The organism is Lactobacillus isalae, assembly GCF_947539375.1.
Lineage (GTDB): Bacteria > Bacillota > Bacilli > Lactobacillales > Lactobacillaceae > Lactobacillus > Lactobacillus isalae.
The window spans coordinates 346,029-807,401 of the sequence record NZ_OX443569.1 but is presented as its reverse complement, the minus strand read 5'-3'; the positions used below and the strand labels follow the sequence as shown (position 1 = coordinate 807,401).

456 protein-coding genes, 2 tRNA genes, 1 other RNA gene, 11 pseudogenes, 1 CRISPR repeat array and 3 other annotated features (2 of these 474 running past the window's edge) are annotated in these 461,373 nt (G+C 34.2%); of the genes and pseudogenes, 135 read left to right on the top strand and 335 right to left on the bottom strand.

Annotated features, from left to right (window positions below):
* The 6 genes and pseudogenes from QM512_RS03925 to QM512_RS03900 form a co-directional block, all read left to right on the top strand.
* On the top strand, positions 1-10,726 hold the 3' portion of the coding sequence (locus QM512_RS03925; protein WP_282806217.1) for a DUF1542 domain-containing protein. Its footprint begins 3,041 nt before the window's first position; only the last 10,726 of its 13,767 coding nucleotides appear in the window; the start codon falls outside the window, past its left edge; its stop codon occupies positions 10,724-10,726.
* Between the two features lie 165 nt (positions 10,727-10,891).
* The gene (locus QM512_RS03920) at positions 10,892-11,068 is read left to right on the top strand and encodes a hypothetical protein (protein WP_282806216.1); all 177 of its coding nucleotides are present in this window, start codon (positions 10,892-10,894) and stop codon (positions 11,066-11,068) included.
* A complete protein-coding gene (tnpB, locus tag QM512_RS03915) occupies positions 11,065-11,184 on the top strand; it encodes an IS66 family insertion sequence element accessory protein TnpB (RefSeq protein WP_282806215.1) in 120 nt (39 codons plus the stop codon). Before QM512_RS03920 ends, tnpB (QM512_RS03915) begins: the two co-directional genes overlap by 4 nt.
* Entirely contained in the window at positions 11,165-11,413 is a 249-nt protein-coding gene (gene tnpB, locus QM512_RS03910) for an IS66 family insertion sequence element accessory protein TnpB (protein WP_317133739.1), read from the top strand. The genes tnpB (QM512_RS03915) and tnpB (QM512_RS03910) overlap by 20 nt, the downstream gene beginning before the upstream one ends.
* Positions 11,414-11,477: 64 nt before the next feature.
* Positions 11,478-11,708 carry a transposase gene (locus tag QM512_RS03905; RefSeq protein WP_282806213.1) on the top strand — a complete coding sequence of 77 codons (231 nt, stop codon included), beginning with the start codon at positions 11,478-11,480 and terminating at the stop codon, positions 11,706-11,708.
* Positions 11,701-11,842, top strand: a pseudogene (locus QM512_RS03900) (IS66 family transposase); the annotation flags it as partial. The gene QM512_RS03905 and the pseudogene QM512_RS03900, both read left to right, overlap by 8 nt.
* A gap of 375 nt (positions 11,843-12,217) precedes the next feature.
* Here the strand turns inward: QM512_RS03900 and QM512_RS03895 are convergent.
* The gene (locus QM512_RS03895) at positions 12,218-12,688 is read right to left on the bottom strand and encodes an MFS transporter (protein WP_282806212.1); all 471 of its coding nucleotides are present in this window, start codon (positions 12,686-12,688) and stop codon (positions 12,218-12,220) included.
* Positions 12,689-13,049: 361 nt separating this feature from the next.
* On the opposite strand from QM512_RS03895, the gene QM512_RS03890 reads away from it, so the two are divergent.
* Positions 13,050-13,790: a class I SAM-dependent DNA methyltransferase gene (locus QM512_RS03890; protein WP_282806211.1), complete on the top strand. Its 741-nt coding sequence runs from the start codon at positions 13,050-13,052 to the stop codon at positions 13,788-13,790.
* Between the two features lie 53 nt (positions 13,791-13,843).
* On the opposite strand, the gene QM512_RS03885 is transcribed toward QM512_RS03890, so the two are convergent.
* Complete coding sequence (locus QM512_RS03885; RefSeq protein ID WP_282806210.1) at positions 13,844-14,062, bottom strand: hypothetical protein; 219 nt, start codon at positions 14,060-14,062, stop codon at positions 13,844-13,846.
* On the bottom strand, positions 14,037-14,300 hold the full coding sequence (locus QM512_RS03880) for a hypothetical protein (protein ID WP_282806209.1): 264 nt from the start codon (positions 14,298-14,300) through the stop codon (positions 14,037-14,039). The genes QM512_RS03885 and QM512_RS03880 overlap by 26 nt, the downstream gene beginning before the upstream one ends.
* A gap of 85 nt (positions 14,301-14,385) precedes the next feature.
* Here QM512_RS03880 and QM512_RS03875 point away from each other — a divergent pair, with 85 nt between their 5' ends.
* Entirely contained in the window at positions 14,386-15,321 is a 936-nt protein-coding gene (locus QM512_RS03875; RefSeq protein WP_282806208.1) for a helix-turn-helix transcriptional regulator, read from the top strand.
* A gap of 266 nt (positions 15,322-15,587) precedes the next feature.
* Here the strand turns inward: QM512_RS03875 and QM512_RS03870 are convergent, their stop codons facing one another.
* On the bottom strand, positions 15,588-16,271 hold the full coding sequence (locus tag QM512_RS03870; RefSeq protein WP_282806207.1) for a TMEM175 family protein: 684 nt from the start codon (positions 16,269-16,271) through the stop codon (positions 15,588-15,590).
* 248 nt (positions 16,272-16,519) lie between these two features.
* On the opposite strand from QM512_RS03870, the gene QM512_RS03865 reads away from it, so the two are divergent.
* The 20 genes and pseudogenes from QM512_RS03865 to QM512_RS03770 all read left to right on the top strand — a co-directional run bounded on the left by QM512_RS03865 (position 16,520) and on the right by QM512_RS03770 (position 36,006).
* Complete coding sequence (locus QM512_RS03865) at positions 16,520-17,119, top strand: HAD family hydrolase (RefSeq protein WP_282806206.1); 600 nt, start codon at positions 16,520-16,522, stop codon at positions 17,117-17,119.
* 32 nt (positions 17,120-17,151) lie between these two features.
* The gene (locus QM512_RS03860; RefSeq protein WP_282806205.1) at positions 17,152-17,775 is read left to right on the top strand and encodes an NUDIX hydrolase N-terminal domain-containing protein; all 624 of its coding nucleotides are present in this window, start codon (positions 17,152-17,154) and stop codon (positions 17,773-17,775) included.
* A 131-nt stretch (positions 17,776-17,906) separates the two neighbouring features.
* Complete coding sequence (locus QM512_RS03855; protein ID WP_282806204.1) at positions 17,907-18,950, top strand: zinc-binding dehydrogenase; 1,044 nt, start codon at positions 17,907-17,909, stop codon at positions 18,948-18,950.
* Between the two features lie 155 nt (positions 18,951-19,105).
* Positions 19,106-19,852, top strand: a complete 747-nt coding sequence (locus QM512_RS03850; protein ID WP_282806203.1) for a DUF4097 family beta strand repeat-containing protein — start codon at positions 19,106-19,108, stop codon at positions 19,850-19,852.
* A gap of 185 nt (positions 19,853-20,037) precedes the next feature.
* Positions 20,038-20,283, top strand: a binding site (T-box leader).
* A gap of 63 nt (positions 20,284-20,346) precedes the next feature.
* Positions 20,347-21,726, top strand: a complete 1,380-nt coding sequence (brnQ, locus tag QM512_RS03845; RefSeq protein ID WP_394358299.1) for a branched-chain amino acid transport system II carrier protein — start codon at positions 20,347-20,349, stop codon at positions 21,724-21,726.
* Positions 21,727-21,927: 201 nt separating this feature from the next.
* The gene (sufC, locus tag QM512_RS03840) at positions 21,928-22,722 is read left to right on the top strand and encodes a Fe-S cluster assembly ATPase SufC (RefSeq protein WP_282806202.1); all 795 of its coding nucleotides are present in this window, start codon (positions 21,928-21,930) and stop codon (positions 22,720-22,722) included.
* Positions 22,723-22,731: 9 nt separating this feature from the next.
* Positions 22,732-23,946, top strand: coding sequence for a Fe-S cluster assembly protein SufD (gene sufD, locus QM512_RS03835; RefSeq protein ID WP_282806201.1), 1,215 nt, complete (start codon positions 22,732-22,734; stop codon positions 23,944-23,946).
* Positions 23,918-25,156: an aminotransferase class V-fold PLP-dependent enzyme gene (locus QM512_RS03830; RefSeq protein WP_282806200.1), complete on the top strand. Its 1,239-nt coding sequence runs from the start codon at positions 23,918-23,920 to the stop codon at positions 25,154-25,156. The genes sufD and QM512_RS03830 overlap by 29 nt, the downstream gene beginning before the upstream one ends.
* Positions 25,143-25,601: a Fe-S cluster assembly sulfur transfer protein SufU gene (gene sufU / locus QM512_RS03825; protein WP_282806199.1), complete on the top strand. Its 459-nt coding sequence runs from the start codon at positions 25,143-25,145 to the stop codon at positions 25,599-25,601. Before QM512_RS03830 ends, sufU begins: the two co-directional genes overlap by 14 nt.
* Positions 25,594-26,997, top strand: a complete 1,404-nt coding sequence (sufB, locus tag QM512_RS03820) for a Fe-S cluster assembly protein SufB (protein WP_282806198.1) — start codon at positions 25,594-25,596, stop codon at positions 26,995-26,997. The genes sufU and sufB overlap by 8 nt, the downstream gene beginning before the upstream one ends.
* Positions 26,997-27,320 carry a metal-sulfur cluster assembly factor gene (locus tag QM512_RS03815; protein ID WP_282806197.1) on the top strand — a complete coding sequence of 108 codons (324 nt, stop codon included), beginning with the start codon at positions 26,997-26,999 and terminating at the stop codon, positions 27,318-27,320. The genes sufB and QM512_RS03815 overlap by 1 nt, the downstream gene beginning before the upstream one ends.
* A gap of 9 nt (positions 27,321-27,329) precedes the next feature.
* Positions 27,330-28,841, top strand: coding sequence for an Nramp family divalent metal transporter (locus QM512_RS03810; RefSeq protein ID WP_282806196.1), 1,512 nt, complete (start codon positions 27,330-27,332; stop codon positions 28,839-28,841).
* A 68-nt stretch (positions 28,842-28,909) separates the two neighbouring features.
* The gene (locus tag QM512_RS03805) at positions 28,910-29,650 is read left to right on the top strand and encodes a class I SAM-dependent DNA methyltransferase (RefSeq protein ID WP_282806195.1); all 741 of its coding nucleotides are present in this window, start codon (positions 28,910-28,912) and stop codon (positions 29,648-29,650) included.
* A 166-nt stretch (positions 29,651-29,816) separates the two neighbouring features.
* Positions 29,817-30,263, top strand: a complete 447-nt coding sequence (locus tag QM512_RS03800; RefSeq protein WP_282806194.1) for a flavodoxin — start codon at positions 29,817-29,819, stop codon at positions 30,261-30,263.
* Between the two features lie 117 nt (positions 30,264-30,380).
* Entirely contained in the window at positions 30,381-31,169 is a 789-nt protein-coding gene (locus QM512_RS03795) for an SDR family oxidoreductase (protein ID WP_282806193.1), read from the top strand.
* A 101-nt stretch (positions 31,170-31,270) separates the two neighbouring features.
* Positions 31,271-32,446, top strand: a pseudogene (locus QM512_RS03790) (MFS transporter).
* 138 nt (positions 32,447-32,584) lie between these two features.
* On the top strand, positions 32,585-33,430 hold the full coding sequence (locus tag QM512_RS03785; RefSeq protein WP_282806192.1) for an aldo/keto reductase: 846 nt from the start codon (positions 32,585-32,587) through the stop codon (positions 33,428-33,430).
* A gap of 146 nt (positions 33,431-33,576) precedes the next feature.
* Positions 33,577-34,488 (top strand): alpha/beta hydrolase family esterase, encoded by a 912-nt coding sequence (locus tag QM512_RS03780; protein ID WP_282806191.1) that lies wholly within the window; start codon positions 33,577-33,579, stop codon positions 34,486-34,488.
* 109 nt (positions 34,489-34,597) lie between these two features.
* Entirely contained in the window at positions 34,598-35,356 is a 759-nt protein-coding gene (locus QM512_RS03775; RefSeq protein ID WP_282806190.1) for an SDR family NAD(P)-dependent oxidoreductase, read from the top strand.
* A 68-nt stretch (positions 35,357-35,424) separates the two neighbouring features.
* Entirely contained in the window at positions 35,425-36,006 is a 582-nt protein-coding gene (locus QM512_RS03770; RefSeq protein WP_282806189.1) for a TMEM175 family protein, read from the top strand.
* Between the two features lie 49 nt (positions 36,007-36,055).
* On the opposite strand, the gene QM512_RS03765 is transcribed toward QM512_RS03770, so the two are convergent.
* On the bottom strand, positions 36,056-36,931 hold the full coding sequence (locus QM512_RS03765; RefSeq protein WP_282806188.1) for a LysR family transcriptional regulator: 876 nt from the start codon (positions 36,929-36,931) through the stop codon (positions 36,056-36,058).
* 128 nt (positions 36,932-37,059) lie between these two features.
* Between QM512_RS03765 and QM512_RS03760 the strand changes: the two genes are divergently transcribed.
* Together QM512_RS03760 and QM512_RS03755 are read left to right on the top strand one after the other, a co-directional pair.
* Positions 37,060-37,920, top strand: a complete 861-nt coding sequence (locus tag QM512_RS03760) for an aldo/keto reductase (protein WP_282806187.1) — start codon at positions 37,060-37,062, stop codon at positions 37,918-37,920.
* A gap of 150 nt (positions 37,921-38,070) precedes the next feature.
* Positions 38,071-38,853, top strand: a complete 783-nt coding sequence (locus QM512_RS03755) for a flavodoxin family protein (RefSeq protein WP_282806186.1) — start codon at positions 38,071-38,073, stop codon at positions 38,851-38,853.
* A gap of 8 nt (positions 38,854-38,861) precedes the next feature.
* Here the strand turns inward: QM512_RS03755 and QM512_RS03750 are convergent, their stop codons facing one another.
* Complete coding sequence (locus tag QM512_RS03750; protein ID WP_282806185.1) at positions 38,862-39,719, bottom strand: LysR family transcriptional regulator; 858 nt, start codon at positions 39,717-39,719, stop codon at positions 38,862-38,864.
* Between the two features lie 107 nt (positions 39,720-39,826).
* Here QM512_RS03750 and QM512_RS03745 point away from each other — a divergent pair, with 107 nt between their 5' ends.
* The 6 genes from QM512_RS03745 (at position 39,827) to QM512_RS03720 (ending at position 46,488) form a co-directional block, all read left to right on the top strand.
* A complete protein-coding gene (locus tag QM512_RS03745; protein WP_282806184.1) occupies positions 39,827-41,167 on the top strand; it encodes an MFS transporter in 1,341 nt (446 codons plus the stop codon).
* 107 nt (positions 41,168-41,274) lie between these two features.
* Positions 41,275-42,162, top strand: coding sequence for an alpha/beta hydrolase (locus QM512_RS03740; RefSeq protein WP_282806183.1), 888 nt, complete (start codon positions 41,275-41,277; stop codon positions 42,160-42,162).
* Positions 42,163-42,312: 150 nt separating this feature from the next.
* Entirely contained in the window at positions 42,313-43,308 is a 996-nt protein-coding gene (locus tag QM512_RS03735) for an aldo/keto reductase (protein WP_282806182.1), read from the top strand.
* A 303-nt stretch (positions 43,309-43,611) separates the two neighbouring features.
* On the top strand, positions 43,612-44,493 hold the full coding sequence (locus QM512_RS03730) for an alpha/beta hydrolase (RefSeq protein WP_282806181.1): 882 nt from the start codon (positions 43,612-43,614) through the stop codon (positions 44,491-44,493).
* Positions 44,494-44,605: 112 nt separating this feature from the next.
* Complete coding sequence (locus tag QM512_RS03725) at positions 44,606-45,400, top strand: aldo/keto reductase (RefSeq protein ID WP_282806180.1); 795 nt, start codon at positions 44,606-44,608, stop codon at positions 45,398-45,400.
* A 242-nt stretch (positions 45,401-45,642) separates the two neighbouring features.
* A complete protein-coding gene (locus QM512_RS03720; protein WP_282806179.1) occupies positions 45,643-46,488 on the top strand; it encodes a GRP family sugar transporter in 846 nt (281 codons plus the stop codon).
* Between the two features lie 45 nt (positions 46,489-46,533).
* On the opposite strand, the gene QM512_RS03715 is transcribed toward QM512_RS03720, so the two are convergent.
* Positions 46,534-47,274 (bottom strand): matrixin family metalloprotease, encoded by a 741-nt coding sequence (locus QM512_RS03715; RefSeq protein WP_282806178.1) that lies wholly within the window; start codon positions 47,272-47,274, stop codon positions 46,534-46,536.
* Positions 47,275-47,496: 222 nt separating this feature from the next.
* Here QM512_RS03715 and QM512_RS03710 point away from each other — a divergent pair, with 222 nt between their 5' ends.
* The 8 genes from QM512_RS03710 (at position 47,497) to QM512_RS03675 (ending at position 55,069) form a co-directional block, all read left to right on the top strand.
* Positions 47,497-48,120, top strand: a complete 624-nt coding sequence (locus tag QM512_RS03710; protein WP_282806177.1) for a flavodoxin — start codon at positions 47,497-47,499, stop codon at positions 48,118-48,120.
* Positions 48,121-48,135: 15 nt separating this feature from the next.
* Positions 48,136-49,035, top strand: coding sequence for an alpha/beta hydrolase (locus QM512_RS03705; RefSeq protein WP_282806176.1), 900 nt, complete (start codon positions 48,136-48,138; stop codon positions 49,033-49,035).
* 58 nt (positions 49,036-49,093) lie between these two features.
* Positions 49,094-50,353 (top strand): PTS transporter subunit EIIC, encoded by a 1,260-nt coding sequence (locus QM512_RS03700; protein ID WP_282806175.1) that lies wholly within the window; start codon positions 49,094-49,096, stop codon positions 50,351-50,353.
* Position 50,354: 1 nt separating this feature from the next.
* Positions 50,355-51,176: an alpha/beta hydrolase gene (locus QM512_RS03695; protein WP_282806174.1), complete on the top strand. Its 822-nt coding sequence runs from the start codon at positions 50,355-50,357 to the stop codon at positions 51,174-51,176.
* Between the two features lie 142 nt (positions 51,177-51,318).
* Positions 51,319-52,002, top strand: a complete 684-nt coding sequence (locus tag QM512_RS03690; protein ID WP_282806173.1) for a flavodoxin — start codon at positions 51,319-51,321, stop codon at positions 52,000-52,002.
* Between the two features lie 18 nt (positions 52,003-52,020).
* Entirely contained in the window at positions 52,021-53,295 is a 1,275-nt protein-coding gene (locus tag QM512_RS03685; RefSeq protein WP_282806172.1) for an FAD-binding oxidoreductase, read from the top strand.
* 141 nt (positions 53,296-53,436) lie between these two features.
* The gene (locus QM512_RS03680; RefSeq protein WP_282806171.1) at positions 53,437-54,297 is read left to right on the top strand and encodes an aldo/keto reductase; all 861 of its coding nucleotides are present in this window, start codon (positions 53,437-53,439) and stop codon (positions 54,295-54,297) included.
* Between the two features lie 109 nt (positions 54,298-54,406).
* A complete protein-coding gene (locus QM512_RS03675; RefSeq protein ID WP_282806170.1) occupies positions 54,407-55,069 on the top strand; it encodes an NAD(P)H-binding protein in 663 nt (220 codons plus the stop codon).
* Between the two features lie 87 nt (positions 55,070-55,156).
* Here the strand turns inward: QM512_RS03675 and QM512_RS03670 are convergent, their stop codons facing one another.
* From QM512_RS03670 to QM512_RS03660, 3 genes are all read right to left on the bottom strand, one after another.
* A complete protein-coding gene (locus QM512_RS03670) occupies positions 55,157-56,044 on the bottom strand; it encodes a LysR family transcriptional regulator (RefSeq protein ID WP_282806169.1) in 888 nt (295 codons plus the stop codon).
* 133 nt (positions 56,045-56,177) lie between these two features.
* Positions 56,178-57,281 (bottom strand): low temperature requirement protein A, encoded by a 1,104-nt coding sequence (locus tag QM512_RS03665; protein WP_282806168.1) that lies wholly within the window; start codon positions 57,279-57,281, stop codon positions 56,178-56,180.
* 2 nt (positions 57,282-57,283) lie between these two features.
* Positions 57,284-57,736, bottom strand: a complete 453-nt coding sequence (locus QM512_RS03660) for a MerR family transcriptional regulator (RefSeq protein ID WP_282806167.1) — start codon at positions 57,734-57,736, stop codon at positions 57,284-57,286.
* A 104-nt stretch (positions 57,737-57,840) separates the two neighbouring features.
* Between QM512_RS03660 and QM512_RS03655 the strand changes: the two genes are divergently transcribed.
* Genes QM512_RS03655 through QM512_RS03645 form a run of 3 tightly spaced genes read left to right on the top strand, consistent with a single transcriptional unit; the run spans position 57,841 to position 59,331 of the window.
* On the top strand, positions 57,841-58,800 hold the full coding sequence (locus tag QM512_RS03655) for an alpha/beta hydrolase (protein WP_282806166.1): 960 nt from the start codon (positions 57,841-57,843) through the stop codon (positions 58,798-58,800).
* Between the two features lie 18 nt (positions 58,801-58,818).
* Positions 58,819-59,136, top strand: coding sequence for a hypothetical protein (locus QM512_RS03650; RefSeq protein ID WP_282806165.1), 318 nt, complete (start codon positions 58,819-58,821; stop codon positions 59,134-59,136).
* A gap of 3 nt (positions 59,137-59,139) precedes the next feature.
* On the top strand, positions 59,140-59,331 hold the full coding sequence (locus QM512_RS03645) for a hypothetical protein (protein ID WP_282806164.1): 192 nt from the start codon (positions 59,140-59,142) through the stop codon (positions 59,329-59,331).
* A gap of 301 nt (positions 59,332-59,632) precedes the next feature.
* Here the strand turns inward: QM512_RS03645 and QM512_RS03640 are convergent, their stop codons facing one another.
* The 3 genes from QM512_RS03640 to tpx all read right to left on the bottom strand — a co-directional run bounded on the left by QM512_RS03640 (position 59,633) and on the right by tpx (position 61,003).
* The gene (locus tag QM512_RS03640) at positions 59,633-59,842 is read right to left on the bottom strand and encodes a hypothetical protein (RefSeq protein WP_282806163.1); all 210 of its coding nucleotides are present in this window, start codon (positions 59,840-59,842) and stop codon (positions 59,633-59,635) included.
* 113 nt (positions 59,843-59,955) lie between these two features.
* Positions 59,956-60,276: a DMT family transporter gene (locus QM512_RS03635; protein WP_282806162.1), complete on the bottom strand. Its 321-nt coding sequence runs from the start codon at positions 60,274-60,276 to the stop codon at positions 59,956-59,958.
* Between the two features lie 232 nt (positions 60,277-60,508).
* A complete protein-coding gene (gene tpx / locus QM512_RS03630; RefSeq protein ID WP_282806161.1) occupies positions 60,509-61,003 on the bottom strand; it encodes a thiol peroxidase in 495 nt (164 codons plus the stop codon).
* 196 nt (positions 61,004-61,199) lie between these two features.
* Between tpx and QM512_RS03625 the strand changes: the two genes are divergently transcribed.
* Both QM512_RS03625 and bsh read left to right on the top strand, forming a co-directional pair.
* Entirely contained in the window at positions 61,200-61,613 is a 414-nt protein-coding gene (locus tag QM512_RS03625) for a cupin domain-containing protein (RefSeq protein ID WP_282806160.1), read from the top strand.
* A gap of 211 nt (positions 61,614-61,824) precedes the next feature.
* Positions 61,825-62,802 carry a choloylglycine hydrolase gene (bsh, locus tag QM512_RS03620; RefSeq protein WP_282806159.1) on the top strand — a complete coding sequence of 326 codons (978 nt, stop codon included), beginning with the start codon at positions 61,825-61,827 and terminating at the stop codon, positions 62,800-62,802.
* A gap of 280 nt (positions 62,803-63,082) precedes the next feature.
* Here bsh and QM512_RS03615 read toward each other — a convergent pair whose 3' ends face one another.
* On the bottom strand, positions 63,083-63,961 hold the full coding sequence (locus tag QM512_RS03615; RefSeq protein WP_282806158.1) for a LysR family transcriptional regulator: 879 nt from the start codon (positions 63,959-63,961) through the stop codon (positions 63,083-63,085).
* 134 nt (positions 63,962-64,095) lie between these two features.
* Between QM512_RS03615 and QM512_RS03610 the strand changes: the two genes are divergently transcribed.
* The 3 genes from QM512_RS03610 to QM512_RS03600 all read left to right on the top strand — a co-directional run bounded on the left by QM512_RS03610 (position 64,096) and on the right by QM512_RS03600 (position 67,636).
* The gene (locus tag QM512_RS03610; RefSeq protein WP_282806157.1) at positions 64,096-65,103 is read left to right on the top strand and encodes an alpha/beta hydrolase; all 1,008 of its coding nucleotides are present in this window, start codon (positions 64,096-64,098) and stop codon (positions 65,101-65,103) included.
* Between the two features lie 266 nt (positions 65,104-65,369).
* Complete coding sequence (locus QM512_RS03605) at positions 65,370-65,810, top strand: MarR family winged helix-turn-helix transcriptional regulator (protein ID WP_282806156.1); 441 nt, start codon at positions 65,370-65,372, stop codon at positions 65,808-65,810.
* 86 nt (positions 65,811-65,896) lie between these two features.
* Positions 65,897-67,636 carry an ABC transporter ATP-binding protein gene (locus QM512_RS03600; RefSeq protein WP_282806155.1) on the top strand — a complete coding sequence of 580 codons (1,740 nt, stop codon included), beginning with the start codon at positions 65,897-65,899 and terminating at the stop codon, positions 67,634-67,636.
* A 176-nt stretch (positions 67,637-67,812) separates the two neighbouring features.
* Here QM512_RS03600 and QM512_RS03595 read toward each other — a convergent pair whose 3' ends face one another.
* On the bottom strand, positions 67,813-68,391 hold the full coding sequence (locus QM512_RS03595; protein ID WP_282806154.1) for a helix-turn-helix domain-containing protein: 579 nt from the start codon (positions 68,389-68,391) through the stop codon (positions 67,813-67,815).
* Positions 68,392-68,677: 286 nt separating this feature from the next.
* Between QM512_RS03595 and QM512_RS03590 the strand changes: the two are divergent.
* A pseudogene (locus QM512_RS03590) lies at positions 68,678-69,913 on the top strand (replication-associated recombination protein A).
* Between the two features lie 506 nt (positions 69,914-70,419).
* Positions 70,420-70,911 (top strand): hypothetical protein, encoded by a 492-nt coding sequence (locus QM512_RS03585; RefSeq protein ID WP_282806153.1) that lies wholly within the window; start codon positions 70,420-70,422, stop codon positions 70,909-70,911.
* 78 nt (positions 70,912-70,989) lie between these two features.
* Here the strand turns inward: QM512_RS03585 and QM512_RS03580 are convergent, their stop codons facing one another.
* Together QM512_RS03580 and QM512_RS03575 are read right to left on the bottom strand one after the other, a co-directional pair.
* Positions 70,990-71,349: a type II toxin-antitoxin system mRNA interferase toxin, RelE/StbE family gene (locus QM512_RS03580; RefSeq protein WP_282806152.1), complete on the bottom strand. Its 360-nt coding sequence runs from the start codon at positions 71,347-71,349 to the stop codon at positions 70,990-70,992.
* Between the two features lie 3 nt (positions 71,350-71,352).
* The gene (locus tag QM512_RS03575) at positions 71,353-71,643 is read right to left on the bottom strand and encodes a type II toxin-antitoxin system Phd/YefM family antitoxin (protein ID WP_282806151.1); all 291 of its coding nucleotides are present in this window, start codon (positions 71,641-71,643) and stop codon (positions 71,353-71,355) included.
* A 177-nt stretch (positions 71,644-71,820) separates the two neighbouring features.
* On the opposite strand from QM512_RS03575, the gene QM512_RS03570 reads away from it, so the two are divergent.
* Positions 71,821-72,318 (top strand): GNAT family N-acetyltransferase, encoded by a 498-nt coding sequence (locus QM512_RS03570; protein WP_282806446.1) that lies wholly within the window; start codon positions 71,821-71,823, stop codon positions 72,316-72,318.
* A gap of 4 nt (positions 72,319-72,322) precedes the next feature.
* Here the strand turns inward: QM512_RS03570 and QM512_RS03565 are convergent, their stop codons facing one another.
* Entirely contained in the window at positions 72,323-73,873 is a 1,551-nt protein-coding gene (locus QM512_RS03565) for a hypothetical protein (protein WP_282806150.1), read from the bottom strand.
* Positions 73,874-74,254: 381 nt separating this feature from the next.
* Here QM512_RS03565 and QM512_RS03560 point away from each other — a divergent pair, with 381 nt between their 5' ends.
* The 3 genes from QM512_RS03560 to QM512_RS03550 all read left to right on the top strand — a co-directional run bounded on the left by QM512_RS03560 (position 74,255) and on the right by QM512_RS03550 (position 77,332).
* A complete protein-coding gene (locus QM512_RS03560) occupies positions 74,255-75,517 on the top strand; it encodes a replication-associated recombination protein A (RefSeq protein WP_282806149.1) in 1,263 nt (420 codons plus the stop codon).
* A gap of 57 nt (positions 75,518-75,574) precedes the next feature.
* A complete protein-coding gene (locus QM512_RS03555) occupies positions 75,575-76,480 on the top strand; it encodes an amidohydrolase family protein (RefSeq protein ID WP_282806148.1) in 906 nt (301 codons plus the stop codon).
* A gap of 138 nt (positions 76,481-76,618) precedes the next feature.
* Entirely contained in the window at positions 76,619-77,332 is a 714-nt protein-coding gene (locus tag QM512_RS03550; protein ID WP_282806147.1) for a Bax inhibitor-1/YccA family protein, read from the top strand.
* A gap of 7 nt (positions 77,333-77,339) precedes the next feature.
* On the opposite strand, the gene QM512_RS03545 is transcribed toward QM512_RS03550, so the two are convergent.
* Complete coding sequence (locus tag QM512_RS03545) at positions 77,340-77,588, bottom strand: helix-turn-helix domain-containing protein (protein ID WP_282806445.1); 249 nt, start codon at positions 77,586-77,588, stop codon at positions 77,340-77,342.
* A gap of 450 nt (positions 77,589-78,038) precedes the next feature.
* Between QM512_RS03545 and QM512_RS03540 the strand changes: the two genes are divergently transcribed.
* The 3 genes from QM512_RS03540 (at position 78,039) to QM512_RS03530 (ending at position 79,856) form a co-directional block, all read left to right on the top strand.
* Complete coding sequence (locus QM512_RS03540; RefSeq protein WP_282806146.1) at positions 78,039-78,275, top strand: hypothetical protein; 237 nt, start codon at positions 78,039-78,041, stop codon at positions 78,273-78,275.
* A 382-nt stretch (positions 78,276-78,657) separates the two neighbouring features.
* Positions 78,658-78,912 (top strand): aldo/keto reductase, encoded by a 255-nt coding sequence (locus tag QM512_RS03535; RefSeq protein ID WP_282806145.1) that lies wholly within the window; start codon positions 78,658-78,660, stop codon positions 78,910-78,912.
* A 68-nt stretch (positions 78,913-78,980) separates the two neighbouring features.
* Positions 78,981-79,856, top strand: a complete 876-nt coding sequence (locus QM512_RS03530; protein ID WP_282806144.1) for an aldo/keto reductase — start codon at positions 78,981-78,983, stop codon at positions 79,854-79,856.
* Between the two features lie 45 nt (positions 79,857-79,901).
* On the opposite strand, the pseudogene QM512_RS03525 reads toward QM512_RS03530, so the two are convergent.
* Positions 79,902-80,210 (bottom strand): annotated as a pseudogene (locus tag QM512_RS03525) (endonuclease III domain-containing protein); the annotation flags it as partial.
* A 120-nt stretch (positions 80,211-80,330) separates the two neighbouring features.
* Here QM512_RS03525 and QM512_RS03520 point away from each other — a divergent pair.
* Entirely contained in the window at positions 80,331-80,945 is a 615-nt protein-coding gene (locus QM512_RS03520) for a sugar O-acetyltransferase (RefSeq protein WP_282806143.1), read from the top strand.
* 102 nt (positions 80,946-81,047) lie between these two features.
* Here the strand turns inward: QM512_RS03520 and plsY are convergent, their stop codons facing one another.
* Entirely contained in the window at positions 81,048-81,707 is a 660-nt protein-coding gene (gene plsY, locus QM512_RS03515) for a glycerol-3-phosphate 1-O-acyltransferase PlsY (protein ID WP_282806142.1), read from the bottom strand.
* Between the two features lie 99 nt (positions 81,708-81,806).
* Here plsY and parE point away from each other — a divergent pair, with 99 nt between their 5' ends.
* The 9 genes from parE (at position 81,807) to QM512_RS03470 (ending at position 95,172) form a co-directional block, all read left to right on the top strand.
* Positions 81,807-83,765, top strand: a complete 1,959-nt coding sequence (gene parE / locus QM512_RS03510; RefSeq protein ID WP_282806141.1) for a DNA topoisomerase IV subunit B — start codon at positions 81,807-81,809, stop codon at positions 83,763-83,765.
* A gap of 16 nt (positions 83,766-83,781) precedes the next feature.
* Positions 83,782-86,262: a DNA topoisomerase IV subunit A gene (gene parC, locus QM512_RS03505; RefSeq protein WP_282806140.1), complete on the top strand. Its 2,481-nt coding sequence runs from the start codon at positions 83,782-83,784 to the stop codon at positions 86,260-86,262.
* 241 nt (positions 86,263-86,503) lie between these two features.
* Entirely contained in the window at positions 86,504-87,457 is a 954-nt protein-coding gene (locus QM512_RS03500) for a LysR family transcriptional regulator (RefSeq protein ID WP_282806139.1), read from the top strand.
* A 118-nt stretch (positions 87,458-87,575) separates the two neighbouring features.
* A complete protein-coding gene (locus tag QM512_RS03495; RefSeq protein ID WP_282806138.1) occupies positions 87,576-88,511 on the top strand; it encodes a manganese-dependent inorganic pyrophosphatase in 936 nt (311 codons plus the stop codon).
* A gap of 71 nt (positions 88,512-88,582) precedes the next feature.
* The gene (gene recQ, locus QM512_RS03490) at positions 88,583-90,376 is read left to right on the top strand and encodes a DNA helicase RecQ (protein ID WP_282806137.1); all 1,794 of its coding nucleotides are present in this window, start codon (positions 88,583-88,585) and stop codon (positions 90,374-90,376) included.
* A 57-nt stretch (positions 90,377-90,433) separates the two neighbouring features.
* Entirely contained in the window at positions 90,434-91,021 is a 588-nt protein-coding gene (locus QM512_RS03485; protein ID WP_282806136.1) for a peptidylprolyl isomerase, read from the top strand.
* A 66-nt stretch (positions 91,022-91,087) separates the two neighbouring features.
* Complete coding sequence (locus QM512_RS03480) at positions 91,088-91,783, top strand: YoaK family protein (RefSeq protein ID WP_282806135.1); 696 nt, start codon at positions 91,088-91,090, stop codon at positions 91,781-91,783.
* Positions 91,784-93,121: 1,338 nt separating this feature from the next.
* Positions 93,122-94,192: a tyrosine recombinase XerS gene (gene xerS, locus QM512_RS03475; protein ID WP_282806134.1), complete on the top strand. Its 1,071-nt coding sequence runs from the start codon at positions 93,122-93,124 to the stop codon at positions 94,190-94,192.
* A 68-nt stretch (positions 94,193-94,260) separates the two neighbouring features.
* Positions 94,261-95,172, top strand: coding sequence for a LysR family transcriptional regulator (locus tag QM512_RS03470; protein WP_282806133.1), 912 nt, complete (start codon positions 94,261-94,263; stop codon positions 95,170-95,172).
* 38 nt (positions 95,173-95,210) lie between these two features.
* On the opposite strand, the gene QM512_RS03465 is transcribed toward QM512_RS03470, so the two are convergent.
* The 3 genes from QM512_RS03465 to QM512_RS03455 all read right to left on the bottom strand — a co-directional run bounded on the left by QM512_RS03465 (position 95,211) and on the right by QM512_RS03455 (position 97,761).
* Positions 95,211-96,317, bottom strand: a complete 1,107-nt coding sequence (locus QM512_RS03465) for a hypothetical protein (RefSeq protein ID WP_282806132.1) — start codon at positions 96,315-96,317, stop codon at positions 95,211-95,213.
* Between the two features lie 90 nt (positions 96,318-96,407).
* A complete protein-coding gene (locus tag QM512_RS03460; RefSeq protein ID WP_282806131.1) occupies positions 96,408-97,235 on the bottom strand; it encodes a DegV family protein in 828 nt (275 codons plus the stop codon).
* A gap of 115 nt (positions 97,236-97,350) precedes the next feature.
* Positions 97,351-97,761 (bottom strand): MarR family winged helix-turn-helix transcriptional regulator, encoded by a 411-nt coding sequence (locus tag QM512_RS03455; RefSeq protein ID WP_282806130.1) that lies wholly within the window; start codon positions 97,759-97,761, stop codon positions 97,351-97,353.
* A gap of 186 nt (positions 97,762-97,947) precedes the next feature.
* On the opposite strand from QM512_RS03455, the gene QM512_RS03450 reads away from it, so the two are divergent.
* Entirely contained in the window at positions 97,948-99,639 is a 1,692-nt protein-coding gene (locus QM512_RS03450; RefSeq protein WP_282806129.1) for an Rqc2 family fibronectin-binding protein, read from the top strand.
* Between the two features lie 89 nt (positions 99,640-99,728).
* Here QM512_RS03450 and QM512_RS03445 read toward each other — a convergent pair whose 3' ends face one another.
* Genes QM512_RS03445 through QM512_RS03420 form a run of 6 tightly spaced genes read right to left on the bottom strand, consistent with a single transcriptional unit; the run spans position 99,729 to position 107,367 of the window.
* A complete protein-coding gene (locus QM512_RS03445) occupies positions 99,729-102,893 on the bottom strand; it encodes a carbamoyl phosphate synthase large subunit (RefSeq protein ID WP_282806128.1) in 3,165 nt (1,054 codons plus the stop codon).
* A gap of 3 nt (positions 102,894-102,896) precedes the next feature.
* The gene (locus tag QM512_RS03440) at positions 102,897-103,952 is read right to left on the bottom strand and encodes a carbamoyl phosphate synthase small subunit (RefSeq protein ID WP_282806127.1); all 1,056 of its coding nucleotides are present in this window, start codon (positions 103,950-103,952) and stop codon (positions 102,897-102,899) included.
* A gap of 3 nt (positions 103,953-103,955) precedes the next feature.
* Positions 103,956-104,870: an RluA family pseudouridine synthase gene (locus QM512_RS03435; protein ID WP_282806126.1), complete on the bottom strand. Its 915-nt coding sequence runs from the start codon at positions 104,868-104,870 to the stop codon at positions 103,956-103,958.
* A gap of 12 nt (positions 104,871-104,882) precedes the next feature.
* Positions 104,883-105,347 (bottom strand): signal peptidase II, encoded by a 465-nt coding sequence (lspA, locus tag QM512_RS03430; RefSeq protein ID WP_282806125.1) that lies wholly within the window; start codon positions 105,345-105,347, stop codon positions 104,883-104,885.
* Positions 105,347-107,026 carry a formate--tetrahydrofolate ligase gene (locus tag QM512_RS03425; RefSeq protein ID WP_282806124.1) on the bottom strand — a complete coding sequence of 560 codons (1,680 nt, stop codon included), beginning with the start codon at positions 107,024-107,026 and terminating at the stop codon, positions 105,347-105,349. The genes lspA and QM512_RS03425 overlap by 1 nt, the downstream gene beginning before the upstream one ends.
* On the bottom strand, positions 107,023-107,367 hold the full coding sequence (locus tag QM512_RS03420) for a hypothetical protein (RefSeq protein ID WP_282806123.1): 345 nt from the start codon (positions 107,365-107,367) through the stop codon (positions 107,023-107,025). Before QM512_RS03420 ends, QM512_RS03425 begins: the two co-directional genes overlap by 4 nt.
* A gap of 132 nt (positions 107,368-107,499) precedes the next feature.
* Between QM512_RS03420 and QM512_RS03415 the strand changes: the two genes are divergently transcribed.
* Complete coding sequence (locus tag QM512_RS03415; RefSeq protein WP_282806122.1) at positions 107,500-108,423, top strand: DegV family protein; 924 nt, start codon at positions 107,500-107,502, stop codon at positions 108,421-108,423.
* A 41-nt stretch (positions 108,424-108,464) separates the two neighbouring features.
* On the opposite strand, the gene QM512_RS03410 is transcribed toward QM512_RS03415, so the two are convergent.
* From QM512_RS03410 to QM512_RS03390, 5 genes are all read right to left on the bottom strand, one after another.
* Complete coding sequence (locus QM512_RS03410; RefSeq protein WP_282806121.1) at positions 108,465-109,697, bottom strand: metallophosphoesterase; 1,233 nt, start codon at positions 109,695-109,697, stop codon at positions 108,465-108,467.
* Between the two features lie 2 nt (positions 109,698-109,699).
* Positions 109,700-110,824 (bottom strand): THUMP domain-containing class I SAM-dependent RNA methyltransferase, encoded by a 1,125-nt coding sequence (locus tag QM512_RS03405; protein WP_282806120.1) that lies wholly within the window; start codon positions 110,822-110,824, stop codon positions 109,700-109,702.
* 72 nt (positions 110,825-110,896) lie between these two features.
* An RNA gene (gene rnpB / locus QM512_RS03400) (RNase P RNA component class B) lies at positions 110,897-111,265 on the bottom strand.
* A 24-nt stretch (positions 111,266-111,289) separates the two neighbouring features.
* On the bottom strand, positions 111,290-111,727 hold the full coding sequence (locus QM512_RS03395; protein WP_282806119.1) for a DivIVA domain-containing protein: 438 nt from the start codon (positions 111,725-111,727) through the stop codon (positions 111,290-111,292).
* A 207-nt stretch (positions 111,728-111,934) separates the two neighbouring features.
* Positions 111,935-112,504 carry a DUF1273 domain-containing protein gene (locus QM512_RS03390; RefSeq protein ID WP_282806118.1) on the bottom strand — a complete coding sequence of 190 codons (570 nt, stop codon included), beginning with the start codon at positions 112,502-112,504 and terminating at the stop codon, positions 111,935-111,937.
* A 68-nt stretch (positions 112,505-112,572) separates the two neighbouring features.
* Here QM512_RS03390 and recU point away from each other — a divergent pair, with 68 nt between their 5' ends.
* Positions 112,573-113,184: a Holliday junction resolvase RecU gene (gene recU / locus QM512_RS03385; protein ID WP_282806117.1), complete on the top strand. Its 612-nt coding sequence runs from the start codon at positions 112,573-112,575 to the stop codon at positions 113,182-113,184.
* A 12-nt stretch (positions 113,185-113,196) separates the two neighbouring features.
* Positions 113,197-115,581 (top strand): PBP1A family penicillin-binding protein, encoded by a 2,385-nt coding sequence (locus QM512_RS03380; protein ID WP_282806116.1) that lies wholly within the window; start codon positions 113,197-113,199, stop codon positions 115,579-115,581.
* Between the two features lie 83 nt (positions 115,582-115,664).
* On the opposite strand, the gene nth is transcribed toward QM512_RS03380, so the two are convergent.
* The 7 genes from nth to QM512_RS03345 form a co-directional block, all read right to left on the bottom strand.
* Positions 115,665-116,294 (bottom strand): endonuclease III, encoded by a 630-nt coding sequence (gene nth, locus QM512_RS03375; RefSeq protein WP_282806115.1) that lies wholly within the window; start codon positions 116,292-116,294, stop codon positions 115,665-115,667.
* A gap of 12 nt (positions 116,295-116,306) precedes the next feature.
* Positions 116,307-116,951: a DnaD domain protein gene (locus QM512_RS03370; protein ID WP_282806114.1), complete on the bottom strand. Its 645-nt coding sequence runs from the start codon at positions 116,949-116,951 to the stop codon at positions 116,307-116,309.
* A 66-nt stretch (positions 116,952-117,017) separates the two neighbouring features.
* Positions 117,018-118,316 (bottom strand): asparagine--tRNA ligase, encoded by a 1,299-nt coding sequence (gene asnS, locus QM512_RS03365; protein ID WP_282806113.1) that lies wholly within the window; start codon positions 118,314-118,316, stop codon positions 117,018-117,020.
* A gap of 68 nt (positions 118,317-118,384) precedes the next feature.
* Positions 118,385-118,879 (bottom strand): hypothetical protein, encoded by a 495-nt coding sequence (locus tag QM512_RS03360; protein WP_282806112.1) that lies wholly within the window; start codon positions 118,877-118,879, stop codon positions 118,385-118,387.
* The gene (locus QM512_RS03355) at positions 118,872-121,688 is read right to left on the bottom strand and encodes a helicase C-terminal domain-containing protein (RefSeq protein WP_282806111.1); all 2,817 of its coding nucleotides are present in this window, start codon (positions 121,686-121,688) and stop codon (positions 118,872-118,874) included. Before QM512_RS03355 ends, QM512_RS03360 begins: the two co-directional genes overlap by 8 nt.
* A gap of 24 nt (positions 121,689-121,712) precedes the next feature.
* Positions 121,713-125,327 (bottom strand): helicase-exonuclease AddAB subunit AddA, encoded by a 3,615-nt coding sequence (gene addA, locus QM512_RS03350; protein ID WP_282806110.1) that lies wholly within the window; start codon positions 125,325-125,327, stop codon positions 121,713-121,715.
* On the bottom strand, positions 125,328-128,804 hold the full coding sequence (locus QM512_RS03345) for a PD-(D/E)XK nuclease family protein (protein ID WP_282806109.1): 3,477 nt from the start codon (positions 128,802-128,804) through the stop codon (positions 125,328-125,330).
* 86 nt (positions 128,805-128,890) lie between these two features.
* Here QM512_RS03345 and mvk point away from each other — a divergent pair, with 86 nt between their 5' ends.
* Genes mvk through fni form a run of 4 tightly spaced genes read left to right on the top strand, consistent with a single transcriptional unit; the run spans position 128,891 to position 132,929 of the window.
* Positions 128,891-129,808 (top strand): mevalonate kinase, encoded by a 918-nt coding sequence (gene mvk / locus QM512_RS03340; RefSeq protein ID WP_282806108.1) that lies wholly within the window; start codon positions 128,891-128,893, stop codon positions 129,806-129,808.
* Entirely contained in the window at positions 129,808-130,773 is a 966-nt protein-coding gene (gene mvaD / locus QM512_RS03335) for a diphosphomevalonate decarboxylase (protein WP_282806107.1), read from the top strand. The genes mvk and mvaD overlap by 1 nt, the downstream gene beginning before the upstream one ends.
* 34 nt (positions 130,774-130,807) lie before the next feature.
* Complete coding sequence (locus QM512_RS03330) at positions 130,808-131,881, top strand: phosphomevalonate kinase (protein WP_282806106.1); 1,074 nt, start codon at positions 130,808-130,810, stop codon at positions 131,879-131,881.
* A 22-nt stretch (positions 131,882-131,903) separates the two neighbouring features.
* Positions 131,904-132,929, top strand: a complete 1,026-nt coding sequence (gene fni / locus QM512_RS03325; protein WP_282806105.1) for a type 2 isopentenyl-diphosphate Delta-isomerase — start codon at positions 131,904-131,906, stop codon at positions 132,927-132,929.
* 136 nt (positions 132,930-133,065) lie between these two features.
* On the opposite strand, the gene QM512_RS03320 is transcribed toward fni, so the two are convergent.
* Both QM512_RS03320 and QM512_RS03315 read right to left on the bottom strand, forming a co-directional pair.
* Positions 133,066-134,649: an ATP-binding cassette domain-containing protein gene (locus tag QM512_RS03320; RefSeq protein WP_282806104.1), complete on the bottom strand. Its 1,584-nt coding sequence runs from the start codon at positions 134,647-134,649 to the stop codon at positions 133,066-133,068.
* On the bottom strand, positions 134,646-136,229 hold the full coding sequence (locus QM512_RS03315; protein WP_282806103.1) for an ATP-binding cassette domain-containing protein: 1,584 nt from the start codon (positions 136,227-136,229) through the stop codon (positions 134,646-134,648). The genes QM512_RS03320 and QM512_RS03315 overlap by 4 nt, the downstream gene beginning before the upstream one ends.
* Before the next feature lie 345 nt (positions 136,230-136,574).
* On the opposite strand from QM512_RS03315, the gene QM512_RS03310 reads away from it, so the two are divergent.
* A complete protein-coding gene (locus QM512_RS03310) occupies positions 136,575-137,798 on the top strand; it encodes an MFS transporter (RefSeq protein WP_282806102.1) in 1,224 nt (407 codons plus the stop codon).
* A gap of 120 nt (positions 137,799-137,918) precedes the next feature.
* Positions 137,919-138,728: an aminoglycoside N(3)-acetyltransferase gene (locus QM512_RS03305; RefSeq protein WP_282806101.1), complete on the top strand. Its 810-nt coding sequence runs from the start codon at positions 137,919-137,921 to the stop codon at positions 138,726-138,728.
* Between the two features lie 71 nt (positions 138,729-138,799).
* Here the strand turns inward: QM512_RS03305 and rbsU are convergent, their stop codons facing one another.
* The 7 genes from rbsU to QM512_RS03270 form a co-directional block, all read right to left on the bottom strand.
* Positions 138,800-139,690, bottom strand: coding sequence for a ribose/proton symporter RbsU (gene rbsU, locus QM512_RS03300; RefSeq protein WP_282806100.1), 891 nt, complete (start codon positions 139,688-139,690; stop codon positions 138,800-138,802).
* A 23-nt stretch (positions 139,691-139,713) separates the two neighbouring features.
* A complete protein-coding gene (rbsD, locus tag QM512_RS03295) occupies positions 139,714-140,109 on the bottom strand; it encodes a D-ribose pyranase (RefSeq protein WP_282806099.1) in 396 nt (131 codons plus the stop codon).
* 111 nt (positions 140,110-140,220) lie between these two features.
* Complete coding sequence (locus tag QM512_RS03290; RefSeq protein ID WP_282806098.1) at positions 140,221-140,670, bottom strand: ASCH domain-containing protein; 450 nt, start codon at positions 140,668-140,670, stop codon at positions 140,221-140,223.
* A gap of 2 nt (positions 140,671-140,672) precedes the next feature.
* Entirely contained in the window at positions 140,673-141,437 is a 765-nt protein-coding gene (locus QM512_RS03285; protein ID WP_282806097.1) for a nucleoside phosphorylase, read from the bottom strand.
* 29 nt (positions 141,438-141,466) lie between these two features.
* Positions 141,467-142,228 carry a nucleoside phosphorylase gene (locus tag QM512_RS03280; RefSeq protein WP_282806096.1) on the bottom strand — a complete coding sequence of 254 codons (762 nt, stop codon included), beginning with the start codon at positions 142,226-142,228 and terminating at the stop codon, positions 141,467-141,469.
* A 14-nt stretch (positions 142,229-142,242) separates the two neighbouring features.
* Entirely contained in the window at positions 142,243-142,707 is a 465-nt protein-coding gene (locus QM512_RS03275) for an NUDIX hydrolase (RefSeq protein WP_282806095.1), read from the bottom strand.
* Positions 142,708-142,709: 2 nt separating this feature from the next.
* Positions 142,710-143,210 carry a kinase gene (locus QM512_RS03270; protein WP_282806094.1) on the bottom strand — a complete coding sequence of 167 codons (501 nt, stop codon included), beginning with the start codon at positions 143,208-143,210 and terminating at the stop codon, positions 142,710-142,712.
* 84 nt (positions 143,211-143,294) lie between these two features.
* On the opposite strand from QM512_RS03270, the gene QM512_RS03265 reads away from it, so the two are divergent.
* Both QM512_RS03265 and QM512_RS03260 read left to right on the top strand, forming a co-directional pair.
* Entirely contained in the window at positions 143,295-143,558 is a 264-nt protein-coding gene (locus tag QM512_RS03265; protein ID WP_282806093.1) for a RelB, read from the top strand.
* Complete coding sequence (locus tag QM512_RS03260) at positions 143,555-143,893, top strand: type II toxin-antitoxin system RelE/ParE family toxin (protein WP_282806092.1); 339 nt, start codon at positions 143,555-143,557, stop codon at positions 143,891-143,893. Before QM512_RS03265 ends, QM512_RS03260 begins: the two co-directional genes overlap by 4 nt.
* A 46-nt stretch (positions 143,894-143,939) precedes the next feature.
* Here QM512_RS03260 and QM512_RS03255 read toward each other — a convergent pair whose 3' ends face one another.
* The 15 genes and pseudogenes from QM512_RS03255 to QM512_RS03185 form a co-directional block, all read right to left on the bottom strand.
* On the bottom strand, positions 143,940-144,653 hold the full coding sequence (locus QM512_RS03255; RefSeq protein ID WP_282806091.1) for a coenzyme F420-0:L-glutamate ligase: 714 nt from the start codon (positions 144,651-144,653) through the stop codon (positions 143,940-143,942).
* Positions 144,654-144,655: 2 nt separating this feature from the next.
* Positions 144,656-145,051 (bottom strand): cytidine deaminase family protein, encoded by a 396-nt coding sequence (locus QM512_RS03250; RefSeq protein ID WP_282806090.1) that lies wholly within the window; start codon positions 145,049-145,051, stop codon positions 144,656-144,658.
* Complete coding sequence (locus QM512_RS03245; RefSeq protein WP_282806089.1) at positions 145,041-145,388, bottom strand: hypothetical protein; 348 nt, start codon at positions 145,386-145,388, stop codon at positions 145,041-145,043. Before QM512_RS03245 ends, QM512_RS03250 begins: the two co-directional genes overlap by 11 nt.
* Before the next feature lie 122 nt (positions 145,389-145,510).
* Positions 145,511-145,684, bottom strand: a pseudogene (locus QM512_RS03240) (GNAT family N-acetyltransferase); the annotation flags it as partial.
* An 18-nt stretch (positions 145,685-145,702) separates the two neighbouring features.
* Positions 145,703-146,221: a GNAT family N-acetyltransferase gene (locus QM512_RS03235; RefSeq protein ID WP_282806444.1), complete on the bottom strand. Its 519-nt coding sequence runs from the start codon at positions 146,219-146,221 to the stop codon at positions 145,703-145,705.
* A gap of 139 nt (positions 146,222-146,360) precedes the next feature.
* Positions 146,361-146,486 (bottom strand): hypothetical protein, encoded by a 126-nt coding sequence (locus QM512_RS03230; RefSeq protein ID WP_282806087.1) that lies wholly within the window; start codon positions 146,484-146,486, stop codon positions 146,361-146,363.
* 279 nt (positions 146,487-146,765) lie between these two features.
* Complete coding sequence (locus QM512_RS03225) at positions 146,766-147,512, bottom strand: alpha/beta hydrolase family protein (protein ID WP_282806086.1); 747 nt, start codon at positions 147,510-147,512, stop codon at positions 146,766-146,768.
* 158 nt (positions 147,513-147,670) lie between these two features.
* Positions 147,671-147,967, bottom strand: coding sequence for a Fic family protein (locus QM512_RS03220; RefSeq protein ID WP_282806085.1), 297 nt, complete (start codon positions 147,965-147,967; stop codon positions 147,671-147,673).
* A gap of 183 nt (positions 147,968-148,150) precedes the next feature.
* Positions 148,151-148,939: a tyrosine-protein phosphatase gene (locus QM512_RS03215; protein ID WP_282806084.1), complete on the bottom strand. Its 789-nt coding sequence runs from the start codon at positions 148,937-148,939 to the stop codon at positions 148,151-148,153.
* Positions 148,940-148,985: 46 nt separating this feature from the next.
* Positions 148,986-149,279 (bottom strand): hypothetical protein, encoded by a 294-nt coding sequence (locus QM512_RS03210; protein ID WP_282806083.1) that lies wholly within the window; start codon positions 149,277-149,279, stop codon positions 148,986-148,988.
* 446 nt (positions 149,280-149,725) lie between these two features.
* Positions 149,726-150,034: a hypothetical protein gene (locus QM512_RS03205; RefSeq protein WP_282806082.1), complete on the bottom strand. Its 309-nt coding sequence runs from the start codon at positions 150,032-150,034 to the stop codon at positions 149,726-149,728.
* 6 nt (positions 150,035-150,040) lie between these two features.
* A complete protein-coding gene (locus QM512_RS03200; RefSeq protein ID WP_282806081.1) occupies positions 150,041-150,400 on the bottom strand; it encodes a DUF6176 family protein in 360 nt (119 codons plus the stop codon).
* Positions 150,393-150,695 (bottom strand): MazG-like family protein, encoded by a 303-nt coding sequence (locus tag QM512_RS03195; RefSeq protein WP_282806080.1) that lies wholly within the window; start codon positions 150,693-150,695, stop codon positions 150,393-150,395. The genes QM512_RS03200 and QM512_RS03195 overlap by 8 nt, the downstream gene beginning before the upstream one ends.
* Complete coding sequence (locus QM512_RS03190) at positions 150,685-151,170, bottom strand: HIT family protein (protein WP_282806079.1); 486 nt, start codon at positions 151,168-151,170, stop codon at positions 150,685-150,687. Before QM512_RS03190 ends, QM512_RS03195 begins: the two co-directional genes overlap by 11 nt.
* A gap of 5 nt (positions 151,171-151,175) precedes the next feature.
* On the bottom strand, positions 151,176-151,619 hold the full coding sequence (locus tag QM512_RS03185; protein ID WP_282806078.1) for a GNAT family N-acetyltransferase: 444 nt from the start codon (positions 151,617-151,619) through the stop codon (positions 151,176-151,178).
* Between the two features lie 119 nt (positions 151,620-151,738).
* On the opposite strand from QM512_RS03185, the gene QM512_RS03180 reads away from it, so the two are divergent.
* Positions 151,739-152,614: an SPFH domain-containing protein gene (locus QM512_RS03180; protein ID WP_282806077.1), complete on the top strand. Its 876-nt coding sequence runs from the start codon at positions 151,739-151,741 to the stop codon at positions 152,612-152,614.
* Between the two features lie 124 nt (positions 152,615-152,738).
* On the top strand, positions 152,739-153,173 hold the full coding sequence (locus QM512_RS03175; RefSeq protein ID WP_317133744.1) for a DUF975 family protein: 435 nt from the start codon (positions 152,739-152,741) through the stop codon (positions 153,171-153,173).
* A gap of 51 nt (positions 153,174-153,224) precedes the next feature.
* Here the strand turns inward: QM512_RS03175 and QM512_RS03170 are convergent, their stop codons facing one another.
* Positions 153,225-153,593: a nuclear transport factor 2 family protein gene (locus tag QM512_RS03170; protein ID WP_282806076.1), complete on the bottom strand. Its 369-nt coding sequence runs from the start codon at positions 153,591-153,593 to the stop codon at positions 153,225-153,227.
* A complete protein-coding gene (locus tag QM512_RS03165) occupies positions 153,593-154,168 on the bottom strand; it encodes a hypothetical protein (protein WP_282806075.1) in 576 nt (191 codons plus the stop codon). The genes QM512_RS03170 and QM512_RS03165 overlap by 1 nt, the downstream gene beginning before the upstream one ends.
* An 82-nt stretch (positions 154,169-154,250) precedes the next feature.
* Between QM512_RS03165 and QM512_RS03160 the strand changes: the two are divergent.
* Positions 154,251-154,796, top strand: a pseudogene (locus QM512_RS03160) (GNAT family N-acetyltransferase).
* The gene (locus QM512_RS03155) at positions 154,780-155,496 is read left to right on the top strand and encodes a GNAT family acetyltransferase (protein ID WP_282806073.1); all 717 of its coding nucleotides are present in this window, start codon (positions 154,780-154,782) and stop codon (positions 155,494-155,496) included. The pseudogene QM512_RS03160 and the gene QM512_RS03155 overlap by 17 nt, the downstream one beginning before the upstream one ends.
* A 67-nt stretch (positions 155,497-155,563) precedes the next feature.
* Here QM512_RS03155 and QM512_RS03150 read toward each other — a convergent pair whose 3' ends face one another.
* The 9 genes from QM512_RS03150 to QM512_RS03110 form a co-directional block, all read right to left on the bottom strand.
* Positions 155,564-156,325, bottom strand: coding sequence for a ChbG/HpnK family deacetylase (locus QM512_RS03150; protein WP_282806072.1), 762 nt, complete (start codon positions 156,323-156,325; stop codon positions 155,564-155,566).
* Complete coding sequence (locus QM512_RS03145) at positions 156,322-157,188, bottom strand: Nif3-like dinuclear metal center hexameric protein (protein ID WP_282806071.1); 867 nt, start codon at positions 157,186-157,188, stop codon at positions 156,322-156,324. Before QM512_RS03145 ends, QM512_RS03150 begins: the two co-directional genes overlap by 4 nt.
* Positions 157,178-158,602, bottom strand: coding sequence for a PTS transporter subunit EIIC (locus tag QM512_RS03140; RefSeq protein WP_282806070.1), 1,425 nt, complete (start codon positions 158,600-158,602; stop codon positions 157,178-157,180). Before QM512_RS03140 ends, QM512_RS03145 begins: the two co-directional genes overlap by 11 nt.
* Positions 158,595-159,443, bottom strand: a complete 849-nt coding sequence (locus tag QM512_RS03135) for a PRD domain-containing protein (protein WP_282806069.1) — start codon at positions 159,441-159,443, stop codon at positions 158,595-158,597. Before QM512_RS03135 ends, QM512_RS03140 begins: the two co-directional genes overlap by 8 nt.
* Positions 159,444-159,455: 12 nt before the next feature.
* Positions 159,456-159,935: a PTS sugar transporter subunit IIA gene (locus QM512_RS03130; protein ID WP_282806068.1), complete on the bottom strand. Its 480-nt coding sequence runs from the start codon at positions 159,933-159,935 to the stop codon at positions 159,456-159,458.
* Between the two features lie 241 nt (positions 159,936-160,176).
* Positions 160,177-160,377: an SPJ_0845 family protein gene (locus QM512_RS10240; protein WP_156236061.1), complete on the bottom strand. Its 201-nt coding sequence runs from the start codon at positions 160,375-160,377 to the stop codon at positions 160,177-160,179.
* Between the two features lie 71 nt (positions 160,378-160,448).
* On the bottom strand, positions 160,449-161,600 hold the full coding sequence (locus tag QM512_RS03120; RefSeq protein WP_282806067.1) for an oxidoreductase: 1,152 nt from the start codon (positions 161,598-161,600) through the stop codon (positions 160,449-160,451).
* An 83-nt stretch (positions 161,601-161,683) separates the two neighbouring features.
* The gene (locus QM512_RS03115) at positions 161,684-162,814 is read right to left on the bottom strand and encodes a glycerate kinase family protein (protein WP_282806066.1); all 1,131 of its coding nucleotides are present in this window, start codon (positions 162,812-162,814) and stop codon (positions 161,684-161,686) included.
* Between the two features lie 13 nt (positions 162,815-162,827).
* Entirely contained in the window at positions 162,828-164,123 is a 1,296-nt protein-coding gene (locus QM512_RS03110; protein ID WP_282806065.1) for a GntP family permease, read from the bottom strand.
* 136 nt (positions 164,124-164,259) lie between these two features.
* Between QM512_RS03110 and QM512_RS03105 the strand changes: the two genes are divergently transcribed.
* Positions 164,260-165,321 (top strand): CdaR family transcriptional regulator, encoded by a 1,062-nt coding sequence (locus QM512_RS03105; RefSeq protein WP_282806064.1) that lies wholly within the window; start codon positions 164,260-164,262, stop codon positions 165,319-165,321.
* Positions 165,322-165,377: 56 nt separating this feature from the next.
* Here QM512_RS03105 and QM512_RS03100 read toward each other — a convergent pair whose 3' ends face one another.
* The 3 genes from QM512_RS03100 to QM512_RS03090 all read right to left on the bottom strand — a co-directional run bounded on the left by QM512_RS03100 (position 165,378) and on the right by QM512_RS03090 (position 168,902).
* Positions 165,378-166,022 carry a nitroreductase family protein gene (locus tag QM512_RS03100; RefSeq protein ID WP_282806063.1) on the bottom strand — a complete coding sequence of 215 codons (645 nt, stop codon included), beginning with the start codon at positions 166,020-166,022 and terminating at the stop codon, positions 165,378-165,380.
* A 101-nt stretch (positions 166,023-166,123) separates the two neighbouring features.
* Complete coding sequence (locus tag QM512_RS03095) at positions 166,124-167,656, bottom strand: DUF5060 domain-containing protein (RefSeq protein WP_282806062.1); 1,533 nt, start codon at positions 167,654-167,656, stop codon at positions 166,124-166,126.
* 19 nt (positions 167,657-167,675) lie between these two features.
* The gene (locus QM512_RS03090; protein ID WP_282806061.1) at positions 167,676-168,902 is read right to left on the bottom strand and encodes an MFS transporter; all 1,227 of its coding nucleotides are present in this window, start codon (positions 168,900-168,902) and stop codon (positions 167,676-167,678) included.
* Positions 168,903-169,056: 154 nt separating this feature from the next.
* On the opposite strand from QM512_RS03090, the gene QM512_RS03085 reads away from it, so the two are divergent.
* Positions 169,057-170,019 (top strand): LacI family DNA-binding transcriptional regulator, encoded by a 963-nt coding sequence (locus QM512_RS03085; RefSeq protein WP_282806060.1) that lies wholly within the window; start codon positions 169,057-169,059, stop codon positions 170,017-170,019.
* Between the two features lie 28 nt (positions 170,020-170,047).
* Here the strand turns inward: QM512_RS03085 and QM512_RS03080 are convergent, their stop codons facing one another.
* The 7 genes from QM512_RS03080 to QM512_RS03050 form a co-directional block, all read right to left on the bottom strand.
* A complete protein-coding gene (locus QM512_RS03080) occupies positions 170,048-172,834 on the bottom strand; it encodes an alpha-L-rhamnosidase (protein ID WP_282806059.1) in 2,787 nt (928 codons plus the stop codon).
* Positions 172,835-172,885: 51 nt separating this feature from the next.
* Positions 172,886-173,794: an alpha/beta hydrolase gene (locus QM512_RS03075; RefSeq protein ID WP_282806058.1), complete on the bottom strand. Its 909-nt coding sequence runs from the start codon at positions 173,792-173,794 to the stop codon at positions 172,886-172,888.
* A gap of 12 nt (positions 173,795-173,806) precedes the next feature.
* The gene (locus tag QM512_RS03070; RefSeq protein ID WP_282806057.1) at positions 173,807-175,999 is read right to left on the bottom strand and encodes a beta-glucoside-specific PTS transporter subunit IIABC; all 2,193 of its coding nucleotides are present in this window, start codon (positions 175,997-175,999) and stop codon (positions 173,807-173,809) included.
* Between the two features lie 5 nt (positions 176,000-176,004).
* Entirely contained in the window at positions 176,005-176,847 is an 843-nt protein-coding gene (locus QM512_RS03065) for a PRD domain-containing protein (protein ID WP_282806056.1), read from the bottom strand.
* Positions 176,848-177,016: 169 nt separating this feature from the next.
* Positions 177,017-178,312, bottom strand: coding sequence for an apiosidase-like domain-containing protein (locus QM512_RS03060; protein ID WP_282806055.1), 1,296 nt, complete (start codon positions 178,310-178,312; stop codon positions 177,017-177,019).
* 132 nt (positions 178,313-178,444) lie between these two features.
* Positions 178,445-179,899, bottom strand: a complete 1,455-nt coding sequence (locus QM512_RS03055; RefSeq protein WP_282806054.1) for an L-fucose/L-arabinose isomerase family protein — start codon at positions 179,897-179,899, stop codon at positions 178,445-178,447.
* A gap of 101 nt (positions 179,900-180,000) precedes the next feature.
* Positions 180,001-181,020, bottom strand: coding sequence for a LacI family DNA-binding transcriptional regulator (locus tag QM512_RS03050; RefSeq protein ID WP_282806053.1), 1,020 nt, complete (start codon positions 181,018-181,020; stop codon positions 180,001-180,003).
* A gap of 133 nt (positions 181,021-181,153) precedes the next feature.
* Here QM512_RS03050 and QM512_RS03045 point away from each other — a divergent pair, with 133 nt between their 5' ends.
* The 4 genes from QM512_RS03045 to QM512_RS03030 all read left to right on the top strand — a co-directional run bounded on the left by QM512_RS03045 (position 181,154) and on the right by QM512_RS03030 (position 184,381).
* Positions 181,154-181,987: a transketolase gene (locus QM512_RS03045; protein ID WP_282806052.1), complete on the top strand. Its 834-nt coding sequence runs from the start codon at positions 181,154-181,156 to the stop codon at positions 181,985-181,987.
* A complete protein-coding gene (locus QM512_RS03040; RefSeq protein ID WP_282806051.1) occupies positions 181,980-182,921 on the top strand; it encodes a transketolase family protein in 942 nt (313 codons plus the stop codon). The genes QM512_RS03045 and QM512_RS03040 overlap by 8 nt, the downstream gene beginning before the upstream one ends.
* A 9-nt stretch (positions 182,922-182,930) precedes the next feature.
* Positions 182,931-183,653, top strand: a complete 723-nt coding sequence (locus QM512_RS03035; RefSeq protein WP_282806050.1) for an FGGY family carbohydrate kinase — start codon at positions 182,931-182,933, stop codon at positions 183,651-183,653.
* A gap of 83 nt (positions 183,654-183,736) precedes the next feature.
* A complete protein-coding gene (locus QM512_RS03030; protein WP_282806049.1) occupies positions 183,737-184,381 on the top strand; it encodes an FGGY-family carbohydrate kinase in 645 nt (214 codons plus the stop codon).
* A 61-nt stretch (positions 184,382-184,442) separates the two neighbouring features.
* On the opposite strand, the gene QM512_RS03025 is transcribed toward QM512_RS03030, so the two are convergent.
* The 8 genes and pseudogenes from QM512_RS03025 to QM512_RS02995 all read right to left on the bottom strand — a co-directional run bounded on the left by QM512_RS03025 (position 184,443) and on the right by QM512_RS02995 (position 192,781).
* The gene (locus tag QM512_RS03025) at positions 184,443-186,386 is read right to left on the bottom strand and encodes a M13 family metallopeptidase (protein WP_282806048.1); all 1,944 of its coding nucleotides are present in this window, start codon (positions 186,384-186,386) and stop codon (positions 184,443-184,445) included.
* A gap of 72 nt (positions 186,387-186,458) precedes the next feature.
* A complete protein-coding gene (locus QM512_RS03020) occupies positions 186,459-186,713 on the bottom strand; it encodes a hypothetical protein (RefSeq protein WP_282806047.1) in 255 nt (84 codons plus the stop codon).
* Positions 186,697-186,894 (bottom strand): annotated as a pseudogene (locus tag QM512_RS10235) (DUF3990 domain-containing protein); the annotation flags it as partial. The pseudogene QM512_RS10235 and the gene QM512_RS03020, both read right to left, overlap by 17 nt.
* A gap of 13 nt (positions 186,895-186,907) precedes the next feature.
* Positions 186,908-187,177 carry a DUF3990 domain-containing protein gene (locus QM512_RS03015; protein ID WP_282806046.1) on the bottom strand — a complete coding sequence of 90 codons (270 nt, stop codon included), beginning with the start codon at positions 187,175-187,177 and terminating at the stop codon, positions 186,908-186,910.
* Positions 187,178-187,279: 102 nt separating this feature from the next.
* Positions 187,280-188,305 (bottom strand): amidohydrolase family protein, encoded by a 1,026-nt coding sequence (locus QM512_RS03010; RefSeq protein ID WP_282806045.1) that lies wholly within the window; start codon positions 188,303-188,305, stop codon positions 187,280-187,282.
* Positions 188,306-188,321: 16 nt separating this feature from the next.
* Complete coding sequence (locus tag QM512_RS03005; protein WP_282806044.1) at positions 188,322-190,235, bottom strand: beta-glucoside-specific PTS transporter subunit IIABC; 1,914 nt, start codon at positions 190,233-190,235, stop codon at positions 188,322-188,324.
* 75 nt (positions 190,236-190,310) lie between these two features.
* A complete protein-coding gene (locus QM512_RS03000; protein ID WP_282806043.1) occupies positions 190,311-191,561 on the bottom strand; it encodes a neutral/alkaline non-lysosomal ceramidase N-terminal domain-containing protein in 1,251 nt (416 codons plus the stop codon).
* Complete coding sequence (locus QM512_RS02995; RefSeq protein ID WP_282806042.1) at positions 191,561-192,781, bottom strand: hypothetical protein; 1,221 nt, start codon at positions 192,779-192,781, stop codon at positions 191,561-191,563. The genes QM512_RS03000 and QM512_RS02995 overlap by 1 nt, the downstream gene beginning before the upstream one ends.
* Positions 192,782-192,900: 119 nt before the next feature.
* On the opposite strand from QM512_RS02995, the gene QM512_RS02990 reads away from it, so the two are divergent.
* Positions 192,901-193,773 carry a LysR family transcriptional regulator gene (locus tag QM512_RS02990; protein WP_282806041.1) on the top strand — a complete coding sequence of 291 codons (873 nt, stop codon included), beginning with the start codon at positions 192,901-192,903 and terminating at the stop codon, positions 193,771-193,773.
* 47 nt (positions 193,774-193,820) lie between these two features.
* Here the strand turns inward: QM512_RS02990 and QM512_RS02985 are convergent, their stop codons facing one another.
* The 5 genes from QM512_RS02985 to QM512_RS02965 all read right to left on the bottom strand — a co-directional run bounded on the left by QM512_RS02985 (position 193,821) and on the right by QM512_RS02965 (position 198,252).
* A complete protein-coding gene (locus QM512_RS02985; protein ID WP_282806040.1) occupies positions 193,821-194,786 on the bottom strand; it encodes an alpha/beta hydrolase fold domain-containing protein in 966 nt (321 codons plus the stop codon).
* Positions 194,787-194,796: 10 nt separating this feature from the next.
* The gene (gene lpdD / locus QM512_RS02980) at positions 194,797-195,231 is read right to left on the bottom strand and encodes a prenylated flavin chaperone LpdD (RefSeq protein WP_282806039.1); all 435 of its coding nucleotides are present in this window, start codon (positions 195,229-195,231) and stop codon (positions 194,797-194,799) included.
* Positions 195,224-195,793, bottom strand: a complete 570-nt coding sequence (locus QM512_RS02975; protein ID WP_282806038.1) for a UbiX family flavin prenyltransferase — start codon at positions 195,791-195,793, stop codon at positions 195,224-195,226. The genes lpdD and QM512_RS02975 overlap by 8 nt, the downstream gene beginning before the upstream one ends.
* Positions 195,794-195,805: 12 nt before the next feature.
* Complete coding sequence (locus QM512_RS02970) at positions 195,806-197,290, bottom strand: UbiD family decarboxylase (RefSeq protein ID WP_282806037.1); 1,485 nt, start codon at positions 197,288-197,290, stop codon at positions 195,806-195,808.
* 77 nt (positions 197,291-197,367) lie between these two features.
* The gene (locus tag QM512_RS02965; protein ID WP_282806036.1) at positions 197,368-198,252 is read right to left on the bottom strand and encodes a LysR family transcriptional regulator; all 885 of its coding nucleotides are present in this window, start codon (positions 198,250-198,252) and stop codon (positions 197,368-197,370) included.
* Positions 198,253-198,364: 112 nt separating this feature from the next.
* Here QM512_RS02965 and QM512_RS02960 point away from each other — a divergent pair, with 112 nt between their 5' ends.
* Positions 198,365-199,096: a DUF554 domain-containing protein gene (locus tag QM512_RS02960; protein ID WP_282806035.1), complete on the top strand. Its 732-nt coding sequence runs from the start codon at positions 198,365-198,367 to the stop codon at positions 199,094-199,096.
* Positions 199,097-199,184: 88 nt separating this feature from the next.
* Here QM512_RS02960 and QM512_RS02955 read toward each other — a convergent pair whose 3' ends face one another.
* The gene (locus tag QM512_RS02955) at positions 199,185-199,847 is read right to left on the bottom strand and encodes a DNA alkylation repair protein (RefSeq protein ID WP_282806034.1); all 663 of its coding nucleotides are present in this window, start codon (positions 199,845-199,847) and stop codon (positions 199,185-199,187) included.
* Positions 199,848-199,908: 61 nt separating this feature from the next.
* On the opposite strand from QM512_RS02955, the gene QM512_RS02950 reads away from it, so the two are divergent.
* The 3 genes from QM512_RS02950 to QM512_RS02940 all read left to right on the top strand — a co-directional run bounded on the left by QM512_RS02950 (position 199,909) and on the right by QM512_RS02940 (position 204,561).
* Positions 199,909-201,033, top strand: coding sequence for a glycosyltransferase (locus QM512_RS02950; protein ID WP_282806033.1), 1,125 nt, complete (start codon positions 199,909-199,911; stop codon positions 201,031-201,033).
* A 66-nt stretch (positions 201,034-201,099) separates the two neighbouring features.
* Positions 201,100-203,838, top strand: a complete 2,739-nt coding sequence (gene ppc, locus QM512_RS02945) for a phosphoenolpyruvate carboxylase (RefSeq protein WP_282806032.1) — start codon at positions 201,100-201,102, stop codon at positions 203,836-203,838.
* Positions 203,839-204,015: 177 nt separating this feature from the next.
* Positions 204,016-204,561: an isochorismatase family cysteine hydrolase gene (locus tag QM512_RS02940; RefSeq protein ID WP_282806031.1), complete on the top strand. Its 546-nt coding sequence runs from the start codon at positions 204,016-204,018 to the stop codon at positions 204,559-204,561.
* Positions 204,562-204,642: 81 nt separating this feature from the next.
* Here the strand turns inward: QM512_RS02940 and pyrR (QM512_RS02935) are convergent, their stop codons facing one another.
* The 7 genes from pyrR (QM512_RS02935) to QM512_RS02905 form a co-directional block, all read right to left on the bottom strand.
* Positions 204,643-205,179 carry a bifunctional pyr operon transcriptional regulator/uracil phosphoribosyltransferase PyrR gene (gene pyrR / locus QM512_RS02935; protein WP_282806030.1) on the bottom strand — a complete coding sequence of 179 codons (537 nt, stop codon included), beginning with the start codon at positions 205,177-205,179 and terminating at the stop codon, positions 204,643-204,645.
* Positions 205,180-205,206: 27 nt separating this feature from the next.
* Positions 205,207-208,395 carry a carbamoyl-phosphate synthase large subunit gene (gene carB, locus QM512_RS02930; RefSeq protein WP_282806029.1) on the bottom strand — a complete coding sequence of 1,063 codons (3,189 nt, stop codon included), beginning with the start codon at positions 208,393-208,395 and terminating at the stop codon, positions 205,207-205,209.
* Positions 208,388-209,476 carry a carbamoyl phosphate synthase small subunit gene (locus QM512_RS02925; RefSeq protein WP_282806028.1) on the bottom strand — a complete coding sequence of 363 codons (1,089 nt, stop codon included), beginning with the start codon at positions 209,474-209,476 and terminating at the stop codon, positions 208,388-208,390. The genes carB and QM512_RS02925 overlap by 8 nt, the downstream gene beginning before the upstream one ends.
* Entirely contained in the window at positions 209,473-210,750 is a 1,278-nt protein-coding gene (locus tag QM512_RS02920) for a dihydroorotase (protein ID WP_282806027.1), read from the bottom strand. The genes QM512_RS02925 and QM512_RS02920 overlap by 4 nt, the downstream gene beginning before the upstream one ends.
* Positions 210,750-211,706 carry an aspartate carbamoyltransferase catalytic subunit gene (locus tag QM512_RS02915; protein WP_282806026.1) on the bottom strand — a complete coding sequence of 319 codons (957 nt, stop codon included), beginning with the start codon at positions 211,704-211,706 and terminating at the stop codon, positions 210,750-210,752. Before QM512_RS02915 ends, QM512_RS02920 begins: the two co-directional genes overlap by 1 nt.
* A gap of 146 nt (positions 211,707-211,852) precedes the next feature.
* Positions 211,853-212,395, bottom strand: a complete 543-nt coding sequence (gene pyrR, locus QM512_RS02910) for a bifunctional pyr operon transcriptional regulator/uracil phosphoribosyltransferase PyrR (RefSeq protein WP_282806025.1) — start codon at positions 212,393-212,395, stop codon at positions 211,853-211,855.
* A gap of 168 nt (positions 212,396-212,563) precedes the next feature.
* On the bottom strand, positions 212,564-213,487 hold the full coding sequence (locus tag QM512_RS02905; protein ID WP_282806024.1) for a dihydroorotate dehydrogenase: 924 nt from the start codon (positions 213,485-213,487) through the stop codon (positions 212,564-212,566).
* 252 nt (positions 213,488-213,739) lie between these two features.
* On the opposite strand from QM512_RS02905, the gene pyrF reads away from it, so the two are divergent.
* Positions 213,740-214,447 (top strand): orotidine-5'-phosphate decarboxylase, encoded by a 708-nt coding sequence (gene pyrF, locus QM512_RS02900; RefSeq protein ID WP_282806023.1) that lies wholly within the window; start codon positions 213,740-213,742, stop codon positions 214,445-214,447.
* Position 214,448: 1 nt separating this feature from the next.
* Positions 214,449-215,087, top strand: coding sequence for an orotate phosphoribosyltransferase (gene pyrE / locus QM512_RS02895; RefSeq protein WP_282806022.1), 639 nt, complete (start codon positions 214,449-214,451; stop codon positions 215,085-215,087).
* A gap of 75 nt (positions 215,088-215,162) precedes the next feature.
* On the opposite strand, the gene QM512_RS02890 is transcribed toward pyrE, so the two are convergent.
* Complete coding sequence (locus QM512_RS02890; protein ID WP_282806021.1) at positions 215,163-216,635, bottom strand: FAD-dependent oxidoreductase; 1,473 nt, start codon at positions 216,633-216,635, stop codon at positions 215,163-215,165.
* A 110-nt stretch (positions 216,636-216,745) separates the two neighbouring features.
* On the opposite strand from QM512_RS02890, the gene QM512_RS02885 reads away from it, so the two are divergent.
* Together QM512_RS02885 and QM512_RS02880 are read left to right on the top strand one after the other, a co-directional pair.
* Positions 216,746-217,585 carry a LysR family transcriptional regulator gene (locus QM512_RS02885; RefSeq protein WP_282806020.1) on the top strand — a complete coding sequence of 280 codons (840 nt, stop codon included), beginning with the start codon at positions 216,746-216,748 and terminating at the stop codon, positions 217,583-217,585.
* A 174-nt stretch (positions 217,586-217,759) separates the two neighbouring features.
* A complete protein-coding gene (locus QM512_RS02880) occupies positions 217,760-219,355 on the top strand; it encodes an Mbeg1-like protein (protein WP_282806019.1) in 1,596 nt (531 codons plus the stop codon).
* A 49-nt stretch (positions 219,356-219,404) separates the two neighbouring features.
* Here QM512_RS02880 and QM512_RS02875 read toward each other — a convergent pair whose 3' ends face one another.
* Both QM512_RS02875 and QM512_RS02870 read right to left on the bottom strand, forming a co-directional pair.
* On the bottom strand, positions 219,405-220,217 hold the full coding sequence (locus QM512_RS02875) for a Cof-type HAD-IIB family hydrolase (protein WP_282806018.1): 813 nt from the start codon (positions 220,215-220,217) through the stop codon (positions 219,405-219,407).
* 2 nt (positions 220,218-220,219) lie between these two features.
* Positions 220,220-221,251, bottom strand: a complete 1,032-nt coding sequence (locus QM512_RS02870) for a YdcF family protein (protein ID WP_282806017.1) — start codon at positions 221,249-221,251, stop codon at positions 220,220-220,222.
* A 126-nt stretch (positions 221,252-221,377) separates the two neighbouring features.
* On the opposite strand from QM512_RS02870, the gene QM512_RS02865 reads away from it, so the two are divergent.
* Positions 221,378-221,704 carry a heavy metal-binding domain-containing protein gene (locus QM512_RS02865; RefSeq protein WP_282806016.1) on the top strand — a complete coding sequence of 109 codons (327 nt, stop codon included), beginning with the start codon at positions 221,378-221,380 and terminating at the stop codon, positions 221,702-221,704.
* Between the two features lie 32 nt (positions 221,705-221,736).
* On the opposite strand, the gene QM512_RS02860 is transcribed toward QM512_RS02865, so the two are convergent.
* The 3 genes from QM512_RS02860 to QM512_RS02850 are packed head-to-tail and all read right to left on the bottom strand — an operon-like array spanning position 221,737 to position 224,830.
* Positions 221,737-223,125 (bottom strand): RsmB/NOP family class I SAM-dependent RNA methyltransferase, encoded by a 1,389-nt coding sequence (locus tag QM512_RS02860; RefSeq protein ID WP_282806015.1) that lies wholly within the window; start codon positions 223,123-223,125, stop codon positions 221,737-221,739.
* Positions 223,125-224,102, bottom strand: a complete 978-nt coding sequence (locus QM512_RS02855; RefSeq protein ID WP_282806014.1) for a hypothetical protein — start codon at positions 224,100-224,102, stop codon at positions 223,125-223,127. Before QM512_RS02855 ends, QM512_RS02860 begins: the two co-directional genes overlap by 1 nt.
* Positions 224,102-224,830: an SAM-dependent methyltransferase gene (locus QM512_RS02850; RefSeq protein WP_282806013.1), complete on the bottom strand. Its 729-nt coding sequence runs from the start codon at positions 224,828-224,830 to the stop codon at positions 224,102-224,104. The genes QM512_RS02855 and QM512_RS02850 overlap by 1 nt, the downstream gene beginning before the upstream one ends.
* A gap of 90 nt (positions 224,831-224,920) precedes the next feature.
* On the opposite strand from QM512_RS02850, the gene lepB (QM512_RS02845) reads away from it, so the two are divergent.
* Both lepB (QM512_RS02845) and QM512_RS02840 read left to right on the top strand, forming a co-directional pair.
* Positions 224,921-225,493 carry a signal peptidase I gene (lepB, locus tag QM512_RS02845; RefSeq protein ID WP_282806012.1) on the top strand — a complete coding sequence of 191 codons (573 nt, stop codon included), beginning with the start codon at positions 224,921-224,923 and terminating at the stop codon, positions 225,491-225,493.
* A gap of 28 nt (positions 225,494-225,521) precedes the next feature.
* Positions 225,522-225,707: an LBP_cg2779 family protein gene (locus QM512_RS02840; RefSeq protein WP_282806011.1), complete on the top strand. Its 186-nt coding sequence runs from the start codon at positions 225,522-225,524 to the stop codon at positions 225,705-225,707.
* Between the two features lie 71 nt (positions 225,708-225,778).
* On the opposite strand, the gene QM512_RS02835 is transcribed toward QM512_RS02840, so the two are convergent.
* From QM512_RS02835 to rpsU, 21 genes are all read right to left on the bottom strand, one after another.
* Positions 225,779-226,615, bottom strand: coding sequence for an ABC transporter permease (locus QM512_RS02835; RefSeq protein WP_282806010.1), 837 nt, complete (start codon positions 226,613-226,615; stop codon positions 225,779-225,781).
* Between the two features lie 9 nt (positions 226,616-226,624).
* Positions 226,625-227,443 carry an ABC transporter permease gene (locus tag QM512_RS02830; protein ID WP_282806009.1) on the bottom strand — a complete coding sequence of 273 codons (819 nt, stop codon included), beginning with the start codon at positions 227,441-227,443 and terminating at the stop codon, positions 226,625-226,627.
* Between the two features lie 2 nt (positions 227,444-227,445).
* Complete coding sequence (locus QM512_RS02825) at positions 227,446-228,153, bottom strand: ATP-binding cassette domain-containing protein (protein WP_282806008.1); 708 nt, start codon at positions 228,151-228,153, stop codon at positions 227,446-227,448.
* A 1-nt stretch (position 228,154) separates the two neighbouring features.
* The gene (locus QM512_RS02820) at positions 228,155-228,523 is read right to left on the bottom strand and encodes a GntR family transcriptional regulator (protein WP_282806007.1); all 369 of its coding nucleotides are present in this window, start codon (positions 228,521-228,523) and stop codon (positions 228,155-228,157) included.
* 313 nt (positions 228,524-228,836) lie between these two features.
* Entirely contained in the window at positions 228,837-230,084 is a 1,248-nt protein-coding gene (gene pepT / locus QM512_RS02815; RefSeq protein WP_282806006.1) for a peptidase T, read from the bottom strand.
* A gap of 11 nt (positions 230,085-230,095) precedes the next feature.
* The gene (locus QM512_RS02810; RefSeq protein WP_282806005.1) at positions 230,096-230,893 is read right to left on the bottom strand and encodes a Nif3-like dinuclear metal center hexameric protein; all 798 of its coding nucleotides are present in this window, start codon (positions 230,891-230,893) and stop codon (positions 230,096-230,098) included.
* Positions 230,890-231,603 (bottom strand): tRNA (adenine(22)-N(1))-methyltransferase, encoded by a 714-nt coding sequence (locus QM512_RS02805; protein WP_282806004.1) that lies wholly within the window; start codon positions 231,601-231,603, stop codon positions 230,890-230,892. The genes QM512_RS02810 and QM512_RS02805 overlap by 4 nt, the downstream gene beginning before the upstream one ends.
* Before the next feature lie 84 nt (positions 231,604-231,687).
* Positions 231,688-232,539, bottom strand: coding sequence for a transporter substrate-binding domain-containing protein (locus QM512_RS02800; RefSeq protein ID WP_282806003.1), 852 nt, complete (start codon positions 232,537-232,539; stop codon positions 231,688-231,690).
* 11 nt (positions 232,540-232,550) lie between these two features.
* Complete coding sequence (locus QM512_RS02795) at positions 232,551-233,291, bottom strand: amino acid ABC transporter ATP-binding protein (protein ID WP_282806002.1); 741 nt, start codon at positions 233,289-233,291, stop codon at positions 232,551-232,553.
* 3 nt (positions 233,292-233,294) lie between these two features.
* Positions 233,295-233,972, bottom strand: coding sequence for an amino acid ABC transporter permease (locus QM512_RS02790; RefSeq protein WP_144231258.1), 678 nt, complete (start codon positions 233,970-233,972; stop codon positions 233,295-233,297).
* Positions 233,953-234,612: an amino acid ABC transporter permease gene (locus QM512_RS02785; protein WP_282806001.1), complete on the bottom strand. Its 660-nt coding sequence runs from the start codon at positions 234,610-234,612 to the stop codon at positions 233,953-233,955. The genes QM512_RS02790 and QM512_RS02785 overlap by 20 nt, the downstream gene beginning before the upstream one ends.
* 179 nt (positions 234,613-234,791) lie before the next feature.
* Positions 234,792-235,913: an RNA polymerase sigma factor RpoD gene (gene rpoD, locus QM512_RS02780; RefSeq protein ID WP_282806000.1), complete on the bottom strand. Its 1,122-nt coding sequence runs from the start codon at positions 235,911-235,913 to the stop codon at positions 234,792-234,794.
* A 15-nt stretch (positions 235,914-235,928) separates the two neighbouring features.
* Complete coding sequence (dnaG, locus tag QM512_RS02775) at positions 235,929-237,746, bottom strand: DNA primase (RefSeq protein WP_282805999.1); 1,818 nt, start codon at positions 237,744-237,746, stop codon at positions 235,929-235,931.
* Between the two features lie 23 nt (positions 237,747-237,769).
* Positions 237,770-239,842: a glycine--tRNA ligase subunit beta gene (glyS, locus tag QM512_RS02770; protein ID WP_282805998.1), complete on the bottom strand. Its 2,073-nt coding sequence runs from the start codon at positions 239,840-239,842 to the stop codon at positions 237,770-237,772.
* Positions 239,835-240,752, bottom strand: a complete 918-nt coding sequence (glyQ, locus tag QM512_RS02765; protein WP_282805997.1) for a glycine--tRNA ligase subunit alpha — start codon at positions 240,750-240,752, stop codon at positions 239,835-239,837. The genes glyS and glyQ overlap by 8 nt, the downstream gene beginning before the upstream one ends.
* Before the next feature lie 294 nt (positions 240,753-241,046).
* The gene (gene recO / locus QM512_RS02760) at positions 241,047-241,799 is read right to left on the bottom strand and encodes a DNA repair protein RecO (protein WP_282805996.1); all 753 of its coding nucleotides are present in this window, start codon (positions 241,797-241,799) and stop codon (positions 241,047-241,049) included.
* On the bottom strand, positions 241,800-242,711 hold the full coding sequence (gene era, locus QM512_RS02755) for a GTPase Era (protein WP_003656193.1): 912 nt from the start codon (positions 242,709-242,711) through the stop codon (positions 241,800-241,802).
* A 23-nt stretch (positions 242,712-242,734) separates the two neighbouring features.
* Positions 242,735-243,262 carry an rRNA maturation RNase YbeY gene (gene ybeY, locus QM512_RS02750; protein WP_282805995.1) on the bottom strand — a complete coding sequence of 176 codons (528 nt, stop codon included), beginning with the start codon at positions 243,260-243,262 and terminating at the stop codon, positions 242,735-242,737.
* Between the two features lie 3 nt (positions 243,263-243,265).
* A complete protein-coding gene (locus QM512_RS02745) occupies positions 243,266-244,174 on the bottom strand; it encodes a PhoH family protein (RefSeq protein WP_394358303.1) in 909 nt (302 codons plus the stop codon).
* Between the two features lie 81 nt (positions 244,175-244,255).
* A complete protein-coding gene (locus QM512_RS02740; protein WP_282805993.1) occupies positions 244,256-244,699 on the bottom strand; it encodes a GatB/YqeY domain-containing protein in 444 nt (147 codons plus the stop codon).
* 103 nt (positions 244,700-244,802) lie between these two features.
* Positions 244,803-244,979 (bottom strand): 30S ribosomal protein S21, encoded by a 177-nt coding sequence (gene rpsU, locus QM512_RS02735; RefSeq protein WP_003647180.1) that lies wholly within the window; start codon positions 244,977-244,979, stop codon positions 244,803-244,805.
* A gap of 151 nt (positions 244,980-245,130) precedes the next feature.
* Between rpsU and QM512_RS02730 the strand changes: the two genes are divergently transcribed.
* Complete coding sequence (locus QM512_RS02730) at positions 245,131-245,973, top strand: pyruvate, water dikinase regulatory protein (protein WP_282805992.1); 843 nt, start codon at positions 245,131-245,133, stop codon at positions 245,971-245,973.
* A 158-nt stretch (positions 245,974-246,131) separates the two neighbouring features.
* On the opposite strand, the gene QM512_RS02725 is transcribed toward QM512_RS02730, so the two are convergent.
* The 4 genes from QM512_RS02725 to msrB form a co-directional block, all read right to left on the bottom strand.
* On the bottom strand, positions 246,132-247,010 hold the full coding sequence (locus QM512_RS02725) for a YitT family protein (RefSeq protein ID WP_282805991.1): 879 nt from the start codon (positions 247,008-247,010) through the stop codon (positions 246,132-246,134).
* 94 nt (positions 247,011-247,104) lie between these two features.
* A complete protein-coding gene (gene msrA / locus QM512_RS02720; RefSeq protein WP_282805990.1) occupies positions 247,105-247,659 on the bottom strand; it encodes a peptide-methionine (S)-S-oxide reductase MsrA in 555 nt (184 codons plus the stop codon).
* A 141-nt stretch (positions 247,660-247,800) separates the two neighbouring features.
* On the bottom strand, positions 247,801-248,559 hold the full coding sequence (locus QM512_RS02715) for an SGNH/GDSL hydrolase family protein (protein ID WP_282805989.1): 759 nt from the start codon (positions 248,557-248,559) through the stop codon (positions 247,801-247,803).
* A gap of 2 nt (positions 248,560-248,561) precedes the next feature.
* A complete protein-coding gene (gene msrB / locus QM512_RS02710) occupies positions 248,562-248,993 on the bottom strand; it encodes a peptide-methionine (R)-S-oxide reductase MsrB (protein WP_282805988.1) in 432 nt (143 codons plus the stop codon).
* A 104-nt stretch (positions 248,994-249,097) separates the two neighbouring features.
* Here msrB and QM512_RS02705 point away from each other — a divergent pair, with 104 nt between their 5' ends.
* Positions 249,098-250,282, top strand: coding sequence for an aminotransferase class I/II-fold pyridoxal phosphate-dependent enzyme (locus QM512_RS02705; RefSeq protein ID WP_282805987.1), 1,185 nt, complete (start codon positions 249,098-249,100; stop codon positions 250,280-250,282).
* Between the two features lie 250 nt (positions 250,283-250,532).
* Positions 250,533-251,477: direct repeats of the CRISPR family, unit length 28 nt; unit sequence GGATCATCTCCACATACGTGGAGAATAC.
* Between the two features lie 129 nt (positions 251,478-251,606).
* Here QM512_RS02705 and aspS read toward each other — a convergent pair.
* The 6 genes from aspS to prmA all read right to left on the bottom strand — a co-directional run bounded on the left by aspS (position 251,607) and on the right by prmA (position 259,100).
* Positions 251,607-253,460: an aspartate--tRNA ligase gene (gene aspS / locus QM512_RS02700; protein ID WP_282805986.1), complete on the bottom strand. Its 1,854-nt coding sequence runs from the start codon at positions 253,458-253,460 to the stop codon at positions 251,607-251,609.
* A 5-nt stretch (positions 253,461-253,465) separates the two neighbouring features.
* A complete protein-coding gene (gene hisS, locus QM512_RS02695; protein WP_094499001.1) occupies positions 253,466-254,752 on the bottom strand; it encodes a histidine--tRNA ligase in 1,287 nt (428 codons plus the stop codon).
* 281 nt (positions 254,753-255,033) lie between these two features.
* Positions 255,034-255,471, bottom strand: a complete 438-nt coding sequence (gene dtd, locus QM512_RS02690) for a D-aminoacyl-tRNA deacylase (protein ID WP_282805985.1) — start codon at positions 255,469-255,471, stop codon at positions 255,034-255,036.
* Positions 255,471-257,723: a RelA/SpoT family protein gene (locus tag QM512_RS02685; protein WP_282805984.1), complete on the bottom strand. Its 2,253-nt coding sequence runs from the start codon at positions 257,721-257,723 to the stop codon at positions 255,471-255,473. Before QM512_RS02685 ends, dtd begins: the two co-directional genes overlap by 1 nt.
* Before the next feature lie 17 nt (positions 257,724-257,740).
* Complete coding sequence (locus QM512_RS02680; RefSeq protein ID WP_282805983.1) at positions 257,741-258,121, bottom strand: hypothetical protein; 381 nt, start codon at positions 258,119-258,121, stop codon at positions 257,741-257,743.
* Between the two features lie 31 nt (positions 258,122-258,152).
* Positions 258,153-259,100 (bottom strand): 50S ribosomal protein L11 methyltransferase, encoded by a 948-nt coding sequence (gene prmA, locus QM512_RS02675; protein ID WP_282805982.1) that lies wholly within the window; start codon positions 259,098-259,100, stop codon positions 258,153-258,155.
* Positions 259,101-259,161: 61 nt separating this feature from the next.
* Between prmA and ybaK the strand changes: the two genes are divergently transcribed.
* Positions 259,162-259,665: a Cys-tRNA(Pro) deacylase gene (gene ybaK / locus QM512_RS02670; protein ID WP_282805981.1), complete on the top strand. Its 504-nt coding sequence runs from the start codon at positions 259,162-259,164 to the stop codon at positions 259,663-259,665.
* 50 nt (positions 259,666-259,715) lie between these two features.
* Here the strand turns inward: ybaK and QM512_RS02665 are convergent, their stop codons facing one another.
* The 10 genes from QM512_RS02665 to QM512_RS02620 all read right to left on the bottom strand — a co-directional run bounded on the left by QM512_RS02665 (position 259,716) and on the right by QM512_RS02620 (position 273,098).
* Positions 259,716-261,407 (bottom strand): glycosyltransferase family protein, encoded by a 1,692-nt coding sequence (locus QM512_RS02665; RefSeq protein WP_282805980.1) that lies wholly within the window; start codon positions 261,405-261,407, stop codon positions 259,716-259,718.
* 79 nt (positions 261,408-261,486) lie between these two features.
* Complete coding sequence (locus QM512_RS02660; protein ID WP_282805979.1) at positions 261,487-263,913, bottom strand: cation-translocating P-type ATPase; 2,427 nt, start codon at positions 263,911-263,913, stop codon at positions 261,487-261,489.
* Positions 263,914-263,928: 15 nt separating this feature from the next.
* Complete coding sequence (locus QM512_RS02655; RefSeq protein ID WP_282805978.1) at positions 263,929-264,945, bottom strand: asparaginase; 1,017 nt, start codon at positions 264,943-264,945, stop codon at positions 263,929-263,931.
* Between the two features lie 100 nt (positions 264,946-265,045).
* Positions 265,046-266,422, bottom strand: coding sequence for a threonine/serine exporter family protein (locus QM512_RS02650; RefSeq protein ID WP_394358298.1), 1,377 nt, complete (start codon positions 266,420-266,422; stop codon positions 265,046-265,048).
* A gap of 119 nt (positions 266,423-266,541) precedes the next feature.
* The gene (locus QM512_RS02645; RefSeq protein WP_282805977.1) at positions 266,542-267,468 is read right to left on the bottom strand and encodes an L-lactate dehydrogenase; all 927 of its coding nucleotides are present in this window, start codon (positions 267,466-267,468) and stop codon (positions 266,542-266,544) included.
* Positions 267,469-267,548: 80 nt separating this feature from the next.
* Entirely contained in the window at positions 267,549-268,922 is a 1,374-nt protein-coding gene (locus tag QM512_RS02640) for a flavocytochrome c (RefSeq protein ID WP_282805976.1), read from the bottom strand.
* Between the two features lie 14 nt (positions 268,923-268,936).
* On the bottom strand, positions 268,937-270,343 hold the full coding sequence (locus QM512_RS02635) for a class II fumarate hydratase (protein WP_282805975.1): 1,407 nt from the start codon (positions 270,341-270,343) through the stop codon (positions 268,937-268,939).
* 140 nt (positions 270,344-270,483) lie between these two features.
* Positions 270,484-271,185 (bottom strand): methionine ABC transporter permease, encoded by a 702-nt coding sequence (locus QM512_RS02630; protein WP_282805974.1) that lies wholly within the window; start codon positions 271,183-271,185, stop codon positions 270,484-270,486.
* Positions 271,178-272,227, bottom strand: a complete 1,050-nt coding sequence (locus QM512_RS02625; protein ID WP_282805973.1) for a methionine ABC transporter ATP-binding protein — start codon at positions 272,225-272,227, stop codon at positions 271,178-271,180. Before QM512_RS02625 ends, QM512_RS02630 begins: the two co-directional genes overlap by 8 nt.
* Positions 272,228-272,243: 16 nt before the next feature.
* Positions 272,244-273,098, bottom strand: a complete 855-nt coding sequence (locus tag QM512_RS02620; RefSeq protein ID WP_282805972.1) for a MetQ/NlpA family ABC transporter substrate-binding protein — start codon at positions 273,096-273,098, stop codon at positions 272,244-272,246.
* A 418-nt stretch (positions 273,099-273,516) separates the two neighbouring features.
* Between QM512_RS02620 and QM512_RS02615 the strand changes: the two genes are divergently transcribed.
* From QM512_RS02615 to QM512_RS02605, 3 genes are all read left to right on the top strand, one after another.
* Positions 273,517-274,230 carry a sunset domain-containing protein gene (locus tag QM512_RS02615; RefSeq protein ID WP_282805971.1) on the top strand — a complete coding sequence of 238 codons (714 nt, stop codon included), beginning with the start codon at positions 273,517-273,519 and terminating at the stop codon, positions 274,228-274,230.
* Entirely contained in the window at positions 274,230-275,081 is an 852-nt protein-coding gene (locus QM512_RS02610) for a DNA/RNA non-specific endonuclease (protein ID WP_282805970.1), read from the top strand. Before QM512_RS02615 ends, QM512_RS02610 begins: the two co-directional genes overlap by 1 nt.
* A gap of 299 nt (positions 275,082-275,380) precedes the next feature.
* A complete protein-coding gene (locus QM512_RS02605; protein WP_394358297.1) occupies positions 275,381-275,698 on the top strand; it encodes a helix-turn-helix domain-containing protein in 318 nt (105 codons plus the stop codon).
* A gap of 109 nt (positions 275,699-275,807) precedes the next feature.
* Here the strand turns inward: QM512_RS02605 and QM512_RS02600 are convergent, their stop codons facing one another.
* The 6 genes from QM512_RS02600 to QM512_RS02575 form a co-directional block, all read right to left on the bottom strand.
* Positions 275,808-277,430: an ABC-F family ATP-binding cassette domain-containing protein gene (locus tag QM512_RS02600; protein ID WP_282805968.1), complete on the bottom strand. Its 1,623-nt coding sequence runs from the start codon at positions 277,428-277,430 to the stop codon at positions 275,808-275,810.
* Positions 277,431-277,496: 66 nt separating this feature from the next.
* Complete coding sequence (locus QM512_RS02595; protein ID WP_282805967.1) at positions 277,497-277,778, bottom strand: hypothetical protein; 282 nt, start codon at positions 277,776-277,778, stop codon at positions 277,497-277,499.
* Between the two features lie 113 nt (positions 277,779-277,891).
* Positions 277,892-279,178, bottom strand: a complete 1,287-nt coding sequence (gene eno, locus QM512_RS02590) for a phosphopyruvate hydratase (RefSeq protein WP_057718442.1) — start codon at positions 279,176-279,178, stop codon at positions 277,892-277,894.
* Between the two features lie 177 nt (positions 279,179-279,355).
* Positions 279,356-279,940, bottom strand: coding sequence for a phosphatase PAP2 family protein (locus QM512_RS02585; RefSeq protein ID WP_282805966.1), 585 nt, complete (start codon positions 279,938-279,940; stop codon positions 279,356-279,358).
* Positions 279,941-280,085: 145 nt separating this feature from the next.
* A tRNA-Ser gene (locus QM512_RS02580) sits at positions 280,086-280,173 on the bottom strand.
* 278 nt (positions 280,174-280,451) lie between these two features.
* A complete protein-coding gene (locus QM512_RS02575) occupies positions 280,452-281,300 on the bottom strand; it encodes a LysR family transcriptional regulator (RefSeq protein ID WP_282805965.1) in 849 nt (282 codons plus the stop codon).
* A gap of 124 nt (positions 281,301-281,424) precedes the next feature.
* On the opposite strand from QM512_RS02575, the gene QM512_RS02570 reads away from it, so the two are divergent.
* The gene (locus QM512_RS02570; RefSeq protein WP_282805964.1) at positions 281,425-283,692 is read left to right on the top strand and encodes an HAD-IC family P-type ATPase; all 2,268 of its coding nucleotides are present in this window, start codon (positions 281,425-281,427) and stop codon (positions 283,690-283,692) included.
* 194 nt (positions 283,693-283,886) lie between these two features.
* On the opposite strand, the gene QM512_RS02565 is transcribed toward QM512_RS02570, so the two are convergent.
* On the bottom strand, positions 283,887-284,396 hold the full coding sequence (locus QM512_RS02565) for a dihydrofolate reductase (RefSeq protein ID WP_282805963.1): 510 nt from the start codon (positions 284,394-284,396) through the stop codon (positions 283,887-283,889).
* 12 nt (positions 284,397-284,408) lie between these two features.
* Complete coding sequence (locus tag QM512_RS02560; protein ID WP_282805962.1) at positions 284,409-285,365, bottom strand: thymidylate synthase; 957 nt, start codon at positions 285,363-285,365, stop codon at positions 284,409-284,411.
* A gap of 135 nt (positions 285,366-285,500) precedes the next feature.
* Between QM512_RS02560 and cls the strand changes: the two genes are divergently transcribed.
* On the top strand, positions 285,501-286,988 hold the full coding sequence (gene cls, locus QM512_RS02555) for a cardiolipin synthase (RefSeq protein WP_282805961.1): 1,488 nt from the start codon (positions 285,501-285,503) through the stop codon (positions 286,986-286,988).
* A gap of 54 nt (positions 286,989-287,042) precedes the next feature.
* Here cls and yjeM read toward each other — a convergent pair whose 3' ends face one another.
* The 63 genes and pseudogenes from yjeM to QM512_RS02245 all read right to left on the bottom strand — a co-directional run bounded on the left by yjeM (position 287,043) and on the right by QM512_RS02245 (position 329,694).
* Entirely contained in the window at positions 287,043-288,551 is a 1,509-nt protein-coding gene (yjeM, locus tag QM512_RS02550) for a glutamate/gamma-aminobutyrate family transporter YjeM (protein ID WP_282805960.1), read from the bottom strand.
* A 399-nt stretch (positions 288,552-288,950) separates the two neighbouring features.
* On the bottom strand, positions 288,951-289,895 hold the full coding sequence (locus QM512_RS02545; protein WP_282805959.1) for a GH25 family lysozyme: 945 nt from the start codon (positions 289,893-289,895) through the stop codon (positions 288,951-288,953).
* Positions 289,896-289,897: 2 nt separating this feature from the next.
* Entirely contained in the window at positions 289,898-290,242 is a 345-nt protein-coding gene (locus QM512_RS02540) for a holin (protein ID WP_282805958.1), read from the bottom strand.
* Positions 290,226-290,441: a hypothetical protein gene (locus tag QM512_RS02535; RefSeq protein WP_282805957.1), complete on the bottom strand. Its 216-nt coding sequence runs from the start codon at positions 290,439-290,441 to the stop codon at positions 290,226-290,228. Before QM512_RS02535 ends, QM512_RS02540 begins: the two co-directional genes overlap by 17 nt.
* Before the next feature lie 14 nt (positions 290,442-290,455).
* On the bottom strand, positions 290,456-290,857 hold the full coding sequence (locus QM512_RS02530; protein ID WP_282805956.1) for a hypothetical protein: 402 nt from the start codon (positions 290,855-290,857) through the stop codon (positions 290,456-290,458).
* Positions 290,854-293,544, bottom strand: a complete 2,691-nt coding sequence (locus QM512_RS02525; RefSeq protein WP_282805955.1) for a metallophosphoesterase family protein — start codon at positions 293,542-293,544, stop codon at positions 290,854-290,856. Before QM512_RS02525 ends, QM512_RS02530 begins: the two co-directional genes overlap by 4 nt.
* Entirely contained in the window at positions 293,535-293,969 is a 435-nt protein-coding gene (locus tag QM512_RS02520) for a BppU family phage baseplate upper protein (protein WP_282805954.1), read from the bottom strand. Before QM512_RS02520 ends, QM512_RS02525 begins: the two co-directional genes overlap by 10 nt.
* The gene (locus QM512_RS02515) at positions 293,926-297,237 is read right to left on the bottom strand and encodes a phage tail spike protein (protein ID WP_282805953.1); all 3,312 of its coding nucleotides are present in this window, start codon (positions 297,235-297,237) and stop codon (positions 293,926-293,928) included. The genes QM512_RS02520 and QM512_RS02515 overlap by 44 nt, the downstream gene beginning before the upstream one ends.
* On the bottom strand, positions 297,231-297,974 hold the full coding sequence (locus QM512_RS02510; RefSeq protein ID WP_282805952.1) for a phage tail domain-containing protein: 744 nt from the start codon (positions 297,972-297,974) through the stop codon (positions 297,231-297,233). The genes QM512_RS02515 and QM512_RS02510 overlap by 7 nt, the downstream gene beginning before the upstream one ends.
* Complete coding sequence (locus tag QM512_RS02505; RefSeq protein ID WP_282805951.1) at positions 297,974-302,752, bottom strand: phage tail tape measure protein; 4,779 nt, start codon at positions 302,750-302,752, stop codon at positions 297,974-297,976. The genes QM512_RS02510 and QM512_RS02505 overlap by 1 nt, the downstream gene beginning before the upstream one ends.
* A complete protein-coding gene (locus QM512_RS02500; RefSeq protein ID WP_061399858.1) occupies positions 302,752-302,979 on the bottom strand; it encodes a hypothetical protein in 228 nt (75 codons plus the stop codon). The genes QM512_RS02505 and QM512_RS02500 overlap by 1 nt, the downstream gene beginning before the upstream one ends.
* A gap of 11 nt (positions 302,980-302,990) precedes the next feature.
* Positions 302,991-303,344 carry a phage tail assembly chaperone G gene (gene gpG, locus QM512_RS02495; protein ID WP_282805950.1) on the bottom strand — a complete coding sequence of 118 codons (354 nt, stop codon included), beginning with the start codon at positions 303,342-303,344 and terminating at the stop codon, positions 302,991-302,993.
* Positions 303,345-303,416: 72 nt separating this feature from the next.
* Complete coding sequence (locus QM512_RS02490) at positions 303,417-304,055, bottom strand: major tail protein (RefSeq protein ID WP_282805949.1); 639 nt, start codon at positions 304,053-304,055, stop codon at positions 303,417-303,419.
* 4 nt (positions 304,056-304,059) lie between these two features.
* Positions 304,060-304,485, bottom strand: a complete 426-nt coding sequence (locus tag QM512_RS02485; protein WP_061399861.1) for a hypothetical protein — start codon at positions 304,483-304,485, stop codon at positions 304,060-304,062.
* A complete protein-coding gene (locus tag QM512_RS02480; RefSeq protein WP_094496320.1) occupies positions 304,482-304,877 on the bottom strand; it encodes an HK97-gp10 family putative phage morphogenesis protein in 396 nt (131 codons plus the stop codon). The genes QM512_RS02485 and QM512_RS02480 overlap by 4 nt, the downstream gene beginning before the upstream one ends.
* Positions 304,877-305,173: a phage head closure protein gene (locus tag QM512_RS02475; RefSeq protein ID WP_282805948.1), complete on the bottom strand. Its 297-nt coding sequence runs from the start codon at positions 305,171-305,173 to the stop codon at positions 304,877-304,879. Before QM512_RS02475 ends, QM512_RS02480 begins: the two co-directional genes overlap by 1 nt.
* Positions 305,148-305,519: a head-tail connector protein gene (locus QM512_RS02470; protein ID WP_282805947.1), complete on the bottom strand. Its 372-nt coding sequence runs from the start codon at positions 305,517-305,519 to the stop codon at positions 305,148-305,150. The genes QM512_RS02475 and QM512_RS02470 overlap by 26 nt, the downstream gene beginning before the upstream one ends.
* A gap of 3 nt (positions 305,520-305,522) precedes the next feature.
* Positions 305,523-305,621, bottom strand: a pseudogene (locus tag QM512_RS02465) (HeH/LEM domain-containing protein); the annotation flags it as partial.
* A gap of 38 nt (positions 305,622-305,659) precedes the next feature.
* Complete coding sequence (locus QM512_RS02460; RefSeq protein ID WP_282805946.1) at positions 305,660-306,805, bottom strand: phage major capsid protein; 1,146 nt, start codon at positions 306,803-306,805, stop codon at positions 305,660-305,662.
* On the bottom strand, positions 306,806-307,351 hold the full coding sequence (locus QM512_RS02455; RefSeq protein WP_282805945.1) for an HK97 family phage prohead protease: 546 nt from the start codon (positions 307,349-307,351) through the stop codon (positions 306,806-306,808).
* Entirely contained in the window at positions 307,284-308,669 is a 1,386-nt protein-coding gene (locus tag QM512_RS02450; RefSeq protein WP_282805944.1) for a phage portal protein, read from the bottom strand. The genes QM512_RS02455 and QM512_RS02450 overlap by 68 nt, the downstream gene beginning before the upstream one ends.
* Positions 308,670-308,852: 183 nt before the next feature.
* The gene (locus QM512_RS02445; protein ID WP_282805943.1) at positions 308,853-310,565 is read right to left on the bottom strand and encodes a terminase large subunit; all 1,713 of its coding nucleotides are present in this window, start codon (positions 310,563-310,565) and stop codon (positions 308,853-308,855) included.
* On the bottom strand, positions 310,562-311,029 hold the full coding sequence (locus tag QM512_RS02440) for a phage terminase small subunit P27 family (protein WP_282805942.1): 468 nt from the start codon (positions 311,027-311,029) through the stop codon (positions 310,562-310,564). The genes QM512_RS02445 and QM512_RS02440 overlap by 4 nt, the downstream gene beginning before the upstream one ends.
* Before the next feature lie 191 nt (positions 311,030-311,220).
* Positions 311,221-311,484: an HNH endonuclease gene (locus QM512_RS10230; protein ID WP_394358296.1), complete on the bottom strand. Its 264-nt coding sequence runs from the start codon at positions 311,482-311,484 to the stop codon at positions 311,221-311,223.
* A gap of 461 nt (positions 311,485-311,945) precedes the next feature.
* Entirely contained in the window at positions 311,946-312,248 is a 303-nt protein-coding gene (locus QM512_RS02435; RefSeq protein WP_282805941.1) for a hypothetical protein, read from the bottom strand.
* A gap of 339 nt (positions 312,249-312,587) precedes the next feature.
* Positions 312,588-312,986 (bottom strand): hypothetical protein, encoded by a 399-nt coding sequence (locus QM512_RS02430; protein ID WP_282805940.1) that lies wholly within the window; start codon positions 312,984-312,986, stop codon positions 312,588-312,590.
* A 203-nt stretch (positions 312,987-313,189) separates the two neighbouring features.
* A complete protein-coding gene (locus tag QM512_RS02425; RefSeq protein ID WP_282805939.1) occupies positions 313,190-313,375 on the bottom strand; it encodes a hypothetical protein in 186 nt (61 codons plus the stop codon).
* Positions 313,376-313,399: 24 nt separating this feature from the next.
* Positions 313,400-313,885, bottom strand: coding sequence for a hypothetical protein (locus QM512_RS02420; protein WP_282805938.1), 486 nt, complete (start codon positions 313,883-313,885; stop codon positions 313,400-313,402).
* 509 nt (positions 313,886-314,394) lie between these two features.
* On the bottom strand, positions 314,395-314,688 hold the full coding sequence (locus tag QM512_RS02415; RefSeq protein WP_282805937.1) for a hypothetical protein: 294 nt from the start codon (positions 314,686-314,688) through the stop codon (positions 314,395-314,397).
* Positions 314,689-315,157: 469 nt separating this feature from the next.
* Positions 315,158-315,487 carry a hypothetical protein gene (locus QM512_RS02410; protein ID WP_282805936.1) on the bottom strand — a complete coding sequence of 110 codons (330 nt, stop codon included), beginning with the start codon at positions 315,485-315,487 and terminating at the stop codon, positions 315,158-315,160.
* A gap of 126 nt (positions 315,488-315,613) precedes the next feature.
* Positions 315,614-315,937, bottom strand: a complete 324-nt coding sequence (locus QM512_RS02405) for a DUF1599 domain-containing protein (protein WP_282805935.1) — start codon at positions 315,935-315,937, stop codon at positions 315,614-315,616.
* Positions 315,922-316,353 (bottom strand): hypothetical protein, encoded by a 432-nt coding sequence (locus QM512_RS02400; RefSeq protein WP_282805934.1) that lies wholly within the window; start codon positions 316,351-316,353, stop codon positions 315,922-315,924. The genes QM512_RS02405 and QM512_RS02400 overlap by 16 nt, the downstream gene beginning before the upstream one ends.
* Positions 316,337-316,699, bottom strand: a complete 363-nt coding sequence (locus QM512_RS02395) for a VRR-NUC domain-containing protein (RefSeq protein WP_282805933.1) — start codon at positions 316,697-316,699, stop codon at positions 316,337-316,339. Before QM512_RS02395 ends, QM512_RS02400 begins: the two co-directional genes overlap by 17 nt.
* Positions 316,692-316,871: a hypothetical protein gene (locus tag QM512_RS02390; RefSeq protein WP_282805932.1), complete on the bottom strand. Its 180-nt coding sequence runs from the start codon at positions 316,869-316,871 to the stop codon at positions 316,692-316,694. The genes QM512_RS02395 and QM512_RS02390 overlap by 8 nt, the downstream gene beginning before the upstream one ends.
* On the bottom strand, positions 316,858-317,175 hold the full coding sequence (locus QM512_RS02385; protein ID WP_282805931.1) for a hypothetical protein: 318 nt from the start codon (positions 317,173-317,175) through the stop codon (positions 316,858-316,860). Before QM512_RS02385 ends, QM512_RS02390 begins: the two co-directional genes overlap by 14 nt.
* The gene (locus tag QM512_RS02380; RefSeq protein WP_282805930.1) at positions 317,175-317,396 is read right to left on the bottom strand and encodes a hypothetical protein; all 222 of its coding nucleotides are present in this window, start codon (positions 317,394-317,396) and stop codon (positions 317,175-317,177) included. The genes QM512_RS02385 and QM512_RS02380 overlap by 1 nt, the downstream gene beginning before the upstream one ends.
* A gap of 1 nt (position 317,397) precedes the next feature.
* On the bottom strand, positions 317,398-317,643 hold the full coding sequence (locus tag QM512_RS02375; RefSeq protein ID WP_282805929.1) for a hypothetical protein: 246 nt from the start codon (positions 317,641-317,643) through the stop codon (positions 317,398-317,400).
* A 2-nt stretch (positions 317,644-317,645) separates the two neighbouring features.
* Positions 317,646-317,948 carry a hypothetical protein gene (locus tag QM512_RS02370; protein WP_282805928.1) on the bottom strand — a complete coding sequence of 101 codons (303 nt, stop codon included), beginning with the start codon at positions 317,946-317,948 and terminating at the stop codon, positions 317,646-317,648.
* Between the two features lie 4 nt (positions 317,949-317,952).
* Positions 317,953-318,249 (bottom strand): hypothetical protein, encoded by a 297-nt coding sequence (locus tag QM512_RS02365; protein WP_282805927.1) that lies wholly within the window; start codon positions 318,247-318,249, stop codon positions 317,953-317,955.
* Positions 318,249-318,425, bottom strand: a complete 177-nt coding sequence (locus QM512_RS02360; RefSeq protein WP_282805926.1) for a hypothetical protein — start codon at positions 318,423-318,425, stop codon at positions 318,249-318,251. Before QM512_RS02360 ends, QM512_RS02365 begins: the two co-directional genes overlap by 1 nt.
* A gap of 237 nt (positions 318,426-318,662) precedes the next feature.
* Entirely contained in the window at positions 318,663-318,812 is a 150-nt protein-coding gene (locus QM512_RS02355; protein ID WP_282805925.1) for a hypothetical protein, read from the bottom strand.
* A gap of 2 nt (positions 318,813-318,814) precedes the next feature.
* On the bottom strand, positions 318,815-319,003 hold the full coding sequence (locus QM512_RS02350) for a hypothetical protein (protein ID WP_282805924.1): 189 nt from the start codon (positions 319,001-319,003) through the stop codon (positions 318,815-318,817).
* Between the two features lie 31 nt (positions 319,004-319,034).
* On the bottom strand, positions 319,035-319,517 hold the full coding sequence (locus QM512_RS02345; RefSeq protein WP_282805923.1) for a hypothetical protein: 483 nt from the start codon (positions 319,515-319,517) through the stop codon (positions 319,035-319,037).
* A 2-nt stretch (positions 319,518-319,519) separates the two neighbouring features.
* Positions 319,520-319,804 (bottom strand): hypothetical protein, encoded by a 285-nt coding sequence (locus tag QM512_RS02340; protein ID WP_282805922.1) that lies wholly within the window; start codon positions 319,802-319,804, stop codon positions 319,520-319,522.
* On the bottom strand, positions 319,804-320,082 hold the full coding sequence (locus QM512_RS02335) for a beta/alpha barrel domain-containing protein (RefSeq protein WP_282805921.1): 279 nt from the start codon (positions 320,080-320,082) through the stop codon (positions 319,804-319,806). The genes QM512_RS02340 and QM512_RS02335 overlap by 1 nt, the downstream gene beginning before the upstream one ends.
* A gap of 429 nt (positions 320,083-320,511) precedes the next feature.
* Entirely contained in the window at positions 320,512-321,795 is a 1,284-nt protein-coding gene (locus QM512_RS02330; protein ID WP_282805920.1) for a virulence-associated E family protein, read from the bottom strand.
* Entirely contained in the window at positions 321,795-322,592 is a 798-nt protein-coding gene (locus QM512_RS02325) for a bifunctional DNA primase/polymerase (RefSeq protein ID WP_094496527.1), read from the bottom strand. Before QM512_RS02325 ends, QM512_RS02330 begins: the two co-directional genes overlap by 1 nt.
* On the bottom strand, positions 322,576-322,866 hold the full coding sequence (locus tag QM512_RS02320) for a hypothetical protein (RefSeq protein WP_282805919.1): 291 nt from the start codon (positions 322,864-322,866) through the stop codon (positions 322,576-322,578). Before QM512_RS02320 ends, QM512_RS02325 begins: the two co-directional genes overlap by 17 nt.
* On the bottom strand, positions 322,866-323,489 hold the full coding sequence (locus QM512_RS02315) for a hypothetical protein (RefSeq protein WP_282805918.1): 624 nt from the start codon (positions 323,487-323,489) through the stop codon (positions 322,866-322,868). The genes QM512_RS02320 and QM512_RS02315 overlap by 1 nt, the downstream gene beginning before the upstream one ends.
* A 19-nt stretch (positions 323,490-323,508) precedes the next feature.
* Entirely contained in the window at positions 323,509-323,766 is a 258-nt protein-coding gene (locus QM512_RS02310) for a helix-turn-helix domain-containing protein (RefSeq protein ID WP_282805917.1), read from the bottom strand.
* 46 nt (positions 323,767-323,812) lie between these two features.
* Positions 323,813-324,496 (bottom strand): AAA family ATPase, encoded by a 684-nt coding sequence (locus tag QM512_RS02305; protein WP_179219483.1) that lies wholly within the window; start codon positions 324,494-324,496, stop codon positions 323,813-323,815.
* A gap of 10 nt (positions 324,497-324,506) precedes the next feature.
* The gene (locus QM512_RS02300; protein WP_282805916.1) at positions 324,507-324,812 is read right to left on the bottom strand and encodes a hypothetical protein; all 306 of its coding nucleotides are present in this window, start codon (positions 324,810-324,812) and stop codon (positions 324,507-324,509) included.
* Positions 324,813-324,876: 64 nt separating this feature from the next.
* On the bottom strand, positions 324,877-325,242 hold the full coding sequence (locus tag QM512_RS02295) for a hypothetical protein (protein ID WP_282805915.1): 366 nt from the start codon (positions 325,240-325,242) through the stop codon (positions 324,877-324,879).
* Positions 325,239-326,498, bottom strand: a complete 1,260-nt coding sequence (locus tag QM512_RS02290) for a DEAD/DEAH box helicase (protein ID WP_317133743.1) — start codon at positions 326,496-326,498, stop codon at positions 325,239-325,241. Before QM512_RS02290 ends, QM512_RS02295 begins: the two co-directional genes overlap by 4 nt.
* A gap of 114 nt (positions 326,499-326,612) precedes the next feature.
* Positions 326,613-327,179, bottom strand: a complete 567-nt coding sequence (locus QM512_RS02285; RefSeq protein ID WP_094496521.1) for an NUMOD4 domain-containing protein — start codon at positions 327,177-327,179, stop codon at positions 326,613-326,615.
* Positions 327,180-327,182: 3 nt separating this feature from the next.
* Positions 327,183-327,437, bottom strand: a complete 255-nt coding sequence (locus QM512_RS02280; protein WP_094496520.1) for a hypothetical protein — start codon at positions 327,435-327,437, stop codon at positions 327,183-327,185.
* Between the two features lie 2 nt (positions 327,438-327,439).
* Positions 327,440-327,697, bottom strand: coding sequence for a hypothetical protein (locus QM512_RS02275; protein ID WP_282805914.1), 258 nt, complete (start codon positions 327,695-327,697; stop codon positions 327,440-327,442).
* The gene (locus QM512_RS02270) at positions 327,691-328,029 is read right to left on the bottom strand and encodes a hypothetical protein (protein WP_282805913.1); all 339 of its coding nucleotides are present in this window, start codon (positions 328,027-328,029) and stop codon (positions 327,691-327,693) included. Before QM512_RS02270 ends, QM512_RS02275 begins: the two co-directional genes overlap by 7 nt.
* 279 nt (positions 328,030-328,308) lie before the next feature.
* The gene (locus QM512_RS02265; RefSeq protein ID WP_192574204.1) at positions 328,309-328,458 is read right to left on the bottom strand and encodes a hypothetical protein; all 150 of its coding nucleotides are present in this window, start codon (positions 328,456-328,458) and stop codon (positions 328,309-328,311) included.
* A 9-nt stretch (positions 328,459-328,467) separates the two neighbouring features.
* A complete protein-coding gene (locus QM512_RS02260; protein WP_282806441.1) occupies positions 328,468-328,692 on the bottom strand; it encodes a hypothetical protein in 225 nt (74 codons plus the stop codon).
* On the bottom strand, positions 328,676-328,798 hold the full coding sequence (locus QM512_RS02255) for a hypothetical protein (protein WP_282805912.1): 123 nt from the start codon (positions 328,796-328,798) through the stop codon (positions 328,676-328,678). The genes QM512_RS02260 and QM512_RS02255 overlap by 17 nt, the downstream gene beginning before the upstream one ends.
* A complete protein-coding gene (locus tag QM512_RS02250; RefSeq protein WP_282805911.1) occupies positions 328,788-329,480 on the bottom strand; it encodes a Rha family transcriptional regulator in 693 nt (230 codons plus the stop codon). The genes QM512_RS02255 and QM512_RS02250 overlap by 11 nt, the downstream gene beginning before the upstream one ends.
* On the bottom strand, positions 329,473-329,694 hold the full coding sequence (locus tag QM512_RS02245) for a helix-turn-helix domain-containing protein (RefSeq protein ID WP_282805910.1): 222 nt from the start codon (positions 329,692-329,694) through the stop codon (positions 329,473-329,475). The genes QM512_RS02250 and QM512_RS02245 overlap by 8 nt, the downstream gene beginning before the upstream one ends.
* A gap of 313 nt (positions 329,695-330,007) precedes the next feature.
* Between QM512_RS02245 and QM512_RS02240 the strand changes: the two genes are divergently transcribed.
* From QM512_RS02240 to QM512_RS02225, 4 genes are all read left to right on the top strand, one after another.
* On the top strand, positions 330,008-330,361 hold the full coding sequence (locus QM512_RS02240; protein ID WP_282805909.1) for a helix-turn-helix domain-containing protein: 354 nt from the start codon (positions 330,008-330,010) through the stop codon (positions 330,359-330,361).
* Between the two features lie 4 nt (positions 330,362-330,365).
* Entirely contained in the window at positions 330,366-330,797 is a 432-nt protein-coding gene (locus tag QM512_RS02235; RefSeq protein WP_282805908.1) for an ImmA/IrrE family metallo-endopeptidase, read from the top strand.
* Positions 330,798-330,853: 56 nt separating this feature from the next.
* Entirely contained in the window at positions 330,854-331,567 is a 714-nt protein-coding gene (locus tag QM512_RS02230; protein WP_282805907.1) for a hypothetical protein, read from the top strand.
* 185 nt (positions 331,568-331,752) lie between these two features.
* The gene (locus QM512_RS02225) at positions 331,753-332,904 is read left to right on the top strand and encodes a tyrosine-type recombinase/integrase (protein WP_282805906.1); all 1,152 of its coding nucleotides are present in this window, start codon (positions 331,753-331,755) and stop codon (positions 332,902-332,904) included.
* An 87-nt stretch (positions 332,905-332,991) separates the two neighbouring features.
* Here QM512_RS02225 and QM512_RS02220 read toward each other — a convergent pair whose 3' ends face one another.
* The 28 genes and pseudogenes from QM512_RS02220 to QM512_RS02085 all read right to left on the bottom strand — a co-directional run bounded on the left by QM512_RS02220 (position 332,992) and on the right by QM512_RS02085 (position 366,832).
* A complete protein-coding gene (locus tag QM512_RS02220; RefSeq protein ID WP_282805905.1) occupies positions 332,992-333,519 on the bottom strand; it encodes an adenine phosphoribosyltransferase in 528 nt (175 codons plus the stop codon).
* Positions 333,520-333,653: 134 nt separating this feature from the next.
* Entirely contained in the window at positions 333,654-335,924 is a 2,271-nt protein-coding gene (gene recJ / locus QM512_RS02215; RefSeq protein ID WP_282805904.1) for a single-stranded-DNA-specific exonuclease RecJ, read from the bottom strand.
* A gap of 98 nt (positions 335,925-336,022) precedes the next feature.
* Positions 336,023-336,712, bottom strand: coding sequence for a class A sortase (locus tag QM512_RS02210; RefSeq protein WP_282805903.1), 690 nt, complete (start codon positions 336,710-336,712; stop codon positions 336,023-336,025).
* A gap of 175 nt (positions 336,713-336,887) precedes the next feature.
* The gene (gene lepA, locus QM512_RS02205) at positions 336,888-338,726 is read right to left on the bottom strand and encodes a translation elongation factor 4 (protein ID WP_282805902.1); all 1,839 of its coding nucleotides are present in this window, start codon (positions 338,724-338,726) and stop codon (positions 336,888-336,890) included.
* 143 nt (positions 338,727-338,869) lie between these two features.
* Complete coding sequence (dnaJ, locus tag QM512_RS02200; RefSeq protein ID WP_282805901.1) at positions 338,870-340,036, bottom strand: molecular chaperone DnaJ; 1,167 nt, start codon at positions 340,034-340,036, stop codon at positions 338,870-338,872.
* Between the two features lie 79 nt (positions 340,037-340,115).
* Positions 340,116-341,978, bottom strand: coding sequence for a molecular chaperone DnaK (gene dnaK / locus QM512_RS02195; RefSeq protein WP_282805900.1), 1,863 nt, complete (start codon positions 341,976-341,978; stop codon positions 340,116-340,118).
* 17 nt (positions 341,979-341,995) lie between these two features.
* Complete coding sequence (gene grpE / locus QM512_RS02190) at positions 341,996-342,574, bottom strand: nucleotide exchange factor GrpE (protein WP_282805899.1); 579 nt, start codon at positions 342,572-342,574, stop codon at positions 341,996-341,998.
* Between the two features lie 11 nt (positions 342,575-342,585).
* Entirely contained in the window at positions 342,586-343,644 is a 1,059-nt protein-coding gene (gene hrcA / locus QM512_RS02185) for a heat-inducible transcriptional repressor HrcA (RefSeq protein WP_282805898.1), read from the bottom strand.
* 133 nt (positions 343,645-343,777) lie between these two features.
* Positions 343,778-344,403, bottom strand: a pseudogene (locus QM512_RS02180) (GyrI-like domain-containing protein).
* 17 nt (positions 344,404-344,420) lie between these two features.
* Positions 344,421-345,926, bottom strand: coding sequence for a ribosomal protection-like ABC-F family protein (gene abc-f, locus QM512_RS02175; RefSeq protein WP_282805897.1), 1,506 nt, complete (start codon positions 345,924-345,926; stop codon positions 344,421-344,423).
* A 262-nt stretch (positions 345,927-346,188) separates the two neighbouring features.
* Positions 346,189-347,127 carry a riboflavin biosynthesis protein RibF gene (gene ribF / locus QM512_RS02170; RefSeq protein WP_282805896.1) on the bottom strand — a complete coding sequence of 313 codons (939 nt, stop codon included), beginning with the start codon at positions 347,125-347,127 and terminating at the stop codon, positions 346,189-346,191.
* A 12-nt stretch (positions 347,128-347,139) separates the two neighbouring features.
* The gene (gene truB / locus QM512_RS02165; protein ID WP_282805895.1) at positions 347,140-348,033 is read right to left on the bottom strand and encodes a tRNA pseudouridine(55) synthase TruB; all 894 of its coding nucleotides are present in this window, start codon (positions 348,031-348,033) and stop codon (positions 347,140-347,142) included.
* A 39-nt stretch (positions 348,034-348,072) separates the two neighbouring features.
* The gene (locus QM512_RS02160) at positions 348,073-348,444 is read right to left on the bottom strand and encodes a ribosome-binding factor A (protein ID WP_282805894.1); all 372 of its coding nucleotides are present in this window, start codon (positions 348,442-348,444) and stop codon (positions 348,073-348,075) included.
* A 30-nt stretch (positions 348,445-348,474) separates the two neighbouring features.
* Positions 348,475-351,120 (bottom strand): translation initiation factor IF-2, encoded by a 2,646-nt coding sequence (gene infB / locus QM512_RS02155; protein WP_282805893.1) that lies wholly within the window; start codon positions 351,118-351,120, stop codon positions 348,475-348,477.
* A gap of 4 nt (positions 351,121-351,124) precedes the next feature.
* Positions 351,125-351,436, bottom strand: a complete 312-nt coding sequence (locus QM512_RS02150) for a L7Ae/L30e/S12e/Gadd45 family ribosomal protein (protein WP_282805892.1) — start codon at positions 351,434-351,436, stop codon at positions 351,125-351,127.
* A 2-nt stretch (positions 351,437-351,438) separates the two neighbouring features.
* Complete coding sequence (gene rnpM, locus QM512_RS02145) at positions 351,439-351,735, bottom strand: RNase P modulator RnpM (RefSeq protein WP_057718418.1); 297 nt, start codon at positions 351,733-351,735, stop codon at positions 351,439-351,441.
* Between the two features lie 10 nt (positions 351,736-351,745).
* On the bottom strand, positions 351,746-352,966 hold the full coding sequence (nusA, locus tag QM512_RS02140; RefSeq protein ID WP_282805891.1) for a transcription termination factor NusA: 1,221 nt from the start codon (positions 352,964-352,966) through the stop codon (positions 351,746-351,748).
* Between the two features lie 19 nt (positions 352,967-352,985).
* Positions 352,986-353,462, bottom strand: coding sequence for a ribosome maturation factor RimP (rimP, locus tag QM512_RS02135; protein ID WP_282805890.1), 477 nt, complete (start codon positions 353,460-353,462; stop codon positions 352,986-352,988).
* A gap of 107 nt (positions 353,463-353,569) precedes the next feature.
* A complete protein-coding gene (locus tag QM512_RS02130; protein WP_282805889.1) occupies positions 353,570-357,868 on the bottom strand; it encodes a PolC-type DNA polymerase III in 4,299 nt (1,432 codons plus the stop codon).
* A gap of 5 nt (positions 357,869-357,873) precedes the next feature.
* The gene (locus tag QM512_RS02125) at positions 357,874-359,571 is read right to left on the bottom strand and encodes a proline--tRNA ligase (protein WP_282805888.1); all 1,698 of its coding nucleotides are present in this window, start codon (positions 359,569-359,571) and stop codon (positions 357,874-357,876) included.
* Between the two features lie 16 nt (positions 359,572-359,587).
* On the bottom strand, positions 359,588-360,844 hold the full coding sequence (rseP, locus tag QM512_RS02120) for an RIP metalloprotease RseP (RefSeq protein ID WP_282805887.1): 1,257 nt from the start codon (positions 360,842-360,844) through the stop codon (positions 359,588-359,590).
* 12 nt (positions 360,845-360,856) lie between these two features.
* On the bottom strand, positions 360,857-361,648 hold the full coding sequence (locus QM512_RS02115; RefSeq protein ID WP_282805886.1) for a phosphatidate cytidylyltransferase: 792 nt from the start codon (positions 361,646-361,648) through the stop codon (positions 360,857-360,859).
* 26 nt (positions 361,649-361,674) lie between these two features.
* Positions 361,675-362,394: an isoprenyl transferase gene (locus QM512_RS02110; protein WP_282805885.1), complete on the bottom strand. Its 720-nt coding sequence runs from the start codon at positions 362,392-362,394 to the stop codon at positions 361,675-361,677.
* An 18-nt stretch (positions 362,395-362,412) separates the two neighbouring features.
* Positions 362,413-362,970, bottom strand: a complete 558-nt coding sequence (frr, locus tag QM512_RS02105; protein ID WP_282805884.1) for a ribosome recycling factor — start codon at positions 362,968-362,970, stop codon at positions 362,413-362,415.
* Positions 362,970-363,695, bottom strand: coding sequence for a UMP kinase (gene pyrH / locus QM512_RS02100; RefSeq protein ID WP_004895268.1), 726 nt, complete (start codon positions 363,693-363,695; stop codon positions 362,970-362,972). The genes frr and pyrH overlap by 1 nt, the downstream gene beginning before the upstream one ends.
* Before the next feature lie 109 nt (positions 363,696-363,804).
* On the bottom strand, positions 363,805-364,830 hold the full coding sequence (gene tsf, locus QM512_RS02095) for a translation elongation factor Ts (protein ID WP_282805883.1): 1,026 nt from the start codon (positions 364,828-364,830) through the stop codon (positions 363,805-363,807).
* Between the two features lie 37 nt (positions 364,831-364,867).
* Positions 364,868-365,653, bottom strand: a complete 786-nt coding sequence (rpsB, locus tag QM512_RS02090) for a 30S ribosomal protein S2 (RefSeq protein WP_282805882.1) — start codon at positions 365,651-365,653, stop codon at positions 364,868-364,870.
* Positions 365,654-365,809: 156 nt separating this feature from the next.
* Positions 365,810-366,832 carry a GIY-YIG nuclease family protein gene (locus QM512_RS02085; protein ID WP_282805881.1) on the bottom strand — a complete coding sequence of 341 codons (1,023 nt, stop codon included), beginning with the start codon at positions 366,830-366,832 and terminating at the stop codon, positions 365,810-365,812.
* A gap of 68 nt (positions 366,833-366,900) precedes the next feature.
* Here QM512_RS02085 and QM512_RS02080 point away from each other — a divergent pair, with 68 nt between their 5' ends.
* Positions 366,901-367,515, top strand: a complete 615-nt coding sequence (locus QM512_RS02080) for a lysophospholipid acyltransferase family protein (protein ID WP_282805880.1) — start codon at positions 366,901-366,903, stop codon at positions 367,513-367,515.
* 67 nt (positions 367,516-367,582) lie between these two features.
* Positions 367,583-368,764, top strand: a complete 1,182-nt coding sequence (locus QM512_RS02075) for an SAM-dependent methyltransferase (RefSeq protein WP_282805879.1) — start codon at positions 367,583-367,585, stop codon at positions 368,762-368,764.
* 51 nt (positions 368,765-368,815) lie between these two features.
* Here the strand turns inward: QM512_RS02075 and QM512_RS02070 are convergent, their stop codons facing one another.
* The 4 genes from QM512_RS02070 to QM512_RS02055 form a co-directional block, all read right to left on the bottom strand.
* Entirely contained in the window at positions 368,816-370,609 is a 1,794-nt protein-coding gene (locus QM512_RS02070) for an ABC transporter ATP-binding protein (RefSeq protein WP_282805878.1), read from the bottom strand.
* A complete protein-coding gene (locus QM512_RS02065) occupies positions 370,602-372,365 on the bottom strand; it encodes an ABC transporter ATP-binding protein (protein ID WP_282805877.1) in 1,764 nt (587 codons plus the stop codon). Before QM512_RS02065 ends, QM512_RS02070 begins: the two co-directional genes overlap by 8 nt.
* Positions 372,366-372,441: 76 nt before the next feature.
* The gene (locus tag QM512_RS02060) at positions 372,442-372,663 is read right to left on the bottom strand and encodes a YneF family protein (protein ID WP_003649044.1); all 222 of its coding nucleotides are present in this window, start codon (positions 372,661-372,663) and stop codon (positions 372,442-372,444) included.
* Between the two features lie 72 nt (positions 372,664-372,735).
* Positions 372,736-372,984 carry a DUF896 domain-containing protein gene (locus tag QM512_RS02055; RefSeq protein ID WP_004895283.1) on the bottom strand — a complete coding sequence of 83 codons (249 nt, stop codon included), beginning with the start codon at positions 372,982-372,984 and terminating at the stop codon, positions 372,736-372,738.
* A gap of 137 nt (positions 372,985-373,121) precedes the next feature.
* On the opposite strand from QM512_RS02055, the gene lexA reads away from it, so the two are divergent.
* Positions 373,122-373,745 (top strand): transcriptional repressor LexA, encoded by a 624-nt coding sequence (lexA, locus tag QM512_RS02050; protein WP_282805876.1) that lies wholly within the window; start codon positions 373,122-373,124, stop codon positions 373,743-373,745.
* Positions 373,746-373,785: 40 nt separating this feature from the next.
* Here lexA and QM512_RS02045 read toward each other — a convergent pair whose 3' ends face one another.
* Together QM512_RS02045 and QM512_RS02040 are read right to left on the bottom strand one after the other, a co-directional pair.
* On the bottom strand, positions 373,786-374,424 hold the full coding sequence (locus QM512_RS02045; RefSeq protein WP_282805875.1) for a uracil-DNA glycosylase: 639 nt from the start codon (positions 374,422-374,424) through the stop codon (positions 373,786-373,788).
* Positions 374,408-374,806, bottom strand: coding sequence for a bis(5'-nucleosyl)-tetraphosphatase (locus QM512_RS02040; RefSeq protein ID WP_394358302.1), 399 nt, complete (start codon positions 374,804-374,806; stop codon positions 374,408-374,410). The genes QM512_RS02045 and QM512_RS02040 overlap by 17 nt, the downstream gene beginning before the upstream one ends.
* 231 nt (positions 374,807-375,037) lie before the next feature.
* On the opposite strand from QM512_RS02040, the gene lepB (QM512_RS02035) reads away from it, so the two are divergent.
* The gene (lepB, locus tag QM512_RS02035; protein WP_282805874.1) at positions 375,038-375,679 is read left to right on the top strand and encodes a signal peptidase I; all 642 of its coding nucleotides are present in this window, start codon (positions 375,038-375,040) and stop codon (positions 375,677-375,679) included.
* 94 nt (positions 375,680-375,773) lie between these two features.
* Here the strand turns inward: lepB (QM512_RS02035) and rplS are convergent, their stop codons facing one another.
* The 21 genes from rplS to QM512_RS01930 all read right to left on the bottom strand — a co-directional run bounded on the left by rplS (position 375,774) and on the right by QM512_RS01930 (position 400,397).
* Positions 375,774-376,124, bottom strand: coding sequence for a 50S ribosomal protein L19 (gene rplS, locus QM512_RS02030; protein ID WP_282805873.1), 351 nt, complete (start codon positions 376,122-376,124; stop codon positions 375,774-375,776).
* 113 nt (positions 376,125-376,237) lie between these two features.
* Positions 376,238-376,960, bottom strand: coding sequence for a tRNA (guanosine(37)-N1)-methyltransferase TrmD (gene trmD, locus QM512_RS02025; RefSeq protein ID WP_282805872.1), 723 nt, complete (start codon positions 376,958-376,960; stop codon positions 376,238-376,240).
* Positions 376,950-377,471 (bottom strand): ribosome maturation factor RimM, encoded by a 522-nt coding sequence (gene rimM / locus QM512_RS02020; protein WP_282805871.1) that lies wholly within the window; start codon positions 377,469-377,471, stop codon positions 376,950-376,952. Before rimM ends, trmD begins: the two co-directional genes overlap by 11 nt.
* 68 nt (positions 377,472-377,539) lie before the next feature.
* Positions 377,540-377,812 (bottom strand): 30S ribosomal protein S16, encoded by a 273-nt coding sequence (gene rpsP / locus QM512_RS02015; RefSeq protein ID WP_003647505.1) that lies wholly within the window; start codon positions 377,810-377,812, stop codon positions 377,540-377,542.
* An 87-nt stretch (positions 377,813-377,899) separates the two neighbouring features.
* Positions 377,900-379,330: a signal recognition particle protein gene (ffh, locus tag QM512_RS02010; RefSeq protein ID WP_282805870.1), complete on the bottom strand. Its 1,431-nt coding sequence runs from the start codon at positions 379,328-379,330 to the stop codon at positions 377,900-377,902.
* A gap of 1 nt (position 379,331) precedes the next feature.
* Positions 379,332-379,673, bottom strand: coding sequence for a YlxM family DNA-binding protein (gene ylxM / locus QM512_RS02005; protein WP_282805869.1), 342 nt, complete (start codon positions 379,671-379,673; stop codon positions 379,332-379,334).
* 147 nt (positions 379,674-379,820) lie between these two features.
* The gene (locus tag QM512_RS02000; protein ID WP_282805868.1) at positions 379,821-381,245 is read right to left on the bottom strand and encodes a C69 family dipeptidase; all 1,425 of its coding nucleotides are present in this window, start codon (positions 381,243-381,245) and stop codon (positions 379,821-379,823) included.
* A 39-nt stretch (positions 381,246-381,284) separates the two neighbouring features.
* Positions 381,285-382,631, bottom strand: coding sequence for a signal recognition particle-docking protein FtsY (gene ftsY / locus QM512_RS01995; RefSeq protein WP_282805867.1), 1,347 nt, complete (start codon positions 382,629-382,631; stop codon positions 381,285-381,287).
* Between the two features lie 2 nt (positions 382,632-382,633).
* Positions 382,634-386,194, bottom strand: a complete 3,561-nt coding sequence (gene smc / locus QM512_RS01990; protein ID WP_282805866.1) for a chromosome segregation protein SMC — start codon at positions 386,192-386,194, stop codon at positions 382,634-382,636.
* Between the two features lie 14 nt (positions 386,195-386,208).
* Positions 386,209-386,889 (bottom strand): ribonuclease III, encoded by a 681-nt coding sequence (gene rnc / locus QM512_RS01985; RefSeq protein ID WP_282805865.1) that lies wholly within the window; start codon positions 386,887-386,889, stop codon positions 386,209-386,211.
* Positions 386,890-386,996: 107 nt separating this feature from the next.
* Complete coding sequence (locus QM512_RS01980) at positions 386,997-388,757, bottom strand: oligopeptide ABC transporter substrate-binding protein (protein WP_282805864.1); 1,761 nt, start codon at positions 388,755-388,757, stop codon at positions 386,997-386,999.
* A 125-nt stretch (positions 388,758-388,882) separates the two neighbouring features.
* A complete protein-coding gene (locus tag QM512_RS01975; RefSeq protein ID WP_282805863.1) occupies positions 388,883-390,637 on the bottom strand; it encodes an oligopeptide ABC transporter substrate-binding protein in 1,755 nt (584 codons plus the stop codon).
* Positions 390,638-390,950: 313 nt separating this feature from the next.
* Positions 390,951-391,865, bottom strand: a complete 915-nt coding sequence (locus QM512_RS01970) for an ABC transporter permease (RefSeq protein ID WP_282805862.1) — start codon at positions 391,863-391,865, stop codon at positions 390,951-390,953.
* Positions 391,866-391,881: 16 nt separating this feature from the next.
* Positions 391,882-392,844: an oligopeptide ABC transporter permease gene (gene opp4B / locus QM512_RS01965; RefSeq protein ID WP_282805861.1), complete on the bottom strand. Its 963-nt coding sequence runs from the start codon at positions 392,842-392,844 to the stop codon at positions 391,882-391,884.
* A 2-nt stretch (positions 392,845-392,846) separates the two neighbouring features.
* The gene (locus tag QM512_RS01960; RefSeq protein WP_282805860.1) at positions 392,847-393,815 is read right to left on the bottom strand and encodes an ABC transporter ATP-binding protein; all 969 of its coding nucleotides are present in this window, start codon (positions 393,813-393,815) and stop codon (positions 392,847-392,849) included.
* Between the two features lie 6 nt (positions 393,816-393,821).
* Positions 393,822-394,832, bottom strand: a complete 1,011-nt coding sequence (locus QM512_RS01955) for an ABC transporter ATP-binding protein (protein ID WP_282805859.1) — start codon at positions 394,830-394,832, stop codon at positions 393,822-393,824.
* 157 nt (positions 394,833-394,989) lie between these two features.
* The gene (acpP, locus tag QM512_RS01950; RefSeq protein WP_004895326.1) at positions 394,990-395,232 is read right to left on the bottom strand and encodes an acyl carrier protein; all 243 of its coding nucleotides are present in this window, start codon (positions 395,230-395,232) and stop codon (positions 394,990-394,992) included.
* A gap of 55 nt (positions 395,233-395,287) precedes the next feature.
* A complete protein-coding gene (plsX, locus tag QM512_RS01945; RefSeq protein WP_282805858.1) occupies positions 395,288-396,289 on the bottom strand; it encodes a phosphate acyltransferase PlsX in 1,002 nt (333 codons plus the stop codon).
* 17 nt (positions 396,290-396,306) lie between these two features.
* A complete protein-coding gene (gene recG, locus QM512_RS01940; RefSeq protein ID WP_282805857.1) occupies positions 396,307-398,346 on the bottom strand; it encodes an ATP-dependent DNA helicase RecG in 2,040 nt (679 codons plus the stop codon).
* A 2-nt stretch (positions 398,347-398,348) separates the two neighbouring features.
* Positions 398,349-400,013 carry a DAK2 domain-containing protein gene (locus QM512_RS01935; RefSeq protein WP_282805856.1) on the bottom strand — a complete coding sequence of 555 codons (1,665 nt, stop codon included), beginning with the start codon at positions 400,011-400,013 and terminating at the stop codon, positions 398,349-398,351.
* 21 nt (positions 400,014-400,034) lie between these two features.
* Entirely contained in the window at positions 400,035-400,397 is a 363-nt protein-coding gene (locus tag QM512_RS01930; protein ID WP_003647521.1) for an Asp23/Gls24 family envelope stress response protein, read from the bottom strand.
* 171 nt (positions 400,398-400,568) lie between these two features.
* Between QM512_RS01930 and rpmB the strand changes: the two genes are divergently transcribed.
* Positions 400,569-400,754, top strand: a complete 186-nt coding sequence (rpmB, locus tag QM512_RS01925) for a 50S ribosomal protein L28 (protein WP_003647522.1) — start codon at positions 400,569-400,571, stop codon at positions 400,752-400,754.
* 48 nt (positions 400,755-400,802) lie between these two features.
* On the opposite strand, the gene QM512_RS01920 is transcribed toward rpmB, so the two are convergent.
* From QM512_RS01920 to gmk, 10 genes are read right to left on the bottom strand one after another with little or no spacing between them, the layout of a single operon-like run.
* Entirely contained in the window at positions 400,803-401,471 is a 669-nt protein-coding gene (locus QM512_RS01920; protein ID WP_282805855.1) for a thiamine diphosphokinase, read from the bottom strand.
* A complete protein-coding gene (rpe, locus tag QM512_RS01915; protein ID WP_282805854.1) occupies positions 401,468-402,118 on the bottom strand; it encodes a ribulose-phosphate 3-epimerase in 651 nt (216 codons plus the stop codon). Before rpe ends, QM512_RS01920 begins: the two co-directional genes overlap by 4 nt.
* An 8-nt stretch (positions 402,119-402,126) precedes the next feature.
* Positions 402,127-403,020 carry a ribosome small subunit-dependent GTPase A gene (gene rsgA / locus QM512_RS01910; protein WP_282805853.1) on the bottom strand — a complete coding sequence of 298 codons (894 nt, stop codon included), beginning with the start codon at positions 403,018-403,020 and terminating at the stop codon, positions 402,127-402,129.
* A complete protein-coding gene (pknB, locus tag QM512_RS01905; RefSeq protein WP_282805852.1) occupies positions 403,020-405,014 on the bottom strand; it encodes a Stk1 family PASTA domain-containing Ser/Thr kinase in 1,995 nt (664 codons plus the stop codon). Before pknB ends, rsgA begins: the two co-directional genes overlap by 1 nt.
* A gap of 2 nt (positions 405,015-405,016) precedes the next feature.
* Positions 405,017-405,769, bottom strand: a complete 753-nt coding sequence (locus QM512_RS01900) for a Stp1/IreP family PP2C-type Ser/Thr phosphatase (RefSeq protein ID WP_282805851.1) — start codon at positions 405,767-405,769, stop codon at positions 405,017-405,019.
* A 6-nt stretch (positions 405,770-405,775) separates the two neighbouring features.
* Positions 405,776-407,092 (bottom strand): 16S rRNA (cytosine(967)-C(5))-methyltransferase RsmB, encoded by a 1,317-nt coding sequence (gene rsmB / locus QM512_RS01895; protein WP_282806439.1) that lies wholly within the window; start codon positions 407,090-407,092, stop codon positions 405,776-405,778.
* On the bottom strand, positions 407,085-408,029 hold the full coding sequence (gene fmt, locus QM512_RS01890; protein ID WP_282805850.1) for a methionyl-tRNA formyltransferase: 945 nt from the start codon (positions 408,027-408,029) through the stop codon (positions 407,085-407,087). The genes rsmB and fmt overlap by 8 nt, the downstream gene beginning before the upstream one ends.
* 20 nt (positions 408,030-408,049) lie before the next feature.
* Complete coding sequence (gene priA, locus QM512_RS01885; RefSeq protein ID WP_282805849.1) at positions 408,050-410,446, bottom strand: primosomal protein N'; 2,397 nt, start codon at positions 410,444-410,446, stop codon at positions 408,050-408,052.
* 54 nt (positions 410,447-410,500) lie between these two features.
* Entirely contained in the window at positions 410,501-410,719 is a 219-nt protein-coding gene (gene rpoZ, locus QM512_RS01880; RefSeq protein WP_004897072.1) for a DNA-directed RNA polymerase subunit omega, read from the bottom strand.
* A 3-nt stretch (positions 410,720-410,722) separates the two neighbouring features.
* On the bottom strand, positions 410,723-411,337 hold the full coding sequence (gmk, locus tag QM512_RS01875; RefSeq protein ID WP_282805848.1) for a guanylate kinase: 615 nt from the start codon (positions 411,335-411,337) through the stop codon (positions 410,723-410,725).
* Between the two features lie 160 nt (positions 411,338-411,497).
* Here gmk and QM512_RS01870 point away from each other — a divergent pair, with 160 nt between their 5' ends.
* On the top strand, positions 411,498-411,791 hold the full coding sequence (locus QM512_RS01870; protein ID WP_282805847.1) for a hypothetical protein: 294 nt from the start codon (positions 411,498-411,500) through the stop codon (positions 411,789-411,791).
* Between the two features lie 65 nt (positions 411,792-411,856).
* On the opposite strand, the gene recN is transcribed toward QM512_RS01870, so the two are convergent.
* The 12 genes from recN to rplU form a co-directional block, all read right to left on the bottom strand.
* Positions 411,857-413,536: a DNA repair protein RecN gene (gene recN, locus QM512_RS01865; RefSeq protein ID WP_282805846.1), complete on the bottom strand. Its 1,680-nt coding sequence runs from the start codon at positions 413,534-413,536 to the stop codon at positions 411,857-411,859.
* A 10-nt stretch (positions 413,537-413,546) separates the two neighbouring features.
* Complete coding sequence (locus QM512_RS01860; RefSeq protein WP_282805845.1) at positions 413,547-414,359, bottom strand: TlyA family RNA methyltransferase; 813 nt, start codon at positions 414,357-414,359, stop codon at positions 413,547-413,549.
* Positions 414,360-414,362: 3 nt separating this feature from the next.
* Positions 414,363-415,229, bottom strand: coding sequence for a polyprenyl synthetase family protein (locus QM512_RS01855; RefSeq protein WP_282805844.1), 867 nt, complete (start codon positions 415,227-415,229; stop codon positions 414,363-414,365).
* Positions 415,230-415,475, bottom strand: a complete 246-nt coding sequence (locus QM512_RS01850; RefSeq protein WP_282805843.1) for an exodeoxyribonuclease VII small subunit — start codon at positions 415,473-415,475, stop codon at positions 415,230-415,232.
* A complete protein-coding gene (xseA, locus tag QM512_RS01845) occupies positions 415,456-416,826 on the bottom strand; it encodes an exodeoxyribonuclease VII large subunit (protein ID WP_282805842.1) in 1,371 nt (456 codons plus the stop codon). The genes QM512_RS01850 and xseA overlap by 20 nt, the downstream gene beginning before the upstream one ends.
* Positions 416,816-417,664 (bottom strand): bifunctional methylenetetrahydrofolate dehydrogenase/methenyltetrahydrofolate cyclohydrolase, encoded by an 849-nt coding sequence (locus QM512_RS01840; protein WP_282805841.1) that lies wholly within the window; start codon positions 417,662-417,664, stop codon positions 416,816-416,818. The genes xseA and QM512_RS01840 overlap by 11 nt, the downstream gene beginning before the upstream one ends.
* A gap of 47 nt (positions 417,665-417,711) precedes the next feature.
* A complete protein-coding gene (gene nusB, locus QM512_RS01835; protein ID WP_282805840.1) occupies positions 417,712-418,113 on the bottom strand; it encodes a transcription antitermination factor NusB in 402 nt (133 codons plus the stop codon).
* Positions 418,114-418,560, bottom strand: a complete 447-nt coding sequence (locus QM512_RS01830; protein ID WP_282805839.1) for an Asp23/Gls24 family envelope stress response protein — start codon at positions 418,558-418,560, stop codon at positions 418,114-418,116.
* Positions 418,561-418,577: 17 nt separating this feature from the next.
* A complete protein-coding gene (gene efp, locus QM512_RS01825) occupies positions 418,578-419,147 on the bottom strand; it encodes an elongation factor P (protein ID WP_282805838.1) in 570 nt (189 codons plus the stop codon).
* A gap of 84 nt (positions 419,148-419,231) precedes the next feature.
* Complete coding sequence (locus QM512_RS01820) at positions 419,232-420,341, bottom strand: aminopeptidase P family protein (RefSeq protein ID WP_282805837.1); 1,110 nt, start codon at positions 420,339-420,341, stop codon at positions 419,232-419,234.
* A gap of 70 nt (positions 420,342-420,411) precedes the next feature.
* On the bottom strand, positions 420,412-420,711 hold the full coding sequence (gene rpmA / locus QM512_RS01815) for a 50S ribosomal protein L27 (RefSeq protein ID WP_003647542.1): 300 nt from the start codon (positions 420,709-420,711) through the stop codon (positions 420,412-420,414).
* A 16-nt stretch (positions 420,712-420,727) separates the two neighbouring features.
* Positions 420,728-421,039 (bottom strand): 50S ribosomal protein L21, encoded by a 312-nt coding sequence (rplU, locus tag QM512_RS01810; RefSeq protein WP_003647543.1) that lies wholly within the window; start codon positions 421,037-421,039, stop codon positions 420,728-420,730.
* 14 nt (positions 421,040-421,053) lie between these two features.
* Positions 421,054-421,134: a sequence feature (ribosomal protein L21 leader region), on the bottom strand.
* Between the two features lie 124 nt (positions 421,135-421,258).
* On the opposite strand from rplU, the gene QM512_RS01805 reads away from it, so the two are divergent.
* Positions 421,259-421,615, top strand: a complete 357-nt coding sequence (locus QM512_RS01805; RefSeq protein ID WP_282805836.1) for an arsenate reductase family protein — start codon at positions 421,259-421,261, stop codon at positions 421,613-421,615.
* On the opposite strand, the gene QM512_RS01800 is transcribed toward QM512_RS01805, so the two are convergent.
* The 16 genes and pseudogenes from QM512_RS01800 to QM512_RS01725 all read right to left on the bottom strand — a co-directional run bounded on the left by QM512_RS01800 (position 421,610) and on the right by QM512_RS01725 (position 435,561).
* The gene (locus QM512_RS01800) at positions 421,610-422,449 is read right to left on the bottom strand and encodes a YitT family protein (RefSeq protein ID WP_095076864.1); all 840 of its coding nucleotides are present in this window, start codon (positions 422,447-422,449) and stop codon (positions 421,610-421,612) included. The two genes, QM512_RS01805 and QM512_RS01800, sit on opposite strands and share 6 nt — an antisense overlap.
* Before the next feature lie 77 nt (positions 422,450-422,526).
* Complete coding sequence (locus tag QM512_RS01795; protein WP_282805835.1) at positions 422,527-423,849, bottom strand: DUF2325 domain-containing protein; 1,323 nt, start codon at positions 423,847-423,849, stop codon at positions 422,527-422,529.
* Between the two features lie 291 nt (positions 423,850-424,140).
* Complete coding sequence (locus QM512_RS01790; RefSeq protein ID WP_282805834.1) at positions 424,141-424,542, bottom strand: hypothetical protein; 402 nt, start codon at positions 424,540-424,542, stop codon at positions 424,141-424,143.
* Positions 424,543-424,544: 2 nt separating this feature from the next.
* A complete protein-coding gene (locus QM512_RS01785) occupies positions 424,545-424,724 on the bottom strand; it encodes a 2-hydroxymuconate tautomerase (RefSeq protein WP_003647546.1) in 180 nt (59 codons plus the stop codon).
* A 52-nt stretch (positions 424,725-424,776) separates the two neighbouring features.
* Positions 424,777-425,334, bottom strand: coding sequence for an ECF transporter S component (locus QM512_RS01780; protein WP_282805833.1), 558 nt, complete (start codon positions 425,332-425,334; stop codon positions 424,777-424,779).
* 2 nt (positions 425,335-425,336) lie between these two features.
* The gene (locus QM512_RS01775) at positions 425,337-426,167 is read right to left on the bottom strand and encodes a PfkB family carbohydrate kinase (RefSeq protein ID WP_282805832.1); all 831 of its coding nucleotides are present in this window, start codon (positions 426,165-426,167) and stop codon (positions 425,337-425,339) included.
* Positions 426,164-426,625 (bottom strand): DUF7679 family protein, encoded by a 462-nt coding sequence (locus tag QM512_RS01770; protein ID WP_282805831.1) that lies wholly within the window; start codon positions 426,623-426,625, stop codon positions 426,164-426,166. The genes QM512_RS01775 and QM512_RS01770 overlap by 4 nt, the downstream gene beginning before the upstream one ends.
* Positions 426,626-426,648: 23 nt before the next feature.
* Positions 426,649-427,074: pseudogene (locus QM512_RS01765) on the bottom strand (HI_0552 family protein); the annotation flags it as partial.
* A gap of 86 nt (positions 427,075-427,160) precedes the next feature.
* Positions 427,161-427,661, bottom strand: coding sequence for a hypothetical protein (locus tag QM512_RS01760; protein WP_282805830.1), 501 nt, complete (start codon positions 427,659-427,661; stop codon positions 427,161-427,163).
* A gap of 64 nt (positions 427,662-427,725) precedes the next feature.
* Positions 427,726-428,178 (bottom strand): GNAT family N-acetyltransferase, encoded by a 453-nt coding sequence (locus QM512_RS01755; RefSeq protein WP_282805829.1) that lies wholly within the window; start codon positions 428,176-428,178, stop codon positions 427,726-427,728.
* Positions 428,179-428,180: 2 nt separating this feature from the next.
* Positions 428,181-429,977, bottom strand: a complete 1,797-nt coding sequence (locus QM512_RS01750) for a DUF2207 domain-containing protein (RefSeq protein WP_282805828.1) — start codon at positions 429,975-429,977, stop codon at positions 428,181-428,183.
* A gap of 96 nt (positions 429,978-430,073) precedes the next feature.
* Positions 430,074-431,264: an MFS transporter gene (locus QM512_RS01745; RefSeq protein WP_282805827.1), complete on the bottom strand. Its 1,191-nt coding sequence runs from the start codon at positions 431,262-431,264 to the stop codon at positions 430,074-430,076.
* 25 nt (positions 431,265-431,289) lie between these two features.
* Entirely contained in the window at positions 431,290-432,189 is a 900-nt protein-coding gene (locus QM512_RS01740; protein ID WP_282806437.1) for an alpha/beta hydrolase, read from the bottom strand.
* A gap of 85 nt (positions 432,190-432,274) precedes the next feature.
* Positions 432,275-433,162: an AraC family transcriptional regulator gene (locus QM512_RS01735; RefSeq protein WP_282805826.1), complete on the bottom strand. Its 888-nt coding sequence runs from the start codon at positions 433,160-433,162 to the stop codon at positions 432,275-432,277.
* Positions 433,162-434,067 (bottom strand): ROK family protein, encoded by a 906-nt coding sequence (locus QM512_RS01730; RefSeq protein WP_282805825.1) that lies wholly within the window; start codon positions 434,065-434,067, stop codon positions 433,162-433,164. The genes QM512_RS01735 and QM512_RS01730 overlap by 1 nt, the downstream gene beginning before the upstream one ends.
* Positions 434,068-434,238: 171 nt before the next feature.
* Complete coding sequence (locus QM512_RS01725) at positions 434,239-435,561, bottom strand: PTS sugar transporter subunit IIC (protein ID WP_282805824.1); 1,323 nt, start codon at positions 435,559-435,561, stop codon at positions 434,239-434,241.
* Positions 435,562-435,733: 172 nt separating this feature from the next.
* Here QM512_RS01725 and QM512_RS01720 point away from each other — a divergent pair, with 172 nt between their 5' ends.
* Together QM512_RS01720 and QM512_RS01715 are read left to right on the top strand one after the other, a co-directional pair.
* A complete protein-coding gene (locus QM512_RS01720) occupies positions 435,734-436,462 on the top strand; it encodes a MurR/RpiR family transcriptional regulator (RefSeq protein WP_282805823.1) in 729 nt (242 codons plus the stop codon).
* Positions 436,463-436,593: 131 nt separating this feature from the next.
* The gene (locus QM512_RS01715) at positions 436,594-438,021 is read left to right on the top strand and encodes a 6-phospho-beta-glucosidase (protein ID WP_282805822.1); all 1,428 of its coding nucleotides are present in this window, start codon (positions 436,594-436,596) and stop codon (positions 438,019-438,021) included.
* A 62-nt stretch (positions 438,022-438,083) separates the two neighbouring features.
* Here the strand turns inward: QM512_RS01715 and QM512_RS01710 are convergent, their stop codons facing one another.
* The 4 genes from QM512_RS01710 to QM512_RS01695 are packed head-to-tail and all read right to left on the bottom strand — an operon-like array spanning position 438,084 to position 440,648.
* Positions 438,084-438,482: a DUF3021 domain-containing protein gene (locus QM512_RS01710; protein ID WP_282805821.1), complete on the bottom strand. Its 399-nt coding sequence runs from the start codon at positions 438,480-438,482 to the stop codon at positions 438,084-438,086.
* Position 438,483: 1 nt separating this feature from the next.
* Positions 438,484-438,936 (bottom strand): LytTR family DNA-binding domain-containing protein, encoded by a 453-nt coding sequence (locus QM512_RS01705; RefSeq protein WP_282805820.1) that lies wholly within the window; start codon positions 438,934-438,936, stop codon positions 438,484-438,486.
* 3 nt (positions 438,937-438,939) lie between these two features.
* Positions 438,940-439,794, bottom strand: a complete 855-nt coding sequence (locus tag QM512_RS01700) for an ABC transporter permease (RefSeq protein ID WP_282805819.1) — start codon at positions 439,792-439,794, stop codon at positions 438,940-438,942.
* The gene (locus QM512_RS01695) at positions 439,794-440,648 is read right to left on the bottom strand and encodes an ABC transporter ATP-binding protein (protein ID WP_282805818.1); all 855 of its coding nucleotides are present in this window, start codon (positions 440,646-440,648) and stop codon (positions 439,794-439,796) included. Before QM512_RS01695 ends, QM512_RS01700 begins: the two co-directional genes overlap by 1 nt.
* Before the next feature lie 242 nt (positions 440,649-440,890).
* On the opposite strand from QM512_RS01695, the pseudogene QM512_RS01690 reads away from it, so the two are divergent.
* Positions 440,891-441,940, top strand: a pseudogene (locus tag QM512_RS01690) (IS30 family transposase).
* 61 nt (positions 441,941-442,001) lie between these two features.
* Here the strand turns inward: QM512_RS01690 and QM512_RS01685 are convergent.
* Entirely contained in the window at positions 442,002-442,667 is a 666-nt protein-coding gene (locus tag QM512_RS01685; protein WP_282805817.1) for a sortase, read from the bottom strand.
* The gene (locus tag QM512_RS01680; protein ID WP_282805816.1) at positions 442,664-442,918 is read right to left on the bottom strand and encodes a hypothetical protein; all 255 of its coding nucleotides are present in this window, start codon (positions 442,916-442,918) and stop codon (positions 442,664-442,666) included. The genes QM512_RS01685 and QM512_RS01680 overlap by 4 nt, the downstream gene beginning before the upstream one ends.
* A 259-nt stretch (positions 442,919-443,177) precedes the next feature.
* Between QM512_RS01680 and QM512_RS01675 the strand changes: the two genes are divergently transcribed.
* The 3 genes from QM512_RS01675 to QM512_RS01665 all read left to right on the top strand — a co-directional run bounded on the left by QM512_RS01675 (position 443,178) and on the right by QM512_RS01665 (position 444,919).
* Complete coding sequence (locus QM512_RS01675) at positions 443,178-443,741, top strand: hypothetical protein (protein ID WP_282805815.1); 564 nt, start codon at positions 443,178-443,180, stop codon at positions 443,739-443,741.
* Between the two features lie 122 nt (positions 443,742-443,863).
* Positions 443,864-444,427 carry a TetR/AcrR family transcriptional regulator gene (locus QM512_RS01670; RefSeq protein WP_282805814.1) on the top strand — a complete coding sequence of 188 codons (564 nt, stop codon included), beginning with the start codon at positions 443,864-443,866 and terminating at the stop codon, positions 444,425-444,427.
* 102 nt (positions 444,428-444,529) lie between these two features.
* On the top strand, positions 444,530-444,919 hold the full coding sequence (locus QM512_RS01665; protein WP_282805813.1) for a hypothetical protein: 390 nt from the start codon (positions 444,530-444,532) through the stop codon (positions 444,917-444,919).
* Positions 444,920-445,048: 129 nt separating this feature from the next.
* Here QM512_RS01665 and QM512_RS01660 read toward each other — a convergent pair whose 3' ends face one another.
* Together QM512_RS01660 and QM512_RS01655 are read right to left on the bottom strand one after the other, a co-directional pair.
* Positions 445,049-446,365: a C1 family peptidase gene (locus QM512_RS01660; protein ID WP_282805812.1), complete on the bottom strand. Its 1,317-nt coding sequence runs from the start codon at positions 446,363-446,365 to the stop codon at positions 445,049-445,051.
* Positions 446,366-446,523: 158 nt separating this feature from the next.
* Entirely contained in the window at positions 446,524-446,889 is a 366-nt protein-coding gene (locus QM512_RS01655; protein ID WP_057718931.1) for a pyridoxamine 5'-phosphate oxidase family protein, read from the bottom strand.
* Positions 446,890-447,251: 362 nt separating this feature from the next.
* Positions 447,252-447,492, top strand: a binding site (T-box leader).
* Positions 447,493-447,571: 79 nt separating this feature from the next.
* Here QM512_RS01655 and QM512_RS01650 point away from each other — a divergent pair.
* Positions 447,572-449,326, top strand: coding sequence for an oligopeptide ABC transporter substrate-binding protein (locus tag QM512_RS01650; RefSeq protein ID WP_282805811.1), 1,755 nt, complete (start codon positions 447,572-447,574; stop codon positions 449,324-449,326).
* Between the two features lie 63 nt (positions 449,327-449,389).
* Here QM512_RS01650 and QM512_RS01645 read toward each other — a convergent pair whose 3' ends face one another.
* The gene (locus QM512_RS01645; RefSeq protein WP_282805810.1) at positions 449,390-449,845 is read right to left on the bottom strand and encodes a MerR family transcriptional regulator; all 456 of its coding nucleotides are present in this window, start codon (positions 449,843-449,845) and stop codon (positions 449,390-449,392) included.
* A gap of 172 nt (positions 449,846-450,017) precedes the next feature.
* Here QM512_RS01645 and QM512_RS01640 point away from each other — a divergent pair, with 172 nt between their 5' ends.
* Together QM512_RS01640 and QM512_RS01635 are read left to right on the top strand one after the other, a co-directional pair.
* Positions 450,018-451,490 (top strand): MDR family MFS transporter, encoded by a 1,473-nt coding sequence (locus QM512_RS01640; RefSeq protein ID WP_282805809.1) that lies wholly within the window; start codon positions 450,018-450,020, stop codon positions 451,488-451,490.
* Complete coding sequence (locus QM512_RS01635) at positions 451,490-452,050, top strand: DUF4811 domain-containing protein (protein WP_282805808.1); 561 nt, start codon at positions 451,490-451,492, stop codon at positions 452,048-452,050. Before QM512_RS01640 ends, QM512_RS01635 begins: the two co-directional genes overlap by 1 nt.
* Before the next feature lie 39 nt (positions 452,051-452,089).
* On the opposite strand, the gene QM512_RS01630 is transcribed toward QM512_RS01635, so the two are convergent.
* The gene (locus QM512_RS01630; RefSeq protein ID WP_282805807.1) at positions 452,090-452,752 is read right to left on the bottom strand and encodes a nitroreductase; all 663 of its coding nucleotides are present in this window, start codon (positions 452,750-452,752) and stop codon (positions 452,090-452,092) included.
* A gap of 283 nt (positions 452,753-453,035) precedes the next feature.
* Here QM512_RS01630 and QM512_RS01625 point away from each other — a divergent pair, with 283 nt between their 5' ends.
* Complete coding sequence (locus QM512_RS01625; RefSeq protein ID WP_282805806.1) at positions 453,036-454,166, top strand: acyltransferase family protein; 1,131 nt, start codon at positions 453,036-453,038, stop codon at positions 454,164-454,166.
* A 40-nt stretch (positions 454,167-454,206) separates the two neighbouring features.
* On the opposite strand, the gene QM512_RS01620 is transcribed toward QM512_RS01625, so the two are convergent.
* The 3 genes from QM512_RS01620 to glmS form a co-directional block, all read right to left on the bottom strand.
* A complete protein-coding gene (locus tag QM512_RS01620) occupies positions 454,207-454,797 on the bottom strand; it encodes a Fic/DOC family protein (protein ID WP_282805805.1) in 591 nt (196 codons plus the stop codon).
* Entirely contained in the window at positions 454,790-455,209 is a 420-nt protein-coding gene (locus QM512_RS01615) for a helix-turn-helix domain-containing protein (RefSeq protein WP_282805804.1), read from the bottom strand. Before QM512_RS01615 ends, QM512_RS01620 begins: the two co-directional genes overlap by 8 nt.
* Before the next feature lie 139 nt (positions 455,210-455,348).
* On the bottom strand, positions 455,349-457,160 hold the full coding sequence (gene glmS, locus QM512_RS01610; RefSeq protein ID WP_282805803.1) for a glutamine--fructose-6-phosphate transaminase (isomerizing): 1,812 nt from the start codon (positions 457,158-457,160) through the stop codon (positions 455,349-455,351).
* Positions 457,161-457,438: 278 nt separating this feature from the next.
* On the opposite strand from glmS, the gene QM512_RS01605 reads away from it, so the two are divergent.
* Positions 457,439-457,552: a type I toxin-antitoxin system Fst family toxin gene (locus tag QM512_RS01605; protein ID WP_210145487.1), complete on the top strand. Its 114-nt coding sequence runs from the start codon at positions 457,439-457,441 to the stop codon at positions 457,550-457,552.
* A 276-nt stretch (positions 457,553-457,828) separates the two neighbouring features.
* Here QM512_RS01605 and QM512_RS01600 read toward each other — a convergent pair.
* The 3 genes from QM512_RS01600 to QM512_RS01590 form a co-directional block, all read right to left on the bottom strand.
* Positions 457,829-457,902 (bottom strand) — tRNA-Arg (locus QM512_RS01600).
* 102 nt (positions 457,903-458,004) lie between these two features.
* Positions 458,005-458,775: a Cof-type HAD-IIB family hydrolase gene (locus tag QM512_RS01595; RefSeq protein WP_257585208.1), complete on the bottom strand. Its 771-nt coding sequence runs from the start codon at positions 458,773-458,775 to the stop codon at positions 458,005-458,007.
* A gap of 86 nt (positions 458,776-458,861) precedes the next feature.
* Positions 458,862-461,373, bottom strand: the 3' portion of a protein-coding gene (locus tag QM512_RS01590; protein WP_282805802.1) for a M1 family metallopeptidase. The gene runs 23 nt beyond the window's last position; 2,512 of the gene's 2,535 nt are visible here — the last part of the coding sequence; the start codon falls outside the window, past its right edge — the gene reads right to left on this strand; its stop codon occupies positions 458,862-458,864.

Here is a 461,373-nt window from a genome sequence, read left to right as displayed (position 1 = left end):
AACTGCGAATAATAACCTAAATGGGGATGCGAAGACTGAAGCTGCAAACAAGGCTGCCTTAGAAGCTGCTGTCAAAGATGCACCAAACGTAAGAGATACGCCTGCATTCTACAACGGTACTATCGAAGCTCAAACAGCATATAATAATGCAATTAACGCAGGTCAAGCAGTCTTGGATCAAGCAAATCCATCAGCAAGTGAAGTAAAGAATGCTTTAGATGCAATTAATGCAGCAAAAGATAACCTTAAAGGTGAGGCTACTAATATTGAAGCCTTGGAAACAGCTTTAACCAATGCAAATAATGCTAAGCAAACTGGTAATTACACTAATGCTGATAAAGCAAACCAAGAAGCTCTTAATAATGCGATTACTGCTGGTCAAAAGATCTTAAAGAATACTAATGCAACTCAGGCACAAGTAGACAGTGCAGCAAAGGCTATTACCGATGCAATTACTGGCTTGAATGGTGATGCTAACCTTGCAAATGCTAAGAATACTGCTACTGAAGATATTCAAAAGGCTTTAGATACTAAGACTACCGAAATCATTGACGCTACTAATATCGATCAAGCTACTAAGGATCAATTAATTGCTGATGCTAAGAAGGCAGCAGATGATGCTAATACTGCGATTAATCAAGCAACTGATGCCGATGCAGTTAATACTGCTAAGACTGAAGGAATTACGAACATTAACAATGTAACTGTTCCAAGTTTAGATGATGCTAAAACTAACGCAGCCAAAGAAATTGATCAAGCATTAACTGATAAGACCAAGGAAATCAATAACGCAGAAAATATTGATCAAACAACTAAAGATCAGTTAATTAAAGAAGCAACTGATGCAGCTAATACAGCAAAGGATGCTATTGAAAAATCTACAACTAATGACGAAGCAACTAAAGCAGGCCAAGCTGGTGTAGATGCAATTAACAATGTAAAGGTACCAAGCGTTACTGATAGTCAAAATGCTGCAAAAGATGTAATTGATGATGCCCTTAACGCTAAGACTAAGGAAATCAACGATGCTAATAATATTGATCAAACAACTAAAGATCAATTAATCAAAGAAGCAACCGATGCAGCTAATACTGCTAAGGAAGCTATTGATAAAGCAATCACAGCTGATGCAATTAAGACTGCACAAGATCAAGGAACAACTAATATTAATAATGTTACTGTTCCAAGCTTAGAAGATGCCAAGAAGGCAGCAACTAAAGCAGTAGATGATGCTCTTACTGCTCAAACTGAAGTAATTAATAAAGCTGATAATCTTAGTGATGCAGAAAAGAAAGATCTAATTGATCAAGCAACTACTGAAGCCAATAAGGCTAAAGACAATATTGAAACGGCTACGACAAACAACGAAGCAGCTCAAGCAGGCCAAGATGGTGTTGATGCAATTAAGAAGATTGTTCCAACAAGCTTAGATACTGTGAAGTCGGATGCAAATAAAGCAATTGACGATGCTTTAACTAAGAAATTAGAAGAAATTAATTCAGCTAGTGATCTAACTACTGATGAAAAGACTGCGTTAATACAAGAAGCTAATACGGCTGCGGATAAGGCAAAGGAAGAAATTACTAAGGCAACGACTAATGATGCTGTAATTGAAGCACAAAATACTGGCGTTACTGTAATTAATGACATCAAAGTTCCAACTGAATCAACAGTCAAAGAAGCAGCTAAAAAGGCGGTAGCTGACGCAGCAACTGCAAAGAACAATGCAATTGATTCTTCAAACTTAACTGATGAAGAAAAAACTGCATTGAAGCAAAAAGTAACTGATGCTCAAAATGCTGCCGATCAAGCCATTGATGATGCAACAACAAATACTGCTGTAACTGAAGCACAAAATACTGGTATTAATGCAATTGATAGTATTGAAGTAACTACGTCAACTGCTAAAGAAGCAGCGAAGAAGGCGGTAGCCGAAGCAGCAACTGCAAAGAACAATGCAATCGACGCTTCAAACTTAACAGCGGAAGAAAAGACTGCCTTGAAGCAAGAAGTAACTGATGCTCAAAGTGCTGCCGATCAAGCCATTGATAATGCAACTACTAACGCAGCAGTAACTGAAGCTCAAACCAATGGCGTGAATGCAATTGACGGTATTAAAGTACCAACTACATCAACTACTAAGGAACAAGCAATAACTGACCTTAATAAAGCAGTTGATGAAGCTAAGAAAGCAATTGATCAAGACAGCAACTTAACTGATGAGCAAAGGCAAGCAGCTAAAGATCAAATTGATTCTGATGCTAAGAATGCACAAGATACCATCAACAATGCAAAGACAAATGATGATGTTAAGAAAGCTGCCGATGCTGGTACATTAGCAATTGATAAGGATGTCGCTAATGCAGCCATTGACAATGCAGTTGCAGGTAAGAAAGAAGAAATTTCCAACACATCATTAACTGATGAAGAAAAGGCTACGTTAAATAATGAAGTAGATGAAAAGGCAACTACTGCTAAGGAAGCAATCAATAATGCCGCTACTCCAGAAGCTGTAACCACTGCTCAAGAAAATGGTATTAAGAACATCACTAATACTGAAGTACCAGCTGAATCAGCTGCAAAACAAGCGGCCAAGGAAGCTGTAGCTAAGGCAGCTGATGAAAAGAATGCTGTCATTGATTCTTCAAACTTAACAGCGGAAGAAAAGACTGCCTTGAAGCAAGAAGTAACTGATGCTCAAAATGCTGCCGATCAAGTCATTGATAATGCAACAACAAATGCTGCTGTAACTGAAGCACAAAATAATGGCGTGAATGCAATTAATGGTATTAACGTACCAAGTGCCTCAACTACTAAGGAACAAGCAATAACTGACCTTAATAAAGCAGTTGATGAAGCTAAGAAAGCAATTGATCAAGATAACAACTTGACTGATGAAGAAAAGCAAACCGTTAAAGATCAAATTGATTCTGATGCTAAGAACGCTCAAGATGCCATCAACAATGCTAAGACCAATGATGATGTCAAGAAGGCTGTTGACGCTGGTACATTAACCATTGATAAGGATGTAGCTAATGCAGCTATCGACAATGCAGTTGCTGGTAAAAAAGCAGAAATTTCTAAATCACCATTAACTGATGAAGAAAAGACTACGTTAAACAATGAAGTAGATCAAAAGGCTCAAGATGCTAAAGAATCAATCAATAATGCAACTACTCCAGAAGCTGTAACCACTGCTCAAGAAAATGGTATTAAGGGTATCAATGAGACTTCGGTGCCAACTGAATCAGCTGCAAAACAAGCAGCTAAGGAAGCTATAGCTAAGGCAGCTGATGAAAAGAATAGTGCAATTGATTCTTCAAACTTAACTGATGAAGAAAAAGCTGCTTTGAAGCAAGAAGTAACTGATGCTCAAAATGCTGCCGATCAAGCCATTGATAATGCAACTACTAACGCAGCAGTAACTGAAGCTCAAGACAATGGTGTTAAGACAATTGAGAATATTGAAGTTCCAGCAACATCAGCAAATAAGGAAAAAGCAATCACCGACCTTAATAATGAAGTTGAAAAAGCTAAGCAAGCAATTGATCAAGACAGCAACTTGACTGATGAAGAAAAGCAAGCTGTAAAGTCCCAAATCGATACTGAGGCTAAGACTGCTCAAGATGCGATCAACAGTGCTAAGACTGACAATGAGGTAAACAATGCCGTTAACAGCGGTAAGGTTTCAATTGATAAAGATGTTGCTAACGCAGCAATCGATAATGCAGTTGCAGGTAAGCTTAAGGAAATTCAAGATCCACTAACTACTGACGAAAAACAAGCTTACACTGATTTAATTAATTCTGAAGCAAATAATGCAAAACAAAATATTGCTAATGCAACTACTGTTGAAGAAGTAACCAATGCACAAACAAATGGTGTAAATGAGATTACTAATACCAATATTCCAACTACTTCTTCAGCTAAAAATAATGCAATTTCTGCTATCAATGATGCTCTTCAAAAGAAGACTGATGAAATCAACAACGCATCTAACATCAATCCTCAAGAAAAGACTGATTTAATTAATCAGGCAACTGAAGCAGCAAATGCTGCTAAGAACAATATCAACAACGCCACTACTAATGCCGATGTTGATACTGCCCAAACAAATGGTGAAAAAGCAATTGCTGATGTAACAGTTCCAAACTTGTCTGATGTTAAGAAAGAGAGTATTGATTTAATTAACAAGGCTTTAGATGCCAAGACTGACGAAATTAACAATGCATCTAACCTTTCTCAAGATGAAAAACAAGGCTTGATCAATGATGCAACTAATGCCGCAACTGAAGCAATTAACAACGTCAACCAATCTCAAACAAATGATGATGCTAAGGCTGCAGCAACTACTGGTGTTCAGAACATCGAAAATGTTACTATTCCAAGTCTTGATGAGGCTAAGAAGAACGCTAACCAAGCTATTGATGATGCATTGAACTCTAAAGTAACTGAGATTAAGAATGCTTCTAACTTGAATGACACTGAAAAGCAAAAATTAGTTGATCAGGCAACTGAAGCAGCAGCTACTGCTAAGGCCAATGTTGAAAATGCCACTACCAATGATGATGCTCGCGATGCAGCTAATGCTGGAATTGATAATATTAAAGGTATTACCTTTACTTCACTAGAAGATGCTAAGAAGGCAGCTAACACTGCAATTGACAATGCTTTGCAAGTTAAGACAGATGAAATTAATAATGCATCTAACTTAAGTACTGATGAAAAGCAAGACTTAATCAATCAAGCAACAGAAGTAGCTAAAAATGCAAAAGACAATATCAAGAATGCCACTACCAATGATGCTGTAACTGAAGCACAAAATAAGGGTATGGCAGATATTGCTAATGTGACTGTGCCAAGTTTAGATCAAGTTAAACAAGATGCAATCAATGCAATTAAGCAAGTTCAAGATGCTAAAAATAAGCAAATCTCTGCTGCATCTAACTTAAGCGCTGAAGAGCGAAAAGAGTTAAGCGATCAAGTAGATAAAATTGCTAGCGATGCAATTGCTCAGATTAATGATTCATCAACTACTACCAATGATGCAGTTACTGCAACCCGTGATGATGCAATCAAGCAAATTACTGATCTATTTATTCCAACTCTAGACGGTGCGCAAACAGATGCAATTAATGCAATTGAAAGTGCTAAGAATGCTAAGCTGAATGATATTAACAACGCTACTCACTTAACAGATCAAGAAAAGCAAGCTTTGGTTGATCAAACCAATAAAGCTGCTGATGATGCAACTAAGGAAATTAAGACTGCTCAAACTAATGATACAGTCAAGAGTGCGGAAACAACTGGCTTAGATAACATTAATAACATTACTATTCCAACTTTAGTTCAGAAGCAACACAAAGCTATTGAAGAATTGAATGCAGCACGTGATGCTAAGAATAGTGCAATTGATGATGCTATTGATCTAACTACTGATGAAAAGAACACTTTGAAAGATAAAGTTCAAGCAGAATACAGTAACGCAGTATCAAATATAACCAGTGCAACAACTGATGAAGCAGTAACAACTGCTAAAGAAAACGGAATCGCTGCAATTAAAGACATTGAAATTCCAACTAAGTCAGCTGCTAAGGAACAAGCAACAACTGACCTTAATACTGCAGTTGACGAGGCTAAGAAGGCAATCGATCAAGACAACAACTTGACTGATGAAGAAAAGCAAGCAGCTAAGGATCAAATTGACTCTGATGCTAAGAAGGCCCAAGAAGCAATTGATAATGCTACTACTAATGATGAGGTTAATAGTGCTGTTAATAATGGTAAACTTGCCATTGATAAAGATGTTGCTAATGCAGCAATCGACAATGCAGTTGCTGGTAAGAAGGAAAAAATTTCTAAATCGCCATTAACTGATGAAGAAAAGACTGCTTTAAACAATGAAGTCGATCAAAAAGCTCAAGCTGCTAAAGAAGCAATTAATAACGCAACTACTCTGGAAGCTGTAAGTACTGCACAAGAAAGTGGCATTAAGAATATTAATAATACTGAAGTGCCAACTGAATCAGCAGCTAAAGAAGCAGCTAAGAAAGCAGTGGCAGAAGCTGCGGAAGCTAAAAACAATGCAATTGATTCTTCAAACTTAACTGATGAAGAAAAAGCTACATTGAAGCAAGAAGTTACTGACGCACAAAATGCTGCAAATACTGCAATTGATAACGCAACTAACAATGCTGCAGTAACTGAAGCTCAAGACAATGGTGTTAAGGCAATTAACGGTATTGAAGTACCAACTAAATCCACTACTAAGGAACAAGCAACGACTGACCTTAATAAAGCAGTTGATGAAGCTAAGAAGGCAATTGATCAAGACAACAACTTGACTGAGGAAGAAAAGCAAGCAGCTAAGGATCAAATTGATTCTGATGCTAAGAACGCTCAAGATGCCATCAACACTGCCAAGACCAATGATGATGTTAAGAAGACCGTTGACGCTGGTACATTAACCATTGATAAGGATGTAGCTAATGCAGCTATCGACAATGCAGTTGCTGGTAAAAAAGCAGAAATTTCTAAGACACCATTAACAGACGAAGAAAAGACTTCGTTAAACAATGAAGTAGATCAAAAGGCTCAAGATGCTAAAGAAGCAATCAACAATGCCACTACTCCAGAAGCTGTAACCACTGCTCAAGACAATGGTATTAAGAATATCAATGAGACTTCGGTGCCAACTGAATCAGCTGCAAAACAAGCAGCTAAGGAAGCTATAGCTAAGGCAGCTGATGAAAAGAATAGTGCAATTGATTCTTCAAACTTAACAGCTGAAGAAAAAACTGCTTTGGAGCAAGAAGTAACTGATGCTCAAAGTGCTGCCGATCAAGCCATTGATAATGCAACTACTAACGCAGCAGTAACTGAAGCTCAAGACAAGGGTGTTAAGGCAATTAATGGCATTGAAGTACCAACTAAATCAACTACTAAGGAACAAGCAACAACTGACCTTAATACTGCAGTCAATGAGGCTAAGAAGGCAATCGATCAAGATAGCAATTTGACTGATGAAGAGAAGCAAGCAGCTAAAGATCAAATTGATTCTGATGCTAAGAACGCTCAAGATGCCATCAACAATGCTAAGACCAATGATGATGTCAAGAAGGCCGTTGACGCTGGTACATTAACCATTGATAAGGATGTAGCTAATGCAGCAATCGATAATGCGGTTGCTGGCAAGAAGGCCGAAATTTCTAGATCACCATTAACAGACGAAGAAAAGACTACGTTAAACAATGAAGTAGATCAAAAGGCTCAAGATGCTAAAGAAGCAATCAATGCTGCAACTACTTTAGAAGCTGTAATTAGTGCTCAAGAAAATGGCATTAAGAATATCAATGATACTGAAGTACCTGCTGAATCAACAGCAAAACAAGCAGCCAAAGAAGCTGTAGCTAAAGTAGCTGAGGAAAAGAATTCTGCAATTGATTCTTCAAACTTAACTGATGAGGAAAAAGCTGCTTTGAAGCAAGAAGTTACTGACGCACAAAACGCTGCAAATACTGCAATTGATAACGCAACTAACAATGCTGCAGTAACCGAAGCAGAAGAAAATGGTATTAAAGCAATTAACTCTATTGAAGTACCAACTAAATCCACTACTAAAGATCAAGCAACAACTGATCTTAACAGCGAAGTTGACGATGCTAAGAAGGCAATCGATCAAGATAGCAATTTGACTGATGAAGAGAAGCAAGCTGCTAAGGATCAAATTGACTCTGATGCTAAGAACGCTCAAGATGCCATCAACAATGCTAAGACCAATGATGATGTTAAGAAAGCAATTAATGATGGTAAATTAGCGATTGATAAAGACATTGCTAATGCAGCAATCGATAATGCAGTTGCTGGTAAGAAGAAAGAAATTTCTGAGTCATCATTAACAGCAGAAGAAAAGACTGCTTTAAACAATGAAGTAGATGAAAAGGCAAATACTGCTAAAGAATCAATCAATAATGCAACTACTCCAGAAGCTGTAATTAGTGCTCAAGAAAGTGGCATTAAGAATATTAATGATACTGAAGTACCAGCTGAATCAGCAGCCAAAGAAACAGCTAAGAAGGCAGTAGCAGAAGCTGCCGAAGCTAAGAACAATGCAATTGATTCTTCAAACTTAACAGACGAAGAAAAGGCTGTATTGAAGCAAGAAGTTACTGACGCACAAAACGCTGCTAATACTGCAATTGATAACGCAACTACCAACGCTGCAGTAGCAGAAGCTCAAAACAACGGTATTGACAAGATCAATAGTATTGAAATCTCAGCTAAATCAGCAGCTAAGGAACAAGCAACTACTGATCTTAACAACGAAGTTGATGAAGCTAAGAAGGCAATTGATCAAGATAACAACTTGACTGATGAGCAAAAACAAGCAGCTAAAGATCAAATTGACTCTGCTGCTAAGAAAGCACAAGAAGCAATTGATAATGCTAAGAGTAACGACGACGTTAAGAAGGCAGTCGATGATGGAAAATTAGCAATTGATAAAGATGTTGCTAATACAGCTATCGACGATGCAGCTGCTGGTAAGCTTAAGGAAATCAGCGATTCATTAACTGATGAAGAAAAACAAGCTTACACTGATCTAATCAATAATGAAGCAGATAATGCAAAACAAAAGATTGCAGACTCAACTACCCCTGAAGAAGTAACTCGTGCTCAAGAAGAAGGAGTTAAGGAAATTAATAACATTAACGTTCCAACTACTTCTCCAGCTAAAGACGCAGCAAACGCTGCAATTGATCAGGCTTTGAAGAACAAGGAAGATGAAATTAACAGCGCAACTAATATCTCTTCTGAAGAAAAACAAGCTTTAATCAATCAAGCAACTGAAGCAGCTAATACCGCTAAGAGCAATATTAACAATGCAACCACTAATGCAGCTGTTGAAACTGCTCAAGTTAATGGTGAAAAAGCTATCGCTGATGTGACTGTACCTGGTTTATCCGACATCAAGAAGGAAAGTATTGATCTCATCAACAAAGCCTTAAACGAAAAGCAAGCTGAAATCAATAACTCTTCTAACTTGAGTCAAGATGAAAAGCAAGATCTTATTGATCAAGCAACTAATGCAGCCACTGAAGCAATCGATAACATTAATCAAGCTAAGACTAATGATGAAGCTAAGGAAGCTGCAGATACTGGTGTTAAGAACATTGAAAATATTTCAATTCCAAGTCTTGATAATGCTAAGAAGAATGCAAACCAAGCAATTGACGATGCATTAAATTCTAAGAAGAACGAAATCAATAATGCTACAAACTTAACTGATTCAGAAAAGACTGATTTAATTAATAAAGTAACAGATATCGCTAATACTGCTAAAGATAATATCAATAAAGCAACTATTAATACTGACGTAAAGGCAGCAGAAGATAAGGGAGTTGCTGATATCAATGATATTAACTTCACTAACTTAGACGATTCTAAGAAAGCAGCAAACCAAGCAATCGACAATGCTTTAGATGCTAAGAAGAACGAAATTAACAATGCTTCAAACCTAAGTGATTCAGAAAAAGCTGATCTAATTAACAATGCAACTGAAATTGCAGAAAAAGCTCATGATGCAATTAATGGAGCAACTACCAATGACGCAGTTAATAAGGCTGAAAACAAGGGTATTGAAGATATTGCTAATGTCAATGTTCCAAGTTTAAATGAAACCAAGCAATCAGGAGTTGATGCTATTAAGCAAGTTCAAAGTGCTAAGAATAGTCAAATTAAAGCAGCTAAGAATTTAAGTGCCGATGAACAAAAGAGTTTAATTGATCAAGTTAACAAGATTGCACAAGAAGCAATTGATAAGATCAATGATCCCGCAATAACTACAAACGATGCTGTTACTGAAATTCGTGATCAAGCAATTGATCAAATTACTAACTTATTCATTCCAACTTTAGATGGTGCACAAAAGGATGCTACTGAAGCAATCACCTCTGCTAAAGAAGCCAAGATTGAAGAAATCACTAATGCTACGAACTTAACCCCTCAGACTAAGCAAGATTTAATTGACCAAGTAACTAAGGCAGCTGATGATGCTACTAAGGCAATTAATGAAGCACAAACAAATGATGCAGTTAAGGAAGCAGAAACTAAGGGCTTAGAAGACATCAACAGTATTCAAGTTCCAAGTTTAGTTGAAAGTAAAGATAAGGCTATTAAAGCAATTGACGATGCTTTGAAGCAGAAGACTGAAGAAATTAATGCTGCTGATCTTGATCAAAAGCAGAAGGATGATTTAATTAGTCAAATTACTAAGATTGCTACTGATACTAAGAATAAGGTATTTAACGCCATAACTAATGCAGACGTTGATGCACTAGTTGAAGCTGGTATCAAGGCTATTGAGTCTATTACGATTCCAGCTAAGAATAATACTGACAACAATGGCAATCACGAAAATAATGGTTCATCAACTGACCTAACACTAAGTCATAATGATGAAGATAACACTAAACCAACTACTAACCATGGAGAAACTAATACTAAGAAAGAAAACAGTAGGCATGTTGATACTGTAATTACTAACTCAGTTCATGCTAAGAGTAATACTGCTGCACATCATAATCGTCGTGTCGTAAGTAAGAAGGCTACTTTACCACAAACAGGTAAGAAGAATTCTAGCTTAACTCTTGCTGGTGCAGTACTACTTGGATTAGCTGGTGTACTTTCATTATTTGGATTAGGAGACAAGAGAAAAAAGAATAACTAATCATAAATAGTTGATACGAAAAGAGCGATATTTCTGGGAGGAAATATCGCCTTTTTCTATATATTTATTAATTAGAATAAATGTAAGCGTCATATAACCGAGTATCTTTTTTAGTCCTTATTTTTCCGGTATTCTAATCTCATCAAATTGATGGAGGTTAAGAATATGATTGAAAAACAACAGCTAATTGTGGCATTCAACCATCCAGTGAGACCGAAAAAGACTCGTCTACCACGTAATAATCTATTGCTTAGCTTGAAGAAAAATGACTTAGAACTAAGCTTCTATAGTAGTTTAGATCCTGAAATTATGAATAAGCTTTTAGAAAAGATTTTGTCATGATTAAGCTTAGTGACTTGGGCCAAGTCTATATCGTTTGTGGTAAGACTGACTTGCGTAAAGGCATTGATGGCCTAGCAATCTTAATCAAAGAACAGTTTGAGCTTGACCCCCTTTAGTCGTAAAGTTTTTCTCTTCTGCGACGGCAGAAAAGATCGTTTCAAAGGCTTTTATTGGGACGGCGAAGGCTTCTGGCTGCTCTATAAAAGATTTGAAAATGGAAAAATGAACTGGCTCCGAAATCAAAATGAAGTTCAAGCTTTATCTTCTGCACAAGTTGATTGGTTAATGAAGGGCTTCGCAATTAGTCCAAAAATAAAGAACACGAAAGCGCGCGAATTTTACTAACACTTAACATCGCGCGCTTTTTGATATTCTTTTAACTAACAAATTTAGGGGAGAAGTTAACATCATGGCCAAAACAGATCTAGAAAAGATTATTGCTCAACAGGCAACTACTATTCAAAACCTTACTGATGAGATTAAGCTCCTCCGTGAACAAGTAGCTTACCTAACGCAAAAACGCTTTGGCAAGTCTTCAGAACAAATGCTTTTAAATGGACAAACAAGTCTCTTTGATGAACCTGATGCTCAAGATGACGGAGAACGTCCCCGACACCGCCGTTCAGACTATTACTTATAAAAGAAATGGACTTGACCCCTGAAAAAGACTTGAATTACTTACTTCAAAAACTACCGAATGAAGAGATTTTAAATTCGAAAACCCTTGAAGCTTATTTACCATGGCAAGAAAACCTCCAAATAAATTGTAAATAAGAGAACTTAAATAACCTCCTCAGTATAATAGTAACTGGGACGGTTTTTAAGTACACTATTTTATTTGACGCTTACTAAACACGTATCTCTAATAGAGGATGTTCTAACTTTAATTGGCGCCTTATAAAATAAATAATTACTAAAATACCCAAGATTAATAAAAGAATTGTTTCTAATCCTAATTTTCCAGTTTGTCCGATTCGTCCCAGACTGTATAAAAGAGCACCTGTGCCTAGAATTGATGAAATAACACAGTAAAAGCCTAAATGATCCGACTGTTTTGTAAGAATATTTTTAACGAAGAGGTGTGTAGCTAGAATTACGAGAATACTTATTGGGATTAAAATAATAAAAAGCATGCGCCCAGAGAAATATTCAACGATAATTCCTGAAATCGCCAATTGCGGGTCCTAAATTTATAATAATTCCAGCTAATCCCATAACTGTTCCTCTTTGGTTTGGTGGAAATAAGAGTGATAAGACACTAGAAACCAGTGGCATATTAATTCCTACAGCAATTGCTTCAATTAGATGACCGATTAATAAGATTGAAAAATTTGGCGCAAATGTAGCAATAAGGGTCCCAACTAAAAAGATAGACATTGTAGTTGTGAAGAGTTTATTTAAGGAAAATCTTTTCACTAAAAATGGAGTTAATGGCATCGACATTCCAGCAACTAGCATGTATCCGGTACTTAACAATTGCACAGTCATTTCGTCGACGTGCACTTCTTTCATAATTGTTGGTAATCCATTGTTCATTAATGTTTCTGAAAAAGCTGTCGTAAAACTACCACATAAAAGAGTAATCACCATCCATATTTTTTGATGTTTGCTTAGGATCATAAATAAAATTATCCTTTCTTAAAGAAAAAAACTGGAAAAGGTATCAAAGTACCAATTCCAGTTTTTATTTACCGCTCGCTGTCAAAATGAGCGTGATTTGTTAAATTTCAAGTTTTAGATTATCAAAATTATGGAGTAGGTTTACGTTTACCATATCAATTAAATGGTTGGAACTAAAAGATGTCACAAGTGTCAGGAGATTTTCAATCCTTTATTTATGATGTAAAGAAAATACTAAAATTTTTAGTTTTAAAGTGAATAAGAGCATAAAATTATACATAATAAAGCCAAAATTTTATCGCCATTGTTCCAAATTAATGAGAGAATTATAGATAACTTCTGTAAAGATTGGATTTATAAAATGATATATCAAACTTTCGCTCAATTATATGATCAATTATTTGATTCAGATATGTATAAAAATTGGGAAAAATTCACTTTGGCTAATATTAAAAAGGCAGATTGTAATTTGCTTGATTTGGCTGGTGGTAGTGGACGATTAGCTGTTTTATTAGCAAAAGATGAAATCAATGTCACAGTGGCAGACTTTTCCGATGAAATGCTCAGTTTGGCTAGTCAACATAGCGTTGAAAACAATGTTTCCATGCAGTTAATTGAAACTGATATGCGAGATTTGAGTGGCCTTGAAAAGTATGATGTGATTACCTGTTATGCAGATTCGCTTTGTTATTTAGATGATGAAAATGATTTGTTCCAGGTATTTTCAGAAGTCGCTAATCATTTAGAGAGGGATGGTGTTTTTCTTTTTGATGTAATTACTCCGCATCAAACTGATGATGTGTATCCCGGCTTTATGTATAATTATCAGGATGAAGATTATTCAAGAGCCTTTATGTGGCAAAGTTATGCAGATGATGATGTTGAGCATGGGGTAATTCACGACCTGACTTTCTTTAATAGAATGGAAAATGGGAAGTACAATCGTTTGTCTGAAACTCATTATGAAAGAGCGTATGAATTGCCAGTTATTAAATCATTGCTAACGCAAGCAGGTTTTGCTTCTATTGAAGTAGGTTCTGATTTTAGCTTAGAGATGAAAGATAAAAATGCCACTCGTTGGTTTTTTAAATGTGAAAAATAATATAAAAATGTCGATAGATTCATATAATGGTCTATCGACATTTTTGGATATGTTTAAAATTTAAATTTTCTCATAAAAATAGGAGTGGTGCGATGATCAAGATAACCTGCGCTTTGTGGTGTGATTTCTAGTACTCTTAAATCTTCTTTTGCAACTTCGATATTATCTGCATAAATTTCATTAAGATAAGCATTCTTTTCAAAAATTTCATCAATGTATTGATGGTCTACATTCTTGATAATGCCTTTAATTGAAAAACCACAAGAGTCCATTGTTCCATTTCCTTTGTAGCCATTTACAATAACTTTTGGTTGGTATTAAATCTCGAAAGAATGGATTTTGGCTAGAAGTAGCAATATATAATTTGCCGTTTTTATTAAGCAATAAATCGCATACTTGTGCACTTGGTTCGCCATGATGAGTTGTTGCTACATCAACATTATGGATTTGATTTACTGCAAAATCTAAAAACTCCTGATTACTTGTATGATTATTTAAAATGTCTACCATAATTAAATCCTTTCTTGTCGTTTTTATCCAGTAGAATTATTATATAAGAAAATACTGACATTTTTTGACGGAATAAATTGAAATTATGAAAAAATCAGAAAGACTAAATCAAGAATTAATTTATTTAAGTGACAAGAAAATATTTCATTTAAAGGAGTTAGAAGATCGCTTTTCAATTTCAGAAAGAACAGCATTGCGTGATATTACAGATTTAGAACAATTGGGGTTGTCATTTTATACGCAAGCAGGTCGTCAAGGCGGTTATCACTTAACTAATAATAAACTTCTAACGCCAATTAGATTTAATACGCAAGAAATAAATGCAATTTTCTTTGCCTTAGAAGCAATTAAAAAGATTTCTACTACGCCTTACAGTAATGAATATGATCAAATTAAGCAGAAATTACTTAAAAGTTTATCGTATAAACTACAAGAACAGATTAAACTTCAAGATAAGGTGATTCATTTTAATAGTCAACCGAGTTTAAATCAAGTAAAGTACTTTGAAACTTTAATTGATGCTTGTATTAATAATAGGCGAATTAATGTGCAAAGTTCACAACTTTCAAATAAAGAGCAAAATTTCCAATTATTGGATCTATTTTTTCAAGCAGGAAATTGGTTCTGTCATGCTTATAATGAAAAATCAGCAGTTTGGAAGATTTTAAGACTAGATAAATTTCAAAAAGTTGAAATAGCTATTAATCAAGATAGTTTAATTAATAGAAAAGAGTTAGTAGCTAGTTTTAAGCAATATGAAACAGAATATTATCAAATTTCATATCGTTGCATTTTGACAAAAGAAGGAGAACAAAAAGTCCAGTATAATTCTTATCCAATTATGAATATTATTCATGATAAAGGAAAAATTTATTTGGATGGCAAATATAATAGAGAGGAACTACATTATTTGATTAATTATTTAATTTCATTAGGTAGTAATGTGAAAATTATTTATCCTGATGAATTAAAAGAAAGCTATCTTAAACAATTAAAAGAGATAGTGAAGCAATATGATTAGTTATTATTAGTATAGAAAATTTGCTAAAGCAGAATACTGCGAACATAATATATTGCAGAGGCGATGAAAATGAAAAATGGATATTGTCACAAAGGAATGAAATGTCAGAAAGGTTGTCCTTGCGCTGGAAAAGATGGTATTTGTCATTGCAAAATGGTGAATGACAAGGAATGTGCGTGCAAGAGTCATTGCAAGGAACAAGATAAGAACTAGAAAAAAACACTAATAGATTTTTGTAAAAGATAAATCTATTAGTGCCTTTTTGACTATATTATTTTAGTGCGTTTGACTGGAAACAGGAATGAAATAACTGGAATAACTAGATATAATATCATCGCTAATTTAGCATTAAACAATGATAAGATAATTAATATAACGTTCAAAAATAAAGTTACGGTCATTTTTCTAATGAAAGAACGACTGATAATAATGTTCATTATTTGAGAATATTTAGCTGTTTTTCTAGCTCCAAAATATTGAATTAAATATTCTAAAATCTTAGCAATTAAAAATACAATTCCAAAGTTTGCTACAGCAAAAGTGGAAGTTTCTGCCATAATCCATTTTGTCATGACTGGTAAAAGCGACAAGTCAGCTAAGAAAAAGAAGTCTAAAATAGCAATTGTTTTTGATGGCTTAAAAATGTAGTAAGAAAATGCTAAGTGCAGATCATACCAAAAGTCTGCCACAATAAAAAAAGTGATTAGAAAGACGATAATATTATTGATGAACTGTTGATAATGAACTTCATGCAGTGCAGGCTGAATTTCTAAAACAATAATTGTAATGATGATTGCCATTACACCATCATTAAAAGCTTGCAAGTGTTCATGTAGACTTTCAGGCTCATTTTTTTGAGCTTCAATTAATTCTTTTTTAACGTTGTTTAATTTTTCTTTTTCTTGATCTGAAAATTGATCAAAATTGTGTTTTCTGGAATTTCTTGGCATGAGTTACTCCTATAATAAATAAGCTAGCTTTAATAATTATAGCAATAAATAAGCTAGCTTTAATAATTATAGCAAAACTTTATCTGCATTGATTTATTAATAGACCAATCATCATTAATGAAGTAATAATTACAGTAAAAGTAAAGTGCTAAGATGAAATGTTATATACAAGTTAGATATTTTCTTGCAAGATTTTTATTAAAAGCGCATATTTTAGTTATAGATTATGAATGATGGAGGATAGTCGAATGCTAAAAAATATTGTCTTTGATTTTGGCAACGTAATTATGAATTATAACCCCGGTGAAATTTTGAATCATTATGAATTAAGTCCAGCAGATCATGATTTATTAAGAAAAATAATTTTTGAATCTAAAGAGTGGACCGAGATTGATGCTGGAAAGATTACGGAAAAAGAAGCAACTGAAATATTTGTGGATCGTGTTCCAGATAATTTAAAGAGCAAGGTTAAACAAATTATGGTAACTTGGCCCGAAAATGTTGATTTTTATGAACCAGTTTTTAATTATATGGAAAAATTGCACCAAAAAGGCTACAAAATTTATGGTTTGTCTAATACGGGAATGCAATTTGCAAACTTTGTTAAAGATTCTGAAATGGGTAATTATTTCGATGGATACGTTTTTTCAGCACAAGAGAAATTAATGAAACCAGATAAAAGAATCTATGAAAAATTATTTGCTCGTTATATGTTGAAACCAGAAGAAAGTTTATTCATTGATGACTTGAAGGTAAATACTGATGCTGCAAAGAAATTAGGCATGCGAGCTTTTACTTTTAAAATTGATAGGCTAGGCGAGTTACAAGACTACATTGCTAGTCATTAATTTAATTATAAAATTTTTCAGGTGATTAAAAAATGAAGACAAATGATAAAATTGCAAATTGGGCGATGGATTTACAAAGTTTAGCTCAAGCTGGATTAAAATACGGACATGATGTTTTTGATCTTGAACGCTATGAAGAAATTCGTAGAATTGCTGGTGAAATGATGTCGGCTAGAACTGGAATTCCAGAAGAGAAACTTAAAACGCTTTTCTTAGGGGATGAAGGGTATCAAACTCCCAAAATTGAAACTAGGGCTGCGATTTTCAAAGATAACAAAATCTTATTAGTTCGGGAAAAGATGTCTCAGGAATGGTCGTTGCCAGGAGGATGGAATGACTATGATCAAACAGTTGCTGATAATTGCATTAAAGAAGCATTTGAAGAATCAGGTCGAAGGGTAAAACCAGTAAAAATTATTGCTGTGCAAGATCGGAATCATCATAATAAACCAATTTTAGCAACGAATGTCACTAAAATCTTTTTCTTGTGTAAAGAATTAGATGGAGAATTTACACCAAATGATGAAACAGATGCTTGTGAATATTTTGCCTTAGATGATTTACCGAAATTATCACTTGATCGAAATACTAAAGAACAAATTGCAATGTGTTTTGATGCAAATAATGATCCTGACTGGGATACTAAATTTGAATAAAGGATATTTTGACTATATGTAATTATTGCTATTTAAATTACGTATAGTAGTATGTTTTTTTAGTAATTTTATGAACTAATACTTTCATTTAAACTAAACATGTAAGTTAATGGAATGAAAGGATATAGAGTATGAAAGCGGCAATTTTTGTAGAACCTGGTAAAGTAGAAGTAAAAGAAGTAGAAAAGCCTAAGATTGATGGAGAAAATCAAGCTATTATTCGAGTAATTAGAGCTAGTGTTTGTGGTTCAGACTTATGGTGGTTTAGAGGTATTGCTGATCGTGAAAGTGGGTCATTAATTGGCCACGAGGCAATTGGTGTTGTTGAAGCAGTAAGCGATGATGTAAAAGATATTAAAGTAAATGATTTTGTCATTGTCCCATTTACTCATGGATGCGGTCACTGTGTGGCATGTATCAATGGTTTTGAAGGTAATTGCTTAAATCAAAAACCAGGAACTAATGGCGGTTATCAAGCAGAGTACATGAAATATGAACCAGCAAATTCTGGCTTAGTTAAAATTCCTGGTAAGCCCGAAGATTATACTGATGATCAATTAGCATCTCTTCAAACTTTGTCAGATGTAATGGCAACTGGTTACCACGCTGCCTTAAATGCTGAAGTAAAACCTGGTGATACTGTAGCTGTAATTGGAGATGGGGCAGTTGGTCTTGCCGGTGTTATTGGCGCTAAGTTATTGGGGGCAGAAAAGATTATTCTTTTATCACACCACGATGATCGTGCACAATTAGGTAAAGAATTCGGTGCGACTGATATTGTATCTAGCCGAGATGAACAAGCAGTTAAAGATGTACTTGCTTTAACCAAGGAAAATGCTGGTGCGGATGCGGTTTTAGAGTGCGTTGGTGCCGAAAGTGCAATTGAACAAGCTGGACAAATTGCTCGCCCAGGTGCTGTAATTGGTAGAGTAGGTGTACCACATGCAGAACCAAAATCAAACCAACTATTCTGGAAAAATGTTGGTCTTCGCGGTGGTATTGCCTCAGTAACTAAGCCTGATAAAGAAGTATTATTAAAAGCAGTTCTTGATGATAAGATTAATCCAGGAAAAGTCTTTACTAAGAGCTTTGATTTAGATCATATTCAAGAAGCTTATGAAGCAATGAGTAATCGTGAAGCAATCAAATCATTAATTATTGTTAATGAAAAGTAATTTTTAAATAGAATCAATAAAAAGACAGCTCATGCTGTCTTTTTTTCATGTTAGGTATAATTTTTAACCACTTAGTTAACTTTCATTGAAAAGTATCTCTATGATAGTAAATTTAAATAAGATTAGTGAATGAATGATAAAAAGAGGTACATAAAATGTTTTTTAATAAGAGTGATGATACGAAAGATAAAGTTATTGACAAGGTTCTAAGTAACGACAGTTTTACTAACCTAAATATTGATTTGATTGATCTTGACCTCAAAATTGAAACCGGCGATAAGTTTGAAGTTCACTATAAAGGACTATCAGATGAAGAACCAAGCGTAGAATTGACTAATGATACTATTGAAATTAAGGAGCCAAAGATAGATCACAAAGATAGTAAATTATGGAAAAAAGGAATCTTTGAAGTAAATATAGTTAGTTATAACGATGGTGGAAATTTGATAATTACAGTTCCTGAAGATATCCATTTAAGTGCAGGACGTGTTTCAACAATTAGCGGAGATACAGATATTAAGAATTTAAAACTAGATTCTCTATCTTTATTTGTAGTGAGTGGAGATGTAAGTTTGAAAGAGACGCAAGTAGATGAAGTTAAATTGACTGCAACTTCAGGCGATATTGATTTTAAGAGGGTAAAAGTAAAGCAAGGGAAAGTTAAGTTAACCAGTGGTGACTTTACAATGAAAAATGGCGAAGTTTCTGGTAAACTTCAGGTTTCAACTTCTTCTGGCGATAATATTGTTGAAGATGTAAAAGCTCAGCAATATCAATTGAGTACCTTAAGCGGAGACAATTCACTTTTTGGGAAAAACGGAACAGTGGCAAAAGTAAATAGTACAAATAATGATGGCACTATTATTTTGAGCACTTTATCAGGTGACAATACGGTCAAGTAATTTTGTTTAAAAGAAGTTAGGTGAGTATTGAAGATTTAATTGGTAGGTATACGGAAGAAGCACCAAAGCATCGTATGAAAATACTTGAGTTAAACTAGCATAATATTAAATAGACAAAAATTTATAAAAAAACATTGACATTTATGATACTTATATTAAAATAATAATTAACAAATTTAATTAATCTGAAAACAAAGAGAAAGAAGAGTAGTTTAATCTTAATTTGCAGCGAGTCTCGTTAGGTGTGAGGAGATAAATTCTAAGGCTAGATGAAAATCACTTTCGAGTTCTAATTCTTAATTTTAAGTAAGAAGAAGTGGGAGCACCCGTTATAGTGCCAACGTATCGCCAAGTAATTGGCCGCACGTGAAAGGTATTGTTAGCAATAGCAATATAAATAAAGGGTGGTACCACGCTGAAGCGTCCCTCAATCAAAGTAATTTGGTTGAGGGACTTTTTTTGTATTCAGGGATATTTTTTTGGAGGGAAAGAATATGATGACAGAACATACATCGCGTAAATTAACATGGAAGGATTATTTAGTAGTTGCTTCTTTGCTATTTGGTTTATTCTTTGGAGCCGGTAACTTAATTTTTCCATTACATTTGGGGCAATTAGCTGGATCAAATTGGGGAACAGCAGCAGTTGGATTTTTAATTACAGGTGTGTTACTGCCTTTACTATCAGTTTTAGCTGTAGCAATTACTCACGCTGATGGTGTTTACGATATTGGAAAACCTTTAGGTGCCACCTTTGCAGTAGTCTTTATGGTTTTGATCCATGCAACAATCGGTCCTTTATTTGGTACACCAAGAACAGCAACAGTTTCATTTACAGTTGGAATTGCGCCATTTGTTCCTAAAAACGTGCAAGGACCAGCATTACTAATCTTTTCTGCCTTGTTCTTCTTAGCAGCTTTTGCTTTTTCTTACCATCAAAACAATATCTTGTCTAATGTTGGTAAAGTATTAAATCCACTATTTTTAGCTCTATTGTTCTTAGTCTTCGTTGTGGCATTTGCTCGTCCTTTAGGTAATCCTCAAACTGCGGCTGTTACTTCAGCTTACAAGCATGGCGCTTTAGTTAACGGTTTCTTAGAAGGCTACAACACAATGGATGCCTTGGCCGGATTAGCTTTTGGGGTGACTGTTGTTACAGCAGTTCGTGGTATGGGACAAAAGAGTGCAAAAAGTGTTTCAAAAGTTGTTGCTAAATCTGGCTTATTAGCTGTATTAGCTATCGGTTTTATCTATTTATTATTGATCTTAATGGGTGCAATGTCCTTAGGTCGTTTTAAAGTTTCAGATAACGGTGGGGTTGCATTTAATCAAATTGTTAATGTTTACGGTGGTGTGTTTGGTCAAGCATTGCTTGCATTCTTGTTAACTGTTACTTGTTTAACCACTGCTGTTGGTTTAGTTGCTGCCTTTGCGCAAGACTTCCATAAGCACTTCCCACAAGTTAGCTATCATGCTTGGTTAGCACTTAGTTGCTTAGCTTCGTTCTTAGCTGCTAACTTTGGATTAGATACGATCATTGCTTGGTCAACACCAATGCTAATGTTCTTATATCCTTTATCAATGGTATTAATCGTATTATCTGTTTGCTCACCATTGTTTAAGACGGATGGCGTTGTTTACTTATTTGTAATTGTCTTTACAGTTGTTCCAGCTTTAGGAGACATGGTAGTAGCCTTTCCAAATGTTGTTAGTCAGAGTTCATTTGGTTTAGCAGTTGCTTCATTAAGAAATCATTTGCCCCTAGCTAATATGGGATTATCTTGGCTTGTTCCAGCTCTACTTGGTTTAGCAATTGGATTGATGGTACATTTTGTAAAAAATAAAAAAGTAACTTCCTCATTAGAAGAAGATTAATATAAAAGTCTGCTGATTAATCAGCAGACTTTTTTGTTAAAAATAAATAACGATTAGGCCTATTGTAGTAAGACTTAAAATTGATTATTAAAAGTCAAGACTGAAATTATAGTTTTAATAGGTTTATATTATCTATATATTGTGTATAGACAATGATATATAGCACTAAATATAGAATAACGAATAAAAGTGAGGATCTAAATGGCTACTCTAGAAATTAAAGATTTACATGTTGAAGTTGAAGATAAGGATAGAAAAGCTAGAAAAAAGATTTTGAAAGGTGTGAATTTAACTCTTAAGACTGGTGAAATTCATGCAATTATGGGACCAAATGGAACAGGTAAATCTACCTTGTCTGAAACAATTATGGGAAATCCGCGTTACCACATAACTCAAGGGGACATTTTATTAAATGATGAAAGCATTATTGATATGCCAGTTGATGAGCGGGCTAGAAAAGGGCTGTTTCTAGCAATGCAGTATCCAGCTGAAGTTCCAGGGGTAACCAATGCTGAGTTTTTACGAGCTGCAATTAATGCACGTCGTCCAAAAGATAACCCAATTCCAGTAATGATTTTCTTAAATGAACTAGATAAAAATCTTGATCTATTGGATATGAAAGAAGCAATGACTGAGCGCTATCTAAATGAAGGCTTTTCGGGTGGAGAAAAGAAGCGCAATGAGATCTTGCAGATGTTAATGATTAAGCCAAGCTTTGGTATTTTGGATGAAATTGATTCAGGCCTTGATATTGATGCTTTAAGAGTAGTATCACGTGGAGTTAATGCCATGAGAGGAGACAGTTTTGGAGCCTTAATGATTACGCACTATCAACGCTTGCTTGATTATATTGTTCCAGATGTAGTTCATGTAATGATGGATGGACGGGTTGTAAAAGACGGCGGTCCTGATCTAGCTAAGAAGCTTGAAAAAGAAGGTTATGCTGGCTTACGAGATGAGCTTGGCTTAGATATTAAACTAGTTGATGAAAATTAGGAGGCTCATATGCTAAGTAAAGAAAATTTACTTAATTTCTCTTATAAAAATAATGAACCTTCGTGGTTAACTAATTTACGGGTTGAGGCTTTCAAAAAAATAAATGACTTGCGATATCCTAAAATGCAACGTTTTTCTTATCAAGATTGGCCACTAATTAAAAAAGAAGATTTCTCTTGGCGTAATCAGGCTGATTTTACTTTAAAGTCAGCTCAAAAAGATTTAGAAAAGAAGGGCATAATTCTAACAGATCTTTTTACTGCAAGTCAGAACTATCCTGATCTAGTTCAACTGTCATTAGCTTCTGTAATTGAACAAGGTGAAGATAAGTTAACTGCTTATCATTATGCCTACTTAAATTCTGGTCTATTTCTTTATATTCCTAAAAATACTACTTTAGATGAACCGATTACTATTTCCTTAAGCCCAACTCAAGATCCGTATATTTCACATATCTTAATTGTGGCTGATAATAACAGCAAGGTGAAATTCTTAGAAGAAATTCAGAATAAAGGACAGCAAGTCCAATCAGCTAACTTAATGGTTGAAATTCTTGCTCGTCCTGGTAGCCATGTTGAATTTTCTTCGCTTGATGAACTTGGTCAAAAAACGCACCTTTACTTTAATCGTCGGGCAAAAATTGAAAAGGATGCGCATGTTGAATGGGCGATTGCATTCATGAATGATTCAAACACAATTGGTGATCTCGATTCAGAGTTAATTGGAGAAGGTAGTTTTGCTGATTCAAAGGCGATAGCTGTTACAACTGGTGATCAAAAAGTTGGTATCAACAATCGTGTGACTAATCGAGGACCTCATTCAATCGGCTTAATTAATCAACGAGGAGTTTTATTAGAAAATTCTCGCTTAATTTTTAATGGAATTGGTCAAATCGTTCACGGGGCACATGGCTCAAAAGCGGATCAACAAAATCGTGTATTGATGATGTCTGATGAAGCGCACGGGGATGCAAATCCACTGCTTTTAATTGATGAAAATGATGTTATCGCTGCTCATGCGGCTAGTGTTGGCCCGGTTGATAAGATTCAAATGAACTATTTGATGAGTCGCGGAATTCCTTATAATCAAGCTCAAAGATTAGTTATTCGCGGCTTTCTCGGCGCAGTTTTAGATGCAATTCCAGATAAAGACGTTCGACAAAAAATGATTGATATCTTAGAGAGAAAGTTAATCGATGGACAAACTAAACGTAAAGAAAATTAAAGCTGATTTTCCAGTTATTAATAAAAAGATCAATGATGAACAAATAGTTTATTTGGATAATGCTGCAACTAGTCAAATGCCAATATCTGTTGAAGAAAAGATAAGAAACTTTACTGAAATGAATCGAGCCAATGTTCATCGCGGTGTTCATACTTTAGGCTTAAGAGCAACTGATCTTTATGAAAAAAGTCGGCAAAAAGTAGCTGACTTTATTGGAGCAAATAGCGATAAAGAAGTGATTTTTACCAGTGGATGTACTGATAGTTTGAACTTAATTGCTACAAGTTTTGGTGAACAGAACATTAGTGCAGGAGACGAAATAGTTGTTTCAATTATGGAGCATCATAGTAATTTATTGCCTTGGCAGCAATTAGCCAAAAGAAAAGGAGCACAGCTAAAGTTTATTGAAATAACTAAGAATGGTCATTTAGATCTTGAGGATTTAGAAACTAAAATTAGCTCGAAAACTAAAATTGTAGCTTTAACTCATGTGAGTAATGTTTTAGGAACAATTAATCCAGTTAAAAAAGTAATAAAACTAGCCCATGAAAAAGGCGCAGTTGTCGTAATTGATGGTGCACAAGCAGTTGGTCATTTTTCGGTTAATGTGAATGATTTAGATGCAGATTTTTATGCATTTTCGGGTCATAAAATGTTTGCTCCAACAGGAATTGGAGTTTTATATGGCAAAAAAAGTCTTTTAAATGAGATGCTACCTTATCGCTTTGGCGGAGAAATGATTGCCAATGTAACTAGAAAAGGAGCAAGCTGGGCAGAAATACCACAAAAATTTGAAGCTGGAACACCAAATATTTCTGGAGCAATTGGGTTAGCAGCTGCAATTAATTATTTAAATTCATTAGATTTAAAGTTCATTCAAAAACATGAGACAGAGCTAACTACTTATGCTTTAGAAAAATTATCAAAAATTTCTGGCTTAACACTCTATGGTCCAAAGGAGAATCGTAATCGAACTGGCGTCTTGTCTTTTAATTTGAAGGACATTCATCCTCATGATTTGGCAACAGCTCTGGACTTAGATGGAATCGAAGTTAGGGCGGGGCATCATTGTGCCCAACCTTTAATGGAGAGTCTACAAACTGAATCAACTGTACGCGCTAGCTTGTCTATTTACAATAGCAAAGATGATATTAATAAATTAGTGAGCTCGCTTCAAGAAGTAAAGGAGTTTTTCAGTGAGTTTAGATAAGTTAAGAAGTTTATACAAGGCTGTAATTTTAGATCATGCACAAATGCCACGCAACTTTGGTAAATTGGCAGTTCTTACTAATGAGACTACAGTTTATAATCCTACTTGCGGCGATAGAATTCATTTAACGATTTTCGTTGAAAATGATCAAATCAAAGAGATTGCTTTTGATGGAGAAGGATGCACCATTAGTAAGGCTTCTGCTAGTATGATGACTCAATTAGTGAAGAGGAAAAATATTGAAGAAGCGCTTGAATTTTCAAAAATATTTTCTGATCTAGCAGCTGGAAAGCAGCACAAAGAGCAAGATTTGCAATCGTTAGGAGATGCTCAGGTATTAGTAAATATTATGGAATTTCCTGCAAGAATTAAGTGCGCTACCTTAGCTTGGTGGGGATTGGACCGAGCATTACTTGGTAAAGAAAAGGAAGAAGAAAATGACTAAAGCAGAGGATATAGTTAAAGACGAAGATTATCAGTTTGGCTTTCATGATGATGTAAAACCAAAATTTTCAACAGGCCGTGGACTAACTGAAGAAGTAGTTCGGCAAATTTCGGCTGAAAAACACGAGCCGAAATGGATGCTAGATTACCGGTTAAAAGCCTTTAATATTTACAAAAAAATGCCAATGCCAAGCTTTGGTCCTGATCTTTCAGGTCTTGATTTAGATGATATGCTTTATTATCAAAAAATGACTGATAAAAAATACCGTGACTGGAAAGACGTACCGCAAGATATTAAAGATACATTTGAAAGGCTGGGAGTTCCGCAAGCAGAACGTAAATATTTAGCTGGATCAGCTGCTCAATATGAGTCAGAAATGGTTTATCACAAAATGAAAGAGCAATTTGATAAATTAGGGATTATTTTCACTGATACTGACACTGCTTTGCAGAAATATCCTGACTTGTTTAAGAAATACTTTGGTAAATTAGTTCCAATTGATTCAAATAAATTCTCTGCTTTAAATTGTGCTGTATGGTCAGGCGGTACGTTTATTTACGTACCAAAGGGTGTTCAAGTTCCGACTCCAGTTCAAGCTTATTTTAGATTAAATGCAGAAAATTCAGGTCAATTTGAACGAACTTTGATCATCGTTGATGAAGGAGCACATCTTGACTACGTTGAAGGATGCACGGCTCCGCAATATTTATCGGATTCTCTTCATGCGGCCGTTGTTGAGGTAAATGTCCTCGATAATGCATATTGTCGCTACACTACGATTCAAAACTGGTCTGATAATGTTTATAGTCTAGAGACTAAGAGAGCTGTTGCTAAAAAACATGCAACGATGGAATGGGTCGACGGAAATTTAGGAGCTAAAGTCACCATGAAATATCCGAGTGTATACCTAAACGGCGAGGGAGCACGTGGAACTATGCTTTCAATTGCCGTTGCACATCATGGAATTCATCAGGACTCGGGAGCAGGGATGTTTCATAATGCACCGAATACTTCTAGTTCAATTGTTTCAAAGTCAATTGCTAAAGGCGGAGGCTCAACAGATTATCGCGGTAGTGTTAAGTTTTCGAAAAAGTCGGATGGATCAAAAGCTCATGTTGAATGTGACACAATTATCATGGACGATCAGTCATCTTCAGATACGATTCCAACTAACGCAATTGAAAATTCGAATGTAGCAATGGAACACGAAGCTACTGTTTCCAAAATTTCTGAGGATCAATTGTACTATCTTGAAAGTCGCGGTATCCCTGAAAGAAAAGCAACAGAGATGATTATTATGGGATTCGTTGAACCCTTCACTAAGCAATTACCGATGGAATATGCGGTTGAGCTTAATCGGCTAATTAGCTTTCAAATGGAAGGGTCAATTGGATAATGTTAGAAGTAGAAAATTTATCTGATCAAGAAAAAGCCGTCTATGATGCTTTAAAAGATGTGATTGATCCAGAATTGCAAGTTGATATTGTTGATTTGGGATTAATTTATGGAATTGAAGTAATTGATAAAACTTGTAAGATCACAATGACTCTTACTATTATGGGCTGTCCTCTAAGTGAGTGGCTTAATAATACAATTACTAAAGCAGCAAAAAGCGTAGCAAATATAAATGACTGTCAGATTAAAGTCGTCTGGTATCCGCAATGGAATCCAAGTATGATGTCACGAATTGCTCGGATGACACTTGGAATTCATGGATAGGAGTTACTGATGGAAAATCATAGTTTTATTTCATACGCAAATGGTAAATCGCTAGCTGAAATTAACAGTACAATTGCAGTCCCTAAGACTAAGAATTTTTTTAGAATGCTTTTCGCCTATACTGGTCCTGGTGCATTAGTTGCTGTTGGCTATATGGATCCAGGGAACTGGGCTGCTTCAATTAATGGTGGACAAAGCTTTAATTTTTTATTGATTTCCACTATTTTAATCTCTAGTTTAATGGCAATGCTTTTGCAATATATGTCAGCAAAATTGGGAATTGTTACGCAAATGGATTTAGCACAAGCGATTCGTGCTAGAACCAGTAAAAGATTAAGTTTTATTCTTTGGATTGTAATTGAATTGGCGATTATGGCGACAGACGTTGCAGAAGTTATTGGAGCCGCAATTGCTTTGAATCTTTTATTTAAAATTCCGCTAGTTGTGGCTACATTTATCACTATTTTAGACGTGTTTCTACTATTATTATTGTCAAAAGTTGGATTTAGAAAGATAGAGGCCTTAATTTCTTGTCTAATAATGGTGATCTTGCTTTTTTTTGCTTATCAAGTTATGTTAGCAGAGCCTAATTGGAATCAGATTTTTTTATCCATTTTTCCAAGTCCTAAACTAGTTGCGCAACATCCAGTAGTTAATGGACTTTCACCATTAACAGGTAGTTTAGGGATTATGGGGGCAACAGTTATGCCACACAATTTTTATCTGCATTCATCAATTTGTCAAACAAGAAAAATTAATCATGATGATATAAATGATGTTCAAAATGCAGTTTGTTTTACTACTTGGGATTCAAATATTCAACTCATTCTGGCATTCTTTGTTAACGTGCTTTTATTAATAATGGGAGCTGCTGTTTTTAAAAGCGGAGCAGTTAAAGATAGTTCATTTTTTGGCCTATACGATGCCTTGAGCAATACTGCAATGTTGAGTAATCCAATTCTAATCTCAGTTGCTAAAACTGGAATTTTATCTGTTTTATTTGCAATTGCTCTTCTTGCATCAGGACAGAATTCGACAATTACTGGAACATTGACTGGTCAAATTGTCATGGAGGGCTTTATTCATTTGAAGATGCCACTTTGGGCCAGACGATTGTTTACGCGGTTATTGTCTGTAATTCCAGTTATCATTTGCGTTGTTATGACAGCAAATGACACAATTTCTCAGCAACACTTTGCACTTAATATGCTGTTAGAAAATTCACAAGTATTCTTAGCTTTTGCTGTACCTTTTTCAATTGTTCCATTATTAATTATGACTGATGACAAAAGAATGATGGGGCAATTTAAAAATAGAAGAATATGGTCTATTTTAGGCTGGATTAGTTCAATTATTTTAATTTTCTTGAACTTGTACAATTTACCAGCAACGTTTGTTTCATTTGAGATGATGCCTAAGCAAGACGCGATTATCTTGGCATATATAGTGATTGCATTAATTATTTTATTAATGGCTTGGACTTGTTGGGATATGAAAAAAATTAGAAGTACTAATAAATAGTTTTAATATTTTGGGTAATTAGGTTAAGATTAAGAGAATAAAAATAATAATAGATCGGATTATGAAATATGATTTATCAAACCTTTGCCCAATTGTATGATCAATTATTTGACTCTGATATGTATAAAAGTTGGGAAAAATTTACCTTAGCTAATCTTGAAAAGCAAGATTGCAAATTACTCGACTTAGCAGGAGGGAGCGGAAGATTAGCTGTCCTTCTTGCAAAAGACGGAGTGAATGTTACGGTAGCCGACTTTTCAGATGAAATGCTTAGCTTGGCAGATCAACATCAAAATGAAAGTAATGTGGACTTGCAATTAGTTCAAGTCGATATGCGTGATTTAAGTGTTCTTGAAAAGTATGATGCAATTACATGCTATGCGGATTCTTTCTGCTATTTAGATGATGAACAGGATTTATTGCAAACATTTTCTGAAATAGTTAAACACTTAAAGGATGACGGTGTGTTTTTATTTGATGTGATTACACCACATCAAACGGATGATATTTACCCAGGATTTATGTATAACTATCAGGATGAAGATCATAGTCGGGCATTTATGTGGCAAAGCTATGCCGATGATGACGTTGAACATGGCGTAATTCATGATTTAACGTTTTTCAATCGTTTGCCAAATGGTGAGTATAATCGTTTGTCTGAAACACATTATGAACGTGCTTATGAATTGGATACTATTAAGCAATTATTGAAAGAAGCTGGCTTTAATTCGATTGAAGTTGGCTCTGACTTTAGTTTAGAAATGAAAGAAGAACAGCCTACCCGGTGGTTCTTTAAATGTAAAAAATAAAAAGTTCTGAGTTACTCACTTAAGAGTTTCTCAGAACTTTTTTACTATAGATGAAATGAATACTACTATAAAAAGATGATAATTTTAATTATCTTCAATCGCGGGTAATATTATTTTTGTAAATTGAATTGATATTATTTTAAAGATAAAACGAGGAACAAAAATAATGAGCAAAACATTAATTGCATATTACTCTCAAAGTGGCTCAACTAAGAATTTAGTACAAGAGCTAGCTGAGAAAACTAATAGTGATATTTTTGAAATTACAGTTCCAGCCGATACGTTTCCAAATGATATGTTTGAAACTGCAGATGTTGCTAAAAAGCAAAGAAAGGATAAGAACTTTCCAACTTTAACATCAAAAATTCCAAATTTAGATCAGTATGACACTCTTGTTGTTGCTGGTCCTAACTGGAGTGCAGCAGTGGCAACGCCGGTAATTAGTTTTTTACAAGAAGTTCAAGCCTTTAAAGGCAAGGTTATTTCACTGAATACTAGTGTTGGTCAAAATGATGATCAATATAACGAAGACTTTAGAGAACAAGCTAAAGGTTTAAATGTGGTAGCAACAATGAATAATAATCTTGATGAAGTAATCAACTATCTCAACTAATCTTGATGCTATGCACGAGCTGAATAGCGCTATACAAACTAATTATTTTTATTAAGAAAAATAAGATTATATAATTAAATCAAACATTGAAAAAGTAAGTAAAAAAGGAAGATGAATATGGTTTATTCAGAATTAAAAAATAAAGTAGCTGTTGTAACTGGCGGATCAAAGGGAATTGGTACTGCAATTTCTGAAAGATTCGGTCAAGAAGGTATGAAGGTAGTTATCAACTATCACTCAGATGAGAAAGGCGCTCAAGAAGCTGCTGATGCTGTTAAGAAGAACGGCGGGGATGCAGTCATTGTTCAAGCAGATATTGGCTCTGATAAAGGAGCACAAAAGTTAATTGATGCTGCTGTTGAGAACTTTGGTGACTTAGACGTTTGGGTTAACAATGCTGGTATGGAAAACCAAGTTGCTACTAAAGACATGTCACTTGAAGATTGGAATCGAGTTATTAATGTTAACTTGACTGGTGTTTTCTTAGGTACTAAGATGGCTCTTCGTTACTTCACTGATCACAATAAGAAGGGGAATATCATTAACATGTCCAGTGTTCATGAACAAATTCCATGGCCAACCTTTGCCCACTATGCAGCAAGTAAAGGTGGGGTAAAGCTATTCACTGAAACTGTAGCAATGGAATATGCAAAGCAAAATATTCGTGTAAATGCTATTGGGCCCGGGGCTATCAATACTCCAATTAACGCCAAGAAGTTTGCTGACCCAGAACAAAAGAAGATTACTACTTCAATGATTCCAATGGGTAGAATTGGTGATCCATCCGAAGTAGCAGCAGCTGCAGCATGGCTTGCATCAGATGAATCAAGTTATGTAACTGGTATTACGATGTTCGTTGATGGTGGTATGACACTTTACCCATCATTCCAAGGCGGACGCGGATAAAAATTAAAATCACTTACATTCTATTAAGTAGGAACTAAAAGATAAATTAACATCCTTTAGTTTCTATTTTTTTACTACATTCTTTTTAAGAAAGAACTATTATGGATAAAAAAGAAGAAAAGATTTTTACAAAAGATACAATTCTAGTAATGATTGTTACCTTTTTATTTCAATTTAGTGTAATGTCACTTAATCCCTTAATTAATGGATATGCTCAAAATTTAGGTGCAAGTAGTGCCTTTGCCGGCGTAATAGTTAGTGTAATGAGTATTACCTCAATGTTTCTTCGACCAATCGCAGGAAATCTATCCGATTAATTTTCGAAATTTTCGTTAACTCTTATTGGTGGAATTCTGAGCTTGGTAGGTATTCTAGGTTATATTTTTACACCGAGTGCAGGCTTATTATTAATTTTTAGATTGATTAACGGAATTGGAATGGTGTTATGTACCGTATGCTTAGCAACATGGCTTTCTTTTTTAGTACCGCGGGATCATGTTGGTCAAGCGATGGGATATTATGGTTTACTTAATGCTACTTCAATGGCATTAGCACCTTTTGTTTCAATTAACATTTATCAAGTTATTGGTTATCGATTGACAATCGGCTTATCAGCACTTGCTAATTTAATGATGATTATTCTGATTCAATTTATTGGTAATCACGTTCGTCCTAAAAATAGTGAAATAAAAGATAGACCAGGTTTTAAAATAATTCAAAAGGATGTTCTTCCGGTTGCTGTTATTATTTCCTTACTTTCAATTCCATATTTCGCAACTCAAGCAGATATAGTTAGCTATGCTAGTGAACGTCATCTGAATATTTCCGTTGGTTCATTCTTCTTAATTTATGCGATTGTTCTATTTATTGTTCGAATTGCTTTGAAAAATCTTTTTGATACGGTTCCATATGGTAAATGGTTTTGGGTATGTAGTTTAGCAACAGTAATATATTTAATCTTTTTAACAATCATGGATAATAATTGGTTAATGGGATTAGCTGCAGCGGGACTGGCAATTGGATATGGCATTATGTTTTCTGTTTCTCAATCGACAGCCTTATTATTGGCACCAATGAGTCAGCAGGGACTAGCTAGTTCAACATTTTATTTAGGATTGGATATTGGTATGGCAGTTGGACCAATCTTAGGCGGCTTAATTGCTAATTACCTATCCTTGAAATTGTATTACCCAATAATGTTAGTAATTATTCCAATTATTGTGGTTCTATATTTGAAAAATAAAACTAAGTTGAATAATGCTATCAATCAACATTAGATTTGTGATTAAGAATCACTATTCAAAAAGTGTATAGAACTATAAAATTATAGTAATTTTTTTCTATAGTAAAACTTAATAAAATATATTTGAAAATTAAATCATAAATCAAGTAAGAAAAATAAGGAGATCTTTTTTATGGAAACTTTTAAATTAAATAATGATGTTGAAATTCCAAAGATGGGTATTGGTACATTTCAAATGGAACCCGATGCTGCTGAAAAAGCAGTAGTTGAAGCCTTGAAAGATGGATATCATTTGATTGATACTGCTAACGGTTATATGAATGAAAGAGCAGTTGGACGCGGTATTAAAGAAAGTGGCATTAAGCGTGAAGATATTTTCATAAGTTCAAAATTATGGCCAACTGTGTATGAAGATGAAAAGGCAATTGATGATACTTTAAACCGTTTAGGTATCGATTACATTGACTTACTTTTCCTTCACCAACCAGCAGGTAACTGGGAAGCAGGTTATAAGCAAATTGAAAAAGCCTATAAAGAAGGAAAAGTTAAGGCTATCGGTATTTCTAACTTCCATGATGAAAAGTTACGTAAATTATTTGAGATAGCTGAAATTAAGCCACAAGTAATGCAAGTTGAAGCACATCCATACTTTCTAGAAACTGAATTAAAAGAATTCTTGAAACCATACGGTACTAGAATTATGGCATGGTATCCATTAGGCCACGGGGATGCAAGTTTAATTAATGAGCCTGTATTTACTGAACTAGCTAAGAAGTATAACAAGTCTAATGTTCAAATTATCTTGCGTTGGCATATTCAAGAAGGCAATATTGTAATTCCAGGTTCAACTAATCCTGCACATATCAAGTCAAATGCTGATATTTTTGATTTTAGCTTGAGCGATGAAGATATGGCAGAAATTGCTAAGATTAACAAGAATAAGAGATATTATATTCCTTCAGATAGCTTGGAAGAAAGCTACGCTAATATGAAGATGGATTTCAATTCTCAAAAATAATTTTATATTTTGAAACTGAGTTTGAGACTCAGTTTTTTTTATACTTGCTATAAAGAAAAAATTTAGTAAGTTTATTTGTTACTAGTAGAGGTTATTTTCAGACCAATTTTGTAAAAAAGTCTTTATTTTGAAAGATGGTAATTAATATGAGAAAAAAACTATTTATTGCAGCTAGTAGTTTAATAGCAATTTTAACTATAGTAACAGCATTTCCTTTGAGCCGGGTAAAAAAGAGTTTTTTAAATACTAATGCTGTAGCTGCCACTAAAACAGCTCAGCGTTTTACAGAATCTGGTCGAACAGTGTATGTATATGCTCAGAAAAAGAATTTGCATTCAAAAAGAAAAATACCTTTAGTTTTATACTTAAATTCTACTGGCGGTGATCCTAGAAAAGAGCCTATTTCAACAGGATGGGCTAAGCTAGCTAAAGAGAAGAATTTTATCGTTGTAAGTCCTGACTATGATAATGCTGCTACTTACAGTGAAGTGCCATTTTTTATGAAAATAGTTAAAGCAGCTAAAAAACGTTATAACATTGATAATCGTCGTGTTTATGTTTTAGGATTTTCAAATGGTGGAGCATCAGCTGTAGCATTGACGAGTACACACCCTAAAACTTTTGCAGGAATTGCAGCATATGGTTGGATGGTAGATCTTGAAAAAAATAAAGGCTACCAAATGCCATTTCAAGTAGTTGCTGGTTCGCGTGAGGCAACAGAATATGATTCAAATAATAATCCAATGGTTCGCATTGATGAACGACGTGCAATTAGAGAATTACTGATTATGAATAAAATGATTTCTCCTTCTACTAAAGCAAACTATGCCAAAGTACCGTATTGGGGTTATCAACCCGACCAAAACTTTTCTAGAAAAGTTGATAGTAGGCGGTGGACAATAAATAATTATAAGAAAGATGGCTATCGTTATCCGTTTGTACAATTTATCTTGATTGATGGTGCTGAACATGTTCCTCATAGATCTGAAGCTAGTTATTCATGGAATTTCTTGAGACACTTTTATAGAAATTCACAAGGAATGATTATCGAAAAGTAAATAAAAACTATGCTGAAATTGCATAGTGGTATAAAAATTAGGTAATTTTCTCTATCAAATAAACTTCTTATACTAATCTTGTAATCAAGTTTTAGAAAGAGTGTTTGATATGTCAGAAGATAAGAAAAGATTTGTTGGTCAAGTTGCAATTGTTACTGGTGGTGGATCAGGATTAGGACGGGCAATTACTGAAAGATTCGCTGACGAAGGTGCTAAAGTTGTAATTACTGGACGCAATGAAGAAACTTTAAAAGAAACTGCCAAGGCTAATAAAAATATTTCTTACGTAGTTGGTGATTTAACTAAAGATGAAGACGTAACTAAATTAGTTGATTATGTCAAAGAAAATTACGGAAAGCTTAACATTTTAGTTAACAATGCTGGTTGGTGTCCTGTTCAGCCAATTCAAAAAGCTACGATGACTGATTATGATCGGGCATTTAATTTGGATGTACGTTCGGTTGTTAACTTGACTATTCAGGCTTTACCAATGCTAATTAAATCTCATGGAAATATTATTAATATGTCGAGTGTAGGTGCAACTCATGTTGGTCCTAATCTTTCATTATATGTTGGTGCCAAAGCTGCAATTGAAAACTTTACGCGTGGTTGGGCTATAGATTTAGCAAAAGATCATGTTCGAGTTAATGCAATTGCTCCGGGTGCTTTTAAGACTAATATTTGGAACGTTACTGATTTGCCAAAGGATCAGGCAGATGCACACTTAGCTAGAATTGAAGAAGGAATCCCTGAAAAAAGAATGGGAGATCCAAGAGAAGTCGCAAATGTTGCTGCTTTTCTTGCATCTGATGAAGCTGATTATGTAGATGGATCAATTTATGCAATTGATGGTGGAATGGGAGCTTAATAATTAATAAAAATTACGTAAATTTAGAGTATAATAATTTACGTAATTTTTTGTTTAGAGGGGATAAAATGAATAAGGAAAGATTAGCCGCTTTTACTGATGCAGTTTTAGCAATTATTATGACCGTTTTGGTTTTGGAACTTGAAAAGCCAAAAGTAGTTAGTTGGGCAGGTTTATGGGATATTAGAACTAGCTTTTTTGCCTATGCTGTTTCGTTCTTTTGGTTAGGATTTATGTGGGCTGATAACCATCGTGCGTTTCACAAGATAAAGAAAGTATCTAATGCTACTGTTACTTGGACTTTAATTATGCTATTTTTTGCATCATTCTTCCCATATTCAACTAATCTAGTGGCTGCAAACTTTGATAACTCTACAGCACAAGTATTTTACGGTATTGATATTATCTTAGTATCTTTAAGTAACATTGGAATATCTTATTCTTTAGATAAGGTAAATAAATACAAATTTAAGATGTTGTTTGATATGTCAGCTGAACTTGTAATCGCCGATCTAGCGATTAAGGCAATTGGATTAATACTTGCATTAGTTGTTTTTCCACCAGCAGTGATGTATTCAATTTTTGTTGCTTCCGCAATGTTAGTTATTGTAGATTTGATAGAGTCAAAAAAGAAAAGACAAGAAGCTTAGGTTAAAAAATAAAAGAGTTAAGACTTTACTAATTGCAGTCTTAACTCTTTTATTTTGGCCAATTTTTACTAATTTCTTTAAGTAGAGGTTGAATTAGTTTTCTGTTTGATTTTAGATAAGTTCCATAAATTTCTAATTCATTATTTGGATCATCTATTGTTAAGTGTACGCGATTTCCATTATCAAAGCGATCTGTATTTACAGAAGAAGCTTGTGTTAAATTAGTGTAGAAAAAAGGAAAATTAGAGTATTTACTTAATTCACTCAGTGCATCTAAATCATCTTGATATAAGAATTTAGCTTCAGGAATATTAGCTTCAACAATTTTGCGCCAAGGTCCAATATCTGCCACCACAATAAAGCTTAATCCAGCCAAGTCTTTAAAAGATACTTTCTTTTTAGCGGCAAGAGGGTTGAATTGATCAATTTCAACTGCTAAATATTCTTTTCCTAAATACATAGATTCAACTTCATCAGTTTCAAGCTCTTGATCAGTAAAGATTATCTTTTCTTTAAAGGTAGTCAAATCTGCGACTATCTTAGCAGATTTAAGTAAAGAATGATTAATACTCAATTTGGAGTTCAATTTATCTTTGATAGCTTCAAGAAGCATTAATGGACCTGGAGCAACTGAAGCAACTGTAATTTCGTGCTTTAGTCGATCATAATTTAATATTTTTTCCGTAAAATCATTTTCTGCTTGTAATAGTTTCTTAGCTTCATTAGCTGCTAAAATACCTGTATCATTTAAGACAATTCTATTGCTTTTAGAACGGTCAAATAAGGTAACCCCTAATTCTTGTTCTAATTTTTTCATACCACGTGTTACAGTTGGCTGCGTTAACATCAAATGTTCAGCTGTTGCACTTAAAGTTCCAAATTCTTGAAATGCAACTAACTCTTCAAGTAATTCAAGATTAAGCATAGGATAACAACCTTTCATCATTCATATAATGTATAGTAACATACTAATCCGGTAATTTTCTTATTTTAAGTCAGCTCCTATACTAATAATTGTTAAGAATAAAAGATAGATAAAAGGAGATTATAATTATGCAATATGTAAATTTAAACGATGGAAATAAAATGCCACAATTGGGTTTTGGTGTATTTCAGGTTTCAGATCTTAGCCAAGCTGAGCAGGCTGTAAGTGATGCATTAGATGTTGGATATCGTTTAATTGATACTGCAGCTGCCTATGGAAATGAAGAGGCTGTTGGCAATGCTATTAAAAACAGTGGTATTAATCGAGATGAAATTTTTGTTACTTCTAAACTTTGGGTAGATCATTTTACATATGAAAAAGCAAAGCAAGGAATTGATGATTCGTTAAAAAAGTTAGGCTTGGACTATATGGATTTATATTTATTGCATCAACCATATGGGGATGTAGCAGGTGCTTGGAGAGCATTAGAAGAAGCCCAAAAAGAAGGAAAGATTAAGTCAATTGGTGTTTCTAACTTTGCTCCAGATCAATTAATGAACTTAGAATTAATGAGCAATGTAAAACCAGCTGTTAACCAAATCGAAGTTTCACCATGGTATCAAGAACATAATGAGGTTGCTTTTAATGAACAACAAGACGTTCAGACTGAAGCATGGGCACCATTTGCAGAAGGTAAGCATAATATTTTTACAAATGAGACTATTGCTAATATCGGTAAAAAATATGGTAAGTCAAATGGCCAAGTAATTTTACGCTGGTTAATTCAAAGAGGAATTGTAGTTATTCCTAAGTCTGTACACAAGAGTAGAATAGAAGAAAACTTTGACGTTTTTGATTTCGAGCTAAGTAGCGATGATATGAAGACGATGAATAGCTTAGATAAACATGAAAGCCAATTTTTCGACCATCGAGATCCAGCAGCAATCGAAAGCATCTTTGGAGCTAGTTTAAAAGCTTTACGTAATTAGAAATTAAAAGTATTGACTCTCAAATTATTTAGGGTCGGTACTTTTTTACTATACAGATTTTGAATACTCATATATTTAATTAGTAATTTTTTAGTTGAAAACAAGTAGGTATACTACTGAATAAGAAAATAAAAGAGCAGGTGAATACAAATGAAAAAGAAAAAAATGTTAACTATTTTAGGACTTACTGGTGTTGGGGTTGCGCTAGGTGGATATTCAAACAATATTCAATTTAATAATGAGACTAATATAGTTCAAGCTAGTATAGTTAAAAAAACTAAGAACAAGGTAGGACCTGTTGTTGGCAAGATTGATGGTAAACCAATTCGAGCTAACCAATTATTGCGTGATTCAAATTGGAATGGTGGGTATGGTACTCCATCTGATGGAAAAGACACTAATAAAGATAATGGACCAGTTAGAAGAATAACTAAGGATTCTAAAAGTATAATTATTTATTGGTCTCGTTCAGGGTCAACTGAATTATTAGCAAGTAAAATTGCCCAAAGAACTGATGCTGATATTTTTGAGATTCAATTACAAAATCCTTATCCAGCTAACTATAAGAAAACTCTTGCTCGCGCTAATAGAGAAAGAGAAAATAATCAACCACCAAAGGTAGTTCAAGATCTGCCTGATTTAAGTCAATATGATCACATCTATCTTGGTTATCAAACATGGGCAATGACTTTAAGCCAACCAATGCAAGGATTTTTACGTCAGTATGGTAATCAATTTAATAATAAAACAATTTCTCCCTTTGAAACAGAAGGTGGCTACGGCAAAGGGGATTCAGTTGCCGTAATGAAACGACTAATTAGAGATGAAGGTGGAAAGAATAATCGGTTCACCAAAACTGTAGTTGTTGATGGTAATAAAGTTGACAAAGCAAACAAGCAAGTAACAAAGTGGGTAAAACAAGTCGACAGATAAATGATTTATTAATGCAATACTTCTTTTGCAATAGAGAGAAAGGTATTTAACTTATAACTATCTTCTACACGAAAAACTGCATATATAGTTTGTTTAGCTTCAGGATCATTAATAGGAATTAATTTTCTTTTATGATCTTGAAGCTTTTTTGTCTGCTCAAGTTTAAGCGATAAATTCGTCCTAAAAATTGGAAAATTAGATTTTTTAACAAGTTCATTAAATGTTTCAGGATCATTTTGATATAAGAAAGTAGCATGAGGAATCTTATCATTAATAATTTCTTTCCAAATTCCGATGTCATTAAAGACGATAAATTCATGTGTATTTAAGTCAGAAAAATTGACTGTTTTCTGATTATAGAGAGGATTATATTTGGTTATTTTAATGAAAAGTTTTTCTTGAGCTATTGGAAGAGACTTTACTTGCTCATTATTTACCTTGGTTGTTGTGAAAATGACATCTGCTTGGTGACTTAATAAGCTAGATAATGCTTTACCTTTTTTTAGTGGAGTAGAAGTAAAAATATATTCAGAATTATTTCTAAATTTATTTTTGAGTAAAAGTAAAGGCGAAGGGATTGTTGAAGCGACAATTATTTCTTTTTGAGCAAAATTTTGAATAGCTGGAATAAAGTCATTCTGGTCCTTCAAGATCTTTTTTGCTAACTTAACAGCATTTTCACCCGCAGGCGTGAAAAGTATGCGTTGTGGTTTGCGAATAAAAAGCTTAACACCTACTTGCTTTTCTAATTTTTGAAGTCCGCGACTAATTGTTGCAGTGGATACATTAAGTTTGCTAGCAGTTTTTGACAGGGTTTTATTTTCTTCAAAAGAAACTAAATATTCCAATAAATAATTTTCAATCATTTTTATCTCCTAGTTTGCGCTATACGTAAACTAACATACAAGAGAAGTAATTTTCAAGGCTTCATTTTGTCGTTAGAATTGTTCTATCAATTCTTGAAGGGAGAATCATGATGAAAAGTAAAGAAAGATTTGGAATTGTTTTACCAATTGTTTTAATTTCATATTTTTTAATATTGCTGAATAATTCATTAATTTTTACTAGTACTGTTCAAATTAGTCGTGATATGCACATGAACAGTATTATGATTGCCTGGGTTAGCAACGCTTATGCACTAACATTTGGAGGGTTCTTAGCACTGGGTGCAAGACTAGGAGATATAATGGGCAGAAGAAAAGTCCTTTTAATTGGACTGATTATTTTTAGTGTTGCTTCATTATTTGTTGGAATTGCAAATTCTCAAGCAATGCTTATTGGGATGAGAGCAATTCAAGGATTAGGTGGAGCATTCTTAGCTCCAGCAACTTTGGCCCTTTTGATGGATTATTATCAAGGAAAAATGCTTACTAGATCAATTGCTTATTACGGCGCAACTGCTGGTATTGGAACAAGTTTGGGTTTAATTATTGGTGGAGTTATTGCTAGTTATTCTAGCTGGAGAGTTGGTTTTTTCATTGATATGATTGTTGGACTAGTACTTTTAGCTATGTCTGTTAAATATATTCATCCACATAATACCTTAGATCAAAATCGAAACATCGATTACTGGGGTACTTTAACATCAATTATCGGTTTTAGTGGTCTTATTTATAGTATCAATGGTACTGCTTTTAAAAATGTAGCAATTATTATCACAGTGATTGCTTTAATTATGTTTATTTTAATTGAAAGAAAAGCAAAAAATCCTTTAATGCCACTAACAATCTTTAAAGATAATGAGCGATCAAGTGCACTTGTTTCAAGATTCTTTATGCTTGGAGCAAGTATGTCATACTTCTTTTTGATGCCACAAGCCTTACAAAAAGTATTTGGGCTAACCCCTTTAATGGCAGCAATTGCTTTTTTGCCTTTAACACTTTTACAATTCTTTGTTTCTCTTGGTGTCGCAAAATTAACATTTAAGTTTTCTAATACCAAGGTTCTAATTGCTGGAGCGGTCGTAGATACTTTTGGATTAGTACTAGGTGCTAGTCTTGGGATTGAAAAGGGATATCTTATTGGAGTAGCTTTACCGATGATTTTTATCGGAATTGGTCAGGGGCTTATTATGAGTCCTTTAACCGTAGCTGGAGTAGCTCGAATTCCTGATGATATTGCCGGAGCTGCTTCTGGTGTTGTGAATACTGTTCACCAAATTGGAGGGGCCGTTGGTTTGGCAATTGTGTCTGAATCTGTTGCAACCATTTCTTCTCCTAGTATCTCTATTGATCGCGCTCAATGGGTAATGGTTATTCTAGCTGTGATTATGCTTGTTGCAGGTTTAAATATTTTAAGAGGAAAGCACGAATAAAAATACTATTTATTATCTATATACAGCTATAAGAATTAAACAATTTTATGTTGAACTTTTCGGACATATACTTTTTTTGAAAGTATTAATGAAAAGGAGTTTTAAAATTGACGCAAATTGTTTTTCAAAATAAGTTAGTACAGATTCCACAAGAGTATTTTAAGCCGTCAAATCAAGCCGGTACTTTAGTTAACTTAGATTATTCAACTTATGAATCTTTTACATATCAGGATAAAGAAGAAATTTTACATAAGCGAGCCGTTGTTTATCTTCCATATAATTATGATAAAAATACACCTTACAATGTTGTCTACTTAATGCATGGGGGATGGAGCAATGAAACAACTTATTTAGGGACACCGGTAAATCTACATCCCTTTAAATATGTTTTAGATCATGCGATTGCTGACAAGAAAATGACGCCGATGATTGTGGTTTGTCCGACTTATAACAATTTAAGTCAGGATGATAGTAGCGATTATGAATTAGCAATCCGATTAACAAATAATTATCATCACGAATTAGTTAATGATTTGATGCCAGCGGTGGCTAGAGCATTTCATACATATAGTGAAAATGGAAGCAAGGAGAGTCTAAAAGCTAGTAGAGATCACCGAGCTTTTGTCGGTCTATCGATGGGTTCAGTTACAACATGGAGAACTTTCCAATATTGTTTAGACTACTTTAGATATTTCATGCCTTCTAGTGGTTCTATCTCAAATAATGGTCACGTTTTAGCCGAAATGGTTAGAAAACAAAATCATAACTGGCAAGATTTTTTTATTTTTTCAGCATCGGGGACAAGAGATTTCGCTTATCCAAGTTTTACTAATCAAATCGAAGCAATGAAAAATGACATAAGCGGTATTTTTAAATATGCTAACAACAGTAAAGACGGAAACTTGTATTATTTAGTACAAGAGGGAAATGAACACGACTTGTCTGCTGCAATGCAATATTTCTATAACGGTTTGATTTGCTTATGGAAAAATTAAATTAAAAATCATTAAGTGTAGCAATCATTGCTACACTTTTTTAATATACGAAAAGTGAATAGCCCTATACTTAACAAGTAATTTTTTTATATAGTAACAGCTCGTATACTATTTCTTTGTGATCGAAAACTTTAAAAGAGAGATGATTTTATGGAAACTAGAATTTTAGGAAAAGATCTAAAAGTTTCAGCTATTGGATTGGGATGCATGGGCTTTTCACATGCTTATGGCTCACCAATGCCAGAACAAGAAGCTATTAAAACAATTAGAGCAGCCTATGATGCTGGTGAAAGATTTTTTGATACTGCAGAAATTTATCGTGGTGTTAACGAAGATGGATCTATTAACTACAATGAAGAATTAGTTGGTAAAGCATTGCATGATGTTCGCGATGAAGTAGTTATTGCAACCAAATTTGGAATTAGTAATGTTGAAGGAAAAAGTAGTACCCAAGAATTAGCAGTCGATTCTAGTCCTGCGGCAATTAGGGCAGCAATTGAAGGTTCTTTAAAGCGACTTAATACTGATCATATTGATTTGTACTATCAACATCGTATTGACCCTAAGGTAGAACCAGAAGAAGTGGCTACTGTAATGGCTGACCTAATTAAGGAAGGTAAAATTACACATTGGGGAATTTCTGAAGCAAATGCGGATTATTTACGTCGTGCAGATAAGGTATGCAAGGTAACGGCAATTCAGAATCGCTATTCAATGATGTATCGTGAATATGAAAAACTATTTCCACTTTTGGAAGAATTAAATGTTGGTTTGGTTGCTTTTTCACCGTTAGCTAATGGCTTACTTACTGGACAATTTACACAAAGCAAGTTTCCAGAAGGTGATTTACGTAATGGAATGCCTCAATTTACTGATGAAGCAATTAAGCAAAATGAGAAGTTAATTGCTCTAGTTGATCGAATTGCTAAAAATCATAATGCAACACCTGCTCAAATTTCCTTGGCTTGGATGATTAATAAAAAGCCATATATTGTTCCAATCCCAGGAAGTCGACATTTAAATCGAATTGAAGATAATTTGGCTGCTGGTGAAATTAAAATGACGCCAGAAGAAGTCTCTGAAATCGATAAAACTTTAGATAAAATTCCAATGTCAGAAGTTTTTGGTGGCTCAAAAGTTAAATAGTATATAAAGATCGTTTTGAATCATATTTAGTTGGTTCTTAACGATCTTTTTGTTGTATATTTTTTTATTTTTACTATAAATAAGTCGAATACTAGCATAAAAAAATAGCAATTTTTTTCAATCGTTTTTCCTTCTATACTAATAAACATCAAGTTAAGACAAATAAAAATAGTAAGGAGATAAAAACTATGTCACAAATGATCGGAATTGGAATTTTATTAGGTTTATTATTTTTATCAGTTAGACCGAGTCGAAGAGTTCAACCTCAGAAAATTGATCGTCGTGGAAGATAGGATGATTTAAATGAAAAAATTCAATTTAAATTCAACAGTTGGTGAGGTAAAGAAGTATTTCGGAAAAGATGGAGAACTATTATTTCCTGTAGATCGCTTTTTTGAAAATGAAGAAACTTTAAACGAAATTAGTAATAGTAGTCACTATATTTGGTACAGCCACATTAATCCTAATACTACTGTTGATATTATTAACTATTTGGCTGAAGAACAAGCAAAAAGAAAAATCTTTTATTCGATTTATTCAGATGATGAGATTAGACAAGATCCAAGTAAAGCCGGCACTGGTCTTTACTTCTTCAAGGGAAAGAAAGATGCGCCATTTGCAATTAATAATGCAGGTGGTGGCTTTGCTTATGTGGCAGGGATGCAAGATAGTTTCCCTCATGCTTTATATTTAAGCAGAAGGGGATACAATGCTTTTGCTTTAATTTATCGTCCATCTCATCCCTACGAAGATTTAGCACGAGCAATAACTTATATTTACGATCATGCAGAGCAACTAGAAATTGACAAAAATCATTACTCGCTCTGGGGTGGATCAGCCGGTGCAAGAATGGCAGCTGAACTTGGTAATTTAGAAGTTTTACATCAATTAACGCAGAGAACTGATCTACCACAAGCTGATAGCGTCATTATGCAATATACCGGTTTTAGTAGAGTTTCTAGATTTGATGCACCCACTTATGTTTGCGTTGGGGATAATGATTGGATTGCAAATTGGGAAACAATGAAAATGCGTCTATTTTACTTAAAGAAAATGGGAATTCCCACAGAGTTTCATGTATATCATGGCTTAGGACACGGTTTTGGACTTGGCGAAGGAACTGTGGCCGAGGGGTGGATTAATGATGCAATTAAATTTTGGCAGTTAAATATGAATAAAAGATAAAAAAGCTATTCGTTTTACGTATAGCCCTATAATTAAATAACAATTTTAAATATAACTTTGTGATTTTATACTAATTTATGTAATCGATGAAACACAGAAGAGAGGATTAAAAATGACAGAAGAATACTTTGAATTAAATAATGGTGTAAAAATTCCTAAGCTTGGTATTGGTACATTTAGAATGCAACCAGCAACTGCGCAAAGAGCAGTTGAAGCTGCTTTAAAAGATGGTTATCACTTAATTGATACTGCTGAGGCTTACTATAATGAAGATGGCGTGGGCCGTGCAATTAAGAATTCAGGCATGGACCGTGAAGATTTATTTATTAGTACAAAACTTTGGACTTCTTCATATAATGATCCTAATGCAGTAGATAAAGCTTTAGACCGCTTAGGTCTTGACTATATTGACTTATTGTTCTTGCACCAACCATCAGGTGATTGGAAAACTGCATACAGAACTTTAGAAAAGGCATATCAAGAGGGTAAAATCAGAGCAATTGGTATTTCAAACTTTGAACGTTCTAGTGCAACTTTAAAGAACGTATTAGATTTTGCTGAAGTTAAGCCACAAGTATTACAAGCTGAAGCACATCCATATTTCCCACAAACTGAAGCAAGAGAAATTTTAAAGCCATATGGTACTCGGTTAATGGCTTGGTATCCACTTGGCTCGGGCGATAGTTCTTTGATTAATGAACCAATTTTTACTAAGCTTGCTAAGAAGTATAACAAGAGCAATGTTCAAATTATCTTGCGTTGGCACACCCAAATGGGCTTTATTGTAATTCCAGGTTCAACTAATCCAGAACATATTCACGATAACCATGATATCTTTGACTTCAAATTGACTGATGAAGAAATGACTGAGATTGCAAAAGTTAATAAGAATCGTCGTTACTACTGAAATTTAGCTACGTTACCAAAGTATCTAAAATATAAGCTAGCGAATATATTTAGTTCACGATAAAAAATACGTCTCTTTTAGGAGGCGTATTTTTTAATAGAATAGTTTAAAAAGGACATTTATTTATGATACGCATAGTGCATAGTAGCATGAGAAATAGGCATTTTTTTCTTTATTGATATCCTAGTAAACTAAAATCAATTAAAAGATTACAAGTATTAAGTATGAGGAGATAAAAGAAAATGAATATTTTAATTGCATTATTACCAGCTATTGGTTGGGGATTAATTCCTTTAATTGTAAATAAGGTTCCTAAAAGCAAACCTGTCAATCAAATTTTAGGAGTTGGAATTGGTGCAGTTCTTGTTGGATTAATTGTTACTTTGATTCAAAGACCTTCCATGAACCTTCAGATCTCATTATTAGCTATTGTTTCTGGAGCTTTTTGGACAATGGGACAGGTTGGTCAGTTCTTATCTTTTACTAGAATTGGCGTAAGTAAAACAATGCCAATTTCAACTGGCTTTCAATTAATTGGTAATACAATTATTGGAGTCCTAATTTTTGGTGATTGGAAGACAGTAAACCAATATGTTTTAGGTATCTTAGCTTTAATTCTAATTGTTATTGGAGTTTCACTTACTACTGTAACTAAGAATGGCGATTCTAAGAAAATTTCTTCAAAAGATATTATGTTGCTAATATTTACTAGTATTGGTTATTGGGTATATTCAGCCTTTCCTAACGCAGTAAAAGCTGATGCACAGGCCTTATTCTTACCACAAACTATTGGGATCCTATTAGGAGCTGTAATCTATATTGCATTTACTAAGCGTTTGGTCACTACGATTAAGCAACGTGCAACCTGGTTAGATGTCTTAGCTGGTTTAGCGTTTGGAATTGGTGCTTATTCTTACATCATTTCAGCTCAAATGAATGGTATTACTAGTGCATTTATTTACAGTCAATTAAGTGTAATCATTTCAACTGTTGGGGGAATGACAATCTTAGGTGAGCACAAGTATGGTAAGGAATTAGTTTCAACATTAGTCGGTTTAGCACTGATTGTGGTTGGCGCAATCCTATAAATATAGTTAAATCAAAAAGAGTAGGTCAAACGACCTGCTCTTTTTTTATGCATATTCAGATTTATATAAAGCTCTTACTGCATTAATGTCTTGTTGCTGAATTGAATAATACGATCCTGCTGGATACATGACTGATTGATTATTTACATGCTGTAATCCAATTGCGTGGCCTAACTCATGTTCAGCAGTATTTACAACTCGTTGATAGCTATAGTTATAATCACTATTTTGTAAATAGTATGTATTCAATTTCACTTGAGCATTCAAAAGATGATTGTTTAGTGGATTATAACTAGTGTTTGTCACACCAGCTGCACTTGTTGTATCGTCTTGAATTGCTTCAACAGTAATATTTGCTTGTTTACGATCATTTGTTTCATTAAAAGTAAAAGCACCAGTCTTATTCCAATTATCCATTGCATCTCTTGTGGCATTTTTTAATTCATCATTGTTTGAAATGTTAATAAAAACATTTGCACTGGCCTTTGACCATGTTTGATTACCAGATGATTCCTGACTTTCTTCTGTTGAATCAGTTATTTGTTGATTGGGTTGTTGATTAGAGTTCTTCGAGGAAGGAATTCTATTAGAAGTGTCAGGAGCTGGAATAATCAATTTCAGCGGATTTATATCATCAGCTGTGAGAGTTGATACTTTTCTTTTTAATGTACTAATTGAATCGTTAGTTGCCATTCTGACTGTAGGGACAGTGGAATAGGCATGAAAACCAAGATAAATAAGACTTAATGGAAGAGCTAATTTAAATAATTTTCGAAATATTTTCATTTATATTAGTTATCATCTCCATTGAGAACAAGTTTATTTTTAAGATGTGAATAATTGATGACGAAAATTTTAGATATTGTTAGCGAAGTTTAATCTTTTATTAGCAAGTGGTAAAGAAAGTACTATACACTTTACGTATAGAGATATAGAACAGAAGTAATTTTTTTATTTTTATCATGAATCTATACTTAAGTTAAAGTTAAATAAGAAAGAAGGATAATCATGAAAAGGTTAAAGAAAATAATTTTATTGCTAGGATTAGGACTATTTACAGTAGTGCTATTTACGGCTTGTGCAAGAGGTAATAATTCCTCACAATCCTCTAGTTCAAAAAGTTCAGTCACCAAAACAAGTAAAAATACAACTAAAAAAAATAATAAAACATTAATAGTATATTTTTCACTGACTGGAACAACTAAGGATGCGGCTCAATATATAAAAAAAGAAACTGGAGCAGATATCATTAGATTACGTCCAGTAAAGGCTTATGGAGATTACGATAGTGCAGCTCGAAGAGGAGACCGTGAACGTCGGAACAACATTCATCCCGCACTAGCAACCAATATTCCTAACTTTTCTAAGTATCAAACTGTTCTCATTGGTTATCCAACTTGGTGGAGCAGACCACCGATGATCATTCATACATTATTTGATAAGTATGATTTTAGTGGGAAAACAGTTGTACCATTTACTACTAGCATGAGTACACCAATCGGTCCATCTGAAAAAGTTATTCGTCAATTAGCTGAAAAAGATGGCGCTACTTTTAAAGATGGAATTCGCTATGATAATAACAAATCTCAAGTTAGAACTTGGTTAAGAAAATTAAATTTACTTGCTAAATAAAGAAAGAGGCTAATAATGAATGGTTTGCTATTTAGATCAAAACCTCTATTTTTACTGCTATTATCGTTTGTGATGTTTTTTATTAAAACTAATCAGGTGCAGGCTTCTAGTCAAAGTCAAACAGAAACCATTTCTTATAAGACTAGTTATCATAATCGAACTTATGAGAAAGAAGCAATTGTTTACTTACCGCCGAACTATAATAAAAATCAAAAACATAATGTTTTATATTTATTGCATGGTTCAACAGAAGTAAAAAAAGGCAGATCTACTTTATATCAGGATGGAAACTTTAAAAGAACACTTGATAGCTTAAACCGGGCTGGAAAAATGGAGAACACGATTGTAGTATTTCCTACTTATTATCCAAGCTCTAAGCAAGTATCAAGTAATTATTATAATGATGATCCACTTAACAGACGTTTTGCTAAAAAAGAATTAATGAAAGATTTAGTTCCTGCAGTTGAAAGTAAGTATAAAACTTATGCAAAAAATACCTCTGACTCAGCTTTAAGAAAATCTAGAAATCATCGTGCTTTTGGTGGTTTCTCAATGGGATCAATCACAACTTGGTACGTTTTCCAATATGATTTACCATACTTCAAATATTTTGTACCAATGGCTGGAGACTCTTGGACTGTTACTTCTGATGGTGGTTCTAGTGTTCCAAGAAGGACTGCTCGTGCTTTAGCAAAAGCTGCTCAGCAACATCCAAAATTAAAATTTAAGATTTTAGCAGGTGTTGGTTCAGAAGATGGTACAAGTGGATCAATGGAGCCTCAAATTAGAGCCATGTGGCGTTTGCCTGAATTTGATAGAAAAAACTTAGAATATTATACTCAACCAGGTGGAGATCATGATGCACCAACTATGGGTAAAATAATTAATCATTATGGTAATCAGCTATTTAATTAAATATAATAAAACTGTCGTTATTTACTAATGACAGTTTTTTATGGTAATGGAGTAAAAAATGAATGCAAAATTTTTAAAGGCAATTACTAAGTATCAAAATTTTAGTTTTATCAGAGTGGCAAATAAAACAATGATAACTCTATTTCCAGTTATTCTTATTGGTGCGTTTAGTTGGACTTTATCATATTGTTTTGCCAATCCAGTAAGTTTGTTTGGAAGAATAGTTTCTTTAAATAGTTGGTTCCCTCAAGCTTGGTTTTTAAGAGCGATATTAGGAGATCTCTTTACTGTTACATCGGGAACTTTAGCCCTTTACGGTGCTTTAATTAGTGCTAGGGAGACGGCTATTTTATATAAAATAAAGCCATTGTTTGCGGAATTATTTTCCGTAATTAGTTATTTACTTATTTTTCATCATAGTCTTCGTGGTAATCAAAATGCAATTGAGATGAGATATTATTCAGCATATTGGTTGATTATGGGAATTATTATAGGATACGTAGTTGGCTTGATTTTTGCTAAATTTACTATTTCTAAAAAAGACAATGACGAAGAATTGGTTGATCTTGCAAGAAACAGTTCTCGTCCAATTGTAATTAGTGTAATTCTGGCATTATTGCTACATATTTTATTTGCTTTGGTTAGAACTTATAATCTTGATCAAATTGCTTTTCAAAATATTACTTCTTTCTTTTCAGGACATAGTAGTTATTGGATGTCTATTTTAGTATCTATTATTTCAACACTCTTAATGTGGCTCGGCTTTGCTGGAAGCCTTGAATTTAATAGTAGTGTTTTTAATAATGAAGCAGCAGCTAACCTAAATCATTATTTATTAAATAAGAGTTATCAAAAAATACCATATCCGTTTACTCCAGCTGGTTTCTTTGATGCCTTCGCTCAAATAGGTGGAATAGGATGTACATTAGCATTATTAATTGCAATTTTGATAATAAGTAAAAAGAAAAGAAATAAAAATATTGCTATTTGGAGTGCCATACCTGTAATTTTTAATGCAAATCTTCCTTTGGCTTTAGGTATTCCAGTAATTTTAAATCCTTTGTTACTGATTCCATTTGTATTAACTCCGATAGTTAATATGCTTTTAGGATCTCTTGCAATCGCAATTGGTATGTTTCCACCTTTAGTTTTTCCAACTCCTGTAGGAACTCCTGGAATTTTACGACCATTAATTGCAAGTGGTGGTAATTGGATATCACTTTTAGTAATGCTGCTACTACTAGTAATAGACGTTTTAATTTACATACCTTTCATTCAAAAGATGGAGCAAATAGAAATACAGGAAGGTGAAAAATAAAATGAAGAAATATAATAGACTTTTTTGTATAGTTGCTATTTTTATTATCATTTTTTGCTTTGCCTTTCCTGGTGCAATTTGGGCTCAAAAAAATGCCAAAAGATTGCAAGATCAGAAAAATTCTCCTTTAGCACCAATAATTATGATTCCCGGATCAAGTGCTACGGTAAACCGATTTGATCGATTAGTCGATCGAATAAATCGTGATGATCATCAAAATCATAGTTTATTGAAAGTTAAAGTTTTTAATGATGGACATATGACATTTGCAGGTTCGATTAGACCCAATGATAATCAACCATTTATTGTAGTTGGCTTTGAAAATAATCATGATGGCTATAGCAATATTAAAAAACAGGGAAGAATGTTTAACCAAGCATTCAAAGCTTTAGTAAGACGATATAACTTTAATCATTTTAGCGGGATTGGTCACTCGAATGGAGGATTAATATATACTGAGTTTTTAGAAAATTACTATTCTGGTAGAAATGTTAGAATTAATCGCTTAATGACAATTGGTTCGCCTTACAACTTTGCGGAAACTGCAAATCGTGAAACTCAAATGCTTCATGATTTCCGGGTTAATCGCAATCGTTTACCTAAAAATTTAATTATGTATTCTGTTGCCGGAACTGAGAATTATGTTGAAGATGGTCTTGTACCTGTTTCTAGTGTGGAAGCAGGTAAATATATTTATCAAGGCGTAGTTAAACATTATACTCAAATCACAGTAACAGGGAGACTTGCACAACATTCAGCATTGCCCCAAAATAGTGAGGTGCTTGACTTGATTCAACGTTATATTTTACGTCCTGAACGATAAATTGAAATTAAAAGATGCTCAAAAGAGCATCTTTTTTACTATAAATGAAATGAATACTAGTATAAAAAAACAGTAATTTTCTAATGAATAATTTCTCGCTATACTTGATGTAAATCAATTGGTAAAGAATAGAGGGATTAAGATGAAGAAAAGAATCATTGCTTTTGTAAGTGTAATTGTTGTAGTTATAGCAGCAATTGTCGGTTTTAATGTTTATCGAAGTAGTCAAAATAATTCAGCTCAAAACAGCAACACTGCGACTAAAACTTCAGTTAAAAAGAACGGTAAAGTTACGACTAAAGGTAAGAATGGCAAAGTATTAGTTGTTTACTTTTCAAGAACTAAAGGAGTTTATGGCGGAAACTTAAGTCGTGGTAATACTGCAAGGGTTGCGGACTTTATCCAAGAAAAGACAAAGGGCGATAGCTACGAGATTGTTCCTCAAAAGGCTTATCCAAATGGCTATGATGCTACTACTCGTGTAGCTCAACGCGAGCAAGATCAAAATGCTCGTCCAGCAATTAAAAACGCATTACCGAATGTTAAAAAATATTCAACCGTTTTCATTGGTGCACCAATTTGGTGGGGTGAGTATCCCATGATTGTAAGAACTTTCATTGATAATGTGGATTTGAATGGAAAAACAGTAATTCCATTTACTACTGCTGAAGGTTCTGGCTTAGGAAATACTGCCGAAACTTTACGTAAGGCTTATCCAAAGGCAAAGGTTCGTAAAGGTTTTACCACCGAAGGCAACAATGTTAAGAATGATCCTTCCAGTGTGAGAAGCGATGTTAATTCTTGGCTTGATGGCTTAGGCTACTAATATGAAATAGGTAAAATCATGAAATTACATCGTATTTATCTTGGTATTATCTGGCTGCTTTTAGCGGCCATTTTGCCAATGCCGCTAATTATTTTATTAAATGTTGGCTTAGTAGATAGTAATAATCATTTAATTGCCTATGATTTTGGTATTTTAGCTTATGTTTGGTGGCTAGCTATCGTTTATTTAAGTACTCGCCCAAAGTGGATTACTAGCAAAATTGGAGTTCCATCAACTTACATGATGCATGGAATGTTAGCAATTTTTGCTATTCTAGCTGCAACTATTCATAAATTTTCATCAACAACTTTTCATGCAATTATTCGCAATACAGGTAATATTGCGTGGTACTTAGAATTATTTTTAATTATTTATGCGATTATATTCTTATCTGGCTGGATTAGCGACCGAAGTGCAGCATTTAGAAAAATAAAGAATAGACTAGAGAAAGTTTTTAATCATCAGCTTTCTGTTTGGATTCACCGTTTGAATTTTGTTGTAATCGTTTTAATTTGGATACATGTTAATGTAATTCCAAGAATTGCTAATGTCCCGTATTTTGTTTTAATATTTGATATTTACACTTTAATTTTTATTGGACTTTATGCATATCAAAAGTTTATCGTAGATGCAGATATGAGGAATAGTGGCATAGTTAGCAAGAGTGTAGCCATAACACCACAAATTCAGCAATTAACTATTAAGCTAAATAAGAAAGCAAAAAATTATCATGCTGGTGATTTTTACTTTGTTTCTTTTAGAGGAAAAGGCATCTCTAGCGAAGCGCATCCCTTTTCTGTGCTTTCTAAACCTAATAAAGATTCAGTTTCTTTTATTATTCATAGAGTCGGTGACTTTACAAAAAAGATTGATCAAGTAAAAATTGGCACAAAAGTACATCTTGATGGTCCATATGGCTTATTTGATATAGAAATAAAGGCTTCAGAAGATCCGATTATTCTTTATGGACTTGGAACTGGGATTGCACCACTCTTAAGCTTAGCGAAGGAATATGCTGGAAAGAAAAAAATACGTCTGATTTGGTCTACAAATAGTAAAAAAGACTATTTTGTAGATAAAATTGAAAAATTAGCAGAAAATAATGTTGAAATAAATGTTAAAGAGCATCGTTTTAGTGATGATGAATTGAATAAGATACTTACAATTCCTGAAAAAAGGTTTGGTCAGTTCTACATTGTCGGCTCAGCTCCTATCGTGTTAAAAGTTAGAGAAAATCTGAAAAAGCTAGGTATTAAAGATAGTCAACTTCATGATGAACATTTAACTATGTAAAAAATAGTTCTCCATTTGGAAAGCTATTTTTGTATGCAATAAGCGTATAGCACCATAAGATACTAGTAATTTTAATTTATTCGATCCTCAGTATACTTAAAGCATAAACATTTAAGAAAATAAAGTTTTATGGAGGAAACAATGAAGTACATTACTTTAAATGATGGTAATAAAATGCCACAGTTAGGTTTTGGACTTTTTCAAATTTCTGATTCAGCTAAGGCCAATCAAGCTGTAAAAGATGCCATTGATGTTGGTTATCGTTTATTTGATACAGCTGTGGCTTATAACAATGAAGAAGCAGTGGGAAGTGCAATTCGTGATAGTGGTATTGACAGGGAAGATTTTTTTATAACATCTAAACTCTGGATTAATCAATACAAATATGAAGATGCAAAAGAAGCAATTGATGAGAGCTTAAAACGATTGAAAACAAACTATCTTGATCTATACTTGCTCCACCAACCTTATGGCGACATTGCTGGTGCTTGGAAAGCTTTAGAAGAAGCTCAACAAGAGGGAAAGATTAGGTCAATTGGTGTATCTAATTTTTATCCTGATCAAGTTAAAAATCTTGAATTAATGAGTAACGTAAAGCCTGCAATTAATCAAATTGAAGTCTCGCCTTGGTATCAACGTACAGAGGAACTTGATTATTATCAAAATCAAAATATTACTATTGAAGCTTGGGCTCCACTAGCAGAAGGAAAAAATGATATTTTCACTAATGAAATTATTGCTAAAATTGGTGAAAAGTATCATCGCTCAAACGCACAGGTTATTTTACGTTGGTTAATTCAACGCGGATTAGTGGTAATTCCAAAGACAATTCATAAAGTTCGAATGGCCGAAAACTTCGATGTTTTTGACTTTGAATTATCTAAAGAAGATATGGAAACTATTGCAAAGCTTGATAAAGGGCAAAGTCAGTTCTTTGATCATCGAGATCCGTTAGCAATCGAGAGTATCTTTGGCAATAGTATTAGAAGTTTAAAAATCTAATTTACTATACAGAAGCTGCATAGCCCTATAGTTAAGTAGTAATTTTCATAATAGGGCATACGCAATATACTTTTACTTGTAAAGAATTTAAGAGAGGAAGAAAAATATTATGACAAAAAATGTAGCAATTATTGGTGCAAATGGACAAATCGCACGTTTAGTTGAAGATCGTCTTCTAAATGAAGATAAAGATGTACATTTAACCTTGTTTCTTAGAAATGCAAGCCGTCTTTCTGATTTAGCAAACAACGATCAAGTAACTATTATTGATGGGGATGCTAATAAGCCTGAAGACCTTAGAAAAGCAATTAAGGGTCAAGACATTGTTTATGTTTCATTTGTTGATCATGGTGCTGGTGCCACTGTTACTAAGGACATTATCAAGATTATGGATGAAGAAGGAGTTAAGCGTTTGATTTCTTCTAATATTCTTGGAATCTATGATGAAGTTCCTGGCAAGTTTGGTGATTACAACCGTGATGTCTGCTTTAATGGTAAGGTTGAACCAGATAATCCAATGGTTTTATCTGATGAAGCAATTGAAAATTCCGATCTTGACTGGACTGTTATGCGTTTAGCATGGCTTAATGACCGCAACGATACTAACTATACTGTTACCCAAAAAGGTGAAGAATATGTTGGTGTATCTGTTTCAAGAAAGAGCGTTGCAGATGTTGTAGTATCAATCATCAACGATCCTTCTAAATATAGCGATGAAAGTATTGGCTTTGCAGATCCTGCAACTCAAGGCTCAGATAAGCCAGTATATTAAAAGCTAATATTTTGATTTTTAAACAACTACACAATAGACCTTAAAATAATTATTCTTTGACAGCATTAAAAAAGTAGGACATGAGTCCTACTTTTTTTCGTTTTCAAAATTTTGGGGCCAGTTTTTGGCAACTTCTTTTAACAGAGGTTGCACAATGCTGCGTTGACTGGCTAAGTATGTCCCATAGACTTCAATATAATTATTGTCATCTTCGATAGGCACTAAAATGCGTCCACTATCGGTATTGTGATTCTCAAGACTCTGCGTCAAATTCGATCTAAAAACAGGAAAATTAGAATATTGGGTTAGTTCATCTAATGAATTTAAGTCTTCTTGGAATAAAAATTTAGCATCAAGAATATGGCCTTCAATAATTTTCTTCCAAGAGCCAATATCATTGACTACCAAGAAACTTTGACCAGCTAAATCTTTATATGTAATACTTTCACGTGCAGATAGAGGATTGAATTCACTTATCTTAACTGCTAATTTTTCAATTCCAAGAAACATCGATTCAACCTCATCATTGTCCAAAATTTCTTGATCTGTAAAAATCAAACGTTCTTTGTAATTAATTAAATCAGAAACAACATTTTCTGGCTTAACTAGTTGATGATTAAATTTTAAAGTTTGATTGAATTCATCTTTAATATCTTCAAGGTAAAGTAGAGGACCAGGAATAACACTGCCAATATTGATATATTCTTGCATGTGTCCAAAATTAATTACTGCCTCAGTAAAGTCTTGCTCAGCTTGGAGTAATTCCTTCGCCTTTTTGGCAGCTAATTTTCCTGTTTCATTTAAAGTGATTCGATTAACTTCACGATTAAATAAGGGTACACCTAGTTCTTGTTCTAGTTTTTTCATCCCACGAGTAACGCTAGGTTGAGTTATCATTAAATGTTCAGCTGTTGCACTTAAAGTTCCATATTGCTCGAAAGCAACTAGCTCTTTTAATAATTCTAGATCAGCCATATTTTACACTTCCTTGCTATTCACTAAACGTATAGTAGCATATTAATATTACAAAAGGCTAGTAATAGTATTGAATAAAAGGTTCAAAAAAAAGGTATTCTACATTTAACTTTCAAAGTAGAATACGTTTTTCTTATCTTGTATAAAATAGACTAACTTTTAATGCTGCACTAAATAACGTTATTATCATTGTGATAACTGTAATTAAGCCAAAAGAAGGGAAGAAGAGGCAAAGAATATATCCAACTACAGTTATAAGAAGGGTAAGCAAGGTAAGTGTCTTTTGATTTCTGAATTTTTCTAAATTATAGTGTAAGGCTGCTGCAATTCCTAGATAGAAAAGAAAGATCCCGCCATATAAGGCACTAATTGCAAAAACGGTATTAGCTTCTCTTTCGTTAATGAACTTCAGCGAAACGGTAATTAGACTCAAGCCAAATAAAATTAAGTAGTGTAAGTATATTAATAGAAATCCAGTTTGACCAGTTCTCTTTTCTTCGATTTGGTGATCGAATTCGTTAATGTAAGTAAAGAAAAGAGCTGCTACAATTAAGAAGATAAGAATTGAATAAACTGAGAATATAGTTGGCTTAAAGTAATCAGCAATACCAATAATAGTTTCACCAAAAGTGATAATGATTAACAAAGTAAGTCTTTCAAGCAAGTGTGAAAAAATAATCGGATGTTCTTTAGCATATTTACCAGTTAACATTGGCATCATCCAGGAGATAATTACTCCAGCAATTGCAATTACATTTCCAATATAAGTGTTAATTAAACCACCGATCAATAATGTAACGGTTCTAAAAAGCAAAATTAAAACGTAAGATTGAGCGATCTTTTTATCAACAATTTCAGAAGTTTTGAAATATACGATTAAATACTGAAGCATTAGTGTAAACGATAAAATTCCAGCAGCAGTGAAGAAAATACGCATATCACGAAAACTAGTTGCTGAAAAAGAATTAGTCATGTAGAGCAATACCATCATGTCGATAAAATAAAAAGCTATATCTGTCCAGGTACTTTCACCATATCGATTGGTAAAGACTGACTGAATCATCCACGAATTAATAAAAACGATAACCACAATAAAGAAGGTAAATAGAGAAGTAATTGAAATAACTCCATGACTTAAGTGGTGAATTAAGGAAGTTGCTTGTGAAATCATATAAGCAAAAACTAAGTCATAGAACAATTCAATCATCGAAACGCGTTTAGTTAAAGGAATATTCAACTTTATTTTTCCTCCATATCTAATTTAATAATATTTGATAAAGGCATTTCCTTTTTAACCCTGTCTTCAGTGCCATCTTCCACAGCTTGACCATAGTAATCACACTTGAAATTGATCATGTCTAAAGTGTTTTGAATTTCTTCCATTTGTTTTTCAACTTTTTGTTTTAAACTTAAAAACATCTTTAATCGATCAGATAAAGTTTCATCGCCTTTTTGAACCATTTTCATAAATTCTTGAATATCTTTAATTGGCATGCCAGCGTTTTTAAGACATTCAATCATCTTTAATGTAGCAATGTTTTCATTAGTAAATTGCCGTATACCAGACTTGTTCTTCTTTAAATTAGGGATCAATTTTTGTTGATCATAATAACGGATAGCAGGTACTGATAAATTAAACATTTGAGCAACTTGCCCAATTGAGTATGTTTTTTCTCTAGTTAAAGTAGCCATTCAATTTTTCCTTTCTAAATAAAAAAGTTCTTGACCTAAAGTCGACTTTAGGTACTATGATAAAACTACAAACTTATAAAAACAACAGGAAAGAGGAAATTTAAATGGCATACGGCTATATTCAAAAACTTAATGAAAATGTAGAAAGAGATCATATTAACTTTTATAATCGGTACAGCTTAAAATTAGCAGGTGACTTATACTATTCAAAAGACTTAGATCAATTAAAAGATAAGTTGCCAGCTTTAATTATTGGAGCACCTTATGGTGGAACTAAGGAGCAAGGTCCATCAGTTTGGGCAAATGAATTAGCACAAAGAGGATTTGTAGTTTTAACTTTTGATCAAGTATATATGGGCGAATCAGAAGGCGATCCTCGCCATGTTTCTTCACCAGATTTATTTGCAGAAAGCTTCTCAGCAGCAGTTGATTATTTGGGCATTCAAGTACCATTTGTTGATCGTGAAAAGATTGGAGTAATCGGCATTTGTGGTTCAGGTGGTTTTAGTTTATCAGCTGCTAGTGTAGATACTAGAATTAAGGCAATTGCAACGGCCTCTCTTTATGATATTACCGATATTCGCGGAATGCAGAATTTGTCTAAAGATCAACTTGATGAATTAAAGGACAAGTTAACTCGTCAACGTTGGGTCGATTATGCTAATGACGAATCAGAATACAAACCATTTTTCCCAGATCGTCCATATCCTGATATCGATTCATTGCCAGAAACTGATCCAATTACTAATGAATGGATGAGATTCTATGCTGTACCACGTGGATTTCATGCAAATGCGCGTGGTGGATTTACTACGACGTCTGATTTATCAATGTTGCAATTTGATGCTTTAGCACATATTGATGAAATTACACCAAGACCAATTTTATTTATCTTTGGTGATCATGCTCATTCACACGCCTTTTCTGAAAGAGCATACGATTTAGCAAATGAACCAAAAGAAAAATACATTGTTGACGATGCAGAGCATATTGATCTTTATGACAATGTAGAAAAAATCCCATTTGACAAGGTAGAAGATTTCTTTAAAAAGAATTTAAAATAATAAAAGTAGAGGATATGAATGAAGAGAAGTAAAGTAATTGTTCATATGTACGTCTCAATTGACGGACCTTACGGTAGTGACTATTCAGGTCAATATTATTTTGATGAACTATTTCATTTAAGTGATGCAGATGGAAATGACCGAGAGACAATTCAAATGTATGCTGCACCTGCTGACGTTGATTTAAGTCAATATGATACTTCAAATGTTGGATATGAAGATTGGCTTCCAAAAGTTGAAGCAGAAACTTGGTCAGTTGCTTTTAATCGTAAGGGAAAAGATGGTTGGCCAGTAAATTACTTTGAATACAATGGTCACAAAATGCATGCCATTTAGGTAGTGACAAGGCAAGCTAAGAAAGAATATTTAGCATTTTTACGGTCAATGGGTATTCCATATATTGTTAGCGGTGATGCAAGTAAAAAAGCGGCTTTTGATACTCTGGGTGATTATGTAGATGATAACTTTGAAATCAAAGATGTGAAGAAGCTAAAGGATGGCGGCTTGCATTTGATTTTTAGTAAGAAATAAATTTAATTAAGAAAAAGAACCCCACGCTAATTTTGGAAATAAGATTGGCGTGGGTTTTATGATATATGATGATTATTTATTTTGTATGACCGTGTTTTCTTTTCTTGAAGAAATACATTGAAGTGATAATAAGTAAAATACTACTCCAATTGAAACCGATACTCTTGTATCAGGATTAATAAATATAAAGATAAGAAGTAGAAGTAGTATAAATAATAAAAAGTAATTGCTGAAGGGAAAGATTGGCATTTTGAAGGGACGATCATGTAACAAGTTTGGATTATTTTTTCTAAACTTTAATTCAGAAATTAAAAATTAAAATTACAAACCATGGTACTATGCCAGGTAAGACACTAGAACTATATACCACAATAAAGAAACTACCGATCAATTTATTAATTGACGTTGCGATTACATCTAAAATAAATCCAATTAATATTCCTAGAGTAATGGCAATAACAGCAGTACTTGGAACTTTGTTTTTAGAAAGATGGGAAAATCTGATTGGCACATCTTTATCAAGGTGTTGTTAAAAGTTTTACAACAATTAATGAACAGATTGTAGATTTAATTAAACGATATATTTTAGATTAAAAAAGGAGCTTCAGCAGAGAAGCTCCTTTTTTAATGTCCAGATGTAATTTTAATCCCGATAATTGCATTTATCAGTAAACCTACAAAAATCCAGGTTAGAGTATTCATTTGGTCATGAAAGACGATAACACCGACAATTACAGAACCAACGGCACCAATTCCTGTCCAAACTGGATAGGCAATTCCAATTGGTAAATGTCTTGTTGCAGCAATTAAACCAGTGAAACTAGCAATCATACCAATAACGGTTGCAATCGACCAACCTAGATGCGAGAATCCCTGGCTAAGTTTCATTGTAGTAGCCCAAAAAACTTCAAATAATCCAGCAAGAATTAGAGAAATCCATGTCATAATTTTTCCTCCAAAATAAAAGAGCAGTAACACATCTCTTCTAAGACCTAACGAGATATGTTCTACTCTTAATTGTTCTTTCCCCGGTGGGAATTATTCATCTACGCAAATTCTAGCAAAAGAAAAATTGCTTTTCAACCTCCAATTGATTATTAAAAATGAATATGCAATGGTAGTTGAAATTTTAATTAATTGTGCGGACTCATGATTTGTTCAATATGATTTTAAAAATTTATACTAACTTCTTTAATTCTCTTAAAGCATCATCATAGTTTGGCTCATGCGTAATTTCATCAACAATTTCACGATATAAAATTTCACCTTTTGAATTAATAATCCAAACTGAGCGTGCTAGAATTCCTGATGCAGGGATTAACAAGCCAGTTGATTTACCAAAAGATAGGTCTTTATCAGACATTAGCTGCATATTTTTAACATCTTCAGCTGCACACCATTTTTGTTGATCTTGGACAGTGTTTGTTGAAATAGTTAAAAAGTTAACTTCTGGAAATTGATCCATTTTCTTATTAAACATCTTAGTTTGGATACTGCAAACAGGAGTGTTAATATCTGGTACAACGCTGATCAAATTAACTTTGCCTAGTAAATCATTTTTAGTAATATTTTGATTTGTTTGATCTAAAACTGTGAAATTAGGCATTTCGTTGCCGACTTTAGGTGGTGTGCTAATTAATTTAACTTCATTGCCCTTAAAAGTAACTTTCATAAGATCACACTTTCTATCAATAGTTAGTACAAATATAGCAAATTTTAGTTAATAATTTAAATATTAAGCTCAGTTAGCACGTATAAATTAAATCTGTTCCATACCTTTAACGTATAATACAATATTACAAATAAATATTTTGCATCATGATGTTTCTGCTTTAAAATAAAATTGAATTTAGAAATGGGGTAATAATATGGTGAAAAATGAAGAAGAAGTAAAAAATAGTATTTTTGGTTTTGGTGATTCTAATGAGGCATATGCTAAATTCTTTAAAGGTACAAGTTACCTCAAAGGTCTGGCAAGCAGCAAAGAAGCTAAAACATCTGTTTCAAATGTAAGTTTTGAACCAGGATGTCGTAATAATTGGCATATGCATACAGTTCCTCAAATTTTGATCGCTGTAGCAGGTGAAGGATGGTATCAAGAAGAAGGCAAGCCTGCACAAAAAATGCTTCCAGGTGATGTTGTTATTGTAAATCCGAATACTAAACATTGGCATGGAGCTACAAAGGATTCGTGGTTTGCTCATATTGCCGTAATGGTTGGCGACAGTAAAAATATCTGGCTTGAACCAGTTTCTGATGAAGAATATGACAAATTGAAATAAAGAGATTTGATTTTACGTTAAACTTTTTTATTTGTTTTCGAAAGATTAAGTTGATTAATACAAAATTAAACTTACCAATTAAGTTGTAATTCATAGTTTTTTCTTATTATGCAATAACGTAATCTATTTAAAATTAAAATAATTTAATATCTTTTAAATAAGGAGTAAGATACAAGGTGAAAGATGTTAAATTAAAGGAGATATTTAAAATATGTGTACATCAATTTTGTATAGTCCAAAAGATCACTATTTTGGCAGAAATTTAGATTATGAAATTGCTTATGGTCAAAAAGTAGTTATTACGCCAAGAAATTATGAATTTAAGTTTACAGAATTACCTGCTCAAAAATCACATTATGCAATGATTGGGGTATCAGCTGTTGCAGATAATACTCCATTATATTGCGATGCTATTAATGAAAAAGGTTTAGGAGTCGCAGGTTTAAGTTTTGCTGGTTCAGGAAAATATTTCCCAGTGGCAAAAGATAAGAAGAATATTGCTTCATTTGAATTTATTGCTTATTTACTTGCAACTTATGAAACAGTTGATCAAGTCAAGGAAGGTTTAGCTAACGCAAATATTTCTAATGTAAGTTTTTCAAAAGAGATGCCCGCTGCTGAATTACACTGGATTGTTGGAGATAAAACTGGTAAGAGTATTGTAGTTGAAACAAATGAAGAAGGGTTACATATTTATGATAATCCAGTCAATGCAATGACTAATGCTCCATTATTCCCAGAACAATTAACTAATTTAGCAAATTATGCAGGAGTTATCCCAGGTGAACCAGAGAATAATTTTCTTCCAGGTGTTGACCTCAAATTATATAGTCGTAGTTTAGGTACTCATCATTTACCAGGTGGAATGGATTCAGAATCACGTTTTGTAAAAGTATGCTTTGCATTGAATCATGCACCAAAAGATAATGATGAAGTAAAAAACGTTACTAATTTCTTCCATATTTTGCAGTCTGTTGAACAAGCAAAAGGAATGGATCAAGTTGGTCCTAATAGTTTTGAATATACTATGTATACTAGTTGTATGAATCTTGAAAAGGGTATTTTATACTTTAATTGTTATGATAACAGCAGAATTAGTGCTGTTGATATGAACAAGGAAGATTTGGATTCATCAGATTTAATTGTATATGATCTGTTTAAGAATCAAGATATTAGTTTTATAAATTAATCAAAACTATTGTATTTAATCAGACGAACAATTAGAGAACTTTTCATTCCAGCATGAAGTTTGCTGTAAGAAGGAAAAATCTGAATAATTAATAAAAATCTTGAAGTTTTTATTCGAATTTCGGGGTTCAAAAAAGCATGAGCGTTTAGTTCATGCTTTTTTTATATATTAAAAGAGTCACTTTGAATAACAGTCAAAACAGCAATGTTAAAATTCTATTTAATTTTCTAAATACTGATTTATCAGCAGAGATAAGTGCAACATTGTTATATTAAGATGTCTAAAAGTCATTCAAGGAATTTCTAAGTTTCTCTAAGAATAAATTACCCAAGTTAGAAAATCGACGATTCTTTTTCCAAATCACAATATTAGGATCAGTAATTTTAGGTGACAGGGGACGAGCAGTTAACCTCTCTAAGTTTTTGTCATATAAATTATTGTAGGTGATTTGAACGCTGTGTCCTTCACTGGCTAAAAGTGAAGCGGTATAAGCTAAATTGGAATTTGCTACATTATTAACTTTATCGTATAGATTACCCCACCAGTTTCTGAATTTGTCATTAACTAAGCTTTGTCCAGAAGAAATAATCGGATAATCAATTATATCTTCTGGAGTAATTTTATTCTTTTTTGCTAAAGCAAGATTTTTATTAAAAATCGCAAAAAATTGATTTCTTTCTGGTAAAATCAAACTTTCAAAAGCGTCTAAAGGTCGATCGCCCATAATAATACCAAAATCAAGCGAGCCATCATTAATTCCAGCTTCTATATCATCGGCATCCCCATCATAAAAATTAAAATGGACTTTTGGTGTGGTTTGGATAATTTGATCAATAATTTTAGTAATTGACCTAATTTTGAATGATTGTCCAGTCCCGATGTTCAAAGTACCAGTGATAAGTTTAGAATTGGTTAAAGCTTGTGCGGTTTGCTGCTCCATATCAATCATTTCTTGAGCACGATCACGTAGAAAATAACCTTCTTCAGTTAAAGAAATTTGGCGATGACCGCGGACAAATAAAGTAACACCTAATTCATTTTCTAAGTCTTTCATTTGTTTAGATAAAGAAGGTTGAGCAATATGTAAACTTTCAGCAGCTTTAGTAATATTTTTTTCTTGGCAAACAGCTAGAAAGTAGCGTAATACTCTTAGTTCCATTAAAGTAATCCTCCATAGTTAATAGCTATATTTTAGTATATTTATAAAATATTTTACATAGTTAATCTTTGTCGGTATAGTAATATTGAAATTAGGTTTAAATAAAAATAGAGATTACTTAGGAAGGAAATTATATGTCAAAGTTAGCAAATGATACTAGAGTCTTTAAGATTAATCCTAAGATTGATGTTCAAAATGTGAGATTTGAAAATCGCTATGGCTTTATCTTAGCAGGACATTTATACTTACCTGAAAAGTTTAAAAATGGAAAGAAATATGCGGCTATTGCAATTTCTGGACCTTTTGGTGCAGTTAAGGAACAATCAAGCGGTCTTTATGCTCAAACTTTAGCTGAACGTGGCTTTGTTACTTTGGCTTTTGATCAATCAATGACTGGTGAAAGTTCAGGCGATCGACGTAACGTAGCTTCACCAGATATTTTTGTAGAAGACTTCAGTGCAGCAGTTGACTTTTTAGGTTCACAAAAGTTTGTTGATCGTGAAAAAATTGGTGCACTTGGAATCTGCGGTCTTGGTTCTCATGTTTTAACAGCAGCTTCAATTGATGTTCGTATTAAAGCAGTTGCAACTAGTGTTATGTATGACATGGCTGAGTCAATGTGGGATGGCTTAAATCACTCAAAGACTGAAGCACAACGTGATAAAGAAAAAGAATATTTAGCTCAAATACGTTGGGAAGAAGTAGACAAGGGTGCACAAGTTGGTGGTTATCATGAATTACCATTTGATGAAAACGACAATCCAGTTAGATCTAATAAGCTACTTCCTGAAGAATTGCCAGAAGGTGCTGATCCTGTAACGACTGAATTCTTTAACTATTATGTAAAACGTGCATATCACCCACGTTCAATTAATTCGGCTCATATTTGGGATGCAACTAGTCCTTGGGGCTATTACAATTTTCCATTACAACAACGAATTAAAAAAATTACGCAGCCTAAATTAATTGTAACTGGTGAAAGGGCTCATTCACGTTATATGGCAGAAGAAGCTTATGAAAGATTAACTGATCCAAAAGAATTAGTCGAAGTACCTAATGCTACTCATACTGATTTGTATGACCAAATGGACAAAATACCATTTGATAAGTTCGAGGAATTTTTCAAGGAAAAATTAAAATAATTAAAGAACTTTTTATAGAGATAGGGCATAGATAAGTTTACTTATTTTTATACATATAATGATGTAATCGTTAATCTAATATAAGCACTAGCCTTTGTAATTAATTTACATATTTTAATTATAAATAAGGAACAGCAGAAACACGTTAAAATAAGTCTGGTATTGGCCAGGCTTTTTTCTTTTGCAATAATTAGAGAAAATTGCATAATATTTTAAAGTAAATAGTTGAGTATAATAGAAATAAAATAGATGAATGGAATAAACAGATGTTAAAAAAAGTAGAAAAATATCGTGAAATAAATCGACTTATGCGTGCTTACATGATGAAGTTAACGCATTATTTTGGTAAAGAAGCTTCAAACTCAGATTTAACTCCTCAACAAGGGCATACTTTGATATATCTAAGTAACAATCCTGGTGCAATGCAGCGTGAGCTAGGAAAATATTTCCACTTAAGGGATGCTAGTATCACTAATATGGTCAAAAATTTAGAACGCTATGGCTATATTATAAGAAAGATAGATGAGAAGTCTGCTCGGATTAAAAGAATATACTTAACTCCTGCTGGAAAAGAAAAAGTTGAAGAGATTAAAGAACAGCTAAATAAGTCTAATGAGAAGATCGCTGAATACATTAATGATGATTTACTGGAACGATTAGAGAATGACTTAAAAGAATTAAACGCTAGTTTAAAAGAGTTAAAATGATTTTTTGATTGACAGTTAGATATCTAAGAGTTTTAATATGTTTAACCAAATAGTTAGATACTTAACTATTAAGAAAGAGGTATCTTATGTATTCAGAAAGAAATACACGGACTAAGTTTAAATTTAAGGACTTTTTTAAATTAATAAATCAGATAGAACCACGCTATTCACGTCTAATTATTGGGGTTTTACTTGGTTTTATTGGAACAATGGCGAATCTTTTTGTCCCTCAATTAGCTCAACGACTAATAAATAATTTCAAGGATCTAAAACCATCTTTGATTATTCTGACAATTGCCGTATTTATTATCGGCTTGTTAATTAGCTCGATCTCTGGTTTGATTCTAGGAATTTTCGGTGAAGACGTAGTCGCTAAATTGCGTAAAGAAGTCTGGCAAAAACTTCTAAAAATGCCAGTTTCATACTTTGATAATACAAAAACTGGAGAGATTAGTTCTCGACTTGTAAATGATACTTCGCAGGTTAAAGAATTGCTTGCAAATACATTGCCTAATTCTATGACTGCTATTTTGCAATTTGTTGGTGCTTTAATCATTATGCTTTCAATGGATTGGCAAATGACTTTGATTATGTTTATTGCTATTCCACTAATTGTTTTAGCAATGCTTCCTTTAATGCAGCAATCAAGAAAAATTGGACGTAAACGGCAAGACGAATTAGCTGTTTTTTCAAGTGATGCAACAAGTGTATTAGAAGAAATAAGGCTAGTTAAATCGTCTAATGGGGAAGAGAAAGAACTTAACAATGGTAATGGCCGAATTGATAATCTTTATGGTGTCGGAGTTAAAGAATCACTGATTAATGCTTTAACTTCACCAATTACCAATATGTTAATGACTCTTATGTTTCTGGGAATTTTAGGTTACGGGGCAATCAGAGTTATGAGTGGATCTATGACAATGGGCGCATTAATTTCATTTTTAATGTATGTTTTCCAAATTATGAGCCCTGTGATTATCATTAGTCAATTTTTCAATCAATTATCTAAAACCAGTGGCTCAACTGAACGACTTCAAGAAATTCTCCAAAAAGATGAAGAACACAGCAGTAAAAATCATCAATTTGATATTGCAAATAAGGCTCTTCGATTAGAGCATGTAGATTTCTCTTATGAAGAAGGAAAACAAATTCTTTACGATATTAATGTAGAAGCAGAGCCAAACACGGTTGTTGCATTTGCTGGTCCGTCTGGAGGAGGAAAGTCGACTGTTTTTTCTTTAATTGAACGCTTTTATCAACCTACTTCCGGTAAGATTTTGATTGGTAATAAAAATATTGAAGATATTGACCTAGCTAATTGGCGAAGTCAGATTGGGTTAGTCGGTCAGGATTCAGCTGTCATGCCGGGAACAATTAGAGAAAATCTAGTTTACGGGCTTAAAAGAGTAGTAAATGAAGAAGAACTCTGGCATGTGTTAAAGATGGCTTATGCAGATGGCTTTGTTAAAGAGATGGAAGACGGACTCGATACCCAAATTGGTGAACGAGGAATCAAGTTGTCTGGTGGACAACGTCAAAGAATTGCAATTGCACGAGCATTCTTACGTGATCCTAAAATTTTGTTACTTGACGAAGCAACAGCTAGTCTCGATTCTGAATCAGAAGCAATGGTGCAAAAGGCGCTTAATTCACTAATGAAGGAGCGAATGACTTTAGTAATTGCTCATAGATTAAGTACGATAGTAGATGCAAACAAGATCTACTTTATCGACCATGGAACAGTTTCTGGCTCTGGTACGCATGAAGAATTGATCAAGTCTACGCCACTTTATGCCCAATATGTTCATAATCAATTCAAAAAATAGATTTCATAATTAATGAGAAACGCTTAGTTTTAAATAATGGTATTACTAGTGTAAATACGATGAAGAAATTTTCTTGTTACAAAAGTTTGCTTTTAAAAATTAGAATGAAGTAGAAGAATTTATTTTAGGCAGAATGGATATTCTTGTATGAAAAATTTAAGAAATTAAATATTAACCTATTTAAGCCTTTTTGTTCGATATTGCTTTGGCGACATAGTTGTATATTTTTTGAATATTTTTGAAAAAGCTAATGAATCACTGAAACCAACTGAATTAGCGACAATCGTAATCGTATTTTTAGTTGTTAACAGTAATTTCTTAGCTTTTTTTATTTTTAGTTCAGTTAAATACTGCTTGGGAGAAATACCATATTCTTGCTTAAATAAATCACTTAAATAATTTGCATTCACATTTAATGACTTAGCAATGTCTTGAATTTGAATTGCATCGAAATAATTTAAATCCATATATCTTTTAGCTAGGGTAGCAATTGAATGATGCTGCTCTATTTTTTTAACGTTTATTTCAGCTAATAAATCACCAAAAATTTCATAAGTAATACCGTTTGTTTTTAATGAATCAGCTAAGCTTTTGTGATCTAACCCAATAATTTGTCTAATTTTGTTTTCGTATTGAGTAGCATCTTTAATGTCCAAGACAAAGTTATTGTTAATTAATTGCTGAACATATTGACCAGCTTGAATTCCTAAAAATCTAACCCAAGAATATTTCCATTTTATGATTATCAAGATCAAGAAAATGGTCAAATTTATGGCGGAGATGAATTGATGGAATTAGGATTATACAATCCTATTCCAAAACAGGATTTTATTACTTGGAATAAATATTTTAAATGTGTAGGCAAATAAAAAGGCCTGGTGTATCAGCTATTTTAACATAGTAATACATCAAGTCTTTTTTTGTCTATTAACAGTTAGTTTCAAGAATTATAATTACACATAAATTTGTCATGAAACCGCAAGTGTGATAATAATTAGGGGAAGATTTTATTTACTATAAGTAAACGAGTGAGTGAATTTTATGCCGATAAGTAAGCCATTAGCAGATTTAATTAGGCCTAACGATTTATCACAGTTTGTAGGCTAAAAAGAGTTAATTGATAAAGGTAAGCCACTTTATCAAATCACTAAAAAGCATGTGCCAATTTCACTTGTATTATGGGGTCCAACAGGAACGGGAAAGACTAGTCTTGCTCAAATCATTGCTCGCGAATATGATTATCCGCTAGCTACTTTTAATGCTTCAATTGATAATAAAGCTAAATTAATGCAAATTATTAATACTTACCTATATCAATCTTTTATTTTATTAATTGATGAGATTCACCGCATGACAACTACTTTGCAAGATTTTCTTTTACCTTATTTAGAAAGTAGTCAAATTCTTTTAATTGGAGCAACTACTGAAAATCCCATTATGTCAATTGTTCCAGCTGTACGCTCACGTTGTCAGATTCTTGAATTTGAGGATTTAAACGATAACGATATTAGTCAGGTTTTAATTCGAGCCTTAAAAGAAATATTTCATTTAGAAGAAAAACAAATAGATAAAGAAGCACTTAAAATTATTGCACGTTCAGCGGATGGAGATTTACGTGTAGCATTAAATCTATTAGAAACTATTCATGCAATTAATGGTGACGAGATTTCAATAGAAACTGTCAAAGAATTTGTAAAAGAGCAACATTTTGCATATGATCGGAAAGCAACAAAGCATTATGACTACTTAGCTGCTTATTCTGATTCGATGGCATGTTCAGACACAGACGCAGCCCTATATTATCTTGCGGTTTTATTAAAAAATGGTGATTTATCGTCAGTAGTGAGACGTCTGCGTGAAATTCCCTACACTTATATTGGTTTGGCTAATCCAGAATAAGTTACGCAGATTGTCATTGCAGCTAATCAAGCAGAAAAAATTGGGATGCCAAAAACTAAATATCCATTAATGTTTGCGACGATGCTTATGTGTTTATCACCTAAATCTGGTTCTTTTGACCAGATATGGAAACGAGTAGATCAGGATACGCAATATCCTAGTCAGCATCCTATGCCGAGAGGATTACGCGACATGCACTATAAACATTCAGAAGAAATAACTGGTGGTGGTTTAATTGACAATCCATTTGAATAGCCATTTCAGATTGCTAAACAAAACTACATGCCAAAAGGTCTTGAAGGAAAAAGATATTATTTCGCTAAAGATAACGTGAGCGAGAAAAAGTTTGAGCAGCAATATTTGAAGATTCATAAATAATTCGAATACTAGTATAAAAAATAGTAATTTTTTTAAATCGTTTTTCTTCCTACTACTAATAAACATCAAGTTAAGTTAAATAAAATAGCAAGGAAATAAAAATTATGTCACAAATAATCGGAATTTTATTAGGTTTATTATTTTTATCAGTCAGCTCTAGTCAAAGAACTCAACCTCAGAGAATTGATCGGCGTGGAAGATAGGATGATTTAAATGAAAAATTTTAATTCAACAGTTGGTGACGTAAAGAAGTATTTTGGAAAAGATAAGAATTCTTATTTCCTGTAGATTACTTTTTTAAATAGGTTTAATCAATTAGTAAATATAATCAATCAGAGTGTCAAACTTTTATCCTGATCAAGTTAAGAATTTAGAATTAATAAGCAATGTAAATCAAACATTTACATTTTTGATTTTGAATTGAAGACTGATGATCTTAGGTTGTAGTATACTTAGGTTACGTGTCTTAAATCAATGTGACGATCTTAGTAGAAATGGAGATAACCATGTCTAAGAAAGTAATAAGTATTGATTTTATTTTTGAAAATTGTGAAGTAGGGACATTACCTATCAATGCAGTTCCATCATTTTATTTTGATGATTTAACTAAAAGTATCTCACATCGCTGGCTCTTTAAAAATGAGCCAGTTGATGAAATTGAAACAACAATTAGTTGCCAGCATGCACACTTTCAAATTGATTATGAATTAGCGAAAAAAGTTAAAACTAACGTCATGGAATTGTTTGATGAAGATATTAAAGAAAATAATTTTGCTAAGCGTTTATTACGTTGGAATGACATAACTTCTATTAACTTACATTATCAAAATGGAACTTCTACGAATATTTACGTTCTCTTTGACGAAGTGAAATTAAATGAGTTAGATGAAGACAATAAGCTACAAAAGACAAAATTAGTGAAATATGATTCATGGGAAGTTGGTTTTAACGAGAACTATAAAAATCATGATATGATTATGATCGATATTGGAAAGTAGCAATCCAGGATATATTTCTATTAAATATTAAAAAATGGAGTTTCACTTTTATGTTGTGAAACTCCATTTTTATTAAAATTATTTAGGCTTTCGATGATGTAATTTGTATTCATCATGAAAAAGATGGTCGTGTGAACCGATCCTAATACCAATAACAACTAATGATTTAGTTCTTTTCTTATAAATAACTACTACATCATTTTTATCCGATGGTTTGAATCCTTTGGGTGTATCTCTTAGGTGAAATTCGGAAGTTCCTTCATAGTATCCATGTAAATCATGATCATTAAATTCTGATGGTAACTCTAAATTATCTCTTAAAATTGAAATAGCTTCTTTAACTTCAGATACTATTGTAGGATCTAATTTACTCAAGTAGTTTAGATCATGTACAAATTCAGGTCGAGGGACAAAATCTAATTTTTTCTTACGTTTCATAGCTTATTTGAACTGTTCCCAAAATTTCTCATATTCTTTATCAGTAGAGATTCTTTCACCTTGTTCTGGAATAATTCCCAATTCCATTAAATGTTCGGCTGCTATAGAATGCTTAAGAGTACCGGGCTCAGTTTTAGCATATTTTTCTAACCAATCAAGTCGATCTTGTGAGATTAATGCTACTCCCTTTTGTTTTGGACGAGGAATATAAATTGTTTCTTGATCTTCAGTAACTTTATCCATATAAGCCTTGAAGTTTTGTCTAAAATCAGTTTGTGTTGCTGCTAATGACATAAATGACCGCCTCCTACGCTAAGTAGTTATTATATGCTACATTATACTGTACACTATAACGTTAATCAATTTTAAAATATGTTTTTGAGAAAAGCTAAACACTGCTACTTATTAAAATTTTTATTATTGAACATTAAACTTTAAAGTGGTACTTTTAATAAAAATAAGAAGGAGTGAATTACTTTGATTATTCGCACTGTGACAATGAATGATTTAGAAGCGATAGTAAACTTAGAATCAGTAGCCTTTCAAATGACTAAAGAGCAAACTAAAAAAGATATGATTGGAAGAATTAAAAATTATCCAGATACTTTCTTGGTAGCTGAAGAAGATGGAAAAGTTATTGGGCATGTTTTAGGTCCAAGTTTTAACCAGAGATATATTACTGACGAATTATATTTTAAAAATCATCCTAATCAGGCAAAAGATCAGTATCAAACAATTTTAAGTTTGGCAGTTTCTCCAGAATATCGTAAACATGGGATTGCTACCGCCTTACTTGAACAACTTAGTTCTGTTGCAAAAGGGCAGGGAAGAAAGGCTATTACATTAACCTGTCTACCTAAGTTATTTTCTTTCTATGAGAAGAGAGGATTTAAGAATGAAGGCAAAACCTCTGATGATATCCCTGATCCTGATGGAATTAGTAGCTATAACATGGTGAAAGATATTTAGTATTTTATTTTATATGATAGGTTTCGGATGAATTAAACAGACGGAATTCTTTAATATTTTTAGCTTTTATATAATTTAGCCTATTATTATCACCATCCCGAACTTTTAAATAGAAATTTAGTGGGATAATTTTAGCCTCTTTGATCATATTTTTAATATCTCGAGCGGTATAAATATCTAGTTCTTCGGTATAATACTGGCCATAAGAAGTCATTAGAATAGTGTGATTAATTTTGCTTGCTTTAGTTATCTGACTTTTATCAACGAAAGATTCTTTTGTCATGACTTTATTACGACGAATGTTACGAAGCATTTGACGTAGATGAAGTTCTTTTTCGATTTGTTTTATACTACTTTCATTAAAGTATTCTTCATTTGCATTTGTATGAACTGGCTTAATCTGCAATTTTTGAATTATCTTATCTAATTGCAATCCGGTAAGATTTAATTGTTGAGAAATTTCTTCTTTGCTAAAAGATTTTACTTTTGCAGGATTAATAGATTTATTTTGTGTTAAAGGCTGATTGTTAGTTTGACACCATTCTTTGTATTTTTCTAAAAAGATTAAGTGATCTGGAGTTTGATCATTTCTATCTCTCATAATCATCCCAACTAGCGCATCATTTGTATCAGGTATTGGAGAAAGCGTTGCTGTAGAGCTTGTAGAAATTTCAATAATTTGATCTTTATCTTCACTTTGGTTTGGTAGTTTAGCTTTGGTCGAAAAACTAATTTTCATCCCAGGCTTTAGGCGACCGAGTTTAATTAAAGGTGGATTAATCTTAAAAAAAGCATTTTGTGAGACACTCTCATTTAGTTCATTAAATACATCAATAAATTTAGCACACGGAACAAAATTTCCATTTTGATCATTATAGTAAAAATAGCGACTAAATTGCGCATGATATCGCTGAGGTAAATGTGTATGATTAATAGTCTGATGGACAGATTCCTTGATGTTTTTTACTTCTCTAGTAAAATTAGGAGCTTCCGCCTTTTGCTTTCTTTTTTTGATAGCTTTATGAGCTAAGCTTCTTTCGATATAAGATTGATGTTTTGAACGTTGATAATTAGTAAATGCAGTACCAGACAAGGCTAAAAGAGTAGCAAGTTCATGTGTGGTAGGGCTTTTAGAAACAAAGGTATCATTTTTCTTATTATTGATTTTTAAAATCCAATCATTATGTCTATCATAATCAGTTATAAATTTGTGTGATATATCAGTTTTTTGATCATTTCTTTCATCTGGTCCGACAAAAATGCCTGCACCTAGAATTACAGTTTCTCTTAATTCATATTTGACCTCTTTTTTAGGTCCAAAATAGATTCCAATATTGCTAACGCCTTTAATCGCATCACCAACGGCAATCGACTGGGGATCAGTAATAGTATGCTTGATATACTTGGTATTAAGCCAAACGTGACGCTCTAATAGTTTACAATTATTATCACTATCAACTGCAAACACTTTATCTAACAGCAATGCTGGTTTATTTTTATTTCCAAAAGGCCAACCTATATCAGAAACTAAAGCTATCCAGTGCAAAGACTCCATATTTTGATAATATTTTTCTAAAGACTTATGCCTGTTTGAATGATATATTTTGTGATTCAAATAGTTGTTGAGACTATAAACTCTTGCTAAGTTATATTCATCGATCAGAGGATGCTCAGCTAAAGTATTTTCATCAACATATGGGAACAGCGGTAAGTTATCACTTGGAAAAGCTAAACTATCCTGATTTTGTTTTTGTTTTAGATTTAAAAAGAAATTTTTTTAAAAATTAAGCATAATTTCTACCTCAAAAAATATTTGCTTTTTAAATTATATCGAACATGTATTCGTGCTTAAAGAGGATTTTTACTTTAGCATAAAAATTTTTTCTTATATTATAGAAGATATAGAAACCGTTTATAAAAATAGAAGGTGAAAATATTGCCAATTAAACAACCATTAGCAGATTTAATGCGACCAAAGCAATTGAAAGATCTGGTAGGTCAAGAAGGGCTAGTTAACGAAGGGGCACCGTTATATCAAATAATTCACAAGCATGTACCAGTTTCACTCCTTCTATGGGGACCTCCTGGAACAGGAAAGACTAGTTTAGCCCATATCATTGCTCGAGAATATAACTATCCTTTAGCAAATTTCAATGCATCAGTTGATAATAAATTAAAATTAACACAAATCATTAATACTTATCCTCATCAATCTTTTGTCTTATTAATAGATGAGATTCATCGAATGACAAAAAATATTCAAGATTATCTCTTACCATACCTTGAAAGTGGACAAGTAATGTTAATTGGAGCCACCACTGAAAATCCAATCATGTCAATTGTTCCTGCGGTTAGGTCACGTTGCCAGATTTTTGAATTTAAGGCTTTAAGCGATCAAAATATCTTAACGGTTTTAAAAAAGGCGACGACAGATGTCTTAAAAATAGAAAAAGACAAGATTGATTCGGGAGCACTTAAAATGATTGCTACATCGGCTGATGGTGACCTACGCGTGGCTCTCAATATTTTAGAAACTGTTCACGCAATTAACGGAGATAAATTATCAATAGACGCTGTCAAAGACTTTGTAAAAGACCAACATTTTGCATATGATAAAAAAGCTACTAAGCATTATGACTACTTAGCGGCATATTCAGATTCTATGGCAGGCTCAGATACTGACGCTGCACTATATTACTTAACTATTTTACTAAAAAATGGCGACTTACCTTCGGTAGTTAGGCGTCTGCGTGAGATTCCATATACTTATATTGGTTTAGCTAACCCTGAACAAGTAACGCAAATTGTGGTTGCCGCAAATCAAGCAGAAAAGATAGGTATGCCAAAAGCTAAGTATCCATTAATGTTTGCTACCATGCTTATGTGTTTATCACCTAAGTCTGGTTCTTTTGACCAGGTATGGGAACAATTAGATCAAGATACTCAATATCCTAGTCAGCATCCCATGCCTAGAGGACTACGGGATATGCACTATAAGCATTCTGAAGAAATAACCGGCGGAGGATTAATTGAAAATCCATTTGAGCAACCATTCCAGATCGCTAAGCAGAACTATATGCCAAAAGGATTTGAAGGTAAAAGATATTATTTTGCCAAAGACAATTTGAATGAAAAGAAGCTTGAGCAGCAGTACTTAAAGTTACACAAGTATATTTATGGTCAAGATTATAAAAAATAAGCTTGCAATGTTATAGAATGAATTTGAAAGAATTATTTTATAGAGAAGGCAAAAATTATGAAAATTGACGCATTTGCACATATTCTAACTCCAAATTTTTATCAAACAATGCTTGATATTGATGCAACTATTCAGCAAAAATATCCATTTTTCAAAATTGAAACTTTGGTTAGTTTAGATGAAAGGTTAGAGCAATGGCCAGATAAAAATACTAAGCAAGTTGTTTCATTTGCAAATATTAATCCTGAAGATTTTGTAAATGGTGAAAGAGCTAAAGAAATTGCAGTAAATGCTAACCAAGAGTTAGCTGGTATTGTAGCAAATTATCCAGACAAATTTGAGGCTGGAGTAGGGATGTTAGCAATGAACAATATTCCTGCTTCGCTTAAGATTTTAGACGCTATTAAAGAGAATCCATATTTAGTTGGTGCCCAAATTTTTACCAGACATTTGGGTAAAAGCATTGCTGATCCTGAATTTGAGCCTATTTTAGTAAAAGCAGCTGAATTAAATCTTCCATTGTGGTTACATCCAGTATTTGATAAGCGAAAGCCTGACAATAATTTAGTATTTTCTTGGGAATATGAATTATCGCAAGTTATGTTGCAACTAGTTCAGAGTGATATCTTTAAGAAAGTACCCAACTTAAAAATTCTGGTTCACCATGCTGGTGCAATGGTTCCTTACTTTAGTGGTAGAATTGAACACATTTTAGATCAAGAGCATGCAGAAATGTTTAAGAATTTCTATGTAGATACAGCTATCTTAGGTAATACTCCTGCTTTACAATTAGCACTTGATTATTTTGGCATTAATCATGTTTTGTTTGGAACTGATGCACCATTTGCAGTTATGCCAGCAGGTGCTGATAAGATAGTCACTGATGCAATTGAAAATCTTGATATTTCAGACTTATATGATAAAAAGATTTTTGAAACGAATTATCAGCATATGATTAAATAGTTTTTTATGGTTATTTGAGACTGAGTAGTAAGAGACTGCCCAGTCTTTTTATTACAATTTTTTACTAATACCTTTCTTTTTTCTTTACTCTTCTCAAGTGCTACATTAAGGATGAAGAGAAAAGATGGGAGGACTATTATGTATAACTTTGATCAAGAACCAGAACGTCGGCACTTAGTCGATGAATCCGGACTAAATACATTTTTAAGCAAACTCTACGGTTTAATGGCTTTAGCAGTTTTAATCTCTGCTTTAAGTTCGTACCTAACAATGACTGTTTTTGCTAGACAGATGCTTAATTTAATGAATCGTCATCCTTGGGCAATGTGGTTTTTACTACTTTTACCAATAGCATTGACTTTAATTATTAATTTCAATGCTACTAGAAGTCCAGGGATGAGTTTTGTTTTACTAATGCTGACGGCAATTATCTATGGAGTAACTTTCGCCTTCATTGCGGGAGCTTATACTGGTGAAGATATTGCTTCAGCCTTTGTAGCTTCAGCTACCGTATTTATTGTGATGGCTATTTTAGGAACAGTGACAAAGCGAAACTTAAGTAGAATTGGATCCTATGCGTCAGCAGCACTAATTGGGCTAATAGTAGCGATGCTAATTAATTTCTTTTTGAAAAATCCGGCAATTGATTATATTTTCTCATTTATTGCAGTTATTATTTTTACTATTTTAACTGCTTGGGATGCACAAAGAATGAAGAATATTTACTTGCAATTTGGCGGAGAAATTTCAACAAACGGTCTAGCAGTCTTAGGAGCACTTCAATTATATTTGGATTTTGTTAACTTATTCCTGCAATTCTTAGATATTTTTGGTTCTAATGATAATAATTAGTTTACTTTCATTTATACTGCTTTCTATATTGCATCGGAGAGATCTTTTCTATTTTTTTGAAAAGACTAGAAAAACTACTTTGATTGCTACAACCTAGGTTTTGTGCAATTTCATTAATAGATTTATTGGTAAATAATAGCTCATGTTTTGCATGGGCTATTTTTTGTTGATTAATAAATTGAATAAGTGATTGGCCGGTTTCTTTTTTAAAACGATGCTGTAAATATGGAAGGCTAATATTTAAATAATTAGCAATTTCATTAAATTGGACTATTAGCTACCTTTATCTTCAGTACTTGAAAGAGGAGAAAAACGATGGTTACCATGCTTTTAAATTAATTGAAAATCAAGATCCCGTAGCAAGCAAGATATTTAAAGAATATTGTTTAAAAATTGTTATTTTAATTTTAAATATTCAAAGCGTGGTTGATATTAGAAAAGTAGCTATAGGAGGAAGTAGTGAGAACAAATTAGTAGTTCAAGGAATTAATAAGGCCTAAAATTTTCTACTATTGACTTGATTGGAAAAGACAGTAGCATGGTTTGTGAAACGGATGGCTGTAGTTTAGCTGATCACTTTGATTGGACTAAGGAAGATAAAGACCTTGGAAATGGATTTCGTGGGGTCTATTTTTGTAGTTATTTTTGAAAATTAAACGATTTGTCGTTAAAATATCACTAATTGAAAGAAAGGAAGTATATAAAAATGACAGCAAACGAAAAGATTATTGCCTTAGTTAAGCCAGAATATTTAAAGAAAATACCAGCTATTTTTCGTAAACATGCCACTGAGGGGACTTGTAAATTAATTGCTAGAGAACATTCTGATTTATATAGTGCTTTTGAAAAAGATGTTGAACCAACCGAAGAAGAAAAGCAACAAATGACAAACCTAGTAAATGGTATTTTTGAAGAGAGAATGAAGAAGCATAAGATGTTGTAATTATGTAAGAGAGCACAGTAGTATATTTACCACTGTGTTTTTTATTTAGAAGAATTATGAAAAAGTAACTATGATAGATCTGTTACATTGAACAAAAAGTTCATCTTTCTATAAAAAACAGCTTTGTTTGGATTAATTATTGAAACTTTTTTTCGCAATGATTTTTAATTCTTTTATGCCAAACATAAAAATATATTTTGAATTTGAAATTAACTTGGCCACTTGATTAACAAGTCTAACATCAATTTCATCCCTCAAAATTTTTATACTATTTAAGTAAAGAAAGGATTAGCTGAAGTAATAAAGATATGGTAAAACTATCGATATTGACCACCCAATTATCGATGAAGTAGAAAAAATAGCTCAAAATCACAACACTTCAATGGCTGCAATTGCTCTTGCCTGGCTTAAAACAAGAGTAACTGCCCCAATTGTCGGAGCAACAAAAGCTCATCACTTAGATGCCTTAGAAGAAGCTATCAATATTAACTTAAATAAAGAAGAAAATCATACTCTCCAGGCACCATATAAGGCTCATGACCTAGAAGGTGTAATGGCTGATAATCGGGATCGTGAACATAATCGGGATCGTGAACATAATTGGACTCAGTATTTAATTAACGATGCCAGAAAATAGTCCTATTTATTTTATTTATTACTTTTCTAGCACTAAAATGAAGTTGTTAGAAAAAGGAGGACTATACTATGACAAAAGTTCCAACAATTACATTAAATGATGGCAATAAGATGCCTTTACTTGGTTTGGGGGTCTTTCAAATACCAGATCACGAAAAAGCAAGACAAACAGTTGAAATGGCCCTTGCAAATGGCTATAGAATGATTGATACAGCAGAAGTATATGAGAACCAAATTGCCGTTGGTCAAGCAATAGCAGAAAGCGCAGTTAATAGAGATGATATTTTCTTAACTACAAAAATTTGGGTTTCTAATATGTCATTTGAAAAAGCAACTAAAGCAATTGATCATGATTTAAAGGAACTAGGGACTGATTATTTAGACTTAGTATTACTTCATCAACCATATGGTGACACATTTGGTGCTTGGAATGCTTTAGCTGCTGCTAAGCGTGCTGGTAAGGTTCGCTCAATTGGTTTATCAAACTTTTATCCTGATCAATATATGAATTTAGAGCTTGCACATGAAGATAAACCAGCCATTAATCAAATTGAAATTAATCCATGGTTCCAACAAACTAACGATGTTAAATTCTTCCAAGGAAGAGACGTCGCTGTAGAGGCTTGGGCTCAATTTGCAGAGGGTAAGCATGATATTTTCAATAATAAGGTATTAAAAGGTATTGCGGAAGCTCATCACAAGACGGTCGCTCAAGTCATCTTACGCTGGCTTACTCAACAAGATATCATTGTTATTCCAAAATCAGTTCATGAGAAACGTCAAAAAGAGAATATCGATATTTTTGACTTTAATTTAACACAAGATGAAATGGACAAGATTAAAGAATTAGATAAGGGCGAAAGCCAATTCTTTGATCACCGCGATCCAGCTGTAATTGATAATATTTTTGGCGAGAGTCTAAAACAACTTCGTGATTCAGAATAAGAGATATTTTTATCAAAAAAGAGACTAGTTTAGTGCTAGTCTCTTTTATTTTTCAATCCTTAATTGGTAGCCATGCAAGAAAGTATTCTCAAAATCTTTTGGCAACCTGTATTTTTGATTGAACATGACAATCATGGCATGAAAGTTTTGATAGTTGCGCAGTGTAAAATGGTCTACATTAGCTTCAACTAAGTCTTTGGCCTTTTGATAAGAGGGAGGTAGTTGATAATCTAAGCATGCAAATAAGCGTCTAGCATAAGTATCAACAACAAATTCTCCTTTTTGAATTCCGTACATTAGAATTACATCAGCCGTTTCAGGACCAATCCCTTTAATACTAAGTAGGTCAGACCGCTTCCTCCATTTCAATTTATTATCATAATCTTAAGGAATCAAATAAACAAAAATATGCTATTTTATGTATTAGTAGATAAAATAAAAGAGTAAATAACTAAAGAAATTAGGTTTAGATAAATGGAAGAAAATACTAAAAAGATGCTTGCCGGTTTACCATATCGACCAGATACTAAAGAATTAAAAGAAATTTCAACTAAAGCGCATCGCTTAAGTAGAGATTATAATCAGACTGCTGATGAAGATAAAGCAGTTAGAAAAGCAATTATTGATGAACTCTTCCCAGATCATGAAGAGGGAGTGTATTTACAAGGTCCAGTTGAAGTTGACTATGGCAAATTTACTAAGCTGGGTAAAAACTTCTATGCTAACTTCAACCTAACCATTCTCGATACCTGTCCTGTAACGATAGGCGATAATGTAATGTGCGGACCAAACACTTCATTAGTAACTCCGCTTCATCCTTTATTGCCTGAGCAGCGTAATGCACGCCTTCAAAAAGATGGCAAGATTGCTGACATCGAATATGGGGCTCCAATTACAATTGGAGATAACTGCTGGTTAGCAACTAATGTAACTGTCTGTCCGGGAGTAACTATTGGCAAAAATTGTGTTATTGGAGCTGGTAGTGTCGTTACCAAAGATATTCCAGATAATTCACTTGTCTTAGGTGTTCCAGGTCGTGTAGTAAGAAAAATTACCGAAAAAGATCACCTAGATAACTATCCTTACTAAAAATTGGATATAAATTTCTCTTGCGAACATCTGTTTGAATAAAGTATAATATCTATGAAAAAAGACTGTTAAAGCATTAACTTTAGCAGTCTTTTGTTCTTACTATTTATTTATTTTAGATTTCTTATCGAGCAATCCATGGGACTTTTTATACCAATACCACAGTCCAAAAGGAACGATATTTTCTTGGTGATTAACTAACCGTTTGATATTAGAACGATGTCTCACAAACAGTAAGATCATCATAATTCCAGTAATGATTGTAAGAAATATATCATGAAACCAAAAGGAACAAATAAAGATTATTACGATAGAAACTAGGCTTGATAAACTTACATAAGAAGTAATAAAGAGCATTGGTAAAAATATTACCGCACATAGTCCAAAGAATTTTAGGTTATAGCCTAGGAAGACACCTGCACTAGTTGCTACCGCTTTTCCTCCCTTGAATTTCAGGAAGATTGAGAATGTATGACCTAAGATAGCACAGGCACCTGCAATTAATAATAAATACTTTGGTCCTTTTAAATGAAAAAGTAATGGTAAGTCTGTAGCAAGTGTTCCTTTTAACACATCAATGATTAAAACTGCGCTTCCAGCTACTGGACCCATCACTCTGAACGAATTAGTTGTTCCAATATTTCCTGATCCAAAATTTCTTATATCTTCATGAAAAAATATTTTTCCGACTAACACACCTGTAGGAAAGGACCCGATTAAGTATGCTAAAATAAAAACTAGTAAATAATTCAACGTAGACATTCAATTTTCAACCCCATTTAAAATCTAAAGCTATTTTAACAGAGATTATAATGGCTGTGGGACTGATTTTGATTGTCTGTTAAAAATGGAGGCATTTATTTGGCTAAAACAAATAAAACTACCAGTTCATATGATGATTCTTCGATTCAGATTCTTCATGGACTAGAGGCAGTAAGAAAACGTCCAGGGATGTATATTGGCTCAACTGATCGACATGGTTTGAATCAACTAGTTTATGAAATTGTTGATAATTCAGTTGATGAAGCAATGGCTGGTTATGGTAAAGAAATCAATGTAACTATCCATAAGGACAATTCAATCACAGTACAGGACTTTGGACGAGGGATGCCAACTGGGATGCATGCATCTGGAATTCCAACAATTGAAGTTATTCTGACAGTCTTGCACGCAGGTGGTAAGTTTACTGAGAAGAACTATCAAACTTCTGGTGGTTTACATGGAGTTGGATCGTCTGTCGTAAACGCCTTATCTTCTTATTTAAAGGTAAGAGTTGTTAGAGATGGACAGGCTTATGAAGAAGAATTTGAAAATGGTGGTCATCCAATTGGTACTCTTAAACATTTGGGCAAGACCAAAGATAAAAATGGAACTACGATTACTTTTAAACCTGATGCCACTATCTTTTCAACCACGACTTATAAGTATGAAACAATTCAAGAACGAATTCGTGAATCAGCATTTCTCCTAAAGGGTGTTAAGTTTACTTTAACTGATGAGCGTGAACCTGAACATCATGATGAATTTCTCTATGAAGATGGAATCAAATCATTTGTATCTTATTTGAATGAAGATAAGGATACGATGGGAGATGTATTTTACTTTTCAGGTAAGCAAAATGGTATTGAGGTAGAATTTTCTGGTCAATATAATGATGGTTATTCGGAAAATTTTGTTTCCTTTGTAAATAATGTCCGTACTGCTGATGGTGGTAGTCATGAAGCTGGAGCAAGAAGCGGATTTACTAAAGCTTTTAACGATTATGCTAAAAAGCAAGGACTATTAAAGAACAAAGATAAAGGCCTCGAGGGTAGTGACTATCGTGAAGGTTTAAGCGCAGTTTTATCTGTTAAAATCCCAGAAGAGTTATTAGAGTTTGAAGGCCAAACTAAAGGAAAATTAGGTACTCCGCAAGCTAGAAGCGTTGTTGACAGTATTGTTTATGAGCAACTTTCTTACTATTTGATGGAAAATGGAGAATTTGCTCAAAGTTTAGTTCAAAAAGCACAAAAAGCTAGGGATGCACGTGAAGCCGCTAAAAAAGCAAGAGATGAAAGCCGAAGCGGTAAAAAGAGACGAAAGAAAGAAATTCTTTCAGGGAAATTGACTCCTGCTCAATCGCGTAATCCTAAGAAAAATGAATTATTCTTAGTCGAAGGGGACTCAGCCGGAGGATCTGCAAAACAAGGTCGAGATCGAAAATTCCAAGCAATCTTGCCATTACGTGGTAAAGTTTTAAATACGCAAAAAGCTAAATTGCAAGATATTTTCAAAAATGAAGAAATAAATACTATGATTCATACAATCGGTGCTGGTGTTGGTTCTGATTTTCAAATTAAAGATGCAAATTATGACAAAATCATTATCATGACAGACGCAGATACCGATGGTGCTCACATTCAAATTTTGTTATTAACTTTCTTTTACAGGTATATGCGTCCAATGGTTGAAGCAGGTCGAGTTTATATTGCTCTTCCACCACTTTACAAGCTCCAAAAGGGAAATGGTGCAAAGGCTAAAATTAAATATGCTTGGACTGATGAGGAACTAAGTGAAGATTCTAAGGACATGGGTAAAGGATTTGCTTTGCAACGCTTCAAAGGTTTAGGTGAAATGAACGCTGATCAATTGTGGGAAACTACTATGAATCCTGAAACACGTACTCTAATTAGAGTTAAGATTGACGACGCACAACTTGCTGAAAAGCGTGTAACTACCCTGATGGGTGACAAGGTTGCTCCAAGAAGAAAATGGATTGACGAAAATGTTAAATTCCGCATGGGTGAAGATGGATCAATCCTAGAAACAAGTAGAGATTAAGAGGTTATATTTTTAAATGGCAAAAACTACTGAAAGAATTAGGGAATTACCTCTTGAAGAAGTAATGGGTGAGAGATTTGGACGATACTCAAAATATATTATCCAAGAACGTGCTCTTCCTGATATTCGAGATGGATTAAAACCTGTTCAACGTCGTATTCTTTATGCGATGTATAAAGATAATAATACATACGATAAGCCCTATAAGAAGGCCGCTAAAGCTGTCGGAAATGTAATGGGAAACTTTCACCCTCATGGAGATAGTTCAATCTATGGTGCCTTAGTTCACCTATCTCAAGATTGGAAAATGCGTGAGCCTTTAATTGAAATGCACGGAAATAACGGATCTATGGACGGGGATGGCCCGGCAGCAATGCGTTATACAGAATCTCGCTTAAGTAAAATTTCTAATTTACTTTTGCAAGATATAGATAAAGAAACAGTTCAAATGATTTTGAACTTCGATGATACGGAATACGAGCCAACTGTTTTACCAGCTCATTTTCCTAATTTATTAGTTAATGGTTCAACTGGAATTTCAGCGGGATATGCGACTGAAATTCCACCTCATAATCTTGCTGAGGTCATTGAAGCAGCTGTTTATCTATTAAAGCATCCCGATGCTACAACAGACAATTTGATGGAGTTTGTTAAGGGACCGGATTTTCCAACCGGTGGTATCGTACTTGGTACAAAAGGCATTAAAGAAGCTTATGAAACCGGTCGTGGTAGAATTCAAGTTCGTTCTAAAACAACCATTCAAGATATCAAGGGACATCGCCAACAAATTGTAGTAACTGAAGTTCCTTTCGGCGTCAATAAAGCAATGATGGTTAAAAAGATTGACGAAATCCGTTTGAATAAGGAAATTGATGGCATTTCCGAAGTAAGGGACGAAACCGACCGTCATGGGCTTTCGATCGTAATTGAACTAAAAAAGGGTGCAGATAGTGAGAATATCTTAAACTATCTCTTTAAGAATACTGACTTGCAAGTTTCATATAACTTCAACATGGTTGCAATTGATCGAATGACTCCAGTGCAAGTTGGGTTGAAACATATTTTATCTTCATACTTAACTCATAAAAAAGATGTTGTAACTAAGCGAACTGAATTTGACTTAAAGAAAGCTAAGCAACGACTAGAGATTGTTGAAGGTCTTATTCACGCTTTAGATATTTTGGATCAAGTTATTAAAACAATTAGATCTTCTAAAGATAAAAAAGATGCTAAGAAGAATTTAATTGCTAAATATGACTTCACGCCAAACCAAGCTGAAGCTATTGTTTCTTTGCAGTTATACCGCTTAACAAATACTGACGTTAACCAACTCAAGAAAGAACAAACTGAATTAAATAAGAAAATCGACAAGTTCAATGAAATTTTAAGTGATAATAACGTTTTAGAAAAAGTCGTAGTTAAAGAATTAAACGCAGTTAAAAAAGAATTTGGATCACCAAGAAGAACTGAAATTACAGCTAAAGCTGCCAAAATTGAAATTAACGAAAAGGCCCTAGTTGCTGATGAAGACGTACGTGTCTTAGTAAGTAAGGATGGATACCTTAAGCGTTCCTCAATTCGCTCTTTCCAATCAACTGATGCTAATGATAATGGATTACCAGATGGGGACAAGGTTATTTTTGAAAAGACAATGTCAACATTAGATAATCTCTATATCTTTACTAATAAGGGAAATCTGATTTACCGATCAGTTCATGAATTAATAGAAACAAAATGGAAGGAAACTGGACAGCACCTTTCTCAAGAAATTGGTCTTGATACTGACGAAGAGATTATTCGCGTCTTTGAAGTCAACGACTTAAAGGCAAGTCAAAACTTCTTAATTGCTACAAATGATGGCTATATTAAACAAGTTGCTCTATCTGACTTACAGCCTACTAGAACATATAAGTCTCGTGCAATTACTGCAATTAAGCTTAAAGCTAAAGACAGTACAGTTGTAAGAATTGATCAAGTTAAGCCAGATAGTAAACAGGAAATTACCTTGATTACTAATCAGGCATATGCTGTAAGATTTGATATTAGCGAAATTCCTACATCAGGATCTAAGGCAGTAGGGGTTAAGTCTGTTAACCTTAAAGATGATGACTATATCGTAAATTATGTTCTTGCAGATCCTAAATATGTTGATTTAATTAAGATCGGAATTATTACACAGCGCGGAGCATTTAAGCAACTTAAGTTAAACCTAATAAATAAAGTAACACGTGCTAAGCGTGGAGTATTAGTATTACGTGAACTTAAAACCAAGCCTCATCGAATTATGGCAATCAGTAGTTATGGCGAGAATCATATTTTACATTTAACTACTTCTAGTGATCGTCACATTGAACTCAATACCTCAGAATATCCACTAGGAGATCGTTACTCAAACGGTTCGTTTGTACTAGATCCAATGACTGATGGAACACCAACTTCATTAACCCTTGGTCAACCACTAGCTGATGGAAGAGATAAAACTGAAGATCTATTTTAAATAAAAGCTAAGAATAACCTTTTAAAAAAGCTATTCTTAGCTTTTTTTGTTAATATAATTAATTATAGAAAAATAGCCTATATTTTATGTAAATGTTTTAAATATCTAGGTACAGATGTTATTATAAAAAGTGTGGGATATATATTAAGCTATAATAAAAGGCTATCAGAAAATAATTATATATATTTAAAGATTCTATTTATTAGATATTATTCCAGATTTATATAAGAGGTATTCAATCATGAAAACAAATACTGATGCAGTTTTATCCGCGAAATCTTTACGTTACTTTCTTCAATTAATCGACAACATGAGTTATACTCAGGCAGCTCAAATCTTAGGAATTACCCAACCTGCTTTAACTCAGCAAATTAAAAAATTAGAACGTGCAGTAGGCTCTCCATTATTTGGACAAATGGGGAAGAAGCTTTACTTAACTGATGCTGGTTTAAAGATGGAAGAAACAGCTAAGGCGCTATTTTCAACTGTAAATAATGCTGTTGATAGTATCCAACAATATACAAAATCAGATACTGGAACTATTTCTTTAGGCATATTATCTACTATTGAAGCAAGAGTTATTGATCAATTTTTAATTGAATTCAATCATAAATATCCAGAAATAACTCTACATATTGGCTTTTATAATAGAACTGAGCTTTGGGATAGATTAGATAATAATCAACTTGATCTAGCTGTTCTTTATATGCCTGATCACAACGCAACGGTTAAAAATATGAAACAATATATGGCTAAGCAAATCTACCCTGAATCTGTTATATTTTTAACGCATAATCCAGAAGAAAAATTTAACAAGATGGCAGTGCACAAGTGGGTTGCCTACCCTAAAGATTATTATCTACCCCAAATTGTTCGTCGCTTTTATGCTAGTGAGTTTCCAAATAACGAATTGAACACTCCAGTAACTTTTACCGCTCCTTATCAGCTAATAAAATTTGCTGAACAAACAAACTATAATACATATGTCTCAAAGAGTTTTTATAAGGCCCACAAAGCTGAAATTACTCTATCGCCAATAAATGTCAAGAATGAAACTAACTTTGAAAGTTGTTTCATATATCGGAAGAATAAGAGTGAAATACCTCGCCTAGTTAACTTCTTAAAAGAGTGGGATAAATTTATTGACGAAAAAGACTATGATAGCCGCTTAGAAGACATTAAAGTAAGTATCTAGTTATCAGAAAAGCATTGTTATCAAAAGCAATGCTTTTTCTATCGGGATTGATTTGCTTAAGTTTCAACTTTAATCTAAAATATTAAATAGATATAATTTTTAAAGGAGCTCTATAATAATGGCAAAAGAATTGATTTTTGGTCACCAAAATCCTGATACAGATGCAATTGGAACTGCAATTGCATATTCATACTTACAAAATAAATTAGGCTACGATACCGAAGCAGTTGCTTTAGGCGAAGCTAACGATGAAACCAAATATGCTTTAAATAAATTTGGTTTTACTGCACCTCGTGTAATTAAAACAGCTTCAAACGAAGTTGATGCTGTTATGCTTGTGGACCACAACGAGCCTCAACAAAGTGTTTCTGACATTGACAAAGTTAAAGTAACTCACGTAGTTGATCACCACCGTATTATGAACTTCAATACTGCTGATCCTTTATACTACCGTGCCGCTCCAGTAGGTTGTACAAGTACAATTATGTGGCAAATGTACAACGAAAAAGAAATTGAAATTCCACAAGATATTGCCGGAATTATGCTATCAGCTATTATTTCAGATACTTTACTCTTAAAGTCACCAACTACCACTGATCAAGATAAAGAAGCTGTTGAAGCTTTAGCTAACATCGCTGGTGTTAACTACAAGGAATATGGTCTTAAGATGCTCAAGGCTGGTACTAACATTGCTGATAAGTCAGAAGAAGACCTAATCGATTTAGACGCTAAGAGCTTTGAATTAAACGGTAGCAACGTTCGTGTAGCCCAAATTAATGTTGTTGACTTACCAGAAGCTTTAGAACGTAAAGACGCTTTCTTAAAGGCTATGGATGAAGCTTCAAAGAGCGAAGGCTACGATATGTTTATGCTCTTGATCACTAATATTCTTGACTCTGACTCAGAAGCTTTAGTAGTAGGTAGTGATGAAGCTAAAGCTAAGTTTGAAAAAGCATTTGATACTAAGTTATCAGACTCAGAAGTTAAGTTACCTGGTGTTGTTTCAAGAAAGAAGCAAGTTGTTCCTCCACTAACTAATGCTTTTGAAGCTTAATTATTTTTAATTCGATTTTAGAAAAGACAGGTATGATCTTTCATACTTGTTTTTTTATTTAGTAGGAAAAAATGAAACCTGTAAAAGTATTAAAAGATGTATTTGGCTATGACAATTTTCGACCAGGACAAGAAAGAGTCATAGATTTAGTTCTAAAAAGAGAAAACGTGCTTGCAGTAATGCCAACAGGTGCTGGAAAATCAATGTGCTATCAGATACCGGCTTTAGTTAGTCCTGGTTTAACGTTAGTAATCTCTCCTTTGATTTCATTAATGAAGGACCAAATTGATTCATTAAAGCAAAATGGTATAAACGCTGCAGCGCTAAATTCAGCAACCCCTCAAGAGAAAGTTAATCCTATTTTAAGACAGGCATACGAGGGAAAAATAAAACTCTTATATGTAACTCCTGAACGATTAGCGATGGACTATTTTCGTTATCAGTTAAATTTCTTAGATATTTCTTTAGTTGCAGTTGATGAAGCTCACTGTATTTCACAATGGGGGCATGATTTTAGACCAGCATATCGACAAATAATGGAAGGCGTTAATTCAATTAAAGGTAAACCAAATATCCTTGCTTTGACTGCAACCGCTACGCCATCAGTTCAAAAAGATATTGCAGAGCAATTACAAATACCTTCAGCAAACTTTGTTATTACTTCATTTGCGCGACCAAATTTAAGTTTTAAAGTAGTCAATAATCCCAAAAACACTGATTTGTATCTTTTAGATTATATAAAACAACATCCCAATCAATCAGGAATTATTTACGCTAACACTAGAAAAAATGTTGAAGAATTAACTAATTATTTAGCCCAAAATGGCATTTTAACTGCAAGCTATCATGCTGGCTTATCTAATAAAGAAAGAGCCGATGTACAAGATGCGTTCCAATTTGATAAAGTCCAAATAATCGTTGCAACTAATGCTTTTGGTATGGGAATTGATAAAAGAAATGTTCGCTTTGTTATCCATGCTAATAGTACACCAAACTTAGAGTCATATTATCAAGAGGCTGGACGCGCAGGTAGAGACGGAGAAGCTTGCGAAGGAATTTTGATCTATCATCCCAAAGATATTCGTCTTTATCGTTGGTTCATTGAACAATCTGACTTAGATGACGAATATAAAAAAATCCAGTATCAAAAATTAGCCAAGATTACCAAGTATGTTAATACAACTGAATGTCTTCAAGAATTTATCGTTAATTACTTTGGTCAAACTTGTAAGTCCTGTGGTAAATGCTCAAACTGTTTAGGTACATTTATTGAAGAAGATGTTACAGAAAACAGTAAAGCTATCATTTCAGCTATTTATGAATTAGATGGTCGTTTTGGTAAAAGCGTAGTTGCAGACGTTGTCACAGGGGCTAATAATCAACGCATGAAAGAAATTGACGCAGCTAAATTAAAACATTATAACAGTCTGAAAATGGGGAAGAGAGCAGCGTTAGAATTAATAAATTATCTAATTAGCCACAATTATCTTCAGTTAACTGATAGTCAGTACCCACTAGTTCATGTAACTAACTTAGGATGGGACGTTTTAGATGGCAAAAGACGAGTAACTCAAAAAGTCGCTGAAAAATCAAACGATTCAGGCCAATTTTCTACTCAAATTTCTCAAGAAGAAAATGGTTTATTTACTAAATTAAAAGAAGTTCGATTGGATTTAGCTAAAAAGCAGGGAATACCAGCTTTTTATATCTTTTCTGATAAGTCTTTAAGAGAAATGTCGCTGCAAAAGCCAAAAACAAAATCAGACTTTTTGAATATTTCAGGAGTAGGCCAAGCCAAACTGAAAGCATATGGTCAAATTATGTTAAATACAATTAGAAAATATGCGAAAGAACATACAGATTAATGAAGTGTAGCCTAATAAAGAGTAAAATATACTAGAATATATATCAGGAGGACAAAAATGGAATATCCACAATTAAATTTAGAAAAAGTAAAGGGTCCAAAAGCACTAATTCAAACTAATCATGGAGATATTGAAGTTCAATTGTTTGAAAAAGAAGCTCCAATGACAGTTGAAAACTTTGTTCGTTTAGCTAAAAAAGGTTATTACAACGATACTACTTTTCACCGCGTAATTAGCGATTTCATGATTCAAGGAGGAGATCCTAAAGGCGACGGTACTGGCGGAGAAAGTATTTGGGGACATCCTTTTGAAGATGAGTTTTCAAATAAATTATTTAATGTCCGTGGTGCACTTTCAATGGCCAATTCAGGTCCTAATACTAATGGAAGTCAATTTTTTATTGTTCAAAATAAGAATGTACCCAAGCGTATGATTAAAGAAATGGATGCTGCAGGTTATCCAAAAGAATTAGTTAAGGCATATAAACAAGGCGGAACTCCATGGCTTGATGGTCGTCATACTGTTTTTGGTCAAGTAATTAAAGGTATGGATGTTGTTGATGAAATTGCAAAAGTCCCACGTGACAAGGCAAATGATAAGCCAAAAGAAGATGTAATCATTAAAGATATTCATATTGAAGATTAATACACTTAAAACATGGTCTAAACTGATCATGTTTTTAATTTGTATTAATTAACTTGGAGGTTAATTATGGGATTACTTTCTAACGAAAAATATCGTCCATCTGAATCACGTATCTTAGCTACTGCATTAACTTTTTCAGCAGGATTCATTGATGCTTACACTTATATTCAAAGAGGACATACTTTATCTGCTGGGCAAACAGGGAACGTTATCTTTTTTGCGTCAGCATTTGCTGACCATAATGTTGCCGGAATGCTAAATAGAGCAACTACATTTATTGCATTTACTTTGGGATTATTATTTGTAGGGCTTTTTCATAAATATGTAAAAAGTAATTATTGGCGCGTATTTTGTCTATTTCCAATCTTACTTATTTGTCTAGGAGTAGGATTTGTTCCAAAAAGTGTGCCAAATTATTACGTAGTTCCAGTAATTGCATTTGGATTAGCAGTCCAAAATGCTTCATTTAGTAAAATTGAAGGTATGGGCTATAATAATGCATTTACAACTGGTAATTTAAAAAAGTCTGTAGTTGCTTGGAGCGCATATTTCTTCGGTGAGGATAAATCACAGCACAACGCTGCTGTTAACTATATGTTTTTAGTTATTGCATTTGCACTTGGAGCAATTGTGTCAGCATTGCTTCAAAAAGTTTTTGTTTTAAAAACTATTTGGTTTGCAGTTTTACTTTTAGGAACAATTAATATTATTTATACGATTTCTTTAAGTAAAAGGAAAAAACTAGATTTTTCTAGCAAGTAAATTAATCAAAAAACTTTGAGATTAAAGTTAAGTCTCAAAGTTTTTATTTGTATAAAAAAGCTTATGAAATAGGACACAGTAATAATCGAGTATATACTTCGTGTAATATATATTATGTAAAGTTAAATGCAAAAATATATAGGCACCCGAAACTGACCCAATAACTCAATGTAATTGATTATTGTATCAGCAAAGTTAATTTATATTGAAACTAATGCTTATTAGTACTTACTTTTTTAATTAGCAGCCATTATAGATTAATTACCATTTGATTTTTAATTAAAAATTTCAATCTTGTGCTAGTTAATTTTTATGTTCCTAACCAATTATCGAATTAAATTTAATTTAATTCCTTTTCAATTCATTTGTCTTATACTTTACCTAGTGCTGAGATGACGATTCTACGGTCTTTAAAATTATTATTAGTTAATAGTTAATGATTAAAAGTATATCTAAAAAGTATCTACGTATCTCTTTCTTAATCAGTTTATTTACTCTAAATTTAAATCGTAAGTATTTAGTCTTAATCATCTAGAAAACCAAGATCAATTATTTCTAGTGTAGAAAAACAGATATAAATACATGGTACTAATAGATTGAAAATGTAGGACTGCTGCTAGCTAAACTATAGTATATGGTTAGTTAAAAAAATCAAAGGATGATATACAGTCTATAGTTTGTTAATACCTTTCATTAAAATTATTGTTTTAATGAAAGGTATAAGAGACTCTTCCGAAAACAAAGCCAATCCTGCGCTACATTAAGCCATTCATAAATGCAAAAAAATGTAAAAGTTAATCAAAAAGTTGCAAGTTTCGAGCAAAAAAGTTCCCAAAAAGTTCCCGTGAATTTAATGGGTATTTGTAGAATTTATTTACAAATCATATAAATTATGATATGCAAAAAAGCCACCCTAGAGAAAATCAATTCTCCAGAGTGGCTTTTTTATTACCTATTATTTTCTATTCAAAATTTCCCCATGGATCGTTACCTTGACAACAAACTAAGAAACCGTGTTCTCCGTTAGCTCTTGCTTGTCTAATCCAGACATAGCATAGCTACCGTGACGACGTACTAATATAATCATGATCTATTAAGACTTCTCTAACTATTAAACAAACAAGTAGAATTACCCTAAAATAGTCTTTATTTTATGCTAGATACGGGCTATTTTAGGATACTATGCCAATATTTCTTAAATCATGGTTCCACTTAAAACATTATTTATCTATTCTCCCCTCTCTCCTACTACCAAAAGATTAGGGGATATACTCAACTTTTGTAAAACTATCAAATAAGATATAATATATACAAACCTACGTTCGAGGAGAGAAATAATTGGAAACTAATAAATATTTAGCTCTTATTAGACAAGAGTTAGCAAACATGCCTGATTTTGTAAAAGAATACAATCTTGGAACCTCTCATTCACTGACCACAACATACCAATATTTAACAGAAATTCGTCGCTTTTTTAATTGGCTGAGAGAAAACAAACTATCTAACGCTTCCTCTAATAAAGAAATTACACCAACAACATTAGAAAGCTTGCAGCGAAACGATGTAATGCTTTATATTCACCATCTCAAGCATACAAAGAATCAACAAGGACGTCTAAACTCACCTACTACAATCAATCGTTCTATCAACGCTTTACGCTCTTTATACAAGTTTTTGACGATCACGTCTGATAATAATCATGGCGAGCCTTATTTTGATCGCAATGTAATGTTAAAAATAAATTCTCTAAATGACACAAAAACGCTGAACTATCGAGCTCACGTATTAGAATCGCATATGTATATGGGTGATCTAAAATATCAATTTTTAGATTTTATTGAAAATGAATATGAACATAAATGTAACAAGCAGTCTCTACCAGCTTTTAAGAAAAATCATGAACGAGATATGGCTATTATTGCATTGATTCTAGGTACAGGAATTAGAGTATCTGAATGTGTTGGCGTCAATATTCGTAATATCAACCTCAAGGATGCAATGCTTGACGTAACACGCAAAGGTGGCCAAAAAGATAGTGTCCCCATTGCTAACTGGACTATTCCTTATTTAAAAAAATATAAGGATATACGTACTGATCGTTATCATGCTGACAAAGAGAATACAGCTTTCTTTTTAACGAGATGGCACGGAAAAACTAGAAGAATGACAACTAATGCAGTAGAAAAGATGGTTAATAAGTATTCTGCTGCATTTGGGAAGCCTTTAACTCCACATAAATTACGTCATACTCTTGCTAGTGAATTATATGAAGTTACTAAAGACCAAGTTTTAGTTGCACAACAACTAGGTCAAAAAGGCACTACGGCGACTGATTTATATACCCACGTAGATCAAAAGAAGCAGAAAGCAGCATTAAACAAAATTGATAAACATAAGGCTTCAAATTAATTCAACTATAGTAGCAATTAAACTATAATAAGAATGCATAGTTTAATTAAAAAACGAGAGGATTACTCATGGAATTAAGAGTTTTAAGGTACTTTCTTGCAGTTTGTGAGGCAAAAAATATATCAAAAGCAGCTGATGTACTACATATCAGTCAGCCATCATTATCAAGACAATTAAAAAACCTCGAAGATGAACTTGGTGTAACGTTGTTTTATCGTGGACACCAAGAAATTACCCTTACCCAAGAAGGTTATTATCTTCAAGAACATGCCGAGGAGATCATTTCTTTAACAAATAAAACACAGCAAAATTTACGCCATTCAAAAATAGTATCAGGTGAATTATACATTGGTGCTGGCGAAAGTGTGGCAATAAAACGTGTAATGACTATCATAAATGAAATTTTACAAAATTATCCGCAAGTAAAAATTCATGTCTTTAATGGTAATTCTGCTATGATTGAAGGTAAAATTGAACGTGGTCTATTAGACTTTGGTATTACGATGGGACAATATGATACTACGCAAAACTTTAACAGTCTGACCTTGCCTGAAAGTAATGAATATGGCGTAATTGTTAATAAAGACCATCCACTTGCCAATCAATCATATATTACTCCTGAAGACTTACAAAACTTTCCAATCATTATTTCCAAACATACTGCCGATTCAGATAATTTTAGAGACTGGTGTACTGACCCACAAAAATTGAATATCGTAGCTACATTTAACCTGCCAGATAATCTACAGTACTTAGTAAAAAAAGGTCAGTATTGCCTGTTAATTTACAAAGATTTACTACCAATTTCGCCTAAAGATAATCTTTGCTTTTTACCTATTCAACCTAAAATCATTGATCACAATCGTTTGATTTGGAGCTCAAGAGTTCAGCTCTCTAATGTTGCAAGTTTATTTCTTAAAATGATGCGTGATTCTGTAAGAAACAAAAATCAATTTCGTGATAAACAAAAAACGATTTGAAATTATCCAAATATTGGAGTTTCAAATCTTTTTTTATGTTAATGACTTTGTTGATTTGCAGCTGATTGCTGATTATTCTGTGCCTGAGTTTGATTGCTATTTGCTGACGCGTTGTTGTTATTACTGTTATTAGCCTGAGATTGTTGATTTGCCTCTTTATTGTCTGATGATTGAATTGGCGTACTACTTTGACTTTGAGACTCTTGTTTTTCTTCTTTATGTTCTTCAGACTTGCTACTTTGAGATGAACTAGACTGCTGACTACTTGATGAGCTTTCACTTGATTGACTAGATTGAGTGTTTGAATTATTTGAGTCAATATCAATATCAAAACTATCATCAGCCTTTGGATGATATACTCTATGTCTCTTTTTAGAAGTCTTAGATTTTAATGCATTAGGGGTGCTTACTTTAATTGCATTAATTTCGGTATAAATACCTTCTTGAGAAATATCATATCCAGCATACGCAAAACGCAAGTAGAATGAAAAACTAGTTAAAACTAAATGGCCACTCTTTTCTTTTAAAGTATATTCAACTTTTAATCGTTTAAGTGCACCTTCATTATCTAAGCCAGAAGCATTTCCTTTAAGTTTTTTAATTAGCTTGTTGTGGGTTTTATTCCAGAACTTTAAGCTATTACCACTGTAGCTTACGCGGTAAACTGAGCCTGATTTTTTGAGCTTCATGTCACTTTTAATTGCCTTACTACCACTCAAAATAATAGCAGGATCAAATTGACTCACAACTTTATTAGGCGTCATTGTAGATGAAGCTTTCCATTTTGGACTGCCAGTATTATCCCACATCTTTTGATAAACTTTATCCTCATTTAGCCACATAGAAGTCTTATCAACCTTAGCTTGAGCTTTCAGAGGATCATTTTGATATTCACCGGTCCAAGTTCTAGTAGCCTGAATACCGGGTGAATTTTTCACCTTAAATTTATAACTTTTGAAGTCTGTATTGAGTGCTTCAGCAATTATTTCTTTATCACTACTATTGCTTGTCGCCGAGTTAGCAGCAGTAGGACTTGAGTTTTTAATAGCATTTGTATTCATCGTTAAAATCACTTGAAAAACGATTACTAAGGCTAGTCCCACACCAGCAACTATACCCAAAATCTTTAAAAATTTATTTTTCATTTAATTTATTCCACTCTCATTTTACATTTCACAGTATTATTTATATTAAAAAAATAGGAAAGCAACTTTAGCCTTCCTATTTTTCTATGATTATTTTTTACTAAAGTCCATCTTATCTATATCAGCCATCCAAGTAATACCAAGAGACTTTTCTCCTAAGTAAGTAGCAATTACAGAACTAAAGTTGAACATCTTAATGGTCATATTAGGGAAAGCGGCTTGGAAATCATCTTTAACCTTAGTAGCTTGCTCTAAATCGTTTGAATTATATACTGTCAATGCTAATTTATCAGTAATAGGCGACTTATTAATTCGTTCAATAGTGATATTTTCAGCCTTCTTAACAGCACGTTTCATAGAACGAACTTTGTCAAAACTTACAATTTGATAATCATCTTTTTTAAATGTTAATAAAGGTTTTATTTGAAGCATCGTACCAATAATTGCACTTGCATTACTTAAACGACCACCACGAACTAGATTATTCAAATCATCCACAACAAATAAGACATCAATCGTATCTCTAATTTCGTCTAACTTAGCCAAAATTTCCTTAGGCTCCCAGCCATTTTTAATCATTTTAGCTGCTGCAAGGACTAAATTTCCCATTGAACGAACTGTCATTGCAGGGTCATAAGGATAAAGATTGAATTCAGGATGATTATGTGCCAAGTTAACTAAACTATTATAAAAGCCTGAAATCCCTGAAGTTAACGGAATAGCAATAATTGCTTCATAGCCTTCATCTTTTAATTTTTGGCATAATTCGAGCATGGTACCTGGACTAGGTTGAGAAGTCTTGGGAAAAGGTGCTCCATCGCGTTCTAGCTCAAAAAGCTTTTCTGCAGTAATATCGTTGGCCTTGGCTTCTTCTGGGCTTATATCACTAGTACTATCTGTAATGAGTGCTATCTTCACGTGTGAAAACCTACCTTAAAATTAAAATATCAGCATTAAGTTGCATGCTGCAATATTACTTATCAAAATGAAATTATATCATAAAACTAGATGTTTTTTAAATATAATCGATGATTTATGCTTCATCAGTTGCAAGGTTATTAACAATAATCTGTAATTTACTATTAAAATCTTGAACTTTTTCCTCGCTCCAAGTAGAAAAAATTTGCGTTTCAATTTGATCTAAAACATTCTTTAATTCTTCTACCTTAGCTAAACCTTCAGCGTTTAAATTCAATGACTTACTAGAGTCTTTCTTTGAACGTTCAACCTTAATTAAAGACGCTGTTTTTTTCTGCTTAATTTGTCTACTGAGGGTCGAAAGCGATATACTTAATGCCTGTGCTAATTCTCCCATCGTCAAAGTTTCATTTTGATGATGGTCAAAGAACAGTAATAAACGAGTTTGAGAAAGATTTAATCCACACTTTTTATTAATAACTCGCTTAATATTCTCACTGACGCTATTAAATACTAAGACATTCATTTTATTTACCACCTATACTTATATTTCCCATTTTTTCTAATCAACAATAATTCTAAGACATAATTTAAATTTTCACAAGATTTGTGAAAATTTAACAATATTAGTGAAAAAATCACATTCTAGCTAGATAAAGCAATTTTCACTATTAAAGAGTATAATAAATATACTGTTTTAAGGAGGATATTTATGGCTTTTGATGGTTTATTTATTCATAGTCTTTTGCAAGATCTCTCCCCTACTTTGGTTGGAGGAAAACTTACCAAAATATACCAACCATTTGAACAAGACCTAGTTTTAAATTTTAGGAAAGATCGCAAAAATCAGCGTTTGCTTGTTTCTGCAAATGCTCAAAATCCACGCTTCTATATTACAAATGATACAATTGCAAATCCCGATGTTGCTCCTACATTTGTTATGGTTTTAAGAAAGTACCTAGAAGGATCAATTCTTAAGGAAATAGAACAAGTTGGCGTAGAAAGAATTGTCAATTTTCATTTTTCTAATCGAAATGAACTTGGCGATGAAATGCAGCTTGTATTATCAGTAGAATTAATGGGAAGACATAGTAATGTCATTTTATATAATGCAGACGATAATAAAATTATTGATTTGCTTAAAAGAATTAATCCCGATGAAAATCGCGCTCGTCTCTTACTTCCTCATGCTCCTTATGAATTACCCCCACTTCTTCCCGGAATTAACGGTTTTCAATTATCCGCTAATCAATTTAACGATCTCAAAACAAAGTATCCTGAACCAATTGATTTTGTTAAACAATTTAATGGATTAGACGGGGATGACAAAAAAGAATTTGCAGGCTACTTAGAAGACGACTTTTCTTACAGTTCTCTTCAAACTTTCTTCAATCAATTCAATAGACCTAAAGGATATGTTTTACAGACAATCAAACATAAGGATCGAGTATATACTTATCTTCCATATCATTTAGAATTGAATCTAATATACTCTGATGATGACATTAATAAGGTTCTTGACGAATTTTATCGAGATCAAGCGAACCGTGAATGGGTAAAACAAAAATCAAAGAGAATTGAAAATATCGTTAATAATGAGCTCAAAAAACTCAAAAAGAAAATTATTAAGTTACGTAAACAACTTGATCAAGCGGAAAATTCAGAAGAGTATCGTATTAAAGGTGAACTACTCAATGCTTATCTTCACGAAGTAAAAGCTGGAATGACAAGTATTGAGCTCCCAAATTACTACGAAAACAACGAACCTATGAAGATAAAACTTGATCCTGCTCTTTCTCCAGCTAGAAATGCTCAAAAATATTTTACTCGCTATCAAAAATTACGTAATTCAATCAAGCATGTTAATGAGCAAATCAAACTAGCAAATGAAAACTTAGATTACTTTGACTCTATTCAAACAGCTATTGATAATGCTGATCCGCAAGATATCGATGCGATAAGTGACGAATTAATTAATCAAGGCTATCTAAAAGAACAGAACAATAATCACCGTCGTAAGAAAAAAATTAGTGAAAAGAATTTAAACACTTTTAAGCTAAGCGATGGTAAAAAAGTCTTAGTTGGTAAAAATAATTACCAAAATGATTGGTTAACGCTTAAAAAGGCTGATAAACGTAACTACTGGTTCCATGTTAAAAATATGCCTGGCTCTCACGTAATCTTACAAGACAACGATCCTAGTGACGATGACATTAAAGAAGCAGCTGAAATTGCAGCTTACTTCTCTAAGGGTAAAAATTCTAGCCACGTGCCTGTTGATTATGTGCAAGTTAAAAGAATTAAAAAACCTAACGGCGCTAAACCAGGATTCGTAATCTATACTGGTCAAAATTCAATTGAAGTAACACCCGATGAGCAAGAAGTTTTAAGTAAAAAAATATAAAAAAAGCTCAACTTATAGAATTTCAAAAGTTTTCTATAAATTGAGCTTTTTGATTGCTTATTATTTTACATAATAATTTATATTTAAGCTTATAAAGGCTGTGTAGTCATTGCCAATGTTTCAAGTACTGTTAACACGTCTTGAGCTGATTGCAAACTAGAGAAAACAGGAATATGCGTGCTTAAAGCTGCATCTTTAATCATGATTGCATCGTGGCTAGCTGAATCAGATAAACTTGTCACATTAATAACCAGATTGATTCGATGCTGCTTAATTTTTTCAAGTAGACTATTGCTGCCCTCTTGAACTTTTCCAATAATTCCAGTTGTAATCCCTTCTTCAGCTAGAACATTTGCTGTTCCTTCAGTTGCTAACAATTTAAAGCCTAATTGATGGAATCTAGCAGCTATTTTAATTGCATCATTTTTTTCAGAGTCTTTAACTGAAATGAAGACTGTCCCATAAGTTGAGATCATTAAGTCGCTACCTTCATATCCTTTAAATAAAGCAGTCGGTAAATGCTTAGCACGCCCCATTACGCTTCCAGACGTCTTCATTTTAGAATCAAAGGTATTTTCACTTTGATATGATAAATACGAGAATACAGGCATTTTTACATGGATCAGATTATTTGATGGCCAAATGTCACTAGACAATTCTAAGTCCGATAATTCACTGCCCAATAAAACTTTCATTGTGATGGCAGTAATATCTTTTTTAAGAGCCTTAGTTAAAAAGGCAACATTGTGCCCTGAATAGCTTTTCATCTGTAACAAATATATTTGATCATGAGCCAATAAAAAGTGTAGATTTACCGGACCTCTTAAATGGAGCTTAGTTGCAATACTAATGGCACTATCACGTAATCGCCTTTGATCATTAGTCGATAAATTTTGTGGTCGATAAACAGCGATTGAATCACTGGCGTGAGAACCGGTCTGTTCAAAATGTTCAATAATTCCTGGAATAGTAACATTTTTACCATCTGAAATTGCAGTTACTTCGTATTTTTTACCTTCAATAAATTTAGAGACAGTCATGTGCTCTAATGAATTTTCCGCAATATATCTCTGTAGAGCTGGTAAATCAAATACAACGGCAGATTTTTGTTTCTTACCATTGCTTGTGCCACCAATTAAAGCAGGAAACCCATTTGTATTTACAAATTCTAAGACATTTTCTTCGCTATCGCATTGAAGTGCAGGAACAGGATTAACGCCAGCCTGATATACAACATCAGCATGGTTCTCTCCTAAAATTTCTTTCAAATTAGGTTGTCCTAAAATTGTTAACCCATGTTCTAGTAGCTGCATCCGGTATTCATTAATTTGTTTACCAGAAAATTGAGTTACGACTTCCTTAATGTCTTCTTTCCAGGCAATCTCAAGAATATTTTCTAATGTAATTGGTTCAAAATAAACCCGATCACATAAGTCGTAAGCAGCACTAACACTTTCTGGATTATTACTAATAATCACTGGACTTATTCCCTGCTCTTTTAGTGTCTTAGCAGCATGGTAGAGCATATAATCAAATTCTCCAGTTAAGGACACCTGAAATGGCTTTAAACCTAAAAGAAGACATTTTTTTGAATTAGACAGTGGCTTTGTTTCATCTTCAATACCATAACTACTATACACGGCTTGAACATTAGGATGAATTAAACCAGCAGTCCCGTCAATTTCAATATAACTTGGCTTGATGGACCACTTTTTACATAAATCAGTTATTGCTTTTTCATCTCGCTTAGTAACTTCAGCAATTAAACGATTAGAAAAGCCATTTTTCTTTACTTTTAGCATTAAATCAGGAGTTAATTCATCATTTTGCAGTTTTTTCAATAAGATCAGAATGTGATTAAACTTCTGTAAGAATACTAGGTGTACGTGTAAAAGCTTATGTAAGGTATGATAGCTAATACCCTTAGCCAAAGCAGCTAAAAGCGTAATCAAATGAACTTCATTAGGCTGGCTTAAATCCCGCAATATTTCCTCTTCACTCTTATCACATTCTTCTTTAAAGGTCTTCACATTATTAGAAAAACCAGTAGTTGATTGTAGTGCCTTTAAAAAGGCACTTTCAAAATTACGACCAATTCCTAAAGCTTGTCCTCCAGAAGTCGTTTTATTATTCAAAGCATAATGGTTGTATCCCGCTTCAGTAAAGGACCAATAAGGCAATTTTACAAAACATGCATCTTGCACTGGATCAACTGCAGCAGAGATTCCAGATTGTGGATCGGTAATTTCATTTAAGTTATATCCAAGAGCAATCTTGGCAGTAATGTAGCCAATGGAATACACGCCGCTTCTATAAGAAAGTAAGCTAGTCTGCGTTAAACGTGGTTTTACACTTAAGACTTTATAGTTAAAATCTTCTCCATTTTGTTTAACGGCAAAATGAATACTTAATGCACCATGTAAATTGAGACAATTTGCAATTTTACGACAACAATTCCTTAATTTTTGAATTTGATTATTATTTCTAGTCAAAATTGGCGTCACTAATAGTGAATCAGAGGAATTAATTCCAACTGGTTCTAAGCTACCTGTATTTCCAACAAAACAAAAATTACCATTATTGTCGCGGACGATGTCAAAAATTAATTCTTCCCAATTAGATAGATCTTCAGTTAAACGGTAATCTTTCCAATTAAAATGATCATCACTTTCTTCGTCTAAAAAATATCTTTCTAATTGAGCCAAACTATCTAAAGAAATCATACTATCTGGTCGATAATGTTGTTTCTTAGATAAAAGCAAAGGAAAATGAGCATGTTCAATTACACGACGTAAGTCGTCTTCTTTTTCCAGCAGCCATTGATTGGCAACTGCAATCTTATTTGCTTTAAGAAAAGTATAGAGATTATGCGGAGCTGATAAACTTAAGGCTAAGCTATTAATAGTTAAAAGCTCAATATTCATTTGTGTTAAGATACCAGACTCTAATAACTCCTGCGTTAATCTTAAAGCTGGCTTTCCACCAAAAGCTGGAATAATAGCATCCGGCTTTTCCATTCTAATAATTCGCTTCACAAATGGTAGCGTCATTGGTTCAAGATATACATTTACATCAGGATGTGGATCAGTTGTAATTGTTGCAGGATTAGGGTTAATTAAGACAACTTGAACATTGCTTTCTTCAAAGGCAGCTAAAGCTTGTTTAGCAAGAATATCAAGTTCTGAAACCTCTCCAACAATACTTGGTCCAGCCCCAATAACCAGAACCTTATTAATTTCATTATGTAAAGGCATATTTTACTCCATCATATTCATAAACTGATCATAAATGCTAGCAGCATCAAAATTACCAGGAGATCCTTCTGGATTAAAGGCTGTTGCCAAAACCTTATCTTCTTTAATACTGTATCCAGCTAATAAATCTGATCTTAAGTCAAAGTACTTACGTGAAAGGTTTAAAGATAAACTATCTGGAACAACCAATTGGTCGATATTCATCGCAGTTTGCCAGATTCGATTATTAGTTTGCTCAATAACGGGAAAATTGCTGCCATTATAAGCTGGGATCAAGTCTAAAAGTTCTAAGTCTAAGTAATTGCTAATTGCTAAAAAACCTAATCCAATTCCTAAAATCGGCAATTTACCATAGAACTTATCAAATACTGGTTTTAAAAACGGCGCAACTTCTTCTACTCTTCCTGGACCATTAGAAATCACGATTGCATCTGCCCGAAGATTGATAATGTCATAAATTGAAGCATTATATGGCAATACAACACTGTTAATTTTACGCAAAGATAAGGAACGCAATAATGAATGCTTTAGTCCTAAATCAATAACAGCTACAGTTTTACCAACATTTGGAGCAGCATAAGGATGATTTGTAGAAATTTGAGCTGTCTTATTTTTAGGTAAAACTAGCGCTTTAATTTGATCAAAAGCATGTGCATCGTCTGTATCCATAATAGAAGCTTTGATTACTTGTTTATTTTTTAATTTTTGAACTAGTGCTCGAGTATCAACGCCATAAATAGCTGGTATTCTTTTCTCTTTTAGAAAATCATTTAAATCTTGAAAAGTTGGATTTGCTGAAATATGAAAAGCAATATCGTTAGCGATTATTCCACGCACACTAGGATCAATTGATTCATAATCAATTGCATTAATTCCGCTTCCGCCAATCATCGGAGTCGTAAAAGCTAAAATTTTACCAAAGTTAGCAGGATCTGAAATTGCCTCCTGGTATCCGAAGTTACTTGTTTGAATAGCAAGCTCACCCGTTGCTGTAATCGGTGCTCCAAAACCGTGCCCCGAAAAAGCTGTTCCGTCTTCAAGAATCAAATATCGTTTCATAAATTAATGCTTCGTTTCTCGTCGTAAATTCTCTAATTGTTTTTCAAAAATCTCTGGTAGTGGCGTAGAAAATTCTAACCACTTATTTGTAGATGGCTGATAAAAGCCCAAAGTTTCGGCATGCAAAAATTGTCCATGACCAGCTAATGTCTTTTTAGGACCATATAAAGGATCTCCAGCTAAGGGATGTCCAATATACTTCATATGAACTCTAATTTGATGAGTTCTACCGGTTTCAAGAACACACTTAACTAGACTATAGTTTTTAAATTGTTCAAGAACTGTAAAATGGGTTACTGCAGCCTTCCCTTTAGGATTAACTGCCATTTGTTTTCGATTGTTTGGATTTCTACCAATCGGAGCATTAATAACTCCATTTTTTGTTTCAAAATTTCCGTGAACAATTGCTAAATATTCTCGTTTATTTATTTTTTCTGCTAGCTGCTTTTCTAAACTTTCACGTGCTCGATCGTTCTTAGCTACCATTAATAAGCCTGAAGTATCTTTGTCAATTCTATGTACAATACCAGGGCGAAATCCTTCTGGACTATCCGCTAAGTCTTGCGTATGATAAAGCAATCCATTTACCAAAGTATGGTCAGGATGACCAGCAGAGGGGTGAACTACCATCCCTTGAGGCTTATTAACCACAATCACATCTGCATCTTCATAAACAATATCTAAATGCAGATCTTGAGCTTCTAGAGTCAATGGTTTTACCGGAGGAACGGTAATATCTACTACATCCCCAGCTTGTACTTTATAAGATACTTTCTCTACATGGTCATTAACTAAAATATTCTTTTCGTTAACTAATTCTTTGATTTTGGTTCTGCTTAAATCTGTAATTTTCTCTGCGATTACCTTATCCAAACGTCCCTTTTCTTCATCAATCACTAATTGATAACTTTTGGTCATTTAACCCATCCTTTAGTCTTTTTCACTTATAAAAATTAAATAGATGAACACCAGGATAATTCCAACTGTAATTGCACTGTCAGCAATATTAAAAATGTTAAATTGAACAAAATCCAATTGCAGCATGTCAATTACGTACTTTAAATGTAATCGATCAATAAAATTACCAATAATTCCACCCAGAACTAGAGCCAAACCTGTATCGAAGAGTCCATTTTTATATTTAGGATTAAAAAGGTAATAGATCACAACCGCAATTGCTGCAATACTGATCAGATAAAATAAAATCATTTGTCCGCTAAAAATGTTCCAGGCTGCTCCATCATTTTGTAAATATGTAAACGATAAGACTCCTGGAATAACAGTTTGCTCATCACCAATTTTAAAATTAGTAACAATATAGTTCTTTAACCATTGGTCGGCTGCAACTACAAGTAAAGAAATTATTAAATATAAGGCCTGTTTAGCTTTACTCATTAGAATAATCCTGAAATCTTTCCACTATTGTCTACATCGATGTCCAGAGCAGCTGGATGTTTTGGCAGTCCTGGCATATCTAAAATTGATCCAGTTGCTACCACAATAAAACCTGCTCCGTTCTTAAGGGCCAGATCTTTAACGTGAAGAGTAAAGTCTTCTGGTGCACCTAAAATCTTCTTTTTATCAGTAAAACTATATTGCGTCTTAGCAATAATTACTGGTAGTTCATCCTTACCCATCTTTTTAATTTCTGATAATTGCTTCTTAGCCTTAGCTGAATATTCAATATCTTTAGCGTGATAAATACTGTGAGCAATTTTGGCGATCTTTTCTTCAACAGAATCATTAGGCTCATAAACAGATGTAAAGTCACTAGCTTTATTAGTTAACTCAATCACCTTTTCAGCTGCCTCAATCCCGCCTTTAGAACCTTCATCATGGTAGGATACTACTTCGCATTCAAAACCATCGTCTTGAACAAGGTCCTTTAGTTTAGCTAGTTCTTGATCAGTATCACTAGCAAACTTGTTAATCAATACAATTACAGGTACACCATAATGAGCCATATTTTCCATATGACGTTTTAAATTAGCAAATCCCTTCTCTAGAGCAGGGATGTTTTCTTCATCTAAATGATCAGTAGTTTCTTCTGCTTGATACTTCAAAGCTCTCACAGTTGCTACTACGACTACTGCGTCAGGACGCTTGTCTAAATGGTTTGAAACAAAATCCATAAATTTCTGACCACCGAGATCTGCGCCAAAACCAGCCTCAGTTAAAACATAATCACTCAAATGCAAAGCTGCATTAGTAGCAATTACTGAATTAGCACCATGAGCAATATTTGCGAATGGTCCTCCATGTACAATCGCTGGAGTGTGTTCAAGTGTTTGCACTAGGTTAGGCTTTAATGCAGTTGATAGTAAAGCAGCAATTGCTCCTTCAAACCCTAAGTCTTTAACATAAACAGGTTCATCCTTAACAGAAAAGCCAACTAAAATATTTCCAATGCGTTTCTTTAAATCATCAATATCAGTTGCTAAACACAAAATTGCCATTAATTCATTAGCTACAGTAATTGCAAAGCTAGCCTCATGCTCAATTCCATTAAAGCGTGAACCTTGTCCGATAGTGATTTTTCTTAAAGTACGATCATTAACGTCAATTCCACGTTTTAACAAAATACGATTAGGATCTAGCTCTAGGCTATTATCCTGATAAATATAGTTATCAACTAGAGCAGCTAAAGTATCAATAGCACTGGTTAGCGCATGCATATCACCAGTAAAATGCAAGTTGATATCTTCCATTGGGATAATTTGTGCATATCCACCACCAGTAGCTCCACCCTTTAATCCAAAAACAGGTCCCATTGAGGGCTCTCTTAGTGCAATTAAAGTGTTTTTATGAAGTTGATTATTAATAGCATCCCCTAAGCCAATAGTAATCGTTGATTTTCCTTCACCAGCAGGAGTTGGACTAATCGAAGTAACTAGAATTAATTTTCCAAGCTTTTTATTCTTTTTAATTCGATTAATGCCACTCCAGCTAATCTTAGCCTTGTCATTACCATAGAGTTCAATTTCATCTGGTTGAAGATTAATCTTTTGTGCAATTTCTGTAATTGGTAATTCCTTAGTACTTTGTGCGATTTCGATATCTGACTTCAAATTCATTTCTTCTTTCTTTTAAGTGCAAGAAGCAAATAAGTATTAATTTTACTCTTTGCTTCATATATGACAAAAGCCTTCCATTGCCACTTAATCTTTAAATCTTGAAGCTGAAGTTTTTGACGATACGGTAATTTTAGCCAATAAACACTTGCTTCCTTTTTAAAATAAGAATTAAGCCAAGTATAAATAGCAATAATAGCAAAGATAGCTCCCAAAATAATAGCGGGATAGCTAATTGCTTTGTTGCTTTCATACCCAACAATAAAGGCTACAAAAATTAGTGCTAGGAGCCAGGAGTAATAAATTACGCCAGTAGCGCCTAAAAATATAAAATGCTTCTTCATAATTTAGAATTTAGGTCACACCCTGTTTATTGATTATCTCTATTGTAACAAAAATAAAGCAGATTTACGTTTTTGTTTAAAGAGGCCTTCTAGACTATAATATAAAACAAGAATATGGAGGAAAATAATACTATGAAGATCGGCGTTTTAACTGACAGTTCATCTTATTTAACTAAAGAACAATGCCAAAAATTTGGTATTGATGTTTTACCAATCCCAATTATTTGGGACAAAAAAGAATATCTTGACTTAATCGACATTGGCTTTCATGAATTCTATGAGAAGATAAATACATCTACTACTCTTCCTACTACGTCTCAACCTTCAGTCGGAACAGTTAAAAAGTATGTTGATAAATATGTTGATGAGGGTTACACAGATTTAATTATTATTACGCTCTCAAGTGGAATCTCTAGTTTTTACAATAATGTATTAAGTGTAGCAAATGAAGAAACACGGATTAAGATTCATCCCTTTGACTGTAAAATCACCTGTGCGGGTGAAGCAGATGCTGCTATTTTAGCTGGGCGACTAGTAAAAGCTGGTGCTGATATTGACTTAATCATGCATGACCTAAAAGACTTAAGAAACACTACAGACGTAAGATTTATGGTAGACAACTTAAATCATTTGAAGAGAACAGGTCGTTTATCTAATGCGGCTAGCTTTGTCGGTTCTATTCTAAAAATCAAGCCCATTCTATCAATGGATGTACAAAACGAAGGTAAAATTTCTGCAATTGCTAAAGAAAGACAATACAAGCGTGCCTACAATCATATTAAAAAGGACTTTGATAAGCTAACGTCGAATATGCCTTATCCAATTCAATTAACAATTTTCCATGCAGATGATGCAGAAAGAGAAGCTGAATGGATTAACGATTATCAAACAAGTTTTCCTAAAGTTAAGGTTGATCAAAGTATTATCGGTCCAGTAGTTGGAGTTCATGTTGGTCAACACACAATGGCAATGATTTGGTGTCGAGACTTAGATTCCTATTTTGATGAAAATGGTAAACCACTTCTAAATGTTAATTCTCAGGCAGTTAAAGATTAAAAAAGGCGAACACTACAAATTTCATGTAGTATTCGCCTTTTTTAATATCTAATTTTCACATGTAAATTATCATGCGTAGACGTATCGTAGAGAGTCTGTAAATAGAGTTCATACTGTGGATTTTCTGCAATTAATCGCTGATAAATTGCAGACTTTTTAAGTTTTTGCAGTTCCTCTAAGTCAATATGATTCTTCCCGGTAAAGAAATGATAATTCATCTCGCCAAAAAGACGTCCCATTTGTCGAACGGTCTTTAAATCATCGTGATTTCGATACAATTCATTCTGCATGAGTTCAGCTGAAATAGTTCCCAATTGAATATTTTCTAAATAATCATGAAAATGAGTTAAAGTCCAGTTCTGCTTTTCTTTATCAGTTAAATAGCCATCCATTTTAAAATGATGGCAAGTGTAGCTAATTTCTTTAGGAGAAACCTTAACTACACCATAACCTTGATCATTAGAACAAAAGCTAGCTGTGACAATTTCAGTAGCCGGACACGAATTTTGTGGTGGCATAATATTTTGAGCATGAATATGACCAGAAAAAACTAGCTTTACATTATATTGAGCCAATAATTTACGTAGTTCTCGATAATCATCAACTACATATCCCTTGTTTACCGCTGGATTATGAGCATAAAGATTGTGATGCATACAAAAAATCACGCGTAAGTTATTTTGACTCGCATATTGAAGTTGTTCTTTAATCCATTTTCTTTGTTCCTTACCTAAAAAACCTGCTGTAGCTGGTGCAGTAGATGATTCTTCTTTTCCGTAATCATTAGAATCGGCCAAGATCAGCAAATAATCAGGATTAAGCTGAACACTATAAGCTAACGAATTGCGATCTATACTAAGTGCATTTTCATATGATTTCTTAAAAATGTTACGCCACATTCTAGGACTTATTTGACCAGCATAATATTGTTTCTTACCACGAAACTCTCTAGCCCAACCATCATAAATATCGTGATTTCCAGGAACAACTAGTAATTTTGTCTTAGTCAGTGGTTTAAAAAGCTCAGCGAATTTTTCAGCAGAAACTCTTTCTCCATTAAAGGTTACATCCCCAGTAACAATAATTGCTGCTGGCTTCTTTTCTTCTGCCATTCTTGCAAAAGCGCTGAGTGCTGTTTCTTGATAATAAAGATCTTTACCCTGACTAGTTTTTTGCATTTGTGAAAAAGCTTGCCCATGGTCATGTAGACTATCGGCAATTAAATGCGTATCGCTAATGACCCAAAAGATTGTCTTTTTATCTTGCGTTAACATTCTTATCTCTTATTTGCCCAATATTGATAATAATCCGTTCTTAAATTACCATTATAGAATTTTCTCTTTTTAGTGGCCTTAGCACCAAAATACTTTTCAAATTGCGGATCAGAAGTTAAATAGTATTGGCTAAATGAAGAAAGTGGTCGTAAAGTTTGTCCCATCTCTTCATAAATTTTTTCAGCTGCTTCACGATCTTTAAGTCGTTTACCGTAAGGAGGGTTAGCAATAATAACTCCATTTTCTAAGTCAGTTGAAAAGTCCTTTACAGCAACTTGTTTAAATTTAATATCTTGTAATACTCCAGCATTATGAGCGTTAACCTTTGCAATTTCTAAAATTGATTGATCAATATCGCTTGCTAAAATTGGTGCATGATCTTGCTTTTCTTGGGCTTTTGCTTTTTCTACTAATTCAGGATGAAGTTTTTTATCAAACCAATCAAAATTATCAAAAGCAAATTTTCTCCAAATACCTGGAGCGACATTTTTGGCTTTTAATGCAGCTTCAATGGCAATTGTTCCTGATCCAGTCATCGGGTCAATAAAGGGATGAGAGCCATCAAATGGTGTCAACTCAATCAACCCTGCTGCAAAATTTTCCTTTAAAGGAGCTCCACCATGTTCAACACGATATCCACGTTTAAATAAACTCTGACCAGTTGTATCTAGGCTTAACCGTGCAACATCTTTATAAATATGAATGTCTAAAGGATACTCTGCGCCGCTTTCAGGCAAAAAGCCACGTCTTCGATATTGATCCGTTAATTTATCTACAATGGCCTTTTTGACAATTGATTGAACATCAGGTTCAGAGTGCAACTTGCTGCGAACACTTCTCCCTTTTACAGGAAATTGTGCATCTACTGGCAACAATTCAGCCCAATCGTAGCTATAAACCTCATCATATAGTTGATCAAAACTAGTTGCTTTGAACTCTTTTAACAAAATTTTTACTCGGTCAGCACTTCTAAGCCATAAGTTTGTCTTAACAATATCTGCTTGCGTTCCTTTGAAGAATACGCGTCCATTTTCAGTGCTTGTTTTATAGCCCAAATTATTTAATTCTTTTGCAACGACACTCTCAAATCCAGCGCCCATTGTTGCATATAATGTATATTCTTTCATTTTAGATTCTCTATCTTTATAAATTTTTCTATAAAAAAAGGCTGAGCCAAAGCTCAACCCTAACCAACAAATTTCTATAAGCCACGTTCTGTTCCAATAGGACATGGTTAAATTCCTATCTTCAGCGACCATCTATCTTCATTAAAAATGACTTCGTCTTTAGTTCATTTACCTAGACGAAAGCGCCCCTACCAAATTTGGGTTGCCCGCTTGCAGGGTTTACCTCGTTCCACCAGTAAAGTTTCCCTTACTGCTTCGTCACTGTGGCACTTTTCAGGATAGTCACACATGTCAAAAATGATTTAGTGCTTTTTCCGCCGTAACTTGTTAAAAACAAGTCCCCCAGCTTATTGGGCTGAGTACAAAAACTACAAGCATCTCAGCTTGTGCGTGCGTGGACTTTCCTCAGCTAGCATAAGCTAACCGCGATCGCTCGAAATTTGCAATAATTATTATATCATAGTTTTAATTAGCTTGGTAAGTTCTATCTTGTTGATTCATTCTTTGTTCAAGGTTATAAACTTTACGCTCTAAAGTTGAAATACGTTGAATCATAGCTACATTAGTAGTTAATTCAGGTGTTTCTTTGTCATCAGTATTACTGCTGATAACGGGCTTTTGTACATTACGAGGCGTATAAGTTTTAACGTCATCCTCAACTTCTTCATTTTTAAAGTCTAATTTAGGTGCAGTACTTTGACTTGGGGCTTGTTTTTGTTGAGCCTTTAATTCGCTAATTTGAGTTTGTAAATCCTCAATAATAGTTGCAAAGGTACTGTAATCGGAAATAATTGTATCGAGATATGAATCTACTTCATCAGAATCGTATCCCTTCATTTTAGTTCTAAATTGTTTCTTTAAGATACTTTGTGGATTTAGTTGAATATCATTTAAACTTGCCATTTGTTTCGTCAAACTCCTTAATTACAGACGATTGTCTGTTTTTGATTTAGGCGATAAAGTGTTAACTAGTTTATAGCTCAATGGCACTCACTTTATCGTACATAACCAGTATAAGTTATAAATATTCTTCAAGCAATAATAGTAGTAGTTTCTAAAAAAATTCTTATTATCTCAAGCTAATAATTAGATTGAAAGTCCTAACAGAAATTAATAAAAGTTATTATTTGGTCGATGATTTTCTTCATATTCTTCTGCTGCTTCTTGCAAATCATAGAAATCAATTATATCTACCGGATAATCCTGGTCTTCTTGATACTTTTGTATAGCTTCGTAATCATACTTAGGTTTACCGGGATGTTCAGGATCATAAATTAAAACTGCCCGATCAGTATGCTCTAACATAAAACTTTGATAATTTTTTAATTGCGCTGGACTCATATAAGGATAATTAGAAGTAGAAGCTGTAAAGTCAACTTGCTCAGTTAAATTTTGATATTTCATCTGATTACTTTCATTCCACCTTTTTGAAAACTCTAAATATGGCATCATCAAAGCAGTATGAAGATTATATTCATTCTCTAAACTAATTGCGGACTCAAGTGCCCATTGCTCAATTCCTAAATTTGCTCCACTAATTACCCAGTCAATTTTTCCTTCTTCGAGCAGACTTTTAAAATAGTTACTTAATGCATACTTAATTACAGTTAATTTAGGATCCTTATCACTAAAAATACTTAATTCATATGAACGATATCCTGTAACCCACAGACGCTTCATTTAGTGATTCCCCTTTCTCTAAAAATGATTTAAAATCTTTGCTATAATGCTAAGCAGGAGTGATGTTGATGGTAAAATATCCAACAGGCAGTTTAACACATTATACTAAAGATCAAACTGACCTTTTGCATCCCAGAAAGCAAAAGCATCGTAAAGATGTTGTATTTTCTGATCGTGGAATGAACCTAGAACAGCAAATTAACGAATCTAATAAGTACTATCTCCTTGAAGATATTGCTGTCGTTCATAAAAAGCCAACTCCAGTCCAGATTGTTAAAGTAGATTATCCTAAACGATCTCGTGCAGTTATTAAAGAAGCCTATTTCAGGCAAGCTTCTACGACTGATTATAATGGCGTATATGAAGGACATTATCTAGATTTTGAAGCTAAGGAAACAAGAAATAAAAGATCTTTTCCTTTAAAAAATTTCCATGAACACCAAATCATTCATCTTGAAAGATGCTTAAAGCAAAAAGGAATCTGCTTTACGATAATTCGCTTCGTAACTCTTAATCGTTACTTCGTAACCCCAGCTAGCTTTGTAATAAAAGCCTGGAAGACGCCCCATAAGAGTTCGATGACACTTCAAGAATTAATCGATAATTCAATTGAAATTAAAAGCGGATTTCGACCAACGCTTCCTTACTTAGATGCAATAGATAATTTTATAAATAGATAGGAACAAAAAAGAATGGCAGATAATAATCAAAGGCCAACTAATTCTAGAATGGCAAACCTTCATCCTGAAGGTAAACCACGTAAACGAATTTGGCTACAAGTAATCAAGTGGTTCTTTATTGTAGCAATGTTAGTAGTAGTTTCAGGAGTAGGTTTATTTGCATACTACGCTAAAGACGCTCCTAGCATCTCGCAAGCTCAACTTCAAAGCGGTGGAACAAGTAGCTTATATACCAGAGACGGAAAATTTCTTCTTTCTCTAGGTTCTGAAAAAAGAACTTATGTTAATAATGACGAGATTCCTAAAGAACTAAAAAATGCCATTATCTCTGTTGAAGATAGACGTTTTTATAAGGAAGGAATCGGACTTGATCCAATTAGAATTATTGGCTCTGTCTTAGTTAACGCCAAAAGCAAGGGAGTTGCGGCTGGTGGATCTACAATTACTCAACAATTAGTTAAGCTCTCCGTCTTCTCCACTGCTGCTTCACAAAGAACTCTTCGAAGAAAGGCTCAAGAAGCTTGGCTTTCAATGAAAGTAGAACGAGAATTCAGCAAAGAACAAATTTTGGAGTTCTATATTAATAAGGTATACATGAACTACGGTAATTACGGTATGGGTACTGCAGCTGACTACTACTATGGCAAAGATCTAAAAGATCTTGACTTAGCACAGACTGCCCTCCTTGCAGGGATGCCAAATGCACCGGTTACTTATGACCCATATGTATATCCTGAAAAGGCAAAATATAGACGAGATATCGTTTTAAAAGCGATGCTTAAAAACGATAAAATCAGCAAATCTCAATATACACAAGCAGTAAATGAACCAATTACTCAAGGTTTGCAACCTAAAAAGAACAATGCTACTTCTGAGCTTAGAAAAGTTGACGATCCATACATTAAAGAAGTAATTAGCGAAGTTAAGAGCAAGGGCTTTAATCCTTACAATGATAACTTAAAGATTACTGTTAACATCGATCAAGATGCACAACAAAAGCTCTACGACTTAGTAAACGATGGTTCAGTCCCATTCACTAACGATAAAATGCAAGTTGGGGCTACAATTGTTGATCCAAAAACTGGTCATGTAATTGCTATTATCGGTGGTCGTAAACTTCCATCAGTTCAACTTGGTTTAAATCGAGCTGTTCAAACAGGACGCTCCACTGGTTCAACTGTTAAGCCAGTATTAGATTATGGTCCAGCAATCGAATACCTTAACTGGCCAACTTCTCATATGCTAGACGATTCTAAATATGTTTACCCAGGTACTAATATCCAACTTTATGACTGGGATAATAAGTATGAAGGTAAAATGACTATGAGACACGCTCTAGAACAATCAAGAAACGTCCCAGCAGTTAAGACTTTAAGTAAAGTCGGTGTAGCTCGTGCCTCATTATTTGCAAGAAAAATGGGCGTTAATGTCCCATCTGATTCAGGCTTATCAGTAGCTATCGGTGCCAACGCATCTTCTCTTCAAATGGCTGGTGCATTTGCTGCATTTGCTAATGACGGTGTTTACCATAAACCACAATTTGTTTCTAAGATTGAAACCCCAGATGGTTTAACTAGAAATTACGATAGTAGCGGTACTAGAGTAATGAAGGAATCAACAGCTTACATTATGACAGATATGCTCAAAGGGGTATTAACTAAGGGGTCTGGTACACAAGCAAGAATCAAGAACTTATATGAAGCTGGTAAAACTGGTACAGTTAAGTACTCTGATGAAGAGCTGGTAAGATATCCTCAATATAAGAATTCACCAAAAGATTCTTGGTTTGTTGGTTACACCAAACTATATTCAATAGGAATTTGGACGGGATATGACAATCTAAAAGATGGTACACCATCTGGTGTCGGCTCTTCTTCTGCTCAACTCCTATATAAGCAAATGATGTCATATCTCATGGCTGACAAAGCCAATAAAGATTGGTCAAAACCAAGTACAGTCGTTAAACGTAGAATTGCTAATGGTACGCAAGATAAGGTTGTTTCTCCTAATGCAAGCAATTCTAGCTGGCAGTTGTTTGTTAAGGGGCACGCTCCAAGTAATCCATATAGTGAAGTAACAGTTGATAAACGTAAAGACGAAGATGATGATATCGACACTAGATTTGATACAGAAGATGATACTTCTTCTAAAGGTCAATCTCGGTCTCAAAGCAGTTCATCATCATCAAGTCGTTCTGAACAATCTTCAAGTCAAAAACAGTCCTCTACTTCTGACACCAATTCAAATAAGCAGAATCAAAACAATAGTCAACAAACTGACAACAAGGCTGAGAATCAAAATAATAACAATAATTCACAACAAAATACAAATAACCAAAATAATAATCAAAACCAGCAACCGCAAAATCAAGGTAATAACTCCAATAATAATCAATAATTGAAGTTACTAAAAAGCTCCAAAAGTCATACCAAATATGGCTTCTGGAGCTTTTTTTATGTTGTAATTTTAATTTGTAAAAATTAGTTTAATGGTGGCAAAAATGAATATGGATCTTGATCCTTTGTTCTAGCAGGCATCGTATATCTTCCAAATAAGATCATTGCATGATGAGTACGGATCCAGTCCTCTTTTGGCAGTAACTCCTCTAAACGCTTTTCAACTTCATGAGGGGTAGCCTTTTCATTAACTATCTTAAAACGTTTCGAAATACGAGATACATGCGTATCAACTGCAATTGCTGGCACTTTAAAGCCTTCAGCTAAAACAACATTTGCTGTCTTCTCCCCCACACCAGGTAAGGTCATTAAAGTCTTTTTATCTTTAGGAATTTCTCCATTAAATTTATCAGTAATAATTTGTGCCGTTTCTTTTAAATGCTTAGCTTTTGTTCGATACAAACCAATAGTCCGAATATGCTCTTCAATATCCTTAATATCTGTTTGAGCCAAGCTGGCACTATCAGGATAATCGCTAAAGAATTTCGGAGTTGTCTTGTTAACCATCTTATCAGTGGTCTGTGCACTCATTAAAACAGCACATAATAAATGAAACTTCGTATCCCAATGAAGTTCACCCTTAGCATCTGGATAAAGCAATAGAATTCGTTTTAAAACTAATCTCGCCTCTTCATCTGATAGCAACTTTTCCATTTAATCACCTACCTAATTCCTTTGAAGAAAATTTTTAACTTGATCTGGCGTAGTTAAACCATGTCTTTGCCAATTAAGTAGAATTCGATCGACATACTTAAAATTATATACTTGTGCCAAAATAGCTTCTCGTAGAGCCAACTGCACTATTTCAGGACTGTAGTGATCAATATTAATCCAAGCAGCAATTTCTTGCTTTTCGATAGGACTTAACAGACGACCAAACTCTATTTCAAATTGCCTTACTAACTCTTGAAGGGGATTTGACTCGCGTTTCTCCGTTGGGCGTAAATCACTTTCAGCTTGAGTACGAGAGCTGACATCCCGCTCATCAATAATTGTATCTAATTTTTGATATAAGGGCGCTAAATCATAAAAGTTAGTAATTCGACCATCATTATCCCTATTTTGACCAAGCTCAACTAATTTCTTATCAATTAAATTCTGAATTAATTGCGAAATCTCAACCGGTGATAAATTCATGCGTTCAGATATGTCATTATCACTAGGGAAGAAATTGTTAGCTTGTTTAAATGACTCCAATTGCAATAAGAGCATTGTTTCAATCTCAGATAGTTTTAAAGATGGATAATAACGTAAAAGACTATTAGAAATGACTGTAAAACCTTCATTTTGAATAGTCGCAAAAGACGCCATATGATTTTCCTTTCAAAAAAAGCTGAACTAAAATAGTTCAACTTTTATAATTAATATTAATTTTTATTATGGTTGCATTCTGTTAATCAATCTTGGGAATGGAATAGCTTCACGAATGTGATCTAACTTACAAATCCAAGCAATTGTACGTTCAAATCCCATACCAAATCCAGAGTGAGGAACACCACCAAATTTACGTAAGTCAAGGTACCATTGGTAATCTTCCAAGTTTAACCCTGCTTCTTCAATCTGCTTTTTCAAAATTTCGTAGTTTCCTTCACGTTCAGAACCACCAAAAATTTCACCATATCCTTCTGGTGCAATTACATCAGCACATAAGTATTCTTTAGGGTTATCTGGATTCTTCTTCATGTAGAATGGCTTAATTGAGGTTGGGTAGTTAACGATGAAGACTGGACGATCGAATTGCTCTGAGATATATCCTTCATCTGGGGCACCAAAGTCGTCACCCCATTTAATATCGCGACCAGCTTCTTGAAGCATTTTAATAGCATCATCGTAAGAAAGACGAGTAAAGTTACCTTCAGTAGTTGGACGTAATTTTTCAGGATCTCTACCCAAGATTCTCAATTCATATTCATTGTTTTCAAGAACTTGCTTAACCATATGCGCTAAGTATCTTTCTTGAAGATCTAAAGATTCATCTTGATGCATCCATGCCATTTCTGGTTCCATCATCCAGAATTCTGTCATGTGACGACGTCCCTTAGATTCTTCTGCTCTAAATGTTGGTCCAAAAGTAAAGATCTTGCCATAAGCCATGGCACCAGCTTCACCATATAATTGACCAGATTGTGACAAGTATGCATCGTTGTTGAAGTATTCTACGTGGAATAATTGCGTAGTACCTTCTGGAGCGGAGTGCATAAAGATAGGTGCATCAAACTTAATGAATCCTTCTTTTTCAAAGAAGTCAACAGTTGCCTTAAACATAGTGTTTCTAATTTGCATAATAGCAAATGGACGCTTAGATCTTAACCATAAGTGACGGTTATCAAGTAAGAAATCAACACCATGTTCCTTGTTACCAATTGGGTAGCCTTCATTGTTAGAAACAATTTCTAAGTCTGAAATTTGAATTTCATAGCCAAAATGAGAACGCTTATCTTCATGAACAGTACCAGTAATATAGAAACTAGCTTCTTGACGTAAAGACTTAGCTGCTTCAAAAACTTCTTCAGAAACATCATTCTTACGAACAACGCCTTGGAAAAATGCGGTTCCATCACGTAATTGTAAGAAGATGATCTTACCGCTTGATCGTTTATCAGTTAACCAAACATGCATCTTAACTTCTTGGTCTACATGTTTAGAAGAATCTTTAATTGAGATTAATTCTGTCATTACTTACCAACCTTTTTAATTTAATTTAATTTCATTATACTAAAAAATCACGCTTTAGTTTAACAAATTTACAAATTGTCCGCATAGACTAGTTCTTTTCCGTTTTTAAAGTTATAAAGAACATATCCATAATTACCATTTTTCTTTTTATATGTTACTTCCCACACTGGTATTCCTTTATACCAACCTAATTGGCACTTAGGATTATCGTGTCCGGGATGAGCATCATTGAAAGTTTGCAAAATTTGTTCTTCACTCTTACCTTTACTTGCTTGATAAAGATAGGCTTTCTTACTGTGTGGAAGATAAATAAAGTAATATTTTTCTCCCCTTTTGCTAGTTCCTTCTAAACTATTACTTTCAACGCTACGACTTAAATGATAATTCTTAGTTACCCTAGTAATTGGGGTCTTCTCAAGGGCAACGCTATTAGTTTGCTTTACCGCATCGCTTGCTGGTTTAGTTGCAATGTAAAATACAATACAAAGTACTAGATATATTACCACAATAACCCCAACTACAATGCCCGTAACCTTAAGCCCTTTTTTTACATATTTATTCATTTTGTTTACTATTCCTTAAAACATTTAATAGTTGTTGCTGACTAACTTTTTTTGCACTCACAGGAAGCCCTGCTAAAAATTGCTCACCATATGCCTTATTCCAAACTCGTTGATCTAAAATCACAAAGATTCCATGATCACGCTCATTTCTAATTAAACGTCCGCATCCCTGTCTAAATCGCAGAATTGCACGTGGAAGCGTATCAATTTCAAAAATCTTATCAGCACCAACCTGCTTTTTTAGACATTCTGTCCGGAGTTTAACTTCTGGCTGGTCAGGTGATTCAAACGGCAAACGAGTAACAATCGCTAAGTCTACTCCATTATGCTTAAAATCTATTCCCTCCCAGAAACTATTTGCTCCAAGCAAAATGGCTTTTTCCGCAATTCCAAAGCGCTTAGCAATCTTTTCATTAGATCCAGTTAATCCTTGAGCTAGAATTTCATAATCTTTCAAGGCACTATTATTTTCGCTTAACCTGCTAAAGACATCCCTAATGACCTCTAGATTAGTAAACAAAACTAAAACATGATCATAGTTCTTAATCTGCTTAAGCAGATTACCAATAAATTCTTCATACTCAGGACTATTTGGATCAGCAGGTGCATTATTATCAGAAAGCGCATAAACCTTCAAGTGTTTTTCAACTTTAAAAGATGGCTTTGCTCGATAAGTCAGCGTCTTCTCAGGATCTAAATATAAGTTCTTAATTGTATAAGAAAAATCGTCTTGTTCTGCAAGAGTAGCTGAAATGAATAGCTTTTTATCAAAGTAATGGTACAGCTGCTCGACTTCTTCTTCAGGATCCAGCATCAACCAGGTCAAATTCGTTGATAAAGGATCGTCTTCATTGCTTATCTCTAGCACAAAGCCTTTATGGTCTAATTTCTTTGGTTCGCTTAATTGATCAAGCAAGAGATAATTCTGCTCTGAATAATAGTCAAGATGGTCGACTTCTTCTTGAAGATCTTTAATTAAAACATCATCGCTAGTCAATAAATTCTTTTGCTGGTGATATAGCAAAAACAAAAGCTGATTTGTTTCCTGACGCACAATTTCAATATGATCCTGCATCTGACTTAACAAACGTTTAAACAAAGCTACATTTCTAAACAAATCTTGTCCTTGAAAGCCTAAACTGACAGCATTTTGTCTTCTCTCTTCCCAACTTGTCGCAAACTTACGATTATCATAAAGCGCTTCTTGAACCTTATTAATAGCATGAATTAAGTCAGTTGTATTCTTTTCAAGTTTATCTAAAATCAACTTAAATTCTAAATTATTACCAAATCTAGCCTTAGCGCTGTCTTCTGCATAAAAGAGTAAATTACGCAAATGACTACACATCCCCCAGAAACTCTCAAATTGAAGGGAATCATTTCGTGAACTTGCCACATTTTCAACAAAGCGATGTGCTTCATCAATAACCAAAAACGGATTCTGTCCCCAGATGGAATCCATATAATGGTTAGCTAAATAGGCATGATTTGTAATTAAAATATCAGCCTGCTCTTGTTTACTTCTCGCTAAGTTCCAGAAGTCATAATCAGCAAACGCTGTTCCGATTCTAGCATCTCCAGGATGTTCAATAGAAGCAAATAGTGGAGCTTGATAGTTAGTCAACTGCAACTCATCTAAATCCCCAGTTTCTGTTTCAGTTAGCCAGATTAGAATCCCCATTTGCAAAATTAAAGTTTGCTGAATCGGATTATCTGTTTGATAAAGTGAATTATAAAAACCATCTAAATCTAAATAATGACTGCTTGATTTAACAATCTGAGCATCTAAATCCAAATGAGTTATCCGCAAAAGCTGTGGAATTTCCTGCTTTAATATTTGCTCCTGCAAAACTTTAGTAGGAGTAGCTACAACTAATTTTCTGCCAGAATAAAGTTCATAAGAATAAGCCATTAAATAGCTAAAAGTCTTTCCACTACCATTTGGCGCTTCAACAACTAATGAATTATCAGAATCACTATAGACAAATTCATGAAGTCTATTAATTAAACTGACCTGTCCTCTTCTAAAGCGAAGATTCTTTTTAAACAATTCTTTCTTTTCATCATCGCTTTGAGGGAACTCTCCTTTGCTTGCTGACGCATTATGACGCGCAGACAAATTCTGCTTTTTCAGAATTAAATGTTTTACCTGAATTAAGTCTTTTGCTAATGGCCTCTTTGTCTGACGAGCAACTTGGCCTATTTCATAAAAAATATAATCAGTATCTCGTAATAACCCTTTTGATAAAGAAGTTAAGGTATTGAGAGTTGCCTGAGGCAGATTTTCGAGTTTCTTAATTACTTTTAATAACAATTTGGCAGTAACTAAGGCATCGGAATCAGCACGGTGAGGATTTAAGTGCTTAATTCTTAAACGAGCAGTTAAGTCACGCAATTTATATGATGGGAAGGTTGGAAAAGCAATTTGAGCTAATTCAACCGTATCAATTGCTTTTCCAGTTAGTGGTTCTAGTCCAGCGTTTACTAACTCATAATTTAAAAATGGAAGATCAAAGTTCACATTATGCGCAACAAAAATTGTATTCTCCAAAATCTTCCGAATCTTAGGAGCATAGTAATTAAAATCATGTGCTTTAGATACATCTTCATTACTAATGTGAGTTAAATTTTCAACAGCTTGAGGGATTTCGCGATGAGGATTGATTAAGAATGAATATGTTTTTACCACCTTACGCTTTTTGATGATTGCACAACCAAATTGAATGATATGATCACCTTGATTACGCTGCGTGCCCGTCGTTTCAAGATCAACGACCGCAAAAACATCATCTGTAAAGGCTTTTTTCATAATAATCTCCCTTCTACTCCGTTTCTAGTCTACTGGGACCACTTTCCTTGCGTCAAGCAAAATTAAATATTTTCCAATAACCTTTTTATTTTCATGCATTTCATTTAGGGCTTGTTCATACAAACGAAGTTGACCGGTATATTTTTGCATAATTTTCTCAATTGCCTGTTCTTCATGAGTCTTATCAACAAAGTCAGTCTTGTAATCAAACAGAATCAAGCCTTCCTCTGTTTCAAAATATCCATCTACTGTTCCGTGAACTAAAACTTTAGCTGCCGGATCAGAGAAATCACTAAATAGCTCACTAGCGTTAACTAAACTTGAAAACTGACTTTCCCTGTGCAGTTTTTGTGGTTGATTCCAAAATTCCTTAGCAAAATCGCTCATTACAAACCAATTGAGAGCTTCTTTTGACAAATAAGGAACCATTAAAGGATTCAGCTTACCTAACTCGACCAGATGTTCAATTTCTTGCTCTAAATTTTCTTGATCTTTATTGCCTTCATAATCATAGTATTGCAAAACTAGGTGCATTGCAGTTCCAATTTCAGCCCCAGTAAATTTTTGCTCTTCTAGAAATGTTGGTGTTTCATCAATCGGTTGTAAATAACGATTACTTGAAGAAATAAGTCGTGAATTTTCAAGCTCCGTATCCATCGGATCATTAAAGGCTTTTTTTATTTCAGATACGGATTGATAGGCTGTAGTCTTAGTAGCATCTTCAAAGGGATATTTAAAATCATATAGTTTTTTAACTACTTTATTTACTTTTGAATTTAATTCTTGACCATTTTCGTTATTTTTTTCAACTTTTTCTGGCTTTAAATCGAGATCAAATTTCAAGTAATAGAGCTTGTCTTGCTCTTCTAAAGCCGGTGTCATATCTTGGATATTTTGGTCAAATTCATGCTCTTGCTCTAATTTAGGCCCTAAAAAGTCAAGCGGTGACTGAGCATTGATTTTTTTAACTAATGGAATTGTATTAGTTCTTTGATCCAGCTCGGTCAGCCACTTCTTTTGCTTGTTTTCAATCTCATTGACGCTGGCAACTAAGATCAATTTCTGCTGTGCTCTAGTTAAACCAACATATAAAATTCTGGCTTCTTCTTCTAGCATTTGCTGTCTTTTTTGAACATCAGCTAGTGACTTAACAAGCGAATCAATCCGGTAATTCTTTTCTTTTATCGTCAAACCTAATTCTTTTTGACTGATTGTGAAGTTACCACTTAAGTCTCTAGTTTGATAGTGGTGTCCTAAGCCCATAACAAATACAACTGGAAATTCTAGACCTTTAGAAGCATGGATAGTCATTAGTTTTACAGCATTATCTGCTTTATCACTTAAAAGTGGTTGCGCAAGATCCTTTTGATTTTTTCTCATCCGCTCAATAAAGCTAATAAACTGATATAAGCCTTTAAAACCAGCACTTTCATATGAAGTTGCTCTTTCATACAAAGATTCGAGGTTAACTCTACGCTGCTGTCCATTTGGCAAGCCGGTAACAATTTCTAAAAGGTGCGTCTTTTCATAAATACTCCAAATTAATTCAGAAATTCGATGCGTAGCCGCAAATGAGCGAAGACTTTCAAGTTGCTGTAAAAATTCCTTGCACTTCTTGCCCAAGGGCGAATTAACTGATGCGAAACTGGTAAGAGCAGTATAGAAGTTTCCGGTTCTAGTTTTAACCCGAATTTGTGCTAGTTCAGGTTCCTTGAAATTAAATAGCGGCGACCTCATCACAGCTACTAAAGGAATATCTTGCTGAGGATTATCAATCAGCCTTAAGTAATTCATAATCATAATTAACTCAAAAGTTTGAAAATAATTTTGAGCATCAGTAACAAATAAAGGCAAATCAGCCCTTGCGAACTCCTGCATTACTTGTAAATTATCACTTCTAGTTCTCGTAATAATTGCAATATCAGAATACTCAAGTGGTCTTTTGAGTTGCGTTCTTCGATCCCAAACCTGAAAATTCTCTTCTTTTAGTTGTTTAATTCTGGCAATTACCATCTGAATTTCACTAAAATCCATTTCATCGCCATAGTGTTCTTCGTAAGCCGATTGGGTTTGCTTTTTATCAGTAAAAATATATTCGCTGGCTGTTGGCAAATCTGCCGGATAATAGCTGGCGCCAAATTGTAATTGACCTTCTTTTTTATAATCAATTCCACCAAAATTAGTTGTTAAAATCGGATTAAATAGGTCATTAACTGTTTTAGTAACCCTTTTGGTTGATCTAAAATTATCAGCCAGAATAATTTTTTCACTATCATTGTCTTTGCCGTAAGTGTGATACTTACTCAAAAAGAGATCTGGTCGAGCTTGTCTAAAGCCATAAATTGACTGTTTGACATCCCCAACCATAAAAAGCGTATTCTGTCCCTTCTTTTTGATAGCCCTAATGATATTTTCCTGCAATGCATTCACGTCTTGATATTCATCAATCAGAATTTCATTAAATTTTTCCTGATAATATTCTTGAGCAATATGTGCATTTGAAGTATCTGTCGTCAAAATACTAAAGGCAAATTGCTCCATATCGCTGTAGTCAATTAAATTTTGCTCACGTTTCAATTGACCGAATTTTTGAATCAATTTCTTTTCAGCTTCAACAATCTTTTTAACTAATTTTTCTGCTTTTTGAAGGACTGCCACTTGCTCTTTTTCTTCAACCACAAAAAAGCTAGCAAAGATCTTCTTAAGTTGATCGTTCAAGTCTGATTTTAAATCTTGACTCTCTCGATATACTTCTACACTTTCATCTGACCATTTCTTAGATTTTCGGACTGATTTTTCAAATTTGCAATTCATTAAATTAGCTCGAATCTCATTATAAGGACGATCGCTATCTAAAGACTCTAAAAAGTAATCTAAACGATTAGAAAAAATATCATAATTTTCTTTAACTTTAACCAAGTCAGGACCATCAAATTCTGGCTCTGCAAGTAGATTCTCTACTTCTGCCTTTAAATCAGATACTTCTTTAATTAGAAGAGGTTTTATTTGCTGCTGCCACAAATTAGAGTCAACTAAATTGTCACCAACTTCATAGTAGCTTGGTAAATTATTGAGAAACTTTTCATAATCAGGTTCACTTGTTGCTGTATTATACAGCTGCAGCAGTAAATTGCGTGCTCCGTCTGCGTCCCGATCTCCTGAAAAATTATCATAAAAAGCTTGAAAATCCAGATTATCTTCTTCTAAATAATCTGCTTCTATCTCACGCAAGGCGCGTTCTTTTAGAAGTTCTGCCTGAGTTTCATCAGTTAAAACACTAAATTGTGGATCAAGATCAATTACATAGTAAAAGCGTCTTATTACATCCAAACAAAAAGAGTCAATTGTTGAAATGTTAGCCGTATCAATGTCTAATAATTGACTGCGCAGAAATTGGTTATCTGGTTCAACTTCAAGCTGATCACTTATCTTTTGCTTGATTCGTTCTTTCATTTCACGTGCAGCAGCCTTAGTAAAAGTAATGATTAAGAGAGACGATACTGGCGTGCCTGAAAGAATACGTCTTAAAACACGTTCAACCAAAACTGTAGTCTTACCAGATCCAGCAGATGCAGAAACTAAAATATCTTTTCCATGATCATTAATGGCTTGATCTTGTTCTTTAGTAAAATTTGTCACCTATTCATCACCATCCAAATTTAATTTTTCCTTGATTAGGTTTAAAAGCGCCTTTTTGTCAATTGCCTTAATCTTGTGGTAGTTATTTTCTTTTAACATGGCATCAAAGAAGAAAATATCTTTAAAATCAGAATAAGTCAGGGATGTTTGCTGACCATAAACGTAAGGATCAAGTTTAATCTTTCCTGACAAGATCTCGCTTCCCGCATTTTTAATTAAGTAAGAATTATATGCTAAAAGAAGTTCCAGTTGATCGGGGGTAAAGCTTTGATTTCGTGGCCAACTAATGTCGCCATTTACCTTTCTTTTAACACTACTATATAATTCAGAAGTTGCCCGATCTTTTTCCATCCCTGGTTCAATTAAGTCAAACATCTCTTCATCGGCAATTAAAATTCCGTTATACATTAGCTTCTTAGTGCTTTCCTTAATTAAATCCTTAATCTGATAATTGCTCAAAATCATCTTGTCACTGCTCAAACGCTCTAAACTACTTGTTATATTCTGGTAAAAAGCACCTAAAACATCTAAATTTTTATCTTGTGCAAAGAACTGGTTATTCTTTTTTAAGACTTCCAAATAGGAAATCATCTGCATCGAAATGCCGTTAGCAAAGAGCCCTAGATCAAACTTTTTAGCAGAAGACTTATAATCAATTACTTCTCCCAAAACTCGATCATTTACTTTAGCTAGATCAACACGATCCATTTTTCCTCGCAAATCGACAATCTTCTTCTCATTATTATCATCTTTCCAGCTATAAGATAGACCAGTTACCTTTTGATTTTTACCAAAACTTAATTCTGAATATTGTGGTCTAAAAGTAGTCTTATTTACATTGCTGTGCCAATAATGAGCAACGTTAGATGTTGTTTGATCTAATTTATGGAATAGATATTTATTAAACGGGTCATTTAAAAGCTGACGATACCTGCCTTTTTCTTTTAATTCTTCACGTACTTCAATTAGAAGCTCGGTCAACTTCTCTTCAGTTAAATCAGCAAAATTTAGATTCTTTTCCTTAATTCTCTTAACTAAATAATCAAATGTTTCGTGGTAATAATTACCTGCTTGAATTACGTCTAGCTCATTTTCAAATCTCTTCTTTAAATGCAAGCCGTAATTTAAGAAATATTCAAAAGAATTTTGATAATAAGTCTCAAGTTGAGAAACTGAAGTCTCAATTCGGTCTCCATAGAGTTCTTGCGCTAACTGAGGCGATAAATCTTGAGGAACATTCTTAAAATTACTTCCTTCAAGCACATTTTGAGCTACTTCGCCTATTTCTTGCTCAGTCAGCTTCAAGATAGAATCTACATTAACTTCTTGTTTGCTCTTTAAGTAAGTTAAGTACCCCAAACTAGCTTCTGGATTAGTCATAAAAGTCAAAACATCGCCACTAGTATTTGGCAAATCATGCTGTGCAAATTCTTCTGCTTGAGTTAACCTGAGAAGCTGTTTATAAAAAATAGACGGCTCTAATTGTTCATTTGCCGTGTTGATTACTGGATAAGAAATATAAATCTTATCACTTGCCAAACTCAAAGCATTGCCAAACTGATAATTCTGATCTAAATTATTAATTTTTTGCTGGTCTTCTAGATAGCCACTAGAATCATTGCCATCATTTAGTTGCTCCAAATTTTCTGAACTAAAAAATCCTGGAATTTTTTCAATTTGCGGTAAGTTGCTACTAGTTGCTCCGATAATAAAAACTTGCTTATAGCCTTGTCCTTGAACCATTCCCATTTCAGAAATATTAACTGCATCAAGGGTAGACGGAATTTGCGAGAAATTAGCTTCACTAAAGCCACTAATTAAAAGATCCAGAAATTGTTCTAAAGAAAACTCCTTAGCTACTAATAAGTAGTCCTTTAACAAATCGTTTAAAGTTGACCAAACCTGTTCTGGTTGCTGCGCTAATTGCAGATCACCTGCATCATTAGCTTCTTTTCGCCAGGCCTCCAATCTTTTTGCAACTCTATTTTTAATTAAAAAGTTCCAAAAGATAGTAACTCCGGCTTGCGGATCTTTTTCTTCTTCCACTTTTTCAAAAAACTTGCTCAGAATATTGATGAAGTACTCACGTAACCGATCAAGCTCTTCTACTTCATGCTCTGACTTATCAAGTGCAATTACTTCTGCGTCCACAAAGTTTTTCAATGGCTTAGTCCACAGATTTCCCTTAATACCATGTGCTAACACAAAGTTTTCTAGCAAATCTACATCATTTTGGTAACGTGCTACTCTCTTATACCATTCGGGAATAAAAAGCTGTGTTTTCATTAACGCAATTACATTATCAGTTTGAAAACCACGCTTAAAAATTTGCTGAAGATTTTCAACTACAACAACTAAGGGATGATACTTCATCTCTTTTTGTAAGTCATTAAAGAAAGGAATGTGATTTTGACGCAAAATCGGAGTTAGGTAAGTTTCGTATTCGCTTAAATTAGGTGCTAAAACTAAAAAGTCCTGATAGCGATATTTATTTAAAGCAACCTGTTGGTAAATAGTTCTTGCAACAAAATAAGCTTCCGCATATCTCGAATCTGCTTTAACTGGTTGCAAGAATTTACTCAAGCTTTCATCAAAGCCACTAGTCTTAGTCCAGACTCCATTTAACAGGGAGCTAGGATTAGTCTGACTAAGTGGAAATTCAGTAGTTTGATAGTCTAACTGCTGGTTTTGCCAAAAATGCTCTAATTGTCCAATTGTTCGCTGCACTACATAGTCATAATCTCCAGGTTCGGCATTATTATCTATTTTTCCAATCTTTGTCTTAAAAGCTAAAGTGGTATTTTTTGCTTTTTTTGAGATTAAACGTACAGAAGTTAACTCTTGCAGTGAAAAATGCGAAAAATCAGAAAAATAGAATTCCATGTTGCTCAAATTATTGCTTTTAGCTAAAAACTCATTAAGCAAGAGTTGCATCTCATCTTTAGTTGCAAACTTTTCAGATAGACGTTCTATAAAGTCATCATAGATAATTCGCAAGTCATGAACTTTATAGCTAGTTTCTTCGTTTAATTTTTCATCGTCTATATTTTCTAATTCAATATTTCCAGCCCGAACTGACAAGATGGCCTCATACATTTGTTTTAAGGCACCAGATGTAATTTGATTCTTGTTTTGAAATAATTTTAACTCGTCTTGATGATCTTTAACAATTTGCTCTAGTAACATCACGCTAGCAGCATCGTCTAGAATTTGCGGTAATCTAATTGCTTCATCCTTCAAAAAATACCAGGCCAGGCGTGAAAAAGAAAGAATATGCAGCTTATTGACTGCAACCTGTTTTTTATTTGCTAAAACAGAGAGCTTGCTAAGTGCGCGTACTTCTGTGGTAAACTTAATATGGTTTGGCACGATAATAAAAACATCGTGCATTTTATCTTGGTAATATGACTTAACAGCTTGATCAATTATTTCATTTTGCAAGTTGTCTACTTGTCTACCAGTAATTACATTAATCATAAGTCTCTTGTCTCCTTAGCAAATATTTTAGCATATGGAACAAGCGAAAAAGACTGAATGAAATTTATAATATAGGAAAGATAATTGTGAATAAAAAAATAGAAGTTAAAGCACATGGAAAAGTGATTCTTATTGGCGAGCATTCCGTAGTTTATGGCTACAATGCCTTCGCTCTCCCCATTCAAGCCTTAAATATTAGCACAACTGTGGAAGAAACTGCTGGTTCAACTTGGATGGATACTAATCATTATCAAGGTGCTTTTTTTGATGCACCAGATGAATATGATGGAATTAAGTACATTGTAAAAACTTTATTAACCAAAGTACCCGATGCTCCTAATGTCAAAATTACTTATAGCGGCGAAATTCCAATCGAACGTGGCTTAGGATCAAGTGCTGTTGTAGCTCTTGGTACCACCAAAGCTTTATCACAATTCTTAGGCTTAAATTTAAGTCACGATGAAATCATGGAAATTACTAACCATGCTGAAATGATCAATCACGGCAAAGCGTCTGGACTTGATGCAGCGACAGTTAGTTCAGATTATCTAGTTTTCTTTAATAAGCAAGATGGACCACAACAACTTTCTCAAAAATTAGGTGCCACCCTATTAATTATGGATACTGGTGAACTTGGAAATACTAAGGTTGCAGTTCAAGCAGTTAAAAAGCAAATGGATGAGAGTGATTTAAAAAAGAAACAAATTTCACGTCTTGGCGAATTAGCCACTGCAACTCAAGAAAATTGGCTTAAGCAAAACGCAGAAGAGATCGGAAAGATTTTCAATGAAGCTCAAAACATTTTAGCCTCATTTGACCTTTCCACAGAAAGAATTGACAATATCTGCAAAATTGCTAATCAAAATGGCGCTTTAGGAACCAAATTATCCGGTGGTGGTCTTGGCGGAATTGTGATTGCCCTATGTCCTGACCAAGCAACGGCACAGAAAATTGCTCAAAAGGCCCAAGCAAACTTTGATAATTACTGGATTGAGGAAATCTAATGAAAAAAACTGCACGTGCACATACTAACATTGCCCTAATTAAATATTGGGGCAAAGCTAATCAAGCTTTAAAGACTCCTCTCATGTCTAGTCTATCAATGACACTAGACGCGTTTTATACTGATACTACTTTTGAACACGATGCTTCGTTAGCTGAGGACACGTTTATCTTAAACGATCAAAAGCAAACACCTGAAAGTAGCAAACGAGTTTTTAACTACATTCACCTATTGCAAGAAAAATTTGGCTTTAGTGATCATTTTACGATTAGCTCTACTAACCATGTTCCAACTTCTGCTGGACTTGCTTCATCAGCATCAGCGTTTGCTGCTTTGGCAACAAGTTTTGCTGCAAGTTATGATTTAGATCTTTCAAAAAAAGAACTTTCAAGATTAGCGCGTCTTGGTTCTGGATCTGCCACTAGATCAATTTATGGTGGTTTTGTTGAATGGCAAAAAGGATTTGACGATAAAAGCTCATATGCTATTCCTATTGATGAAAATCCTGATCTAGATCTTTCACTGCTTGCACTTGAAGTTGATACTAAGCAGAAAAAGATTTCTTCAACGCAAGGGATGAAATTAGCGAAAACTTCTCCTTTCTACCAGCCTTGGTTAGATCGAAATATGCAAGAAATCTCTGAACTTAAGCAAGCCATTAAAGAACAAGATTTCACTAAAATTGGTGAACTAAGTGAATTAAGTGCTAATGAAATGCACGCCTGCAATCTAACAGCGAAAGAGCCCTTTACATATTTTGAACCTGAGACAATTAAAGCTATCAAGTTAGTTGAAGAATTAAGAAAAAATGGAATTGAATGCTACTACACAATTGATGCTGGTCCGAATGTAAAAATTCTCTGTACCTTAAGAAATAGAAAAGAAATTATTTCAGCTGTTCAGAAAACATTGTCTAATGTTAAAATAGTCGTTGCGAGTTTCGGCCCAGGCGTTACTCTGCTTTAGTAATTTGAAAATAAAAAGATTAGAGGAATATTCGTTGATTACAGAACAAGCACCAGGAAAATTGTATATTGCGGGAGAGTATGCAGTTCTTGAGCAAAACTGCCCTGCTATTTTAGTTGCAGTAAATGAATTCGTACGCGTTTCAATCGCAAAAAGTACAGGGTCAAGTGGATTAATTCACTCTAAACAGTATTCTCAAGATTCTATTCATTGGATTCGTAAAGGTAATCAAATGGTTATTGACAATCGTGATAATCCATTTGAATATATTTTATCTGCTATTAAATTTACAGAACGTTTTTGCCTAGAACAAAAAGTTCCTATGTCCTTATACGACTTACATGTTAATTCAGATCTTGATTCAGCAGACGGCAAAAAGTATGGTCTTGGCTCATCGGCAGCCGTAACTGTTGCTACTGTTAAGGCTATTCTTAATTTTTATGGTTTGCATTGCACAAAAGATTTAATCTTTAAGCTTTCTGCAATTTCTCACTATAGTGTTCAAGGAAATGGATCAGCTGGTGATATTGCCGCTAGTGTTTACGGTGGATGGCTTGCTTATCAAACATTTGACAAGGCATGGCTTAAGAAAGAATTAGCCACTAAGTCTCTTAGTGAAGTTTTGAATGAAGCATGGCCTGGTCTTAAGATTCAATTATTAACTCCTCCTGAAGGACTAAACTTAGTAATTGGCTGGAGTCAAAAACCTGCTTCTACTTCTCAATTAGTTGATAAAACTAATGCTAAGAAGAAGTTCATCAAGGCTCAATATGATACTTTCTTAGACGAATCACGCAAATGTGTACTTAGCATGATTAAGGGATTTAATGAAAAAAATATTCCCCTAATTCAAAAGCAAATTCGTTTAAATCGTCAATTATTAAAGGATTTTGCTACTCTTAACCATATTGCGATTGAAATTCCACGTCTAACTAAGTTAATCAACATCGCAGAACAATTCAACGGTGCTGCCAAGACTTCTGGTGCAGGTAATGGTGATTGCGGTATTGTTATTGCTGATGAACAAACTGATATTGAAGAAATGAAAAATAATTGGCGTAAAAACGGAATTATGCCGCTGAACTTTTTAGTTCACTCAATCGCTTAATTTTTACTCATAGGAAACGACTATGTCACAAAGATCCCAAAGAAAAGAAGAACATCTAGCATTGGCTAAGATGTTTTTTAATAATAAAAAAGATAACGACTTTAATCATATTCATTTAATTCGACCAGCTCTTCCTGAAAGCTCAGTTAGCGAGAAAAGCATCACCACTGAAATGTTTGGTCAAAAGATCAATGCCCCCTTCTTTATTAATGCCATGACAGGTGGTTCTGATTCTTCATATACTGTCAATCAACGTCTTGCAAAAGCAGCAGCTCGGGAGAATATTCCCATGGCATTAGGATCAGCTAGTATCCTTGAAAAAGAAATCGATCAAATAAAGAGCTTTGACATTGCCAGACAAGAAAACCCTGATGGTTTACTTTTTGCTAATGTCAATCCAACTACAGATCCTAAAGTAGCTCAAAAAATTGTTAATGCTCTAGATGCCAATGCCCTTCAAATTCACCTTAACAGCGTTCAAGAAGCAGTGATGCCTGAAGGTGATAGAGATTTTCATTGGCTTGATAATCTTAAGGCAATCCGCGAAGCAGTTGATGTTCCGATTATTATCAAAGAAGTTGGAATGGGAATTGATCCAGAATCATTACGCACGCTTTTAATCAATGACTTTTCAATTATTGACTTAGGCGGAAGCGGTGGAACCAATTTTGCCCAAATTGAAAATGAAAGACGGAAAAGTCAAAAATTAATGTTTTTAGAAGATATTGGACTTTCTACTGTTAAAACTTTGCTTGCCGCAAGAACGATTCCAGTTAATAAGACGATTATTGCAGCTGGTGGCATTACTAATGCTTTAGATATCTTCAAATCATTAGTCTTAGGAGCACAATACGTTGGTATTGCAAACTATTTCTTGCAATTTGCAAGTCAAGATACTGAAGCTTTAATCGTTGCTATTCAGAATCTAAAATATGAATTAAGTCTACTTACTGCTTTATTTGGCTTAAACAATATTGCTGAAGCAGACGAAATTAAATATTATCTTGATACAGATCTATACAATTTTACTAAACAGATTTATAATTAGCGCTATTTCTTGTCTGGCTGCGTAATGCAGCCAGACTTTTTTCTTTTTTATTGTATATGTGTTAAAGTAACAATTATATTATTTTGATTAATACTCAAAAAAGACTCTCGCTAAAATAAGCAAAAGCCTTTTTAATCTATTCTTTTACTAAATGGATTTCTCGATCGAATAAGTCTCTTATTTTCTCATTAAAGTTGTGAGCGATAAAGACAATTGTTGCTCTACTCTTCAGTACATTATGTAAAATATCCATTGTTGCCTTTTGATCAATTGCACTGGTTCCTTCGTCAATCAAAATAATGTCGCTATCATGAACTTTAGCACGAGCTAAAACAATCTTCTGTCTTTGACCTCCTGAAATATTTAACTTATCCAAATCAATTTTCTTCTTTAGACCTTCATCAAACTTTTCAAGATCCGAAGCTAAATTCACTTCTTCAACTGCCTTACCTACTCTACTATCTATTTTTTCATTAAACATTGTGACATTATCTAAAATTGAAGCTGGGAAAACTACCGGATCTTGAGGGAGATATCCTATCTTCCTTAAATCAGGAACAATTTTATTTCCATCTTCATCTTCAAATATTATTTCCCCTCTGCTTGGTTTTATGTCTCCAAGAATTAACTTAAACAATGTTGATTTTCCAGCACCCGAATCACCAGTTAATAGTATTTTTTCACCTTGATTAATTTGTAGATCAGGATAAGATAGACTCTCTCCATTTGAAAACTGCAGACCTAAACCTTTTGTCTTTATTGTTGCAGGAGTAGCAAAACCACTTTTACGCAAATTTTGTACTGGCTTTGTAGATTCATCTATTTCTGTAATTAACTTTTTAACTCCTTTCATCTGACCTCGAGCATTAGAAATCTGATTAATAGCTTGATTTAGATAAAATCTAAAATTACCCACAACCATAAGTGCACTGATCTCTAATAACCCATTTTTAACTAAAAGACCCGACAATAAAAAGATAATTAAACCAAAAATTGCGGAGGCAATCCCAGTAATGGCATTAAGTAATTTAGTATAAGTAGTCTGTTTAACATTTGCATCTTCAAGCTTTTTACTTGCTAACTGAGAAACTGAAAATAACTTTGCTCCAGCAGCAAATTGTCTTAGTTGTTCTAATCCCTGAAGCCAATCATTCAAAGTATCTAGATAAACTTGGTTGCTATCAGAAATAAGTTGATTTGCTTTTTGTAGTGGTTTCTCAATTAGTTTTGGAAGAATTAAAGTAATTGCTACAATTAAACAAATCGTAAGTAGCAAGATCCAATTTAACATAATTAAATATATGATAATCGAAATGATCATGACACTACCATATAGTAAATTAAAAATGGCACCAACATAGTTTTCATTAACCATTTGTAAATCATTAGTTAGTCTATTTTGCATTTCAGGAACTTGATGTTTTTTGCCATCGTAAAAGTAGTGCTTAACAATCTTATCTCTAACTAAATTATTTAAGTCTTGTGCTTGATAAGTAATCAAATATTGACTGATATTTATAAATACATAGCCTAAAGCAAAAACTACTAAGCTTACTGCTGAGATAATCAAAAAATTACGTAAATTACGTGAAAGAAGAATTGTTGTTTCAAGCTGAAGTAGAGCCGTACTACTAATTATTGTAATAGGAGTTAAGATAGTAATAATTATAAAAAGCCAAAACCTAACTGGATTAGTTTTTATAAGTTCCTTTAAACTCATTTTCTTGGCACTCCTTTCTTTTCTAGTTTTATTTCATGATCAAATTTAGCCTTTAATTCTGGCGTGAAATTATGTGCAATCATTAAAATTGTTTGATCAGTATTTAGCAACTCATCAATAATTTTTTCAGTAGCCTTTTGATCGATCGCACTCGTTACCTCATCCATCAGAACAAATGGCTGACGATGTATTTCGCTTCTTGCTAAAACTACTTTTTGTCTTTGTCCACCTGATAAATTTTCATTTTTCAAATCAACAATTGTGTCAACTCCAGCTGGCATTTTAGCTAAATCAGTACTTAGTTGAACTTTATTAACTACATTAAGTACTTGTTGTTCAAACTTCTTAGCAAACATCGTAATATTTTCCTTAATTGAAACTGGAAAAACTATTGGATCTTGTGGCAGATAACCTACTGTAGCATTTTCAAGTGGCTGATTATTTTTGCCTAAGTAAGTAACAGTTCCGCTTTGTGCCTTCAACTTTCCAAGCAAAACTTTAAATAATGTAGATTTACCCGTTCCTGAATCACCAGTCAGTAACACTTTTTCTCCAGCTTTAATTGTAAAGTCAGGATAAGAAATGGTTTCACCTTGGTCATATGAAGTCTTCAGATCTTTTACTGAAATACCATATGCGCTTGCTTTAACTGGCCGCTTTTCGTTGTGACGTAATTCAGAAATTTCTTGACGTAATTCTTTTGTTGACTTAATTTGTGTGATTGCACTAGTAATTTCCCAAATAGCTGAAAACACTGTAAATCCAAATGATCCTCCAACCGCAAATTCACCGAAAGAAAGTGTACGATTTATAAACAAAATTCCAGCAAAGAAAACCAAACCAACTTGTGCTAGGGCATTTGCCCAGCCATTCAAAAGATACGAAATCGTATTATACTTACAGCTTTCCTTACTTGCCTTCGTATAATCATCACTTGCTTGATGAAGTTGCTTTCTTAATCGACCATAAGCACTAAAGCGTCTTAATTCTTGTAAACCGCCAAGCCAATGCTTGATCGCATTGAGTAATTTCTCATTTTTAACGTTAACTTTCTTAGCAGCCTGTGCAGTTTTCTTTTCCATAATCTTAGGAATTAAAAAATTAATCCCTAACAATATTGCACTAACTAACACCAAACTCCAATTCATCTTAAGTAAAATTCCTATAGAAATAAACATTTCAAGAACTCCACTTAAAATAGACACCCAAGGAGTAGCAAAATCAGTCGTCAACATTTTTAAGTTTCCTGTTAATTGATTCTGCATTTCAGAAACCTTTTCATCATTACCAGAATTATAGTAATGTTGCATAATATCTTCTCTAATATGATGTAAATAGCTCTGTGTTTGTTTAGTAAAGGCAATTGTTGCAATTGGTAGTAAAATTGCTGCTCCTATTTCCATCCCTGCTTGAATAAAAGTCCAATAAATATACCCATTCAAATTTCCCTTAAGTATATTATTCAATGAATTTTTAAATAGATATTCTCCTAATGCACCTGCAATGGCATAAAGAATATATAAAGCAATGATTAAGATTGAACGTGGAATATTACTTTTAATTAATTCTTTAAATGTCATTATTTTCCCTCCTCCACTTTATTTATCATTAATTTTACTAATATTTTTTTAATTTTCAATCATCTTTTTATAAGTAGCACTATTTTCATACTAAGCGGTATTTATTCAATACTTTCTGCTATGCTATACTAATTTTATCTTGTTAGATCGAGGTGAAAACTAGGTGTTTATTCTAAATAACTTAGGATTAAGCTTAAAACTGAATTATTTTATTTCAGTTATTAAGCTATATTTAATAAATATCTCCAAATTTGATGAAAGTTTGGGGTTTGTTAACTAAAATAGATAACTTTTCCCTGAACTTTCAAAATATCGTAAAAATACGTATTAATGAGGAACGGGAAAATGCTTAAAAACTTAACTAATAAAGATAATTCTAATGTTGTTAACTTATTAATTGGACGAATCGGAACAAATATCGCCGATTCACTATTTTATATGGCAATACTTTGGTACTTTAAAAGCCATTTTCATTCGTCAATATTACTATCGCTAATTTTTATAGCAGACTCGACAATTGATATGCTTGCATTTACTTTAGGACCAATAATTGATAGGTCAAATCTAAAAAAGCTACTTCGGGTAGTAACTACTATTCAAACTATTCTTAGCCTACTAATTGTTCCATTATTTAATGATCGAACTTTACATCCTTTAGCAATTACTTTTCTGATTATCGCTTATATTTTATCTACAATTGGTTCAACTTTAATCTATCCAGCCGAAGATAAAATATTGCCAATCATTGTAAAAAAGAAAAATCTAACTAAGGTAAATGGCATCTTCCAAATGTCATATCAGACTTTGGATTTATTCTTAGATGCTGGCGCAACGATTTTAATTACTTATTTGTCCATCAAAAATACGACTATAATTTCAGGATTAATTTTTGCTTTTGCGTTATTATTCTACACTGGACTTAATTTTAATATTCAATCATTTTCTTCGATTAAAGAAGATAATACTTACTTAAGAGATCTAATTATCGGATGGCAAGCTCTACATAATGAAAAGAAGATTCTAATTTTAATACTTCCATTTGCTCTAACCAACTTGTTCTATGGAATTGCCTCAATAGGGCTACCTTATTTTGCTACACAATATTTAAATAATAGTGCTATAAGTTATGGTGGTTTGGAGCTTGCTTCTTCAATTGGTGGACTACTTGGCAGTATCATAGTGCAACATTTCTATGTTAAAGATAATAAGTTAAGATTATTAATTGTTATTTGCTTAATGCTTTCAGGTGTTTCTATTATTTTAGAGACAATTATTGCCTCAATTTTTCCTATCTTAATTTTATTATTCGCTCTATTTAGTACCTTTTGGATCAGTATGATGAATATTAACTTTCGCGTACTAGTCCAGGAAAGTTTTCACCCTAATCTGCTTGGGCGAATTAACACAATTAATAGCAGTATCGTTAACTGTATGATTCCAATTGGATCATTTTTAGGCGGAATCATTGTTAAAAATTTTGGCGCTAGTCCTGCAATCATTCTTGAAGGTATAGCCCAAGTAATAACAGCATTCTTTTATTTAATTATCTTTATAAAAGCTAAAAACTAAAAAACAAGGAGTTATAAATGAGTAACAAGAAAAATAAAAGCAACAATGCAGAAATCAAAACAAGAGTAGTATTCTATCGCCCCAGTCAATAATGATTAGAATTCAAGAAAAGAGAAACTTATGACTCAAGATATAATTACTACAATCACCACAAAAGATGACTTTAAAAGCACCTTCATTACTGCTCAGATAAAAGCTACTGACAAGGTAATGGTTCATACTGCTTTAAGTAAGTTTTATTATGTGCCCGGTGGACCGGAAAGCTTAGTTCACGCTTTAGAAGAAATAATAAGTCAAGGCACGATCATGATGCCGACGGAAGTCACTACTAATTGTGACCCAGCAAGCTGGGAGTATCCTCCTGTTAGAAATGACCTAATTCAAGCAGTTCGTGACAATATGCCACCATATAATCCTGATACCTCTCCTAGTGAGGGTGTAGGCACTACACCTGAATACTTCAGAAATTTGCCTGATGTAGTACGTAGTTGCCATCCCTATCTACCCATTGCCATTTGGGGCAAAGATAAAGTTCAAATCGCTAACAAACAGCCACTTGATATGCCATATGGCTTGAATAGTCCTTTAGATTATTTATATCAAAATGATGGTAAAATCATTTTTCTAGGAACTGATTATGAAACTTGCACAATGCTACATTACGCTGAATCAACAATTGGTAGAAAAACGGAAACCTGTTCAGCAGCAACCGGAATAGATAAAAATGGAAAGACTATCTGGACTGATTACCAAAATATAGATATGGATTCTTATGATGATTTTAATGATTTAGGACTAGCTTTTGAAAAAAACTATCCTAAAGAATTTAATCAAGTTAAATTAAACAATAGCTTTATTAAGGTTATTAAAGCAAAGCCATTAATCGATTTTGCTAGAATGTGGTTTAAGAAAAAAGATAATAATTTGTAATCACTAGAACTTTAACTCCACAAAAAAACTACAGCTCATCATATAAAGAGCTGTAGTTTTTTCATATTAAATTAAACAATCACTGTCATTGTTGCGGCGCCAATAATAATAGCTAATCCAAGCAAAGTAACTACCATTTCTTTCTTCGTCTTACTTTCATGTAAGAACCAAATACCAGTTAATGTTGCCAAAACTACTGAAGTTTGTGACAAAATAAATCCTGTTGCCAAACCGTTCATATCTGGCTGTGCTGAAATCAAGTATGTCAATGCCGCAAAGGCAAAGAAGAAACCAGAAATAATTTGCTTATAAGAGATTCCCTGAGCTAGAGCAATTGCCTGACTTGGATTCTTAACTTTCAAATAAATTGCATAGAAAATTGCAACTAAGCACATTCCAATAGCTTGTGGTAAGAATGCTTTTGAACCGTCAATCTTTGCAGCTTGAGGAGCAGCTGAATAAGCCCAATAACCAATTTCACCAATTAATAAGACAATAACTGCTTTTCTTAACTTGGCGCTGTTTTCATCAGTCTTCTTTTCACTCCAAGTGGTCATCCAAGCTCCTAAAACAATCAATGCTAAGGCAAGGAAACCAACTAACTTGTCATTTGTACTTGGCCAATCTCCTAGTGCAAATACACCCCACAGAGAAGTCCCGAGTAACTGAAAAGCAGTTGTGACCGGCATCGCACGTGATGAACCAACCAAAGTAAAGGAATGGAAAGTAAGTATTTGCGCACTAGCCCAACCAATTCCTGAAATAATTGACCAAATTAGAGCTGCCCCTGTAGGAAGAGCAATTCCTTGCATCAAATTGTAAACCACTGCAAAAATGAATGTTCCAAAAGTTGCTCCAATAATTTGATTTACTGGTTTACCGCCAATCTTTGAAGCTATTGTTGGAAACAGACCCCATCCTATAAGCGGTCCCAATCCAACTAAAAGTGCAATTCCTTTCATATAATTCCTCCATTTCTAATTAATTAAAAAGTTACGCCACTTTCTAAAATTACATTAGAATATGGAGTTTCTTCTCCAGTTCTAATAAATGCCTTTGAGGACTTTAAGTCTTTCTTTAATTCTGAATGAGGAATAAATTCAATTTCGACATTAGGAAGAGTCTTTTTAATTGCCTCTAATTGCTTAGGATTTTCAGTTTTAATTTCTTCAGCAATATACATTTTTTGAACTTCTAATTCTTTTAGAACTTCTTCTAAGACATCAATAAATGATGGCAAACCTGGTCTAACTGATAAATCAATCTTTTCAGTTTCAGCTGGGACAGGAGTTCCTGCATCCCCAACACCTAACCAGTCCATGTGGCCCATGTCAGCAATTACTCGAGAAATATTTGAGTTCATTACGCCTGTCTTTTTCATATTTAAGTTAACTCCTTACTAAAATACGTTCTTAATTTAGCATATAGACTTAATTTTACCATGTATCTACTATTTCTAGCTATTTTTATACAGACGATAATTTTTGTTGCTTTATTCTACCTTTTCAAAAACTTCACAGACCATTGGTGCCTGAGGATAAAAAGCTTTTCCGCGTTCTTTATACTCTCGTGTAAAAAATTCATCATGAACTTTTCGCCAATAACTATAAGTGCGATCGCCTTCTCCTTCATGATACGCATGTTCTTGAGAAATTAAATTATACGGAATAATTTCAACGCATACATCTTTTATTACGCACACTGGTTTACCATTACCATCTAAAATAATGCTCCAATCGCCTACTTCAGGTAATTTTTCATCTTTGCTGTATAATTCATAAGCCGAAGTAGTTGCAGTTTTGATTCTTTTACCTACTAAAGAAGCCAATTCATTCGCATCTTCCCTTGTAGCTCCAAAAGCCCAGGCTTCAACAGGAGTATTTTTACTCAAGTTATGCTTTTTACAAAATTGATGCCAAAATATTTGTATATTCTCATCCATATCTATTTAATCCTTGTTAAAATTTTTGCTCCAATACTTAAGCCAGTTCTGTGCGATTCACCGCCCCAATCACGCTCATCATAGTTATCCATATCAGCTAATGTATCTGCCGTAAACAAAAGCTGAGCAAAATCAATTTTTCTAAACTGAGCACAAGCAGCTAAAGCTGAGCATTCCATTTCTACAGTTGATGCACCTAGTTGACGAAACTGCGCAACCTTTTTCGGCGTTTCTCTAAAGAAACCATCTGTTGTCCAAGTTGTTATCTCGTCATAGTCTATATTTAGTTCAGCTAAAGTTTTTTCTACTTCTTTTAGAAATTGAGAATCTAAATTAACATATTGTCCAGACTCCATGTAATGAAAGGAGGTTCCTTCATCACGTATAGCACGTGTCGGAATAAGCATTGCATTTTCAGGTAAATCTACTAAAGCTCCCGCGGTTCCAATAGTTACTACCTTTTTTACGCCATAAGCAATTAACCATTCAAGTAATTGAGTAGCAGCTGGTGCTCCCAAGGGTGCTTGACACAAAGTAAACAATTCATTATCAATTTGAACTTCATAGATTTTTGGATTAAAAGAGCATGATTCAAATTCGCCTAAAGTGCGATGAAGATGCTGATCCAAAAATGCGGTAATTTCTTTTCCTGGCACAAACGCGTAAAGCAATCTTGGATGAAAATGAAACGGTTCTTGATCGTGATTTGGTTCAAGAACAGCATGCGGATTTTTGTCAAAGTCTAAAATAAATGGTTGTTCGTTCATGGTTTCCTACTCCATCTTTAGTTGAAATATTATAAATTCACTAATACCTGAGATCCAATATTCAAGCCAGCGCTATATGAATCATGACCCCAGTTACGTTTATCATAGTTATCCATATCAGCCAAACTATCGGCAGTAAACAAAATTTGCGCAAAATTTATGTTTCTAAATTCTGCACAAGCAGCTAAAGCTGAGCACTCCATTTCGACAGTTTTTGCACCTAATTCTTTAGCTTGTAAAACTTGCTTGGATGTTTCTCTGAAAAAGCCGTCGGTCGTCCAAGTTGATCCTTCTTCATATTGAAGACCTAATTTTTTTATTTCATTCTCAACTTTTCTTACAAACTTTTTATTTAATGTAATAATATTACCTGGTTCTTTGTAATAAAGGGATGTACCCTCTCCTCGAATTGCTCTTTGTGGAACAAATATCGTGTTTTCAGGCAGATCAGCCAGTGTTCCTGCATTTCCAACAGCTAAAACTTGTTTAACTCCATAATTGATCAACCAATCCAAAAATTTAGTTGAAGCTGATGCTCCCACTGGAGCCTGACATAACGTAATTAGTTGATTATTGACTTCCACTTCATATACCTTAGGCCTAAACGAAACAGTTTTAAATTTGCCTAAAGTCTTATGAGAGCGTTTATCTAAAAAAGAGTTAATTTCATCATCTGGGACAAACGCAAAAAGCAATTTTTCATGAAACTTATACTGTAAATTTTCGACACCAGGTTCTATTACAGCTTGTTTACTTAAATCAATACCTAAAATAAATGGTTCTTCATTCATATATACTCTCTCCCTTAATCAATAAATGGATAGTCTTCATTAAAGTAATGATCAATAAAAAGTTGATGTTGCTTGTTAAAAATCTTTGGTAATTTGTCTTTAGAAAAATACTTCAGGTCAAGAGTCTCAGAGCTGACCTCTTTTGACGTTTTTTCTACTAATTCAACAACAAATTCAATAGTCACTGCCTGTGCCACATCTTGATTTGGATAATGCTGAATAAAATTAGTTGAAACGCCTAATAGTAATTTAGTTCTTACTTTTAAGCCAGTTTCTTCTAAAAATTCTCGAACGCATGCTTCTTGGGCTGATTCTCCAAATTCTAAAGCACCACCAGGTAACCCCCAGGCATCAAAATCAGATCTTTTTTGAAGTAAGATTTCATTCTGATCATTAACTAAAATTCCGCCAGCAAAATTTAGAATAATTGGTTCATGACCAACTTTTTTGCGTAAAGTTTTAATGTAGTCTTGAGTCATTGCTAGTCCTCTGCTTGAATATCATTCATCACAATTGAAATTTCGTCAGCTAAATTCATTTGACTGGTAAAAGCATACTCTGGAATAAAGCCAATATAATCTTTTTCATTCCACCATGAACGCATTTTTTCTTCACTAAAAGAATATTCATGCCGTGTTTTATGGCGTTTTATTGTTTCTTCAAATGGAATATCGAAATAATAAGCATAGATTTGATCGCCAAAAAGTTGTTGGGCTTTTTTGAATAAATCAGCATACCATTTTGCATTTAGGATTCCTTCTAAGATAGTGTAAGAGCAGTGATGATAACCATATTCAAGCAAATTTTCTAATAATGGCAAAGCAAATGTCTTTTCTCCGTCTTTAACATTCAGCATTTCTCTTCTAACTGTATCTTGCGGAATCAATAGTGTATTGCGTGGCAATCGATGGTGAATTTCTTTAGACAATGTAGTTTTGCCACTGCCAGAGTTTCCACGAATTATAATTAGTTTTGATATCATTAGAATTCCCTCCACAATAATTAAATAATTTTGATATATTTAATAAATGTAATACAGTGGTATTACAAATAAAGAGATGATTTTATGGATAATATGGTAAGAAACAGTAGTGCATCTACTCGTGTATCAAAATCTGTTAAAGATAAGGCCATAAAGAATTTAGATAAACGAGGAATAACACTTTCAGAATTTCTAAGATTCGCAGTTGGAAAAGCTGATGATGATATTGAGTTACTTAATTTTCTCGATACACCAGAAGCTTTACAAGGAAAATCTGAAGTAGAAAATGGCAATGTTGAAAAAATAGGTTCTTTAGACGATCTAGATAAATGGATGGATAACTTATGAAACAAGTAGAAGTCTATTTTTCTCCAACTTATAAAAAAGAATTAAAAAAGAAAAACCATCCAATTAAATTAATTACCCAGTGTTTAAAAGCAATAATTGCTCAAGATAATAAAATTCTAAAGAAAATTAAGCACCATTCTCTGCAAGGAAATTGGAAGGGATTTAACGAATTTCATCCTGGATGTTTAAGTTCTAATAGTAATCTGAATTATGATCAATGGATTGTAATTTATACTTTTTCAAAAAACAAATTAATACTTACCTTAGTTTGTACAGGCAATCATGAGATTCTTACTAAACATAAGCCAAAGACACTATTAAATAATAAACTTTAAAGATCAATTTCAATTAGAAGTTGATCTTTTTATATATGATAAAAAATTAGTTCACTGCATCTTTAATTGTTGCAGTCTTGTCAAACACATAATCCATACCGTGAATTTTAACAATAGGCAGCCTTTTTCCTCTTTGCCCCATCAATAATCCTGCAGAGGCGGCTAACATATCACAGATAGTTTCAACATTAGTTTTATCTTCATACCGACCTTTTCTTAAGCCAGAAATACCATACAGTCCAACTGCTATTTGAGTAGCACCTTTTTTATCAATTCTCCCATCACTATCGGTAATTATAATAGCTACTCTAACTTTTAATTGATCGAAAATATCATCACTAATTTTCTTTGCAATTTCATCACAATTTTTAGGCAAAATTATCGCAGTATCAGCATCTATCTTATCTACTCCTGCACTGGTTAAAAACAACCCATTCGGCAGCCACCCACCAATAAAGTTCTTAGATATCTGTAGCTTCTTACCACTCTTATCTTCGGTTTGATCAATTATAATTTGAATTAGTCTTGGATCTTTTCTGGGTATTTGCTGATGCAAACGTAAGGCTAATTGACTTGGATTAATAGATTTTAAATCAACAAACAGACCTGCAGATTTAGAAATCAACTTAGAAGCAATACATAAAACATCATTATTATGAAGAATAAAATTTTCATTTTTGATTGTTTTAATTATTTCTGTACCTAAATTGCAATTTTTCTCTATCTTAGGGAAATTATGCAATGCTTCAATTGTAATCATGACTATAACCACCAATCAGGTGTTAACTTCCCCAGAGTAGTAATTTCTTCCCTGTCGTAATCCATCAATACTTCAATATTTTTATAGTCTTTTTCCATAAGCTGCACCATAAATTCACGACAAGCTCCACACGGTGCGCCATTCTTTCCATTATACATGATGGCTAACACTCTCTTGAAATGATTTTCACCACAAGTGATCATGCTGAATAAAGCATTGCGTTCTGCACACACTCCTAAAGTACAGGCGGTATCAATACAAACTCCTGTATAAATTCTTCCTGTATTACTCAAAACAGCAGCTGCTACTCCGCCTGCTTCTAGATGATCAGATATTTGTCTAAATCCCTGTACACTTTTAGCTTCTTCATACATCTTTTGCCAAGTTTTATCTAACATTTTGTTTCTCCTTTATTAATGGTATTGTTAGCAAAACAACACCAAAATACACTGCGGAAACAAAAAACATTACTTTTAAATCTCCAAAAACTTTCATAATACTATTACTTACGAATAATGAAGCACTAACCAAGATCTCTGCAATAAATGAAACAGTTGAAAGCATAGTCGACTTATTGCTTTCTCCATAAATAGCTTCATTACTAGTAGCTGAAATTTGTCCTGACATCATTCCCATAAATAATTCAATTAATAGAAAAAGAAAGAGTAGTAAATATTTATTTCCTATAGTCCCGCTTAATACAAATGCACCTATCATACTTCCAGTATTTAACAAAGTAATCCCTTTTGAATTAACGAAAGTAGAAATTCTACTAAATAAAACCGAACCTAGAATTAGTGCACATATAAATAACGTATAAACCAGTGAAAGATTAAAACCTAATTTTACAATCAGCGCAAATTATCTTTTTCATAAACAGCAAAGGTTTCAACTTTTTCACCTTCATTTTGAGTTGCGTATGCTTCTAACAAACTAGTCGCATTATCTGCAACATATTCTTTTTGATCTGACTTAACTTTAAGATTTACAACATCCCAAAGATTTTGATTAGTTACTTTTTTTAGTTCCATGTTTCTGTTATCCTAACATTATTTTTTTAAGATAAATTTTTTATGACCATTATCATCAATTTTCTGATACTTAAATCCACTTCGCTTAGCCACATTCTGACTAGCAAAATTCTTAGGATGAGTTCTTAAAACTAAATAATTAAGCTTCAACTGCTCAAATGCATACTTTTTAAGAAATTCGACGGATTCGGTCATAATTCCTAAATGCTGAAAATCATTCGACAGCCAATATCCAACTTCTCCTGATTCTAAATTTAAGTCGTGTAAATCGATCATCCCAGCGGGTGTTTCATCAACCAAAATCACCAAATTAAATGCTGTACCATCGACCATTTTCTGTTGAAATTGCTTGATTGAATCTACTTCTTTTTGAACAGAATCAATTTTGTCAGCCCAAACAAGCCATTTAGAGAATTCAACTAAATTTTTCTGAAGTTGATCAAATAAATCTTTTGCCTGCCAAGTTTCAGGTAAAACTAACTTAACACTATGTTTACCAGTTACAAAATTATGTAAAACAAACGGATAATTATGCAATTGTTCCACCCCATTTTCATATCTTACTTTTTATTTAAATTAAATATTACTTAAACTTAATTAATATTTCAATAGATTATTTATAAAATTTTTAACTATAAAAATAAGCAGAGATCATTTTCAATCTCTGCTTACTACATTAGTGCTTAAACCAACGTGAAAAAATTCTTTTTTTATTCTTATCTTCTCTTTGTTCAGTCAACGTCGCCATGGTTTCTTGCATCATCTGGTTTTGCTTAACCTGCATTTTAATAAATTCTTTCATATCATCTTTTTGTTCGCATTATCGTACATATGTTCGTTTTAACTCGATAAAACTACATCATAAATAAAAAATAAGCTACAAGAAAAATTTCTTTAGCTTACTTAATGCTATTTAAATTAAATAATTCTCCTTATACCATTGAATAAATTTTGCAAAGAAAGGCAATGTAAAACTTACGTTTCCACGTTCGGGAGCATAGATTAATTAATCATCTAATAAGCGTGCTCGATATACAGATAAATAAAAAAAGCAGTTACATCTAACCGCTTAATTCATCAATTATTTTTCTAAAAAATCGCCAACTAATTTCAAAACTTCTGGTCTATTTTTCCCCGTAAACATATGTCCCTCACCTTTAATCAAGTGTAATTCGCTCTCTGGAAGCAAGGTATGAAACTTTCTTGAAGCATTTGGTGAAACTATTTTGTCATCTAAACCATGAATTAATAAAACTTTTCTGTTGTAGTGTTCAGCAGTTTGATAAATTGGCAAAAGCTGTGCAGTTCTAAAATATGCACCACCAACATCAAATCCACTAACATCAACTATTTCTGGTACATGATTTGGATCATAAGTACTTCCCTGGCATACACCATCTTGTGCGTCTGTCTTTAAAGTTGCTGCTGGAGCAAGCAAAACTAACTTTTCAATGACATCACGATAATAGCCAGCGAGCATTGAAGCAACTACTCCGCCTTGAGAATGGCCAATCAAATAAATATGTTTAGCTTTTACAGTATTTCTGACATAATCTAAAATCTTAATTCCATCTAAGATTTCACTGTAAACAGTCATGTCTTCAAACTTGCCATCGCTCTTACCACAACCATCAAAATCAAAACGAACTGTAAATAGGCCTTGTTCATTTAAATAATGAGATAAAGCATATAAAATTTTGCTATTATCATAACCAAGATCACCCTTAAAGCCATGCATTAAAATTGCAATTTTATCATTTTCAATTTTGTCTGTACCTTCGAGTAGACCGTGAAGTTTAAGCCCATCACGTTTAATATTTATTTCCATATTAATCACCTCAATATTATTATGCGCTTATTTTTTTAGTTAACCAATTTCACTACATAGCTATACAGTGGACAATTTAAAACTGTTAACGATTGACTTGGTTTCTATGATTTCCTACGATTATTCTTATAGAACACTAAGGAATTCATACTCACTTTTTATTTTTCAATATAAGTTACAAGGCGATTAATATCACAAATAGCAATTTCATCAAGAGGCAATTTTCCAATCGCTAATTCTTGAACATAATCGTAAGTTCTACTCAAATCAAGTGCTGCCAAATGATCTACGAACGGTTTTCCATGTACTGTTAAACCAGTTTCTAATAAAGCAGCGGTTTCATACTTGGATAAAGAACTTCCTTCAATAGCATTTGATGACCAAATATGATCATATTTTTTATCTTTTTCAATACTTTCTACTTCTTCTTTGGATAAGGAACAAAAGGTATTCATTTTATCGCGAAGATCAGTTAATTTAGTATAAATTTGTATTTTATTACCTTAACTATAAATTAATTGATAATATCTAACATAATTAATAATAAAATAAAGCTTAGAAAAAGTAATGATACATTATCTTTTTTCAGTAAATAAAACCATCAATTATTCTTGCCTAAAACTTTTGCTTCTATAACATCATCTTTCCAAATAAAGTTCGCGTAATTTAGTTTCTAATTCAGGAGTCACATTTAAAACGTCCCTTAAATACGTCTCAAGATTTCCATATTCTTTTTCAATAGTTAAAAGAATTGTGTCAAAAAGTGAATCAGATGCTGAGCTCAACACCCGCATATTAGCTCTAAAAGTTAAATTTTTACCGACTTCTTTAAATCTCTTATCTCGAGCTGCGCGATATTCAGCCAATATTTCATTTGATGCCAGATAATCATGTCGTATTACTTCTAAGTCAACGCCTAAAATATATAAAACAAATAAAGCAACAAAACCTGTGCGATCTTTTCCTTCAGTACAATGGAAAATAATCGCCCCTTCTTCAGTTTCAGCCAATATTTTCAATACCTGACGAACAGTTTTTTGATCATGTGCCGCAACAACATGATCTCTATAATGATCACACATCATTTTAAATGCAGCATGCGGATTCTCATTATATAACTTTGCTTCTTGAGTTAAATTACTTTCCCCACCTAATGTTCCCTCTTCGCTGGAAAGTGGTATAGAAATTTTTTGAACGCCATCAATTTGAGGATCAGGATGAGAAACGCTTTCTGATTTTGAACGCAGATCAATAATTTTAACAACGCCGTAATTCTTTAGAAATTGCTTGTCTTCTTGCGACATCTTACTAAGATCACCGGTTCTAAGAAGCCGATGCATTTTTATTTTGCGATTATTAAAACCTGTTAATCCACCTAGTTCACGCGGATTAATGGCTGTTGCGATTGGTAATAGTTTTGAGTACATATTGTTCCTCTACTATATTATTGTGCTTTCATTTTTCTCAGAAATTCTAACAAAATATCAAAATTGCCATTAATAATCCTGATAATAAAAATATACCTAAAGTAACAGGCATACTTAATTTCTTCGAAAAAGCATGATAAGCCAATATTAATAGTAATGATTCTAAAATAAGTCGAATTATATTAGCATGTATTTTCAAAGGAAAAAATATAACTAAAATTGGAATAATAATTGCTGCGGATAAATACCATTCTTTTGGAATTTTCTTAAACCAATCTTGAAATAAAAAATATACAACAGCCGCTAAATAAGGGAAAAACTCATTTAAAGCTATTTCCATAAAAATCTTCTCCTTAAAAATAAACTTATATAATCTACATGTGTTTCTTAAAAGAATCAAAAGCCTGCAAGGCTAACTTCAATCGTGGGAATATACCCCAGCCACTCATAATCATTTCTACCCTTGTTATATTGAAAATTAAATGGCAGAAATGAAACTTCATCATAATTAATCATTATTTGGCTGTCTTTACAAATTAATGGCCATTCTGTATCTGTTAATATTTCCGTAGAATTTTCAGCGATTACTTTTCCAACGTTACTATCAAACGCGCAGCAACCAGCCAATAAATCAACATTATCAATTTTGAAAATTGTTGCAGCAACTTTATTAGTAATTCTTTCTGTTTCAATCCAAGTATCAGGATATAATTCAAGATCTTGACTATTTCTTCCTATAATTCGATATTCGTTCTTTAAATTTAATGCTGAAATAAAATTTTTAAATTAAAAATTTCGATTTAATAGTGCAACAATTACTTTATCAAAATCACAATAAAAATAATTAACTTTTTCACTAACATTTTTTAATGCAAATTTCAAAACTTTTCTTCTAGCATCCGCTGCTCCATTGGGGAAAATTGTAAGACAATGAAAAGAGTTCTCACTAAAGCTACTTTGGATTTTAGATGATGTTACATTACTTATTGTTAAGTAAACCTCATCAAAAATTGTTTGCACTTGTTCACAAACATATTCTAAATTTTTTAAAGACACATCAGGATGGTGGACTGTTGATAATAAAATCTTTTTCATTTAACATTACTCATCCTTTTCAATTACCTTCTCAACATCTGGTGCAATTAAACTCTCTTCTAGTTTCATATCAACTGGCTTATATTCCATATCAATACATTCGTCCCAATATTCAATATGTTTCTTATCAATATAGCTTTCTGATTCTTCAACAGCATTTCCGCCTTCGCCTTGAACTGAATACCAGTAAAAATATGTATATCCATCTGGATTTTTTTCTTTGAACACACTCTCAATATACATCTTTTCACCAGCCATTGTGGCTACAGTATCAGCATGATGTTCATTTAGAAAATCCATCCATTCTTGCGCTTTAGTTTCTTTCCCTTTTTTAATTCTAAAACGAGTAAGTTCTATCTTAGTCATCAGTACTTATCTTCTTTCCATGCACATATTTTCGTTTTGCATTAATCGCCATTTTCTTAACAATGTCTTCACCAAGATCACTCCCAAGCATTTCAGAAATTCCTAATAGAAAAATGGCTACATCAGCAAGCTCTTCATTGATATTTTCTTGGTCCTCTTTAAGCCAAGCTTGAAACAGTTCATTTACTTCGCCGTACAACAAAAGAAGTTCAAACTTAATATCAGTCGTATTAAAATTATGTTTTTTCTTATTTTCAATAACGGCTTTTTGTAATTGTTTAGTATCAATAATCATAATTATGCTCTACCTTTAATATTATTTTTTCTAATTCAACTTTTAATTTTTGTTTCATTATCTCCAGTTCGTCACCATCTACTTTATTTTCTTCACTGTACATCTTCTCTTGCGGATACCACCATACTGGGCCTTTGCCATGGTATCCATAACTTTCTAAATCGCCAGATACACGTGGAAATAAATGCCAGTGTAGATGTGCATCTCCATTTCCCAATAATTCATAATTCATCTTTTCACATTTAAAAGCTTTTGCAACAGCTTCACCCACCAGCGACATTTCTGCTAAAAATTTCATTTGCTCTTTAAATTCTAATTCATATAATTCATGTTGATGATCTTTATAAAGAAACAAAGTATAGCCTTTAAAATGTTGATTATCTCCTAAAACCACATATCCAGTTTCAAGTTTTTTTACGAAATATTTATTTTGGTAACTTTTAATCATTTCGATTCGTTTACAAATCTGACACATAATTTTCACCTTAACTCCATGGTATCTTGAGAAAATTCTACAGGATATTCATCAGACCATTTTTCAATCACCGTTTTTACTACTTTAAAGCCATACTCTTTATACAAACACTTAGCAGCAAAATTATTTGTAAATACATCTAATCTTATTGGCCTTTCTAGATGATCTAGAGCAAATTTCAATAATTTTTTTCCTATTCCACATTTTTGAAAAGTTGGATCTATATATAAAAATGATAATTCATGTGGTCTTAACCCAATAAACCCAACAATATTATCTTTATTAATAGCAACATAAATATCGCATTCTAACAAATATCCTAAATAGGGCGCATCCCTCAATTGCACAAACACTTGCTCCATGCTTGCCGTCTTTAATTCTTGCTTTCGAGCTCGATCCATTACATAGCATAACTGCTTAAAATCTGAATTTTGATACCTTCTAATCATAAATAATCTCTTTCAAGTTCTCATTATAAATTACATATTCTTAATAATATCTAATACTATTTTAATTTTCAACAAAATCTGCCATAATAATAATTAAAATTAAGAAAAGAGGTCTACCTATGTTAATGAGAATTTTACTAATTGTTTTAGTGATTTTATTTTTTGTTCTATTGGCTTTAAGTTTTCATATTGTTCCGCAAAATTACGAGGGCTTAGTTGAAACTCTAGGTAAGTACTCACGCACTGTAAAGGCAGGCTTTGTGATGATTTTCCCTGGAGTTCAAAGAATTAGAAAAGTATCGCTAGCTCTGCAGCCTTTGGAAATTTCTAAATATCGAATTATTACTAAAGATAACGCAGAAATTACTACTAGCTTAACTTTAAACTATCTTGTTACTGATTCTTACAAGTACTTCTACAACAACACTGATTCTGTTGAATCAATGGTGCAATTAATTCGCGGTCACCTTCGTGACATTATTGGTCGAATGGAATTAAATGAAGCGTTAGGCTCAACTAGTCAGATTAACGCGCAACTTGCGGAAGCAATTGGCGATTTGACTGATATTTACGGCATTCGCGTTGTTCGTGTCAATGTTGATGAATTGCTTCCTAGTCCAGAAATTCAAAAGGCAATGGATAAGCAATTAACTGCCGACCGTGAAAAGACTGCTGCTATTGCACGTGCTGAAGGTGAAGCTAGAAATATCGAATTAACAACTAAGGCAAAAAATGATGCCTTAGTTGCTACAGCCAAGGCAAATGCGGAAGCAATTAAAACTCAAGCTGATGCGGATGCCTACCGAATTAAGAAATTACAAGAATCACTTGATAACGCTGGCGAAGGCTACTTTAGAAATCAAAGTCTTGATAGCTTCAACCAACTTGCTCAAGGTCCCAACAATTTGATTGTTGTTGATAAAGATGAAATTAGCGATCTAGGAAAAATTCCGGCTGCTAAAAAAATCTGGGATCAAAGCAAAAATGAAGATTGAAAAATTAAAGACTTCTAACTTTTTAAGCTAGGAGCCTTTTTCTTTTCTAAGAAAGGATCAACTAATGGAAATCAATCGCAAAGAATTAAGAAAAACTGCTCGCAAACAGCTAAAAGGCAACTGACTGTGGGTAATTGGATTATTAATTATTCCTGGTATTATTAAAAGATTTTCTTACGCAATGGCACCTTACATTATGAAGGATATGATTGATTCAAAATACGAAATGACTGCAACAGAAGCGATAAGTGAATCACGCAAGGTTATGAAAGGCAATAAAACTACCTTATTCATCATTTGGTTAACTTTCAATATTTGGTATTTTATTATTGGTTTAGTGGGAATAATTATCGCTTTTCTTTCTCTAAAACCATTTAGTAAACCTATGTTAGCTGATATTGCTTTTCAAGCATTGTTTGCATTTTTAATTGCAATTATTCTAATCGCTATTGTCAACTTTTTACTCTATCTTTATCTCCAACCGTATTATCGCCAAACTGTTGCCAACTTTTATCGCACCTTAGTAGGCGATAAATACCTAAAGAATGAGGAAAACTAAATAAGATATCAGAAAAATACGATCTAAGACTCAATGCCCTAGATCGTATTTTTAGGAATACGGATAATAATGCTTTGATTTTGATTGAAATTCTTTTACACTCTTAATTTTATTTTGAATATCAAACTCAATAAGTGACACTCCATCGAATTCACTTACTTTATCATGATAGTTGCATTTAAAATACCATTCTACAATTGCTGTATTTCTTATAATTAATAATTTTTTGATTGACCACTCAAGAACTTTTCCTTCTTTATTCCAATCACGAAACCAAGCTAAAATTTCTCTTTTATTTCTATAAATTGGACCATAGCACTCACTATACGTTGCAGTCTCAGCAAATAAGTTTTTACATAAATTTATATCTTTTTTAAGCCAACTACAGAAATATTGCCTAATTACATCTTCTTTTGTCATTAAACAGCCGTCCATTTCTTATTGTGAAAATGAGTAAATAAATTCTTATTTTCTCTTAAAAGTTGCACAATCCCCTGCTTATCTATTAATTCTATTTGACTATCCTTTAAAAACTGTATAATTGTAGCAAACTTTTGATAGTCAATATTCCCTAAAGACAATGTGGATTTCTGTCCATCTTTTGTATCAAGATATAAGTTAAGGTAATCTGGATTAAAATCAACAGGACTGATTCTGATATTTTTCTTATAGATAATTTCCGCATTTTCAATATTAGCTAGTTTTATCACTTGCTCATCTTTTTTATGTAAGCCTAAAAGCTGCATCAACTTAACTGCATCATTATTGCTATAAGAAGTAATCTTTATTTCTTCCTCATTAATTCTCCAATAAGAATTGAAGCATGTCGGCAAAGTAATAAAAATTCCTAATATCAAAACAATTAGAAATACCCACCAAGGCAAATAGCCAAAGCCAGTAACAAATAATGAAAGTATAACAATTGCAGCTGCTCCGATTAAAACATGGTTAATTTTTACCGGTTTACCAATAACTATTTCATTTGCACTTTTCATCTCAATCGCCTTCTTCTGTTATCGTCTCTATTATAAATCGCTTTTAAAAATGCTACTATAACAAATAATCAAGGAGTCCATTATGGAAAAAGTTAGTTTAACCCAATTTACAGAAAACTCGTTAAAAGAAATTTGGCAACAAGTTTTTTCAGTCAATCAACCTGCATGGACCAAATTTAATGCACCGTACTTTAATGATTATCAAAAATTTACAGATTTTAAATTATTCAAAGAAAGTCCTATCGCTAAATTTTTATTAAGCGAAGATTGTCGCTGCATTATAGTTAACAAGCAGCCAATCGGCATGGTTTCAAAAGATTGGATTGATGAACAAACACGCTGGATTGAAATCGGAAGTGTAATCTATGATTCAAGCAAATGGAGTGGTGGCTATGGCACAACTGCGCTCCGAATTTGGATTAATCACATTTTTCAAAATACTGACAAGTTGGAACACATTGGATTAACAACTTGGTCTGGTAATCTTTCAATGATGCGTGTTGCAGAAAAACTCAGATTTCAAAAAGAAGCACAAATCAGAAAGGTACGGTAGTACAATAATAAATATTACGATTCTATGAAATATGGAATTTTAAGAGAGGAGTGGGAAAATGTCCGTAGAAATTAAAAAGATTAAAAATAATCAATATAGTGTTTGGTGCGATGAGCAAGACATAGGCACTATTACTACTTACCATAACGAATTTCATAATAAATATCTTTACCTGAAATTTAATCTAGCTAAATATCCTACTTATTTTCCATTTAATGAAATCAAACAAATCGAAGGTCAATCACTTCAAGTAATGACTGATTCAACTAATACCGATTTAATTCATTTATTACTTCAAAATGGATTTAAATGTAAACGTCATTGCTATACACCAGAAGTAATAAATAAAGATTTGAAAATACAGCTTAATTCTAATCATTCTATCCATCCCTTCAATACAAATAGTAAAAATTACTCTGCGCTATGTCATTTGCTGTATCAATACTATCAAGAAGTGCATCAAGCTGTATCTCCTTTAACTGTTTCTGAGGATGCTTTTACTCAAGAAGTTCCAACCAAAACTGGCTACTACAGTACAAATAAAGATGGGAAAATTGAAAATTTCGTTTTTACTGAAAAAAATGAAATAGCTTATATCTGTTCGTTTAATGAAAAGTCTCTTGTTTCATTCATTCAAGCTGTTTTAAGAAAAATGTTTAATAAATATTCATCAATTTTCTTTGAAGCAGACGACACAGATTGGGCTGCAACTAAGCTACTTGATTGCTTTAATGTCGATAAAAAAAATAGTTTTAATACCTACGTTTACTATTAGACTTATAATTAAACTCGACTATTTCAATTAAACAAAAGACCACGTTTTTTAGACGTGGTCTTTATTTTTACTTGCATTCACTATATCTAACTAAGTGAATCTGTTCTTTTTCAATAATTTCTCTAATCTTCGGATTCATTGCAAAATCAACTTCTTGAGTTCTAGGAATAGTTAAACTAGAAGTATTTAAAATATATTGATCTAGGTATCCAGGATGACAAATCATCATTGGAATTACTTCTTCTTCATCATGCTCAAGCATTGTTAAGAACGCCTTTTCAGGATCATAATTAGGTTTCATACTTTCCATATATGGACTGAAACGCGTTTCTTTCTTAAAACTAACCGGCTTATTATCAAAAGCAAAATCTAAAATTGGTAAATCATATTTTTCAGCAACAATATGCAATCCTTTAATAAAGTTGTCACTCATAACTGCATGGCCTTCAAAATAATCAGGTTTCTTGCCAACCAATTCTAAAAAACGCTGATATTGAGCATCAATTTCAGCAACTACTTCATCTAAATTAGTAAAATCCGGCTTTCCATAATTATCTCGATAAACTTTGGAGCGCTTAAAATTCCCCTGTTTATCTACTAAAGACGGAACCTGAGCTGAAGAAAGAACCGGCTTGCCATTAGTAATATCAGTATGCATTCCGAAATCAATATCTTCATTCTTTAATAAATCTAACCCCTGTTCAGTTGCAGGCATATTTACCATTACACCAACATTATTAATTATTCCGTTATGAATTGCATCATAGATGCCGTAATTTACGGCTCTTGAATAGCCAAGATCATCTGCACGAATTAATATTTGTTTCATAACAACTCTCTTTCTACAAAATGATACATATCTGTTGCTTGAATAAAGCGTACTGTAATTTGTTGATCAACTACATCAGGTAACCATTCCGCCATATATTTCATTCCCTGTTCCTCAAAATTAAAATGTCCTAATGTGATAATTGCTTTATCTCTCCCTAGTTGAGCAGAATCTTTAACATATTCGGTTAAAGTAAAATCTACCAATTCCATAGTCAAATAGCAGTCAACATTATCATCATCCATATTTTTTATATCTTCATTAGCATTGCCAAACACGTGGAATGGAATACAAACTTTTGAGACTAGAGCATCTGGATTTCCAATAATTCTGGTTCCAGTTAAATTCATTTTTCTGATTAAATATTGAGCTAAGTTTTTTGCAGTAGTTTGAGGAATATGAAAATGGTCGTACTTTTTCTTATCTCCTACTACATACTTTGTCCAATTCATATTCTTGGCAAATCCATAAAAAATACCATCAGTATATCTCTCAGGCGCTTCAGCTAATGGAATTCCTGAATGCAAATAATCATGATTACGCCACACAACAATATGATGCTTTCTTAATAATTCTTCTTTTAGTTGAAAAGTTCTATTGTCTTTTAACCAATCGGTTTTATCACCATGGTTCCAAAATAATGACTCATGAGTAATAATAAGGTTTGCTTTTAAATCAATTGCTTTTCTAATTACATCTATGCTGGGATAAACACATAATATTATTCCTTGACATTCTTTTTCAAGATCATCTCCATATTGATAAACAATTTGATCACGGGTAGTAGTATCATCTATCTTCTTACCATCTACAATACCAAGTTCGTAATTTTTAACTTTACTTATTACTTCACTATTTTTCATGAACTGGTTCCTCCGATAATGACATAAACATCATAGTTACAAAACCAGCAATCACACAGACAGCTATAGATACAGCCAATGCAATATAATTGCTGTTTGGTCCACCAACAAATCCTCCTAATCCGTAAATTCCGTTAGCAGATGTTGGTACATACATTTTTAATTTCATAAAGCCTGCAACTAATCCTCCAATTGCACCACCAATAATTGATGCAAACAGTGGAGTTTTATATGGTAAACCTAATCCATAAAGGAACGGTTCTCCAACACCACCAAATAACCAGGTAACTGCATAGCCAGCAGTTAATTCTTTATTCTTTGCAGTCTTAAATTTAACTAGACATGCTAGCATTACACCAAATGAAGCCCATGCACCTAAAATACCTGCAGGCATTACTAATGCATCGTATCCAAGAATTGGAAAGTTTGCGATAGCAATTGATAATAATGCAACATGCATTCCAGTCAAAACCAGTAATCCAAAAATACCAGCTAAAATTGCTTCTGCTAATGGTCCTGCAACTTTATCCAGCCAAACAATTCCTTCTGCCAACCATTTGCCTAAATAGCCACCTAATGGGGCAAGTAAACATAACATTATTGGAAGCATAATTAATAATGTACCAACTGGAACAAGAAATACTTTTAATACATTTGGACAATACTTATTAACTAATTTATAGACATAGCTTAGAATCCAAACAGTTAACAACATTGGAATAACAGTTGAAGAATAATTCATTGCTGTTGTAGGAATACCATATACTGAAAAGTTAGGATTCTTGCTTGCAGCCAATTTCATTAAGGTTGGATGTAATAAAATTGCTCCTAAAAAGAGAGAAATTGGAATACTTGTCTTTAACTTTTTAGCAGCTGACCAAGCAATAAATAATGGGAAAAAGTAAAATCCCGCATCCCCTACAAACGTAAATAACGTAAAGAAATCTGAAGATTTTGAAACCCAATGGAACATTTGAGGTCCAGAAACAACTGCTATCGTTTTACAAATAGAAGCAGCTAGTAAAATCGGTATTAAAGGTACTAATGAGCCTGATAAATAATCAAATACTAAATTAACATAATACTTGAAATTCTTATCTACTTTTTTATTATCAATTTCAGCAGTTGCTGGATCATCTATTGCACCTGACGCTGCTCCCTTATTTAGATAAGGTAATACAGCATCATATACATCCGAAACTGCTGGGCCAATAATAATTTGATATTGAGAACCGACTTTATTTATTCCAATAACTGGATCTAATTTCTTTATCTCATCATCTTTTGCTAAACTTGAATCTTTTAAAGTTAATCTCAATCGCGTCATGCAATGCGTGGCTTGACTGATATTGTCTTTCCCTCCAACTAAAACTACAATTTGCTGAGCAACCTGACTATAATTTCTTTTAGCCATTTTTCTCTACCTCTTTTATATTTTTAGAAACAATTCGATTTATATAAACCATTAAATAAAACATTTCATCATCAGTTGTGTGACTTTTATACGAATTATCAATATAAGAAACAATATTTTTACTGCATTTATATATTGAGTAATTTTCTTTAATCATCGTCTTTAACATTATTTCACTTGAATTATCCGAAATTTGATTATTTTCTTTAATTCGCTTTAACATATATCGCAAATGAAGAATAAATCGATGATAAGAAAAATCTTTTTTATTAATTTCTATTTCGAACTGAGAAATTATCATATTTAAAATATGATCAATAATTTCTTGATCATCAACTTGATTCAAACTAACTGAACCTTCTTGTGCATTAATAAAATGCATTGCGATAGCAATTGATTCAGTTCTTGGAAGTTCAAATCCTAGTTGATCTTTCACAATTTTTAAAGCTTCTTGACCTATTTCATATTCTTGTGTGTATAAATGTTCAATATCATAGGAAAGCGAGAAATCAAAAACTTCATTTCTTTTTGTTCTTTCAATTGCAAAGCTAATATGATCTGCCAAGCTGAAAATAATATTTGGAGAGAACTCTTTCTTTATTTTTAATCGTGCTTCCTTTACAATTTGTGAACTAACCATCACAACATCACCAGGAATAGTCTTCAATAATTCCAGTGTTTGGTCATTTACTCGATAAAATGTCATATCAATCTTAGAAAGATCAGCTAACTCATATGGGGTCTTCGGAAAACCGATTCCTCTGCCTAAAGCAATCAATTCTTGACCATTACCATCTGTACAAACGGCCACGTTATTATTGATTTTCTTTTCAACCCTCATTTTTATCCCTCTCTACTCTATTAGGTTAGTATCTTGATCTACTTTGTTACCATAATTGATAAGCAAGTTATTTGCATAACCTTTAACCAAGATTACCATTACTGTATCATCAAGGTTATTATGCTTAAGCACATTATCATCAACTGAGATTAATTTTTCTCCTTGATGAACATAATCACCTTGACTTATATATGAACTAAAACCGTTGCCTTTTAAATCAACAGTATCAATTCCAATATGAATTAAAATTTCTTGTCCTTCTCTATTTCTCAGTCCAACTGCATGTTTTGTAGAAGGAAGCGACACAACTTCCGCATCAATTGGTGCATAAACATCAAAAGTTTGACCTTGTAGATTTGGCTTAATCGCAAATCCGTCCCCCATCATTTTCTTGGCAAAAACAGGATCATTTACCTTTTCCAATTCAATTAACTTACCAGAAACCGGAGCAACAATATTTGTCTTCTCCTTTTTCTTAAACAAACTAAACATTTTTAACCTTTCTAGTTTGCTCAGCCACAAAAAAACTCCTTGAAGCATCACAAACAATAATAGAAGCATATTAACTTCTATAAATCGTTTGTGGTAATGCCTCAAAGAGTTACAATCCACGTTGCGATTTGATATATAATTTACATTTCTATAATAGAATAATTATCGCTTTTTGTAAAGCGGTTACATAAAAGGTATCAAAAAAATCCACTAAAACAGACCTGCTTTAATGGATTTTACACTACTTCTTATCTTTCTTCTTTTTGCTCTTTATTTCAGGTTCCTTCTCCTCATTAATGACATTTGGAGTTTGACCACCATCTTTTTTAGGCTTATCAAGCCCTTCGCCTGGTCTTTTAGGCGTCTTTTTGGGATCTGGAACAGTCGCAAATTTATCAAGCATTTGTTGTAAGTTATTAGGATTGTTAAAAGTTAGTCCCATTGTTATCATCCTTTTCTTTTTCTATGATTATAAAACGGAATTAACAAACTGACAAATGTTTAGAGATAAATTTACTTAACCTTAAGAGCCTTGCTATAGTCAACTTCTCTTAAAACCTTAGCAAAATCAGGACGCTTAGTTTCCATATCCATCACTTTACGTAAGCCAGGTGTTAAGGCTTGCTCCTTTTCTTCTGCTTCTGACATTTCAGTGATTACTTCATTTCCTTTACCAGCAACTACCTTAGCTGCAAAGTTTGCATCAATTAACTGTGCACGACCAGCTGCTACTAAGTCAGTATAGTTTAATGCATCTTCCGCTGCTGCTTGGCTCATTACATCCCCAACAATAATTAACTTCGTATCATCACCAATTACTGGTCTAAATAATCCCGCAAAAGTCTTATCAGAATCTTTTGGCTTAGCCTTATAGTCAGGGAGTGATAAGTGAATATAGTCAAAGTCAAACTTATTAGTTAACTTATTAATCAATTCAGTTGACTCATGCCAAGTGTAACCAACATTATCTGGATTAATCTCCTCAGGACTAATACGATAGCCAATAATAAAGTTCTTAGGTGCATACTTTTTAACTACTTCAAATACTTCTTTAGCAACTGCTAGAGGAAATGCTTCATAATCTCCCCACTTATCATCACGGTGATTAGAAAATCGGGAGAAGAATTGCTGAATTAAGTAGTGATTAGCTCCATGAATTTCAACACCATCAAAACCAGCATCAATTGCTCGCTTAGTTGCAGCTCCGAAATCTTTTACCACTTGATCGACTTGTTCAGTCGTGAAGGCTTGGACTCCATAAGGCAAAAATGGATAGTTTGCCGTATCAGGAGCATATACTGGTAAGCCCAAGTGAGCGCGATAATTTGCTTCTCGTCCAGTGTGGACAATTTGAAGAAGTGCTTTATTGCCGCCTGACTTCATTGTCTTTGCCATTTTGGTCAAGCCAGGTAAAAATTTATCATCATAAACCGCTAATTGAGTTCGATCATCTGTCCAAGTAATTGCTGGACCGCCTGCTGGACTAACATAATTATATTCTGAGATTACTAGACCTGCTGAATTTGCACGTGCTTTCCAGTAAGCAAGCGTATCATCAGTAACTGCACCGTTCAAACCACTATTAGTCAACATTGGTGGTTGAACCATACGATTATTAATAACTGCACCATGTTTAAAAGTTACTTTATCTGATAATTTCTTCATTTTCTTACTCTTTCTTACTTTTTATTAGTTTTCAAATCTGATTATAGTCCATCGCATTACTAACGTAAAGTAAGAAAGAATAATTAAAACTTAAGTAAGCGAACTACATTTTCCGTTGTTCGGCTTACATTAATAGGGCCATCTTTCAGAGCCTTTTCAAGACTGCAAGCACTAGGAAGAATACCAAATATTGCAGTAAAACCTTCGTCATACAAACTATTAATTCCTTTACCAAGATAGCCGGCTAACGAAATTACTGGTTTATGATATTTTTTGCCTAGTTTTGCTACACCGTAAGGGGTTTTTCCAAATTTTGTTTGGAAATCCGTTCCGCCTTCTCCGGTAAAAACATAATCTGCATTCTTGACCTTCTTTTCTAATTGAGTTACTTGAATTGCAATCTCAATACCTTGATGCATTTCACAAGTTGTAAAAGCCATTAATCCTGCACCCAAACCACCAGCAGCTCCTGCTCCTGCTTTTTGCGCTACATCCTTGCATAAATACTTTTTAATTACTTGTGCATACTTCTTTAAATTGCTCTCAAGTTGTTCAACCATTTCTGGAGTTGCACCTTTTTGCGGACCAAAAATATTTGAAGCTCCTTCTGGACCAATTAGCGGATTAGTTACATCACTTGCTAGAATAATTTTTACATTCTTCAAACGCGGATCTAGATTATTGATGTCAATTTTAGCTAATTTATCTAAATTTCCTCCGCCCCAAGGAATTTCTTGATTGTTTTTATCCAATAAATGTGCACCAAGTGCTTGTGCCATTCCACTACCACCATCATTAGTACTACTGCCACCTAAACCAATGATAATTTCTTTAACTTTGTGATCAAGAGCATCTTTAATTAATTCACCAGTTCCATAAGTGGTAGTAATTAATGGATTACGCCTGTTTTTAGGCACGATTTCTAATCCACTAGCCTTGGCCATTTCAATAACTGCACTTTTTCCATCTCCTAATAAACCATAGTAAGCCTTTACCTTATTTCCCAATGGTCCAGTAACTTCTAAGGTAATCTTTTTTCCATTAGTTGCATCTACTAAAGAATCGACTGTGCCTTCGCCACCATCGGCCATCGGTACCTTGATTATCTCTGCATCTTCTTCTACTTTTCTAATTCCAACTTCCATAGCATCACATACTTCTTTAGCAGTCATACTTTCTTTAAAAGAATCTGGAGCTAATACATATTTAGTCATTTTTATTTCTTTCCTACTTTAAAATAAATCCATATAAGATAGTTGCTACGACCGTCATTGTTAATCCCACACAGAACTCATAGGGAATTACGGTCATTCTTTCTTTAATTGTCATATGCATGCTTTGAGCGGTTATATGGAAATAGTTACCTTGTGGTACCTCATCAATTACAGTTGCACCTGCATGAACCATGGCTGCAGCTGCTAAAGCTCCAGTACCAGTTGCTAAAATTGCTTTTCCAAATGAACCTGTTGCTAAAATAACTGCAGTACTTGTTGAACCAGTAGCAAGACCCATTAAAATACCAGAAATTGGCGCTAAATATACACCTGGTAAGCCAATTTTGGCCAACAAATGAACAATTTGAATCGATAAATCAGATGTTGAGATTAAACCCGCAATTGCACCGGCCCCGATTAAAATCAAAACTGTTCCTGCTACTCGATTTAAGCCATTGGATACAAAATGTGGTATCTGTCTTCCTTTCCCCATGATTAATGCACCAACTAGAGATGCAAACGGCAAAACATACATCGCATCAATATTAATTGTTTCTAAGCAGCTAACATGAACTAATTTTCCAATCGGCCCAATCATCAATAGCACAATAGCTAACACTGGTGCCACCAGTGCTTTAGAAAGTGGAATAAGAGATTTCGATTCTTCTGTTTCTTTTATATCGCCATCTTCAACAATTGGTCCCTTTTTCCTTAAAAAACCACTTAAAATTGTAGCTACGATTAAACCAAATATAGCTGGTATAAAACCGACAATCATAACTTGACTTAAAGATAAATGGAAGCCATTAGCTGCAGCAATTGTATTAGGATTGGGAGAAATAATGTTTCCTGCTTTGCCTCCACCAGACAGAGCAACTAACAATGCTAATTTACTAATATTCGACTTCTTACCAACAGTCAAGGCAATTGGAGCAACTATTAAAACAGCCACTGGAATAAAAACACCAACTGCAGTAATAATCATTGTTGATAATGCCAAGGCCATTAATGCTAATTTTTCGCCCATTTTATTAACAATGGCATGCGCAATTGTTTCAGCTGCCCCCGATTCCATCATAACACCGGCTAAAACACCAGCTGCTAAAACTCTAATAGCAGTTCCCATTACACTTTGCGTTCCTTTTTCAATAATTGAAACGGTTTGTGCAAATGACGCACCTCCAATTAAGCATCCAATTATTGCACCAGCAAAAAGTGCGTAAACTGGATTAATTCGTTTAAAGATCAAAAAAATTGCCAGTGCTAGCCCAAACAAGGCAGCAAGCCATGAAATTGTAATGCTTCCCATACTTTTTCTCCTAATATTCTTCATTAACTTGTTCTTGTTAATATTTTCACTTTATAATATTAATATTAGATAAATATCGATACATTATGCAGTTGCACAATATTAATTAGGCAGAAGAGGAAGAAGTAAATAAAGAATGGAACTAAATCCTAATTTAGCTCGCACTATAGTTAAGCAAATGATGAAAAAGATCCCCTACAACATCAATATGATGAATGCCGAAGGAAAAATAATTGCCAGTGGTAATCCACAACGAATTGGCGAAATTCATATTGGCGCTATTCAAGCCATGGAAGCAGATAAAATTTTGCCAATGAATGAACATCATAATGAGCATGGACAACCCGGAGTTAATATGCCCATTAAATATCAAGGACAAGTTATTGGTGTAGTTGGCATTACGGGAAAACCAAAAGAAGTTGTCCCCTTAGCTTCACTTTTAAAAGTAGCGACTGAATTATTAGTTAATCAATTAGCTAAACAAGAGGAAATCGATGATAGACGAGATAAATTAAATCGCTTTTTATTTAGATGGATTCAAACTACAAATGACTTAGCTACTAAACAAAACCTAAAGATAGAAGCTGAACAACTTCAAATCAATTTAAGTCTAGAAAGATATGTACTTGACTTTAAAACTGATACTACTACAGCAAAGAAAATTAAATTAGGTTTTGATGACTTTCTTTTAAGCCGAGCTGATGATACACAGGTTATTATTACCAATAAAGAAGAAATTGTTAAAAAATTTGCAAACTTAGCTAAGCAGTTAAACCTATATATTGGAATCAGCAACAAAAATATTGATATAAGTAAAGCTTTCCATCAGGCACAAATCGCCGTCAATCTTGCACAAACTTTCCATCTATCTTCCCAATATTATTCTGATATTTTATTCATTGATAAAGTACTGTCAAGTAATCTAGCTTTTAAAAATACTCAGCAAAAAATTCAGAGTTTAATAGCACTCGATCAGGGAAACGAATATTTAAATACTATATTTAATTATGTAAAATGCAACCAAATCGCTATTCAAACTGCTAAAAATCTACATATCCATCGCAATACTTTAACTTATCGATTAGAAAAAGTTCGCTCAATTACTGGTCTTAATCCATGGAATACCGAGGAACTTTTTCAGCTTTACGTTGAAGTACTAAAATTCATCGATAATCACAAAGAAGAAATTAAAGAGTAAGTATTATAATAAAAGCATTCTAAAATTCAATTAACAATTTCAGAATGCTTCCTCATCTATTCAAATTTCAAAACATCATCAACAGGATATCTAACCGACTTCAATTCTTGTACGCTTGTATCTGGTTTACCAATCGCAATTCCCATTACTGGAACATATTGTTCTGGATCAAGTCCCATTACACTGGCAGCTTTCTTAGCATCATAACCTGCCATTGCATTAGTTTCATAACCATGTGCTCGTGCAATCAGCATTAATTGCATTGCAGCAAGTGATGAATCAACCATTGCATCAGCTGTAAGCATTGTTTTATCTGCGTGCTCATACAATGGTAAGAAAGTATTGTAAACCTTATCCAATTCTTCCTTAGAAATTCTTTTTTCTTCATACATATGATCCCACAAAGCACGGTATTTCTTAAATGCTAAAGTATTACCAACGATTTGAATAATTGCACTTGAAGTATCAATTTGCGGATTATTAAATGGCATATAAAATTCATGCAATTTCTTCTTGCCCTCATCAGTATCAACTACAATGAACTGCCAAGCTTGCAAATTACATGCAGATGGTGCAGTAATTGTTTCTTTAATCATTTCTCTTAATTCCTCACGAGGAATTTTTACATCCTTATCAAAGTGACGAACTGAATGCCGGTTAAGTAGTACATCCCCAAAATTGTTATTTTCAAATTTTGTCATTAGATTTACCTCCTTGTGTTAGCGCTTATGTATATAATTATAAACTTAAATTGTCCTACTTAACAAAAAAAGGATATAATTTAAAACTATATCCTTTTAGTTTATTCTTCTGTTAATAAGAGTGCCTGATAATCCTTACGTGGTAAATGAATATATTGATCATTTTGTATTTCTTGATCAAAATCTTCAATCGTTTCATCCCAAGCATTGATTAACTTAGCGCGATATTTCTTTTCCTTCTGTAAGAAACTTAAAACTTCAAATTCTGGTTGATTTTCACCAAAGTAAATCAACCACTTTTTCTCATCAGGAGTTGAACCTGCTGCTAATTCCCAAGTCGGACCACTGGTAGCTTGTGGCTTAACCCAATAAAAGCCATTATCTTTTAACAAATCATATAAGAAATTAATCTTCTTCTGACTCTCACCATATAATTTGCCACCATGTGCCCACCAAATTGGACGCTTGGTGTGTGGCTTATCAATATAAGTTTCTCCATGTGTACAACCTCCACCGCGCAAGATCACACGCCAAAAGTTGTCCATCATACCTTTTGCAGTATTATCGCCCCAGCCAAATTCAATATTGCCTTCATAGCGACATTCGTCATCAACCACAGGTTTTTGATATTCTTCAATCCATTTAGGAATTAAGAAAACATTATCACTTTGAACACTTAAATGCGTAATCCATGGCTTAGTGTGATCATACCAGTTCTTTATAGTATCTTTGTGTTGTGGTGGATCATAAAAATTATGAATTGATTCAAGGTGCTGTGACGGATCTTTTTCATGGACAAATTGACCAATTCTATCCCAATCCTTCAATGGAATCTGTCCTACTAAATCCATTAAATCATATTCATTTGCTAGAGCCCACCAAACATTCTTGTAAGAAGCTAAACGAGCAATGACATATTTCAAATACCAAAGATTGTTTTCCAATCCCATTCTTGCAAAGCCCCATCGATCATATGGACTAAATAAAATCAAATCTGCTTCAACACCAAGTTGGTCTAATTTTTCAATATTATCTTCTAAATTCTGAAAGTATTTTGGATTAGGTCTTGTATAATCAAATCCAGTTTCTTTTGCATCAAAGACCCAGTCATTTGCTCCACGTTTATATCGTAAAAATCCTTCAAATGGATAAATTGCAGGCTCTTCTTCATTGTATGAATAGCTCTTAGGGAAAACTAGCATTCTAATTTTATTGAACTTATTTTCTTTTAAAGTTGCTAAAGTTTCTTCTTGAACTTCTTTAGGCTGCACAGTCCAAGCATATGCAGTCGTACCGAACGGAATGTAACTGCTCCCATCTGCATATGCAAAATGCGTTTTACCAGCAACTCTAACTGGTCCATGATTATCTGGGCTTGCTGATACTACTGTGAACATATCAGTTTTTCCATCTAACTCAGAAACATTTGAATGAGTGGTAACAGTATATTCTCCCTCTACTTCTGGCATATAACGCACCTTGTAGACACCATTTCCATCGTAAAATCCATCAACAGTAATTGGATGGTTATTTCTATCAAAAGTTGCTGTTAATTCAATATCTCTAAAGGGATTACCGTCACTTGGCCCATTTAATGTTAGTTCATATCTCTTCCATTTTTCTACTGTTTTCATTTTTATTCTCCTCACTATACTATTTAGCTACTTTGGCTGATGCTTTCTTTCTAATCCTAGAAACTGCAATTATTACAAACACAATTACGATTACTCCTAAAATACCTGCACTAATTCTCATTTGATCAACTGCAGTAGACAAACCAGTCATTCCACTTAAAAGTGCAATTACATATGGAGAAGCAAATGCGCCTAAGTTGTTACAAATTTGTGCAATTGAAATGATCAAATTACTAATTGAACTATCTACTTCGCTCAAAATAGTGTCATAAACATAAGGAATTATTAAACTTGAAGCCATCATTAGTAATAGCCCAAGAAAGAAAATTGTCATATTACTTGCCTGTGAACATACAATAAAACCAACTGAACCTAAAGCTACTGCAACCACTGGCGTGAAATTCTTCAAAACTTTAAAAATGCGAGCATACGCCATTGAAATCACTGCTCCAATTAATCCAGCAATAGCAATTTCAGTAGAAAGCATTCCTTGATTTGCTAAATGATTTTGTTGAATAACTAATGCAGATGCTGTTGCTTCGACCATAAATGCTGAGAAATATAAGAACAACATTACAAAAGCAACATAAATGCTTGCTGGAATTTTTGCACGCTTGCTAGTTTGATTTTTCTTCTTTTGAGCTACTTTTTCGACCGTAGTTTCTTTTTCCATCTTAGATGTGTAGCCCATCATAAATAGGATCAAAAATGGAACAATAACTAGAAAATACAAGAATGTTGCTTGCCATTTAATTCCCAGTAAAAGTCCAGCAACAAATGTCATTGAGCTGTTACCTAATGTTCCCATAGCACCTTGGATACCAATCAACGTCTTTTGTTCTTCTCCACTAAAACAGTCACCAATTAGAGAAACCGCTAATGAAGTAAATAGTCCAATACCTGCTCCAACTAATAATCTACTTGCTACAATAATTGCAAAGTTATTGATAAAGAAAGGAATTAATCCACCAATAATTGTTGCGATCATTCCGATAATTACAGTATTTCTTTTTCCAACCCACTTAATCACTGCATTGCTAAATAAAATAAAGAGCATGATAGTAAAAGATGGTAAAGTAAATAATGCCTGAATTGAAGTTAATGATTGATTAGGAAATGATTTTGCAATTAAAGGAATCGCTGCTAAATTGGATCCAGCCACTTGTAAAAACAATGAAATTCCCAAAATACCTATTTTTAATTTCCAGTTATGTTTATTTGACCGCTTTATTTCCTCGACATTCATAATTTTTCCTCCTTGTTTTCCTTACATCATCATATTATTATGTAACCGGTTACATTGCAATGGTGAATTGCTTAACTTCTGCTAAACTAATATTTATCTTTATTTGCGATATAATAAGCATGTAAACTGTTACACTAAAATTAAGGATTTTTAAATGACCACAATCAGAGATATTGCTAAATTGGCTAATGTATCTGTTGCCACAGTGTCCAGAATTATCAATAATTCTGGAAAAGTAAGCAAAGATACTCGAGAAAAAGTAAATCAAATAATCAATGAGACTAATTACCATCCTAATCAAGTTGCTAGAACTCTATATCAAAAACGCTCAAAAATGATTGGAATTATTATTCCTTTTATCGAGAATGTCTTTTATGCACGTATAATAAATGGCGTTCAATCTGTATTGCAACCTGCTGGATATACATGTTTAGTTTCTTTTGGTGTAGGTTCTGATAGTAAAAAATATCAAAATGCAATTAATAGTTTCTTACAAAATAATATTGACGGCATTATTTCTTCAGCTTTTGATTTACATGAAAATTATTATCATATTCCATTTGTAATGTATGACAGTGCAAACATTAACGATAACATTGTTAGAATCGTATCAAATAATATTAAAGGCGGTACCGAAATAGTTGATTTGATTAGCAATAATCAAATCAAGAAAGTTTTAATTCAGCATCTTCCTTTAAAATTACCTACCGTTAATGAAAGAGTCGCCAGTATTATTAAAGAATTAAATAAAAAACAACTAAATTACACTTTACAAGAAATAAGCGAGAAGGACACATACAATATCGGAGCTAAAAAAGCGCTTAAAAACATTCAAAACTACGACGCAATTATTACTGTTAACGACATTTACGCTGCACACATCTTAAAACTTGCTAAAAAGCAAAAGCTTAACGTTCCAGAAGATTTTCAGTTAGTTGGATACGACAATAATGAACTATCTGAATTTACTACTCCTACTCTCTCAACTATCGATCAGCAACCTGAATTAATCGGAAAAACAGCTGCTGAGAGATTGTTAGAGATGATCCGTGGCGAAAAAAGTACAGAAAATAGCTTAATAGACATTAAGGTTGTAAAAAGAGAATCAACAAAATAAGACCTGGCAATTTGCCAGGTCTTATTTCTTAATATAAAGTTTCTTGCTTTAAAATTTTTTCTATCTTTTCTGTGCTTTCTTTTGATACATGTTCATATTCCAGCAAGTCCATTAGTGATTTATCAATAAACATGTCTCTTATATTTCCAGAATGTTTTACCTTCTCTAAAATTTTTCCATCAATACTATCTATTTGATGAACTAAGCCTCGATTCTCTAGAATCATAGAAACCGAAGTAGATAATTCATACCCTTTCACATAAGACTGGGTTGGAATGTAGCTAATATGATATTCTCCTCCTTTTAATATTATGTTTTCCTTCATTTCTTGACCATTTACATTTATTAATCTGTTCTTATTTCGAGGTAAAATCATTTTTACATTCATTCCAAATGGAATATCTATTTCTAAATTAATTTTATGTGCTTTATTTATTTCAAGTTTATAATTCACACTAATTTTTCCATATGAAGTTTTTAGCGATGCTTTTACACTTCTTAACCGATAATCAAATAGTGGAGCAAAAGTAATATTTCTAAAACCAGGATCAAATTTTCTAAATCCAACTACATATTCATACATCCAAGACATAACCGCACCAAAGCTATAGTGATTAAGAGAATTCATACCTTTTGGATTCATCCTGCCATCTGGCAAAACTGAGTTCCATCTCTCCCACATCGTAGTTGCACCCATTTTAACTTCATAAAGCCAACTAGGAAAATTATCATTTAAAAACAAATCTACAGCCTTTTCATGTTTTCCATTATCAGATAAGGCAGATAATAAGTATGGTGTCCCAACAAATCCAGTTGATAAATGGTTATTATCTAGCTTAATTAACTCAACCAAATCATTAGTAACTTGTTTTTTCTGATTGCCCAAAACTAAATTAAACTTTAATGCTAACGCTAAAGCTGTTTGAGTATTAATTGCAACTTTTCCATCCATGGTCACATATTTATTACATAATTTGCTTTTAATTCTTTCTGTCAAATCCTGATAATAATCATGATCTTGTGTCTGTTCTAATACTTGAGCGCTATTTGCTAAAATCTGCGTTGAAATCAAATAATAGAGTGTAGCTAAAAAACTCGAATCGGTTCTCCCATTAGGCCTATCTCCATTATCCAGTGCAAGCCAATCACCTAATTGCATCCCTCCAGTCCACATGTCTTTTGTAGTAGTATTTTCACCTATCCAATTTACCCACGACTTCATTTGAAAGTAGTTTTGTTTAAGAATATCCTTATTGCCATAAAACTTATAAATTAACCAAGGAATGATAGTCGCTGCATCACTCCAAATAGCCATCCCAGATGATTTAAGTCCAATATCTGGAACAACTATTGGAAGCTTGCCATTATTTTCTTCTTGCGCTAGTTTCATATCATAAGCATATTTCTTAAAAAATTCATACGAATTCATATTAAAAGATGCCGTTTTTGCAAAAATCTCTGCATCTCCAGTCCAACCTAATCTTTCATCACGTTGAGGACAATCTGTTGGAATATCAAAGAAATTACTCTTTTGTCCCCATAAGACATTATTAAATAGTTTATTTACTTGTTCATTATTAGTCTCAATCTTGCCAGTCTGCAATAAATTAGAATAAAGAACTAAAGACTCAAAGTTTTCTTTCTTTACATTATCTATACCCTCCACTTTTACATATCTAAAGCCAAAATAAGTAAAATGAGGTCGAATCCATTTTTCCTCTCCGTTTGAAATATAGGTAAACGAAGCTCTTGCTTTACGCAAATTATCTTTATAGAAGTTACCATCTTGCAGAATTTCGCCCATAGTTAGTGTAACTTTTTTCCCTTTAGGAGCTGTATTAAAGAAACTAGGCCAGCCAGCATGATTTTGCCCAAAATCTAAAACAGCTTCATTTTTGGGAGTTTTAATTATCTTTTTAACTGGTAATTTTTCATGAATAATAATCGGTAAACTAAGTCTATCTGTTAATTGATCCGTACTTTTTTCTAATTCAATAGCTGCTTGCCACGAATCTATTTTCTTATTTTCATCAAAATCTTCACCATAATAAATCTCAGCTTTAGTAACTTTTCCTTCTGCTGTACGCCAACTAGAATCGGTTTTAATTACTTCTTTACTCCCATCTTCATAGTCAAGATGTAATTCAGCAATAATCATTTGTTGATCGCCAAATATGTTAGTCTTTCCACCATCAAAACCTAATCGTCCTTTATACCATCCATCACCTACTGAAAAGAGTAATTCAAATTTTAAATTTTCCTGCATTAAAGAAGTTACATCATAAGTTTGAACTTGAATCCAATCCTGATAGTTAGTAAAACCTGGGGAGAGATACTCATTTCCAATCTTTTGATGATTTAAATATGCTTCATATAATCCTAAACCACTCGCATACAATCTAGCTCTTTTTATTCCTACATTTTTTCTTTGGAACTTTTTACAAAACAGAGTATTAGAGATGGTTTTATCAGGACTAGCTATCCACTTTCCTAGATACGGCTCATCTAACTTTCCTGTTTCAAAGAAGCTACTTGCTTTTACTTCTTGATTCAGGGCTTTAATACTAATTTCGACAATATACTTAGTACGAGCTTTCAAGTTCACTTTTACATTAAATTGGTTATTTTCATACTGTTCATAATCAACTAAATAAATAACTTTATTACTTTCAGCCTCAAATATTTTGATTTTTTTATATACTTTTGAAAAATCACTTATATTTAGATCTTCAACTGCAAAAGTTACTTGAAAATTATCCAGCTTAAATCCTAAGGGCTCGACCATTTGATTAATTAGAATATTAGTAATCTTCATTTTTATCTTCTCCTAATAAAAAAGGTTTGGCTCGTCTTGCCAAACCTTTTTCTAAAATAAATTAATCAGCTTATTTTCTTTTAACCAGCCTAAGTATAATCTCTTCCAAGTTGCAGCTTGTTCATTACTTTGACTTCGATCTTTTTTACTATCAGTTCTTAAATCTGCCAAAGCCAAGCCATGCTTTCCCTTTTGATAAATATGAAGTTCAAAAGGTACCATCTTCTCTTCTAATTGGCTAGCAAAATTAAGAGCACTTGCTACTGGAACATAAGGATCTTCCATGGTGTGCCAGATAAAAGTTGGTGGTACATCCTTAGATACTGTATCAATCATATTAACTAATCGTACTCGCTCTTCTGATTGATCATTTCCTAAAGTTGCATAGTCAATCATACTAGGACCAGCCATTTTCTTAGTTTGTTTGTAGCGATCTTTTTCAGGCGATTGTGCCATGTGTGGAGCACCATAGGATAGACAAATTGAATTTGGTTGATATTCTTTTCTTGATTTTCCGACTAACTTTTCTAGCCAATCAGTATTCCAGTAAACTCCTAATTGAGCAGTTAAATTACCACCAGCCGAAAATCCAATTACATTTATACTGTTACTGTCTAAGTTCCACTCTTCTGCATTCTCTCTCACATACGCTACAATCTTGGCCAGATCTACTAAAGGATTAGGGAAAGCAGAGACAGGTTCTTTACTATAATCATGTTTACCATCATAAAAGCCTAAGCCTTCAGTTGCATATTGGGCCACAATACATGAAAATCCTTTTCCTAAAAATTCAAGAGCAATAGGTTCTTCTTCGCGCCAGGACGTCCACATATATGCTCCACCCGGAACAACGATCATTACTGGAGATTTGCGCTTAATATCAATTTCTTTATTTGGCTCTTGCAAATAAAAAGTCGCTTCTGCTCCATTTTCTCCAATATTTTTCTTAAAATATTTCATAGATCTACCCTCCTATGCTTGAGTTGCATTAACAGGAATTTCTACTTCTTGGTCAACTGTAGCCATCAATATTTGATCGCCAAATTTGACTGAATCGCCATCTTTCTTTTCAACAATAATATCATCAAAATTATTGGTATTAGTAACGATAATTGGAACAACTGTGTCGTACCCAGCGGATTTAATTTGATCTACGTCAAAGGTCTCAAGTAAATCACCTTGTTTAACTTTTTGACCAGCAGCCACTTTGGCGTCAAAATACTTACCCTTTAAGTTAACAGTATTAATACCTAAATGAATCAGTAATTCAACACCATTTTCTGACTTCAAACCAATAGCATGCTTAGTTGGAAATACTGAAATTACTTCTCCATCAAATGGAGCACGTACTTCATTATTATTTGGTTGTACAGCCAATCCTTTACCAATTGTTCCAGCTGAAAATACTGGATCATCTACATTCTTTAATTCAACAGCAGTACCTTGAATTGGAGAAGCAATTCCTTGATCTTTAAATTCAACTTTTTTAACATCGAATTTTTTCTTTGGAGTAGCTGGTACAACTTTATCGCCCCAAATAAATGTCAAAATAAAGGCTAATGCAAAAGCTACAATTAATGAGATTACAAATGCGATAAATGATGCATCAATTCCTTTTGGATTAATAAATGCTGGAATACCGAAAATACCACCACCAGGCATTGTATACATACCTGCATGAAAGGCGGCTGCGATTGCACCGCCAAAGGCTGATCCAATTGAAGCAAATACAAATGATTTTTTATGTGGTAAGGTTACACCATAAATAATTGGTTCTGTAACACCAAAGAAACCAGACACAGCTGCAGGGATAGCAATTTCTTTAAAGTTTTTATCTTTTGCTTTAAGTCCCATTGCTAAAGCTGCTCCAACTTGTCCAAACAAGGTACAGTACATAATACCGTTAATTGGGTCAAAATGATTTGTCATTAAATTATTCATTAATACCGGAATAAATGCCCAGTGCAAACCTACAATAACGGCTGCTTGCCAAATGCCACCGATTACAAATCCTGCTACTACAGGAACTAATCCATATAGCCAAAGACTTGCACTTGATAGCCATTGACTAAGGGTTTGCATAACTGGTCCAACAATTAAGTAAGTTAAAGGAACAATTACCATTAAGTCTAAAAGAGGAACAAATAAGTTTTGTACCACCTTTGGTACAACTTTCTTAGTACCTTTTTCAAACCATGACATTCCCCAAATTGCAAATACAATTGGTAACATGGTTTGACTATAATTCATCAAATTGACTGGAAGTCCAAAGAAAGTAATTGCTTTGTGAGCTGTAGCTGCTGCAACCATTGTTGGATAGACTAATGCTCCACCAGTAACAGCACCTAAATATTTATTAACATGAAATGTTTTAGCAGCAGAAAAGCCTAATAAAACTGGTAAAAAGTAAAACAAGGAATCAGCTGCCGCATTCCAAATCATGTAAGTACCAGTACCTTGCTTTACCCAACCTAAAACATTAAGTAAAACCAAGAGTCCTTTCAACATACCAGCACCGGTCATGACACCTAACAATGGCATGAATAATGAAGAAATTAAAGCCACTAGTCTACTAAAAATATTTCCATCTTTTTCGTCATCAGTAGTTACCTCTTCTTCACTACTCAAGCCCAAAAGTGGCATCACTTGATCGTAAACATCAGCCACATTATTTCCAATAATAACCTGATATTGACCGCCTGCATGTGCAACTCCCATGACGCCTTTTAATTGTTTGATTGCGTCATCATCAGCTTTCTTTTCATCCTTTAACTTAAAACGCAATCTAGTTACACAGTGAACTAAACTAATTACGTTATCCTTTCCACCAACTAGCTTTACTATTTGTTCAGCTAGTTTTTTATTTTTTTCATCAGCCTTAGACATTTTCTTTACTCCTCTACTTGCATTAGCTTGTTTCATCAAGTTAATTAATGCTTGGTAATATTTTTCAACATTTTGTCCTAAAAGGACTTGTAGTTGTCCGTCTTCAAACTTGCTTTCTGAAACCTCTGGAATTAACTCTAATTCTTGATAATTTATTTTATTTGAATCTTTTAAATAAAATCTTAATCGAGCAATACAATTGAAAACTTCGTCAATGTTTTCAGCTCCGCCAACAGCTACTAAGATTTTCTTTGCTACCTTTTGATAATTGCTATTCATTTTTACTACCTATCTGCTACTGCAATATGATGAATATGAATGGTTAAATACATAATTTCATCTTGCGATACTTTGTAATTGAATTTTCGCATTACAATTCCCGCAATACGTTGAGAAATTAAATATTCTTTATGGTAGCGATGAATAACCATGTTATAAAGTTCTGGATCTACATTAGCTTCTTGCGTCTGTTTTTTAGAAATTCTCTGAGCAAAGAACTTTAAATGCGTTACTAAACGATAATAAGCAACTGATTTCGAATTAATTTCCATCTTTAGCATTTCGCTAATGATTTCTAAAAATCGATTAATTAGTTCAATTGTTCCTGCAGTATGTTCAAGCGAATTCCCTTCTTCAGCAGTAATCAAGTGCATTGCTATATTGGTAGCTTCATCTTCTGGAAATTTAAGGTTTTCTGTTTTTTCTAAATAACGTAAGACACGTTTTCCTAATTGAAATTCATCCGGATATGTTTGCATCGTTTCAATAGTTAAACGGTTCTGAATCGGCATCCCCTTTTTTAATCTTTCAACCGCAAACTGCAAATGATCTGGTAATGATAAATAAATATCATCACTCAACTTTTTGCCTGAGCTTGCAATTGTCTCCGAAATAATTTGATCGGATAGTTCAATATACTTTGGATCAATGCTTGCTAGCATTTCGCTCATTGAGTTAGTATCTTTTTCATTTTGAGGATAAAATATTTTTTCCACTTTATCTTCAGAAATGATTTCTCCTGACTTTTTATGAAAAGCAATCCCGTTTCCTAAAGCGACCAATGTCTGCTTATGTTTATCTGTCGCAACAACTGCGTTATTGTTAAGAACTCTCTTAATTAGAAGCATAAAATTTACCTTTCAATAAAAAATGGCAAGACACAATAAACCTAATTAAAACAATTTAGATTTATTTGGTCTTGCCAACTCAATGTAACAATCCGATTTCTTATTTCAATTATAAATATAGCACTCGTTGTAAGCGATTGCAATGGCATTCAAATTAGTTTAGTTTAATTTAGTGCTTCTTACTTATAATTACTACCTCATCTTCTAATATTGGCAGCATCTGAAAGGTATTATTTTCAACTTTTCCTTCTAAAATAGTTCTTTTCTGTAAGTCAATTACTTTACACTCATTGATATTAAATCCAAACTTACTAAAGTCTAAAGTACCAGCCGTGGGTAAATAAATTAGTACATAATTCTCACTTTCAGCTGCTCTAATAGCATCGTCTTCACCTTCATTTAACGGATTCACTCCATTTAGAGCATATTCATCTAAAATACTCTTCAAAAATCCTAAATCTTTTGCGCCACGAAATGTTAAACAAGTACGCCAGTCATATGGTACAAGCTGAACATTAAAGTTCTGTTCTAATTCTTGTTCGGGACGACTAGTATCTTTCCATGGCCAAATTCCAAAACTGCCATAACCTAACCCTGCATCAGCACCGGACAAAACAGCTCGCCAAGCTGCTTTTCGCACATCAAAAGCACTGTATCTTTTAGGTTCAGGCGAATGCATTTGAGTTAAGCCCTCATAACATAGCTCAGTGTCAATAATTGGACCAGTGTAATCTTGCTTTTTACGTAAAGCCAAAGGAATAGTATAGGCAGTATTTTGACCAGCGTAACCATGACCAGATTGGTAACTATAAAAGCTAACTTGCTTAACAAACTCTTCTGGCAAGTCGTGACTTTCACCATTAATATGAAAAGTGTAGATACCTTCTGGATCAATTTCTTTAGCTGTATTTAAGACTTCTCGATAATATTTAATTGCCTTTTCGCGGTCTTGTTTTTCATTATCGGTAAAGCCAACATCCCCACTAACAAACCAAATAGGATGAAATTCTTTAAACTTATTTACTACATAAGTCACATATGGTCTGATTTGATCAAAGGACATTAGATTATTTTTAGCGGCATGATAACTTGCAATCCAATTATCTGGAATAAAGTTACTCCAAAGTAAAACTAAAGCCGGCACCATGTCTCTTTTTCTCATTTCTTCAAGCATCTTAACAGCATTATCAAAATAACTTTCATTTATTTTAGTGAAGTCATATTCATATGATCCATCTTCATGCTCTTTAATTGCAAATGGTTCTCTTCCTGCTAAAGGTTTGCTTGAATCCCACTGTCTTAAAATATTAATTTGAATTGTGTTAAATCCTTCTGCTTTTCTAGTATCAAGATAGTAACGCCAATCTGGCATTTCAATACTTGTAAATGCACCCCAGCAAGTATCTGCTAAATAAAAGAATTTTTTGCCATCTTTATATAAGTATTTTCCTTTTGTTGTCAGCATATTGTTTTCTCCTATAAAAAAAGCAAGACACTAATAAACCAAATGAATTCTTTAGGCTTATCCGGTCTTGCCAACTTAATGTCACAATCCTAACTTATTTTATCATTTCTGTAAGCGCAAACAGAGATATCACTACTTTTGATTATCATCTAAAATAGTATCTAAATCGCCATACCAATAAGCTGCGACCTTGTTCTTAATTGGATCATAATAATCTGGATCTACATTAATGTACTTACATGCTTCAGCCAAAATTGGTACAACGTCTGCACGGACACCTGCCATATGGTGAATATATGGACCATAAACATATTTAGCTTCAAATCTATTCAAGTCTTTAAACTCAAACCAAGCATAGGTCCCTTGTTCATATGGACCATCACAAGTTTTAGCATTCCCAATTAACATTGAATACTTACCATGATCACCATCAAATCTAACTAAAGTATAAGTTCCATCTTTAACTTCAAAAGCGGCTGAACCAGGATAATCAAAGACAAAATGTGAAGGCGGTAAAACGGGACGATTCTTAGCAGTTTGAAAAGCAAAAGTACCCAAGTGCTGGAGCAATTCGCCATTTTCGTTTTCAGGATGACGACAGTTAACATCCGCAAATAATGCTCTCTCATCGCCTAAAGTTGCACTTTCTGCTAAGATTTCTGAAATCGCACCATTAATATCAGTTTCACAAGTTACTGGCATTCCCTCAGTTTGAAGAAGTGCTTCAGACGCATAAGGCAAAATTCCAATTTCACGCTGTAATTCAGTCCAGCATTGAATTGTGCCAGCATTGCAGCCATATTCATTCATTTTATCTTGCATTGCTAACTTCAAAGCAGCCACTTTGGTGAAGTCTTCATCCTTAATCTTAATATCGGCCCATTTACGGTAAACATCTTTTGTTTCTTCAATTCGTGGATCTTTTTCATCAATTAACTTATACATATAGGAAGTTAATTCGCCCAGAGGAATTGGAGAAAGTTGGATACCAAACTTTTCAAGCAATTCACCTTCATTGACAATTACTGACCAAAAGTCAAATGGACGAGTTCCGATTTGTAAAATCCTAGTATGTTTAAAGGTCTTAACTACATTACATACCTTGATAAAATCGATTACCCCACGACTAAATGACGGATCATCAATATCGCTATTTCTAATATAAGTAAATGGAACATTGAAGTGAAGCAAAACTTTGCCAATTGCAAACAAACCGCATTGTGTATCACGTCTTCTCGAACCATCAGGAGCTGGAGCTTCATCTCTTGGGCCCCAAAGTAATACTGGAACGTTTAGTTTAGCTGCTAATCTGGCAACTTCATATTCAGTACCGAAGTTCTCATTAGCAATAAATAGACCATCAATCTTTGCCTCTTTGAACTTTTCAGTAATTTTTTCTAATCCTTCATCATCATAAAGAAGTCCATCATCATTTACATCTTTGATGTCAACGTAATTGACGCCTAATTCGTCCAACTTTTCACGCGTCTTATTAGCAAACTCAATTGCGGCAGTTGCTGAAAAGATATTTCTTCTAGTTGGCGCAAAGCCAAGTTTAATTTGTTTTAAAACATTTTTATCAGTCATAATTATTACCTCTTAGACTTTTTGTATTCGCTTACAACTAAAAGATAACTAGAATTTAGCAACTCGGCAATAGCTATTTTACTTAATTAAGCTTAACTAAACTATTTCAGAGATTCTCTAACAATTAATTTAGTCGATACAAAACTCTTCTGACTAAGCCAATTTGAATTGCTGACTTTTTCTTGCAATTGATTAATAGCCTGTCTTACAATCTGTTCAATTGGCACATGAATTGTTGTTAGTTCTGGATTAATCATCGTGTCTTCAAAAATATCGTCAAATCCCATAATTGCTACTTTTTCAGGAATTTTAATTCCGATTCTGGTTAATTCCTTAACTAACCGCAAAGCCATATAATCATCTTCACAAAAGATAGCATGTGGATATTCGTGACCAGAATAGAAAAACTCAGGCAGAGTCCCTTTTAACTCAATCGGGTTCAAACTAAAAACAAACTCGCTAGGAACTTCAATATTGTTTTCTTTTAAGGCAGCTCTAAATCCTTCTCTTCGTTTTAAGAAATTAGTAATTATCCGGTTAGAAGCTACATAGCCAATTTTGGTATAACCGCTATCAACGATGAATTTACCAGCATTATATCCACCTTGAAAATTATCAATTGAAACAAAATCCGCATCAACATCCTCAAAATAATTATCAATAAAAATTGCATTTTTAATCTTTGAATTCAGAAAGAGTACCTGTTTTTTATTTAAATCTGTCGCAAGAACTATTGCGGCTTTACTCTTTTTGAGTGCATCATTTTCTTCAAGATCATTTTTCAAATTACGAATATTCAAAGTAATAATCTGAACTTCACCACCAAAACCACCAACATTATCAGACAGATGCGATACTAACGAATCAAAAAATGGCAAGCTAGCATAACTACGGCTCATCATCCCTGCCGTATCTTTGATAATTACTAAACTAATACTAGTTAGTTTTCTCACGCCACCCTTTTTATGTTTTCTAAGTGGTTCATACCCCATTTCTTCTATTACCTTAAAAATATGTTTCCGTGTTTCTTCACTTACACCAGGTTTTCCGTTCAATGCAAAAGATACAGCTGCTTTTGAAATACCTGCTTCCTTTGCAATATCACTCATTTTTAGTTTCATATTTATTTTTCTTTCTTAATCAAATTTACTAATTTAAGCTAAACTAACTAAATTAATAAGCTACGTTAACTACAAACATGATACTCTCAATTTGTAAGCATTTACAAGATAAAAATATATTGAGGTGTTTTTGATGAATAGTTTAGATTTAAAGAAAAAAGCCGTTCAATTAAGAAAAAGAACCTGGCAATTAATTTATAATCATAAAAATGGTCACACCGGCTCTGACTTATCATGTGCCGATATTTTAGTTGCACTTTACTACGATGTACTTAATCAAACTCCAGAAACTTTTGAGGATCAAAATGCCGATACTTACATTCAAAGTAAAGGACATGCAGTCGAAATTTGGTATGAAATTCTAGCTGATAAAGGATACATTGATCAAGAGGATCTAGATAAACGTTACTCAACTTTTAACAGTCCATATATTGGACACCCAACAACTGACGTTAGAGGAATGGAATTTCACACTGGTTCACTCGGTCACGGTCTTGGATTAGGAGTTGGCGTTGCTTTAGCTACTAAGATGGATCATTCAAAAAAGCGAACTTTTGTCCTAATGGGAGATGGTGAGCAAGCAGAAGGATCTGTTTGGGAAGCAGCAATGGCAGCAAGCAATTATAGTTTAGATAACTTAACCGCGATTGTTGACCACAATGATCTACAAATTACGGGTACGACCGATTCAGTCATGCGTTCAAATCCAATTAGCAATAAGTATCAAGCTTTCGGCTGGGACACAATTGAAGTAAATGGCAATGATATCGATGCCTTAGTAAATATTTTAAATAAACCAAACAATCCAGGTAAACCTCGTGTAATTATTGCAAACACTGTTAAAGGTAAAGGAATTACGGTTGCAGAAAACCGTGCTGATTGGCACCACAAAATTCCAAGTGAAGCTGAATATCAAGAAGGTCTACGCGAATTAGACGCACAATTGGAGGGATTAAACAATGACTAATGAGGAAAAATTAACTGCTAATGCCGTAATTGCAAACACTTTAGATAAAGCAACTAAAACTGATCCAGATCTCTTAGTTGTAACTTGTGACTCACGTGGATCTGCTGGTTTAGTTAATTTCACTAATGCCCATCCAGACCGTACCTTAGAAATGGGTATTGCCGAGCAAAACGCTGTAACTGTTGCTGCTGGAATGGCGCATGCAGGAAAGCATCCCTTTGTCTTCTCTCCTGCTGCCTTTTTAGCAATGCGTTCAATCGAGCAAGTCAAAGTTGATGTTGCATTTAATCAAACTAACGTTAAGTTAATCGGTATTTCTGGTGGTAACTCCTACACTTGGCTTGGTACTACCCATCATTCTTTAAATGATGTTGCCATTACTCGCGCAATTCCTAATCTTGAAGTTTATCAACCATGTGACCAGTATCAGACTAGAGCCTTATTCAACTACCTACTTAAATCGCCGCGTCCAGCTTATGTTCGTGTTGGCAAGCGCAAATTAGATAATGTCTATCATGAAGATTTTGCCTTTACACCCGGTAAGGCTAAAGTTATTCGAAAGAGTCGTGACGTCTGCTTAATTTCAGTTGGTGAAATGCTCTACTTTACTCTTCAAGCAGCTGAAAACTTGGCTAAAGACGGTATTGACGCTGAGGTTGTTGATTTATCTTCAATTAAACCACTAGATACTGAAATGCTTGATCAATTAGCACAAGAATTTGATCAAATTGTTACTGTTGAAGAACATGATGTAATTAACGGTATCGGTAGCGCTGTTGCTAGTGAAGTTGCTAAGTTTGGTCACGCTAAGTTAACGATCCTAGGCTTTCCTGATGAGCCTGCCATTCAAGGCACACAAGATGAAGTCTTCCATTATTACGGCTTAGATAGTGAAGGTATTGAAAAATCTGTTAAAAAAGTTCTCAAAAAATGAGGTCTGATTATGACTGAAAAATATGTTTTAGCAATCGACCAGAGCACTCAAGGCACTAAGGCCATCTTAGTTGACCATCAGAATCAAATATTCTGGAAAGCATCTCTAACTCACAAACAGATCATTAACGAGGACGGCTGGGTTAGTCATGATTTAAATGAAATTCGAGCTAATCTAATTACTTTATTTAAACAAGTTTTGAAAAAAGTAACCGCTGATCAAATAGAATCCTTGGCAATTACCAACCAACGAGAATCTGCCGCTGCCTGGTCTCGTAAAACCGGTGAACCATTGTGCAAGACTATTGTTTGGCAAGATAATCGAGCAGAAAAATTGATTAGCCGTATTTCTTATCCTGAATTAGCAGATAAGGTTAAGAACACAACTGGTTTAGCTCTTTCTCCCTATTTTACTGGAGCTAAATGGGGCTGGATGCTGTTGAATGAACCTAGAGTAGTTCAAGCACAAGCAAATAACGATCTCTGTCTTGGCACAATGGACACTTGGCTGGTTTATCAACTAACAAATGGTCATTCTTTTAAAACAGAACCATCTAACGCTTGCAGAACTCAATTAATGAATATTAAAACTGGTGATTGGGATCAAGAACTAGCTGAAATCTTTGGAATTGATACTAAAAATTTACCAGAGATTGTTGATTCAAATGCGAACTTTGGTGAGACAGACTTATTTGGTCTACTCCCCATAAGATCCCAATCCTTAGTGTTTTAGGTGATTCTCAAGCTGCTTTATTTGCACATGGTTGTTTTGAAACTGGTGATTTTAAGGTTACCTTTGGAACTGGTTCTTCAGTAATGCTAAATATTGGTAAACAACTACCTGATAATCTTAATAATCAGCTGAATACTTCCCTTGCTTGGTCAATTAATGGGCAAAAATTCTATGTTCTTGAAGGTAATATCAATTACGCTGGCGCTTGCGTAACCTGGCTAAAAGATAAGATCCATTTAATCCAAGATCCCTCTGAAACAGCTAATCTAGCTTTAACTGCGAATCCAAATGATCATACATTTTTAATTCCAGCTTTTGCTGGACTCGGCGCTCCTTACTGGCTTCCCGATATGAAAGCTGCGTTTGTCAATATGACAGCTACTACTGGTAAAAAAGAACTAGTGCGAGCAACATTAAACTCTCTTGTTTATCAAATTAATGATATTTTACATGCTTTTCATCAGCTTTCTCCAAAAGTTAACAACGAAATTCACACAGATGGTGGAATGATTAAAAATAAGTATTTAATGCAGTATTTAAGTAACATCACTCAAAAGAATGTTAGAATTGCTAATGTTTCTGAACTTAGTGCATTAGGAAGTGCAATGAATGCTATGCAGCATTTCGATGGGATGCAATATTCAAAAACTTATACTCCTAGAATTAGCAAAAATACAGCCAAAAATTATTCAAGTGAATGGAGTACTTGGATTAAAAAATTAGCTTAATAATAAACAAAAAACGTCTATAATTTTCACTTATAGTGCTAATTATAGACGTTTTATTTAATTACCAAATAGTAATTCTGTCTTCTGGATCAAGCCACATACCATCTTCTGGAGTGACATTATAGGCCTCGTAAAATTCATCTTGATTTTGAGCTGGGATATTAACTCTAGTTGGTTGCGGAGCATGTACATCAGATTGCACTTCAGCAGTAATTGCTTCAGGACGCTGTTTTTGCATCCAACTTTTAGCATACGTCTCAAAAAGATCTTTCATTTCTCCACCCTCGGCCTTGTTAGCCGCAATTGCACAAGAAAGGCCACTCAAGTCAGCAATATTTTCAGAAACAACTTGCTTACCATTTAACTTAGCTGGACCATATTGTAAGCCATCAAAGATATCTGCAACTGCTTTGGTCCGCTTGTTAAATTCCGCAAAATCTTCCTTAGTCCACCAATTTTTCATATTGCCCTTTTCATCGAATTGAGCACCGTTATTATCAAAAGCGTGAGAAACTTCATGACCAATCGTTGCGCCAATTCCTCCATAGTTAGCAGCACGAGACTGTTTTGCATCATAAAATGGAGCCTGTAAAATTCCAGCTGGGAAAGTTAAGTCATTCTTATAAGGGTCATAGCAAGCGTTGTTTAAGTTGCCTGGCATTGCCCAAACACTAAGATCAGGATCTTGATTTAATTTTTGTAAATTATCCTTAGTTCTCGCTTGGTTAATATGTGCTTGATTTTCATATAAGCTCTTATTTAAATCTACTGCTAGACGATCAAAAATAACTTGATTTTTTTCAGGATAACCAACCTTAAGTTTCAAAGCCTTTAACTTTACAAGTGCACCTTTTTTGGTAGATTCAGAAAGCCAAGTATTTGCTTGAATTCTTTGCTCATAGACCTTAAGCATATTTTTAATCATACTAATTACGTCAGCCTTAGCTTTTTCTCCAAAATAAGTCTTACCGTAATAAATACCGACTACTTCATCAAAGGCAGAATTAGCTAAACGATATGCATGTTTAGTTTGATTTGGCATTTCAGGAACTCCATAAACAGCTTGTCTAAATGGAAAAGCTGCTTCTCTAAAAGCTTGAGACAAGTAAGTTGCTGCACTATTGATGAACTTAACAATCATCCAGCCCTTAACTTTTTCAAATTCACTCTCATTCAAGAAGTCATTAATATGATCAAAATAGCGTGGCTCAGCAACAATTACCTTTTCTGGCATTTCAGGCAAAATTTGCTTTAAGAATGAATTGATATCAAATTTATCAAATTTTGCTTCAAAGTCAGGCATGCTAGCTGGATTATAAATCGCCACTTCATCAGCCCATTCTTCAGTTGACTTCAATACTTTTGCCAGCTTTTTATCAAATTTAATACCATTCTTAGCCCAAGTTTTAGCTTCGTCTTCACTTAATCCAGCCATAATAAGCAAGTTTATAGTTTGCTTTTCTAATACAGCAAGTAGCTTTTGGGCATCTGTACTTTCATAGGCGGTCGTATCAGGTAAGAATGTTCCTGGTCCTTCTGCATATAAAGCGTTATGGTCAGTATCTTTCATATCTTCCATTACAAAGATATTGAATGGAAAAGAAAAACTGGTTAAAAATAGTTTTGCGGCTTCTTTATTGAAATCTGTAAAACTATTTAAAGAAGTTAGCTTTTTCAAGTCTTTCTTAATTGGCTCTGCTTGATCCTTATTTCTCTTATCAAAATCAGCTGCCAACTTGTAGTAATGGATTGCTTTATCGAAGTTTGCTACATCAGGAAGAGTTTTTTTGCCACTAACAAAATCTTCAAAGTCCTTCATAAGCTTGTCTTCAATTCGCATGTCTAAAATCAAATTAATTCCGTTTGAAGTTCTATCGGCTGGAATTTTTGCTTTTGAAAGCCATTCAGAGTTAACTGCTAAGTATAAATTATCTTGCGGTCTAGTATTAACATCAGGCTTAGTTAAGTCACCTGCGCCTCCGCGAACGCTGAAGTATCTTCTCATAATTATTTACCCCATTTCTTTAATTAGATAAATGATATCATTATTAAAGAAATTAAGCTAATTTTTATTTTCTTATTCCATCAATAATTGAGTAGTAGAAACTAAACGATGATATTTTTGTTCGTTATGATATAAATCAACAAAATCTTCTGGTCCATCTTCAATAAAAGGATCATTGGAGTATGCCAAATAATTGTATGTTCTTGAATGGATAAAATTGTGTTCTGCATTTTCTAATGAAATTTTTTCTTCTTTTGCTAAAATCTTGCTGACTTCTTGAGTAATAGCCTCAATGTAAAGTGATCTTTCATTATCTATATTTAACACCTTCAAACTTTAATAAATCTATCGCTTGTTTATTTTTAAAAGCCCATTGATCTTTTAGATTATTAGGCGATAATCTTTTAATTGCCTCTTTTAAGCTCAATTCTTTATTTTTATATTTTTTAATCGTGTACCAGGAAAAATTTCCGTCTACTACAGGTCCTATCATAAGGTCACAATTATTTTTCTCATTATTTTTACTGTACTATTATACCCTCCAGCCATTCTTTGTTAGGTTCTTCAAATCGTATAATCTTCAAACTATTAATATCACTTAATGATAAATTAAAAATTGAGACAATAGGATAGCCAATATAATTATTTTTTCTAACTTTATACTGTGCCCAATTCATCGCTTGATTATAGCTTGAAGTTAAACAAAATGCTTTACCAAAATCGTGTTTTCTTTCACTATAATGTAAACTCGGTAATTTAACTTTTACACTACTTCCATGATAGAGTTTCATAACTAACCTCCAATTTAGTTCTCTATCTACAAGTACGCAAAAGCTCCGTAATTTTTTCTTAAATCACAAAAAAGATCAAAGTATAGCTTTGACCTTTCAAAATTATAATTGATAAGCGTTTATCGCATTATCTTCTAAAATTTTATCTTTATATTTTTCCCTTATATTCAAGCTTTTTATCATTGTTGGTCCGTTTATTAACCAAGATTCTTTTACTGGATAAGAAGAACCATAAATAATTTTATTTGCTCCTAAAATTTTAATTGCTACTTCTAAATTATCTGTCCCCCATGGCTGAGCATGTGACATTTCATAATAGATATTTTGATCCATATGTTGCTTTATTGCCTCAGTTTTACTAGTATCAAATCTTCCATTGCCAGAATCATGTGGAAGAAGCATTGTCTTATATGTAAAGTATCCACCGCCTAACATTGAATGAATCAAATGTAAATTTGGGCAATCGTCAAATAATGTACTGTACACTTCCCTACTAATAGCAATTATTTGATCTTCGCATCTACCATATGCCCTTCTAACGTTTTCATAATCTTTAATTGAATTATATTCAATTGGTACAGGAGTATGGTGAATATACACTGGGATGCCAAGCTTATCAACATATTTGAAAAATTCTCTATAAACTGTATTGTCTAAATATCCATCACCATAATGCGTTGACAGCTGCAACCCTTTTAGACCTAATTCATTAATTGCATAATCTAATTCTTTTAAATTTTCTTCAGTTGGGTAAGGTGGAACTACTGCTAAACCTACCATTCTCCCCTGACTATTTTTAACAAATTTAGCAAGTAATCGATTATAAACTTTGCATAAGTCCAGGCTAAGCCACTCTTGACAACCAGGCATCTTCAAAATTGCTTTTTTAACCTTAGCTTTATTTAAATGAGCTATCATATAATTTAAGGCATAATCTTTCTCAAAATAGTCAAGACTAGGTTGACCAATTGGCTGCTCAATCACAATCTTATGAAGATCATTATCATCATTCTCAACTATAGCTTTTACATCCTTACCTGTATTAACCTCAGACAAAAATTGCTCTAAATATCCATCTTCACTAAAAAATTCTTTTGGTAACCAATATACATTAGCATCAATAATCATTATTGTGCCTCCAAATTTAATCTAAACTTACTTTCAATATTTCATTTTCGGGATTAACAGGTCCCATCTCATTTGGAGTGACACTCTTCAGATTATCTGTTTTAGTAATAATTACCATAACAGTTGGATCATATCCTGCTTCCTTAATTTTTTCTAAATCAAAATCAACTAATAATTGTCCTCTCTTAACTTTCATTCCTTGATTTACATGACTATGGAAATACTTTCCATTCAAATTAACTGTATCTATTCCAATGTGAATTAAAAGCTCTTCACCGTTTTCACCAGCAATTCCAATCGCATGCCCCGTCTTATAAGCTACGCGTACAATCCCATTTACAGGAGAATAAATTTTTCCCTCTGTTGGTGTAATTGCAATACCGTCTCCCATAGTTAAACTAGAAAATACTTTATCATTAACTGACGTTAAATCTTTGGCAACTCCTTTACATGGAGCATAGACTTCGGCAACTTTACTTTTCTTTTCATCAGCTTTAGTAGAAATAGCTTCAATCGAACCTTTTTTATCACCAATAACTAAAGCAGTGATTAAAGAGAAGAAGAAGGCAACTACCCCACTTAAACATAAACAGATAAATCCAGTATCAACTCCTTTAGGATTGATAAAACAAGGCAATCCTAAAATACCATTAGCACCGAAAGAATATAACTTTGCACCACCAAAACCTGCGATTGCGCCACCAATTCCAGCGCCCAAAAATGAAGTAAGCATAACCCATTTACGTGGTACTAATACCCCGTACAAGGCAGGTTCACTTACACCAAAGAACGAAGAAACTGCAGCTGCAATTGACATTGTACGAGTATCTTTATTCTTAGTACGAATAGCAATACCTAATGTAGAACCTAAAACAGCCAATGCACCAGCGAAAATTAAAGGATTGATCACATCATATCCATACTTTGCTACATCGATTGCGAAAAACGGAATAACTGCCCAATGCAAACCAAACATAACTAAGATACTCCAGCTTGCACCAAGGAAGAATCCAGTTAATCCTTTACTAATTCCAACAAGCCAAATTACGAAACCACTTAACATATTTTGTAAAATCATCGCAACCGGACCGATAACAAGTAATCCCAAAATTCCAGCAACCATAATTGTCAAAAATGGCACAAATACCATCTTGATGACATCAGGAATTACTTTCTTAAAATAGCGGTAAATATAACCTGCAACCCACATTAGAATAATCGCTGGAATAACTGAACTAGAATAATTTTGTAAAGCAATTGGGATACCGAAGAATGTATCCTTATAATGTAATGCAAAAATACTGCCTGCAAAAATAGTCTTTAAACCTTTAGCACCAGCAGCTGCAATAATGGTTGGATAAATCAAAATTGCTCCTAAAATGATGCCATAAGATACAGGCAATTTAAATTTTTTAGCTGCACTCCAGCCAATAATTACTGGGAAGAAATAGAATACTGAGTCGCCCAAAGCGTTTAAAATCATATAAGTTCCGTCTGTTGGAGAAATCACATGCGTAACTTGCAGAATCGAAAGAACCGCTTTGATCATACCTGCACCGCACAACAAGCCTAAAATTGGTGCAAAAATAGTAGAAATTAATCCTAATGCTTTATTAAACCATCCCTTATTTTCGTTAGAATTTTGATTGTGTGAATTTGCACCTGCGCCAATTACACTTTCAGGAAACTTACCTGCATCAATAATTGCATCGTAAACTTTTTCAACACTTGGTCCAATTACGACTTGATATTGCCCGCCTTGTTTAACAAGCTGCAGTACACCGTTTAGACTTTGGATTGCTTTATCATTTGCTTTTCCTTCATCTTTTAAAACGAATCTAACTCTTGTAACACAATGAGTTATACTTGCGACATTTTCTGGGCCACCAACATCTTTTAAGATTTCTTTTCCTAATGCTTGATAATCCATTTTTTTTACCCTCTAAATCAATTAATTATTAATCTATTGATTGACTTTTAGAGAGTCCCAATCACGACTCATGATTTAATTACAATTCTCTGCATATTCATCTAGCAAGTGACTAGCATTTACAAATTTTGCGATAATTTCTTCGAAGGTTCCTGCTGGCACGGGATTGCCAATGCTTTCAAAGGATAGACCATAATCTTGAGCTTGCATAAAGTAATAATGAAAACCGTTAGAATATCCCGCTATTAAAACAGTTTTATTAGTAGAAGCCCGCAGAACTTTTGCACCTGCTGATGCAAGTTCACCAGGAAATACGAATATTCTTAACTCGCCAATATCAATAATTTCCATTTGCAAGATATCGTGAAATTGTGGTTGTTTTAACTGACTTTCACATTTTTCTATTACATTTTGAACATTTTGGGAACCAACAGATTTCTCTGGATGTGCCTTCATACTTGCAATCAGCTCTCTTAATGAAGCATCATATGTTTTCTTATCATTAATAATTTCTTGAGCCAAAGTAAGCGAATGAATTTTGCCATGATCAACATCTACAACTTTATTAGCATTAATCTGGCTGATCTTATCCGCTAAACCAACTGAAACTCGCTCCAATTCTTTAAAGTCTCTTCCTTGTCGTTGGTATCGATTGCTTGAATCGCCAGCACATCCGATTAGCATTAATGGATAAAATCCCCACTTCTTTTTCAATTGTGTGCAAACATTTCCAGCTAAATCAGCAGTAAGATATCTATTTGAGGATCCTAAAACTGTTGAATGAACGGCCAAATTAACTATTCCTGCTATAGGTTTGTCGTTATACATAAATTTGATAACAGAAACAATGTTGTCCGATAGTTTTCCCTTATGATCACGATTACCGTAATAACCTAATACTAAATCCTGTCCATACTCTACTTTAACTGGCACAAGATTTTTTAAACATTGTTCATAGGCTCGCACAAAGCTCGCAACAAAGAAATCATAATATTTTTGCGAAAACTTTCCATATTCCCATGTGCGATGATAATCTCTTACAGAATGATGATCATGTGTCACTCCAATAATTATATTTTCCATTGGCAGATCATATTTTTTACTTAGTATTTGCTTAATATCTGCTGCTACAATATCCTCTATCTCTAACAAATCACCAGTTGCAATAAAACATTCCTCACCTTTTTCGTTATGGAATAAAATTGCATTGATATAGATATGATCATGAATTCCAGCAGCTGGCTGATTTCTTAAATCCGTCTTATAACCTAATAGATAAAATTCTCCTTTAGGAGTTATATCAACTCTTCCATGTCCTACTAACATTAGTTTTCTCCTTTCCAATATTCATTTACTTTTGTAAAGGCTTTTAACATTTCCTGATCAGCATCTTTTCCAATTGAAGTATTCATAGCTTGATAAGTAACGCGGTCAAAGTCTTTTTTCTCAGGTAAATATTTTCTTGCTCCATCAACCAGCGTTACAATCATTACTTTTTCTTTTCTTAGTAGAGCAGAAATTTTGGCTGCAAATTCACTATTTAGCTCTGGTTGTGTTCCTAAAATTAAACAATCCCCTATTTGTATTCCTTTTATGTCAACTAGCACTTTTGAAGTTGTTTTTTCAAATTCATATTTATGTGTTGGCTTTATTTCAAAAGTACCAAGTTTTTGAACTTGAGCTGGTAATTTACACTTAAGCGTAAAAGTGTTAATCAACGACTTATCTTTAAATCTCAAACTATTAATTCCTTGTAAGAGAACTTGGGTTAGAACTTGACCCTGGCTCACTACTAATGCTTGATTTTTATTAAATGAATTAGTAGCTTTTCCCTTAAATAAAGGCATTTGATCACCTGCTGCCCCAATTAAAGGGATAGAAACATTTTTTAAACTCTCTTCAACATGCATTGATGCATATCCAAAAATATCACTAGAGATTACTCTTTTCCCATTATCATCACAAATGTGATCTAAAACACTTGGCTGAATGTCATAGTTATAAAGTAGATTTGTCCTTCCACTTTTATCTTGTAGGCCAATTATACGAACTTTATGATTACTGTATTCTGTAAAATTACGACCAAGCCACCAACCTTTTTGGGTTTCAATATTTCTATTAACGTTCAAGGGACAAAATATTTCATTCCATCCAACTTGCACGTCTTGATAATCCTGTTTTGCTTCTGCAATAGCTTTTTCTATACTTTCAACTATTTTCTTAAAAAAACTATCATAGATCTTTTGATCTTTTTCTGTTTTTATTTCATGTTTTAAATGCGGTGCTGAAAAAGTATGAGTTACTGTTACCCAAATATTTTCTTTAGGAATCTTAAGTAATTTATTTGCCTCTTTCTTTATTTTTTTGACATCCCTATCAGTCAAAGACGTCATATCAATTGAAAGTATTACGCATTTGTTTTCTTTTTCACCCAAGATTGCTACTCTTGTTGTCAAAGGTTGTATTATTGATTCAAATTCTCTAATAGGTAAGTCTTTCTGAGTAATATGTAGTTCTGCTTTTCCAAAACCTGCTTTTAATTCCATATTCACGCCTCCACCTCCTTAAGCGCTTTCACTCTTCACTATTAATTCTAATTAATAGATGTATTGACTCGCAATTCTAATTAGGAATACACTGTTTCTAGATAAGAATAGAGGTAAAAATGAAATTACAATACATTAATGAATTTCTAGCTCTAGCTAGATATAAAAACTTTTCAGATGCGGCTAATTCTCTCTACATGTCTCAATCATCTATTTCAAAAAAACTTAAAAAAATTGAAGAAGATTTAAATGTAAAACTATTCAATCGAACTAGTCAGGGAATTTCTCTAACTTCTTATGGAAAAATCTATTTGAAGTATGCCTTACAAATAAAAGATCTTGAGAGTCGGTGTGACAATACTATCCGTGATACACAAAATATAGCTCCTAAACTTAGGATCGGAACAATTCCTTCTGCCAAAGAATATAATATTTTAAATACAATCTTTGATTTTATGAGATATTCAAAGATTAACTGTAAAATTGAAAACAATACTAGTAGTCAACTAGAAAAGAAATTGCTTAATAACGAACTAGATATTGCCTTTATCAAAAATCCGGAAAGCCAAAAATTTACTATGTTCCCTTATTGCCAAGATAAATTAGTTGCAGTTTTGCCAGCTAATCATTTTTTAGCAAATAAAGATCAAATAAATTTAACTGACTTAAAGAATGAAGATTTTATCTTGGAGCCTATTAATTCTCGACCATATCAACTATGTATTAATTTATGTCAAAAAAATGGCTTTACTCCTAATGTAATATATGCAGATCGCTATATTGAAAATATTCTAGAATTTGTTCAAAAAGGAATCGGAATTTCGCTTTTGATGAGCAAATTAATTCCAGAAAATTTTTCTGGAGTAAAAACAGTCCCCATTACACCTAGTACTTACGCTAAGATAGAAATTTGCTTTCTGAATAATCATTCTAAGATATCAGAAAAAGAGAATTTCATTAAATTTATAGACGAAAAGAGCAGTAAGAAATAATTCTTACTGCTTTTTCCACATCTTTAATTTGTATTATTATTGCATTTTTATTCAAAACTCCTTCGAATAAAATCAATCACAATCTTTCTTATCTCAGACGTATAAAATTTACCCGAAGCATGGTCACAATTTTCAATTTTATAAAATCTTACTTTTTTACTATTTTTCTTTAATACCTCATACAACAAGCAACTTTGTTCAAAAGGTACAAATCTATCTTTATCACCATGCATTATTAAAAACGGCGGTATATGAATATTATTTTTAATATAAGTAGTCGGATTAGCTTTTTGGACTAATTTGAGATTTTTGTAAACATTCCTTGTACCTAAAAATTCTCCTTCTAAGCTGTGAGCAGTTACGTGATCCTGAGTGGATATAACTTTATTCATGCGACTAATATCAGTAGGACCATAAAAATCAACGCAAGCTTTAAAAGACAATGGTTCAACCAAAATATCCTCGTCACTAAAGAACTGATTATTCTCAGTCACACTAGCTAAACTTACGGTATGACCACCTGATGAGTCGCCCCACGCAATATATTTTTTAGGATCAATATGATAAGTATTAGCATGATTTAGCATATAACGAGTTGCAGTATTCAAATCACGCACTTGTACTGGAAAAGCCCATTTAGGTGCATATCTGTATTCTACCATTGCTACTACAAAACCATTTTTAGCTACTTCAATCATATCAGCTAAATGCTCATTAACATTTTGTTTATGGAAAGCAGAACCCTGCACCCACATAATTAATGGGTAAATTGCCCTATCCTTTTCTAATGCCGGAACAATAATATTCAAATGTAAATCCATACCATCTTTTTGAGCATATACTACATTTAAATTCACTGATGGAACTTTGTTTGTTTCTTCAATATCTAAAATTTTCATTCCCTCTGGATGTAAATCAGAAACAGGGAATTCATCAAAAGTCATCGTCTGTGGTTCTACATAATCATGTGGCATTTGAGCCACTACTTTTGAATTTAAAAACTTCTTAGCCATCTGAATTCCTCTAGTCTATTAACTTGCCATTCTTATCGCGTTTCAAATGAGTAGTGTACTTAGGAATCTTAGCCGTTTTGATTTTTTGATCAACCCAATTTAAAACTTGCTCACCTAATTCATCACACATTACAAAAGAAGCATCAATTTGTTCTTTCGTAATTCCATCAATATGAATACCAGCAGTCACGCATAAATTTCCAGACAAATCAGAAATAATCTTTTGGGCAAAGCTCTCTGCCAGAAAAACATCTTTGTGTTTTCTCCCATCGTGACTCGCAAAATAAACTTTTTCTATTTTTTTAGTTTTAAAATCATAAGTCACTACTCCACCGAGATGTGGTACATCTCCACCAGTTAAAGTAACTACCATGTCGCTATTCATTAATTCAACATGTGCGTTAATGCTATAGCCAAACTTATTTACTGAAAATTTTTTATGCATCTTCTCCGCTCCAGCGCTCGCCTACTTTATTTTTAATTCCTAAACTATCCAAAACTTTCATTGTTTGATGATCGATGATATCTTGAATCGTTTTTGGATGATCATAAAAAGACGGAATAGGTGGAATAATGTGAACACCCAATTTAGCTAACTTAGTTAGATTTTCTAGGTGAATTGGCGATAGTGGCGTTTCTCTTGGAACCAAGATTAATTTACGTTGCTCTTTAAGCATGACACTTGCAGCGCGCATAATTAAGTCTTCGTCAAAACCAATACTAATCCCGGCAACAGTCTTCATACTAGCCGGTGCAATAACCATGCTATCAACTCTGAAAGAACCACTAGCAATCGCAGCTCCTAAATTTTGATTATCATATACAAAATCTGCTAAATTTTCTACTTCAGCTACGGAATAGTTAGTTTCGAGTTTAATATTTTCTTTGGCCCAATTGCTCATCACTAAATGAGTTTCAAAATTAGTTACTTTACTCAACTTTTCTAGTAAATCAATGCCATAAATACTACCTGATGCACCAGAAATTCCAACTACTATCTTTTTCAAAACTAATCAACCCTATTTCAAATACTTTTCCCAATCAGGGATTTCTTTAAACTTGGCGCGAATAAATTGATCTTTCATGTCAAATGGTACTGTTCCATCGACAATAGTCTTAGAACTCATTCCCTTAACACGAATTGATTTTGGATCATATTGTGGGCGCTCGCTTGGATCAAGCGGATGGTTACGCATCCCTGGAATACAAATAAAATCTTGATCTGCTTGAAAGCGAGTATTCATTGTCCAAACCACATCATTCATATCAAAAATATCAACGTCTTCATCAACTAACCAAACTGTCTTCAATTCCTTGAATGCACCAAAAGCCAAAATTGCAGCTTGTCTTTGAATTCCCTCATCTGCTGGATTATCTTTATGAATTTGCATAATGGTCATTAATTTACCACCACCTGCAGGAGGATTGTAAACATTAACGACTTTTCCTGGAATAGCTTTATCAACTAATTCTAAAATTGAAGCTTCTGTTGGAATACCAGCCATTGAAACATGTTCTTCGCTTGGTCCAATAACAGATTGCATAATTGGATTGTCTTTTCGGTGAGTAACTGCGGTAATTTTTACTACATTAACAGCTGGATTAGCTGGTCCGTTATATCCTGGAAATTCTGGCATAGCAAAACCAGAATTAGTGTTAATATCTTCTTTAATCGTTTCATTAGGCATAATATAGCCTTCAAGAACATATTCACTTCTAGCTAAAGCAGATTCATCGACTGAAACACCATCAACTAATTGAACTGGTTCTTGTCTTAAAGCTCCAGCAACGTCTAGCTCATCATAGCCTAATGGCGTTGTAGGAGGTTCAAAAGTTGCTCCAATTGTAACAGCTGGATCAAGACCAATATTAATTGTAATTGGCATAGGCTTATTTAATTTTTCAAATTCCTTTTGAAAATGTCCAATATGACGCCCGCCAGGCATAATATACATTCCAAGCGTATCTTTATCTTCTAATACCATCCGGTGAATTGTTACATCGGTCATTGTTTTATCTGGATTTGAGCCTTTCACTAGACCACAAGTAATGTAGGGACCAGCATCATATTCAGTATTAGTTGGAGCTGGAACTAATTTTCTAATATCAAAATCAGGATCACTCGCTAAATGAACAACTTCTTGAGCAGGAGCATCTTTTTTATCAACTTTGATTGGATGAACTGGATTTTCAACTGCATCTTTTAAGAAACGCCCCAAAGTCTTATAGTCATGATGCAAAATTCGACCATCTCGTTTGCGGCTTGCCATTAAGCCAATTAATACTCGAGTATTAGGAAAACCTTTTAAATTATTGAACATCATTGCAGGCCCTTCTTTTGTTGGTCTTTCAACGGTGCCCCCTGCTCCAATGTAGCGATAAACACCAGAAATTTCTGCGTCTGGATCAATTTCAATATTTGTTTCATGATAATCTTCTGGGTTATCTTTAATTTCACGTAATACTTTTCTTAAATCCCAAGGATCTTTAGGTAATTTCGTCATCTCAACAATCTCCTTTTACTTAGCTTTACATCTATCATACGAGCCAAATAAAAGTTTTATCAATTCTATCTATTACCTCAACTATTCCAATTTGGCATTTCAAATTGCTTTAAATAATTCCAAAAGTCATTTTCAATTTTAGAGTGTTTTCCCTTATTACGAATAAATAGTAAAGTACCAGTAGCTGTAGGTTTAATTGGAACAAATGATAATTCAGGATTATTTGTTTTAGGGTGCATTAAAATAGCTACGCCTTGATTATTCTCTACCATTTGGAAAATTGAACTCATTCGATCACTTACAAAAGAGACTTTTGGATCAAAGCCAGCTATTCGACACAAATTAATTACTGGCTCATACAACAAACTATTTTTCGCTAGCATAATAAAATTTTCGTTTTTAAGATCAGCTAGCTCTATTTCTCTTTTATTTGCCAGTGGATGTTCTTTATTTAAGCAAACAGTAAAGGATTCTTGAGCAATAACAATTTTTTCAAAATCAAGCTTTTCAAGAGCCATTGTCCTAATGAAAGCCAGATCGATTTGCTTTTGCTTCAAAGTATTTATTAATTGATTAGTTTCAATTTCTTGTAAAGCAATACTAATATCTGACTTAACTTTTTGATAAGCCATTGTTTGCTTAAAAATATCATAGTTTGCAAAAGTAGGAATAATTCCTAACTTTATCTGTCCACTATTGGTGTTTTTAAACTCACTCGTCTCTTTACTGATCCAATCAGAAAGCAATACGATTTTTTCTGCATTAGGCAAAATAAGTTTCCCATAATCTGACAAGACAACTTTTTTATTGCTTCGATTAAACAAAGTTTCTCCTAATTCTTTCTCAAGTCCCTTAATTTGTTTAGAAATCGTGCTTTGACTAGTATAAAGGTTTTCTGCCGTTTCCGAAAAACTCAGCGTTTTTGCCAAATCGACAAAAGCACGCAATTTATTAATTTCCATAAGTTAAACCTCAACTATTCCAATTTGGCATTATTAAACCGCAATTTAGAATTGAGATCAAGTTATTGTAATTTTTATAATTAACCTGATTTGATAAGAAAGAGGTTCAACTATGCCAATCGGAGTTATCGTTAATGCTTCATCAGTTTTATTAGGAGGAATTTTTGGTGGATTCTTTGGTAATAAATTGTCTGAAGATTTCAAAGAAAAATTAAATATGATCTTCGGGGCCTGTTCAATGGGAATGGGCATTTTCTCAATTGCACCAATGAAATATATGCCTGCCGTTATTTTTGCTGTCATTCTTGGAACAATTGTTGGTCTTGCGATTCATTTAGGAAAAATTTTTAATCAAGGTGCTCTTTTAATGCAGCGACCTATTGCACGCATGATTCCGACAGAAAATTTATCCATTTCAAAAGATGAATTCACGAGTTTAATGGTTACTGCCACAGTTCTTTTCTGCGCAAGTGGAACAGGTATTTATGGTTCACTTGATGAAGGTATGTCTGGAGATATTACTATCTTAGTTTCAAAATCAATTCTAGACTTTTTCACTGCAGCAATTTTTGCAGCAAGCTTAGGCTACGCAGTTTCAATCATTGCTATTCCGCAGTTTATTATTTTCTTTATTCTTTTCTTACTTGCTCGTTTTATATTGCCATTCACAACTCCATCAATGATTTCAGATTTTAAAGCTTGCGGTGGTTTTCTTATGTTAGCAACAGGCTTTAGAATGGTAAAGCTTAAGATGTTTCCAATAGCGGAAATGATCCCAGCTATGATTTTAGTCATGCCCTTATCTTGGCTTTGGTCAGATGTGATTTTAAAACTTATTCACTAAACACAAAAGAACCGTATGCATCTTCAACATGCACACGGTTCTTTTTTAATCTACTGACTTCAATGCTTGATCAAATTACTTCTAAACTTCATGATAAATACTTGCTTCCTTCTTTAATTGAAAGAGTTGCCATCTCAGTATGATGCTTGCTAATAAAATGTTTCACCCAGTCTGGATTAGTTTTAGAATAATCGCGTAATGCCCAACCAATTGCCTTATTAATAAAGAATTCTGAACTACCTAAATTATTTTCTAAAATTGCATTTAGTAATTCAATGTTCATTTTATCTTTTCGCAAAAGCTGATGTTCGATCGCTACTCTTCTGACCCAGAAGTCGTCATCCTTTGACCAAGCTAGCATTAAATCATTTACTCGATCATCCCTTAAACCTATTTTTCCAATTGGCTTAATTAAACTATCAATTGTATCCCACCACTGTTTAGACTTTACATAATTTGAAATATGGTCAATATCTTCAAATGTGAGATATTTCTCTAATGCAATTAGATAATCGCAAACAAAATATTGAGCTTCACGATGTTCATCTCCCCATGCTTGATCTAAAAAATCCCAATCAATTTTTTTATTTGCTTTTTCTAACTTAATAAGATCATGATAACTTCTTCTACGTTCTGGAGACTTCAAACCAAAAAACTTGAACTTATTTCTCAAATAGCTTTCCATTTGACTAGCTATTTCTGAATTGCTATTCTCAATTAACCTTTGTCTTAACTCTTGATACTTGCTCATTTCTTTCCCTTCAGTTTCCTTACTTGTTAAAATAAATCTAGTATTAGAGAGGATGATAATCATGAAAATTTTAATTGTCATCGATGATTATTTCAATAAAAGCAATGGCATGTCAATTTCTACACAACGCTTTGTTAAACAATTCCAAAAAATGGGGCACGAAGTACGTGTTCTAGCTTCGATCGCTGGTGGAGAGCCTGACTATCCACTTCCAATAATGACTATTCCAATTTTTAAAAACATAATTGCTAAAGAAGGATTTCATTTTGCTAAACCTGAAAAGAAAACCATTGAAAAAGCTGTTAAATGGGCTGATCTAGTACACTTGGAAGACCCTTTCCCAGTTTGCGCTTGTGCAGGTAAAATTGCTAAACGAGTCAAGAAGCCAATTACTGGTACTTTTCACCTTTATCCTGAAAATTTAACTGCTTCTGTTCCTATCTTAGATCACCCTAACATCAACTCTACTTTCATGAAGCTTTTTCGTGATACTACCTTTAATTATTGCAATTACTTGCAGTGTCCAACAGCTAAAGTCAAACAAAGATTGCAAAATTATCATTTCAAATCTAAGCTAATAACTATTTCAAACGGCATTAGTGATTATTACTTACAAGATAATCAGCAAGATCTAAAAAATGATTCCTTCACGATTCTTTCGATTGGACGCTTTTCTAATGAAAAAGATCAAAAGACCCTGATTAAAGCTATTTCACTCAGCAAATATAAAAACAAAATTCATCTCATCCTAGCAGGTAAAGGTCCACTAAAGTCTGAATATATTGAACTTTGCCGCAAGTTAAAAATTAATGCCCAGCTTGCTTTTTATAGCAGAGATGAACTAAAACAAGTAATGAAACAATCAAATATTGTTGTTCATTGCGCTAATGTCGAAGTAGAAGGAATGGCTTGTATGGAAGCTTTCGCAACTGGCTGTGTTCCAGTAATTGCAGAAAGTCCACTTTCTTCGACTAGTGCCTATGCTTTAAGTTCTCAAAATCGTTTTCCAGCCGGCAGTAAACAAATTTTAGCGCAGAAAATTGATTACTGGATTACTCACTCTCAAGACTTAAAAACAATGAGTTCAAATTATCAAAATTATGCTAAATCACTTTCGATTGAAAACTCGGCCACCAAGGTTTTAGCAATGTTTGAAAAAGCTCAAAAAAATTATGTTTCAAACTAATATTCAAACATAAGAATCTGTGATATCCTTATGTTAAATCTTTCACAAAAAGGAGGAAACTTTTTAATGTCCATCAAGAAGTTAGAAAATAGTAGCGACCACGCTATGGTTGCTGAAGAGGTTAAAATTTTAACCAACTTGCTTAACGAAAGTACGCGTCAGTTGAGTGGCGATGTTGTTTTTAACAAGATTCAAGACTTAATCAAAATCTCTGCTCAAAAAGACTATGATGCTCTTGAAACACAAATTGCTAGTTTAACTAATCAAGAGATGATTGTTGTTGCCCGCTACTTTGCGACGCTACCCTTGTTAGTTAATATTTCTGAAGATGTAGAATTAGCAAGCGAAGTTAACTTACTCAATAATACTGATCAAGACTATCTTGGCAAGCTTGAAGATACAATTGATTTAGTTGCACAAAAAGAAAATGCTAGTGAAATCTTAAAGCACGTTAATGTTGTACCTGTTTTAACTGCTCACCCAACTCAAGTTCAAAGAAAAACTGTTCTTGAATTAACTGATCAGATCCATGGCTTATTACGTAGCTATCGTGAAGTTAAAAGTGGAACTATCAATCAGGCTGAATGGACTGAAAAGCTCCGTGCCTATATTGAAATTTTGATGCAGACAGATATTATCCGTAGTCATAAATTGCAAGTTTCTAACGAAATTACTAATGTTTTAGCCTACTATCCTAAGGCTTTAATTCCAGCAATTACTAAGTTCACAGCTCGTTATCAAGAATTAGCTAAGAAGCATAAATTAGATCTTAAAGGTGCAACTCCAATTACTATGGGAATGTGGATCGGCGGAGACCGAGATGGTAACCCCTATGTAACTGCTGATACTTTAGAGTTAAGTGCAAGTTTACAAAGCCAGGTAATTTTTGAATATTACATCAAAAAGCTAAACAAGCTTTATCGTACTATTTCAATGTCAACTTCTTATATGAAGACCTCCTCAGCGGTTGAAAAGCTTTCAGAGCTCTCAAATGACGATTCACCATTTAGAACTAATGAGCCATACCGTCGTGCATTCTACTATATTGAGAGCCGTTTACTTCATACTGAATACACTCTTTTAGGGACAGCTGATAAAAATAGTTTTGTTAAAAAACGTGACCTAGAAAACTTAGACAAAATTCCGGTTTACAAGAATCCCCAAGATTTCAAATCAGATTTAATTACGATCAAAGAATCCCTTGAGCAAGATCACGACCAGGCAGTCATCAGAAGTTTCTTCACTGAACTTTTAGAAGCAATCGATATTTTTGGATTCCATTTGGCAACAATTGATATGCGTCAAGACTCTAGCGTAAACGAAGCATGTGTTGCAGAATTACTCAAGAGTGCTGGTATCTGCGATAACTACAGCGAATTATCAGAAAAAGATAAGATTCAAGTTCTACTTAAAGAGCTAAATGACGATCCACGTAATCTTCATGCCAATAACAAGCTTAAGTCTGACCTACTTCAAAAAGAATTAAAGATCTATAAGACCGCACGTCAACTTAAAGACCGAATTGGTGAAGATGTAATTAAGCAACATATTATTTCTCATACAGAGAGTGTTTCCGACCTTTTAGAGCAAGCAATTATGCTCAAAGAATACGATCTCTTAGATAATCAAGGAGCTCGTATTCAAGTGGTTCCATTATTTGAAACAGTTGAAGACTTAGAGAACTCTCGTGAAATCATGAAAGAGTTTTTAAACTTAGATATTGTTAAAAAGTGGCTTGCTTCTCAAAATAATTACCAAGAAATCATGCTTGGCTACTCCGACTCTAACAAAGATGGCGGCTACTTAGCTTCCTGCTGGAACCTTTACAAGGCACAAAAAGATTTAACAGCAATGGGCAAAAAACTAGGCGTTAACATTACCTTCATGCACGGACGTGGTGGAACTGTTGGCCGTGGCGGTGGTCCTTCATATGAAGCTATTACTGCCCAACCTTTCGGCTCAATCAATGACCGAATTCGAATGACTGAACAAGGCGAAATCATTCAAAATAAATATGGTAATCAAGACACTGCCTACTACAACTTAGAAATGCTTGCTTCAGCAACAATCGACCGAATTGTTTCTAAACAAATCGTAAGCGAAGATGACATTGGCGGATTCCGTGATTCAATGGATAAGATTGTACTTGATAGCAATAAAGTTTACCGTAAATTAGTTTTTGAAACGCCTGCCTTTCTTGACTACTTCTTGCAAGCTACCCCAATTAAGCAAATTTCTAACTTAAATATTGGTTCTCGTCCAGCTGCAAGAAAGAAAATCACTGACTTCTCTGGTTTAAGAGCTATTCCTTGGGTATTCTCCTGGTCACAAAGTAGAATTATGTTCCCAGGTTGGTATGGAGTTGGATCTGCCTTTAAGCACTTTATCGATGCAGATTCTCATAATTTAGAAACTTTGCAAAAGATGTATCAAGGCTGGCCATTCTTCCATTCCCTACTTTCTAACGTTGATATGGTTTTATCAAAATCTAACATGGATATTGCTAAACAATATGCGAACTTATGTGAGGATGAAGATACTAAGAAGGTCTTTGACACTATCTACCAAGAATGGAAGCTCACTAAAGAAGTAATTCTTCAAATTGAAGGTAACAAAGAATTACTAGCTGATAATCCAAGTCTAAAGATGAGCTTAAATTACCGGATGCCATATTTTAATATTCTTAACTACATTCAAATTGAGATGATTAAACGAGATCGTGTAGATGAAATTGCTGGTGTTTACGAAAGCATCTTACCAATTACTATTAATGGGGTAACTTCTGGCTTACGTAATTCGGGATAGTTCATAAATTCAATAAATATGAAAAAGAGACATGTAACAAAAAAGGCAGTTACATGTCTCTTTTAAATCCAAATAAAATCATTCGTAACAATCAATTACGTATACCACATCAGATTTTTACCTAATTTTATTTCTAAATAGTATACTTATATTAACTATTTAGAAAGCGAGAATAACATGACAAAAGCATTACTAATTATCGACTACACTAATGACTTTATTGCAGACAATGGATCATTAACTTGTGGTAAACCAGCCCAAAAGCTAGAAGATTATTTAATCGAGCTTGCAGATCAATTTTATGAAAATGGTGATTACGTAATTTTTCCAACTGATGGTCATACGGGAGATACATTCAGTCCAGAATACAAACTATTTCCGCCACATAATATTGTTGGCACCCCTGGTCAAGAATTATATGGCAAATTAAAAGAGTGGTACGAAAATCATAAGTCTAGCGATCGTATTTATAAGTTTAATAAAAATCGCTACTCTTCTTTCCAAAATACCAATCTTGATAATTACTTACGTGAGCGTAAAATTGATGATCTTTGGTTAACTGGAGTATGTACTGATATTTGTGTTCTTCACACAGCAGTTAGTGCCTATAATTTAAATTACGGCATCACTATTCCAACTAAGGGAGTTACAACATTTACCGAGCATGGACAAGAATGGGCATTAGACCACTTTAAGAATTCGCTGGGTGCAACTTTAATATAATGTAATGAAATTAAATAATAACAAGTAAGCTGTATCAGTTTTACAAACAATGATACAGCTTATTTTCTTTGATTAAAATTTCTATTTCAAATTGATTAGTTCAATGCTATCAATACCGTCAATTTCACTGACATTAACCGCTACTTGCTCATTAAGTGACGTTGGAATATTTTTACCCACAAAATCAGCTCTAATCGGTAATTCTCGATGTCCTCGATCAACTAAAACAGCTACAGAAATCGACTTTGGTCGACCATTTGCAATCAAGGCATCCATTGCTGCTCTAATTGTACGTCCAGTATAGAGAACATCATCTACTAAGACAATATTTTTATTAGTAATATCCAGATCTGCAGGCTCTAAATCAGATATTGTTACTTGACTAGGGTCGCTTTTTTGATCATCCCGATAAGGAGTAATATCTAATTCACCTACTGGAATCTCTACCTTTTCGACCTCTTTAAGTCGGTCACGCATTCTACGAGCTAAATACACTCCACGCGTCTTAATACCTACCAATACTAGGTCTTCTACTCCCTTATTTCTTTCAATAATTTCATATGTAATTCTGACAAGAGCTCGCTTCATCGCAAGCTTATCCCAAATTTCTTTTGCCATTATATCTCTTCCTTAATCAAGTTTTTTCTATTTCAAGGCGTCTGTCGCAAATGATCTATTTTCAAGAGAAGTTAAAAGGGCATCTGCTGTGTCAAGAGCAGTCAACAATGGAACATTTTGTTGAATGGCCATTTGTCTAATAATAAAGCCATCCGAGTTCTTTTCAATATCATGTCCCATGGTATTAATCACTAGATCAATCTTTCCATCTCTTAATTCATTCAAGATATTATCATCTTCATTTTCGTTTTCATGAACTTTGGTTACTAAATCAACATGCAAGCCATTATTCTTTAAAAAGTCAGCTGTCCCCTTGGTAGCAAAGATTCGATAACCAATTCTAGCAAACCGCTTAGCTATTGGTAAAATCTTATCTTTATCTCTATCTTCAATTGTCAATAAAACATTTCCGTTTTCAGGTAGCTGCATCTTAGCTCCCGCAAAGGCCTTATAAAGTGCTTTAGCAAAAGTATGGTCGCTTCCCATTACTTCGCCAGTTGACTTCATTTCAGGTCCAAGATATGAATCCACATCTGCTAGCTTACTAAAACTAAAGACAGGAGCCTTAACACTAATCATTTCTGGCTCTGGTGCAAGACCATCGCTATATCCTTGCTCTGCTAAGCTTTCTCCCATAATTACTTTAGTTGCAACTTGCGCCATTTCAATTCCAGTTATCTTACTTAAAAATGGTACTGTTCTACTTGCACGAGGATTTACTTCGATTACATAAACTTCGCCATTTCTTACAATAAACTGAATGTTCATAATTCCAATACAATTAAGTGTAAGGGCAAGTTTTCGAGTAACGTCCATAATCTTCTCTTTGACGTCATCAGTAAATGTTTGTGGTGGATAAACAGCCATTGAATCACCTGAGTGAACACCAGCATGTTCAATATGCTCCATAATTCCAGGCAATAAGACATCATGTCCATCACAAATTGCATCAACGTCGCATTCTCGACCATCTAAGTAATCATCAATTAGAATTGGATGATCGGCTGCAATATCTACATGATCGTGCAAATATTCTTCAAGTTCGCTCTTACTATAAACAATTTCCATTGCTTTTCCCCCAAGCACATAACTTGGACGAACTAAGACTGGGTATCCCAACTCTTCAGCAGCTTTAATTACTCCCTCATGCGTTGTAGCAGTTAACCCCTTTGGCTGGTTAAGCTGAAGTTTTTTAATAATTTGGTCAAATAATTCACGATCTTCTGCACGGTTAAGATCTTTAACCGTCGTTCCTAAAATTTTAACGCCATGCTTTTCTAAACCGGCCGCTAAATTAATAGAAGTTTGACCACCAAATTGAACAATGACACCTTCCGGCTTTTCTAAGTCACAAACATTTAAGACATCCTCTAATGTTAAAGGTTCAAAGTAAAGTTTATCCGAAATTGAAAAATCAGTTGAAACAGTTTCTGGGTTTGAGTTAATAACAATTGCTTCATAGCCCATTTTTTGCAGTGCTTTAACACAGTGAACTGTTGCATAATCAAACTCAACACCCTGTCCAATTCTAATTGGACCAGAACCAATAACAATAACTGATTTCTTTCCAGACTTATGTGATTCATTTTCGCCGTCATAAGTTGAATAGAAGTAAGGTGTTTTTGATTCAAATTCGGCTGCACACGTATCAACCATTTTATAAACCGGGATAATACCATGCTTTTTACGTAAATCTCTAACTTGATCAGTTTTTTCATTCCATAAAGCAGCTATAGTTGGATCGCTAAAGCCATACTTCTTAGCTAAACATAAAATTTCAGGATCATCTTTATTTTCTTTAATGGACTTTTCCATCTCTACCATATGACTAACAATATCTAAGAAGTAGAAATTGATTTTGGTTAATTCATGTACATCTTCAATGCTATATCCTCTTCTAAACGCTTCAGCTAAATAGAAAAGACGATCATCTTGCGCTTTAACTAATTTTTGTTCTATTTCTTCATCACTTGCTTGGTGAGCTTTTTCGGAAAATAAATCTTTTTCATCAATTTCTAGTGACCTTACTGCCTTCTGCATTGCTTCTTCAGCAGTTCGACCAATCGCCATTACTTCACCAGTTGCCTTCATTTGCGTTCCCAAAGTACGGTCAGCTTTAGAGAACTTATCAAATGGCCAACGTGGAATTTTGCAAACAACATAGTCTAATGCTGGTTCAAATTCGGCATAAGTAGTTCCAGTTACCGGATTCTTAATTTCATCTAAAGTCATCCCAATTGCAATTTTAGCTGCCATTTTAGCAATCGGATAACCTGTCGCTTTTGAAGCAAGAGCACTCGACCTTGACACTCTTGGGTTAACTTCAATCACATCATATTCAAAACTATTTGGATCTAGGGCAAGCTGTACATTACAGCCACCTTCAATTTTAAGAGCACGAATCAAACGCAAAGAGCAATCCCTAAGCATTTGATATTCTTTATCGCTTAAAGTTTGGCTAGGTGAAAAAACAATTGAATCTCCTGTATGAATTCCGACGGGATCAAAGTTTTCCATACAACAAACAATCATCGCATTATCATCGTGGTCGCGCATTACTTCAAACTCAATTTCTTTATAGCCAGCGATTGATTTTTCAATTAAACATTCAGTAACTGGCGAAAGTTCTAATCCATTTTTTACAATTTCAGCTAATTCTTCATCACTATGACATATTCCGCCACCAGTTCCACCCATTGTAAATGCTGGTCTAACAATGATTGGATAGCCTATTTCATCTCCAAATTCGAGAGCATCTTCAACCGTATTAACAGTTTTCGACGGAGGAACAGGTTCACCTAATTTTTTACATAATTCTTTAAATTTCTCTCTATCTTCTGCCTGTTCAATTGAAGATAATTTTGTCCCTAATAGCTCAATATTTAATTCATCTAAAATTCCAATTTTAGCCAAAGCTAGGGCCATGTTTAACCCTACTTGGCCTCCAAGAGTTGGTAGAATTGCATCTGGATATTCCTGTCTAATAATTCTAGAAATTGATTCTACTGTTAATGGTTCAATGTAGACCTTATCAGCAATGGTTGTATCAGTCATGATTGTTGCCGGATTTGAGTTAACTAAAACTACCTCATAACCTTCTTCGCGAAGAGCTAAACAAGCTTGCGTTCCTGAATAATCAAACTCAGCAGCTTGACCAATAATAATTGGACCAGAACCAATCACCATAATTTTATGAATATCTGTTCTCTTAGGCATGACGCTCTTCTTCCTTTCTTTGGTCAATCATTGACATAAAATCATCAAATAGTGAGTCTTCATCATGAGGTCCTGGTGTTGCATCAGGGTGAAATTGGACTGAAAATGCAGGGTATTTTTTATGGCGTAGCCCCTCAACGGTACCATCATTTACCTCAACATGAGTAATCATTAAATTCTCTTTATCAATTGAATCGGGATCAACTGCATAACCGTGATTTTGTGAAGTAAAACCAATATTACCAGTTGCAATCTCTCTTACTGGATGGTTAAAACCACGGTGTCCAAATTTCATCTTGTAGGTTTTAGCACCATTAGCAAGCGCAAAAACTTGGTGTCCCATACAAATTCCAAACAAAGGAACATGTTTTTCAACTTCTTGAACCATTTTTGCGGCTTCAATCATTTCTTCTGGGTCTCCTGGGCCATTTGATAAAAGCACACCATCTGGATTAAGGTTTAAAATTTCATCAGCAGTTGCAGTGTAAGGTAAAACAATACAGTTACAGTCTCTTTCAGCTAATTCTCGTAAAATACTATGCTTAATTCCAAAATCAATAACAACAATATTACGTTTAGATCCTGGAACTGGATAAGAGTTCTTAGTTGAAACTCGGCTAATCACACCTTGAGTAATATTTTTTTCTTTTAATTCTTGTGCAATTTTAGCAGCATTTTCTTTTGAATCAGTAATTTTTCCTTTCAAAGCACCGTGAATTCTAAGTTTCTTAACCAATTCACGCGTATCAATTCCTTGCACCCCAGGAATATTTAATTGTTTTAAAAATTTCGGTAAAGTCGTCTGCATTCTCCAGTTATCTGGACGACGAGCAACCTGGTGACAGACCACGCCTTTAATTTGTGGTTCAAGCGATTCATAGTCGGCTAGAGTAATTCCGTAATTTCCGATTAATGGATTAGTAAAAACTAAAATCTGATCAGCATAACTTTGATCAGTAATTGCTTCTTGGTAGCCAGTCATACCAGTTGTAAAAACAACTTCACCACTGCTTTCACAATCTGCGCCAAAAGCATCTCCTGCATAAATACTACCATCTTCTAAAATTAAGTAGCGTTTCATTTTGTTCCCCTTTGATATACAACTTCACCATCAACAAGCGTCATCACTGTTTCGCCATATACTTTTTGACCAGTAAATGGCGTATTTACACCTTTTGACTTAAAATCCGCTTCCTTGATTTCGTTTTCATGTTCAATATCAAAAATTGCAATATCCGCATTTCTTCCTGGCTCTAGAACTCCTGCATTCTTAATTCCAAATACCTTAGCAGGCTGATCACTAAAAAGTGCCAAAAGCTGTTCAAGACTTAATACTTTTTCTTCTTTTACAAATTTAGTGTAGAGCGTACTAAACGCAGTCTCGCTACCAGTGATTCCAAAAGCTGCATCTTTCATACCGCCCTGCTTTTCACTTTTTGCATGTGGTGCATGATCAGTAGCAATCAAGTCAATTGTTCCGTCTAAGAGACCTACTAAAAGAGCTGCTTGATCTTCTTTGCTTCTTAGAGGTGGATTCATTTTGAAATAGCCATTGTCTTTAGGAATATCGCTGTCAGTCAATAAAATGTGGTGAGGAGCAACTTCACAAGTTACGTTAATTCCACGTGCTTTAGCCAAACGCACAAGTTCAACACTCGTCTTGGTTGAAACGTGGCAAATATGATAGTGAACTCCAGTCTTTTGTGCTAAAAGCAGGTCACGAGCAATTTGCGTAGTTTCTGCAAGTTCAGTAACTGGCGGTAAATCTAGCTTTTCAGCAGCTATGCCTTCATTAACTATTCCCTTATTAAAGAGTGAATCATCTTGTGCGTGACTAGCAATAATTAAGTTATTTTCTTTAGCCTTTTGCATGGCTAAATACATTGTCTGCGCATTTTGAACGCCATGTCCGTCATTACTTAGGGCAAAGGCGCCAGCTTGTTTTAAAGCTGCATAGTCAGGGATAATGTCGGTAGTTTCATCATTAGTGATTGGGCCATATTGAAAAATATGAACTATTCCTTTGCTCTTGTTCTCCTCAACCATTTTTTTCATTAATTCAGGTGTATTAGGAACGGGAGTAACATTTGGCATTGCACCAACAGTGGTAAAACCGCCATGGGCAGCTGCTTGACTACCAGTTTTGATATTTTCTTTATAGGTTTGGCCTGGATCACGGTAATGAACATGAACATCCACTAATCCAGGACTAACGAGCATCCCTTTTGCATCAATTACCTTTTCAGCCTTCAAGTCTTCTCCAATAGCCTTAATTTTTTTATCTTCAATTAAGACATCGGCCTTAATTAAGCGACCATTTTGGTAAACTGTTCCATTTTTTATTACAGTTGCCATTACTTAAGTCCTCCCAATTTTCTTCCACGCAAAACTGCTTCAATCATTGCCATTCTCATAAATACACCATTCTGCATCTGGCGAGTAAACATACACTTGTCACTTTCAACTAAGTCTCCGCTTAACTCAACATCGTGATTAATTGGGCCCGGATGCATAATAATTGCGTCTGGCTTTAGTGCTTGGTAGCGTTCATGGTTAATGCCATATTTATCATGATATGCTTTGGCATCAAAATTCTTTTCGTTAGGATCATCGCTATGTCTTTCATGTTGCACTCTCAAGAGCATCATGACATCCATTTCCGGGATTAGTTTATCTAGCTTTTCATACTTTCCATATTTATCAAACTTACTTGAATACCAGTACTCAGGACCCGAGAAGTAAACTTCAGCACCTAGTCTAGTCAATAATTCCATATTGCTCTTTGCAACACGTGAGTTAGTAATATCACCAACAATTGCAACCTTTAATCCTTTAAAATGATTAAAATGTTCATGAATAGTCATCATATCTAATAAGCATTGACTAGGATGTTGTCCACTTCCATCCCCAGCATTGATCACGCCAATATTTAAATGTTGATGCTTTTTAGGACTAATTAAATCTTGATAGTATTCATTTTGTGGATGACGAATCACTTCAACATTTACGCCAACTGCATCCATAATCAGAGACGTATCATAAAGTGTCTCTCCCTTATTAACTGAAGAATGAGCTGGATCAAAAGGTATTACAGTTAAACCTAATTTTCTCTCAGCCATTTCAAAACTTGTATGCGTTCTGCTTGAATCTTCAAAAAACATGTTTGAAATATACACTGGTTGAGTTAAATGAAGTCTTGCTCCACCATTTTTAAAGTACTCTGCACGCTTAATTAGAGCTTCAACTTCTTCAACACTTAAATTTTCTACGCTAACGAAATGTGGTAAACTAACAAGATTCAATTTTTCCATTTTTTATTCTTTCTAAACAAAAAGGCCTGAAGCATTTAATTGCTCCAGGCCTATTTTTCATATTCTGGCATACGAAAAATATAGCAACCCTTCTGGCCCTCTCTGGAGTCAATTAAATGGTTGACTATTAAATTAATATTTCTAAACTACTTTGGTAAAGATTTTAGTTCAACTGAATCCTTACCATCTTTTTCTACCATCTTAACTGCAACTTGTTCGTCAGCTGCTGTTGGAATGTTTTTACCAACAAAATCTGCTCTAATTGGTAATTCTCGATGTCCTCGATCTACCAAAACTGCTACTTTAATTGAACTTGGACGTCCATCATCCATTAATGCATCCATTGCTGCTCGAATTGTACGACCAGTATAGATTACATCATCAATTAAGATCACTTTTTTATCATTGATATCAACGCTTATTTTGTTTGAATTAATCACTGGATCTTGCTTCAAGGAAGCATCATGACGGTCATCACGGTAAAGCGTAATATCCAATTCATCAACTGGAACATCAACATCTTCCAATTTTTGAATACGATCATGAATTCTCTTAGCTAAGTAAACACCACGCGTCTTAATTCCGATCAAAACTAGATTATCGGTTCCCTTATTTTGTTCAATAATTTCATAAGTAATTCGAGTTAATGCACGCTTCATTGCTAATGCATCCCAAATTTCCTTTGCCATATTTTCCCTCCTGGTCTTGCCCATGAAAAAAGCTCCTAGTTATTTGAGACTAGGAGCTTATAGTAAAGTCATACTTATTTAAGCCTGCCTTGCTAGCCTCACGGGACTAATTTTAAAGGACATTCATTGCTTTAAAATTACTGTAATTTAAGATTTTTGTCAAGCAATTTAATTAAATTCAACTTTGTTTATTAAGTCATTAATATCTTCAATGCCTAACTTTTCTAATTCCTTTGGCAAATCATCGGCAATATGCTTTGACGCAATACTGTCTTTAAAGTGAGCAGTACCTACTGCAACAGCATTTGCACCGACCAACATAAATTTAATTACATCTTTAGCTGAGTTAATGCCGCCCATGCCAATAATTGGCAGACTTGTACTTTGACGAACTTGGTAAACCATTCTAAGTGCTACTGGTTGAACAGCTTCGCCAGAGAGTCCACCAATATTATGACCTAGACTTGGCTTTCTAGTTTCAATATCAATGTCCATTCCCAAAAGAGTGTTAATCAAAGATAACCCATCAGCTCCGCCTTTCTCAGCCGCTTTAGCGATTTGCGTAATATCAGTCACATTAGGCGTTAGCTTCACATAAATTGGAACACTAGTAACTGCTTTAATTTTCTTAGTCAAAGATTCAACAACTTCTGGATGAACTCCAAAACTCATGCCGCCTTGATGTACATTAGGACAAGAAACATTAATTTCTAAGGCATTAACTAAACCAGAATCAGATAATTTCTTGGCTACTTCAACATATCCTGCTTCATCTTCCCCTCCGACACTAGCCATGATTGGTAAATCGGGATAATTCTGGCGCAGAGGAGTCAATTTATCTTTAATCACCGCATCAACACCAGGATTTGTTAAACCTACTGAATTTAAAACCCCGGTATTCAAGACTGATATTTGTGGTTGAGGGTTACCAGTAGTTGCATGAGGTGTAGTTGTCTTAATAACCATCGCACCTAAATCATTTAAATCAAACTTCTTAGCTGCAGGTACATCCCCAAAACCAAAAGTTCCACTTGCTGGCATAACTGGATTTTTTAAATCTAATCCTGGTAATTTTACGTGCGTATTAATCATATTTTCCTCCAAAATGAATGCTCACTGTCATTCGATTATTTTTTCAAGAACTGATTGTACACGCTTTTTTTATTTTTTCAAAGTTAAAAATTTTATTTGTAATTCTCGACCGAAGGTGCTAAACTTCATTTTGATTAAACTTTAAACGGTACAGAGAGACCGCAAGTTAAAACTTATTGGCTTAAATTATCTGGAAAAGTCTATACCTAGTGTCTCTCTGCGCTCGGTATAGACTTTTTTTATGGAGGAAAAATGACAAGACCAGTTATCGTTGCCTTAGATTTAGACAATGAAAAAAAATTAAATGAGCTCTTACCTAAACTTGGTAAAGCAGAAAATGTTTTTATTAAAATCGGAATGGAACTCTTTTTTAATGAAGGACCAGTAATTGTTAAAAATTTGTCTAAGCAAGGTTACCAGATTTTCTTAGACTTAAAAATGAACGATATTCCTAATACCGTCTATAATGGTGCTAAAGCATTGGCTCATTTAGGAATTACTTATACTACCGTTCATGCATTAGGTGGCAGTCAAATGATTAAAGCAGCAAAAGATGGCTTAATTGCTGGCACACCGGTCGGTAAAAACGTCCCTAAGTTACTAGCTGTTACAGAATTAACTTCAATTTCTGATGATATTTTGCATGAAGAACAAAATTGTAATCTATCAATGAATCAGCAAGTTTTAAGTTTAGCTAATACTGCTAAAAAAGCAGGAGCTGATGGAGTAATTTGTTCACCGTTAGAAGTTAATAATTTACGCCAAAATGTTGGCGATGACTTTTTATACGTCACTCCTGGCATTCGCCCAGCAGGAAACGCCAAAGATGATCAATCTAGAATAGCAACGCCAGCTCAAGCAAAAGAATGGGGTTCAAGTGCTATTGTTGTAGGCCGTCCAATTACCCTAGCAAGTGACCCAGAAGCAGCATATGAAGCAATTAAAAAGGAGTTCAACTAAAATGCATAAAGATCAAATCATCAGCCAATTAATCAAAGAAAAAATTATTACTATTTCACCCGACAAATCATTTACATACGCTAGTGGAATGCTTTCCCCAATCTATACAGACTTGCGTTTAACTGTTTCCTATCCTGAATTACGCGATACGATTGCCAGTGACTTAGCTAACTTAATCGCAAAAGAATTTCCTGAAGCAACAATCATTGGAGGCGTTGCAACTGCAGGAATTCCACATGCTGCTCTAGTTGCTGAAAAACTGCATCTACCTATGATTTATGTTAGACCTAAGCCAAAAGACCACGGAAAAGGTCGCCAAATTGAGGGACGTTTTTCTAAAAATGACAAAATAGTTTTAATTGATGATTTAATTACTACTGGTGGTTCAGTCCTCAATGCAGTTAAAGCAACAGAAAAAGATGGTGGTCAAGTAATTGGAGTTTCTTCAATCTTCACTTATTACCTACCAGATGCCAAAGAAAACTTTAAAAAAGCAAATGTGAAATATGCACCGCTTCTCTCCTACCCTGAATTGCTTAAAAAAGAAAATGAATCAGGTCATATTACTAGTGAACAATATGATGTCTTAAAGACCTGGCATAAAGATCCCTGGGCTTGGAGCAAGCAATTTAATAATTAATATTTGAATAAAATTAAAAACAGGCATGATCCGTCGTAAAGATGACATCATGTCTGTTTTTTGGTGTTTTACTAATTATCTTTTTACAAATTCACTAGCCTTTTCACCAGCAATTCTACCTGAATTCCAAGCAAAGGCATTACTTAATCCTTCAATTGTAGGATATGAAGAATCAAATAAACCAGAAGCATTGTTTCCAACAGCATAAACACCTGGAATTATATTTCTTTTAGCATTCAAAGCTTCAAAATTCTCAGTAACTAGTCCTCCACCAACAGTTCCTAAAGTAGTTGAGTTAGCTCTAACAGCATAAAATGGACCTTCATGGACTTTTATATTCATGAACTTATTATTCTTGTAAAAATCAGTATCTTGTCCATTTTCTACTAATTGATTATATCGACTTACCTCATGCGTTAAAATATCAGGACTAACGTTTATTTTTTCAGCAAGTTCTTTAAGGTTATTTGCCTTAACAGCAGCCTCTTCATTAATTGCTTCTCGCAAATCTCCTTCAATATTCTCAAACGGTCCAACCTTATAAGTCATTGGTTTACCATCTAAAAGTCTAAAAGTTCGTTCGAATGAATTGGTCCAATTCAGGGCATTTTTCTTTAAATAATCAACTAATTTTTGATCAATCAAGAAATAATAATAGCCACCATTTGCATAGACTGTATCGCCCCAGAGAGCAAAGTCATATACTATATCCTCATTTGTGAATCTTTTACCCTCGCTATTGACCCATAAAAATGGAAGATTTGTTAAGGTAAATATAGTATTGTTATGCCATTTTCTATTTTTCTTTGAAAAGACCGTAGCGGCATGATTTTCAAAAATACGCTTATAATCGTCTATCCCGCCAACTTCTCTTAGCATTCGCAATCCGTCACCAGTTGCTTTTCTTTCACCCATTGAATATAAATTATTTGGATCAATTGCTAAGCTTTTACTAATTTCATCTTTATTTCCGACAAAACCACCATCAGCTAAAATGACGGCTTTAGTTGCTAAAGTTACGGCCTTTCCTTTATTAATTATTTCAAGTCCAGTTACTTCATTATTTTCATTTCTAATAATTTTATTACCAGTAGTTTCAGTCATTAAGACCCCACCAGCCTTAATAAAATTATCCATTACTCTTCTAAAACCATTAAACTTATCAATAAATTGATGGTAAGTTCTCGGATGATTTTGATGAACCTCTTGCGTATTAGTTACTAATTCAGTATCTAATCCATTATCTTTCATCCATTGAATGGTTGAAGCTGATTTTTCTAAGATTTTTTTAGTCATTCTGGCATTTGAAGAATGATGAGTATAGTTAATAATCTCCTCATATGCATCTTTAATACTATATTTTTCTCCACTCGCCTTTTGAGCTTCACTCTCAACTGCAAAAAGTCCTTGTGCGCCAAACATTCCGGCACCACCAAATTTATTTCCCTTTTCAAGCAAGGCTACTTTTGCACCATTTTGCGCCGCAGCAAGAGCAGCACTTATACCCGAAGCACCAGCACCTACAACAGCAATATCGTATTTCTCCATATCCGACACCTCATTTCTATCTTCATTATATGAGTTTATTAAGCTTAGGCTTTCTATATTGTACTAACGCAGAGTAAAGGTTAGACTTAACTCTGAAAGGGCTTAAAATTATGTATACTCAAGAATTAAATACTTTTATTACTGTAGCAGAATTAGGAAGTTTTTCAGCTGCATCAAGAAAACTATATATTTCAAAGTCGGCAATCACACAACAAATCAACTTATTAGAAAAAAAGATCGATTGTGTTCTTTTTGACCGTAATTCACACGGTGTCTATTTAACTGAGGCTGGTAAAATATTTTTAATTCAAGCTCGAAAAATACAAAATATTTTTTCAGAAACTAGCCAAATTATGCAGAACTATAAAAATACGATTATAGTTGGAACTGGTTATCTTAGTACAACGAATTTTCTTGAAGATTACTGGAACAAATTCTCTAAAAATCAATTCTTCGAACTTAAATTCAAAGAAATTAAAGATTATGAAAATATTCCCAGCGATGTTGATTTAATAGAAGCGATTTACGCTAGCGAACCTATGCCCAAACAGGATTTTTTATTCAAAAAAGTTTCAACTTCTCCCCTTTTAATAGGAGTTCCACCAAAAAACAAATTGGCTACTAAAAAAATTATAAGTATGAATGATTTAAAGGATCAAATTATTTTACTAATTAAAAAAAGTATTTTTAATAAAACTCCTGAAATAGAAACTTATTTAACTAAACATTGTAAAAACATCAATATTCAAAATTATGCTGTCTACAACAGAGCCGCTGTTAACGAAGCTTTATTAAGCAATCAACTTATTTTAGTTCCTCAATCCCTTTCTGATTTGTGTAAGCCATTTGTTTTGAAAGAAGTTGACTGGAATTTCAATGTTGATATTGGCTTTTTTTATCGTACTAGTGCTAATAAACTTACACATAATTTTATTAACTCTATTTCGTAGCAACAGACTCAGATCTATTCTTCCATTTCCAAGTTAATCCATTCCTTCATTACAACATGTGTTAGACTTAAGAAGAGTAAGTGATTTTCCCTTTTATTAGCATTTTGTTAATAAAAAATACAACATTTTTATTTATAATAAATAATTATAATAGGCAGAAAGGATGGATAAAATATGGATACAAATAATATTTTGTCTTATATAAAATGGCGTGGCGATATTTCCCTTTCTGCACGACCATTTGATGAAGTAGACGCGTTAGTAATTGCCACATTTTCTTATATCCATCTTGATGGAATTGTTTCCGATTCAGACAAAGAGGTATCAATTAAAGAAGTTGCAAAAAAATATTTTAATTCATCAAATCAAAATCTAGATCATTATAAGTATCAGGATTTACTTAAGTTAATGGCTAATTCAGTTCGATTTGGGGATGCTAAATTATCTTATTTCGCAGACGTTCTAACTGACCGAATTCAATTTTCTGCAGTCAAAATTAGTCTCGATAATGATACTAATTATATTTCTTTTAGGGGTACCGATGATTCTTTAGTTGGCTGGAAAGAGGACTTTGAAATTAGTTTTAGAACAACCGGAGCCCAAAAATACGCTTTAAAGTATCTTACTAATATCTTAAAAACCACCAAGCAAGTTTATAGCTTAGCTGGTCACTCTAAAGGTGGAAATCTAGCAGAATACGCGGCGGTTAACTTACCAGACAATCTAAAAGAACAAATTAAAACCATTTATACTTTTGACAGTCCAGGTTTAAGTACTCAAGTCGATGGGGTAACTGATAAGTTAAAGCGCTATGTCCCAGAATTTAGTATTATTGGACGTCTTTTTGAACCAGAAAATATTACTCCAACAATTTTAGTCAGCGATCGACCTAAACTTGCTCAACACGATCCAATGAGCTGGGAGGTAAGTGGTTCTCATTTTATCACCAGAGCCCACCGTAATCCTACTTCTAAAATATACAATCAAATTATCAACCAATGGATTGGCGAAGCAAATCTTCAAGAGCGTGAAGCTTTAACTAATGACCTCTTCAACGCTTTTGCTGCTAGTGGAGCGACCAAAATTACTGAACTTAATAAAAACGGTTTTGGTGGATTCGGTGCAATCCTCTTTTCACTTGCCGATTCATCACGAAGAACTCGGTTTGTGCTTGGCAGTTTATGGGAAACAATTTGGCGTAGTATCAAGGCAACTCACCTAGAAAAATTATTTATAACACCTAATTCCATTATCGGCTGGGTTTTAATTATTTTAGGTATTGTAGATCTTATGACTCCGGATTATGCCTATCGAGCTTTTGGTGTCTTAGTTGCTATCTTTTGTGTTGGCTGGAGTGGCTATCATATTATCGAAGCAGCTAACTCTCATTTGCTTCCTAAGCCGAAACGTTTCTTTATCATTACCTATCTGATTGTCTTTGCTTTAGCTGTTGCAATTATTTCTAACAACCGCTTATTAACCTTCCTAGCTCATTATGTCTTAGGAATCTTTCTAATTGGTTTTGCCTATGTCAGGTTGCGTAATGTTATTGTTAAAAACAAAAAAAACGGTATTTTTAGAAATATCATTGATACACTTGAAAGCTTAATTGCTTTTGCGGCAGGAATTATCGTAATTGTAAATCCTAATTATTTCAGTCGACAAGCAGTAATTATTTTAGGCATTTTGTTAATTGTCTATGGTCTCTTCCAGCTAATAATGGAATTGTTCAAACAAAGGCGATTAAAAATGCCACCTAAACATCGTTAAGAAATTAAATAAGACTTTCGGAAATTGCTCCGAAAGTCTTTTATTTTATCTACAGAATTTTTTCAATTGCTTCTGCAACTCCATCATGATCACAATCTTTAGTAATCATTTGAGCTGCATTCTTAACAGCTAGCACGGCATTTCCCATAGCTACCCCAGTTCCTGCATATTTGATCATACTTAAATCGTTTTCCTCGTCACCAATAGCCATTAAATTTTTACTACTTAAATTTAATCTTTTACATAAAAACTCCAAAGCATTTCCTTTTGAGACCCCTTTTGGATTAGCTTCATAATAAAATGGTGCAGTTTTAGTAAAGGTAATTTCATTATCAAGATGAGAAAACGGAGTATGGTCTGCAATTTTCTTATCTAACAATTTTTGCTCGTCTACATACATGCATTTAATAATTGGAATATTTTTCATTTCCTCTGGAGTTCGATAAGAAATTCCTAAATTCACTAAATTAGCCTCATACAAAGTATAATCGCCAATATCACGATCTGCTGTATAAATTCGATCTGGAGCTGATGCATGAAAATGCAAACCTAATTTTAAGGCAATTGTCTCTAAATCCAAATAATTATCATAAGTTAATTTCTTTTCAAATAATACTTCTCCAGAAGTTGTTTCAACCACGCCACCACCAAAACAAACAACATATTGATCATTTTGATTATCTAAGCCCAACTCTTCAAGGATTTGCTTTGCACCACTTAATGGTCTCCCGGTAGCAATAACAATTTTTATTCCGGCATTTTTAGCTTTCAAAATTGCATTTTTTACCTTTTGCGTTAACTTCTTTTTGGAATTTAACAATGTTCCATCAACGTCGATTGAAATTATTTTTATCTTTTCCATTTTTACAGCCTCAATAATGCTAATCCTAAAACTCCTAAACCAATACATATCACTACGCTTAATTGAAGGCGCCAAGTAATTGTTAGATATGCAATGAATTCACGCACAAATGCATTTAAAGTAAAGTACCACTTAGTTTTGGCTCCGTAGCCAGTACAATCTAAGCCCATTCTTTTAGCGAGGACCAATGCACGATATACATGATAGGAATTTGTTACAATTGCAAAACGCGAATTTGGTTTCATTAATTTATGTGAAAAAGCCAAATTTTGTCTAGTTGTCTTCGACTTATCTTCAACAATAATATCCTCTTTAGAAATTCCTTTTTCTTCTGCGTATTTTGCCATTGCAACTGCTTCTGGAATCTCCTCTCCAGGTCCTTGTCCACCTGACATGATTATTTTCGATCCTGGATTATTACGATAAACCTCAATTCCGCGATTAATTCTTGCTGCAAGTAATGGCGTTACCTTTTTACCCATTAACCCTGCTCCAAGAACGACAATATAGTCTAGCTTCTTAGTTTTGAAATTAATTAAATTAATCCAAGAAGTTAAAGTGTACATCATCATGATAAAAATCAAGTAAATGATGGTTAAATTAACAAATAAATAAAGATAAGTTCCAAAACTATCGCGAGTTAATCGTCCCACTAATGGAAATAGGAATAAATAAAAAATAATTCCAATCCCCATTGCCAAAGATAAAAAATTAGTCCATCGATTACCTTCTCGAATTAAAATTTTGATCCCATTGTAAATAAACATAATAATTAATGTTGCAATAAAGGCAAAGATAAAAAACATTAATGCCATCAAAATTATTACGAAAACAATTAGAACAAACTGATGCGTAAGGGGAAAGACTTCAGCAGCAATCATCAAACTAACCGCTGTAAAGAGACCAAAAGTAATTATCGTCCATACTAATGTCATTCCTGACCAAAGGCTTCGTCTTTCATGGGTTAGAACCCATATAAATGTTCCCAAAGCTAGTAAAAATAAAACTAATACAATTGAAAATGATAAGAGCACTTATCATTTCACCACCTTTATCTATTGTAAGCTGCATGCTTACTTTTTTCTTAATTATACAAAAATAATTGCCTTGCTGCCTTTGCTTCAGTATAATTAAGAAAATATTTTTTAGGAGGAATTAAAATGTCAAATCAACTTCTAGTGACAACTACCGAAACCATTCCTAATCAAAAATACGAAATTATTGGTGAAGTTTTTGGTGTTACTACTCAGTCCAAGAATGCCCTTCGAGACTTGGGTGCTGGTTTAAAAAGTATTGTTGGTGGCGAAATTAAAGCCTATACTTCAATGTTAGTTGAATCAAGAGACAAAGCTATTAACCGTCTTCGTAAAAATGCCGTAGAGATGGGCGCTGATGCTGTAGTTATGATGCGTTTTGATTCAGGCTCTATCGCAGGCGATATGCAATCTGTCGTTGCTTACGGAACTGCCGTTAAATTTATTGACTAATTTAAAAGACTGACCAGTTGGTCAGTCTTTTTTTACTTTCTCAATCCTTTAGGATAGAAATTTTTTAGAATTTGATCATTTCCAATTTTTCCAAAACTGAAAATATGATTCTGGTATGCAACTAAAACAAAACCACGTAATTTACTGTCCACTTTTATAGTTTCGCCATGCAAATAATGTTCATAGTCAGCTTTATTGTCCAAATTAATCAACTGCGTTTGCTGTTTTTGACCTAAAACTTCAGCTAGCTGATGACTAGGCTCAAATCGCTTTTTCTTGAGCAAGCCTAATTCAACACCATTATTTAAGACATGAAGCTCAGTTAACATCTGTGGATCAATAGCAGGCACAAAAACGTGGCCATTACTTTGTAAAACAAGCTTTTGCCAATTTTCTAAGCTATCTGGTAAAACGAAATTTTCTAATACCTTTAAAACTACTGCAATTTCATCCTTATTTAAACGAGCAATAGTGCTCTTTTTCTGGTGCTTCTTTTTTCTCTTTTTAACTTTAAGAGGAGCTTCCTGTGGTTGATCAGTATTTTTTAAGTGAGCTACAAACTGTCCTTCACCCACTCCATCTTGAAACCAAAGCCTAATAGTATCTTTTAGCTCAGGTAATTTAGATTTTGTCCATTCTGGCCTACCCACAGACATTCCGGGATATAATTTGATCGGCTCAATTTTTAAATTATAATTTTCAACTAACCAAGCAACTATTTCTTCGTCTTCTTCTGGCGAGTAAGTACAAGTAGAATAAAGTATTTCTCCACCTGGCTTTAACATCTTCATTGCTTCAATCAAAATTTCCTTTTGTCTGGCTTGGCAAGTTAATACATACTCCGGCGACCAATATTGCATTGCGTCTGGATCTTTTCTAAACATCCCTTCACCAGAGCAAGGTGCATCTACCAAAATCTTATCAAAAAACTGTGGTAATTTTTTAGCTAACCGATCTGGACTTTCATTTGTCACAACAACGTTTGTAGCTCCCCAGCGCTCCAAATTCTCTCGTAGATCTTTAGCCCTACTTTTTGAAATTTCATTAGCTACTAAAAGTCCCTTATCTCCTAACATACTTGCTAATGCAGTTGACTTACCACCAGGGGCTGCACATAAATCTAGGACTTTTTCGCCAGGTTTTACATCGAGTGAAACTGCTGGATACATTGCTGAAGGATCTTGCGAATAAACATAACCAGCAGTCCATTCGCTGTCACGTCCAGAAACTTCGCCATAATAGCCATCTTTAGTAAATTCAATCGGTTCATCAAGACTATAGTGAACCTTTTGATAATTATTCTTCAGTGGATTTAAACGAAACCCCTTTTTACTTGCACCATCGATTGCTGCAAAGAATTTACTACTTTCTTCTCCAAGCAAGTTTTGATATTTTTCAATAAATTCAACTGGTAATGACATTATTTTTCCTTCTTAATTTTTATTAAAAGTAGCATCAATACGTAAGTTATAATCTGCATTACAAAGACGATTGAAAATAAAATGTAAAGTTGGCTATGATTAGAATAAAATCGCCAAGTTTGTAAACCTAAGGTAGTTAAAACGGCAATTAATCCATTAGCTAAAAAGAATCGCAAGCCTGAATCAGCTAATAAGTGAGCACCAATTTTCTTAGGAACAAACTTTAAGTTTACCGGATTTTCAGCAAAAATAGCAGCGATTACAGCAACTGCAAGAGCAATTACAACGCATACAATTGCCCCAACTAACTTTTTAGTTGGACTAATGCCGTGTTGCTTGTTATATGTCTTGCTAAAGTCCACAACCTTCATACTACCTCCTAGATAGTGATGTAAACTATTGACATCATTTTTATTCAGGCCATCGACTACTACGCGATAGTTCGTGATTGATTCTTTAGCAGTTGGTTGATTAATTCCCGTTGAAAGATAGTAAACAGCTTGTCCATTTTGACTTTCATTGTTTTTCTTTAGTTCGCCAATAATAGTAACGTAACTATTATTTTCTTTAAGATAATGATTATTTTGTAGAGTTACAACCTTACTTCTCGTATCTGCTGAAATTACGGCAAATGGAATTGAGCCTTCAAAGTCTTTTTTATTAAAATAGCGTGAACTTCCTTTAGCTAAAGGCTGACTTTTCAAATTATAGTTGGCCCAAATTAAAACGCGATCTGGAATATAATCCGATTCAAAGTGAATCTGCACCTTATCGTGAGAAAAATTTTTATCAACATGAGTCAATAATTGCTTAACATTATGTTTTCTTTTTGGCTTAAAAACATAGTATGTACTCGATAAACCATTATTATTTAGAACTTGATCAGCCCTTTGGGATTGCTGGCGAGATAAAATTATCCCCAATCCCAAAAAAGCTAAAAAAGAAATTACTAGAAGAATAAGTCGTTTAATTTTCATTATTTTACTTCAAAAACCTCTTCGTGTATAAAATCGAAACTTTGGAAACTACGATTGATTTTTTTATTAGTTCTAGTTTTTGCTTCACACCAAAAAGAAGTAGAATTAGTTGCTCCGAACTTTTCACCAATAAAAAGTAAAACTGGCTGATGTTTAAGACTGCGGTACAGATCTAAAATCTCTAAATCATCTTCTCCAAAATTAGGCGCCCAAGAGCAAAGGATTAAATCCACATCAGGATGCTTCTTAATCGCACTTAGAGCATCCATGTTCTCAGTTTCAAAAATTGGAATTTTACCTGTAGTTGAGCTTTTTGCCCATGAAAAGGAATCACTTGCAATTGCGTCTACTCCAACTTCGTTCAAAGCCTTTGACCAATAAGCATTTCCAGCCATAATTTCTAAACTAGTCTGTACATGATATTGCTCTTTAATCAACCTCGCCGTTTCTAAATTTGGCAAAGACCAAATTCCATATTCTCTTGAAAGAAAACTGCGGAAGTTATTAAGTAAATTATTAGCTTCTTGTACCTTTTCTCTGCTTTTAACATTATCTATCATTATATCCAAGCTATCAGGTAAAAAGCCAAGTGAATTTGGTGCTTTTTGCAAAATCTTTCCTTTTTCTAGCTCTGTAATCGTATCATTAATTATATTAACTTGTTCATGGAGGGGTACATAATTTAATTCTTTATCTAAATTATTAAGCTTAATTTGATATTTTTTCATTTTATCTATTCCTTACGAAATGATTTTACCATTCAAAATCAATAAAAACAGGTATAATAAAGATGATGTAAACAATAAGGAGCAAAAAATATGTCAAAACATAAAACAGAACCGGCTGAATCTTTTGGTCACTGGCTCCTACAGGTATTTATTTTAGCAATTGTAATTTTCGGATTGTATATATTTGTATTTCGAGTCTTACTTGCTAATGAAACTATTACTGGACCATCAATGCAGCCAACCTTTGAAAATAATGATCGTATTATTGCAGTAAGGCATTCGAAACTGTCGCGTGGAGATATCGTAATTCTTCGTGCCCCGGATGAACCAGGTGCACTTTACATTAAAAGAATTATCGGAGTGCCTGGTGACAGCATCAAATCAAAAAATGATGTAATGTATATTAATGGGAAGCCAATTAAAGAGCCATACTTAACAAAATACAAGAAAAAGCTTGCTAAAGGTCAGTTATATACTAATAATTTTAGTCTTCAGCAACTTTATCATGTTAAACGGGTACCCAAGAATTGTTATTTTGTAATGGGTGATCATCGAAATGTTTCAAAAGATTCAAGAATGATTGGATTTATTAAGAAACAAGATATTGTTGGTGAAGTTAAATTACGGTATTTCCCATTTGACCAAATAAAATGGTTTAAATAGATTTTTTAGAAAGTGTGAAGAATTAAATATGAGTCCTGAAGAATTATCTGATGCAATTATCGAATTTGAAGTTAAGAATAATGTAAATGATACTGCACTTGCTTTTTCAAGTCACCTCTCAGTTGAAAAACTACATGCTATGAAGTCTGGTGAAGCTAAGTACACAATGGAAGAAGCTGAACAAGTTCTAGACTATATTCAAGCTAATTCTTAATTTAAAATTACTAGCAGCAAAAAAAGGAATAGGGTTTTGAAAACAAATTTTCAAAATCTTATTCCTTTTTCTTATATCTTCGCTTCATGATACTTACGCAGAAGTACGACATTAATTGCAATCAAAATTATATCAACTGCTAAAACAACTGCCATGGTCAGATAATTATCAGTTAGATCAGACCTAACGTCAATAGCATCTTTACCTAAAGTTGTTAAAAACATCCCATTTTGTAAAAATCCTGTCACTGAATTCATGACGAACCAATAAACATTAATTAAGAATATTAATCCGATGCAAGTTAACGAAACAACTACAAGAAAGTAAACTAGTCTGCTTATCTTTTCTGGCAAGAAATCGCTAACTATTTTCCCAGTAAAGTTAATTAAACTAACCGCAAGATAAATAAAAATTCCAATTAAAATCAGCAAAACAATAACTGAAATCAAATCTGTTATATGGATATCTTGCCATAACTTTCCTTCACCAATGGAGCCGAAATTCTTAAATGTTGTTTTCCAAAACTCGTTTGTGCCAATTATTGGTAAACCTGCAATTAATATCATTGCTAATTGAATAACTACTAAATATAAGCCATCAACAATTGCAGAAAATAAATTTGCAAGTAGCAAGGTACTTTCTTTGATTGGTGCTAAACGCCAAGTCTGAGATGCATAAACTTGTTCATTTTTTCTACTTGATAGAAATAAGTAAGCCACATCAAACAAAGGAGTAATAGTAATAAACGAAATTAGGAAATATGCCTTACTTTCGCCTTCAAAAGCAGAATAAAAAAGTGCCCAAAAACCAAGCAGAATACCAACTACTATTTGTAAAAATACAAGACGCCGAACTAGTCGTACCTTATTTTTAGTTAATTCTTTAAATATTGATGAAAAAGACGTCATTAGGCATCCCTACTTTCCCTCATGGAAGTCCTTCAAAAGCCAGATATTAATTGAACCTAAGATAATATCAATTAAGGCCATCATTAAATTACCTTCAGCAAATGCAACTAGCCCATTACTTGTTTCGCCCCAACGTAATTGATTTAGTAAACTGCCTAAATTGTTTGTTAATACAATAAAGATAAAAATCAACACGATCATAATCACGAAACGAATTAACTTACTATGCTTATCAGGAAGGAAATCAGTGATTGTTCTACTTGAAAGATTAAGTGTTGTTACAATGCTATAAACTAAAATTGCAAATAATAAAAATGCCAATAATGCACTTAGCATTTCTCCAATCGGAAATGAATCAGAGAGCTTTTGCCAAAAGTCACCTGCATGACTTGCCTTAGAGATAGCTTGATTAATTTCCCATATATTAGTTCTTACATCGTTACTTATTAATGCTGGTAAAAAGGTAACAATTCCCATTCCAATTTGGATTAAAACTAAGTAAAGTCCGTTAACAATAGCTGATAAAATATTAGCTAAGTAAAACTTACTAGATGAAACTGGAACCAAACGCCAAGTTTGCGAACTATATTCCTTTTCATTCTGCCAAGCAGAAAGCACTACATAAGCCATATCTGCAAAAGGAGCAAAAGTGAAGACCATTACAAACCAGGCTATTGGTTTAGCTTGATTAGAAAATGCGCCGCCATTTGAAAATAGTGCCCAAAGTGCAAAAACTGAACCTGCTACCAATTGCAAGAGAGCCAGTAAATAAACGCTGCGACGTTTCTTTTTACCCATTTGATTAAATAATGCTTTAAAAGTAGTCATGTTTATTCAGCTCCTTCATCTGCATATAAGCTTTCATAGTATTCTTCAATACTATGTCCCTTTGCTCTAATATCATCTGCTGAGAGATGACTGGCGATTTTCTTATCTTTTACAATTACAACTTCATCTAAAATCGTCGTAATTTCATTTACGAAATGATCAGAAATAACAATAGTGCTATCTGGACTCTTCCAAAGTAGGATTGAGTTAATAATTCTTTTTCTAGCCATTGGATCAATTCCAGAAAACGGTTCATCAAGTAAGTATAACTTTGCTTCTCGACTCAAAGTTAACGCAATTTCAAGCTTTTCGCGCATACCACGTGATAATTGTCCTAACTTCATATCGTTGTTGAGTTTCATAAATGAACGCAGCTGTTCAAATTTACTACTATCAAAATCAACAAATAATTTTTGATAAAATTCTTCTACTTCGCCAACCTTAGTAGAATCGCTTAAACCTTTTAAATTATCGGTCATTCCGATATTAGCTTTGCGGTAAACTTCACTGCCATCGCCATTAAGAAGTACTTCTCCTTGATAATGTTTGGCAATTCCTACAATCACTCTCATCAAAGTAGTCTTACCGGCACCATTTTCACCCAAAAGCGCAATAATCTTACCAGAATCAACGTCTAAATTTACATCTTCAAGAATAGTTTTTAAATTTTTGCGATATGTTAATCCTTTTACCTCAAGTAGTTTACTCATTTTAATCCCCCTTCTTCTCTTCTATGAACTTTTTAAGCTCCTCAAGCGTCTTTTCTGGAGTTAGGCCCAATTGTGCTGTACTTTCTAAAAATTCGCTCATTGTGTCCTTAATTAGCTCTCTACGCTTTTGTAAAATCAACTCTGTATCCGTTGTAACGAATGATCCTAGTCCTCTTCGAACTTCAAGAATACCTTCAGTATTCATTTGGTTAAGTGCTCGTTGAACAGTATTTACATTTACAGTTAGATCAACGGCTAATTGCCGAACTGAAGGAACTTTCTCTCCTGGCTTTATTTTGCCCAGAGCGATTTGTAGGTAAAGATACTTTTCAATTTGAACATAAATTGGAATATTATCTTGGAATTGCAATCTTTACACCTTCTTCACTAGTGTATGGTTTGTCTATTACACTAATATAATACCAACATCCATTTTTAAATACAAGCTATATTTTTGTTTCACAATTTAAAAATTGTATTTTTTAATAAAAAAATAGCAGATAGAATACTTATATTTCAAGCATTCTACCTACTATTTATCAAATTAATAGTATCAGTGCAAAACTATTTTTAATTTTTAGTTAATTTATAAATGTTGATATAAAAGTATTTATCTAACATCAAAAGAAAGTAAAAGTTAATAAATTTAATCAAAAATAGTTAAAAAATGTTTCACTAACTATTTATTTCTTGTTTCTTTCAACATTCAATTGATTAATCTTACGCAAAACATCCACAGCTTTCCACATACTTTCTAATACAGTATATTCATATCTACCATGCATGTTTTCTTCACCAGCAAAAAGATTTGGACAAGGTAAGCCCATATAAGTCAATTGTGAACCATCAGTACCGCCACGAACTGGATCTTCATTAACGGTAAGCCCCTCAGCCTTATAAGCATCTCTAGCTAAATCAACAATTTCCATATGCTTTTCTAATTCATCAGCCATATTGTAGTACTGATCCCACATCTTAAGCTTAATTCGCTCAGTACCAAATTCATCATTCATCTTCTTAACGATGTCTTTAACCAGATTCTTTCTTCTTTCAAGTCCATCGCGTTCAAAATCACGAATAATGTAGTCCATATGAGCTGAGTCAACTGTTCCATCAAAATTCATTAAGTGGAAGAACCCTTCACGACCATCGGTATGTTCTGGACGATCATGTTCAGGTAATTGATTATGAAAATCAATTCCAACCTGAATGGCATTAATCATTTGTCCCTTAGCAACCGCTGGGTGAACATTAACTCCCTGAATATCCAAACCAAATTGAGCTGCTGAGAACGTACCCCAGTCAAGTTTTCCTGGTGCTTCGCCATCAACTGTATAAGCAAAATCTGCTCCAAATTCTTCAACATCAAAGTGTTCTGCTCCAGTTCCAATTTCTTCATCTGGAGTAAAGGCTAATTTAATTTCACCGTGTTTTTCTTCAGGATGTTCCATCAAGTATTCCGCAAAGGTCATAAGTTCTGAAATACCACACTTGTCATCCCCACCAAGTAAAGTATCGCCAGAAGCTGAAATAATAGTTTGACCCTTATAATTTTTTAAATGCGGAAAGACTTCAGGATCTAAGTAAAATTCGCTATTACCTAATTGAATCTTGGATTTACCGTCATAATTTTCAGTAATTTGTGGTTTCACGTCAACTGAATTAAAGTCAGCTGTATCACAGTGTGCTAACAAGCCAAATGTTGGCACTTTATAATCAATATTTGATGGAATAGTAGCAATTACACAGCCGCTTTTTTGATTATAATGAACATCTTTAAGACCTAATTCTTCTAGGTCTTTCATAATTACATTCTTTTGAAAATTTTCCTCTCTTTCAGTTGATGGAAAACGATCTGAATGCTCATCAGATCTAGAATTTACTTTAACGTACTTTAAAAACCTAGGTAATAAATTTGGATATTCAGTCATTTTAATTCCTCCTAAAATAAATCCTGAAACGGATTAGTCGACACTTTTGAAATTACTATAGCGACATTCCAATTATAATCCTTATTCCACTTTTCAAGGCGATCTCCAACTTTATACTTAAAAAGCTTTTCAGTATAGTGGCCTGGATCAACTACGGTTAAGCCACTTGAGATCATATCATGACCAACATGATAGTAAACGTCCCCTGTGATAAATGCGTCAACGCCATCGACTAAAGCTTGACGCCAAAATTTACCACCATCGCCACAAATAAAGGCAACAGTTGAAATTAGCTTATCATTATCTGCTGTAATTAACCGCGCCATTTTAATATGCATCTTATCTTTGACATAGTATGCAAAGTCTTCAGCAGTCATTTCTTTAGGCAGTTTACCTTTTCTACCAATCGCAATTCCATCTGAATCTAAAGCAAAAGGTTCAACATCCTTTAGTCCAAGCTCCTCTGCTTGCCAGTCTGCTGATCCATTTTGAGCTTTATCAGAATTGGTGTGAATTGAGTACACAGCAATCCCATTTGCAATCAGTTTGCCATACATTGCATTTTGAGGATCAGAAAAGTCTAAGTTTTTTGCTGGTCTGAACATTACCGGGTGGTGACTAATGATCAAGTCAACGCCATTCTCAATTGCTTCATCTACCACCTCAGGGCGCACATCTAAGGTAGTCATTACTGTCGTAACTTCAGCATCCATCGATCCAATTTGCATTCCAACTGGATCACCTTCAGAAGCAATTTCTTCTGGAAAATCTTCTCTTAACCGTTTTACAACGTCTGCTACTTTTGTCATTTCAACACTTCCTCAATCATTTTAATTAGGTCATTTATTTTATTGATCTTATCCTCATCTTTATTTTTAGCCTTATTCAAATTAGCCTTTAAATTTTTATAGTATCTAAGTTGATTAGTCCACTTCTTAATAAAAATAGAATTCTTCTCTTTTAATAAAAATGGACCAAAGGCTAATTCCTGATCAGATAAATTAGGCTTGTTTGTCTTAATTTCTGCCTTAATTATTTCATAAATATGGCCAGCCACCTCAATAATTTGCTCAGCAACAATTTCATATTGATGATCCATCAACCACTTTCTTACTAATGGTTCACCAATATTAGCTTCCAAAATTAAGGTTGGATACTTTTTACCTTCTTGATAAGCCGTTTCTAAAAGATTAGTCATCAGCTTTCCGCCCATTCCCGCAATTACTACGGTATCAATTCGATCTTCAGCCTTTAAAGTCTCTAAGCCTGATCCTAATCTTGTTTCAATTTTATCTTCTAAACCTGCTTGTTCAATATCTTGTTTTGCATTATTCAAAGGACCTGCAGCAACGTCGCTTGCAATCGCAAAATCTATTTTTCCTTCTTTTACTAATGCAATTGGCAAATATGCATGATCGGTACCAATATCAGCCAATCGGCTTTCAGGATCTACCATTTTACCAATTTGAGCTAGTCTTTCTTCTAACACACTCTCACCTCTTATTAAAAATTTTAGCATAGATATCTTAAAACTTACTTGAAAATATTTTTAACAAAAAAAGCAACAGAAGATCAATTAAACTTCTGTTGCTTTAAAATCAATTTATTTATTCATAATAATATCAGATGGCTTAACATCATCACCAAAGTAAGGCTTCAATTCTTGGTTGTAATCATTTACAAAGAATCCATCCTTATTAAGTTTATTAATGTGCTTGTTAGTCCAATCGAGAAGTGACTTGTTACCCTTCTTAACTGCAGGAGCAATGTATGAGTTTGGTCCTAAGTGCTTAATTCCAACAGTATACTTAGGATTGTTCTTTGCCCAAGCATACAAGTATGAATTATCGTCTGCTAAAGCGGCAGCACGACCATTCTTCATTGCATTAAATTGTTGAGTCTTAGAATCAAACTTCAAAAGATCAACATCTGGTTGCTTGCTGGTAAAGTAGTTTTCAGCAGTGGTACCCTTAGTTACGATAACTTTCTTACCCTTTAATTGGTTCACATTAGTAATTGGCTTAGATTTTGGTGAAACAACACCAACTGACACCTTCATATATGGTTTAGCAAAATCTACCACTTGTTTTCTTTCTGAAGTAACAGTGAAATTAGCTAAAACAAGGTCAGCCTTATTAGCATTCAAAGTATCAACACGGTTATTAGCATTCACTTGAACAAACTTAACCTTAACTCCCATTTCCTTAGCTAATTCTCGAGCTAAACGAACGTCATATCCAACTCGCTTACCATCTTTATTTACCCAACCATATGGAGGTAAATCACCAAAGACAGCGACTTTCAAAGTACCACGTTTCTTAATAGCGGCAACTGAACTAGGATTGTTGCTTGAATTGCTACTACTTGAGCTATTTGAGCATGCAGTTAATGCAACAGCTCCAACTGCTAAAATTCCAACTGCCGCAATTAACTTTTTAATAAATTTATATTTCATTTTTTACTCTCCTAAAATTCCATACTCTCTAAAAATTCTTCTGCTCTCTTTGTTTTTGGATGTTCAAAAAATTCTTTCCCAGGGGTATTTTCAACGATTTTTCCATTTTCTAAGAACAAAACTTGATCCGCAATTTGTTTAGCAAAATTCATCTCGTGGGTAACAATAATCATTGTCATATGGTCATCATCAGATAATTGCCTAATCAATTCCAAAACGCCTCTAACCATTTCTGGATCAAGTGAGGCAGTAACTTCGTCAAATAACATTAAGTCAGGATGAAGTGCTAAAGCTCGAATAATTGCAATTCTTTGTTTTTGTCCCCCAGATAACTGACGTGGATAAGAATCTGCATATTGCTCCAAGTGCACTCTCTTTAACAATGCTTTGGCCTCTTGCTCAACTTCGGCCTTTGACCGTTTCTGCACTTTGACTGGACCAAGCAAGATATTTTCCATTACAGTCATATTTGGGAAAAGATCATAACTCTGAAAGACCATTCCAATCTTTTGACGAATTTGTTGCCAATTTTTGGCATTGGGAATAATTTTCTTTCCTTCAAAGACAATAGTCCCATTTTTGAATTCTTCTAGACCATTTAAACAGCGTAACAATGTACTCTTTCCAGAACCTGATGGACCAAGCAAGGTTAACACTTCTCCCCTATTTAAATAGAAAGAAATATCATCAAGTACTTGTTTATCTCCATAAAACTTGTTTAAATTTTCAACTTCTAATATTTTTTCAGCCATATATTACGCCTCACTTCTCTTGTTTAATCGCTTTGCCCATAGTGATAGAGGATAATCAACAATGAAGTACAAGAAGAAAATCAATCCATATACCCAAAAAACACCGTTTGGATTAGTTTGATTATTTGCTTCAACGATTTGTTGTCCAACGTTGATTACATCCATTACACTAATCATCATTAATAGAGACGTAGTTTTAATCACTCTTGTTGCTAAATTTATTGTTGCTGGTAGTTCTAATTGAAAAGCTTGCGGCAGTAAAACATAAATAAATAATTGCCACTTATTTAATCCCAAGGCTAAACCTGATTCTTTTTGAATCTTTGGTACTGATATTAAAGCTCCGCGAACAATATCACTAAATTCAGCTGAAACCCACAGTGAAAATGCAATTACTGCCATGACTGAAGCAGGCCAGTTTAAATTAAATTGTCTTGGTAAAATATAGTAGAACAAGAATAATAAAACTACTGTCGGAACTATCCGGAAAAACTCTAAATATAGTCTAAATATTACTTTCACAAGTCGACTCTTAGAAGTTCTTAAAACGCCGAATAAAGCTCCAAGTGCTAATCCGATTATTAAAGAAAGTACTGCAATCCAAACACTTGTCCAGAGCCCGCCTAACAAACGGGTAAAGTTTCTTCCTTCAAATAAAACATTAATCCCCGAATGTCCCATAACGTACTCTCCTTTCAAGCCAAGTTAACAGTAAAGATAACGGAATAAGAATTATTGCATATGCAATTACTAAAACAAACAAATATTCATTTGAATGGTAATATAATCCAATCAAGTCTAAGGCTGTATTCGTTAATTCAGGAATAGCAATTACAGAAAAAATAGATGTTTCCTTAATTAAGAAAATTATATTCGCTGCAATAGCTGGAACACTAAGCGCAAATCCTTGAGGAAAAACCACATAGCGCGCTAATTGCCATTTTGACATTCCAATCGCTTCACCAGACTCAATTTGATTTTTACTAATTCCATCAAATCCTCCCGTAAAGCCTTCTGCCATATAAGCTCCACCTAAAAATACTAACCCAATCAAGCCACAAGTTACTGCGCTCATCTTTAATCCAATTACTGGAAAAGCATAGTATAAAAAGAAAAGCTGAATCAATAGCGGCGTATTTCTTGCAAGTTCAACATATGCACTTGTAATCTTATCAATTATGGGAACATGAAAATATTGAATCAGGCTACAACAGAGCCCAACCACCATCGCTCCAATAATTCCAACAAAGGACATCCATACTGTTACTTGAAATCCTTTGATAAATTGTGGCAAACTTTGTTGAATAATTGCCCAACTCATATTTTCCCTTCTTTCCTAAAAGTAAGTAACTGTTTGTATTATAGGCTTACTTTAAATCAGTTACAATAGGTAAGTATATTAAATTTATATATACTACCATACATCTTCTTTATACTAAAAAAGCCTTGTGGCAATACTGTAATTGCTACAAGGCTTTTCAATCATTTGAATTTATTATTCTAGTCTAAGAAATCTTTCAATTGGTTTGAACGACTTGGGTGACGTAACTTACGCAAAGCTTTAGCTTCAATCTGTCTGATACGTTCACGAGTTACTCCAAATACCTTACCAACTTCTTCAAGAGTACGAGTACGTCCATCATCTAGACCGAAACGTAAACGCAACACATTTTCTTCACGGTCAGTTAAAGTATCAAGAACTTCCTCCAGTTGTTCCTTCAATAGTTCGTAAGAAGCATGTTGTTCAGGACTAGTTGCATCTTTATCTTCGATAAAGTCACCTAAGTGAGAATCATCTTCTTCACCAATTGGAGTTTCAAGAGAAACAGGTTCTTGAGCAATCTTCAAGATCTCACGAACCTTATCAGTTGGCATATCCATTTCAGCACCAATTTCTTCTGGAGTCGGTTCTCTACCTAAATCTTGTAAAAGTTGTCTTTGAATTCTGATCAACTTATTGATAGTTTCAACCATATGAACTGGAATACGAATAGTTCTAGCTTGGTCAGCAATTGCACGCGTAATTGCTTGTCTAATCCACCAAGTTGCATAAGTTGAGAACTTAAATCCTAGACGATAATCGAACTTGTCAACGGCTTTCATTAAGCCCATATTACCTTCTTGAATCAAGTCTAGGAAAGACATTCCACGACCAACATAACGCTTGGCAATAGAAACAACCAAACGCAAGTTAGCTTCTGCTAATTCTTGTTTAGCTTCTTCATCGCCTGTTTCAATTCGCTTGGCTAAAGCAATTTCTTGGTCCGCATTTAGCAATGAAACACGCCCAATTTCCTTTAAGTACATCCGCACTGGGTCATTCATTCTTACACTTGAAGGTGCAGACATATCTTTCAATTCAGCTTTTTCAACATCTTTTTGTTTCTTTAAAGCTAATTTTGAAGGTTCACCATTTTCATCGACAATACTAATTCCATTGTCTTCAAATTCTTGAACTAGTTGATCTACTGCTTTTCCTTGAAGATCATATGGCTTAATTAGTTGAGCAGTAAATTCTTTTTCAGTAATTTGTTTGTCTTTCTTAACTTCCTTAACAACTTCCTTGACTTTCTTATCAAGTGTCATTGTTGCTTCTTTTTTGGTAGTCTTACTCTCTGCCATGTAAAAAAGCCCCCTCTAAAACTTCTTTCTTCTTAACGCAATTACTTTCTGCGCTATTTCAAGTTCTAAACTATTATCTTGTTTTCTTTGAGCTTCCTTTAATTGACTAAGCAAATCATTTAATTGCTCATCAATTTTGCTCTTTTCCAATGCCCGTAATTGATCATCTAGCTCACGCTTAGAATAATCCGGAGGCATTGTAATCATCTCCATATTAATAATTATACCTTGAAGTTCTTCAGGAATAAAATCAATGAAGCCTTTAACTTCTGCATCTTCATGAGTTTGATGGTACTTTAACCAAAACTCTGCTAATTTTGCATAACGTTCATCTGGAAACAGAAACTGTTGACTTAATAAATAATCTCTTGCTTCATCACTATGAATAAATAGATAAAGTAGACGATCTAAAGCAGGATTTTTATTTTCTACTTCAGTACCTGCTTGAGCTTCTTTTGGCTCAGCCAGTTCACCCAGATTATCCATTGGTGCTGGTGTTTGATAAGCCTGCTGATGATTTTTGGCACGCTGCAGTTTACGTCTCTCACGAACAAAAGTAACCTTTAGAGATTCACGAGTAACTCCAGTTTGACGAGCTAGTTTATCAAGATATAGATCAGATGCTACTGGGTCATTTAAACCAGCAATCATCTGTACACTAGCCGTAATATAGGCTAACTTTTCTCGATCATTATGTAAATTATATTGATTTGCCAATCTTTCAAGCAGAAAATCCATCGAACTAAGTGCACCCGCAACTTCTGCACGATATTTTTCTGCCCCGTATTTCTTTACATATTCATCTGGATCAAGATTTTCAGGTAAAACAATTATACCTAAGTTAAATCCCTGTACTTGCCCAAATAACTTAGTTGCTCTTTCAGCGGCATGGATTCCAGGTGGATCTCCATCATAGTTGACTAAAATATTAGGAGTAATCCGTCTTAACATATACACTTGTTCAGTGGTCAAACTGGTCCCCATCGAGGCTACTCCAGACTGAATTCCAGCCTTATAAGCGGCAATTACATCCATATAGCCTTCATAAAGGATTAAATGTTTCTCACTTCTTGCTGCTTTTTTTGCTTCAGCAAAATGAAACAGTAATTTAGACTTATTGAAAATCTTAGTTTCTGGACTATTCATATATTTAGCAATTGTTTTATCATTGCTAATTCTACGACCAGAAAAACCAACTGTATAGCCGGATTCATCTCCTAAAGGAAACATCAAACGATCACGAAAGCGGTCAAATAATTGACCATCTTGCGATTCAACAAATAGACCACTTTCTCTTAAATCGTTATCAGTATATTCTTTCTTCTGCTGCAAATAAGTAAGTAAAATCTTATCATTATCTGGAGCATAACCTACTTTAAAATGCTCTAGTAAATCATTAGTTAACTCACGCTTTTTAGCATATTCAAGCGCTCTTTCGCCAACTTTGGTAGTTAACAGAATATGTTGATAAAATTCTGTCGCTTGTCGATACATCCTTTTTAGTGGACTGAGTGGTTTAGTTTCTTCTCCATAACCTTCTGGCATCTGAAGATGTGCCAGCTCAGCAACTTTTTTAACACTTTCAGGAAAGGTAAGATGATCCTGATACATTAAAAACTTAAATACGTTTCCACCTTTGCCACATCCAAAACATTTGAAAAATTGTTTTCCTTCATTAACAGTAAAAGAAGGTGTTTTTTCTTGATGGAAAGGACAAAGTCCCATATAATCTTTACCCTTTTTTTCTAAAGAAACATATTGACTTATTACATCAACAATATCAACAGAATTTCGAACTTCATCGATAAATTGTTCAGGAATACGTCCTGCCATCAATGGATCATCCCAATCAATTATTACTTAATTACTAATTTACTTAAGTCACCCATTCGATCAGCTAAGTTATTAACCTTTAACAATTGAGCCAAACGATTATTCTTTACCTTTTCATCTTTATCAAGGATCATATTGCTTTCAAAGTAATTATCAATTACAGGTTGCAGTTCTACAAAGCCTTTGTACAGATCAGCAATACTCAAATCTTTATTGTCTTCTAATGCATTTACACCTGCATTTAACTCTTCTTCACTTACATCTTGGAATAGACTTTCATCAATCTTAGCAGCATTTCTATATTTAGCTTTCTTCAAAATGTTAGTAATTCTAGTTAAACTTTCAACTACTGGCTTAAAGTCAGCATCATCATGATGCATTTGCAAAGTCTTAGCTGCTGCCAAAATTTGAATTGGATCTTGTTGACTAGATGCAAGTACTGCATCAATTACGTCGTAGTCATACTTTTCAACTTGTAATTGTTGTTTTACACGATCACGGATAAAGTCGGCAATTTCATTTTCAGCTTCTGTATCTTTAGGTAGCTTAGCTGCTGTTTTACCTGATAATAATTGAATTAATTCTGGTAAAACATCTTTAACTGGAAGTGACCAACCTTCATTTAATAAAATTCTTACGATACCATATGCATTTCTTCTTAAAGCATATGGGTCGTTAGATGAAGATGGGATCATTCCAGCACCAAAGAATGAAATAATTGTATCTAATTTATCAGCAACTGAAAGAAGTGAACCAACAGTTGTACTTGGCAATTTACCTTCGGCACTTGTTGGCATGTAACTTTCTTTAATTGCTACGCTAACATTTTCATCTTCGCCGATTAAGCGAGCATAGTGCATTCCCATTACACCTTGTAATTCCGCAAATTCGCCAACCATTGAAGTAACTAGGTCAAATTTATAAATGTCACTAACTCGATCAAAATCTTTCATTTCAGTATCTGAAATATTAAATTTCTTACCTAAGTAGTCACCAATAATTTGAACGCGTGCCATATGCTCAGCAACGGAACCAATCTTATCGTGGAATGATACATTCTTAAGCTTATCAACAAAGTGAGCTAATGGATACTTCTTATCTTCATCATAGAAGAATTGGGCATCATCTAAACGTGCAACAAGAACTTTTTCATTACCAGCAATAACATTGTCCAAATACTCACTATTACCATTTCTAACAGCGATAAAGTGATTAATCAACTTACCGTTTTCATCGTAAACTTCGAAGTATCTTTGGTTATCCTTCATTGAAGTAATTAATACTTCATCTGGAATATTTAAGTATTTTTCATCAAAAGAACCAGCAAAGACAGTTGGATATTCAACTAAGTTAGTAACTTCTTCAAGAAGTCCCTTGTCAAGATTTACTTTCCAGTTATGTTGAGCAACTAATTCTTGGATTTGGTTGAGGATCATGCCCTTACGTTCATCAGCATCAGCGATCACATATTGGCTCTTCAATGCTTCTTCGTAGTCGTCTGCATTTGCAAGTACCACACTATCTCCTAAGAAACGGTGACCTTGAGTTTTACGACCAGCAACTACATCAAGCAATTTAACTGGTACTACTTCGCTACCAAGTAAAGAAACCATCCAGTGAATTGGACGTACAAATTCAAAATCGTAGCTACCCCAACGCATTTTAGTTGGGAAAGTCATTGCCTTAACGATATCACTCATGCCCATTAAAATATCAGAGGCCTTCTTACCTTCTTTTTGAACATGAACATAGGCATATTCAGTTCCTTTAAGTTCTTCAAAGTAAATATCGTCAGTAGTCATTCCCTGACCACGAGCAAATCCTTGAGCAGCCTTTGTCCAATTACCATCTTTATCTTGGGCAATCTTCTTAGCTGGCCCCTTTTTTACTTCATCAATATCGTCTTGCTTTTCAGCCAAATCTTCAACTAAGATCGTTAAACGACGAGGAGTTGAATAAGTCTTAATATCTTTAAAAGCTAAGCCGTTTTCTTTTAAGTATTTTTTAGTACGGTCAGCTAATTGTTTAACACTTCTAGAAACAACGTGAGCTGGCATTTCTTCAGTGCCAATTTCAAATAAATAATCTTTAGTCATTGTTTTGCCCCGCTTTCTTAGTTTCTTCTTGGTGTTTCAATAATGGGAAGCCACGTTTTTCACGTTCTTCAACAAATCCCTTAGCAGCAAGGTGAGCTAAGTTTCTAATTCTTGATAAGTAACCTGCTCTTTCAGTAACAGAAACTGCACCACGTGCATCAAGCAAGTTAAAAGTATGACTACACTTCAAAATGTAATCGTAAGCTGGATGAATTAGATTTTGGCTTAATAAGCGTTTAGCAGTTGCTTCATAAGTATCAAAGAACTTAAGTAATTGTTCTTGATCACTTTCTTCAAAAGCATACTTAGAATGTTCATATTCTGGTTGCTTGAAGATATCACGGTATTTTACACCATCGCCCCATTCAAGATCAAAGACTGAATTTACATCTTGAATGTAAGAAGCAAGACGTTCTACACCATATGTGATTTCGCTCATTGTTGGTTTAACATCAAGTTCACCAACTACTTGGAAGTAAGTAAATTGAGATACTTCCATTCCGTCAAGCCATACTTCCCAACCAACACCGGCACATCCCATAGATGGATTAGCCCAGTTATCTTCAACAAATCGAATATCATGTTCAAGAGGTTCAATACCCAATACTCTTAAACTATCTAAGTAATATTGTTGAATATCCTTTGGTGCAGGCTTAATAACGACTTGGAATTGATGGTGTTGGTATAAACGATTAGGGTTATCACCATAACGACCATCAGCAGGTCTTCTTGAAGGTTCAACGTAGCAAGCTGCCCAAGGTTCTGGTCCAACAGCACGTAAAAATGTATATGGACTCATTGTCCCGGCACCTTTTTGTTCATCATATGAAGGCATAATCATACAACCTTTAGAGGCCCAGAACTGTTCCAATTTAAAAATCATATTCTGGATATTCAGTTTTTCTGACATCTATCTCTCTCCTCACAACATAGGCACAAAAAAAGCCTATGCAAAAATTGCATAGGGACGATTTACTTCGCGGTTCCACCCTAATTCAGGAAAATATTCTTCCTGCCCTTAATTAACAACTTTGACTAAAAGGTGCCTTTTCCCAAAATGCACTTCCACCATCTTGCACTCGCTGTGTTGGTACTTTTCTATTCCTTTATAGCTGTCAAAATACGCTTCTATTTTATCATCTTTTCAAAAAAAAGACTAGTAAGAAAACTCACTAGTCTTTAAACGAATATAAAAAGTCAACAGCTAAAAAAGCGCCAATTCATCAAGAAATTTTTTAGTTTTTAAATTAAGATCTAAATAGTTAGCGTACATCCGGTCGATCACCTTGCCAGAGTTCTTTTTTAATTGTGGATTAATCTTTACTTTTCCTAAACGATCAATATCAATTAAAGCTAAAGTACGTATCAAGGCAACTACTTTAGGATCTCGATGCATCCTTTGACTGACACTATTAAAGTGATCACTACAAATAATTCCACCTAATTCCAGCGAGTAGTCAAATACACCTTGCACTTTTCCGCAAATTAGACATCGTTCTAACTGCGGTGCTACTCCATATGCATTAAGCAACTTCAATTGCACCATTTGGGTAATAATTGCCGCATCTTCTCCAGAATTTATCTTCAGCAACGCCTTCATAAGTAAATCATAAAAGCTTCCAATATCTTTATATTCAACAAAAGCATGGTCAAGTAAGTCTAAAACATAGCTCGAATACGCATTCTTAGTTAAATCTAAATACAATTGGTCCAGCTGCTTTACATCCTTGAAAGTCCGCAGCGTACTGATTCCCTTCCAATTTGTATTTACAATATACTTTCCGTAAGAGAAGTTAAGGGTTGCAGCTCCTAATCTGGACTTTGGTCTCAGTGCTCCTCGGACATCTATTGTAAAAATACCATGATCTCTTGTCATGATCTTGGTTAGTACATCAGCTTCTTTATATTTTTTTCTTTTAAAAATTAATCCTTGAACTTCACAAAGTTCACGTACCATCTATCTTAATTCCTTGGCATTGTAGCCAATAGACTTAAGAAAGGCAGGATCAGACCGCCAATTCTTTTGAACCTTAACCCATAGACGTAAATTAACTTTTTCGCCTAATAAAGCTTCGATTTCTTGACGTGCAGCAATTCCAATCTGCTTCAACATTTGACCTTTTTTACCAATAATAATGCCCTTTTGACCTGGACGTTCAACATAAATTGTAGCCTCAATTTGAAGCTTGCCACCTTCATGATCCCGCATCCGGTCAACTACCACGGCCGTTGCATGTGGGACTTCTTCATGGGTGAGCTTCAAAACCTGCTCGCGAATTAATTCAGCCACAATAAAATATTCTGGACGATCAGTCAATTGGTCTGCATCATAAAATTGCGGACCTTCAGGCAAATACTTGGCAATTGTTTTAATCAATTCGGAAACATTATTTCCTTGAGAAGCAGAGATTGGAACAATTTCAGCAAAATCGCCTAGATTCTTATACGAATCTATAATAGATAATAACTTATCTGGGTGGACTTTATCAATCTTATTTATCACTAAAAATACAGGTTTTTTAATTTTTTTAAGAAGTTCGGCAATATATTGGTCTCCCTTACCTGCTGGTTCAGGTTCAACCATGAATAAAACAACGTCAACTTCATCCAAAGCTGAATAGCTCGACTTATCCATAAAGTCATCTAATTTATTCTTAGGCTTATGAATTCCAGGAGTGTCAATAAACACAATTTGTTCCTGGTCATCAGTATAAATACCTGATATTTTATTTCTCGTTGTTTGTGGTTGTGGTGACATAATTGCCACCTTTTGGCCTACTAAAAAATTTAATAAAGTCGACTTACCAACATTTGGTCTACCAATTAAAGCTACAAAACCTGACTTATAGTCTTTTTTCTCATCCATCATTGTTACATCCTTTTGTTTAAGTTTTAGTGAATTTGCTTTCCGTGATTTTCCTGATCGGGATGAAGCGGAAGACCATATTCACGTAAAACTTTTCCTTGGATACCAAACATTACTTTAGCTTCATCATCCTCGATATGATCAAAGCCATTTAAATGAAGGTATCCATGAACTAGTGTATATCCAAACTCACGATTAAATCCAGTTTCATACTCTACACTATGTCTTTTTATCACTTCTGGGCAAAGAAATAAATCACCGATATCTTCTACAAAATCCGGATCATCATTAAAAGCAGCCATGAAATCTTCATCTAAGCCATCTTCAATTGCAAAAGAAATCACATCAGTCGGACGGTCTTTTCCACGATACTTCTTATTAATTTCATGGATTTTCTCAGAAGAAACAAAATTAATACTCATCTCTTGAGCATTTTCTTTATTAATTTCCTTTTTGGCTGATAAAAGTAGCTTGCTAATCCAAGGAATCCAATCTTTATCGCCTTCTTTTAGGAAATCGACTTCATCATTAAAAGAAATGTCTAAATTATTCAACTTTTAGTGTCCCTCTTCTTCATAAGCTCTAACAATTTTGGCTACTACTGGGTGACGAACAACATCATTAAAAGTAAAATTAATGAATTTTACTTGTTCAATATTAGAAAGAATATGTTCAGCTTGTAATAACCCGCTCTTCGCTTTCCCAGGTAGGTCAATTTGAGTTTGGTCACCATTAACTACCATCTTCGAATTAAAACCTAATCTAGTTAAGAACATCTTCATTTGAGCTTGTGTTGTATTCTGCGCTTCGTCAAGAATTACAAAAGCGTCATCTAAAGTTCTACCACGCATATATGCAAGTGGAGCAACTTCAATCACACCTCGTTCCATTAAACGATTTGTTGGTTCTACCCCTAAAATTGCATACAAAGAATCATAAATCGGTCTTAAATAAGGATCAACTTTTTCTTTTAAGTCTCCCGGAAGAAATCCTAACGACTCTCCTGCTTCAACAGCTGGTCTAGTTAAAATAATACGTGATACTTCACCCTTTTTAAAAGCTGCAATTGCCATTACTACTGCTAAGAAAGTCTTTCCTGTACCAGCTGGTCCAATTCCAAAAACAACGTCATACTTTTGAATTGCTTCAATATAACGCTTTTGTCCCATATTTTTAACGCGAACAGGCCGACCTTTAGCATCCCTAATCAAAATTTTATTATATAGTTCACCAAAGAACTCTAAAGTCCCTTTGTCAGCCATTTTGATTGCACTAACAACGTCAGTTGCGGTAATGGTAACTCCCCGGGTAACAACCTTATCTAAAGCAGTAAAAATTTGCATAATTTTTTTAACAAGGCTTTCTTCTCCGGTTACTTCAATTTCGCTACCAGTATCAGTCACTTGTACATCGTAAGATTCTTCAATTAAACGCAAATTTGCATCGTTAATTCCAACTAAATTCATGATTGTTTCAGGTTTAGTTGGTGTAAATGTTGCTTCTATAGTTTGTCCCACTTAAAATTAATCCTCCGTTTATAAAAGCTATTAGTTAAGCTTTTTACCAACAATTGAAGATGCTGCTTTACCATCAGCCTTACCTTTAATTTTTGGCATTAAAGCTTGCATAACTTTACCAAAGTCCTTCTTAGAACTTGCACTTACTTCTTTAATTGTTTCGTCAACAGTTTGTTCAAGTTCTTCTTTAGACATTTGTTTTGGCATGTACTTTTCAATTAATTCCATTTCCTCTTTAGTTTGGTTAATTAAATCGTCTCTACCTGCCTTAGTAAATTCTTCTAAAGATTCTTTACGTTGTTTAAGCGCACTAGACAAAACTGTCAACTCATCATCGTCAGTTAAGTCATGACCTACTTTAATTTTATAGTTCATTACTGCAGCCTTAAGAGAACGAATAGTTGTCAAAGCTTCCTTATCCTTTGCCTTCATAGCTGCTTTCATATCTTGCATTAAAGTATCATTTAGTGACATTTATTTTTCTCCTCTTTAATCAAAACTTACATAATCTATTTTAAACTTTTTATACAAAAAAAGCTCTTGATAGATTGAATTTCTACCAGGAGCTTTCTTTATATTAATAATGTCTACGCTTACGAGCAGCTTCGGATTTTAACTTTCTCTTAACGCTTGGTTTTTCGTAGAATTCACGCTTGCGGTATTCTTGCAAGGTACCACTTCTAGAAACGGAACGTTTGAAACGACGAAGAGCATCATCAATAGACTCGTTTTCGTGAACGATTGTCTTAGCCATGTGAGATCCCTCCTTCCATTTCTTGGCACACAAATATGTGCCACAACAATATAGTTAAATTATAGCTAAACGAGAAAAGTCGGTCAATAGTCGATTAACATTTTTCTTACTTATTTTGGTATAATTTAGATAAATAATGAGGTGAAGATATATGACTGAAGAAAAGAAAGAAAATCAAAAAATCGTTAACTTAATTATTATTTCCGATTCTGTAGGAGATACTGCTTTTAATATGGTTCAAGCTGGTGCGGTTCAATATCCAGATGTTAAATTTAACTACCGTCGCTATCCATTTATTACTAGTCGCGAAAAGCTAGAAAAAGTTTTCGACGAAATCACAGAGTTTGAGAACGTGCTAATTGCTTTTACGCTAATTCATGAAGATGAGCAATTAGCTGTCATTAAATTTGCGCGTGAACACAATATGAAATATGTAGATTTACTTTCTGGAGTAATTGAAAACATTCACGCCTTAACTGGCGAAGAACCTAAGCATGAGATTGGTGCCGTTCACCACATGGGTCAAAATTACTTCGACAGAATTTCTGCAATGGAATTCGCTGTAATGTACGATGATGGAAAAGATCCAAAAGGTTTCTTAGAAGCAGACGTTGTTTTGCTTGGAGTTTCAAGAACTTCTAAAACCCCTCTGTCATTATTCCTTGCTAACAAGAACTTGAAGGTAGCAAACTTGCCACTTGTTCCTCAAACTCATATTCCAGATGAAATTTATAAAGTTAATCCTAAAAAGATCATTGGTTTGACCAACGATCCATCTGTTTTAAATGAAATTAGACGTCAAAGAATGATTGCCTATGGCTTGAACCCTGATACCACTTACTCAAATATGGATTCAATCAATGCGGAACTTGAGGCTGCAAATAAGCTTTACAAGAAACTTGGCTGTTACGTAATTAACGTTGCTCACCGCTCAATTGAAGAAACTGCTGCTTTAATTATGGAACACCTCGGCATCGATGACTATGCTAAATAGACTGAAATAATCTGTAAGAATATTGTTATAACGCCAAAGTTACAATCTATTTTGAAATGGATTGTAACTTTTTTTTCGTCAAAAAGTTCTTACGTAAAATCACAATTTAAAAGGCTTAACCTACAACTCATGTAGATTAAGCCTTTTCACTTACACTATTAAACTGGTTTCTGTTCTTTGAAGCGTCCATATACTTTATCAACTTCACTTACACTCATAAAGGCATAAGGATCAGATTGAATAACAATATTATAGATATCGAACATATCATAGCGGTCAATAATCGTCATCAACACAGTTTTTTCTGTATGGCTATATGCACCTTCAACATCATGGAAGATCGTGATACCACGATGCATTTTACGCTGAATACCTTCAATAATATGTTTAGGATGTTCAGTGACAATAAATACCTGCATTTTTTGATGCTGAGTATAAACAGCGTCAATTACTCTACCATTAACAAAAATGTTTAAAGCAGTATATAAAGCTCTCGTCCAGCCAAATACAAATCCAGCACAGATAACAATGATCAAATTAAAGAAAATATTAATTTGACCAAAACTTTTACCAGTCTTTTTTCTTAAAATAATGCCTAGAACGTCTAAACCACCTGTAGAAATTCCTGATTTCAAGGCAATTCCCGTTCCGACCCCATTAATTACGCCACCAAATAAAGCACAAATGATCGGATCATAGGTAATTTTAATTGGTGCAATTACCCGCATCATAATTGATCCAAGTAAAACCGCAATAATTGTAAAAATTGTAAAGCGATGTCCAATTTTGCACCATCCCAAAACAAAAAGAGGGATATTCAAAACAAAGTACATCACCGAGGTCGATAAGGTAAATGGCATGAATCGTTCAGACACTGATTGAATAATTTGCGCAAATCCCGTAATACCAGAAGCATAAATCTTACCAGGTCCCCAGAAAAAGTTCAGGGCCACAGCAACAGCTAAGGCATAAAGGAATGCAGCAGATAATTTGGAAATTAGATAGTGTCTGCGAGACAGCTTTTCTAATTGACTCATCTTGATTTTCCTTTTTTATATCAAATAATCTTTTGCACTATCTATTCTAACAATCATTATCAAAAAAGAAAGCTAATTCTAATGGTTATGATTATTATTTCCAGTGTTTTTCAATAAATTTGGCTCTTCCGCCGGCTTCTTCAATTTGATAACGTAATGGATTCTTTTTATAGAAATCTTGATGATAGTCTTCTGCGGGATAAAAAGTGCTGGCAGGTTCAATCTTTGTCACAATCGGTTCATCAAATTTACCAGATTGCTCAAGCTGCATTTTAGATTCTTCAGCAATTTCTTTTTGTTTAGGAGAATTATAGAAAATAATTGGTTGATATTGACTTCCTCGATCTTGGAATTGTCCCATTGCATCTGTTGGATCAGTCACTTGCCAATAAATATCAACTAGTTTCTTATATGAAATGATTTTAGGATCAAATGTTATCTCTACAGCTTCAACATGACCTGTTGTCCCAGTACAGACTTCTTCATAGCTAGGGTTTTCAACATGACCGCTAGTATAGCCAGAGACAACACTGACAATGCCTGGATAAGTATCGAAAGGCTCTACCATGCACCAGAAACATCCGCCAGCAAAGATAGCTGTATCATAGGGCGATTCTTTAGTGTTATCAAGGGATTTAACGTCTTTCATTTTATTAGCACTTCTTTCTAAATTCGAATAATTATGGATTATTTCCGGCCTTTTTCACTATATATCGAAAAATAGCGAATCAATTATTTAGACCATAATCAATTCACTATTCAGCTTAAATTATTTACTTAATATTTACTATTATTTTATCTCTAATAATTCTTTTTCAACCACTGGTAGCCAGCTTAATTTATAGCCAGCACGTGTTGGATGAATCGGATCAAGCATATAAAGTTCTCTGTCCTTTTCACTATAATTAAAAGAATCATCATCCCACATATTAAGAAAATCAAAGCCCCATTTACTTTGTAATTCTTTAACCCTCTCAACCATTTGACCATAAAAATCAGAATCAAATTTTGGATTACTAAAGATTAGAACAGGACAATTCCAGTTTTGCTTTACATAATTTAAAATATATTCAATTGCACCAGTGACTGTTTGCGTATCAAAATTATCATCTTGTGCAATTTCACCCAGCTTCTCTTCTCCTTTAACTGCATCATTAGTCGAAAGCTGCAGGACAAATGCTGTTAATTTTTCTAAAACTGGTAATCTTCCTAAACGACCAATGTATGAATCAGAACCATTATCAACTAATGTTGTCCCTGAGACCGCATCTTTAAAAGCGCAAATATTATCTTTTTTACTTAAATAATCAACAAAAGACTCACCTAAAGCACCAGCACCATAGGTCACTGAACTACCCAAAAAAGCAATCTGATTATTAATTAAATCATTGGGTTCCATCTTAGTTTGAGCAACACTATACTTTTTAGCATTTCCTTCAGCCTTAATTGCCTTAGTTAAAAATTCAGGATTATTCTTTCCAAATTTCAATAATTCTGGAATATGTTCTTCAGGTACATCTAAATTATAAAGTTCTTCTTCAAAATTCATTTTTATCGTCCTTTGAATAACTTCTTATACTCTTCATAACCTTCCTCCTCTAGCTTATCATATGGAATGAACTTTAACGCAGCAGAATTAATACAATATCTTAATCCGCCTTGATCAACGGGACCATCTGTAAAAACATGACCTAAATGAGAATCAGCTACTGGGCTCTTTACTTCAGTTCGCTCCATCCCATGAGATTGATCTCGGTGATAAACAAGCTTTTCGATCGGCTTAGTAAAACTTGGCCAGCCACAACCAGCATCATACTTATCCTCACTTGAAAACAATGGCTCACCAGATACCACATCAACATATATTCCTTTTTGATTAAATTTGTCATACTTTCCAGTAAAAGGATATTCAGTGGCCGCATGTTGTGTGACTTCATATTGCTCCGAATTTAATTTCTTAAGTGCTTCTTCTTTATTAAACATTTTTTCACCTTCTGTTTTAAACATATCAAATTTTAGTAGAAAAATGTTGTTTCATGATTTTTGTTTCTATACAATAATCTATAATATTAGCGGAGGGATTTATTATGCCGAAATTAGCAAATGACTTATCACTTACAAAAAATACACGATTAAATTCTCTAGGACCATCAAAAATTAGAGCTTTTGATGAAAAAGCTTCTCAAATTCCAGGGATTATCAAGTTAACTATTGGCGAACCTGATTTAAACACGCCAGACCATGTTAAAAATGCAGCTATTGCTGATATTGAAGCTAACGATTCTCACTATGCTCCACAAGCTGGTAAACCAGAATTATTAGACGCAATTAGTAAATACCTTGAACGCAGTCTTGACGTGAAATATGATCCAAAAACTGAAATTTGCGTAACTGTAGGTGCTACTGGTGCTTTAAATGATGTTTTCATGTCCATTTTAAACCCAGGAGATAAAATTCTAGTTCCTACACCTGTTTGGGCGCTCTATTTCCAATTGATTAAATTGACCCGTGCTATTCCAGTTCAAATTGATACTTCAAAAGATGGATTTATTCTCACCCCAGAACATCTTAAAAGTGTTCTACAAAATGAGGGAAAAGGTGCCAAAGCAATTATTTTGACTGATCCATCAAATCCTACTGGTCGAGTATATCCAGAAACAACTTTAAAAGCACTTGCAGAGGTTATTACTGAATACCATCTATTCTCTGTAACTGACGAAATTTATGGAGAATTAGTTTACGACAATAACGTTCATCATTCTCTATCTCAATATATCCCTGAACGTAATATTTTGATTTCAGGTCTCTCAAAGGCCTACGCAATGACCGGATGGAGATTAGGATACATCGCCGCTCCAGCAGATATCATGAAAACAATTCAAAAAGTAAATGCCTTTTTAGTTACTTCTGTCACCGATAATGTGCAAGCAGCAGCAATTGAAGCGTTAAATAATGGTCAAGCTGATCCACTTGAATCTAGAAAGATTTACGAAGATCGGCTTAAATTTATGAAGGCTGGATTAGAAAAATTAGGCTTTGAAATGTCTACTCCACAAGGAGCTTTCTATATTTTTGCTAAAATTCCAGATTCTTTTGGTACTGATGATGAAGCATTTGCAAATGAATTAGCTACAAAAGCAAAAGTTGGTGTGACTCCTGGTCGCTATTTTGGTCAAGGTGGCCAAGGCTACGTAAGAATGTCATATGCTTCTTCAACTGAACAGTTAAAAGAAGCATTAAAAAGAATCGCTAAATTTGTTGAAAATATTTAAAATTATACAAAAAAATCACTTCAGGTTAAATTCAACTTGAAGTGATTTTTTTATTATGATTTTTCAATATTCAACTTTATTCCAATCCCTGCATACCCACCCTTTGAACTACTATCTAGTAGATGAATTAACAGCAAGGTTGACCTTTGAACACAAATAACCTTCTCCACTATTATTGATCATTTTATAAAGTAATCATTCTTTGTCTAAAATGATATGCCTCTTGTTAAACCTAATACATTCGTTTATAAGAAGTCCTCCACATACGTGGAGAATACGATATGATGTCAATCCAGAATGTCTTTCCTAAGGGATCATCTCCACATACGTGGAGAATACTATTCTTTGGTGGACCGGCTGGTGCAGCAATTGGGGATCATCTCCACATACGTGGAGAATACTTGCAAAAGTAACTTGGCAAGGTTTAGTTGTAGGGATCATCTCCACATACGTGGAGAATACTGTATTATCCTTATTAGCAATCTTACGAAGCAAGGATCATCTCCACATACGTGGAGAATACTCAAGTTCTTGCATTGCCTTTTCTACCTTATCAGGATCATCTCCACATACGTGGAGAATACTATCGTCCCAGCTTTCCAAAAGAGATTCCTTTAAGGATCATCTCCACATACGTGGAGAATACTGTTTTTAGTGGAAATTTAAATTCAGTAAAAAAGGATCATCTCCACATACGTGGAGAATACTCTTTTACATTAAAGACTATTAGTACTAGTGGAGGATCATCTCCACATACGTGGAGAATACGTGAAATTACTACAGAAGATACAGAGATTGACGGGATCATCTCCACATACGTGGAGAATACGCTTATGTTCTGTATCCCATGCACCCAATTTTAGGATCATCTCCACATACGTGGAGAATACTTAAGGATAGTAAAGATATCGATACATCAAATAGGATCATCTCCACATACGTGGAGAATACTCTTAGTTTAGATCATCAGAAAAGGCATATTGAGGATCATCTCCACATACGTGGAGAATACTTTTTCTCCTTAGTTAAAATTTCATAGCCATAGGGATCATCTCCACATACGTGGAGAATACCCCGGAACTTTTGAGAAATCTAAGCCCGTAATAGGATCATCTCCACATACGTGGAGAATACGATTGGTCAGAGTGATGACCGACCCGTGAAGTGGGATCATCTCCACATACGTGGAGAATACACTAAAAAAATCCCGTCATCATAACATTCTTCATAGCTAATATTATCATTTTCATTTAGTTTTGAACAAACAAAAAAGTAAAGACTATCTTTTAAAAATAATCCTTACTCTTTTTAATTAAACTAATTTTTATTCATCCCAAGTTGAATTCTTATCAGCGTCTTCTTGAGCTTCCTTTTCAAGGCGTGCTTCAATTTCTTTAACGCTGTCTTCATACTTGTCTTCTACTTTGATACCAATATCATCTAATTGTTGATCGGCAACAGGTGCTGGAGCGTGCATCATTGGTTCTGAAGCAGAAGCATTCTTTGGAAAGGCAGTTACGTCACGAATGTTGTCCTTTTGAGCTAACATCATAGCAAATCTGTCTAATCCAATTGCAAGACCAGCATGTGGTGGGAATCCCATATCTAAAGCGTCAAGTAAATATCCAAATTGTTCATAAGCACGCTTCTTAGTAAAGCCAAGTGCCTTAAACATCTTTTCTTGAATTGAACGTTTGTGAATACGGATTGATCCACCACCCATTTCATCCCCATTCATAACAATATCGTATGAACGCGCATGAGCTTTATGCGGATCAGTATCAAGTAACTTAATTCCTTCATCATCTGGCATAGTAAATGGGTGGTGAGCGGCAATCCAGCGACCCAAGCCTTCATCATATTCAAATAATGGCCAGTCAACAACCCAAACAAAGTCGTAAACATTTTCTGGAATAATTCCAGTTTCTTTAGCAAATTCACGACGCAAATGGTCAAGCGAATCAGTTACAACCTTCCACTTATCAGCAACAAATACTACTAATTCGCCACCTTCAAGTTCGAATTCCTTCTTTAAAGCTTCTTTATTTTCATCAGTTAAGAACCGAGAAACAGGACCTGAGAATTCGCCATCTTCGTACTTAACCCATGCCAATCCTTTAGCGTGATAGCGTTTGATGTAATCTTGTTTTTCTTCAATCTTCTTACGTGAATATTGCTTAGCACCATTCTTGACAGCAATTCCCTTTACGTAGCCACCATCAGCAATTGCACCAGAGAAAACTTTGAAATCAGAATCTTTAAAGATTGGACTTAAGTCATGAATAAACATTTCGTAACGAGTATCTGGCTTATCAGAACCGTACTTGTTCATTGCTTCATCCCAAGTAATACGCTTGATTGGTGTCTTCAAGTCAATTCCCATTACATCTTTCATGATCTTCTTCAAAAGACCTTCAGTATAGTCTTGAACTTGCTTTTCATCAGTAAATGATGTTTCCATATCAATTTGGGTAAATTCAGGTTGACGGTCACCACGCAAATCTTCGTCACGGAAACAACGTGCTAATTGGTAGTACTTATCAAAACCAGCACCCATTAACAATTGCTTAAACAATTGTGGTGATTGAGGAAGTGCATAAAAACTACCTGGATAAATTCTTGATGGAACTAAGTAGTCACGAGCACCTTCTGGAGAAGACTTACCTAAAATTGGAGTTTCAATATCAATAAATCCATTTTCGTCAAAGTATTCATGAGTAGCCTTTAAGATCTTTGAGCGAAGCATAATTGCCTTTTGTAAAGTTGGGCGACGTAGATCAAGGTAACGATACTTTAATCTAGTTTGCTCAGCTGCTTTAATGTCATCTTTGATTTCAAAAGGTGGAACCTTTGACTTATTTAAAATATCAATTTCTGTTGCATCAACTTCAACTTCACCAGTTTTCATGTCTGGATTTACGCTGGAACGTTTAACAACTTTTCCCTTAACTTCAATTACATCTTCATTATTAAGAGAATCTGCAATATCCATTAATTCTTTACCAGAGTCTTTGTTAACAACAACTTGAACAATACCTTCACGATCACGAAGATCAATAAATACTAAATTGCCTAAATTACGAACACGTTGTACCCAACCATAAAGGGTTACTTCTTGTCCTTCATATTCACTAGTAATATTACCAGCATAGTCTGTTCTTTTTTCCATATTCATCATAATTTTTAATCCTCTATCTTTTTCATTACAGATTTCATATCATTTAAGTCTTCTAAACTTAAGTCTAGAGTCTTTCCATCAGCTAAACGCTTAATATTAAGAACACCATTTTCAAGTTCTTTAGCACCCAATGTAATTACAAATTTTGCATGAACACGATCAGCTTTTCTAAATTGTTGCTTTAATTTCTTTTGATCAACATCGTATTGTGCCTTAAATCCTTGTTTGCGAAGAGAACGGGCAATTTCAACAGTCTTCATTTCAGTACCAGCACCAATATTAGTAATAAAGAAATCAATTCCTTCATCTTCAAATAATGCAGGATTTTGTTCTTTAAGAACGAGCATCAATCTTTCTTCACCAATACCAAAGCCAACTGCTGGCGTTTCTGGACCATCAAATTCTTCAACTAAGTGGTTATAACGTCCACCGCCTAAAATCGTAGTTGCTGATTCCCATAAATTCTTATCTTCAACTTCGAATTCAAAGATTACTCCAGTATAGTAATCAAGACCACGAACTAAGTCATCATCCAAAACGTAATTAATGCCTAATTGTTCAAGCATATCAGTAATGGTTTCAAAGTTCTTCTTAGAATCTTCGTCCAAGTAGTCAACAATTCTTGGTGCATCAGGTAAAAATTGCTTATCTTCTTCTGCCTTTGAGTCAAGAATACGAAGTGGATTCATTGACAAGCGTCTTTGTGAATCTTCTGAAAGCTGATCCTTAAGTGGAGTAAAGTAATTTACTAAAGCATCATGATAATCTTTTCTAACTTGTTCATTACCTAAAGTATTGATGTGTAATTCATAGTTCTTAACACCAAGTTCAGCAAGTAAGTCATGTCCCATCATAATGGTTTCAACATCAGATAGTGGACTATTTGAGCCAAAACTTTCAACACCAATTTGGTGAAATTCACGCTGGCGACCAGCTTGAGGTCTTTCATATCTGAAGGTGTTATCGATATAGTAAACATTAAAGGGCTTTACTACATCTGGACCATATAATTTATTTTCAACGTATGCTCTAACTACGCCAGCTGTTCCTTCAGGACGAAGCGCAATATGACGACCACCCTTATCGTTAAAATCATACATTTCTTTTTCTACAACATCTGAACTTTCACCAGACGAGCGAGAAAAGACCTCGTAATTTTCAAAACTTGGTGTACGAATTTCGCGATAATTTGCACGCTTAAAGAAATCTCTTGCGATTTTTTCTACTTTTTCCCATGAACCAGAATCTGCTGGCAAAATATCGACTGTACCTTTTGGTCTTTGAACTTTCATTTAATCATCCTTTAATATATTAATAAAAAAAGCGCCCTTGAACTAAATCAAGGGCGCAATAAATTAGCACGGTACCACCTTTTGGTTGCTGCGATTAACGCTCGCGAAACGATCTATTATCTGCTAAAGGTGTCACAGATCGCAATCTATCCGCTCTCTCACCAACTGAGCGGTCTCTGAGATAGATCATGCTAATCTACATTCTTCGTCATCGATAATTCCTTTTTAGCTTATATTTTTCAGTCAGTAAAGTCAACCTTTGTAAGCCTTTACTTAAAGAATTAAATATCTAATACAATCGTAAACGGACCATCGTTTTCTAGGCTAACCTGCATATCTGCACCAAATTCGCCTGTTTCAACGTGAAATCCTTTACTTTCAAGTTCTTGATTGAAGTCTTCCCACAATTCTTTAGATTTAGGTGGTCGCATTGCTTCAACAAAGCTTGGACGATTTCCTTTTTTAGTATTAGCCAGTAAAGTAAATTGACTAACGCTTAAAATTTCTCCATTAACGTCCTTTAAAGATAAATTAGTTTTACCATTTTCATCTTCAAAAATACGCATTTTAGCAATTTTATCAGCTGCTTTCTTTACCTGGTCTAATTCGTCACCTTCGCGTAATCCAACTAATAAAAGAAAACCGCGTTTAATTTTACCAACTATTTCATCATCAATAGCCACTTGGGCTTTATTTACTCTCTGAATAACAACACGCATTAATTAATTGACCTCTTTGCTTCATAAACATTTGACACATCCCTCATCCGACTTAAAATATCTTCAAGATGAGCCGCATCTCTAACAGAAACAGTCGCATAGATATGAGCCATATTATTGCTATCAACTTTTCCAGAAATATTAACAATATTTTTAGTCTTCGAGTTAAGAGCATTAATTACATCGCTTAAAAGACGAGAACGATTGAAACCATAAATTTCAATATCTGCATTGTAATTTTCCTTATCCTTATCTTTAGCGATATTTTCCCAAGCTACATCAATCAATCGACCTTGTTTCTTAGCTTCTTCTGTAATGTTAGGACAATCTGCGCGGTGAATTGTTACACCACGTCCCTTAGTCACATAGCCAATAATCGGATCTCCTGGAACAGGATTACAGCATTTAGCTAAATGAAGCATTAGGTCAGAAACGCCCTGTACCATAACTCCATTATTATGCTTAACTCGCATAATATCAGCTGGAGCATCAGAATTATCATCTTCTTCTGCTGAACTTTGCTGCCCTGCATTCATAATCTTTTCTTCAAGTTGACGTTGCTTTTCATCTTCAGCTTTCTTACGCAAATCTTCTGTTAAACGGTTAGCAACAGTTGATGCCGAGACTTCCCCGTAACCCACGGCTGCTAACATTTCTTCTTCATTATGGTAATTAAAATGGTCAATTACCTTTTGAATATGTTCTTTATCCATGAACTCTTTTGGAGCTAAATCACGGTTAAGTAATTCTTGTTCAATAAAGTTCTGACCTTTTTCAATATTTTCTTCGCGATCTTCAGCTTTAAAGAAACGCTTAATCTTATTTCTCGCTCTTGAGGTCTTGACTAAGTTAACCCAATCACGGGATGGTCGAGCTGAAGCTTGAGTTAGCATCTCAACTACATCACCATTTTTAAGCTTATAGTCTAGTGGCACAATTTTGCCGTTAATTCTAGCTCCAACAGAATGTGCACCAACTTCAGAGTGAACCATATAAGCAAAATCTAAAGGCACTGATCCCTTAGGAAGTTCATAAACGTCGCCTTTAGGAGTAAAAACATATACTCGATCTGAAAAAATGTCAGTTTTGACGCTCTTCATAAATTCATGAGAGTCTTTAGTTTCATTTTGAAGTTCAAGAATTTCTTGGAACATGTTGAGCTTTTTGTTTGCATCTGTTTGCTCAACTTCGCCCTTAACGCCCTCTTTATATGCCCAGTGAGCAGCAACACCATATTCAGCTACTTGGTGCATTGCTTCAGTTCTGATCTGGATTTCAAGAGGTTTACCACCAGGTCCAATAATCGTTGTATGTAATGATTGATAACCATTTACTTTTGGAACAGCAATATAGTCTTTAAATCGACCAGGCATTGGCTTCCATTTAGTATGAACAGCACCTAAAACGGCATAGCAATCACGAACTGATTTTACAATTACTCTAACAGCTAATAAGTCGTAAATTTCACTAAAGTCCTTATGCTTATTAACCATTTTTTTATAAATTGAATAAATATGCTTTGGACGACCATAAATTTCATACTTAATCCCCAAACCATCAAGCGTTTGCTTCAAAGTTGTAATTGCATCTGCAATATATCCTTCTCGCTCACTGCGCTTAGACTGCATTAAGTTAACAATTCGGTAGTATTGTTGTGGGTTCAAGTAGTGCAAACTCATGTCTTCAAGTTCCCACTTAATTGTTCCAATACCCAAACGATCAGCAAGGGGTGCATAAATATCTAAAGTTTCATCAGCAATTCGTCTTTGCTTGTCAGGTCGTAAGTGATCCAAAGTATGCATATTATGTAAACGGTCAGCAAGCTTAACCATGATTACACGTAAGTCTTTTGCCATCGCAATTAGCATTTTGCGGTGGTTATCCGCTAAATATTCCTCATGGCTTTTTGACTTGTATTGAATTTTACTTAGCTTAGTTACGCCATCAACAATAAAAGCAACGTCTTTACCGAATTTTTCTTTAATATCGTCATTAGTGACTGGTGTATCTTCTACCGTATCATGAAGATACCCAGCAGCCACTGTATCAGGATCTAAGCGCAAAGTTGCTAAAGTACCTGCAACTTGAGTGGGGTGAATGATATATGGCTGACCAGAAACTCTAAATTGACCTTCATGAGCATTCTTAGCAAATTCATATGCTGATTCAACAAAAGCTAAGTGTTCATCATTCATATATTTCTTGCATTCAGCAAGAACTTCTTCATGAGTCATCTCACGATATTTTGACATAAAGCATCACCTATTCTTTATTTCTTTTCTTTGTAAAAATCATCATGCCAGAGACCAAATAATTCAAAACTTAAATATACTAAGCAGAGTAAGAAGTTATATTTTGCAAAATGAATCAAGACTGCAATGGCAAAAACTATTGGGAAAAGAAGAAGCCACCAATAACTTAATTTTCTAATTTGCATAATACGACCAATTTGATAACTTAAATAACTATTAAAAATAAAGAAAACCAATCCAATTCGCCAAACACGACTTAAGTGGACTAGCGGACAAATAATCCAGACAATTACTCCTAATAAAGTTAACCAAATAAGTGGCATAAATGATTTTTCATTTATTTTACTCCACCAAGCCTTAAAATTAAAATTTTTCTTTTCTTCACTATTTTTCTTCATTTTTGCTTACCTTTTCTTTTAATAAATTATTTTAATCTGGCTTTCTAGAAATTAATAGACCAATCCAGCGTCCTTCTTGCATTTTCATCTTAATTTCAAAACCATTTTCTGCAAGTGCTTTTTCAATTTTTGGCAATTGCAAATAATCAATTCCTGAGAAAATAACCTTTCCTTCTTCATTCAAATGACTATCTAAGTCTGGAATTAATTCTAACAAAATATCTGCTAAAATATTGGCCACAATTAAATCATATTTATCATCAATATCTTTTAATAAGTTAGCCTTGCGTACATCAATATTATCTACATCATTTAACGCAATATTTTCTTTAGCAGCAGTAACTGCTTCATCGGAAATATCAGTTCCTAAAACGTGACTTGCACCCAATTTGCTAGCAGCAATAGCTAAAATACCTGACCCAGTTCCAACATCTAAAACTGACATCGGTTTAACTAATGCTCGCTCCATTGCAAGTAATACCAGTTGCGTTGTAGTATGACCGCCTGTTCCAAAAGCAAGACCAGGATCTAAGCGAATCAATTTTTGATCTGAAAAGACTGGTTGATAATCTTCCCATTCAGGAACAATAGCCAAATGACGAGAAAAATCGATCACGTGATAGTATTTTTGCCAAGCAGTATTCCAGTCTTTGTCTGCTACTTCTTTACTGCTAATTGAAACTTCGCCACTATTTAAACCATAGCTCTTCATCTCAGCAATCTTATCAGTAATCTTTTTAACTAACTCTTTTTTATCAGCATTTTCATAATCAAAATATACTGTTAATTCTAAATCCTTTGGCAAGTTTTCAATATCACCAAGTTCAACTAAGCTACTGTCGTGTTTCTCGCCTTCAGCAATAAAATCACTTCGCTTGCGACTCTCAATTCCTTGTGCATTTAATTCATCTTGGACGAAAAAACTTAAGCCGTCTTCTAATTCATGACTACATTCAATTTTTATTGCTAATAATTTCACTACACTTGTCCCCTTTTGACATGTTAAATTCCCACGTTTATGATATTAAAAGGTGAGAAAAATGTCGAAAAAAAATAAAAAGAAAAAACTTAATAAGACGTTAGTCGAAAAAATGCTCGACCAACAAAAAATTCCATATAAACAATTATCATTTAACACCATTCAAAAAGGTGATGTTAAACAAATGGATACTTCCATTTTAGACGATGAAGAGGCTTTGGTCTACAAAACCTTAGTATGTGAAGGAAATAAAAATAGTCCAGTAGTTGGCGTTGTACCAGTCACTGAACATTTGAGTATGAAAAAACTTGCTAAAGCTTCTGGTAATAAAAAATGTGAACTGCTTCCTCTCAAGAAGTTAGTGGCAACAACTGGTTATGTTCACGGCGCAAACACACCGATCGGTATTTATCAAAAGCATCACTTTCCCATCTACTTAGATAGCAGTATGAAGGATCACGATCAAATTGCCGTTTCAAGTGGTGAAGTTGGACGCAGTATTATGATTAATCCAGAAGATTTACAAAAAGTTACGGATGCTACTTTTGTTGATTTATTAGAGTAATAAAAAACTTCCTCAGACTAGAAATTCTAGTTTTAGGAAGTTTTTTTGCATTATTTTTTAGCTATTTTAACTAATCTAAACACGCAATAAACTAACATTACTACCCAACCAAGGATTGAAATGTAAAGTAGAATTATAAACCAAGTTGGAGTTTTGAACGAAAGAATTGCAGTATTTTTCCCCTGTTTTGACTTAACAATCGGCATCCCAATTTCATTGAGCTTTGGATTTGTCTTTTTGCCGTTTACTATTAGTTCAGATTGACGATAAAGGAAAATTGGTAGTGTAGTTGACTTAGCATTCTTTCCATTCCACTTAATTTCTAAGCGTCCACCAGTTAAGGCCGTCTTGCTAAATCCTTTTCTCTGCTCTGCCATACTCATTAGCATCCCTGTGATATCACCAGATTTAATTTTCTTTTGAACAGGAAGATAATCTGGACTATTGATTTCAATCTTATCAATATATGCTTTTAGTCCCTTTTCTTGCATTTCTGCAACATTACTGGTAATTCCTTTGTTATAAGAAATATTGTTGTTGATTTCATTAAAATCAGCTCTAACATTGAATAAAACTACCACAACAGCCAATGCACTAGCTAGCATGCCAAGCTTCTTACCATGATTCTTAATTAGCTCTGTAATCGTTAAACCAATGCCAATAAATAATAACGGATATGCTACAACAGTAAAACGGTTAGGAAACTGCAGATATCCTGTTACAGCTGGAAAATTATCTTTAACAAATTGCCATGGGAATAAGTTTGAACTGAGATAAAGAAATACCCAGCCCTCAAGCGTTACAAGAGTATTGATTCTTGAAGATTTAAAGTTAAATACAATATAGATTAGTTGAACAATAAACAAAAGCAAGGTAACTTCAGTTATTGACGTCCACATTGTGCTTGTTCCAGCAACTGATAAGTTAACAGAAGTTAAAACTGGAGAATAGTCTATTGGCGACGCCATTTGATTAGTTGGATACAGTAATAAAAATGCGCCCCAGACATTTGCAGTCAACACAACAAATAAACCAACAGCTTTAAATACGTCAAACCACATTTGACGCTTATTTTCAGTTAAAACCAGGCCATAAATAAAGAATGGAATTAAAGCTAAAATAGCAAAGAATGTACTCAACAAATGAATTTGAGCCACAATCGCCATTACAACGCCTAAACTAATCCAACTAAATCGTTTTTTATGATTATTTAGCAAGTTAATACCTTGAATCAAAATAAAAGGTATTAAAATAGCTCCCCAGGAATTAAAAGCATTTGATCTCGGCCAATATGCAATGTATCCAGTTGTCAAAAATAAGGCTGTAATTACTGAAGCAACCATTCTTGACATCTTTACTTTTCTTCCTAAATGGTAAATTCCCAATCCACCAATTATAAAAATTAGATATGTTATGACAACTTGGAAGCGAAGCCATGAGCTACAAAATAGGAGTAAAAAACCCATTATATACGCTAAAAATGGTCCATAGAGTGCATTAACTATTCGACCACTTGCTCCCATTCCATAATTCATTTGAAAATAAGAGAAATTATGGTTTTGTATTTGCTGATAGGTATCATAAAAGCGATGAAAATGAAAAGCAGTATCATCTAAAGTAAGCCCCGACCTAGTACTTAGTTCTGTCCAAATTAAGATAGTTGCAATTACTAAACTTAAAATTATCGGGATAAGATAATCTATTAATTTATTCTTATACTTTTCTATATTACTAGTTTTCATTTTTAACCTCTGATAAATATTGACTTAACTGCTTAATTGTATCATTCAAGTAGTAAAAAATTTATACTTATTTAATAATTTATTTTACTGCTGGCATATTTACCAAGTTTCTTCCCTTACGATATGCCTGTTTGATATCGTTTAAAGTCAAATCTTTTCCTTTTTGGTCATATACCACTAAGACCTCTCTTACTCCATCTGCAAATTTACTTAAGAGTCTAAAAATAGTAATTTCCGCAAAGAATAATACTAATAGTAAAAATACTGCCGTTGCCGAGATGCGTGAAAGAGCAAATAAATTATGGAAGAAAATAACAGCTAAGACTAGCGCTAAGAACGAACCACCTAAGACAGTCCATCTGAATTTATTTAGTGGCCTTGAAATATGGTATAGAACCATCATCCCTACAGCTACTAAAAGCATCGTTGCTGTTGTAGCAACTTCTTGTCGTCCTAAAGCTAACACCATATCTGCGACTACCAAAATTGATACAGCTAACATATCTGTAATTCCACCTGGGATTGCACGTGACAACACATTTGGAATAAATTTCCCACGAATTCGGTTATAGTTATTTTCAAGAGCAAGTAAAAATGATGGTAGCCCAATCGTAAAGGCAGAAATCAAAGCAATTTGTGCTGGTCTTAATGGATAGGACATTGCAAATGCTAAAGAGAAAATAGCCATTAAGAATGAAAAAATATTTTTAACTAGGAATAAGCTAGCTGATCTTTCAATGTTATTAACTACTTTTCTACCTTCATCAACAACCTTGGGCATTCTAGCAAAATCAGAATCAAGCAATACTACTTGAGAAGCCTGAACCGCTGCACTATTTCCCGATGCCATCGCAATTGAGCAATCTGCGCTCTTCATCGCCAAAATATCGTTAACACCGTCTCCAGTCATGGCAACTGTATTACCATTTTTTTGAAGTGCCTTAATTAACTTCTTCTTTTGATCTGGCTTAACTCGACCAAAAACATTATATTTTCTAACAACTTCTTCGTAGTCACCTTCACCAATTTCAGTAGCATCAATTAGTTTATCAGCATCCTTAATTCCAGCTTGCTTAGCTACTCTAGCTACTGTTAACGGATTGTCACCTGAAATAACCTTGACATTTACTCCTTGACGTTCAAAGTACTTAAAGGTGCTCTTAGCTTCTTTTCGAATTGGATTAGAAATCAAAATATAGCCAAGTAGTTCAACTTCTTTAGAAAGTTGCTGCTTTTCATCCTCCAAAGCTTCTGGATATTTTGCAAAAGCTAAAACACGATAGCCTTGACTAGTATACTGGTTTATATCTTTTTCATAGTTTTTAAATTGTCCACGCAATACAAATTCAGGCGCACCCATTAACAACGTATCTTTACCAATAATAGCGCCACTATACTTATTCACTGACGTGAAGGGAATAATTCTCTCTGCTTGGATATTAAACTTCTGATTAAAAGTCTTCGCCACAGCTTTAATTGTGGCATTATCATGTGGCATGTTTTGAGCAAAAACAGAAATATCTTTTGCTAAATCATTCTTACTTATATTGACTGGAATAATCTTTTCAACTTCCATCTTTGGCTCGGTAATAGTTCCAGTTTTATCGACACATAAAACATTAACTCTTGCTAAAGTTTCAACACTTTTCATATCATGAAGCATTACCTGGGAACGAGCTAAACGCATTGCAGCTAAAGCCAAAGCTATAGTTGTTAACAAATATAGCCCTTCTGGGATCATCCCAATTACTGCTGCTTCCATCGATACCACGCTATCAGCTAAATTCAGGTGGTTTACATATCTAGCCACAATAAAAAGCGCAATTCCACATGGGATAATAATGATTCCAACCCATTTAATTAACTTATTAATTGAACGGACCATTTCTGATCCTTCTTTTGAATTCATTGCCTTAGCTTCTAAAGTTAACTTAGAAACATAAGAGTTCTTCCCAACTTTTTCAAGACGAGCATAGGCTTTGCCGGCAACTACGAAGCTTCCGGACATCAAATCTGCCCCAGCGTCTTTCTCTATTTCGTCAGCTTCTCCAGTTAATAAAGACTCATTTACGCGTAATGTTCCAGAAATCACCTGACCATCAGCCGGGATTTGATCACCGGTTTGAAGCACAATTACATCACCTAAGACTAAATCTTCGATGGGAATAACTTCTTCTTTTTGATTACGAATTACGGCAATCTTTGTCGTATTCATTACATTTAATTTGTCTAAAACACTTTTGGCCCTTAATTCTTGAACAATACCAATGATCATATTAGCAATAATTACAGGCAAAAAAGTTAGATCTTTATACTCACCAACAATTACCAAAAGAATTGCTAATACTAAAAAAATCAAGTTGAAATAGGTAAAAGTATTTTCTTTAATAATTTGCCATGTTGTCTTCGCTTGATCATTAACAGCACGGTTTACTTTACCTTCTTTAGTTCTTTGGTCAACCTCTGCACTCGTTAACCCAATTGGTTGCTTAAAATTTTCTTTCATTTCTATCCTTAAAAATCAATCTACGTGTAGGTTATCATCTTTTTCAATAGTGACTTCACCAGCTATATCAGTGTTAAAGAACTCAGAAATTTCGTGAACATTCCAGCCTTGCCCAAGTCCCCACATTAACTTAGTGATTGCACTCTCAGAAGTCATATCTCGAGCACTAATTGCACCTTCAAGAAGAGCCTCTCTACCTACTTCGTACTTAGTAAGATCGCTTCTTTCATATAAACATTGACTAGTAGCAATAATTGGGATACCCTTGCGGATTAGTTTTCCAACAGCAGCCACCATATTTCTTCTAATGTAATTCATACCACCTAAACCGTAAGCTTCAATTACAATTCCTTGACATCCACTATCAACCATAGCAAATAGCAAATTAGGATCAAATCCAGGGAATAATTTTACTAAAGAAACCTGTGGGTTAATTTCTGTATTTAAAGTACATTCTTTAGTGTTTTTTGGTAAATTTTGTTCAGAAAAAACAAGTCCATCAGATGTAACTCTTGCAACAGGTGGAACATTCACACTTTCAAAAGCGTCAAAATTTATTGTTCTAACCTTTACACTACGGCATCCAAGCATTACCTTTTGATCAAAAGCCAGATAAATATTTGGATGGCAACTTGCTGCTGCAGCAAAAGCTAATTTCAAATTATCAGGTGCATCACTCAAAATTACGTTAATCGGAACCTGGCTTCCAGTCAGAACAACCGGGATATTAATATTTTGAAGCATAAAAGCAAGCATTGAGGCAGTATATGCCATTGTATCTGTTCCGTGAGAAACTACAATTCCATCATACTTATTTCGATTTTCAAATATCTTCTCTGCAATTAACTTCCACTCTTCTGGTTGAATATTAGAAGAATCTAATTGCAAAATATCTTCAACCGTAATATCATACGGCAACTCACCCAACATATTAATTAATTGTTCTCCAGATTCTTTAGGAACTAGACCTGCATCTGATACAACTGAAGCAATTGTTCCACCAGTAGAAAGCAATAAGATTTTCTTTTGCATAATCGTCACTCATTCTTCATTTTCTATTCTATCGTTCTATTAATTATACGAAAAAAGTTGCTATAGTTTAAATTCTATAGCAACTTTTTTTCATAAAAATTTATCCTGCATGACGCCAATCTTTGTCCATTAAAATTCTAGCTGCAATCAATCCTAATGGTAAACAAATGACAATCATTAAAGCCTGAACCATCCATAATGCTCCAGCATTTAATGAAGTTAATCCCAAATTAAACATTGCTCGATACATATACAGTCCAGGAACCATAATTACGATTGAAGGCACAGTAATCGCAATTCTTGGGAAACCAATTTTACGTCTAATAATTGATGCAAGCATTCCAGCAACAAAAGCTCCGATAAAGGCAGCTACTGCCGGCGGAACATTTGACCAATCAACTAAGCTCAAACGTAAAGTATTTGCAACTGCTCCTGACAAACCAGCAACTGTTGCCATTGAAATCTTAGAATTAAACATAATTGAGAAACCAAAGACTCCACAAAAACTAGCTACTAATCTCAATAGTGTTAAAACTACTGGTGTCAATCCAAGTTTTTCAAAATTCTGCGGATGTAAGTTTAAAATTAAAGCCATTACCCAACCAACAGCAGTTGCAACGACAATAATCATAATTGCATAGGCCATCCGCTCTAATCCTGATCGCATATCAAGTTTAGAAATATCCAGTCCAGACGTAATAAAAGGAAATCCAGGAATCACAAATAGCATCGCCCCAATATATCCATCTAAGTGATGCAAACTAACTGGATAAAATAATCTAATTAAATAAAAGCTACCAACATATACCGCACAGGCAACTGCTACAGCTACAGTAGTGTTTGCCAAAATTGTAAGGTGGAGATCAGCCATTTTACGACGCACATAATTTCCGCAACTAGCACCTAAAAACGCACAAATAACTTCGAAAATTCCTCCACCAAGTAAAAATATAAATCCACCACAAGCTAATCCAGCAGCTAAACCAACTTGCCATGGTGAATATTGAGACTTCATAGTCGAAATTTCTTCTAACCGATTATGAATTTGTCCAATCGTCCAATTACCATTATCTTTTTTAAACTGATTGACAAAGTTTTCCATTCGATCTAACTTCGTTGTATTGACTCCAGTTGATGGTAAGCTTAAGGCCTGAGTGTAGCTTTTACCATCAGCATCAACGCAAGTATATTCAATTGAAACTAAACCAATATCTGTGCTGCAAGTCATATCCAAACAACGAGCAATCGTGTTCATTGCTGATCTTACTCGCCAAGCTCCTGTTCCATATGACAAGAGCATCATACCAATATGACCGACAATTACCGATCGTTCAGCTAAAGTGGCATTTTTTGCTGGAGTAATATTATCGCTTGTGAAAAATTCCTGCCAGCGAATACGCATATGATGATGATGCGACAAGGTATGCTGATGATGCAACTGATTGACGCGTTCATTTTTACTTTCTGTGTTTTTCAATTTTCATAGTCCCCAAACTTTGATTAAATATCATACCTTTAAAATTTTATCACAGAAAAAAAGTCTTGCACTCTTAACTTAAGTAAGTGCAAGACCTTTTTATTTACAAACTATAATGTCTACAGTTCAATTCCATCAACAACTTCTTTCATCTTAGTTGCTGAATAAGTCATTTTTTTCTTTTCATCTTCTGATAAATGAAGCTCAATTACATTGCTAATTCCGTTAGCAGTAATAACTGCAGGACTGCCAAGGTAAAGATCGTGAATACCATATTCACCAGTCATTGGAGCTGATAATGGCATAACGCGTGCGGTATTTTCTAAAATTGCTTTGCAAATTTGCGTTAAGCACATTGCAACGCCATAGAATGTTGCGCCTTTGTTAGCAATAATCTTACCACCCTTTTTACGGACGTCAGTTTCTAATTCAACTAAAGTTTGTTCATCTAATTCTTTGTAAGAACGAAGTGGCTTATGATCGATAATGGCTTCATCAAAGTTTTCAAAAGAAGTATCCCCGTGTTCGCCTAAAACATAGGCATCAATATGATCAACATTTACGCCAGTCTTGTGTGATAATGCCACCCGCAAGCGTGCTGTATCAAGTGATGTACCTGTTCCAATAACCTTGTTCTTCGGAAAGCCAGACAATTTTTGTGTTAAAGTAGTCAAAATATCAACGGGGTTAGCAGAAACAACAAAAATACCATTAAATCCAGAATCAACAATTGGTTTTATGATTGATTCTAGAATTTTAACATTGGTCTTCACTAAGTCTAATCTTGTCATTCCAGGTTTTCTTGCTGCACCTGCAGTAATTACAGCAATATCTGCATCTTTAGCATCGCTATAATCACCGCTCTTTACTGTACATTGACCTACAAATGGTGCTAAATCTTCTAAGTCTAAGGCATCCCCTTCAGTAATTTTTTTAACCACATCACAAATTACCAATTCATCAATTTTTACATTTTGCAATAAGTCATTTGCAAAAGTTGAGCCAACACGACCGTCACCAACTAAAAATACTTTTCTACGACTCATTTTTATATATAACTCCTTTGAATGAAAACTTAAATTCTACACTTTAAGTATACACAAATAAGCCATCTGTTGAAAGCGCTTTATTTAATTAAATCTGCCATTGCTTTTCCTGCTTCACGGCCAAAAATAATTGTTTCAGCAATAGAATTACCACCAATTCTATTATTGCCATGCAAGCCGCCACTAACTTCACCAGCAGCATATAAGCCATCAATAAAATTACCATTAGTGTCATAAACACGGGTATCAGGAGCAATATGAATTCCGCCCATTGTGTAGTGAATAGCAGGTGCAATATGAATAGCGTAATATGGTGCATGATCTAAATTAGCCATACCAGTCGTACGACCAAACTTCACATCATCATGCTTTTCAACTGCTTGATTCCAATCTTGGAGTGTCTTTTCAAGATTTTCAGCTGGAACTTTAATGTTTTCGGCCAATTCTTCAATTGTATTTCCATGAACAACTAGATTAATCGAGTCATAAAATTCGATAGCCTTAACTCTGTCTCTAACCCCTTGATCAAAGATTAAGTATGCAGAATGCTCTGGAGTTTCAGTAATCGCATTAGACACAATTTTGCGAGTGCTTAATTCATTAATAAATCTTTTACCTTCATGATCAACTAAAATCGCACCTTCGCCGCGAACAGCTTCACCGATCAAATATGCATGATCTGTATCTTGCTGAACTGTTGGGTGAACCTGAACTAATTCCAGTTGCTCTAATTGTGCACCGACCTTGTCAGCCAGTTTCAAACCATCCCCAGTAGCTCCAGCTTGATTAGTAGTTTTATAATTACGTAAATCAGGGCGATATTTAGCAATTAGATCCTTAGAAGCACCAAAGCCTCCTGTTGCAAGTAACACTGCTTTAGCTCTTACTTGATGTTCGTTATTAACCTCAACACCAACTATTTTTTTATCTTCAGCTTGCAATAATTTAGTAACTTTAGCGTCTGTAAAAATTGGAATATTACGTTCATCCGCAATTTTAAGTAAATTATTAACTAAAAATGCACCAATTGGAGCCATTGACGATGGGCGGTGAGTACGTTTCTTAGACATACCACCGGTAATTGTTAAATCATCTACTTTAATTCCTAGGTCTTCAAGCCAAGCAATAGCTAAAGGAGCATGTTCAACAAAATAATGAAGCATTTCACGGTCGTTCATGTAACCGCCGCCTTTGAGAGTTTCATCATAAAACTTCTGCATATTGTCGTTTACTCCTAAACGAGCTTGAACAATACTCTCAGCAGCATTCATCCCCGAACTAGCTCTCATGGTATTTCCACCCAAAAAAGCATTTTTTTCTAAAATAGCAACTTTAAGCCCATATTGCTGAGCTTGAATAGCAGCTGCTAAACCAGTACCACCGCTACCTACAATAATTGCATCATAATTTTCATTTAAGTTATCTACTGTTTGCGTTGGAAATTTATATGCCATGTTTTCTCCTTCTTTTAATCATCAATTGGTTTAGTATTCATTGCATTTGTCATCGTAATTGGCTTCATCCACTTATCGTACTGCTCTTTAGTTACTAAACCACTCTTTAAGGCAGCAGTACGTAAAGTAGTTTTTTCTTTAGCAGCAGTTTGCGCAATAGTAGCAGCTTCATGGTAACCAATATGAGGTGAAAGTGCAGTAACAGTCATTAAGGAATCTGTGACATCTTTTGCCATTCTTTCTTTATTGACAGTCATACCATGGATCATCTTATCAGCGAAGCCAGAAATAGTCCCTGATAAAACATTGGCTGACTCTAAAAATGCAGCAATCATGACAGGTTTAAAAACATTCATTTCAAAATTTCCCTGAGAAGCAGCCATAGTAATTGTCGTATCGTTACCAAATACACGTAAAGCTGCCATTGTAACTGCTTCTGCTTGAGTTGGATTTACTTTACCAGGCATAATTGATGAACCAGGCTCATTTGCGGGTAAATTTAATTCTCCTAAACCAGCTCTTGGCCCAGAACCTAAGAAACGAATATCTTGGGCAATCTTGAACATATCAGCTGCTAGAGCTTTTAAGGCACCATGAACTACATTTAAGCCGGAGTGATTTGCTAATCCAAAGAATTTATTAGTTTTTACGTCAAATTGATGACCATATTTTCTTGATAAACGTTCAGCTATGTCTTCTGCCATCCCAGGAGCTGCGTTAAGCCCTGTTCCAACAGCTGTTCCTCCAATTGGCAGTTCGTATAAAGTTTCTTCTAATTCATTAATATAAGATAAATCATGATTGAGAGCTGAAATATAGCCAGATAATTCTTGACCAAAAGTCAATGGTACAGCGTCTTGCAAGTGAGTTCTACCTACTTTAACTGTTGTCCAATACTCATCTTGCTTAACTTTTAATTCCTTAATCAAGTGCTTAATTGATGGCTTTAAATCATCAAGTGCTTGCGTTGCAACTAAATTCATCGCAGTTGGAAAAGTATCATTTGATGATTGTCCCATATTCACATCATCATTAGGTAGAATATTTAAACCAGGATGATTATGATTAGCAAGATTAGCTACAACTTCATTGACATTCATGTTTGTTTGAGTACCAGAACCAGTTTGGTAAACATGAAGTGGAAAGTAAGGTTGCAATTCTTCATTATTTAAATCAAGCAATTGGTGAATTGCTTCAATAATTGCGCGCCCTTTTTCTTCCGTTTCAGTTCCTGCTTCAATGTTAGCTTGAGCAGCAGCAAGTTTTATTTGAAGAAGCGCACGAATAATACCAATTGGCATTAATGCTCCAGTGTGGAAATTATCCTTACTTCTTTGAGTTTGTGGTCCCCATAATGCCTTCTCAGGAATTTCTACAGGACCTAATGTATCACTTTCAACACGATAACCTTTTTTTACCATATTTTTTTGTCCTCCGTTTTCATTATCTTCATTATAAGCTACATTTAAATGAAAGGGCATACAAAAAGCGGAGAATGTCATTCTTCGCTAATATCAATTGTATTAAATTATACTAAAAATATTTTTTCAATGCTATACGATTAGCGCTCTTGGTGATTTAACTTCTTTGCTACTAAATCTCCCACTACTTGTACGACTAGGACTAATAATAAAACCAATAAAGTTGCAATTAGAGTAACATCATTATTAAATCGGTTATATCCATAAGAAATAGCTGTGTTACCTAATCCACCAGCACCAACCGCACCGGCCATTGCTGTTAGGCCAATTAAACTAATTAACGTTACTGTAGAGACTCTAGCTAATTCAGATCTACTTTCTCTTAGGTATACATCAAAAATAATATCTTTTGTAGAAGCACCTAAAGCTTCAGCTGCTTCGATTTTTCCGTTATCTACACTTTCAAGTGCCACTTGAACCTGTCTAGCAAAGAATGGAAATACTCCCAAAGTTAATGGTACTAAGGCTGCCTTCATTCCGATTTGAGTTCCAACAATTTTTTGCGTAACTGGAGCAACAAATGCTAACAAAATAATAAATGGAACGGCTCTAAAAATTGATACTATTTTATCAACTATCCAGTAAACAACTTTATTTGCTAGAATTCCCTTTGGCTTTGTCAAAACTAATAACAAACCAAAGATCAACCCAAGAATTCCTCCAAAAATTGCTGACCAAAAAGTCATAAATAAAGTTTGGAAAATAGCTGTTCCCCAGCCAGCATCTCCGCCCCAACCTAGGGCAACTACATTAGGAAAGTTTTTGGTAAAAAAACTAATCATTAGTCAGCACTCCTTTATCTAACTTCGTTACTACAACATTCTTACTCTCCAAGAATTCAATTGCTTCTTTTTGCTTTTGCTCATCTAAATTCAACAAGATTGCTAACGTCCCAATTGGTTCGCCACTTAAGACTTCAACATTTCCATATAAAATGCTTGCCTTAGTATTTAAGGAAACATCCAAATCAGCAACTACTGACTTAGTAACATCATTAATGCTGTAAACCAATTGATAAAGTTCAGCATTATCGGCTAATTTATCAAAATTATAAGTATTCAAAATATGCTGTGCCTGCAAAGCTCCACCAACAAATTGACGAGTTAGTTGTTTTTGCGGATGTAAGAATACTTCTCTTAAATCACCTTTTTCAATGATTTTTCCTTTTTCCATTACGGCAATTTTATTTGCTACTCGTTTTACGGCATCCATTTCATGAGTAATTAATACAATTGTTAAGCCTAATTTTTTGTTCAAATCATATAGTAAATCTAGGATTTGATTGGTAGTTTTAGGATCCAGTGCACTAGTTGCTTCATCAGAAATTAAAATATCTGGGTCATTAGCTAATGCGCGGGCAATTGCAACACGTTGCTGCTGACCTCCAGATAACTGAGCTGGATAAAAATCTGCCTTATCTTTTAGACCCACCAGTTCTAATAAATGAAGTGATTTTTCTTCTAACTCTTTATCAGATAAATGTGTATGCTGCAAGGCAAAAGCAACATTCTCAATTACAGTTTCTTCATTTAAAAGATTGAAGTTTTGAAAAATCATTCCGATCTTTCTTCTTTTTTCTTGGAGCTGTTTTTTATTGACTTGAAGTTTATTATCTTTAAATAAAACTGTACCGTTAACTTCTACAGACCCAGCAGTCGGATATTGCAATAAATTGATTGTTCTAACTAAGGTAGATTTTCCTGCACCAGAGAAACCAATTACACCATAAATATCACCTTTATTTATTTCTAAACTTACATTATTTACTGCCTTATTTTGTCCAAATTGAACAGTAATGTCTTTTAAATCAATTTGTGCTGTCATCAGACTTTCTCCTCTCTTACTTTAATTTCAATCCCCAAGCTGCAACTTCAGTCTTACCGTAAAGTTTTTCAGATAATTTCTTAGTCTTTTCGGTTTGATATGCCTTAACTAAGTCCTTGTAAATCTTATTATTTTTATCTTTCTTGTTTGCAACGATAATGTTAATCCATTGCTCAGAATCTTTATTCAAAGGTTCAACATAAATTGTCTGCTTGTCGCCTAACTTAGCTGGAACTGCATAAGTATTATTAACAATACTTGCATCAACATCATCAATTACTCTAGCTGTTTGCTCGGCACTAACCTCTTTAATCTTTAGACCTTTAGGATTTGAAGTGATATCAGCAACTGTTGCTAACTTGACGCCTTTTCTTAATTTAATTAAGCCAGCATTTTTTAATACATATAAAGCTCTTGATTCATTAGAAGCATCATTTGGAACCGCAATTGTTGCTCCTTGTGGCAACTCATTAATATTTTTGTACTTCTTTGAATACAATCTGATTGGAGCAATATAAGTATTTCCAATAGCCACTAATGAACCATGGTTTGCCTTATTCCAAGCATTTAAGAATGTATAATGCTGAAAAGCATTTAGATCAATATCTCCATTTTGAAGAGCCTTATTTGGCTGGTTATAATCCGTAAAGTTTTTAATTTTAATTTTTATACCATATTCTTCTTCAGCTGTTTCTGCTACACTCTTCCAAATCTCTGCATCTTGCTTGGTTTGACCAACTACACCAACCACTACCTCTTTTTGATTTTTAGCAGTGTTACTTGTCGGGCCAAAACTAAACCAACCAGCAACTAAAATTAAAACGGCCACTACTGACCAAATTATCCGATTTCTAATTCTCTTCTTATGCATTATGCTTTCCTCCCAAACAAAAAAGCACTCATCCCTAAAAAGGACGAGTGCTCGCGTTACCACCTTTAATTTGTTATTTACTCACATAAATAACCTTAGTAAGTAGCTCCTAAATTAATTAGGAATTACCTTGCGTTTTTAACGATCGCAACTCCGTTGATAACTTATTCTTAAAATTCGTTATCACCATTTTAATCTCTAGTCCATCTTCAATCAGCTGCTCTGTCTACTTCCACCACACATAGACTCTCTAAAAGAACATCACTAATTTACTCAACTAGCAAAATGTTTAAGTTAATTGTTAAAAATATATTATAATCTTAATCAAATTTCGTCAAGTCTTTTTTTAATTTTTTATTTTCTTATCGAAACCATTATATTATCCTGATACATGAGGATATTGAAGAATGGAGAAAGAATGATGAAAAATAATATTGTCAAAATAATAATGTGGATCCTCTTTTGGTTCTACCTAATTCCATATTATCTTGTTAAAAAAATTTTATTCAAAAAAGCAGCTCATCCGATCCTTTGGGCCAACTGTGTCACAATTGGCTTATTCTTCGTATTAGGATTGGTCACCTCTCCTAGTTCGCATAATACAAGCCGACAATCTACTCAAAAAATTACTTTAACTAAAAGTAAAAAAGTAACCCACAAAACTATTACTAAGACAATTACTAAAAAAGTAGGAACAAAGGAACTTAATAAAGAAAAAGCTAGAACTAAAGTCTTAAAGCAGGAAGAAAAAAACAAGCAAACTGAATACAATAAACTAAAAAGGCAACTTGATGATTATCAAGAAAAAGAAGAAAAGCAAAAACAAGAAGCTGAATGGGAAAGAAAGGCCGCTGAAGCTCAAGCTCAAAAAGAAGCTGCTGCTAAAAAGAAAGAAATTGAAGAAGAGCAGAAAAAAGCTAAGCAAAATCAAGAAACAAACAATAATGACTCATCTAGTCAAAGTCAAGGTGATCTATATACTGCGAGTCAAGGAACAATTGTAGGAAACCGTAATTCAATGATCTATCACGTTCCAGGACAGGCGGGATATCATATGAATTCCGCAAACGCAGTCTACTTCAATAGTGAACAAGACGCAATCAATGCTGGCTATAGAAAGGCAAAGAGATAATGAAACACAAAAATTTCACTAAGTTTTTAGCAGCTTCCCTCCTGTTTTCATTAAGAGCTTGTCAAATATGCACTGTAGAAGCTAGCTCAAACAACGACACTAAGATAGTTAAAAATTATAAATACGACTACAGTGATCAAAAAGAAGCTAGTCGTTTAAAGAAGAAAAATCAAAAAGTCGAAAAGAAAATTAGCTCTTTAGATAAAAAAATTGCTGATCTTCAACAACAACTAAAAAATTATACTAATCCAAACGCAGTTGAATCTTTAAGCAAACAAAAATTAGCTACTCTTGATTACGATGGAAAAAGTGTCGTTAATGTAAACAATAATAATCCAGATTTTTCAAAAGAGGATTTAGATACAAGTCATGGCGCTTGGCAAAAATATGGTGATCTTGACTCTCAAAATCGTGTAACAGCAGCTAACGCGCTTTTGAATAAGTCTTTAATGCCTAAAACAAAAAGAGAGGCACTTCATGTTAATCCAACAGGCTGGCATAATAAAAAAGTAAATCATCATTGGCTTTTTAATCGTTCTCACTTAATTGGCTATCAACTTACTGGTCAAAATAATAATTGGAAAAATTTAATGACCGGAACTAGACACCTGAATGATCCCGATATGTTGATTTATGAAAATGAAGTTGCTACTTATCTAAAAGCATCCCCATCTAATTATGTACGTTACCGAGTAACGCCAATTTTTAGAAATAATGAGTTGCTAGCTCGCGGAGTGGAAATGGAAGGACAATCAGTTAATTCAAATGATGTTCATTTTCATGTTTACATTTTCAATGTTCAAAAAGGCGTAAAACTTGATTATTCTACTGGAAATAGTAAAATTTCTTAAATTTCAATAAAATAACTACATTAAAATTACGATATTTGTTATACTTCCCTAGTCTCTCTCAAATTTCCTAAGTTTAAACCTATGCTTGTACTTCATAACGCCCATAAAATTAGCGTTTGTCCAACTAGTTTAGGTGTATGAATATACTAAATGAAGGAAGATAATATTATAAATTCTTCATTTAATTACAGTTTAACTTTATTCTAAAAAGCGCAGGCAGAATCTGTGTGAAAGGAATTGTGATTGAAGTGATAGACAACTTAGGAGCTGCGATCAAAAAAAGACGCAGGAGTTTGAGAATGACTCAAGAAGACCTTGCGGAATTCAGTAGTCTATCAGTAAATTTCATCTCTAAAATTGAAAGAACAGGTAATCAAAATATCAGTATTCAAAAATTAGATGCGATTGCAAAGGCACTACAAACATCCGTAATTACTTTAATTGATGAATCCTCCAAAACTCCTGAATCACAGCCATTTGTAAATAAGTTAAGTAATGACCGTGTTTTTCTTGACAAACTTACAAATGACATGAAAAAGCTTCCTGTCGCCCAGGAAGAGGCTTTAGCTAAGAGTTTTATTACCATAATTAACACTTTTGCTAAAGAAGATAAATAAAAAAACTTTGACATTTAGAATTACAATTTTGTGTTCTATTTGTCAAAGTTTTTTCTTTTATTTAAAGAGTAAACTAAAAAGGAATTTACAAATTCTTTTTTATACAATATTAGTAAATTTTTTCAACTTGATCTTGAATATTTTGATTATTTAAAAATTCATCATAACTAGTATCTGCACGACTGACAATTCCTTTAGGACCTATTTCGATAATATGATCTGCAATAGTTTGAATAAATTCATGATCATGAGAAGTAAATAGGATTGATCCCTGATAGTCCTTTAATGCGTCATTAAGAGATGTAATTGACTCTAAATCCAAGTGGTTAGTCGGATCATCCATTACCAACACATTAGCTGGCTCAAGCATCATTCTAGAAAGCTGACAACGCACTTTTTCTCCCCCAGAAAGTACTTTTATCTTTTTATCAATTTCTTCACCTGAAAAGAGCATCCGGCCTAAAAAGCCACGTAAGAATGTATTATCATCTTGTTCCTTCGTAGCATATTGTCGAAGCCAGTCTAAAATTGTAAGTTCATCATTATTGAAGTTAGCGTTCAAATCGCGTGACATGTAGTTAAAGGCAGTCGTTTGTCCCCAAGTTACTGTTCCACTCTCTGGCTTAATCTTGCCAGCAATAATATCCATTAAAGCTGTAGTTGCCAAAGTATTACGTGATAAGAAAGCAACCTTGTCGCCAGGCCGCACAATAAATGAAACATGGTCTAAGATTTTTTCGCCATCAATGCTGTAAGATACATCTTCAACCTTTAATAAATCGTTTCCCAAATCTCGATGCATTTCGAACTTAACATAAGGATATTTACGAGAAGATGGTTTGATATCGTCAAGCGTGATTTTTTCTAATTGTTTCTTTCTTGATGTAGCCTGCTTAGACTTAGATGCATTTGCTGAAAAACGAGCAATAAACTCTTGAAGCTCTTTAATTTTTTCTTCTTTCTTAGCATTTTGATTAGCTGCTAATTCTGAAGCTAGCTTACTGGATTCATACCAAAAGTCATAATTACCCATATAGAGTTGAATTTTGCCGTAATCAACATCACACATTTGTGTACATACTTGGTTTAAGAAGTGACGATCGTGAGATACAACAATAACAATATTTGGATAATCAGCTAAAAAATCTTCAAGCCAATTTACGGTGTGAACGTCTAAACCGTTAGTCGGTTCATCAAGCAAAAGAATATCTGGATTACCAAATAAGGCTTGAGCCAAAAGAACTTTAACCTTCTCTGCTTCTGGTAATTCACTCATTTTACTTTGATGCATATCTTCAGGAATTCCAAGTGATTGCAATAACTTAGAAGCATCTGCTTCTGCATTCCAACCATCAAGTTCTGCAAACTTTGCTTCAAGTTCAGCTGCTTTAACACCATCTTCATCGCTAAAATCAGGTTTAGAATAAAGTTCATCTTTATCTTTCATTACTTGATAAAGTTCTTTATGTCCCTGAATCACTGTATCTAAGACAGTAAAATCTTCAAATGCAAAGTGATCCTGATTTAAACTAGACATTCTTTCATTAGCATCAATAGAAATATTTCCTGTAGTAGGTTCAATTTTCCCTTCTAACAATTTTAAGAAAGTAGATTTACCAGCACCATTAGCGCCAATTACTCCATAACAATTACCGGGAGTAAATTTCAAGTTAACATCTTCGTATAAAGTACGACCAGACAAATTTAAACTTAAATCTGAGACAGTAATCAAATTATTTTCCCCTCTTACATCTAATCTTTAGTTATAGAACATATAGAAAGTGATTGAATGTCAAAATTAGTGCAAACTAGTTATAAATGTAGCAAGTCCAAATAGAATTCCTGGAAAGTTAGCTACAAATAAAGGCCAATCCTTTTTTTCTCTTAATAAAGCATATAAAACCCAAATTAAGCAGTTAATAGCTGCTACTAGTGGCTGAATTGGATTGCCATAATTTCCCTGTAAATTATTCATAATCTGAGGAATGTAAGAAACATACATCAATACAGACAAAACAGATCCAATACGACCAATCATTAATACAGTTTTATTATCAAAAGATCTAATTTTCTTTTTCAACTAATCTTCCTTTCTACCTATAGTATCTAGTGTACTTACTTTCCATAACTAACTCAAGCACAAAAAAAGAGATTGATTAAAAATCAATCTCTTTTTATAGAATATTAACTTAATTAGTCTAAGTCAACGTTGTCTGGGAAGAATGCTAAACGTTCACCCTTACCAAGTTCTTCTTCGATTTCAAGTAAACGGTTGTACTTTTCAACACGTTCTGAACGAGCTGGAGCACCGGTCTTCAATTGACCACCGTTAACAGCAACTGCGAAGTCGGCGATGAAAGTATCACCAGTTTCACCTGAACGGTGAGAAATCATAGTGTTGTAACCATTCTTACGTGAAAGACGAATAGTTTCAAGAGTTTCAGTAACAGTACCGATTTGGTTCAACTTAATTAATGAAGCGTTACCAGCACCTTCGTGAATAGCCTTGTTCAAAAGCTTAGGGTTAGTACAAATGAAGTCGTCAAGAACGATTTGGATACGGTCCTTGTGGCTTTCAGTAAACTTAACCATACCTTCAACATCGTTTTCATCGTATGGATCTTCCATAGAAATTAATTCTGGGAATTCGTCAAGTAACTTGTCGTAGTAGTCTGCCAATTCTTCGTCAGTAAGAACTTTACCTTCAAGGTGGTACTTGCCATCTTCTTTGTTGTAGAAGTATGAAGCAGCACAGTCACATGCAATGGCAATATCTTCACCTGGCTTGTAACCAGCCTTGATAATTGATTCATGTAATGCCTTTAAAGCTTCTTCTGAGTTCTTCATGTTAGGAGCGAAACCACCTTCGTCACCTAAACCAGTTTCGTAACCCATGTCTTCAAGAACTTTCTTCAAAGTGTGGTATACGTTAACGATCTTTTCAAAACCATCACGGAATGAAGTCTTAGCAACTGGAGTAATCATGAATTCTTGAATATCGATACCGTTGTCTGCGTGTTCACCACCGTTAATAACGTTGTGGAAAGTTTGAGGCATTTCAAGGTCAGTACCACCAAGGTAACGGTATAATGGTTGGTGGTTATCCTTAGCAGCTGCAGCAGCAGTAGCCATAGATACACCCAAGATAGCGTTAGCACCAAGACGACCCTTGTTTGGAGTACCGTCTAAAGCGATCATAGTTGCGTCGATGTTTGGTTGATCGTGTGGATCTAATCCCTTTAAAGCATCGTTGATTTCAGTGTTAACGTTGTTAACAGCGTTCATAACACCTTTACCACCAAGACGTGAACCACCATCACGTAATTCAACAGCTTCGTTTTCACCAGTTGAAGCACCTGATGGAACTTCAGCCTTACCTACGACACCGTTTGAAAGGGTAACGAAAACTTCAACAGTTGGGTTACCACGTGAATCAAAGATTTCAAGTGCATGTACATTCTCAATAACTGATTTGAGCATTAAAAAAATCCTCCTTAAATTTGTGGCGAAAAATACAAACTAACCGAATTGGCATCTAGTCAGTGTCTTTCGTCGCTTTTAGGCATAGCCCTTTTGACTACAGATTTATTTTAAAGCAACTTTGTGAGTATGTAAACTAAAGAAAGCAATTATTTTTTACAAAAAAAGATTAACCTTTTAAAAGGCTAATCCTAAAAGTTGCTGTGCGATTGTAAAACAAAATAAGGCTAAGCTGGTTGCTCCTAAAACATCAGACGGGTAATGTGCTCTCATATTTAATCGTGAAATTACTACCAATCCCCATGCAATTATCAAAGTTATAAGTAACCAAATTCCCATTATATGTCCAAAAATTTGCCAAAGCATTAATGACATAATTGTAGCGCTTAAGACATGGCCACTAGGGAAACTATATCCATCGCGATACGTTCTCATTGATAAAGGTCTTCTTCTTTTTACGGAATGTTTCAAAAAGATTCCAATTGCATCAGTTACAGCTAAAGTTCCAAGAGACCAAATAGCAAGCCAGGGATGATTAAACAAAACTAATAAGCCTGCTAATAAAAAGTCCCATACTACAATTACTTTCGGTTCATTTAAAACCGTAATAACTTTCCAGATCTTGCCTTCTCTATTTTTAACAAGCTTATGGTGCAATAAATGATCATAAAAATTAAATAGACGCGAATTCCTAATATTGAAGATTAATCCTAATAGAATCAACGCCGAAATCATTAATTGAATTAAACAATGCAGTTTCACTTTTACTTAACCTCAATCAAATGTGCTAATGATCATTGTAACAGCAAAAAAATAAAAGACGTACGTTTTTAAATTTTATTTAACAAATTAAGATAAAAATAACGGCATATTAATATTAAAAAATACTAATACGCCGCTAACGCTAAGGAAAGTACAGGATTTGAACCTGCGCGCCGGTATAAGCCGGTTCGCCGGATTTCGAGTCCGGTGCATTACCACTCTGCCAACTTTCCATTCACAACGCCTTTATTATAGCAATTAAAAAATAAATGGTAAATAAAAAATACCTAATTCTAGAATTAATCTTCAAAAAGTCACTATTATTTCATAATTTTCTTGTATCTTAAAAATATACCGATTGACAATGAAAGGACTCGTATTATGGCAAAGATCATTATTTACAAGCCCCGCAAGATTAAGTTGATGCGCCAGGCTATTGAGCGTTACCTAAACCATAAAATTATCAAAAACAACTAAATTTATAGCCAACCACTTCGGTTGGCTTTTTTAATTAAAACATTTCAATAATCTTTTCCATTAATGGGGTTACCTGTCGGTCTTTACGCCAAACCAAATTTAAATGAGTAACCCAGTGAGCATGTTTAACTGGAATAATATTGCTCTTTGCATACGTTAAAGCAATTGATTCTGGAACTAAAGCAATTCCTAATCCTTCATCCGCCCAATGAATTGCTGTTCGAGCATCATCACATGTTACTGCATAAAAAGGTCTAATTCCCTGATGACGAAAACTTCGATTAAATATTTCTTGAAAACGGCGATACAAGATTATCGGCTTGTTTTTTAACTGTTTAAGATGAGCAATTTTATTTCCTTGGAAAATATCTGCATTTGCAACTGCAACCATTGGCTCTTGGTAAAAATCTTTAAAATTTAATCCTTCAAGATTAAAAGGAGTTCTCACAATTCCAAGATCCACTATTCCATCCTGCAACTGTTCAACGATACCAAAAGTATTTGCTTCATGTATTTCAAAAGAGATATTCGGATAATATTTTATTAATTCTTTGAACTCTTTATTTGGTACTACTCCGCCGCAAGAAGAAATAACCCCAATTCTAATCTTGCCAAGTTCTCCTTCTTTAATTTGATGAATTTGACTTGTCGCTGTCAAACTTAACTCGACAATTTTCTCCGCATATTTTTGAAATGCGCGCCCTTCTTCAGTTAATTCCATTCCATGAGCATTCCTAATAAAAAGTTGAGCGCCAACTTCTTTTTCTAATTGTTTCAATTGATAACTTAAAGGCGGTTGCGCAATGTATAACTTTTTAGCAGCAGAAGTAATCTGTCTTTCTTCAGCTACCACTAAAAAATACTTTAATTGTTTAATATTCATTATTAATACCCATTTAGATCATTATCTATATTTTTAATATCTCCTATCTTAATTTGATATTTTCTTAATAGCAAGAACTGCGCTAAAATATTTTAGGAAAATAGAGAATTAATGGAGGATTTTTATGGAAGATAAAGAACTGCAAGGGCTAAGTAATGCTCAGGCAGAAGAGCGTCTAAAAAAAGATGGTCTAAATGAAGTTCCTGAACCCGAATTCAACTTTTTTAAAGAATTCATGTCTAAATTATGGAACTTGTCTGCTTGGATCTTAGAAGCTGCCCTATTATTAGAATGTATTTTAGGGAAATGGATTCAGTCTTTATTTGTTTTATTGATGCTTTTATTTGCGGCATTTAATGGAGCTACTCAAAAGAAAAAGTCACGCCGAGTTTTAAATACAATTTCTCATGAATTAACTCCAACAGTATCGGTTAAGCGAAGTGGGAAATGGAAACAAATAAATTCTAAATTCTTAGCTGTTGGTGACTTAATTAGCTTAAAACGTGGTGATGTCTTAGCAGCTGACGTCAAAATTGCTCAAGGACAAATTACGGTTGATGAAAGTTCAATCACTGGTGAGTCAAAAGCAATCAAAAAAACTGTTGGTGATACAGCTTATGCTGGCACTACTGTAGTCGATGGCGATGCATTAGCTACAGTAGTAGCAACAGGAAGCAATTCTCGCTCAGGTAAGACTATTAACTTAATTAACAATTCTGCTGCTCCTGGTCACTTGCAGCAATTACTTACTAGAATTATTTACTATCTTTGCTTATTAGACGGAGTTTTAACCTTAATTTTAGTAATTGCTGCCCTAATTAGAGGACAAAATGTCATCGAAATGCTGCCATTCTTAGCTATGATGTTCATTGCATCAATTCCAGTTGCTATGCCATCTACCTTTGCCTTATCGAATTCATTTGAAGCAACTCGTCTAAGCAAAGAAGGCGTTTTGACATCAGATTTAACTGGTATCCAAGATGCTGCCAACTTAAACTTACTGTTACTAGATAAAACTGGAACAATTACTGAAAACAAAACTGCTGTCTCTCTCTGGGAAAATGTAAGCAAACTTCCAAATAAAGAAGTTCTCGCCTTAGTTGGCGCCGCTACTGACAAACGCAGTCCAAGCATCATTGATTCAGCAATCGATGAGTATCTAAAAGAAAAGAAAATTACCCCAGATACTCCTAAAGCGTTCACGCCTTTTACCTCAGATACTGGTTATTCTATGGCAGAAGTCGGAAAATACAACGTTAAACTAGGTTCTTTCAAGCAATTATCTTTAATAGATAAAAATGCAGATCAAGAAGCTAAGGATATCGACTTTACAGCTGGTCGTTCTGTGGCTGTTTTAATTAATGATAAACTCGCCGGCGTCTTCATTTTACGTGACAAGGTCAGATCAGATTCTAAAAAGGCTTTAGAAGAATTAAAAAAACGTGGTATCAAACCAATTATGTTAACTGGAGACAACAGAAGAACTGCTGAAGCAGTTGCTAAAGAAGTTGGTTTAACTGGAAAAGTTATTTCTATTCATGACTTTAACGATAAAACTGACGTTAATGATTTAGCTGGAATTGCTGACGTTTTACCAGAAGACAAATTAAGGATGGTTAAGCTCTTCCAAAAAGATGGCTATATAGTTGGTATGACTGGGGATGGCGTTAACGACGCACCTGCCTTAAAACAAGCTGAAGTTGGAATCGCTGTTTCAAACGCGGCCGACGTTGCCAAGAGAAGCGGTAAGATGGTGCTACTAGAAGATGGATTAACTCCAATTGTAAAAATCCTCGATGCTGGTCATCGAGTTTACCAAAGAATGACTACTTGGTCCTTAACTAAATTATCTCGTACTGCAGAATTAACTATGCTATTAACATTTGGTTATCTCTGCTTCAACTACATCCCAATGGCTCTAAACGCAATGGTTATTTATACAATTATGAATAACATGGTAACTATGATGATTGGTACTGATAACACTCATATTACTTACAAGCCTGAAAGCTGGAACATGCTTAAACTAGCAAAAATTGCCTTTTCACTAGCTGCAGGCTGGACTGTAATCGGTTTTGCTTTTGTTTGGTATCTAGTAGCTCACAACTATGCTCAAGGTACCGTCTCAACAATGGTCTATGTTTATCTTGTTTTAAGTGCTATGTTAATCGTTTTGATTACCAGAACGAGAAAATTCTTCTGGCAATCAGTTCCATCAAAATCAGTTGCAATTGTGCAGATCATTGATGTCTTACTTACTTTTGCCTTGGCACTATTAGGTTTGGCAATGACACAAATCAACTTTATAAATCTTGGTTTAACAATCATTGTTGCCTTATTTGCTGCCGTAATAATTGATCTATTATACCAACCTATTATGAAAAATAAATAATTAACAAAAAGCAGGTTACTTAACAAAGATAGTAACCTGCTTTTTGTTTACTATAAATTAGCAATTGAAAGCAACTTAATTTTAATAAAGTTATTTGAAAGATAAGTATTCATTATCCCAATTAAAACAAATAGTAAAATAAACTAATTTATATTAAGCAACGCTAAAAATTCCTTACAATATCCAATAAATTACTAATTTTCTACTCTTTTATATTCTAAAAAATCATAGTCATATTTATTCTTATCATCGGACTTATGATGCTCAATTTTAGCTTGACTAAAACCACCATAATTTATATCTGGCATTGTTGTATCACCCTTAAAAATATGATAAATTTTCGTCTTTTCAAGAATATCTACATCATCTTTAAATTCTTCAAATACTCTTGCGCCACCAATAATGTCAATTGTTTCTTCTCTATGATCCTCAATCCAATTTTTCAACTGTTGAAGCTGAGAAAAAACTTTAACTCGAGTTTCATCTTGATATTTACGTTGCAAAATTGGATTAGTTGAAAGAATAATATGTTGTCTCTTTGGCAATAATCCTGGAAAACTATCAAAAGTTTTCCTTCCCATCACAATAAAATGACTAGCAGTTAATTCTTTAAAGTGTTTTAAATCTGCTGGTAAATGCCAAGGCAATGTCCCTTGATAACCGATATGCCCAGCTTCATCCTCTGCCCAAATAAATCTTATCATTTCTTTTTATCCTTAAACCGCAACAGGAGCTTTAATTGTCCCATGGTGCTTATAATCTATTAATTTAATGTCTGACATTTCAAAGTCTTCAATTTTTTTCTTATCAGGATTCAACCAAAGACTTGGCGAATCATACGGCTTTCTCGTCAAAAGTTCATTCACTTGATCAAAGTGATTCTTATAAATATGAGCATCTCCTAGTGTATGAATAAATTCACCAGGTTTAAGACCAGTTTCTCTAGCAATCAAATTAACCAATAAAGAGTAACTAGCAATATTGAATGGTACTCCTAAGAACATATCTCCAGACCGTTGATAAAGCTGCACACTTAATTTGCCATCATTAACATAAAACTGAAATAAAACATGGCAAGGTGGCAATGCAGAAGTTGGTACATCTTCAGGGTTCCAGGCACTAACAATTAGGCGTCTAGAATATGGTGTTTTCTTAATCTGATCAATTACATTTTGAATTTGATCAATAAAGCCGCCCTCACGTTTTTGCCAGTGACGCCATTGTGCACCATAAACATCCCCAAGATTGCCGAACTTTTTTGCAAAATCTTGATCAGCTAAGATTCGCTCATCAAATTTCTTCATTTCTTCTTGATAAACTTTTTTAAAGTCAGGATCTTTTTGACTTCTAAGACCAAAGTCAGTCATGTCAGGGCCTTGATATTTGCTGCTTTCAACCCAATTTTTAAATGCCCATTCGTCCCAAATATGATTATTGTGTTCTAGTAAAAAACGAATATTAGTGTCTCCTCTTAAAAACCACAATAACTCACTTTTGATCAAACCAAACGGAACTCTTTTGTTTGTTAAGATTGGAAAACCTTCACTCAAATCAAAGCGCATTTGTGCTCCAAATAAACTTCTAGTTCCTGTTCCAGTTCTATCTTCTTTATCATGACCTTCAGTCATAATTTTATTTAATAAGTCTAAATATGGTTGCTCTAAAGTTGCCATTATCTTTCTTCTTTCTATTGCGCATATTCCATTTTAAATTATCATATATTTAGTGCTTTGGTAAATACAAATACTATATTTTGTGTGTTTTAAGATATGGTAGAATAAATTATCACACAATTTGGAGGAATTTTAATGATTTTAACCTGGGATATCATTCGACGGATTATCGAAGTACTTTGGCTAATTAATGTCGGTTTAGCAATTTGGACTGTCTTTCGTAGCCATCGCGATATTGCATCCACATGGGCTTGGCTTTTAATCTTATCGATTTTACCCTATGTGGGCTTTATCCTATATTTATTTACTGGTCGACAATTATCTCATGATGATATTTTTTCAATTAAGGCAGAACAGCAAAAGTTTCGTGATCAATTTTTAAATCAACAAAATAAGCTATTAAAATTACATGATTTATTGCCTAACAAAGATCGAAATCCTAGAACGCGCAGACTCGTTGAAATGAATTTAAACAACGATGATGCCCTTCTTACCTTTAATAATGAAGTGAAAACTTTTATTGAAGGAAAAGTTCTATTCAAAAATCTTATTGAAAATATTAATCAAGCTAAAACTAGTATTAATGTAGAATTTTATACTTTTTATGATGACCAACTTGGTAATCAAGTTTTACGAGCTTTAGAAAATGCAGCCGAACGTGGCGTTAAAGTTAGAGTTTTATATGATGTTGGGGGCTCTCGTGGAACAAGACCATCGTTTTTTAATAAGCTTAGGAAATTAGGAGGAAGTGCCCAACCTTTTATTTCAACAGCTGGTAATCGTCTCTTCACTACTCCTCGTGCTAATTATCATCTACATCGTAAATTAGTTATTATCGATAATCAGATTGGTTATATTGGCGGTTTCAATATTGGAGATCAATACGTTGATCGAAGTAAAAAATTTGGACATTGGCGTGATACTCACCTAAGAGTTGTAGGACAAGCTGCTCTATTGATGGAAATTCGCTTTGCAATGGATTGGAATACGAGTTGCCGCAAGTCAAATCTTCCTATCTATAATGTCGACAATTTAATTGGAAACTTTAAGCTAAAAGTTGTTCGAGATAAAAATTTAGTTCCAATGCAAATTGTTTCTTCAGGACCTGATAACAGTAACTTTGGTATTCGTCGAGCTTATGAAGAAATCATTGCTCAAGCCCAAAATTATGTCTATATTCAAACCCCTTATTTAATTCCAGGTGATTCTATCTTAGAAGCATTAATCATTTCTGCCAAAAGTGGCGTAGACGTTAGAATTATGATTCCTTCTATGCCTGATCATCCCTTTGTTTATCGAGCAACCGAGTATTATGCTAAATATCTCGTTAATCACGGAGTTAAGGTTTACAAATATGATAATGGCTTTATACATGCTAAAACTATTGTTAGTGGTTCTAATATCGCCTCAGTTGGCTCGGCTAACCAAGATTTTCGGAGTTACCAACTTAATTTTGAAGTAAATGCTTTTACGTACAGTCCTGTTCTTGCAAAAGAATTAAAAGAAATTTTTGAAAAGGATCTAAAAAAATCCACTTTATTAACTAAGCAGTACTTCGACCAACAATCACACTGGCGTAAATTTAAACAATACTTCTCAAGATTGCTTTCACCAATTTTGTAGAAAAAAGACATCTTCAGTTTATAACTAAAGATGTCTTTTTCTATTTATTAACTTTTATTCTTCTTCCTCAACTATAGTAGAGCTTTTTCTTTCTTGATAGGCATAATATACCCAAGCCATAATTCCAAAGGCTACAGGTCCAATAGCAGTCCAGAAGGATGTTGCATAATCGCCAGTAAATAGCGGCTCAATACAAGTAAAGACAATACCAATTGCCACTACTAGCCAAACAACAATAGTTACTGCCCAAACACGTTTTTTACCTTCAATAAAAACAAATGGACGATCGATATCTTTCTTCATCTTAAAGAAAGGATATGCTCCAATTAAGAATAAGTATGGTGCAGATGATGATACGTTCATCATGTCCATTAAGATAGTATAGAATTGACCTGCTGCATTACCACCAAAGGAAATAAATAAGATAATAACACTGACAATAGCAGCTTGAAGCCACATAGATCGTTCTGGCATACCATGCTTATTTAATTTAACCAAATTTTTAGGTAAAAGTTTGGGGTCACAGCCCTCGATAAATGACTTAACTGGCGAATAGACCATCAAAAATGCTGCAGAAATACCAGCTAATACATCGGCTAATCCAGCAAAACGAGAAAATGCCGCACCTAATGTTAACGAAGCTGAATGAGAAAGGCCAAATGCCTTACCAGTTTCAACTCCTAGATTATTAATTAAAACATATTCAACATTGGCCAAGTCAACATTTTTACCACTTAACTCACTACTCCAATTTGCAGCAACTCCACACATTAAAATATTTAACACATATAAAGCTGTCATCCAAATCATAGCAGTAATCAAAGCCTTAGGGAAAGTCTTCTCAGGTTTATCAACAGAATCAATTACCCCAGCTGAAGTCTCTAAACCGCCATAAGCAAATAATGCATAAACAATAAATGATACAACAGCAATAGGAGATTGAAAGGCAGGATTAGGTGAATGAACCAAAGACTGGGCAGTTAACGGTTCTGCTAAATGCCCATGATTTAAAAAGAAAACCAAAATTGATACTAAAGTAAAACCAATTGTAATAGCTAAAGTGAAGAATCCTCCCACATTACTTACAGCAGTGATCTTATCAACGCCTTTAGCCGCAAAAAATGTTACGATTACTAAAAATACTACTTCTAAAATACCAAGTAACTGGGTAGAAGATAAGTTTAAAAAATGCCAACTTTGAGTAGTATCATGACCAGAAATAGCTGTTGAAACTGAAACCAAAAAGAATTGTGTCGAAGATACTAACCAAACTACCCAGGCAGCTAACCAAATAAATGTTCCAATAAATGCTGTTTTTTCGCTAACTGAGCCTTTAAGCCAGGAAAAGATTCCACCCTTAACACCCTTAAAGGCTGCTCCATATTCTGCAAAGATTAAAGCAGAAGGTAAAAAGAACAAAATCGCGGTAATAATATACCAAACGATACTTGCATAACCCATTTGATAATAGGCAGTTAACGAATTGCTAAAGCCAAAAATGGCTGAAAAGATCATCAAAACTAAACTTTTTAGTCCAATCTTGACGGATTTGTCTTTTTTCATAAAAAACTAAAACACTCCCTCTTTCATACAAACATTAACTATTATGCGCTTTTTCTCAAATTAATACAAAATAGATTAAAATTGGGCAAAATAAAAAAGGCCTAATGGCCTTCTTAAATTTAAGCACCGTGGTACTTTACAAGACTGAAGATAGCATAAATGTGTTCCGATATTGATATTTATGAAAAGACGTTGTTTTATCAATGTTTTAGAGCATCAATTAGTTGCCAATAAATGCCAATAAAAGTCACTTATCGTCATTAGTCTGTCCCTTTTTTGTCCCTTTTATCCCATACTAAAATGCGGTAAACATACTTTATTATTCTAAACATAGTATATAACAAAAGCCACCCCAGAGAACTTAATCTCCAGAGTGGCTTTTCTATTGTTTTAAATTTTCTATTTAAAAGTTCCCCATGCTTCTGTACCAACACGTCCGACTAAATATCCATCGTGACCGTTTTCGCGTGGTTGTTGTAACCATACACGACCTACACCATCTCTAGCCCAGGCATTGTACTTAACTACCGATCCAGCAGGTAATGTAGTAATAATTGTGCTTTGGGTATTAGCACCCCAGCGTAAATTAATTACTCCGCCAGTGATAAATGTACCGTGTTCTTCGTGCCAGGTCATGCCTTGAACATCAGTCCATGTCTTAGGCTGTGTGGAAGCCTTAATAGGCTCTATTGTTGCTTTAGGTTCTTCCGCATTGAAAGTTAATTTCTTAACGGCAATATTGCCATCAATTCCCATACCTTTCCAGTTATCCGTAAATTGCCATATAGCTACATGGTCCATTGTAGGAAACCAATTAAAGTCGGCGGTGTCTTGCCGTCCTTCAACCTTGTAGTAGGCTACCCATAAGCAATCTCCATATTTATCAGTAATTCGCTTTGTATCAATATTGTTTTCAAGTAGCTCTTTACCTGAATATAGGAAAGGCTTATATCCAGCTTTAGCTACCACGTCCATAAAGGCTAAGATAGCGTTCGTATTATCTACCTTATTGCCATTAGTGATATTACCACTTCCTGTTTCCCAGTCGGCTGCAAAAAGTGACCCTAGTGGAATACCAGTATTCTTTGCAACTTGGACTGCGAAATTACCTTCTTGAATAGCTTGATTTACGTTGCCACTAAAGTGTGCATAGTGGTATCCACCTACTACAACACCTGCTTGCTTAGCGGTAATTACTTGATTTCTAGCTTTAGGGTTTTGATAACTTAATCCTTCTGTAGTCTTAACAATAGCAAACTTAGAGCCTGGATAACTAGCAATGTTTTCGCTTTGATAGCTTGCTTCATCAATACCGTAACTACGGTCTTTAATTGCTTGCGTCATGGTTAACCTTCTTTCGTATTAGTTAACATCTTTTCATATTCATGTTGAACTACATTCCTTACAGTTGCTCTATCAATAGGAATGTTTGGATACAACTTTTGAATTTGGTAGTAAACCTCATCGGTTGCATCATACAGTTTCTTAGCGCCCTCTTTATTATCGCCTAAAGAAGCTTGGTATACAGTCGCTTTTAATGCTAGTGCTCCAGCAGTTTCAAGGACAGTTGCAAGTTTAGGATGAGTAAGCTTTAATTTTTCCAACTTTTGTTTATTTACACTATAGGCAGTTGCCATTCCTGCAACAATTAATACAACAACGCCCCAAATTAAATTAATGTCTAGTTTCATTTTCGGTCTCCAATTTAATAATCTTGATTTTCAACTGATTGATTTTATCTTTTAAGCTTTCAACTTCAGCTTCTTTTTGCTGGTAAAGCTCTTCATAGTGTTTCTTTTCTTCCTTTAGTTCTCCGTATAACCACTTAATGCCAGCTCCTACGGTTGCCAATATACCTACTATATAAGGTAGTGCTTTAATGAATTCCACAGCACCACCTCCTACTAGTAATTGTGCTTCTTAGTTTTTCCTATGATGGAAAATACAAAGAGTAAAACGATAATTTCAAGAAAGCCAGCCATAAGCATATGTGGTCTTCCTGAAACATAGCCATGACTGAACTCAGCGGTTGCTTCAAATGCTAGTAGTCCAGCTGTTATAACCAGCAAATTACGATTTGCATAGATCTTACTTGATGTACTAAGTGCCCATTTTAAAAGTAGAATGCCATCAACTAAGAAGATACCTCCAACTAAGTCATCATTCAGGAAACCGACCGCAAAAGGTGGCCAGAAAAAGTAGAAGTCATTGCAGATAAGAATTAATCCTATACCTATCATTGCAAAAGCTAGGATCTCATGCTGTGGGTGTTCAGAGTGCAGGAGCTTTTTTAGTTTATTTTTCATCGTAGATTCCAACTCCTGTCGATACCTCTTCCAATACGAACTGCTTTAATTTTTTTTGCAGAAGGATTAATTGTCATAATATCAAAACATTGTTCACCGATCGTTCCATAATCGTGACCATATTTAGTTGTTTCTGTTCTTGGTGCGTTATCACTGTCAGTTAAGATGAATGGTACGCCATTAGGAGTAGTCCAATCATAATCTTCATGTTCATGGCCACCAAAACATACAATAATTTTAGAAGTATTGTCTGTTTGTGAAAAATCTACTGATCCCCATGACACTGTAGTTGTACCTTGTGAGTTACGAGCATCAATTACCTTTTCAAGATCTTTTTCAAAATCAGTATGGACGTGATTGTTGCTGAAAATGTGTGCTACAAAAATAATATTTTCATGCTTGGATTCTTTAAGTAAATCACAAATTTTCTTAAAGCTATCTATGTTTATATTTGTACCACCATCTAGGTCAAGTGTGTCTACACAAATGAAACGCCAAACTTGCCCACTTCCATCACTAGTTGTAAATGTATAAGTGAAATCATTACCTATATTTAAGTAATGGAAATCATTGACCAAATTTTTATTGCGCATCATATATGCAAATTCATAACCATAAATGTCACTATATGAGAACTTCCAATCAGGATGGTCATGTTGTCCTCCCCAATTGTTCCAGTTACCATCATGATTACCTCTTACAGTTGCCATAAAAGTTCCAGGATATTGAACAGTATTAATAGCCGTAGTCACTTCATTTCGCATAGCAGATTTTTCACCTTGGTCAAATAAATCTCCACCGTTTACCATAAGTGGTAATCCTGTATGTTTCATTACTTCATGAACTAAAGCTGGTGAATGCTTTGCATTTCCACCCCAGTGCATATCAGTAATGAACAGGAATGACATTGAATTCGGACCTGCTTCACCCATATTTTGGTTAACTCTATCAATTCCTTGAGTTAAGTTATCTTTAAAATATGCTGGAACTTTGTTGTTTTTTTGCTCAGCTTTTTCATATTTTCGAATAAATTCTTGAGCTTGTTTATGTACATAAAAATCGACTAATGGTCCAACATTATAAGAATTGTATTGATGTGTAAACAATGCAATACCACCAATTGGGACTCCATCTTTATCTTTAGAGAATTTTATTTTTTTGTCATTGCCATCAAAGTACATGATGAATTGCGCGCCTTTAATAACATTATCATCTGTAACAGTAACAACCTTAGAATTTTTAGCTGATTCTAAAATATCAGAAACCTTAACGTCCCATTTCCATTTATTAAACCAAACTTCAACCCAATCACCATCAAATTTTAAATTGCACTCATTATCCCAGTAATCATAATTTAGGTTTTTGCCCTCTGCTACATACGCATAAGGAGTGTTGGCATCATTAATTTGAAGTTTTTTCAATTGATCTAAATAGCGTTGTGTACTTACTAATAGTCCATCATTAGTACTGGTATAGTGATGTAAAAATAAAATCTTTGCATCTTGTGTAATAAGATCATCTGATGGGTTAATAATACCGAGTTTGTTTGTTGAAAAGTAAAAGATCAATGCAAAAGATTTACCAGTGACAATATCTCCATTTAATTTAGTTTCAGGAGAAGAATTAAATGTTTTATAGATTTCTTCTTTAGTAAAAGAAATATCAACTGCACCACGAATAGTAATACCTGTAGTCATATCTGATAAATCCAGCTTACAATCTGAACTGTTAGGATCCCAATTTAGCACTTTTCCTTCATCTAAATATGCAACGATATCCCCATCTTTAGTAATTGATTCTGTATACAGTCCAGCATCATTCCAGCGTCCATCATAATATAGCCACTTGTGCATCGTATCAGTTGCAATAACAGCTCCAGAATAACCATTAGGATACTTCTCTTCAATTGCTTTTACATTTTTTAGCCAGGGAATAGTTGACGAAATTTCAGACAGTTTAGCAGTAATATCTTTGGTTAACCCCTTAGTAACGTCATTAAAACGAGCAGTAGTTATAATATCTTCACTATCAATTCTATCCTGAATTGCTTTAGCAGATGTTGAAGCTGATTTAAAAGATGCGTCTATGGTATCAAGACTTTTTTGAATATTATCTAATGTGTCTTCTGATTTTTGAGCTTTGTTCTTATATCTTTCATGTAAGTCATTAATCGCTTGCCCAGTATCATTTGCAAATTTAGCCTTCATCTTCTCTAATTCAGAGCTGTAGTATTCAGTAGTTTGATGAATACGGAAGTCATTGCCTTGGATTTCAAAAATAATGTTTACAGAACTAAATACATTGCCATTACTATCACGTAAACCAAAGATACCCTTAAATTGACCTTGTTTGCAGAAAAACTGGTCTTCTAAAGTGTAGTAAACCATTCCATCATCAGTTACGTCAGCTGGTGTACCTTGCCAGTCACGATATACCACATCAGGTCCTGGTAATAATTCATTGTTTTCATCTGGTGTGTAGTGTCCTACACCACCCTGAATAAATGGCGACATCCCGTGGACGTTCATCACCATCCCTTGGTCAAACCATTTAACGGGTACTTTCTTACCATTGTCATTTACTCTTGTTTTAAGGTAATCCGTAATTCTAGCAGACATGCCGCCTTCTTTAGAAATGTCGAATCTAAAGAAGTATGGCTTGCCATTGTTTACGATGTTTACACCCATTCTGCTTTCCTTTCATCATTATTATTCATTACTTGTAAATCAATTGGTTGTGGTTCGTTTGGATCTTTTTTCTTAACTAGGTTTAATGCAGGTAAGATCTCCAACTTAAAATCTTCTGTTGTAACTACAGAATTTCCATTAGTAATCTGAAAGTAAGCTGTAGCCTTTCCAGAAAACTTAACTGCATCACTAGTTAATTTACAAATAATTTCGTTATTATTGATTGTTGCTTTTGTTACATATACTTCGTAATCAGGTTTCTTCATATGTAATTCAGCTGTTGATCCATTCAAGTTATAAGCTTGGTTATTAGCTGTAACAGTAGCTTGGATTTCAGTTGAATTGTTCTCTCCCTGCCGAAGTCTGATTATTTCGTTTAAACTATTGTTTTTCTTGCTTAGATCCAGAATTATCCGATTTATCATTCTTGATCCTTTCTTCGAGTTCTTGAAACTTCTCTTCCATAGATTTACTTAAATTGGTTTGCATTGCCTGTAATTGATTTTGAAAATCGGTTTGTGTAGGCACGTTTTTCTTGTAAGCTTCCCAATCTACTTTGAAGTCATCTAACTGTTTATAAACTTTTGATTTAATCTGATTGATAGCTTCCGCATTTGCGCTTTCGCTGGAACTTGCACTTTCACTCGCATTCTTTTGACTATTAGCATCGGCTACAGCTAAGAATTGGTTCATGGTATCACGCAAGGTTTCTTCTTTTTTACCTAGGTGAACATTTTCAATTCTTTGCTTAGGTCCATTCCATTCAAGTGATGTAATCTCTGTAGCTTCATTAATGTCTAATTTCTTAAAAAATACTGACGCTTCATAGCCCACATCACAGGATTTCAATTGTGCGAGTTCATTTTTCATTTGATAGAAATCAATAGTTAAATTAACTTCTACTTCTCCCACACGTTTGTCATAGATATAAGATTGAACTAACCCTTTTAATTGGTCAGAAGAATTAATATTATATTCAGAAAAATCATGTTTTAAAATCTTTTCATTCTCAAACTTGTTAGCATTAGGGGCTTTTAAATAAACTTCTTTTAAAACAATCGCATTATCGTCATTATTAGGAATTGACTTTGCTTTAGGATCATAAGGCTTAACATCGCCTTTTTGAGAAAAGTCTACATATTTACCATTTATCCAGCCTTTTTCAACTCGATACCATACCTGATTATCTGAGTTAGCTTGACCTGAAATGTTCACTAATTCATTCTTACCAACATATTTACCATTCACTTTTCTATCCCAAGCAGGGCTATCATAAACAGTCAATTTGTCAGTATAGTTAGGTGGTAAATCTTTTCCATTAACTACTTCTGCAATCGGTAATGGAGCAGTAGTAAAAGAAATATCCTGCGAATTAATCCATCGCTGACCACCTATGTTGTACCAAGTCTTACCTTGATTCTTAGCAATCATGAATACTTTACATTCAGTATTCTGATTTACTGTCCCAATATTGCTATTTCCAGGTTCTGCAAAAATGCTTGCAGTTTTATTAGTCTTACCTATTCCTTTAGCAGGTTGATAAGCATAGGCACCTAAAACTAAATTCTGGCTATTAATCCATTGCTTGTTACTAAGCCCGTACCAATCTATTCCATCGTCATCTTTAGTTCGATAAATAATTTTTTCATCGCTAGATGTATCTAAGGAAGATTCAGTCGGACTATTCACATTAGGATATAAATGAACTGGTATTTTGCTATATAAGTATTTAGTTTTTAAGGTTCTTTTAAACACTTCAAGAGACGGTATCTTTACGCTTTCGTCCCACTTAATATGTCCTTTACCTTGAATACTATTAAATAAATACTTGCTACCATTATTTACATTAATAAAGTCAGCATTGATCCAGTTGTTGTCTGTGATCTTATACCAATCTGTTCCATTACCAGTGTATTTTCTGATAATCCTAATGTGCTGTCCTGGCTTAATGTATTGACCCGATGTTCTTTTATCGATTGGAGAACTATAAGTCGCAACTCTACCTGATCCTATATATTGGACTAAACCAATATCACATTCTTGACCAATCTCTACAGTTTTCTGTGAAACAACGAGTTCTCCAGGTTTACTACCATCTTTGATAAGTTTAAGAGGATCAAGCCAGCCCCAGTTAGGGTCAAAGCTGTGCCCGTTATATCCTTCCACCCACGATTTATTAGTCACACCAATGTGCACATGATTAGTATCACGAATACCGATTACATCACCAGTTTTAACCTCTTGACCTTGACTAACTTTGATATTTCCACGGTTAGAAAATGCTTCTTGGTATACAATGTCATACCCATCGTTTGAATGTGTTACTACATGCCAACCGATATAACTATCATTTCCAATAATCGTTACTTTACCATCGTGGATTGCATGAACTTCATTACCAGGGTGGTCTACGCTACCAAAATCTAATCCATCGTGGAAGTTATTAGTTCGAAACTCGCCACCTGGGTTAATTCCGAATAATTGACCACCAGTAAACTTACCTTCACCAACACTAGGAAAAGGCCAGCCCCATGAAATCTGAATTGCCGAAGTATTTTTGACTTCATCCATTCGTTTCTTACCATTAGGTGACCAAGCTCTGACTTTTTGCCATGAGTTAACTTGACTCTTCCAGTCAGACATATTGAATAACGCACACAATTGATCGAAACCAGCCCAGATATTTGTATAAGGCTTTACTTTATATCTATCAAAAGTGTCTTGTCTAAACTGAATCAACCCGAGCGTTGGGTGGCCAGCCTTTGCATTTGCATCCCAATTATTGACTGCCTTTTCATTGCCACTGGATTCGCCTTGAATCATGTTTTTAATTTTAGCTACATAATCGTCATCACAGGTTACGCCCATAACTTTTGCAGCATATTTGATAACAGGACCCCAGTCTCCATTAACTGGATGAGTTTGGCCTTTTGGCTGATCGGTATTCTTATTTTCAGTAGTAGTTATAGTAATTGTGGTTGTAGGAGTGTATTCTTCTTTCTTGCTTGCGTATCCTTGAACGGCTGTATAAGTATTCTGAATAGACAGATCTTGTGATAGTGTCTTTAAATTCTGGCCATAGGTAACTGATAATTTGTTACCTGATCCGATTTTTTGCAAGAAATAGATATCATAATTGTCAAAATACCATTGACCGTTCCATAACTTAGTAAATGAATCAGTAGAAGAATTGCTATCTCCAAAGAGAATATCTTGTAAGGTAGTAACTTCTTTCCACTGAATACTAATATTAGCTACACTCACTATATCTGTATGAAAGTGAAACTTTTTAAAATCGCTAGCCGTCAAGTTAGCCATTAATGTGTCCCAAAGCTTTTGCGGACTTGCATTAACTAAGAAAATGTCATGAGCAATTGAATTTTTGATTAGTTCACCAGCTATGTGATGAGCTTCAATATCAATTGTTCCTTTACCATGCTCATCAACTTTTTGACTTAACTTGTCAATCTTAAAAATCTGGTTAAGCCTGTGTTGACTAGCATCAGCCATAATCACGCAATCATTATTAATGAAAGAACTTAAATAATTATTCAAGCTGTAAGTTCCAGTCAACTTAGGGATCATGTTTTTCTCAGTCTTAACTCGCCAGTCTTTAAAACCAGTCATTACACCTAAGCCTAACGTATTAGTAGGATCACTTGCACTCTTAAATAATATTGGTCTAGCTAACATAGCGTTTTCCACCTCGGTATGATGGTGGCTGACTGATAGTTACCAGTTATACTAATTTGATTTTCACCAGCATCCAGAACTGGGAATGAATGGTCTGGGAAAATAGCAGTTGCATTTCTCATTCCTTGTTCGCTTAAGTCATGGTAAACAATGTTTTTCACTGGTTCACTATCAATAAATACTTCTCCATCAATACTAGTTAATTGATATTTTTGGTCATTGATATTAAGCGTTACACCCTCATTGCCTACAATATGAATAAGAGGATAGCTAAGCCATTGTTCAGGATTAATTAAAGTAGTAGGAATGGAATATTCACTTCTACCATCTAAGCGATATTTAAATGGCTTAACAGTGAATGAAATTTCAACTTTAGAATAATGTTTGTTAAAAGCTGGAAACTTAAGAACAGAACTTGGGTTAGGTGCTGCAATATAGTAATAATCAGGATCATTGCTAAAAGACAATTGATGATAAGTAGGATCTTTTAAAAGCCAGCTTGTTAATCTAGTTTTTAATTCATTAGCTGTCATTTCTTTAGTAACTGCGTAAAAAACAAATTTTTGCTCAAAGTTCTTATAAGAATTATTGAAGTCTAAAATTGTCCCACTTACTCCAGGAATATCGGTTGTATCAATATCTGGTGTACCTGTTCCTAATTCAAAGTTACCATCAGTATCCCAATACATATCAAAGTCAAGATTAGTCTTACCATTATATTTAATTGTGTAATCCATTAACTAAACCCCATTCCTGTTTGCTTAACAAATTCATTCAATGCACTGGAATTATTTTCTACCTGTGCTTTTGCTAGCTGTTTGCCATCAATGTTTACGTTCATGCCTAAGTTCTTAAATAATCGAACTAGCATTGCATTCTGTTCGATCAATGTTGCAATTAGTTCATTAGTTTGCATTTGAGTTTCATTAAAACCACTCAAGCTAGACGATTGTGGGTTAACTGTTTTAAGTTGTTGCTCCATATCATCAGGCAATCTATTAGCTAATGCTACTAAGTCTTGACTAGCAGTTCCGTAAGCAAACTTCGGATAATTATTAATCCCTGCATGTTCCATTGCTGTCTCAAACGCTTCTACAGAACGCCATACAACAGACCCCTTAGATAAATCCATTACAGTATCAGTAGCAGGAGTTTTAAATAGTCCTACTTGGGGGTCATATACAACTTCTTGTCGATGACCATCGCCTACAACTACTGGACCACCTTCCCAGCCGTCATTAGGAGTTCCATAAGCAAAGTGCTTAAATCTCCATGCTCCAGCTGTTCCTGTGGCTTTATGGCCAGTAATAAATTTCTTTACGGTTTCATATACGGTTCTTATAGTGTTTTGAATAGTATGACCACGCTGTCTCCTGAAAGCTTGTTGTTTTGAAGTAGCGTCTGCTACTTCACCACGACCACTAGCACTCATATGATTATGCTTACTACTTGATCTTGTGCCATTAAAATTCTTTTGCTTATTAGTACCATCTTGTACTTGTCCTACTCCATCAGTATGCATAGAGTTCTTTTTGCTAGATGATGATGTACCATTAAAGCCTTTTTGTTTATTTGTTCCGTCCTGCACTTGACCAGCACCGCTAACAGACATGCTGTTATGTTTTGGCAAGGTAGGTAAAGCATTAAATTGCTTTTGACTATTCTTAGCAGAATCCAATTTATCCTTACCTGAAACAGTAATTCCTACATGAGATGTTTTAGGCGTGCGTGTCATTGAATTAATCGTATCGTTTAGTCTTTCAACCTTACCCAGACCATCTTCCGTATGTGCATCAACTTTAACAAATGGCTGTTTCTTAGAAGTATCATTCAATAAAGTATTGAACTTCGTTATACGATCAACCGCATTAGTCGTATTCATTTCAAGCTTAGGCTTAGCGGTAAATGAATTAATTGTTTTAAGAGCTAATTTGACGCTATTAATTCTTTTTGATGAGTTATCAACTATTCTAATCTCTTTTTGCATACTTTTAGGAAGGGAATTCCACACTTGAGCCTTCTTTAACTCATCTTCTAAGCTACCTCCATGTTTTACAATATTCATTATTGCGTCTTGCTTTTTGGTACTTAAAGAATTCCATTCTTTAATGTTGTTTAATTCAAGGCGCAGTTTATCAAAACCAGAAAATTCATTAATAATTAATTGCTTCTGTTCAGGTTTAAGCAAATTCCAATTCTTAATATTGCTTAAAGAATTTACAATTTCATCTTTTCCTTTAGCAGTAGCAATTAATGTTTGAATTTTGGGATCTAAATTATTCCATTGTCCCTCAATGTACATAAGTTGTTGTACTTCTTTACCGCCTTTAGAGCGAATTAAAGCCTGTTGTTCTTTCCAACTTAATGAACTCCATCTATGGTTTGCACTAACAGCTTCAGCAATAGCCATTTTAGAATTAGTAGAAAGCTTGGCATTTTTAATTACAAAATGTAATTGATCCCATCCTTTTTGACTTTTAGACTTTTGTGCTAAAAATTCAGATAAATTAGTTCTTACTTTTCCTGTTTTAGGATCAAGTACCCAACTATTCCATGTGTCACTTGCTTTTTTAGTTGATTTTGTCATTTTACCAGTAGTATCAATGACATATTTTCCTAAACTTTGATGACCTTTTTTTACTCTATCAATTGCACGGTCTATTTGATTAGCTGTAACTCCCCAATCACGACCGACGGTTTTAAGTTGGTTTTTAATTTCATCCCAGCTTTCACCTTGGGCTCTTTTTAGTTTGATATTAGAATCAATTAATTTATCGGTTCTTTCTCTATCTGCGTCTTCATAGAGTTCCTTAGTCTTCGCATAATCTCGATAACTAATCTTTCCACTTTTATATAAGCTATTTAGCTTAGACATACCTTTTTGAGTATTTCTATAGTTTTTATTTAAAGCATCATCAACATCATTTACATATTTTTGTAATTGTGCTTTTGAAGATGAGCTGTCAAAAGTTCCTGCAAGTGCTTGTCTAAGACGCACACTAGCATTTTTTGTCTTTCCTAATGTAGCAACGTAATTAGCTGTAATATCAGCTTGAATATTACTCAATTCTTGACGAGTATCAGCTGACATCTTCCCGCCTTGTGCTTTTGCAGCAGCAATTATTGCATCAGCTTTCTTTTGGTCAGCAGTAATATTATCTAAATATGAATTATCAGTTTTAGTCCTTTTAGATCCAACACCTTTTAAGTATTTTCCTGCATCGCCACCTAAATATTTAGCTGTTGATCCAATAGAGTCTTCTATTTTTTTAGCATTCTTTTTGGCTTCATTGCCCATTCCCTCAAATGCCTTCTTTATTGAATCAGCATTTTGCTTAACATTAGATTGTGCTTTATCCATAGCTTGAGTAGCCTGACTAGAAAAATTCTTAAATTTATTAGCAGATTCAGAAGTTTCTTTGCCAACAACTGCTCCCCAAGTGGCCAATTCATATTCATGTTCACGTTCTTTATCAATAGCAGGCTGAATTACTCCCGTATAAAGTTTATAAGCTCCATATCCCACTGCCAATACTCCAGCTACAGCACCTACACCTATAGCAGTGGTTGCTAATGCTGAACCTAAAGTAGCTGTCGCTGTAGTTGCCTCTGTAGCTCCAGTACCTAATGCAGTAAAACCACTAACAGTTCCAGGAATAGCTGTTGCCAATTCTGCTCCCTTAGAAGCAGTATTTTCTATCTTTCCAGCTAAGCCTAAGAACTTAGTCCCAGAATGTTCTGCTGCACTACCCACACTTTGCAGAGTAGTAACTGCACCTTTAGCATCGCTTACTTTACCTAATGCACTGTCTACTTCTTTAAGTGCTGATGTTAAAGAACCAGCCTTTAATTTTGCACCTAAATCAAATAATTTCTTAAAACCATTGGTAAGCTTACCAATGCCTTCAATAGGCGCTCCGACCACAGCGCTTAATGGCTTAATTGCAGCATATAAAGCTAAGAACTTAACGATTGCTGATTGAGTAGCTGGATCTAAACGACTAAATGCTTCAGCTAAGTTCTGAATGTTTTTCATCAATCCAGTTACAGCAGGAAGCATATTGCCACCAATTTCAATTAATGTGGCGTGCATTGTTTGTTTAAATCTTTCCCACTTAGCTTGTGGAGTATTATTCATCTGGTCAGCAATACGTTTAGTTGTACCGCCAGCTTTTTCAAGCTCGCCTTGTAAGTTACGAAGTTCATCACCAGCTGATTTACTACTCTTATTTGACTTTTCAAACAAAGCCATAACACCTTGACCAAGCTTACCAAACGCTGCGTTTAGCAAAGCCATCTTTTCAGTAGGTGTCTTATCTTTTAGTTTGTTATTGATTTGGTCAATTAACTTAGGAAGGTCTACTCCCTTTTTCTTAATCTCATCAATATCCACACCGATTGCTTGCATATTAGCACGGTTAGTCTTGGTATCAGTAGTTAACTTACTCAATACCTGACGTAAAGTAGTACCAGCAGTAGAGGCTTCAATACCCTTGTTAGATAATGCACCAATTGCAGCAGCAATCTGTTCAATACTCATATGAGCTTGTGCAGCAGTTGGACCAACATAAGTCATTGCAGCAGCAATATCTGCAAAACTAGTAGCAGTTTTATTAGCGGCAACTGTTAAAACATCGGTAACTCGGGTAGTATTCTTAGTTTGTTCAGCAGCAGTATTAGCCTTAAGTCCAAACATTTCAATTGAACTAGCAGTAGCCTGCATAACAATGCCTAAGCTTTCACCTGATGCACGACTAGCATTAAGAATAGCTGGCATTGAACCTAGAGTTTGGTTAGCAGTAAATCCACGTCTTACAAGTTCGGTCATCGCATTATTGATTTCATGAGTTGAAATACCATATTGCTTAGACCATCTAAGTGAACTTGCACTCATTTGATTTAGCTGTTGAGTAACCTGACTAGTAATTCGACCATCTTCTGAAAGCAATGGTCCAATACCTTGAATTTCAGATTTAAAACTCATTGCAGCTTTAGCAGCATTGTATAATCCTGCTCCAATTACAGCAGAACCTAAGGTGCTACCCATACCTTTAATTTTTTGACCTGCTTCTTCTATCTTGTTGCCATAGTCTCCAATTCTTGCAGACGCTTGACCGAAAACAGAACTTGCAGCACGTTGTTCTTGAAGAGTACGTGCAGCAGACATTCTAAGTTGGTCATATTTTATTGACGCATTCTGCAATTGAGTAGCAGTAGAAGCAAGAGAACGTTGATTAGCTACAGTATTATTTCCATTAGCAATACTTTTTTGCACTTCTGACATATGTCTTTGATAATTAGACATTTGCTTATCAAGCATTTTCAGTTGTGCTACTTGAGTTTTAAAAATATTATTAGCACTAATCTTCGAACCAGCTGTTTTAAAGCTGTTCTCCATATTATTCAGGAGCTTACCAGTTCTGCCTATTTGAGTTTCAAGAACACGTTGGTTTGTTAAGAAAGGATTAATATCAAGAGCGATCTCCGCAGATATGTGACCTAATTCATCTGCCATTAAGATTTACTCCCCTTTCTCTTAGCAAACGGATCTGTAAAGAATTGAGGGAATGCCTGATCTATAGTAGTTAGCTTAGGTTTTTCTTCGACTTTGTTTTCGCCAAATGAATCAACAAAAGTTTTAAATTCTGGCCCACGCATTGAAAGAATATCTTTCATGTTGTAGCCAAACTTTTCTTGCATTACACGAAATAAAGCTAATACTTTTTTTCGGCTTTTCTTCAATTCTTCAACAGTTATTTTTTTTGGTCACCTTTTTCATTACCAATGTCTAATGCACCAGCTGATTGGCTATACCATTTATTAAATTCTTCAACCATTACCTTAGGTGCAATACCTTTCATTGCTTGGTCAAGTGTAAATTGATTTCTAAAGTAATTAACTACAAACTTTACATCAGCTTTAACTAAGTCTTGTGCATCTTTGGCTTTCATCGGCTTATCGCTAGTTGTTTTCATTGAATAGTTATGTTGGGCAACATCTAATTCATTAGCGTTCATCCAATCTTCTACAGTTAAAGGGATCTTAGCCATATCTCGTTCGTAGGTTTTGTATTCGCCATCTTCATATAACTTAATTGTTTCTTTCATAGTTTTCTCCTAGAAATAGCCGCGGTCTGTGACTATTGTTTATTTCTAGCGCGACTGATTATAGTTTTAACTTTATGCAGTAGGTCCACTAGGTGTAGTTGCATCAAAAACTTTCTTCAATGCTGCATCTAAACTTGCTTGATCTTTAGGGAATACCACAGATTCATACGTTGCCATATCGAAATCTGGATCAGAAGTGAAACCATTAATTTCAGCAATTTTATTATTGCCACGTTCCTGCATTACAAATTCTCCTTCGAGTTCTTCAGGAGAAGGATCAGGAGCACCAGAACCCTTAGTCTTGTTCTTGTTATCTGGGAACTTAAAAGTACCATTTAACAAACCTACATAGAGAGGGTGTGCTTCATTAGATTGCAATTGTGTTTCAAACATCATAGCAACGTGGTTTGGTAATGAATCGTCCCCGTAGAATTCCATTCCCTTTGCATATTTAGTTCCTAAAAGCATTGTTTTAGCTTCAGGAGTTAAGAAGTAATTACTTACCTTAGCGGTAGTCTTAGAAATACCAGATGATAAAGTCATGTAAGGACCATCATCGGCATTAATAGTTGCATTGTCTGAAGTAACAGATACATCAATTTCAGTAGTACCTGGTAATTGAAGGATATCGCCCTTAATAAATCCTTCATCGTCTAATTGGGCAAAGCGTAAGTTCTTAGCACCAATTTTCACGAATTTCTTGTCTGCCATTTATTTATTCCTCTTCTTCAAAAATTATTCCATTAACGTATAGCTGGAACATATAAAGTTGTTTATTAGGTTGGTCAGCAGTGTCAGGATCTTTCGTGTGGCTATCTGCATACCGATAAAAACCAATACCTTTTAAAGCGTCTAATATAATAGGAAGTAATTTTGTCCCTTGACTAAATGTTTTAGTCCATAAAGATACGCACACTCTAGGCTTGGTGTATGCTCCATCGTCATCAGAACTGCGATATTTATTACCTATGTAATTCACACGAATAATAGGAGCATACTTATTTCCTTGATATTCTTCTGGAATATCGAAATTAAAAATCATATCTTCATCTGTAGAATTGGTTTGCATATCAGCCATAGCCTTAGTTAGCTTTTCGTTATTAGCTAAAGCAGAATAAACTTTTTGATCTGCAAAAATCATGATCCTAACTCTTTCTTAAACTGATCGATTACGTCTTGTTTTAATTCAGGTATTGATTGGTCACGAGACTTTTCAGAAAAGAATGTTGGTGCTTTCTTCATTGATCCAGTATCAGCAAAGTGTGCATACCAAGCTGGCAATTCACCAGTAGATGCGGAACCAGCCAGTCCGACCTTAAGAGACAAAATACCTTGTCTCATTCGTGGAGTGCCTTTTTTAACGTCTTCTGCTAAGTGAATTTCATAACCGTGTTGCATACCAACTGGTATATTTTCACGTAAGGTATTTTCAAAAGTATCACCCATTTTATTAAGAGCATCTTTCTGTGCTCTTTGTCCCTTATCTCTAAGGGCACGAATGTTACTCATGACATCCTCTAGCCCTTGAACCATTACTTCTCCACCAACCTTCCTGTTATTCTCGTGCTATCAAAGCGTTCATAATCGCGTTGAATATTTTTAATATTGTAGTCATTGCCGTTAAAATGAATGAACATATCACTAGTAATCTCTCGACTATCCATGTAGTTAACTAAGAAGATAGTGTTATCCTTGCCTTCTTCTAAGCCACTATTTTCGCGATACTCTTTCAAGGTAGACCTTGTGACATCACACCATAGTTCTTTAATTGGAACTAGCTTATCTTCATATGTCCCGTCTTCCTTATTCTTGACCGTCTTGTTTTTCATTACCTGAATTTTCGTCTTCATTAAATTCAGGATCATTTACGTACCTCGTGTAAATAATGTCGATTAATCTAGTAACTCCGTATGGAATTTCAGCAGTATTTGCTTTAACCGTAGCAGTCTGTGGAACAGTTGTTTTACTCTCATACCAATGTGTCGCTAATAATCGAACTGCAATAGTAAACATTTGATATTTAGATAACTTTTCTGGAGTAGCAGTTTTAGAAACTTGAGTACAAATTACTTCCTCTGCACCCCTCCACAGATTCTCAATAACTGCATTATCTTCATCAAAATTGATACGTAAATAATCTTTAAATTGTTGTTTATCAAATGTAGTATCAGCCATTTATTACACCAGCTTTAATAAGTCGTCCTTAGGTGCAGACGCTGGATACTCAATTGAATGCTTATCCAAGTAAGCCTTAATTTCAGCTACTGTATTAGCATTAATGGGCTTTGTGTCCCCACCATTTTCTGGTGGGGGATTTAATTTCCCGCTGTACCAGCGGTTACAAAGTAACCTGCATTTTCGTCAGCTTTAACTACTCCGAATCTTACTGATGCACGTAAATAAGTACCGTAAATATCGTTATCCACCCATCTAATTTGAATATCAGAACGGTTAGCATAAAGCACTGCACGTTTAATATCTCCAATAAAGGCATGTGCTTCGCCATCCTTACCTAATAAATTATCTTCAACTACAATTACAGATACACCTAACAACATTGCTGGAGAATCAGTAGTAATTGGATCATTAAGTAAATAGCGACCGTTTTTATCCTTTAAAGTATCTAAGTATTGATAGAAGCTTTGTGATGCAATAATAGTACGTTGATATGCTGGATCTAAATCTACATTCAAAATGTGTTTAATCGCATCTACATCACTACCTGAAACAGATTTAGCAGTAAAACTTTGTAAAATAGTTGAAATAGCAGCATTAGTAGTATTAATTTTTTGTTCCATTGCGTTATTTGAAACAATACCAATTAAATCGGCAGCCGAATCTTCAATAGATTCTTGTGACAGCGGAATAGCGCCACGGTAAGTATCTACTTTCCATTCGCGTTTAATAAATTCAGGCTTTGCCAATTCTGGGTTCTTTTCTAATTCAGCTACTGTATGCAATTTAGCAGTAGCACGTTTTACAATTGGATAAGTTCCTGAAGCAGTAGTAGGAGTAAATTGAGTTACTAATTTAGATAAATCAGTAACAGTTTTAACTTCTTCAGTAGGAATGTACTGAATATCCTTTGGAATGGTTACTTCAGCATCTTCTGATTTCAATCCAACTTCAGTAGCATTAGAAGCATCACGAGTGTGAATATAAGCATTAATAGCTCGTTTTTGAATTTCCAACTTATCTTTACTTGAACCACCGCCACGGTGATGAGGCCCTTCATTAACCTCAGGAGCAATTGAGCGTTGTTCTTCTTTTTCTAGTTCTTTTAAATCGTCTAGGTCAGCTTTAGCTTGATCTAATTCAGTATTAAGACCAGTAATCTTAGAACGAATTTCTTTAATATCCTTTACTTCAGAAGCAGTATCTGCATCCTTCAATAAGGCGCTACGCTTTTGAACTAAATCATTGTATTTAGCTGTAGCTTCCTTAATCTTTTCTTTTAGCATTTAAATCTCCTTGATATTTAAGTCTTTTTGTAATTTAAGCCATTCTTTATCGGCTTCTAATTCATTTCTTTTATCTAAAAAGTTTTTCATTGAGCGTTGAGAAACAGCCACATCAGTTTCTTTATAGGCAGGAAAAGGAGTTAATGATAACTCATAGAGTTTTCCAATCTTTCTCACAATATGCAGTAGTGAACCATCTGGCTGTTCTTGCCAATCATCGTCAGCAATTGTGAAACCAAAACTCATCCCTTGAACATTACGATTTTCTAAGTTAGTCATTGTGTCATTACCTAAAGTAGTTTTAGGAATTTCAGCTTCAAAATGGACTCCAGAACCATCTATATTGAGTAATAAAGTATTAGCACTAGTTCTAGCTAGCACATCTCCCGTATTGTGGTTGTAAAGTAGAACCACATCTGATGTATCCACACTATCGAAAGCACTAGGTTCAATTTCTTCAATAAAACCACCTAAGTCCTCACTTCTTTGGTTGAATACCACTGCCGTTCCTTGAATCTTTCTTGTCTCCTGATCCACTTTCGGCATCTGAATTAAGTTTCTGATCTCCATTAGTGTCATTGCCTTTTCCCGTCTTAACCTTTACGACATTGCCTTGACCTGTTTGTTCAAAATGTTCTTCATCAGTAGGCTTGCCATTATCGTCATATTGATTACCTTTAATAACGTTATTAGGAAAATTCTCTCTGATGTTTTCAATAGGAACAAAGTTACTCATAATTACACGAGTACCAGACATGACATCTTTATAAGGTGCATATCCAAGTCTTCTACGAGCTTCATTGTCATCAAGCAATCCACTCTTATACCAATCAAGTGTTTGCTTCATATTTGTTTCGGTATCAAGCTCCATTAAACGAGATACATCAAACTCAAAGTGATACTTCTTAGCTTGTTGAAATGACAGAAGTTTGATATTAAATTCAGAAGTAAAACGATTGAAGTAGTGATCTAATGAGTTTTGAATGTAATCTAGGTTTGATTGTGGAAGTGATGTATGTGCGTTTTCTAGTCCTAAACGAGAAACTGGTATACCAAACGCTTTTGCAATCTGCTTGGTAGTGTAATCATTGGAATTGACGATTTTTAAAATGGAAGTATCGATTTCTACGGGAGTGTATTCTTCCCGTGAACTAAGCACCATTACTCGGTGTGTTTTGTTACCAGTGTTTGCTTCAAGCCATTTTTTTCGCACATTGTCTCTAGAATCAGGTGTAGGGTCTCCTGGCAATTTAAGGATTGCTGAACCATTAATTCCTGAACCAAAGAAGTCGTTAAGTAACTTATTTCCTTGTCTTTGCATTGATAACTCATCAACTAATGAATAAAGAGGACTAGCTCCTATCATTCCATTAGTGGTAAGCATTTTTATATGAATAATGTCCTCAGGATCTAAGTAATACGGATCATGAGTATTGTCTTGAATGTAGTATCTAATCTGCCCTGTTAGGTCTTCCACTTCTACATCAACCCAACTTGGTCTAAGTAGAATTAAAGCCATCGGTTTATTTCTACGCTTTGATCTAAGAATTCTAGCATAGGCATTTCCTGTAAGTAGCAAGTTCGCACATAATGCATACTTAAAATCTCGTGCAGAAACATAATCATTAGGTTTTACATTAAGCAAGTAGTTTAAGTCACTAAAATTATCATCTGCAATGTGGTTGACATTATCACTTTCAAGCTTAATGGGATTAGTTGCGATATCGTTAGAAATGACGTTGACGGCTGTAAATACGTCTGAATTCCGTAACTTGTCAATTGGAACATATCGCGGATTACTATCATTGAAATCAATAAAAGATCCTGAATCGTTAAACGCTGTTAACGGACGAAAAAAGGTCATTATGTCACCTCCTATTTGTAATTTGATGTGCGGTCAATATAGATAGCTAAAGTTACCAAAATAACTCCAGTACCAATAAAGCCAACAGGTGCTCCAATCAGAAACAGTCCTACTGAAACAAGTAGTATTCCGATTAGGCAAAATAAGGTATGGATATTAGCTAAAATGCATAGACTAATAGTTTTAAAAGTGAAATTCGTTTTCATAAAAATCATCGTCTCTCTTATGAACAAGAGAGAAGTCATATAGATACGCTTGAGTAAACGCATTGATTAATGCTGCTAAAGGGTCAATCTTATTGCGATACATTGTTTTATCCAAAATAACTGCGTCATTATTCTCTTTAACAATTGCATTGTTAACCGCAATCTCAAGCAGTCGATTATCTCCATGTTCAATAGTTTTATCCTGAACAAATTTCCTAAATTGCTTAGTCGGTTCAGACAAAGTAGCTAATCCTTGAGCTACATCAACCATGAGATAACCATCTTCATTAAACGTATCTATGATGTGATTTGCAGAGTAGCGGTCATAGCACATTGATCTAACGTTTAAGTTATATTGACCAATGAAGTTGTAAATGTAATCAATGATCTGTTGGTCATCAATATTGCCACTCTGCAAGTTACTTAAGGTAACTTCTCCCCGTTTTCGTAAAGCAAGATAATCAATCTTATCTCGCTGTATCTTGTTCTCTATTCCTCCACGAGTACCAACAAACGCGTGAGAGCCAACATAGAACTTACTATCTTCATCAATTGGTATGCACCAGCTCACAGCTGATAGGTCTCCTACACGGGCTAAGTCAAGGCCTAAGTAGACATCCCTGCCATATAAATCAGGTGTTTTATCAATTCGAATAGTTGACCAATCTTTTACGTTAATGTAGGAATTCTCACTGGCTTGTTGCCACATGTTAAAGGTATAAATCTTAGAAGAAGTAGTAGTTTCCATGTCCTGGGCACGTTTCCAGTCTTCTTTTAGTTTTGGAAGTAAGTGTTCACGGATTTTTTCGTCATAAAGAATAGGGTTCGATTTAATCCAATTCTTAGGATCAGCCAGCTCTTCTTCGTTGTCCTGCTCATACCAAACAGCAAAGTAAGTATCATCTTCCACATCACCATTGAGTAACTTGGTAACGTACTTATATTCTGTTTCATGAAACCAACCATTAATCTGATCCGAAACGGTTGAAATAATAATAGTCAGTGGCTGTTTCTGTTGACGTTGAGATTTCTGAATAGCTTCCAGAACTGATCTATCAGTAGAATCGGCCTGCTCATCAAGAATCCCTAGCATCGTGTTCAAACCTTGCATTCCTTTAACATCATTTGAGAGTGGAGTAATAAATGAACTACTTTCTGTATCTTCGATAGTGTCTCGTTTAATTCGAGTACGTTTTCTAAAAAATTTCGACTTGTATCTAAGTGGTTTTAAGAAATCAACCACATAGTTAAAAGTAAGTTTTGCTTGATCTCGCTTATTTGCAGCAGTATAAATCTGGCGTGCCATTACTGGGTTCTTTTCGTAAACCAGCATATACAATGCAATACCAGCAACAATAATTGATTTACCTTGTTTACGTGCCATTGAGATGACAGCATAGGTAAATCTTCTAAGACCATCTTTCTTTTTCTTCCAGCCAAACAATGAACCAACAATAAACGCTTGGAAATTAACCAACTTCATAGGCTGACCATCATCTGGGTTAGGTAAAGAGCTAATAAAGTTAATGACAGTCTCTGCCTTTTTAGCGTCAAAGTAGTACGGATAGTCGTCATTCTTTGACTTCTCAAGGTCATCTAGGTGTCTTTTAGCTGCCTGACGCGTTTTTTTATTAGCAGGTATCTTTAAACCCACAATTTCTTGCGCATATCTGGTAGTTTCATCAATCACTGAACATCACCTACCTGTGCATATGGATCTTTTTCTTCTTCATGATTTTCAGGCTTAACAAGTTTCATTCGACTATCTAAAGTCATTCCTAGTTGACCAGCTGTTGCTCTAAGTTCCTTTTGCATATCTAAATAAATGTTGTATGCAGGATTCTTTCTGCCATTAACAACCAGTCCTTCCTTTTTAACGGCTTTAATCGCTTGTAAGTAGAGGGAGTAGGAATTACAGTAGTTAACCACCAACGTTTGATCTAAAGCTGTGATATCTAAATTAATTAATAAAGGAACAACACGCTTATATTCATTTCTTGCAGTTACATCCATTAAAGATTTAGGTGGCTTAGTTCCCAAATGCTTGAAGTTTTCTGATCCAGCAAACTGCTCTTCTTCTTTTCTTAGCTCTTTTTCAGCTTTAGTTTTATGAGATTTATCTTGTGTGGAATGCTTTCTTGGTCTTCCAGCCATTTGTGAATTTTCACGACCTTTCTAAAGTAAAAACTGCGTAAAATCGGGCTTTTCGTAACGCCGTTACAACCTAAAAAACTTTCATTTAAGGAATTTTACGTGAGGAAAACTGCGGGACGGTTAGCGAAATGGCTCAACCATAGGGGGATCAAATGTTTGGGATACTCTTACTTTTTGTAACCGTTATAATTTTATAACAAGCCGTTATAATACCCGAGTTTGTGAATTTTCTCATGGCACGGCTTGCATAAGCTTTCCAAATTTTCTAAGTGTAAACGTTCGTTCCAATGGTTAAATACATCATGCTTATGATGTATATCTGTTGCTAAAGTATGCTTTTTATGTAATAAACATCTTTCGCACAATGGATTTTTATTAAGCTTGTACTCTCTTAATTCTCTCCACGCTTTCGACTGATAAAATAAACGATAGTTCCGAGTTAACTTATTAGTCATGCGCTGCTTATCGTATTTACGTGAGTAATAGTGTTGATGCTTATCACAATACTTCTGATTAGTTGAAATTAACCTATTACAACCGCTTTTATTGCACTTATGTGTTATCATACTTATCTTCCTTAAATACGCTTAAAACGGCTTATATTCATTTGTATCTATATGTAGTGTGTTAGCTATCAAACCACATCATGCAGTAAATAGCTAATATAATCAGCTCTAAGCGATTTATTTATTAATTAGTATGCTTATACTTTACAGGTAAAAAGACGCTTAAAAGTCCTTAAAAAGTCCAAAACAATAAAGGTGCATAGAAAAAGGCTAGTGAGTTACTAGCCTTTAAATATTTAAATTATATATGTAAATGTAAAATGTGTAGATATAAAAAGAGCATAAAAAGGACGGTTAAAATTTATAATTTTAGGTAATAAAAAAAGCTGGTATTTCTACCAGCTTAATAATTAATTTAGTTGTTGAAGTAAGTCCATAAACTCACTCACGTCGCTTGTTGCTTGGTCGATGTGGTGTATATCAGCTTCCCAATCATCTACCCAATTGCTCGCGTCGTCCATATCTTGCCAACCGTCAACAGGCTTGAAATACACCTTATATATGCTATTGTTGCCTTTTTTATAGGCATAAGCAAACGGCAAGCCGTCATCTATGCAAGTATCATCACTATAGATAGTGTGATAAATAGAGCCTTTATAATTAATATCGTCCATATATTTACGGTGCATTTTTTCAAATTGTTTTTTCGACATCCATAATAATACCTCCATTATTTTAATTCGTTTTCTGCTATTTTTTCCACATCATTGAAAGTCTTATTCTAAACGGGTATAAGTATAATAGTTGCTTCCCTAAAAGTAAATAGTTATCTACTGTGATACCTGCTTATTTCATCTCATCGAATGCAATTTCGCCGTACTTGTCGAATTGGCGCGCTTGCACGGGCGTAAGTATGATTGTTTCATGCTTTAAAGTTTGCGTGTTTATAGTGTCTCTAAACTCCGTTTTGCCCAGTGGGCTATAGTTCGGTGTTACTGTTGTATTAAATAATGATAGAAAAATTAATAGTTTTAACATGGCTAACACCCCGCTTAAAACTCATTTAAAGCTTCTTTGAAAGCTTTAATATTTTTACGAGATAAATCGCTACCCCAATCAATTTCGCCAGGTGCATTACTTATAATTGAATCAAAAACATCATAAGCATGTATATATTCAAGCATGTTAGCTATAGTTTCAGTGTTTGTGTAGTCTGTTTCCCAATGTCCATAATTTTCTTCGTCCCAGCGTTGAACTTCTTCTAATGCTTTAAAAACGCCGTATTTTTCTAATGCGTCCTCTGCCTTCTTGTAGCCGATAAAATATTCATTAGTATTAAAAAGATCATTGAAAAAGTCTTCAAAGGTATAATCTGGTAAACCTATGTAACCATCAATATTATTTTTAATAGTTTCTAAAATTTCTTTTTCTGTAAAATATTCTGTAGTCATAATAAAAAAAGTCCTTTCTTAGTTGTACTAGAAAAGACTTTAAAAGCGTGATATAATTTTCACGTTAAATCTTTTCTAATACGTTTCACAATAGTTAGTAAGTTTTAACACTTGCCGTTTAAGTATGCCAGTACTTAGACGGCTTTTTTTGTTGCCTTAATTAACTTACATATTTATTATAACACGCGTGTTAGTCGTGTCAACTATTTTTTTAATTTTTCTTGAATTATTTCAAGTAATTCTTTTAGCTCGCTTTCTGTCGCGTGCAATCTTATGAAAGACCTAGCAGAAAAGAAACGATTACGCCTTTTCTTTTCTTCGTACTTTGCAGGGTCTTTTTTAGCTAATCTATCTAAGCTCTTACGGTTTGCTATACTTTGCTTCTTCATTTACTCACCTCCTACATTTTTTATCTAATTCCATTTTAAAGAGATTTCGCCGTTATCATCTATATACGCTCTTGCGTTCTTTTTAATAAATTCAATTGCTGCTCTTCTTGCATCTGCTACGCTTGTGAACTTATCTTCTGCTTGCATCCACACAACACCCGCGTTATTGTCCCAAATGTACCAGCTATTGTTAGAGTCTCTGAAGTTTAGCTTTCCGACAAATCCGCCTGCGTCTTTATCATCGTTAAAAGGCACATAAATGTCCCATGTTACCAGGCGCGCGCTTTCTACACTCAACCTACATTTTTCATCTAACTTTTCTTTCGATAGATCAAAATTTAATGAAAGCGTTTTTTTATAATTAATAGTATAATTATCGTTGTTCAATACTAATTTAGTGCCTGATCTATAAAGGTTAAATTCATTATCTAAGATAACTTGCCCATCTTCATTCTTATAAGCCCAGCCGCTTTCGTGAAAAATTGGGTCTTTAACTTTAAAATCTTTCATTTTTTTGTCTCTCTCTTTCTTAAATCAATTTACAAGTAAATTATATTAACACGCTTGTTAATTGTCAATGTTTTTTTTGAATATTTTTTAAATTCTTTTTTCTTCCTATTATATAAGCAATATAAAAAATAGCATAAACAAAAAATAAGCCTTATACCTAATAACACAGGTATTAACTACGCATATACTCGATTTGTAAGAGAAAAAAAGCCATTTGTGAAAACAAAACGGGTTAAAAATAACACTGTTATACTTACATTTTGTAAGTTCTTACTTTTTGTACTTACAAAGTGTTAATGGATTTTATTTAAGGGGTCTTTTATACCTACCCCGTCTTTTTCTCCTTATTCTGGATGTTATACAGAAAAAATTATTTTTTTGAAAAGTCGAATGAAAATTGAATATAAAAAAATAAGCGATGAGTTATTTCATCGCTTTTATACTGCTCAAATTACTAAGAGATTACACGCACAAACTCAACTAGCAACTAAGATTAATAAACCATTTCTCTATCTTTGATCTGGATATGTATCTAGTATCCATGGAATTATTTCTTCTGGTTCATTAAAAGTGTTTGTTAATGACTTAGCATACATACCAATAAGCTTACTAATAATCTTTTGTTCCTTTAAGCTCAATTGTATAAACTGTGGCTTCCATACTGTGAATGATTTCTTGCAGTTTTTAATTGCATCTTCGGTTAGTTCACCAACGTAATAGCCATCAATTTTCTTAGCATGAAAAGCTTCAATTAATTTATCACTTGGTTGTTCACTAGCTGACTTCCACAATATGCACTTCATGATAATTTAAACACCTCTCTATGATTGATTATAGTATTAAAATTTATAATTAGAATTTATTTGTTAATTGATTGAATACTGAAATAAATGATTTATACTTCGGCATATCCATCAGATATGTCAATACAGTTTAAATTTTATTTAGGTAATACGATTAAACGATTGTCTGGAATATTATTTAATTTTGCAAATTTACTTTTGAAATTAGTAAAAGATTCAAAATTAAAATTCATCGGAACAATCAAAATATATCTATGAGTATTCTTAGAATAAATCAATTTCATCTAAATGCAACTCCTCACCCAAAAAATTAAAAAATGAAAAACAAATACCGACCTGTCAAGTCAATAATTTTACCCCAGCCATCTAATTGACTGGTTGGGGTTTTAAAATGAAAAATAATTTTTAGTCTGTTCGACTGCTATTAATATCGTAGCCCATTAATTAAACGGATTGGGTTTCGTATGATTTACCAACCTAACCCCCTTCTAATTGCTTCCATGAACTTATTTCTTTTATAAAACAATGCACTGCGTGAGATGTTTAAATCCATTGCTACCCCATCAAGCGTCTTATTAGGGTCATGATGAAAATATAAACTATCAATCAATTGCTGATCCTCTTCCGTAGAGTTAACCAAACAGTTCTTTACTACCATTTGCTGTTCAACTAAAACACTAACCGCCTTATCATCGTCTAATGAATAATACTTATTATTAAGTCGTTGTTTAATGTAATCATTCATGCGAGGATAGCCACGCAAAATTGATTCGATATGAAGAAAAACGGCACGTTTCACGTGCTACCAGCTCCTTTAATATGTTCTATACCAATTATAAGAGCATTTAAAAAAATTCACAAAAAAAGGTATGTGCTATTAACACATACCAATGCAAACTATATATTGAAATCTAAAAATTAATTACTATTGATTATCTAATACTGCAAAATATTTACGTACTTGATCTTCTGTAAATATGCCTTTATTTACTAAATATCTAATCAGTAAAAACGAATATCCTGATAGATCAAATAAATTATCTAATAGGCTTTCTCCATTTTTTACTAGATTACCATCCTGCAGCATTCCATCTATACGATTAATTTTATCGTCTAATCTAGCTCCTGCTACATTAGTGCCCCACTTATCCATTGTGAGATCGAATGAATTGCCATAGGCTTTATTCTTTTCTTCTAAAATATTAGTCATCTCATTGCTAATATCTTTAAAATTTACTTCCAATTCCATTTTCCTTTCTCATAATAAAATGTTCCAGGTTGAACATCTTTATATCTCATAAAAGTTTTCTTAATTAAATATGATGGAAATCGATTAAGCATTGCTTTTCGACTAGCGCTTAAATAGTGCTTGCCGTCATTTGACTTATATTCATATTTATATATTTGATGAAACTTTAAGTCATTTTGACGAGCCACAATTTGAACTGTACTTAACGATACTCTACAGATTGATGCTATTTCAGTCGCTACATAGCCCCGTTCTATAAAGCCTAAAATTCTTTCAATATCAACTCGTTCAATTTTAGGATCTTTAAATTTTAAGATAGAGCGGACTTTAACAAACTGCTTGCAGTTTATTGGAGCTTTAGCAATGCTTCCGTATTCATTTTCCGCTTCATGTACTAAATTAACTATCGAAGCCATATCCCACCTCACGATTATTTACGATTCGTAAAGCGTCATCTACTGAACGAGCGATGCCATGGATTACACCTATTTTTTGCAAGTGTTCATGAAATCTAATCTGGTCAGGACGTGGTTTACCTTTATCATCCTTAACTTCGATATAAAAAATTTCATGTGTTTTATGGATAAATCCATATAAATCGGGATGCCCGTTTGGTGGACCAGCTCTAAATATTCTTATTAGCTTACCAGTATTATCTCTTACAGGCACTTTACCAACATTAATGCGATAAATATCGCACCCATTAGCAGACAATGCTACTAGAATTTGATTTTGAATATAATGTTCATCATGTTTAGGCATTGACTTCCTCCTCTTCCACATAAAATATAGCTTGAGGATTTATAACAATTCGGTGACCATCCGCTCTTGTTGCTGGGAACGGCGTTGTCATCGACAAACGACTATAAACTTCACCAATATCCATTTTTACTAGAACATTATCATTAACGCTATATAGTCTAGTCATGGTCATAATGCTTCTCCAATACGTCTGCAACCATAGTGGTTAATTCTTTATAGCCATGCTTTTGTTGATCTTTCTTTAGTTGTTTAATTGTAGATTGCTTAATAGGCATATTTGTTAAATTAATAACATCTACACGATCAGAGAGATGAGTATCAATTGTAAGATAAAAAATAGCGTCACCATGATGGAAAGAATCAGATTCAAGCTGTAAGCCATTAATTATAAAATCCAAACCAGGATAAACCTTTTCTAAAGTAATTCTCAATTCGTGTTTCAATTTTTCTTCTTTATTTAAATTCAAATCTTCCATTACTTTTCCTCAATCTTTTCTGGCAATAGTTCAGTTTGAACGCTGGTAAAATCTACTGTTAATTTATTTTGTGCAATCTCGTTAAGTGTGTTTAAATTCATTTTCTTAGAATCAGCAACAAGTGTAATCACTACATCACTACCATCAGCTTTAAAATTCTTAATATCAGCATTAAACGATAATTGTTTTCCTGTTAATTTCTTATTTGAGTTGTCTGCCATTTTATTTTCCTTTCTTATAGATCATTGGTTTACCATCTTTATCAAATCGTGGGCAATAAGTGTAATACCAGCCTTTGTTAGTTATAATTTCAGTTTTGATATATTCCATGCCTGTTTTACTATCAACAACAATTGAATTTTCTCCATTATCAAAACTGATATTTTCAGGTCCATCTGCTTGAGCAGATCCGCACCCTGTCGCTAGTAAGCCAACACCTAATACTAATAGTGCTACTTTTCCTTTCATTCCTATCTCCTACTATGGATTTCATTAACGATGAGTTTTATTGCTACCCATTGTTTTATAAGCTGATCTGTGAATAAATTATTATATTTAGTTTGATTCTTACTATTGCTTTCTAGTAAATTCAATTCATCATTCAGTAATTTAAATGATTGTTCAGAATCTTTCTGATATTCATTTACTAATTTTGTTAAAGCGTTAATTTCCCTTTGAGTTATTTTCTGTTCACGAATATCAATAAAATGTGAAGTAATCATTACTATTATGAAAATGAAATAAATTATAAGCCCTACAACTTCTATTTCCATTTATTTAAAGATCCTCATACATGATTAATCCAGCTTCTTTGAGCAACTTATCTCTCCATTTTGTATCTTTATTACAAAATGCTGTATCTTCATAATCTACTTCGTAACGATTTTTAGCTAAGTCATACGTAACTAGTAATACTTCTTTAAAACCACACTTATCGCAAATAAATGGCACATCAATATTATAATTTTCAAGATATTCTAAACTTTTTGATGTAGCCACATCGTTTACACTATCTCCTATATAATTTTCAGTTTTACATTTAGGACATTTCCAATCTTCGCCATTTAAAAACATTATTTTTTCTCCTTAGTTAAAATTTTATAGCCATAGTTAAAGCGTTCAAAAGCCACTTCTTCGACTTCTCTTTTTATCTCTTCTTCCGTGTAGTCATCGGGAAGTTCAATATCCTCATATCTATCCTCAGGTTGTACATAAACTTCTGGATAATTCCACCAAACTCTAATTTTCATAGCTTCCTCCCACAGATAGGACAATAGTTGATATCCAATGAAAATCTTTCTTGAATACCATTAATTTCATTGGCTGTATAGTTTGTAACGCATGTAATATAGAAATGACCATTATGTTCAGATATAGCCATGCACTCTTTCTCATAGCCTAATTGGACCATGAAGTCTTTTTCGTATCCCTCAGAAGGGAATTGACAATATGGGCACTTATTTTGGTTCATAGGCTTTATTTCAAATCTAGTCATCATTCAACTCCATATCTGCTAATATTGATCTGTGTTTTTGCTTTTTTATTTTTCTAGTTTTACTTTCTTTAATTACTCTGCGCCAATCTTCAATAGTTTCTTGGTTAGTTTTTTTTTTATCTTTATGTGCTTGAATCTTCATAGTTAATCTCCCAGTTTGTAAAAAATAGAAATAATACCTCGTCCTGAAAAATCATTGCAGGGGTTAATATCATAGCTATCTATCTTTTTAGGTAATGGTTCATTAGGCTGAATTTGATGTACCATTTTAATCAGTTGTTTCTGACTTAATTTAACATCGGGGTTGTAGCCTTCAACATATCCTCTTGCCATACATAACATCATTCAATCACCAGCTTTGCGTTTACTTTGTGCCAGTCGGAAAAAAATCTTGTAATTCGAATAGAGAAATGGAGCTAAAACGCCGATTAGCGTCATAAGATTTATCGTCTTCTAATCCTAGTGTCATAACTGTGTAATCTTTCATATAATCTTTCACAATTAGTCCATAGTGTTCTCCATCGCTTATTACATCCCCTAAATGCCAATATTCATATTGATTATTCAAAATGTTAACAACTTCCATAGGTTTTATTTTATCCACATGATCCCAATCACTATAAAATGTTTTCATTAGTTCATTAGGAGTGGCGTGAATAGCATAATAGAATGGTTTAGGTTTATCGGTTTTATCAAAAATTGGAATCCAAGAAACACCGTCGCCAAAATCTTCTTGAGTACTTTTAACAATTTTGCCTACAACATATCCTTGTTCAGCATCGTTATACATTTGAAAATAATCGTTGCATTGCCAATCTGGGTCATTAATATTCTTAATAATTTCCATTATTAATCCTCCACAACTAAATGAGCGTTTACTCTTTCAACACAGTCCCAATTACTACTTATTTTTCTAATCAGTTCATTAACGCTGCTTGTGCCCCTAATAGCCACTGTATGAACAAATCCATCAGTTGATAATCCATTTTTATCAAAAAAAGCAATATAATATTCATCACCATATGTCGGTCCTACAATTAGTCCATAATTTGATTTTCCTCCGTTGTTGTGATAATCAATCACATCTCCGACTTCCCATTTTTTCTCTTTTTTTCGCTTATCTATTACTTTCATTAGTTAAGTTCCTTTGCTTGAATATCAGCTTGTAAGTTAAAACCGTATTTAGATATTTCATTCGGCTCAATTCCAATTTCATCTGAATGTTCATAGATATCCTTAGGATCAATGTCTTCATCTTCTAACCAAGCTTGTTTTACTAATTTTAAATACACACGTGCCTTATCGATATCTCGAAACAATTTTATATAAGTATTAAAATTAGTCACACAACTGGGATCATCGATATTATATTGTTCAATAATTTCTACTACATATACATCATCGTTTACCATTTGTTTTTTACCTCGTTCTTTTTAAATACATATATTAATTGATTATTAATTTAAATAGTTCGTATTTTGTCTATTATTGTTTACCAATTAATGTCACAACGTAATTCCCCCCTGTGACAGCATCTAAACCTTTGGTATATATAGGTTTATCTATATTTGTCACGTGTCACAGCGTTGTTTGAAAAAGTCTTTTAAATATATCTATTAAAAATCCTTATAAATCCCTTTATATCAATGTATATAGGTAATATACCTATATAAAAATATTTTTTTATTATATTTTAGTAGTGACGTTGTGACAGTATGTCTTAAGTCTTGAGCCTGTAAGGCTCATAGGTGTCACTACGTAAAGTATATACTTTTAACGCATGAATGCGCTTAACCACTTATAACTCTAAGCTTCAAGGGTGTCACACCGTATAATTTTTACTAGTGACACTTTTCATAACCCCACTTACGTTCACCGTTTATTCGTTTTTGGCGTTTTTCATATCCATATTTAGCTACCATGACGTATTGCAATTTTTGAGCCATTTTCTTATTTTTAGAAAAATTTACATCAGGAGCTACCTTCATAAATAATTCATCATTAGTTATAAATTGTCGATTTTCTAATTCATTTTCAATAACTTCATCAATTGCATCTTCAAAGCTGTCGCTATACTTAAATTTTTCACAGTTTAATTCGATTAAAGCTAAGTGAGCCTTATCAATCTTCAATGAAAATTTATTGTTCTTGTATTGATCTACTGCTTCTCCCCATATTTGCTCTACCAATTCAGGTGTTAAATCAGATACAGGACTGAATTTTTGTTTATCAATATCACAAAGTACGGGCATAAATCTTCGGTTACCTGTTTGATCTTTTAAGTAATAGCGTTCATTAGTTGTTCTGACCATCACAAAACGTCTGGGAAAAACTTCTACTCCGCGCCCGTATGGTAGGCGGTAGCGAAATTCTTGCTTGGAACAGAACTTTTTAAGCTCCTCAAACGATGTTTTGTTTGTTGCGGTCAATTCATCGTCATTGATGATTAAAGCGTCTCTAGTCTTGCTTAAATCGTCTTTTTTAGTAAATGTGTTGAAGTCGTCAGTGTAATAGCCTAGTGGTGCTAACTTCTTAAAAGTAGTAGTTTTACCAGCACCCTGACCACCAACTAAATCTAAAACCTGGTCGAACTTAGTACTGGGATCATATGCTTTAGCTACTGCTCCTACAAAAAATAGATATGAAACCCATTCAACGAATCCTGATTGTTCTACTCCTAGAAAATCATGCAAGAAATTAGGAATACGTTGTTTGTGATCCCACTTCTCATAAGCTTTATCAAAATAAGTAATAATTGGGTTATAAGAATTATTTCTTGCAGCTAAAATTAAAGCGTCCTGTACTAGCTTGTTCTTAAAGCTGGTATGCCCATATTTAGCTTGACTTTCGATATAAGCTAAAATTTCTAGTGAATAGTCATCAGAAGTTTTGCCTTTTTCAATATGTAATTCGGGTACATCTTTTACTACATCAATATTTTGCGTAAATTCGTTGTATCGAAATACATCCCTAAGTAATGGATCATTTTCAATAATTATTTTTACGTTAGTAACACTGGTAGTTTTAATATTACCGTTAGCATTGAGTAAGAAATTATAAGGGAATCTAGAACCTTGATTTTGCTCTTTACGCAATTTCTCAACATTCTTTTTATCAAGTGCCATCAAGCACCTCTCCTTCTAATTTCCTTTTCAATCATAGAATTAGCAGTTGTTTCTACTTCTGTTTCTGACAATTTATCTTTGGTGTGAGAATTAGCAATTTTAGCTAGTTCTACGGCTATTTCAGGATCTACGTTACGATATAGCAGACCACCCATAAACGCGGCACAGGCATTATTTCTGCCACCTGTTTCGCCAAATCCATTAACTATTGTTTCAAATAGTTCGCTTGTTTGATTTTTACCTGATACAGAATAGCTAGCCATCTTATCTTTACCATAAGGCTTTAACGACTTAGACTTTTCTTTAATAAGTTCTAGCAATTCTTTAGGAGCAGGAGCAATCGGTTTATGATTAAGCCATTTATAATGCTTTCCATCAATTGAACTAGGCGCTACTACTACATAATTGTTTTCGTGAGCCTTAAGGTCTACTCCAGGTAAGAAACCAATATTTTGAGTAATGGTTTTATCAGCTGGTTTTTGAAAGTAAAAATGATATCCATCATGCGCTGTTCGTTCGCATAGAGTATTTTGAAACCATTCATTATGTTTTAATTTAACGATTGAATTCATTCCGTCTACTTCTCCGTGACGGTCTACGTCAATTACGAAAAAATTTTCAGTTTTTAAAGCAATGTTGGCTAATGGGTATCTCTTCCATAATTCTCTGATTTCGTCAGGCGTTAAAGCAGGTTTATTAGCGAATTTAATTAATGGTCGTTTTTCCGTATGGCTAATGGGGATTACTGAAAAGCCATGTTCTGCGTAATTAACCGCAAAATTAACGAGATTCTCCATAATTTACACTCACTCTAGGTTCGCTTACTTCAATAAAATTCTTAATGCTTGCACTATTTAAGTTAGCCACTACCCAACGTGGTTCTTCACCACAACTTGGATACCATAATCTATCGTCCTTAGTACGAGCCACTTCCAAAATAATATTAGTTCGTCTTTCTCCAGGTTCAGGTAATAAATTGACTAAATCATCAAAAGAAGCAGTGGTATACATAGGCAAGGTCTTACCTTCGAGTTCTAAGTAAATCTGTGTTCTAGCAATTTTCAAATCCATTATTTATCGCTTCCTTCTTTCATATCGCTAACATCAAATGGCAAGTCGTTAGAATCGATTTGCATACCTGTCTTTGCATCCTTGAATGGATCTTCATCAGCAGTTGGTGTGCTGTCTTCTGGCTTAGGCATTGATGGCTGTTTAGCTTTACTGAATTCATAATTGGAATAAGGTCTATCAGGATTCTTTTTATTTTCAGTAAGTGTCTTTTTAAGTTTCATCATTGTTCCAATACCTGGTCTTAGAACAGGAACAATTGCTTCATAAGCTTGGGTTGAATTACCCGCAAAAACTTGATTAGGAACTACAATATCGCACATTGCACCTACAATTTTAATTTGACTAATAGCACGACTGATAACGAAGTCTGGCATTGCCTTACCTGTTGAAGTTGTTTCAGCTAATGTAGGGAAAATACTTTCAGTTTCATCAGCATGTTCGCCTTGTAAAACTTTAAATGTAAGCATTAAGAAGTCCTTATCTCCTGAAGCATTATGAGTAATGTTATCGAAACTTACTAAGTATTCGCCTTCTGGAAGCTCTGTTCTACCACTAGCTTCTTTACCTTTATTTGGATCAAATCCTGATTCATCTAATTTGTTTGCTACATCTAATAAACTCATTTATAGTTCTCTCTTTCTTTTATTTTGTTTTAAATGTAAGTGGTGATCTACCACAAAACGGACAATAAAAATATCTATCTTTATCTTTGTCACTTGTTAGGACAAACTTATTACCACACCAACGGCACTCAGCTATTAAGTAGCCTTGTAAATATGGAACTGAAACACCGAAAAAATCGGCTAGTGCTTGCCAAGTTTCTAGTTTGGGTTTTCTTTTTTCATTCTCATATTGGCTGAGAGTATTATTAGGAATTTGAACTTCTTTACTTAATTCCATAAGAGTTAGCTTTTTTCTTTTCTTAGTTGTTTTAGTCTATTCTTCATTAGTTAAACATCCCTAAGCAGCTGGTAAGCAATTTTCTAACCTGTTCATCAGAAATATCTTCAGGTTTGTAATCAGCTCTTTTTTCTTCAATTACTCTGATATGTTCTTTACCTGTTTTTTGCGTTCTAATGACTAAATCGCAGTTACCAGCTATAATGTTGTAATATTTTTGCTTAAGTGCTGGGATATTCTTAGTAACTCCTGAAGCTATATCAGTTTGTTCTTCTTCCCGACTTATCCAAATGACATTAACTGGCAATGCTTTTAAATCTAGGACTAGATCATTGATAACCTTTTTAACCATACCTGATCCTTTTCCGTAAGATAATTTACCGTCAGAAATGTATTTTTCTCCTGCTTCATCAGTAATCTGTTTAGTTATTGCATCAACAACATCTTCAATAGTGTCAATGATGACTGTTTTAAATGAAGTTTGTGGTAAGCCTTTTATAATTTCAAAAAGTCGTCCTCTTATATCAGAAACAGGCTCGTTATTTTCATCTTTTAGTAAAGAAACAAATGGAACTCTACTCTGCTCAGCATTATCATCTGTGTTAATGTCTAAAGCATGTGGAAAATAACTAGCAAAGAATGTTTTTCCACTCATTGGTTTGCCATAAATAAAGAAATATCGCGGTTCTTTTTTAGGCACTCTTGGTTTATCTTCTGGAAATTTAATCATTTATTTCTCCTCAAATTAATTCACTTGAAATTGCGTTGTCTACTATGCTTAATACATCATCTTCTGAAGCTTCAAGAGTAGGCTTGGTAATTAACCATTTCATTTCTACATGATCGTCATACAGAGGCTCAATAATCTTTTGCCAAAAATTCAAATCATTTAATTGTTCAAAGGTAATATGTTCTCCTGTTTTCAAGAATCCTTTCTTTACGCAATATAGTTCTAATTTATGAATTTTATCCAAGTGTTCTTTTGCTTCTCTTAAAGCCCGTTTTGCTTTTGCTATTTTCATGTTCTTTTCTATGCTATTTTCCATTTTTACTATCCTTGTAATAAATTAAAAAACATGGTTTAAATAAGAAAAATTTATTTTTTATCATTTATCCCATCTCATCATAATTGTTAATAAACGTATTAATTCCATTAAGTTGTCTAAGAATATAATCAGTTTCATCTTCTTTATATCTTTCAAATAATTTTTCTCTTATTTCAGGCCAATTAGTAAATTTATTAAGTTCATTTTCATTGCCCATATTATTTAAAAGACCAGAGGAATGGTTGAAAGAAGCAATTGAAGTCCCCGAAAGTTCACCACATTTATCATTAAATTGGATACCGAGATTTCCATTTCCATTAATTTCTATAGGAAAAGCTCCACATAAATTCTCTAACATTTGATCTATTCTCTTATTTGCTTTTCTTTCAATTATTTCGTCTAAATAATTTTTACTAATTTCTTTACTCATTTTTTCTTGATTAATCCTTTCATCTTCGCTTGGTAAAATACCCAGCCTCTCTTGTAATGATGTAGTTTTGCATAAGCTTGCAGTTCCTTCATGGTATGTAAATCATGCGGAGACTTATCTGCTACTTTTTGCATTACTTCATCATGTAAGATTTCATCAATCACACGTTTTCTATCATTAATTAATTTAAGTTCATCATTGGTCTGCTCAACTTTAGCCCGAACTTTAATTGGTTTACCGCAATAAGGACATTTACCATCTTTAACTTTCCCCGATGGAACTACTGCGAAACAGTAATCACATTGCGTAATTGCAAAAGTGGCTGTTTCTTTTTTCTTTCGTTTACCTTTATCAGTAGTAATGATTGCTTTCTTCCAATCTCTATCAGAATCTGGTAAGCCAAAAGTCTTCCAGTTTGCTACGTGGTCGATAATAATAGCTCGTTTTCCTTCTCGTGGATTTAAACAACGCATTGAGAATTGCAGGTACAAAGCTAGACTTTGAGTAGGACGAGCCATAATCACGCAATCAACATCTGGTAAATCGACACCTTCGGTAAATAAGTTAACGTTTACGAGAATGCGTATTTTCTTATCTCTGAACTGTTTTACAATTCGATCCCTTAGATTATCTGGAGTAGATCCATCAAGCTCTACAGCTGAAATATTTAGTTTTTTAAAGGCATCTGCTATTTCTTTGGCGCTTTCAACTGAATAAGTGAATATCACTGCTTGTTTACCATCAGCTAATCTTTGATAGTTACTTACAATATGACCATAGATTTTTCGACTAACTGCTTCTTCCATACTGGCGTTTGTATAATCTCCAGTAGAAGATTTTTTAAGCTTTTTGGTATCAATATCATCAATTGAATAGTAGTCGAAAGGTGCTAGAAAACCTTTATCAGTAAGTTCTCTAATTGATTTACCAACAATAATGTCATCGGCAATCTGATCTAATTGTTTACTGCCTGTTCTTTCAGGAGTAGCGGTAAAAAGTAAAATTATTGCTTTTGGAAAGTTGCTTAAGATTCTTTGGTAACTTTTTGCTAAGGCTCTATGAGCTTCATCTACAATAATTAATTGTGGTTCGGGTATATTTTCAATATGTCTAGTTAAAGTCTGAACCATGCCTAATGTCGTTAGATCAAAATTAACATTCTGTTTTTTAAAAGTGCTAATAGTTTGATCTAATATTTCTTTTCTATGAACTATGAAAAGAACATGATTTTTATTGAGAGTGGTTCTTCTAGCAATTTCAGAAAAGATTACCGTCTTTCCCGTACGAGGGAGGTTGCTGAACTATAATGCAGCGATTACCTTTTTTCATAGAAGAATAAATATTATTTATAGTTTCTTTTTGGTAAGGTCTTAATTCAAACAAATTTCATCACCCTCTTTGCTCAAGTAAAACCATCTATAGCCATAAGCTTTTGTTCTTTCTCCTCTACAACAAGCTGAAACGTTTCTAAAATCGTAACCATTCCGATCGCATTCCATGGTTGAAGGCCAAAGCTTTATAAATTTACCATCAAGAGTATATTGTGCTACCTGCTTTGAGCATGGACCATTTGTTAAAGATTTAGCCATTCTTTTATTTCTAGTTCCATAATTGCTGTTGTATTTAGAAGTACACCATTCTAAATTCGAAACATTATTATTTTTGGTATTTTCATCCTTATGATTAACTTCAGGTAAGTTATGAGGATTAGGTAAAAATGCTTTTGCTACTAAACGATGGACTAACATTTCTTTGGACTTACTATTTTTAGACAATAGAACTCGTAAATACCCGCCTTTATCTACACGGATTTTCAAAAAATGATTACGACCGAAATTGCCTTTTCTTGGATAGCTATATATTTCCCCAGAAGTACTTATTCGATACAATCCTTCATATCCAGGAATATCTTTCCATGTTCTTGCTTGTTTTAGCAACGCTTAGTCCTCGTCTAAAAGGCCAGAAAGAATATTCATAATGTCAATTGCGCCGTCTTCCTTTTTACCTTTTTGAAGCGTCTTATCATATATTGATTTAGCCAATCCAATAGTAGTGAATGGATTACCACATACTTGTTCAACTGCTATGTTTTCACCGCAACCTGAAATTACTAGTGCATCAATTTCGCCTGACTCTACTTTTTCTCTTACTTTATCTAATAGTTCCAATATTTTTTTAGTATTTTTATTTTCCATTTTTATTTACCTACCTTTTGTTTCATCGCTAATCTACGTAATTTATGAATTGCTTCATCGTAAATTACTTTAATCGTGACAATAAATTGTTCTTCTGGTTTACCTAAAAAACTATCTGAATAATCAGGCTGTTTACGTTTTAACCATCTTTCAGCTTTATCATAAGTACCTTGCTTAAGAGCTTCTTCAACCAATTTATCAGGCCATTCATTGATAGCTTGTTCGGTATCATATTGCCATTTTTGAAATTCATCTAACATAGGCTTAAATCCTCACAATGGTAACTACTTTCTGCAAGTGATTGACAAAAATCTTCAATACTGTCTGTACTGGACGTACAGAACTCTTCAAAAAAGTCGTGTGAATTAGTATCTAATTCTTCCATCAAATGGTTGTTACCGATGATAGCTTGACGGTTATTAAGTAAATCTCTGAAATCATGAAAATCAGTTCCGTTTTCTGACCCAACATAATAGACACAATTACCAATTTGAACTAGCCAAACATCCGAGCCTTCAAAGTCCTGTCTACGTTCAAATCCATTTTCATCATGAATTGCACCTAATAACTCTTTGCCTGTTTTTGCTTCCACGGTTCGACCACCTCTCTATATTTGTAGTACGCATTGCTACATAGTAGCTTTGCTTCATTGCTTTCTTTCAAAGGATTGGTATGCTTAATCCCTTGCAGTAAATTACTTATTTTTCTCATTTTTCCTGTACCTCAATTCGGTATCACACATTAGCCAAACGACTAAGGTTAAGGTGAAAATATCTAATGGTATATCTAACATTCGACTTGTTACACCTAAAATCATTGTGATAACTACAGACCAAGTTATTCTGTATATACTTTCTTTCATAAAATCCTCTTAAATATTCGGGAAAATCGCATTGTACATGACGAATGTGAATGCTACTAATGCTGTAATTGCAGTACTCATCGTAAGAATTTCTGTTTCTCTTACTGTTAATTGAGTGCCCATAAATTCGTTAATCTTACTGTTAATCCACTTGCTCATTTTTTACTCCTAAACTAAACCAAACTGCTCATTATAGATTTGCTGTGACTTCCACTCTAAAAATTCTTCAAATCTCTTAGCCTTAACGTGAGATCTCCGCTTGGTTTCCATTACAATTGCATCTTTATATGGAGAAACTAAACATTCATCACGTCTCCTAGACCAAGTTCTTTTCGACCAATCGTATTTTTCTTGCACTTCCTTAGGTGTTAAAATTTCATCCACGACAATCATCTTCCTTAAATAGTTCATCAAAAGCTTTTTCCATCATTTTTTGTTCTTTAGGAGTTAATGGCTTAATTCTTGGTGGGCAAATTTGGTGTAAATTATTATCTTTCATGATTTTTCCTCGCAATAAATTTATACATATCAATTAATTCAATACCTTGTTTGGTATAAAACCATTCAGGAATATCGCTATTGATCCAACTACCATACTGATTTTGACCGGAATATTCAGCTTTTAAATGAATTTGATTAGCAATTTCATCAATTAAATCAGTTGTTAAATTCAATTGTTGTCCTACTTCTTCTACTGAATAATACTTGTCCTGCATTACAGGAACTAACTTCTCTCCAGTTAACGCTTCGGCTGCCTTATGTAAAAGCTTTTGACGAGAAATGTTAGAATCAGTTGCCATTGCAATCTTGTAAAGTACACCCGCTCTTTTTGTAGCTGAATTTTTTCTCATAATTTCAAGCCGTTCAGATTTAGGCTGACGAATTCGTTTTTCCATCTCATTGAAGGCTTGAATGTATTTGAGTTTGAAATCTAAGGCTTTCTTACCAGTAAATCCCATAGCCAATAAAGTGAATCCATCGCGATTCATATAAATCATTGGATACTCTTTACCACGATTTACATAGGTGCTTTCAACAAACATTTTTTTCGTGGCTGAATTTTCAGCCGCCAAATTTTGAATATTTTGTAAGACGTTTTTATGTTTCTTATCGAATGATTCAGCCACCTTTAAGCTATCTGTTACAGCTTGACGATCTTTCATAATTACTAAATTATTCATTGCTTTCTTCCATTCCTAACCACTTACGAATTTTCTTTCTAGCTTTTTTTGCTCTAGGAGTGTTGTATCCTCTAACAGCTTCACTGACTACATTCTTGGAAATGTTCAAATCATCAGCTAATTGTGTTTGAGTGATATCTTTTTCAAGCATTGCAATTCTGATTTCAGATTCGATTTCTTTTTGAGTCCTTTCTAAACGTTCTTCAATTGGCATTTCTATTCACCTCGGTATTGTTATATTCAACAACTTACGGGAACGTTCACGGGAAAATTCACGGGAATTATCACATAAATTACATATTTTATTGACATTTTTATGTAAAAGTGCGAATATAAAAGCATAATAAATAAGCAAAATCACAGTATCCCCATACAAGATTTAGTAGCTTTTTTATTATCGTAAATTATCACGTGATTTATCACGTAACTCGTTGACATGTATTATTATTACGCAATTTTACATATTTTTCAACTATTTTTATGTATTTTTACGTATTATTTTGTCAACGATTGAAAGGATCGTTGATATGACAACATTTGAGAGAATAAAAAAATTAGCTAAAGAGCATGGAATGACTTTAAATGAAGTAAATGATAAGGCTAATTTAGGTACTCGTTCTATATACCGCTGGAAGTACACTGAACCTAGTTATAATAGTTTAAAGAAGGTAGCACGAGTTTTTAATATGACACCAGATGAATTAACTGGTGCATCTACAGACAAGGACAAAACCGAAGGTAAAATCCAATGGAAGGATTTAGGAATGCCCTATGGAGGACATATTCCTGACGACTTAAACGATATGATCGACTCGATAGCCGAAACATATTTAAAAAATCATCCTGAATTAATTAAGGATGAATATAAAGGTAAATGGTAAATATATGAATTATCTTAATAGACGTAATTACAATAATTTAATTAATTGGTTAATGAATTATTGTTTCGATCACGGTATCGGTGCTTGTCTAACCAATGAACTACCTGATGATGTAGGTGGCAAAAGTTATATTATTCCTGCTGATTTAGTAGTAGTTAACAATAAATGGCATAATGAACTAGAAATACCATTTATCTTTGCTCATGAAATCGGTCATATACAAACTGGTATACCATGTTCTTATCATGCTTCGATCAGCAATATAGACAAAGGTGAAGCAGATGCAAACAAATTCGCAATCAATTTATTTATTGAATATTGTAAGGAAAATGATTTTAATTTCTCTACCTGTTTCAATTTTGCAGAAAGTTTTTATATTCCGCTTAAGTTTTATTATTTATTGCCTGATTGTACAGAAGACTGGATAATAGCTTAAGTTATTGTCCGTAATGACGTAAAACTAAAAAAATATATGAGTATGTGGAGGAAGTAATGGATACGTATGTAGTAATTGCTACAATTTTATCTTTAGTTGGTTTGTTAAGTACTATAGGTTTTTTAATCTTTTTAGTAATTGTATTTATTAAAAAGAAAGATAAATTAAAGAAGATTTCTGTTATAGGAACAGTAATATCTTTTGTAGCATTTTTAGGTTTCGGAAGTTCAGTTGTTGGAATAGCACTTACCCACCCAGATGATGAGCAGGTGTCACATCCTCTTCAACGAAAAAAGAAACTTTTTAAAGATTCAAATAGTGTACAAGCACAAGGCTTTGATGCCTATCGAAAATGTGTCGTTGCAGTACAATCTATCATGGATGATGTTGGTGATTCAGATGATCTTTCAAGTTCACAAGCTAGCGATTTAACAAAAATGTTTGATGCTATGATCGATGTTGCTGAAAATGTAGCAGACGATCAACACGAATCTGTTAGTGATCTAGCTGATGATTTAGGAGGATCAGCTGGTGAGTCATTAGATGAAGACAATGACGAAGATAGTTCAAAAGATGATGATAAGTTAGACGAAATGAAAGATGATTGTGACAAAGTAAAAGATATAATTGATTCTGCTGAATCTGACAGTTTTTCTGAAGATCAAAAGACACTGTTAAATAATTATTTAGATGAAATGGCTTCGGATTTTTCCGACATGCTTAATATTGATGATACTAAAGAGGCTTATAATCAATTGATGAATAAATAAACAAAAAAAGACCCGCAAAAAGCGCTGGTAACACTTCACGGGTCTATTAATGCACATTATGGGAATCAAATATACAAAATAAAAAAGGAAGATTTCCATATGTGAAATAAGTGTATGCGAAAGTCTGATTATTAAATCAGTCCCTTTCGTCTACCCTATTTTAACAAAATGGAGATAAAAATCAAATGGTCAAATATTATACTCCTCAAGTGGAGCCTTTAAAAAATGGCAAGTTTAAATACTCAATTAGGTATACTGATCCTTCTTTTGTGGGTGTACACAAGAGTTCTACCACAATTACTAAAAACACTGCACACGCTCGGAATTTAGCCGAAATTAAGGTTAAAAATGCTATCAAGGAAAAACTAAGCATACAGTCTGTTAAGCAAATTACAATGGATAAATTAATAGATAAGCTTAAAGATAACTTAGCTCAGCAAGGATTAGCCCCTAAAACCTTAGATACCTATTTTGCTTATCTTAATAAACTATCTAAGCAATTTAAAGATAGATCAGTCACTTCTATTACTACTACTGAGCTTAACATATATATTAATGATATTTTATATAAAGATAAATTATCGAATGGATCGGCACATCATTATCATGTGATCTTTTTAAAGTTATTTGATTTTGCAATGCAATTTGGTTACGCAAAAGAAAATCCTGCTCTTAAAGTTAAAATTAATTTTAAAAATGATCGTGCTAAAAAACAAGAACGAATTGAAAACTGGTATCTAACTGACAAAGAACTGAAAGAAGTTTTTGATTATTGCTTGAAGAAAAATAGAACTGATCTTTATGCTTTATTTAAAATGCTTTACTTAACAGGAATGCGTGTGGGTGAAGGGTGTGCATTGCTAGTAAAAAATATTTTTCAAGATCCAGAAACACACATGTGGTACGTTAATATTTCAGGAACTTTAATCAATACAGATGGTCATAGAAATGAAAGACAAGAGTTTACCAAAACCACAGCTAGTCATCGCACTATCGTCCTTCCTAAAGAAGCAGTTTTAATTTATCGAAAGCTTGCTAAAGACCAAAGTGCTGATGATTTTCTGTTTCACAATAAATATAGCCATGGACCGATAAGCATATTAACCGTAAGTAGATTTTTAAGAAAATTTGTTACAAGTCAAGAATGGAAAAAGCAGATTACTTCGCATATTTTTCGTCACACTCATGTTTCTAAACTTGCAGAAGAAGGATACCCATTAAGTTTAATTACTGACAGAGTTGGTCATGGTGATTCAGATATTACCAGAAAAATATATCTTCATATTACACACAAACAGCATTTAAAGTTTGATGAAGCTATACAAGATTTCAAATAAATTTGTCCCTTTTCTGTCCCTTTTTGTATTTTAATATTACATGTAAAAACCCTAAAGCCTTATTGCTCTAGGGTTTTAATTGTGTTATTAAGCACCGTGGTACTTTACAAGACTATAAATATCTAAATCTGGGAATTGTTCTCTTCCCTTTAAGTCAGTTAATTCAATATAAAATGCTGCACCAACTACTTCTCCACCTAGGTTTTCAATTAATTCCTTAGTTGCGTGAAGAGTACCAGCAGTTGCCATTAAGTCATCGCAAATTACAACTTTTTGTCCAGGCTTAATTGCATCTTTATGCATTTCTAAGACATTAGAACCGTATTCTAAATCATAAGAAGCACTTTCTACTTCGCGTGGCAACTTATGAGGCTTACGAGCTGGTACGAAACCAACTCCTAATTCTGTTGCAACAGGACAGCCAACAATAAATCCACGTGCTTCTGGTCCAACAATAACTTCAGCTCCACGGCTCTTAGCATATTCAGCTAATTCATGAGTAGCAGCACGATATAACTTACCATCTTGCAAGATTGGGGTAATATCGCGAAAGACAATGCCTTTATTTGGGAAATCCTGTACACTTGCAATGTGTTCTTTAAAATCAATCGCCATTTAAAGAGAAACCTCCATTTTAGACTCTCATTTAATAATTTGACCTGACGGTCTTTGACTTGTATATTTTACCAAATTTTTTCTTTAAAATCAGGCTTAAGCCGAACTTTTTAACAATTTATAACTAGTAATGATCACTTCAAATATTGTTTAACATAATTAATCAACTGGTTTGTCGGCATTGTTCTTAATTGATTAGTAAACTTAATTTGAGCGGCCACACTGTTAAAATACTTCGAAGCTGTTAGTTTCTTGCTTTCAGGATTTTTATTGCCAACAATTTTTCCCTCCGTAAACGAAACAAATCGCAATTCAAAAAATACTCTTAAAATAAACAATACAGCTTGATAGTCTAAGCCAAGATAAGAAGAAACAGCTTGGTAATCATCAATTGTTAAATTAGGATGCGCATAAATATATTTTAAGGTTTTACCAAAGGCATCCCTACTTGGCAAATTATTAATCGGCAATTGATCAAATAAAAAACGCAAATATAACTGCTGATAGTTATTTTCTAAGGCCGTATTCAACTCTAGTTGATTACGAGGGGTATCCAATAAAGCAACTACTTCAGCATTTCCGTTATAATCTTTGGCTAAACTAATTTTTTCTGCTGGAATACCTAATCCATTTCGAGCCCAAGAAACAGTATTTTTATCAAAAATCAAATATTTATCCGCAAAGCCCATTACATAATCTTCTTGCCGCATATCAATTACTTGATCAAAAACAGCTAATTTTGGTGCGCCGTACTCAATTCCAGCTAGCATTCCCTGCACAGTGGACACATTCTTCCAAGTATTAATAGACAAAGTAACATAGAGATCTTTTATAAATGGCAGCAAATTTTGATTTAAAAATCCCTTGTTAAAACCCACAACTGTAAGCTTGCCATTATTTTTCTCAGCTGTAAATTTTACATGATTTTTATCTTTGCCCATCTTAAATAAGCTCTTAACGTGAGGTTCGCTAATACTAAAAATTGGTTCAGGATTACCTGTTCCAAAAGGACCGACTAAATTAATTTCTTCTAAAGTTTCGGGTTTGACTTCTCTTAAATTTAACTCAAAGTCAAAATTTTTTACTTCAGGGTCTGTACTTGGCTTAAAACTCTTTTCAAAACGTGAACGTAATTCGTCAAGTTTATCAATGTTTAAGGATAAACCACAGGCAAAGTCATGACCGCCAAACTTGTCTAAGAGGTCATCTTTCATTGGTTCTAGTGCATCAAATAAATTAAAGCCACTACTTGAACGTCCAGAGCCTTTTAATTCTCCTGTTTCATCTTTAGTAAGAACCAAAGTTGGCTTATGTAATTTTTCAACGACTTTATTTGCTACTAGTCCTAAAACTCCCTCATGAAAGTCCGGGTTATAGAGTACTAATGTATCTCGATGCTGCCAACCTTTTTTCTCAACTTGAGCTAAACAATCTTCATAAACCTCAGCAGTCAGTTCCTTTCGTTCATTGTTTAGTTCTTCAATTTTATTTGCTATCTCCTCTGCTTGTTCTTCATCATCACTTAATAGCAATTCAACAGCTAAATTGGCATTTGCTAGCCGGCCAACAGCATTTAATCTAGGGGCAATATTAAAACCGACATCAGTTGCCGTAATCTGTCCCATTGTCAAACCCGCTTGCTTAATTAAAGCACGAAGTCCTGGTCGTTCGGTTTGATTTAAAATATCTAATCCACGTTTTACAATGATATGTCCTTCACCAGTAACCTTAACCATATCACCAATCGTCCCAATCATGGCTAAATCTAATAGTTCTGGCATTGTATCTTGCATTAAAGCCCGGCAAATCGTGTATGCTACCCCAGCTCCGCAATAATCATCAAAAGGATATTTTTGACCTGGATAATTGCAGTGAACCGTACTAAAAGCTGCCGGTTTTTGATTTTGAAAAGTATGGTGGTCAGTCAAAATCACATCAACATCATGGTCTTGAGCATATTTAATTTCGTCAACACCTGTCACCCCATTATCAACGGTAATAATTAATTTAGTGCCATCCTTTACTATGTCCTTATAGCGACTCATACTCGGCCCATAACCATCTTTAAAACGGTTGGGAATAAAGAAATGAACATCAGCACCCAAAATTTCTAGCGTATCCATCATAATACTAGTTGCTGTAATTCCATCAGCATCATAATCACCGTAGATAGTAATTTTTTCGCCATTATCTATAGCTTGATTGATACGATTTACAGTTTTCTCCATATCATGCATTAAAAACGGATCAGCTAAGTCATTCTCATCAGCATTTAACCAAAAATCTAGTTTTTCTGGTGTATTAATACCTCTTAAAGCAAAAAGTTTGGCTTGAATATCTGTCAAACCATAGTCATCAATTAAATCTTGATCTAAATTAGTTGCTTGTCTTTGTTGCCATTTCATTATTTTCTAGTTCACCTAAATCATTTATAAACATCTAATTTTCTATTATAGCAAAAAATTAAAAAGGATTTACTTCTTCACTCAGAAGCAAATCCTTCTTATTTAAGTTTGAAAACTTGTAAATTCTTATCTGTTGCCGGTTTTTCGGCAATTAATTTTCCTCTAATTGCCCAACGATTAACTCCACCATCTGCACAGGTAATTAAAGTTACAATATTTTCTTTAGTATTGTCAACTAACCAAACCGCAGTTGGATCGACAACTTTTTTCATATAGATTCGATAAACATAAACTTTATCAAGATTAGTTAAGTAAACTTTTTCGCCTAATTTTGTATCTTCCAGTGGTGAAAAGAGAACGCCTTTTGCTGTCATATAGTGACCTGCTAAAGGATAATTACCTTTTCCCATAACTTGATCTGGTCGCATTGTACCTCCACCAGTTGACATGGCATCGTTACTTAATCCCTTCATAATAGGTAAGTACATTTTTACACTTGGAACTGCAATTGCACCAATCGCATCAGCTGTATTATTAACTCTTGATTTCGTTACCTGCCCGAAGTCAATTTCTTCTACTTTGGAGAAATCAAACATTCCTTTTTTGGCTTGATTTTTTTTAACAGTTTCCTTGTTTAATTTCTTCAAGGCAGTAGTTTGATTTTGTCGAACCATCATATCCCGGATCTGACTGTTAAAAATCATCCCTAAACCAATAATCAATAGAATAATTGCAGCAATTCGAATTATCCAAGTTTTCTTAGAAGTATTTTTTCTTGTCTTTGCCATTTGTTTCTATCCTCAATTTTATTAATGCTGTTATAAATTCTAACACATTTTCTAAAAAATAATACTTCTTAAGTTAGCACTAGATTATCACAAAGAATTTTCCTTTTTACGTAGATTTTTTAAACACAAAAAAGATGTACCAAGAAGCCTCGGTACACCTCCAAAGTCGATATTATTATTTACCTTTAATGTCATCATCATTCATCTTCAAAACAGCCATGAACGCATCTTGAGGTACTTCTACCTTTCCAACTGCCTTCATTCTCTTCTTACCACGACGCTGCTTCTCAAGCAACTTAGCACGTCTATCAGGATCCCCAGTATGGATCTTCCAAGTAACGTCCTTACGATATGGCTTAATCGTTGCACGAGAAATAATTTTAGCACCGATAGCACCTTGAATATCTACTTCAAAGTTTTGACGAGGAATCAGTTTCTTAAGCATTGTTGTCATCTGACGAGCACGATTTTGTGCTTCCTCACGGTGAGCAATGAAACTAAGAGCATCAATTGGTTCCTTGTTAAGGAGCATATCAATTTTAACTAAGTCGGTTGCACGATAACCAGTTATCTCATAATCCAGAGAAGCATAGCCTTTAGTTGAAGACTTCAACTCATCAAAGAAATCATAAATAATTTCTGCTAATGGCATATTGTAAATAACATTAACACGGTATTTGTCTAAATAATCCATGGTTACAAATTCTCCGCGTTTTCGTTGGCATAGCTCCATTACCGGACCAACAAAGTCATTTGGCACCATCACTTCTGCCTTAACATAAGGTTCTTGAACTTCTTTATATTCGCCAGCGTCTGGCAAGTCAGCAGGATTATCAATCAACTTAGTTGAACCATCATTCATAATTGCATGGTAATCCACACTTGGTGCAGTCATGATTAAATCCATACCAAATTCTTGCTCAAGTCGTTCTTGAACAACATCCATGTGAAGTAATCCTAAGAATCCGCAACGAAATCCAAAGCCTAGAGCTTGCGAAGTTTCAGGTTCAAATTCTAAGGCTGCATCGTTCAATTGAAGTTTTTGCAAAGCTTCTTTTAGATCATCATATTTTTGGTTATCAACTGGATACATACCAGAATAAACCATAGGTGGAATTTGACGATAACCAGGAAGTGGCTTTTCAGTTGGATTTTCAGCACTTGTAATCGTATCACCAACACGAGTTTCACGAACAGACTTAATATTTGCCGTTAAATATCCAACATCCCCAGCAATAAGCATGTCTTTTTTAACTGGATGTGGACTTGAAACACCAACTTCTGTTACTTCAAATTCTTTTCCAGTATTCATAATTCGAATTTTATCGCCAGGCTTTACAGTTCCTTCTTCAATTCGAACAGATAAAACAACACCGCGATAATCATCATATTTTGAATCGAAAATCAATGCCTTTAACGGAGCATTTAAGTCACCACTTGGAGCAGGAACTTTTTGGACAATTTCTTCAAGCAATTCTGGAATACCTTGTCCAGTTTTACCAGAAACTTCAACTGCATCTGACGCATCAAGTCCAATCATCTCTTCGATTTCATTCTTACACATTTCAGGATCAGCTGAAGGTAAGTCAATCTTATTAATAACTGGTAAAATCTCTAAATCATCGTCAATTGCTAAATAAGTATTAGCTAAGGTTTGCGCTTGAACACCTTGAGTTGCATCGACTACTAAAAGAGCTCCTTCACAAGCTGCCAAAGAACGCGAAACCTCATAAGAAAAGTCTACGTGTCCTGGGGTATCAATTAAGTGAAAAATATATGTTTCACCATCTTTAGCATGATATTTTACTTCAACAGAATTAAGCTTAATAGTAATACCACGCTGACGTTCTAGTGGCATATCATCAAGTAATTGATTCTTCATTTGACGTTCAGATACAGTATCCGTTAGCTCCAAGATACGGTCTGCAATCGTTGACTTACCATGATCGATATGAGCAACGATTGAAAAATTTCGAATATGTTTTTGATAGTCTTGTAATTTTTTTATATCCATGTTCTCACCTTTTTCGCTTTATTAATTATATCAAAGGCTGGGTACTAGATAAAATTCTTAATGCAATATTTTCAGAAGATAGATTATTATCATACAAATAAAACGTATATCCCATCATCATCTTAGAGATATACGTTTTATTACTATTCTCCGTTTAATTTATCTTTTAAACGTTCGAAAAAGTTCTTCTCTTGAGGAGAAATATTGCCACCACCGGCTTTAACATAATCAACTAAAGCTTCTTTTTGCTTATCATTAATCTTCTTTGGAATGACAACCTTAACCGTTACTTCTTGGTCCCCGTTACCAGTACCATTAATCTTAGGAACACCTTGACCACGTAACTTGAAGTTAGTATTAGGTTGAGTACCAGCTGGAATAGTCAAATCAACTGGTCCGTGAACAGTATTTACGCGGATCTTATCACCTAAAGCAGCTTGAGCAAAAGAAATTGGAGCATCACTATAAATAGTAGTGCCATTTCTTCTAAATTCTTTACTTGGTTTAACTCTAAAGACAATATATAAGTCCCCGTAAGGTCCACCATTCTTACCAGCTTCGCCTTGACCGCTCAAACGAATTTGTTGACCATTGTCAATACCAGCTGGGACCTTAACTTCAAGAGTTTGCTTTTTATCGACTGTGCCTTGACCATGGCATGTTTGGCATGGATGCTCAATAATTGAACCACGTCCATCACACTTGTCACAAGTAGTCTGTTGTTGGATAACGCCAAGTGGAGTTTGACGAGTTACAGTCATAACACCGGTACCGTGACATTTATCACAAGTAATTGGATGAGTTCCCTTTTCAGCACCGGACCCCTCACAGGTTGGACAAACTTCACTTCTAGTGTAAGTAATATCTGTCTTCTTACCCTTGATTGCATCCATAAAGTCAATTGTCATTGTATAATCTAAATCTTGACCCTTTTGAGGTGCAGTAGGATCTACTCGACTTCTACCACCACCAAATGCTGAGCCAAAGATATCACCAAAAATATCACCAAAATCGCCAAAGCCTTGAGATGAGTAACCACCTTGGCCGCCAAAGCCGCCAAAACCTTGACCGCCAAAGCCGCCTTGACCATTTACACCTGCTTGACCAAACTGGTCATATTGAGCCCTTTTTTGCTTATCATGCAGAACCTCGTATGCTTCATTTACTTCTTTATATTTTTCTTCAGCGCCAGGTTCATGGTTTAAGTCTGGGTGATATTTTTTTGCCAGCTTACGGTAAGCCTTGTTAATGTCACTTTCACTAGCATTCTTATCAACACCCAGCACATCATAATAATCACGTTGTGCCATCTGAAAACTCCTTCATTCATAAAAGAAAAGAACTACAATCACGCAGTTCTTTTCTTGTTTGATTTAATTATAAATCTTTTTACTTGTCAGGGTCTACCTTATGAAAGTCTCCATCAACAGTTGAACCACCTTGACCGTTGTTTGAGCCATTATCATTGTTTGGTTGACCACCTTGAGGTCCAGCTTGACCAGCAGCACCTTGAGCACCGCCATTTTGTTGGTAAAGTTTAACAGCTAAATCTTGAGCAGCCTTTGATAAAGCTTCCTTCTTTTCTTTCATTTCATCCAAGTTGTTATCTTTTTGAGCTTTCTTCAAAGCATCTAAAGCATCTTGAACATTCTTGGTTTCAGTTTCAGGAACTTTACCCTTAGTTTCCTTCAAAGTCTTTTCAGTAGTAAAGATTAATTGATCTACTTCATTACGTAAATCAACTTCTTCCTTACGTTTCTTGTCTTCTTCAGCATGCTCTTCAGCATCTTTTTGCATCTTCTTGATTTCTTCGTCTGATAAGCCGGAAGAACTCTTAATGGTAATCTTTTGTTCCTTACCAGTACCCATATCCTTAGCAGAAACATTTACAATACCGTTCTTGTCGATATCGAAAGTAACTTGAATTTGTGGAACACCACGTGGTGCTGGTGGAATATCAGTTAATTCAAAACGTCCTAAAGTCTTGTCATCTGCTGCCATTGGACGTTCACCTTGAAGAACGTGAACATCAACAGCTGGTTGATTATCTGCTGCAGTTGAGAAGATTTGACTCTTTGAAGTTGGGATAGTAGTGTTTCTATCGATTAGCTTAGTGAAAACACCACCCATTGTTTCAATACCAAGTGATAATGGGGTAACATCAAGTAAAACGATGTCCTTAACATCACCAGAAATAACACCACCTTGAATGGCTGCACCTAAGGCAACAGCTTCATCAGGGTTAATTGAGTGGTCAGGTTCTTTACCAGCCCATTCCTTAACAGCTTTTTGAACTGCAGGAATACGAGTTGAACCACCATTTAAAATAACTTTGTCAATATCGTTTACGCTCAATCCAGCATCACTTAATGCATTGTCAAAAGCAACCTTAGTCTTTTGAACTAAGTCATCAGTCAATTCATCAAACTTAGCACGAGTTAAGTCAGCTTCAAGGTGAAGTGGACCAGCTTCTCCAGCAGAAATAAATGGAAGTGAAATGTGAGTTGATGAAACGCCAGATAAGTCTTTCTTAGCCTTTTCAGCAGCATCCTTTAAACGTTGTAGTGCCATCTTATCGTTAGATAAGTCAACACCATTTTCTTCCTTAAAGTTTTGGATTAACCAATCCATAATTCTCTTATCAAAGTCATCACCACCAAGGTGAGTATCACCATTAGTTGATAATACTTGGAAGACACCATCACCCAATTGCAAGATGGAAACGTCGAAAGTACCACCACCAAGGTCGTATACTAAAACTTTTTCATCATTTTCATCTTTATCAAGGCCATATGCTAAAGCTGAAGCAGTTGGTTCATTGATAATTCTTTGAACATTTAAGCCAGCAATTTTACCAGCATCTTTAGTAGCTTGACGTTGTGCATCATTAAAGTAAGCAGGAACAGTAATAACTGCATCAGTTACCTTTTCACCTAAGTAATCTTCAGAAAACTTCTTAATGTATTGCAAAATAAAGGCTGAAATTTCTTGTGGAGTATATTCCTTGTCGCCAACCTTAACTTTATAGCCTTCTTCACCCATATGACTCTTGATTGAAACAATAGTATTAGGGTTAGTGATAGCTTGACGCTTGGCAACTTCACCAACTTGAATTTCACCATTCTTAAAAGCAACTACAGAAGGAGTAGTACGGTTACCTTCTGGGTTAGTAATAATCTTAGGTTCTTTACCTTCAAGTACGGCAACTGCTGAGTTAGTCGTACCTAAGTCAATACCAATAACTTTTGACATATATGTAACTTCCTTTCTTATTGAGCCACTACAACCATTGCTGGTCTTAATGTTCTATCTTTATATTGATATCCTTTTTGTAAAACTTTAACTACGTGATCCTTTTGATCATCATTTTCGGCTGCAACAGTTTGAACAGCTTGATGAAGTGAAGGATCAAAAGTCTCGCCTTCGGCTTTAATCTCAGTAATTCCTTGATCTTTCATTGATTTAATCAATGAATCAAGAGTCATCTGAACACCTTTTTGTAATTGCTTAGCAGCTTCGTCATCTGCCTTAACAGCTAACGCACGCTCTAAGTTATCCATTGCTGGCAAAACTTCTTTAGCTAGGCTTTGAGACTCATATTTAATCAATTGAGCGCGTTCTTTTGCATAACGAGCCTGCATATTTTGAATCTCAGCTTCACTACGTAAGTATTTATCTTCAAGATCCTTATTCTTAGCACTTAATTCAGCAATTTCTTTTTCATAATCTCTTGTTGAATCTTCCTTAACTTCCTCTTTCGGAGCTGCTTTTGGATCTTTCTTTGGTGCCTTATCTGGGGTCACCTCGTCTTTTAAATCTTTTTCATGCGGAAACTCTTCTTTACTCACAGCTAACCTCCTTACTTAAATCTACCATAATAATCTAACAATTTCTTTGCTAGTTCATTCCTAAAATACTCGAGTAATCCGATCATCTGCGAGTATGGCATGTTAGTTGGTCCTAGTAGTGCAATTGTTCCTTTACCATATTTACCAACACTATATTGTGCAGTTAATAAACTATAATCTTCAAGTAAGTCTGACGGTAATTCTGACCCTAGTTTAACTTGAACTTTTGAATTAGAATCATTCTTTATTCCATCTTCTGGATTAAAACCAATTAAACTTGAAATAGCATCATTTTGGTCAATTAATTTATAGAGTGATTTCACTTTGGTTAAATCATCATTTTCATAATTACTTAAAAGATTGATCTGACCATCGACATACATTTGCTCGCTTGCAGCATCCTTAATAACATCTTGGAGCAAATCCAAAATTTCAGGTGCTGATCCTCCAGCAACAAGATGGTCGGCAATTCTCTTAAGCAATACCTCATTAATTGAACTCAACGATTTTCCAACTAATTGATCATTAATCAATCTAACTGCTTTTTCAATCTCTTCTCCATTAGTATGATGAGGTAAAGTATAAATTTGATTCTTTACGTTACCATCATCAGTTACTAAAATAGCCATTACTTGATGACTAGAAAGAGGAACAATTCTAAAACCCGTTACTTTAACAGAACGAGTCTCAGGTCCTGCAGCAAAAGCAGTATAGTTAGTTAAATCAGACAGAATCTTTGCAGCTTCTTGTACAATTTCATTAACTTGTTGAAAGGGTTGATCTAATTGATAAACAATTCGATTATAGACGGATGCTGGTATCTTTACCGGATTAATCAAATGATCTAAGTAGTAGCGATAGCCAGCTGTTGAAGGAATTCTACCACTTGAAGAGTGTGTCTTTTCAAGTAATCCCTGTTCTTCCAAAGCCGCCATTTCATTTCGAACTGTTGCACTTGAGACCTTGACAGGCAGTTGATTCATCACGGTCTTGGAACCTACTGGCTCATGTGTCTGAGTAAAGTCCATAATAATAGTCTTTAAAATAAGTTCTTGCCGTTCGGTCAACATTTTCTCGCCCCCATCATTAGCACTCTTCTTTCTCTTGTGCTAACAATTAATATGATACCATAACTTAGCAATTGTGCAAGTCGAGTGCTAATTAAATTTAAACAAAAAAGCAAGCTTCATTGCTTGCTTCTGATTACTTAATTGGTAGCCTAATTACAGTCTTACGCCGGTCTACTTTAGTCCGTCTTGGATCACTTAAATATATTTCATGATGGTATCTTGGATTTTGAATATCAAGCTGATAATTTTCTTTCTTAACAAATTGATGCATTTTTTCTATTGTTGCTGGCTCGTCATCATAACTGCCCCAATGCATGGCTTGAACACAAAGTCCTTCCTCATAAGAAAAAAACTTAACTTGTGAGAAATCTTTCTCTTTCTTTTCACTAGCTGCCTTAACTGCCCAATCAAATTCTTCTAATGTAACAAAGTCAGGCACTCTAATCATCGACATCCAAGAGAAATTTTCTTTATGGGCATAATCAACTTGTTTTTTATCCTTTGTCCACCACAGCCCTTCAAGTGGAGGAACAACATAATCAAAATAGCCTGGAATTTTATGATCTCCCTTCTTGCTCATCTTGATCCTATAAGCAAGTCCATAAAGTAGCTCTAAAGCTTTTTTATAAGCTCCATCTTCTTGATTAGGATCGCCATTTCCTGCAACCGCAATGTAATTTATTTTGGGAACCTTGATAATTTCAGGTCGCTTTTTTGGTAAATAAAGTTCTTTGAATTCTTTTTATAGTCAAATGCCATTTTTATTCTTTCTATAACTAATCTTTTATATTTAATTTTATTCTTTTATTTGCAACTTGACTAATGAAATACTCATCATGCTCTACTAATAGCATCGCTGGCCTAGTCTTTTTCAAAATATTGATTAATTGATCTTGGTTAAATACATCTAAGTAGTTAGCAGGCTCATCCCATAAATAAAAATCTGCATCTTCGACAAGCGATTTGGCAATTGCAACCCTCTTTTGCTGTCCCATACTCATTTCTTCAATTCTTGTATGAAAACTTTCTCTAGGAAAGCCCATTTTTTTAAGCATATTAAGCATCTGCTCATAAGACAAATGCTCTTTGTGAGCAAATTCTACTAAAGTGCCTGAATATTCAACAAAATTTTGTGGCAAATATGAAATTTTTAAGCCACTAGTTAAACTTAAAATTCCTTGATAATTTACATCTGCGCTTTTATTTAAAATGCTTTTTAAAAAAGTAGACTTTCCCGATCCGTTTTTACCTTCAAGAGAAACAATTCCTTGATTTTCGACAATTAAGTTTAAATCTTTAAATAAATTTTTATCTTGAACTTTCAGATCTAAATGCCGTGTTTCTAATAAAGTCGAATGATAATTTGGCTGAAAATTCATCTCTAAATCTGGTATAGATTCAACATTGGTCATCAAGCCTTTTCTGTCTTGAATGTCCTTGTTCATTCTTCTTTCAACATTCTTAGATCCTTTCATTATTTTAGCAGCCTTATGACCAAAAAATCCCTTGTTAATATCTGCATGAATTTCATTCTTATGCGCACTAGCTTTTTTATTATTTTCTGATTGAAGAGAATAGCCCTTGATTCGTTGTCTACTTTCATCTAGAGTCTTAATTTGACCACGAAGTTTCTCATTTCTCTGTTGGTTAAATTTATCTCGTTTTTCTTTAGTGTCTTCATAACTAGCAAAATTTCCTTGATATAAATGAATCTCTGTATTTTCAATTGCAAGGATATGGTCAGTTATTTGATTTAAGAATTCTCGGTCATGACTAACCACAATATAGCCGTTAGAATGATGATGCAAATATTCTACTACTTGTTTTCGTGACTCTTCGTCTAAATGATTAGTTGGCTCATCAATAAGAGGAAAAGCATCCCTATTAATAAAAGATAGAGCTAATAAAACTTTAGTCTGTTCTCCTCCGCTTAGAGTATTAAAGGGTTGCCAAATAAGATTAGTGTCTACTTTCATTAAATTTAACTCAAGCTCAAGTTCCCATTGATCAAATTGAACTTGTTCTTCTAAAGCATAAAGAGTCAATTGTTCCTTGTTTTTTACATTAAGAGGAAAGTAATTAAATTCAAGCTTAGATTGGATTGCTCCTGTTCCCTGTAATTTTCCTCGTAACAGATCCAAAAAAGTTGTTTTTCCTCTTCCATTTCTGCCAATAAGTCCTAGTTTCCAACTGCTATCCAAGTCTAAGTTTAAATTATTAAAAATATTTTCAATACTGTCAGAATATTTAAAAGAAAGATTTGAAATCTTAATGTTACTCATGTAATCACCTCACGAAAAAAGCCTACACTTTTGACAAATGTAGACTTTCTCCTCGTTAAGCAAAAAAAGAAGGTATCCCATCTACGTTTAATCTTGTCAAAAGTGCACAGTCGTTCCTCATAAAAGAGAAAATAATTATTAAAATTCAACTATGCTATTTTGCAAGATTAAAAACGCAATGGCGTAACCCTCTTTCATTAGATTTCAATTGATAAAAATATTTTATCACATTAACTATAAAAAGATAATGATAATTAATTAATTATTTTTCTAAGTCATAGAAATATTGCTTAATATTTCGTTTATCTTGATCTAATTGACGTGACAATTCTTCTATTCCAGAGAATTTTTTATTTGAACGCATAAATTTATACCAAGCTAAAGTTAAAGGCTTACCATAGGCTTCTTCGTCGAAATTGAAGATGTTAGTTTCAATTGTTAAGCCGTGGTTTGTTTTAAAAGTTTCATTATAACCAACACTAGTCATAGCATCATGCCATTTTCCATTTATTTTAGCCTTAGTTGCATACACTCCCTCAGCTGGTAAAACTTTTGCACCCGAAATTTCAAGATTAGCAGTTGGAAATCCTATTTTGTGCCCTCTTCTAAAGCCATGAACAATGATGCCGGAAGTTTCATAAGGCTGTCCAAGCAAGGCTGCAGCTAGTTCAACATTACCATGCTGAATCGCCTTTCTAATATAAGTAGAACTAACTTTAATCTTATCAATAGATTGCTTCGGCTCCACCATGATTTGAAATCTGTCTTGTGCAAATTTAGGAAGATTCTCTACATTAGCGATATCTTTTGGACCATAGGTATAATCAAAGCCAACTACCACAGTATCTGCATTGAGTTTCATAATTACTTGATCTACAAAGTCTTGAGGAGAAAGCTGACTAAATTCTTTAGTAAATTTGATAATAACTAAATAGTCTACTCCCAGCTTTTTCATCTTTTGCTCTTTTTCATGGGCTGTTTCTAAATAGACAAATTTATGATCATTTTTATATATTTCTTTAGGATGTTTATCAAAAGTCATTACCATTAGCGGTAATTGTTTTTCTTCTGCTATTAATTTAGCATCCTTAATAAGTTTCTGATGTCCAATATGCACCCCATCAAAAAAACCTAGTGTTAAGATTACCTTTTTATTCGTGATAGGTGCAGTAATCGGATAATCTAAGGTTATTACTTTCATCTTTTACTCTCGCTATTCATTTTTTAAAAGCATCATTTCTGGGCGATAAATTTTTCCTTGTCGCTGATAAATAGCCTTTATACGACCATTATAAACTAAAGCAACTTTAGCATAACTAGTATTTAATTTAATACTTGCTCCATTTGAAACTCGTTTAAATTGGTCCGGTGATATTTGAAGTTGAGGTAAATCAACGAAGAAACTATCTATTGGCTGAAGCCACTTTTCAGGAGTATCTCTTTCTGCTTCAATTGTTTCTAAATCTACTGCCTGGCTTAAATCATAGCCTGAACTGCTAGTTCGAGTGAGACTAGTCATTACAGCTGGTACTCCTAATTCTTCTCCAAGATCATTCACAAGAGATCTTACATACGTTCCCTTAGAACAACGTATTGCAAAATCAAAGCTTTCTGTTTTTTCTAATGGATCATATTCTGGATCTTGTGTTAGTTCATAGTTATAAACATTTACTTTTCTTTTAGGACGTTCGACCGGGATATTTTCTCTTGCATACTCATATAGCCTTTTACCGTTTACTCTTACCGCCGAATAAATTGGTGGCACCTGTTCAAGTTTTCCAGTTAACTTTTTCATTCCATCAATAATTTGATTACTCGTAAATGGCGTAACGATTTTTTCCTCAGCAATTGTTTTTCCATCTAAATCATAGCTATCAGTAGCACGACCAAACATTCCACTTCCGATATAAGATTTTGGCTTTTCATGCATTAATTCAATTAATTTAGTTGCTTGCCCGATTGCGATTGGCAAGACACCATTTACTTCAGGATCAAGCGTGCCAGCATGGCCAATTTTTCTAATTTGAAGTATTTTTCTCAATTTATAAACACAATCACTGCTCGTTACACCGCGTGGTTTATTTACTACTACAATTCCGTTTAGCATATACTATCTCCAAAATAAAAGACGCCTTTCGGCGCCTTTTTACTTATTTTTATTTTCACGTTCTTGATCTTGCTTCTTTACTTGGTTGATTAAATTATCAATCTTTGAACCATAAGCAACAGAAGTATCACGTTTAAAAATTAACTCAGGAACTTTATAAACAGTCAAAGTTTGACCAAGCAAGTGACGCATCATTCCTTTTGCTTTATCAAGTCCCTCAGCTACTTCCTTTTCCTTTGCTGGATCTTCCGTCAACAAACTGTAGTATACAGTTGCATATGATAAATCATTTGTACATTCTACAGCTGTGATAGTAAGATCACTCAAACGTGGATCACGAATATCTTTACGTAAAATCTTAGTTAACTCACGTAAAATTTCGCCTTCTACGCGACCAATTCTATGTTTCATAATTAAGCTCCTTTTTGTGAAAAAAGATGCCTATTTAACAGGTACCTCTTGCATTTCATATGCTTCAAGTTGATCGTCAACCTTGATATCGTTGAAGTTTTCAATTGTGATACCACAATCAAATCCTTGTTTAACTTCTTTAACGTCATCCTTGAAACGCTTAAGAGATGCAACTTTTCCATCATACTTAACAATACCGTCACGAATTACACGGATGCCAGAGTCTCTAGTAACATATCCATTGTCAACAAAAGCACCAGCGATTGTACCAATCTTAGATACCTTCCAAGTTTCACGAACAGTTAAGTTTCCAGTAACCTTTTCCTCGTATGTTGGTTCAAGCATACCCTTCATGGCAGCTTCAACATCATCCATAACCTTGTAAATGATGTTGTAGAGACGAATATCTACACCTTCAGTATCTGCTTGGCTCTTGGCAGTATTAGTTGGTCTAACATTAAACCCAACAATAAATGCATTTGAAGCACCAGCTAAAGTAACATCAGATTCATTAATTGCACCAACACCAGAGTGAATAATATTAACTCTTACACCTTCAACTTCAATCTTTTCAAGAGATTGTTGCAATGCTTCCGCAGAACCCTGAACATCAGCCTTAAGAACAATGTCAACTTCCTTCATGTTCTCTTTCTTCATTGTATCAAACAAGTTGTCCAAAGTAACATGTTGTACATTTTCACGTTGTTTTTCCAAGGCATTCTTGGCACGTTGTTCACCGACGCTTCTAGCAGTCTTTTCATCATCAAAGACAACTAACTTATCAGCTGCTTCAGGAACATCGTTTAAACCAGTAATTTCAACAGGAGTAGATGGGGTTGCCTTCTTAACTCGGCGTCCCTTGTCGTTAGTCATAACACGAACACGACCAAATGTGTCACCAACAACAATTGGATCTCCGACCTTTAATGTACCCTGTTGAACTAAGATATCGGCTACTGAACCACGGCCTTTATCAAGACGAGCTTCAATTACAGTACCAATTGCTTTTTGATCTGGGTCAGCCTTAAGTTCCATAACATCAGCTTGGAGTAAGATCATTTGTAATAATTCTTCAACATTCTTACCAGTCTTTGCAGAAATCTTAACAAAGATTGTATCTCCACCCCAATCTTCAGGAACTAAACCATATTTCATAAGTTGTTCCATAACATGATCTGGGTTTGCGCCTGGCTTATCAATCTTGTTAACTGCAACAATAATTGGAACACCTGCGCTCTTGGCGTGGTCAATAGCTTCAATTGTCTGTGGCATTACACCATCATCAGCTGCAACTACAAGAATAACAATATCAGTAATCTCTGCACCACGAGCACGCATGTTAGAAAAGGCAGCGTGTCCTGGAGTATCCAAGAAAGTAATCAAACGATCATCAATTCTTACTTGGTAAGCACCAATCTTCTGAGTAATACCACCAGCTTCATGTTCAGATACGTTAGTATGACGTAATCTATCAAGCAAAGTGGTTTTACCATGGTCAACGTGTCCCATAATTGTAACAACTGGTGGACGCTTTTCTTGATGCTTAGAAGCCTTTGATTCTTCCATTTCCTTAGTGTACAAAGTATCAATATCAGAAATATCTTCGTGCACCTTTTCTTCAGCTTCGATACCATATTCAGCTGCTAATAGTTCAATAGTATCTTTATCTAAAGATTGGTTTTGGTTAGTCATAACACCTAGCATAAATAGTTTTTTAACAATTTCTGCTGGTTCTCTATGAAGAAGTTTTCCTAAATCTTGAGCATTCATGCCTTCTTCATAAACTAATGTTTCTGGCAATGGACGTTCCTTTCTTTGGGTTGGTTGCTTCTTTACTTCTTTACTTTGATTAATGCGTTTGTTCTTCTTATTTCTACGGCGACGTGCTTTATCAGAATGTTCGCTTCTTTCACGTTCATAATCTGGAACTTCACGCTTCTTACGAGTAAAGTCTTTTTTACGAGTTGGCTTGGTTTCTTCTTTTTGAGGAGCTGGCACAACTGGTGCAATAGGTTCTACCTTTTTTACAGTAGGTCTCTTAGCCTTGTTTCTTGCTGGGGATGGCTTAATAATCTTAGGACCAACTGGTTTTTGTGAAGCTTGAACACGAGCTTTTACAGCTGCAGCTCCTTCGAGTTTTTCTTCTTTTGGCTTACGAGTATTTTCCACTTTTTTAACCTTTGATCTTTGAGGATTTTGTTCTTGATGCCATTTACGGCGAGAAGCTTCGGTCTGAGCATTTAATTCACTAGCTTCAGCTCTTTGCTTCTTTTTAAATTTACTTAACAAATCACGCGCTGCTGGCTTAGCAGAATTTTGTTTTCTTTCTTCACCAGCGCGACGTTCGTTTTGTTGCTTCTTAAACTTATTGTTTCTGTGTTTATTATTACTGTGACGGTTGTCGCGATCATCTTTATTATCACGGCGACGAATTGCACCTACAGAAACCTTTATTTTAGTTTTTTCTTTACGACTTGAATTTTTAGAATCCTTTTCAGTAGATGGCTTAGTATTATTAGCAGACTTAAAACTATCTACTAACTTAGAAACTTGCTTATCATCTAGGGAGGACATGTGGCTTTTTACATCAAAACCCAAATCTTGTGCCTTTTTTACAACAATTTTGTTTTCAATGTCTAATTCTTTCGCTACTTCATAAATACGCTTTTTAGCCATCAAATCACACTCCTTCGTTTAAATTCTTTATCATTGCCTTGCTGAAGCCTGGATCTGTAACGGAAACTAGTTTTCTTTCTTTTCCAAGAGCCTGCGTTATTTCGGCACTAGAAAAGATATCAACTAGTGGGATATCCTTTTTTCGCATAAGGAAATTAATTTTATCTTTAGTATTTTGACTAACGTCATTACCAATAAAAACCAATTTTGCTTGATTTTTACTTAAAGATATTTTTACTGCATCAAATCCAGTTGCTAATTTATCAGCTTTTTGTGCTAATCCAAGTAAATTTAAAGTTTTTTGTTTGTTTTGCAAAATTATTTATCACCAAACAATTCTTTTCTTGCTTTTTGATGATCAACATATGCATAAAGGTCATCATAAAAATCAGCTGAAACTTTAACACCCAAGCTTTTTTCTAAAACTTGATTCTTTTGTGCTTGAGCAATTTTATCAGGTTCTAAAGATACATAAGCCCCTCTACCTGACTTCTTTCCAGTTGGATCAACCGAGATATTTTTGTCTTTATCAACAACTACACGTACCAATTCTTTTTTAGGTTGCATAGTATTAGTTAATAAGTCCTTACGCATTGGAATTTTTCTTTTTTTCAAAGAAAGTCACCTATTCCTCATCTTTATCTGCATCATCATCTAAAGCTGAATCTACATCTTCTCCATTTGGAAATTCATCGCTTGGATCATCTTCAATTTGTTCAGCAATAGATTCTGGTGTTTCTTCACTTGATACTTCGTTATTATCAGTATCTTGATCTGCTTCGACGTCATCACCATCAGAATCAACAAATTCAACTTGAGATTCAGGTTTAATGTCAATCTTATAGCCAGTTAAACGAGCAGCAAGACGTACGTTTTGACCACGCTTACCAATAGCTAAAGATAATTGATAATCAGGAACAATTACCAAGGCATTTTTATCGTCTTCATCCCCGCTAAATTGAACCGCAATTACTTCTGCAGGATTTAAAGCATTAGCAATAAAGTCAGATGGATTTTCTTCGTATTTTACAACGTCGATATTTTCTCCGCCCAATTCATTAACAATATTTTGGACACGAGCACCTTTTGGTCCTACGAGAGTACCAACAGGATCAATATCTGGATCATTGCTCTTAACAGCAATCTTAGTTCTGTCTCCAGCTTCGCGAGCAATTGATACAATTTCAACAGTTCCATCATAAACTTCTGGAACTTCTTGTTCAAAAAGACGCTTTACTAAATCAGGTGCAGTTCTAGAAACAGTAATTTGAGCTCCTTTTGAATCAGAACCTACTCTAGTTACTAAAACACGAACCTTATCTTGAGGGTTGTAATTTTCACCTGGTAATTGATCGTTATGAGGCATTACAGCTTCTACATTTCCAATTTTCACATAAACAAAGCGATTATCGCGTCTTTCAACTGTACCTGTAACAATCTCGTCTTTATATTGAGAGTATTCACTAATAATGTGTTCTCTTTCAGCTTCACGTAAACGTTGCATGATTACTTGCTTAGCAGTTTGAGCAGCTAAACGACCAAAGTCCTTAGGTGTTACTTCAAAGCGAATCTCATCGCCAACTTCATAAGCACGGTTAATCTCAAGAGCATCTTTAAGACTTACTTCAAGACGGCTATCTTGAACTTCATCTACAACTGTCTTGATTGCGTTAACCTTGAAGTTACCCTTTTTTTCATCAAAAACAACTTCTACATTTTGAGCTTGATTATAATTCTTTTTATATGCAGCGACTAAAGCAGCCTTAATTGCATCAACAATAACTTCTTGCTTAATGCCTTTTTCTTTTTCTAAGGTTGCAAAGGCTTCCACCATTTCTTTAGACATAAGTTTTTGATCATCCTTTCTAAAATTCAACTGCAAAGCGACTAGATGCAATCACATTTCTAGGGATTGTTATTTCTTTGCGTCGTGTTTTGATCTTTACTTCTAAGACGATCTGATCTTGATTGAGATCTTTTAAAGTACCTTCAAAAGTCTTTTCACCATCAATTTTTTGATAAAGACTAACATGAATGTATGATCCTTTGGCGCGCTCCCAATCTTTTTCATTTTTGATTGGGCGCTCTAAACCAGGAGATGAAAGCTCTAAAATATACGGCTCAGGAAAAGGATCAGGATCTAATTCATCTAGTTTTTCTGATACCAATTCACTTAAATTTGCGATCTCTTCAATATCAATTCCGCCTGGGCGACGATCAACATAAATGCGAAGATAATATTGCTTCTTTTCCTTTACATATTCAACATCGACCAGTTCATCGCCTCGTGCCTCAGCTAAAGGCGTAACTACGTCTGCCACCAATTCGGTAACTTTTGTCAAATCTCTTCCTCCGTAATAAAAAGAGTGAGCATTGCTGCTCACTCGAATTTGCTATTCGAACTTCGTTCTTAGAATAGCATATTTACGGTTATTTGTAAATTATCACACTAAAATAGTGATAACTGGTTTTGATCTGGCATTCCTTCAAGAACACCATTGTTTTCAAAGTATTCCATAATTGTTTGTGATACTTTTCCACGAGTTGCAAGATCTTCCTTTGAAAGGAATTTTTGTTCTGCACGTGCAGCAACAATTTGTTTTGCAGCATTATCACCTAAACCTGGAACAGCATTAAATGGAGCCAAAATAGTATGATCATCAATAATCTTAAAGTCAGTTGCTTCTGATTCATTAACATCAACCATTTTAATTTTAATTCCACGCTCTAAACATTCATTGGCAATTTCAAGAACAGTAAGTAATGATTTATCCTTAGCAGAAACATCCATTCCCTTATCCTGAATTTCCTTCATTGCTGCTTTAACCGTGTTCTTTCCATGACTCATCGCTACTAAATCAAATAAATCAGCACGAACAGAAAAGTATGAAGCATAGTAAATTACAGGATAATAGACTTTAAACCAAGCAATTCTAAGAGCCATCAAAATATAAGCAGTCGCATGGGCCTTAGGGAACATATACTTAATCTTTAAACAAGAAGGAATATACCAGTCAGGGATCTTATCATTCTTCTTCAAGATTTCCATATTTTCATCACTAATTCCCTTACCGTGACGCACAGATTCCATTGTAAAGAAAGCAACTTCTGGTTTTACTCCCCAGTGAATCAAGTCCATCATGATGTTGTCACGACAACCAATTACGTTCTTTAGTTTGCAAGTACCGTTATTAATTAAATCTTCTGCATTTCCTAACCATACGTCCGTCCCGTGTGACAAGCCTGAAATCTGCAACAATTCTGAGAAAGTTGTCGGCTTAGTTTCTTCAAGCATCCCTCTAACAAATTTAGTACCAAATTCTGGTACACCTAAGGTTCCAGTCTTTGATTGAATTTGTTCAGGAGTAACTCCTAAAATTTCTGGGCTTGAAAATAGTGACATCACACCCGGATCGTCAGGTGGAATAGTTAATGGGTCAATTCCAGATAAATCTTGAAGCATTCTGATCATCGTCGGATCATCGTGTCCCAGAATATCAAACTTCAAAATATTATCGTGAATAGAATGGAAATCAAAGTGTGTTGTAAGCCAAGCAGCACTTAAGTCATCAGCAGGATATTGAACCGGAGTAAAGTCATAAATATCCATATCATCAGGAACCACAACAATTCCCGCTGGGTGCTGACCCGTGGTTCTTTTCACTCCTGAAGCGCCGGCAGCTAAACGGTCAAGCTCAGCATTTCTTAAATGCAATTCATTTTCATCTTCATAGTGCTTAACATATCCATACGCAGTCTTATCAGCAACTGTGGCAATAGTTCCCGCCCTAAATGAATTGTCAGGTCCAAACATAACTCGAATATAGTTATGTGCCACTGGCTGATAGTCTCCAGAGAAGTTCAAATCGATATCAGGAACCTTGTCTCCATGGAAACCTAAGAAAGTAGCAAACGGAATATCTTGTCCATCCTTAACTAAAGGGGTACCACATTTAGGACAATTTTTGTCTGGTAAGTCATAGCCAGAACCATATTCACCATTTTCAAAGAACTTTGAATATTTACAGTTTGGACAACGATAATGCGGAGCCAAAGGATTAACCTCAGTAATTCCAGACATTGTCGCAACTAAACTAGAACCAACTGATCCACGAGAACCAACTAAATACCCATCTTTATTTGATTTAGCAACGAGTCGTTGAGAAATCAAATAAATAACGGCATACCCATTTGAAATAATAGAATTCAATTCAAGCTCAATTCTATCTTCTACAATCTTTGGTAGTGGCTTTCCATATAATTCGTAAGCCTTATTGTAGGTCAGATCTTTCATTTCTTGATCTGCATTTTCAATATGTGGAGGATATAAACCACTCTTAATTGGAGCGATTTCTTCAATTTGATCAGCTAGCTTATTTGTATTCTCGATTACAATTTCTTTAGCAACATCTTCGCCTAAGAAACTAAAGGCATCAAGCATCTCTTGAGTTGAATAAAAATGTAAATCAGGTAAGTTTTTATTTCGATTAGGATTTGCTTTTTGAGCCGCTAATAAAATTTTACGATAAATTGCTTCGTGAGGTTCTACATAATGTGAATCTCCAGTCGCTACAACGGGCTTATTTAGTTCTTTACCAAGTTTATAAATATTCTGAATAATTTCATGTAACTCGTCTTCATCCTTAATCAAATCGTCTTCAATTAGTGTTTGATAAGCTGCTGGTGGTTGCACTTCAAGATAGTCATAAAAACGTGCCTTTTCTCTTGCTTCATCGTATCCCTTTTGCATCATTGAAATGAATACATCGCCTTGCCAGCATCCACTGCCAAATAATAATCCTTTATGGTATTTTCTTAGCTCAGACTTAGGTGTTCTGGGAATGCGGTAAAAGTATTTAGTACTTGCCAGTGAAACAAGTTTGTACATATTCTTTAAGCCCTCTTGGTTTAAAGCAAGAACACTCATATGACTGGGTTTAGCTCTCTTGTAAACTTGACCATACTTAGCATAATCGTTCATTTTCCCTAAATCTGCTTCATGGAAACGAGCGTTGAAAGCATCAAGTAATTTAAACATTAAATATCCAGTTGCTTCGGCATCCTGGTTGGCACGGTGGTGATGTTCCAAAACCACATTATATTTTTTGGCTAGAGAATCTAACGTGTGACGCGTCTGTTCAGGGTGTAAAAGTCTTGAAACCTCAAGTGTATCAACAACAGGCTGAGAAATTTCGTCTAAACCAGCACGGCGCAAAGCAGCATTCACAAAACCAACGTCGAATTGAACATTGTGACCACACAATGGACGATCACCATAAAAGTCTTTAAATTTCTTGATGACGTCTTTCTCATCATCAGCTGCTCCAACCATTTCATCAGTAATCGAAGTCAAATTAATAGTGGTATCACTCAAGGGATGATGCGGATTGATAAATTCATCAAATCTTTCAAGCACTTCCCCATTTTTCATTTTTACTGCACCAATTTCGATAATAGTGTCATAAACAGATGAAAGACCAGTTGTTTCAACATCGAAAATTACATATTCGCGATCACGATAATCCATTTCTGTAGGATTTAACACAAGTAAGGCATGGTCATCAATCATATTAGCTTCGTAGCCGTATAAGATCTTCATCTTTTCACTTGCACCAGTATGATATGCTTCTGGGAAGGCTTGCACATCGGCGTGGTCAGTTATTGCAATTGCTTTTTGACCAAATTTCTTCGCAGTTTTAATAAAATCACTAGCCGTACTTGTTGCATCTAGTTGACTCATGTTTGTATGAAGATGAAGCTCAACCCTTTTTTCTTCACCTTCATATTTTTCTTCGCGTCCCTTATGTTCAATTAACTCTAGGTTTCGAATGTTGAAAACAACATCATGCTGATATTGATCATCAGCTGCATAACCTTGCATGCGTGCCCAAACACCAGGTTTAATTCCCTTCAAATAATCAATTTGGTCTTTATCAGAAACAAATTTCTTAAAACTGATTGAATCAGTATAGTCAGTTATTTCACCTGTAAATATTACGCTTCCAGACTTCAATTCGTGAATATCGGTATTAAAAATGTGTCCTTCAATAGCCACATTTCCGCTTCCGTCTTCCAAATCTTGAATCTGAATAAACTTAGCCTTCTTATCAACCTTTTTACTGCCCATTCTCGTACTTTTAACAGGCATCTTTTTCTTAGGTTCAGCAGGTTGTTTCTCATAAAATTCCTGCATAGCAGACTCATGTTGTGCTTGAACTTGCTCTAAGCTTCTCAAATTTTCATCAATATTTGTTTCATCAACCTTAGTAGTGAACTTAATATTAAAAAATCCGTAGCGTCTGAATTCGCTATTTAATTCGGCTAAAACTTGCTCCGAAAGTAATCCATTTACAACATTATTCTGGGTTGGAATTAGCCATTTTTCTTTTTCTAAATGTGGAGCTTGTCCTTGTAAAAATTCTCGGACAGCTGGCTTTAGATTAGTCGAATTTTGAATAGCATAAGTCCAATATGATGGTAATTTTTTACTATTTCCATCTCTTGTTTGAACTAATAATTCAACGTTTACAAAAGGCTCAAAAGTTTGATGAATAAGTTCATTAAGAGAACGATAAGTTTCAAAATCTAGTGGTGTATCAAAAAAAACGTGGATTTGCCACTTTCTTTCATTAGCGTATACATCCACGTTTTCAATTTCACCATTTTGGACAATATCGTTATCTTCAAACTTATCAGGAAACTTAATTTGATCTAATAGTTTTTTGAAAAGTTCGTTCTTTTTTGTCACAAAAATTATCCTAACTCTTTTGCAATCACAGCATCCAAATCAGAAATATTAACTTCAACAGCTTTTTCATCAGTTGGACGCTTTACTTCTACAATACCATCTTTTGCTTTTCGACCAATTGTAATTCTCAATGGTGCTCCTACTAAATCAGCATCATTAAATTTAACACCTGGACGTTCATTTCTATCATCGTATAAAACATCATACTTAGCTGAAAGTTCTTTTTCAAGTTTTTCGGCCAATTCAGTTTGAGTTTCATCTTTCATCTTCATTTGAATTAGATGAATAGCAAATGGAGCAATTTCCTTTGGCCAAGCAATTCCGTTTTCAGTTAAGTGTTGTTCAACGGCTGCTGAAAGCATTCTAGTTACACCAATTCCGTAAGAGCCCATGATTACTGGTTTAGCCTTACCATTGTTATCTAAGAAATCAGCACCCATAGTATCAGTATAGTAAGTACCTAATTTGAAAATATGACCAACTTCGATACTTGTAGTAAATTTCAATGGCAAATGATCAACTGGATCTGGTTCACCTTCATTTGCTGTACGAATATCAGCAAATTCATCAACCTTAAAATCACGGTCCAAGTTAGCGTTTTGATATTGATAATCAGTTTCATTTGCACCAACTACTACATTGTATAAGTCCTTAACTGTTTCATCAGCAACGATCTTATCTGCCCAATCAGCGCCAATTGGTCCAACTCCGCCTTTTTCTGAACCAGTAATCTCTACTAATTCCTCAGCATTTGCAGTTCTAACTTCATCAGCATCTAATACGTGACCCAACTTAACTTCGTTAATTTCTTTATCGCCACGAATTAAAACTAAAACTTTTTGATCATCTGCAATGTATAAAATGCTCTTAACAATTCTAGTTGCAGGAACTTTAAGAAAGTCAGCTAGCTTTTCAATTGTGTCCATGCCTGGAGTAGATACCTTACTTAATTCTTTTGCTTCTTCTGGATCTTGTTTAAAGGTATCAATACTTTTAGCCATTTCGAGGTTAGCAGCATATGTTCCCTTTTCATTGGTAGCAATTGTATCTTCACCAATTGCAGCAGGTGCTTGAAATTCTGTTGAATTCTTTCCACCCATTGTACCTGAATCCGCAATAACTGGGTGAACAGTTACTCCAGCACGATTAAAAATCTTTAAATATGCTCCCTTTTGATCATCAAATTGCTCATCTAATTGTTCGCGAGTTGCGGCAAAGCTGTAGCCATCAAGCATCACAAATTCTCTTCCACGAAGCAACCCGAAACGTGGACGGTTTTCATCACGGAATTTAGTTTGAATTTGGTATAAAGCAAGTGGCATTTGCTTGTAACTCTTTAAATTCTTAGCAACAATTTCAGTAAAAGTTTCTTCGTGTGTTGGACCAAGCAAACTTTCACGTCCATGACGGTCTTGAAGTTTAAACATTTCTGCGCCATATTTTTTATAACGACCAGATTCTTGCCAAAGAGTAGCAGGCAAGAGATGAGGCATAATCATTTCAGGTACATTAATATTGTCCATTTCTTCTTCAATAATATTTTCCGCCTTGCGCAATACGCGGTAACCTAAAGGTAAGTATGCATATACTCCCGCCGTTACCTGACGAATATAACCACCTCTAAGCATTAATTGGTGACTTTTTGCTACAGCATCAGAAGGTGCCTCTTTTAACGTTGGCATAAAAAATTTTGATTGACGCATTTATTCCTCCAAAAATTTACTTAATAAAATAGCGATAAATATCATTTCCAGTTACTGCCACAATAAGCAATAATAAAATGACAAAACCGATTACATCTACAATAGCTTCCTTATCTTCAGGAATTGGTTTTCTAATAACTAACTGAACTAAATTAAGTAGCAGCTTTCCACCATCTAAACCGGGAATTGGAATTAAGTTGACAATTCCTAAATTGATAGAAATCATGGCTAAAAATGCTAGTAAATAAGTAAAGCCCATATTCGAAACTTGAACAGTCTGTGAGTAAATTCCCACAGGGCCAGAAAGCTTATTCAAACTGAAATGTCTAAATAAGTTACCGACGGCATTAAATATTAAGCCTGTTGTATTAATGCTTGTATCCCAGCCGCGTTTTATTTTAGCTCCCAGACTACTGTCAGGCTTGCCATAAAAGCCTAATTGATAAACAGTTTGACCATCTATTTTTCTAGCTTTTGGCTTTATTGAAAAATCTTTAACTTTATTATTTCTCTTTACAGTAACTTCGACTTTCTTACCTTTACTTTCAGCAAGTTCAGTCGCAATTTGATTAAAATTGCTGATCTTTTTATCATTAATTGCAATAATTTGATCATTAGCTTTAATTCCAGCAACTTGAGCAGGCTCGTTAGCAATTGTACTGCCAACTGTCGTAGTTGGAGCACCTGGAGCTGCAAGAGACCAAATAATAAATACAATAAATCCTAAAACAATGTTCATAAATGGCCCAGCAAAATTAGTTGCTAGCTTTTTACCAACACTGGCTTCCTGAAATTGAGTATCACGCGGTGCAATCAGTAATTCAGTTCCGTTTTGTTCAATAATAGTCGCATCATGATCAACAGAATACGTCTTAAGCTGATCTTCATTTCCGTTCTCGTAGCCCTGAATAGTTAGATCATCCACTAAATCAGCTGAATTAACTTGAACCGGAATTCCTTCAATTGGCATCTGTGAACCAGATGCATCAATTCTTTTTACCTTATTTTGCTTATCTAACTGCAAAATTACAGTAGTGCCGGGATTAATTTTAGCAGCATCATCAGGACCAGCTAAACGAACATATCCCCCTAATGGAAGCCATCTTATTGTATAAGTGGTCTTAGCCCGCATTTTTTGAAAAAGTTTTGGTCCCATTCCAATTGAAAACTCACGAACTAAAATACCACATTTTTTTGCAACAATGAAATGTCCAAATTCATGGACAAAAACAAGTATCCCAAAAACAACTAGAAAGATTAAAATACCTTTCATTCAGTAGTTCTCCTATAAAATACCCATAAATGCAACAACAGGTAATACAAAAAGCATACTGTCGAAACGATCTAGGATTCCTCCATGTCCAGGCAGGATCTTGCCTGAATCTTTTACTCCATAAAAGCGTTTATAAGCTGATTCAACCAAATCTCCCATTTGCCCAATAATTGACAAGAAGAAAGCCAACACAATCATCATCACATTGTTTCTGCCAGTTGGAACTAAAGCAACATAAATTGCTGCAACAATTACAGCACAAATAACTGCACCAATTGATCCTTCCCACGTTTTATTGGGACTAATAACTGGCCATAATTTATGCTTTCCAATTTTACGTCCTACCATATAAGCTGCAATATCAGTTGACCAAACTACAGCAAATACATAGCCTAAAATTGCTAATCCAAGATGCGCATTTCTAATGGCCGCCATGAAGTGAAAACCAGTACCAATGTATAAAGCGGCAAGAGTATATACTCCAGCATCATCAAAGGTTACTTTATTCTTTGACAGAACTGTTCTTACTAGCATAAGCATTACGAAAACATAGAAAATATCGTATTTATTTAAAAATGCTGGTAAGAAATTAAAGAATGAGTCAGGCACTGCCATAGTTAAAGTGGCTAATAAAGCCAATATAAAATCCCAAGAAACAATAATTTGTTTCTTCATAATAAAAATTTCGCTAATTCCAACTGCTGCAAATGCACAAACGAGGACATCAATCCAAATGCCACCCATTAAAACAATTGGAATAAATAAAATTAAAGCTACAATAGCTGTTATTACACGTTGTTTCATTTAAATTTCTACAGTTCTAATAAATTTTATACTTTTCCAAATCGACGATTACGTCCTTGATAGTCTTTAACTAATTCATCTAAATCATTTTTATCAAAATCAGGCCATAATTTATCCGAAAAACTAAATTCAGTATAAGCCATTTGCCACAATAAAAAGTTTGATAAACGTTCTTCTCCAGATGTTCTAATTAAAAGATCAGGATCATCATATGGAGCAAGTGGATGAGTCAATAAGTGATTGGTAACCATCTTTTCGTCAATATCATTAGGATCAATTTTGCCTGCCTTTACTTGACGAGCAATTTCTTGAACTCCGGCTGTAATTTCTCGACGAGACCCATAATTGAAAGCAAAATTTAGTACCATTCCAGTATTATGAGCAGTTTCTGCCATTGCTTTTTGAGTCACTAAATAAGTTTTTTCTGGTAGTTCATCTACAAATCCCATGATGTTTACCCGAACATTATTTTTCATTAATTCAGGCATAAACTTATCGAAAAAGTCGATTGGTAATTTCATTAAATAATTCACTTCATCAGTAGGTCGTGCCCAATTTTCAGTTGAAAAGGCATAAAGCGTTAAAACTTTTATGCCTAATTCATTTGCAGCAAGAGCAATATCTCGAATATTATCCATTCCATGACGATGACCCACAAAACGAGGTAAATGTCTTTTCTTAGCCCATCTACCATTTCCATCCATAATTATGGCTAAATGATTAAGTGGTTTTTTCGTTTCTGACATAGTTTATCAAGTCCTAGATTAACCTTGAGTAATTTCTTGACTCTTTTGGTCAGCTAACTTATCAATTTCCTTAGTAGCATCATCTGTTACTTTTTGAACTTGTTTTTCTAAACTACGTTGTTCATCTTCAGTAATATCGCCATCTTTTTCTTGACGCTTCAAAGTATCCATTGCTTCGCGACGAACATTGCGGACAGCAATTTTTCCTTTTTCAGCTAACTTACCAACTTGCTTAGCGATCTCTTGACGACGTTCACCAGTCAATTGTGGAATCACAATTCTGATTACAGTACCATCGTTAGCTGGTGTAATACCAAGATCAGAAGCTAAAATTGCATGTTCAATATCATCTAAACTTGATTTATCATATGGGGTTACCATTAAAACACGTGCTTCAGGAATACTTACACTAGACATTTGTGTAAGGGGAGTTGGAACTCCATAATAATCAACTTTAATTCCATCTAATAAGCTTGCATTAGCAACGCCCGCACGAATACCGCCTAATTCCTTTTGGAAAACAGCGATAGATTTTTTCATGTTATCTTGTGCTTTTTCAATTACTTCATTAGCCATTATTTATCACCCTTAATTACAGTACCAATATTTTCGCCCATAACAACTTTCTTGATATTACCAGGCTTGTTAACATTAAAGACAACCAAAGGAATATTGTTATCCATAGATAATGAACTAGCAGTACTATCCATTACCTTTAAGTTCTTAGAAATCAAATCAAGTTGAGTTAATTCAGAATATTTCTTAGCGTTTGGATCAACTTTAGGATCAGCTGAGTAAACCCCATCAACACCATTTTTAGCCATTAAAATTACATCAGCGTTAATTTCTGCTGCTCTCAATGCAGCGGTAGTATCAGTCGAGAAGTAAGGATTACCAGTACCACCACCAAAAATAACTACACGGCCCTTTTCTAAGTGGCGAACAGCCTTACGACGGATATATGGCTCAGCAATTTGACGCATCTCAATTGATGTTTGAACACGTGTTGGAACACCCAAGTTTTCTAACCCATCTTGTAATGCCAAACCGTTCATAATAGTAGCAAGCATTCCCATGTAATCAGCTTGGGCTCTTTCCATACCTAAGTTTGCGCCTGTTTCACCGCGCCACATATTTCCACCGCCACATACAATGCCGATTTCAACACCCATGTCGTGAACAGACTTAATTTCTTCAGCCAAGTGCTTAATAACTTCTGGATTAATACCAGTTCCTTTCTCACCGGCTAAAGCTTCACCTGAAACTTTTAAAATGATACGTTTGTACTTAACTTGACTCATAAATTTACCTCCTCATATGCTTTTACCATTTTACCATAAAACCACTGCAATATATTATACAGAAAAAAAGGGAGTAGCGCTTAGCGTTACTCCCTTTTTAAGTAAAATATTACTTCATTTGTTCACGTACTTCAGCAGCAAAGTCTTCTTGCTTCTTTTCAATACCTTCGCCAACTTCGTAACGTTGGAAAGCAACTAACTTAGCTCCCTTTTCCTTTAAGAATTCACCAACAGTCTTGCTGTCATCCATGATGTAATTTTGTGATAAAACTGCAAATTGCTTATCAACTTGAGTGTTGTCATCAATAAAGCGTTGCATTTTACCTGGAATAATCTTATCCCAAATCTTTTCAGGCTTACCTTCTTCTTTAAGTTCAGCCTTGATGTCTTCTTCAGCTTTAGCTAAGATTTCATCACTTAATTGTTTTGCAGAACCATAAACAAGGTGTGGTAATGGCTTCTTGTTTACCAAAGCACGGCTTTCGTTATCTTGATCAATCTTGTGGTTCATCACAGCTAATTGATCAGTAATGAATTCATCGTCTAATTCATCAGGAGAGATAACCTTAGGACTCATAGCAGCAATATGCATTGCTAAGTGCTTAGCAGTTGCAGCATCAGCACCTTCTAAAACAGTGATAACACCGATTTGACCACCATTGTGTTGGTAAGCACCAAATTCTTGATCATCAGTCTTTTCTTCTAAAGCGAAACGACGTAAAACGATCTTTTCACCAATAGTAGCAGTTGCATCTACAAATGATTGAGCTAAAGTAGTGCCATCAGCCATCTTTAATTCTTCAGCTGCTTCCATGTTAGCTGGTTTACCTTCAGCAATAGTCTTAGTTGCTGTATTTACCAAGTTAACAAACTTATCGTTTGAAGAAACGAAGTCAGTTTCTGAGTTAACTTCAGTAATAGCTGCAACATTACCATCAACGTAAACACCAGTTAAACCTTCAGCTGCAACACGGTCAGCCTTCTTAGCAGCCTTAGCCATACCCTTATCACGAAGATATTGAACTGCCTTGTCCATGTCACCGTCAACTTCCACTAATGCTTTCTTTGCGTCCATGACACCAGCACCAGTACGTTCACGTAATTCCTTAACTAATTGAGCAGTAATTTTTGCCATTAATATGTCCTCCTACAGAACTAACAGTAAAAACAAATTAGTCTTCTGACTTTTCAACAACTTCTTCGATAGATTCTTCTTCACCATCTTCAGCTGCAGCCTTGTCAGCCATTTCTTTTTCAACGTCTTCGCTATCGTCTTGACCTTGCTTACCTTCGATAATTGCGTCAGCCATAGCACCTGAAATCAAACGAATTGCACGAATTGCATCGTCGTTTGCAGGAATAACAACGTCGATTGGATCTGGATCAGTGTTAGTATCAACCATAGCTACTACAGGGATACCTAAAATGTTTGCTTCGTGAACTGCGATCTTTTCTTTTTTAGGATCAACAACGAACATAACATCTGGGATTCTTGGCATATCTTCAATACCACCTAAGAATCTTTCAAGTTTTTCCATTTCCTTAGTCAAAAGTGCAACTTCCTTCTTTGGTAATACGTCGAAAGTGCCATCTTCTGACATTTGTTTTAATTGCTTTAATCTCTTAACACGGCTTTGGATAGTAGTCCAGTTAGTCAAAGTACCACCTAACCAACGTTGGTTAACGTAGTATTGACCTGCACGTGTAGCTTCTTCTTTAACAGCATCTTGTGCTTGTTTCTTAGTACCAACAAACAAGAATACGCCACCGTCTTGAGCAACTGCCTTAACGTAGTTGTAAGCGTCATCTAACATTTTAATAGTCTTTTGTAAGTCAATGATGTAGATTCCGTTTCTTTGAGTGAAAATGTAAGGAGCCATTTTTGGATCCCATCTTCTAGTTTGGTGACCAAAGTGGACACCTGCTTCAAGCAATTGCTTCATAGTAACAACTGTCATAAAAAATTCCTCCTGGTTAATTCCTCTCAAGAGGTCGTATTAAATTCTGACCAATAAAATTGGCACCTAGGAATCTAATCGCTCTTGATGTGATATAAATTTAAATATGCAAAATGCATACTTGAACATTGTAACTAATTAAGCTCGTAAATGCAATTAAAATTTTACATTATGTTCTTTTAAAAATTCTTCTTTCCATTTTCGTGAATGATGCTTAAACCAATATTCTCTTTTTAAAGCTAATCTTTTATCTTCAAATTCTTCATGGTAGATCATTTTTACTGGCCGACGCGTCTTAGTATATTTAGCTCCTTTTCCTTCATTATGCATTTTTAAACGATGCTTTAAGTCATTAGTAAATCCACCATAAAAACTACCATCATTACATAATAAGCAGTAAAAATAATACTTTTCTTTATCAGCTTTTGCTTCTTTATCTTCAGAAATAATTTTTTCTATTTCAGGTGTAAAAGATCCATCCTGCTTATGAACTACAATTGCATCCCTTAGAACTAGTCCATCGCTAGCGGTATTTCTAATTGCCTCTACTACCACTAAATTTGAATCTGCATTTCTCTTTGATACAAAAGGCTGAACCCACTTCACACTTAAATTATTATCTAGACAATAATGCATAATCTCACCTAACCGCTCAGGACGGTGAACCATAAACATTTTTCCCTTCATCTTCAGCATGTCACTTGAAACTTTTATTATTTGCTCAAGATTAATCGCAAGCTCATGTCTTGCTAAAGCTTTTTTCTCATCAGGATTAATTACATGTCCCTTGGGAACTTTAAAGTAAGGAGGATTTACGACAACCATGTCATACTTATCCTTACCTAGTTTTTTCGGCGCATCTAAAGCATTTAAATTGTGTACTTCAATTCTATTTTCTAGCTTATTCAACTGAATACTACGCCTTGCTTGATCAGCCATTTCTTCTTGAATTTCAACCGCATCATAGTGTGCCCGATTAAAGTATGACATATAAATACTCGCTGCTGCATTACCGCTGCATAGATCTACAACTCGATAATTATCATGAATTTTTTCTTGAGCAAAATAGCCAAGAAGAAGCGTATCTAAAGAAAAAGAAAAAGCATCTTTTTCTTGAATAATACGTAAATCATCATTATACATATAGTCAATTCGTTCATTAGGTTTTAGTAGATCCATTTTCCATACCCTTCTAAAAATTCTTTGCTGTATTGTATAATACTATACATAAAATTGGAGGAAACACTATGTTTTATAAAATTATTCGTCCTATTGCTCGCTTTATCGTGTGGATACTTAATGGACATTTGCATGTTCATCACAAGGATCGCATTCCAAAAGGAAATTACATTCTAGTTGCACCGCATAGAACTTGGTGGGAACCAATTCTTTTTGCTCTTGCCGCTAGTCCCATGGAATTTATGTTTATGGCTAAAAAGGAACTTTTCAAAAATCCTATCTTGCGTTTTATTTTAGTTCATGCACATGCGTTTTCAGTAGATCGAGACAATCCCGGTCCATCAGCAATTAAAATTCCAGTTAAGGGATTGCGAAAAAGCGACCTATCTTTAATTATCTTTCCATCCGGAACTCGTCATTCTGAAGAGCTTAAAAGCGGTGCTTTTGTAATTGCAAAAATGGCTAATAAACCATTAGTTCCGGTTGTCTATCAAGGCCCTCTCACTTTTAAGGGCTTACTGAAAAGAAAACCATTAGATATTTGTTTTGGTGATCCAATCTATATTCCTCGTAAAGAAAAAGTTAACAAGGACACGACACCGGCTTTGTATAAACAATTAGAAGAAGCATGGGATAAATTAGATAAGGAGCAAAATCCTAATTTTCACTATGTTGCAAAATAAATTTTTTATTATTTAAGTTTTTTAGTGTTAGAATAACATAGTCTAATGTAGAAAAGGAGAATCAGTAATGTTAGAAAAACCTTTATATAAAATGATGCTTAGTCATTCATTCAATATTCCAGTAAAAGTTACCTACTGGGATGGAAAATCAGAAGTCTATGGAAATGGCACACCGGAAGTGGAGGTTATTTTTAACAAAAAGATTCCTTTTAAAGATATAACAAGTAATGCTTCCTTAGCTTTAGGTGAAGCTTACATGAACAAAGATCTTGAAATTAAAGGAAGCATTCAGCAATTAATTGAAGCAGCTTATGAAAGTAGCGAATCTTTCATGCGTGCTTCAAAATTCAGAAAATTCTTACCAAAGCAAAAGCATACTGAAAAGCAAAGTCAAGAAGATATTCAAAGTCACTATGATATTGGAAATGACTTCTACAAGCTATGGCTTGATCCTACTATGACTTATTCATGTGCTTACTTCACTAGTGGCAACACTGATGATCTTGAAGCAGCACAAATTGCAAAAGTTCATCACATTCTTCAAAAGTTGGATCCTAAGCCTGGTAAGACTTTGCTAGATATTGGTTGCGGTTGGGGAACCTTAATGTTAACTGCAGCTAAAGAATATGGACTTAAAGTCACTGGGGTTACTTTGAGCCAAGAACAATTCGATCTTGTAAACAAAAAAATTAAGGATATGGGGCTTGAAGATCAAGCAGAAGTTTTACTTGAAGACTATCGTGAATTAGGTAATCGCGATTTTGACTATGTAACTTCTGTAGGTATGTTTGAACACGTTGGCTCAGAAAACTTAGGCGAATACTTCAAGGATGTCGCTAAATACCTAAAACCACATGGTGTTGCATTAATTCATGGAATCACTCGTCAACAAGGTGGAGCAACCAATGCTTGGATTAATAAGTACATCTTCCCAGGCGGTTACATTCCAGGCTTAGTTGAAATTGTTTCTAGAATTGAAGAAGCAAACTTGCAAATTGCCGATATGGAAATGCTTCGTCGTCATTACCAAAGAACTCTTGAAATTTGGGATAAAAACTTTAACGATCACCGTTCTGAAGTTGAAGGAATGATGGGCGAACGTTTTGCAAGAATGTGGGATATGTATTTACAAGCTTGTGCAGCTTCCTTTGAATCAGGTAACATTGATGTTATTCAATATCTATTAACCAAGGGACCATCCGGTAAGAACTTACCAATGACTCGTCAATACATGTTAAATGACAAGTAATTTAAATAAACTTTAAATTGAAAAAGACTCGGTCAATTGACCGAGTCTTTTTTACTTATCACTATTTTGTTGCAGTCTATACAGATTGTAATAGTAACCTTTCTTTTCTAGTAATTCTTCATGCGTTCCCCGCTCAACGATTCTTCCCTTATCTAAAACAATAATTTGATCAGCATCGGCAATCGTTGAAAGGCGGTGAGCAATTGCTAATGTTGTTCTTCCTTGACGAAGTTTTTTCAAACCTTCTTGTATCAAGTTTTCCGTCTCAGTATCAACATTAGCAGTTGCTTCATCTAAAACTAGAATTTTAGGATCTGTTACTAACGTTCTAGCGAAAGAAATCAGCTGTCTCTGACCTTGACTAAGTTCTGATCCACCCTCAATTACTTTGGCATGATACTTACCAGGCATTTTTTCAATAAATGAATCTGCCTGTACCGCTTTGGCAGCTTTTTTTATTTGCTGATCAGTAATTTTTTCATTATATAAGCGGATATTAGAAGAAATATCACCATAAAACATAAATGGCTCTTGCAAAACTAATCCTAGTTTTTTACGTAATTCTTCCTTCGAAAACTTTCTAATATCAGTATCATCAATCAGAACTTGCCCACTACCAAATTCATAGAACCTCATCATTACATTGATAATTGAACTTTTACCTGATCCAGTATGACCAACAATTCCTAATGTTTCACCGGGATTGACTACAAAAGATACATTATGCAAAATTTCATGCTTTCCATCATAAGAAAAACTAACATTTTTAAATTCAATTTTTCCTTTGGAAATCACTGCATCTTTATCAGCCTCTTGTCTTGGTTCATACTCCGTTTCATCCATAATTCGAAAAATACGTTTTCCAGCTACAATACCATCTTGAAAGAAAGTCATTCGATCCATCATGGTAGAAATAGGATTGAAGAACTGCTGTACATATTGAGAAAATGCATATACAATTCCGGCCGGAACAAACGTCTTTTGTAGTGGAAAACCGAAGTACATTAAAACTAAGGCCAAAGCTAAAGAATAAAGCAAACTAGTCATTGGAGATAAAAGAAGCGAATTTACCCTAATCATGTTAAATCGAGTTCTCATTAAGGTTCCGTTTTCATCTTCAAAGTGTTTTGTCATTCTCTTTTCCTGCTTAAATTGCTGGATTAAAGATACGCCTTCAATAGATTCATTTAAATTAGTATTAATTCTACTAAGTCGTTCACGAAAACCACGATATAGTTTGGAACTTTTTTGCGTATAAATCCAAAAGACTAAACCTAAAATCGGTAAAAATAGTAACACAATTAAAGCTGCAACTTTATTTGTCACATACATTGCTACAAAGGCAGTTACTAGTGAAAACACGCCAATTACGACTTGACACAACACCCCTAAGAAATCACTCAAAGTCATCGTATCATTAGTAACTCTTGAAACAATTGAACCAGCTGGCGTCTGATCAAAATATCGCATCCCTAAACTATGAAGTTTTCGATATAAGTCTTTTCTAACGCTTTCAAGAGTCTTCTCTGCGCCTAATGCATATAAATATTGATAAACAAACTGTAAAAGTGCCTTAATAATCGTGCCAATACCATATAATAATCCGGCCCAAATAATAATCTGAACAGTTGCCTTTTGTTTAATTAAATAATTATCTAGGAAAAATTGCAGTCCTCTTGGAAGCAACATATTAATTACACTTACCAAAAAGGCACCAAAAATAGCAATTCCCATCTCCACTTTAAAAGGTTTCACATATTTTAAAACACGCTTAAAAATCTGAACTTGCTCTTTAAAAGGGATAGCCTTAGACCAAACTGATTTTGATTCTTCATTATTATTCATCTACTTCACCCACCTTTGCCTGTAATTCTTGCTTACGCCACATTTCAGCATACCAACCATTTTGGGCTAGTAAATCTTTGTGTTTTCCCCTTTCAACAATTTTTCCATCTTTTAAGACTAAAATTAAGTCAGCATCCATCACAGAAGTTAATCGGTGAGCAGCAATTAAGGTCTTTTTTCCCTTTCTTTCTGACTTAAGAGAATCCAAAATAGCAGTTTCAGTTTTTGCATCAACTGCAGAAAGAGCGTCATCTAAAATCAAAATTGGACTTTCTTTTAATAAAGCCCTGGCAATTGATAAACGTTGTTTTTGTCCACCAGATAAAGAAACCCCATTTTCGCCTACTAAAGTATGATAGCCAGCTGGCATTTGCATAATATCATCATGCAAATCACTCTTTTGAGCCGCAGATTGAATTTTATTTTTTGCCGCATCTTGATCAGAAAATGCAATATTATTTTCAATTGAAGTCGAAAATAAGAAATTATTCTGCGGTACATAAGAAATCTCATTTAAAAGTAGCTTTAACGGAATGTTTCGAATATCATATCCGCCTAGAGTGATTTTCCCATTATATTTATCAAATTCTCTAAGCAAGAGTTCAATAATTGTAGTCTTTCCAGCTCCCACTTTCCCTACTAATCCCAACGTTTGTCCTGGCTTTAGAGTAAAATCAATGTTTTGTAAGACTGGTATTTCTTTTTCATCAGGATAGGCAAAGGACTTAATGTCATATTTTAAATCACCTTGAATATCTTCAGCAGTTAAAGTTTGATCAGCATTTTCATCCGTAATTTGTGGTCTTTCATATAAAAGACGCTCAACACGATCATACGATGCCGATCCACGCTCTAAAATATTGAATAAATAACCAATTGCAAACATTGGCCAAACCATATTTGAAATATAGGCAATAAATGAAACTAGTTGACCAACTGATAAAGTATGGTTGGTTACTAATAAACCACCATAGATAATAGTAATTACGTAAGTTGCACCAATAATTAATGTACCCAATGGATCAAACATTGAGTCCCATTTAAATACTTTTTTATTAATTTGAATAGTTTCATCTACCATTTTGTTAAAAGTGGCCGAATCTTGCTCACTTTCGCCAAACGCCTTTAGGACTTTTATTCCAGAAACTGATTCTTGCGTCTTATTGTTCAAATGTGAAAATGCTGCTTGCGACTTATCGAAACTATAATGCAGCTTATCTCCCAATTTCCATGCACCTAAAGCAAGAAATGGAAGAGGCAAAAGTGCAATAATTGTTAGCCGAAAATCTGTAAAGATAATCATCGCAATCATAGTTGTTCCACCAGTTACTAAAGAATCAACTAAGGTCAAAACACCGTCTCCAGCAACATTTTGAATTGAATTAATATCATTAGTTGCATGAGCCATTAAGTCACCTGTCCGATGCCTTTGATAAAAAGTCCGATCCATTATCATGAAGTGCTTAAATAGACGAGAACGCATCTGTTTTTCTAATTCTGCTGCTCCACCCCAGATTTGTTTACGCCAAAAGTAGCGTAGTAAATATAAAACAATGGCAGCCGCAACTACTGCTAAAATTAAAGCTCCATATTCACCCCAACTAATTGAACCCTTATCTAGCTGATCGGCCATTAAACCCAAAATTCTAGGAGGTACCAAATTAGCAATTGAGGTCAAAGCTAAAAAACTAATTCCAATAATGTATCTCTTCTTTTCCTGTTTAAAGAACCAGCCTAATTTGCTAAAAATATTCATCTTTCACCTCACCATATACAAAAAGACAGAGGAATACGATCCTCTGTCTGCTACCAAATATTAGTAAAGTAAGCTACTATTTTTGTTGTTGATGCTTCATCATATTCATAACTTGATTAAGCTTCTTAGCGGATGGTTTTTGTCCCATTTGCGCCATCATAGCTGCAATCATATCTTCACTAATAGGAGGATTGTCTTGGAAATACTTCTTCATGTATGCGCGAGCACCATAAAATCCGCCAACAAGACCGATTAATAATGCGATAATAATAAGAAAAATTGCTAAACCTAAATTCATTTCCCAAAAACCTCCGAAAATTAATGTACTTTTTCAGCATACCAAAAAAATAGCATTTTTTAAAGTGAAATATTAATCTTTTCTTAATCCTTTACGACGTTGTGCTTCTTTAGCTTTTTCTGAAGTTACTTCTTTACCATCCTTATCAATTACAACAGTATCTTCTAATTGTTGTCTAAAACCAGCACGGAAGTTTTCTAGAAAAGCAGATCTTAATTTCTTACGTTCTTCTAACTCATCAGGAGTTAATTCACGTTCTCTACTAATTTTAGTTAATTCATTAATTCGTTTAATTAATTTCTCTTCTTCTTTTTTGTCCATAATAAACACCTCACTAAACAATGTTAGTTTACCCTAATTATAGCAATAAAAAAAGGCTCAACTCTTAAGAACGCCTGTTTGCTGAGAAAGATTTTTTTTGTTAGAATACTATTAAGTAATTAAATGGAGAAAAGATTATGACTGAACCACATGCAAGTAAACAATTAGAAATTTTACGCTTTATATACGATACCGTTGAGGAACGTGCCTTTCCTCCTACAGTTCGAGAGATCTGTAGCGCAGTTGACTTATCTTCAACCTCAACCGTTCATGGTCACTTAGCGCGTCTTGAAAAGAAAGGTCTAATTTTAAAAGATGCTACCAAGCCACGAGCAATTGAAGTAACTGAAAAAGGAAGAGAAGCTTTAGGTATTAAGCCTAAAGATATTCCAGTAGTTGGCGTAGTAACTGCTGGTCAACCAATTTTAGCGGTTCAAGATATCGATGAATATTTCCCACTTCCGCCTGATCTTGAAAACGATGCAGGTGAACTTTTCATGTTGCGTGTTCATGGTGAGTCAATGATCAATGCAGGAATTTTGAATGGCGATCACGTTATTGTTCGAAAACAATCTACCGCAAACAATGGTGAAATTGTTGTTGCAATGACTGAAGATAACGAAGCAACTGTTAAGAGATTCTTCAAGGAAGATGGCTACTATCGCTTGCAACCTGAGAATGATACAATGGATCCAATTATTTTACCTGTGGTTCAAATTTTAGGTAAGGTCGTAGGGCTATATCGTAATAACATCGACTAAAAAACTGGTAAGGAAAATATTTTCCTACCAGTTTTTATTTTTACTTAAGCAATGGTTTTATGTTTAACCAGTCCTGTTTAATCGTCTCAGTTAATTTTCTATTATAAAAAACTGCTGCAGGATGGTATTGCGGAATCACAGTATATTTTTCGTCAGACCAAACATAGCCATCTTTTTTATCGTTTAATTTCAAAATCGGAGTATCTTTGATAATTTGACCGTGTACTTTACTAATTTCATACTTATTGTCTAACAGCCGCATCAAGGCTGTCGTGCCAACAGTTACAATAATTTCAGGTTTAGCATAATTAATTTCATAATCTAATAAAGGTGCATGAGCTAAAATCTCTTTTTTAGTTGGTTTTCGGTTAGGATACTTTGTTACCTCTTTATTTTCTTTTTTACTAAATACCTGTTTAACACTGTAAGGTCGACTTCTGATTGCACTAGTAATATAGACGTCTTCTCTTTTAAGCCCAATTGAAGCTAAGGACTTCATTAATTCTTTTCCCGAAGCACCATGAAAAGGAATTAAAGATTCTATTTCTTCTCTGCCTGGTGCTTCACCGACAATCATCAATTTAGGATGAACAGGACCAGCGCCAAAATTAATGCCTTCTAATTTCATTCCTTTTGATCTTTCCTTTACCTCTGCTAATAGCTTATCTGGATATCTCATTTTCGATATATTCCTGCGCCTTCTTCAAAAGTTCCTTTAATTCTTCGTAGTGTAGACAATTGTTTGCTTCTTTCAAAGTTGCCCATTTGGAAGCTCCAATCTCGCTTTCTTGCAATTTGATTTTCTGGTTAGGGTTAAATTTACTCAGAAAAAGCGTTACAGTCTTTAAACGATCACGAGCGATTTTATAAGTAATACTCTCTTTAAAGCCAAAATCAAAATCTGGTTTTAATCCTACTTCTTCGTAAACTTCTCGTTGAGCAGCTTGAATGTTATTTTCATCATTTTCAAGATGTCCTTTAGGAAAACCCCAGGTTCGATTAAGCATACTTTGAACTATTAAAAACTCTATTTGATTTTCATTATTAATTCGATAAATGATGCTTCCAGCTTAATATTCATGCATCCTTTCATTCCGTCCTCTCTATGTTTTTTGCTACTTGTTTTTATTATAAGCTAAATTACATATTCAGGCCGTAATCAAACTTACTATCTCTTAATTTTTAATTATCTAAATAAAATTAAAATATTCTTCTCTTTTTCTTGTTTAATCGACAAAATGATTATTTAAGGTTACACTTTATGATGAAACAGATTAAATAAGGTGGAAAAATTGAAAAAACAAGAACAAGCTGAAAGTTGGGGCCAATGGATTCTCCAGGTACTAATTTTAGTAGCAATATTTTTCGGTATTTTCTTTGTACTGAATAAATTTGTTTTTGCTAATTTAACAGTATCTGGGATTTCAATGCAGCCTACCTTTGAAAATAACGATCGTGTAATTGCGCTTCGCCATGCTAAGATTAAGCAAGGCGATATTGTAATTGTTGATGCACCAGATGAACCTGGTGCTCTCTATATTAAAAGAGTTATTGGATTGCCAGGAGACACGATTGTAAGTAAAAATAATCAAATTTATATCAATGGTAAAAAGCTTAACCAACCTTGGTTAAAAGCTGGGCAAAAATTGATTGATAATGGTGAAGATGGCGTCTCTGGAACTAAATATACAAACACTCAAAACTTCACTTTAAGTTCTCTAGCAAAGACTCAAAACTATCGTCAATTCTATACTTCAAAGCAGTTAAAGGAAATGCAGAAAACCAATAAGGTGCCTGCAAATACCTACTTTGTCATGGGAGATCATAGAAGTGTCTCAAAAGACAGTAGATATATAGGAACCATTCCAAGAAGTAAGATTGTTGGTGTAGTTAAGATGCGTTACTGGCCATTAAATCATATTACTTTTTATTAAATAAATAAGAGTTTCAAATCGAAACTCTTTTTTTGTAGACAAAAAAAGCCATCTCTTTCGAGATGGCTTTTTAATACTGTCTTGATTAATTGAATTAACCGCGACGCTTTTCAGCAATTCTAGCTGCCTTACCGTGACGTTCACGTAAGTAGTAAAGCTTAGCACGACGTACACGACCGTGACGAAGAACATCAACCTTAGCAACACGTGGGTCGTTTACTGGGAAAGTACGTTCAACACCAATACCAGATGACATCTTACGTACAGTGTAAGTTGCGCTGATACCAGCACCCTTACGCTTAATTACAACACCTTCGAACATCTGAATACGTTCGTGAGTACCTTCTACAACACGTACGTGAACACGAACAGTATCACCTGCACGGAAGTCAGGCATATCATCGCGTAATTGTTCTTTAGTTAATTCTTGAATTAATGGATCCATTATTTTCTCTCCTTCTACGGCATTCATTAACACTCAGTGCCAGCGGAATACCCATAAATCAGTGGCTTATGCCACAACGACTAGTTTACCAAATCAAAAAATGCTTGTAAATACTAATTCTCTTTTTCAAGTTTAATTTCTTCTAGCATTTTCTTTTCTTCGCCTGTTAAATCGCGCTTAGCCAGCATATCTGGACGATGAAGATAAGTAGCACGCAAGGCCTCTTTATGTCTCCATTCAGCGATTTTCTGATGATTACCCGATGTTAATACTTCTGGTACCTTTTGCCCCTCAAAATCAGCTGGACGAGTATATTGCGGATATTCTAAGAGACCGTGAGAAAAACTTTCTTCCACTGGAGAAGCCGCATTTCCTAAGATACCAGGCAATAAACGAACTGTGGCATCAATCATACTCATCGTTGGCAATTCTCCACCAGTGAGGACATAATCGCCGATTGAGACGGTTTCATCAGCTAAATCATATACCCTCTGATCGAAGCCCTCATAGTGTCCACAAATAAAAGTTAAATTTTCTTCTTTTGACCAATCTTGTGCCATCTTTTCGTTAAAAGTCTTCCCTTGTGGTGCCGTGATAATTACTTTTCCTTTATTCGTTAACGAATCCAGTGCTTTTTTTATTGGCATAATTTGTAAAACCATACCGGCACCTCCACCATATGGAGTGTCATCTACGTGATGGTGAACATCAGTGGTAAAATCACGGAAATTAACTAGATTTAACTCCCATTTTTTATCTTCTAATCCTCTTCCTAGCATTGATACCTGCAGTGGCGTAAACATATCTGGGAACAGGGTCAAAACATTAATTTTCATCTCTTAATCCTTCAAGTAATGTTACTTCAATTCTCTTATTAGCTAGATCAACTTTTTTGACTACTGATTCAATATTTGGAATCCAAAAACTTTTACCATGTGTTGGCTTTATCTCCCAAATATCATTGGCGCCAGGTGTTTCAATATTTTCTAACACACCCAATTCTTCACCAGTTTCAGCATCATAGACTGGACAATTCAAAATATCTTTAAAATAGTAGCTACCTTCAGGTAATTCTTGCTGATCAGTTTCTGCTACATCCAATTCTTTACCACAAATCTTCTCAGCTTGATCAATATCATCAATTTTCTCAAACTTAACCAAATAAAATTGTTTATGCCGACGTGCACCTTCTACAATTAACTCTTGGTATTGATCATTATTTTTGATGAATAATCTGCTTCCAGACGCTAATCTTTCCTCTGGAAAGTCAGTTGTTGCATTTACCTTAACTTCTCCTTTTAAGCCGTGAGGAGATAATATTTTTCCAACTTCAAAATACTCAGTCATTGTACTTATTCTTTCTAATAAAAAAAGTTTGGGAAGAGCTTTCCCAAACTTCTAATTGCAATAGTAAATTACTTACCGTACTTTGCGTCGTGGTATCTAGTCATCAAACCAGCTTTTGAAAGTAAGCTTCTTACAGTATCTGATGGTTGAGCACCCTTTTCAAGCCATTCAAAAATCTTGTCTTCTTCAAGCTTAACTTCATCAGGGTTAGTAAGTGGGTTGTAGTAACCAACTTCTTCGATGAAACGACCATCACGTGGCATACGTGAATCAGCAACTACGATACGGTAAAAAGGTTTTCTCTTTGAGCCCATACGGCGCATACGAATCTTAACAGACATTAATTAATTCCTCCTAAATTTCTTGACTTAAATAATATAGCATAAAGTAAAATATGTGTAAAGTGTTTTTCCTTAACAGTTAGGAAATTATTTTGAGCGATAACGCTTGACCTTCTTCATGCGTTTCTTTTTATTTTTCTTGAAACGTTTATTCATCGATCTCATAGCCATCTTACCCATCGGTGAGTTCATTCCTGGCAAATTAGCAAGTTCTCCCATATCACCTTTTGTCATCTTTTGCATCATTTCTTTTGATTGCTTGAACTGCTTAATCATACGGTTAACTTCAGCAATCGATCTACCAGAACCGGCAGCAATTCTCCTTCTTCTTGATGGGTTAAGAATATCAGGATTTTCACGTTCTTCTGGAGTCATCGAATAAACAATCGCCTTAATATGTGCAATTTGTTTTTCCGGAATTTGAATATTCTTTAAAGCTGGATTATTTCCTAGACCAGGAATCATCTTAATAATCTGATCCAAAGGCCCCATCTTTTGTACTTGATCCATTTGATCAATAAAATCATTGAAATCAAATGTATTCTCACGCATCTTTTCAGCCATTTTTTCGGCTTCTTTGGCATCATAATCTTGTTGTGCCTTTTCAATTAAGGTCAACATATCACCCATACCAAGGATACGTGAAGCCATTCTATCAGGATGGAAAGTTGAAAGATCGGTTAATTTTTCACCTTGTCCAGTAAAGATAATTGGTAAACCGGTAACAGCACGAATTGAAAGAGCTGCACCACCACGAGTATCACCATCAAGCTTAGTTAAAATAATACCAGTTAAGTCTAAATCATTATTAAATCCTTCGGCAACTTGAGTAGCTGCTTGACCAGTCATGGCGTCAACAACAAGCAAAGTATTATCCGGGTGAGCAACCTCTGTTACGCGTTTTAACTCATCCATCAGTTGCTCATCGATTTCTAGACGACCAGCTGTATCGATTAAGACATAATCATTCTTATTTTTATCTGCTTCTTCAAGACCATGTTTTACAATTTCTGCCACATCTTGATTGTCTTCACTATAAACAGGTACATCTAATTGTTGACCAATCTGCTTTAGCTGATCAATGGCAGCTGGACGGTAAATATCGCCTGCAATTAGCAAAGGACGAGCTTTTTCATTTTTCATCAAGTAATTTGCTAGCTTACCAACAGTAGTAGTTTTACCAGTACCTTGTAAACCAACCATCATAATAATTGTTGGAATATGAGGAGACTTATTAAGCGAAACAGCTTCTTCTCCCATCATCTTCGTTAACTCATCATCAACGATTTTAATGATTTGTTGGCCTGGGTTTAAACTTTCTTGAACTTCTTTACCTAGAGCCTCTTTTTTAATCTTTTTAATAAAGTCTTTTACAACTTTGAAGTTAACGTCTGCTTCTAGTAAAGCTAACCGAATCTCGCGACTTGCGTCATTAATATCAGCTTCAGAGATTTTTCCCTTACCTGTTAAATTTTTTAATGCTTTTTGAAGTCTTTCACTTAAATTTTCAAAAGCCATACTATTCTACTCCCATTTGTCTTAATAATTTTAAAAGTTCAATCTGAGCTCGATTAATTTTGCCATGTTCAAGGGCATATACAGCTTCAGTAATTTTTTCTTCTATTTTAGTATAATCACGTTTCATATGAAGTTTATCTTCATACTTTTCTAAAGCCTTGCTGCTTCGTTTTAAATTATCATAAACAGCTTGACGAGAGACATGGTGATTATCAGCAATTTCACCTAAAGATAGGTCGTTATAATAATAATCTTCAAAATAATCTTGCTGGCCCTTAGTTAATAAGGGGCCATAGTAAGCAAATAAGTCGCCTAATCTTTCATTTCTTTCAAGTTCATCCATTTTGTCTCACCTTGAACAAGTATAGCAAAAAAAATGTCTTTCTAAAATAAAAGCAATGTACTTTTAAATCAACTTTTAGCTTATTTCTAAAAAAAGAAGGTTAGGCAACTTATTATCGCCTAACCTTCTTCAGCTAATTATCTAAAATTATAAGTTTGGGTCCATCTTAAATGTTAACTTAGACATCTTAATTGCGTCTGTAAACATCTGACCCATTAATTCTTCACTGTCTTCCTTAGTATGAGCAACAGTCTTTTGATTTTCACGAGTTAAGTAATCGGTTAGTTCTTCACCGCTCAAATCTTTGGCATTTTCAATAATCTCTTCAACTCTACCACGGTAGTAACGGTTAAGTTCTTCAAGATACTTGGTATCAAGTTGAACAAATTGAGGATAGTGACTTTCAACTAAAGCAGCAAGAGACTTGTAGTACCACCAAGCATCTTCTTTGTTGTAAGTCATTGAAGTGTTGTTAAATGATGGATCGGTTTCATTCATATTAGCAAAGAATGGAATATATGGAGTAAATGTTGGTCCACCAATACATAACCACATAATGCCAGCCATCTCTTCAGGAACATCGCTTCTAATTTGCAAGATATGCGAGTTTTGAGTTCTGTTTAATCCAATTGGACGATAGCGATGCTTTTCTTCTTCAGTTCCATGACCAAATGGATCAAATGGCGTATCTTGATAGTGAGAACCAAGTGCAAATTCAATATCTTCTTTGGCTAATTTCTTAGAAGCCTTTCTAATGAAAGGAATATCTGGATCTTCAGGATCTTGGTCAATTTCTGGGTTGAAAAGCTTTTGAATATACCATTGGCGGCTAGTGTTATAGTGACGATCTTGTTCAGTATATGTTCCAAAAATGTGACGGAAGTTCCAACCTTCGTGGTCAGGATTCAAATGATGTTCTTCAACAAACTCTTGAATTCCTTCACTCCACATAAAGTTATCAGGATCATCAAAATTAACTTGTTGAATAGCTACTCGATTACCTGTTGCTGCATAGCAGTCGTCAGGAATACGTTGAGCAACCCAGTGGTGACCAGTAACAATTTCCATGTACCAAACTTCATCTTTATCACCAAATAAAACCGAGTTACCAGCAGGAGAACCATATTTTTTGATCAATGAACCCAGGCGCTTAACACCGTCTCTAGCGGAATCAATGTATGGTAAAACTACAGTTTGCATACAATCTTCATCCAAACCATCTTTAACTAATGGATCAAAGGCTAAAGTTCTTTCATTACCATAAGTTGATTCAGTACATGACATTGCAACATTCTTTTGATTAATACCACTTTCGTCGTAGTAACCTAATTTTTTATAGTCAACGTTTGGAACAGCTGGTACTCTTTGAGCATCTTCTGGAAGATCCATTTCAAATTTATTAAGCCAAGACTTAATTTTACGTCCCTTTTCACCATGAGCAGCTGGTTCAATAATAAATTTTTGTGGTGTAATTGCACCAGCTGTATCATCATTACGTGAAATCATTACTGAGCCATCAATTGAGGCTTTTTTACCAACTAGGATAGTTGTACATGCACTTAAATGCTTCATTATTTACTCCTTTTATATTACTTGTAGCTTCACCTATTATTAGATTAATCCTTGGAAGAGACCGATTGCAAATTTTTCTGCATCAAAGTTTGCTAAATCATCAACTTTTTCTCCCAAACCGACTAACTTAACTGGCAAATCCATTTCATTTCTAATTGCTAAAACCACTCCACCTTTAGAGGAGCCATCAAGTTTAGTTAAAACTAATCCTGTAAGCTTAGTAGTTTTATCGAAATCCTTTGCCTGAAGTAAAGCATTTTGACCAGTTGAACCATCAAGAACTAAAAGAACTTCATTAGGTTGATCTGGCAAAATTTTCTTTATTGTACGCTTAATCTTATCAAGCTCGCTCATTAAGTTTACTTTGTTTTGAAGACGACCAGCAGTATCAACTAATAGGAAATCAATTCCTCTATCCTTAGCCTTTTTAACACCATCGTAAACTACAGAAGCTGGATCAGCTTTTTCAGGACCAGTTACTACTTCAACACCATCACGTCTGCCCCATTCAACTAGTTGCTCTACAGCCCCAGCTCTAAAGGTATCAGCAGCTACCATCATAACAGACTTGCCTGAATCTTTGATTCGCTTAGCTAATTTACCAATTGTCGTGGTTTTACCTGCACCGTTAACTCCAACAAACAAGTAAACATTGGGTTTTTCGTTCGGATCATCTGCTAATTTTGAATCCTTACCTTCGCCGCCTTTATCATAAATATCAACTAGTTTTTCGACAATGACCTGTTTTAAGGCGTCGTGACTTTTTGCATTTTGAAGTTTCGCTTCATCCCTCAAAGAATCAGTCAATTGTTCAGCAGTTTCAAAGCCAACATCTGACTCAATTAACAAGTCTTCAAGATCATCAAAAAAGTCCTCATCGACTGTTCTAAACTTAGCAAAAAATGCATTCAAACGGGCACCGAATGAATGGTTAGTCTTCTCTAAGCCCTTATCATAGCGCTCTTGCTCGTCTTCGTCTGAGCTTTCTTCTGAATCTGTTTCAGTAGATTCTTCTACTTTCTCCTCTTCTTCAGTTTCTTCTTGAGAAGTATGGTCTTCCACTTGCTCTTCTTCAGGCTGATCATTTTCGAGTTCAGATTTAGTTGTTTTTTCTTCTACTTCATTTTGAATTTCTTCAAAAGCACTACCAGCATCATTCCACCCTGGTGTTTCATTAGAATTATCTTTTTCTTCAGCTTCGCTAGCTTCTTCTGAATCTGTTAGATCAGTTTCTGCCTCATCATTTGTGTCTTCAGTTTCAATATTTGTCTCAGAATTTTGATCTTCTTCAGTAGATTCTTCAACAGCTGTATTTTCATCTTTTTCTTCTTGATCTTCGTCTTTATGACCAAAAAGAGATTTCTTGATTTTATCAAATAATCCCACTACTAATTCACTTCTTTCTTAATTTCATTCAACGATACAGATAAAACTTTCGAAATTCCAGATTCTTGCATTACAATTCCATATAAATTATCTGCTTTTTGCATTGTTCCGCGACGGTGAGTAATAACAATAAATTGCGTTTTCATGTCATAGTGATTTAAAAATTGTGCAAAACGGTCAACATTAGTTTCATCTAAAGCGGCCTCTACCTCATCCAAAATACAAAACGGAACTGGATTAACTTGAAGCATTGCGAATAGCAAAGTAATTGCAGTTAACGCTCTTTCACCACCTGAGAGAAGAGTTAATTTTTGCGATTTCTTACCAGGCGGCTGAGCAATAATTTCAATTCCAGTTTCAAGCAAGTTCTTTGGATCGGTTAACTCTAATCTTGCATGTCCACCATCAAACATAATCGGAAAGATCTTAGCAAAGCTCTTTTCTATCTGATGGAAAGTTGCACTAAAACGACTCTTCACTTCATCATCAAGTTTAGACATTGATTCTTCAATATCTTTTCTAGCATTTAATAAGTCAGTCTGCTGTCCATTCAAGAAATCATAACGAGTTTTTACGTCTTCATATTCTTCAATAGAATTTAAGTTTACTTCTCCGATATCTGCAAGAGACATCTTATGTAAGTGAACTTCACGCTCTAACTTTTTGCGCAATTCAGTTGTATTTTGGCCTTTAGACAATTGCAAGGCTGCTTCAAAAGTTAATGAATATTCTTCACTCAAAGTACCAAGTTTTTGATTAATTTGAGATTTCAATTCTCCAAGTTTAGCAGAATATTCCTCTTGTTCAGCAGCTGTATTTTTGCGTAAATTATAGTTTCTAGTTGCTACCTGATCAAGATTATTTATTTGAGCATCAAATTTACCTAAATCCTTATTTATTTCGGCTAATGCATCTTGCATTTCCTTTTTCTGCTTACTTAACTCAGCAACTTGCTCTTCGATTTCAGATTCACTTTGTCCATTTTGAGATAAGGTAAGTGCCTTAATCTTTTCGTCAATATCCTTAAGTCTAGAATTTGTATTTGATAGCTGTTCTTCTAATTCAGCCTTTTTCGCGTTAATATTTTCAAGTTTATTTTTCACTACAGCCAAATCAGAATTCAAGTTACTTAATTCAGTTTGCAATTTTTGGTAAGCTTCATCAAAATCAGCTAAATCGGTCTTTAATTGATCCATTTTAGCTCTTTGTTCTTGAGCAAGCTTTTCTAGCTTATCTTTCTTAGATTGCTCTTTTTCAAGACGTCCAGTAAGTTCAGCCTCTTCCTGCTTCTTTTCTAACTGAGCTTTTTGCTGCAAATCATTTAACTGAGTCAAACGCTTTACTTCTTTTTCTTCGTTTTCATACTTGATAGCCTGTTCACTAATCTTTTGATTCAAAGAAGTTAATTCATTATTTTTAGTTTCTAAATCAGCTTGTAAGTCAGCTAATTTCTGATTTAACTCATTTAACGCAGTCTGCAGCTTATCAAATTCTTTTTTTCCAGTCTTGATTTGAGCAGTGAGTTTATCAATTTCGGCATTAGTTGCAAGTGGAGAATTATTTCTTGTATTTCTTGTTCCACCTGTCATACTTCCACCAGGGCTAATAATATCCCCGTCTAAGGTAACAATCCGGTAATAACGACCAATTCTGCGTTGTACTCGCAAAGCTGTATCAATCGTATCAACTACTAAAACATTTCCCAAAAGATACGAAATTGCGTTAGAAATGTCAACGTCAGTCTTGGCAGTTACTAAATCTGCTGCTACGCCTTTAAAGCCTTCAATACTTTGAAGTGACTTCAAGGTAGAACTAGCTATTTCATTATGACGTAATCCATCAAGCGGTAAAAAAGTAGCTCGACCTGTACGAGTTCGCTTTAATAAATTAATTGCATCCCTAGCACTATTTTGATCAATTGTTACTAAATCTTGTACTCCTCCGCCTAGAGCAGTCGACAAAGCAGCTTCTAATTCGGCTGGGAACGAAATTAACTCACCAATAACACCAACAATTCCATGAAAATCACTTTGATGGTTTAAAACGTACTTAACGCCATAGTAGTAACCTTCATGCCGATCTCTAATTCTCCTTAGACCTTCTACTTGAGCAGAAATTTGTTGTAAATTATTTCTGACTCTTAAGTAAGATTGCTCATTTTGATCCTTAAGATTACTTTCTTGAGCAATTTTTTGATCAAGACTTGAGATTTCTTCATTTAATTGTTTTCTCTTTAAAACAAGATCATGTCCTTGTTTTTTCAACTCAGCTAGAACTTGTTCTGCATCTGCTAACTGTCCTTCAACTTCTTGTTGTCGATTGTCACTTGATTTTTGACTTCGAGTTAGCTCGTTTTTTAAATAAACAATCTCATTATTATTGCTAGTTTGATCCTGCAAGGTTTGAATATAATCAGAGCGGACCTTTTCAAGTTGATTATTTAATTGTTCTGGACCTTGTTTTAATTCTTGCTTTAAATTCTTTTGCTTTTTCAAAAATTCTGCAAGAACTTTATTCTGACTAGTCAAATCTTTTTGATTAGTGTCAAGTTGATCTAATAATAGTTTTTGACGTTCTTTCAACTCATCAGCTTGAGTCTTATATTCTTTTTGCGTAGCAACATCATATTCTCGAGACTGCTGATGCATTTGAAGATCAGTAGTCAAGCCAGCAATCTTTTGCGTTAAAGATAGCAATTCTTGCTGTTTTTCGTCTTTTTCAGCATGACGCTCATTTGACTGCTTACGTTTTTCTTCTAAATCAGCTTGAGACTGCTTAACTTCATCATCCAGCTTATTAAGAATATCTTGATTAGCAGCTGCTTTTTTAGCGACAGCTTTTTTCTCTTCATTTAAGCTTTCAATTTCTAAACCTAAGAGTTGCTTAAGCTTATGATCAAGCTGATCTTTTTGAAATTTATATTCCTTCGCTAAAGAACTTTGCTCATGGAGAGGCTCAATTCTACCTTCCAATTCTTTAACTAGATCATTAATTCTAATTAAGTTCGCATTGGTCTTGTCTAACTGCTTTAAGGCTATTTCCTTTTGTTGCTTAAAATGAAGCACACCCGCAGCTTCTTCAAAAATTCCGCGTCGTTGCTGCGGTTTAGAATTAAGAATTTCATCAACTTTTCCCTGAGAAATAATGCCCAAGCTGTCTGATGACATCCCTGATTCTATAAAAAGTGTACGAACATCTTTTAATCTTACAGGATGGTGGTTTAAAAGATAGTCACTTTCGCCGTTACGCAAAATTTTTCTTGTTACGACAACTTCCTCATCATCAGAAGCTAGTTGGTGGTCACGATTATCAAAAACCAACTCAACTTCTGCATGATTCATCGGCGCACGCATTTGACTACCAGCGAAAATAACATCCTTCATATTTTCACCACGTAAGGACTTGGCAGAACCTTCACCCATTACCCAGCGAATTGCTTCAGTAATGTTACTTTTTCCACTACCATTTGGGCCAACGATTCCCGTAATACCATTATTAAATCTAATTGTCGTCTTATCAGCAAAAGACTTAAAACCATTTAAAACTAATTGTTGTAGTGGCACAGACTCACCTTTTCTTATTTATTTTTATCTAATGCTGCTTGAGCTGCTTGCTGCTCGGCAGCCTTTTTATTACGTCCTTGACCTTCAGAAACTTTTTGCCCGTTTACTAGCAACTGAACTTTAAAGGATGGCTTTGATTCATCCTCAGCTATTACTTGATATTCAATCTTAACTGGTCCATTTACTTGTAAACGCTCTTGAAGTTCAGTCTTATAGTCACGTGAAGCATTAAAGTCACCTTCAGCAATTAAAGGATAAACCGTTAAATGCAAGAAGTGCTGTACAGCTGGCATCCCTTGATCTAAGAAGAGAGCGCCGTTGAAGGCTTCAAATACATCTTCAAGAAGTGTTTTTCTTTTTCTAGCACCAGCTTTTTCTTCTCCCTTACCAAGATTAATTTCTGCTGGAAATCCGCATTCAATCGCAAACTCAGAAAATCCTTCTGTTCTAACAATATTTGAACGCATTCTCGTTAATTCACCTTCGTTTAATCTTGGAAAATGACGGTATAAATAATCTGAAACTGCTAATTCAAGAACAGCATCCCCCAAAAACTCTAGTTTTTCATAGTCTTTTCTTCCGGGATGTTCATTTGCGTAAGAAGAATGAGTAAATGCATCTTCAAGTAATTTTTCATTATTAAATTTTATTCCATATTTTTCTTTTAAATTCTTTTTAAAAGCTACTGAAACCATAGTTGCTTCCTTTCTTTAACCCTTTAATTATACCTATTTTCTGCCATTAAAAAAAGATAAAGAAAAAGTGCGACCTACTATGAAATCGCACTTTAAAAAGTTTTTATTTATTTTGCATAACCAACATAGTACCAGTTAGGGAATCCACCACCCATACTCTTAGATGGAGCTAACGAGTAACCAGTCAACTTATTGTTAATAGCATAAATATTGTAACTATTTGCAACTGGAACTACATAAGCTTCTTTGTCCATATATGCTTGCCATTGGTGGAACTTCTTAACTCTGTAGCTATTATTAAATGCCTTTTGGGAATCAATGTCATTTAACAAATCAGTGTTTTCTTTAGTTACAAATCTACTGTAGTTAAATGGAGCTTTAGCACCGTACAAATCTTGCGGTGAAGGTTCTGATGAAAGTGACCATGCTCCAATAAACATATCCACGTCTTTAGAATCATTTTGAACCTTATCGTAGAAGGAGTTCATTTCCATTAAACGACCGCTAGTTAATTTAACGTTTAAGCCCATCTTCTTCCACTGCTGGATATAGTTTTGAATGATTGGCTCTTGAACCTTGCTACCTGTCATAGCAGCCAAACGAATAGTTAAAGGTTTACCATTTGGTTGTACACGATAAGTACCCTTCTTCTTATAGCCAGCTTTATCAAGTAATTCATTACCCTTCTTAATGTTATAAGTGTAGCCTTTAACATTTTTATCGAAGTAATCTCCAAATTGCTTTGGAATCAAAGTTGGAATTCTAAATGACAGACCATATGAATATCTCTTATAAACTTGGTCAACATTCATACCATAAGCAATAGCTTGACGTAATGATTTATTGTTCATCTTAGCATCTTTATTCATTACGTTTTCGCCTTTTGCAGCATCCCATTTACCAACTTTAAAGCCCAAGTAACTATATGAAAGTGGAATGTTAGCAATAAAGTTAACTCCTTTAGTTCCCTTGATATTTGGCCACTGTGAGTTACTTACTTGAGTTACATCAAACTTATTGCTCTTAATTGATTGAGCAACTGAAGCAGGTGTAATTACAGAAGCAGTAATCTTATTTAAGTGTGGTTTACCCTTGTAGTAATACTTATTTGGAACCCATGAAACAGATTGTCCACGAACTACCTTGTTTACTTTGTAAGGACCATAGAATAATGGATTCTTACGGATCTTATTACTTGAGATAAGTTTATCAAACGGAACATCTTTTAAGTAATGGTAAGGAGCTGCTGCTTCCCAAATATAACCGTTACCACTTTGGTTCATACCGGGCTTCATTTCTTTAAAGTGAAGTACCACGGTACGTCCATTTTCACCATCTGGCATTTCAATACCAGAAATAGTATCAGATTTTCCATCATGATATTCTTGTAATCCTTCAAGTTCAGCTAAACTTGAAGTGTAGCGTTGAGAATGAGTTGCCTTATTAGCAATAATTTCATAGGCATATTCATAATCTTTAGCAACTAGTGGCTGACCATCTGACCATTTAACTTTAGGATTAATTGTAATAGTTGCAGTTTTTGCATTCTTATTAATTTTAATATCAGCAGCTCCGCCCTTAACATACTTATAAGTATCATTCGTAGCAAACAATGATTCATCACCATATTGCATAACTTCTGAGTCTGTATTATTAGTTGATAATTCATCGTTAAAAATACCAGTAAAAGGTGTATCAGTAACTACAGCAACACTAACGCTACCACCATCTTTAATGGTTTTCTTAGGAGTAGACTCCTTAAAGTTAGGATGACTATTGTTATTATTGCTATTATTACCACAAGCTGCTAGCGTTAAAGCTACGCCTGAAAGCAAAGTTAATGTGCTAATTAATTTGCCTTTCTTCATTAGATTTTCCTCCAATAACATTGGACAAGTTGATATATTTAATTTTAGCACTGAAAATAATTAAAACAAATCACGAAAAAGATCGCCAATAATTGACGATCTTTTCTGAAAAATTCATAAAATTATTATTTAGCAATTCCAACGTTGTACCAAAGGCTGTTTGCTGCTGAAGGCTTCAATGAGTAGCCAGTAATTTTACTGTTAACAGCATTCACATTGTAATTGTTAGATACAGGAACAACATAAGCTTCATCATTCATATACTTTTGCCATTCGTGGAATTTCTTGACACGATAGTTGGTATTAAATGCTTTCTCAGAATCCATTTCTTGAAGCAGCTTAGTATTCTTAGCAGTTACAAAACGACTGAAGTTGTAAGGAGCCTTTACACTGTACAAGTCATTTGGTGATGGTTCTGATGATAATGTCCATGCACCCATGAACATATCAACATCTTTAGAGTCGTTTTGAACCTTGTCGTAGAAGGAGTTCATTTCCATCAAACGGCCACCAGTTAACTTAACATTCAAACCTAACTTCTTCCATTGTTGAATGTAGTTTTGAATGATTGGTTCTTGAGTAGAGTTACCAGTCATCGCAGCTAAACGAATAGTTAAAGGCTTACCATTTGGTTGTACACGGTACTTACCCTTCTTCTTGTATCCCGCCTTGTCAAGAATTTCATTACCCTTCTTGATATTGTAGTCATAGCCTTTAACATTCTTGTCGTAATATTTACCAAATTGTTCTGGAATTAAAGTTGGAATATGGAAAGTTAAACCGTTAGTGTAACGCTTAGTTACAGCGGAGATATTCATACCATATGCAATAGCTTGACGTAATGCCTTGTTATTCATCTTGGCATCCTTGTTCATTACATTTTCGCCCTTTGCAGCATCCCACTTACCTACTTTAAAGCCTAAGTAGCTGTAAGACAATGGAATATTTGCGATCCAGTTAACATTGTCAGTATTAGCAACATTCTTCCATTGAGAGTTAACAACACCAGCAATATCATACTTGTGACTCTTAATAGCTTGAGAAGCAGAGTTAGGATTCAAAACTTGAATAGTAACTTTATCTAACTTGGGAGTACCTCTCCAGTAATACTTGTTAGGTACAAAGGTTACGGCTTGACCACGAACCACTTTACTCATCTTGTAAGGACCAAAGAATAACGGATTCTTTCTTACTTGGTCAGAGGATTGTAACTTATTAAATGGAACATCCTTTAAGTAGTGGTATGGAGCTGCAGTTTCCCAGAAGTAACCATTACCACTAAATTTCATACCAGGTTTCATTTCTTTAAAGTGAAGTACTACAGTTCTACCATTTTCACCATCTGGCATTTCAATACCTGAAATGGTATTAGATTTTCCATCATGATATTCACTTAAGCCAACGATATTTTGAAGTGATTCAGTATAACGAGAAGATTTCGTAGCTTTATTAGCAATAATTTCGTAAGAATATTCAATATCCTTAGCAGTTACTTGCTTACCATCAGACCACTTAACGCCTTTTTTAACAGTAATAGTAGCTGTTTTATTTTTATTATCTAATTTTAAGGTTGCAGGACCCTTGTCATTAATTTGATAAGTATCATCAGTATCAAATAATGCTTCGTTACCTGGAGCCATTGCATCGGAGTCATTTTGAGTATCTGAAAGTTCGTTTAAAAATACACCAGTAATTGGAGTATCAGTTTCAAGAGCTACACTAACGGTACCGCCCTTTTTAACAGCTTTCTTAGGAGTAGCTTCTTTAAAGCTTTTAGTTGGGTTATCTACTTTTGAATTTGAATTGTTACCACATGCTGCTAATGTTAAAGCAACACCAGAAAGTAAAGTTAAACTTCCAAATAGTTTGGCTTTCTTCATAGTTATATTCCTCCATCTATTTGGGACAAGTTGATGATTTAATAGTATCATCATCAAACTCATAATACAACGCTTTTGCTCAATTAATTTTAATATTCTTTCATATTAATTTATTATATAGAGCTATAGAAGTTGAATTACAGCCTACATTAGAGCTTTTTAATTGCCATAAAAAACTTATTTCAGTAGAGCAAAAATTAAATTTATTCCCATTATTAAACAAATAAAATTAATATATCAGCTGTATTTTGGGCAATATATACAAAAAAGCAACTCAATTATGAGTTGCTTTTTAATATTTATACAATTAAATTTAATTTTCACGTTGACGAGCGTCTCCAGCTCTTTGAAGAGCACGACCAACATAGTTAATACTTAATGAGATGATTAATAATAAAATTGTTGCTGGTAACCACAACCATGGACGAGTAGTAACGTTAACTGGGTCATTAGCAAATCCAATTAAAGTACCAAGAGATGGTGTAGTTGTTGGTAATCCATATCCCAAGAAGGATAAGGTAGTTTCAATACCAATGTTTCCGGCAATCATCAATACTACATCAATAACCAAAGCAGAAGTAATGTTAGGTAAAACTTCACGGAAGATAATCGTTAAATTAGACGAACCCGAAGTCTTTGATGCCAAAACATATTCACGCTCTCTCTGCGACAGAACAAAGGCACGGAAGTATCTGGCAGTTGTTGTCCATCCAAACATTGAAATTAATAATACCAAAGTTCCAGCATTGTAGTTAGGAATAACAGTAGTTAAAACAATGATAATTGGGAATTGCGGTAAAATTTGGATGAAGTCCACTATACGCATGATAATTGCGTCTGTAACTCCGCCAAAATATCCAGAGAATAATCCAACTAAAAGTCCAACACCTTCACAAAGAACAGTAACAGATAGACCAATTAGAATAGAGTTACGGCCACCCATCATTAACAACTTCAGAATATCACGACCACCGTCGTCAGTACCAAAGACGTGACCAGATTCACCCCAAGCATAATAAGCTTCAGCAATGTTAATTTCTGTTACTTGACTCTTATTTAAGAATAAGGAGCCAACAAATGTGAATAACAAGATAGCAACAATAATACAGAACGAAACAAATGCTACCTTATCACGCCAAACCTCACGTACGATAATCTTAAATCCAGATGGTGGTAGAGAGGTTTTAGCATTTTGATCTTTTTTTGATGTATTTTTATCTTTAGCCATAATTTTCTACTCCTCCCTACTTAATCCGAATTCTTGGGTCAATAATACTCATGATAATATCAGACAACAAGTTACCAATTAAAGTTAATACACCAAATAACAAAATCAAGGCAGTTAAAGTAGTGTAATCACGTTGACCAATAGAATCAAGGAATAATTTACCCATACCAGGATAACTGAAGACTGATTCAATAACCATTGAACCTGAAAGTAAACCAGTAATAGTATTACCGAAGAATGCTGCAATTGGTAAAAGTGAGTTTCTCAAAATATGTTTATGGAAAACAACATTTTCGGGAACACCTTTACTACGTGCAGTTCTTACATAATCTTCAACCTTATTATCAACAATACCAGTTCTTAAGTATTGAACAATTGCAGTAGTAGAAATTAAAGCACAAAGAATTGACGGCAATATTAAGTGATAGAATCTACTCCAGAAGTAAGCAAAAGTGCCTGGGTTAACATCTGCACTTACTGAACCAGAGATTGGAAACCAACCTAGAGTGAATCCAAATAGCCAAATACCTAAAATATAGAAAACAAATGGAGGTACAGCATAAGTAATATAGTTAAATATTTGTACTCCGTGATCTTGCCATTCATCTTGGTGACGACCTGCTGTTACACCTAATGGAATTGCAATTAAGTAAGTTAAAACAACAGTCATCAAAGACAACCAGAAAGTGTTAACCGCACGATCCCAGATCAAAGAAGTTACTGGAACCTTTTGAATATATGATTGGCCTAAATCACCATGGAACATGTTTCCAAGCCAGCGAGTATATTGAACCCATACTGGATCATTTAATCCATATTCTTGTCTTAATCTTGCAATTTCCTTAGGGTCTGAATTCGGATTGATCATTCCAGTAAATGGGTCACCAGGCATCATTTTAGCCAAAATAAAGACTAGTAAACTCAAGATAAGTAACTGGGGGATCATAATCAGGATTCGACGTAAAACCGTTTTCCACATACCTATTCTCCCTCCTTCAATTCTTGCTGAATCATATCTTTAGGCAATGCAACGAAATGACGATCGCCAACTTTTTGTAGTGGCAATACACGACCATCTTTTTCGTACCACTTGTCTTGATCTTGCAAGAATTCTTTTTCTACACGTTGACGCTCTTCCTTATGTTGTTCTCTATTTTCAACATCAACAACCGGAATTGCAGAAAGTAGACGCTTAGTATAAATATGCATTGGATTCTTATAAATTTGATCACGTTTACCAATTTCTACAAAACGTCCACGGTGCATAATCGCAATGTCTTCTGACATGTGCTTTACAACACCTAAATCGTGTGAAATAAAGAGGTAGGCAATGTTATATTCTTGCTGAATATGTTTCATAAAGTTCAAAACTTGAGCTTGAACTGATAAGTCTAAAGCTGATGTTGGTTCGTCAGCTACAATTAATTTTGGATGGGTAGCAACCGCACGAGCCACACCAATTCTTTGACGTTGACCACCAGAGAACTCGTGTGGATACTTGTAAATCGCATCACTAGGCATTCCAACAATATCTAAGAGTTCTTGAACTCTTTTTCTTTCCTCATCGGTAGTTAAATTTTCAAAGTTTCTAATTGGTTCAGCGATGATATCTTCAATACGTTTTCTAGGGTTCAAACTAGACATTGAATCCTGGAAAATCATCTGAACATCTTTATTGTAGTTAAGCTTTTTACGGTTAGATGCCTTAGTTACGTCAACGCCTTTGTACAAAATTTGTCCACTAGTTACTTTTTCAACACCAACAATTGCTTTACCAGTAGTTGACTTACCTGAACCTGATTCACCAATTAAACCGTAGGTTTCTCCTTCTTTGATAGAAAGATTAATTCCATCAACGGCCTTAACATATCCAGTAACTCTATTCCAGAAGCCAGAACGAATTGGATAGTGAACTTTTAAATTTTTTATTTCGATTATTTCATCGGCCATAATTTCCTATCCTTTCTTTTCTTCATCTTGGAAATGGAAGCTTTGCCAGCAAGTACATCTTACAAAGTGCCCAGGTTCAACTTCATGAATCTTAGGATTTTCTTCATGAGCACTTGCAGGAATCCAAGGAATTCTTGCAGCAAATCTATCACCAGTTCTTGGCATGTTAATTAGCGAAGGAACTGTTCCATGAATTACGTGAAGATCTTGGCTTTCATCATCTGTTTGTGGCATTGAATGAAGAAGTGAACGCGTATATGGATGAAGTGGATTTTCAAAAATTGTCTTAACGTCTGCTTTTTCAACAATTTGTCCAGCATACATAACTGCTACTTGATCAGCTGTTTCAGCAACCACACCTAAGTCGTGAGTAATCAAGACAATTCCTGAATGAGATTCTTTTTGAATTTCTTTAAGTAAATCTAAGATTTGCGCTTGAATCGTAACGTCCAAAGCCGTAGTAGGTTCATCAGCAATAATAATTTCTGGTTTACATGCAATTGCAATCGCAATTACTACACGTTGACGCAAACCGCCAGATAATTCATGTGGGTACATCTCATACATTTCTTCTGGACGAGGCATACCAACTTGGTTAAAGAGTTCAATTACTCGCGCATGGCGTGCCTTTTCATCCATATCTGTATGGTAGTAAAGTGTCTCAGCAACTTGATCTCCAACCTTCATCAATGGATTAAGAGATGCCAATGGATCTTGGAAAATCATTCCAATATTGTTTCCACGAATTTTGTTAAACAATGATTCATTCAAGTTAACTAAGTTTAATTCATTGTATAAGATATCTCCGGTTACTCTAGTATTCTTGTGGTCATATAAACCAATAATGCTTGAAGCAATTGTACTTTTACCACAACCAGATTCACCAACAACTGCCAAAATCTCATTTCGTTTCAAGGTTAAGTTAATGTCATCAGCGGCATCATAAAACTTACCGTGCAAACGATATGCGGTGTGCAAGTGTTCGATATCTAATAAAAGATCACTTTGCTTTTCCAAAGGCCATTCTCCTCTCAAACCTTACGACATTATTAAAAGTCAATTAGATTTTCAATTTAATGTCATTATTATAAACAAAAGATACTGCTATTTCAATAACTTTTATAAAAGTAAATGAAAAATGACAGTATCTTCTGAAATTTCAATGATTAAAATTTTAATTTTGGTGACTCTTAATGTACTCTACTGCTTCACCAACAGTTTGTAATTTTTCTGCGTCATCATCTGGAATTTCTGCTCCAAATGTATCCTCAAGATCCATTACTAACTCAACGAAATCAATTGAATCTGCATCTAAATCATTCTGAAAATTTAAATCTTTAGTAATCTTATCACGATCAATGCTAAAGCGTTCTGAAATCATATCAGCAATTTTATTAAAAATTTCCTCTTCGGTCATTTCTTTAACCTCCAAAAAAGTTTAGTTTAATTTTAAGGCATTTTTATATTAAAGTCTAGCGAGATTCACTGAAGTATTTTTTATATTCTCCCACCAAATCTTGGCTTAACATTTTATCAATTTGCAACAAAGTATAGTAAATTGGGCGAATATTAGACCTACCATGAGTTTTAACTACCGGAGCATTAACACCTAATAAAACAGCTCCGCCATATCTTGCCGTATCAAATCTCTTTTTTAAGGCAGTAAGACCAGGTTTTGCTAGTAAAGCACCAACTTTAGGACGTAAGCCATTATTTAAGAGCGAATCTTTAAGCAGGCGTAAAATTACGCTAGCTGTTCCCTCAATCGCCTTAAGCGTAGCATTTCCAGTAAAGCCATCAGTCACAATCACATCTGCTTTACCTTCCATCAAATCATTTCCTTCAACATTGCCGATAAAGTTAAGCTTAGTTTCTTTTAAGAGTTTATAAGCTTCTTGGTGGAGTGGATCTCCTTTATCATCTTCTGCCCCATTATTTAGTAGAGCAACCGTAGGATTTTTAATATTTCTAACTTTTTGAGCATAGAAATTAGCCATTTGAGCCCACTGAACCAAATATTCTGGTTTACTCTGAGCATTTGCGCCAACATCAATAATATTAAACCCTTGCTCACTCTTAGCACTAGGAAGAGTTGGCATTAAGGCTGGACGCTCAACCCCTTTAATACGGCCAATAATAAAAATTCCGGCAGCTAACAATGCCCCAGTATTTCCTAATGAAAATAATGCGTCTGCTTTGCCTGCCTTAACAAAATTTGCCGCAACGACCATTGAAGAATCTTTCTTACGTCTAATCGCTCTAACTGGCTCGTCGCTATCAACAATAACTTCACTAGTTGCAACAACTTCAATTCGTTCTTTTTGATCATCAGGGATTAATTGCTTAATTTTTTCTTCATCCCCAAATAAAACAAATTTTGTCTCTTTTAGCTTAGGCTTTGCTTTTAAAACGGCATCTACAATAGCCTTAGGGGCATTTTCTCCGCCCATCGCATCAATTGCAATTGTTTTCATATTTACTCCGTTTACTTCTAGTTATTATTCAAATCTTTCTTATATTTTAGCACTTCTTGTAAAAATTTATTTTCTGAACTATCTAAGTTTGGATCAGCTTTAATTAGCGTACGCGCCTCTTTTTGGGCTGTAACCAAGGTATTGTAATCATTTACTACATCCCCCACCTGAAACTGTGGCAAACCCGACTGAGCCTTACCAAAAACGTCCCCTTCACCGCGCAATTTTAAATCTTCTTCGGCTAACTTAAAGCCATTGCTAGTAGACGTAATAATGTTCATTCTTTTTTTACCGATTTCTGTCTTTGGATCACTCACAAATACACAGAAACTTTGCGTTTGACCACGACCAATTCGTCCGCGTAGTTGATGCAGTTGGCTTAATCCAAAGCGATCGGCATTAAAAATCACCATCATGTTGGCATTTGGAACATCGACTCCAACTTCAATTACACTAGTAGTAACTAAAACATCGATCTTTCCAGCCGCAAAGCTATCCATAATTTCATTTTTTTGATCGCCCTTCATTTGTCCATGAAGTAAAACTACATTTTCATCTTTAAAATATTGTGCCAGTCTCTCTTGCAGATCTTCTGCATTTTTCAGATCGCTTTTTTCAGACTCACTAATTAAAGGGGTCACAACATAAATTTGAAATCCTTTATCAAGCTGAGAACGCATCAATTCAAGCACTTCTTTTAACTTGCTAGATGTCGCCCATGAAGAAACTATAGGCTTACGCCCTTTAGGTAGATGACGAATCTCTGAAACTGCCATATCGCCATAGACAGTTAAAGCCAATGTACGCGGAATTGGTGTTGCTGTCATTGCCAAAACATCTGGTGCATCACCCTTTTTAATTAAGGTGTTTCTTTGATTAACACCAAAACGGTGCTGCTCATCAATTATTACCAAACCAAGTTTCTTAAAATTAACGTCTTTTTGAATCAAAGCATGTGTACCAATTACTACATTGATTGTTCCATCAGCTAATTCACGATAAATCTCTTTCTTTTCTAAGTCCTTGGTATCCCCCGTCAATAAGGCTACTCTAACTCCAAGAGGTCGCAGTAATTCATCTACCTTATCAAAATGCTGCTGAGCTAAGATTTCTGTTGGAACCATTAAAGCAGCTTGATAGCCAGCAGTAATAGCTGCGTAAATTGCAAAAACTGCTACAACTGTTTTACCGCTGCCCACATCTCCTTGAAGCAATCTTCTCATTTGTCGTGGCGAGTGCAGATCAGCAAATATTTCATTAACAACCTTTTTTTGATCATCAGATAATTCAAACGGAATGGCTTGAATTAATTCTTTTACAGCAGTTAGATCATATTTCTTTTCTACACCAGGAACATCCTCATCTCTTTGAGAAAGTAATTGGGCAAGTTGGACTTGAAATAGAAAAAATTCTCTAAAAATTGCACTTCTACGGGCTATTTTTGCTTCTGTACCATTTTTAGGATGGTGCATCTTCTCAATTAAAACTTGATCAGAAAGCAGACGATATTTTTCTCTTAAAGCAGCTGGAACGACTTCTCCAACTTCAGGTAAAGCTTCCTCTAAAGCAAGATCAATTAATTTTTGAAGTTTATTTTGCTTTAGATGCCTATTAACAGAATAGATCGGTGCAAAACCTGAATCTTGCTTTTCAGCTACTAGCTTAAATCCACTTAATGACTGTCTGGCTACCTGATACTTACCATAAACTGCAATTTCCTTGCCTGATTCAACTTTATCCTTTAACCAGGGCTGATTAAAAAAATTGACCATGATTACGTCATGATCAATTTTCATTTTAAAGCTGAGCCTTGTTTTTCGATAACCAAATCGGCTAACAAATGGATCTGTTACCACTATTCCCTTTAATAAGACTTTTTGCCCGTCATCAATTTGATCAAGAGGGATTGTCTCTAAATCATCATATCTAAAAGGAAAATAAAATAGTAAATCATAAATTGTATTAATGCCAAGACTAGCTAAAGCTGCAGCAGTTTTTCCTCCTACTCCCTTTAGCTCAGTTACTGGTTCAAATAACTTACTCTGCTTATTATTCATATTTATTCCACAGATACCAAGAAGTAGTAAACTGGTTGGCCACCATCATGAATTTCAAATTCCAAATCATCATGATCAGCCTCAAGCTTTTTAACTACTGCATCGGCTTCTTCTCTGGTAGCGTCACTACCGTACATAATAGTGATAATCTCACTATCTTCGTCTAACATCTTTTCAATCATAGACACAGTGGTATCAACTAAGTCAGGATTATCAACCTTAATTGTGCCATCAACGATTCCAAGATAATCATCCTTCTTAACTTGAATATCATCAATCTTGGTATCACGAATAGCCTTAGTCACTTCACCAGATTTAACAGTATCTAAGTCTTCAGACATTGCTTCAACGTTTTCTTCTACTGAAGCATCTGGATCAAAGGACAACATCGCAGTCAATCCTTGAGAAATTGTCTTAGTTGGAACAATTCCAACTGGAATATCACTAACTTCAGCAGCCTGCTTAGCAGCCATAATAATATTACCGTTATTTGGCAAAATAATAGCTTTCTTAGCGCCTGACTTAGTGATTGCGTCCATAATATCCTTCGTAGATGGATTCATAGTTTGTCCACCAGAAATAATTCTATTTACGCCCTCACTCTTAAACAATTCACGGATTCCGTGGCCAGAAGCAACTGCAATAACTGCAAAATCAACACTTTCTTCTTGCTCTTCGTTATTTTCTAAGATAGTTTCGTGTTGAATACGCATATTATCGATCTTAATCTTACCAAGTTGACCAAATTTCTTACCATAAGTAAAAACGTCTCCTGGATGTTCAGTGTGGACGTGGACTTTAGCAACTTCACCATCTGAAACAGCTAAGAGTGAATCACCTAAATTAGAAAGATGTTCTCTAAATTGATCAAGGTCAAATTCTTCTTTATTTGGAACATCAGCAGTCAAGTCAACCATAATTTCAGTACAGTAACCGTTCTTGATGTCACTAGTAGAAAGTTGAACTTGTGCAGATTCAGCTTGATGGTGAGCTGCATTGATTAATTCATCCATTTCACCTTCATCAAGTTGATAATCGTCATCATCTTTTTCACCAAGAACTCCTTCTAAGAAACCTTGATAAATAAATACCAATCCTTGACCACCTGAATCAACTACACCAACTTGCTTTAAAACTGGCAATAAATCTGGCGTAGTCTTCAATGCTTTCTTAGCACCATCAACTACTGCTCTCATTACTTCACTAACATCATCAGTTTCGTTAGCTTTATTTTTACCTTCTTCTGCAGCAACACGAGCAACAGTTAAGATAGTTCCTTCAACTGGCTTCATAACTGCCTTATAAGCAGTTGCTACACCATTTGCAAAGGCATCAGCTAGATCTTGAGCACTAAGAGTATCTTTACCTTCAGTAGCCTTATAAAAGCCTCTAAAGAGTTGAGAAGTAATAACACCACTGTTACCACGAGCACCCATTAGCATTCCTTTTGAAAGACTTTCTGTTAAGTCACCAACAGATTCGCTAAGGTTTTCATTAACGGCTTTTGCACCGCTTTCGATGGTCAAATTCATATTAGTTCCCGTATCGCCATCAGGTACTGGGAAAACATTTAGTTTATTTACAAATTCAGCGTTCTTGCTCATGCGATGAGTTGCTGCACGAACCATATCTCTGAATTGATCACTATTAATTTCAGTTAAAACCACAGTTAACTCCTCCAGATTGCATTAATCGTCTAAAATCTTTACGCCTTGAACAATAACGTTAACAGATTTAGTCTTAATGCCTAAAAGATTTTCAAGATTGTATTTTACACTATCTTGGACATTGTGACTTACTTCCGAAATTTTTAGACCATAACCCACAATAATGTATACATCAACAACGATTTGATTATCGTTAGTTTTAATTACAACACCGCGTCGATAGTTTTCACGATTTAAAATAGTGTAAGCACCATCCCGCAAGGCATTCTTTGAAGCCATTCCAACTACACCGTAATTAGAAGTTGCTGCACCGCCAACGACAGTAGCAATTACACTATTTGAAATATCAATTAAGCCATATTTTGTTTTAATTTTAACAGCCATCGTATTCCTCCATTAACGAAGAACAATTTTTTCTCAATTTATTTTAACACAGCACGTTTTTATATCAACAATGTTAGTTTCAAGAAAATGAAAAGACAATATTGCACATTTTTGCAAGCTGTGATAAATTAGATAAGTACTACAACACAAATAAAGGAGGGTTTAGCACAAATGGCAAAAGACATTATTACTGGCCGCAAGACGGTCTTTGGTAACAAGCGTTCAAAGGCTTTGAACTCCGTGCGGCGTTCATGGAAGCCAAACCTTCAAAAAGTTCGCATCCTTGTTGACGGTAAGCCAAAGCGTGTTTGGGTATCTGCTCGCGCTTTGAAATCCGGTAAGGTTAAACGTGCCTAATTAAGAAGTAAAAAAATAAAAGGGATCAAGATTTTTTCTTGATCCCTTTTATTTTTTATCTCGACTATTTATCACAATCAATGTACCCACACTACAAGAAACTTCTATATCTTGCTTATTAAAATATTCATTAGATGAATACATCGTTGGTACAGATAAATTAACTGGTGCTAAATCATATCTAGCATTTTTAATACTGAAATCCTTTGCCGCTGTTAAAGTGCCAATTCCCAAATATTTATATTCAGCATTATAAGGAATTAAATGTTTTCCGCTTCCAAAAAATCGCACAATATTCTGGTTATCAATAAACTCTATTCGTTCTTTAAAGCGATTAAAGGGGGCTTTCAAAACTGCATACATATTAACTAAAAAATGATCTAATCTTCCGCCTGTCGCTCCATATACTGTTAAAGTATCAACCTTGTAATCGATAAAGGCCGCGTAAAATAGCATTTCTGAATCCGTAAAATCTTTAATTGGATTCGAATAACGCATATCTTTAACTTCTTTTTCAACCCTCTGCCTTTCACTATCAGATAATGAATCATAATCTCCTAAAGCGACATCAGGAATAATTCCTAATTCCAATAAAAAAAGGCTGCCCCGATCACTAGCCATAATTAGGGCGCCTTTTTTGTGTGCTTTTTTAATATTGGCTGCTAAAGTTTGTGGCCATTCTTCTTGCGGGCCACCTAATAATGCGATTGCTTTCATTTGTCTTCTTTTTTCAACTTCATCACTTGATCTTCGATACTGCCATTTTTAAAAATATATGATCCTGCAACCAAAATCGTTGCACCGGCGTTGCGAGCAAGTTTAAAAGTTTCATGGTTAATTCCACCATCAACCTCAATTGGTAAGTTTAAGCCTTCAGATTTAATCAAATTTTTCAGCTCAACTAAACGCTCAACTGATTTTTCTTCAAATTTTTGGCCACCAAATCCAGGTTTAACTGTCATTAAGAGAACCTGATCTAAATCCTTTAAAAATGGTTTTATTTCTTCTACTGGCGTTGAGGGATTAATTGCCATTCCCCGTCGAACATTCTGATCTTTCAAATACTTTAACCAGTATTCTGGTTTATCCGTAGCTTCATAATGAAATTCTAGAATATCGCATCCAGCTTCCACAAACAAAGGCAAAGTCGTATCCAAATTATTACTCATTAAATGGATCTCTGCTTCTGTCAATGGGAAAGAACGCTTAAAATCCTTCACCAATTCTGGTCCATATGACAAATTGGGAACAAAATGGCCGTCCATAATATCAATATGAAATCTTGTAATCCCACTTTCAATGGCAGCCTTAATATCACGACTTAAATGCATATTATCAGCATTCAAGATTGATGGTGCTATCATATTTTCACCTATTTCTTTAAATACTCTGGCATTCTATTGTCAGAAATTTCCTGTCTAATTTTTAAATAAGAATCATAGCGACTTTGAGCTATTTTTCCTTCTTCAACAAGCTTTTTAACTTCACATCCCGGCTCTTTAATGTGCTGGCAACGTCTAAACTTGCACTTAACACTCGCTTCTTTTAAATCATAAAAATAGTTTCCAAGGTCATCAACTTTAATTTTGAATAAATCAATGGCTGAAAAACCAGGAGTGTCTGCTATAAATCCTTCACCATACTTAAACAATTTCACTTGTCTTGTTGTATGTTTTCCACGATTTAAAGCAGTTGAAATTGCACCAGTAGCTTGATTAGCTTCACTCTCCAATTTATTTAGTAGCGTTGACTTCCCAGCACCAGATTGGCCGGCCAAAGTCCAAATCTGATCTTTTTGAATCATCTTAGGTAGCTCATTTTCTAATTTTTCCGCATCTGTAAAAATTGGATAGCCAATACTTTGATAGTAATTTAATTTATTTTGAATATCTTTTAATCTTTCAGAAGACGTAATGTCAGATTTTGATAAATAAATGACTACTCCAACATTTTTCCAAGCAAAGAAAGTTAAATATCGGTCTAAGAGTTCGAGTGAAAAATCTGGCTCAACTGCAGAAATTACTAATAGCACTTTTGATACGTTAGCTACCGCAGGACGACCAATTTCATTCGTACGTGGCAGAATTTCAATTAAATAGTTCATCCCTTGATCGTCTAATTGGACTACCACTCTATCTCCCACTAAAGGCTTTTGCTTGCGATCTCTAAACACTCCACGTGCTCTAGTCCTAACTACTTCACTACCAATTTCTACATCATAATAGCCAGAAATAGCTCCAATAATTGTTCCTTGTTCTTTTTTCATTATTTATTAACGTCCTCGTCTAAAATTGTTTCACCATTTCTAAGAATTTTTATATGACCATTTTTCTTAGTTAATTTAAAAGGAACAGTAAAACTTTGTTCAGAAGTAATATTCATATCACGATAAATATTATTAATTGAATGATCATCATCAGAAACATAGACTTGAATATGATCTGGTGTTTTTTGTGAACCACTCTGACCAGAATTTGCTGGATAATTAATAGTATATGACTTAGTAACAGTAGTTGTGGTTGTAGAAGTGCTTGAAGTGCTACTTGAGTCTTGTCCCTTAGCTTTAGCTACCACAACAACTAACGTTGAGCCGGAACTAACATTACTGCCTGCTTCCGGTGATTGACGCAAAACTGTTCCATCATTCTTATCGTCTGAATCCTCTTCTTCAACTTTAAGTGATAAATGGTGTTCTTTGGCATAATCCTGTGCACCTTTCAAAGAATACCCCACAATATCTCTTAATTTTATTGTATCTCTTCGGGATCTTGATCTGGGACTACTCGCCGATGTAGCACCTTTTGATACTAAGAGAGTTACAGTTGACTTATTAGGATTTACTTCTTGCCCTGGTTCAATATCTTGAGCATTAACCTGATTTTTAGGACTTGTTGAATATTCTTCAGTTTTAGTTACCGTAAAACCTAATTTAACTAGTTTCCTTCTTGCAACTGAATAAGATTCACCAATCACATTTGGCATTTCAACAAGGTGTGCACCACGTGAAATAACAAGATTTACTTTTTGCCCATCCTTTATTTGCGATCCAATTGGTGGCTCTGTTCTAATAACTTCTCCTTTTGGAACAGTATCAGAATATTCATAGCTTATTTTTCCAACTTTCAAACCAGAAGAAGTTAATGAGTTACGTGCTTGCGTTTGCGTCATTTTATTCAGGTTTGGAATATCCACCATATCTTTTCTGCCTAAAGCAAAAAATAAAATTATCATAATCACACAAAAAGCTACCGCAGCACCAAGCCACCACCATTTATGACCCTTTAAATTTTCTAAGAGGTTCTTTTTTTCTTCTTCAGGCTCTGATTTTTCCTGCTTCTCATGATCCTTATTATGAACGCTACCTTCTAGTGGCGGCACAACAATCGTTTCATCTGCTGAAGGATCATGTTGAGGTTGGTAGACAGGCTCATCTTTTCGTTTTGGATCTAAACAAGTATCTAAATCTTCTTTCATTTCTAAGACAGACTTATAACGATCTCTTGGATCCTTTGCCGTAGCTTTAAATACTACGTTTTCCAAAGCTTGCGGAATTGCAGGATTTTTATCTCTTAAAGACGGCGTCTTTTCTTGAAAATGCTTCAAAGCAACTGCAACTGCGTTTTCTCCGGTAAAAGGTACAGTCCCAGTTAACAATTTATATAAAATTATTCCTAAAGAATAGATATCAGACTGCTTAGTAGCCATACTGCCCCGAGCTTGTTCAGGGGACATATAGTGAACAGATCCCATTGCAGTATTAGTCTGCGTCATCGTACTTTGATTAAGTGCAATTGCAATACCAAAATCCACAATTTTAATATTGCCCTTTTTATCCATTAAAATATTTTGCGGTTTTAGGTCGCGATGGATCACATTATGTTTGTGTGCTAATGCTACAGCACTCAAAATTTGATCCATGATATCAATAACTTTAGGTAAAGGGATTGGATTATTTTGTTGAATATATTTTTCTAAATCAGGTCCATCAACATAATCCATTACCAGATAATGTCGATCTCCCTCGGTTCCGACATCAAGAATAGAAACAATATGAGGATGACTTAATTCACTAGTAGAAAGTGCCTCTCTTTGGAAACGTTGAATAGTCTGAGGATCTTTTTGCAAATCAAGTCGTAAAACTTTAACAGCAACTTTTCTTTGCAAAATAATATCTTCGGCTAAATAAACATTAGCCATCCCGCCTTCACCTAAAACAGAGATAATTTTATAGCGACCACCTAGCAAATGGCCCTTTTCCATTCCTATTTGTCACCATCCTTTTCTACGTAGGCAAGTAAGCAAACAGTAATATTATCTCCGCCGCCTAAACGATTAGCTTCGTTAATTAGCTTATTGCAGCGTTCTTTTAAACTTAAGTTTTTAGTAGCAAGAATTTGTTGAATTTGAGGATCAGTTAACGAATTTGTTAATCCATCTGTACAAAGAAGAAAAATATCGCCAGCATGTACTTCAAGCACATCAAACTCAGGATTTACAGTGCTTGAAACGCCCAATGTTTCAGTAATGATATTTTTTTGAGGATGGTTCCTAGCTTGTTGTTCAGTAATTTGCCCCATCTTAACTAATTCATGAACCAAAGAATGATCCTCAGTAATCTGTTTAAATTCATTTCCGCCATACAAATAGCAACGTGAGTCTCCCAGGTGAGCAATTAAAATTTTTTCTGTAAACGCGATTGCCAATACAATCGTAGTGCCCATTCCATTTAAGTCTGCAAAGCGGTCTGCTGTACTTAAAATAGTCTCATTTTCTAGTCTTAATTGTACTGTAAGCCACTTTTGAGCTAGATCAGGATCGGTAAAATCTGTTTTTTCAAAGTTATGACCTAAATGGCTCACCGCCATTGTTGAAGCAACGTCACCACCTTGATGACCGCCCATGCCGTCACAAACGATCCCCATAATAATATTATTTTGATTTTTAAATACCTTTACAAAGTCCTGATTAGTTTCTCGGACTCTACCAATACTTGAAGCAAACGCTGTTTTAATCAAAATTACTTACCCTCGTTTTTTCAATTTTGCAATAAAAAATCCATCACTGCCGTCATCGCTTGGAAAAATACGTACCATTTCTTGTTTAGGGAGTTTTCCCACTTGAACTGGTAAAAGCTCAAAATCAGGATGCAATTTCAAAAATTGCTTAATTACTCCCTCATCTTCTTCATAGCTAATTGTACAAGTTGAATAAATCAGCTCTCCGCCTGTAGATAACAGATCTTTCACATTTTCTAAAATAGCTAACTGAATTTTAGCTAAATTTTTAATATCGCTCAATGACTTTTCATATCTAATTTCTGGCTTTCGTCTAATCAAGCCCAGGCCAGAACAAGGTGCATCTACTAGAATTTTATCAAATTGTCCAGCACCAAAATAATCTTTTGCCTTTCTCGCATCTAAGGACTTTGTTTTTACTTTATCACTAACATGAAGTCTCTTGGCTGCATTTTGTACAAGTTTTAACTTGTTTTCATGAATGTCTAAGGCAACTACACTACCAGTTGTTAAATTCTCCGCAATTTGAACTGTCTTTCCACCAGGAGCACTACAAGCATCTAATACCTGCTCATCTCCCTTAAAATCAAAAGCATCAACTGCAAGCGAAGCAGCAGCATCTTGGATGGTGATTTTCCCGCTCTTAAATAGATCTGTCTGAGCTACTCCGCCTTTATTTAAATTCAAATTATGAGCTGTTAAGCTAGATTCTTCAAATTCAAAATCATCTTTTTTTAAAGCTTTTTTGATTTTTTCAAAATCTGCTTCCTTTACAGTCATTCTAATTGAATTAGCTGCTGGTTGATTACTCTGTTCTAAGATTTCCGTGGTTTTTTCTTCACCAAAATGATCCAATAAGTATTCAACTAGCCATTTAGGAAAGCTTTCCTTAATGCTCAAATAATCAACTATATCATCAGTAGCTGGAAGAATCTTTCCTCGCCGCTCTAACGCACGTAAGATTCCGTTGACTAACTTATAACTGCCACTATTTTTCTTTCCATATTGTTTAGCAAGCTTATTAGCTTCGTCAAAAATTGTATTTGCAGGCACTTTTTCCAGAAAAAAATATTGATATGCGGACATTAAAAGTAGTGGCATTAAAAACTTCTCACGCAATTTTGTTTTAATCAGTGGTTTTAATTGGTATTCCAAAAATATTTTATATTGAATTGTTCCATAAACAATTCTTGTAGCCAAAGCCTTATCAGCTGGCTTTAAATCATGTTTCATCAATTCATTATTCAAAGCAATATTAGAATAGCTTTTTTGATTAAAAACCTTGATCAAAGTTTCTAAAGCAACTGTTCTTGCATTAATCATCAATTATCTTTTCTCCACTTGTAAAATGACTTCCTTGACCATTCAAATAATCTTTAATATTCATTTTCTTTTTACCAGTTGGTTGAACTTCAAGTAACTCTAATTCAGTACCATTCGCCATACTAATTACAAATTTTTTCTTATTAGTGACTAAAGTACCAGCTGGAAAACTAGTTTTTTCAGCTAATGGCATCGCCTTCCAAACCTTAAATCTCTTCCCATCAAGCATAAAGTATGCACCAGGATCTGGATTAAGTGCGCGAATTAAGTTATTAGCTTCTTCTGCCGTCATTGATAACTTAATTTGTTCTTGCTCTTTAGAAATATTTGGTGAAAAGACAACCTTATCCTCATCTTGAGCAGTGCGCGTAATTGTTCCATCAATAAATTTAGGTAAAGTTTCTAAAAGTAAATCTCTTCCTAAAATACTTAGTTTTTCAAACAAACTACCGCTAGTATCATCATTTTCAATTGGTAAAGCTTTTTGAGAGAAAATGTCTCCGGCATCCATTTTCTTTACCATTTCCATGATAGTAACCCCAGTTTCCTTATCTCCATTTAAAACAGAGTATTGAATTGGAGCACCACCACGATATTTCGGCAAAAGAGAACCATGAACATTAACAGGAGCAATTTTAGCTGACTTCAAAAACTTAGTTGGTAAAAATTGTCCATAAGCAGCGGTTACAATAAAATCTGGTTCAATCTTCATTAATTCTGCTAACTCATCTGATCCAGATAATTTAGCTGGTTGATAAACAGGTAAATTGTTTTTCAAAGCAGTTTCTTTAACAGCTGATTGATGAACTACTTGCTTACGGCCAACTTTTTTATCAGGTTGAGTAACAACAGCCTTAATATCATATCCTTGATCAATTAATCCTTGTAAAACTACGCTACCAAAATTTGGAGTTCCTAAAAAAATAACTGATGACATAGATTCAACTTCTTTCTTAATTACATAATTCTTTCTGGTTCATTATCAATATAGATATTCAAACCACGTTTTTGCGCTAATTGTGCATCATCTTGGATTTGATGAAGCAAATCATGCAATTTTGGCTCATACTTATATTTTACCAAGATTTGATAATAATATTGATTTTTAATTTTAGCTATACTGCTTGGCGTTGGTCCTAAAATAATTGTTGGAGCATGCAAATGATGCATTAGTTTTCTCTTTATTACAAATGCTTCTTTGGCAGCTGATTGTTCATTTTTTGACGTAATTGTAATTAATGTAGTGTAGAAAAATGGCGGATAGTTTCCTTGAAATCTAACCTGCATTTCTTTTTGATAAAATCCTTCATAATCCTGGTCTTGAGCAAGTTTTATTGCATAATTTTCAGGATTATAAGTTTGAATCATAACTCTACCAGTCTTTTCTGCTCTTCCAGCTCTTCCTGATACTTGCGTTAGTAAATCGAAAGTTTTTTCTGAAGAATTAAAATCTGGAAGAGAAAGGGCGGTATCAGCATTAATTACACCAACTAAAGTTACATTTGGAAAATCTAGCCCCTTAGCAATCATTTGCGTTCCTAACAAAATATCAGCTTGATGATTGCCAAAACTATCTAAAATCTTCTTATAGCTACCCTTGCGCCTTGTTGTATCAACATCCATTCTCAAAATTTTAGCTTCTGGAAGTAAAGTTTCAAGCTCTTCTTGTACTTTTTGCGTTCCAGTACCTAAAAATCTTATTTTTTCGCTTTGACAATTTGGACATTTTCTTGGAATTGGTTCTTTATGTCCGCAATAATGGCACTGCATTTGTTGAGTATCTTTATGAAGGGTCAAAGAAATATCGCAATTCGGACATTTTAAGACAAAACCACAATTACGGCAAAGCATAAAACTAGCAAAACCGCGCCTGTTAAGCAATAAAATGACTTGCTCTTTTTTTGCTATCTTCTCTTTAATTGCATCAACTAATGGAACTGATAAATCAAATTGTGCACCAGCAAATTCAACTGTCTTTAAATCAATTAAATCGACCTTAGGAAGAGATTTTTGATTAGCACGTTTAGTTAACAGCAGTAACTCATATCTCCCCTTTTGTGCACGCGCACGGCTTGCTAAAGAAGGCGTTGCACTCCCCAAAACTACTGGGCAATGATGAAACTTACTTCTTAATAAAGCAACATCTCTAGCATGATAACGAGGAGTATCATTTTGCTTATATGAAGATTCGTGTTCCTCATCTATTACTATTAAGCCAATGTTTTTTAAGGGCGCAAAAATTGCACTTCTAGCTCCTACTACAACTTGAGCTTCTCCGCGACGAATTCTGCGCCACTCATCATATTTTTCACCTTCAGATAGACCACTATGTAAAACTGCAACATTATTACCAAAGCGTTCCTTTACTTGCTTCACCATTTGCGGAGTTAAAGAAATTTCTGGAACTAACATCAAAGCATTTCGCTTCTGCTGAAGAGCAATACTGATGGCATGAAGATACACTTCTGTCTTGCCGCTACCGGTAATTCCTTCAAGAAGAAAAGTTTTTGCTTCTTTTTCTTTGATGCTTTTTCCAATTGAATTTAGAGCATGCGACTGTTCTGAATTTAACTTAACCTGGCTTTTCTTCTTATCGGAATCAAAATCTTTTAAGGGATCCCGATAAATTTCCTGTTCTTTTTTTACAAGCCAGCCTTTTTTAACTGCAGTTCGCAAGACAGAACTAGAAACACCTAATTCTGATTCAATTTTTGACCCTAACTTAGGATAATCATTATATTTTTCAACAATATTTTCAAGCAATGCCCGTTGATTTTTAGCTGTTTTTCTTATCTCTTTCAGAATTTTTTGATATTCTAACTTGGTTTTGGTTAATAAATAAGCAGCTACTTGCTTTTTCTTAGCCTGATTTTCAACAAGATATTCAATTTTAGCCTGATTATCTTTTATTAATTTTTTGATTTGTATAATTTCTTGGAGATCTGAAACTTCATTTAAATCAAGAGGTTCACCTTTAAAAATAGCAAGACTCTTTGCTTGTTCAGTAAGCGGAACTAAAATTTTGCGATAATTCGCTCTCATTACTCTTGGCAGCATCGATTGCAGAATAGTTATCCGATACGCAAAAATCTTATCAGCTAAAGTCTTGGATAAAGCGACTAATTCTGGTGTAAGTGGTGGCAACTCATCAACTACAACAAGTAAATCTTTTAATTTACCCGTAAAGGAGGTTGTTGGGCTAATTCCAACAACAAATCCTTGTACCTTTCGTCGTCCAAAAGGAACGATCACTCTTGAGCCAACAGCTACATCAGTCAATTCTTCTGGAATATGATATTCAAACACTCGATCAGTTTGTTTGGCAGCTACATCTACAATAACTTGCGCAATCATCTATCTTATCACCTACTAAAAAACCTTCATTGCTTAACAATGAAGGAAAAGATTCTAGCCAATATCTTCACGATGTTCAGGGTCAATTGTAACTTTACCAGCAGCAATTTCTTCAAGTGCTTCGCCCACTGCTTTATCAGACTTATAATGCTTTAAAGCTAATGGAGCACCTGCTTGAATCTCATGAGCTCTTTTAGCAGCTAAAACTGAAAGAGAATAACGAGAGTTTACTCGAGACAGCAATTTATCAATAGATGGGTATGTAATTTTCATCTGTTAATCCTCCTTAACCATGTTTCGGTAATCATTAATTACTCGCGGTACACGCACGTGTTCAGCTTCAACAATAGACTTAATATGATCAACTGCATTAGCAACTGTGTCATTAACAACAGCGTAATCATAATCTTCCATCATTAAGATTTCCTTACGCGCCTGCTTCATTCTCATTGCAATTACTTTGTCAGAATCAGTCCCGCGATTAACAATTCGATGTTTTAATTCGTGCAAATCTGGTGGTGTCAAAAAGATAAATACACCGTCTGGCATTAACTTGCGCACCTGTTTTGCTCCATTGACATCAATTTCAAGTAAAACATCTTTACCTTCTTTGAGCATTTTTTGTACAGGTGCGAGAGGGGTGCCATAATGATTACCCACATATTCATTATATTCCAAAAGCTCATTACCTTTAATTGCTTCTTGAAAACGATCTTCTGAAACAAAGTAGTAATCCTTGCCATCAACTTCACCTGGGCGAGGCTTACGTGTCGTCATTGAAACAGAATATTCAAATGAAAAAGCTTTTTGCTTAACCATTGCACTCTTAACGGTCCCCTTACCAACGCCAGAAGGACCAGATAAAACTAATAATAAACCTTGATGTGCCATTTTCGCTCCTAAAAATTATAGTAACAAGAATATATTGCACTAAAAAGCGAGTAATTTCAAGAGTTTCGCAAAGAGATATAAATTCTACTTGCAATTAAAAACATTTGTTCGTATAATACATAGTGCAAACGCAAGTTCGGGATATATAGAGGAATGAGATATGAATTTTTTAAAGTCGCTTAATAATTATAGTAAGCAAATCTATAATTATTTCTTTACCTATAATATTAATAAGCTTACTACCTTTGCTCAAGATCCAGGCAAAATTATTCGAATTCTAGAGCACGCGCTCTTTCATAAAGAATACATTCTACTTACTTATCAAAACGGAAAAACAGAAATTGGGCAATTAATAAAGCGAACATCTGCAGGTCGCTTTGTATTAGATAGCTACGATAACAATATAGTAAGAATTATTGATTTAAACGATATTTTTAATGTCGAAGCTGCATAAAAATAAAAGGACTTTTCAACATAGTGCTAATTAACATTGCACCAGTCTGAAAAGTCCTTTTTAATTTATTTTTTAAAGCTCTCCATCAGGTCAGCAGCATTTCTTTTTGCCGCATCTGTCACATCTGATCCTGCCATCATTTGCGCAATTGCAGTAATTGCTTCTTCTTGAGTAAGCGGACCTACTTGAGTATAAGTAGCTCCATCTTTAACTTGTTTCACAACTGAATACCGTTGATCTCCAGCAGCAGCAACTTGCGGCGAGTGAGTAATAGTAATAACTTGCTTTTCTTGCCCAATCGCGTGCATTTTCTTACCAATAGCTGCAGAAACTCGACCAGAAACACCAGTATCAATTTCATCAAAGATCATCGTTCCAACAGGCTCTACTCTACTAAAGATTGCCTTCAAAGCTAAAATCAATCTAGACTGTTCCCCTCCAGATACAATTTTAACTAGAGGCATTAATGACTCACCAGGGTTAGGTGCAATCATAAAAATAACTTCATCGGTTCCAAGTTTAGTAAATGAATTAGTTTCATTAATTCGAATAGAAAAGCGCGCTTTTTCCATATATAGGTCGGCTAATTCTTTTTTGATTTTCGCTTCAAGATCACGAGCAATTTTTTCTCTTTGAACATGCAATTTTTGAGCCTTTTGACTAAGGCTCTTTTCAACAATTGCTAATTCTTTCTGAATCTTTTCTTCGTCCAAATCACCGGTTTCAAATTTACCTAACTCACTTTTAACTTTTTGAGCAAATTTAAAGACATCTTCTAAAGTTGGGCCATACTTCTTTTTAAGAGTATTCAAAGTATCTAGACGACTCGAAACATATTGATAGCGTTCTTCATCAAAATCCATTTGATCCATTAAAGAAGATAATTCACTACGAGCATCATTTAAAGAATAAATTCCGTCGTTAAAGCTAGTCGCAAAATTTTCAAACTTTTTACCATAATTACTTAAGTCCTCTGCCGCATTTTGAGCATCCCCAAGTAAAGTAGCCAAGCCATGTTCATCATCGTCGTACAGCTGCATAAAATAATTGGCTGTATCTGCAATTTTTTGATAATTATTTAGCTCATTAAACTCTTCTTCCAATTTTTCATCTTCATTTGGATCAGTTAGGTCTGCGCTTTCGAGTTCATTATTTTGAAATTCTAAAATATCTTGCTTTTGAGCAATCTCCTGTGCATCTTCTCTTAGTTTACGTAATTGTGAAGTAAGATGCCGCCATTTTTCAAAATCAGCTGTATAACTTTGCAGTTCTTCTTTAAATTCAGGCTTAGCATAATTATCAATTAAATCGATTTGTCGATCTTGATCCATTAGAATTTGCTGATCGTTTTGACCATGAATATCAACTAAGTTTTTACCAATTTCGCGTAAAACGTTAATCGTAGTTAGCTGCCCGTTAATTCTAACGACGTTTCTTCCCTTATGTGTCAATTCACGACTAATTATTAATTGATCATCTTCAAAAGGAAGTCCGTATTTCTCACACAAGCTTTCAATGATTTCCTTTTGTTCGCTTAATACAAATAAGCCTGTGATCACTGCTTTTTCTTCACCCGAACGGATCATTTCACTTTGCGCCCGGCTACCTAATAAAAGTGAAACAGCATCAATAATAATTGATTTTCCAGCACCCGTTTCCCCAATTAAAACGGTCATTTTTTCCTGAAAACGGACTTTTAGCGTTTTAATAATTGCAAAGTTTTTAATATCTAATTCAACTAACATTTTATCTCACCTAAAGACCATTAACTGCACGTTGAACTACGTCTACTGGATTGCCTTTCCATAAGTCTTGACCTGGATTTTCCAGGTCTTTACCTAAATGAATCAAAAATTCAATATTTCCTTTGCCGCCTTTAATTGGTGAATAATCTACTCCTAAAATATTAAACCCAATTTTTTGAGCCATCTGCATTGTATGTTTAATAACACTTGCATGGACTTCGTGGTCATGAACAATACCATGCTTACCAACATTTTCAGGGCCAGCTTCAAACTGCGGCTTAATCAAACATACAGCGTCACACTTATCTTTTAGAATTTCATACATTGGCGGCATAATAAGATCTAATGAAATAAAGGAAACATCTGTCATCGCAAAATCAGGTAAACCATCAGTAAAATCGGCTGGTTTACTATAGCGGAAATTTTGTTTTTCCATCACTACAACTTGCGGATTGTCACGTAATTTCCAAGCAAGCTGATTATAGCCCACATCCAAGGCATAGACTAATTTAGCGCCATTTTGCAAAGCAACATCAGTAAATCCACCCGTTGAAGCACCAATATCTAAACAAATTTTATCTTTTAAATTAATATCGAAGACTTGTAATGCCTTTTCTAATTTAAAACCGCCACGAGAAACATACTTCTTACCATCATCTTTAATGTGAAATATTTCATCTTCTGGAAATTTTTCGCCACTCTTATCGATTCTTTGATGGTTGTGATCGTTAACTAATCCAGCCATAATAGCTCGTTGTGCTTGACTACGAGAATTAAAAAGACCTTGTTCAAACAATAAAACATCTGCACGCTTTTTAACCATTTACTACAATACCTTCTGATATAAATTAAAGAATTCACCTAATAAAGGCTCATTAAAAATTGCTATAGCTTCTTTTCCAGCTACTATCATCGATGATAGTTCTTTACGACTAGCGTCAATCCCTAAGAGAGTAAGAGTATTATTCTTTCCCTCATCAGCATCTTTATGCGTAGCCTTGCCTGCTTCTTTAGCCGTTTCTACTATATCAACCAAATCATCATAAATCTGATATGACCGACCAAATTCTTTACTAAACTTATCTAGTCTTTCTAGTTCATCGGCACTTGCTTTGGCATAAACTGCAGCCATTTTCACACTAGCCTCAATTAAGCAGCCTGTTTTTAACCATTCCATTTGGTTGATTAACTTAGCATTTTCTCTGACTGAATCATTATTAGTAGAGTCAATATCTAAATATTGGCCTCCTACCATTCCGTTAGGGCCAACTGCTTGAGAAATAATTATCGCTAGGGCAGCTGAATTACTGCCTTCTGTGATCCATTGAATACCTAAAGGAAGTAAGGCATCCCCAGCTAAAATTGCTTCAGCTTCTCCCCATTTTTTATGAGAAGTAAGCTTACCACGACGATAATCGTCATTATCCATAGCCGGTAAGTCATCATGAATTAAAGAATAGGTATGAATTAATTCAATCCCACACGCAATCCTTAATTCTGATTCTCCAATTTCATGATTGAGAGTCTTAAGCGTTGACAAAAATAGCAAAGGACGTAATCTTTTACCTCCTGCCATAACGGAATAAGACATAATCTTACTAAAAACTGGATTATCTACTTCAGTCTTTAAGTGTTCCTCTAAATAGCTATCAATTTGAGGTGTATATTTTTCTTGAAAATCTTTTAATTCCATTTATTCTTCCTCAGGAGCAGACGCATTTTGGGGATCTAAGTTCTTTTCGTTTCCATCTTTATCAACTAACTTGGCAACTGTTTGTTCAGCATCGTTAAGTTTCTTTTCTAACTCACGACTTAACTTAACTCCCGCTTGAAACTCACTTAGAGCATCTTCAAGCGGTACATTGCCACTTTCCAGCTTATTCACGATTTCTTGCAATTCATTTAATTGCTCTTCAAAATTATTTTTCTTGGTTGCCATCTTTTTCTCTCCGAATATCTTCTACATTAACCTGCACTTGACCATCCTTGAAATGCAATTTCAATTTTTCATCAATCTTCAACATATCAACTGAAGTAACAGTATTGCCCTTTTGATCAGTAGTATAAACATATCCACGACTAATTGTCTTTAACGGACTAATATCATCCAATTGCTGCATTGTCCGATTTAATCTGTTTCTTTGATCTTTCAGATAGGTAGCCATTGCTGAAACAAGATTTGAAGTTATGAAAGTTCTTTCCCTCTCAATCTGTTCCAATTTTCGACTAGGATTTAACGACTTCAAACGTTCTTGAAGTAAACGTAAATTTGATTGATCTTGTTTAAGTTGATTATTCATTGCCTGATCAAGACGATGGGTAAGCATATCAACTTGTTGAATCTGCTGATCATAAATTCTAGTAGGCTCTCTTAAGACTGGCGCATTTTTTAAACGCTCTAAAATTTGGCGCTTTGTATGAATATTAGTCTGGACAGCCGCATATAGTCTTGCACGCAATTGCGCAATTTGTGTTAATACATCAACCAAATTAGGCGTTGCATACTCTGCAGCCGCTGTTGGAGTAGCTGCTCGAGCATCTGCTACCAAGTCAGCCAATGTTGTATCAGTTTCATGCCCTACTGAGCTAATAACTGGCATCTGCATTGCGTAGATTTGCCTTACAACCTTTTCTTCATTAAAAGGCCATAAATCTTCTAAAGATCCTCCACCACGACCAATAATTACTACATCATATTTATTGTCTTGTGCTTGGATTTGCTGCAAAGAAGAAACAATTGTATCAGCTGCATCGTCTCCTTGGACTTTAGCTGGGTATAAATCAATTTCTGCATGTGGGAAACGCCGATTGGCAGTTACCATAATATCGTGAATAACTGCACCTGAAGCACTTGTCACAACTGCAATTCGATCTGGGAAAAGGGGTATTCTTTTTTTATGTTCTTCATTGAATAGCCCTTCTTTTGCAAGCTTTTCTTGCAATTGTCTTAGTTGCTCATATAAAGCACCTAAGCCAGCCGGTTCCATCGTTTGAGCATAAAATTGATATGATCCTTGTGGTCCATAAACATCTACATAGCCACTTACATAAACCTTCATTCCCTCTTCGGGTTTGAACTTTAATTTTTCAAAAAATGACCGAAACATCACTACATTAATCTTTGACTTTTCGTCTTTTAATGAAAAATATTGGTGAGAATGCATTCTAAACCTAAAATTAGATAACTCTCCCTGCAAAAAAACTTTATGCAAATAAGGATCGTTTTTAAACTTTTGTGAGATGTAGAAATTTAAATCACTAACAGAAAGATAAATTGGATTATCTGCCATGTTGCTTCCTCGTTAATATAACTGTTTGCTTCATTAAACTAGCAACTGTTAATGGACCAACACCGCCCGGAACTGGAGTAATTGCTTCAGCTTTTGGCGCAACAGTATCAAAATCTATATCACCCATTAACTTGCCATTTTCACGGTTCATTCCAACGTCGATCAAAACTGCCCCATCTTTTACCATATCTTCTGTCACCAAATGAGCTTTTCCGACATCAGAAATGATTACATCGGCATTTTTAGTTAATTCAGCTAAATTCTTAGTCTTCGAGTGAGCAATTGTAACAGTTGCATCTCGTCCAAGTAAAACAGCAGCTAGTGGTTTTCCAACAATAACGCTACGGCCAATAATGACTGTATTTTTACCAGCCATCTCAATACCGTAATAATCAATCAAAGTTAAAATACTACGAACTGTTGCTGGGACAATATCACTTTGACCTTCCCATAGTCGCCCTAAATTAAGTGGAGAAAATCCATCTGCATCTTTTTCAGGAGCAATTGTTTCAAAAATTGCTCTTGGATCAATTTGCGGAGGTACTGGTAATTGAACCATAATTCCATTAATACTTGGATCCTGATTAAGCTCTTCAATTTTTTCTAGAAGTTCAGCTTGAGAAGTATCAGCTGGAAAATGCAGTCCTACTTCATTTATTCCGACTTTCTTAGCTAAATTTCTTTTAACTCGCAAATAAATTTTACTTGCAGGATCGTCTCCAACTTCTATTACGCACAAAGTTGGATTTATTCCGTCATTTTTCAAATTTTTTATTTCTTTTTTCAAATTCTCTGTAATTTCATTTGCAGGAGTTTTTCCTTCTAGTAATTTTTTCACTTAATCACCTCATCAAAAAAAGTCGGCTCAACGAGCCGACTCATTAGTTAGTCTTTCTTAATGAAATTGGCCAAGAGACCATTAATAAATTTTTTAGATTCCTTAGAGCTAAATTCATCACATAAATTTAGTGCTTCATTTAAAGCAGCTACTGGATCAATTACTTTGCTATTTTGCATTTCATAAAGAGCTACTTCTAGAATTGCCAAATCTATTTCGTTAATTCTATTAAGACGCCAACCCTTTTTTAAATATTTACTTAATTGCGCATCAAGTTCTTCTTTATTTGCTAAAACACCGTTTACTAATTCAGCAGAATAATCCGGAAAATCCTTAAGTTCTAAAGCCTTTAAAGCTTTTTGACAAACTTCTTCTGCATCAGTTAATTTACCTTGATTAGCCAAATAAATTGCTTGCATCGCAATTCTTCTCATTTCATGCTGTGTCATTTAGTCGTTAGCCTCGTCCTCTTTATCATCTGGGAAAAGTGCTTCTGTATCAGCTTTAACTTCAGATTCAGTATCTTCTGTTTCTGAAACTAAGCCAACTACATGAATATTAATTTGAGTTAAATCTAAATCTGTCATTTGCTTTAATTGCAAAGTTAAGTTTTTTTGCAGTTCGACGCATACTTTTGGCACATTTACACCATAGTCAAGATAAGCATAAACATCAGCAGTTAACTTATCATCTTCAACACTTAAGGAAACACCCTTACCTTGATTAGAACGACCAAAAAGAGTATTGATGCCAGTTTTTAGCGTCCCACGCATTTCGCTGACGCCATCGACTTTTCTGGCAGCAATTCCTAGAATAACTTCTAAAACACCAAGGTCAACTCGGGTTTCATCGCCTTTGTCATTGCTTGATAAAAGAATCGTTGAATTATCAGCCATATTTTTTACCTCAAAAATTATTTATTTGCACGAGAAACGTATGTACCATCAGCAGTATTAATAGTTAATACATCACCTTGATTAATAAAGAATGGTACGTTAACTACTAAACCAGTTTCCATAGTTGCAGGCTTACCACCACCGGAAGAAGTGTCCCCTTTGATGTTTGGTTCAGTTTCAGCAACTTCAAGATCAACTGTATTTGGCAAGTCAACACCTAAAGTTTCACCTTCGTGCATAATTACGTTAACTACCATGTTTTCTTTCAAGAATTTAGATTCTCTTTCAACTTGAGCTTCTGGAATTTCAAGTTGTTCATAAGTAGTAGTATCCATAAATACAAAACTTGTACCATCATTGTATAAGTATTGCATTGCTTTAGTTTGAATATCAGCAGTGTTAACCTTAGCTGTTGAACGGAAAGTATATTCTTGAACTGCACCAGTTCTTAAACTCTTAAGCTTTGAACGAACAAAGGCACTACCTTTACCTGGCTTAACGTGTTGGAATTCAACAATACGCCATAAATCGTTGTTATATTCAATAGTTAATCCATTTTTAAATTCATTAACTGAGATCATTGTCATAGTAAAATTACCTCATTTCTACACTTACTTATCTTACCAATCTTATCTATTGTTTCGCAACATTAACCGCATAATTACACGAATTTATAGAATTAAAAGCTCATCTTTTGGTAACTGTGACATTACATAAGGATGATTGTCCTTAATCAAGACATCATCTTCAATTCTAACACCGCCACGATCTGGCAAGTAAATACCAGGCTCAACCGTAATTGCCATATTGTTTTTCATAACTTCTTTACCATATGGCATTGCTGGAGTGCAAAGTTCATGTACTTCAAGGCCAATCCCATGGCCAATTCCGTGACCAAAGTATTCCCCGTAGCCTTGTTCTTTAATATAATTTCTACCAGCACGATCAATATCTTGGCCAGTGTTTCCAGCAACTGCTGCAGCAATCCCCCGTTTTTGAGCTTCAAGTACAATATAGTATATTTTTTCTAATTCTGGCTCTACTTGTCCTAAAGCTACAGTTCTAGTGATATCAGCTGTATAGCCATGATAAAAACTACCAAAGTCAATTACGATTAATTCACCTGACTCAATTTTCTTATCGCTAGCTACTCCATGTGCCCAACTTCCACGGTATCCAGACGCAACAATTGTTTCAAATGACGGACCATTCCCACCATTCATCTTAAATAAGTAGTCTAATTTTGCGCCGATAGCTCGCTCACTAACACCTGGCTTAATCAAGGGCAAAATTTCTTTAAAGCTCTGCGCAGAGATATCAATTGCCTTTTGCAAAGTTGCTAGTTCAAGTTCATCTTTTACATTACGAACTTTTTCTACTAATTCAGCACTTAAAATAAAATTAAGGTCAGGGCAAGACAACTTTAGAGCTTCAAACTGTGTTGCCGAAATAAATTCACCTTCAACTAAAACATTTTTTACATCTAACTGTTTCAATTGCTTAGCAATTTCTTGCACCACGTCCATTGTTTGCATAACTACTTTCATCTCGCCAGGGGCTTGATGACGAATCTGATCTTTAAAACGTGAATCGGATAATAAAACTCGATCTCCATTGGCAGTTAAAATAAGTTCTGCTTCTTCACCAGAAAAATTAGTCAAGAAACGATAATTAGCCTGATTAAAAATAACCAATGCATCAGCTTGTTCTTCTTTAATCAACTTAGTAGTTTTATTAATTCGATTATTAATTAAAGTTAGCAACTCTTGGTCTGAAGACATATGCCCTACCTCCCGAGTAGATAAAAAAAGACTGAACGTTCCTTAGGGACGTCCAGTCTGCAAAAAAGAATTATTTTGCTTCTTCAACTGGGTAAACAGAAACTTGTTTACGATCTCTGCCCAAACGTTCGAATTTAACAACGCCACTAGTTAAAGCAAACAAAGTGTCGTCGCCACCGATACCAACGTTCTTACCTGGGTGGATCTTAGTACCGCGTTGACGGAAAATGATTGAACCTGCGTTGATCTTTTGACCATCAGCACGCTTTGCGCCTAAACGACGACCAGCTGAGTTACGACCGTTAGCAGTTGAACCACCACCCTTGTGGTGGGCAAATAATTTAAGTGCTTCAAGATTATTAATCATCATTTGTTTCACCCCTTAATTAAGCTTCAATGCTTTCGATAGTTACTTTAGTGTAAGGTTGACGGTGACCGTACTTAGTGTGTGAGTGCTTCTTAGGCTTGTACTTGAAAGTAACAACTTTCTTTTCCTTACCTTGCTTTTCAACTTTAGCAACAACTTTAGCACCTTCAACTACTGGAGTACCAATCTTAGTTGACTTACCATCGTTTACAAGAATAACTTCATCAAAAGTTACTTCGTCGCCAGGCTTAACTTCAAGCTTTTCAACAAAAACGCTGTCGCCTTTAGCAACCTTGTATTGCTTACCACCGGTTTTAATAACTGCGTACATTTGTACACCTCCGAAAAAATACTTAGACTCGCCGTGTGAGGTGGAATTAACGTTAATTCTCTTCTAACCCCATAAACGTGCGGTTGCAGATGTGAGGTTTCCACAAATACAACTCTTACAGTATACTCTCATCCCTCTTTTAAAGCAATTCAATATCAAAATTTCTAAAAAAATAATAGAATAAATCTAGTAGATGTTTTTAAAAAGAGGAGAAAAATTATGCTTAAATTTTATGGTTATAAACGTTGTTCAACTTCAAAAAAAGCTCAGAAATGGCTAGATGATCACCAGATTGCTTATCAGTATCAAGATTTAGTAGAAAAGCCACCTAAACAAGAAGACTTGCTTAAGTGGCTAACTAAGTTTCAAGATCGTAGATTGAGATACTTTTTTAATACTTCGGGACAAGTATATCGCCAGATGCAACTAAAAGATAAAATCGGGGAAATGTCTATTGAAGAGGCCAGCAAACTACTTTCTCAAAACGGCAAATTAATCAAAAGACCTTTAGTCACTGATGGTGAAAATTTAACTTGTGGCTTTAAAGAAGACCTGTACAAAAATACATGGCTATAGTCCCCATTGGCCACCATGAACTCTGGCTACCGTATCAGTAATAATAAATGCTTCGGGATCAATATCGTGGATTTTACTGATCAAAGGGCCATATTCACGGGTATCAACTACTAATAATAGTTGCTTTTTGTCGTCATCACTATAGCCACCAACAACATCGTAAATTGTTAAACCGTTGTAATTATCAAGCAGCATGGATTTTAATTCATCAAAATGTTCATTGCTCATAATTCTCACTTGATATTTGCGGTCAAAGCCGGCTTCTGCATAATTCATAGTCATTGCTGTCACTACTTGAGAAAGTGCGGCTAATAAAAAGGCGTTCCAACCATCCACAAATATATTAAGAAAAATGATAATCATATCAATCGCAAGCAAGCCAACGGCTGGATTAATATAAAAATATTTCTTTAAAATCATTGGTGGAATTGTCGTTCCACCACTTGATGCATTAACGCGATAAAGCAATGACACTCCCAGCCCCATTAAAGCACCACCATAGATCACTGCTAGCAATTGATTATTAGTGATTTTAAAACTAGGCGTAATTTCCATTAAAACAGGAAGCAATAAACTACCTAAGGCAACGTTTTTCGTTGTCTTTTTTCCTAAAAAAATTGCTGCAAGAATGAGCATTAAAATATTAACAATTAAAACTGTAATTGAACGATTAATACCCCATACTGCATCAACTAAAATTGAAATACCAGTTGAGCCACCAGCTGCAATATTAATTGGACCATAGAAGAAATTAATAGAAATGGCGATAATTTCTAAGCCAGCTAAAAAGACTAGCCAACGCATCCAAGATTTCTTTTTGATGTTTTTTGTCATTTCGTCATCCTTCCTAAAAATAAGTTATTAATATTTTATCCGATTCTCATCCATCCTGTCAGCTAGTGATGTTATTCCTAATTGTTTTTTAACATTTTATATTCTAATTGTTGATTACCTTCATAAGCAGGCATTCCATTTTCTGCTCGATATAATGCTCGTTCAAACGCTTGGTATCCCTTGCTTGAGCTGACAGCAAATTTCACATGATACTTGCTTGCAAATTCCCTAATATTCCAAGTACTATCATGGGCTGCAAATGCAGTAACCAAAATCACAATATCCAAATCCTTAATTTGATTTTCAATTATTTTTTTCTTTCCCTCAAATGCATCAATCGGGATAGGAATACCGTTATAGCGATTAACAATTCCTTCTAATATCGCCTCATTTTGATTATCACCAACTGCGATGCCTACTCTTTGATAATGCAAATTCATATCTAATTTTGATAATTCTTGAGTATTTACTGTCGATTTTGTCTTTTCTTTCTTAGTTTTAGAAACTCGCTTTGGCTGCTCCGTTTCATAGATCCATCGAATTTGAACAGCACTAGCTGGATCTTTTTTGAGTCTTACGTCACCGGTATACCAAGCCAAGTCAACAATTGAACCATCTTCTAGATGCACACTTCCATTTTGATAATAACTAGAATCAAGGGCAACAATCACCGGCTTATGATTAATTGTTAACCTTTCTCCGTGAATATTACGCGAAACGCTTAGATTTCCAAGGGTTCCTTGTACTACACCATACTTAAAATCTTCTATTTTGTCATAATCACGACTGCGCAATTTTCTATAGCCGACAACTCGTAAAACTTCAGCTTCATTTAATCCATCTGATACAGGTATAGCTTCAACAATATCGCCACTCTTTAGGTTTAAATCGTGTATTTGACTTTCATTAACTTCAAAAACCACTTCTCCATTATCATTGATTAGATCTGCACCCTTCAATGCACGAATAACTGTATAACGTCTTCCCTTTCGATAGTCACGTACTTTTTCTTTTTTAGGCTTTAATGCCTCTTCAAAAATTTTTCTATTTACTGCACTACTTGTTTCCTCAGATGATTGAATTGCTTGATCCAGCTGTCCTAATTGTTTTCCAAAATTGGCAGTAATATTTTGATCAAAAGTTAATTTATGTAGTGCTCCTAAAGCTGTCTTTTTAGCATCTTTATTACCAGGACGCTCAATTAATTTAGTTATTCCCCGTAAAAAAGTATTTATTTGTGCAATAACTTTGGGATCAAGTTCACCATCAGCTCCATTTTCACTACTCTCTCCGGTCATTCCTAATACCAACTTAATTGCATTCAAGCTATTTTTCAGGCTTTTTTCGTCGCCTTCTGTATTATTTAATATTCTTTTTAAATTATTTCGATAGTCAAACATTTTAACCACTTTCTTACTTACTTTTTATCTATTATAGCTATTTAACAATATTCAATTCAAAATTTCTTTATCAATTCTATCAATAAAGTGATATATTAAAGGTAAAAAATAAAAAGTGAGGAAAAATCATGACTAAGTACACTGTTACATTATCTGAAGAAGATTACCAAATGTTAAAAGATTGTCATTCAAAGAATCCTTCAATCATGAAGGCTTTAGAAGAAGCAAAAAAAGAAGATTAGACTAAACAAAAAAATCGTGATTAGTTAATTGCTAATCACGATTTTTTATTTATTTTTTGGACGCTCTTCGACTAAAAAGCAACATTCCAATTAAAGTACCTATAATTAAGTCAATAATTACTGGAATAATCATAAACTTTCCTGAACTAACCATAAACATATCAACAGCTGCCCACACTATTCCAACAAGAATTCCTTTATATAGATACTCCCACTTAAACTTAAATTTTGGTTGATCTATACTAAGCCAAACACCAGCTAAAATAAAACCTAAAAATAAGCTTATAACGATAAGAATTACAAATAGACTAATTATTCTAGCTGTCGGTAAGGTGTTTAGGTTTGAAAAATCAGTTGGACTTTTAAAGCTAAAAAACAAAAAATAAACAAACCAGACTACGCTAAAACTTAGCCCCAACTTTATTAAGCGATTAATAGAAAACTTTTTCATTTTTAAGCCCTCCATTCCCCGCCTTGACCATAAGTATGTTTATCAAGTTCATTAATAATTACATGAATATGTTCTTTTGGAGCACCAGTATTCTTATGAACAGCTTCGGTGATATCTTTCATCATTTGAGTAAGTTGTTCATCGCTTCTACCCTTAATTAGTTCTACATGTACAAATGGCATTTAAAATTCCTCCTTTTTATCTTTAATCAAAATTATAACAAATCTATTTTAATTAAGCAGTCCTTCTTAAAATTCTCCTTGCGCCATCACGGACTGCAAAATATAGGATTGGAGTACAGATTGCTGTAGAAATCGAATTGATGACTGTTGCTGGTAAACTAACAAAAGAGCTCACTAAAGCCACATTCAAACTAGTTCCTACCATTAAAGCCTCTACAATCGAAACGCAGTAAGTAGTAAAAATCTTAGTTACTCCAGCAATGATTCCCAAAATAATAATATTTCTTTTACTATCCTGATAGTGCATTCCTTTATAGACCGCCGTCAAAACACTTGCAACTACCACTACTTCAAGCATTGTTAACCAAGATGTTGCGGCATAACCATTAAGTAAATCAAAACCGCCCAAGCCAATAATTCCTGCTAGCATTCCATTTCTATATCCCAGATACAAAATTGCAACAGCAGTTAAAGTATTACCAAAATGGATAAAGGGACGACCAACTAAAGCGGGCACCGGGATTCGTAAGACCCAGACTCCTAGATAAATTATCGCCGCAAATAAACCAGTCATAATTATTGAAACTAATGAGTTTTCTTTTGTTCGCATTCCTAACCTTTTTTCTCCTCTACTTTCTTCATTAACCAAGATAAGGCACCTGCATAATTAGGCCCTAACCGTTTATCTTGAGTTAAATCAGTTGCTTTAATTGCCATTTTAACAAAAGTCGCTGCCACCTGCGAACTCTCCTTTAGAGAATAACCAGCTAAAATTGCTGCTAATAAGCTGCTTGCAAACATATCGCCTGTACCAAAAAATGAACGTTCAACTTTAGCAGTTTCTATTACAAAAGTTTTATCATTGGATGAAACTCCAACAATTTTAATTTTGTCCTGCATTGAAATTCCAGTAATTAATACTTCATTTAGATCAAATTTTTTCTTTAATTCTAAACTTAGCTCTTTAATCTCATTAATCGAAAAATTTCGATACTTCTTATCCAATAACAAGCAAGCTTCAGTTAAATTAGGCGTCAAAATCGTCACGAAATTAGCAAGCATACGCATTTTTATCACATAATCTGCATCTAATCCGCGATATAGCTTGCCTGAATCTGCCATTGCCGGATCAAATAATACTTTACTATTCTTAAAAGTAGAAATATGCTGCAACCAAAAATCAATGGCACCTTTGCCCAAATAACCTAAATATAAGTTTTCAAAATAAATATTCTGCTCCTGCCAGTGAGCAATAATTTTATTCATTTCACTATTTAGACTTAAAAAAGTATTATCACCAAAACCACCAGTATGCGTAGACAAAATTGCCGTTGGCAATACATCTGGTTGATAGCCACACGCTCCCAAAATTGGAAGAGCAACGCTTAGAGAAACTTGACCAAGGCAGGAAAGATCTTGACTAATTAAAAGTTTTTCGTTCATTTCACTATTCTTTCTAACTTAAGACGTTTCTTTTTAAGAGTATAGCGTTTTGAATTCAATCTAATTTGAATTAGTTTATTATGCCAATAGATTAACGACACTTTGATTGCTAAACGATTGTACCAACAATAGTCGTGTCTTAAGTAATTATATGAATCCTTTAAATCAAGCAAATGTTCTGCCGTAACAAATTGATTTCGGCTCCAGTGCCAATCAGCAGCCCCTTTTTTATGAATTCTAATCTTTTCAATTCGACCAACTGTTAACCTAGCTCGCCCTTTAATGTACTTACTTCTAGCAACAGTAATATAGTTACCAATCATAGTTTGTTTCCAAAATTTATTGTGTTTCTTTTCAATAAAAAGTGCCCGTCTTAACACCTTACTCAAGCAATACCATTCTTTATTACCATTAGAAAGTTCAATTAAACACCAAATATATTCTTGTCTTTTTCGCAAATTTTCCCCAACTTTTTTATTACTTAACTTAGTTTTTCATACAAAGGAATTAAGACTTCAATTCCCTCTTGAATGAATTTCTCCATATTTTTAACTTCGTCATGATTACGAAATGTAAATTTTCCTAATAAAAAGCTACTTTGATTAGCTTCTTTATTAAATTGTTCTTTCTTAATCGGATCATTCAAATACTCGCTTAAGCTTAAATGATCCGCAAATTCCATTTCATTTTTATCCCAAAGATACCAATTAGACAAATCTAAATCGGCACTCCAAGCTGGTATATCATCTAGCAGTTTATTATACTGGCTCGCCGTTCCTTCACGCTGATCACTCTTGTAATATTGAAACATTAAGTAGACCTGCAATTGCTTTTTATCAAGCATAACCCCAATGCAAGGATTACAGTCAGCTAATGAATTCAAACGATAGCTAGCCAAAAAATGGTCGATTTTTTACATCCTCACCAGGTTGTCTGGCAGGGTAATAGATAATGTCATATTTTTTTAAAACACGGGTCGATAATTTTTTAGCTTTATTCGTCATCATCGTCACCAGCTTGCGCAAATGTTAACGCCAATTCAATGTCTGAATGAAGATCGCCACAGGCTAGTTTAGCGGTTTTATTAAAAGGCATATCAAATTTTTCGTTACCATCTTTTAGTAAGTTAGTTAATAAATAGTCAACAATTCGATTTAAATCCCAATAAGATAATGTACCAAACGCTTCTTGGATTGACATTAAAATTGATTCATTGTTAAAAAGCGGATCATGTAAAGTTAAGATAAATTTAGTTGAGGCAAACGGCGGTATTGGATCGACAATACTGCCATTTAATTCTTCAATAAGTTTATTGCCTTTTAACCAATATTTGGCGTGAGGGTTTGGCAAATTAGTATAGTGTTCTGAAAAAATTTGAATTAGCATTTTTTCAAGATAATCATTTAAATCACGATAATTATCTAATTGAACAATTTGATTTAATCCTTGAAGATTTTCTTTACTAACAGAAACGTTTAATTGTAATTTTTGCATAATTAAAATCCTTCTTGATCGAAAATCCAGTACATTTTATCAGTTAAAACTGTCATTTTTTATCCTATTTATAAGCTAATAAATCTACTTCAACATGAAATGCCTCGTTTCCTGGCATTTTTCCCGATTCATGTTTTAAGAATTCAAATCCCTTATGTACATATAAATTTTTGGCAGGATTACCCGTTAATACTTCTAAATAAGCTGGTCGCTTCATTTTAGTTAACGAAAATTCAATTAACTTACTTCCAATCCCTTGTTTTTGAAAACTAGGATCTACATAAAGCCACGCAAGCTCATCATCACTAAATGCGACAAAACCAACAACTTTTTCTTTCGTCTCTGCCACATAAATATTATATGAAAATAAATCCTCTTCAATTGTCGCGATCTTCAAAGGCTTAAAAGCAGCCTTTAAGTTAGCAGCCGCTAATTCTTGTTTTCTTGCTTGATCGTGAATTACACATAAATCATTGAAGTCACTTTTTTGATATTCTCTAATCTTTATTTTACTCATAATCAAAAAGCTCCTCCACCGCTGCCGCCACCAAAGCCGCCAGACGATCCACCTGAAAAACCACCTGAACCACCAGAAACAGATGAATTTAAGTTAGCTCCTGAATCAAAACTAGAATTAAAGTTATTTGCAAAACCATCTCTACCATTGCTATAAAAAGTTCCCCAGAAGATAAGATTAGTATCGTCAATTTCATCCGCAAACTCTAGCTTTAGCTGTCTTAATACTTTCTTTGAGACGCCTAAAGCAACTGCATATGGCATAATTTCTTCCCACAAAGCTAGTTCTCCCACTTCACGCATCTTAAAATTACCGATTTCATCAAGCATTTTCTTAAAGCCACGTACTTTATTTGTTTCTTCTGCTCCTTTAGCGGTATACGGTGACAATTTTTGATTGCTATAGATCGCAAGCATTACCGCTAGTCCTAATAAAATTATAGCTACTACAAATAAGCTTGCTGTTCCTTCACTTGAGAAGAAAGCTCCAACTATTCCAATACCACTAAGTACAAGCAAGATAATCATCAAGATTAAATTATTGCTCTTTTTTGACTCAATTTTTTTGTCAAAAAAGCCAGCTTGATCTGCTTCTTGAACTTTCTCTTTTTGCCATTTAGCAAAAATCTTACCTAATTTAGAAGATCGGTGTTTTTTAAGCTTATAAGTTGTAAAACTTTGACCATCACCAACATTATCAAATAGATACTTCAATAAAGAATTGGAATCTAATATATTTTTATCAAGCAAAGAAATTTCGTAATACGTTTTTCTTCTTACTTTAACAGGATCAATCTTTATTTTCTTTTGAACAGCTAATTCCATTAAGTAAGCAGTTAAAGCTTTAGAACTTGGTTTATCATCTATATCTAAAATTTCAGCAATCACAGGTGAAACAGCAGGAATATCATAAATTCTTGGCAATTGTTTTTCTTTTTCTGGTTTAACGCCTGAGTTTTTTAAAGTAAGACTTCTAATTATAACTAATACGGACAACAAACCCGAAAATATCAAAGCCCCTAAACCCAGAATCTTACTTCTTTGACGACGCTCATTAGCCTCACGCGCAAGTCTTGCTTCTTGCTCTAGAACGTAATTTCGATGATTTTGTGTTCTAATATTTTTATTTTGATTAGTCACTTCATTTGGAAAAATACTATGAACTTCGATTCCTTCATCTCCGCTAACATCGCTAGCCGTCATAATAATATTACCTTTTTCAGGATTAACTGAAATTTGTCCAGACAAATCTCCATGGGCCCAAGCTTTCAAATCTTTAACCGGTCCAGGAAAAATCACTTCTGCACGTACATTATCAAGATCTGTATCCCAGCCATTGCCAATAATTTTAAAATTAAGTTCAGCTGTATCTTTCCAGTTAATAATTGCATTGGTAATTTCATAAGTATAAATCACCGTAAATTTATCGCCATCACTCACATTATGCCAAACTTTAAAACGATAGCCATGATCGCTATGACTTAACTCATATGTATTATTTTCATGATTATTATTTGCTAAAACCGGTTGCGAGTTTTTCTCAGAAACAATCCTAACTTGCGGATTTTTTAATTCTTGATTCTCTGCCAGATTTTGCTGATAAAAAACACCATGTGCATCATCGTCAAAATCATAAGTAATCCGTCTTTCCATTGTAAGCGACCCATTAGGATTAACGCGAGCAGTAACATCGACATTCGTAATATTGTAATCTACGTCAGCTAAAGCTGGTTTAGTAAAGAAAATAATCGAAATTACTAATATTAACGTCTCGATTATTAAGTAAAAAAATTTTTTCATAAGTCCCTCGCAAATAAAAGTGAGTTTTTGCTTAATTATAACTTAATATACGAAAAAAGCGCTAGATTTTATTTCCAGCGCTTATTAACAAAATATTTAATTTTGAGCAGTAATACTCTGTTTCTTATGAACTCTTAGATAGTGACAAACTGCATAAATAGAAAAGCAAGTAAAGAAAATTGCGGATATTAATAATCCTGTTCTAGCACTTGAGCTAATTGCATTAATAATCATCGGTGAAATTGCGCAACCAACATTGACTAAAACTAAGACAATCGTTGTTGCTAAGTTAATCGAATTAGCAGGAGCCGACCAATCAAGCCAATTGTACATATATGGAACGCCGAGCCCAAAACCAATTCCTAAAATCAAGCATCCTAAACTTAGTATAATAAAGTTACTTGCTAAAGCAATTAAGAAGAAACCGATTGCTACTAAGCTAAAGCCCAGTGGAAAGATCTTGTCATGTAACTTTTTAAAGAAGAAGCCAAATGAAGCACCAATTGGAATTCCTACTAGGTTTAAAACCCCAGTTAAAGCTGAAACTTCGCTAACTGTTCCTAATTTTTCTTGAACAACTAAAGCAGGAATCTTAAAACTCATTGGCATATAAAACAAGAAAATAAAGAACATTAAAATTGAAATTAAAACAACCTTACCGTTAATTGTTTGCTTTTCTTTTGCTTTCTTTGCCACATTATTCTTTGTCTGTTTTGATGAAGGAAGTGGAACAAAGAGAATGAATAAAATCAAAACAGGAATTACTAAGAAGTAAATTGCAAAGGCTGCATGCCATGAGATGGTTAAAAGCCAGCTAATTAAAAATGACGCAAGTGCAGCTCCCAAACTTCCCATTACATTTTGATAACCAACCATTGTAGCTAATTTTTCTTCATTACTGCTATAAAACTGCGGAATTAAACTGACAGCAAGCGAATTAAACAAGCCAATACCTGCACCAATTAAAAATCTTGAAATTAAAATTGGAGTATAAGCAGTCGCATACATCGGAAAAGTACCAGCTAATAATGTTATCACCAACCCAGTAAGAATGGTTGGTTTTTCTCCTATTAATTTAATTAAAAATGGACTAATTAATAATCCAATTACAATTCCGATATTTGGAATTGTTGATAACATCTCTACTCCGGCCCTATCCACACCTGGAAACGCATGATACATCAACGGTAAAGCTGGAGCAATGGCAGGTGCCATCATCAAAAAAATCGAAATCGATAGCAGTGATATTTTAAAGATCAAATGATCTTGCGGATTCTTTTCTTTCATCTTATTTACCCCATTTTACTTATACTTAATCTTTAACAATATGCTTTCTAAAAAATTCTGCTTCTTCGTCATTAGCTTTTTTAGCTAATTCATCTTTTTGATTAATTAAAAAAACATGTGGTTCGGGATGTTTTTCATCTCCCCAGGATTTTTGAATTACTTCTACTCCCTTTGCTCTTAGGAAACCATCTAATCTAACAGCACAGTCATGGATAAAATCTTCATTAGCTGTTGAAATAAAAGTTGGTAAAAAATCTTTAGTGATATATTTTTCAACATTAATTAAATCTTGATTCTTAGAATCTTTCATTACTTCAGGATCAAAGTAAGCTAAAGTGGCTTCCATCATCATACCTGGATCCTTCATGAATGTAGCTGGAGAGTTCAAAGCAACTGCTCTAAATTTCAAATCCGTTAATTTATAGCCAAATTTTTCACGATATTCTGGATTAGTTAAAATAGCAGTATATTGTTCTGCCATCTGGCCTCCAGCCGAATCTCCCACTAAGAAAACATTATTTTTATCAAGATTATATTCATCAGCATGGTCTGCTACCCAATGAATATATTCATTTACTTGGTCAAGCTCTTTAGGAAACTTTACTTCTGGACCTAATTTATAGTTTGGATTAACAAAAGCAAATCCTCTCTTAGCCATCCCTAAACCATAAAATTGATATGTTTCTTTCGTTCCATAAACCCAACCACCGCCATGAATATTAATAATGACAGGAATTTTCCCTTTAACATTGTTTGGTAAATATAAGTCTAATAAGTTCCACTTTGGATCTTCACCATATTGAATGTCGTTTATGCGCGTAACTTCTGGAATATCATGTGGCAATCCGCCATCTCTTTTATCATCATTTTTCTTCCAGTCCGTACGCATTTTTTCAACTGCCTCTAAAATATTTTGATCTTTCATCATATTTCCCTCTCTCATTGAATTCGCTTACATAATAACTAAAAATTAATACAAAAAATAGGTCAATCTTAACCATTAATTGGCTTTAATTGACCTCTTTCACTAAATTTTTCTTCATTTTTGATGCACTTTGGCCATATAGCTTGTCAAAGGCGCGGTTCATTGTCCTAATGCTAGAAAAACCATTGTCAATGGCAATCTGCGTAAGGTTCTTTTTTCGACTTTTCAACTCCTTATAAGCATGTTCAGCCCTAACATTATTAATGTATGTTTCGACTGTGAGTTCCATTTCTTTTTTAAAAAAACGTGCTAAATATTCTTTAGAAATATTACATTTATTTGCAATAAGAGCTAGATTAAGCTCTTCTTGATAATGGTTATTTACATATTGTGTAATATATTGCAGTCGATTGATGATATAAGCTTTGCGATCACTAATCTGCTTTTGATCTTTTTTATCTTCAGTAAAATTAGTCAAAAGCAAGCATAAAATCTCATCAATTAAACGCTGCTGTTCTAAATGTTTAGTTGGAACTTCTAAAAAACTAACTTTAATAAATTGACCAAGCAACCCTTGCAGATGAGAATAAGCTAGTTTCTGCTCATTACTAAAATTAGCTGGATCATTAATCTTAATAATCTGGTGCGCAATATCTGGATATAAATTTATAAGATAATCATATGGAAAAATAATCGATAAAGCTAAAGAATCCTTATTTTTAAAATTATGAATACTATGAATTTCTTGCGTATTTACTACCAAAATTGTTCCAGATTTTGAAGAATAATGCTTTTTATTGATCAAAAAATCATCTATTCTGCCATTTTCAACATAACTTAATTCAATTCCGCGATGCCAATGTGGGGCAATATATTTTTCGGAATTATTATCATGAAAGACAAAATACCAAACAGGCAATGGATCAGTTGGAACTACAATTTCATGTTGCTTGATTTTTTTACCATATGTCATTATAATTTTTCGCCATTTACACGGATAAAGAGATTATACAGAGCACCGTAAAGATTAGCTCCATTCTTAAATTTAGCTTCAACTATCTTTGGACGAGTAAAAGTATCTCTAATTATTTTATTAGCTGCTAAAACTTCATCATAAGCTTGATTAATTCCCTGAACAACAATTGGCTGAGCAGAAATACCGCCACCAATTGCAATTGCATCTAAATCAACGACTGCTTGAATATCAATGATAATAGCAGCAATTCTCTTACAATACTCATCAAAAATATTCTTCGCATTTTTATCTTCATTATTAATTGCATCAAAGGCAGCTAACCCATCAGTTTCATCATCATTCTCAATTGCTTTATTAACATTCTTGATCATTTGTACAGCCGAAGCATAACCACCAGCAAATCCGTCAAATCCTGGTTCTTTCATATTAAGCTGCAAGAAACTTAATTCACCTGCTTGAAAGTGCGCCCCGTTTAAAAGTTGACCGTTAACAATTATTCCTCCGCCAACTCCAGTACCTAAAGTAATCGCAGCACAATTTTTCATATCTTTCAAGCTACCAAGCCAGTTCTCTGCTAAGGCGCTAGCTTTACCATCATTAATTACTGCAACTGGTAGACCATATTTTTTATACCTTTCCGCAAAATCAATTCCATCAAGAAAAGGAAGTGCTCCACCAAAATGAATTTTAGTATGAGCGATTTTTCCTGGCGCACAAAAAGCTAATCCTTTAACCCCCTTCCTGACATATTTATCTACAATCTGATCAATATTTTTTAAAAATTGTTCTTTATTATGTGATGTCTTGATTTTGCCTTGTTCAAGAATATTTCCTGCATTATCAAGTTCTGCATATTTTACGTTAGTTCCACCAATATCAATGCTCAAATAATTCTTTTTCATTATTATCCTTTCTTCTAATGTTTAGCGCTTACAAAAGATATTTTATGGTGTATTTATTTATGAAACAAGTCACTTATTGACATTTTTTAAGTTAGATATTGATATAGAAAGAGTCCATTAATGTTTTTGCTTATTAATGAACTCTCTAATATTCAACTAAATGATTAAAACTTATTTTTTACTTTGTTCTTGTGCATAAAGCATGTTGTCATATTTACGGGCAAATGGTAAATATAAAAAGAAACTAACAATCAAAATTATTGCTTGCCAAATAGCTACTTTCCATCCTCCAATTAAGAATCCAGATATTACTGGAGGAGTCGTCCAAGGTACTTGTACACCATTCAAATATGGCAATATTCCTGCTTTAATTAATAAATATGTCGAACCAGCAGACAAAGGCGGCATAATAAAGAATGGTACTGCTAATAAAGGATTCAATACAAGCGGAACACCAAATAGCACAGGTTCATTAATATTAAATATTCCCGGTACCAATGCTAACTTACCTATTCCTTTCATTTGTTGGGATTTAGCAAAGAAAGTCATAAACACTACCAAGCCAATTGTCATGCCTGCACCAGTTACAGTTGAAAACTGATCAAACAATCCCTGAATAACAATATGACCACCATGAGCAGCATCTACATAACCATATTTTTTGAAAATAGCTGCATTTTGTAATGCATTTGCACTTAAGATTGGTCCAACTATTCCACCAACCAAGGTTGAGCCATGAACACCAAAGAACCAGAAAAATGGCACTAAGAGCGTCATTATTAAAATTCCACCAAATGAGTCAGATAATCCTTGCAATGGGGTCTGAATAGTATGGTAAATCCACTCTGTAAGTGTAGTTCCAGCTACTTTATCAAAGAATGCATACACAGCTAGCCAAAGAGTCGTTAAAACAGCTGCAGGAATTAAAGCTACAAATGATCCTGCTACAGCTGGTGGAACTTGATCTGGCAACTTAATAGTAATCTTATTTTTAACGAACCAGGAATAGATCCACCCTGTAATCATACCAATGATAATAGCTGCGATCATTCCTTGACCGCCTAACCATGTACGATCTATAAAGCCACTTAATAAACTAGGTGCTTTAGCTGAAGAAATAATTGTCTTACTACCATCCATTACCGCTGTAGTAGGATTCATAATAATCAAAAAGCCAACAAATGCAGTCATTCCTGCTGGTAACGGGTCCACTTTATCATTCTTAGCCCAAGTGTAGGCAATCCCAACTACAGCAAAAACTGCAACAATCCCAAATGAAGCATTATAGGCTTGATTCCAAAAACGTGTTAAACCCGTTTGATCCATCCATTGAGCAACACTGGGTACTGGGAAGGAAGCTAAAAGTAAAAATAGCGATCCGACCATAATAAATGGTAATGATAATAACATCCCATCTCTTAGAGCACGTATTGCTTTAGTATTTACGAATTTCATAACTGGTGGCAATATATGCTTATTAACGAAGTCTTTCATAATTTTCCCCTCTTTTCATCTCTTACATACTCAATTTTATGAAAGCGCTATTAATAATACAATATACCTAGATCATTCTGAAACGAGTTTGAAAAGGAAGTATAATATTCCTTAATTGGAACATAGTGTTCTTTTAGTACTAATAAGATATATATTTATTTTGGAGGTTCATATGGCCTTTTTTGGATTCAAAGACTTATCTTCTCTTTCTAGTGTAGATATGGCTCTATACCGCTACGTAACTGAAAATAGTGATAAAGTTGTGTACATGCGAGTACGCGATATTGCCCAGAAGACTCATGTCTCGAATTCTTCAGTAATGCGCTTTATTCATAAAATGGGATTCGATAGTTTTCCAGAATTTAAAACATTTATAAAAAATAAAAATGAAGGCAATCCAGCTATCCATACCTTTAATTTTATCGATAAAAATAATTTTCCAAGCGATATAGTTAACAAGGTTAAAATTGTTGCAGACAAATTATTTGAATGTGACAACATTATATTTTTAGGTATGGGGTCATCAGCCTATACTGCTGGATATACTTCACGTCAATTAGCTTCCCTTGGTTATAATACTAGTCTAGTAACTGATCCTTTTTATCCTTTACATGCACGTTTAAGAAATACAAGTAATAATGCGTTAATTTGCTTTTCTGTATCGGGAAAAACTACTGAATTAATTGAACTTTTAAATAGTTTTGTTAATGATGAAGATACGACCATCATTTCTATTACTGGTGATCCTACAAGTACTATTGCACGTATGAGCAGATATTCACTAACATACCATGAAAAAGAATATAGACTCCACCGATACTACGATCTATCTTCACAAATTCCAGCAATGTATATCGTTGAAGCAATTGTCACAACATTACGCAATCAACTAGACAATTAGAACACCTTGTTCCAAACCTGGTATCTAAATCTAATACTAGAAAGCTTTACCTAAACTAATAATATGTCTTCCATCAAAGTAAGCTCTTTCATATAATTTTTCTTAGTTAAAACAGTACAAGGAGAAAAATTATGAGAAGAACACTTAATAAAAATTTTCTTTGGGGTGGTGCAGTAGCTGCTCATCAATTAGAAGGTGCATATAACGAAGATGGTAAAGGACTATCTATTGCCGACTTCATGACATTAGGCAACCATGACCATCCACGGAAGTTAACAAATACAATTGAAACTGATCAGTATTATCCTAATCATCTTGGTAATGATTTTTATCATCATTATAAAGAAGACATTAAATTGATGGCTGAAATGGGATTTAAAGCTTTTAGAACTTCAATTGCTTGGACACGAGTATTCCCTAACGGAGATGAAGATAAACCAAATGAAGAGGGGTTAAAATTTTATGATCGAGTATTTGACGAGCTACTCAAATATCATATTGAGCCGGTCATTACCTTGTCTCATTTTGAAATGCCAATTAATCTGGTCAAAAAATATGGCGGTTGGTCTAATCGAAAGTTAATAGGTTTCTTCACTCGCTTTGCCCATGTTTGTTTTGAACGATATCATAATAAAGTGAAATATTGGATGACATTTAACGAGATTAATAATCAAACAAACTATGAAAGTGATATCTCTGTCTATGAAAATTCAGGAATTAAATTTAAACCTGAAGACGATAAAGAAAAGCTTATGTACCAAGCGGCACATTATGAATTAGTTGCTAGTGCTGAAGCAGTCCAAATTGGTCACGCAATTGATCCGTCCTTGAAAATTGGCTGTATGTTAGCCTTTTGTCCTATTTATCCTGCATCTTCTGATCCTCAAGATATTCTCTTTGCTAATCGCGCAATGGATACTCGCTTGTATTTTGGAGATGTGCATGTAAATGGAAAATATCCTAACTGGTTAAAGGCATACTTTGAGAATAAACATTTTAATCTAGATATTACTGATAACGATTTAAAGATTTTAACAAAGGGGACAGTCGATTATGTCGGTTTTTCTTACTACATGTCATTTGCTGTTAAGTATCCAAATCATTTGAATTATCAGGAATATTCTGACTTAATAGCTAATCCGTTCATTAAAACAAACGATTGGGGTTGGCCAATAGATCCAGTAGGTTTACGTTACGCACTTAACTGGATGACAACCAGATGGCACAAACCACTCTTCATTGTTGAAAATGGTTTTGGTGCATATGATAAATTAACCTCAGACCATAAAATTCATGATGACTATCGCATAGATTATTTACGCTCTCATATTAAGCAAATGAAACTAGCGGTAACTGAAGATGGTGTGGATTTAATTGGTTATCTTCCATGGGGATGTATTGATTTAGTAAGCGCAAGTACCGGTGAAATGAAAAAACGATATGGTTTCATTTATGTCGACGAGGATGATTACGGTCAAGGCACACTTAAAAGATATAAAAAAGATTCATTTGATTGGTATAAGAAAGTTATTGATTCAAACGGTGAAAATTTAGATTAATAATAAAAAAATAAGCCATAGTTTTTTGAAAGCTATGGCTTATTCTTTACCTTACATTTTATTTATCGTCTACTTCTCTTTTTTATCTGTTGGTTAATCTTTCTAATATCTCTTTGCTGTGTTAAACGAATTATAATCCAAATTACAATATATACGAGAATGAAAATAAGCAAAGTTTGCCAGTTAATAATCCAATGATTAAGTATCATCATTATTGAAAATAAACTGAATGTTCCAATTAAATGAAAAACTAAAGCAAGTAAATAAGATAAATCAGCCTGAAACAAAAAACTTAATTCTCCAATCAGACCACTACAAATAAAAACAATTAAAACACTTTTTAAAGGAACATCAATATCTCCAACATTATTTGAGACTATCCCAAGAATAAATAAATACGTAATTGCGCCAAATCCTATTCCAGTTACAAAATAATCTAAAATTTTTTGCCAAATTTTCATTTTATAATCCTAATTTCTTTTCTAATTCAGGTAAGTATTTTCTTGATACATCAGTTTTTTGCTTAAAGTCTAATCTTGCAACCATGTTACCAGTGAATCCCGCTTCAAGCGATTCAAGATAATTCAAATTAATAATTCCATGCTTAGAAACTTGTACAAAATCATTATTTAGTTTTTCTAAAACTTGATACAAGCGCCCATTAGTCTTAATAACTGCACTTGTTGTATAAAAAGTTAATTCAATTTTTTCAACTTCAATTTTAATGATCTCATCAATTTTTACAGTTAAAATTCTATCTTCCGTTTTAACAGGCAAAATAGAACCTACCTTTTTATCGAAATTCTTAATATAATCTATTAGCTTCTTTACTTGCTGCGTCTCTTCGACAGATACTACTTTAACTTCAATTTGATCTTCTTTTAAATTAGAATTTGGCTCAAATTCTACAATCACGTATTATTTCTTCTTTCTACCCAAAATGAGTGCTAAAAAACTCACTACAATTCCTAAAACAGCCGACATAACTATTATCATCAAAGCATTGTCCCAATTATTCAATTGATGAGAACCAAGTTTAAAGTGAATTCCTAAGTATTCAATCAACGCTTGACGCATTCTAGCCGGAACATCTTGCTGGCTTATTTTATTTAAAAGTAAACTTCTAAAGCTTGCTGCTTCATAACTACTTGGAAATAATTTTACTATATTTTGAGCTGTTTTTGATAAAGTTCCATATGGCATATAAGTAGCTACCATAAACCCAGCCGCTGCTCCAATTACTGCAGATAAACGGCTGAAAGTAGTTGACGAATTAATAAATAAAACAATTACTAAGTTCAACAAGGTTGCGCAGACTGCCCCCAATAACATAAATCCTAAACTAGGTAAATATGCACTGGTCGCAATTTTTACCTGATCTACTACTGAGAAATAAACCGCCATGACGATAAACGTAACGATCTGCATCAAAAAACTCACTATAGTAGCTGATACTACATAAGCCATACTCTCACTAATTGGAGTTAAGGCAGTTAATTTCATATCATCTATTGCCCGATTCTCTCTATCATTGACCATTTGACCAAGAGCTTGAAATGAAGTAGTAATTCCCGCTATTGAAACAATCCCACCTAACATCCATAAATCTAATAGCTGTTTTGCATGATTTACATATCTCCAGGAACTAACAAGATTTTGTTGTAAAAATCCAATATAAATTATAAATGAGATTAAAGCCCCAAAGCATGACATGACTACTCCCGGCTTATTGGCAAAATAGATTTTGATATTTCTTTTAATTAAGGCAATCATTATTGCAATTCCTTTCCTGCAACTTTAATAAAAGCATCATCAATTGATCCTTTTTGGTATTCAAATGAAATAATCTTTGATTCATTACCTTTTAACAACTCAATTACCTGTTGACTATCTAACCCATCTATCTCAACTTGATCTCCCTTAGTACGAAAAGGTTTATAATCTGTTTTGATTTTTTGATCTCTTTTTAGGATTAGTTTTAATTTGTTTGGAGCATATTTTTCTTTAATTTCTTTTGCTGATCCATTAGCTAGAACATTTCCATTTTCTAAAATATACATTTGATCCGCATTTTCAGCTTCTTCTAAATAATGAGTAGTTAGAAAAATCGTTAACCCCTGTTCTTTCTGCAATTTTTGCAGTAAATTCCAAATTACGATTCTTGTTTGTAAATCTAGCCCAGTTGTCGGCTCATCTAAAAATAAAATATCTGGATGATCAATTAATGCTCTAGCAATATCAACTCTTCGTCTTTGACCGCCAGACAAGGTACCATATTTTTGATTTAAAAAATTTTTGATCCCAATTAACTCAATTAGAGTTTCAAGCCACTTTTTAGAAACGTTGTGATACATGTGTGCCCTCAAATATAAATTATCTTTAACAGTCAAAACATTATCTAAAACACTATTTTGAAATACAATACCAATTTTTAAATTTGGAGCATAAGTAATTGTGCCACTGGTTGGCGTAAGTAGACCTGTCAAAATATTAATAGTAGTTGATTTACCTGCACCATTAGTACCTAAATAAGCTACTAACTGTCCCCGATCAATTTGTAAGTTTGCCTTATTTAGGGCTAACTTTTTGCCATATTTCTTAGTTAAATTAAAAGTTTCAATCAACATAAAAAAGACTTCCTTTCTGAATTCACTATTAGAATACAGAGAGAAAGTCTTTTTGTGATCGATATATAAATGAACGGTTTTATTTCTTAAATAAGTTGCAGAAATCTTAACTCAAAATTTTTTATTTATTTAATTTTATAAACCCGCTGATTGTAAAATTAAATTGAACACTTGATAAAAAGTCCATTCGGACCTGTTTGATAGAATGTAGTTACCACACAACATTTAGAAACGAGGTCAAAATGGACTCTTTACATTCTACCATGAATCAGCACATTAAAGGCAAGCATATATCATTCGAGGAAAGAGTTATTATTCAATTGCGTTTGAAAGATGGCTATTCTTTGCGTGCAATTGCCCGTGCATTAAACTGTACTCCTTCTACTATCAGTTATGAGGTTAAGCGCGGTACTGTAGAACTGTATCATGGCAAAGTCAAAAGATATAAGGACTTTCAAGGACATGATGTATATCAAGCTCATCGTAAAAATTGTGGGCGCAAATCAGACTTTCTCAGGAAAACTCAATTCATGCGCTATGTCCACAAACATTTCTTTAAAGACGACTGGTCGCTTGATGTGTGCAGTAATCGTGCCACTGCTGTTGGCGCATTTAGCAGCAGAGAGGTTGTCTGTACTAAGACTCTTTACAATTATGTCGACCAAGGTCTATTAGATATACATAATTACGACTTGCCAGAGAAGCTTAAACGCAATACCAAGCTTCATCGTATTCGCAAAAATAAGAAAAAACTTGGCAGAAGCATTGAAGAACGTCCTAAAGAGATCAATAAACGTAATGAGTTTGGCCATTGGGAATGCGATTTAGTTCTCGGACATAAGAGCAAAGCTGATGAGGTGCTGCTAACCTTATCTGAGCGTATGAGTCGTGAGTTCTTAATTCTTCGTATTTCTGACAAGACTTCTGTCAGTGTCATGCAGGCCTTTAAAGAACTCTAAAGGCAATACAGCGAACATTGGAATGATATTTTTAAAACCATTACCACTGATAATGGCTCAGAGTTTGCAGATCTTTCCAACCTAGAAAAAGCATCCAATACACTGGTTTACTATGCCCATCCTTACACTTCTTGTGATAAGGGAACAGTTGAAAGACACAATGGTCTTATTCGCAGATTCATTTCTAAAGGAGAAGCAATAGCTAACTATTCTTTACAAGACATCATTGATATTGAAACCTGGTGCAATTCTTTGCCAAGAAAGAAACTGGCCTATCATACACCAGATGAAATCTTTGAAAGAGAATTAGATCTAATCTATCAAGCAGCTTAACTAAAAGTGTTCAATTTATTATTGCAATTTGCGAAAATACTATAACTTCGGACGTGCCTTACTATTTTTCAAATTTAAATTTTTTTCTGTAAAAACTATCTCTTATTGATTTTTTCAACTGCGAAAATTTATACGTTTTTATTAGCCGAGCTCTAACAAGTACGCGTTTTTTATTGTCATTGGTACAAGTCAACATAGTTAACCAATTTTTCTTAGAATTAACTACTAAATTAACTTGATTTGGAAAAATAATGCTAACAGACTCTATTTGGTATTCTTTTACTAGCTTAAAATTGGTAATAAATACTTTTCTTTCGATAAGATAATTGTTTGCAAGTGGTGAAAATAATGCATTACTAAATGGACCTAAATTATGTGCTCCAACAATAATATTTGAATTACTATCTATTTTTCTTTTCACTAACATCCCTGCTCCAAATTGATATACAGCATCATTAGTATTTTCTGCTACGGGAATATCAATCTTTAAACTAGGAACAGTAAGGACTGCCTGATATTTAAGATCATTTTTAAAAAATTGTTTTATTAAAGATAACAAGCTTATGCATCTAACTGAATTCCAATCATTATTATTCTGCATGTTATCTACATTACTGATTTCAGGTTGGTAAAAATCAATGATCCAACTTTCTAAAATCGGACTAAAAAAATCTATCCCAATAAAAAACAATCCAATTATTAACAGTCGATATATAAATTTTTTCATGCTTCTTTTTTATTCTTAAGCGCTGTACTAATAAAATCTATGCAATTTACAATTGGAAAACTTAAAATTGCAAAGCCTAAATTTCTTAATTCGTCACTTCTCTTATCATAAGCAACAGTTGGTAATTTTTTAGTGGTATAAACCGATTTTTCATGCAATACTTTACGTTGAAGACTGTTACCAAAATTAATAGTAAAAGACAACAGTATTATTAAGATACTTCCCATATACCAAAGTTTTCTATGTTTCATAAAAGTTCTCCCTATAATCTTCATCAGTTGATTTCTAAGAAATTATAGCAAGGTATTAGTAAAAAATTATTGTTTTCACTTAAATACATACACAAAGTAGAAGTGGTAAACAATGTATGTCAAAAGTAAATACAATGGTAATCTTTACTAATGTAGCTAGATAACTAAAGAGAGGAAAATTTTATGGATTTTCGAAGTATAAATACTAGAAATAGAATTTTTAGAGGATTTATCAAAGTATTAGAAGAAAAACGCTTTAGTGAATGTACGACTTCCGATATTCTTAACTACGCAGAAATTAGCAAAAAGACCTTCTATAACTACTATTAAAAATAAACAAGAATTATTAGAAGATCTAGAAAATGAATTATTAGTAGGTTTATGGAATGCTTTGGAAGAGGACCGAGCCAAACTACAAAAAATTGAAATTAATAATTCTACTGAAAAAATTAGAACGGCAACTAAATTGGCTTTTAATTCTACTCTAGAGTATTGTGACGCGTATAGAGAAGAATTAGTTTCTCTCCTTTCATCTAACGGAGATATTTCTTTTCATAACGAAATAATTAAGTTAGCAAACAAAGAATTCGATCTTAGATGTCCCCATTTATTTAGCATTAATCCTCAAACTTGTACTGTACCCGAGCTAAGTACATATGCTGTTTTTAAAGTGATATATGTAGATGCTATTAAAAATGCATTAATTCTTTGGTTAACCCATTATGATGACATGACTTTAACGGATATCAAAGCTTTAACTGCCCTAGTGCAAACCAGTTCACCTGTTGAATTAATGCAAATTCTTGCTCAAAGACAAAATTAGAATAATTTTATAAAAAAGTAAACACAATGTGACAAACTTATATCTTTAGATAATTGAATTTAGTAACATGTTTACTCAAAATTAAATTTAGAGCAAAAATTGAAGAGGTTGAAACTATAGAAATGGATATAAGAATCAATAGTACTGTAGAGCAAATTCATTATGGATTATTTGAAACAATGGAAAACATTCCTTTTAGAAAAATTACTAATCGAGATATAATTAATAATTCACACGTTAGTTCTAGAACGTTCTATCGCTACTTTAAAGATAAAAATGAATTATTAGAAAAAGTTGAAGATGGACTTATTTCGGACCTTATAAAGTTGTTAAAAAAAGATCGTAAGCTACTAGAAAAAGAGACTAAAGAAAATAAAGTTATCTCATCTGAGGCTAATAGTTATTATCATACTTTGACTTATTGTGCTAAAAAGCGAAGAGAAATCCTACTTCTTCTTTCTCAAAATGGAGATATCGGTTTTCTAATTAAAATTAAAAATTTAGGTAGAAAAGAACTTGAAAAAAGATTTAAATTAACAAATCGACAATTAACCAATCAATTTTATTTGGATAATGCAGTTGATAAAAATCTAAATGTCGTTATTAACTGGCTTATTTATTATGACAATCTTTCAAAAAATAGTATTAGCAAACTGTTATGTGAATCTTATTCAGAATTTTTTTAGGAATAAAGTAAACAAAATACGGCAATTATAAACTAATCGATTGTTGAGCAAGGTATCTTTTCTTCGCTAAGATAAAAAAGGTATTAGAAATGAGCACGAAAAATGAAAAATACAAATAATACATTCAACAACCATCAATTAATAGATCAAATTCAAGCTTCACTTGAACAAGATCGAAGAAAATTGCAAACCCAAAATGATATAATTGCTGAAACAAAAAAGAAGACAATCACCTTATCTTCTTACTCAAATACATTTAGATATTTTGTAAAAAATCAAAATCAAATTCTATTGTTATTCTGTAACAATAGCTCATGCTGGTTAGAAATAAGAAAAATTTTTAAATATGACCAAGTCGAAAGAATAAATTTTATTTTTCAAAAAATGAATTCAAATAAGCCAATAAAATATCAACTTCCTAACTCTATTTGGTTAAATCAACAAACTGATAAAGTTATAAATTATCTAATACAGCAATTACTTTGTAAATAAAATGGTGTCGGAAAAAATTACAAATTAGGATGATCAAATAATTTTTCTGTCTCACTTTTACCTATCAAAAAGACTTTCTCTCTAAAACTATAGAAAGAAAGTCTTTTTGATACTCTAAATTACTGGTGTTTATAAGCCAATATGTGCCCAAGGTTTCAAATCAATAGCTGGCTCTTCCCAGAGTTTAACTATGTCTTCAGGTAAGTATTTCTTATCAACAACTACGTCGTAAACATATTCTTCAAACCACTTCTGGCTCATTTCGTAGAAACCCTTATGACCATATTTATCGCCCCAAGAATTTTCAACCTTCCACTTGCGAATCTCACCATTGTCTTCATCAACACCGACTAAGGTCATATCGTGTGTTGCAGAGCCTTCACCAGTAGCTAACCGATCAGCCTTACTCATTTGCGTATCAACGTCAAACAGATCATCAGTCTTATATAGCTCAGTATCAAGGAAACCAGTTTTACGCTCCATCTGCTTTAAAACATCGTTTCCAAAAATAACTGCTTTGCCATCCTTTAATTGTGCTGCAGCTGCTCTTGCTAAAACTTCAATTGGTACATTCAAGCCCGTAATTGGTTGACCGCCAGCAACGTTATCATATAAACCTTGGTGATAACGTTTGTTGTAATCATAGTTAGGTGAGTTTAACAAAACAACATAATCATCCCAATTAAAATCTTTCAGATACTTTTCGGCAAATTGGCGTGGAGTGAGATCTTTTTCTAAATGATATTTTTTATCATCATCTCGATATTCTAAATCAAACTTCTTAGGTGGCTCACCCAAAGCTACTGCAGCCATTCGGTAAACTTCATTTAAAAACTCTTTCTTAGCCTTTTCTGCTTCTTCGAGCTTACCTTCTTGAACTAACTTACGTAATACTAACGCATCTTTTCTTTCCTTACGAGCCAAAGAATCAATTAATGCAGTGGTGTTGTTTGATGTAGCATTCTCTGGCATTGCATATGAAGGAACCACTCCATATTTTTTAACCAAATTAATTGCCATTTGCCATAGACCACCGTCTTGACCTGCAAAATTAAGCCAAGTCTCAACTTCACGATCATCAATTGACTTATCTGCCAAACGAATCATGCTATCATAAAAGGCATTTGCTCTTTCAATTTTATCCCAAAAGAAGTTATATGCTTGTGAGAAAGTAAAATCTTTAACGTGATATTTCTTACCAAAATGATGACGTAAAACATTTAATGTTGCAAATTCCCAGCAGCGACCAGAATGTTTTTGGTCAGTTACCCCACCAATATCAAGTTCGGTTGAAAATGTATGATTTAACCGCTTTGAAACATCATCATTAAATGAAGCTTCAAATAATCCATTTTGACGAGCAGCGCGAGATGCTACTTTATTTTTATTGTCTTTATTAAAATCTGCAGAGAAAGCTGCTAGTTCTTGTTCTGATAAAGCACCCATTTTTATTTTCTCCTTTTAATCATATAATTTAATTCAATTAATTTTAATCTTACATTAATATAAAAAATAAGCAAGTTATCTAGCAAAAAAAGACTAAGTATTTTATCAATACTCAGTCTTTCTTAATTTATTCAAATTACACGCAGAATAACTTTTAATTATTCAAAAATTTCGTCAATATCTAATACTACTACATATGCATTAGGAGTATCGGTTCCAGAAACGATTTTCTTGGCATATTCGTCATCTTCGTGAACATGTGGAGTAGCCAAAACTTGTACGGCAGTATGAGAAGGAACATCTGCTGCAACTAATGCTACTTTAGAACCATTTTTAATATTTTCAAAAGCTGCGCCTTTTGTTTTTTCAAGATATTGCATATGACTTGGATCTAATACAGTCATTGAACCTTTAGGACCAACTTGTGGATTACCGTTTTCATCAACAGTAGCAATGTAAACTAAATTATTCTTAAAAAGATCTGCTTGCTTGTCAGTTAATTTATTTGTATCTAATTTTTTCATAGTATATAGTTCCTTTCTATCACTAATCATCCATAAGTATAAGCCTATTTAATAAAAAAATCTTCTTTTTTGCTTACATTTTCATAATATTTCCATCAAATTAAATAACGTTATTTTAATAAATCACAGCAAACAAATTTTATATACACTCTTTTTTCTTTACATACAGCATTATTATAAATAACAACTTTTTTGCAAAACTAGTATATATTTATAAATCTCTTCTTAATTTTTTTGCATTTACCAAATTGTAATTTATCAGGCAATCATAAAATATTATTTATATTAAAAATAAGAAAAATATAATTTATTATTGACTTATTTTCAAATCGGCGTATTATTATGAGCACAAACATTATTATCAAACAGCTTTGATAAGGAAAAGTAATTAAGAAACCACCCTTGCAGAGAATTTCTGGTTGGTGTGAAGAAATAGGTAGGCTCTTAATGAAAATCACCTTTGAGCGTAAACTACGATTTAGAGTAGTTTAAGGGACAGCCCTTTATAGCGACGGCGTATCGTTCTTTTGTATTGAACCGTACGTTATTTAAAGACTAGTTTTCTAGTAAAAATAGGTGGTACAGCGACAAGACGCCCTATTGGATCAAGTGATCTAATGGGGCGTCTTTTTGTTTTCTTAATCATGCTGTTATTGGATTTTTGACGAAAGGAGAATTTTATATGAAAATGTCAAAATCCAAACTGCTGTATGTAGCTCTCGCAAGTTCACTCACCATTTTGTCGACAGCTTGCGGGGCCAAGAAAACTGATTCGAGTAATCAGGCGATTAAGTTTGCTCAAACCGTTCCCAAAAAACAAATTAAAAAAGGCGGAACTTTGACGTATGCTTTGGAAAACGACTCACCGTTTACCGGAATTTTTTCTGCAGAAATTGCAGATACTACTCCTGATTCCGAAGCTGCTGCACCCGGGGATGAACCATTATTTGATATTAATGATCAGTATCAAATCACTAATAAAGGAGCTGCGAGTCTAACTTTAAACCATAATAACAATACTGCTAAAATCAAAGTTAAAAAGAAAGTTCGCTGGTCAGATGGGAAACCGGTAGTTGCTAAAGATTTAGAGTACGCTTACGAAATTTTAGCTAACCCTAAAGTACATACTACCCAATATACTTCTACACTTGAAGATATTAAAGGAATGGCTGAGTATCATTCAGGAAAAGCCAAAAATATTTCAGGCATCGAAATGCCGGATGGTCCTAACGGAAAAACTTTAGTGCTTCATTTTAAAGAATTAAACCCAGCTATGCTAAACACAGCTAATGGATTTTATTGGGAACATGCCGCTCCTTATCATTACTTGAAGAAGGTACCTTTCGACAAACTAGTTTCTAGTGACCAAATTAGGAAGCATCCGCTCTACTTTGGCCCTTACAAAATGGACAAAACTGTTCAAGGCCAATCAACTAGCTGGTCAAGAAATCCATATTACTGGCGTGGAAAACCAAATTTTGAGCATATCTATATGTCAAATATTACTAGTTCTAACGTATCACAAGCAATCAAAAGTAAAAAATTTGATGTTGCTGGAGTTTTAAGTTCTCAATGGGAACAAGTAAAAAATACAAAAGATGTTAATTTCGTTGGTAAAAAGACATCTAACTATGACTACCTAGCTTTCAAAGTTGGTAAATGGGATGCAAAACTAGGTAAAAATGTAGAAAATCCACATGCGAAGATGAATAATCCCGCTTTAAGAAAAGCTATGGCATATGCTATGAACATTGATGTTATCAATAAGCGTTTCTATCACGGATTAAATTACAGAATTAATTCTTTAATTCCTTCACAATTTACCCCTTATTACGACAAAAACATTCCAACTTATTCATATAATTTGAATAAAGCAAACGCGCTACTAGACAAAGCTGGTTACAAAAAAGCACCTGGTGCACTCTATAGAAGACAACCCAATGGTAAGCCACTAGTAATTAACTTAGCAGTTCGCGGATCTAATGAAAATAGTGAAGCTATCTGGCGTAATTATATCCAACAATGGAAAAAAGTTGGTCTAAATGTAAAATTTCTTGGTGGTCGTCCAATGGAATTCAATCGCTGGGTGGATGCTGTTAAATCAAGCGATCCTAAAATTGATGTACTAGAAGGGAGTTGGAGTGCTCCGGGAGATCCTTCTCCAAGTATTTTTTATGGCGAAAAAATGCAATATAATTTTGCTCGGTTTGTTTCTCCAACTAACACTAAGTTATTAGATGAAATTGATTCTGCAAAAGCTTTTAATAAACAATATCGAGTTCAAAAATTCCATGAATGGCAAAGATGGATGTATAAAAAAGCTTACGTAATTCCAACTAGCAGTGCTTACTCTGTAGCTGCTGTTAACAGTAAAGTAACTGGATGGTCATTGAGACCTTCGGTTAATGTTTGGTATGAGGCTGGCTTTAGCAAATAAATATCATTAATGTACTTATAGAAATAAAAACAATATCGACTTGTCCTAAAAAGGAAGCATCATTTATTCGATGCTTCCTTTTTTATCATCAATTTTTACATATCGACCACGCTCATCAACAACACCCTTGAAATGATACATTTTATCATCGTCAGTCCGTAATTCACCTAGGTCAATTTCACCATATCCCTTATCAGGATTGGTAATTTTTACATCATTAAAAGTATGTTCAAAAAAAGTGCGTACAATTTTACTCTTTACGCTAATATTTTTTGAACTCTCAAAAGCTGCTGCTAATGTAAATCCCTTATCAAGTTGTTCTTTAATAAAAACAATTAAGTAAAGCGTTGATAAATTATATCTTCTGACACCACTATTATTATCAGAAACGGGCTTAATATAGCCTTTTTCTTCCCAATAGCGTAATTGTCTTTGAGACACACCAACTACGTTGCTAACTTCGCCAATTCCTACTTCAATATTTTGAAAAACGTTATGAAGTATCTTTTTTGATTCCATTATTAATTCCTTACCCCGTAATCTTATTTATAGTGTAATAGCTTATATCAGTTTTTACAATATATATGTTAAATATTTTTACCTCAATGTAAGATAATTTGACAAAGATATTATTTAAGAATATAGTTTTTATAGTTTGTAAGATTTTTTGACAATAGAAAGGAAAATTCAAATGGATAAACAACCAACCGATATTCACGGAAAAGCCTATAATCGAAACTTGCTTGTTTTAGTATTGATCATTGGTTCTTTCTGTACAGTTTTAAACGGAACCTTACTTGCAACGGCTCTTCCTTCAATTATGCGTTCCTTTCATATCAGCACTGCAACTGCTGAATGGCTTTCAACTGCATTTTTGTTAGTTAATGGAGTTATGATCCCGATCTCAGCTTGGTTAATTAATCGCTTTGGCTCAAGAAAAATGTATTTGACAGCGATGTCAGTTTTCTTCATTGGAACTGTAACAGCTGCAATTGCTCCAAATTTTGGAACTTTACTAACTGGAAGAATTATTCAAGGACTCGGCGTTGGCGTTACGATGCCACTTCTTCAAACTATTATGCTCTCCATCTTTCCAGCTAATAAGCGTGGTGCTGCTATGGGAACAGTTGGTATCGTTATTGGCCTAGCACCAGCTATTGGACCAACTTTGTCAGGTTGGATTGTTGATAACCTTTCTTGGCGTTACCTATTCAGCATTATTGCTCCAATTGCCGGCGTCGTTATCATCTTAGCTTTCTTCTTAATTAAAGATGTTCTGCCAACTAAGAAAGAAAAAATTGATATCTGGTCAGTAACAAGTTCTACTGTTGGTTTTGGTAGTTTACTTTACGGCTTTTCAGAAGCTGGTAATAAGGGATGGACTAATCCAGAAATTTTAGGATTTATCGGTGTCGGGATTGTATTCGTTATTCTTTTTGGAATTCGTCAATTAAAGATGGAAGATCCCTTCTTAGATATTACTGTCTTTAAACACTTTGAATTTTCTTTAGCTGCTGCTCTAAGTGGAATCACTAACCTAGCAATGGTCGGAATTGAAATGGTGCTTCCATTATATATTCAAAATTTGCGTGGCGTTTCAGCCTTTCACTCAGGTTTAATGTTATTACCTGGTGCCTTAATGATTGGAATTATGTCTCCTATCACTGGACGTTTATTTGATAAATATGGCGCCCGTAAAATGGCGATTACTGGTATGACACTCTTAACGCTAGGTACTATTCCATTTGTATTTTTAACTGAACAAAGTTCATATACTATGATTATCGTTCTTTATGCTATTCGAATGGTCGGAGTAGCTTTAGTAATGATGAATGTAACTACATCCGGGATGAACTCTTTGCCGCTAGACAAAATTTCACACGGAACAGCCGTTAACAATACTTTTAGACAGGTTCTAAGTTCAATTGGTACTGCTATTTTAGTTTCAATTTTAACCACTACAACCAACAACCATATGCCGGCAAAAGAACTACTTCATACCCTTCCACTTCAATATAAAAATCAAGCAATCAATGCAACTTTAGATGGATTCCACGCTTCATTTGCAATGAGCATTGTCTTTGCTTTAGTTGCTCTAGTGCTTGCTTTCTTCTTAAAGAAGGGCAACCGTGCACGTGAGAATCAAGAAGAGGTGAATGGCTAATGATAATCGTAATTTTAATTCTCGCAGCAATTTTATTTATTTACTTCAATGTTATCCCTGGCAAAGGACACACCCTAGTTTCATGGATTTCCTTAGTTATTACTTCACTCTGTATTCTTGGTATTGTTGCACATGACTACAATCACTGGGGAATGAAAACTAAAACTGTATCTTCTACTCAAACTCTAGTTTCAAGCGCTAACTCAGCTCTTCCAATTCTCCTTTATCAACCTCTAGGTAACGGAACAGAAAAAGTATACTTGTATAAGACCAACAATGATCAAAAAAAGCCTAAAGCAATTAAACTAGATAAGGTTTCAACTAAAATTAAGCAGGGTAAAACAGCTAGTCTTAAGATAAGAACTACTCGCTATGTTTACAAAGATAATTTTAGTCGGATTATGTTTAATGTATTTAGTCATAACAATGAGTTGAAGCATCGAGAATATATTTTTACTCTTCCTTCGAACTGGAGAACTCTCTCAACCAAAGATATGCAAAAATTACAAAAACAAATGCAAGAAAAAATGCAGGCCCAAAAGACTGCATCCCTTCATTAATTATTCTTACCAAAAAGACGCCCCAACGTGGCGTCTTTTTTAGTCCTTAATTTTTAGCATCTCGTCGAGTGCTACACGCGGAGCACGGTATTCGTTTACTCTAGTAGCCATATCAGCGTATCCCAAAGCAATTCCCATTGCTAACCATTCAGAGTCTGGAATATTCATAATCTCTTTAACAGATTCTGGAAACTTTACGATTTCATAAGCCGGCATTGAATCAATTCCCATTCCTTTGGCTGCTAGCATCAAAGTTTGGCTAAAAGCCCCTAAGTCATAGTCTGACCACTGATTGGAATCCTTAGGAATTGTTAAGTAGCAAATTACTGGTGCATCATAAAGACAGATTTGTAATTCTTGCCGTGTCAGATTAGATAAGTCAGGATTCTCCCAAAATTTTGCTGTTGCTTCATTATGCTTTAACATATTTTCTCTTGGAAACTTAGCCCAGTCTTCTCGGTGAGTAGTTGGCCAATCTGGATTTGCTTTAACCCCATTCTTAACATTTTCAGCATGACGCTTTTTAATTGCTGCTAAAGTTTTACCTGTCGCAATGTACACTTTCCAAGGTTGTGAATCTACCCATGAAGGTGCATGTTGTGCTAACTCAACAATTTTATCTAAACTTTCTCTGGAAATTTTATCATCTGGATTAAATAGGCGAACTGCATGCCGAGTTAAAATTGCTTCTTCTACATTCATTTTTATACCTTCTTTATTAGAAATAACATTTTAATTTTAATCCTTTATTGTTCTAAAATAAAAAGCTGCAATCAGTTATGACTGCAGCTTAACATGATCTAATGAAGAAAAATAAATTGTTACACTTCTTAGGAGGAGAAGTTTCGATCAGTCGCCTATATCTTAGTTCAAATTTTAATAATTGTTAAGTAAATTCTTATAGCAAACTTGTCTTTTTTCTAAAAAGTACCTATATTAAAAATGAGCTTCTACATATTTTCTCTAATTAAAAGAGGATGAATTCATGAAAAAATATCAATTTTCATCATTTAAAATAGCAGATATTGGTGACTATTTAAAAGTTTTCGCCTGTACTGCCGTCATGGCACAACCTATTATGCCAATGGTTATGAATACTGGACAACCAATCCATACACAAGATATTTTTTGTATTTTATATAATTTAGTTAAATATACGGCCCCGGCTTTTATTTTTGGTATTTTATACACAACAATTAGAGTCAGCGATTTAAAAGATAATTTTTCATATCAACAGTATTTTCGTGCTAACTGGTCTAACCTATTTGTTCCAACTATCTGGTGGACTTTGGTTTATCTACTCGGAATGCCATGGGAACAACAAATAACCAAATATCATAACTTTCAAACTTTTTGCTGGCAATTTATTAATGGAAATGCAGCGCCACATCTTTGGTACAATACAATGATGTTGCAATTTATCATCATAATGCCATTCTTTTGGGTACTCAGTCGTTATGTTGGGAATAACGCAAAGCGTGGGGAAATTATTGCAATTATCACCTTCATACTTTATTTTTCCTGGCTCTGGTTCTATGACACCTATGTTTTTCATGGTATCCATCAAAATGATTGGTACTTACTAGATAGAATCTTTATTTCATTTTTCATCTATGGCGTTTATGGAGTTTTAGCCTGGCAATTACGTAATTGTGTCAACGCATTTCTAACCAAATTTTGGTGGCTACTTAGTATTATTTTTATTATTTGCTTAATTTGGACCAATATTGAACTACAAAGTTTCGGTCATCCAATCAATTTCAATAATGCTCCATACTATAAACCATCCATGACATTTTACGCTTTGGCTGTGATTGCTCTTATTGCTACTTTTTGTCTCCATCAAGTAAAAAAGAATTCTAAGACTAGCTTAAAAGTTTTTCATTTTTTAGCTATTTATGCTTACCGTGCCTATCTCTCTAATGTATTTTGGAATCAGCTTATTTGGCGAGGCCTTAATATGCAGTTTCACGCTCATTACCATCCCTTTTTAACATTTTTGGGAACGTGGATTTTAACCTGGATCTTATCATTTTCTTCCGCCTACTTACTACATCTCGCTTGGAGCTGGCTTAAAGAAAATAAATTGAGAAAAATTAATTTTCTATTCAACTAAAAATGCATTCTAATGGTGTAATTCATCACTAGAATGCATTTTATTTAGTATTTATTTTATTTGATTTTGGTTTCACTTTAATTAACTGAGCAATTCGGTTAATATCAGCATTATTTTGGGCCATAATCAATTCTTTATTTGATCTTGGATAATCAATCACTTGATTATGATTAGCAGCCAGAGCCTGCAGGAACAGCTTACTGCTTCTACCGTTTCCTTCTCTAAAGGGATGCAGATAGTTCAAACGATCAAGTAAAAAAGCATAATCTGTATCTACTAATTCTTTCTTAGCTGTTAATTGCTTGATCTTTTCATCTATTTCTTCAATTCCAAACTTAATTCGAGTATATTCTAAAAATTCAGTATCTCCTTTAGTTAGCTCATAATCGCGAATTTGGCCAGCCCAATCATAAAGCCATCCAAACATAATTTGATGTATTTTCTTTAAGTCTTCTACACTAGTAATCTTTTTGTTCTCCCTTAAAAAAGCAAGTGCGCGGACTGCAGAGCCCAAATATTCTTTTTGGGCTAACTCAGCTGCATCAGTAATATTAAGCTTATTTTTAAGCGTTCCATTTGGATAAAGAAATTTCTTACGATACCATTCTGTATCCCGCACTTCATCAGTCATCTTCTTCACCCCAAATCCGGTTAATATCAGCCTGTAGTTCAGCAGATGGATTAAGAGCTTCATCAAGTAATCTTAAAATGTCCTCCTCATCAGGCTGCCATCCCTCTAAGTGTTCACTTTCTACTACAAAACGAATTTGTTCGTAAACTTCAGGATCTTCAATATAGATTCCTTGAATCATTTGATGATGATCATTAATCTTCAGAGCATAAACTGGATCAAGGAGTTCTAATAGATCTCCTGGTCGCATATTCAAAGATGATGAAAAAGCCGATAAGATCGAACTTGACCAATTATCAGGATTTTCATTAAGTGCCTTTTTTAAGTCTTGCTCTGCCAAGTTCTGAGTTTGTGAAATATCTTTTAACGTCAGTTGGTGATTCGTAAGTAGAATTGATATTTTTGATAGCATAATTATTCCTCGTTGATTATTAACTATCTTTATTTTAAATCAAATGCCCATATTTTCGACAAAAAATACTTAAATAAAAAATAGCGAATTAGTCACTTTAAACATCACTAATTCGCTATTTTACTAACTTATTTAAATTTTATTCAACTGTAACACTCTTAGCTAAGTTACGTGGCTTATCAACATCTAAGCCCTTATCTTTAGATGCATAGTAAGCAAGAAGTTGTGCTGGCACAACAGTTAAAAGCGCAGACATGTAGTAGTTAATTTCAGGTAATACGACATCGTCGCCTTCTCTAGCAAAATCCTTACCAGCAATTGTAATAATATTAGCTCCGCGAGAAACAACTTCTTGAATATTACCGCGAGTTAGGTCAGCAGTTGCTGGATCATTAATCAAAGCAATAACGGGAGTGCCTTTTTCAATTAGAGAAATGGTTCCATGTTTTAATTCTGCTGCTGCAAAACCTTCAGTTTGAATGTATGATACTTCCTTAAGCTTTAAAGCCCCCTCTAATGCAACAGCATAGTCAATTCCACGGCCAATATAGAAAGCATTGCGTGACTTAATCAAATACTTGTCAGCAATTTCTTTTAAACTTTCCTTGCTATCAACAAGTTGTTGCATTCCTTCAGCAGCAATAGCCAAATCATGCTTCAAGTTCCAATCTTTTGCATCTTGATTATTAAGTGCTTCTCCCAAGGCTTTAGCAAGTACTGCTTGAACAGCAATTTGAGCAGTATAAGCTTTAGTAGATGCAACCGCAATTTCCGGACCAGCTTCTAGTAACATAGTATAATCTGCTTCTCTCGATAAAGTTGATCCTTCTACATTAGTAATAGTCAGACTTGGAATATTTCGCTTATTAACTTCTTTTAGAACAACACGTGAATCAGCAGTTTCACCTGATTGAGTTAAGAAAATAAAGAATGGATTCTTACTCATCATTGGGAAGTGATAGCCAGCTTCTGAAGCCAAACCAACTTCTGTTGGAATACCAGTGTAGTGTTCTAAGAGAGTTTTTCCTACTAAGCCGGCATGATAACTAGTACCAGCTGCATAAATATAAATTCGGTCTGCTTTAGAGATAGAATCAATGATTTGAGGCTCAACCTTAACGTCACCATTTTCATCAAAATAAGTTTGAGAAATTTTACGCATTACGCTTGGTTGCTCATCGATTTCTTTTAACATATAGAATTCATAAGTACCTTTTGAAGCAGCATTTGGATCAATATCCAATACATGAGGCTTACGTTCGACTTTCTTACCATCAACGGTTTCAATTGTGTAAGAATCCTTGGTAATATCACCTACATCACCATCTTGCAAGTCGACAAAGGTCTTAGTTTGATCCAAAACAGAAATTGCGTCAGAAGCAATAATATTAAAACCATCACCCAGTCCTAACATCATTGGTGATTTATTCTTAGCAATAAAAACATGATCTGGCTCAGTATTATCAACTAAGAGAAAAGCATATGAACCCTTAACGAGTTTCAAAGCTTCTTTAAAGGCAGAAAAGCCATCTAAGTTCTTTTCACGAGCAATCTTACCAATTAATTGAACCACTACTTCAGTATCAGTATTTGAATGGAATTTAACGTCTTTTAGATACTTTTCCTTTAATTCAGCATAGTTCTCAATTACACCATTATGCACCAAGTAAAAACGCTTAGTTTCATCAAAATGAGGGTGTGCATTGTCAACAGTTGGCTTTCCATGAGTAGCCCAGCGAGTATGACCAATTCCAACTAAGCCTTGCTCATCTGGGGTTAACTTCTCCTTTAAGTTAGAAATTCTCCCAACTGCCTTAGTTAAATATTCATTGCCGTTTAAATCATTTAAATAGATACCTGCTGAATCGTAGCCACGATACTCTAGATTAGTTAAACCATTTAAAATAATGTCTCTTGCAGGCTTTCCAACCACACCAACAATTCCACACATAATTTTTTCTCCTTTGGTATAGTTCATTTTAAATAAATGGACTATCGTTAATTCGTTGTTATATGAGCAATAATAACCCTATATTTAAAATTGGTCAAGAGGTTTTATTTACAATTGGTATATATCAAAAAGAAGGAAAATTGTACAAAAAAAGACGCTCCATGCGGAGCGTCATATCAGTGATTTGGGTGAGATTCGAACTCACGATTATACATATTATTATATATCTAATTTTGATATAATTATTTTTGGCAACTATTACCTCCCATCGAAAGGAGGTGAGCGTCTTGAAAGACTTCCTTACTTCGGTTGTCGCCCCTATCCTTGTGGGGATAGTGCTTGCACTATTCGATCACTGGTTAGATGATCGGCATAACAACCGTAAACATTAATAGTTGCCTTTCTACCCTCAACGCTTAGAAGGTTGCACTAAGCGATAAAAAAAGCATTACCTTTTGTGACGACTAGGTAATGCTTTTTGAGTGCTTGAAATATTAACTTCCTTACTTCGTTGCAAGTAAAGTATAACATGTTTGAAACTTGTTATACAACTTATTAATTAACCTATCGCAAAAAATACTACTACAGAAAAATATGCTTGGGGGTCATTTGGGGGTCAAATAAAAAATTGCACAAAAAAAGACGCCCCATACGGAGCGTCATATCAGTGATTTGGGTGAGATTCGAACTCACGACCCACGGTTTAGAAGACCGTTGCTCTATCCAGCTGAGCTACCAAACCAATTCCTTAACAGAACATATTCTAGTATAGGGAAAAGGAAGGTAGATGTCAATTATTTTTCGAAAAAAAATTTATTTTTTTCGAAAAATATCTTATTACTATTTATATCAACTTATAATGCATACTGGCATTATATATTCCATCTTTATTAATATCAGTAGTTACATAGTCTGCGATTTGCTTAACGTGCTCTTCTCCATTACCCATAGCAACTCCAACTTTAACAGCTTTAAGCATCTCTAGATCATTTTCACCATCACCGAACGCCATTGCATCATCTAAAGTTTGATTCTGTAGCTCAAGATACTTTTTAATACCAGCCAACTTACCACCATTTTTTGAAATGATATCTACTGCATATTCATTCCACCAACTTAATTTACAATTAGGCAATTCATCAACCAAAGTCTTTAATTCATTGCGATCTCCGTAGGCAATAAACTGATAAACTTCTTCACCATGATATTTGCCAATTGGCGCAACTTTACTAGAAACTGCCTTTTGAGCAGCAACGACTTGATCAGTTACAAAATTAATGTATGGTCCTTCTTTACCAATAGTAGTAATGGGGACCCTTTTTTCTTTAATTAATTCAATCATCTTTTCAGTATCTACTTCATCGATTGGATTACCAAAAAGTTCTTTTCCATTTTCATCTAAACAGAGCTGTCCATTCATCGTCACATAACCATCAAATTTTATATCTTTGACCGGCAATTTCTTTAATTGACTCATATCACGCCCAGTAGCTAGTACAAGTTTTACTCCATTTTCACGTAAAAGCTCCAGTGTCCTTTTAGTACTGGCTGGTACGCTATCTGTCTTATGAGAAACTAATGTCCCGTCAACATCAAAAAAGATTGTTTTTATCAAATTAAGTCACCCCTATTTTATAAATTATATCAAAAATGCGCTTTCAAAACTGAAAGCGCATTTTTTAGTAGATTTAATCTTTATTTTTAAGCGATTGCTTTAGCAATTGCAGCATTAACAGCAGCCTGTTCCTTCTTAACCAAGTTTACCTTAGTTTCAATTACTTTAGTATCCATCTTAATTTCACGAGTTAAGCCTGGAGTGTTGATCTTTGGTTCAAAGAAGTCCTTAAATTGGTTCAATCTTTCTTCAGTATGGAAAATATTTGCTGTTACAGTAATGAAAGTAGCAAATTCCATGTCGCCACCAACAGTTGCTTCAAGCCATGGCCACTCTAATCTAATCCAATTCCAAGCTTGTTCTTGACCAAATGGGTTAGCTAACACATTTCTATACCATGCACGTAAGTCTTGTGGCTTAATAATTTGTGCATTTTCAAAATCATCAACAATTGCGTCAATAATTTCAGGCATCTTGGTTGAAGTAATACCAGCACATAAGTCTTGTTTCAAACTTGCATCAGAAGTTTCTTGGTACTTCTTAAGCAACTTATCAAACAAGGTCATATTACCAAAGTTCTTAACTTCGTTGACTAAAACAGCGCTTCTAATGTCAGCTGAAATACCCTCTAAGTTATCAGAATTTTCTGAGTAAATAGCATGAAGGCCATTAATAGTATCGTCATTTTCTGCGTACAGAGAAGCAGAAACAACATATGGTCTAGTCAAATTATCATCATTAGATTCGCCATCTTTAGGAAGTAAGCCTAAACGCTTAACTTGCTTTTCAGAAAGCAAATTGTAAAGTTTCTTTAACTGCTTTTCTTCATCTGAGCCAGGAGTTACAAAATTACGCAAAGTAGCCATAATTCTGTACAAGGCGTTATTAACAATTGGTGAAGTAGAATCTGCAAAGTTAGGAAGAAGTGGCACAATATCTGCATAAGACATTTGGCCACCTTCTGCTAATAATCTAAAGTCTTGCAATAATTGCAATTTATCAACTGCATCTAACTCATCAACATGGCTTAAGATATCATCCAGTAAGGTTTGATCATACTTAACAATAAAATCAGAATTATTACCAACATTTAAGCGGAATGGAGTGCCGTTATTAGCGAGTAAATCAGCGTAATCACCAACAACTAATTCCTCATCCTTCATAATCTTAGGAACTGCAGCATAGTTAGAGTTCAATGGAATTTGCCACTTACGCCCAACTTCCTTACCTTCGCCAATGAAGAATTGCTTTTGAGTTAAGACTAGCTTGCCATCTTCAACTTTAGCATTAACTACTGGATAACCTGGTTGCTCTAACCATGAATGCATAATCGCACCAATATCTAAGCCACTTGCTTCACCAAGTGCCTTCCATAAGTCATCTCCTGTAGCATTGCCATACTTATGAGCTGCAAAATACTTCTTTAATCCTTCACGAAGTGCCTTATCTCCAAGTAATGCACGTACCATTACCAACATTCTTGAACCTTTTGCATAAACAATTGCTGAATCAAATAAGGCATCAATTTCTGCAGGGTCATTGACCATCACGTGAACTGATTGTACACCGTCAGTTGCGTCTCTTTGAAGAGCAGCTGGAACTTCTGAAGTTTGGAACATTTCCCAAATCTTCCAATTTGGTTCCAAGGCGTCGATTGCTACATATTCCATCATGTTAGCAAAACTTTCATTAAGCCATAAGTTGTCCCACCACTTCATTGTTACTAAATCACCAAACCATTGATGAGCTAGTTCATGAGCAATAACAGTTGCAACTAATTGCTTCATTTCTAATGAAGTATTATCTGGATCAAGCAATAAGTATGCTTCACGGTAAGTTACACAGCCCCAGTTTTCCATCGCACCTGCTGAAAAGTCAGGAAGTGCTACTTGATATGAATGCTCTAATGGATATGGAGTTTCATAGAAGTCTTCAAAGAATTCAATTGAACGCTTAGCAATATCCAAAGCAAAGTCTAGTTCCTTTGCTTGGTGTGCTTTGGTTGCAAACACTCCAATTTCAACGCCAGATTTAGTTTTAGTTAACTTTCTTTGCATATCGCCAAAGACAAAGGCAACCAAGTAGCTAGACATACGTAAAGTTGGCTTAAAGTAGTGAACACCATCTTTAAACTTTTCTTCTGGTTGGTTAGAAATAATTGTTTCGCCAGGCTTCTCATCAAATTTAATGGCAAGAGCAAAAGTAGCTTTAGCTTCAGGCTCATCCACACATGGAAAGGCTTGACGAGCAAAGGTAGTTTCAAATTGGGTACCAACTAATTGCTTCTTTTCTCCGTTAACTTCGTAATAAGAAGGATAAATACCCATCATTGAATCAGTTAACTTGCCTTCAAAGTCAACCTCAATCTTCATCTTGCCAACTTTTCCAGCTTTAATATTAATTACTTCTTCCTTATCGTTGTAGTCAAAATCAGCTTTCTTTTGATCTACACGAACTGAAGTAATCTTTAAGTACTTTTGATTTAATTTAACTAATTCTTCTTGTGCATCCCCAACGACAACGGTTTTACCATGGAATCTCTTTTTTTCACGGCTAATATCTAAATAAATGTCGTAATGATCTGGATGAAAAGTTTCA

Coding starts and splice junctions, on each gene's coding strand:
- QM512_RS03380 (WP_282806116.1), top strand. CDS start 113,197: ATGGCAGATAATAATCAAAGGCCAACTAATTCTAGAATGGCAAACCTT.
- QM512_RS03060 (WP_282806055.1), bottom strand. CDS start 178,312: ATGCTGACAACAAAAGGAAAATACTTATATAAAGATGGCAAAAAATTC.
- pepT (WP_282806006.1), bottom strand. CDS start 230,084: ATGACTGAATATCCAAATTTATTACCTAGGTTTTTAAAGTACGTTAAA.
- QM512_RS01650 (WP_282805811.1), top strand. CDS start 447,572: ATGAAAATGTCAAAATCCAAACTGCTGTATGTAGCTCTCGCAAGTTCA.
- QM512_RS02110 (WP_282805885.1), bottom strand. CDS start 362,394: ATGTCAGAAACGAAAAAACCACTTAATCATTTAGCCATAATTATGGAT.
- QM512_RS01640 (WP_282805809.1), top strand. CDS start 450,018: ATGGATAAACAACCAACCGATATTCACGGAAAAGCCTATAATCGAAAC.
- rpoD (WP_282806000.1), bottom strand. CDS start 235,913: ATGGCAGAGAGTAAGACTACCAAAAAAGAAGCAACAATGACACTTGAT.
- QM512_RS03650 (WP_282806165.1), top strand. CDS start 58,819: ATGAAGAGAAGTAAAGTAATTGTTCATATGTACGTCTCAATTGACGGA.
- pyrH (WP_004895268.1), bottom strand. CDS start 363,695: ATGAGTCAAGTTAAGTACAAACGTATCATTTTAAAAGTTTCAGGTGAA.
- QM512_RS01750 (WP_282805828.1), bottom strand. CDS start 429,977: ATGAAAAAATTTTTTTACTTAATAATCGAGACGTTAATATTAGTAATT.
- QM512_RS03555 (WP_282806148.1), top strand. CDS start 75,575: ATGAAAATTGACGCATTTGCACATATTCTAACTCCAAATTTTTATCAA.
- QM512_RS03315 (WP_282806103.1), bottom strand. CDS start 136,229: ATGACATTTAAAGAATTAATTAAAAGTAATATTCCACGTTCAATCTTA.
- QM512_RS03180 (WP_282806077.1), top strand. CDS start 151,739: ATGTTAATGAGAATTTTACTAATTGTTTTAGTGATTTTATTTTTTGTT.
- QM512_RS01785 (WP_003647546.1), bottom strand. CDS start 424,724: ATGCCATTTGTACATGTAGAACTAATTAAGGGTAGAAGCGATGAACAA.
- QM512_RS01930 (WP_003647521.1), bottom strand. CDS start 400,397: ATGGCTGTTAAAATTAAAACAAAATATGGCTTAATTGATATTTCAAAT.
- QM512_RS03275 (WP_282806095.1), bottom strand. CDS start 142,707: ATGACTCAAGACTACATTAAAACTTTACGCAAAAAAGTTGGTCATGAA.
- QM512_RS02365 (WP_282805927.1), bottom strand. CDS start 318,249: ATGTTTTTAAATGGCGAAGATTGGAAATGTCCTAAATGTAAAACTGAA.
- QM512_RS02235 (WP_282805908.1), top strand. CDS start 330,366: ATGAATTATCTTAATAGACGTAATTACAATAATTTAATTAATTGGTTA.
- QM512_RS01735 (WP_282805826.1), bottom strand. CDS start 433,162: ATGACATATGGTAAAAAAATCAAGCAACATGAAATTGTAGTTCCAACT.
- yjeM (WP_282805960.1), bottom strand. CDS start 288,551: ATGAAAAAAGACAAATCCGTCAAGATTGGACTAAAAAGTTTAGTTTTG.
- QM512_RS02950 (WP_282806033.1), top strand. CDS start 199,909: ATGAAAATTTTAATTGTCATCGATGATTATTTCAATAAAAGCAATGGC.
- truB (WP_282805895.1), bottom strand. CDS start 348,033: ATGCTAAACGGAATTGTAGTAGTAAATAAACCACGCGGTGTAACGAGC.
- QM512_RS01740 (WP_282806437.1), bottom strand. CDS start 432,189: ATGAAAGATCAAAATATTTTAGAGGCAGTTGAAAAAATGCGTACGGAC.
- QM512_RS02310 (WP_282805917.1), bottom strand. CDS start 323,766: ATGGAATTAAGTAAAGAAGTTCAAATTCCTAATAATACTCTCAGCCAA.
- QM512_RS03600 (WP_282806155.1), top strand. CDS start 65,897: ATGTATTCAGAAAGAAATACACGGACTAAGTTTAAATTTAAGGACTTT.
- QM512_RS03580 (WP_282806152.1), bottom strand. CDS start 71,349: ATGAAACGTAAGAAAAAATTAGATTTTGTCCCTCGACCTGAATTTGTA.
- QM512_RS03190 (WP_282806079.1), bottom strand. CDS start 151,170: ATGTGTCAGATTTGTAAACGAATCGAAATGATTAAAAGTTACCAAAAT.
- QM512_RS03520 (WP_282806143.1), top strand. CDS start 80,331: ATGGAAGAAAATACTAAAAAGATGCTTGCCGGTTTACCATATCGACCA.
- QM512_RS03660 (WP_282806167.1), bottom strand. CDS start 57,736: ATGGCTACTTTAACTAGAGAAAAAACATACTCAATTGGGCAAGTTGCT.
- QM512_RS02065 (WP_282805877.1), bottom strand. CDS start 372,365: ATGAATATTTTTAGCAAATTAGGCTGGTTCTTTAAACAGGAAAAGAAG.
- recO (WP_282805996.1), bottom strand. CDS start 241,799: ATGGTACGTGAACTTTGTGAAGTTCAAGGATTAATTTTTAAAAGAAAA.
- rpsP (WP_003647505.1), bottom strand. CDS start 377,812: ATGTCTGTTAAGATTCGTATGCGCCGTATGGGCTCAAAGAGAAAACCT.
- QM512_RS03105 (WP_282806064.1), top strand. CDS start 164,260: ATGGAACTAAATCCTAATTTAGCTCGCACTATAGTTAAGCAAATGATG.
- QM512_RS01780 (WP_282805833.1), bottom strand. CDS start 425,334: ATGCGAACAAAAGAAAACTCATTAGTTTCAATAATTATGACTGGTTTA.
- QM512_RS03920 (WP_282806216.1), top strand. CDS start 10,892: ATGATTGAAAAACAACAGCTAATTGTGGCATTCAACCATCCAGTGAGA.
- QM512_RS02730 (WP_282805992.1), top strand. CDS start 245,131: ATGACTGAAGAAAAGAAAGAAAATCAAAAAATCGTTAACTTAATTATT.
- QM512_RS03715 (WP_282806178.1), bottom strand. CDS start 47,274: ATGAAAATATTTCGAAAATTATTTAAATTAGCTCTTCCATTAAGTCTT.
- ppc (WP_282806032.1), top strand. CDS start 201,100: ATGTCCATCAAGAAGTTAGAAAATAGTAGCGACCACGCTATGGTTGCT.
- QM512_RS01855 (WP_282805844.1), bottom strand. CDS start 415,229: ATGGAATTAAAAGATTTTCAAGAAAAATATACACCTCAAATTGATAGC.
- QM512_RS02810 (WP_282806005.1), bottom strand. CDS start 230,893: ATGACAAAAGTAGCAGACGTTGTAAAACGGTTAAGAGAAGATTTTCCA.
- lepB (WP_282806012.1), top strand. CDS start 224,921: ATGTCAAAACATAAAACAGAACCGGCTGAATCTTTTGGTCACTGGCTC.
- QM512_RS02475 (WP_282805948.1), bottom strand. CDS start 305,173: ATGAAAAACAAGACGGTCAAGAATAAGGAAGACGGGACATATGAAGAT.
- rpoZ (WP_004897072.1), bottom strand. CDS start 410,719: ATGAAAATTACATACCCATCTATTGATAAATTGCTGTCTCGAGTAAAC.
- QM512_RS01670 (WP_282805814.1), top strand. CDS start 443,864: ATGGATATAAGAATCAATAGTACTGTAGAGCAAATTCATTATGGATTA.
- QM512_RS02875 (WP_282806018.1), bottom strand. CDS start 220,217: ATGGAAAAGATAAAAATAATTTCAATCGACGTTGATGGAACATTGTTA.
- QM512_RS02055 (WP_004895283.1), bottom strand. CDS start 372,984: ATGGACAAAAAAGAAGAAGAGAAATTAATTAAACGAATTAATGAATTA.
- QM512_RS02615 (WP_282805971.1), top strand. CDS start 273,517: ATGATGAAAAATAATATTGTCAAAATAATAATGTGGATCCTCTTTTGG.
- QM512_RS03780 (WP_282806191.1), top strand. CDS start 33,577: ATGAGAAAAAAACTATTTATTGCAGCTAGTAGTTTAATAGCAATTTTA.
- QM512_RS02660 (WP_282805979.1), bottom strand. CDS start 263,913: ATGAAAGAAAATTTTAAGCAACCAATTGGGTTAACGAGTGCAGAGGTT.
- QM512_RS02835 (WP_282806010.1), bottom strand. CDS start 226,615: ATGACGTCTTTTTCATCAATATTTAAAGAATTAACTAAAAATAAGGTA.
- QM512_RS02450 (WP_282805944.1), bottom strand. CDS start 308,669: ATGACCTTTTTTCGTCCGTTAACAGCGTTTAACGATTCAGGATCTTTT.
- QM512_RS03055 (WP_282806054.1), bottom strand. CDS start 179,899: ATGACTGATAAAAATGTTTTAAAACAAATTAAACTTGGCTTTGCGCCA.
- QM512_RS01695 (WP_282805818.1), bottom strand. CDS start 440,648: ATGTTGATTGAAACTTTTAATTTAACTAAGAAATATGGCAAAAAGTTA.
- QM512_RS03655 (WP_282806166.1), top strand. CDS start 57,841: ATGGCATACGGCTATATTCAAAAACTTAATGAAAATGTAGAAAGAGAT.
- QM512_RS02725 (WP_282805991.1), bottom strand. CDS start 247,010: ATGAGTCAATTAGAAAAGCTGTCTCGCAGACACTATCTAATTTCCAAA.
- QM512_RS02545 (WP_282805959.1), bottom strand. CDS start 289,895: ATGACGCAAGCAATTAAAGACCGTAGTTACGGTATTGATGAAGCAAGC.
- QM512_RS02795 (WP_282806002.1), bottom strand. CDS start 233,291: ATGGCTGAAAAAATATTAGAAGTTGAAAATTTAAACAAGTTTTATGGA.
- QM512_RS03200 (WP_282806081.1), bottom strand. CDS start 150,400: ATGACTAAGATAGAACTTACTCGTTTTAGAATTAAAAAAGGGAAAGAA.
- QM512_RS03310 (WP_282806102.1), top strand. CDS start 136,575: ATGCTTAAAAACTTAACTAATAAAGATAATTCTAATGTTGTTAACTTA.
- QM512_RS03420 (WP_282806123.1), bottom strand. CDS start 107,367: ATGAAGAAGCATTTTATATTTTTAGGCGCTACTGGCGTAATTTATTAC.
- QM512_RS02885 (WP_282806020.1), top strand. CDS start 216,746: ATGTATACTCAAGAATTAAATACTTTTATTACTGTAGCAGAATTAGGA.
- QM512_RS03415 (WP_282806122.1), top strand. CDS start 107,500: ATGAAGATCGGCGTTTTAACTGACAGTTCATCTTATTTAACTAAAGAA.
- QM512_RS02965 (WP_282806036.1), bottom strand. CDS start 198,252: ATGGAAATTAATAAATTGCGTGCTTTTGTCGATTTGGCAAAAACGCTG.
- QM512_RS02645 (WP_282805977.1), bottom strand. CDS start 267,468: ATGAGTCGTAGAAAAGTATTTTTAGTTGGTGACGGTCGTGTTGGCTCA.
- QM512_RS03610 (WP_282806157.1), top strand. CDS start 64,096: ATGTCAAAGTTAGCAAATGATACTAGAGTCTTTAAGATTAATCCTAAG.
- QM512_RS03015 (WP_282806046.1), bottom strand. CDS start 187,177: ATGAAACTCTATCATGGAAGTAGTGTAAAAGTTAAATTACCGAGTTTA.
- QM512_RS02970 (WP_282806037.1), bottom strand. CDS start 197,290: ATGACGAAATTACCTAAAGATCCTTGGGATTTAAGAAAAGTATTACGT.
- hisS (WP_094499001.1), bottom strand. CDS start 254,752: ATGAAAGTTCAAAGACCAAAAGGTACAGTCGATATTTTGCCAGCAGAT.
- QM512_RS02565 (WP_282805963.1), bottom strand. CDS start 284,396: ATGATAAGATTTATTTGGGCAGAGGATGAAGCTGGGCATATCGGTTAT.
- QM512_RS02470 (WP_282805947.1), bottom strand. CDS start 305,519: ATGGCTGATACTACATTTGATAAACAACAATTTAAAGATTATTTACGT.
- rpsB (WP_282805882.1), bottom strand. CDS start 365,653: ATGACAGTTGTTACTATGAAGCAATTGCTTGAAGCAGGTGTCCACTTT.
- QM512_RS01615 (WP_282805804.1), bottom strand. CDS start 455,209: ATGCTATCAAAAATATCAATTCTACTTACGAATCACCAACTGACGTTA.
- rplS (WP_282805873.1), bottom strand. CDS start 376,124: ATGGATCCATTAATTCAAGAATTAACTAAAGAACAATTACGCGATGAT.
- QM512_RS03750 (WP_282806185.1), bottom strand. CDS start 39,719: ATGATTGAAAATTATTTATTGGAATATTTAGTTTCTTTTGAAGAAAAT.
- QM512_RS02360 (WP_282805926.1), bottom strand. CDS start 318,425: ATGAAAATTAGAGTTTGGTGGAATTATCCAGAAGTTTATGTACAACCT.
- QM512_RS02920 (WP_282806027.1), bottom strand. CDS start 210,750: ATGGCAACTGTAATAAAAAATGGAACAGTTTACCAAAATGGTCGCTTA.
- aspS (WP_282805986.1), bottom strand. CDS start 253,460: ATGATGAATATGGAAAAAAGAACAGACTATGCTGGTAATATTACTAGT.
- msrA (WP_282805990.1), bottom strand. CDS start 247,659: ATGAAAGACGTTAAATCCCTTGATAACACTAAAGAATCGCCCTATGAT.
- QM512_RS02330 (WP_282805920.1), bottom strand. CDS start 321,795: ATGGCACTTGATAAAAAGAATGTTGAGAAATTGCGTAAAGAGCAAAAT.
- QM512_RS02070 (WP_282805878.1), bottom strand. CDS start 370,609: ATGAATAATAATGAAGAATCAAAATCAGTTTGGTCTAAGGCTATCCCT.
- QM512_RS02630 (WP_282805974.1), bottom strand. CDS start 271,185: ATGATTAGTTTTTTTACCAAAAACTTTCCTAATGTAGTTGCCCTAGGT.
- rbsU (WP_282806100.1), bottom strand. CDS start 139,690: ATGAAAGGAATTGCACTTTTAGTTGGATTGGGACCGCTTATAGGATGG.
- QM512_RS03585 (WP_282806153.1), top strand. CDS start 70,420: ATGTCTAAGAAAGTAATAAGTATTGATTTTATTTTTGAAAATTGTGAA.
- QM512_RS02345 (WP_282805923.1), bottom strand. CDS start 319,517: ATGGAAATTATTAAGAATATTAATGACCCAGATTGGCAATGCAACGAT.
- QM512_RS03025 (WP_282806048.1), bottom strand. CDS start 186,386: ATGAGAAGATACTTCAGCGTTCGCGGAGGCGCAGGTGACTTAACTAAG.
- efp (WP_282805838.1), bottom strand. CDS start 419,147: ATGACAATGATCTCAGTTAATGAATTTAAAAATGGATTAACTATTGAA.
- QM512_RS03150 (WP_282806072.1), bottom strand. CDS start 156,325: ATGAAACAAATATTAATTCGTGCAGATGATCTTGGCTATTCAAGAGCC.
- QM512_RS01775 (WP_282805832.1), bottom strand. CDS start 426,167: ATGAACGAAAAACTTTTAATTAGTCAAGATCTTTCCTGCCTTGGTCAA.
- QM512_RS02060 (WP_003649044.1), bottom strand. CDS start 372,663: ATGAATTTAGGTTTAGCAATTTTTCTTATTATTATCGCATTATTAATC.
- QM512_RS03095 (WP_282806062.1), bottom strand. CDS start 167,656: ATGAAAACAGTAGAAAAATGGAAGAGATATGAACTAACATTAAATGGG.
- QM512_RS01645 (WP_282805810.1), bottom strand. CDS start 449,845: ATGGAATCAAAAAAGATACTTCATAACGTTTTTCAAAATATTGAAGTA.
- QM512_RS03320 (WP_282806104.1), bottom strand. CDS start 134,649: ATGAGTTTAAAGGAACTTATAAAAACTAATCCAGTTAGGTTTTGGCTT.
- QM512_RS03670 (WP_282806169.1), bottom strand. CDS start 56,044: ATGGCTGATCTAGAATTATTAAAAGAGCTAGTTGCTTTCGAGCAATAT.
- QM512_RS02210 (WP_282805903.1), bottom strand. CDS start 336,712: ATGGCAAAGACAAGAAAAAATACTTCTAAGAAAACTTGGATAATTCGA.
- rsmB (WP_282806439.1), bottom strand. CDS start 407,092: ATGATTAATGCAAGAACAGTTGCTTTAGAAACTTTGATCAAGGTTTTT.
- lexA (WP_282805876.1), top strand. CDS start 373,122: ATGACTGAACCACATGCAAGTAAACAATTAGAAATTTTACGCTTTATA.
- QM512_RS01795 (WP_282805835.1), bottom strand. CDS start 423,849: ATGTTTGACTATCGAAATAATTTAAAAAGAATATTAAATAATACAGAA.
- QM512_RS02380 (WP_282805930.1), bottom strand. CDS start 317,396: ATGGCAGACAACTCAAATAAGAAATTAACAGGAAAACAATTATCGTTT.
- sufC (WP_282806202.1), top strand. CDS start 21,928: ATGGCTACTCTAGAAATTAAAGATTTACATGTTGAAGTTGAAGATAAG.
- pyrE (WP_282806022.1), top strand. CDS start 214,449: ATGCATAAAGATCAAATCATCAGCCAATTAATCAAAGAAAAAATTATT.
- QM512_RS03530 (WP_282806144.1), top strand. CDS start 78,981: ATGACAAAAGTTCCAACAATTACATTAAATGATGGCAATAAGATGCCT.
- QM512_RS02880 (WP_282806019.1), top strand. CDS start 217,760: ATGGATACAAATAATATTTTGTCTTATATAAAATGGCGTGGCGATATT.
- QM512_RS02355 (WP_282805925.1), bottom strand. CDS start 318,812: ATGAAGATTCAAGCACATAAAGATAAAAAAAAAACTAACCAAGAAACT.
- QM512_RS02265 (WP_192574204.1), bottom strand. CDS start 328,458: ATGAGCAAGTGGATTAACAGTAAGATTAACGAATTTATGGGCACTCAA.
- QM512_RS03250 (WP_282806090.1), bottom strand. CDS start 145,051: ATGTTAGATAAAACTTGGCAAAAGATGTATGAAGAAGCTAAAAGTGTA.
- QM512_RS02790 (WP_144231258.1), bottom strand. CDS start 233,972: ATGGGACATTCGGGGATTAATGTTTTATTTGAAGGAAGAAACTTTACC.
- QM512_RS03725 (WP_282806180.1), top strand. CDS start 44,606: ATGACAGAAGAATACTTTGAATTAAATAATGGTGTAAAAATTCCTAAG.
- QM512_RS02075 (WP_282805879.1), top strand. CDS start 367,583: ATGTTAGAAAAACCTTTATATAAAATGATGCTTAGTCATTCATTCAAT.
- QM512_RS02865 (WP_282806016.1), top strand. CDS start 221,378: ATGTCAAATCAACTTCTAGTGACAACTACCGAAACCATTCCTAATCAA.
- QM512_RS03485 (WP_282806136.1), top strand. CDS start 90,434: ATGGAATATCCACAATTAAATTTAGAAAAAGTAAAGGGTCCAAAAGCA.
- QM512_RS02800 (WP_282806003.1), bottom strand. CDS start 232,539: ATGAAATATAAATTTATTAAAAAGTTAATTGCGGCAGTTGGAATTTTA.
- rpmB (WP_003647522.1), top strand. CDS start 400,569: ATGGCAAAAGACATTATTACTGGCCGCAAGACGGTCTTTGGTAACAAG.
- QM512_RS03185 (WP_282806078.1), bottom strand. CDS start 151,619: ATGATTAGAAGGTATCAAAATTCAGATTTTAAGCAGTTATGCTATGTA.
- QM512_RS03390 (WP_282806118.1), bottom strand. CDS start 112,504: ATGAAGCGTCTGTGGGTTACAGGATATCGTTCATATGAATTAAGTATT.
- QM512_RS03565 (WP_282806150.1), bottom strand. CDS start 73,873: ATGGAGTCTTTGCACTGGATAGCTTTAGTTTCTGATATAGGTTGGCCT.
- QM512_RS03440 (WP_282806127.1), bottom strand. CDS start 103,952: ATGAAACGATATTTGATTCTTGAAGACGGAACAGCTTTTTCGGGGCAC.
- recG (WP_282805857.1), bottom strand. CDS start 398,346: ATGAATAATAAGCAGAGTAAGTTATTTGAACCAGTAACTGAGCTAAAG.
- QM512_RS03110 (WP_282806065.1), bottom strand. CDS start 164,123: ATGGGAAGCATTACAATTTCATGGCTTGCTGCCTTGTTTGGGCTAGCA.
- pyrR (WP_282806030.1), bottom strand. CDS start 205,179: ATGGCAAAAGAAATTTGGGATAAGCTTGCGATGAAGCGAGCTCTTGTC.
- QM512_RS03800 (WP_282806194.1), top strand. CDS start 29,817: ATGAGCAAAACATTAATTGCATATTACTCTCAAAGTGGCTCAACTAAG.
- QM512_RS03040 (WP_282806051.1), top strand. CDS start 181,980: ATGACTAATGAGGAAAAATTAACTGCTAATGCCGTAATTGCAAACACT.
- QM512_RS03220 (WP_282806085.1), bottom strand. CDS start 147,967: ATGAATACCTTTTGTTCCTTATCCAAAGAAGAAGTAGAAAGTATTGAA.
- QM512_RS03045 (WP_282806052.1), top strand. CDS start 181,154: ATGAATAGTTTAGATTTAAAGAAAAAAGCCGTTCAATTAAGAAAAAGA.
- QM512_RS02080 (WP_282805880.1), top strand. CDS start 366,901: ATGTTTTATAAAATTATTCGTCCTATTGCTCGCTTTATCGTGTGGATA.
- ffh (WP_282805870.1), bottom strand. CDS start 379,330: ATGGCTTTTGAAAATTTAAGTGAAAGACTTCAAAAAGCATTAAAAAAT.
- infB (WP_282805893.1), bottom strand. CDS start 351,120: ATGGCTAAAAAGCGTATTTATGAAGTAGCGAAAGAATTAGACATTGAA.
- rpsU (WP_003647180.1), bottom strand. CDS start 244,979: ATGGCTAAGACAATCGTTCACGAAAACGAGTCTATTGATGATGCTCTT.
- QM512_RS03880 (WP_282806209.1), bottom strand. CDS start 14,300: ATGGTAGACATTTTAAATAATCATACAAGTAATCAGGAGTTTTTAGAT.
- glmS (WP_282805803.1), bottom strand. CDS start 457,160: ATGTGTGGAATTGTTGGTGTGGTTGGAAAGCCTGCAAGAGACATTATT.
- QM512_RS02805 (WP_282806004.1), bottom strand. CDS start 231,603: ATGCTAAAATTTTTAATAAGAGGTGAGAGTGTGTTAGAAGAAAGACTA.
- gpG (WP_282805950.1), bottom strand. CDS start 303,344: ATGAAAGAAACAATTAAGTTATATGAAGATGGCGAATACAAAACCTAC.
- QM512_RS03360 (WP_282806112.1), bottom strand. CDS start 118,879: ATGAATAAATATGTAAAAAAAGGGCTTAAGGTTACGGGCATTGTAGTT.
- tpx (WP_282806161.1), bottom strand. CDS start 61,003: ATGAAAGTTACTTTTAAGGGCAATGAAGTTAAATTAATTAGCACACCA.
- plsY (WP_282806142.1), bottom strand. CDS start 81,707: ATGTCTACGTTGAATTATTTACTAGTTTTTATTTTAGCATACTTAATC.
- lepA (WP_282805902.1), bottom strand. CDS start 338,726: ATGGATATAAAAAAATTACAAGACTATCAAAAACATATTCGAAATTTT.
- QM512_RS02000 (WP_282805868.1), bottom strand. CDS start 381,245: ATGAAGCATTTAAGTGCATGTACAACTATCCTAGTTGGTAAAAAAGCC.
- QM512_RS02785 (WP_282806001.1), bottom strand. CDS start 234,612: ATGAGTTGGGCAATTATTCAACAAAGTTTGCCACAATTTATCAAAGGA.
- QM512_RS02510 (WP_282805952.1), bottom strand. CDS start 297,974: ATGGATTACACAATTAAATATAATGGTAAGACTAATCTTGACTTTGAT.
- QM512_RS02240 (WP_282805909.1), top strand. CDS start 330,008: ATGACAACATTTGAGAGAATAAAAAAATTAGCTAAAGAGCATGGAATG.
- QM512_RS03395 (WP_282806119.1), bottom strand. CDS start 111,727: ATGGCAAGTTTAAATGATATTCAACTAAATCCACAAAGTATCTTAAAG.
- sufB (WP_282806198.1), top strand. CDS start 25,594: ATGACTAAAGCAGAGGATATAGTTAAAGACGAAGATTATCAGTTTGGC.
- QM512_RS01790 (WP_282805834.1), bottom strand. CDS start 424,542: ATGAAAAAGTTTTCTATTAATCGCTTAATAAAGTTGGGGCTAAGTTTT.
- QM512_RS03435 (WP_282806126.1), bottom strand. CDS start 104,870: ATGACCAAAAGTTATCAATTAGTGATTGATGAAGAAAAGGGACGTTTG.
- QM512_RS02665 (WP_282805980.1), bottom strand. CDS start 261,407: ATGAAAACTAGTAATATAGAAAAGTATAAGAATAAATTAATAGATTAT.
- QM512_RS03085 (WP_282806060.1), top strand. CDS start 169,057: ATGACCACAATCAGAGATATTGCTAAATTGGCTAATGTATCTGTTGCC.
- rseP (WP_282805887.1), bottom strand. CDS start 360,844: ATGAAAGGTATTTTAATCTTTCTAGTTGTTTTTGGGATACTTGTTTTT.
- QM512_RS03145 (WP_282806071.1), bottom strand. CDS start 157,188: ATGAAAAATAGTGAAGTAATAAGTAAAGTTAAAAATTACGAACTTGGT.
- QM512_RS03090 (WP_282806061.1), bottom strand. CDS start 168,902: ATGAATGTCGAGGAAATAAAGCGGTCAAATAAACATAACTGGAAATTA.
- xseA (WP_282805842.1), bottom strand. CDS start 416,826: ATGGCAGATAATCCAATTTATCTTTCTGTTAGTGATTTAAATTTCTAC.
- QM512_RS03685 (WP_282806172.1), top strand. CDS start 52,021: ATGAAATTACATCGTATTTATCTTGGTATTATCTGGCTGCTTTTAGCG.
- QM512_RS03230 (WP_282806087.1), bottom strand. CDS start 146,486: ATGAAAGAATTTATTAAAATGCAGGTTAAGCAAAACCAGATGATGCAA.
- ribF (WP_282805896.1), bottom strand. CDS start 347,127: ATGAAAGTAATAACCTTAGATTATCCGATTACTGCACCTATCACGAAT.
- QM512_RS01760 (WP_282805830.1), bottom strand. CDS start 427,661: ATGCAAAAATTACAATTAAACGTTTCTGTTAGTAAAGAAAATCTTCAA.
- nusB (WP_282805840.1), bottom strand. CDS start 418,113: ATGACACAGCATGAAATGAGAAGAATTGCGATGCAAGCAATTTATTTG.
- glyS (WP_282805998.1), bottom strand. CDS start 239,842: ATGACTAAAGATTATTTATTTGAAATTGGCACTGAAGAAATGCCAGCT.
- QM512_RS01975 (WP_282805863.1), bottom strand. CDS start 390,637: ATGAAGAAAGCCAAACTATTTGGAAGTTTAACTTTACTTTCTGGTGTT.
- rnc (WP_282805865.1), bottom strand. CDS start 386,889: ATGGTTTCAGTAGCTTTTAAAAAGAATTTAAAAGAAAAATATGGAATA.
- QM512_RS01680 (WP_282805816.1), bottom strand. CDS start 442,918: ATGAAACATAGAAAACTTTGGTATATGGGAAGTATCTTAATAATACTG.
- QM512_RS01630 (WP_282805807.1), bottom strand. CDS start 452,752: ATGAATGTAGAAGAAGCAATTTTAACTCGGCATGCAGTTCGCCTATTT.
- QM512_RS03795 (WP_282806193.1), top strand. CDS start 30,381: ATGGTTTATTCAGAATTAAAAAATAAAGTAGCTGTTGTAACTGGCGGA.
- rimM (WP_282805871.1), bottom strand. CDS start 377,471: ATGACTGAGTATTTTGAAGTTGGAAAAATATTATCTCCTCACGGCTTA.
- QM512_RS03815 (WP_282806197.1), top strand. CDS start 26,997: ATGTTAGAAGTAGAAAATTTATCTGATCAAGAAAAAGCCGTCTATGAT.
- QM512_RS03705 (WP_282806176.1), top strand. CDS start 48,136: ATGAATGGTTTGCTATTTAGATCAAAACCTCTATTTTTACTGCTATTA.
- lpdD (WP_282806039.1), bottom strand. CDS start 195,231: ATGCATAAAAAATTTTCAGTAAATAAGTTTGGCTATAGCATTAACGCA.
- QM512_RS01710 (WP_282805821.1), bottom strand. CDS start 438,482: ATGAAAATTTGGCAAAAAATTTTAGATTATTTTGTAACTGGAATAGGA.
- QM512_RS03805 (WP_282806195.1), top strand. CDS start 28,910: ATGATTTATCAAACCTTTGCCCAATTGTATGATCAATTATTTGACTCT.
- QM512_RS01920 (WP_282805855.1), bottom strand. CDS start 401,471: ATGAAAGCAATCGCATTATTAGGTGGCCCGCAAGAAGAATGGCCACAA.
- QM512_RS03290 (WP_282806098.1), bottom strand. CDS start 140,670: ATGGATGAGAATATACAAATATTTTGGCATCAATTTTGTAAAAAGCAT.
- QM512_RS02305 (WP_179219483.1), bottom strand. CDS start 324,496: ATGATTAAATTTCCAGAAGATAAACCAAGAGTGCCTAAAAAAGAACCG.
- QM512_RS02325 (WP_094496527.1), bottom strand. CDS start 322,592: ATGGAGAATCTCGTTAATTTTGCGGTTAATTACGCAGAACATGGCTTT.
- QM512_RS02125 (WP_282805888.1), bottom strand. CDS start 359,571: ATGCGTCAATCAAAATTTTTTATGCCAACGTTAAAAGAGGCACCTTCT.
- QM512_RS01685 (WP_282805817.1), bottom strand. CDS start 442,667: ATGAAAAAATTTATATATCGACTGTTAATAATTGGATTGTTTTTTATT.
- QM512_RS02680 (WP_282805983.1), bottom strand. CDS start 258,121: ATGAAGAAAAATAGTGAAGAAAAGAAAAATTTTAATTTTAAGGCTTGG.
- QM512_RS02350 (WP_282805924.1), bottom strand. CDS start 319,003: ATGGCAAGAGGATATGTTGAAGGCTACAACCCCGATGTTAAATTAAGT.
- QM512_RS02425 (WP_282805939.1), bottom strand. CDS start 313,375: ATGAAGAAGCAAAGTATAGCAAACCGTAAGAGCTTAGATAGATTAGCT.
- trmD (WP_282805872.1), bottom strand. CDS start 376,960: ATGAAAATTAATGTTTTGACCCTGTTCCCAGATATGTTTACGCCACTG.
- QM512_RS02415 (WP_282805937.1), bottom strand. CDS start 314,688: ATGAAGTGCATATTGTGGAAGTCAGCTAGTGAACAACCAAGTGATAAA.
- QM512_RS02115 (WP_282805886.1), bottom strand. CDS start 361,648: ATGAAACAACGTGTAATAACAGCTATTGTAGCTTTAATTTTATTTATT.
- QM512_RS01745 (WP_282805827.1), bottom strand. CDS start 431,264: ATGAAAGAAAAGAATCCGCAAGATCATTTGATCTTTAAAATATCACTG.
- QM512_RS02160 (WP_282805894.1), bottom strand. CDS start 348,444: ATGAAACATAGAATTGGTCGCGTAGAAGGCGAAATTTTACGTGAGTTA.
- QM512_RS02295 (WP_282805915.1), bottom strand. CDS start 325,242: ATGAGTAAAGAAATTAGTAAAAATTATTTAGACGAAATAATTGAAAGA.
- QM512_RS03210 (WP_282806083.1), bottom strand. CDS start 149,279: ATGGAAATAGCTTTAAATGAGTTTTTCCCTTATTTAGCGGCTGTTGTA.
- QM512_RS03885 (WP_282806210.1), bottom strand. CDS start 14,062: ATGGACTCTTGTGGTTTTTCAATTAAAGGCATTATCAAGAATGTAGAC.
- QM512_RS02850 (WP_282806013.1), bottom strand. CDS start 224,830: ATGAAAAAATATCAAATTAAGCTTAATAATTTAGATAAAGAATTAAAT.
- QM512_RS02705 (WP_282805987.1), top strand. CDS start 249,098: ATGCCGAAATTAGCAAATGACTTATCACTTACAAAAAATACACGATTA.
- QM512_RS03355 (WP_282806111.1), bottom strand. CDS start 121,688: ATGAAAAAAGCCTTTACAGATGATGTTTTTGCGGTCGTTGATCTTGAA.
- QM512_RS02610 (WP_282805970.1), top strand. CDS start 274,230: ATGAAACACAAAAATTTCACTAAGTTTTTAGCAGCTTCCCTCCTGTTT.
- QM512_RS02915 (WP_282806026.1), bottom strand. CDS start 211,706: ATGGAAAAATTGAATCTTGTTAGTTTACCACATTTCGTTAGCGTAGAA.
- dtd (WP_282805985.1), bottom strand. CDS start 255,471: ATGCGTGTTGTTATTCAGAGAGTAAATAAAGCCCAAGTGGCTATTGAT.
- QM512_RS02435 (WP_282805941.1), bottom strand. CDS start 312,248: ATGTCGAAAAAACAATTTGAAAAAATGCACCGTAAATATATGGACGAT.
- opp4B (WP_282805861.1), bottom strand. CDS start 392,844: ATGTGGAAAACGGTTTTACGTCGAATCCTGATTATGATCCCCCAGTTA.
- QM512_RS03100 (WP_282806063.1), bottom strand. CDS start 166,022: ATGACAAAATTTGAAAATAACAATTTTGGGGATGTACTACTTAACCGG.
- QM512_RS02530 (WP_282805956.1), bottom strand. CDS start 290,857: ATGAAAAATAAACTAAAAAAGCTCCTGCACTCTGAACACCCACAGCAT.
- QM512_RS02825 (WP_282806008.1), bottom strand. CDS start 228,153: ATGAGTAAACTACTTGAGGTAAAAGGATTAACATATCGCAAAAATTTA.
- fmt (WP_282805850.1), bottom strand. CDS start 408,029: ATGTCATCAGTTATTTTTTTAGGAACTCCAAATTTTGGTAGCGTAGTT.
- dnaJ (WP_282805901.1), bottom strand. CDS start 340,036: ATGGCACAACGTGATTATTATGATGTGCTGGGTGTTGATAAGAATGCT.
- pyrR (WP_282806025.1), bottom strand. CDS start 212,395: ATGGCAAAGGAAATTTGGGATGCATTAGCAATGAAGCGTGCATTAACT.
- QM512_RS02300 (WP_282805916.1), bottom strand. CDS start 324,812: ATGGAAAATAGCATAGAAAAGAACATGAAAATAGCAAAAGCAAAACGG.
- QM512_RS03345 (WP_282806109.1), bottom strand. CDS start 128,804: ATGATTAATGTAATTACTGGTAGACAAGTAGACAACTTGCAAAATGAA.
- QM512_RS03035 (WP_282806050.1), top strand. CDS start 182,931: ATGACTGAAAAATATGTTTTAGCAATCGACCAGAGCACTCAAGGCACT.
- recJ (WP_282805904.1), bottom strand. CDS start 335,924: ATGAAATGGCAACAAAGACAAGCAACTAATTTAGATCAAGATTTAATT.
- QM512_RS02860 (WP_282806015.1), bottom strand. CDS start 223,125: ATGTCATTACCAGTTGAATTTATTGAAAAATATCAAAACTTGCTTGGA.
- QM512_RS03425 (WP_282806124.1), bottom strand. CDS start 107,026: ATGAATTTGAAGTCAGATATCGAAATCGCACAAAGTACTAAGGAATTA.
- QM512_RS01635 (WP_282805808.1), top strand. CDS start 451,490: ATGATAATCGTAATTTTAATTCTCGCAGCAATTTTATTTATTTACTTC.
- QM512_RS01830 (WP_282805839.1), bottom strand. CDS start 418,560: ATGGCTGATAATTCAACGATTCTTTTATCAAGCAATGACAAAGGCGAT.
- QM512_RS01800 (WP_095076864.1), bottom strand. CDS start 422,449: ATGACAAAAAACATCAAAAAGAAATCTTGGATGCGTTGGCTAGTCTTT.
- QM512_RS03860 (WP_282806205.1), top strand. CDS start 17,152: ATGAAGACAAATGATAAAATTGCAAATTGGGCGATGGATTTACAAAGT.
- QM512_RS03875 (WP_282806208.1), top strand. CDS start 14,386: ATGAAAAAATCAGAAAGACTAAATCAAGAATTAATTTATTTAAGTGAC.
- QM512_RS02940 (WP_282806031.1), top strand. CDS start 204,016: ATGACAAAAGCATTACTAATTATCGACTACACTAATGACTTTATTGCA.
- QM512_RS03000 (WP_282806043.1), bottom strand. CDS start 191,561: ATGTTAGTAGGACATGGAAGAGTTGATATAACTCCTAAAGGAGAATTT.
- QM512_RS02575 (WP_282805965.1), bottom strand. CDS start 281,300: ATGAATATTAAACAATTAAAGTATTTTTTAGTGGTAGCTGAAGAAAGA.
- QM512_RS02405 (WP_282805935.1), bottom strand. CDS start 315,937: ATGGAATTGGAAGTAAATTTTAAAGATATTAGCAATGAGATGACTAAT.
- glyQ (WP_282805997.1), bottom strand. CDS start 240,752: ATGTCAGAAAAACTGAATATCCAGAATATGATTTTTAAATTGGAACAG.
- QM512_RS02515 (WP_282805953.1), bottom strand. CDS start 297,237: ATGTTAGCTAGACCAATATTATTTAAGAGTGCAAGTGATCCTACTAAT.
- QM512_RS02440 (WP_282805942.1), bottom strand. CDS start 311,029: ATGGCTGGAAGACCAAGAAAGCATTCCACACAAGATAAATCTCATAAA.
- QM512_RS03615 (WP_282806158.1), bottom strand. CDS start 63,961: ATGGAACTAAGAGTATTACGCTACTTTCTAGCTGTTTGCCAAGAAAAA.
- carB (WP_282806029.1), bottom strand. CDS start 208,395: ATGCCTAAGAGAACAGATATTCATAAAATTATGGTGATTGGTTCTGGT.
- dnaK (WP_282805900.1), bottom strand. CDS start 341,978: ATGTCAAAAGTTATTGGTATTGACTTAGGTACGACTAACTCAGCAGTT.
- ybaK (WP_282805981.1), top strand. CDS start 259,162: ATGTCGAAAAAAAATAAAAAGAAAAAACTTAATAAGACGTTAGTCGAA.
- QM512_RS03480 (WP_282806135.1), top strand. CDS start 91,088: ATGGGATTACTTTCTAACGAAAAATATCGTCCATCTGAATCACGTATC.
- QM512_RS01970 (WP_282805862.1), bottom strand. CDS start 391,865: ATGGCTAAAGATAAAAATACATCAAAAAAAGATCAAAATGCTAAAACC.
- plsX (WP_282805858.1), bottom strand. CDS start 396,289: ATGAAAACAATTGCAATTGATGCGATGGGCGGAGAAAATGCCCCTAAG.
- QM512_RS03605 (WP_282806156.1), top strand. CDS start 65,370: ATGTTAAAAAAAGTAGAAAAATATCGTGAAATAAATCGACTTATGCGT.
- priA (WP_282805849.1), bottom strand. CDS start 410,446: ATGATTGCGCAAGTTATTGTAGATGTAGCTGCCAAACAAACTGATCGA.
- QM512_RS03205 (WP_282806082.1), bottom strand. CDS start 150,034: ATGAAAAAGATTTTATTATCAACAGTCCACCATCCTGATGTGTCTTTA.
- QM512_RS01870 (WP_282805847.1), top strand. CDS start 411,498: ATGAATTTTTTAAAGTCGCTTAATAATTATAGTAAGCAAATCTATAAT.
- QM512_RS03870 (WP_282806207.1), bottom strand. CDS start 16,271: ATGCCAAGAAATTCCAGAAAACACAATTTTGATCAATTTTCAGATCAA.
- recQ (WP_282806137.1), top strand. CDS start 88,583: ATGAAACCTGTAAAAGTATTAAAAGATGTATTTGGCTATGACAATTTT.
- rbsD (WP_282806099.1), bottom strand. CDS start 140,109: ATGAAAAAGACAGGCGTAATGAACTCAAATATTTCTCGAGTAATTGCT.
- QM512_RS03225 (WP_282806086.1), bottom strand. CDS start 147,512: ATGGAAATAAATATTAAACGTGATGGGCTTAAACTTCACGGTCTACTC.
- QM512_RS03465 (WP_282806132.1), bottom strand. CDS start 96,317: ATGAAAAATAAATTTTTAAAGATTTTGGGTATAGTTGCTGGTGTGGGA.
- QM512_RS03215 (WP_282806084.1), bottom strand. CDS start 148,939: ATGTACTCAAAACTATTACCAATCGCAACAGCCATTAATCCGCGTGAA.
- QM512_RS01820 (WP_282805837.1), bottom strand. CDS start 420,341: ATGTCTTCAGACCAAGAGTTGCTAACTTTAATTAATAATCGAATTAAT.
- QM512_RS03285 (WP_282806097.1), bottom strand. CDS start 141,437: ATGAACGAACAACCATTTATTTTAGACTTTGACAAAAATCCGCATGCT.
- nth (WP_282806115.1), bottom strand. CDS start 116,294: ATGGAAAAGTTGCTATCAGATGAAGAGGCGAGATTAGTTTTAAAACGA.
- QM512_RS02400 (WP_282805934.1), bottom strand. CDS start 316,353: ATGGCTTCGATAGTTAATTTAGTACATGAAGCGGAAAATGAATACGGA.
- QM512_RS03905 (WP_282806213.1), top strand. CDS start 11,478: ATGGCCAAAACAGATCTAGAAAAGATTATTGCTCAACAGGCAACTACT.
- abc-f (WP_282805897.1), bottom strand. CDS start 345,926: ATGAGTAACATTAAGATTTCAAATCTTTCTTTTAAATATTCTGACAGT.
- QM512_RS02385 (WP_282805931.1), bottom strand. CDS start 317,175: ATGGAAGATTTGAATTTAAATAAAGAAGAAAAATTGAAACACGAATTG.
- QM512_RS02840 (WP_282806011.1), top strand. CDS start 225,522: ATGAGTCCTGAAGAATTATCTGATGCAATTATCGAATTTGAAGTTAAG.
- QM512_RS02315 (WP_282805918.1), bottom strand. CDS start 323,489: ATGAGTTTATTAGATGTAGCAAACAAATTAGATGAATCAGGATTTGAT.
- QM512_RS02255 (WP_282805912.1), bottom strand. CDS start 328,798: ATGAAAGATAATAATTTACACCAAATTTGCCCACCAAGAATTAAGCCA.
- QM512_RS03455 (WP_282806130.1), bottom strand. CDS start 97,761: ATGAATGTCTTAGTATTTAATAGCGTCAGTGAGAATATTAAGCGAGTT.
- QM512_RS03050 (WP_282806053.1), bottom strand. CDS start 181,020: ATGAAACTAAAAATGAGTGATATTGCAAAGGAAGCAGGTATTTCAAAA.
- QM512_RS02560 (WP_282805962.1), bottom strand. CDS start 285,365: ATGGCAACTTTAGAGCAACCATATTTAGACTTATTAAATAAAATTATG.
- QM512_RS03065 (WP_282806056.1), bottom strand. CDS start 176,847: ATGCTTCTAATTAAGAGAGTTCTTAACAATAACGCAGTTGTTGCGACA.
- hrcA (WP_282805898.1), bottom strand. CDS start 343,644: ATGTTGACCGAACGGCAAGAACTTATTTTAAAGACTATTATTATGGAC.
- QM512_RS02250 (WP_282805911.1), bottom strand. CDS start 329,480: ATGAATAATTTAGTAATTATGAAAGATCGTCAAGCTGTAACAGATAGC.
- QM512_RS02990 (WP_282806041.1), top strand. CDS start 192,901: ATGAAATTACAATACATTAATGAATTTCTAGCTCTAGCTAGATATAAA.
- QM512_RS02985 (WP_282806040.1), bottom strand. CDS start 194,786: ATGGCTAAGAAGTTTTTAAATTCAAAAGTAGTGGCTCAAATGCCACAT.
- QM512_RS01665 (WP_282805813.1), top strand. CDS start 444,530: ATGAAAAATACAAATAATACATTCAACAACCATCAATTAATAGATCAA.
- QM512_RS03755 (WP_282806186.1), top strand. CDS start 38,071: ATGAAAAAGAAAAAAATGTTAACTATTTTAGGACTTACTGGTGTTGGG.
- QM512_RS03195 (WP_282806080.1), bottom strand. CDS start 150,695: ATGATTATTGATACTAAACAATTACAAAAAGCCGTTATTGAAAATAAG.
- QM512_RS01620 (WP_282805805.1), bottom strand. CDS start 454,797: ATGACTGATGAAGTGCGGGATACAGAATGGTATCGTAAGAAATTTCTT.
- QM512_RS02455 (WP_282805945.1), bottom strand. CDS start 307,351: ATGCCGAAAGTGGATCAGGAGACAAGAAAGATTCAAGGAACGGCAGTG.
- QM512_RS03720 (WP_282806179.1), top strand. CDS start 45,643: ATGAATATTTTAATTGCATTATTACCAGCTATTGGTTGGGGATTAATT.
- QM512_RS03775 (WP_282806190.1), top strand. CDS start 34,598: ATGTCAGAAGATAAGAAAAGATTTGTTGGTCAAGTTGCAATTGTTACT.
- QM512_RS02625 (WP_282805973.1), bottom strand. CDS start 272,227: ATGACAGCACAAATTGATTTAAAAGACATTACTGTTCAATTTGGACAA.
- QM512_RS02715 (WP_282805989.1), bottom strand. CDS start 248,559: ATGAATTTTGAAGAAGAACTTTATAATTTAGATGTACCTGAAGAACAT.
- QM512_RS03810 (WP_282806196.1), top strand. CDS start 27,330: ATGGAAAATCATAGTTTTATTTCATACGCAAATGGTAAATCGCTAGCT.
- recU (WP_282806117.1), top strand. CDS start 112,573: ATGGTAAAATATCCAACAGGCAGTTTAACACATTATACTAAAGATCAA.
- acpP (WP_004895326.1), bottom strand. CDS start 395,232: ATGACCGAAGAGGAAATTTTTAATAAAATTGCTGATATGATTTCAGAA.
- QM512_RS03895 (WP_282806212.1), bottom strand. CDS start 12,688: ATGATCCTAAGCAAACATCAAAAAATATGGATGGTGATTACTCTTTTA.
- QM512_RS02460 (WP_282805946.1), bottom strand. CDS start 306,805: ATGCTAAAAGAAAAGATTAAGGAAGCTACAGCTAAATACAATGATTTA.
- QM512_RS03080 (WP_282806059.1), bottom strand. CDS start 172,834: ATGAAGATTACTAATATTCTAATTAATCAAATGGTCGAGCCCTTAGGA.
- QM512_RS03130 (WP_282806068.1), bottom strand. CDS start 159,935: ATGTTTAGTTTGTTTAAGAAAAAGGAGAAGACAAATATTGTTGCTCCG.
- nusA (WP_282805891.1), bottom strand. CDS start 352,966: ATGTCTAAAGAAATGGTGGAAGCCTTTGCAACCTTAGAAAAAGAAAAA.
- QM512_RS02420 (WP_282805938.1), bottom strand. CDS start 313,885: ATGAAAGATTTTAAAGTTAAAGACCCAATTTTTCACGAAAGCGGCTGG.
- QM512_RS02320 (WP_282805919.1), bottom strand. CDS start 322,866: ATGGATTTGAAAATTGCTAGAACACAGATTTACTTAGAACTCGAAGGT.
- QM512_RS02745 (WP_394358303.1), bottom strand. CDS start 244,174: ATGAATTTAGTTGGAATTAACGATGCAAATTTGCGTTTAATTGAAGAA.
- QM512_RS03550 (WP_282806147.1), top strand. CDS start 76,619: ATGTATAACTTTGATCAAGAACCAGAACGTCGGCACTTAGTCGATGAA.
- QM512_RS03540 (WP_282806146.1), top strand. CDS start 78,039: ATGACAGCAAACGAAAAGATTATTGCCTTAGTTAAGCCAGAATATTTA.
- QM512_RS03710 (WP_282806177.1), top strand. CDS start 47,497: ATGAAAAGGTTAAAGAAAATAATTTTATTGCTAGGATTAGGACTATTT.
- QM512_RS01860 (WP_282805845.1), bottom strand. CDS start 414,359: ATGGTTAAAAAGCGTGCAGATGTTTTATTGTTTGAACAAGGTCTTTTT.
- QM512_RS01625 (WP_282805806.1), top strand. CDS start 453,036: ATGAAAAAATATCAATTTTCATCATTTAAAATAGCAGATATTGGTGAC.
- QM512_RS03830 (WP_282806200.1), top strand. CDS start 23,918: ATGGACAAACTAAACGTAAAGAAAATTAAAGCTGATTTTCCAGTTATT.
- QM512_RS02855 (WP_282806014.1), bottom strand. CDS start 224,102: ATGAAAATTAAACGACTTATTCTTCTAGTAATTTCTTTTTTAGCTTTT.
- QM512_RS01700 (WP_282805819.1), bottom strand. CDS start 439,794: ATGATTGCCTTAATTAAAAGAAATATCAAAATCTATTTTGCCAATAAG.
- QM512_RS03120 (WP_282806067.1), bottom strand. CDS start 161,600: ATGAAGAAATTATCAGATAAAGTAACTTTTAAACATGGTGCAGTTATT.
- QM512_RS02390 (WP_282805932.1), bottom strand. CDS start 316,871: ATGACCATGACTAGACTATATAGCGTTAATGATAATGTTCTAGTAAAA.
- rpe (WP_282805854.1), bottom strand. CDS start 402,118: ATGATAGCACCATCAATCTTGAATGCTGATAATATGCATTTAAGTCGT.
- QM512_RS02605 (WP_394358297.1), top strand. CDS start 275,381: ATGACTCAAGAAGACCTTGCGGAATTCAGTAGTCTATCAGTAAATTTC.
- dnaG (WP_282805999.1), bottom strand. CDS start 237,746: ATGGCAGGACGTATTCCTGAACAATTTATCGATGAAGTTCGAAATTCT.
- QM512_RS03260 (WP_282806092.1), top strand. CDS start 143,555: ATGAAACAAGTAGAAGTCTATTTTTCTCCAACTTATAAAAAAGAATTA.
- QM512_RS02085 (WP_282805881.1), bottom strand. CDS start 366,832: ATGGATCTACTAAAACCTAATGAACGAATTGACTATATGTATAATGAT.
- eno (WP_057718442.1), bottom strand. CDS start 279,178: ATGCTCAAATCAGTTATTGAGAATGTACATGCACTTGAAATCTTTGAT.
- fni (WP_282806105.1), top strand. CDS start 131,904: ATGTCACAAAGATCCCAAAGAAAAGAAGAACATCTAGCATTGGCTAAG.
- asnS (WP_282806113.1), bottom strand. CDS start 118,316: ATGACAGAATTAATCTCAATTAAAGATTCTTCTAAACATGTAGACCAA.
- QM512_RS03265 (WP_282806093.1), top strand. CDS start 143,295: ATGGATAATATGGTAAGAAACAGTAGTGCATCTACTCGTGTATCAAAA.
- QM512_RS03115 (WP_282806066.1), bottom strand. CDS start 162,814: ATGACTAAATATGTATTAGCTCCAGATTCTTTTAAAGAAAGTATGACT.
- QM512_RS03535 (WP_282806145.1), top strand. CDS start 78,658: ATGGCTGCAATTGCTCTTGCCTGGCTTAAAACAAGAGTAACTGCCCCA.
- QM512_RS03075 (WP_282806058.1), bottom strand. CDS start 173,794: ATGAAATATTTTAAGAAAAATATTGGAGAAAATGGAGCAGAAGCGACT.
- QM512_RS10230 (WP_394358296.1), bottom strand. CDS start 311,484: ATGACTAATAAGTTAACTCGGAACTATCGTTTATTTTATCAGTCGAAA.
- QM512_RS03865 (WP_282806206.1), top strand. CDS start 16,520: ATGCTAAAAAATATTGTCTTTGATTTTGGCAACGTAATTATGAATTAT.
- QM512_RS03730 (WP_282806181.1), top strand. CDS start 43,612: ATGAAAAAATTCAATTTAAATTCAACAGTTGGTGAGGTAAAGAAGTAT.
- QM512_RS03305 (WP_282806101.1), top strand. CDS start 137,919: ATGACTCAAGATATAATTACTACAATCACCACAAAAGATGACTTTAAA.
- QM512_RS03700 (WP_282806175.1), top strand. CDS start 49,094: ATGAATGCAAAATTTTTAAAGGCAATTACTAAGTATCAAAATTTTAGT.
- parC (WP_282806140.1), top strand. CDS start 83,782: ATGGCAAAAACTACTGAAAGAATTAGGGAATTACCTCTTGAAGAAGTA.
- QM512_RS03070 (WP_282806057.1), bottom strand. CDS start 175,999: ATGAATAGCAATTATCAAAAGGTAGCAAAGAAAATCTTAGTAGCTGTT.
- QM512_RS01725 (WP_282805824.1), bottom strand. CDS start 435,561: ATGAAAGACTTCGTTAATAAGCATATATTGCCACCAGTTATGAAATTC.
- pyrF (WP_282806023.1), top strand. CDS start 213,740: ATGACAAGACCAGTTATCGTTGCCTTAGATTTAGACAATGAAAAAAAA.
- QM512_RS02505 (WP_282805951.1), bottom strand. CDS start 302,752: ATGGCAGATGAATTAGGTCACATATCTGCGGAGATCGCTCTTGATATT.
- QM512_RS02395 (WP_282805933.1), bottom strand. CDS start 316,699: ATGCCTAAACATGATGAACATTATATTCAAAATCAAATTCTAGTAGCA.
- QM512_RS02570 (WP_282805964.1), top strand. CDS start 281,425: ATGGAAGATAAAGAACTGCAAGGGCTAAGTAATGCTCAGGCAGAAGAG.
- bsh (WP_282806159.1), top strand. CDS start 61,825: ATGTGTACATCAATTTTGTATAGTCCAAAAGATCACTATTTTGGCAGA.
- QM512_RS03675 (WP_282806170.1), top strand. CDS start 54,407: ATGACAAAAAATGTAGCAATTATTGGTGCAAATGGACAAATCGCACGT.
- QM512_RS02045 (WP_282805875.1), bottom strand. CDS start 374,424: ATGAGATATCCAGATAAGCTATTAGCAGAGGTAAAGGAAAGATCAAAA.
- QM512_RS02640 (WP_282805976.1), bottom strand. CDS start 268,922: ATGGCATATAAATTTCCAACGCAAACAGTAGATAACTTAAATGAAAAT.
- QM512_RS03855 (WP_282806204.1), top strand. CDS start 17,907: ATGAAAGCGGCAATTTTTGTAGAACCTGGTAAAGTAGAAGTAAAAGAA.
- QM512_RS03890 (WP_282806211.1), top strand. CDS start 13,050: ATGATATATCAAACTTTCGCTCAATTATATGATCAATTATTTGATTCA.
- rpmA (WP_003647542.1), bottom strand. CDS start 420,711: ATGATGATTAATAATCTTGAAGCACTTAAATTATTTGCCCACCACAAG.
- QM512_RS01720 (WP_282805823.1), top strand. CDS start 435,734: ATGGCCTTTTTTGGATTCAAAGACTTATCTTCTCTTTCTAGTGTAGAT.
- QM512_RS03170 (WP_282806076.1), bottom strand. CDS start 153,593: ATGACAAAAGAAGATGTAATTAGGCAATATTTCTGTAGTTGGCTTAAA.
- QM512_RS03445 (WP_282806128.1), bottom strand. CDS start 102,893: ATGCCTTTACATAATGAAATTAATAAGGTTCTGGTTATTGGGGCTGGA.
- QM512_RS03280 (WP_282806096.1), bottom strand. CDS start 142,228: ATGAATGAAGAACCATTTATTTTAGGTATTGATTTAAGTAAACAAGCT.
- tnpB (WP_282806215.1), top strand. CDS start 11,065: ATGATTAAGCTTAGTGACTTGGGCCAAGTCTATATCGTTTGTGGTAAG.
- QM512_RS02225 (WP_282805906.1), top strand. CDS start 331,753: ATGGTCAAATATTATACTCCTCAAGTGGAGCCTTTAAAAAATGGCAAG.
- msrB (WP_282805988.1), bottom strand. CDS start 248,993: ATGTTTAATAAAGAAGAAGCACTTAAGAAATTAAATTCGGAGCAATAT.
- QM512_RS02960 (WP_282806035.1), top strand. CDS start 198,365: ATGCCAATCGGAGTTATCGTTAATGCTTCATCAGTTTTATTAGGAGGA.
- QM512_RS02740 (WP_282805993.1), bottom strand. CDS start 244,699: ATGTCACTAAATGATACTTTAATGCAAGATATGAAAGCAGCTATGAAG.
- QM512_RS02955 (WP_282806034.1), bottom strand. CDS start 199,847: ATGAGCAAGTATCAAGAGTTAAGACAAAGGTTAATTGAGAATAGCAAT.
- sufD (WP_282806201.1), top strand. CDS start 22,732: ATGCTAAGTAAAGAAAATTTACTTAATTTCTCTTATAAAAATAATGAA.
- QM512_RS02655 (WP_282805978.1), bottom strand. CDS start 264,945: ATGCAAAAGAAAATCTTATTGCTTTCTACTGGTGGAACAATTGCTTCA.
- QM512_RS01730 (WP_282805825.1), bottom strand. CDS start 434,067: ATGAAAAAGAATTATTTGAGCATTGATATTGGTGGAACTAACGTAAAA.
- QM512_RS02830 (WP_282806009.1), bottom strand. CDS start 227,443: ATGACTACTTTTAAAGCATTATTTAATCAAATGGGTAAAAAGAAACGT.
- QM512_RS01850 (WP_282805843.1), bottom strand. CDS start 415,475: ATGGCAACCAAGAAAAATAATTTTGAAGAGCAATTAAATGAATTGCAA.
- QM512_RS02890 (WP_282806021.1), bottom strand. CDS start 216,635: ATGGAGAAATACGATATTGCTGTTGTAGGTGCTGGTGCTTCGGGTATA.
- QM512_RS02280 (WP_094496520.1), bottom strand. CDS start 327,437: ATGGAAAATAAAAATACTAAAAAAATATTGGAACTATTAGATAAAGTA.
- QM512_RS02375 (WP_282805929.1), bottom strand. CDS start 317,643: ATGAAAGGAAAAGTAGCACTATTAGTATTAGGTGTTGGCTTACTAGCG.
- QM512_RS01960 (WP_282805860.1), bottom strand. CDS start 393,815: ATGGCCGATGAAATAATCGAAATAAAAAATTTAAAAGTTCACTATCCA.
- QM512_RS02260 (WP_282806441.1), bottom strand. CDS start 328,692: ATGATTGTCGTGGATGAAATTTTAACACCTAAGGAAGTGCAAGAAAAA.
- mvaD (WP_282806107.1), top strand. CDS start 129,808: ATGAAAAAAACTGCACGTGCACATACTAACATTGCCCTAATTAAATAT.
- QM512_RS02685 (WP_282805984.1), bottom strand. CDS start 257,723: ATGTCAAAATATCGTGAGATGACTCATGAAGAAGTTCTTGCTGAATGC.
- QM512_RS02340 (WP_282805922.1), bottom strand. CDS start 319,804: ATGAAAGTAATAGATAAGCGAAAAAAAGAGAAAAAATGGGAAGTCGGA.
- pknB (WP_282805852.1), bottom strand. CDS start 405,014: ATGGAAAAGGGCCATTTGCTAGGTGGTCGCTATAAAATTATCTCTGTT.
- QM512_RS02520 (WP_282805954.1), bottom strand. CDS start 293,969: ATGATAAATCGGATAATTCTGGATCTAAGCAAGAAAAACAATAGTTTA.
- QM512_RS03370 (WP_282806114.1), bottom strand. CDS start 116,951: ATGGCGTCTTTTGCGACTATTCAAAATGAAGGTTTTACAGTCATTTCT.
- era (WP_003656193.1), bottom strand. CDS start 242,711: ATGATGGATGAGAAAAAAGACTATAAGTCAGGTTTTGTAGCTTTAATT.
- QM512_RS03270 (WP_282806094.1), bottom strand. CDS start 143,210: ATGATATCAAAACTAATTATAATTCGTGGAAACTCTGGCAGTGGCAAA.
- rsgA (WP_282805853.1), bottom strand. CDS start 403,020: ATGAAAAAAGAACAAGGAACAATTATTGGAGCTATTTCTGGCTATTAT.
- QM512_RS02905 (WP_282806024.1), bottom strand. CDS start 213,487: ATGATTAATACGCACGTAAAATTACCAGGATTAGATTTAAAAAATCCA.
- QM512_RS03680 (WP_282806171.1), top strand. CDS start 53,437: ATGAAGTACATTACTTTAAATGATGGTAATAAAATGCCACAGTTAGGT.
- QM512_RS02635 (WP_282805975.1), bottom strand. CDS start 270,343: ATGGTAAAAAAAGGTTATCGTGTTGAAAGTGATACATTAGGTCCTGTA.
- QM512_RS03255 (WP_282806091.1), bottom strand. CDS start 144,653: ATGATTACAATTGAAGCATTGCATAATTTCCCTAAGATAGAGAAAAAT.
- QM512_RS03030 (WP_282806049.1), top strand. CDS start 183,737: ATGCTAAATATTGGTAAACAACTACCTGATAATCTTAATAATCAGCTG.
- QM512_RS03770 (WP_282806189.1), top strand. CDS start 35,425: ATGAATAAGGAAAGATTAGCCGCTTTTACTGATGCAGTTTTAGCAATT.
- QM512_RS02490 (WP_282805949.1), bottom strand. CDS start 304,055: ATGGCAGACAAGAAATTCGTGAAAATTGGTGCTAAGAACTTACGCTTT.
- QM512_RS01805 (WP_282805836.1), top strand. CDS start 421,259: ATGCTTAAATTTTATGGTTATAAACGTTGTTCAACTTCAAAAAAAGCT.
- QM512_RS03575 (WP_282806151.1), bottom strand. CDS start 71,643: ATGTCATTAGCAGCAACACAAACTGATTTTAGACAAAACTTCAAGGCT.
- gmk (WP_282805848.1), bottom strand. CDS start 411,337: ATGGCACATCAAGGTTTATTATTAGTTTTATCTGGTCCTTCTGGCGTT.
- QM512_RS02430 (WP_282805940.1), bottom strand. CDS start 312,986: ATGACTACAGAATATTTTACAGAAAAAGAAATTTTAGAAACTATTAAA.
- QM512_RS01660 (WP_282805812.1), bottom strand. CDS start 446,365: ATGGGTGCTTTATCAGAACAAGAACTAGCAGCTTTCTCTGCAGATTTT.
- QM512_RS03695 (WP_282806174.1), top strand. CDS start 50,355: ATGAAGAAATATAATAGACTTTTTTGTATAGTTGCTATTTTTATTATC.
- cls (WP_282805961.1), top strand. CDS start 285,501: ATGATTTTAACCTGGGATATCATTCGACGGATTATCGAAGTACTTTGG.
- QM512_RS03405 (WP_282806120.1), bottom strand. CDS start 110,824: ATGAAAGAATATACATTATATGCAACAATGGGCGCTGGATTTGAGAGT.
- lspA (WP_282806125.1), bottom strand. CDS start 105,347: ATGAGTAAAGCTAAACAGGCCTTATATTTAATAATTTCTTTACTTGTA.
- QM512_RS03410 (WP_282806121.1), bottom strand. CDS start 109,697: ATGTTAACGCAAGATAAAAAGACAATCTTTTGGGTCATTAGCGATACG.
- QM512_RS02335 (WP_282805921.1), bottom strand. CDS start 320,082: ATGGTAAACGATGATGTATATGTAGTAGAAATTATTGAACAATATAAT.
- QM512_RS03690 (WP_282806173.1), top strand. CDS start 51,319: ATGAAGAAAAGAATCATTGCTTTTGTAAGTGTAATTGTTGTAGTTATA.
- QM512_RS03760 (WP_282806187.1), top strand. CDS start 37,060: ATGCAATATGTAAATTTAAACGATGGAAATAAAATGCCACAATTGGGT.
- ylxM (WP_282805869.1), bottom strand. CDS start 379,673: ATGGATGAACTTGAAAGAAATGAAAGATTAGGCGACTTATTTGCTTAC.
- QM512_RS03010 (WP_282806045.1), bottom strand. CDS start 188,305: ATGATTATTGATGCTAATGTATATTGGTTACCAAAAGAATTTTTTAGT.
- QM512_RS02230 (WP_282805907.1), top strand. CDS start 330,854: ATGGATACGTATGTAGTAATTGCTACAATTTTATCTTTAGTTGGTTTG.
- QM512_RS10240 (WP_156236061.1), bottom strand. CDS start 160,377: ATGGGACTAACTTTTAACAATCCTAATAACTTACAACAAATGCTTGAT.
- QM512_RS03135 (WP_282806069.1), bottom strand. CDS start 159,443: ATGAGGGTTGAAAAGAAAATCAATAATAACGTGGCCGTTTGTACAGAT.
- recN (WP_282805846.1), bottom strand. CDS start 413,536: ATGTTAGTTGAATTAGATATTAAAAACTTTGCAATTATTAAAACGCTA.
- QM512_RS02275 (WP_282805914.1), bottom strand. CDS start 327,697: ATGTTAGATGAATTTCAAAAATGGCAATATGATACCGAACAAGCTATC.
- QM512_RS02925 (WP_282806028.1), bottom strand. CDS start 209,476: ATGAAACGCTACTTAATTTTAGAAGATGGTAGTATTTATGCAGGAGAT.
- QM512_RS03745 (WP_282806184.1), top strand. CDS start 39,827: ATGATGAAAAGTAAAGAAAGATTTGGAATTGTTTTACCAATTGTTTTA.
- QM512_RS02245 (WP_282805910.1), bottom strand. CDS start 329,694: ATGCCAATTGAAGAACGTTTAGAAAGGACTCAAAAAGAAATCGAATCT.
- rplU (WP_003647543.1), bottom strand. CDS start 421,039: ATGTACGCAGTTATTAAAACCGGTGGTAAGCAATACAAGGTTGCTAAA.
- QM512_RS03470 (WP_282806133.1), top strand. CDS start 94,261: ATGGAATTAAGAGTTTTAAGGTACTTTCTTGCAGTTTGTGAGGCAAAA.
- QM512_RS01715 (WP_282805822.1), top strand. CDS start 436,594: ATGAGAAGAACACTTAATAAAAATTTTCTTTGGGGTGGTGCAGTAGCT.
- QM512_RS02540 (WP_282805958.1), bottom strand. CDS start 290,242: ATGAAACTAGACATTAATTTAATTTGGGGCGTTGTTGTATTAATTGTT.
- QM512_RS03500 (WP_282806139.1), top strand. CDS start 86,504: ATGAAAACAAATACTGATGCAGTTTTATCCGCGAAATCTTTACGTTAC.
- QM512_RS02485 (WP_061399861.1), bottom strand. CDS start 304,485: ATGATTTTTGCAGATCAAAAAGTTTATTCTGCTTTAGCTAATAACGAA.
- QM512_RS03155 (WP_282806073.1), top strand. CDS start 154,780: ATGTCCGTAGAAATTAAAAAGATTAAAAATAATCAATATAGTGTTTGG.
- QM512_RS03850 (WP_282806203.1), top strand. CDS start 19,106: ATGTTTTTTAATAAGAGTGATGATACGAAAGATAAAGTTATTGACAAG.
- QM512_RS02370 (WP_282805928.1), bottom strand. CDS start 317,948: ATGGAAATAGAAGTTGTAGGGCTTATAATTTATTTCATTTTCATAATA.
- QM512_RS02220 (WP_282805905.1), bottom strand. CDS start 333,519: ATGGCGATTGATTTTAAAGAACACATTGCAAGTGTACAGGATTTCCCA.
- QM512_RS02995 (WP_282806042.1), bottom strand. CDS start 192,781: ATGGAATTAAAAGCAGGTTTTGGAAAAGCAGAACTACATATTACTCAG.
- QM512_RS02620 (WP_282805972.1), bottom strand. CDS start 273,098: ATGCATAAGAAGAGAATTAGAAATCGGATAATTTGGTCAGTAGTGGCC.
- QM512_RS03165 (WP_282806075.1), bottom strand. CDS start 154,168: ATGAAAAGTGCAAATGAAATAGTTATTGGTAAACCGGTAAAAATTAAC.
- QM512_RS03735 (WP_282806182.1), top strand. CDS start 42,313: ATGGAAACTAGAATTTTAGGAAAAGATCTAAAAGTTTCAGCTATTGGA.
- QM512_RS02525 (WP_282805955.1), bottom strand. CDS start 293,544: ATGGGTGTAAACATCGTAAACAATGGCAAGCCATACTTCTTTAGATTC.
- QM512_RS01755 (WP_282805829.1), bottom strand. CDS start 428,178: ATGAGTAAAATAAAGATTAGAGAATATCAAAAAAGTGACTTCAATGAT.
- QM512_RS03625 (WP_282806160.1), top strand. CDS start 61,200: ATGGTGAAAAATGAAGAAGAAGTAAAAAATAGTATTTTTGGTTTTGGT.
- QM512_RS01655 (WP_057718931.1), bottom strand. CDS start 446,889: ATGAAAAAATTAGATACAAATAAATTAACTGACAAGCAAGCAGATCTT.
- QM512_RS02480 (WP_094496320.1), bottom strand. CDS start 304,877: ATGGTTCAAGGGCTAGAGGATGTCATGAGTAACATTCGTGCCCTTAGA.
- frr (WP_282805884.1), bottom strand. CDS start 362,970: ATGGCTAATGAAGTAATTGAAAAAGCACAAGATAACATGAAAAAATCT.
- brnQ (WP_394358299.1), top strand. CDS start 20,347: ATGATGACAGAACATACATCGCGTAAATTAACATGGAAGGATTATTTA.
- QM512_RS03005 (WP_282806044.1), bottom strand. CDS start 190,235: ATGGATTATCAAGCATTAGGAAAAGAAATCTTAAAAGATGTTGGTGGC.
- QM512_RS03765 (WP_282806188.1), bottom strand. CDS start 36,931: ATGCTTAATCTTGAATTACTTGAAGAGTTAGTTGCATTTCAAGAATTT.
- QM512_RS03635 (WP_282806162.1), bottom strand. CDS start 60,276: ATGACATGGATTTCTCTAATTCTTGCTGGATTATTTGAAGTTTTTTGG.
- tsf (WP_282805883.1), bottom strand. CDS start 364,830: ATGGCAAAAATTACTGCTCAATTAGTTAAGGAATTACGTGAACGTACT.
- QM512_RS03495 (WP_282806138.1), top strand. CDS start 87,576: ATGGCAAAAGAATTGATTTTTGGTCACCAAAATCCTGATACAGATGCA.
- QM512_RS01980 (WP_282805864.1), bottom strand. CDS start 388,757: ATGAAGAAAGGCAAATTAATTAGCACATTAACTTTGCTTTCAGGCGTA.
- QM512_RS03785 (WP_282806192.1), top strand. CDS start 32,585: ATGGAAACTTTTAAATTAAATAATGATGTTGAAATTCCAAAGATGGGT.
- QM512_RS03450 (WP_282806129.1), top strand. CDS start 97,948: ATGGCTTTTGATGGTTTATTTATTCATAGTCTTTTGCAAGATCTCTCC.
- QM512_RS03140 (WP_282806070.1), bottom strand. CDS start 158,602: ATGGCTAAAAGAAATTATAGTCAGGTTGCTCAGCAAATTGTAGTTTTA.